This is a genomic window from Wenyingzhuangia sp. IMCC45574, assembly GCF_054182685.1.
Genome location: NZ_CM135169.1, coordinates 228,156 through 689,528 on the forward strand (window position 1 = coordinate 228,156; position 461,373 = coordinate 689,528).

365 protein-coding genes, 2 tRNA genes, 1 other RNA gene and 1 CRISPR repeat array (2 of these 369 running past the window's edge) are annotated in these 461,373 nt (G+C 33.2%); of the genes, 177 read left to right on the plus strand and 191 right to left on the minus strand.

Going from position 1 to position 461,373, the window contains the following annotated elements; translation table 11 throughout:
• The 3 genes from ACXHHC_RS01125 to ACXHHC_RS01135 all read right to left on the minus strand — a co-directional run.
• A protein-coding gene (locus ACXHHC_RS01125) for a SusC/RagA family TonB-linked outer membrane protein (protein ID WP_458227812.1) crosses the window boundary here: on the minus strand, positions 1–742 show its start. The gene continues 2,468 nt to the left of window position 1, outside the view; 742 of the gene's 3,210 nt are visible here — the first part of the coding sequence; the start codon lies at positions 740–742; its stop codon lies beyond the left edge, outside the window.
• Positions 743–1,234: 492 nt separating this feature from the next.
• Entirely contained in the window at positions 1,235–2,593 is a 1,359-nt protein-coding gene (gene hemN / locus ACXHHC_RS01130) for an oxygen-independent coproporphyrinogen III oxidase (RefSeq protein WP_458227813.1), read from the minus strand.
• Positions 2,594–2,604: 11 nt separating this feature from the next.
• Positions 2,605–4,374 (minus strand): hypothetical protein, encoded by a 1,770-nt coding sequence (locus ACXHHC_RS01135; RefSeq protein WP_458227814.1) that lies wholly within the window; start codon positions 4,372–4,374, stop codon positions 2,605–2,607.
• Positions 4,375–4,533: 159 nt separating this feature from the next.
• On the opposite strand from ACXHHC_RS01135, the gene ACXHHC_RS01140 reads away from it, so the two are divergent.
• Both ACXHHC_RS01140 and ACXHHC_RS01145 read left to right on the plus strand, forming a co-directional pair.
• Positions 4,534–5,049, plus strand: a complete 516-nt coding sequence (locus ACXHHC_RS01140; protein ID WP_458229270.1) for a YkgJ family cysteine cluster protein — start codon at positions 4,534–4,536, stop codon at positions 5,047–5,049.
• A complete protein-coding gene (locus tag ACXHHC_RS01145; protein ID WP_458227815.1) occupies positions 5,046–5,381 on the plus strand; it encodes a hypothetical protein in 336 nt (111 codons plus the stop codon). Before ACXHHC_RS01140 ends, ACXHHC_RS01145 begins: the two co-directional genes overlap by 4 nt.
• 21 nt (positions 5,382–5,402) lie before the next feature.
• Here ACXHHC_RS01145 and ACXHHC_RS01150 read toward each other — a convergent pair whose 3' ends face one another.
• The 3 genes from ACXHHC_RS01150 to ACXHHC_RS01160 all read right to left on the minus strand — a co-directional run bounded on the left by ACXHHC_RS01150 (position 5,403) and on the right by ACXHHC_RS01160 (position 7,376).
• Positions 5,403–5,609, minus strand: a complete 207-nt coding sequence (locus ACXHHC_RS01150; RefSeq protein WP_458227816.1) for a hypothetical protein — start codon at positions 5,607–5,609, stop codon at positions 5,403–5,405.
• A 138-nt stretch (positions 5,610–5,747) separates the two neighbouring features.
• Positions 5,748–5,963 carry a hypothetical protein gene (locus tag ACXHHC_RS01155; RefSeq protein ID WP_458227817.1) on the minus strand — a complete coding sequence of 72 codons (216 nt, stop codon included), beginning with the start codon at positions 5,961–5,963 and terminating at the stop codon, positions 5,748–5,750.
• A gap of 216 nt (positions 5,964–6,179) precedes the next feature.
• Positions 6,180–7,376 (minus strand): exo-beta-N-acetylmuramidase NamZ family protein, encoded by a 1,197-nt coding sequence (locus ACXHHC_RS01160; RefSeq protein WP_458229271.1) that lies wholly within the window; start codon positions 7,374–7,376, stop codon positions 6,180–6,182.
• Between the two features lie 6 nt (positions 7,377–7,382).
• On the opposite strand from ACXHHC_RS01160, the gene ACXHHC_RS01165 reads away from it, so the two are divergent.
• Complete coding sequence (locus ACXHHC_RS01165) at positions 7,383–8,618, plus strand: ABC transporter permease (RefSeq protein ID WP_458227818.1); 1,236 nt, start codon at positions 7,383–7,385, stop codon at positions 8,616–8,618.
• A 122-nt stretch (positions 8,619–8,740) separates the two neighbouring features.
• Here the strand turns inward: ACXHHC_RS01165 and lipA are convergent, their stop codons facing one another.
• The 4 genes from lipA to ACXHHC_RS01185 form a co-directional block, all read right to left on the minus strand.
• A complete protein-coding gene (gene lipA, locus ACXHHC_RS01170; protein WP_458227819.1) occupies positions 8,741–9,655 on the minus strand; it encodes a lipoyl synthase in 915 nt (304 codons plus the stop codon).
• Positions 9,656–9,759: 104 nt separating this feature from the next.
• Positions 9,760–10,986 (minus strand): Nramp family divalent metal transporter, encoded by a 1,227-nt coding sequence (locus ACXHHC_RS01175; RefSeq protein ID WP_458227820.1) that lies wholly within the window; start codon positions 10,984–10,986, stop codon positions 9,760–9,762.
• Positions 10,976–11,545 carry an RNA polymerase sigma factor gene (locus ACXHHC_RS01180; protein ID WP_458227821.1) on the minus strand — a complete coding sequence of 190 codons (570 nt, stop codon included), beginning with the start codon at positions 11,543–11,545 and terminating at the stop codon, positions 10,976–10,978. Before ACXHHC_RS01180 ends, ACXHHC_RS01175 begins: the two co-directional genes overlap by 11 nt.
• Before the next feature lie 74 nt (positions 11,546–11,619).
• On the minus strand, positions 11,620–11,805 hold the full coding sequence (locus ACXHHC_RS01185; RefSeq protein WP_458227822.1) for a membrane or secreted protein: 186 nt from the start codon (positions 11,803–11,805) through the stop codon (positions 11,620–11,622).
• Positions 11,806–11,923: 118 nt separating this feature from the next.
• On the opposite strand from ACXHHC_RS01185, the gene ACXHHC_RS01190 reads away from it, so the two are divergent.
• The 5 genes from ACXHHC_RS01190 (at position 11,924) to ACXHHC_RS01210 (ending at position 15,361) form a co-directional block, all read left to right on the plus strand.
• Positions 11,924–12,718, plus strand: a complete 795-nt coding sequence (locus ACXHHC_RS01190; RefSeq protein WP_458227823.1) for a YHYH protein — start codon at positions 11,924–11,926, stop codon at positions 12,716–12,718.
• A 4-nt stretch (positions 12,719–12,722) separates the two neighbouring features.
• A complete protein-coding gene (locus ACXHHC_RS01195) occupies positions 12,723–13,259 on the plus strand; it encodes a toxin-antitoxin system YwqK family antitoxin (protein ID WP_458227824.1) in 537 nt (178 codons plus the stop codon).
• A 2-nt stretch (positions 13,260–13,261) separates the two neighbouring features.
• On the plus strand, positions 13,262–13,894 hold the full coding sequence (locus ACXHHC_RS01200) for an SCO family protein (protein WP_458227825.1): 633 nt from the start codon (positions 13,262–13,264) through the stop codon (positions 13,892–13,894).
• A gap of 85 nt (positions 13,895–13,979) precedes the next feature.
• Positions 13,980–14,294, plus strand: coding sequence for a YbjQ family protein (locus ACXHHC_RS01205; RefSeq protein WP_458227826.1), 315 nt, complete (start codon positions 13,980–13,982; stop codon positions 14,292–14,294).
• A gap of 398 nt (positions 14,295–14,692) precedes the next feature.
• A complete protein-coding gene (locus tag ACXHHC_RS01210; protein ID WP_458227827.1) occupies positions 14,693–15,361 on the plus strand; it encodes a hypothetical protein in 669 nt (222 codons plus the stop codon).
• 83 nt (positions 15,362–15,444) lie between these two features.
• On the opposite strand, the gene ACXHHC_RS01215 is transcribed toward ACXHHC_RS01210, so the two are convergent.
• The 3 genes from ACXHHC_RS01215 to ACXHHC_RS01225 form a co-directional block, all read right to left on the minus strand.
• Positions 15,445–16,407 carry a family 16 glycosylhydrolase gene (locus tag ACXHHC_RS01215; RefSeq protein WP_458227828.1) on the minus strand — a complete coding sequence of 321 codons (963 nt, stop codon included), beginning with the start codon at positions 16,405–16,407 and terminating at the stop codon, positions 15,445–15,447.
• Between the two features lie 122 nt (positions 16,408–16,529).
• The gene (locus tag ACXHHC_RS01220; protein WP_458227829.1) at positions 16,530–18,998 is read right to left on the minus strand and encodes a TonB-dependent receptor; all 2,469 of its coding nucleotides are present in this window, start codon (positions 18,996–18,998) and stop codon (positions 16,530–16,532) included.
• A 9-nt stretch (positions 18,999–19,007) separates the two neighbouring features.
• Positions 19,008–20,693 (minus strand): M23 family metallopeptidase, encoded by a 1,686-nt coding sequence (locus tag ACXHHC_RS01225; protein WP_458227830.1) that lies wholly within the window; start codon positions 20,691–20,693, stop codon positions 19,008–19,010.
• A 167-nt stretch (positions 20,694–20,860) separates the two neighbouring features.
• On the opposite strand from ACXHHC_RS01225, the gene ACXHHC_RS01230 reads away from it, so the two are divergent.
• The 4 genes from ACXHHC_RS01230 (at position 20,861) to rny (ending at position 23,230) form a co-directional block, all read left to right on the plus strand.
• Entirely contained in the window at positions 20,861–21,151 is a 291-nt protein-coding gene (locus tag ACXHHC_RS01230) for a hypothetical protein (protein ID WP_458227831.1), read from the plus strand.
• Between the two features lie 7 nt (positions 21,152–21,158).
• Positions 21,159–21,452, plus strand: coding sequence for a cell division protein ZapA (locus ACXHHC_RS01235; protein ID WP_458227832.1), 294 nt, complete (start codon positions 21,159–21,161; stop codon positions 21,450–21,452).
• Positions 21,453–21,509: 57 nt separating this feature from the next.
• Positions 21,510–21,618, plus strand: a non-coding RNA gene (gene ssrS / locus ACXHHC_RS01240) — 6S RNA.
• A 49-nt stretch (positions 21,619–21,667) separates the two neighbouring features.
• A complete protein-coding gene (gene rny / locus ACXHHC_RS01245; protein WP_458227833.1) occupies positions 21,668–23,230 on the plus strand; it encodes a ribonuclease Y in 1,563 nt (520 codons plus the stop codon).
• Between the two features lie 223 nt (positions 23,231–23,453).
• On the opposite strand, the gene xerD is transcribed toward rny, so the two are convergent.
• A complete protein-coding gene (gene xerD / locus ACXHHC_RS01250) occupies positions 23,454–24,350 on the minus strand; it encodes a site-specific tyrosine recombinase XerD (protein WP_458229214.1) in 897 nt (298 codons plus the stop codon).
• A gap of 96 nt (positions 24,351–24,446) precedes the next feature.
• Here xerD and aroQ point away from each other — a divergent pair, with 96 nt between their 5' ends.
• Positions 24,447–24,863, plus strand: a complete 417-nt coding sequence (gene aroQ, locus ACXHHC_RS01255; RefSeq protein WP_458227834.1) for a type II 3-dehydroquinate dehydratase — start codon at positions 24,447–24,449, stop codon at positions 24,861–24,863.
• Positions 24,864–25,015: 152 nt separating this feature from the next.
• Here the strand turns inward: aroQ and ACXHHC_RS01260 are convergent, their stop codons facing one another.
• Together ACXHHC_RS01260 and ACXHHC_RS01265 are read right to left on the minus strand one after the other, a co-directional pair.
• Positions 25,016–26,155 (minus strand): lipoprotein N-acyltransferase Lnb domain-containing protein, encoded by a 1,140-nt coding sequence (locus ACXHHC_RS01260; RefSeq protein ID WP_458227835.1) that lies wholly within the window; start codon positions 26,153–26,155, stop codon positions 25,016–25,018.
• A complete protein-coding gene (locus tag ACXHHC_RS01265) occupies positions 26,155–27,240 on the minus strand; it encodes a putative type IX sorting system protein PorV2 (RefSeq protein WP_458227836.1) in 1,086 nt (361 codons plus the stop codon). Before ACXHHC_RS01265 ends, ACXHHC_RS01260 begins: the two co-directional genes overlap by 1 nt.
• Positions 27,241–27,380: 140 nt before the next feature.
• Here ACXHHC_RS01265 and ACXHHC_RS01270 point away from each other — a divergent pair, with 140 nt between their 5' ends.
• The gene (locus ACXHHC_RS01270; protein WP_458227837.1) at positions 27,381–28,118 is read left to right on the plus strand and encodes a CDP-alcohol phosphatidyltransferase family protein; all 738 of its coding nucleotides are present in this window, start codon (positions 27,381–27,383) and stop codon (positions 28,116–28,118) included.
• Here ACXHHC_RS01270 and lptB read toward each other — a convergent pair.
• Genes lptB through ACXHHC_RS01285 form a run of 3 tightly spaced genes read right to left on the minus strand, consistent with a single transcriptional unit; the run spans position 28,115 to position 30,628 of the window.
• Positions 28,115–28,855 (minus strand): LPS export ABC transporter ATP-binding protein, encoded by a 741-nt coding sequence (gene lptB, locus ACXHHC_RS01275; RefSeq protein ID WP_458227838.1) that lies wholly within the window; start codon positions 28,853–28,855, stop codon positions 28,115–28,117. The two genes, ACXHHC_RS01270 and lptB, sit on opposite strands and share 4 nt — an antisense overlap.
• 3 nt (positions 28,856–28,858) lie before the next feature.
• The gene (tatC, locus tag ACXHHC_RS01280) at positions 28,859–29,662 is read right to left on the minus strand and encodes a twin-arginine translocase subunit TatC (RefSeq protein ID WP_458227839.1); all 804 of its coding nucleotides are present in this window, start codon (positions 29,660–29,662) and stop codon (positions 28,859–28,861) included.
• Between the two features lie 3 nt (positions 29,663–29,665).
• A complete protein-coding gene (locus tag ACXHHC_RS01285) occupies positions 29,666–30,628 on the minus strand; it encodes a KpsF/GutQ family sugar-phosphate isomerase (protein WP_458227840.1) in 963 nt (320 codons plus the stop codon).
• Between the two features lie 72 nt (positions 30,629–30,700).
• On the opposite strand from ACXHHC_RS01285, the gene ACXHHC_RS01290 reads away from it, so the two are divergent.
• The gene (locus ACXHHC_RS01290; RefSeq protein ID WP_458227841.1) at positions 30,701–32,905 is read left to right on the plus strand and encodes a RecQ family ATP-dependent DNA helicase; all 2,205 of its coding nucleotides are present in this window, start codon (positions 30,701–30,703) and stop codon (positions 32,903–32,905) included.
• A 59-nt stretch (positions 32,906–32,964) separates the two neighbouring features.
• On the opposite strand, the gene ACXHHC_RS01295 is transcribed toward ACXHHC_RS01290, so the two are convergent.
• Positions 32,965–33,363: a hypothetical protein gene (locus ACXHHC_RS01295; protein ID WP_458227842.1), complete on the minus strand. Its 399-nt coding sequence runs from the start codon at positions 33,361–33,363 to the stop codon at positions 32,965–32,967.
• A gap of 316 nt (positions 33,364–33,679) precedes the next feature.
• On the opposite strand from ACXHHC_RS01295, the gene ACXHHC_RS01300 reads away from it, so the two are divergent.
• Together ACXHHC_RS01300 and proB are read left to right on the plus strand one after the other, a co-directional pair.
• On the plus strand, positions 33,680–34,927 hold the full coding sequence (locus ACXHHC_RS01300; RefSeq protein ID WP_458227843.1) for a hypothetical protein: 1,248 nt from the start codon (positions 33,680–33,682) through the stop codon (positions 34,925–34,927).
• A 273-nt stretch (positions 34,928–35,200) separates the two neighbouring features.
• Positions 35,201–35,971, plus strand: coding sequence for a glutamate 5-kinase (gene proB, locus ACXHHC_RS01305; protein WP_458227844.1), 771 nt, complete (start codon positions 35,201–35,203; stop codon positions 35,969–35,971).
• A 67-nt stretch (positions 35,972–36,038) separates the two neighbouring features.
• On the opposite strand, the gene proC is transcribed toward proB, so the two are convergent.
• The 3 genes from proC to ACXHHC_RS01320 all read right to left on the minus strand — a co-directional run bounded on the left by proC (position 36,039) and on the right by ACXHHC_RS01320 (position 38,674).
• Complete coding sequence (gene proC / locus ACXHHC_RS01310; RefSeq protein ID WP_458227845.1) at positions 36,039–36,836, minus strand: pyrroline-5-carboxylate reductase; 798 nt, start codon at positions 36,834–36,836, stop codon at positions 36,039–36,041.
• An 87-nt stretch (positions 36,837–36,923) separates the two neighbouring features.
• On the minus strand, positions 36,924–38,147 hold the full coding sequence (locus tag ACXHHC_RS01315; protein WP_458227846.1) for a pyridoxal phosphate-dependent aminotransferase: 1,224 nt from the start codon (positions 38,145–38,147) through the stop codon (positions 36,924–36,926).
• 125 nt (positions 38,148–38,272) lie between these two features.
• Positions 38,273–38,674 (minus strand): DUF1573 domain-containing protein, encoded by a 402-nt coding sequence (locus ACXHHC_RS01320; protein WP_458227847.1) that lies wholly within the window; start codon positions 38,672–38,674, stop codon positions 38,273–38,275.
• A gap of 121 nt (positions 38,675–38,795) precedes the next feature.
• Between ACXHHC_RS01320 and ACXHHC_RS01325 the strand changes: the two genes are divergently transcribed.
• Positions 38,796–41,429, plus strand: coding sequence for a valine--tRNA ligase (locus tag ACXHHC_RS01325; RefSeq protein WP_458227848.1), 2,634 nt, complete (start codon positions 38,796–38,798; stop codon positions 41,427–41,429).
• Between the two features lie 151 nt (positions 41,430–41,580).
• Here the strand turns inward: ACXHHC_RS01325 and ACXHHC_RS01330 are convergent, their stop codons facing one another.
• From ACXHHC_RS01330 to ACXHHC_RS01345, 4 genes are all read right to left on the minus strand, one after another.
• A complete protein-coding gene (locus tag ACXHHC_RS01330; protein ID WP_458227849.1) occupies positions 41,581–41,946 on the minus strand; it encodes a hypothetical protein in 366 nt (121 codons plus the stop codon).
• Positions 41,947–42,228: 282 nt separating this feature from the next.
• Positions 42,229–43,716 carry a hypothetical protein gene (locus ACXHHC_RS01335; RefSeq protein WP_458227850.1) on the minus strand — a complete coding sequence of 496 codons (1,488 nt, stop codon included), beginning with the start codon at positions 43,714–43,716 and terminating at the stop codon, positions 42,229–42,231.
• A 44-nt stretch (positions 43,717–43,760) separates the two neighbouring features.
• Positions 43,761–44,294 (minus strand): YcxB family protein, encoded by a 534-nt coding sequence (locus ACXHHC_RS01340; protein WP_458227851.1) that lies wholly within the window; start codon positions 44,292–44,294, stop codon positions 43,761–43,763.
• Between the two features lie 4 nt (positions 44,295–44,298).
• Positions 44,299–44,595 carry an FtsB family cell division protein gene (locus tag ACXHHC_RS01345; protein ID WP_458227852.1) on the minus strand — a complete coding sequence of 99 codons (297 nt, stop codon included), beginning with the start codon at positions 44,593–44,595 and terminating at the stop codon, positions 44,299–44,301.
• A 266-nt stretch (positions 44,596–44,861) separates the two neighbouring features.
• Between ACXHHC_RS01345 and ACXHHC_RS01350 the strand changes: the two genes are divergently transcribed.
• The 4 genes from ACXHHC_RS01350 to secA all read left to right on the plus strand — a co-directional run bounded on the left by ACXHHC_RS01350 (position 44,862) and on the right by secA (position 49,569).
• Positions 44,862–45,242 (plus strand): hypothetical protein, encoded by a 381-nt coding sequence (locus tag ACXHHC_RS01350; RefSeq protein ID WP_458227853.1) that lies wholly within the window; start codon positions 44,862–44,864, stop codon positions 45,240–45,242.
• A gap of 14 nt (positions 45,243–45,256) precedes the next feature.
• Entirely contained in the window at positions 45,257–45,826 is a 570-nt protein-coding gene (locus ACXHHC_RS01355) for a cob(I)yrinic acid a,c-diamide adenosyltransferase (RefSeq protein WP_458227854.1), read from the plus strand.
• Between the two features lie 83 nt (positions 45,827–45,909).
• Positions 45,910–46,131 (plus strand): DUF2795 domain-containing protein, encoded by a 222-nt coding sequence (locus tag ACXHHC_RS01360; RefSeq protein ID WP_010136401.1) that lies wholly within the window; start codon positions 45,910–45,912, stop codon positions 46,129–46,131.
• Between the two features lie 81 nt (positions 46,132–46,212).
• Entirely contained in the window at positions 46,213–49,569 is a 3,357-nt protein-coding gene (secA, locus tag ACXHHC_RS01365; protein ID WP_458227855.1) for a preprotein translocase subunit SecA, read from the plus strand.
• A gap of 229 nt (positions 49,570–49,798) precedes the next feature.
• On the opposite strand, the gene ACXHHC_RS01370 is transcribed toward secA, so the two are convergent.
• Positions 49,799–50,167, minus strand: coding sequence for a PUR family DNA/RNA-binding protein (locus ACXHHC_RS01370; RefSeq protein WP_458227856.1), 369 nt, complete (start codon positions 50,165–50,167; stop codon positions 49,799–49,801).
• 60 nt (positions 50,168–50,227) lie between these two features.
• Positions 50,228–51,982, minus strand: a complete 1,755-nt coding sequence (locus ACXHHC_RS01375; protein WP_458227857.1) for an ABC transporter ATP-binding protein — start codon at positions 51,980–51,982, stop codon at positions 50,228–50,230.
• Between the two features lie 162 nt (positions 51,983–52,144).
• Between ACXHHC_RS01375 and nusB the strand changes: the two genes are divergently transcribed.
• From nusB to cmk, 6 genes are all read left to right on the plus strand, one after another.
• Positions 52,145–53,083, plus strand: coding sequence for a transcription antitermination factor NusB (gene nusB, locus ACXHHC_RS01380; RefSeq protein WP_458227858.1), 939 nt, complete (start codon positions 52,145–52,147; stop codon positions 53,081–53,083).
• A 55-nt stretch (positions 53,084–53,138) separates the two neighbouring features.
• Positions 53,139–53,447: a preprotein translocase subunit YajC gene (gene yajC / locus ACXHHC_RS01385; RefSeq protein WP_458227859.1), complete on the plus strand. Its 309-nt coding sequence runs from the start codon at positions 53,139–53,141 to the stop codon at positions 53,445–53,447.
• A gap of 96 nt (positions 53,448–53,543) precedes the next feature.
• Positions 53,544–54,491: a hypothetical protein gene (locus ACXHHC_RS01390; RefSeq protein ID WP_458227860.1), complete on the plus strand. Its 948-nt coding sequence runs from the start codon at positions 53,544–53,546 to the stop codon at positions 54,489–54,491.
• Complete coding sequence (coaE, locus tag ACXHHC_RS01395; RefSeq protein WP_458227861.1) at positions 54,491–55,066, plus strand: dephospho-CoA kinase; 576 nt, start codon at positions 54,491–54,493, stop codon at positions 55,064–55,066. Before ACXHHC_RS01390 ends, coaE begins: the two co-directional genes overlap by 1 nt.
• 53 nt (positions 55,067–55,119) lie before the next feature.
• The gene (porQ, locus tag ACXHHC_RS01400; protein WP_458227862.1) at positions 55,120–56,127 is read left to right on the plus strand and encodes a type IX secretion system protein PorQ; all 1,008 of its coding nucleotides are present in this window, start codon (positions 55,120–55,122) and stop codon (positions 56,125–56,127) included.
• A gap of 3 nt (positions 56,128–56,130) precedes the next feature.
• Positions 56,131–56,820, plus strand: a complete 690-nt coding sequence (cmk, locus tag ACXHHC_RS01405; RefSeq protein ID WP_458227863.1) for a (d)CMP kinase — start codon at positions 56,131–56,133, stop codon at positions 56,818–56,820.
• Here cmk and ACXHHC_RS01410 read toward each other — a convergent pair.
• Positions 56,817–57,446, minus strand: coding sequence for a 7-carboxy-7-deazaguanine synthase QueE (locus ACXHHC_RS01410; protein ID WP_458227864.1), 630 nt, complete (start codon positions 57,444–57,446; stop codon positions 56,817–56,819). The two genes, cmk and ACXHHC_RS01410, sit on opposite strands and share 4 nt — an antisense overlap.
• Positions 57,447–57,569: 123 nt before the next feature.
• On the opposite strand from ACXHHC_RS01410, the gene ACXHHC_RS01415 reads away from it, so the two are divergent.
• The 3 genes from ACXHHC_RS01415 to ACXHHC_RS01425 are packed head-to-tail and all read left to right on the plus strand — an operon-like array spanning position 57,570 to position 58,650.
• A complete protein-coding gene (locus ACXHHC_RS01415; RefSeq protein WP_458227865.1) occupies positions 57,570–58,130 on the plus strand; it encodes a hypothetical protein in 561 nt (186 codons plus the stop codon).
• A 32-nt stretch (positions 58,131–58,162) separates the two neighbouring features.
• The gene (locus ACXHHC_RS01420) at positions 58,163–58,372 is read left to right on the plus strand and encodes a hypothetical protein (protein WP_458227866.1); all 210 of its coding nucleotides are present in this window, start codon (positions 58,163–58,165) and stop codon (positions 58,370–58,372) included.
• 26 nt (positions 58,373–58,398) lie between these two features.
• Complete coding sequence (locus ACXHHC_RS01425) at positions 58,399–58,650, plus strand: hypothetical protein (protein WP_458227867.1); 252 nt, start codon at positions 58,399–58,401, stop codon at positions 58,648–58,650.
• 32 nt (positions 58,651–58,682) lie between these two features.
• Here the strand turns inward: ACXHHC_RS01425 and ACXHHC_RS01430 are convergent, their stop codons facing one another.
• From ACXHHC_RS01430 to msrB, 6 genes are all read right to left on the minus strand, one after another.
• Positions 58,683–60,356 (minus strand): hypothetical protein, encoded by a 1,674-nt coding sequence (locus ACXHHC_RS01430; RefSeq protein ID WP_458227868.1) that lies wholly within the window; start codon positions 60,354–60,356, stop codon positions 58,683–58,685.
• Positions 60,357–60,471: 115 nt separating this feature from the next.
• Positions 60,472–61,440: a porphobilinogen synthase gene (gene hemB / locus ACXHHC_RS01435; RefSeq protein WP_458227869.1), complete on the minus strand. Its 969-nt coding sequence runs from the start codon at positions 61,438–61,440 to the stop codon at positions 60,472–60,474.
• Positions 61,441–61,566: 126 nt separating this feature from the next.
• Complete coding sequence (locus ACXHHC_RS01440) at positions 61,567–62,673, minus strand: CapA family protein (protein WP_458227870.1); 1,107 nt, start codon at positions 62,671–62,673, stop codon at positions 61,567–61,569.
• 86 nt (positions 62,674–62,759) lie between these two features.
• Complete coding sequence (locus tag ACXHHC_RS01445) at positions 62,760–63,635, minus strand: bifunctional 5,10-methylenetetrahydrofolate dehydrogenase/5,10-methenyltetrahydrofolate cyclohydrolase (RefSeq protein ID WP_458227871.1); 876 nt, start codon at positions 63,633–63,635, stop codon at positions 62,760–62,762.
• Between the two features lie 105 nt (positions 63,636–63,740).
• The gene (ffh, locus tag ACXHHC_RS01450; RefSeq protein ID WP_458227872.1) at positions 63,741–65,087 is read right to left on the minus strand and encodes a signal recognition particle protein; all 1,347 of its coding nucleotides are present in this window, start codon (positions 65,085–65,087) and stop codon (positions 63,741–63,743) included.
• Between the two features lie 242 nt (positions 65,088–65,329).
• Positions 65,330–65,782 (minus strand): peptide-methionine (R)-S-oxide reductase MsrB, encoded by a 453-nt coding sequence (gene msrB / locus ACXHHC_RS01455; RefSeq protein WP_458227873.1) that lies wholly within the window; start codon positions 65,780–65,782, stop codon positions 65,330–65,332.
• Positions 65,783–65,875: 93 nt separating this feature from the next.
• On the opposite strand from msrB, the gene ACXHHC_RS01460 reads away from it, so the two are divergent.
• A complete protein-coding gene (locus ACXHHC_RS01460) occupies positions 65,876–66,670 on the plus strand; it encodes a M48 family metallopeptidase (RefSeq protein ID WP_458227874.1) in 795 nt (264 codons plus the stop codon).
• 52 nt (positions 66,671–66,722) lie between these two features.
• On the opposite strand, the gene ACXHHC_RS01465 is transcribed toward ACXHHC_RS01460, so the two are convergent.
• From ACXHHC_RS01465 to ACXHHC_RS01485, 5 genes are read right to left on the minus strand one after another with little or no spacing between them, the layout of a single operon-like run.
• Positions 66,723–67,514: a peptidylprolyl isomerase gene (locus tag ACXHHC_RS01465; protein ID WP_458227875.1), complete on the minus strand. Its 792-nt coding sequence runs from the start codon at positions 67,512–67,514 to the stop codon at positions 66,723–66,725.
• Entirely contained in the window at positions 67,495–68,391 is an 897-nt protein-coding gene (locus ACXHHC_RS01470; protein WP_458227876.1) for a Ppx/GppA phosphatase family protein, read from the minus strand. The genes ACXHHC_RS01465 and ACXHHC_RS01470 overlap by 20 nt, the downstream gene beginning before the upstream one ends.
• Positions 68,392–68,419: 28 nt before the next feature.
• Positions 68,420–68,911 (minus strand): SixA phosphatase family protein, encoded by a 492-nt coding sequence (locus tag ACXHHC_RS01475; RefSeq protein WP_458227877.1) that lies wholly within the window; start codon positions 68,909–68,911, stop codon positions 68,420–68,422.
• Positions 68,912–68,926: 15 nt separating this feature from the next.
• Positions 68,927–69,574 (minus strand): pyridoxamine 5'-phosphate oxidase, encoded by a 648-nt coding sequence (gene pdxH, locus ACXHHC_RS01480; protein WP_458227878.1) that lies wholly within the window; start codon positions 69,572–69,574, stop codon positions 68,927–68,929.
• Complete coding sequence (locus ACXHHC_RS01485; protein WP_458227879.1) at positions 69,567–71,033, minus strand: sodium:solute symporter; 1,467 nt, start codon at positions 71,031–71,033, stop codon at positions 69,567–69,569. The genes pdxH and ACXHHC_RS01485 overlap by 8 nt, the downstream gene beginning before the upstream one ends.
• Positions 71,034–71,106: 73 nt before the next feature.
• Between ACXHHC_RS01485 and recR the strand changes: the two genes are divergently transcribed.
• Entirely contained in the window at positions 71,107–71,721 is a 615-nt protein-coding gene (recR, locus tag ACXHHC_RS01490; RefSeq protein WP_458227880.1) for a recombination mediator RecR, read from the plus strand.
• Between the two features lie 127 nt (positions 71,722–71,848).
• Here the strand turns inward: recR and ACXHHC_RS01495 are convergent, their stop codons facing one another.
• The 3 genes from ACXHHC_RS01495 to ACXHHC_RS01505 form a co-directional block, all read right to left on the minus strand.
• Positions 71,849–72,883: a serine hydrolase domain-containing protein gene (locus tag ACXHHC_RS01495; protein WP_458227881.1), complete on the minus strand. Its 1,035-nt coding sequence runs from the start codon at positions 72,881–72,883 to the stop codon at positions 71,849–71,851.
• A 276-nt stretch (positions 72,884–73,159) separates the two neighbouring features.
• Positions 73,160–73,858, minus strand: coding sequence for a GOLPH3/VPS74 family protein (locus tag ACXHHC_RS01500; protein WP_458227882.1), 699 nt, complete (start codon positions 73,856–73,858; stop codon positions 73,160–73,162).
• Between the two features lie 1,056 nt (positions 73,859–74,914).
• Complete coding sequence (locus tag ACXHHC_RS01505; RefSeq protein ID WP_458227883.1) at positions 74,915–75,535, minus strand: porin family protein; 621 nt, start codon at positions 75,533–75,535, stop codon at positions 74,915–74,917.
• A 279-nt stretch (positions 75,536–75,814) separates the two neighbouring features.
• Between ACXHHC_RS01505 and ACXHHC_RS01510 the strand changes: the two genes are divergently transcribed.
• Entirely contained in the window at positions 75,815–76,759 is a 945-nt protein-coding gene (locus tag ACXHHC_RS01510) for a hypothetical protein (protein ID WP_458227884.1), read from the plus strand.
• A gap of 169 nt (positions 76,760–76,928) precedes the next feature.
• Here the strand turns inward: ACXHHC_RS01510 and ACXHHC_RS01515 are convergent, their stop codons facing one another.
• Genes ACXHHC_RS01515 through ACXHHC_RS01530 form a run of 4 tightly spaced genes read right to left on the minus strand, consistent with a single transcriptional unit; the run spans position 76,929 to position 82,296 of the window.
• A complete protein-coding gene (locus tag ACXHHC_RS01515; RefSeq protein WP_458227885.1) occupies positions 76,929–78,494 on the minus strand; it encodes a sulfatase family protein in 1,566 nt (521 codons plus the stop codon).
• Positions 78,495–78,511: 17 nt separating this feature from the next.
• Positions 78,512–80,071 (minus strand): DUF4955 domain-containing protein, encoded by a 1,560-nt coding sequence (locus tag ACXHHC_RS01520; RefSeq protein ID WP_458227886.1) that lies wholly within the window; start codon positions 80,069–80,071, stop codon positions 78,512–78,514.
• A gap of 3 nt (positions 80,072–80,074) precedes the next feature.
• Positions 80,075–81,259: a glycoside hydrolase family 88 protein gene (locus ACXHHC_RS01525; RefSeq protein ID WP_458227887.1), complete on the minus strand. Its 1,185-nt coding sequence runs from the start codon at positions 81,257–81,259 to the stop codon at positions 80,075–80,077.
• A gap of 17 nt (positions 81,260–81,276) precedes the next feature.
• A complete protein-coding gene (locus ACXHHC_RS01530) occupies positions 81,277–82,296 on the minus strand; it encodes a LacI family DNA-binding transcriptional regulator (protein WP_458227888.1) in 1,020 nt (339 codons plus the stop codon).
• A gap of 139 nt (positions 82,297–82,435) precedes the next feature.
• Here ACXHHC_RS01530 and kduI point away from each other — a divergent pair, with 139 nt between their 5' ends.
• Genes kduI through ACXHHC_RS01545 form a run of 3 tightly spaced genes read left to right on the plus strand, consistent with a single transcriptional unit; the run spans position 82,436 to position 85,276 of the window.
• Complete coding sequence (kduI, locus tag ACXHHC_RS01535; protein WP_458227889.1) at positions 82,436–83,278, plus strand: 5-dehydro-4-deoxy-D-glucuronate isomerase; 843 nt, start codon at positions 82,436–82,438, stop codon at positions 83,276–83,278.
• Between the two features lie 29 nt (positions 83,279–83,307).
• On the plus strand, positions 83,308–84,102 hold the full coding sequence (locus ACXHHC_RS01540; protein ID WP_458227890.1) for a gluconate 5-dehydrogenase: 795 nt from the start codon (positions 83,308–83,310) through the stop codon (positions 84,100–84,102).
• Positions 84,092–85,276: a DUF4861 family protein gene (locus ACXHHC_RS01545; RefSeq protein WP_458227891.1), complete on the plus strand. Its 1,185-nt coding sequence runs from the start codon at positions 84,092–84,094 to the stop codon at positions 85,274–85,276. Before ACXHHC_RS01540 ends, ACXHHC_RS01545 begins: the two co-directional genes overlap by 11 nt.
• A gap of 136 nt (positions 85,277–85,412) precedes the next feature.
• Here the strand turns inward: ACXHHC_RS01545 and ACXHHC_RS01550 are convergent, their stop codons facing one another.
• The gene (locus ACXHHC_RS01550; RefSeq protein WP_458227892.1) at positions 85,413–87,266 is read right to left on the minus strand and encodes a sulfatase family protein; all 1,854 of its coding nucleotides are present in this window, start codon (positions 87,264–87,266) and stop codon (positions 85,413–85,415) included.
• A gap of 345 nt (positions 87,267–87,611) precedes the next feature.
• On the opposite strand from ACXHHC_RS01550, the gene ACXHHC_RS01555 reads away from it, so the two are divergent.
• The 18 genes from ACXHHC_RS01555 to eutB all read left to right on the plus strand — a co-directional run bounded on the left by ACXHHC_RS01555 (position 87,612) and on the right by eutB (position 118,989).
• On the plus strand, positions 87,612–89,114 hold the full coding sequence (locus ACXHHC_RS01555; RefSeq protein ID WP_458229215.1) for a sulfatase family protein: 1,503 nt from the start codon (positions 87,612–87,614) through the stop codon (positions 89,112–89,114).
• Positions 89,114–91,471 (plus strand): glycoside hydrolase family 3 N-terminal domain-containing protein, encoded by a 2,358-nt coding sequence (locus ACXHHC_RS01560; protein WP_458227893.1) that lies wholly within the window; start codon positions 89,114–89,116, stop codon positions 91,469–91,471. Before ACXHHC_RS01555 ends, ACXHHC_RS01560 begins: the two co-directional genes overlap by 1 nt.
• A gap of 231 nt (positions 91,472–91,702) precedes the next feature.
• Positions 91,703–93,574 (plus strand): sulfatase-like hydrolase/transferase, encoded by a 1,872-nt coding sequence (locus ACXHHC_RS01565; RefSeq protein WP_458227894.1) that lies wholly within the window; start codon positions 91,703–91,705, stop codon positions 93,572–93,574.
• 207 nt (positions 93,575–93,781) lie between these two features.
• Complete coding sequence (locus ACXHHC_RS01570; RefSeq protein WP_458227895.1) at positions 93,782–96,388, plus strand: WD40/YVTN/BNR-like repeat-containing protein; 2,607 nt, start codon at positions 93,782–93,784, stop codon at positions 96,386–96,388.
• Positions 96,389–96,404: 16 nt separating this feature from the next.
• On the plus strand, positions 96,405–98,021 hold the full coding sequence (locus ACXHHC_RS01575; protein ID WP_458227896.1) for a sulfatase-like hydrolase/transferase: 1,617 nt from the start codon (positions 96,405–96,407) through the stop codon (positions 98,019–98,021).
• Between the two features lie 19 nt (positions 98,022–98,040).
• Positions 98,041–99,876: a sulfatase-like hydrolase/transferase gene (locus ACXHHC_RS01580; protein ID WP_458227897.1), complete on the plus strand. Its 1,836-nt coding sequence runs from the start codon at positions 98,041–98,043 to the stop codon at positions 99,874–99,876.
• 79 nt (positions 99,877–99,955) lie between these two features.
• Positions 99,956–100,753: a polysaccharide deacetylase family protein gene (locus ACXHHC_RS01585; RefSeq protein ID WP_458227898.1), complete on the plus strand. Its 798-nt coding sequence runs from the start codon at positions 99,956–99,958 to the stop codon at positions 100,751–100,753.
• Positions 100,750–103,314 (plus strand): VPS10 domain-containing protein, encoded by a 2,565-nt coding sequence (locus tag ACXHHC_RS01590; RefSeq protein ID WP_458227899.1) that lies wholly within the window; start codon positions 100,750–100,752, stop codon positions 103,312–103,314. The genes ACXHHC_RS01585 and ACXHHC_RS01590 overlap by 4 nt, the downstream gene beginning before the upstream one ends.
• A 17-nt stretch (positions 103,315–103,331) precedes the next feature.
• Positions 103,332–104,735: a sialate O-acetylesterase gene (locus tag ACXHHC_RS01595; protein WP_458227900.1), complete on the plus strand. Its 1,404-nt coding sequence runs from the start codon at positions 103,332–103,334 to the stop codon at positions 104,733–104,735.
• Between the two features lie 106 nt (positions 104,736–104,841).
• Entirely contained in the window at positions 104,842–105,633 is a 792-nt protein-coding gene (locus ACXHHC_RS01600) for a 3-keto-disaccharide hydrolase (protein ID WP_458227901.1), read from the plus strand.
• 278 nt (positions 105,634–105,911) lie between these two features.
• Positions 105,912–107,747: an alkaline phosphatase D family protein gene (locus ACXHHC_RS01605; protein ID WP_458227902.1), complete on the plus strand. Its 1,836-nt coding sequence runs from the start codon at positions 105,912–105,914 to the stop codon at positions 107,745–107,747.
• A gap of 33 nt (positions 107,748–107,780) precedes the next feature.
• Positions 107,781–109,190 carry a sulfatase family protein gene (locus ACXHHC_RS01610; protein WP_458227903.1) on the plus strand — a complete coding sequence of 470 codons (1,410 nt, stop codon included), beginning with the start codon at positions 107,781–107,783 and terminating at the stop codon, positions 109,188–109,190.
• A 12-nt stretch (positions 109,191–109,202) separates the two neighbouring features.
• Complete coding sequence (locus tag ACXHHC_RS01615) at positions 109,203–110,975, plus strand: arylsulfatase (protein WP_458227904.1); 1,773 nt, start codon at positions 109,203–109,205, stop codon at positions 110,973–110,975.
• A gap of 25 nt (positions 110,976–111,000) precedes the next feature.
• Positions 111,001–112,677 (plus strand): hypothetical protein, encoded by a 1,677-nt coding sequence (locus ACXHHC_RS01620; RefSeq protein WP_458227905.1) that lies wholly within the window; start codon positions 111,001–111,003, stop codon positions 112,675–112,677.
• A 1-nt stretch (position 112,678) separates the two neighbouring features.
• Positions 112,679–114,937 carry a family 43 glycosylhydrolase gene (locus ACXHHC_RS01625; RefSeq protein WP_458227906.1) on the plus strand — a complete coding sequence of 753 codons (2,259 nt, stop codon included), beginning with the start codon at positions 112,679–112,681 and terminating at the stop codon, positions 114,935–114,937.
• A 507-nt stretch (positions 114,938–115,444) separates the two neighbouring features.
• Positions 115,445–115,750, plus strand: a complete 306-nt coding sequence (locus ACXHHC_RS01630; RefSeq protein WP_458227907.1) for a hypothetical protein — start codon at positions 115,445–115,447, stop codon at positions 115,748–115,750.
• A gap of 72 nt (positions 115,751–115,822) precedes the next feature.
• Positions 115,823–116,617, plus strand: coding sequence for a hypothetical protein (locus ACXHHC_RS01635; protein WP_458227908.1), 795 nt, complete (start codon positions 115,823–115,825; stop codon positions 116,615–116,617).
• Between the two features lie 86 nt (positions 116,618–116,703).
• Positions 116,704–118,989, plus strand: coding sequence for an ethanolamine ammonia-lyase subunit EutB (eutB, locus tag ACXHHC_RS01640; RefSeq protein ID WP_458227909.1), 2,286 nt, complete (start codon positions 116,704–116,706; stop codon positions 118,987–118,989).
• A gap of 502 nt (positions 118,990–119,491) precedes the next feature.
• On the opposite strand, the gene ACXHHC_RS01645 is transcribed toward eutB, so the two are convergent.
• The 6 genes from ACXHHC_RS01645 to ACXHHC_RS01670 all read right to left on the minus strand — a co-directional run bounded on the left by ACXHHC_RS01645 (position 119,492) and on the right by ACXHHC_RS01670 (position 124,999).
• The gene (locus ACXHHC_RS01645) at positions 119,492–119,779 is read right to left on the minus strand and encodes a GIY-YIG nuclease family protein (protein ID WP_458227910.1); all 288 of its coding nucleotides are present in this window, start codon (positions 119,777–119,779) and stop codon (positions 119,492–119,494) included.
• Between the two features lie 329 nt (positions 119,780–120,108).
• A complete protein-coding gene (locus tag ACXHHC_RS01650; RefSeq protein ID WP_458227911.1) occupies positions 120,109–120,867 on the minus strand; it encodes a GDSL-type esterase/lipase family protein in 759 nt (252 codons plus the stop codon).
• Positions 120,868–120,881: 14 nt separating this feature from the next.
• The gene (locus ACXHHC_RS01655) at positions 120,882–121,994 is read right to left on the minus strand and encodes a hypothetical protein (protein WP_458227912.1); all 1,113 of its coding nucleotides are present in this window, start codon (positions 121,992–121,994) and stop codon (positions 120,882–120,884) included.
• 45 nt (positions 121,995–122,039) lie between these two features.
• Positions 122,040–122,231 carry a hypothetical protein gene (locus ACXHHC_RS01660; protein ID WP_458227913.1) on the minus strand — a complete coding sequence of 64 codons (192 nt, stop codon included), beginning with the start codon at positions 122,229–122,231 and terminating at the stop codon, positions 122,040–122,042.
• 63 nt (positions 122,232–122,294) lie between these two features.
• Positions 122,295–123,161: a sugar-transfer associated ATP-grasp domain-containing protein gene (locus ACXHHC_RS01665; protein WP_458227914.1), complete on the minus strand. Its 867-nt coding sequence runs from the start codon at positions 123,159–123,161 to the stop codon at positions 122,295–122,297.
• Between the two features lie 260 nt (positions 123,162–123,421).
• On the minus strand, positions 123,422–124,999 hold the full coding sequence (locus tag ACXHHC_RS01670) for a 7TM domain-containing protein (protein ID WP_458227915.1): 1,578 nt from the start codon (positions 124,997–124,999) through the stop codon (positions 123,422–123,424).
• 295 nt (positions 125,000–125,294) lie between these two features.
• Here ACXHHC_RS01670 and dsr2 point away from each other — a divergent pair, with 295 nt between their 5' ends.
• The 17 genes from dsr2 to ACXHHC_RS01755 all read left to right on the plus strand — a co-directional run bounded on the left by dsr2 (position 125,295) and on the right by ACXHHC_RS01755 (position 151,473).
• A complete protein-coding gene (gene dsr2 / locus ACXHHC_RS01675; protein ID WP_458227916.1) occupies positions 125,295–128,987 on the plus strand; it encodes an anti-phage defense-associated sirtuin Dsr2 in 3,693 nt (1,230 codons plus the stop codon).
• 129 nt (positions 128,988–129,116) lie between these two features.
• Entirely contained in the window at positions 129,117–129,449 is a 333-nt protein-coding gene (locus ACXHHC_RS01680) for a hypothetical protein (RefSeq protein WP_458227917.1), read from the plus strand.
• A complete protein-coding gene (locus ACXHHC_RS01685) occupies positions 129,427–129,918 on the plus strand; it encodes a phosphoribosylaminoimidazolesuccinocarboxamide synthase (RefSeq protein ID WP_458227918.1) in 492 nt (163 codons plus the stop codon). Before ACXHHC_RS01680 ends, ACXHHC_RS01685 begins: the two co-directional genes overlap by 23 nt.
• Positions 129,919–130,061: 143 nt before the next feature.
• Positions 130,062–130,580 (plus strand): RNA polymerase sigma factor, encoded by a 519-nt coding sequence (locus ACXHHC_RS01690; protein WP_458227919.1) that lies wholly within the window; start codon positions 130,062–130,064, stop codon positions 130,578–130,580.
• 116 nt (positions 130,581–130,696) lie between these two features.
• Positions 130,697–131,608 carry a FecR family protein gene (locus ACXHHC_RS01695; protein ID WP_458227920.1) on the plus strand — a complete coding sequence of 304 codons (912 nt, stop codon included), beginning with the start codon at positions 130,697–130,699 and terminating at the stop codon, positions 131,606–131,608.
• Between the two features lie 5 nt (positions 131,609–131,613).
• Entirely contained in the window at positions 131,614–132,702 is a 1,089-nt protein-coding gene (locus ACXHHC_RS01700) for a DUF418 domain-containing protein (protein WP_458227921.1), read from the plus strand.
• Between the two features lie 43 nt (positions 132,703–132,745).
• Positions 132,746–135,073, plus strand: a complete 2,328-nt coding sequence (locus tag ACXHHC_RS01705) for a TonB-dependent receptor plug domain-containing protein (protein ID WP_458227922.1) — start codon at positions 132,746–132,748, stop codon at positions 135,071–135,073.
• 165 nt (positions 135,074–135,238) lie between these two features.
• Positions 135,239–136,765, plus strand: coding sequence for a sulfatase family protein (locus tag ACXHHC_RS01710; protein ID WP_458227923.1), 1,527 nt, complete (start codon positions 135,239–135,241; stop codon positions 136,763–136,765).
• Between the two features lie 151 nt (positions 136,766–136,916).
• Positions 136,917–137,225 (plus strand): hypothetical protein, encoded by a 309-nt coding sequence (locus ACXHHC_RS01715; protein WP_458227924.1) that lies wholly within the window; start codon positions 136,917–136,919, stop codon positions 137,223–137,225.
• Between the two features lie 306 nt (positions 137,226–137,531).
• Positions 137,532–138,788: a glycoside hydrolase family 117 protein gene (locus ACXHHC_RS01720; RefSeq protein ID WP_458227925.1), complete on the plus strand. Its 1,257-nt coding sequence runs from the start codon at positions 137,532–137,534 to the stop codon at positions 138,786–138,788.
• A 268-nt stretch (positions 138,789–139,056) separates the two neighbouring features.
• Entirely contained in the window at positions 139,057–140,886 is a 1,830-nt protein-coding gene (locus ACXHHC_RS01725; protein ID WP_458227926.1) for a sulfatase-like hydrolase/transferase, read from the plus strand.
• Positions 140,887–141,236: 350 nt separating this feature from the next.
• Positions 141,237–143,741, plus strand: a complete 2,505-nt coding sequence (locus tag ACXHHC_RS01730; RefSeq protein ID WP_458227927.1) for a glycoside hydrolase family 2 TIM barrel-domain containing protein — start codon at positions 141,237–141,239, stop codon at positions 143,739–143,741.
• 1 nt (position 143,742) lies between these two features.
• The gene (locus ACXHHC_RS01735; RefSeq protein WP_458227928.1) at positions 143,743–145,143 is read left to right on the plus strand and encodes a sulfatase-like hydrolase/transferase; all 1,401 of its coding nucleotides are present in this window, start codon (positions 143,743–143,745) and stop codon (positions 145,141–145,143) included.
• 388 nt (positions 145,144–145,531) lie between these two features.
• Entirely contained in the window at positions 145,532–146,947 is a 1,416-nt protein-coding gene (locus ACXHHC_RS01740; protein ID WP_458227929.1) for a sulfatase-like hydrolase/transferase, read from the plus strand.
• A gap of 182 nt (positions 146,948–147,129) precedes the next feature.
• Positions 147,130–150,228, plus strand: a complete 3,099-nt coding sequence (locus ACXHHC_RS01745) for a VPS10 domain-containing protein (protein ID WP_458227930.1) — start codon at positions 147,130–147,132, stop codon at positions 150,226–150,228.
• Between the two features lie 94 nt (positions 150,229–150,322).
• Positions 150,323–150,407: transfer RNA gene (locus ACXHHC_RS01750), tRNA-Ser, on the plus strand.
• 469 nt (positions 150,408–150,876) lie between these two features.
• The gene (locus tag ACXHHC_RS01755; protein WP_458227931.1) at positions 150,877–151,473 is read left to right on the plus strand and encodes a ClpP family protease; all 597 of its coding nucleotides are present in this window, start codon (positions 150,877–150,879) and stop codon (positions 151,471–151,473) included.
• A gap of 83 nt (positions 151,474–151,556) precedes the next feature.
• On the opposite strand, the gene ACXHHC_RS01760 is transcribed toward ACXHHC_RS01755, so the two are convergent.
• The 10 genes from ACXHHC_RS01760 to ACXHHC_RS01805 all read right to left on the minus strand — a co-directional run bounded on the left by ACXHHC_RS01760 (position 151,557) and on the right by ACXHHC_RS01805 (position 165,193).
• Positions 151,557–152,999 carry a sulfatase-like hydrolase/transferase gene (locus ACXHHC_RS01760; RefSeq protein ID WP_458227932.1) on the minus strand — a complete coding sequence of 481 codons (1,443 nt, stop codon included), beginning with the start codon at positions 152,997–152,999 and terminating at the stop codon, positions 151,557–151,559.
• A gap of 184 nt (positions 153,000–153,183) precedes the next feature.
• Positions 153,184–153,900 (minus strand): SDR family NAD(P)-dependent oxidoreductase, encoded by a 717-nt coding sequence (locus tag ACXHHC_RS01765; protein WP_458227933.1) that lies wholly within the window; start codon positions 153,898–153,900, stop codon positions 153,184–153,186.
• Positions 153,901–153,912: 12 nt separating this feature from the next.
• Positions 153,913–156,735 carry a M16 family metallopeptidase gene (locus ACXHHC_RS01770; protein ID WP_458227934.1) on the minus strand — a complete coding sequence of 941 codons (2,823 nt, stop codon included), beginning with the start codon at positions 156,733–156,735 and terminating at the stop codon, positions 153,913–153,915.
• Between the two features lie 322 nt (positions 156,736–157,057).
• Positions 157,058–158,056 carry a sensor histidine kinase gene (locus ACXHHC_RS01775; protein WP_458227935.1) on the minus strand — a complete coding sequence of 333 codons (999 nt, stop codon included), beginning with the start codon at positions 158,054–158,056 and terminating at the stop codon, positions 157,058–157,060.
• 614 nt (positions 158,057–158,670) lie between these two features.
• Positions 158,671–159,630, minus strand: coding sequence for a hypothetical protein (locus ACXHHC_RS01780; RefSeq protein ID WP_458227936.1), 960 nt, complete (start codon positions 159,628–159,630; stop codon positions 158,671–158,673).
• A 280-nt stretch (positions 159,631–159,910) separates the two neighbouring features.
• A complete protein-coding gene (locus ACXHHC_RS01785; RefSeq protein ID WP_458227937.1) occupies positions 159,911–160,546 on the minus strand; it encodes a bifunctional 4-hydroxy-2-oxoglutarate aldolase/2-dehydro-3-deoxy-phosphogluconate aldolase in 636 nt (211 codons plus the stop codon).
• Complete coding sequence (locus ACXHHC_RS01790; RefSeq protein WP_458227938.1) at positions 160,539–161,477, minus strand: 2-dehydro-3-deoxygalactonokinase; 939 nt, start codon at positions 161,475–161,477, stop codon at positions 160,539–160,541. Before ACXHHC_RS01790 ends, ACXHHC_RS01785 begins: the two co-directional genes overlap by 8 nt.
• A gap of 8 nt (positions 161,478–161,485) precedes the next feature.
• Positions 161,486–162,928 (minus strand): aldehyde dehydrogenase family protein, encoded by a 1,443-nt coding sequence (locus ACXHHC_RS01795; protein WP_458227939.1) that lies wholly within the window; start codon positions 162,926–162,928, stop codon positions 161,486–161,488.
• Positions 162,929–162,935: 7 nt separating this feature from the next.
• On the minus strand, positions 162,936–164,093 hold the full coding sequence (locus ACXHHC_RS01800; RefSeq protein ID WP_458227940.1) for a mandelate racemase/muconate lactonizing enzyme family protein: 1,158 nt from the start codon (positions 164,091–164,093) through the stop codon (positions 162,936–162,938).
• A 74-nt stretch (positions 164,094–164,167) separates the two neighbouring features.
• Positions 164,168–165,193, minus strand: a complete 1,026-nt coding sequence (locus ACXHHC_RS01805; RefSeq protein WP_458227941.1) for an L-rhamnose/proton symporter RhaT — start codon at positions 165,191–165,193, stop codon at positions 164,168–164,170.
• 164 nt (positions 165,194–165,357) lie between these two features.
• Here ACXHHC_RS01805 and ACXHHC_RS01810 point away from each other — a divergent pair, with 164 nt between their 5' ends.
• From ACXHHC_RS01810 to ACXHHC_RS01835, 6 genes are all read left to right on the plus strand, one after another.
• Entirely contained in the window at positions 165,358–166,224 is an 867-nt protein-coding gene (locus tag ACXHHC_RS01810) for an AraC family transcriptional regulator (RefSeq protein ID WP_458227942.1), read from the plus strand.
• A 62-nt stretch (positions 166,225–166,286) separates the two neighbouring features.
• Complete coding sequence (locus tag ACXHHC_RS01815; protein ID WP_458227943.1) at positions 166,287–169,526, plus strand: glycoside hydrolase family 2 TIM barrel-domain containing protein; 3,240 nt, start codon at positions 166,287–166,289, stop codon at positions 169,524–169,526.
• A 20-nt stretch (positions 169,527–169,546) separates the two neighbouring features.
• Positions 169,547–169,867, plus strand: coding sequence for a hypothetical protein (locus ACXHHC_RS01820; protein ID WP_458227944.1), 321 nt, complete (start codon positions 169,547–169,549; stop codon positions 169,865–169,867).
• A 106-nt stretch (positions 169,868–169,973) separates the two neighbouring features.
• Positions 169,974–170,963 carry a hypothetical protein gene (locus tag ACXHHC_RS01825; protein ID WP_458227945.1) on the plus strand — a complete coding sequence of 330 codons (990 nt, stop codon included), beginning with the start codon at positions 169,974–169,976 and terminating at the stop codon, positions 170,961–170,963.
• A gap of 96 nt (positions 170,964–171,059) precedes the next feature.
• Positions 171,060–172,013 (plus strand): carboxypeptidase-like regulatory domain-containing protein, encoded by a 954-nt coding sequence (locus ACXHHC_RS01830; RefSeq protein ID WP_458227946.1) that lies wholly within the window; start codon positions 171,060–171,062, stop codon positions 172,011–172,013.
• A 79-nt stretch (positions 172,014–172,092) separates the two neighbouring features.
• The gene (locus tag ACXHHC_RS01835) at positions 172,093–172,740 is read left to right on the plus strand and encodes a hypothetical protein (protein ID WP_458227947.1); all 648 of its coding nucleotides are present in this window, start codon (positions 172,093–172,095) and stop codon (positions 172,738–172,740) included.
• On the opposite strand, the gene ACXHHC_RS01840 is transcribed toward ACXHHC_RS01835, so the two are convergent.
• Entirely contained in the window at positions 172,724–174,280 is a 1,557-nt protein-coding gene (locus ACXHHC_RS01840) for a hypothetical protein (RefSeq protein WP_458227948.1), read from the minus strand. The genes ACXHHC_RS01835 and ACXHHC_RS01840 overlap by 17 nt on opposite strands.
• 165 nt (positions 174,281–174,445) lie before the next feature.
• On the opposite strand from ACXHHC_RS01840, the gene ACXHHC_RS01845 reads away from it, so the two are divergent.
• The 6 genes from ACXHHC_RS01845 (at position 174,446) to ACXHHC_RS01870 (ending at position 184,540) form a co-directional block, all read left to right on the plus strand.
• Positions 174,446–176,038 carry a sulfatase gene (locus ACXHHC_RS01845; protein ID WP_458227949.1) on the plus strand — a complete coding sequence of 531 codons (1,593 nt, stop codon included), beginning with the start codon at positions 174,446–174,448 and terminating at the stop codon, positions 176,036–176,038.
• 22 nt (positions 176,039–176,060) lie between these two features.
• Positions 176,061–177,968 (plus strand): FAD-dependent oxidoreductase, encoded by a 1,908-nt coding sequence (locus tag ACXHHC_RS01850; RefSeq protein WP_458227950.1) that lies wholly within the window; start codon positions 176,061–176,063, stop codon positions 177,966–177,968.
• Between the two features lie 50 nt (positions 177,969–178,018).
• Positions 178,019–179,398: a hypothetical protein gene (locus ACXHHC_RS01855; RefSeq protein ID WP_458227951.1), complete on the plus strand. Its 1,380-nt coding sequence runs from the start codon at positions 178,019–178,021 to the stop codon at positions 179,396–179,398.
• Positions 179,399–180,090: 692 nt separating this feature from the next.
• Positions 180,091–181,488, plus strand: a complete 1,398-nt coding sequence (locus ACXHHC_RS01860; RefSeq protein ID WP_458227952.1) for a sulfatase-like hydrolase/transferase — start codon at positions 180,091–180,093, stop codon at positions 181,486–181,488.
• 6 nt (positions 181,489–181,494) lie between these two features.
• Positions 181,495–182,475: a family 16 glycosylhydrolase gene (locus ACXHHC_RS01865; RefSeq protein WP_458227953.1), complete on the plus strand. Its 981-nt coding sequence runs from the start codon at positions 181,495–181,497 to the stop codon at positions 182,473–182,475.
• A 31-nt stretch (positions 182,476–182,506) separates the two neighbouring features.
• Positions 182,507–184,540, plus strand: a complete 2,034-nt coding sequence (locus ACXHHC_RS01870) for a glycoside hydrolase family 127 protein (RefSeq protein WP_458227954.1) — start codon at positions 182,507–182,509, stop codon at positions 184,538–184,540.
• 85 nt (positions 184,541–184,625) lie between these two features.
• Here ACXHHC_RS01870 and ACXHHC_RS01875 read toward each other — a convergent pair whose 3' ends face one another.
• Together ACXHHC_RS01875 and ACXHHC_RS01880 are read right to left on the minus strand one after the other, a co-directional pair.
• A complete protein-coding gene (locus ACXHHC_RS01875; protein ID WP_458227955.1) occupies positions 184,626–185,390 on the minus strand; it encodes a TIGR02757 family protein in 765 nt (254 codons plus the stop codon).
• Between the two features lie 117 nt (positions 185,391–185,507).
• Positions 185,508–186,863, minus strand: a complete 1,356-nt coding sequence (locus ACXHHC_RS01880) for a D-arabinono-1,4-lactone oxidase (RefSeq protein WP_458227956.1) — start codon at positions 186,861–186,863, stop codon at positions 185,508–185,510.
• Between the two features lie 230 nt (positions 186,864–187,093).
• Between ACXHHC_RS01880 and ACXHHC_RS01885 the strand changes: the two genes are divergently transcribed.
• From ACXHHC_RS01885 to ACXHHC_RS01900, 4 genes are all read left to right on the plus strand, one after another.
• Positions 187,094–187,645 carry an RNA polymerase sigma-70 factor gene (locus tag ACXHHC_RS01885; protein WP_458227957.1) on the plus strand — a complete coding sequence of 184 codons (552 nt, stop codon included), beginning with the start codon at positions 187,094–187,096 and terminating at the stop codon, positions 187,643–187,645.
• Positions 187,646–187,752: 107 nt separating this feature from the next.
• On the plus strand, positions 187,753–188,913 hold the full coding sequence (locus tag ACXHHC_RS01890) for a FecR family protein (RefSeq protein WP_458227958.1): 1,161 nt from the start codon (positions 187,753–187,755) through the stop codon (positions 188,911–188,913).
• A gap of 204 nt (positions 188,914–189,117) precedes the next feature.
• On the plus strand, positions 189,118–192,492 hold the full coding sequence (locus tag ACXHHC_RS01895; RefSeq protein ID WP_458227959.1) for a TonB-dependent receptor: 3,375 nt from the start codon (positions 189,118–189,120) through the stop codon (positions 192,490–192,492).
• A gap of 30 nt (positions 192,493–192,522) precedes the next feature.
• Positions 192,523–194,088 carry a RagB/SusD family nutrient uptake outer membrane protein gene (locus tag ACXHHC_RS01900; protein WP_458227960.1) on the plus strand — a complete coding sequence of 522 codons (1,566 nt, stop codon included), beginning with the start codon at positions 192,523–192,525 and terminating at the stop codon, positions 194,086–194,088.
• Between the two features lie 69 nt (positions 194,089–194,157).
• Here the strand turns inward: ACXHHC_RS01900 and ACXHHC_RS01905 are convergent, their stop codons facing one another.
• Positions 194,158–195,543: a sulfatase-like hydrolase/transferase gene (locus ACXHHC_RS01905; RefSeq protein WP_458227961.1), complete on the minus strand. Its 1,386-nt coding sequence runs from the start codon at positions 195,541–195,543 to the stop codon at positions 194,158–194,160.
• Positions 195,544–195,632: 89 nt separating this feature from the next.
• On the opposite strand from ACXHHC_RS01905, the gene ACXHHC_RS01910 reads away from it, so the two are divergent.
• The 3 genes from ACXHHC_RS01910 (at position 195,633) to ACXHHC_RS01920 (ending at position 199,511) form a co-directional block, all read left to right on the plus strand.
• On the plus strand, positions 195,633–198,545 hold the full coding sequence (locus tag ACXHHC_RS01910) for an FAD-binding and (Fe-S)-binding domain-containing protein (protein ID WP_458227962.1): 2,913 nt from the start codon (positions 195,633–195,635) through the stop codon (positions 198,543–198,545).
• Between the two features lie 179 nt (positions 198,546–198,724).
• Positions 198,725–199,072: a TfoX/Sxy family protein gene (locus ACXHHC_RS01915; protein WP_458227963.1), complete on the plus strand. Its 348-nt coding sequence runs from the start codon at positions 198,725–198,727 to the stop codon at positions 199,070–199,072.
• A 4-nt stretch (positions 199,073–199,076) separates the two neighbouring features.
• Entirely contained in the window at positions 199,077–199,511 is a 435-nt protein-coding gene (locus ACXHHC_RS01920) for a GNAT family N-acetyltransferase (protein WP_458227964.1), read from the plus strand.
• A gap of 80 nt (positions 199,512–199,591) precedes the next feature.
• Here ACXHHC_RS01920 and ACXHHC_RS01925 read toward each other — a convergent pair whose 3' ends face one another.
• Positions 199,592–200,722 (minus strand): cysteine desulfurase family protein, encoded by a 1,131-nt coding sequence (locus ACXHHC_RS01925; RefSeq protein ID WP_458227965.1) that lies wholly within the window; start codon positions 200,720–200,722, stop codon positions 199,592–199,594.
• Positions 200,723–200,902: 180 nt separating this feature from the next.
• On the opposite strand from ACXHHC_RS01925, the gene lon reads away from it, so the two are divergent.
• The 3 genes from lon to ACXHHC_RS01940 all read left to right on the plus strand — a co-directional run bounded on the left by lon (position 200,903) and on the right by ACXHHC_RS01940 (position 207,369).
• Positions 200,903–203,359, plus strand: coding sequence for an endopeptidase La (lon, locus tag ACXHHC_RS01930; RefSeq protein WP_458227966.1), 2,457 nt, complete (start codon positions 200,903–200,905; stop codon positions 203,357–203,359).
• A 274-nt stretch (positions 203,360–203,633) separates the two neighbouring features.
• Positions 203,634–206,186 (plus strand): TonB-dependent receptor domain-containing protein, encoded by a 2,553-nt coding sequence (locus tag ACXHHC_RS01935; RefSeq protein ID WP_458227967.1) that lies wholly within the window; start codon positions 203,634–203,636, stop codon positions 206,184–206,186.
• A 205-nt stretch (positions 206,187–206,391) separates the two neighbouring features.
• Positions 206,392–207,369 (plus strand): glycosyl hydrolase, encoded by a 978-nt coding sequence (locus ACXHHC_RS01940; RefSeq protein ID WP_458227968.1) that lies wholly within the window; start codon positions 206,392–206,394, stop codon positions 207,367–207,369.
• A 37-nt stretch (positions 207,370–207,406) separates the two neighbouring features.
• Here ACXHHC_RS01940 and ACXHHC_RS01945 read toward each other — a convergent pair whose 3' ends face one another.
• From ACXHHC_RS01945 to ACXHHC_RS02020, 16 genes are all read right to left on the minus strand, one after another.
• Positions 207,407–208,657, minus strand: a complete 1,251-nt coding sequence (locus ACXHHC_RS01945) for an RNA polymerase sigma factor (protein WP_458227969.1) — start codon at positions 208,655–208,657, stop codon at positions 207,407–207,409.
• Entirely contained in the window at positions 208,657–209,004 is a 348-nt protein-coding gene (locus ACXHHC_RS01950) for a YciI family protein (protein WP_458227970.1), read from the minus strand. Before ACXHHC_RS01950 ends, ACXHHC_RS01945 begins: the two co-directional genes overlap by 1 nt.
• Before the next feature lie 27 nt (positions 209,005–209,031).
• Positions 209,032–209,382: a YciI family protein gene (locus tag ACXHHC_RS01955; protein ID WP_458227971.1), complete on the minus strand. Its 351-nt coding sequence runs from the start codon at positions 209,380–209,382 to the stop codon at positions 209,032–209,034.
• A 32-nt stretch (positions 209,383–209,414) separates the two neighbouring features.
• On the minus strand, positions 209,415–209,735 hold the full coding sequence (locus tag ACXHHC_RS01960) for a hypothetical protein (protein WP_458227972.1): 321 nt from the start codon (positions 209,733–209,735) through the stop codon (positions 209,415–209,417).
• A 153-nt stretch (positions 209,736–209,888) separates the two neighbouring features.
• Positions 209,889–210,272, minus strand: a complete 384-nt coding sequence (yiaA, locus tag ACXHHC_RS01965; protein ID WP_458227973.1) for an inner membrane protein YiaA — start codon at positions 210,270–210,272, stop codon at positions 209,889–209,891.
• 5 nt (positions 210,273–210,277) lie between these two features.
• Complete coding sequence (locus ACXHHC_RS01970; protein ID WP_458227974.1) at positions 210,278–210,943, minus strand: TIGR02117 family protein; 666 nt, start codon at positions 210,941–210,943, stop codon at positions 210,278–210,280.
• Between the two features lie 50 nt (positions 210,944–210,993).
• On the minus strand, positions 210,994–211,509 hold the full coding sequence (locus tag ACXHHC_RS01975) for a TetR/AcrR family transcriptional regulator (protein WP_458227975.1): 516 nt from the start codon (positions 211,507–211,509) through the stop codon (positions 210,994–210,996).
• Between the two features lie 84 nt (positions 211,510–211,593).
• Positions 211,594–212,130, minus strand: coding sequence for a cupin domain-containing protein (locus tag ACXHHC_RS01980; RefSeq protein WP_458227976.1), 537 nt, complete (start codon positions 212,128–212,130; stop codon positions 211,594–211,596).
• Positions 212,131–212,213: 83 nt separating this feature from the next.
• On the minus strand, positions 212,214–212,720 hold the full coding sequence (locus tag ACXHHC_RS01985; RefSeq protein ID WP_458227977.1) for a GDP-mannose mannosyl hydrolase: 507 nt from the start codon (positions 212,718–212,720) through the stop codon (positions 212,214–212,216).
• A gap of 140 nt (positions 212,721–212,860) precedes the next feature.
• Complete coding sequence (gene ribB, locus ACXHHC_RS01990) at positions 212,861–214,006, minus strand: 3,4-dihydroxy-2-butanone-4-phosphate synthase (protein ID WP_458227978.1); 1,146 nt, start codon at positions 214,004–214,006, stop codon at positions 212,861–212,863.
• Positions 213,999–215,438 carry an LptF/LptG family permease gene (locus ACXHHC_RS01995; protein ID WP_458227979.1) on the minus strand — a complete coding sequence of 480 codons (1,440 nt, stop codon included), beginning with the start codon at positions 215,436–215,438 and terminating at the stop codon, positions 213,999–214,001. Before ACXHHC_RS01995 ends, ribB begins: the two co-directional genes overlap by 8 nt.
• A 13-nt stretch (positions 215,439–215,451) precedes the next feature.
• Entirely contained in the window at positions 215,452–216,084 is a 633-nt protein-coding gene (locus ACXHHC_RS02000) for a LolA family protein (protein WP_458227980.1), read from the minus strand.
• A 5-nt stretch (positions 216,085–216,089) separates the two neighbouring features.
• Entirely contained in the window at positions 216,090–218,588 is a 2,499-nt protein-coding gene (locus ACXHHC_RS02005) for a DNA translocase FtsK 4TM domain-containing protein (RefSeq protein WP_458227981.1), read from the minus strand.
• A 37-nt stretch (positions 218,589–218,625) separates the two neighbouring features.
• Positions 218,626–219,012 (minus strand): diacylglycerol kinase, encoded by a 387-nt coding sequence (locus ACXHHC_RS02010; RefSeq protein WP_458227982.1) that lies wholly within the window; start codon positions 219,010–219,012, stop codon positions 218,626–218,628.
• A 67-nt stretch (positions 219,013–219,079) separates the two neighbouring features.
• Positions 219,080–219,574, minus strand: a complete 495-nt coding sequence (gene tpx, locus ACXHHC_RS02015) for a thiol peroxidase (RefSeq protein WP_458227983.1) — start codon at positions 219,572–219,574, stop codon at positions 219,080–219,082.
• Positions 219,575–219,657: 83 nt separating this feature from the next.
• Positions 219,658–219,954, minus strand: coding sequence for an isoamylase early set domain-containing protein (locus ACXHHC_RS02020; RefSeq protein WP_458227984.1), 297 nt, complete (start codon positions 219,952–219,954; stop codon positions 219,658–219,660).
• Positions 219,955–220,196: 242 nt separating this feature from the next.
• Here ACXHHC_RS02020 and ACXHHC_RS02025 point away from each other — a divergent pair, with 242 nt between their 5' ends.
• On the plus strand, positions 220,197–220,697 hold the full coding sequence (locus ACXHHC_RS02025; protein ID WP_458227985.1) for a DinB family protein: 501 nt from the start codon (positions 220,197–220,199) through the stop codon (positions 220,695–220,697).
• Between the two features lie 48 nt (positions 220,698–220,745).
• Here ACXHHC_RS02025 and ACXHHC_RS02030 read toward each other — a convergent pair whose 3' ends face one another.
• Positions 220,746–221,909, minus strand: a complete 1,164-nt coding sequence (locus ACXHHC_RS02030) for a right-handed parallel beta-helix repeat-containing protein (protein ID WP_458227986.1) — start codon at positions 221,907–221,909, stop codon at positions 220,746–220,748.
• A gap of 361 nt (positions 221,910–222,270) precedes the next feature.
• Here ACXHHC_RS02030 and ACXHHC_RS02035 point away from each other — a divergent pair, with 361 nt between their 5' ends.
• Both ACXHHC_RS02035 and ACXHHC_RS02040 read left to right on the plus strand, forming a co-directional pair.
• Entirely contained in the window at positions 222,271–223,221 is a 951-nt protein-coding gene (locus tag ACXHHC_RS02035; protein WP_458227987.1) for an aldo/keto reductase, read from the plus strand.
• 169 nt (positions 223,222–223,390) lie between these two features.
• On the plus strand, positions 223,391–223,615 hold the full coding sequence (locus tag ACXHHC_RS02040; RefSeq protein WP_458227988.1) for a DUF3820 family protein: 225 nt from the start codon (positions 223,391–223,393) through the stop codon (positions 223,613–223,615).
• Positions 223,616–223,621: 6 nt separating this feature from the next.
• Here ACXHHC_RS02040 and ACXHHC_RS02045 read toward each other — a convergent pair whose 3' ends face one another.
• The 3 genes from ACXHHC_RS02045 to ACXHHC_RS02055 form a co-directional block, all read right to left on the minus strand.
• Positions 223,622–224,230 (minus strand): hypothetical protein, encoded by a 609-nt coding sequence (locus tag ACXHHC_RS02045; protein ID WP_458227989.1) that lies wholly within the window; start codon positions 224,228–224,230, stop codon positions 223,622–223,624.
• Positions 224,231–224,254: 24 nt separating this feature from the next.
• Positions 224,255–224,581, minus strand: coding sequence for a DUF3634 family protein (locus ACXHHC_RS02050; protein ID WP_458227990.1), 327 nt, complete (start codon positions 224,579–224,581; stop codon positions 224,255–224,257).
• A 225-nt stretch (positions 224,582–224,806) separates the two neighbouring features.
• On the minus strand, positions 224,807–225,646 hold the full coding sequence (locus ACXHHC_RS02055; RefSeq protein ID WP_458227991.1) for a hypothetical protein: 840 nt from the start codon (positions 225,644–225,646) through the stop codon (positions 224,807–224,809).
• Between the two features lie 422 nt (positions 225,647–226,068).
• On the opposite strand from ACXHHC_RS02055, the gene ACXHHC_RS02060 reads away from it, so the two are divergent.
• Positions 226,069–227,226: a N(5)-(carboxyethyl)ornithine synthase gene (locus ACXHHC_RS02060; RefSeq protein WP_458227992.1), complete on the plus strand. Its 1,158-nt coding sequence runs from the start codon at positions 226,069–226,071 to the stop codon at positions 227,224–227,226.
• Positions 227,227–227,311: 85 nt separating this feature from the next.
• On the opposite strand, the gene ACXHHC_RS02065 is transcribed toward ACXHHC_RS02060, so the two are convergent.
• From ACXHHC_RS02065 to ACXHHC_RS02155, 19 genes are all read right to left on the minus strand, one after another.
• Positions 227,312–227,746 carry a GNAT family N-acetyltransferase gene (locus ACXHHC_RS02065; protein WP_458227993.1) on the minus strand — a complete coding sequence of 145 codons (435 nt, stop codon included), beginning with the start codon at positions 227,744–227,746 and terminating at the stop codon, positions 227,312–227,314.
• A gap of 232 nt (positions 227,747–227,978) precedes the next feature.
• On the minus strand, positions 227,979–228,200 hold the full coding sequence (locus ACXHHC_RS02070) for a DUF6095 family protein (RefSeq protein WP_458227994.1): 222 nt from the start codon (positions 228,198–228,200) through the stop codon (positions 227,979–227,981).
• Positions 228,190–229,008 carry an N-acetylmuramic acid 6-phosphate etherase gene (gene murQ / locus ACXHHC_RS02075; protein ID WP_458227995.1) on the minus strand — a complete coding sequence of 273 codons (819 nt, stop codon included), beginning with the start codon at positions 229,006–229,008 and terminating at the stop codon, positions 228,190–228,192. Before murQ ends, ACXHHC_RS02070 begins: the two co-directional genes overlap by 11 nt.
• A gap of 112 nt (positions 229,009–229,120) precedes the next feature.
• Positions 229,121–231,358 (minus strand): penicillin-binding protein 1C, encoded by a 2,238-nt coding sequence (gene pbpC, locus ACXHHC_RS02080; RefSeq protein ID WP_458227996.1) that lies wholly within the window; start codon positions 231,356–231,358, stop codon positions 229,121–229,123.
• Positions 231,359–231,468: 110 nt separating this feature from the next.
• The gene (locus tag ACXHHC_RS02085; protein ID WP_458227997.1) at positions 231,469–231,771 is read right to left on the minus strand and encodes a hypothetical protein; all 303 of its coding nucleotides are present in this window, start codon (positions 231,769–231,771) and stop codon (positions 231,469–231,471) included.
• 107 nt (positions 231,772–231,878) lie between these two features.
• Positions 231,879–232,325 carry a hypothetical protein gene (locus tag ACXHHC_RS02090; protein WP_458227998.1) on the minus strand — a complete coding sequence of 149 codons (447 nt, stop codon included), beginning with the start codon at positions 232,323–232,325 and terminating at the stop codon, positions 231,879–231,881.
• A gap of 13 nt (positions 232,326–232,338) precedes the next feature.
• On the minus strand, positions 232,339–237,855 hold the full coding sequence (locus tag ACXHHC_RS02095; RefSeq protein WP_458227999.1) for an alpha-2-macroglobulin family protein: 5,517 nt from the start codon (positions 237,853–237,855) through the stop codon (positions 232,339–232,341).
• 50 nt (positions 237,856–237,905) lie between these two features.
• Positions 237,906–238,838 carry a DUF4249 family protein gene (locus tag ACXHHC_RS02100; protein WP_458228000.1) on the minus strand — a complete coding sequence of 311 codons (933 nt, stop codon included), beginning with the start codon at positions 238,836–238,838 and terminating at the stop codon, positions 237,906–237,908.
• Positions 238,839–238,844: 6 nt separating this feature from the next.
• Positions 238,845–241,244 (minus strand): TonB-dependent receptor, encoded by a 2,400-nt coding sequence (locus ACXHHC_RS02105; protein ID WP_458228001.1) that lies wholly within the window; start codon positions 241,242–241,244, stop codon positions 238,845–238,847.
• 367 nt (positions 241,245–241,611) lie between these two features.
• Complete coding sequence (locus ACXHHC_RS02110) at positions 241,612–242,388, minus strand: LuxR C-terminal-related transcriptional regulator (protein WP_458228002.1); 777 nt, start codon at positions 242,386–242,388, stop codon at positions 241,612–241,614.
• A 23-nt stretch (positions 242,389–242,411) separates the two neighbouring features.
• A complete protein-coding gene (locus ACXHHC_RS02115; RefSeq protein ID WP_458228003.1) occupies positions 242,412–243,527 on the minus strand; it encodes a helix-turn-helix domain-containing protein in 1,116 nt (371 codons plus the stop codon).
• Positions 243,528–243,553: 26 nt separating this feature from the next.
• Complete coding sequence (locus tag ACXHHC_RS02120; RefSeq protein ID WP_458228004.1) at positions 243,554–243,784, minus strand: hypothetical protein; 231 nt, start codon at positions 243,782–243,784, stop codon at positions 243,554–243,556.
• A gap of 505 nt (positions 243,785–244,289) precedes the next feature.
• Positions 244,290–244,874, minus strand: a complete 585-nt coding sequence (locus tag ACXHHC_RS02125) for a hypothetical protein (protein ID WP_458228005.1) — start codon at positions 244,872–244,874, stop codon at positions 244,290–244,292.
• A gap of 82 nt (positions 244,875–244,956) precedes the next feature.
• Positions 244,957–246,162: a diaminopimelate decarboxylase gene (gene lysA, locus ACXHHC_RS02130; RefSeq protein WP_458228006.1), complete on the minus strand. Its 1,206-nt coding sequence runs from the start codon at positions 246,160–246,162 to the stop codon at positions 244,957–244,959.
• A 133-nt stretch (positions 246,163–246,295) separates the two neighbouring features.
• Positions 246,296–247,528: a peptidase T gene (pepT, locus tag ACXHHC_RS02135; protein ID WP_458228007.1), complete on the minus strand. Its 1,233-nt coding sequence runs from the start codon at positions 247,526–247,528 to the stop codon at positions 246,296–246,298.
• Positions 247,529–247,611: 83 nt separating this feature from the next.
• Complete coding sequence (locus tag ACXHHC_RS02140) at positions 247,612–248,181, minus strand: hypothetical protein (RefSeq protein ID WP_458228008.1); 570 nt, start codon at positions 248,179–248,181, stop codon at positions 247,612–247,614.
• 55 nt (positions 248,182–248,236) lie between these two features.
• Positions 248,237–249,061, minus strand: coding sequence for an MBL fold metallo-hydrolase (locus tag ACXHHC_RS02145; protein ID WP_458228009.1), 825 nt, complete (start codon positions 249,059–249,061; stop codon positions 248,237–248,239).
• A 103-nt stretch (positions 249,062–249,164) separates the two neighbouring features.
• Positions 249,165–250,040, minus strand: coding sequence for a 4,5-DOPA-extradiol-dioxygenase (gene ygiD / locus ACXHHC_RS02150; protein ID WP_458228010.1), 876 nt, complete (start codon positions 250,038–250,040; stop codon positions 249,165–249,167).
• Between the two features lie 101 nt (positions 250,041–250,141).
• Positions 250,142–250,732 (minus strand): Crp/Fnr family transcriptional regulator, encoded by a 591-nt coding sequence (locus ACXHHC_RS02155; RefSeq protein WP_458228011.1) that lies wholly within the window; start codon positions 250,730–250,732, stop codon positions 250,142–250,144.
• Between the two features lie 122 nt (positions 250,733–250,854).
• Here ACXHHC_RS02155 and ACXHHC_RS02160 point away from each other — a divergent pair, with 122 nt between their 5' ends.
• The gene (locus tag ACXHHC_RS02160; protein WP_458228012.1) at positions 250,855–251,775 is read left to right on the plus strand and encodes a patatin-like phospholipase family protein; all 921 of its coding nucleotides are present in this window, start codon (positions 250,855–250,857) and stop codon (positions 251,773–251,775) included.
• Between the two features lie 9 nt (positions 251,776–251,784).
• On the opposite strand, the gene ACXHHC_RS02165 is transcribed toward ACXHHC_RS02160, so the two are convergent.
• Both ACXHHC_RS02165 and ACXHHC_RS02170 read right to left on the minus strand, forming a co-directional pair.
• Positions 251,785–252,900, minus strand: a complete 1,116-nt coding sequence (locus ACXHHC_RS02165; RefSeq protein WP_458228013.1) for a lactonase family protein — start codon at positions 252,898–252,900, stop codon at positions 251,785–251,787.
• A gap of 75 nt (positions 252,901–252,975) precedes the next feature.
• Positions 252,976–253,392 carry a Fur family transcriptional regulator gene (locus ACXHHC_RS02170; RefSeq protein ID WP_458228014.1) on the minus strand — a complete coding sequence of 139 codons (417 nt, stop codon included), beginning with the start codon at positions 253,390–253,392 and terminating at the stop codon, positions 252,976–252,978.
• Positions 253,393–253,590: 198 nt separating this feature from the next.
• On the opposite strand from ACXHHC_RS02170, the gene ACXHHC_RS02175 reads away from it, so the two are divergent.
• Genes ACXHHC_RS02175 through mog form a run of 3 tightly spaced genes read left to right on the plus strand, consistent with a single transcriptional unit; the run spans position 253,591 to position 257,242 of the window.
• On the plus strand, positions 253,591–255,990 hold the full coding sequence (locus ACXHHC_RS02175; protein WP_458228015.1) for a TonB-dependent receptor domain-containing protein: 2,400 nt from the start codon (positions 253,591–253,593) through the stop codon (positions 255,988–255,990).
• Between the two features lie 17 nt (positions 255,991–256,007).
• On the plus strand, positions 256,008–256,664 hold the full coding sequence (locus ACXHHC_RS02180; protein WP_458228016.1) for a GTP cyclohydrolase: 657 nt from the start codon (positions 256,008–256,010) through the stop codon (positions 256,662–256,664).
• A gap of 44 nt (positions 256,665–256,708) precedes the next feature.
• Positions 256,709–257,242 (plus strand): molybdopterin adenylyltransferase, encoded by a 534-nt coding sequence (gene mog, locus ACXHHC_RS02185; protein ID WP_458228017.1) that lies wholly within the window; start codon positions 256,709–256,711, stop codon positions 257,240–257,242.
• A gap of 79 nt (positions 257,243–257,321) precedes the next feature.
• Here mog and ACXHHC_RS02190 read toward each other — a convergent pair whose 3' ends face one another.
• The 6 genes from ACXHHC_RS02190 to uvrA all read right to left on the minus strand — a co-directional run bounded on the left by ACXHHC_RS02190 (position 257,322) and on the right by uvrA (position 264,089).
• Positions 257,322–258,944, minus strand: a complete 1,623-nt coding sequence (locus tag ACXHHC_RS02190; RefSeq protein ID WP_458228018.1) for a M1 family metallopeptidase — start codon at positions 258,942–258,944, stop codon at positions 257,322–257,324.
• Positions 258,945–258,947: 3 nt separating this feature from the next.
• A complete protein-coding gene (locus tag ACXHHC_RS02195; protein ID WP_458228019.1) occupies positions 258,948–259,238 on the minus strand; it encodes a DUF6958 family protein in 291 nt (96 codons plus the stop codon).
• An 8-nt stretch (positions 259,239–259,246) separates the two neighbouring features.
• Positions 259,247–259,804: a VIT1/CCC1 transporter family protein gene (locus ACXHHC_RS02200; RefSeq protein WP_458228020.1), complete on the minus strand. Its 558-nt coding sequence runs from the start codon at positions 259,802–259,804 to the stop codon at positions 259,247–259,249.
• A gap of 99 nt (positions 259,805–259,903) precedes the next feature.
• A complete protein-coding gene (locus ACXHHC_RS02205) occupies positions 259,904–260,269 on the minus strand; it encodes a glyoxalase (RefSeq protein WP_458228021.1) in 366 nt (121 codons plus the stop codon).
• Positions 260,270–260,316: 47 nt separating this feature from the next.
• Entirely contained in the window at positions 260,317–261,231 is a 915-nt protein-coding gene (locus ACXHHC_RS02210; RefSeq protein ID WP_458228022.1) for a glutaminase, read from the minus strand.
• 71 nt (positions 261,232–261,302) lie between these two features.
• Entirely contained in the window at positions 261,303–264,089 is a 2,787-nt protein-coding gene (gene uvrA, locus ACXHHC_RS02215) for an excinuclease ABC subunit UvrA (protein WP_458228023.1), read from the minus strand.
• 167 nt (positions 264,090–264,256) lie between these two features.
• Here uvrA and ACXHHC_RS02220 point away from each other — a divergent pair, with 167 nt between their 5' ends.
• The 3 genes from ACXHHC_RS02220 to ACXHHC_RS02230 all read left to right on the plus strand — a co-directional run bounded on the left by ACXHHC_RS02220 (position 264,257) and on the right by ACXHHC_RS02230 (position 266,412).
• Complete coding sequence (locus tag ACXHHC_RS02220) at positions 264,257–265,450, plus strand: beta-agarase (protein WP_458228024.1); 1,194 nt, start codon at positions 264,257–264,259, stop codon at positions 265,448–265,450.
• A gap of 143 nt (positions 265,451–265,593) precedes the next feature.
• On the plus strand, positions 265,594–266,181 hold the full coding sequence (locus tag ACXHHC_RS02225; protein WP_458228025.1) for an RNA polymerase sigma factor: 588 nt from the start codon (positions 265,594–265,596) through the stop codon (positions 266,179–266,181).
• A 75-nt stretch (positions 266,182–266,256) separates the two neighbouring features.
• Entirely contained in the window at positions 266,257–266,412 is a 156-nt protein-coding gene (locus ACXHHC_RS02230) for a hypothetical protein (RefSeq protein ID WP_458228026.1), read from the plus strand.
• Between the two features lie 82 nt (positions 266,413–266,494).
• Here ACXHHC_RS02230 and ACXHHC_RS02235 read toward each other — a convergent pair whose 3' ends face one another.
• Positions 266,495–267,151 (minus strand): endonuclease III domain-containing protein, encoded by a 657-nt coding sequence (locus ACXHHC_RS02235; RefSeq protein ID WP_458228027.1) that lies wholly within the window; start codon positions 267,149–267,151, stop codon positions 266,495–266,497.
• Between the two features lie 208 nt (positions 267,152–267,359).
• Here ACXHHC_RS02235 and ACXHHC_RS02240 point away from each other — a divergent pair, with 208 nt between their 5' ends.
• From ACXHHC_RS02240 to ACXHHC_RS02320, 17 genes are all read left to right on the plus strand, one after another.
• On the plus strand, positions 267,360–268,595 hold the full coding sequence (locus tag ACXHHC_RS02240; protein ID WP_458228028.1) for an MFS transporter: 1,236 nt from the start codon (positions 267,360–267,362) through the stop codon (positions 268,593–268,595).
• Between the two features lie 140 nt (positions 268,596–268,735).
• Positions 268,736–269,188, plus strand: a complete 453-nt coding sequence (gene bcp / locus ACXHHC_RS02245; protein WP_458228029.1) for a thioredoxin-dependent thiol peroxidase — start codon at positions 268,736–268,738, stop codon at positions 269,186–269,188.
• A gap of 1 nt (position 269,189) precedes the next feature.
• Entirely contained in the window at positions 269,190–269,720 is a 531-nt protein-coding gene (gene idi / locus ACXHHC_RS02250) for an isopentenyl-diphosphate Delta-isomerase (RefSeq protein WP_458228030.1), read from the plus strand.
• A 189-nt stretch (positions 269,721–269,909) separates the two neighbouring features.
• Positions 269,910–270,320 carry a 6-pyruvoyl trahydropterin synthase family protein gene (locus ACXHHC_RS02255; RefSeq protein WP_458228031.1) on the plus strand — a complete coding sequence of 137 codons (411 nt, stop codon included), beginning with the start codon at positions 269,910–269,912 and terminating at the stop codon, positions 270,318–270,320.
• Between the two features lie 9 nt (positions 270,321–270,329).
• Positions 270,330–271,064: a 3-deoxy-manno-octulosonate cytidylyltransferase gene (kdsB, locus tag ACXHHC_RS02260; protein ID WP_458228032.1), complete on the plus strand. Its 735-nt coding sequence runs from the start codon at positions 270,330–270,332 to the stop codon at positions 271,062–271,064.
• Positions 271,057–271,746 (plus strand): HAD family hydrolase, encoded by a 690-nt coding sequence (locus tag ACXHHC_RS02265; RefSeq protein WP_458228033.1) that lies wholly within the window; start codon positions 271,057–271,059, stop codon positions 271,744–271,746. Before kdsB ends, ACXHHC_RS02265 begins: the two co-directional genes overlap by 8 nt.
• A gap of 79 nt (positions 271,747–271,825) precedes the next feature.
• A complete protein-coding gene (locus ACXHHC_RS02270) occupies positions 271,826–272,020 on the plus strand; it encodes a hypothetical protein (RefSeq protein ID WP_458228034.1) in 195 nt (64 codons plus the stop codon).
• 105 nt (positions 272,021–272,125) lie between these two features.
• The gene (locus tag ACXHHC_RS02275; protein ID WP_458228035.1) at positions 272,126–272,464 is read left to right on the plus strand and encodes a hypothetical protein; all 339 of its coding nucleotides are present in this window, start codon (positions 272,126–272,128) and stop codon (positions 272,462–272,464) included.
• Between the two features lie 123 nt (positions 272,465–272,587).
• Positions 272,588–273,475, plus strand: a complete 888-nt coding sequence (locus ACXHHC_RS02280) for an MbnP family protein (protein ID WP_458228036.1) — start codon at positions 272,588–272,590, stop codon at positions 273,473–273,475.
• 63 nt (positions 273,476–273,538) lie between these two features.
• Positions 273,539–274,642 (plus strand): cytochrome-c peroxidase, encoded by a 1,104-nt coding sequence (locus tag ACXHHC_RS02285; RefSeq protein WP_458228037.1) that lies wholly within the window; start codon positions 273,539–273,541, stop codon positions 274,640–274,642.
• Between the two features lie 130 nt (positions 274,643–274,772).
• The gene (locus ACXHHC_RS02290; protein WP_458228038.1) at positions 274,773–275,516 is read left to right on the plus strand and encodes a transporter; all 744 of its coding nucleotides are present in this window, start codon (positions 274,773–274,775) and stop codon (positions 275,514–275,516) included.
• Positions 275,517–275,628: 112 nt separating this feature from the next.
• Positions 275,629–275,907, plus strand: coding sequence for a hypothetical protein (locus ACXHHC_RS02295; protein ID WP_458228039.1), 279 nt, complete (start codon positions 275,629–275,631; stop codon positions 275,905–275,907).
• Positions 275,908–275,965: 58 nt separating this feature from the next.
• Positions 275,966–278,425 (plus strand): replication restart helicase PriA, encoded by a 2,460-nt coding sequence (gene priA, locus ACXHHC_RS02300; protein WP_458228040.1) that lies wholly within the window; start codon positions 275,966–275,968, stop codon positions 278,423–278,425.
• Between the two features lie 61 nt (positions 278,426–278,486).
• Positions 278,487–279,254: a hypothetical protein gene (locus ACXHHC_RS02305; RefSeq protein WP_458228041.1), complete on the plus strand. Its 768-nt coding sequence runs from the start codon at positions 278,487–278,489 to the stop codon at positions 279,252–279,254.
• Positions 279,255–279,265: 11 nt separating this feature from the next.
• On the plus strand, positions 279,266–280,447 hold the full coding sequence (locus ACXHHC_RS02310) for a vWA domain-containing protein (protein WP_458228042.1): 1,182 nt from the start codon (positions 279,266–279,268) through the stop codon (positions 280,445–280,447).
• 189 nt (positions 280,448–280,636) lie between these two features.
• Positions 280,637–281,497 (plus strand): hypothetical protein, encoded by an 861-nt coding sequence (locus ACXHHC_RS02315; protein WP_458228043.1) that lies wholly within the window; start codon positions 280,637–280,639, stop codon positions 281,495–281,497.
• 184 nt (positions 281,498–281,681) lie between these two features.
• Positions 281,682–283,523 (plus strand): sulfatase-like hydrolase/transferase, encoded by a 1,842-nt coding sequence (locus tag ACXHHC_RS02320; RefSeq protein ID WP_458228044.1) that lies wholly within the window; start codon positions 281,682–281,684, stop codon positions 283,521–283,523.
• An 82-nt stretch (positions 283,524–283,605) separates the two neighbouring features.
• On the opposite strand, the gene ACXHHC_RS02325 is transcribed toward ACXHHC_RS02320, so the two are convergent.
• The 3 genes from ACXHHC_RS02325 to ACXHHC_RS02335 form a co-directional block, all read right to left on the minus strand.
• Positions 283,606–285,258, minus strand: a complete 1,653-nt coding sequence (locus ACXHHC_RS02325) for a T9SS type A sorting domain-containing protein (RefSeq protein ID WP_458228045.1) — start codon at positions 285,256–285,258, stop codon at positions 283,606–283,608.
• A gap of 288 nt (positions 285,259–285,546) precedes the next feature.
• Complete coding sequence (locus ACXHHC_RS02330; protein ID WP_458228046.1) at positions 285,547–286,074, minus strand: KdsC family phosphatase; 528 nt, start codon at positions 286,072–286,074, stop codon at positions 285,547–285,549.
• On the minus strand, positions 286,058–286,810 hold the full coding sequence (locus tag ACXHHC_RS02335) for a Rossmann-like and DUF2520 domain-containing protein (RefSeq protein ID WP_458228047.1): 753 nt from the start codon (positions 286,808–286,810) through the stop codon (positions 286,058–286,060). The genes ACXHHC_RS02330 and ACXHHC_RS02335 overlap by 17 nt, the downstream gene beginning before the upstream one ends.
• Before the next feature lie 95 nt (positions 286,811–286,905).
• On the opposite strand from ACXHHC_RS02335, the gene ACXHHC_RS02340 reads away from it, so the two are divergent.
• From ACXHHC_RS02340 to ACXHHC_RS02360, 5 genes are all read left to right on the plus strand, one after another.
• Complete coding sequence (locus ACXHHC_RS02340; protein ID WP_458228048.1) at positions 286,906–287,469, plus strand: glutathione peroxidase; 564 nt, start codon at positions 286,906–286,908, stop codon at positions 287,467–287,469.
• A 73-nt stretch (positions 287,470–287,542) separates the two neighbouring features.
• Positions 287,543–288,265 carry a bacillithiol biosynthesis deacetylase BshB1 gene (gene bshB1, locus ACXHHC_RS02345; RefSeq protein ID WP_458228049.1) on the plus strand — a complete coding sequence of 241 codons (723 nt, stop codon included), beginning with the start codon at positions 287,543–287,545 and terminating at the stop codon, positions 288,263–288,265.
• A gap of 66 nt (positions 288,266–288,331) precedes the next feature.
• Positions 288,332–288,407 (plus strand) — tRNA-His (locus tag ACXHHC_RS02350).
• A 69-nt stretch (positions 288,408–288,476) separates the two neighbouring features.
• Complete coding sequence (locus tag ACXHHC_RS02355; RefSeq protein ID WP_458228050.1) at positions 288,477–289,151, plus strand: DsbA family oxidoreductase; 675 nt, start codon at positions 288,477–288,479, stop codon at positions 289,149–289,151.
• A gap of 26 nt (positions 289,152–289,177) precedes the next feature.
• Entirely contained in the window at positions 289,178–289,777 is a 600-nt protein-coding gene (locus tag ACXHHC_RS02360) for a nitroreductase family protein (RefSeq protein WP_458228051.1), read from the plus strand.
• On the opposite strand, the gene ACXHHC_RS02365 is transcribed toward ACXHHC_RS02360, so the two are convergent.
• From ACXHHC_RS02365 to recQ, 3 genes are all read right to left on the minus strand, one after another.
• Positions 289,772–290,590 carry an ATP-binding cassette domain-containing protein gene (locus ACXHHC_RS02365; protein WP_458228052.1) on the minus strand — a complete coding sequence of 273 codons (819 nt, stop codon included), beginning with the start codon at positions 290,588–290,590 and terminating at the stop codon, positions 289,772–289,774. The two genes, ACXHHC_RS02360 and ACXHHC_RS02365, sit on opposite strands and share 6 nt — an antisense overlap.
• On the minus strand, positions 290,587–291,258 hold the full coding sequence (gene modB / locus ACXHHC_RS02370; protein WP_458228053.1) for a molybdate ABC transporter permease subunit: 672 nt from the start codon (positions 291,256–291,258) through the stop codon (positions 290,587–290,589). The genes ACXHHC_RS02365 and modB overlap by 4 nt, the downstream gene beginning before the upstream one ends.
• Positions 291,259–291,438: 180 nt before the next feature.
• Positions 291,439–293,556: a DNA helicase RecQ gene (gene recQ / locus ACXHHC_RS02375; RefSeq protein ID WP_458228054.1), complete on the minus strand. Its 2,118-nt coding sequence runs from the start codon at positions 293,554–293,556 to the stop codon at positions 291,439–291,441.
• Between the two features lie 245 nt (positions 293,557–293,801).
• Between recQ and ACXHHC_RS02380 the strand changes: the two genes are divergently transcribed.
• Entirely contained in the window at positions 293,802–298,382 is a 4,581-nt protein-coding gene (locus tag ACXHHC_RS02380; RefSeq protein WP_458228055.1) for a glycosyl hydrolase, read from the plus strand.
• A 1-nt stretch (position 298,383) separates the two neighbouring features.
• Here ACXHHC_RS02380 and ACXHHC_RS02385 read toward each other — a convergent pair whose 3' ends face one another.
• Both ACXHHC_RS02385 and aroB read right to left on the minus strand, forming a co-directional pair.
• Positions 298,384–298,725, minus strand: coding sequence for a DUF1801 domain-containing protein (locus tag ACXHHC_RS02385; RefSeq protein WP_458228056.1), 342 nt, complete (start codon positions 298,723–298,725; stop codon positions 298,384–298,386).
• Positions 298,726–298,885: 160 nt separating this feature from the next.
• Complete coding sequence (gene aroB, locus ACXHHC_RS02390) at positions 298,886–299,947, minus strand: 3-dehydroquinate synthase (protein WP_458228057.1); 1,062 nt, start codon at positions 299,945–299,947, stop codon at positions 298,886–298,888.
• Positions 299,948–300,074: 127 nt separating this feature from the next.
• Between aroB and ACXHHC_RS02395 the strand changes: the two genes are divergently transcribed.
• The 6 genes from ACXHHC_RS02395 to ACXHHC_RS02420 all read left to right on the plus strand — a co-directional run bounded on the left by ACXHHC_RS02395 (position 300,075) and on the right by ACXHHC_RS02420 (position 305,587).
• Positions 300,075–301,325 (plus strand): metallophosphoesterase, encoded by a 1,251-nt coding sequence (locus tag ACXHHC_RS02395; RefSeq protein ID WP_458228058.1) that lies wholly within the window; start codon positions 300,075–300,077, stop codon positions 301,323–301,325.
• A 3-nt stretch (positions 301,326–301,328) separates the two neighbouring features.
• On the plus strand, positions 301,329–301,847 hold the full coding sequence (locus ACXHHC_RS02400) for a hypothetical protein (protein WP_458228059.1): 519 nt from the start codon (positions 301,329–301,331) through the stop codon (positions 301,845–301,847).
• 330 nt (positions 301,848–302,177) lie between these two features.
• Positions 302,178–303,950, plus strand: a complete 1,773-nt coding sequence (gene typA / locus ACXHHC_RS02405) for a translational GTPase TypA (RefSeq protein WP_458228060.1) — start codon at positions 302,178–302,180, stop codon at positions 303,948–303,950.
• A gap of 82 nt (positions 303,951–304,032) precedes the next feature.
• Complete coding sequence (locus tag ACXHHC_RS02410) at positions 304,033–304,902, plus strand: hypothetical protein (protein ID WP_458228061.1); 870 nt, start codon at positions 304,033–304,035, stop codon at positions 304,900–304,902.
• Positions 304,903–304,939: 37 nt separating this feature from the next.
• A complete protein-coding gene (locus tag ACXHHC_RS02415; protein WP_458228062.1) occupies positions 304,940–305,428 on the plus strand; it encodes a YchJ family protein in 489 nt (162 codons plus the stop codon).
• A 3-nt stretch (positions 305,429–305,431) separates the two neighbouring features.
• Positions 305,432–305,587, plus strand: coding sequence for a hypothetical protein (locus ACXHHC_RS02420; protein ID WP_458228063.1), 156 nt, complete (start codon positions 305,432–305,434; stop codon positions 305,585–305,587).
• Positions 305,588–305,694: 107 nt separating this feature from the next.
• Here the strand turns inward: ACXHHC_RS02420 and ACXHHC_RS02425 are convergent, their stop codons facing one another.
• The 4 genes from ACXHHC_RS02425 to ACXHHC_RS02440 all read right to left on the minus strand — a co-directional run bounded on the left by ACXHHC_RS02425 (position 305,695) and on the right by ACXHHC_RS02440 (position 311,815).
• Positions 305,695–307,488: an acyl-CoA dehydrogenase family protein gene (locus ACXHHC_RS02425; protein WP_458228064.1), complete on the minus strand. Its 1,794-nt coding sequence runs from the start codon at positions 307,486–307,488 to the stop codon at positions 305,695–305,697.
• 166 nt (positions 307,489–307,654) lie between these two features.
• Positions 307,655–308,839: an acetyl-CoA C-acyltransferase gene (locus ACXHHC_RS02430; protein WP_458228065.1), complete on the minus strand. Its 1,185-nt coding sequence runs from the start codon at positions 308,837–308,839 to the stop codon at positions 307,655–307,657.
• 97 nt (positions 308,840–308,936) lie between these two features.
• Positions 308,937–311,339: a 3-hydroxyacyl-CoA dehydrogenase NAD-binding domain-containing protein gene (locus tag ACXHHC_RS02435; protein WP_458228066.1), complete on the minus strand. Its 2,403-nt coding sequence runs from the start codon at positions 311,337–311,339 to the stop codon at positions 308,937–308,939.
• A 2-nt stretch (positions 311,340–311,341) separates the two neighbouring features.
• Positions 311,342–311,815, minus strand: a complete 474-nt coding sequence (locus ACXHHC_RS02440) for a MarR family winged helix-turn-helix transcriptional regulator (protein ID WP_458228067.1) — start codon at positions 311,813–311,815, stop codon at positions 311,342–311,344.
• A gap of 171 nt (positions 311,816–311,986) precedes the next feature.
• Between ACXHHC_RS02440 and ACXHHC_RS02445 the strand changes: the two genes are divergently transcribed.
• The 5 genes from ACXHHC_RS02445 to ACXHHC_RS02465 all read left to right on the plus strand — a co-directional run bounded on the left by ACXHHC_RS02445 (position 311,987) and on the right by ACXHHC_RS02465 (position 316,463).
• On the plus strand, positions 311,987–312,910 hold the full coding sequence (locus ACXHHC_RS02445; RefSeq protein ID WP_458228068.1) for an ABC transporter ATP-binding protein: 924 nt from the start codon (positions 311,987–311,989) through the stop codon (positions 312,908–312,910).
• The gene (locus ACXHHC_RS02450) at positions 312,903–314,150 is read left to right on the plus strand and encodes an ABC transporter permease (protein ID WP_458228069.1); all 1,248 of its coding nucleotides are present in this window, start codon (positions 312,903–312,905) and stop codon (positions 314,148–314,150) included. The genes ACXHHC_RS02445 and ACXHHC_RS02450 overlap by 8 nt, the downstream gene beginning before the upstream one ends.
• Before the next feature lie 6 nt (positions 314,151–314,156).
• Entirely contained in the window at positions 314,157–315,320 is a 1,164-nt protein-coding gene (locus ACXHHC_RS02455) for a sigma-54-dependent transcriptional regulator (protein ID WP_458228070.1), read from the plus strand.
• 90 nt (positions 315,321–315,410) lie between these two features.
• The gene (locus tag ACXHHC_RS02460; protein ID WP_458228071.1) at positions 315,411–315,881 is read left to right on the plus strand and encodes a hypothetical protein; all 471 of its coding nucleotides are present in this window, start codon (positions 315,411–315,413) and stop codon (positions 315,879–315,881) included.
• A 102-nt stretch (positions 315,882–315,983) separates the two neighbouring features.
• Complete coding sequence (locus ACXHHC_RS02465) at positions 315,984–316,463, plus strand: hypothetical protein (protein WP_458228072.1); 480 nt, start codon at positions 315,984–315,986, stop codon at positions 316,461–316,463.
• Positions 316,464–316,500: 37 nt separating this feature from the next.
• Here the strand turns inward: ACXHHC_RS02465 and ACXHHC_RS02470 are convergent, their stop codons facing one another.
• From ACXHHC_RS02470 to ACXHHC_RS02480, 3 genes are all read right to left on the minus strand, one after another.
• The gene (locus tag ACXHHC_RS02470; RefSeq protein ID WP_458228073.1) at positions 316,501–318,393 is read right to left on the minus strand and encodes a hypothetical protein; all 1,893 of its coding nucleotides are present in this window, start codon (positions 318,391–318,393) and stop codon (positions 316,501–316,503) included.
• Between the two features lie 522 nt (positions 318,394–318,915).
• The gene (locus ACXHHC_RS02475; protein ID WP_458228074.1) at positions 318,916–319,605 is read right to left on the minus strand and encodes an OmpA family protein; all 690 of its coding nucleotides are present in this window, start codon (positions 319,603–319,605) and stop codon (positions 318,916–318,918) included.
• A gap of 77 nt (positions 319,606–319,682) precedes the next feature.
• Entirely contained in the window at positions 319,683–321,200 is a 1,518-nt protein-coding gene (locus ACXHHC_RS02480; protein ID WP_458228075.1) for a DEAD/DEAH box helicase, read from the minus strand.
• Between the two features lie 157 nt (positions 321,201–321,357).
• Between ACXHHC_RS02480 and ACXHHC_RS02485 the strand changes: the two genes are divergently transcribed.
• Complete coding sequence (locus ACXHHC_RS02485; RefSeq protein WP_458228076.1) at positions 321,358–321,858, plus strand: DUF1761 domain-containing protein; 501 nt, start codon at positions 321,358–321,360, stop codon at positions 321,856–321,858.
• 44 nt (positions 321,859–321,902) lie between these two features.
• Here the strand turns inward: ACXHHC_RS02485 and ACXHHC_RS02490 are convergent, their stop codons facing one another.
• The 3 genes from ACXHHC_RS02490 to ACXHHC_RS02500 all read right to left on the minus strand — a co-directional run bounded on the left by ACXHHC_RS02490 (position 321,903) and on the right by ACXHHC_RS02500 (position 324,799).
• Entirely contained in the window at positions 321,903–323,066 is a 1,164-nt protein-coding gene (locus ACXHHC_RS02490) for a hypothetical protein (RefSeq protein WP_458228077.1), read from the minus strand.
• A gap of 83 nt (positions 323,067–323,149) precedes the next feature.
• A complete protein-coding gene (locus tag ACXHHC_RS02495) occupies positions 323,150–323,629 on the minus strand; it encodes an Lrp/AsnC family transcriptional regulator (protein WP_458228078.1) in 480 nt (159 codons plus the stop codon).
• Between the two features lie 111 nt (positions 323,630–323,740).
• Complete coding sequence (locus ACXHHC_RS02500; protein ID WP_458228079.1) at positions 323,741–324,799, minus strand: M14 family zinc carboxypeptidase; 1,059 nt, start codon at positions 324,797–324,799, stop codon at positions 323,741–323,743.
• 332 nt (positions 324,800–325,131) lie between these two features.
• Between ACXHHC_RS02500 and ACXHHC_RS02505 the strand changes: the two genes are divergently transcribed.
• Positions 325,132–325,587, plus strand: coding sequence for a helix-turn-helix domain-containing protein (locus tag ACXHHC_RS02505; RefSeq protein WP_458228080.1), 456 nt, complete (start codon positions 325,132–325,134; stop codon positions 325,585–325,587).
• Between the two features lie 3 nt (positions 325,588–325,590).
• Here ACXHHC_RS02505 and ACXHHC_RS02510 read toward each other — a convergent pair whose 3' ends face one another.
• The 4 genes from ACXHHC_RS02510 to guaB form a co-directional block, all read right to left on the minus strand.
• Positions 325,591–328,062 (minus strand): M1 family aminopeptidase, encoded by a 2,472-nt coding sequence (locus ACXHHC_RS02510; RefSeq protein WP_458228081.1) that lies wholly within the window; start codon positions 328,060–328,062, stop codon positions 325,591–325,593.
• Between the two features lie 3 nt (positions 328,063–328,065).
• Positions 328,066–328,602: an adenine phosphoribosyltransferase gene (locus ACXHHC_RS02515; RefSeq protein ID WP_458228082.1), complete on the minus strand. Its 537-nt coding sequence runs from the start codon at positions 328,600–328,602 to the stop codon at positions 328,066–328,068.
• Positions 328,595–329,776 carry a GlmU family protein gene (locus tag ACXHHC_RS02520; RefSeq protein WP_458228083.1) on the minus strand — a complete coding sequence of 394 codons (1,182 nt, stop codon included), beginning with the start codon at positions 329,774–329,776 and terminating at the stop codon, positions 328,595–328,597. The genes ACXHHC_RS02515 and ACXHHC_RS02520 overlap by 8 nt, the downstream gene beginning before the upstream one ends.
• Before the next feature lie 122 nt (positions 329,777–329,898).
• Positions 329,899–331,362, minus strand: a complete 1,464-nt coding sequence (gene guaB / locus ACXHHC_RS02525; protein ID WP_458228084.1) for an IMP dehydrogenase — start codon at positions 331,360–331,362, stop codon at positions 329,899–329,901.
• A 152-nt stretch (positions 331,363–331,514) separates the two neighbouring features.
• Here guaB and ACXHHC_RS02530 point away from each other — a divergent pair, with 152 nt between their 5' ends.
• A complete protein-coding gene (locus ACXHHC_RS02530; RefSeq protein ID WP_458228085.1) occupies positions 331,515–332,345 on the plus strand; it encodes a universal stress protein in 831 nt (276 codons plus the stop codon).
• Positions 332,346–332,381: 36 nt separating this feature from the next.
• Here ACXHHC_RS02530 and ACXHHC_RS02535 read toward each other — a convergent pair whose 3' ends face one another.
• The 3 genes from ACXHHC_RS02535 to ACXHHC_RS02545 all read right to left on the minus strand — a co-directional run bounded on the left by ACXHHC_RS02535 (position 332,382) and on the right by ACXHHC_RS02545 (position 336,033).
• Complete coding sequence (locus ACXHHC_RS02535) at positions 332,382–333,656, minus strand: dicarboxylate/amino acid:cation symporter (RefSeq protein ID WP_458228086.1); 1,275 nt, start codon at positions 333,654–333,656, stop codon at positions 332,382–332,384.
• A gap of 185 nt (positions 333,657–333,841) precedes the next feature.
• Positions 333,842–335,806 (minus strand): ferrous iron transport protein B, encoded by a 1,965-nt coding sequence (gene feoB, locus ACXHHC_RS02540; RefSeq protein WP_458228087.1) that lies wholly within the window; start codon positions 335,804–335,806, stop codon positions 333,842–333,844.
• Entirely contained in the window at positions 335,803–336,033 is a 231-nt protein-coding gene (locus ACXHHC_RS02545; RefSeq protein WP_458228088.1) for a FeoA family protein, read from the minus strand. The genes feoB and ACXHHC_RS02545 overlap by 4 nt, the downstream gene beginning before the upstream one ends.
• 327 nt (positions 336,034–336,360) lie before the next feature.
• Between ACXHHC_RS02545 and ACXHHC_RS02550 the strand changes: the two genes are divergently transcribed.
• The 6 genes from ACXHHC_RS02550 to ACXHHC_RS02575 all read left to right on the plus strand — a co-directional run bounded on the left by ACXHHC_RS02550 (position 336,361) and on the right by ACXHHC_RS02575 (position 342,558).
• Entirely contained in the window at positions 336,361–336,711 is a 351-nt protein-coding gene (locus ACXHHC_RS02550; protein WP_458228089.1) for a hypothetical protein, read from the plus strand.
• 69 nt (positions 336,712–336,780) lie between these two features.
• A complete protein-coding gene (locus ACXHHC_RS02555) occupies positions 336,781–337,980 on the plus strand; it encodes an imelysin family protein (RefSeq protein ID WP_458228090.1) in 1,200 nt (399 codons plus the stop codon).
• Between the two features lie 78 nt (positions 337,981–338,058).
• Positions 338,059–339,474 carry a di-heme oxidoreductase family protein gene (locus ACXHHC_RS02560; RefSeq protein ID WP_458228091.1) on the plus strand — a complete coding sequence of 472 codons (1,416 nt, stop codon included), beginning with the start codon at positions 338,059–338,061 and terminating at the stop codon, positions 339,472–339,474.
• Entirely contained in the window at positions 339,475–340,533 is a 1,059-nt protein-coding gene (locus ACXHHC_RS02565) for an imelysin family protein (protein ID WP_458228092.1), read from the plus strand.
• A 682-nt stretch (positions 340,534–341,215) separates the two neighbouring features.
• The gene (locus ACXHHC_RS02570; RefSeq protein ID WP_458228093.1) at positions 341,216–341,725 is read left to right on the plus strand and encodes a transposase; all 510 of its coding nucleotides are present in this window, start codon (positions 341,216–341,218) and stop codon (positions 341,723–341,725) included.
• Between the two features lie 2 nt (positions 341,726–341,727).
• On the plus strand, positions 341,728–342,558 hold the full coding sequence (locus ACXHHC_RS02575) for an IS3 family transposase (protein ID WP_458229216.1): 831 nt from the start codon (positions 341,728–341,730) through the stop codon (positions 342,556–342,558).
• A 76-nt stretch (positions 342,559–342,634) separates the two neighbouring features.
• Here the strand turns inward: ACXHHC_RS02575 and ACXHHC_RS02580 are convergent, their stop codons facing one another.
• The 6 genes from ACXHHC_RS02580 to ACXHHC_RS02605 form a co-directional block, all read right to left on the minus strand.
• On the minus strand, positions 342,635–343,081 hold the full coding sequence (locus tag ACXHHC_RS02580) for a heme-binding domain-containing protein (protein WP_458228094.1): 447 nt from the start codon (positions 343,079–343,081) through the stop codon (positions 342,635–342,637).
• A 5-nt stretch (positions 343,082–343,086) separates the two neighbouring features.
• Entirely contained in the window at positions 343,087–345,543 is a 2,457-nt protein-coding gene (locus ACXHHC_RS02585) for a TonB-dependent receptor domain-containing protein (RefSeq protein ID WP_458228095.1), read from the minus strand.
• Positions 345,524–346,882: an HTTM domain-containing protein gene (locus tag ACXHHC_RS02590; RefSeq protein WP_458228096.1), complete on the minus strand. Its 1,359-nt coding sequence runs from the start codon at positions 346,880–346,882 to the stop codon at positions 345,524–345,526. The genes ACXHHC_RS02585 and ACXHHC_RS02590 overlap by 20 nt, the downstream gene beginning before the upstream one ends.
• Positions 346,883–346,884: 2 nt before the next feature.
• Entirely contained in the window at positions 346,885–348,120 is a 1,236-nt protein-coding gene (locus tag ACXHHC_RS02595) for an imelysin family protein (protein ID WP_458228097.1), read from the minus strand.
• Positions 348,121–348,209: 89 nt separating this feature from the next.
• The gene (locus tag ACXHHC_RS02600) at positions 348,210–349,424 is read right to left on the minus strand and encodes a DUF4856 domain-containing protein (RefSeq protein WP_458228098.1); all 1,215 of its coding nucleotides are present in this window, start codon (positions 349,422–349,424) and stop codon (positions 348,210–348,212) included.
• A gap of 129 nt (positions 349,425–349,553) precedes the next feature.
• The gene (locus ACXHHC_RS02605) at positions 349,554–350,414 is read right to left on the minus strand and encodes a hydroxymethylglutaryl-CoA lyase (protein ID WP_458228099.1); all 861 of its coding nucleotides are present in this window, start codon (positions 350,412–350,414) and stop codon (positions 349,554–349,556) included.
• 232 nt (positions 350,415–350,646) lie between these two features.
• Between ACXHHC_RS02605 and ACXHHC_RS02610 the strand changes: the two genes are divergently transcribed.
• On the plus strand, positions 350,647–351,660 hold the full coding sequence (locus ACXHHC_RS02610; RefSeq protein WP_458228100.1) for an aldo/keto reductase: 1,014 nt from the start codon (positions 350,647–350,649) through the stop codon (positions 351,658–351,660).
• A 110-nt stretch (positions 351,661–351,770) separates the two neighbouring features.
• Here the strand turns inward: ACXHHC_RS02610 and ACXHHC_RS02615 are convergent, their stop codons facing one another.
• A complete protein-coding gene (locus ACXHHC_RS02615) occupies positions 351,771–353,774 on the minus strand; it encodes a sulfatase-like hydrolase/transferase (RefSeq protein ID WP_458228101.1) in 2,004 nt (667 codons plus the stop codon).
• Positions 353,775–354,043: 269 nt separating this feature from the next.
• Between ACXHHC_RS02615 and mnmE the strand changes: the two genes are divergently transcribed.
• From mnmE to ACXHHC_RS02630, 3 genes are all read left to right on the plus strand, one after another.
• Positions 354,044–355,435, plus strand: a complete 1,392-nt coding sequence (mnmE, locus tag ACXHHC_RS02620) for a tRNA uridine-5-carboxymethylaminomethyl(34) synthesis GTPase MnmE (protein WP_458228102.1) — start codon at positions 354,044–354,046, stop codon at positions 355,433–355,435.
• A 58-nt stretch (positions 355,436–355,493) separates the two neighbouring features.
• A CRISPR array of direct repeats spans positions 355,494–355,859; the repeat unit is 36 nt; unit sequence GTTGTGACTCCCCTAATTTTGTAGGGTAAACACAAC.
• A 149-nt stretch (positions 355,860–356,008) separates the two neighbouring features.
• The gene (cas13b, locus tag ACXHHC_RS02625; protein ID WP_458228103.1) at positions 356,009–359,260 is read left to right on the plus strand and encodes a type VI-B CRISPR-associated RNA-guided ribonuclease Cas13b; all 3,252 of its coding nucleotides are present in this window, start codon (positions 356,009–356,011) and stop codon (positions 359,258–359,260) included.
• A 76-nt stretch (positions 359,261–359,336) separates the two neighbouring features.
• Entirely contained in the window at positions 359,337–360,533 is a 1,197-nt protein-coding gene (locus ACXHHC_RS02630; protein ID WP_458226684.1) for an IS256 family transposase, read from the plus strand.
• Positions 360,534–360,623: 90 nt separating this feature from the next.
• Here the strand turns inward: ACXHHC_RS02630 and csx28 are convergent, their stop codons facing one another.
• Entirely contained in the window at positions 360,624–361,139 is a 516-nt protein-coding gene (gene csx28, locus ACXHHC_RS02635) for a type VI-B CRISPR accessory protein Csx28 (protein ID WP_458228104.1), read from the minus strand.
• Between the two features lie 550 nt (positions 361,140–361,689).
• On the opposite strand from csx28, the gene ACXHHC_RS02640 reads away from it, so the two are divergent.
• From ACXHHC_RS02640 to ACXHHC_RS02675, 8 genes are all read left to right on the plus strand, one after another.
• A complete protein-coding gene (locus tag ACXHHC_RS02640) occupies positions 361,690–363,039 on the plus strand; it encodes a family 43 glycosylhydrolase (RefSeq protein WP_458228105.1) in 1,350 nt (449 codons plus the stop codon).
• Between the two features lie 11 nt (positions 363,040–363,050).
• Entirely contained in the window at positions 363,051–364,937 is a 1,887-nt protein-coding gene (locus ACXHHC_RS02645) for a sulfatase-like hydrolase/transferase (protein WP_458228106.1), read from the plus strand.
• A 170-nt stretch (positions 364,938–365,107) separates the two neighbouring features.
• Positions 365,108–366,718, plus strand: a complete 1,611-nt coding sequence (locus ACXHHC_RS02650; RefSeq protein ID WP_458228107.1) for an apiosidase-like domain-containing protein — start codon at positions 365,108–365,110, stop codon at positions 366,716–366,718.
• A gap of 38 nt (positions 366,719–366,756) precedes the next feature.
• The gene (locus tag ACXHHC_RS02655) at positions 366,757–368,364 is read left to right on the plus strand and encodes a sulfatase family protein (protein ID WP_458228108.1); all 1,608 of its coding nucleotides are present in this window, start codon (positions 366,757–366,759) and stop codon (positions 368,362–368,364) included.
• 12 nt (positions 368,365–368,376) lie between these two features.
• Entirely contained in the window at positions 368,377–369,510 is a 1,134-nt protein-coding gene (locus tag ACXHHC_RS02660; RefSeq protein ID WP_458228109.1) for a hypothetical protein, read from the plus strand.
• Between the two features lie 94 nt (positions 369,511–369,604).
• On the plus strand, positions 369,605–370,576 hold the full coding sequence (locus ACXHHC_RS02665) for a type I phosphomannose isomerase catalytic subunit (protein WP_458228110.1): 972 nt from the start codon (positions 369,605–369,607) through the stop codon (positions 370,574–370,576).
• Positions 370,577–370,807: 231 nt separating this feature from the next.
• A complete protein-coding gene (locus ACXHHC_RS02670; RefSeq protein WP_458228111.1) occupies positions 370,808–371,560 on the plus strand; it encodes a T9SS type A sorting domain-containing protein in 753 nt (250 codons plus the stop codon).
• Positions 371,561–371,572: 12 nt separating this feature from the next.
• Positions 371,573–372,076, plus strand: coding sequence for a hypothetical protein (locus tag ACXHHC_RS02675; RefSeq protein WP_458228112.1), 504 nt, complete (start codon positions 371,573–371,575; stop codon positions 372,074–372,076).
• A 352-nt stretch (positions 372,077–372,428) separates the two neighbouring features.
• Here ACXHHC_RS02675 and ACXHHC_RS02680 read toward each other — a convergent pair whose 3' ends face one another.
• Genes ACXHHC_RS02680 through ACXHHC_RS02705 form a run of 6 tightly spaced genes read right to left on the minus strand, consistent with a single transcriptional unit; the run spans position 372,429 to position 380,981 of the window.
• Positions 372,429–374,231, minus strand: a complete 1,803-nt coding sequence (locus tag ACXHHC_RS02680) for an arylsulfatase (RefSeq protein WP_458228113.1) — start codon at positions 374,229–374,231, stop codon at positions 372,429–372,431.
• 19 nt (positions 374,232–374,250) lie between these two features.
• The gene (locus tag ACXHHC_RS02685; protein WP_458228114.1) at positions 374,251–375,594 is read right to left on the minus strand and encodes a glycoside hydrolase 5 family protein; all 1,344 of its coding nucleotides are present in this window, start codon (positions 375,592–375,594) and stop codon (positions 374,251–374,253) included.
• Between the two features lie 59 nt (positions 375,595–375,653).
• A complete protein-coding gene (locus ACXHHC_RS02690; RefSeq protein ID WP_458228115.1) occupies positions 375,654–376,835 on the minus strand; it encodes an AGE family epimerase/isomerase in 1,182 nt (393 codons plus the stop codon).
• The gene (locus tag ACXHHC_RS02695; RefSeq protein ID WP_458228116.1) at positions 376,835–378,001 is read right to left on the minus strand and encodes a glycoside hydrolase family 130 protein; all 1,167 of its coding nucleotides are present in this window, start codon (positions 377,999–378,001) and stop codon (positions 376,835–376,837) included. The genes ACXHHC_RS02690 and ACXHHC_RS02695 overlap by 1 nt, the downstream gene beginning before the upstream one ends.
• 24 nt (positions 378,002–378,025) lie before the next feature.
• Positions 378,026–379,864: a sodium:solute symporter family protein gene (locus ACXHHC_RS02700; RefSeq protein WP_458228117.1), complete on the minus strand. Its 1,839-nt coding sequence runs from the start codon at positions 379,862–379,864 to the stop codon at positions 378,026–378,028.
• Positions 379,865–379,868: 4 nt separating this feature from the next.
• Complete coding sequence (locus tag ACXHHC_RS02705; protein WP_458228118.1) at positions 379,869–380,981, minus strand: glycoside hydrolase family 26 protein; 1,113 nt, start codon at positions 380,979–380,981, stop codon at positions 379,869–379,871.
• A 171-nt stretch (positions 380,982–381,152) separates the two neighbouring features.
• On the opposite strand from ACXHHC_RS02705, the gene ACXHHC_RS02710 reads away from it, so the two are divergent.
• Positions 381,153–382,031 (plus strand): AraC family transcriptional regulator, encoded by an 879-nt coding sequence (locus ACXHHC_RS02710; RefSeq protein WP_458228119.1) that lies wholly within the window; start codon positions 381,153–381,155, stop codon positions 382,029–382,031.
• Between the two features lie 58 nt (positions 382,032–382,089).
• On the opposite strand, the gene ACXHHC_RS02715 is transcribed toward ACXHHC_RS02710, so the two are convergent.
• From ACXHHC_RS02715 to ACXHHC_RS02725, 3 genes are all read right to left on the minus strand, one after another.
• A complete protein-coding gene (locus ACXHHC_RS02715) occupies positions 382,090–386,286 on the minus strand; it encodes a two-component regulator propeller domain-containing protein (protein WP_458228120.1) in 4,197 nt (1,398 codons plus the stop codon).
• A gap of 298 nt (positions 386,287–386,584) precedes the next feature.
• Positions 386,585–388,123 carry a RagB/SusD family nutrient uptake outer membrane protein gene (locus tag ACXHHC_RS02720; RefSeq protein WP_458228121.1) on the minus strand — a complete coding sequence of 513 codons (1,539 nt, stop codon included), beginning with the start codon at positions 388,121–388,123 and terminating at the stop codon, positions 386,585–386,587.
• 26 nt (positions 388,124–388,149) lie between these two features.
• Positions 388,150–391,287: a SusC/RagA family TonB-linked outer membrane protein gene (locus ACXHHC_RS02725; RefSeq protein WP_458228122.1), complete on the minus strand. Its 3,138-nt coding sequence runs from the start codon at positions 391,285–391,287 to the stop codon at positions 388,150–388,152.
• Positions 391,288–391,511: 224 nt separating this feature from the next.
• Here ACXHHC_RS02725 and ACXHHC_RS02730 point away from each other — a divergent pair, with 224 nt between their 5' ends.
• Positions 391,512–392,606: a glycosyl hydrolase gene (locus ACXHHC_RS02730; protein ID WP_458228123.1), complete on the plus strand. Its 1,095-nt coding sequence runs from the start codon at positions 391,512–391,514 to the stop codon at positions 392,604–392,606.
• A 51-nt stretch (positions 392,607–392,657) separates the two neighbouring features.
• A complete protein-coding gene (locus ACXHHC_RS02735; protein ID WP_458228124.1) occupies positions 392,658–393,773 on the plus strand; it encodes a glycoside hydrolase family 26 protein in 1,116 nt (371 codons plus the stop codon).
• A gap of 96 nt (positions 393,774–393,869) precedes the next feature.
• On the opposite strand, the gene ACXHHC_RS02740 is transcribed toward ACXHHC_RS02735, so the two are convergent.
• Positions 393,870–394,751: a hypothetical protein gene (locus ACXHHC_RS02740; RefSeq protein ID WP_458228125.1), complete on the minus strand. Its 882-nt coding sequence runs from the start codon at positions 394,749–394,751 to the stop codon at positions 393,870–393,872.
• A 44-nt stretch (positions 394,752–394,795) separates the two neighbouring features.
• Positions 394,796–396,619: a sulfatase-like hydrolase/transferase gene (locus tag ACXHHC_RS02745; RefSeq protein WP_458228126.1), complete on the minus strand. Its 1,824-nt coding sequence runs from the start codon at positions 396,617–396,619 to the stop codon at positions 394,796–394,798.
• A gap of 249 nt (positions 396,620–396,868) precedes the next feature.
• Between ACXHHC_RS02745 and ACXHHC_RS02750 the strand changes: the two genes are divergently transcribed.
• Both ACXHHC_RS02750 and ACXHHC_RS02755 read left to right on the plus strand, forming a co-directional pair.
• Entirely contained in the window at positions 396,869–398,110 is a 1,242-nt protein-coding gene (locus ACXHHC_RS02750) for a cellulase family glycosylhydrolase (RefSeq protein WP_458228127.1), read from the plus strand.
• Between the two features lie 329 nt (positions 398,111–398,439).
• The gene (locus ACXHHC_RS02755) at positions 398,440–399,729 is read left to right on the plus strand and encodes a cellulase family glycosylhydrolase (RefSeq protein ID WP_458228128.1); all 1,290 of its coding nucleotides are present in this window, start codon (positions 398,440–398,442) and stop codon (positions 399,727–399,729) included.
• 87 nt (positions 399,730–399,816) lie between these two features.
• On the opposite strand, the gene ACXHHC_RS02760 is transcribed toward ACXHHC_RS02755, so the two are convergent.
• The 3 genes from ACXHHC_RS02760 to ACXHHC_RS02770 form a co-directional block, all read right to left on the minus strand.
• On the minus strand, positions 399,817–400,227 hold the full coding sequence (locus tag ACXHHC_RS02760; RefSeq protein WP_458228129.1) for a hypothetical protein: 411 nt from the start codon (positions 400,225–400,227) through the stop codon (positions 399,817–399,819).
• Positions 400,228–400,369: 142 nt separating this feature from the next.
• Positions 400,370–401,818, minus strand: coding sequence for a sulfatase (locus ACXHHC_RS02765; protein WP_458228130.1), 1,449 nt, complete (start codon positions 401,816–401,818; stop codon positions 400,370–400,372).
• Between the two features lies 1 nt (position 401,819).
• Positions 401,820–404,669: a glycoside hydrolase family 2 protein gene (locus ACXHHC_RS02770; protein WP_458228131.1), complete on the minus strand. Its 2,850-nt coding sequence runs from the start codon at positions 404,667–404,669 to the stop codon at positions 401,820–401,822.
• Between the two features lie 264 nt (positions 404,670–404,933).
• On the opposite strand from ACXHHC_RS02770, the gene ACXHHC_RS02775 reads away from it, so the two are divergent.
• Positions 404,934–406,133 (plus strand): hypothetical protein, encoded by a 1,200-nt coding sequence (locus ACXHHC_RS02775; RefSeq protein WP_458228132.1) that lies wholly within the window; start codon positions 404,934–404,936, stop codon positions 406,131–406,133.
• A 71-nt stretch (positions 406,134–406,204) separates the two neighbouring features.
• Here ACXHHC_RS02775 and ACXHHC_RS02780 read toward each other — a convergent pair whose 3' ends face one another.
• Both ACXHHC_RS02780 and ACXHHC_RS02785 read right to left on the minus strand, forming a co-directional pair.
• Positions 406,205–407,773 carry a sulfatase family protein gene (locus ACXHHC_RS02780; RefSeq protein ID WP_458228133.1) on the minus strand — a complete coding sequence of 523 codons (1,569 nt, stop codon included), beginning with the start codon at positions 407,771–407,773 and terminating at the stop codon, positions 406,205–406,207.
• 17 nt (positions 407,774–407,790) lie between these two features.
• Complete coding sequence (locus ACXHHC_RS02785) at positions 407,791–409,251, minus strand: alpha-L-fucosidase (protein ID WP_458228134.1); 1,461 nt, start codon at positions 409,249–409,251, stop codon at positions 407,791–407,793.
• Between the two features lie 223 nt (positions 409,252–409,474).
• Here ACXHHC_RS02785 and ACXHHC_RS02790 point away from each other — a divergent pair, with 223 nt between their 5' ends.
• Entirely contained in the window at positions 409,475–410,656 is a 1,182-nt protein-coding gene (locus ACXHHC_RS02790; protein ID WP_458228135.1) for a hypothetical protein, read from the plus strand.
• Positions 410,657–410,722: 66 nt separating this feature from the next.
• Here ACXHHC_RS02790 and ACXHHC_RS02795 read toward each other — a convergent pair whose 3' ends face one another.
• From ACXHHC_RS02795 to ACXHHC_RS02845, 11 genes are all read right to left on the minus strand, one after another.
• A complete protein-coding gene (locus tag ACXHHC_RS02795) occupies positions 410,723–412,288 on the minus strand; it encodes a sulfatase family protein (protein ID WP_458228136.1) in 1,566 nt (521 codons plus the stop codon).
• Between the two features lie 35 nt (positions 412,289–412,323).
• Positions 412,324–413,172 (minus strand): glycosyl hydrolase, encoded by an 849-nt coding sequence (locus ACXHHC_RS02800; protein WP_458228137.1) that lies wholly within the window; start codon positions 413,170–413,172, stop codon positions 412,324–412,326.
• 12 nt (positions 413,173–413,184) lie between these two features.
• Positions 413,185–415,122, minus strand: a complete 1,938-nt coding sequence (locus tag ACXHHC_RS02805) for a hypothetical protein (protein WP_458228138.1) — start codon at positions 415,120–415,122, stop codon at positions 413,185–413,187.
• A gap of 153 nt (positions 415,123–415,275) precedes the next feature.
• On the minus strand, positions 415,276–417,795 hold the full coding sequence (locus ACXHHC_RS02810; RefSeq protein WP_458228139.1) for a glycoside hydrolase family 2 TIM barrel-domain containing protein: 2,520 nt from the start codon (positions 417,793–417,795) through the stop codon (positions 415,276–415,278).
• Positions 417,795–419,312, minus strand: coding sequence for an alpha-L-fucosidase (locus tag ACXHHC_RS02815; RefSeq protein ID WP_458228140.1), 1,518 nt, complete (start codon positions 419,310–419,312; stop codon positions 417,795–417,797). The genes ACXHHC_RS02810 and ACXHHC_RS02815 overlap by 1 nt, the downstream gene beginning before the upstream one ends.
• A 21-nt stretch (positions 419,313–419,333) precedes the next feature.
• Positions 419,334–419,996 (minus strand): L-rhamnose mutarotase, encoded by a 663-nt coding sequence (locus ACXHHC_RS02820; RefSeq protein ID WP_458228141.1) that lies wholly within the window; start codon positions 419,994–419,996, stop codon positions 419,334–419,336.
• A gap of 4 nt (positions 419,997–420,000) precedes the next feature.
• Positions 420,001–421,260 carry an L-fucose:H+ symporter permease gene (fucP, locus tag ACXHHC_RS02825; protein ID WP_458228142.1) on the minus strand — a complete coding sequence of 420 codons (1,260 nt, stop codon included), beginning with the start codon at positions 421,258–421,260 and terminating at the stop codon, positions 420,001–420,003.
• 10 nt (positions 421,261–421,270) lie between these two features.
• A complete protein-coding gene (locus ACXHHC_RS02830) occupies positions 421,271–422,287 on the minus strand; it encodes a zinc-binding alcohol dehydrogenase family protein (protein WP_458228143.1) in 1,017 nt (338 codons plus the stop codon).
• 209 nt (positions 422,288–422,496) lie between these two features.
• Positions 422,497–423,441 (minus strand): aldo/keto reductase, encoded by a 945-nt coding sequence (locus ACXHHC_RS02835; protein ID WP_458228144.1) that lies wholly within the window; start codon positions 423,439–423,441, stop codon positions 422,497–422,499.
• A 108-nt stretch (positions 423,442–423,549) separates the two neighbouring features.
• Positions 423,550–424,311: an SDR family NAD(P)-dependent oxidoreductase gene (locus tag ACXHHC_RS02840; protein ID WP_458228145.1), complete on the minus strand. Its 762-nt coding sequence runs from the start codon at positions 424,309–424,311 to the stop codon at positions 423,550–423,552.
• Positions 424,312–425,400, minus strand: coding sequence for a mandelate racemase/muconate lactonizing enzyme family protein (locus ACXHHC_RS02845; RefSeq protein ID WP_458228146.1), 1,089 nt, complete (start codon positions 425,398–425,400; stop codon positions 424,312–424,314).
• A 351-nt stretch (positions 425,401–425,751) separates the two neighbouring features.
• On the opposite strand from ACXHHC_RS02845, the gene ACXHHC_RS02850 reads away from it, so the two are divergent.
• Positions 425,752–426,618 carry an AraC family transcriptional regulator gene (locus tag ACXHHC_RS02850; protein ID WP_458228147.1) on the plus strand — a complete coding sequence of 289 codons (867 nt, stop codon included), beginning with the start codon at positions 425,752–425,754 and terminating at the stop codon, positions 426,616–426,618.
• A 1,177-nt stretch (positions 426,619–427,795) separates the two neighbouring features.
• Here the strand turns inward: ACXHHC_RS02850 and ACXHHC_RS02855 are convergent.
• The 8 genes from ACXHHC_RS02855 to ACXHHC_RS02890 form a co-directional block, all read right to left on the minus strand.
• Entirely contained in the window at positions 427,796–428,446 is a 651-nt protein-coding gene (locus tag ACXHHC_RS02855; RefSeq protein ID WP_458228148.1) for a class I SAM-dependent methyltransferase, read from the minus strand.
• A gap of 169 nt (positions 428,447–428,615) precedes the next feature.
• Positions 428,616–428,933, minus strand: coding sequence for a GIY-YIG nuclease family protein (locus ACXHHC_RS02860; RefSeq protein WP_458228149.1), 318 nt, complete (start codon positions 428,931–428,933; stop codon positions 428,616–428,618).
• A gap of 248 nt (positions 428,934–429,181) precedes the next feature.
• Positions 429,182–429,685: a hypothetical protein gene (locus ACXHHC_RS02865; protein ID WP_458228150.1), complete on the minus strand. Its 504-nt coding sequence runs from the start codon at positions 429,683–429,685 to the stop codon at positions 429,182–429,184.
• A gap of 37 nt (positions 429,686–429,722) precedes the next feature.
• A complete protein-coding gene (locus ACXHHC_RS02870; RefSeq protein WP_458228151.1) occupies positions 429,723–432,668 on the minus strand; it encodes a DEAD/DEAH box helicase family protein in 2,946 nt (981 codons plus the stop codon).
• Positions 432,661–434,007 (minus strand): restriction endonuclease subunit S, encoded by a 1,347-nt coding sequence (locus ACXHHC_RS02875; RefSeq protein ID WP_458228152.1) that lies wholly within the window; start codon positions 434,005–434,007, stop codon positions 432,661–432,663. Before ACXHHC_RS02875 ends, ACXHHC_RS02870 begins: the two co-directional genes overlap by 8 nt.
• Before the next feature lies 1 nt (position 434,008).
• The gene (locus ACXHHC_RS02880) at positions 434,009–436,078 is read right to left on the minus strand and encodes an N-6 DNA methylase (RefSeq protein ID WP_458228153.1); all 2,070 of its coding nucleotides are present in this window, start codon (positions 436,076–436,078) and stop codon (positions 434,009–434,011) included.
• Positions 436,079–436,143: 65 nt separating this feature from the next.
• Complete coding sequence (locus tag ACXHHC_RS02885; protein WP_458228154.1) at positions 436,144–436,986, minus strand: GIY-YIG nuclease family protein; 843 nt, start codon at positions 436,984–436,986, stop codon at positions 436,144–436,146.
• A 471-nt stretch (positions 436,987–437,457) separates the two neighbouring features.
• Positions 437,458–437,838 carry an HU family DNA-binding protein gene (locus tag ACXHHC_RS02890; protein ID WP_458228155.1) on the minus strand — a complete coding sequence of 127 codons (381 nt, stop codon included), beginning with the start codon at positions 437,836–437,838 and terminating at the stop codon, positions 437,458–437,460.
• Between the two features lie 2,272 nt (positions 437,839–440,110).
• Between ACXHHC_RS02890 and ACXHHC_RS02895 the strand changes: the two genes are divergently transcribed.
• The gene (locus tag ACXHHC_RS02895) at positions 440,111–440,353 is read left to right on the plus strand and encodes a hypothetical protein (protein WP_458228156.1); all 243 of its coding nucleotides are present in this window, start codon (positions 440,111–440,113) and stop codon (positions 440,351–440,353) included.
• 85 nt (positions 440,354–440,438) lie between these two features.
• Here the strand turns inward: ACXHHC_RS02895 and ACXHHC_RS02900 are convergent, their stop codons facing one another.
• Complete coding sequence (locus ACXHHC_RS02900; protein ID WP_458228157.1) at positions 440,439–441,047, minus strand: SAM-dependent methyltransferase; 609 nt, start codon at positions 441,045–441,047, stop codon at positions 440,439–440,441.
• A 434-nt stretch (positions 441,048–441,481) separates the two neighbouring features.
• Positions 441,482–442,825, minus strand: coding sequence for a 7TM diverse intracellular signaling domain-containing protein (locus ACXHHC_RS02905; protein WP_458228158.1), 1,344 nt, complete (start codon positions 442,823–442,825; stop codon positions 441,482–441,484).
• A 226-nt stretch (positions 442,826–443,051) separates the two neighbouring features.
• Here ACXHHC_RS02905 and ACXHHC_RS02910 point away from each other — a divergent pair, with 226 nt between their 5' ends.
• The 4 genes from ACXHHC_RS02910 to ACXHHC_RS02925 all read left to right on the plus strand — a co-directional run bounded on the left by ACXHHC_RS02910 (position 443,052) and on the right by ACXHHC_RS02925 (position 449,265).
• Positions 443,052–443,825 (plus strand): XRE family transcriptional regulator, encoded by a 774-nt coding sequence (locus tag ACXHHC_RS02910; RefSeq protein WP_458229217.1) that lies wholly within the window; start codon positions 443,052–443,054, stop codon positions 443,823–443,825.
• Complete coding sequence (locus ACXHHC_RS02915; RefSeq protein ID WP_458228159.1) at positions 443,822–445,156, plus strand: exonuclease domain-containing protein; 1,335 nt, start codon at positions 443,822–443,824, stop codon at positions 445,154–445,156. Before ACXHHC_RS02910 ends, ACXHHC_RS02915 begins: the two co-directional genes overlap by 4 nt.
• Positions 445,157–445,578: 422 nt before the next feature.
• Positions 445,579–448,548 carry a DEAD/DEAH box helicase gene (locus ACXHHC_RS02920; RefSeq protein ID WP_458228160.1) on the plus strand — a complete coding sequence of 990 codons (2,970 nt, stop codon included), beginning with the start codon at positions 445,579–445,581 and terminating at the stop codon, positions 448,546–448,548.
• An 18-nt stretch (positions 448,549–448,566) separates the two neighbouring features.
• Complete coding sequence (locus ACXHHC_RS02925; RefSeq protein ID WP_458228161.1) at positions 448,567–449,265, plus strand: pseudouridine synthase; 699 nt, start codon at positions 448,567–448,569, stop codon at positions 449,263–449,265.
• Between the two features lie 34 nt (positions 449,266–449,299).
• On the opposite strand, the gene ACXHHC_RS02930 is transcribed toward ACXHHC_RS02925, so the two are convergent.
• The 3 genes from ACXHHC_RS02930 to ACXHHC_RS02940 form a co-directional block, all read right to left on the minus strand.
• Positions 449,300–450,583, minus strand: a complete 1,284-nt coding sequence (locus ACXHHC_RS02930) for a peptidoglycan DD-metalloendopeptidase family protein (RefSeq protein WP_458228162.1) — start codon at positions 450,581–450,583, stop codon at positions 449,300–449,302.
• Entirely contained in the window at positions 450,576–450,959 is a 384-nt protein-coding gene (locus ACXHHC_RS02935) for a BlaI/MecI/CopY family transcriptional regulator (protein ID WP_458228163.1), read from the minus strand. Before ACXHHC_RS02935 ends, ACXHHC_RS02930 begins: the two co-directional genes overlap by 8 nt.
• 224 nt (positions 450,960–451,183) lie before the next feature.
• Positions 451,184–454,270, minus strand: a complete 3,087-nt coding sequence (locus ACXHHC_RS02940) for a VIT domain-containing protein (RefSeq protein WP_458228164.1) — start codon at positions 454,268–454,270, stop codon at positions 451,184–451,186.
• Between the two features lie 130 nt (positions 454,271–454,400).
• Here ACXHHC_RS02940 and ACXHHC_RS02945 point away from each other — a divergent pair, with 130 nt between their 5' ends.
• The 4 genes from ACXHHC_RS02945 to ACXHHC_RS02960 form a co-directional block, all read left to right on the plus strand.
• Entirely contained in the window at positions 454,401–455,249 is an 849-nt protein-coding gene (locus ACXHHC_RS02945) for a tetratricopeptide repeat protein (protein WP_458228165.1), read from the plus strand.
• 231 nt (positions 455,250–455,480) lie between these two features.
• Positions 455,481–457,292 carry an arylsulfatase gene (locus ACXHHC_RS02950; RefSeq protein WP_458228166.1) on the plus strand — a complete coding sequence of 604 codons (1,812 nt, stop codon included), beginning with the start codon at positions 455,481–455,483 and terminating at the stop codon, positions 457,290–457,292.
• A 66-nt stretch (positions 457,293–457,358) separates the two neighbouring features.
• Positions 457,359–459,851 (plus strand): beta-galactosidase GalB, encoded by a 2,493-nt coding sequence (gene galB, locus ACXHHC_RS02955; protein ID WP_458228167.1) that lies wholly within the window; start codon positions 457,359–457,361, stop codon positions 459,849–459,851.
• Positions 459,852–459,868: 17 nt separating this feature from the next.
• Positions 459,869–461,373: the 5' portion of a sulfatase-like hydrolase/transferase gene (locus ACXHHC_RS02960; RefSeq protein WP_458228168.1), read on the plus strand. 151 nt of this gene lie beyond the right edge of the window; the window shows 1,505 of its 1,656 coding nt (coding positions 1–1,505); it begins with the start codon at positions 459,869–459,871; its stop codon lies off the right edge, out of view.

Sequence of the window (461,373 nt, forward strand, 5' to 3'; positions counted from 1 at the left end):
TAGATCCATATAAAGCTGTAGCTGCAGCACCCTTTAGAACGGTTAATTTCTCTATGTCATCAGGGTTGATAGCGTTAATTCCTGAACCATAGTCTACTTGTCCATTTAGACTGTCTCCTCCTGTACCATCAGTATCGCCTGCACGGTCTTGGGAGTTGGTAATAACAATACCGTCTACTATATACATTGGTTGGATATTGTTAAAAGAAGAAGCACCACGTATAATTACATTTTGAGTTCCACCAGGTGTTGGAGGTGCTGCTATGTCTAAACCTGCAACTTTACCTTGTAGTGCTGTTACCGGATTTATAGCTTGAGCTTTTTGAATTTCTTCTCCTTTAAATTCTGCAATAGAGTAACCCACAGCTCTTTTTCGTTTAGAAACTCCCATAGCAGTAATTACTACTTCGTCAAGAGATTCTATATCTTCCTCCATAATAATGTTCATGATAGATTCAGAATCCACTTTCTTTTCTACGGTTTTCATTCCTATATAGGTATATATAAGAATATCTCCTTCTTTTGCTTCAAGTACATAGTTACCATCAAAGTCAGTGAGAGTTGTGGAAGTCTGACCTTTAATAGTAATTGTTGCACCAGGAATAGGATCGGTACTGTCTTTTACGACCCCCATAATCTTCTTTTGTGCAAAGGAAAATTGCACAGCAAACACTACTAGGAGTAGTGTTAAAAATCTAATAGTTTTTAAGTTCATATTTTGGATGTTTAAATTAGGTTTCATGTTGATGATGATTCTTTTTGTGAATCTTTATTTTTAGGCAGTAAATACCTGATCCATAGTTTTTAAACTATAGAAATCGCTTGCTTTAAAATGAAGATTAGTTATATGTGCTTGTTAGAATCTAATTTTAAAATTAGAACAACATTTAGTAGTTGTTTGATTTTTATAACAGAAAACAAGATGTGTTTTAGCAGTTTAAAAGATGTTGGTATAAATTTAAGTTCTAAGCGGTGTTTTTTCTATAAATAAAATTGATGTATATAGGCTAACTATGTAATTATTAAAGGGTTTGTTTCAACTAATGTTTGTTTTAGTTGTGCTGAATAATACAAGGTTGATACACTATGGATGTGTCTTAATATTTGTTTATGTAGGCATTTTTGTAAAATAATGGTAGAAAAAATATTTTTTATAAATGTTTTTTGACATAAAAAAAACAGCCTGTAATTATTTATAATTACAGGCTGTTTAAAAAAATACAGAACGTTTGATTTATACTGTTTTAGAGAATTGCATTTGTGGTTTATCTCCCAAGTATTGATCTATAGCCATACATATATTTCTTATAAATGGTTTTCCTTTTGTAGTAACATTAATTTGAGAGTCGGATATGGTTACCAATCCATCTCTTACCAATGGGAACATTTTTAGAGGGGCTTTTTCTAGTGTTTCACTTTCTAAGGTGTCTTTATTCCATTTGGTTTTATAATGACACATTAAGTTTAAAATATGCTGTCTAATAATTAAGTCTTCTGTAGTTAGTATATGTCCTTTAGAAATTGGAAAGATATTTTTTCCTACTAATTCCTGATATTCTTCTATGTTTTTTACATTCTGATAAAAGCTATTCCAGCTATCTCCAATAGAAGAAACACCTAGGCCAATCATTACATCTGTTTTTGCATGTGTATAGCCCATAAAATTTCTATGGAGTTTATTGTTTACTAAGGCTTTGTATAAAGTATCTGTTTTTAAAGAAAAATGATCCATACCTATGTTTTCGTAACCATAGGCATTTAGCATTTCTTTTCCTGTTTCGTACATTAATAGTTTTTCCATTCCTTGTGGAAGGTCTTCTTCGGAGAAACCACGTTGACCATTTCCTTTTAACCATGGTACATGCGCATAGCTATAAAACGCAATTCTATCTGGAGCTAGCTCTTTTGTTTTTTCTATGGTGTATTGAACGTCATCAATTGTCTGAAAAGGAAGTCCATAGATTATATCATGACCAATACTTGTGTAACCTATTTCTCTAGCTAATTCTGTTACCTTAATTACATTCTCTAAAGGCTGAATTCTATGAATGGCTTTTTGAACTGTTTTGTTGTAATCTTGTACGCCAAAAGAAACTCTTCTAAAGCCCAAATTGTATAAGGTTTGTAAATGTTCTTTGGTGGTATTGTTTGGATGTCCTTCAAAACTAAATTCGTAGTCTTGTGCTAATGTAGAAGTGTGAATAATACAATCTAACAATGTTTTTAAGTTTTGCGGACTAAAAAATGTTGGAGTACCACCACCAATGTGTAACTCTTTTATAATAGGTTTCTCGTCTAATAAATTTAAATACATAGACCATTCTTTTAAAACAGAATCTATGTAAGGAGATTCAACGTCGTGCCTTTTGGTTATTCTTTTGTTACAACCACAAAAGGTACACATGCTCTCGCAAAAGGGCAGGTGTATATAAAGACTAATTCCTTGGCTTTTATTGGTTTTTTGATAGGTTTCTAGGAGTTTAGATTTCCAGTCTTTTAACCTAAAGTCCTGAATGTTCCAATGCGGTACAGTAGGATAGCTAGTATATCTAGGACCTGGTACGTTGTATTTGTTTATTAGATTAATGTCCATGATGTGCTTTTTTAGGTTATTTGTAATTGCAATTTTTTTAATTCTTCTTTTTGTGTCTTTAAGCGTTCTATGTTTTCGTTAGAAAATAAAATTTCAAATCGGTCTTTAAATAAATGTTGGTAGTATTCAATCCCTTTTGATAGGTTGTTGGTGAATTTATGGAGGTACTTTTCTTGTTGTGTAGAAACAGCGTTTTTGGCATTGCTAATCAATTCATCTAAGTAATCTAAGTACAGTGAAAGTTCTTTTTCAAATAGATGTGGTCGCTTTGCGGATATCACATTCATTTTTCCATAAATATGGCTCATCATATCAGAAAGACTAATTTTCCTGTTAAAGTAGGCTAGATTTGGGCCTGGGCATACAGAGACTCCCTTTCCTTCTTTTTTAGTATCAATATTGTATTTTAAAAGTGCTGATGTACCTAAACCAACACAAATACAAGATTTTTCTATAACCTTTGCTATTTGTTGTTCCTTTTCAATTTTATTTAAAGAGCCGTTTGCTTCTAATTCTTTAATTTTTAAATATTGGTATTCACGAGAAGAAATACATAAACCTTCTTTTTTAAACTCTTGGTTTAATGCAACATGCTTTTTAGGGCAGGCACTACCAGGTCTGTTTTTCTGAATGTTTTCTAATTTTTTTACATCTTTTGTGTTTCCTCTTAAGCTGTTAAAACGTACACCTAATGGAGAGATATCGCTTAAGTAAATATCATCTTCTGTTGCTTTTTCTAACTGATTTAGGGTGTTGTTGTCTACTGTTGTCGCTTCCGGAACTAATAAAAACGGAGAACCCCATCCAATAGAATCTAGCTTGTATTCTTCTGTTAAAAAAGCATGTTCTTCTGATGTTCCAACACCTCCTTGTGCTGTAATTTTAAGTTCTGGCCTGCAAAGGCTCTCCTGCTTGTTTTGAGTAACAAGAGCTTTCGAAAATAAATCATAGGTGCTCTTATAGAGTGTTTCTCTGTTTTGTTTGAATTCCTCTAGTACTGGTCCCATTAAAAAACCATCGGTTGCAAAGGCATGACCACCACAATTTAATCCAGATTCTATTCTGTATTCTGACACCCACAATCCTTTTTTTGCTAGATACTTTCCTTGTATTAAGGCAGAGCGATAGTCGCTAACTTTCAAAATTATTTTTTTCTTAATGTAGCCTTTTGCATCTGGATAAAAATCATTAAAAGTAGCAAGGTAGTTATACAATCTAGGATTCATACCTGCAGAAAATACAATAGAAGAGCTAATTTTAGAGTTTGCAAAACCTCTTAGAGCTGCATGTGCATCGTTGTATTCAGAAGGTAATTCTACTTTGTTTTCATAATTGGTTTTGTCTACCTTGGTCATAATGTTTACATCAATAGAACCTTGTACAAAATACTTTTGCAATAAGTTTCTTACTTCGCCTATACAGTTGCTATTTGTTAACTTCTCTTTTAGTACAGAAGAGTTGGGTAAGTGTTTTATATAATCTTTTAATAAGTTGCTTTTTAAAGAGCTTAATTGCTTTAAACGAACTGTTTGTTCTTGAATTAAATCGTGTACCAAATTTAAGTAAGAAGTAATTCTTAAAGCCCTGTAATCAATAGTATTTTGGGTTATCTCCCTGTAAACTTTATTGTTTTGTTCCGAGTGGTATTTTCTTAGTTTTTCTAATAAAATATCATCTACTAAGGAGATTACGGAATCAATTCCATAAATAGCAACCTTTAGTGGACTGTCTGCTGTATAGCCAATTCCCATTACAGGAATATGAAAATTATGTTTCTCCATAAATCTTTTGTTGTTACTTACAAAAGTATTGGCAAGACTTACAATTAAAAATGATAATTGTCACATGAGGTAAATAGTAAAATACAAACTGATAATAATATGATACTACAAGAAGGTATTTAGGGCTATAAAGACTATTTTTGTAGTATGGAAAACAGTATGGATGAATTTATAAAGCTTTTGCCTAAAAAAGCTTTAGAGGTAAAGAAAGAGAATATAGCCTACTTTAAGAGGTTAAAAAAACGTGTTCCCAAAAACTTAGATTATGCAATGCAAGACATTCATGATGATGAGTTTACACGTACAGACTGTTTGACTTGTGCTAATTGTTGTAAAACAACGAGTCCAATGTTTTTTCCAAAAGATATAGAGCGTATCTCTAGACATCTTAAAATGAAAGAACGTCAGTTTATGGAAACGTATTTAGAAAGAGACGAAGATGATTGTTATGTGTTAAAATCATCACCATGTACATTTTTAGACGAAACTGATAATACTTGTTTTATATACGATGTAAGACCAAAAGCTTGTTCTGAATATCCTCATACCAATCGTAAAAAGTTTATTCAGTTGACAGATTTAACCATGAAGAATTCAGAAATTTGTCCTGCAGCTTTTAATATGATAGAAACCTTAAAGAAAAAAATTCCGCTTGAAGGAAAAGCAAAAAAATGATTTTAAAAAACTCGAAGTTTTGTGGCATTTGTTATTCCGATGAGAAATCTGAATTGCAGTTTTTTGGAAAAGAATTTAAGGTTAGAACAGAAGACAAAAAATTAATTTTGTCATTTAAATTAATGAAGGGATTGGATAAGGAAGAAGTTCTAGAAAATATAAAAGGGCTTACTTTTTTTGAAATACAGGATCAGTTTATACAACATAGATTGATGAAACTTTTGCAAGAATCACCTCAGGTTACAACTCTATTTTTAGAGTTAAACGATTATACGTTTTCTGTAAAAAGGTTAAAAATATTAATGCAGGGTTTTCTTTTAAGAATGGTGTAGAGAGAATTGTAGGGGTATTTTTTATCTAGCAATACTAGGTAAAATTGATAGTTGATTTTTTACAATATTACTCGCTTTGGTATAATTGCATTTGTCAACTACTAATACAATACAATTTTCATTTTTCTTAATATCTAAGTTGATATTAGTAATGTTTTGTACTACATTCTTTAAAAAATAAGCATCTATTCTATTGGTACAAATGTGTAAAGTTCTGGGGTTTCTCAAAATCAATGAAGTCTACAAATGTTAATATATGTTTTTTTTTGTAAATATATGTTAATTTTGAATTTCATCCAAATAGTTCTCTGTTAATCTTTTGTTAAAGATTAAATAGGTGTATTTTTTATAAGAGGTAATACTGTTTTATATCACTTTCTGACTAGGGAGTAATTCTAATTTATTTTGAACAATTACATTTGCTTTCATATAGTTACAACGGTTAACACTAAGTTTTACTCTTCCTTTTTCTCTATCTATCATTACAGAGATGGCTGTAACACGTTGAATTTCATTTTTTAAGTATAATGCATCTAATATATTATCGCAAATATGAAGTGTAATTAGGGTAGTTGTACTCATGTGATATAAGGTATATTTTAGTTTATTGTTAGGGGTATATTTTATAAATCTAATAATAAAGTTTTGTTTTTAAAGAATAAATTTTGAATTAGTTATCAACTTTTTGTTAATAATACACAGGTTGTGCTTGTTTTTTCCTGAAATGATAATTTATGATAAAAGATGTTTTGTATAAAATAATTTACCTTAAAGTATTGATTATTAGTTTTTTATCGGTTATTGGTATAACAAGTATTTTCTACGTGTATTTTTAAACTGATCTATCTTTTCTTTCCAACTTTTTTTTATTTCTAAGGCAGTTGTTTTATTTCTTAACTGATTTTCTAAAAGTTTATTACCTGCATGTATGGTGAACGTTTTTCCAAAAAAGTTTTCTTTGTTGGGATATTTATCAAATGCATCTACAAGCCAATCAATATTAATTTGAGACAATTTCTGTATGGAGTCTAAGTTTATTCCGTAACAAATTTTGTTTTGATCTTTAGGATATTTACTTCCATAATTCGGTTTTGGGATGTAATTAAAATTAGATTTTGGAAATTTAGAACTACCATAGCGTTGAAACTGAAAAGAAGTTCCTCTACCAGCGTTTATAGGAGTACCTTCAAAAAAACCAAGACTAGGGTATAGGTTTATAGCTTTATCGTTTGGTAAATTAGGAGAAGGAGCAATGGGCAATGAATAAAAAGATTGATGTGTGTAATTGGTAAGTGGAATTACTGTTAGGTTACACTGAATTCCGTTTTTAAGCCATTTTTCTCCATTAATCATTTGTGCATATTCACCAATGGTCATACCATATACCAATGGAACAGGGTGTTTACCAACAAAAGAACTGTATTTTGGTTCTAAGGTAGGGCCATCTATGTAATGTCCATTAGGGTTAGGTCTATCCATTACAATTAATGAAATGTTGTTTTCTGCACAAGCTTCCATTACATAATGTAAGGTAGATATATAAGTATAAAACCTTACACCTACATCTTGAATGTCAAAAACTAAGAGGTCTAATCCTTTTAAGTCTTTAGGCTGTGGTTTTTTGTGTTTACCATATAGGGAAATAATTGGCAGGCCTGTTTTAACATCAATACTATTATGAACCTTTTCTGCTGCATCTGCTTTTCCTCTAAAGCCGTGTTCTGGGGAGAATACTCTTTTTACAGTTATATTTAGGTCTAATAAGGAATCTACCAAATGTACGTGTCCGTTTTCTTTAAATATTACAGAGGTTTGATTGGCTACAATACCGATACTTTTTTTTGTTAATAATGGTAAATATTGTTCTGTTTTGTTGGCTCCTACACTAATTTTAGATTTTCCTTTTTCGTTTTGAGCTTTACAGGAGGATAATGATACAATTAGTAATAATACATGAATTAAAAATGTATTTTTGAACAACCATTTAAAGAGCATAAGCATTTGAATTTCGAATTATTTATTGCAAACCGATTAACCAAATCGAAGGAATATAAAAGTAGTATTTCAGCACCAATAATAAAAATTGCAATCTCTGCAATTACATTGGGATTAGTTGTAATGTTACTTTCAATTGCTACAGGTGTAGGTTTACAAAAGAAAATTCAAGAGAAAGTAACAGGATTTAACGGTCATTTGGTTATTAGCAACTTCGATAATAATCAATCTAAAACCAGCCAGACTCCAATTTCTATACAACAAGATTTTTATCCAGAATTTACAACCGTTGATGGAGTTAAACATGTTCAGGTATTTGCTACCAAGCCAGGTATTATAAGAACTGTAAACGATTTTGAAGGGGTAGTTCTTAAAGGAGTAGGAGCAGATTATAGCTGGGGGTTTATCAATGAATATTTGGTAGACGGAATGCTTCCTACATATTCCGATGAAGTTTCTAATGAAGTTTTGTTGTCTAAAAGAATTGCCGATAGAATGCAATTAAAGATAGGGGATAAGTTTGATACTTTTTTTGTGAAAGAAAATAGAAACTCACTTCCTAACAGACGTATTTTTAAATTGGTTGGAATTTTTGATACAGGATTTGAAGAGTTTGATAAGAGTTTGATGTTAGGAGATATCAATCAAGTAAGAAAATTAAACAAGTGGAAGAACCTAGAGGTTGGAGGTTTTGAGGTTTTTTTAGATGATTTTAATACCATAGAAGAGAAGTCTAGAGAGATTTATATGAGTATAGATTCGCGACTAGATAGTAGAAATTTATTTGAACAATATCCTCAGATTTTTGAATGGTTAAAATTATTTGATGGGAATATCGCTGTCATTATCATTATCATGATCATTGTATCAGGAATTAATATGATAACTGCTTTGCTAGTTTTAATCTTGGAAAGAACTCAAGTGATAGGTGTTTTAAAAACTTTGGGAGCTAAGAGCTGGTCTGTGCGTAAAATATTCTTGTACAACGCATCTTATATAGTAGGTAGAGGGTTGTTGTTTGGAAATGCAATTGGTTTGTCCTTAATCTTTATTCAGTATCAGTTTGAGTTTATCACACTAGATCCTAAAAACTATTATGTACATGTGGCTCCGGTGTCAATTACAATATTTCAAGTATTGTGTTTAAATGCAGGTACACTGGTCTTATGTTTCTTAATGATGTTAGTACCGTCTATAATTATAACCAAAATAAGCCCAGCTAAATCAGTTAAGTTTTCTTAGGTATATAAATAGAAAAACCTCCAGTTAACTACGCTGGAGGTTTCTAAACTAACTTAAACTAAACTATACGAAATCAAATTACTATTTCTATAATATAGTTTACAAGTACCGTGCCAAACTTTTTAATTTACATGTTTTTTTGCGTGGTAAGAGGATCTTACGAGTGCAGAACTTTCTACATGTATAAATCCTAAAGATTTTGCATATACTTCGTATTCTTTAAATAACTCTGGAGTTATGTATTCTTTTACAGGTAAGTGTTTTTTACTAGGTTGTAAATACTGACCCAAGGTAACTACGTCTACTTTTGCATTGGCTAAGTCACGTAAACTTTCGAATACTTCTTCTTTTGTTTCTCCTAAACCTAACATAATTCCAGATTTAGTTCTTCTTTGTCCTTGTTCTTTAAGGTACCTAAGAACTTCTAAACTTCTGTCGTATTGTGCTTGTATTCTAACTTCTCTAGTAAGCCTTCTAACCGTTTCTAAGTTGTGAGAAATAACTTCAGGAGCTGCTTTAAGTAATCTATCTATATTGGTAGTGTTTCCTTGAAAATCGGGAATAAGAGTTTCCATAGTAGTATTAGGATTTGCTCTACGTACTGCAGCAATAGTTTCTGCCCATATAATAGAACCACCATCTTTAAGGTCATCTCTGTCAACAGATGTAAGAACGGCATGCTCAATTTTCATAATTTTAATAGAACGAGCCACTTTTTCAGGTTCATCCCATTCTACAGTTTCAGGTTTTCCCGTTTTAACACCACAGAAACCGCAAGAACGTGTACATATGTTTCCTAGTATCATAAAGGTTGCGGTACCATCTCCCCAACATTCTCCCATGTTTGGGCAGCTACCACTTGTACATATGGTGTTTAGTTTGTATTTGTCAACCAAACCTCTTAACTCGGTGTATTTTTCTCCTACCGGTAATTTTACTCTTAACCAATCTGGTTTTTTGTTTCCAACAGGAATTGTACCTGGATTAGAACTCTTATTTGGTAATACAGATTTAAAAGTAGATGTTTCCGTACTCATGTGTCTTTTCTTTGGCCTACAAAGATACAAAAAGAGTTGCTCTAAGTATCACCAACTAAAGTATTATAAAATATCTAACAGAATTAAGCAGTATGTTGAATGGTTTAAAATAATGTAGCTAAATACCAGATGCTAAAACCTATTAAAAAAGTAATTCCTAACCAAGATAAAATTTTTAAAAGAATAGATGGTTTGTGAGATTCTGGGGTATGCTTACTTGTGATAAGGATGTAGTTTAAAACGGCAAAAAAGGGAGCCGTTAAAAAACTTAGAATAGTAGCAATTTTTACTAACTGCAGCATGTGTGCTTTAAAAAAGGAAACAATAAGTATAGTCCCTAACGCTAAGAAGAAAATCCATGCAGCATATGCATATGTATGTTTTTTGCCTTTTAGTAGTTCTAGGGTTGTTTCCATTGCTCTAGGAGAGGCATCTAATGCGGTAATTGTTGTGCTAAACATGGTGGTAAATGCAGCAATGGCGATAAAAATAAAAGCAGCACCTCCAATATTTGCTGTATACATGTTAATGAGTTGTTTGCTAAATCCCAAAGCACCGTTAGCAAATTTTTCTCCACTATGATACATTACCAAAGCTCCCATACTTAAAAAGCAAAGGCCCAAAACTAAAGTTGCGATATAACCAATATTAAAATCAAATAATGTGGTTTTTAAACTTCTACTATCTTTTTCTTGGATTTGTTTTTCATAACACCAAAGAGATTGCCAAATAGATACGTCTAAGGGAGCGGGCATCCAACCTAGAAAAGCAATTAGAAATGCAATTTCAGCTCCGTTAAAAGTTAGTTTCTGTGCAATGTTAAAAGATTCGGTATTCTTATTGAATGCTATAAATAAAGCACCTAGAGTGGTTACTGTAAGTGTTATAATAACAATTTTCATCACCTTGTCTAATAGTTTATAGTGCCCTACTAATAAGATGATAGAACTAATGACAGTGATAATAATACAAACTGTAGTAGCATTTCCTTTGTAGCCAAAGATATTCATTGCCAAGCCAGCAGTAACTAAAGTAACAGCAGCTTGTATGGTAAACATAGAAGCAAAATTGATAATGAAATAGGCAATTAAAGTTCCTTTGTGAAGATTTTTGTATCCGTGCAATAGGCTTTCTCCAGTTGCATTGGTATACCTAGCTCCAAATTGAAAAAAAGGATATTTAACCAAATGCACAATGATTAAAGCCCACAAAAGTGTAAAACCAAAATCGGCACCTGCTCTTGTAGACTGAACCAAATGCGATACACCTATTGCAGCTCCTGCAAATAGCAATCCAGGCCCTAGGGCTTGAATTTTTTCTTTAATCTTCATGCTTGTATTGGATAATGATTTCTGCCAACAGCTTTTTAGCTCTTAAAAGTTTTACTTTTACATTGTTGATAGGCTCGCTTAATTCTTCTGCTATTTCTTGGTACGAAAGTTCTTGAAAATATCTTAAGTTGATAACCTTTTGATATTTAGGTTTTAACCTTTTGATGTTTTTCTTTAGTTGCGCTAAGTTTTGTTCTATAATGATTTTGTCCTCAGGAGAGGGATTCTCATCAGATAATTTAGAGAGTTTTTTGGTTTCTTGTTCAATAGAAACTGTTACATTTTTCTGCTTTCTTAACTCATCAATTAGTAAGTTTTTGGCTATGGTAAATAACCAAGTTTTAAAACTATAAGACTCACAGTACGTGTTTATTTTATCAAAAGCTTTAGAAAAAGTAATAATGGTAATGTCTTCAGCATCAATCGTATCGTCGTTTATCTTAGATTGTAAAAAAGTATAAACGTCATTCCAAAATAAATCTAGTAAATACCTGTAAGATGTCTGATCTCCATCTTTGGCAGCAGTAATGTGGTTGGCAAGAATTTTGGCAGCAGTCATTTCCGCTATAATTTACTGAAACAATTTTTTTGAAAATATACAAAGAAAAACGTTCTAGTCCGTTTTTCTAGAGATTATTTATTATCACAGTCTTCGGGCATTTTACCACAAAAACCACATGGCTCTCCAGATTTGTTTAACATAGGGTTTTGACTTGCGCAAGTTCCATCGAATTTACCGTCTTTTTTTCCCCATATTTTAATAGCAATTCCAGCAAATGCTAAAGCAAGTAATCCAAAAGAGATTATAAAAAGTTTCATAAGAAATAATTTATGCAAAGATATTACTTTTTTGGACGTTACATAAATTTTAAACTTACAGGTAGGGTTTTTTATTTTAGGAATGTTCTAATTGTGTAGAACCTTAAAATATGTAGATATGAAATACCTTAATTTATTAAGAATGTCCCTAGTTTTGTCTATGACAATTTATGTTGCTTGCAGTAATAACACTACAGAAATAGAAGATACAGATACAGGTAATGAAACTGAAAACCCTGCACCAGAGGAAACCACTTATGATATTACTCCAGTTTTAAAATATTTTACGGATGTAGAAGGACTGTCTTATAAAATTATTGGAGAGTATGTTTATATCAATTCAACAGGAATTCCTGATCATAAATCACCTTATTTTTTAGAAACAGAGTGGGAGCCGGATAAGTACGTTGATAATAGTACTACAGGATTTAGATTAAATCCTAACAGAATTGGAGAACAGGATTACGAATTTAGAATTCCATTACACCCAAAGGAAGCTGCCACAAAAAGAGCTACTAGTATGGGGCCTATGGGAGTTTCTATTAACGGAATTCCATTATTCAATCAATATGCAGCAGGTGGAGTTGCTTTAACCAGAGAGTTTCAGTCTTTTGACCAGTACAATGGACATCCTGCTAATAGAGGAATTTATCATTACCACATAGAGCCTAAGTATTTAACAGAGCAAAAAGGAACAGATGCGTTTTTGGGGCTTTTATTAGATGGTTTTCCTGTGTATGGTCCCACTGAAAATGGAGTTGCAGTAGATGGTGACGACTTAGATGACTATCATGGACATTTTGGTCCAACTCCAGATTTTCCAGCGGGTATTTATCACTATCATATTACACCAGATGCTCCTTATATAAATGGGGATGGATTTTTTGGAACTCCAGGAACAGTAAGTAATTAATAAGATGAAAAACGTATATTTTATTGTAATGATATGTGTAACTCTTTGTTCGTGCAGAGAGCTGGTGTCTGTTGAGTTGTCTGATGATTTTCGTTATGATGGGAAGACTCTGTATTACAATGAAAAACTGTTTACTGGTATTGTGTATCAAAAATACAATAGTGGAATATTAAAAGAAGAACTGTCTTATAAAAAAGGATTGCAAGAGGGAATCTCTAGAAAATGGTATGAAAACGAAGTTTTGGCTCAGGAAAAAAACTATAAAAAAGGTCGTAAAGTAGGTGTTCATTATGCTTGGTGGTCTAATGGGAATTTAAAATATGTACACAATTATAATGAAACAGGAGTCTATGAAGGGAAGTTGAAAGAATGGTTTGTGGATGGTAAAGTTTATAAGGAATTTAATTATAAAAATGGATTAGAAGAAGGTCCACAGAAAATGTACTATCAAGATGGAAGTATAAGAGCTAATTTTGTGATTGTTGATGGTGAGAAATTTGGTTTAATAGGATCTAAAGGATGTGATGGTTTAAATGAATAATTATGAAGAAATTATTGCTAGTTTTTTGTCTGTTTCTAATTTCATGTACTGTTTCTAAAGAGGATAAGGAGGAGGTTAAGTTGCCTTACTTTAATTCTTACGAATTAACTCCTGAGTGGAATGTAAAATCGCATAAAATTGAAGATTTTACCTTAACGAATCAAGAGGGACTAGAGGTTTCTGAACAAGATTATAAAGGGAAGATTTATGTAACGAACTTCTTTTTTACTAGCTGTTCAGGAATTTGTCATCAACTTATAAAAAATATGACTTTGCTTCAGGAGGAGTTTAAAACCGATGTAAATATTAAGTTTTTATCTCATTCTGTTACCCCCGAAATAGATTCTATTTCTACATTGAAAAAGTATGCCGATTATCATCAAATTAATAGCAAGCAATGGAGTTTGGTTACAGGTAGTAAGAATGAAATTTACAAATTAGCTAGAGATTCTTACTTTGCTGATGAAGATTATATGTTGACACAAAAGCCCAGCACTTTTATTCATAACGAAAACTTTTTATTGATAGATCCTGATGGATATATAAGAGGAGTTTATAATGGAACATTAAAATTAGAAATGTCTAGAATAGCGAAGCATATTCAATTACTTAAAAAAGAATTTAGACTTCCTTAAAACTGCTAAAAGACATAGTTGTACTATAACTTGATTTAATCTTATCTTTAAATGGTTATTAATATAAATTAAATCAGTTAAAAGAATGATTATTACAACAACAGAAACAGTTCCTAATAAAGAGATAGAAGCAATTATTGGTATTGCAAGAGGAAGTACTGTAAGAGCTAAAAGTGTGGCAAGTGATTTTATGGCGGGTTTAAAAAATATTGTGGGAGGAGAATTGGACGAATATACACGTTTGCAAGGACAATCTAGAGAACAGGCATTACAAAGAATGATAAACAATGGAGAGAAGTTAGGAGCAGATGCCATTGTAAATGTTAGGCTGACAACTTCTACAATAATGCAAGGAGCATCGGAAATATTAGCGTATGGAACGGCTGTAAAACTAAAGTAAACATGGAGTTTTTGGTTATGTCTATATATGCATCTTTTATTATTTTTACCTTAATAATGCTAATTTATTTAGTAATTAAAAGGATTCAGAATAGGGGTAAAGAAGATTTTGAACAAAGAGACAATTAATAGAGCAACTCATTTGAGTTGCTCTTTTTGTGGATAATTTACATAGCTATATGTATTCTGAAACGGCATATTTCTGTATGTTAAGATTATGATATTTTAATAACGAGAGTCAGTTGTTTTAAAAAATTAATTTTCAGTTAGTTAATTCCAAAACATGTTTTTTGTCATATTTATATACGTTATTGTTTGTTAATTTTCAATTAAATAATGTAGATTAGCGGACGTTAAAAATAACGCGAGTTATTAGTATCAAAAAAATTGCAAAAAAATATGGAAAACGAATTAATCGTAGGTGGTATCTATGAATTAAATTGGGGTGCCAAAATTGTAAGAGTCATTAGTTTTGATGACTACGAAGTTTTATATGACATCTATTGGACTCATAGTAAAATGTGGGCATTCTCTTCAAATATTACTAAAAAGTGTTATTTCCATAGGCTAAGTACAGCTTCTTTTTTAAGTAAATCTAACAGGATAGATTATTTAAAATTAACGGATGTAGAGAAAAAAAGTTTCAATCCTTATGTGTCTATTAGAGCTTGTAGAGTTAATAATCTCTCATGGGATAATAAAGCTTTATCGAACCCTAGTTACATTGCTAAGCGTTTTAATATAGGTCAAATGGAAGGGATTGATGCTTCTAAAATTTGGATTTATCCTTTTAAGTGTAATAATTCGTTCTCATGTGCCAAATTAATTCATGCAGACAATCAGCGTTCTTTTTCTGGAGTAGAATTACTCACCAAAGCCTATGCTATTCAGAATGCGGTAAACCCCATAAAAACTGAAGGAATAGGTATATATAGAATAGGAATACAAGATGGAATACCATCCTATTATATTGGTGAATATTACGATATTGCTGGGATTATGAAAGAGGAAGAAGGTTTGACTAATTTTTTTAAAGATTCTGATGCTAGAGAGTTACTTTTAGCATAGGTATATATATTTTAGATACATAAAAAAGCACACTAAATTTATTTAGTGTGCTTTTTGTAGTTATAGAAACTATGAATGTAGGTTTATTTATCTTCTAATTTCCAGGTTCTAATCCATTCATATTGTGTAGATCGTTCGTTTTTAGAGAACCCATCCATTCCTTTTCCATCTGAATGAGGAGGATTCCAATCGTACGTTTCTACAGCTAAATTATAATACATAGGAATATCAAAAGTAGTAGTTGGGTTGTCTATTTTATAAATTAAAGCACCGTCAAAGTAAAACCATAATTCTGTTTCAGATTTCCACCAGAAACCATAAATGTGGAAATTTTCCCAATTTTTAGTGTTTAGAATTTTACCTCTTTGTTGTCTGGTAGCTGTATTATTTTCGCAACTAGTTCTGTGTATTGCATTGGCGTGTACAATTTGATCCCATTTTCCACTGATAGCCCAATCGTGTGCATTAGGAGTTAGTTCACCTACACATTCTTGAATATCTAGCTCCAGTTTTTTAGGACAAGCATTTTCTTCTGTCATCATCCAAAATGTTGTGGACATAAATGTTTTATTGGCCTTCATTTTCGTTTCGTAATAATACCCTTTTTTACAAGGTGCTACAGAACGAACAATACCACCTGTGTATTCAAATGTTTTTTCGTCCCTTACAATTGGAGTATCTAGTTTGTTTGCTTCAATCTTTAATTTACCATCATCAATAGAAATGGATTCTTCTATAAATAAGCCTGGAGGTCTTCCAATCCAATACCAACCTGTTCCATTAATTCTAGGTTTAGTTAACCATTTTGTTCTATCTATACCTGTTTCTTGGTCAAACTCATCAGAAAGATTCTCTATTTTACTCCATTTTTTGTTAATAGGAGTTGGAGCTGTCTCTGTAAAATAAGGTGAATTAGTAGCTACAGGTGTTTCTTGTTCTACGGGTAGCTCTTCATTCTCTGTTACTGCCGGAGGAGTAAATGATGTGTTGTTTTTATTGCATCCAACGGAAGCTAGTAGGACGATAGTTATAAAAAATCTAAGCATAGTGAAATGAATCTATAGTTTATTTCAAAAATAGATTCAAGCTCATAATGTAAAAGCATCGAATAGTTTAAAAAATACCTCGAATGATATTAAAAGGAATACATATGATTGAAAAAAGTAGCTTAAAACTCCATTCCTATTTTAAAATTTAGAATTCTACCCGTTAAAATATTTGGAACACTGTTGTAACGTGCACCATCCACATCGTAAATCCAAGTATTGGTGGTTGTATTGTTAATTCCAAAAATATTGAATAGCTCTAGTCCTAAATCTAGTTCTTTAAAATGCTTTAAAAAGCTAGATGAGTATTGTTTTTTATGATCTATTAGGATATAAGAAAAACCTATATCAGCTCTTTTATAAGCTCTTAATTTTGTTCTAAAATCATATCTGTCTACAATGGCATTAGAATCTACACTAGCATTGATTGGTGAGCCTCCTGGAAGTGGAGCGTTTAGAATTAAGTTTAAATACACTGTGAAATTTGGATTACTTGGTACGTAATCTTGGAATAACATAGCAAACTTAAAGCGTTGGTCTGTAGGTCTTGAGATATATCCTCTATTATTGGTGTTTTCTTCAGTTTTTAGAAAACCTAAACTAATCCAACTTTCTTTACCTGGTACAAATTCACCACTTAAACGTAAATCTAATCCTGTAGCATACGCTTCTGTATTGTTATTTGCATCGTATCTAATACGTACGTTGTCTAATGTATAAGCATTCACATTGTTTAGTTGTTTAAAGTAGACTTCAGAAGTCATTTTAAACGGCCTTTTCCACATGTCAAAACTATACTCGTTAGAGAATACAAAATGAATAGCTTCTTGTGCATCTACATTAAACTCTAAATCTCCTTGCGGGTTCCTTAGCTCTTTGTAAGATGGAGGTTGATGATAAAAACCAGTGGCCAATCTAAATACCATATCGGTGTTTTCCCAGTCTGGCTTAAAGGAAAGCCTAAATCTAGGACTAATGGTTTGTTTGGTATCCGAAGTGGCATTGGTGAAATTATCCTTTAACCACCATATTTGACTTCTTATTCCCAAGTGATGCCAAAGGATATGGTCTCCTATAGCCCATTTTTTATTCCATTGTGCATATCCAGTAAATCTATGAATGTCAGCATCGTTTCTACTTCTAATGTTGTAAAAGGGAATAATAGGTGCGTTAAAAGGTTCTTGGGGTTGGTTGTTTTCTATACCTTCATTAGGGTTTCTTAGCGTAATACCATTATCGTCTACGGTAGTCCATTCGCTAATTCGATCTCTAATATTTTCTTTTTGATACTTAACTCCAAATTCTAATTTATGATCGCCAATTTGATGATTGAAACTGGCTTTTAAATTTTGAATTAGTATATCTAAATCATTTCTAGCGTGGTCTAGCTGACTCCCTACACCTGTAACAAACAGCGGTTCCCCATTAACAGGATCCAACTCAGAAATACTATAGGCTCCAAAAATATCAAAGTGCTCTTGTTCTTGTGTGTTAAACAAAGAAGCTGTAAGGTTTAAAGATGTTTTTGCGGCAATTTTGTATTTGTAACTTAAAGCTCCAAAATAGGTTTTAAAATCATCTTGTTCGTTTCCTTGATAGAATACCGTTAACTGTCTTGGCTGAAATAAACCACCAAATTTAGTAACCCTAGAAATAGGTTTAAAATTGTAATTATTAATAGAAATGTTTCCTAAAAAATCTAAGCTATGTTTTTTATTTATTTGATAAGACAAATAAGTTTGTATGTCAGCAAAAACAGGTCTAAAGTTGGTTTCTGTATCTTTGGAATTCACTAAAAGTTGATTGTTTCTATAGCGTGCTCCAATTAACGTAGACAGTTTTTTGTTTAAAAAAAGATTTTCATATGTGTAACTTGCTCCTAATAAACTAGCATTCACTGTTGATAGTTCTTTTTTGGGCTTTTTGTAGTGAATATTTAATACAGAAGACAAACGATCTCCGTATTTGGTTTCAAATCCACCTGCAGAAAAGTCAATATTCTCAGTCATATCAATGTTTAAGAAACTTAAACCTTCTTGCTGCCCCGATCTAATTAAGAAGGGTCTGTATACTTCAATTCCATTAACGTAGACTAAATTTTCATCAAAGCTACCACCTCTTACGCTGTATTGTGTACTCAGTTCGTTACTACTATTAACTCCAGGTAAAGTCATTAATAAATTCTCTATTCCTGCATTTGCTCCAGGTATTTTTTTAAACTTTTCAGCTTTTATTGTTACCAGTCCTTTTTTAGCAGCTCTGTAGTTTTTAAGAGTTACTTCTTCTATTTCTTGCGCTTTAACCTTTAACACAGGTGAGTAGTTGATCGTTCTATTTTTTTTGGCTTTAACTATTTTAAAAATAGAGCCATAACTTAAGTGCGAAAATTTAACAGCTACTTTTTGATTTGCAGGAATTTCTAATACATACTTTCCATTCGCATCAGAAACGGTTCCTTTGTCATTGTACGAAATACTAACCCCTTCTATGGCTAGTTTGTTAGCATTAGTCACAGTTCCCTTAAGATATCCTTTTTGAGCAAAAAGGAAAACTGTGTGGAATATACTAAGTAGAAGAACTATTTTTTTCAAAAGATATTATTATTTAATAAAGTCCATTTTTAAGGATTTTGTATTTCCTAAAAGGTCTTGTATTTTAAGTTGAAAGATATGCTTTTTATTGGTGCTTTTTAAATCATTTAGATCAAATATTAGCCTTTTTGTTTTAGGTTCGTATTCCATTAATATCCATTTTCCATCAATTGTAGCATAGTAACTTTTTATACCAGTTTGGTTGTCTTTAATAGATACTTTAATAGATTTATGTTTGCCAATGTTCTGATTTTTATAAAAGCTTAGGTTGTAAATTTTAGGAGCTATACTATCATAAGCAATTGTAAAATTACCTAAAGACTTAGTACGTGCTGTAAGTTGATTTCCTTTTTTATGAGAAGATATGTAATTGGTGTATTTTTTGTTTTTTAGAGCTATGTAAGCATATTTATGAGTTGTAGGAGGCAAAGAATCCAAGTCGTATTTAATGGTGTAGCTATAGTTTAAAGGGAAATTAGGTTTGCCTATGGTAAAATTAGTATCGTCTACTTTAAAATCTATATATCTACTTTGGTACATACAGTATTTAGGAAAATAAATTTCTACGTGTTTTTGTTTAAAAATGGTTTCTCTAATTCTATCAACAAAAAAATCGGTGGTTTTATTTTCCTTTATAATAGGATTGATTTTAGCATCTCCAACAATTGGAACTTTAACTGTTGATACATTGTTAGCAACATCTTTAATCTTAATAACAAGAGTGTAGTTGCCCTTATCTACTATATTTAGATACCCTTTGTTGTAGTTGGTTTTATAAATAGACAATTTGTTAACCGGTTCTACATAGGTTTTTTGATATTTTCTTCTGGCTTTGCTATAATAAGGATAATCAATTAATAGGTTGATGTATTTACTTTCATCAAAAGAAAAAGTCTCTAGGTTGTGATGATATACAGGTTGATCATTTAAGAATGTCTCTATGCTATAAACTCCATTTTTGTTAGTAGCAGCATTCTGTAAATCGTGTGTTTGTATTGCAAAACCAATTGCTCCAATAGCCTTTACAGACTTTGCAGTATAATAATTAGCTTTAATTTTTGTCAATGGTATTTCTTGCGCTACAGAAATGTTGTTTATAGCCGCGCTATTGTTTGCAGGATAGGCTCTTAGTCCTAAAATGGTAGGGCTTTTAGTGTCCTTAACTTTATATCCAAAAAGTAAAGGGTTAATTATTTTTTCGGTTTTGGTATCTCTTATTTCAAAGTGTAAATGTGGACCACTAGAGCCACCTGTATTTCCAGAGTAGGCAACAACTTCGTTAGTAGTGATTATCAACTCATTTTTTAAGGGAAATACCTGGATTTCGTATGACTTCTTTTTGTATTGTCGTGCTTTAATGTATTTTTCTATGTTATCACTAAACCTACTTAAGTGAGCATATACAGTGGTATAGCCATTGGGGTGTGTTATGTAAAGTGCTTTTCCGTAGCCAGAAGTAGATACTTTTATTCTAGAAACATATCCGTTTAAAGCAGTATGCACTTTTAATCCAGATTTACCATTTGTTTTAATATCAATACCAGCATGAAAATGATTAGATCTTAATTCACCAAATGTACCTGCTAATACAATGGGAATGTTTAAAGGGTTTCTAAACACATTTTGAGGATATTTTTTTTGTCCAAAACAGATACCAAATTGTAATAAAAGTAGTAGGAAAGCGGTTTTTCTCAAGAGGATTCAATTTTATAGGGCAACAAAAATATACAATCTCAAAAAAAAACCTGCATAAATAGCTGAGAAACAATAATAAGTGAGAATATGATAAATAAAGTGTTAAAAAATTGCATTTAAAAATAACAATGTTACTTTTGTAAGTATTGTTTTAGAGATTTATAACTATGGAGAGACAAGAGCGAGTAATAGCCAAGCTAGAGGCTAATATTGAAAAGCTTTTGGAGCGTTATGAGTTTTTGAAAAAAGAAAATGAAATTTTAAGCAATAGAAATTTCTTGTTAATGCAAGAAAACAAAGCTCAAAAAGAAGAGATTTCCTTTTACAAAGAACAACTCCAAACGTTAAAAATAGCTAAAACATTAGAAGGCAGTGAAGGATATAAGAAGGATACGAAGGAGAAGATAGATTATTTAATTGCGGAGATAGATCATTGTATAAAAGAATTAAATACATAATTCTTGTATGGCTGATACGTATAAAATTAATGTTGTAATTGGTGGAAGGAATTACCCCGTTTCTGTAAAATCTGCAGAAGAAGAGCAAGGGGTAAGAAAAGCTGCAAACAACATAAATAGATTAATTTCTAATTACGAAAGTAATTATGCTGTTAACGATAAACAGGATGTATTGGCTATGTGTGCATTACAGTTTGCTTCTGTTATAGAGGTAAACGATGTAATGGAAAAGGAAGAAAACGAGGCGATGATTGCAAGAATTTCAAAATTAAATAGTAACTTAGAAACGTATTTAGATTAATATAGAGTTCTTTACATAAACATAAAAACACTGCCTACTTTGGTTTTCGTTTGATAAACTCAACACTATATCTTTAAAAAGGATGAGTCTTTTGTGTTAAAGCGTGCTGTCTACGAGCAGATACTTGATCACAATGTTAGTCCTAAAAAATGTTTAATTGGAGTTTATAAAACTAACCTCAGTAGGTTTTTTTATATATATCAAATTTATTATTAATGACAAATACAACCGTTATATTAATTGCAGTAGCTGCTTTATTGGTAGGTTATGTTTTGGCAAAAATATTAGAGAAACTTAAGGTTTCTAAAGTATTGGCTGGGGCAGAGAAAGAAGCAAGCACCATTGTTAAAGAGGCTAAAGTAACTGCAGATGCCCTTAAAAAAGACAAAATTCTTCAAGCAAAAGAAAAGTTTATAGAGCTTAAAGCAGAACACGAAAAAGTAATCTTAGCAAGAGATAAAAAGATTTCTGAATCTGAAAAGAGAGCTAAAGACAAAGAGTCTCAACTAAACAAAGAAATAGACAAAGAAAGAAAATTGTTAAAGAATCTTGAAGACAAAGAAGCTGATTACAATTACAGAATTGAAATTCTTGACAAAAAGCAATCTGAGGTAGGTAAAATACACAAAAGACAAGTAGAGATGTTAGAGTCTATTTCTGGTCTTTCTGCAGAAGAAGCAAAAGTACAATTGGTTGATTCTTTAAAAGAAGAGGCTAAAACGGATGCGATGTCTTACATTAGAGATAAGATGGAAGAGGCTAAGTTAACTGCTGAACAAGATGCTCGTAAAGTTATTTTAAACACAATTCAGAGAGTTGGAGTAGAGCAGTCTGTAGAAAACTGTGTGTCTGTTTTTAACATTGAGTCTGACGATGTTAAAGGACGTATTATTGGTAGAGAAGGGCGAAACATTAGAGCATTAGAGGCTGCTACAGGAGTAGAAATTATTGTTGATGATACTCCGGAAGCAATTATTCTTTCTTGTTTTGATCCTGTTCGTAGAGAAATTGCACGTTTATCGTTACATAAATTAGTTACCGATGGACGTATTCACCCTGCAAGAATTGAAGAAGTAGTTGAAAAGACTGAACGTCAAATCAATCAGGAGATTATAGAAGTAGGAAAGCGTACCGTAATAGATTTAGGAATTCATGGTTTACACCCAGAGCTTATTAAGACAGTTGGTCGTATGAAGTTCCGTTCTTCTTATGGACAAAACTTATTACAGCACTCTAGAGAAGTAGCAAACCTATGTGGTATTATGGCAGCAGAAATGGGCGTAAACCCTAAAGCAGCTAAGAGAGCCGGATTGTTACACGATATTGGTAAAGTCCCAGATGCAGAGAGCGAATTACCACACGCTATTTTAGGTATGCAATGGGCAGAGAAATATGGTGAAAAACCAGACGTTTGTAATGCTATTGGTGCCCACCACGATGAAATTGAGATGAAGAACATGATTGCTCCAATCGTTCAAGTATGTGATGCTATTTCTGGAGCAAGACCAGGAGCAAGACGTCAGGTATTAGATTCGTATATCCAAAGATTAAAAGATTTAGAAGATTTAGCATTTGGGTTTAAAGGAGTACAAAAGGCCTATGCCATTCAGGCAGGACGTGAGTTGAGAGTTTTAGTAGAAAGTGAAAAAGTATCGGATGAGCAAGTAGCTGATTTGTCTTTTAATATTTCTCAGAAAATTCAAACTGAAATGACGTATCCAGGTCAAGTTAAAATTACAGTAATTCGTGAAACAAGAGCTGTAAATATTGCGAAGTAAGAATTTACAATCAATAACTAAAAAATCCGCTAAGATTCATTTCTTAGCGGATTTTTTTATAGGATTTTACATCTTAATATTTTGTATAAATCCAATATAAAAATTACATCTCGATACTTCGATAAGCTCTGTACATGCTACTCGATTACCTTGTCCCCATAGAAACACAACTCTTTAAACAGGGGAGCGAGCGGAGTTGAGAGCTTTTTAATTAAAAATATTATTAGTTATTAGCCCTAGGGTGAAATCTATTTACAACCTCTGTAAGCTTTGTTTTGTCTATATGTAAGTATATTTCTGTTGTGGTTATACTTTCGTGTCCTAAGAGGGCTTGTATCACTGTTAAATCAGCTCCTCCTTTTAATAAGTGAGAAGCAAAAGAGTGTCTAAACGTATGCGGGCTAATTGTTTTTTTAATATTGGTGCTTTCTACTAATTTTTTAATGATGGTAAAAATCATCACTCGGGTTAGTTGATTTCCTCTTCTATTTAAGAATACAATGTCCTCGTTTCCTTTTTTGGGAGGAGTAAGTACTCGTTGTTGATGAATATAATTACTGATAATATTTTCTGTGTAAAGGTTGATAGGAACCAAACGTTGTTTATTCCCTTTTCCTGTGATTTTAATAAAACCCTCATCAAAATACAAGTCTGAAATTTTTAAGTTGATAAGTTCAGTAACACGCAAACCACAACCGTATAAAGTTTCTAAAATAGCTCTGTTTCTTTCTCCTTGTGGATGAGATAAATCGATAGCACTAATGATGAGATTAATTTCTTCTTCACTTAGCGTATCTGGGAGATGCAAACCAATTTTTGGAGCTTCTATAATTTGCATTGGATTGTCTTCTCTGTACTTCTCAATTGTTAAATACTCAAAGAATGCAGAAAGACCAGAGATCAATCTTGCCTGGGACCTAGCTTTATGAGTTTTGGAATAATCGTATAAAAAGGTTTGAATATCTGCTGTGTTAACCGTAATAGGGCTAAGAGTTGTTTCCTCTAAAAAAGAAGCTAATTTGTTACAGTCCTTTTCGTAATTAATAATGGTGTTTTCTGCGAGTCCTTTTTCAATTAAAAGGTACTGACAAAAATCTTGTATGTATATTTTCCATTTCACTAAAGTAAAAATAGGAATAAAAGTTAGGAAATAAGCCTGTTTTACTGGCATGATAAGTTTTTTTGCTAAATTTGACTGTTATCTGAAGAAGCTACTATGAAACTATTGATATTAAATGGTCCTAACTTAAATTTATTAGGAAAACGTGAACCAGAAATTTATGGAACTCAAACTTTTGAGCAATACTTCCAAATCTTAAAAGAAAAGTTTTCTGGAGTGGAGTTAGAGTATTATCAATCTAACAGTGAAGGAGCTTTGGTTGATAAAATTCATGAAGTAGGTTTTTCTTACGATGGAATTGTTATGAACGCAGGTGCCTATACTCATACTTCTGTAGCTATAGCAGATGCCATTAGTGGAGTTACCACTCCTGTGATAGAGGTGCACATTTCTAACGTACACAAAAGGGAAGCTTTTAGACACAAATCTTTTTTATCTCCAGTTTGTAAAGGGGTAATTCTTGGTTTTGGTTTGCAAAGCTATGAGTTAGCTGTACAGAGTTTTATTTCTTAAAGTACTCATTATTTAGTGAAGCATAAGAAATAATTTGTGAAGTTGATAGAGGAGGAGTGATGCTAATGAAACCCTTAACATTCCATGCATCCAACAGAACAACTAACCATAAAAGAAGAAGAGTAATTCATTTAGAGTTTAGCGATAAAAATTTAGATACTCCTCTTACTTGGCTTGAAAAGTTTGAAGTACATAGGTAGCAAACCTAAAGCAAATACATAAATTGGCAAGTTAAATACTTGATATCCTACAATTGCTATAATTACAAAGCCTAGCCACATAATAGCAATTAAAGCAGCTAATTTTTGTTGTATAGAGGCTTTTAAAAATGGGATGATTAACAATAATGGATTTGCCCATAAGATGTTAAAATTCATTTTGGTTGTAGAATGTTCTGTTAAGAACCACAAAGCAAAAATAATTAGACCTGTAACCCCGTAGATTATTGTTAGGAAGTTAAACCAACGTTTTGTTTTCTTTTTTAGCAACATTAAAAGTAGACTTATTCCTAAAAGAACTAGAGCTACAAACAATGGGCTTAGTAAAAAAGGTACTCCCGGAATTTCTAAATTATAATCGGGTAGTATAAAAGTATCTTTGGCTACTATTTTCTTACCATTTAAGGTACTGTTGTTTATACCTGTGTAAACATAGTCTGGTAAGAACATATATTGCTTAAAAGTAGCTTTTTTATCTATTACAGCCCCTAATGCTAAATCAATTCCAAACTTTCCCCAGTTGTTTTTACCAAGGTATAGGTGAATTAAATCTCTATGTGTATAGTCTTTAGGGAATCCAGTGTAATCAAAATCAATTTTACCAATACTTTTCTCTAAGACTTCGTACATTTTATTCGCGCAATTGTCATAGAAAAAGTCGTAGTAGTATTTTTTGTTTTCAGGAAGTGCATTCCATTCTAAAAAGTCGTACACCTTTTGATTTTCTTCTCTTGTAAGGTTTATTACTTGTGCTTTAACCCAACGGTTTTCACTGTAATATCTATACGGAAAGTATTTGTAATCGTAACTAGATAATTCGTATAACAACTGTCCTCTACAAAATTTCACATAGAAATTAGGTTGGTTAAAATTAAAGGTTCCGTAGTTGTATACTTTGTCTAAATGGTTAACAGGATCTTTTACTCTCATAGCACTGTGCCCAAACTGCGAGTAGAGCTCGTTCTGACCCGGTGCACAAGTTAATATGCTTACTTCAGCTTTGTCAGAAAGTTGTATTTTTTGACAGTAGATAGTTTGAACTAAGAAGAAAGCAAGAATGCAAAGAAACCTCATTATCTTATTTCGTTAAGTTGTACTTTAATAGAAAAGACATTTGAGTATCCTAGTCCGCTAGCATCTCCCACATTGGTTAGCGCATAATCTATGTGTAAAAGATTAAATCTAATTCCAATACCTAAGCTAGGTTCAATAGTTAAGCTTTCTTGGTTGTCAAAATCCAATTCATTTTGAAAATTACCAGCCCCCGCTCTTAAATACACTCGATCAATATAAGATAATTCAAAACCTATTTGAGGACTAAAACTTACAAAACTACTAGATACAATATCATTGGTTTCTATAAATCTACCAATTAGATCTATAGATGATAATAATTTATAATTGGCATTAAACTGTTTTACATATGAAATACCTAATTGAAATTTAGGAAGGGTTAATTCGTATTTATCAGGTCTTTCTTGATTTTGTCCGTCTTCTTGTGTTTGTGCTTCAGATATGTCATTGAATATAGCATCCTTAACATTCCATGCGGTAAACGTGGTGGTAATATCTCTAAGCGTAAGTCCAATATTTATTTTATCATTCAACTTATATTGTGCCCCAATGTCAAAACCAAAACCATGACCAATAGCAAAGTTACCTATATTTCTTCTAATAATTTTTCCATTAATCCCTACGTTTAAATTTAACTTAGGAAAAGATTTGGCCACACTTAAAATGGCAGCTACATCGGCAGAAGTAAAAGAAGAGATATTGTTATAATCTACGTTACCATTGTTGTCAATAAGACTGGTTGTATTTAAAATATTTTCTACTCCTAATCTCACAAAAGAAACACCAAAGGCTATTTCATCTCTTTCTATAGGTAAGGCTACGGCAAAATAATCGTAATTGGCAATACCAGCATATAAAGAGTTGTGCATTCCTGCAAATTCATAATCTTGTACAGTTACAATTCCTGCAGGATTCCAATAACCAGATTCAACACCTGTAACAAACGAAGACACAGATTTACTCATACCCATAGCTCTTGCACTAACTCCAATGTTTAAAAATTCATTAGAATAGCTTCTAACCAATTGAGCATTAGTAGTAAAAGATAAAATGGCGAATAATGTTGCTAATAAATATTTTTTCAAGAGATATATTTTGTTTCAATACTAACCTTATGAATGCAAATATATTGTTTCAATTTTAGAATAGAAGTGAAATTTTATCTAACTTATATATTATCTAACTCAAAACTATGATTAGATTTGCAAATTAGAAAGACCTGTTTATGAAAATACGTAGTTTTATTCCCAATTTATTGACTTTATTAAATTTGTTATCTGGATGTTTAGCAGTTGTATATGCTGTAAATAACGAGATAAGACTGACCGTTTTATTTGTCCTGCTAGGAATATTTTTCGACTTTTTTGATGGCTTTGCTGCTAGAATTCTTAAAGTTCAAAGTGAATTAGGAAAGCAGTTAGATTCTTTAGCAGACATGGTTACAAGTGGAGTGGTTCCTGGAATTGTAATGGTGCAAATGTTATTAAAGTCAAGTCATAACGAACCGTTGTCTTACATACAAGGGCTAGAAAACTTTCCTGTAATAGCTAGTTTTGGGTTTGCAATAACATTGGCATCTTGTTATAGATTAGCGAATTTTAACATAGATACCAATCAAACAGAAAGCTTTATTGGATTGCCAACACCGGCAAATACTTTGTTTATTTTGTCTTTGCCATTAATGCATGTGTATGATGCTTATAGTTATATCAATTACATTGTAGATAATCACTATGTACTATTATTAATAACAGTACTAAGTTGCTATATGTTAAATGCAAAAATAGAACTCTTTGCTCTTAAGTTTAAAAGCTTTGGATTTAAAGAGAATAAAATTAAGTTTATTTTCTTAGCAATTTGTTTGTTGTTAATTGTAACGATAAAACTAGCAGCATTACCTGCTATTATTCTAGTGTATTTATTGCTATCTATGTTTGATACGAAAAGGAAGAAAAAAGCTTAGTTTTTAAACCTGTTCTCTTTTAAAACAAAACTTTCTCCTAAATATACTCTACGAACCATTTCGTCATCGGCTAATTCTTGCGGAGTACCACTTTTTAAAATACTTCCTTGATACATTAGGTACGTTTTGTCTGTAATAGCTAGTGTTGCTTGTACATCATGGTCGGTAATAAGAATACCAATGTTTTTGTTTTTTAGCGTAGCTACAATAGATTGAATGTCTTCTACAGCAATAGGGTCTACACCTGCAAAAGGTTCGTCTAATAAAATAAACTTAGGATCCGAAGCCAAACAACGAGCAATTTCTGTTCTACGTCTTTCTCCACCAGAAAGTAAATCTCCACGGTTTTTTCTTACATGACCTAAACTAAACTCTTCAATTAGTTCTTCTAATTTTTGTTTTTGTTGTGCCTTGGTTCTATCTGTAAATTGTAATACAGACAAAATATTTTCTTCTACAGATAATTTTCTAAATACAGAGGCTTCTTGTGCTAGGTAACCAATACCATTTTGGGCACGTTTGTACATAGCGTAGTTGGTAATTTCTTTATCATCTAAGAAAATATTACCTTCATTAGGTTTTACCATACCAACAATCATGTAGAAAGAAGTGGTTTTTCCTGCACCGTTAGGGCCTAGTAAACCAATAATTTCTCCCTGTTCTACTTGTAAAGAAATTCCTTTTACTACTTTTCTGCTCCCGTATATTTTCTGAATATTATCCGCTCTTAAAATCATGGATTAGCTTTCTTTTTGTTTTTTAACAATTACTTTAGATACTCCAATACTAATTTCATATAAAATTAGAATAGGAATGGCCACAATAATTTGACTTGCAACATCTGGTGGCGTAATAATAGCAGAAACTATCAAAACTAATACCAAAGCGTGTTTTCTGTATTTCTTTAAAAATTCAGGTGTTATTAAACCTATTTTGGTTAAGAAATATACTACTAGTGGAAGCTCAAAAACAATAGAAACTCCTAATAGGGTATTTGTAATTAATCCAATATAGCTATCAAACTGAAAGTTGTTTACAATGGTGTCTGTAATTTGGTAATTGTAAAAGAAATACACAGACATAGGAGCAATTATATAGTAACTAAATAACAGTCCTAAGATCATTAAGAAAGTTGCAATTAAAATAAACCCCTTGCTCTTTTTACGTTCATTGTCTGTTAATCCAGGTAAAATAAAACGCATCATTTCCCAAATTATATAAGGGAATGATATAATAGCTCCTAAAATGAAACTAGACCATAAGGCATTCATTAACTGATTGGTAGGAGATAAACTTTGCAGTTTAGCATTAAACGATAAGTTACAAAAGCTACTATCGATACCTATTTGTGTAAAAACATCACAAAACCATTGATAAGTAGAAAAATCAGGATTTAAATGCGCTAATAAAAAGTGATCGTATACTTGTCTTTGAAAAGTAAATATGATGATTGTAAAAATTAAAATACAAACGGTTGATCTTACCAAGTGCCATCTTAATTCTTCAAGATGATCTAAAAAAGACATTTCATTTTGTTCTCCCATTCCTTAAAAAATTCCTTCTTTTATTAAATCGTGAATGTGTATGATTCCTTTATAAGTTCCATTATCATCTACGACAACTAATTGCGATATGCTATTGTCTTCCATTAAATCCATGGCTTTTATAGCCATTTCGTTTATATGGATTGTTTTTGGATTAGAACTCATAATGTCATTAGCAGTTAAAACTAAGAAATTATCATTGTTATTCAACATTCTTCTAACATCTCCGTCTGTAATTATTCCTACCAGGTTGTTAGCGTTCAGTACTGCAGTAGCTCCTAATCTTTTATTAGATATTTCTAACAATGTTTCTTTTATGTCTGTATTGGTATTTACTTGTGGAACTTCGTTCTTGTCAACCAGGTCGCTTACACGTAAATACAAACGTTTTCCCAAAGCACCACCAGGATGGTATTTTGCAAAATCCTTGCTAGTAAACTGATTGATTTCTAGTAACGTTACCGCAATGGCATCTCCCATTACTAGCTGTGCAGTGGTACTTGTAGTTGGAGCTAAGTTGTTTGGACAAGCTTCCATATCTACAAAAGTATTTAGTACATAAGTACTATTCTTACCTAAAAAAGAATCTATATTTCCTGTAATAGCAATAATAGGGTTGTTGTTTCTTTTAATTAAAGGGACCAAAACCTTAATCTCAGGAGTATTTCCACTTTTAGAGATACAAATTACAACATCATCATCCTGAATAATTCCTAAATCTCCATGTATGGCATCTGCAGCATGCATAAAAATAGAAGGAGTTCCCGTAGAATTTAAGGTAGCAACTATCTTGGTAGCTATAGTAGCACTCTTACCAATTCCAGTAATAATAACCCTTCCTTTACTCTTTAAAATACATTTAATAGCATTTTCAAAATTAGAATCAATTAAATTAGCTAAATTAGCAATAGCATTGCTTTCTTGCTCTATAGTTTTCTTAGCAATAGAAAGTATATCGTTATTCAAAGTTGTAATTTTTGATAAAAAAAGTTATAATTTTAGATTACAAATGTATTTAAAAATAAGTATACGATTATTATGAATCAAGATAAAATTGATTTGTATACCCCGCTAAAAAAGTATTTTGGGTTTAATAAATTCAAGGGTTTACAAGAAGATGTTATTACGAGTATAGTAGCAGGTAAAGATACTTTTGTTATCATGCCTACAGGAGGAGGGAAATCTCTTTGTTACCAATTACCAGCTTTAATGCAAGAGGGAACTGCTATAGTAGTTTCTCCGCTAATTGCATTAATGAAAAATCAGGTAGATGCTATTAGAGGTATTTCTGACAAGGTAGGAATTGCACATGTATTAAATTCATCCTTAAACAAGACAGACGTAAATCAGGTAAAGTCTGATATTGTTAATGGAGTTACTAAATTATTGTATGTAGCACCAGAGTCTTTAACAAAAGATGAATATGTAGACTTTTTAAAAGAGCAGAAAATTTCTTTTTTTGCAATTGATGAAGCTCACTGTATATCAGAATGGGGACATGATTTTAGACCAGAATACAGGAACTTACGAAGAATAATAACTCGTATTGGTGATGTACCTATTATTGGTTTAACAGCTACAGCAACTCCAAAAGTACAAGAGGATATTATAAAAACCTTAGGAATGACAGATGCTAATACTTTTAAAGCATCGTTTAACCGTCCTAATTTATTTTACGAAGTACGTCCAAAAACAAAAGATGTAGTTCCAGATATTATTCGTTTTATCAAACAAAGACAAGGGAAATCTGGTGTTATCTATTGTTTAAGTAGAAAAAAAGTAGAAGAACTTGCACAAACATTACAGGTAAACGGAATATCAGCATTACCGTATCATGCAGGTTTAGATGCAAAATCTAGAGCAAAACATCAAGACATGTTTTTAATGGAAGATGTAGATGTTATTGTTGCTACCATTGCTTTTGGAATGGGAATTGACAAGCCAGATGTTCGTTTTGTAATTCATCATGATATTCCTAAAAGTTTAGAAAGTTACTACCAAGAGACTGGTAGAGCAGGTAGAGATGATGGTGAGGGATATTGTTTGGCATTCTACGCTTACAAAGACATAGAGAAATTAGAAAAGTTTATGGCCAATAAACCTGTTTCTGAACAGGAATTAGGGCATGCACTTTTACAGGAGGTAGTTGCTTATGCAGAAACTTCTATGAGTAGAAGACGTTATTTATTACATTATTTTGGTGAAGAATTTGATCCAGTGAACGGATTAGGAGCTAAAATGGATGATAATACCAAAAATCCTAAGAAGAAAGTTGAGGCAGGTGACAATGTAGAAAAGTTATTAACTATTGTTAGAGACTCTAAAGAGAAATACAAAACAAAAGACATTGTTGCTACTTTAATGGGGAAACCTAATGCAATGTTAATTTCTCATAAAACTCCAGAACGCGTTTTCTTTGGATTAGGAAAGGATAAAAACAATGAATTCTGGAATGCTTTAATACGTCAGACTTTGGTTGCAGGGTATTTGCGCAAAGAAATAGAGCAGTATGGTATATTAAAGGTTACAGATAAAGGGCATGAGTTTTTAGCCAAACCTAGTTCTTTTTTAATGACTGAAGACCATGTGTATGTAGACGAGAACGACAAGTCTGTTATTATTGCCAATGCAAAGAATAAAGCTGCTATTACTACAGACGATCAATTAATGAAGCTATTAAAAGCTTTAAGAAAAGATGTAGGTAAAAAGAAAGGAATTCCACCGTATGCTGTTTTTCAAGATCCTTCTTTAGAGGATATGACTTTAAAGTATCCAACCTCTATGGAGGAGTTAGCCAATATTCATGGAGTAGGAGATGGTAAAGCTAGAAAGTTTGGTAAAGCCTTTGTAGATTTAATTGCCAAGTATGTTGAGGAAAATAATATTGAAAAATTAGACGACTTAGTTGTAAAAACTACAGGAGAAAAATCTGGTTTAAAACTATATATTATTCAGAATACAGATAGAAAACTTCCATTAGAAGATATTGCCAAATCAAAAGGTTTGCAAATGGAAGATCTAATTAAAGAGATTGAGTCTATTGTGTATATGGGAACCAAGCTAAATATTGATTACTATATAGATGATATTTTGGATGAAGATCAGCAAGAAGAAATATATGATTATTTTATGGAGGCTGAGAATGATAAAATTAGTGTAGCTTCTGAGGAATTTGATGGAGATTATGACGATGAAGAGCTAAGATTGATGAGAATTAAGTTTATTAGTGAGGTTGCGAACTAATATAAAACTATACAAACAAAAAAGGAGGTGCTTTTAAAGCACCTCCTTTTTTGTTTGATCTAAAATTCAACTTTTTTATACTTGTTAAAAGGTTGTTTCTTGGTTACAATTTTTAAAGGTTGTAATTCTGGGGTTTTGTAATAGTAAGACCTATTCAGAAATAAATGAATCAAGTACTCTTCTATTTTAGAAAATATTGTTTGGAATAAGTTAATACTATACATATCATCTTCAACATTTTTACTGCATTTAATAGCCACTGAACTTGGTAAAAGAGCAAGTTGGTTTAATAAAATAAGGTTGGCCTTTGTAAAATTACTATCATCTACAATTAAATGAATTTCTCTGTTGTAAGCACGGATAGAAACCGGTATTACAGCTATTTTCTGAATAATATTTTTTAGGAAATAAGCATCTAGCTTACTCTTGCAATTGCAAAGTAGGGTAGGTTTTTTCATAAGATATATCGGTTTGCTTTTAGTTATAACTAAATATAATTAAAAAAACCAAACCTAACATAGGTTATTTTTAAAATCTTACTGCTTAAGAGTATCCATTTAAAATTGAATTGGACCTACAACATAAAGTTGTGTTAGTTTTCGTCTATATAGGAAATATATTCTTTTGTGTTTCTGAGTGTTACTTTTTAACAAGTATAGTTTAAACTTGGTTTTTCTATAACGCTTTGAGTCCTTGTGAAAAACATTCTTGTCTTTGGGCTGCTGTCTATCAATCTAACTTTGGTTCTTATTAATATTTAAATTATAAATCATTATGAGAAAAAATTACATGCTATCTTTTATTTTAACTTTAGTAGCTGTTGCAATGCAAGCTCAAATTACGTTTGATAACAATGGAGGTACAGGAGATAATAACTGGAGTACAGCAACAAATTGGGTAGGAGATGCTTTACCAACAGATACAGATGCGGTAATTATTGCTGCAGATGTTACGTTAGATATGGATGATGTTGTTGCCAATATAGAAATGGGAGGTTCAGGAGATTATACAATTACAGGAACTAACACTTTAACGTTAGCTTTAGATGCTACTTCTCCTCAAATTATAAAGAATATTAAGAATGCTGTTTTAACACTCGATTGTAATATCACGTTTACTGCAACAGGAACAACTAATATTGATACTGTGGCAGGAAAAGCAACGAACAAAATTATTTTTGTCTCTGGAAAAACATTGACAATTGCTGGTTTGGTAAATATTAAGAATTATTCTGACAATGCTATTGAATTTAATGGAAACCTTGCAGGTGCAGGTACTCTACAAATTCATAAAAATTCTAATTCAGATGTGATTTTTGGAAGTACAGCAGATTTATCTGCTCATACCGGTCAGTTATTAAATACAGATAATACAGGAACTATAGCTAAGTTTGTGTCTAACATTACTACTGCGGGAGGTTTAAGAGCTGCAGCAGGAGTTTTAAAAGTAACTGTAAGTGGAATTACAACTGAAATTAATGGAGCTGATACATTTAGTGGTACATTTAATTTTTCTTCGGCATCTGGAAGTAGTACTTTAGATATTAACGCACAGCAAACAAGTATTGCTAGTTTAAAAACAGCTGGAAGTTCTGCCAATACTACTGTGTTAGATTTAGCTGATGTGTCTGGAGATGGTTCTGTTGTAATTGGTTCTTTTGCTTTGGCATCTACTTCTGTTTTAAACATTACTTCTTTTGCAAATAAGAAAGTTAAATTTACAGCAACTCTTACGGAATCTCAATTAAACCAAATTCAACATGACGGAACAGCTAATGAATTGGCACAAGATCCTGATGGATTTATTGTACTTGCTTCTACATTGTCTATTTCTGAATCAAAAATTGAGGGAGCTAGTGTAACAGCCAAAGATGGTTTAATTACTGTATTAGGAGCTAAAATTGATGCTGTTTATTCAATTACGGGGGCTAAGGTTGGAGCTGAAAGTTTAACAAGTGGTATTTACATCGTAAAAATTTCTAAAGGGAATTTAGAGGATGTTGTAAAAGTGATTATGGAGTAGAACTCTAATTTAAGAATAAAAACAAAATTTTAAATGTTTAACATAGTTACAGCATGTTGTAACTATGTTAAACAAGAATTAAAAGAAATAAGTTCAACATTGTGTTGAGCTTATTTCTTTTTAAGACAAAATCTAGTCTAAAGTTATTAGAAAACCGAATATGGTTTTGACAACAAGTAAGAAAGCTTTTAACGCTTTAGTATTTACAGAAACTACCGTTTTACTCCATATATAATTCGTAATTTTGCTAGATAAACAAAAAATAAAATTTGTATGTACGATCAATTGATTGTTGTGAAAGTAGGAACCAATGTGTTGAAAAATAAAAACAATAAAATCGTACGACCAGTATTACACAATTTAGTTACACAAATAGCACAACTTTACGAAGAAAATATAATGACAATTCTTGTTTCTTCGGGTTCATCTTTGGCGGGTAGAGAAATTTTAGGGAAATCTAGTATAGAAGATAAGTCTATTAGAAGACAAGTATATTCTTCTATAGGTCAGCCTAGGCTAATGAGATTGTATTACAATATTTTTCATGACTATGGAATTAATTGTGCGCAGGTATTGCCAACTAAAAGAGATTTTCAATTAGGGGTTCATAGAGATAATATGATTAACTGTTACAACGGCTTGTTAAGCGAAGGTGTTATTCCTATTGCCAATGAAGATGATACGGTATCGGTTACAAAATCTATGTTTTCTGATAATGATGAGCTGGCAAGTTTAATAGCAGAGCTTTTAAATGCAGATAAACTAATTATTCTTACTGATATTGATGGAGTTTATACAGGACACCCTAATGAAGAAAAATCTGAGTTGATTTCTGAAGTAAAACACGACGATAACTTAGATAAGTACATGCAAGAAAACACCAAAGGAGAAGGTGAGGGAAGAGGAGGTATGAAATCTAAATTAGATATGGCTCAAAAATCAGCTAAAAAGAATATAGAAACCTTTATTGTAAATGGTAAAACAGAAAATATAATAATAGATATTGTAAAGGAAAATAGTTTTGTAGGTACAAAAATTGTGTAAGCTTTATATAGTATTAAACAAAAAACGTCTCTAAATAGAGACGTTTTTTGTTTATGTATACAATTTATTATTTCTTACCTCCTAATTTAATAGCTCTGTTAATACAAGCAGTAACACCGTCTTTAATATGTTGGTGTACGCTATTAGCATCAAAACTATTTAAAGCTTCTCGCGTAGTACCACCTTTAGAAGCAACACGGTTCATCCATTCTTCTAAAGAGATATCGTTTTGTTTGTAAAGCTCTACAGCCCCCTCAAAAGTTTGCGAAACCAATGTTTTTGCCTCAGCAGAATTAAATCCAATGTTTTCTGCAGCTTCTGCCATTGCATTCATAAAGTAAAAGATATATGCAGAACCACTTCCAGATATTCCGGTAGTATTGTCAATCATAGCCTCACTTTTTACTTCAAAAGCTTTTCCTGTAGCTTGTAAAATAGTTCCTACAAAATCTAATTCATCCTTTGCGACTTTATTTGAACCTACATAAGTTGTCATTCCTAATTGAATAGATGCAGGTAGATTTGGCATACAACGAATTACTTTATCAATTCCTAAACCTTCTTGAATGGTTTCTATCAACATCCCAGCCATTACAGAAACAAATAGTTGATTGTTGTTTACAATGCTTTTTATCTCATCAAAAAGAAGCGGAGCTATTTGTGGTTTTACTGCTAAAAAAATAATATCTGCTGTTTGTAAAGATTCATAAGAATCAGAAGCTTTCATTTTTCCTAAACTATTTATATAGTCAATTCTATCTGTAGATTTTTCTATAATTTCAATTTCGGCTATTTGCGCATTGTATATTCCTTCTGCATAGGTAAACCCCATGTTTCCTCCTCCTATAACTATTATTTTTTTCATTCTTTGATTTGATGTTTATTCGTTGATTTGTTAATTGAATACACGTGTATACAAATACACTTTTCACGAACATTTGTGTTTACTTTTTTATTTCTCTGTACTCAATACTAAGCTCTCAGTACTAATACGATAAGCTTCAATCGCATCTTTTAATATTTCTACTGCACGCACTAACTTTTCTTTCTTTAGAACGTAAGCAATACGAACCTGGTTTAAAGCAATATTAGGTGTAGAATAAAATCCACTAGCAGGAGCAACCATTACTGTTTGTCCATTGTTGCTATATTCTTCTAATAGCCATTGTGCAAATTTATCGGCATTGTCTACAGGTAAATCTGCTAAGCAATAAAAAGCTCCTTTAGGTTTTACTACGTGTACTCCGTCAATTTTTAATAATTCTTCTATTAAAATGTTTCTACGTTCTATGTATTCAGCTTTTACTTCATCAAAATAACTTTGAGGAGTATCTAAAGCAGCTTCTGCAGCAATTTGTGCAATAGTAGGAGGGCAAAGTCTAGATTGTGCCATCTTCATTACCGTACTAATCAATTCAGGATTTCTAGAAACTACGCAACCCACTCTAGCTCCACACATACTATATCTTTTAGAGGTAGAATCAATCATAATGGCATTCATGTCCATGCCTTTTTCTTGCATAATAGAGTAGTGTCCCTCGTCTGTATATACAAACTCACGATATACTTCATCTGCAATTAAAAAGAGATCGTATTTTACAGCTAATTTCTTTAACGCTTTAATCTCTTGTTTAGAGTAAAGTGTACCCGTTGGATTCCCTGGGTTACAGATTAAAATAGCTCTGGTTCTAGGTGTAATTAAAGCTTCAAACTCATCTGCTTTAGGCAATGCAAAACCATCTTCTATACTAGTATTAATAGGCACTACATGCACACCTGCAGCAATAGAAAAACTTGTGTAATTAGCATAAAAGGGTTCTGGAATAATAATTTCATCCTGAGGGTCTGTAATACCTGCAATGGTAAAATACAAGGCCTCGGAACCTCCTGTAGTTACTAATATTTGCTCATTAGTAACGTTTATATTGTGTTTTTTATAGTATTCAACTAATTTATTTCTGTATTGTTCAGATCCATTAGATGTAGAATACTCTAATACCTCCATATCTATATTACGAACTGCTTCTAGAGCAATTTCTGGAGTTTTAATATCAGGTTGTCCAATATTTAAATGAAAAATTTCAGTGCCACGTTTCTTTGCGGCTTCCGCGTAAGGTACCAATTTACGAATTGGAGACTCGGGAATAGCACGACCTTTGTTAGAAACTCTTAGCATTGTATTGTGTTTTTTAATTTAAAATTAGGGCAACAAAAGTACAATTTTTGTTGCGGTTGGATATAAAAAAAGCTGCTTAAATAATTTAAGCAGCTCTGAATTTGTATGTTGAGTATTTCTTTTAACTATTCTTTTAAAACCTCACCTTTAATTCTTACTACTTTCGGTTTTTCTGTGGCGTTAGACACAATTGTAACCGTTTTAGTGAATCTACCTACTCTGTTAGTGGCATATTTTACTTTAATTTCTCCTGTTTGACCAGGCATAACTGGTTTTTCTGGTTTTGTTGGTACCGTACATCCACAACTCCCCTTTACACTTTTAATAATTAAAGGAGCACTACCCGTATTTTCGAATTTAAAATAACGAACACCATCAGCGTTTTTCTTAATGGTTCCATAGTCAATTACCTCAGTTTCAAATTTCATTTGAGGTTTTAATCCAGTTTTGCTTTCTGGTTTAGCGTATTGCGCAAATGTTAAAGCAGGTAAAATAGCTAAACATATAGTGAAAAGTAATTTCTTCATGATGATTAAATTTTTAGTCAAAATTAAATTTTAATAATGAAACTTTCAATAACCGTACCGTATTTTTTTTTGTCCTAAGGATATTTGTATTTTTGCTCACCTAAATTAATTAAAGCAAACAATGAGTATTCCAAATACCTATAGTGCTACTGCGGTAGAAGAGAAATGGTACGACTACTGGATGAAGAATAATTACTTTCATTCCACTCCTAACGACAAGAAACCATACACAATTGTAATTCCACCACCAAATGTTACGGGGGTCTTACATATGGGGCACATGTTAAACAATACCATTCAGGATGTCTTAATCCGTAGGGCACGTTTAAGAGGTTACAATGCTTGTTGGGTACCTGGAACAGATCATGCATCTATTGCTACCGAGGCTAAGGTGGTTGCTAAGTTAAAGAGCGAGGGAATCAATAAAGAAGATTTAACACGCGATGAATTCTTAAAGCATGCTTGGGAATGGACAGACAAGCATGGAGGAATTATTTTAGAGCAATTAAAAAAATTAGGTGCTTCTTGCGATTGGGAACGTACTAAATTTACCATGGATGCTGATTTAAGTGAAGCGGTAACAAAGGTTTTTGTTGATTTATATAAAAAAGGAGATATCTATAGAGGGTATCGTATGGTGAACTGGGATCCTGAAGCGAAGACTACCTTGTCTGATGAAGAAGTAATCTACGAGGAAAAGCAAGGAAACTTTTACCATATTAATTACAAAATAGAAGGTTCTGATGAAGTTGTAACCATTGCAACTACACGTCCAGAAACATTGTTAGGAGATACTGCAATCTGTATCAATCCTAACGATGAGCGTTATGCGCATTTAAAAGGTAAGAAGGTTGTTGTTCCTATTGCAAATCGTGTAATTCCAATTATAGAGGATGAATATGTAGATATGGAGTTTGGAACAGGATGTTTAAAAATTACACCTGCACATGATCCTAACGATAAAGAATTAGGTCAGAAACACGGTTTAGAAGTAATCGATATCTTTAATGATGATGCTACTTTAAATGAATTCGGGTTGCATTACCAAGGGAAGGATCGTTTTGTAGTTCGTAAAGAGATATCTAAGGAGTTAGAAGAAAGTGGAGCTTTGGTAAAAGTAGAGCAACACATGCATAAAGTAGGAACTTCTGAAAGAACTAAGGCTGTTATTGAGCCTAAAATTTCAGCACAGTGGTTCTTACGTATGGAAGATATTGTAAAACCTGCTTTGGATGCTGTTTTAAAAGACGAGGATATCAAATTATATCCTAAGCGTTATAATAATACATACCGCCACTGGTTAGAGAACATTCGCGATTGGAATATTTCTCGTCAGTTATGGTGGGGGCACCAAATTCCTGCATTTTTCTATGGAGAAGGAGTAGAGGACTTTGTAGTTGCTACTACTAAAGAAGAGGCATTGCCTTTGGCTAAAGAAAAATCAGGGAAAGCAGATTTAACTATTGCTGATTTGACACAAGATCCAGATGCTTTGGATACTTGGTTCTCTTCTTGGTTATGGCCAATTTCTGTTTTTGATGGAATTAACAATCCAGAAAACGAAGAAATTAATTATTATTATCCAACAAACGACTTGGTAACAGGTCCGGATATTATTTTCTTCTGGGTAGCACGTATGGTGTTTGCTGGGTATGAGTTTAGAAACGACAAACCGTTTAGCAATGTTTACTTTACGGGGATTGTAAGAGATAAGCAAAGACGTAAAATGTCTAAATCTTTAGGAAACTCTCCAGATCCTATTGAGTTGATGAAACAATACGGAGCAGATGGTGTTCGTGTAGGTTTATTATTATCTGCAGCAGCGGGTAACGATTTAATGTTTGACGAAGATTTATGTTTACAAGGACAAAAGTTTACCAACAAAATATGGAATGCTTTTAAACTTGTAAAAGGATGGGAGGTTTCAGAAACTGAGACACAGCCAGAGGCTTCTAAAATAGCAATTAGCTGGTACAAAGCTAAATTTCAAAAGACATTGGCTGAGATTGATGCCAATTTTGAAGTATACCGTTTGAGTGATTCTTTAATGAGTATTTACAAGCTTATATTTGATGATTTCTGTGGTTGGTTCCTAGAAATGGTTAAACCTGCTTTTGGAATCCCAATGGATTCCGTTACTTACAAAGAAGTAATTACTGTTTTAGAGAACAATGTAAAATTATTACATCCTTTTATGCCTCACTTAACAGAGGAAATTTGGCAGTTAATTACAGATAGAACTTCAGAGGAAGCTTTAATTATTGCTGAGTATCCTAAAGTAGAAGCATACGATGAAAACTTAATAAGTGCGTTTGAAATTGCTTCTGAAGTAATTTCTGGAATTAGAACTATCCGTAAGGATAAGAAGATTGCCTTTAAAGAAACAATTGATTTGTTAGTATTAAACAAGGATAATGTTAGTACTGATTTTGATGCGGTAATCGCCAAGATGGGGAATGTCGCTGAGCTGTCTTATGTAGATGCAGCTGTAGATGGGGCATTAAGTTTCCGTGTAAAGTCTAACGAATACTTTGTGCCAATGGCTGGAGCTATAGATGTAGAGGCTGAGTTAGCGAAGTTAAAAGAAGAATTAAACTATACACAAGGATTCTTAAAATCAGTACAAAAGAAACTATCTAACGAGCGTTTTGTAAACAATGCACCAGAGCAGGTAGTAGCTTCTGAAAAGAAAAAAGAAGCAGATGCCTTGGCTAAGATAGAAACATTAGAAGCAAGTATTAATTCTATAAGTTAATACTTGTAATTGAGCAGAGTTGAGAGGTGGAATTTTAGAATAAAATTTCCATTTTTCAGCAAATGAAATACTTGGTATAAAGAAACCAGAAAAGCCAGTCCCATAAGGACTGGCTTTTGCAGTTGTACTAAATTATATTATATAAAAGTTCTTACTGTGCGATGTGAGCACTAGGTTGAGTGATGTTATGATATATTGAACTGATTTTATTGGTAATACTGTCTATAAAACCACCAAATACTGGCTCGGTAGTTTCCATTTCTTCTTGCTCTAGTTGCATTGCTTTTTCTAGCTGTTGAGCTCTTTTTTTAGCCAAAGAACTAGGTAAAAAGTCGGAGACGTTTTTTGCAATGGTCTTGACTTTGTTAACGTTGCTTTTGTCTACAACTAAACAGTTTTTTTTATCTTTTGTAGTAGTTACCTCTACACGAATTAAAGAGGTGTTTTGAATAAAGTTTTTTAAATAATAGGCATCTTGTTTTGTTTCGCAGCAAAACAGTAGGGTAGGGTTTTCCATAGCATTAGCAATTTAAAATTAATCTTTTTCTCCCATTAAATTTAGTAAATATCTGTAAATCAGCCAAATGTTTTGTGATAATATATTATAATATCGCTTTAAATACTTGTGTTTACATAGGTTTGTTAGGGTGTTAAGTTCTCTATTCCGCTCGAATACCATACTAAAGTAACTTTTTATAGTAGACAAAATATGGCCATCGAGCGGAGTAGAGATATAGTTTTACCATTTTAAAGAAATGCAGTACTTGGTATAGAAAGAATATAAAAGCGAATCTGTAGACTACTTGAATCTTTTTCTTAATGATATAAGAAAAAATGCTAAGAGCATCGTGTTTATTATTGTTTCAGAAAGTTTAATCCACCAAGATAGGTATTCGATATGTTTACTTGGTTTAATGTAAGGTATAGAGGCTGCAATACTCATTTGTAGTGAGTCTGAAAGTGTGTTCCATTCAATAAAATAATATATAGCAGGGTAAAGTATTATAGACGAGAATATGAATAAGACAATTGGTGTTACAATACTTTGTGTAAAACCTGAAAACCTACCATAAATCCAATAAATAAACCATTCAATTGTATGTGAGCTAATAAAACGTTTTTTTAATAATTGTAGTAGGTGTTTTCGGTGCATTAACATTTCACCTCTATAAGCTTTGCTATATAAATCCCAGTTTTTAGAATTTTCAAAATTCTTTTTAAGTTGTCTTGAGTAGCTAGCTCTTTCTTGATAATTTTTAGAAAGTTTATCAGAGTTATTAGGAATGATCAATTTGTCATTACTCCAGTTGCATTCATTGAAATTTACATCACTAACATGTGAATCAATTAAATTAAAATTACTTAGGTTCACATTGGTGAAAGTGAAGTTTTTAGTAAGTATTTGTCTATAAATATTAATTTCTTTTAGTTCTGCAATGTTCTGCAACAAAATTTTGGAATCATCTCTTAAACTATTATTGTCAAACTCAAAAGAGTTAAAAAACACATTATCTGTTCTAAAAATAAGTTGTCCGTCAATTATACAATCATGTATAAACAAAGGTCTGTTAAAAGTACATTTATTGAATTGAGTAATACCCTTACCAAATGTTACTTCTTTAAAAAGGCAAAAAGATTTTTCCGAGTTACTTTTAACTTTCGAGAATTCTGTTTGTAAAAAATAAGTATCTCCAAGAAGCTTAGTTTTATTTAAGAATAATTCTTCAAATTGAGTCAATTCAAAGAAAACACTACTATTTTCTTTAAAGTTAGAGTTTTCAAAATATAGGTGTTCAATAAAAATACTACTCTTAAAAGATATGAAAGAACTAAATTTTGTAGATAGGAAATTGGTATTTCTATAAAAAGTACAAAAGTCTAGAAAGTTGTCGTTTTTAAAAGTTGAATCATTAAAGCAAGTTGGTTCAAAAAAAATAGAACTAGAAAAAGAAGAACCTTCTAAAAAATGGGTTTTATTAAAAATTACTTCACCTAAGAACTTACAATTATTAAAAAAAACTTTGTATTTAAATTCTTTTATACTTCCTTTTCTCCAAAAGTTTAAGTCTTCGGATAAAATATATTTATTTTCTTCGAAGATTTCTTTACTTGAACTAGATTCGAATTTAGGGAATATAAATTCATTAAAATCAAAATCGTCGTTGTCTGTTTTGTGTATCCTTATTAATTCCCAAAACTCTTTGACTTTAATATTGTAAGTCTTACTATCTTTAAACCAGTCGTCTTTATCTGATTTAAAGTAATTTTCCAATTCTAAAGCAGTCATTTTTTATTCCTTTTTAAATATAAAATTAGGAATATATTTTTTTACTACACAAAACTCAATTCAGATTTATCTACCAATGTAATACCTAACTCTTGCCAGTTCGTTTTTAACTCATCTATGTTGTTTAGTTCTCTTTTGGGTAGTACGTATGCTTGGTTTTGTGCTATTTTAATGAAGAAGTGTGTTTTTATTTCTACAATTTCTACCAGAGCACTCGTTTCAATTTTACTTTCACCATCTGCATAAATAAAGTTTAAAAAATCAGCATTAAATTGTAACTCTTCTTTGGTTCCAAAACGATTAGCACTATTTTGTCTAATGCTTTTTAGAAGTAGTTTTTTAATTCGTTTATTGTAGAATTTATCTAAATACAAAAAACATAGAGTTGCTAAAAAAATAAAGAAACCACCTAGTGTAGCATCACCACGAGAAAACGTACTAATTGCTTGTATAACAAATACAGCAGAAAGAATGTATTTCATGTATTTGTTAATTAAGTTAAATCTTTTGTTTTCAGACAAGAAAAAGAACTGGTAGCTTAAAAAGTCCTCTTCTTCAATGGTATATTTTATCGTCATGATGTTAGTCTAAAGTGTCGTATGCTATTAAGTACAAATGCTCATTTTCTTTCTTGTAGTTGTACTTTTCTCTAGCGTAGTTGTTTAAGTTTTTCTGTATAGAAAAATCTTGTAAAGTTTGTTTGTTTTTCTCAATCTCTTTTTTGTAAAATTCAATGCTCTCTTCTAGTTGTTTAATTTCTTGCTTGTATTCTCTTTGATTGATATAAGAGTTGGCATCAAAAAAGAAAGCCCAAAGCACAAAAAATGCAATGAACAAACGGCCGATGAGTTTTTTATTTTTAAAAGGATTCAGTTTCATTCTAGCACAAATATATAACTATTCGTGGCATTCAGAGGTTGAAAATTACAGATTAGAGCATTAGTTATTGACAAAAGAAATAAATTGGTTTTTCTGTGTTAGAAATCCCTTACTTTTGCATGGATTTTTAAGAGATAAATAGGTTGAGTTATATAAAATACATTTTTAAGTCTACCAATGCCCACGGTGTACATTCTCCATTTGTCTATCAGTTAATTACCCAGTGTATTTATCTTAGAAAGACAATGTTACTACCTTTAAAAACAATGTTTGTAAAGAATAAATACAAACTGTTGTTAAATAGACTGGCTGTTTATTTTAAACCTCAAATCATTTTAAATTTATCAAATAAAGAGGTGTTTAATAATATAGGAGCCAAAATAGATACTACAACCCAAGAGAATACTTACGATTTTATTTATATGGATATAGAGTGTTTACGCAAGTGTTCACCTATGCAGTACTATACTTATATGCACAATGATTCTATGTTGATTGTAGAAAAAAATAAGAGCAAAGAGAGTGTCGCGTTGTGGGAAACTATAAAAAACGATGCGCAAGTAACCGTTACTGTAGATTTATATCAAATAGGCTTGGTGTTTCTTAGGAAAGAACAAGTAAAGCAGAATTTTATAATTAGATTTTAAGAACTATAGCATAGATGAAAATATATACTAAGACAGGAGATTTTGGAAAAACGGCTTTGTTTGGAGGAAAACGAGTTTCTAAATCGAACTTAAGAATAGATGCCTACGGAACCGTAGACGAATTAAATGCATATTTAGGTTTAATTCGCGATTTGGATATAGCCCTACAATACAAAGAATTTATCATACAAATTCAGAAGAATTTATTTGTAGCCGGTGCTTATTTAGCCACTCCTGCAGAAGACAGGATAAAAAAGAACGGAGATAGCCGTTTAAAAATTGGCGAAATTAGTTCTGAAGATGTAAAAGCCTTAGAAAATGAGATTGATGCTATGGAGACTAAATTGGTACCCATGACTCATTTTGTATTGCCAGGAGGGCATGTAACGGTGTCACATTGTCATATAGCAAGGACTATTTGTAGGCGTGCAGAGCGTTTGTGTGTGGCATTGCAAGAGAATGAACCCGACAGTATAGAGGTTATGATATACTTAAACCGACTGTCTGACTACTTATTTGTGTTGGCACGAATGTTGACTAATGACTTACAGGTCGATGAAATCAAGTGGATTCCAGAGACTTAAAAATAAGTTCTTTAAAAGTAAAAAAAAACTTGACTTTTTTAATTAAAAAATTATTTTTGCAGTAATTAAAAATTTGTATAGAAATGTATTGGACTTTAGAATTAGCTAACTATTTAGCAGATGCACCTTGGCCAGCTACAAAAGACGAATTAATCGATTTTGCCATCAGAACTGGAGCTCCATTAGAAGTTGTAGAAAACTTGCAAAGTTTAGAAGATGAAGGAGAAATTTATGATGATATTGTAGAAATTTGGCCAGACTATCCTACGGAAGAAGATTATCTTTGGAATGAGGAAGAGTATTAAGGAAATTAACAGAAATTAAATAAAGAAAAAGTCTCAATGGAGGCTTTTTTTTTATTTTTGAGACATAAATAAATTGACATAATGGGGATATTAGACTCAGTAATTAAAATATTTGTTGGAGACAAACAACAAAAAGACTTAAAGTCCTTACAACCAATTGTTGCGGAAGTAAGAGCTTTTGAAGGAGCATTACAAAAATTAAGCATAGACGAACTAAGAGCAAAAACTGTTGAGTTTAAAAGTAAAATAAACGAGGCAACAAAATCTCTTGAAGATGAGATTGCTGAATTAGAGATTAAAGCAAAAGAGGCTTCTATCGATGAGAAAGAAGCTGTCTACAATCAAATAGATGCTCTAAAAGACCAAGCTTACGAAGCTTCTGAAGCAGTATTAAAAGAAATACATGCAGAAGCGTTTGCGGTAATTAAAGAAACAGCAAGGAGATTTACAGATAACGAAGAAATAGAAGTAACTGCTACTGCTTTTGATAGAGAGTTGTCTGCAAATAATGATTATGTATCGTTAAAAGGAGAAGACAAAGCAGTTTGGTTAAATTACTGGGATGCTTCGGGTACAGAAGTAACTTGGAACATGGTACATTACGATGTACAGTTAATAGGTGGTTCTGTATTACATCAAGGTAAAATTGCTGAGATGATGACAGGTGAAGGAAAAACGTTAGTAGCAACCTTACCAATTTATTTAAATGCATTAACAGGAAAAGGAGTACACGTAGTAACCGTAAACGACTACTTGGCAAAACGTGATAGTGCTTGGATGGCACCTTTGTTCCAATTTCATGGATTAACGATAGATTGTATAGACAAGCACCCATCTAACTCACCTGCTAGAAGAAAAGCATACAATGCAGATATTACGTACGGAACAAACAATGAGTTTGGTTTTGATTATTTACGTGATAATATGGCGAGCACTATGGAAGATTTGGTACAACGTAAGCCAAATTACGCCATTGTGGATGAAGTGGATTCTGTTTTAATTGATGATGCTCGTACACCATTAATTATTTCAGGTCAGGTACAAGATGGAGATAGACATGAGTTTAATGAATTAAAGCCTAAGGTGGCAGATGTCGTTAAATTACAGAGTCAAGATATGGTGAAGCTTTTAGCCAATGCCAAGAAATTAATAAAAGAGGGAGATACCAAAGAAGGAGGATTCCAATTATTAAGAGTATACAGAGGTCTGCCTAAAAACAAAGCTTTAATTAAATTCTTATCGCAAGAAGGAATAAGACAGTTACTGCAAAAGACAGAGAACTACTACATGCAGGACAATAACAAAGAAATGCCTAAAGTAGATAAGGAATTGTACTTTGTTATTGAAGAAAAAAGTAACTCTATTGAATTAACAGAAAAAGGAATTGCTGCCTTATCTGGAGAAGAAGGAGGAGATTTCTTTGTATTACCAGATATTGGAGTAAGAATTGGACAAATTGATGCTTCTAATGCTACCGATGAGGAAAAGGTAACAGAAAAAGAAGACCTATACAGAGACTTTAGTGTTAAGAGCGAAAGAATCCATACGTTAAACCAATTGTTAAAAGCATATACTTTATTCGAAAAAGATGTAGAGTATGTGGTAATGGATAACAAGGTGAAGATTGTTGATGAGCAAACAGGTCGTATTATGGACGGTCGTCGTTACTCAGACGGATTACACCAAGCTATTGAAGCAAAAGAAAATGTAAAAATTGAAGCTGCTTCGCAAACGTATGCAACAGTAACTTTACAGAATTACTTTAGAATGTATCGCAAGTTATCTGGTATGACAGGTACAGCGGTTACAGAAGCAGGAGAATTTTGGCAAATTTATGAGTTGGATGTAATTGAAATTCCAACCAATAGACCAATTGCTCGTCAGGATAAGGAAGATATGGTTTACAAAACACAGCGTGAAAAGTATAATGCTGTTATTGACGATATCGTGAAGTTAGTAGAGCAAGGAAGACCTGTATTGGTGGGTACTACTTCTGTAGAAATTTCGGAATTGTTAGATAGAATGTTAACAATTAGAAAAATAAAACACAACGTATTAAACGCAAAGTTACACCAAAAAGAAGCAGAGGTTGTTGCAGAAGCAGGTAAGGCTGGAATTGTAACAATTGCAACCAACATGGCAGGACGTGGTACAGATATTAAATTGTCTGACGAAGTAAAAGCAGCAGGAGGTTTAGCAATTATAGGTACAGAGCGTCACGATTCTCGTCGTGTAGATAGACAGTTAAGAGGTCGTGCTGGTCGTCAGGGAGATGTTGGTTCTTCTCAGTTCTATGTTTCTTTAGAAGACAACCTAATGCGTATGTTTGGTTCTGATAGAATTGCTAAGATGATGGATAGAATGGGATTAGAAGAAGGTGAAGTAATTCAGCATTCTATGATTACGAAGTCTATTGAAAGAGCACAGAAAAAAGTAGAAGAAAACAACTTTGGTATTCGTAAACGTTTATTAGAGTACGATGATATTATGAACTCTCAGCGTGAGGTAGTTTACAAGCGTAGACGTCATGCATTAGATGGAAAGCGTTTACAAGTAGACATTGCCAATATGATTTTTGATGCATGTGCTGCAATTGTAGATAATAATAAAGTAACAAACGACTTTAAAAACTTTGAGTTTGAATTGATCGTAAGTACTTCTATGAGTTCTCCATTTACAGAAGAAGAGTTTGTAAATGGTGTGCCTCAAGATTTATCAGAAAAGCTATACGGTATTGTTATGAAACATTACCAAGACAAAATGGAGCGTAGTGCTGCAACTGCTTTACCTGTTATTAAAGGGGTGTACGAAAATGAGGGAGATAAATACGAGCGTATTGTAGTTCCATTTACCGATGGAGTTAAAACGTTAAGAGTTGTTACAGATTTAAAGAAAGCATACGAGTCTGAAGGAGCTGAATTGGTGACTGATTTTGAAAAGAATATTACGTTGGCAATTATAGATGATGAGTGGAAGGATCATTTACGTAAAATGGATGATTTAAAGCAGTCTGTTCAAAATGCATCATACGAACAAAAAGATCCATTGTTAATCTACAAGTTCGAAGCGTATGAGTTGTTTAAGAAAATGTTAGAGAAAGTGAATAAGGAAGTATTGTCTTTCTTATTTAAAGGAGAGTTACCGTCTGACGAAGGAACTAACATTTCTGAAGCAAAACAACAAAAGAGAGAGAGTGTAGAGGTAAGTAAAGAAGAAGTTTTGAATACGTCTGAGGCAGCAAACAGAGCAGCTATGGAAAATTCAGGACAACAACAAGCGGTAGTTCAAGAAACAGTTGTAAGGGAGCAACCAAAAATTGGAAGAAACGACCGTGTTGTTATTCAAAACATACAAACAGGAGAACAAAAAGAAGTTAAATTTAAACAAGCAGAGCCTTTATTGGCAGCAGGGAAGTGGGTTTTAGTTAGACCGGCTTAAGAGTTTAAATAAACTATAAAAAAATAAGCGAATCATCTTTTAAAGGTGATTCGCTTATTTTTTTTAATCAACGTTACTAGTTAAATTTAAGCACTAATATGCTAAGCCTATCTAGTATAGGTTTTTTTCATCCATAGTCCATGTGCATCTTAAAGCAGGTTGAGCTTTAAGATACAGTAAACAATAAAAAACAAAAAAGCTCAACAAATACTATTGTTGAGCTTTTTTATTAAATATCGTCAAAACTAATTTCTGTGTAATCAGAAGTTTTTACTTCTTTGTCATCACCAGAACTGTTCTCTTCTCTTTTAAAATCTTTCTGATGTCTTTCGCTAATTACTTCAGCACCTTTTTCATTAATGATAAAATCAGTAGCTTCTTTCAATAACTCAGCAAATTCAGTGAAATCTTCTTTGTAAAGGTAGATCTTGTGTTTTTGATAGTGGAAAGTACCGTCGTCATGAGTAAATTTCTTACTTTCCGTAATTGTTAAGTAGTAATCTCCTGCCTTTGTACCTCTTACGTCAAAAAAATAAGTTCTTCTTCCAGCTCTTAGGATTTGAGAAAAAATTTCTTCTTGCCCTTCTCTTTCTTTCATCTTTAATTGATTGTAGTTGATGTAACCAAATATAAAAAAATATTCGATTGGGATTAATGATTATAAATCTTTTTCTTCTAATTGTTGTTGATATATTTCTTGGTAAATTCCATTTTGGTTAACTAATTCAGCATGAGTTCCTTGTTGTGCTATTTTTCCTTCATCTAAAACGATAATTTTATCGGCATGTTGGGCTGCACTTATTCTATGGCTCACAATTAGTGTAGTGTTATCAGTACTAATGGACTTTAAATTGCGTAAAATTTGTTCTTCGGTTTCTGTATCTACAGCAGATAGACAGTCGTCAAAAATGTAGATTTTAGGGTTTTTAATAATAGCTCTGGCAATAGATACACGTTGTTTCTGCCCTCCAGATAGGGTTACCCCTCGTTCTCCAAGTACTGTTCTGTATTGTTCTTTAAAGTCTATAATGTTTTGGTGTACCACTGCTTTTTTAGCAGCATTGGCAATTTCTTCTGTTGTAGCATCTTCTTTACCAAAGCGAATGTTATTCTCTATAGAGTCTGAAAATAAGAATGGATCTTGTGGAACAAAACCAATGTTGTTTCTTAGGTTGTAGACATTGTGTTGGTTTACTGCTATACCATCAATCGTTACAGTTCCTTTAGAGGCATCGTACAAGCGAGCCACTAAATTTAAGATACTAGATTTCCCAGATCCTGTTTTTCCTAAAATGGCTAACGTTTCTCCTTGTTTTACATCAAAAGAAATATCTTTTAAAGCGGTTATATTGGTGTCGTCATAAGTTAAAGACACTTTGTTAAAAGAAATGGTTCCGGTTATAGGTGTCGTTTCTTTTGTAGGGTTTTTAATTTCAGGCTCGTGTTGTAAAAACTCGTTGATTCGTTTTTGAGATGCTTCTGCTTGTTGAATAATAGAAGTTACCCAACCAACTATGGCTACAGGCCAAGTAAGCATGTTGGTATACATAAAGAATTCTGCAATTACACCTATGGTAATTTTACCGTGTATGTATTGCATACCACCAACATATAACACAATTACGTTAGAGACTCCAATTAATAAAATCATCATTGGAAAAAAGAAGGCTTGTACTTTAAACAGGTCTACATTTTTCTTTTTGTTTTCTTCTGAGTATGCTAAGAAGTCTTTTTTTGTGGTTCCTTCTATAGCATAAGACTTAATTACATTAATTCCCGAGAAAATTTCTTGAGTAAATGTGGTTAACATAGATAACTGTTCCTGAACCTTTGTACTTCTTATATTAATGTTTTTACTGAGTACAAAAATGGATATGGATAAAATTGGAAATGGAATTAATGTATACAAAGTAAGTTTTACATCAATCTCTAACATTTTATAAATGGCAACAGAAAAAAGAACCAACATGTTAATAGTGTACATAATTGCCGGACCTACATACATTCTTACTTTACCAACATCTTCACTAATTCGGTTCATTAAATCTCCTGTGCGGTTCTTTTTATAGAAGTTAAGACTTAAACGTTGGTATTGTTTGTAGATCTCGTTTTTTAGATCGAATTCTACCAGCCTAGAGGTTACAATAATAGTTTGTCTCATTAAAAAAGTAAAGAACCCAGAAAGTACTGCCAGTCCTACTATTAGTAGAATGTTGTGCAATAAATCTTCTTTAACAAAATTGTAATCTGTTATTCTTCCTTGTGCGTAGTCATTTGCTACATTTAAAGAGTTTTTAACTACCTCTGGAATTTTAGCAGCTAAGTATCTAGAGGCAACAGATATTAATATTCCTAATAAAAGTCTATAACGGTACTTAAAAAAGTACTGGTTGATATATTTAAGTTCTTTCATGAAAAAGAAGAGTCGTTGTTTGAGTTACGAAGATAGTAGAATTATCATTGAGATGAAGCTGCAAATAAGATACCATTGTGATTAAATTTAGTAGATTATTTTTTTAGATACTTTAATTAAGTAGTACCTTTGCCCACATAAAAATTTAAGTTCTTTCTAAATATGATTAACAGAAGACATATTCGTGTAAAAGTAATGCAGTCTGTTTACGCAATGACTCATGCCAAAAGTGATAACTTGGTAAAAGAGGAAAAGTTTTTAAGATCTAGTATAGATAAAATGTACGACTTGTACGTTCTTTCTTTAGATATGATTGTAAGAGTTAATCAACATGCAGAAACCATTCTGGAGGCTGCTAAAAAGAAACACTTGGCAACCAAAGAAGAACTAAATCCTAACGTTAAATTTGTAAACAATAAAGCAATAGCTATTTTAAAAGATAGTGTTTCTTTACAAGAGTATTTAGAAGATCAGAAGTTAAATAACTGGTATTTAGATAGCTCTTATGTTGCCAATGTATACAAAAAATTAATAGAGAGCGATTTGTACAAAGAATACATGGCAGAAGAGGAGCTTACTTTTAAAAAGGAGCGAAAATTTGTTGTTAAATTCTTTGAAGAGTTTATTGCACCTGACGAAAAAATAGCAGAATACTACGAGGGGGAAAACATTAGCTGGGTAGATGATATTCCGTTTATCAATACTTGGATTGTAAGAACAATTCAAGAGTTAAAAGAAAACAAACCTTTTGTAGTAGGTAAGTTGTATAAAAACTCAGACGATCAGGAGTTTGTATCTATTTTGTTTAAAAAAGTAATTTTAAACTTAGCCAAGTTAGAAGAGGAGGTAATAGACAAAACACCTAACTGGGAGTTAGACAGAATAGCGGATGTAGATTTAATTTTAATTAAAATGGCCATTTGCGAATTCTTAAATTTCCCATCTATTCCTGTAAAGGCAACTATTAACGAGTATTTAGAAATTGCCAAAGACTATTCTACAGATAAAAGTAGTGTGTTTATTAACGGTGTTTTAGACAAAACTTGGAAAGATTTTGAAAAGAACGGAAGATTAAATAAAATAGGTAGAGGAATGTTATAAATTGGGATGAACCTAATATATTTACCAAATAAAACTGAAAATAAAATAAATTAAAATGATAGTATTACAAGAAAGTCCTATGAGTCCAATGTTCTTAATCGTAATGGTGATTTTTGTGGTGTTTTTTATGATTATTCCACAAATTCGTAGGAGTAAAAACGAAAAGAAGTTTAAAGCTGCTTTAGTAAAAGGTGCTAAAGTGATAACAACTGGTGGGATTCACGGAAAATTAGTAGAAATTAACGAGGGTACAGTAATGATAGAAACCAATGCTGGAAAATTATTACTAGAAAAATCTGCGTTGAACATGGAGTTGACTCAAAAGTATAATGCTCCTGCTACTGATAAAAAAGACAAAAAATAAATTAAATTTATTTTTAAAAGCAAACCCTTGGTAATCCCAAGGGTTTTTCTGTTTATAAAGAGGATGCTTTACTAGGCATTTCTTATTTTAGCTATTATGAAATACGATAAAGAACAATTAATTACGAGCCTTAATAAAAAACGAAATGTACTTTTTTTACTTTTTGTTATGGCTACTTCTATTTTTTGGTTTCTAAATCGTTTGTCTAATGTATATACACAACAGGTATCATATAGAATAAAATATCAAAATTTACCAGATAGATTTGTTTTTCAAGACGAGCCCCAAGAGGCTATAAACGTTTCTGTAGAAGCCACTGGTTTCTATTTACTAAGTAGTTCTTTGAGACAAAAATCTCTTAAGATTTCACTAAAAAATATAAAAAGAAAAAATAAGTATCAGTACTATTTGTTAGAAGGTGAGTTAAATAGACAGGTAAAAGAAGAGTTTCATGATCGTATTAAGATTTTAGGAGTTTCTGAAGATTCATTATTTATAAATTTAGGAAAAAAGGGCTTTAAAAAAGTACCTGTAGTTCCCCATTTAGATCTTAATTTTTTTAATGGATACAAGTCGTTTGAAATGGAATTACAACCAGATAGCATTATTGTTTCTGGACCAGAAATGCAAGTAAATAAAGTAAGGCATATAGATTTAAAAGTATTACAGAAAAACGATGTAATGGAACCTATACAAGAAAAAATAGCAATTATTCCTTCTATACATCAAAAGGTAACTTATAGTCATACTCTGGTAGGAGTCTCTTTAGCCGTAGAAAAAATAACCGAAAAGAAATTAGAGATTCCTGTTAAAATATTAAATGCACCTAAAGATGAAGTTGTTATTTATCCTAAAAAAGTAAATGTAATATGTCAGGTTAAACTTTCTTTATTTCAGGAAATACAAGCTAAAGATTTTCAAGTTATCTGCGATTATAACAAAAAAGAAAGTAAGTATATAAAGGCAGAATTGGTAGTTTACCCAGAAAATGTTTCTAAAGTTAAATTGGTTCAGGATAAAGTAGAATTTTTAATTTTAAAGTAATGGTTGTTGGATTAACAGGAGGTATAGGAAGTGGAAAGAGTACTGTTGCAAGAGCATTTCAGGAATTAGGGGTTCCTTGTTATATTGCCGATCTAGAAGCAAAAAAGTTAATGGTTGAATCTAGCCAGGTAAGAGCTGCAATTATAGATTTACTAGGAAAGGAGGCTTATGAGGATAATAACCTTAATAGAGCTTATATTGCCAGTAAGGTTTTTAAAGACAAAGAATTATTGGCTCAATTAAATGCGATAGTACATCCAGCTGTGCATAAAGATTTAAAAGATTTTGTAGCCAGGCAAACTAGTTCTTATTGTTTGTATGAGAGTGCAATACTTTTTGAAAACAAGAATGAGCACCTTTGCGATAAAATTATTGTAGTTACGGCTAATTTAGAGGAGAGAATACAAAGAGTAATGAAAAGAGATGGAGTAGGGAGAGAAGCTATTTTAGAGAGAATTAACAATCAATGGAGTCAAGAAAAGAAAATTGAAAAAGCAGATTTCATCATAAAAAACAATGTAGAAGAAGAGTTAAAAGAGCAAGTCTTACAACTACACCAACAATTCTCTAATTAGTATTCTTAATTTAAGAATTAAGAATTTATATTTGTCTTACGTTTTATTAAAGTATGAAGTATAGAATAGTATTTGTTTTAACAATAATGTTTCAAAGTTTGTGTGCTCAAACAGGAGGAGAAACATTGTACCCTTTTTTAAATATTCCAACTTCACCAAAGCAGATTTCTCTTGGGGGTGTTACTTTAACGAGTAAGGATGATGTGTCTCAGTTATTATGGAATCCATCGATTGTAAATGAGGAGATAGATGGAGATGTTGCTGTAAACTTTGTAAATTATATTGCCGATATAAATGTTGGTTCTTTGGTTTATGCTAGGTCTATAAAACCTAAATATGGAATTGCTTTTTTAGGGATTCAATATTTAGATTATGGAAAATTTAACAGAACAGATGCTAGTGGACCAGATATATTAGGAACCTTTTCATCTAGAGACTTGTCTATTAATTTGGGATATGGTTATCGTTTTGATATTCTTTCTATAGGAGCTTCTGTAAAATACGTTACTTCTAAAATAGACATATATACCTCTTCTGCCTTATTGTACGATTTTGGGTTAACATTTGAAGATCCCAATTCTAGTTTTATTGTTTCTTTGGTTGTTAGAAATTCAGGAAAGCAATTAACGCAGTATATTGATAGAGAAGAATCTGTAAGGTCTAATGTTATTATAGGGTTTGAATATAGTTTAGAACATATGCCTTTACGATTTTATGGAACTTTTGATGAAATAAATAATTGGGATATAAGTGAACCAAATCCATCTCAGGAAAAAGTAGATTTATTAGGGAATGTTACTTCCGAAAAAATATCTCCATTGGAAAATGCATTTAGACATGTATCATTAGGAGCCGAATTATGGCCTGATAAAAAGTTTAGTGCAAGAATAGGTTATAATCATAGAAAAGCAAAAGAATTCCAGTTACAAGAAGTAAGAACAGGAGCTGGTTTGACTTATGGGTTTGGTATAAACCTAAAAAAAATAAAATTCGATTATTCTTTTGCAAAGTTTCAAGAAGGAGCAAAATATAGTACATTTGGATTAACATTACATCTTTAATTTATGAGTTCTAAAATAGTAATTGCCATTGATGGATTTTCATCTACAGGAAAAAGTACGGTTGCCAAACAATTGGCAAAACATTTAGGATATGTATATGTAGACACTGGAGCTATGTATAGATCCGTAGCACTTTTTGCCTTACAGAATAACTTAGCCAAAGAAGGTATTGTAAACTCTAATGCCTTGATAGATAGATTGGCTGAAGTTACTATCAGCTTTAAGTACAACTCTAATTTAGGTTTTTCTGAAGTGTATTTAAATGGAGAAAATGTAGAAAAAGAGATCCGAGGTATGGAAGTCTCTTCGTACGTAAGTAAAGTTGCAGCTATTTCTGCTGTAAGAAAGAAATTAGTAGCCTTGCAACAAGCTATGGGAGAAGAAAAGGGGATTGTAATGGATGGTAGAGATATAGGAACGGTGGTTTTTCCAGATGCCGAACTGAAATTATTTATGACAGCTTCGCCAGAAACAAGAGCGCAACGTAGATTTGATGAACTAATTGGTAAAGGAGATACTACAGTTTCTTACGATGATGTATACAAAAATGTAGTTGAAAGAGATCATATAGACACAACGCGTAAAGACTCTCCTTTAGTAATGGCTAATGATGCCGTTGAAGTAGACAATTCTAACATGACCAGAGAAGCTCAGTTTGATTTTATTCTTTCTCTGGTAAATACTAAGATTTAAGGAATATTTAAATACTTATGAGTTTGTAATGATATTTTCCATTTAGGATGTTTCATTACATAATCTACAATAATTGGAGTCATTTTTTCCTTTTTGCTCCATTCTGGTTGTAAGTACAAAGTACATGAATCCGAAACTTTAGCCGCTTGCTCTTCCGCAAAATCAAAATCACTTTTGTTGTGAATGATCATTTTTAATTCGCTAGCTTCTGGGTAAATACCTTCTAAAGGTAATTTTGTTTTTTTAGGAGATAAGCAAATCCAATCCCATTGACCGCTTAAAGGATAAGCACCAGAAGTTTCTATATGTGTTTGTAAGCCTTTGTCCTGTAAAGAACTTGTTAGGTATTGCATATCCCACATTAAAGGTTCTCCACCTGTAATAACAATGGTTTTAGCATATTTTGAAGCGTTTTCTACAATTATATCTGCATGGGTTGGCGGATGAAGGTTTGCATCCCAACTTTCTTTTACATCGCACCAATGGCAACCTACATCACAACCACCAACTCTAATAAAGTATGCTGCTGTACCCGTATGATTTCCTTCTCCTTGAATGGTATAAAATTCTTCCATTAAGGGTAACATAACTCCTTTGTTTACAAGTTCTTTCGTTGTAGCGTCCATAGGCTTTAATTTGGTGTGCAAAGATACAAGAAAATAAACAATTAAAAACGGTATAAGACTTGTAAAGGTTCTTAGAGTATTTACAAACGATTTGATTAAATTTGAGCCTAAACTATTCTGAACATGAAAAGATTTTTATTACTATTCTTATTAACTACAGTTTTATTTTCTTGTGCTACAAAAGAGGACACCACTATCGCTCTAAATAAAGTAGGTGTTTTAACAAATACAACCACCATAGATAAACTAGAACAATTATTTGTAAACGATTCTATTGTTTCTAGATTAACCGAAGGAGAATTTGGGAGTAATAGTATTTATGTACACGATGATGATACACATTTAGTATATAAAAAAGGAGGGGAGTTGTTACTTTCTATTTCACCAGTAAATCAGTTGGATTCTGTATCTAAAGTTAAAAGCATTACTGTTTTAAGTGATGTATATAAGACTGGTGCAGGAGTTGGAATATCTTCTACATTTAAGGATTTAAACATTCAGCATAATATTGAAAAATTAGAAGCTACTTTCCATTTGGTGACTGTTTTTGTAAAAGATATCAATGCTACTTTTACCATGGAAAAACAAGCGGTTGGAGTGAATGATTTTACTTTAGGAGAGATAGATAAAAGCCAAATTCCAGAAAATGCAACCTTTACTTCTATGACCATTTGGATGGAGTAGTTAAACTTAATTTTAAGTGAAAAATATATTTTATGTGGACTCATAAAATTACATATGGAGTAGGTGGGCTTGAAAATATAGGTTTTGCTCCAGAAAAGGATTTATTAATAGTCTTATCCAGTCAAGGACAGGGAGTTTTTGATTGTATTACTGGTAATAAGGTAGCAAGAGAATCTAATGGTTATGATTGGTGGAATAAATTGATGATGAGACAAACTCAATCGAAGGGTTTGATATACTAAAAGGTATTAAAATAGAAACTTTTGGGTTGAATGGTGGAGATAATCTTTCTAAAAAAACGAAAGATAGTTGGAGTTTAACAGCTACTTTACCTGAACCAGATGATAAACCATTTGAAGAGTATTTGGTGAGAAGAGTATATCTAATTTCCCCAGATAAAAAAGAAAAAATATTTGTAGGGAAAGATGCAGCTTGTGAATTACGAGCATTTGGATTTTCTTCTACAGGCAAAAGTTTTGTTATTGCTACAAGTTGTGATTTGATTATCTATAGTAGATAGAATACCATAGGATTCTTAATTTAAGTATTGTTTTAGTCGATTGTACAGTTACCGTTTTTAAGATCTATACCTCTAGGGTTATAAGCATTTCCATTTGCTTCAAACCCTAAGTCGTAAGTTCCTACGTTTAGTGTGTTAATACTACAAAAGTTTTTAAACTTCGGGTTGTTATAGAATTTTATATAATCAGCTGTCAAAATAGATTTAAAACAAGTAACTATTTCTAAATTATCATTTTCTTCAATCAGAATATTATCTGCATCAGTCAACTTGTTAAATCCTAAAATAGCCTTTAACTTTGGATTTTTTCCAAAATAGATAAAATGATTAGAGCTGGTAACGTTTTCATGACCTGAAAAAATTTCCAATAAACTGTTGTTTTCTATGTGTAGAAAACGAAATGAACTAATAGTATTGTTTAACGATATCTTTTTTAATGCACTTAGTTTTATAATTCTCAGTTCTTCTAAAGTAGAAAAATTGTTTACTTGATCAATATCAGAAAGGTTTTCGTTGTTTTTTAGTACTACAGTTTTAATCTGATCGTGTAATATTAAAGGAATCCCAGATAAGTTTTCTAAATTTTTGTTATTCTCTAGCGTAAGATTTGTAAGGTTAGTTGTGTTAGATAAAAAAGATAAATCTGAAATTATGTCATTATCTAAAATGGTCAATGTAGTAAGAGAAGGATTGTTGTTAAACAAGCCTGATGTATGAATTTCCAATGAACCAGTTAATTCTAAACTTAGAGCATCAACATTATTTAGAGCAGATAAATCAATTGCTGTTGTACTATTTCCTATAATAAGGGTACCATTAACTTTTTCTAGGTTAGAAAGTGGTTCGACATCTAAAACTAAAGGGCAGTTCTTTATAGCAAAAAGTCCATTTGTGTTTTTTAAATTCTCTAAACCTCTTAAACTTTCTAGTTTAAAATTATCGCTAATAAAAAAAGCACTTGAGTTCTCTAATGATGAAATAAAGCTTAAATCTTTAATAGCTAGGTTTGTAAAATCTAATAAACCTTCTACAGTCTTCACGTTAGATAAACCAATGATATTTGTGAGTTTTGGGTTATTGTAAATTGAAAGACCAAACTCTAAGAAGGTTCTGTTTTTAATTTTAAATGTTTCTAGTTCATTATGATTTTTGATAGTTATACCACTTCCAAAGCTATTGTGCGCAGTGTTTAGATTGCTGAAGTCTATAATTTTAACCTGATTATTGTATTGGAAAAAGATACTAGATTTTGTTTCATTTAGGTTTATAAAGGATAATTTAGTAATACTATCACAATGAGTAATAGATAGGTTCTCTAAATATGTAATTTGAGAAATACCATCAATATTTTTTAAGCGGTCACAATTTCTAATAGAAAGTGAACCGTTTATTCTTTCTATACTTTTTAGTTTAGATAAATCATGAATATCACTATCGTAATCAATGCATCCAATAAGTAAATTCTTATGTATTTCTTTCAAATTTAAGTTTCCAATAGAGTCAACCTGAGATTGTTTTTTTAAAAGAATATTTTCGTTAGGGTCTAATTTAACATTGCAAGGGTAACCAGGTAATTTAGGTTGTTCATTATTATCACCATCAGAAGTGTTTACATCTTGATTATTATTTTTAATTTCCATTCTATCCTCTTTGGAACAAGAAATAATAAATAAACAGACTGTAATCAATAAACATAACTTTTTCATAATAATTTTTTACCTAAGTTTATAACATTGTAGTAGTCCTATAATTTTCTTAATGTTTGATAATTCATAATAAATAAAATCAGTATTTTAAATGCTTCTTATTGTCTAAACCCTATTATTGATTCAACTTCGCAAAATCTTTTGCAAAATAGGTAAGTATTACATCTGCACCTGCACGTTTAATACTTAATAACATCTCGCTCATCGCTTTTTCGTAATCCAACCATCCTTTTTGTGCAGCAGCGTGTAACATAGCACATTCACCACTTACATTATAGGCCGCAACAGGTAGATTAGAATTTTCTTTTAACAAGTGGATAATATCTAGATAAGCCAATGCAGGTTTTACCATTACAAAATCGGCACCTTCGGCTTCATCTAATTCTAACTCTCTCAACGCTTCTGTTTTGTTAGCAGGATCCATTTGATAGGTCTTTTTATCTCCTGCTTTGGGAGCAGAATCTAAAGCATCTCTAAAAGGACCATAAAAAGCACTTGCGTACTTAGCAGTATAGCTCATAATTGCTACATCAGTATAACCATGGGTATCTAATTCTTCTCTTATGTATTGAACTCTACCATCCATCATATCCGAAGGCCCAATAATATCAAAACCAGCTTCTGCTTGTGCTACTGCCATTTTACCTAAAATAGGTAAGGTCTGGTCGTTTAAGATAATTCCGTCTTTTACCAATCCGTCATGCCCGTCAGAAGAGTAAGGGTCTAATGCCACATCACTCATTAAACATATTTGAGGGAATTTTTTCTTAAGTGTGGTAGCTGCTTTTAAATAAAAGTTCTCTTCGCTGTAACTATAAGTAGCAGTGCTATCTTTTAAGCTTTCATCAACAGCAGGGAATAGCACAAAGCTTTTAATTCCTAAACCAAGGCATTCTTCTATTTCTGGGATTAATAAATCTAAAGACCATCTGTAGTTTCCTGGCATAGACGATACTTCTTGTTTAATTCCAGTTCCATCCACAATAAACATTGGGTAGATAAAGTCATTAACAGTAACTTCTGTTTCTCTAACCATAGCTCTTATGGCTTCCGATCTTCTATTTCTTCTAGGTCTTTCTAACATGTATTAAACTTTTGTACAAATAAACAAAAAAATCAACTTTTTATGTAAAGCATAAAGCACAGTTTACACTAAAGTTAAGGAAAATCACCTATTTCTATTTTCTGTTAAATGGGAGTGTATTCTATTCTAGTAGTTGATTTCAGTAACCAGTTTGTTTTCCTTTTTATAAAGAGTTCTAGAATCTTTTATAAAGAGTTTCATCTGTTTTACAGCAATGCTATCCATCTCTTTAAATCCATTTTTCTCTACCGTTTTACAAGGCAAAATTTCAAATTTTGTTTTTTTATCAATAATAGGTTTGTGTACCCATGTAAGGTGGTATTTAGGATTGTTGATTTTTACTTCATCATTTGATTTTGTCAATGTAAAAGAAATCATACCTCCACCATCTTTTCTTCTAGCTCTCTGATTAGAAACAAAGTTTCCTAAGGAATAAGCGATTAATCGTTCTTTATGAATGCTGTCTTTAGGAAAGTATTCCATTTTTTGAAGTACGTGAGGATGCGCACCAATAATAATATCGACTCCTTGTTTGAATAAAAATTTAGCCGTACTAATTTGTTTTTTTGATGGATGTGATTTGTACTCAGGTCCCCAGTGTATCATTACGATTAACTTATCTAGATTTGCTTTTTTACTTTCTAGAATATCATTTTTCATAGCCAAGGTATCAATTCTGTTTACCTGTGTTGGTTTTGGAGTTGGCAGGCCATTGGTACCATAAGTATAGTTTAACAATCCTACTTTAATGTTGTTCTTGTCTAGAACTAGCAGGTTGTTTTTATTTCTGTCTTTTAAATTTTTAAAAGTTCCGGTATGTTTTAATTGCAATGCATCTAGAGTTCCAATAGTTCTTAACAAGCCTTTTTTACCTCTATCACAAGAGTGGTTATTAGAGGTAACCATTACATCTATTCCACTATTCTTACAAGCTAAAGGCAATGCATCAGGAGAAGAGAATTGCGGGTAACCTTTATACGGAGCACCTGCTAAAGTTACTTCTAGGTTCGCAATGGCGTAATCGTATTTTTCAATAATAGGTTTTACTTTGGCAAAAACACTATTGTAGTTGTAGGTTCTGGTTAAAGAATCGTAAGCAGATGCAATTTGAGGATCGTGTCCCATTACATCTCCCATAAATATAAAAGTTAAAGAATCTTTTTTTACCGTAGTTTCCTGGGAAAATAAAGACCCAGTGTATGCAAATAAAATAGCAAATAGAACTTTTTTCATTGTGAATTTATACGTTATTTGAATTCACAAAATATGAAAAAACCCTGAAACAAGTTCAGGGTTGGTATATAATAAAAATATGTTTTTTAAGCTTTTCTTTCTCCAGCTAATAAAGTATTCTTTAATAGCATGGCAATGGTCATTGGTCCAACCCCTCCAGGTACTGGAGTAATAAACTCAGCTTTTGGTGCCACAGACTCAAAGTGTACGTCTCCAGCCAAACGGAAACCACTCTTTTTAGAAGCATCGTCTATACGAGTAATTCCTACATCAATAATAGTAACACCTTCTTTTACCATGTCTCCAGTAAGGAATTCAGCAACTCCTAAAGCTACTACAACGATATCTGCTTGTAACGTTAATTCCTTTAGGTTCTTAGTTCTAGAGTGTGCAACGGTAACTGTAGCATCTCCAGCAGCTCTTTTTTGAGACATTAATATACTCATTGGTCTTCCTACAATATGAGAACGTCCAATAACTACTACATTTTTACCCGAAGTAGGAACGTTGTAACGCTCTAACAATTCCATAATTCCATATGGAGTAGCAGGTAAGAAAGTAGGCAATTCTAAGGCCATTCTTCCAACGTTTGTAGGATGAAAACCATCTACATCTTTATCAGCATCAATTGCTAATAAAACTTTGTGTTCGTCAATATGTTTAGGTAATGGTAACTGAACAATGTAACCGTCTATAGCATCATTGTTGTTTAACTCATCAATCTTAGCTAATAATTCAATCTCAGTTGTTTCTTCTGGTAATTCAACTAGTGTAGATTCAAAACCTACCAATTCACAGGCTTTTACTTTCGCTCCAACATAAGTTTTACTAGCACCATCACTACCAACAATTACAGCAGCTAAATGAGGTGTTTTTTTTCCTTGTGCTTTTAGTTCTTTTACTTTTTCTGCAATTTCAACCTTAATGTCTGCAGAAGTTTTTTTACCGTCTAATATTGTCATTTCTTTGGTTTTAGCACTAAGTACAGTGTACAAAGTAGTAAGTTTTATATTCAATGGTTATAAAAGGTACTCAGTACTAACTACTCAGTACTAACTACTATAATATTACATTCCCGGCATTCCACCTTTCATTCCCTGCATCATTTGCATCATCTTCTTAGCACCACCACCTTGCATCATTTTCATCATTTTGGCCATTTGGAAGAATTGCTTTAATAGCTGATTTACTTCTGTAATAGAAGTTCCAGATCCTTTTGCGATTCTCTTTTTACGAGAAGCATTAATTACTTTAGGTTCTGTTCTTTCTAAAGGAGTCATAGAGTTAATAATAGCTTCAATTCCTTTAAAAGCATCGTCATCAATGTCTACATCTTTTAAGGCTTTTCCAGCACCTGGTATCATACCAACCAAGTCTTTCATGTTACCCATTTTTTTGATTTGTTGAATCTGACTTAAGAAGTCATCAAAACCAAATTGGTTTTTGGCAATCTTCTTTTGTAATTTTCTAGATTCTTCAATATCAAATTGTTCCTGAGCACGTTCTACTAAGGAAACAACATCTCCCATTCCTAAGATACGGTCTGCCATACGGTCTGGATGGAAAACATCAATTGCTTCCATTTTTTCTCCAGTACCTATAAATTTAATTGGCTTGTTAACAACCGTTTTAATAGATAAAGCAGCACCACCACGAGTATCACCATCTAACTTGGTTAAAACAACTCCGTCAAAGTTTAAGAGGTCATTAAAGGCTTTTGCTGTGTTTACAGCATCTTGCCCTGTCATAGAATCTACTACAAATAAAGTTTCGTCTGGAGTAACAGCTTTGTGAATGTTAGAGATTTCATTCATCAACTCTTCATCTACAGCCAAACGACCAGCAGTATCTATAATTACTGTGTTTTTACCATTTGCTTTTGCATGTGCAATTGCGTTTTTAGCAATTTCTACAGGATTCTTATTGTCAATTTCAGCATATACTTCAACTCCAATTTGTTCTCCAACAATCTGTAACTGATTAATAGCGGCAGGACGATATACATCGGCACCTACTAAAAGTACTTGCTTTGTTTTTTTGCTTTTTAAATAGTTGGCTAGTTTTCCAGAAAAAGTAGTTTTACCAGAACCTTGTAAACCTGCCATTAAAATAACCGATGGGCTTCCATTTAAGTTTACACCAGCAGTTTCTCCCCCCATCAACTCGGTTAATTCGTCTTTAACCAACTTCACCATTAACTGACCTGGATTTAAAGTCGTTAATACGTCTTGACCAAGAGCTTTGTCTTTAACTGTTTTGGTAAATTCTTTGGCGATTTTAAAGTTAACGTCGGCATCTAGCAATGCTCTACGAACTTCTTTTAAGGTCTCTGCAACATTTACTTCCGTTATTTTTCCGTGTCCTTTTAAAAGATGTAAGGCTTTATCTAACTTATCCGATAAATTGTTAAACATAGTTTGCTGTGGTTTACTTTATTAGCATTAAGAGGTGCAAATATACAAGAATATCCTCAATTTTAAAGCGATAAAAACCAACAAAAAACCTTCTCTAAAAAGAGAAGGCAAAATTGTAAAACTAAAAACAAATACTATTTATTCCTATGTGTTTTTACGCTATAAAGTAATAGTAAAAACATATTGGATTCTAAAGTTAATTAAAAATGATGTAATAAAGATTGATTTGTGTTAGGGTTCTGTTATTTTTTAAACACCAAAGATGCAGAATTCACACAATAACGTTTTCCCGTTGTTTTTTTAGGACCATCATTAAAAACATGCCCTAAATGACCATCACAAACTTTACAAGTTATTTCGGTACGAACCATTCCAAATTTATGATCGGCAATAAAGTCTACATTGTCTCCAATATGATTGTCAAAAGAAGGCCAACCCGTCCCAGAGTCGAACTTGGTTTCTGATTTAAATAGGGGAGTATTACATGCAGCACAGTAATAGGTTCCTTTTTTATAATGTTTATTGTATTCTCCTGTAAAAGGTCTTTCAGTTCCTTTTTTTCGGAGTATTTGATACTGTTGGTCGGTTAATTGTTTTTTCCATTCTTTATCTGTTTTAACTATTTTCTGTTGTGCTATAGATGTAGTTGTAGCTAAAAACAAGAAAGCAAAAGCCATTTTTAATATTGAATTCATAAATAAACGTTTACAATTAGGTCGAATGATTGGTTACATCATTACGAATTTAGTTTCAAACTGTATCTTTGTAAAGATCAAAAATATAGAAATATGAGAAAAGTAATAGCATATATATCTATTGTTGCTTTTGTAGTAGCATGTTCTACCGTACCTATTACAGGACGAAAAAGATTAAATTTTGTATCTGATAGTCAGATATTACCTACGAGCTTTGCACAATATGATGCCTTTTTAAAAGAAAACAAAATATCTAAAAATGGAGCTAAAACTGCCCAAATTAAAAGAGTAGGTGGGAGAATTTCCAAAGCAGTAGAAAAATTTATGAGAGCAAACGGTATGTCTGCAGAAGCCGATGCTTACCGTTGGGAGTTTAATTTGGTAGAGGACAAACAGCTAAACGCATGGTGTATGCCAGGAGGTAAGGTAGTTTTCTACACAGGAATTTTACCTGTTGCTAAAAACGAAAATGGAATAGCTGCTATTATGGGACATGAAATAGCACATGCTTTTGCAAAGCATGGACAAGAACGTATGAGTTCTGCTCAAATTCAGCAATATGGAAGTGCAGCTATAGCTATTGGAACAGCAGGTAAAGATGAAAAATCTAAGCAATTGTGGAATATGGCTTATGGAATAGGTTCGCAGTTAGGAATGTTAAAGTATAGTAGAACGCACGAAACGGAAGCGGATAAACTTGGAATGGTGTTTATGATTATGGCAGGATATGATGGTTCTGAAGCGATTAGAGTTTGGGAACGTATGAAAGCATTAGGAGGAGCTAAACAACCTGAATTCTTAAGTACACACCCATCTAATGATACTAGAATTCGCGATTTAAAAGCTTATTTGCCACAAGCAAAGAGAGAAGCTTTAAAATATAAATAGACAGAATTTGTTAAAAAGTAAAAGGCTAGAGAAGAAAATTCTAGCCTTTTTTTTATCTTAAAATTTCAAATTCTATATCTACATCTACTTCTGGCCACTCTGAGTTACCATCTAGTTTTACACGGTTTATTTTATCTATTACATCCAAGCCTTTGGTTACTTGTCCAAAAACGGTGTGTTCGTTATTTAAGTGCGAACAATCCACAGAGGTTTGCATAATAAAAAACTCAAAAGGACTAGACATTTTATGAGGATTGTTGACCCAACGTCTACTGGCTGATAAAGCCCCTTTTTTATGGATAACACCTTCTCTAAACTCAGCAGGTAACCTATATCTATTTAGTTGAATTCTGTAGGTGTCCACAATAGGGAGTTCAGACCATCCTCCTTGAATAATAAACTCAGGGACAATTCTATGAAAACACGTTTTATTGTAGTAACCGTTTTTAATTAGATAAATAAAACTAGCTCTGTGTAATGGAGTTTGTTTATACAAGGTAATGTGCATATTACCCAGTCTTGTTTTTAGTAATAACTTGGTTTCTGGGTTTTTTCTACCGTAATCTAAAAAGAACTGTCTTACATTTTTCTGATTGATAACATCTTTAATTAGTAAATCTTCTTTTTTTAAACGAATAACTTTCTCTTCCTGTTTAAAAGTTTTAGCAATCTTTTTTTTAGGTTCTTCTTTAGGTTTGGTTTGTACCTCTTTTTTTTGAGTTTTTTTAACTTCTGTTTCTACCTTAGAAGTCTTTTGCTCATTTCCACAAGAAACTAAAAAACAAAAAAAACTAGCCCAAGCTAGTTTTTTTAATGCTACTGTTTTAATCGATAATACCTGCATATAAACTTTTAACAATTCCATCGGAAAGACCAATTTTAGGAACATATATTTTTTTCGCTTCGGACCATTTCATGGCAGAAACATAGATTTTTGTTGCTGGAATAATTACATCGGCTCTATCCTGATTTAAATTCAATTCTGAGATACGATCGTTGTAGCTCATAGATTTTAAATACTTAAAGTTGGCTCTCATATATACAAACGATAGAGGAGAACCATCCGAGCGTCCGGACATTTTATAGATCTTATTAATGTTACCACCAGATCCAATTAAAGAGATGTTTTTAATACCAGAAGTATTCGTTTTTACCCACTCTTTCATATCGTCCCAGTTATTTTTTAGGGCATCTTTTTGGTTTAACATTCTAACCGTTCCTAGTTTAAACGATTTGGAAGCGGTAACTTTTCCTTTTTTGTAGACTGTCATTTCTGTACTACCACCTCCTACGTCAACGTATAAGTAAGATTTAGAATCGTCTAATAAATCTCCTAAGTCGGTATTAGCAATAATCTGAGCTTCTATTTTACCATTTATAATGTCAATTTTAACACCAGATTCATCTAATATTTTCTGAATTATTTCTTTCCCGTTAGATGCATCACGCATTGCAGAGGTTGCACACGCTTTGTATTTTTCTACTTTATGAATTCCCATTAAAAGTTTAAAAGCTTTCATGGCATCTGTTAAAGCAGCTATTTTCTCTTTAGAAATTTCACCTTTTACAAAAGTGTCTTCACCTAAACGAATGGGTACACGTACTAAAGCAGTCTTTTTAAATTTAGTAGCGTAATCTTCGCTTTCAATAATATCTGTAATTAATAGCCTTACCGCATTTGAACCAATATCTATGGCTCCATATTTCTTTATATTAATCAAAATAGTAGTACTAGTTTTAGTTTATCTCTTAGTTTTTATGTTTTTTGGGAGTTTCTACCAATATGGTTTTTCCCGGTTTAATGTTTTTCCAATGATCTGTATCAAACTGGATTCCTATAACACCACAAGTTGGTACGTGTGCAATAGGTTTGCTTCCAAAAGTATTTACAAAAGTATTAATACCATGATCATGACTAAAAACAATGGCTGAATTGTATGCATCGTCTAAAGCTCTAATAGTCTTTACCAAATATCCATCGCTAAAACTATACAAAGATTTGCTAATCTTTAAGTTGGCCATGGGAAATTCTAACACGTTACAAAAAATAATTCCAGTGTGTAATGCTCTGTTAGCACAGCTAGATATAAAAGCATCTGGCTTGTCTATCTTCTTTTTTAAAACATTAGAAACAAGGTAGGCATCTTTAATCCCTCTTTTTTTTAGAGGTCTGTCCATATCCTGAATTCCTTCATATTCCCACGAAGACTTTGCGTGTCTTACTATATATATTGTTTTCATACACTTTTAGATTCATTAAGGGGCTAGTCGTTCAATTTTCCATTCAAAATTTTCTAACAACGTATATCTAATTCTATCATGCATTCTATTAGGTCTTCCTTGCCAAAATTCAATAGAAACAGGTTTAATTATATATCCTCCCCAATGTTTAGGTCTTGGAATTTCTTGTTTTTTAAATTTATCAGAGAACGTTTTTAAATTGTTTTCTAATTCTTCTCTAGAAGCAACCACTTCACTTTGATTAGATGACCATGCTCCTAATTTACTTCCTTCCGGTCGACTTTCAAAATATCCATCGGATAAATTTTCGGCAACTTTCTCTACATTTCCTTTTATGATTACCTGTCTTTCTTGTTGTTCCCAAAAAAAAGAAGCACATACTTTAGGGTTGTTTGCCAATGCTTTCCCCTTTTCGCTATTGTAATTGGTGTAAAAAATAAAACCTTCCCAGGTGAATTTTTTAAGTAGTACAATTCTATTTTTTGGGAAACCATCTAAACCAATGGTAGCTATGTTCATAGCGTTGGTTTCAGAGCTGTTTTCTGCAGATTCTGCCTCGTAAAACCATTGCTGAAATAATTCTATAGGGGCATCTGGTACATTACTTTCCAGTAATTCAGATATTTGATAAGTCTTACGATAATTACTTAAATCGTTATTCATTTTTTGTTCTGATAGTATAAAGTCCTAAAAATGTGAATAGTCCATTTAAAATTAACAATTCGTATCCAAATTTGTATCCTCCTAAGAGTTTTATACTGTATTCGTTTGCAAAATAAGTAAAAATAATAGCAAGAACAGCTATAAATAGGACCCTCTTCTCGTTGATTTTAAACTTTGTAAAGATACCAAAGGCAAAAAGTCCTAATAGAGGTCCATATGTGTAAGAAGCTACAGTTAATAGACTACTAATTACATTGTCACTTAATATATGTTCAAAGAGGATAATTACTAAGATTAAAATGGCAGACATAAATATGTGGGTTCTTTTTCTAAGTCGTTCTTGTTCTTTTGGTTTTTTGTTTTCAATGCTTAAAAAGTCTATACAAAAAGAGGTAGTTAAGGAGGTTAAGGCACTATCTGCACTAGAGTAGGCAGCAGCTATTAAACCTAGAATAAAAATAATAGCAACACCAATTCCTAAACCACCATTTATGGCAATTTCTGGAAATAGTAAATCTGTTTTTGGATTTCCGTTTACAATTGGAATTTGAATTTGCTCTTTTTGAGCATAGGTAAATAGCAGTGCACCTAAAATTAAAAACAGAAAATTAACTACAATAAGTGTAGGAGCAAAAGATAACATGTTCCACTGTGCTTTTTTAGTATTCTCACAAGCAAGGTTTTTCTGCATCATATCCTGATCTAGTCCTGTCATGGCTATGGCTATAAAAGCTCCTCCTAACATAGATTTTAACCAATATTTCTTATCGCTAGCATCATCTGTAAAGAATATTTGTCCGTATTTTTCTTTGTAGGTATCCGATTTTAAAAAATCGGAAAAAGTATAGTCTAAGTTTTCTAACAAAGTATACCCAATATAAAACAAAGCAATTAGCATGAATAAGGTTTGTAGCGTATCTGTCCATATAATGGTTTTTATGCCTCCTTTTGCCGTATAAATCCAAATTAATAAAACAGAGAAAATAACGGTTATTTCAAAAGGAATTCCCCAAGCTTTAAACATAAATTGTTGGAGTACAGAGGCAACTAAGAACAATCTAAAAGAAGCACCTAAAACACGAGAGACTAAAAAAGAAAAAGCTCCCACTTTTTGACTATTACTACCAAAACGTTGCTCTAGGTTACTATAAATAGATGTTATGTTGTGTTTGTAGTAAAGTGGAATTAAGATATAAGCAATAATTAAATAGCCTAAAAAGTATCCAAAAACTACCTGCATGTAACTTAGCTGACTACCGCCAACCCAACCGGGAACCGAAATAAAAGTAACTCCAGACAAGGAAGCTCCAATCATACCAAAAGCTACAATGTACCAAGGAGCTTTTTTATTGGCTTTAAAAAATGCTTGGTTGTTGTTGTCCTTTCCTGTAAAAAAGGCAATAGCGTATAAAACCAAAAAATACAAACCTATAATTAATGCAATAGTGGTAGGTGTCATGCTTTATTTTTAAGATGATTACAAAATAAAGATTTTTTTTATTCTAGGGGTGTTATGCTTACTTTTGTTGGCTATGGAATTCTCGTCTAAATTATTGGAAAGAGCGGTTAGTGAAGTTTCTCAGTTACCAGGTATTGGTAAAAGGACTGCTTTACGTTTGGTGTTGCACCTATTAAGACAGCCAAAAGAACAAACGAAGTATTTAACGCAGGCATTAGATAATTTGGTAGACGATATTAAATTGTGTAAAAGTTGTTACAATATTTCTGATGTAGATCTTTGTGAAATTTGTGCGAGTCCTAAACGTGATGAGACGACCATTTGTGTGGTAGAAGATGTACGCGATGTAATGGCAATTGAAAACACTGCACAATTTCAAGGTTTGTATCATGTGTTGGGAGGGAAAATATCACCAATGGAAGGAGTTGGTCCCAATAATTTACAAATAGAAAGCTTGGTGCAAAAAGTGCGATCTGGATCTGTAAATGAATTGGTTTTTGCTTTGAGTTCTACCATGGAAGGGGATACCACTAACTTTTATATTTACAAGCAGATAAAAGATATGGGGGTAAAAATATCAGCCATTGCCAGAGGAATATCTGTGGGAGATGAGTTGGAATATGCCGATGAAGTTACACTTGGTAGAAGTATCATCAACCGTGTCCCTTTTGAAAAGTCTTTAGGCTAGATTGTTTTCTAACTATTTTTTGCTTTACGGAATATTTCTTTTTAGGCTTTTTAAATTTGGTTTTAACATATTCAACAATACAAGCCCAAATAACATTCAAAGCTGCTATAGAATCTTTTAAAAGTGATTATTGGATTGTGTTTTTTCTAATAATTTTAACAATACGGTTTATTGAAATTTCCGATAAATTCCATTCATAGCCATTAAAATCTGTAGTATTTACAAATTGAATCACAATTGCATCTATATCTTTGTGATATTCTGCTAGGCTTTGATAACCAACTACCAAACCTCCATGGTTGTATTCGTATGGATAAATTTCTTTTTCTCCGGCTTTAAAAATAGAACCATCGTTTAAGGCTCTTAAAAATATACCTACATCTTCTGCAGTAGCCAACATTCCATATTCACGAGCTTTAAAGTCTTTTTTAGATCCTACATAATATCCACTCATAACATTGTCTAAGTTGACTTCTGTAATCGAAAAAAAAGTATTTTTTAGTCCTAGGGGAACTATTATTTTCTCTTTGATATATTGATGATGACTGTATCCTAAAACTTGATCCATAATCTGACGAAGCAATAAGTAATTCGTGTTAGAATATTCGTAGCCTTTGTTAGGTTTAAAACTGGCAGGTAGATCTAGCGCAAAGTTTAAAGCATTTTTACCATTTTCTTGTTCGTTTTCCCAATAAGCTGGGTTATCTGTAAAATTGGGGATACCAGAACGATGTTGAATCATCATTTTTAAAGTGATTTCTTCAGCATTTTCTATACGATTTCTAAGTTCTGGTAGATAATCAACAAGTGTTTTATCAAAAGACAGACGTTTTTCTTTTACCAGCTTAGTAGCAGCTACAGCGGTGTATAGTTTGCTAATACTGGCAATTTTAAACAACGATTTAGGGTTGGCGAGTATTTTGTTTTCTCTATCGTTCCAGCCACCTGTGTAATATTTCGGTGTTTTTCCTGCTTGGTCTACATATACAATCATGCCATCAAAACCATGCCCAACTGCATCATTTACTTGTTCCTGAATTGTGTTGGGTAACGGTAAAATCCATGCTTTTACTAAAATCCAAGGTACATAAAACATAGAAATTATTGTTCCAAGGAATAACGGTACTCTTACAATCCATTTGGCTTTTCTATTTTTTATCATTTTTAGGTTTTAGTCAGTATGGTGGCATTTAAAAATAGTTAATTTTTTAAAGCTTCCATTTATAAATAGTGTCTACTTTTTGCTCTTTATTTTTTTAGTAATATCTTTATAATGTACACCGAATAATTTTTACAAAAAAGGACTATTGCTTAGGTTTATAAAAATCAGAATTACTTCTACTGGGCTAAAATAACTGGTAGAAAAGGCAACCTCTTTAAAATCTAAATTTACCAAATAGCCCTGTGTTTGGTAAATTTCTTGTTTTGTAATGTTATTTTAATTGGTTGTAGTTGTTGCAATTGTAGACGTTGCAATTGTGATGACCAGTAGCGCAATAATTGTGTCATGAAGTTCTTTAATCATCTTACCTGTTGCATCTGCAAATTCGTAGTCTTTAATAATACTTTTTATCTTAGTTGCTTTCTTTTTTGCAATCTCTTTGCCAAATACTTCTTTATTCAACCCGCATGAATCTACAAGACTAATTATCATAATTTCATCTATTTCCGCTTTCGATTCATTTATAACTACATCATTTAGTCGTTGTCTTATGGCATTTTCGGGCAATTCATTCTTTGTAGGGTATTTTTTATTTTTAAAAATCCACAATATTTTATTCTCTTTTTCTTCTAGTATTTCTAATGAAATTAGTTTTTTTAATACTTTGTTACGTAATATAGCTTCTTTATTCCCAATGGTTTTTATCCAATGGTTTACTTTTTTATCTTTCTTAGATTCTGATATTATATCTAAGCAATAATCCAGAACTACATCATTCAGTTTTTCACTGTTTGTTATCTTGATTTTATCTTCTATAATTTGAATTCTTTCTCTAATCGAAAGTTCAAATATTATTGCTCCTGCAATACAATATCCAAACACTATAGAATTCGATACAAAATTCCCTTTTTCATCATCAATAGCAAGCAGCACCAGCTTATCCAATAAGTTTAAATCTAGGTTATTGTCATTCATTTTTTTTGTGTTAACTGTTTTTTAGAACCCATTTGATGAAGTCTAAAATCGGGTCTACTTAAGTTACCTTCCTTTAGTAAAATACTAGGCACTGCTGCCTGATAGTCTGCATGGGGTTATTAAGCTAATTGTTTGTTTTATAGGTTGTTTTTTAAGAATAAGCTTGTTTAAAAATAGTAAACTTTAAGCGACTAAGAAAGCCAAAGTCTAACTTGTTTATTGTTACAATATGTTTTATTTCAGATAAAAATACATATCACACGGATTCTTTTTGCTCTGCTTTTTCTGATGCTTTTCAAAGATTATTTTTTTATTATCATAAATAAGCTTTTCATTCTTAAAATTTGTCGAGTAATATCCAGCATCTATTTTTAAAGTAAATGCATAGTAATTGTATTTAGAGCTAATTTTATGAGAGATATTTCTGTAGCTATCTTGTACTTGAAGTGATAGACAATTAGTTGTCACTTTATTTGCTTCTATTTTTGGAAATTTTAAAACTCCTTTTTCGTTTGTGTAATTTTTAGCAAGTACTTTTCTATTCTTTTTTAATTCACAGAGAACCGAAGAAATAGGTTTTCCTTTAGAGTTAATTAATTTGATTATAATCGAGTCATTATTTTTTTTAAAACTTTCAATGACCTCATATTTATATTTTTTTTCAAATTCATTATCAATTATACTATTTAGTTTTATGATGCTATCTTTTATTTTCCAGACACCTTGTGTTTTTGTCCAAAATACATCTAAGCCTTGATTGTATTTATAAAATTCGAACAGATTATTTTCTTTCAGTTTTAATCTAGCATGAAATAAATTACAATCATATCTGTACTCTCCTTCATATTCAGATTGAGAAAAAGTATCAATTGGATGTAAGCCAATTAATAGTAAAAAAAGAAGCTTCAGAAGTGTTGTTATAAAATATTACAACGGGTTTAATAAGTTGGATTTTTGGTAGATTAGCAGAGAAACTATCGGCCGTGACCACTTAGTTTAAAAGTAGTCAACTGAATGTTAGAAAGAAAGTCGAACATTGAAATTATTGGTTGTTAGCTAAAGATTTAATAATAATCCTATGTTCAAACTACTTCTACGATTTCTAATTTTCTCACCTTGATTTTTTTCAAATACTTCGGATATACCTATTTGAGCATCATACTCAGAAAATAACTGCATATTTTTATTTATGTTGAATTTATAACCAATTCCAAAACTTACACCTATGTCTACTTTTTTGTATAACTCGTTTACATCAATTTCAAGTCCAGAACCTTCAGCATTTAGTAAAAAACCTATATAAGGACCTAAATTTAAGAACCAGTTTCGGTTTCGACTGAAATGAAAATTACTAGTAATTGGTATTGTAAGATAGTTTAATATGAAATCTGTATGGAAAGTTTCATTGTCTACTGTTTCTGATAAAGATAAAGAGCCTTGATATCCTTTATTATCGTAAATTGTTTTGATTCTAAGTCCTAGTCTGTCAGAAAAGTAATATTCTCCAACTGCAATGAAATTATTCGAAATTTTTGACCCTGAGTTTTGGTCATTTGTGTCTGTAAGAAAAGAAAGGTTAATTCCTCCTCCTAAACCGAATTCAATATCACCACTGTTTTGGGCTTTCATATTTGAAATAATAATGAATAAAAGAGGAAATAATAAATATTTTTTCATTCTGTCAATTTTAGCTAACTCGTTATACGTCTCCAAAAGGTTCACTTATCACACCTTAACTAGGGGGATAAGTGAACCTTTTAGGTGTTGTTATCAAATCAAATTTAACCAATTAGAACCAAACCATACTAATACTTTAGTGTGGTGCTTTTTTCTTAAAAACAAACAAAAAAAGAATTTTATGTAGAAAGAACTCCTTAGGGAGCTGCAATCAGTAAACTCCAGTATACTTTTAAAGAGTTAAGTGTTTAGCTTTATAGAAATTTTAAAATTACAAATATGTTAAGGTTAAACGAACAAAGAAAGTTATTGTTGTTTAGTGCACTTTTATTAGTGTTTACTAGCTTTCTATCTTGTTCTTCTAATAAAGAATCTATAGACGAAATAGTAGAGGATCCCATTGAAGAGCCAGTAGAGGAACCAGATGATGAAGAACCTACCCCCGAAACTTTAGACGAAATTACCGCGGCTGCTACTCAGTGTAGACCTGGGTTCGACAATCCGGAAAGAGCACATGATATTAGTGGAGCTGTAAATGTAGGTACAAACGATGATAGAACTTGTTATGCAGATTACTACGAAACTACCTATATGGGGAAAACTTGGGGTGCATACAATATTACACACGGTTCTAATCACTTAGGTACCACATTACAACCTAGAATAGAAAGGTCTTTAACAAGAGCAAATACCAATGTTGGGAGTTATGTAAAATTTACAGGACTTGTTAGAATTTTAGAAACAGGGAAAACAAGTAGTTCTGGAAGTGATGGAACCTACATTATGCAAGCAAAAGGGAAACACACTGGAGGAGGTGGTTCTGCAGATCCTGCTATTTGTTTGTATTTAGCAAAACCAGTATATGGACCAGATCCTAACGATGCTACAAAACAAGTACAAGTTTCTTTTGATGTATATAGAGAACAAATAAACTATCGTGGTGGTTCTGGTGCAGATGGTAGGCAAATAGTTTTTCTTACCAATATTAAAAAGAACGTTGCTACTTACATTGAGTTGATTGTGGGGGTTAGACAAGATCCTACTGATGCTAGTAAAAAAATACACTATGCAGATGCTGTTATTGGAGACAAAACGTTTAATTGGAACATACCAGAACCTGAAAGAGGAACTCAGTCTGGTGTTAGATATGGAGCGTATAGAGTAAAAGGAGGAAGAGCACAAATTAGATGGGCAGATACCACCTTTAAAAGAATAGAAAGATAGATAGAGAACAAAACATAGTTTAAACCCATTTAAACCATCTAGATGAATACATTTAGATGGTTTTTTTGTGGAACACAAAAAATGTTTCGTGTGAATAAAGAAAGATGTATAAGTAAAAAAGTCGTCTAACTAAAGACGACTTTTTGGGTGTATTATTTATAGGTAACAGTTAGTTTACACGGTAAGGGATTAAATAACTATGCTTCTTTTTTTGGTACCATGGATCATTTGTTTTTTCTAAAAGTTGTGCCAAGGTAAGTAAGAGCTCTTTTTTTACTTTAGGCTGACTGTTCGCATCAATTTTATGCAATTGATAAGGATCTAATTGATTGTCGTAAAAGAAGACAGATTTAATAGATGTATCTTTTTTTTGATCCCACTGCTTTTTGTTTTCTTGTATGCAAAAAGTATAGCGTTCTGTTTCTACTCCTCTAGAATTACCTAACATAATTAACGCAGCTTTGGGTTTTTCTATAGCGTTAGGAATTCCTTGTAGAATAGGAGCGTAGTTAACTCCTTCTATACTTTTAGGAATGTGTTTTTCTATACCTGCCAAACCTAAAGTAGTTGGTAAAATATCGGGAACGCTTAAAATAAGATCTTCTGTACCAGGTTGTAATCCTTTTGGCCAGTGTACAATAAACGGAATGGCTAAAGACTCTAATTCTACTGCATTTTTCCCTGTTTTACCATGGCTTCCTAACATTTCTCCATGATCGGAACTAAAAATAACAATGGTATTGTCTAGTGCTCCACTTTTTTTCAACTCGTTTAGTACCAAGCCAATATAATAGTCGGAACTGGTTACGTTGGCATAATAGTGACGGGCGTAGTGAGCTACTTTTTTGTCTACATTTTTACGCACTACCAATAAATCGTTTACAGTAGGGAATTTATCCGTATCGTAGTTTTCTCGTAATACCTCCATGTCTGTATTTTTATCATCCCAAGGATTGTGCGGAGGATTCATAGACCAGATCATACAAAAAGGTTTAGAGGTATCTCTGTGTTTTCCTTTGTTTCTAAGATAGTCTATAATAATCTTGGCTTCGTTTTTGGGAGAGAATATCTTAGGCAAATGCAACTCTCCATCTTTTTTACCTTCTATTGTGTTTGGATCGTTAGAGTAGATGTGCGGGTTAAAATGTTCATCTTTTAATGCTTGGTAAAAATATTCTATTCCATGTCTTTTGGTACTTGGTATATAGGTGTCATATGTATTTACATGATGTCCACCAGGAGCTTTGGTAGTTCCTTTGTAATTTCCGTTTTTATCAAAAACAGGATCGTTTCTTAACCAGTGGCATTTTCCTATGTAGGCAGTATTGTATCCTGCCTTTAAAAACAAGGAAGGAATGGTTGGTATATCGTCTTTTAAACTATGGGGTCTACCTACTTTACAGTTGTTCCAAATACCGTTTTGTTCGGGATATTTACCAGATAGTAACATTCCTCTGTAAGGGCTACACAGGGGATAATTGCTAATGGCATGGGTAAACACAATACCATTCTTGGCTAGTTTGTCTATGCTGGGAGTTAAAACAGGATCTGCTTTTCCGTGTGCTAAACTTTTATAGGGTTCTTGCGACCAAAAACCAGCAGCATACCTTCGTAATTGGTCCGGAAAAATAATTAGGACGTTGGGTTGTTTGGTGTTTTCTTTTTTTTGTGCTTTACACGGGAGTACAGCACTAATTAAGCAAAAGCTTATAATGATATTTCTAAAATATAACATGGCAGTGTTTTTTTAGTTTATTTATAAAATTTTATCCAGTCAGGAAGTTTTCCTAGTCGTAGTTTTAGTTGTGCTTCAAACAAAGATTCTGGTTGCACAGGAGTACCAATACTCTCGGCTATTTGTACCTCGTCTGCTTTAAAAGTGGTTCCCGCACCGTGAAAACCAACTATTATGGGCGGTACAATTCTCCAAAACCAAGTATCTGTGGCTATAAAGCGAAAGTCTTTTTCGGGAAGGTCTGTTTCTTTGTAGTTCCACAACACCAAGTAACGGCCGTGGTTGGGTAAGTTAAACCTAGCTCCTCCAGCTCTTCCTGCAAAGAAGCCCCCTTCAACTTTATCGAATAAAGTACATCTGGGTTGCGATGCATGAGCTTCAAAAGAGGTGTGGGCAGGGTATTTAGCTCTCCAAATAACAGTTCCCGTAGTACTACCACCTTCTACACCAACGGCATGATGCATTCCTGCAGTATCGTTTATTTTAGCAAGTAAAATTCCGGTAGAACCTCCACCTGCATGAACCGAAGTATGCCCAATGGCACCTGTTACGGTTACATTTAAAGCTGTACAATAGGCAGATTGTGAAAAGCCTGCAGCTCTACTCACATTTTTAAATGTACAGTCTTTAATCCACGAATTAACACTTCTTGTAATACTTAAAATAGTCCAGCCACTATCGTCTTGTACCGATCTGTGGTGTTTAAATTTCTGAGTCCAGTTTCCTTCAAAACGAATGTTTTCAAAACCAATATTTTTTAGATGCCCAAAGCGGTAAATTTTCCAATGATGTTTGGCTTGTACATCGTAGTGAATAGGACTAACAAAAGTAACGGTGTTTCCTTTTACACTGGCTACTTGTAAGCGTTCGTTAACCATAACTCCTTTGTCTAGTAGTTTGGTCCATTTGGAATCTACTTTTAAAGGTTCTATGTCGTAATGAACTAAGTCTTTACTGTTGTTTTGTACTTTTAGAATTAGCCAGTCTCCTTTTTTAATTCTAGTAGCATCTTTTACCACTATGGTATGCGTTTCCCTTTTAGCATTTGCTATCACAGTCGTCAATAATTGATCTCCTGTTGTTGCTTTGGTTTCAATTGCAGGGGGGGAGCTGTATAATTTTTTAGGATCTTTGGCAGGAAGGTGTTTTTCAAAAAATAGCACACTTCCATTTGCTCCATCACCTTCTCCTCTAAAAACAATATTAGAACTGTTAATTTTAATTGTTTTTAGCACATCTTTTTGGGTGTTTATGTAGTAAGTACCTTTAGGAAAGAAAATAATTCCACTTCCATTTTTTTGTGCAGCTGCAATTGCTTTTTCTACAGCTTTTTTGTCCGATTTTGTGTCGTTAGGAATGGCACCAAAATCTAATACATTAAAGGTTTTGTGGGTTGCAACGGGAATTGCTTCTTCGCTGTATTTATAACCTGCAAAAGAGAAATTAGGCAACACCGTTTGGGTGTTTGTTTTATGGGCTTTTACATAAGCTTTCCATAATTTAGATTCTCCTTTTTGAGCATTTGCAATAAAAGACACAAATAAAAACGCTGTAAGTGTATGGTATAACTTTTTCATGACTTATTGTTTTGCGTTTTCAATTCTATATAAAGCTTCTAGGTAATAATAATCGGCATAAATCAAAGGCACGTCTATTTCGTTGTTGTGCGGAATGCTACCGGTACTGTGTTTTAATAAAAAGTGATTGTTTTCTCCAATTTTAGCAAAATAGGTACTACTGGCCAAAGAGTTCATTATGTTGTTAATATAAGCACTATAAGAGGTTTCTGTATAAGTATCCAATTCAATCAAAGCAGATACAGTAACCGCAGCAGCAGATACATCTTTTGGCTCGTTGGGAATAGTAGCAGCGTTGTAATCCCAGTACGGAATTCCATCACTTGGAATACTTTTATGTTTGGTAATATAAGCGGCTATTTTAACGGCTTGGTCTAAGTACTTTTTATCTTTAGTATATCTGTAACACAGTGTATAACCATATAGCCCCCAAGCCTGACCTCTTGCCCAAGAACTTGTGTGTGCAAAACCTTGAGCAGTATGTTTGTTGCGTACAGCACCCGTTTCTGGGTCGTAATCTATAACGTGATAAGAACTGTTATTTTCTCTGTAGTGATTTTTTAAAGTGGTATTGGCATGTGTGATGGCTATGTTTTTATAAGTCTCATCTCTAGATAGGATAGAAGCTTCGAACAGCAATTCTAAGTTCATCATATTGTCTATGATAACTGGGAATTTCCAGCCTTTTTTAGCTTGCCAGCCACCAGTAACATCCCAACTTTTAATACAGCCTACAGTTGGGTTAAAACGAGTAGAGAGTGCTTTAGCAGCATCAATAAGAACTTGTTTAAAAGAGGCATCATGTGTCATACGATACCCATTACCATACGAACAGTTAAAAACAAAACCTAAATCGTGATTAGAGGTTAGGTCTTTGTGCGATTTGTAACTATTTTGAAAAAAGATGGCATGTTCCTTCCACTTTTCATTTTTTGTCAATCCATATAAATACCAACACGATCCTGGAAAGAAACCTTCTGTCCAGTCAAATTTACCATTGTGCGTAAAATGCATTGTCCCATCTTTTGCTTCTGTTCTAGGAATTCTATTGGTTTCTTTAGCATGGTTTGCCAATAGCGTAAATTGTTGTTCTGCCAGAGCAATTTGTTTTTTTTGAGGGCTTTCTTTGCTGCAAGAAATAATACTAGCTAAAGAAATGGTAAATAAAATTCGTTTAATGGTTTTCATATATTATTTAATTTGGTTTAAGGTTTGAGAGAGGAGTTTCTTATAATCAGTTCGGTTTCTAAGACTTGAGAGGAATTTTCTAGCGAAGCAATTTTATTTTCAATGCGATCAATTAACAATTCACAAGCAATAATTCCCATTTTAGAATCGGGCTGATTGATTGTGGTAAGGTTGGGTTCTATAACACTAGAAATAGGGTCGTTGTTAAAACCTACAATGGCAATGTCTTCTGGAATTCTAATACCATTGGCTTTAAAATATTTAATGGCACTAATTGCAGAAGTATCATTAGAGGCATAAATACCATCTATTGTACCCATTTCTATAATTTTTTTGGCAAAATTTTCTCCATCAACTTCAGAAAGTTGTGCTTCAAAAATATAATCTTCGTTAATGGGGATATTATTGTCTTTAAGAGCTTGTAAATAGCCCTTTTTACGGTTTTTATACAAGTCTATTTTCTGAATTCCAGAAAAGTGAGCTATGTTTTTACATCCTTGAGAAATAAGGTGTTCTGTGGCTTTGTAACTAGAATCGTAATCGTTAATGGTAATAGAAACCGTGTCTTTTAAGCTAACGGGTCTATCGTAAAAAACAATGGGACCTCCGTTGTTTTGGTAATTTTCTAAATGCTTGTAATGCGTGGTTTCCATAGAAATGGACATTAACAAGCCATCTACACGATTGGATAAAAAAGTGGAAACCAACTTTTGTTCTCGCTCAAAACTTTCAAAAGTCTGACCAATTACAACATTATACCCTCTTTCATAAGCTGTTTCTTCTATTCCAGAAATAACAGAAGAGAAAAAGTTTCTAGAGATTCTAGGAACAATAATCCCAATGGTATTTGTTTTACTGGTTCTTAGGTTAGAAGCTAGTGTATTTTTTTGATAACCAAGTTCTTGTGCTTTTTTTAAAATACGCTCCTTAGTCTCCTTAGAAACTCTAGGACTATTATTTAAAGCTCTAGATACAGTAGAACTGTCTATTTTTAATGCTTTAGAGATATCGTGTATGGTAGGTTTGTTTGTTTTCATATAAAATGAATCTTGTAAATAGATTTAATTGCTTTGATTCATCGAAGTTAAATATATAAAATTAAATCGAAAATACAATCGATTGTATTTTGGTAAATATTTACTACTTTTACAAAAAGTAATCAAAAACTATACAACCATGGAGAAAAATTTTGAGACAAGATATGCAGCTTCACCAAGAGAAGTTAAGCAAATGGACACTCAAGAGTTAAGAGATGAATTCTTAATAGAGAAACTATTTATTGAAAATGAAGTAAAAATAGTTTACTCTCATTATGATAGATATATTATTGGAGGTGTAATGCCAGTAGACAAAGATGTAGAGTTAGAAACAGTGGATGCGTTAAAATCTACTTATTTCTTAGAAAGAAGAGAGTTGGGGATTATTAATGTTGGGGGTAAAGGAACCGTAGTAGTAGACGGTGTTTCGTATGTAATAGATCATAAAGAAGCGTTGTATGTAGGAAGTGGAAACAAAGAGGTGGTGTTTTCTAGCGAGTCGTCATCGAGTCCTGCAAAGTATTATATAAATTCTACGCCTGCACATCAATCATTTCCAATTAAAAAAATTGGCTTAGACGATGTAGAAACAGTAGAGTTGGGTTCTTTAGAAACTGCCAATGCAAGAACAATACGCAAGTATATTGTAAACAGTGTAGTAGATGTATGTCAGTTACAAATGGGAATGACTACCTTAAAAACAGGAAGTGTATGGAATACCATGCCAGCCCATGTACACGATAGAAGAATGGAGATTTATTTTTACATAGATGTTCCTCAAGATCAGGCTGTATGTCACTTTATGGGTCAGCCAACAGAAACAAGACATATATGGATGGCAAATGAGCAAGCGGTTATTTCTCCACCATGGTCAATTCATTCAGGTTCAGGAACGTGTGCGTATACATTTGTATGGGGAATGGCTGGTGAAAATTTAGATTATAGCGATATGGATATGTGTAATATCAACGAATTGAGATAAAAAAGTAACAACGAAAAACCAATAAAAACATGTCAATTAATTTATTTGATTTAAAAGGTAAAGTTGCTTTAATTACAGGGGCAACACATGGCTTGGGAATGGCAATGGCTACTGGATTAGGAAATGCAGGAGCTACCATTGTTGTTACAGGAAATTCTTCTCAAGACAAATTAAACAAAGCCGTAGAATACTATAAAAGCTTAGGCTTAAATGTATTTGGTTATTTGTTTGATGTTACAGATGAGGAGGCTGTTAAGCAACATATTGAGCAGATAGAGAAAGAAGTAGGTGCTATAGATATTTTGGTAAATAACGCAGGAATTATAAAAAGAACTCCATTGGTAGAAATGGAGGTTCCAGATTTTGAACAAGTTATTAAAGTAGATTTAGTTTCGCCATTTATTATGTCTAAATACGTAGTAAAAGGTATGATAGCACGAAAATCTGGAAAGATTATTAATATTTGTTCTATGATGAGTGAACTAGGTAGAAACTCTGTAGGTGCTTATGCAGCAGCAAAAGGAGGTTTAAAGATGTTAACTCAGAATATGGCAACGGAATGGGCTAAATTTAATATTCAAACCAATGGTATTGGCCCAGGTTATTTTGCAACCAGTCAAACTGCACCTATTAGAGTAGATGGAAATCCTTTTAACGATTTTATTGTAGGAAGAACACCTGCAGGAAAATGGGGAGATCCAGACGATTTACAAGGAGCTGCTATCTTTTTAGCTTCTAATGCAAGTAATTTTGTAAATGGTCAGGTAATTTATGTTGATGGAGGTATTTTAGCTACTATTGGTAAACCATCTAATGAAGATTAAAGTTATGTCGTGTAAAGTATTCAATAAGGGAGTGCTACTATTGTTTGTTGGTTTTATGTCTTGTAAGGCACAACAGAACATTATTGTAGAAAATAATTTAGACATGGTCCGTTCGTCTGAAGTGATTGCATTAAGCAAATCTTTTTTAAATGTTAAGAGTCTTAATGGATTAGGGCTTCAAAACCAACAAACAGGAAACTTAGAAGTGATTCAGTTAGTAGATGTGAATGGTGATGGAGTACAAGATGAGTTGTTGTTTCAACCAACCATTCAACCAAATTCTAAAGCTACGTTTACCATTGTAGCCAAGGCTGGTGATAAGTTACCAACTGCAGAGAACCTTTGCTATTCTAGATTTGTACCCGAAAGAACAGACGACTATACTTGGGAGAATGATAAAGTTGCCTTTCGTGTTTTTGGGCCTACAGCTCAGAAAATGAAAGAAGACCACGTTAAAGGAGGAACTCTTTCTAGCGGAGTGGATGCATGGTTAAAACGCGTAAGTTATCCAATCATCAACAAATGGTACAAGAAAACCTTGGTAGACAAAACAGGGAGTTACCACGAAGATACTGGAGAAGGGTTGGATAATTTCCATGTAGGTGTTAGTAGAGGTGTAGGAGGATTGGCTGTAAAAGACCAAGGAGCCTATTTCTTTTCTAAAAACTATACAGCATGGAGAACCATTACTACTGGACCATTAAGAACCTCTTTTTACTTAAAGTATGCAGATTGGAAGGCAGGAGATAAAACCATTACAGAGTATAAGGTTATTACATTAGACAAAGGAAATAACTTGTCTAAAGTTGAAACTTTTGTAACTGGAACATCAGAGATTTCTGTAGGATTAACGCTACATAAGAAAAAAGGAAAGGTTGAATGGGATGTTAAACAAGGTTGGATGAGTTACTGGGAGCCTTTACAGGATTCTGAATTAGGTACCGGAATAGTGGCAGCAGGAGATGTCTTTTTAAATCAAGAGACTTACGATGTGGATAAGAAAGATTTGTCTAATGCTTATGCAGATTTAAAAGTTGTTGATAAAAAAGTAACTTATTATACTGGTTTTGGATGGAAAAAAGCAGGTGAATTTACGAATCAGCAACAATGGAATGCCTACTTAAAGAGCTTTAAAGAAAAGTTAAACTCTCCTTTAAAAGTAACTTTAGAATAGTAACTACATATTTAGGATTACCCCTGTAGATTCTACTCTTTATAGAGTTAAACTATTAGTAATAGCGAATAGGATCTATAAATAGTAAAGCCACCTGTTATACTACAGGTGGCTTTATCATTTTTAAGAAGTTTTATTATTTAGTTACTCCTAAATAATCTAATCTTCTTACTACTTGTGGCTCTTTCATAGCCGTAGTTAATTTGTCTTTTTCAAGGTTAAATTCATAATCGAATCCGTCTTGCATCACTACAATTGAATTCAAAATTAACAAAGCCTCGTTAGGATCTTTAGTATCATATAAAGCTTGAGACATTACTTTAACAGGATTTTTCTTTCCAATAGCTCCTAAGAATTCTGCAGCTTTAGCTCTGTTAATGTATTGGTCATCATTTTTAGCCATTTTAATCGCCTCTTTGCAGTACTTTTTAGCTTCTTTACCAAAACTAGTACATGCATTTAAAGCCCAATATCTTTCCCAAGGATCGTTAGAGTTTAAGTATTGTTTTAATTTCCCTTTAGCACTGTCAAAATCTTCTAAAGCCAAGTTAGCTACATTTAAATATCTTTTAATGTCTGCTTTATGAGCTTTTCCAAAAGCTACAGGGTTGTCAAAAGCATTCTGAATTAAGTAAAATTCAGGATACAAAGCCAAATCGTTAATGTTTTCCATTTTATTAACTAACAATCCTCTCAATTCTACTAACTTTTCTTTGTAAGCTGGGTCTTTAGATAAATCATTTACTTCATACGGATCTGCTTCAATATCATATAAAGCTTCAGCAGACTTCGTATTAAAGAATTGAGATTGTACATCGTTTAATTTTCCAGCTTCGTTTAACTCACTCCATTCTTTGTAAGCTAACTGCTTGTAACGGTAATTGTTCATTAATCCGTCAAAGTTGATTGGTTGGAAATGTCTTAAGTACTTGTATTTTCCTTTTCTGTACCCTCTAACCATATCGTATTTCTCATCCATTCTGTCAGAATAAGTAAATACTTCATCTCTACTTTCTACTTCTTCTTTGGTTACATTTTTACCTAAGAAAGGTTTTCCATCAATTCCTTTAGGAGGAGTAATTCCGGCAATGTTCATTAAGGTAGCACCAAAATCTATAAAACTTACAAAACCACCATTTCTAGTTCCTGCCTTTACATTAACTAGATGCTTGTATTTTTCTGGAATGTAAACTACTAAAGGTACTTCTACACCTACTTCTTGTATATATCCCTTACTACCAGGCAATACACCTCCATGATCAGAGTAGTAAAAGATAAATGTATCGTCCATTAATCCTGCTTTTTTTACCTCGTCAACAACTTGACCTACCTCTTTGTCCATTTGACGAATCTTGTCTCTGTACCAAGCACTCGTAAACTTCATTAGTTTAGTCTTTGGGTGGTTTGGTTGAATAAAACACTCTTCTGGATTGGTAATGGTTTTTTTATTTTCAAAGTCCTCTTGCTTAAAGTGGATTCTACTTTCGTGTGAAGTATTGATGTTAAAAACATGGAAGAATGGTTGTCCTGGTTTTCTGTTTTTCCAGTGTGCTTTTTTAGAAGAAGCATCCCAAACATTGTCTCCTTTAATAATGTTGTAATCTTCTTTGTAACAGTTGGTTGTGTAGTAACCAGCGGCTTTTAAATAAGCAGGGTACATTTCTACTCCCGTTGGCATGGGTACTTTTTGCAATCTTCTGTGGTAATGAGATGCTGCTCTAGGACCATAAACACCAGAGATTAAGGTAGAACGTGCCGCACTACAAACTGCCGCATTAGAAAAAGCATTGTCAAAAATAACTCCTTGTTTCGCTAATGACTCAATATTAGGAGTAGGAATCCCGTTTTTGTCGAATAATTTTAAATAGTGTTTAGAGTTATCCTCAGAAGTTACCCAAACAATATTTGGACGACCTAATTTTTCTGTTTTCTGAGCATAAACTTTAAAAATAACAATTGTAAAAAGTAAAGCTAATTTTAATTGTTTCATGTCTTTTTTAAGTGTTTATATTTTATAATACCAGCCTGTGCTAGTGGTAGTGTTACTCTCACTACAAAGCTAAGTTTAGCTTGCAAGATAAGAAGTAATATTATTCATTTTAAAAACACATATGTCTAATTTGATATTTATTGTATAGAAAAAAGCTGAATAATGGTGAAATCAAGTACATATGGTGTTATAACTAAAACATATGTAACCATAAATTGGACATTTAACACGTGTAAATATGAAACGTAGATATACTTTTGTTTTAGAAGATAAATAGGCTTCTATAAATATCTCAAATTAATTAAAATCGTTTCGATGAAAGTAAAGAATATCATTTCGTTTTTTATGTTATCTGTGTTGTTTTTAACCAGTGCAGATGTAATGGCAAAAGACCCAGTAAAACCCAATATTGTAGTTATCTATTTAGATGATTTAGGATATGGAGATTTAAGTTCCTATGGTGCTACAGAATTAAACACTCCTAATATGGACGTGTTGGCTAATGAGGGAATTAGATTTACTAACGGATATGCAACGTCGTCTACTTGTACACCTAGTAGATATGGTTTGTTAACGGGAACTTACCCTTGGAGAAATAAAAAAGCAAGAATTTTACCAGGTTCTGCACCATTAATTATCAAAACAGATCAAGAAACATTGCCTAAAATGTTACAGAGAGCTGGTTACAAAACAGGTATTGTTGGTAAATGGCATTTAGGGTTGGGTGATGGTAGCTTAGATTGGAATGGTAAAATTACTCCAGGACCAAGACAAGTTGGTTTCGACTATTCTTATATTTTAGCGGCTACTCAAGATCGTGTACCTACCGTTTATATTGATAACGAGAGAGTTGATGGTTTAGATCCTAAAGATCCAATCAAGGTGAGTTATAAAAAGAACTTTCCAGGAGAACCTACAGGAAAAGACAATCCTGAGTTAACTAATTTAAAATGGCATCATGGACATAACAATAGTATTGTGAATGGAATTCCAAGAATTGGATATATGAAAGGTGGTGAAGCTGCAAAATGGTCTGATATTGATATGGCAGATCACTTTTTAAAGAAAGCACAAGCCTATGTAAAGAACAATAAAAAAGAGCCTTTCTTTTTATACTATGCTTTACAACAACCACACGTGCCAAGAACTCCACATCCTCGTTTTGCAGGAAAGTCTGGAATGGGACCAAGAGGAGATGTTATTTTAGAAGCAGATTGGTGTATTGGAGAGTTTTTAAAAACTTTAGAGAAAGAGGGTGTGTTAGAGAATACATTAATTGTCTTATCTAGTGATAATGGACCTGTATTACAAGATGGTTATTACGACGATGCTATTTTAAAATTAGGGAACCATACACCTGCAGGAAAACTAAGAGGAGGAAAGTATAGTTTGTTTGATGGTGGAACAAGAGTACCATTTTTAGCATATTGGAAAGGAACTATTCAGCCAAAGGTTTCTAATGCATTGGTTTGTCAAATGGATTTATTAGCTTCTATGGCTGCTTTGGTAAATGGAAAAGCAGCGCAAACAGATAGTCAAAATATATTACCTGCTTTATTAGGAAAAAGTAAAAAAGGGCGTAAAGAATTAATACTAGAAGCGAATGGAAAAACTCGTTACAGAACTGGAGATTGGACCTTAATTCCTCCATACAAAGGAGCTTCTTTAAGTTGGCATTCTGTGGTAGAAACGGGTATTTTACAAGAATTCCAATTATACAATCTTAAAAATGATTTAGGTGAAACAAAGAACTTAGCGAAGTCGAACCCTAAAACGGTTAAGAAGTTATTAAAGAAGTTCGAAGCGATTAGAGGTAAAGACTACTCTAATATTCAAAAGAAAAAATAATGAAGAAAATATTTATACTAGGAGCACTGTTCATAAACAGTGCTCTTTTTGCTCAAAGCTATACCACCAAGCCTTTTGTAACTCCAGAGGCTGAAGCTAAGGTAGATGCTATTATGGCTAAGATGACTTTGGACGAGAAAATTGCTCAGATTACGGGAACTCGTTTAAGAGAAATTATGGTAGATGGAAAGCTGTCTATTGAAAAATGTAAAGAGCATATTCCTTATGGAATTGGGCACTTTTGTCAGTTTTCTACAGGACAAGCTTTAGAGGCAGAGGAATTGAGAGATTTGGTGAGAGAAGTACAAAACTATTTAACAAGTCAAACTCGATTGAAAATTCCAGCAATTTTTCATGAAGAAGCCATTACAGGGTTTGCAACATTGGGAGCGACTACCTTTCCACAGCAAATTGGAATGGGGTGTACTTGGAATCCAGAGTTGATTGAAAAAAACACACAGTCTACCGCAAAAAACATGCGTGCTGCAGGTGCAACATTTGCCTTGTCTCCTATGTTAGATTTAAGTAGAACGGCTCATTGGAACCGTCACCAAGAAAGTTATGGAGAAGATGCTTATTTAACCTCTAAAATGGGAGTGTCTTTTGTAAAAGGTCTACAAGGAGAAGACTTAAAAACAGGAGTTGCTGCTACTGTAAAGCATTTTGCTGGTTATGGAACTAAAAATAACGATTCTAAAACCTTATATGAAGAGTATTTAATGCCACACGAAGCTTGTATTAAAGTGGGTGGAGCTAAAAGTGTAATGCCGTCTTATGGAGTGTATCGTTCGTTGCCAATTTCTGTAAATCCAACCATGTTAGATAAAATGTTACGTACAGAATTAGGGTTTGATGGATTGGTGGTTAGTGATTATGGTGCTATTAATATGGTCTATAAAAAATACAAGCAAGCACCAGATTTTATGACTGCAGGTGCTATGGCGATCAATGCAGGAGTTGATATTGAATTATCTGCTCCTAAAACATTTTTAGAACTAAGAACAGCGATTAAAAAAGGATTGATAACAGAGGCTACTATTAATCAGTCAGTAAAAAGGTCTTTAATAATGAAGGCTAGATTAGGTTTGTTAGATGAAGTTCCTACTATAGGGAAAGATGGAGACTTAGATTTTGATCCTAAAGAAAATAGAGTATTGGCATATGAGTCTGCTGCTCAGTCTATAGTATTATTAAAGAATAATGGGGTACTTCCTTTAAAAAAGAATGTAACTAAGATTGCACTGGTAGGACCAAATGCTGCTACAACGCAAGGTTTGTTGGGAGATTATACCTATCAGGCAATGAGAGCTTTCTGGAAAAGTGAGCAGTACGATGCATTAAATCCAAAGTTGGTTACTTTTAAAGAAGGGCTAGAAAATAGATTGCCAAAATCAGTAACCATTCAACACGAAAGAGGTTGTGATTGGAGTGCAGGATTAGAAGCTAAAATTGACAAGAGTGGTTTTGGAGATAGTCGTCTAGGAAAACTAAAGCTATTAACAGTAACAGGTTTGCCACAACCCAATTTAGAGAATGCAATTAAAATAGCCAAAGAGAGTGATGTAATTATTGCCGCAATGGGAGAAAATATCTCTTTAAACGGGGAAGGTAGAAGTAGAAAAGGAATTGGTTTACCTGGAGATCAGGAAGCGTTTGTAGAGAAAATGTTGGCTACAGGAAAGCCTGTTGTTTTGGTATTGTTTGGAGGTAGACAACAAGTTATTTCTAAGTTAGAAGGAAGATGCGCTGCTATTATAAATGCATGGTTTCCTGGAGAAGAAGGAGGAAATGCTTTAGCAGATATTATTACGGGGAAAGTTAATCCTTCGGGTAAATTATGTGTTACGTATCCTAATACACAAATTAGAGAAGAGGTAAACTATCAGAATGGTTACAGCAAAGAAAATTGGCCATTGTATCCATTTGGGTATGGATTGTCGTATACTTCTTTTCAGTATTCTGACTTTAATATAAAATCTAAAGCGAAAGCAAATGGAAGTAGATTTAAAGTTTCTGTAAAAGTTAAAAACACAGGAAAGGTAGACGGAACAGAAGTGGTTCAGTTGTATGTATCTCCAGTAAGTAAAAATTCAACCATGAAAAAAATCCAACTAAAAGGGTTTAAAAGAGTTGCTTTAAAGGCTGGAGAAGAGAAAAAAATAACGTTCGAAGTTTCTCCGCAACAATTGGTGCAATACAAGAGCCGTAAGTGGATTGTAGAGGAAGGTATTTATGAGTTTAAAATTGGTGCTTCTTGTATAGATATCAAACAAAAAGGAAAGATTCAGATAACCGGAGGGGATCTGATTTTAGAAAAAGGAAGACAAATTTTCTTTTCTAATACTCTAATAAAGTAAGCATATAAAATCTATTTTTTTAGTTTTTAAAAAGGCTCTAATCTACTATAGATTAGAGCCTTTTTATGTATTGATGAGTGCTGTGTCTAGTTGCTTAAAGTGCTGTAAAAACCATTTGAGTCTTTATTAAAATCAAACATGATGATGTTTAATGGTTTGTGAATTAAACTTTTAGAACACTCTATTGTCAAATTGTAAAAGAATGAAGAAAAACTTTATAAATATCTTAAAATGAAGATCAGAACAATAAGAATTATGTTTTTAGTGACTGTATTAAGTGTGGCTAAAACAACTTTTGCACAACAACAACCACCAAATATTCTGTGGGTGTTAACTGACGATCAACGTTGGGACTCTATAGAGTCTTTTAATGAAATTTTAACAGGAAAGAGCGAAAGTAAATTAGGGTATGTAGAATCTCCTAATGTAGATAAATTGGCTGCAGAAGGAACTACTTTTATCAACACCTATTGTCAGGCTCAGGGGTGTGCACCATCTAGAGCCTCAATGCATTCTGGGCGTTATCCTTTTAGAAGTGGAATTTATCAGTTTGAATATTTTAATAATAATACAACCAATTCGTATCCAATGTTGCCCGATGAAATGGCAAAATTAGGCTATCAGACTTTCCATGTTGGAAAATTAGGAGTTCGTGCTAGAACTTTAAAAAACGGAAAAGCTGTAGAGCATAAATTATATCAGAATGACATACATTTTAAAATTTTAAGAGATGATTTGATGCTTGAATGGGGAAAGGTTTCAAGACTTGTTGAAATTGAGGGGGTTAAGTTTAAAAAGCCTTTGAGGAATATCACTTATTTTAAAGATGTAGATGGTAAGGTGTATTATAAATCAGAAAAGCTAGAAAAAGAAAATCCTCAGTTTAAGGGAATGGCTAAGGAAGCTTATGAAAAGTACAATATTATGTACAAGCATAATAATAAGTACAAAAAAGATCCAGAAACCCCATTTAGCAAAGGAATATTAGCTGGAGTAAGTCCACAACCAGAAGGAAAAACAAGAGATGGAATTTATACCAGTGCTTTTGTAGATTTCTTAAAAAATGAAAACAAGAAGTTTAATGTAGGAAATAATTCGTTTGATGGAATTGATACTTCTAAACCCTTGTTTGCGCATATTGGTTACGATTTTCCTCATACCCCTGTATTACCTCCAAAAAGCTATAGAGATCGTTTTCATAAAAAGGACTATAAGATGCCGACTCTAACCGATAAGGAGTTTAAGAAGATGGCAAAGGCTTTTCAGAAAAGAGTAAAAAGTAGTTATTCGGATGATTTTACAGATGAGGAAAAGCAAAGAATGGTAAGAGATTATTATGCGTTTTGTGCTTATGGAGATGATTTAATAGGGAAGGCAACAAAAGAGTTTATTCGTTACAGTGAGCAAAAGAATCAAGAATGGTTAATTGTATATGTATGCGGAGATCACGGTTGGAAGTTAAACGATCATGGAGCAATTACTAAAAATACTCCTTGGGAGATTGATAGTCATAACCCGATTATTGTGGTATCATCGGACAAAAAGAAGTTTCCTGCGGGGAAAGTTGTAAAAGATTTTACCGAGTTTGTGGATATAGCTCCAACTATTTTAAATGCAGGTGGTGCTAAAATAGATAGCAAAGAATTTAAGCATTTAGATGGATTAGATCTACAAAAAGTAGCTGCCAAAAAAGTACCTGCAAGAGATTATGTAATAGGAGAGAGTCATCATTCAATTGGTCCAAGAGCGTATATTAGAACTAAGGAGTACGCATTGTCTGTAAAGACCCGTCCAAATTCTAAAAGAGGAGTAAATATGAACTGGGCAATAAACGCTACTAATGAAGAACTAGATATGTCTTTGTATGATGCAATTAATGATCCTGATGAACTAAATAACTTGGCGAATGATGCAAAGTATCAAAAGGTAGTTGCACAGCTTAAAAAGAAGTTATTAGATATTGTAATTGGAGATGGACGTGCTGAAATTAATTGGGGAGGAGATAATTTTGGTAAAAATACCAAGGCTATCGGAACCAAAGTAAACTATAATAAAGCATTTGCCAAAGGTGCTCACAATCACAAGTTCCAATTAAAAAAATAATTTTTAATCTTTTTTTAGTGGTTTCGTCTATGAATAATCTATACAAAAACAGAATTGTAGTAGCGGTTTTGTTGAATTGTGTTGGTTGTTTAAGGATTCAGAATCATTTATGATGTTAAAAGAACCAAAGTTTCTTAGCATTAGAAAAGAAAAGCAAGAAATTTATTTGGAGATAAATATATACACTACTTAACAAGATAAGAAAGTATGAAAAAAGTATTTTTATTAGTAGCTGCTGCTTTGATTGGTTTTCAATCAAGTGCTCAGTTGTCTAAAAATCAAAAGAAATATTTTAAGAAATTAAAATCAGAAAAAGTGATTTCGGATCCATCCATTGAATGGAAACAATTTGGTCCGGGAATGTCTGGTTATAACGAGGAGTTTTGGTGTCACCCTACAGATAGTAATGTACAATTTATGGGGCCAGACATGCACGTATCTTACGGAACATGGGACGGAGGAAAGTCTTGGCATACTCTTAAAGATAGCGATGGAGATGGTAGAGATATGGAGCGTGTGCTAGATATTGTCTTTTCTAAAAAGAATCCAGATTTTGGGGTTGCTATAGAAAGAGCAGGAGGTGTGTATACATCTTATGACAAAGGACGAACTTGGAAAGAGGTTTATAAAATACAAAGAGAAGGAAAGGGAAGCAAATATACCAATGCTCATACCAAGGTTGCTATAAACCCTAAGAACGATAAAGAGTGGTTGATTGGAGCTGGAGACTTTTGGAATGTAAAAAGCAATCATAGAAGTTTAAAAAACATTCGTGGTAAGTTTAACAAAAGATCTAGTTATGGTTATGTGTTAAAAACAACCAATGGAGGGAAATCCTTTTATAAGATAGCTACCAATATTTCTGAGGAATTGGATGTTGCTAGAATTATTTATCACCCAGGAAATCCTAAGACTATTTTTATGGCTACCAACTATGGGGTGTTTGTAAGTACCAATGGAGGGAGAAAATGGAAAGAAGCGAATAAGGGCTTGCCAAATAATTTACCTAGAGACTTAACATCGTACTACAACGAAAAGACAGGAGAGTTTGAGTTGTATTTAATAGAACAAACAGTTTACGAAAAAGCAGGAAACTCTACCACTGCTAAAGGTGGTGTGTATAAAAGTACCAATAACGGAAAATCTTGGGAAAACATCACTGGTAATTTATATTTCGATTTGAGTAAAATTACATTTACTCCAGAAAGAGATAGATATTTTAATACCATTGCAAATTGGTTTGGGGAATCTAAAAAAGAGGTAAGAAGTAAATACAATGCAATGCCATCTAAAACGTTGCCAGTGTTTAATAGATTGGTAATAAACCCTACCAATAAGAATGAAATTTACATTGCTTTTAATAAAAAGCACGATAGAACTTTTGGACCTGGAGATTTGGTAAAAACAGAAGATGGAGGAAAAACATGGACTGTTTGTGCTCGTCAGGGAATGTATTGGTTAAGTGGTAAAGACAAAGCGTACTGGTCTAGCAGAAACAATCCTGTAGGAACTAATGTAAAGTTTGCTCATTTACAGGCTTACATGAACAATCAACCAGCACGTTCTGGAAATAGAATGTTGGCAATTAATTCTAAAGGAGAAGTGTTTATAGGGATTGATCAGCAAACCTTAAAATCATCGGATAACGGGAATTCTTGGCAACAAGTAGACGATTTTGAAACAAAACCAGGAAGTGGAAAATGGATAGGTAGCGGAGATAGTAACTTACCAGGTAGATTTATGTTACACGAAACTGGAATTAAAGGAAGAAGGTTGTTGTGTAGCGGTGAGCATGGATTGTGGCAAACTACAGATTTAGATGGTTGGAAAGATCAACAAGCAGTTGCTGTATCGCAAGTAGAAGGTCAGGTTCACGATCATCATAAAAACCATGGATTGCACTCAGCATCTACCGTAGCGGTACATCCTAACGATCCTAATACTATTTATTTATTGGCTTGGAGACAAGAACACAGAGGAAAGCTAAGAAGAAGTACAGATGGAGGAAAAACATGGGAGAATATTTCTACAATTTTAAAAGGGAACAACCCTTCTTATAGAGGTTTAGTGCCTCAGTATTCTTTAACCATTGATCCAGAGAATCCTAAAAACATGTATTTCTGTACTATTAGAAAACCTATTGCAGAAGTAGGAGATGGTAAAGCAACCTTAACTAAAGGTGGTTTAGGGTTTTATCGTTCTTTTGATGGTGGATATACTTGGGAGTTAAGCAACAATGGTTTTCATAAAGGAGCAAGTGTAAGAAGAATTAAAATGGATCCTAAAAACCCTAAAGTGTTATATGCAGCTACCAATGATAATAATGGAGCATTGTACAAGTCTACAAACCAAGGAAGTTCTTGGAGTAGAGTAAAGATTCCGTCTGATATTAAGGCTGTTAATAATGTTTTTGTAGATAGAAATAATAAAAATATTTACATCGCAACTGGTAGAAGAAACGGAACTTACGAAGAAGGTGGTGTTTGGAGAAGTAAAAACAATGGAAAAAGTTGGGAACAAATATTTAAAGCTCCATTTGTTTGGCAAGTAGAAACCTCTCCAGTAGATCAGAATATGATTCTAATTAGTGTTGCAGGACATCATCCCACCAAGTTTAAAAATCCAGGAGTGTATTTAACAACTGATGGAGCTAAGAGTTGGACAAAAATAAATAAGGGATTGGGACAGCCAAATAAAATAGTAGATGTAAAACTAGATCCATATAACAAGAATGTTATTTGGTGTGCATCATGGGGTAGTGCATGGTCTATTGCTTATTTAAACGGATATAAGAAAGGTTGGTTACAAGATTAAGATAAACTAGAATAAAATGAAGAATATAGCAATAGTAGCAGTTGCATTGATGACGATCTTTAATGTAAATGCGCAAAAGAAAAAGCCCAATATTGTATTGCTTTTTGCAGATGATATTAGTGCAAGGGAATTACCAATATATGGATCAACAGTTTGGTCAAGGCCTGTAAAGAGTAGTGGAGATAAAAATAAAATTGATACATCGGATCCTAAATACCGAGCAAACACTCCTGTGTTGAGTAGAATAGCAGAAGAAGGATGTTTTGTACAGACGACCTTTGCTGCTACAGTTTGTGGACCTAGCCGTGCCATGATGATGACTGGACGTTACGCTCATTTACACAAATGGTGGCACAACAAAGACAAAGGAAGAAATCCGAAAGGTAAAAAAGGATGGGATTTGTTTGAAAGTTCTCCTCATACCATTGCACATGTAGCAAAAAAAGGCGGTTATGCTTCTTTCTGGGCGGGAAAAACACAAATGAATATTAAAGGCTTTCCTTTTGATGAAGGGTGCTTTACTCCAGGAGAGGGTTCGTATAATAAAGCAATTCATACCACAGATTTTAGATTAGAGAAGAGAAAAGGAGATAAGAAAATATACAATGCAGATACAGGAAAACCTTTGGCTTTTAAATCGTACGTACAGTCGGGTTGGTACTGGAAACCACATGTGCAATTAATGAATCACCCAGATAGTAAAAAGAAGTTTCAATGGTGGCCAAATGATAAAAAATCTAAAAAAGAGTTTGGGTTAAATACATACGGGCCAGATGTAGAATTGGAGTATACTTTTGAGTTTATGGAAAGAAAAGCCAAAAAGAAGGAGCCTTTCTTTATTTACCATACCAGCCATTTAGGGCACGATGCTTTTGATTTCTTTTATCCAGATTCTAAAAATAAATGGCCAGGAACTCCTAAAATTAAATGGGATGGTAAAAAGTATACGCGTACAGAACCTAATATTACAGGAGATAATGGAGTGTATAACACCCATAACTCAATTACTGAACAAGGAATTCATTACCATGTAAATTATTTAGATTACCAAGTGTGGCAATACTTAAATAAGTTTAAAGAATTAGGGATAGAGGACAATACTATATTTATTTTCTGTGCAGATAATGCTACTAGTGGATATGGGAAATCAATCCCTGTCTCTCAAAGAGGAACTCATGTGCCATTAATTATTTATGCACCTGTTTTAAAAATGACTAAAAAAGGAAAACAGGAGATTTTGGCTAATATTTCTGATATTCTTCCAACCATTGCTGATATAAGTGGGGTTGAAATTCCTAAGGATTACGAGATCAACGGTGAAAGTTTGTTGCCGTATTTAACTACTAAGAAGGAAAGTCATAGAAAGTGGATTTATGGTTATCATATGGATAAAACTATTATTAGAGGAAATAAGGTTTTAAAAGGTGGTAATGATATTTGGTACGATGTAAGTAAGACTCCAGGGGACTTAATTAGTTATGAGAAAATTACGGATTGGTCTAAAGTTTCTGCCGCGCATAGAAAAGAAAGAGACGAACTAAATAAGATATTACCAAAGTATGATTTACATGCTACAGCACACGATGCACCTAAAGGTGGAATAGGAACTGTAAGCCCTCTAAAAAAGAAGTAATAAAAATTAAACCAAAATTATGTGTAAGAATAACAAAATAAACGCGCTGCTAACCTTTGTATTATTGGTTAGTAGTTCGTTTTTAAGAGCACAGCAAAAACCAAATGTTCTTTGGATTTTAACCGATGATCAGCGTTACGATGCTATTAGGGCGTTTAATAAAATGATTGATGGTAAAGAAATGAGTAAGCTTGGTTATGTAGAATCTCCAAATGTGGATAGATTGACAAAAGAAGGAACAACTTTTATCAATACTTACTGTCAGGCAACAGGATGTGCTCCTTCTAGGGCATCTATGCATTACGGTCGTTATCCATTCCGTTCTGGGGTGTACGAGTTTGAGTATCACAATAACAAAGCAGCACATTTTAAGCCTACTTTACCAGAGCAAATGGCAGCTTTAGGCTACGAGACTTTGCATATTGGTAAATTAGGAGTTCGTTTAAAAACCAAAGAAAATGGAAAATTAAAGTCGGCAAAAATGTACCAACAAGATGTTAGCTTTAAGCAGTTGCGTAAAGATGGACTTACAGATTGGGGTAAAGACTGGTTTTATAAATTGGATGGAGAAAAATTAAAGAAACCAATTAAAAGCATGGAGTTTTTTGTTACCGAAGAGGGAACGTTTGAATATAGATCGAATGATTTGGAAGAAAGGTTTTCTAGCTACAAAGGAAGTGCTAAAAAAATAATGGAAAAGTATGACCTTTTTATGGAGTATAATAAAAAGAAAGGAGCTTTAACTCCGTTTTCTGCTCCCATTATTAGTGGTGTTAGTCCAAGAAAAGCAGGAAAAACAAGAGATGGGTATTATGCATCTATTTTTGGTGATTTCTTAAAAAATGAAAACAAAAAATTTAAGGTAGGATCTAGAACATTTAATGGAGTAAATACAGAAAAACCGTTGTTCTGTCACATAGGGTTCGATTTTCCTCACACGCCAGTATTGCCACCAGCGAGTTATAGAGAGCGTTTTAAAAAACATACCTACAAGGTGCCGGATTTTGATAAAAAAGAATTTCAAAAAATGCCTAAGCAACTGCAAAAGCAAGTAAAAAGCTCTTACTCGAATCATTATACAGATGAACAAAAACAAAAAATGATTCAAGATTATTATGCATTTTGTGCTTATGGAGATGCATTGGTAGGTAAAGCGGTAGATGACTTTGTTGCTTATAGTAAAAGTAAAAATCAACCTTGGATGGTGGTATACGTTTGCGGAGATCATGGTTGGAAATTAAACGATCATGGAGCGGTTTCTAAATTTACTTCATGGAAAATAGACAGTCACAACCCAATAGTGGTTGTATCATCAGACAAAAAAGCATTCCCAGCAGGTAAAGTGGTTAAAGACTTTACAGAATTTGTAGACATTGCACCTACAATAATAGCAGCAGGTGGTGCAGATTTAAAAAAATCACAATACAGTTATTTAGACGGATTAGATATGCAAAAAGTAGTATCTAAAAAAGCTCCTCAAAGAGATTATATTGTAGGGGAGAGTCATGCAGTAACAGGACCAAGAGCTTATATTCGTACAAAAGATTATGTGTTTTCTATGCAAACTCGACCTACCAAAAAGCGAGGAGAAAACATGAATTGGGCTTTAAATGCAAGTACTAAAGAATTAGATCCTGCATTGTACGACATGAACAAAGATCCCAATGAAATACACAATTTAGCCTTTGATAAAAAATATGCTAAAATTATGAAGCAAATGAAAAAGAAGCTAATCAATGTGGTTTTAGGAGATCGTAGAGTAGAAGTAAAATGGGGGAAAAGAGGAGATGGAGCTCAAATTTTCCATAGCAATTTTGCACCAGGAGCACATGATTACAAGTTGAAATTAAAATAATTGAAACCAACGTATTAATTACTAGGTTAGGGCAATAGTGACTGTTGCCCTCATTTAGTTTTAAACGGTAGTATTATTTATGAATAAACTATTTTACATATTTCTTATAACATTGGGAGTTCAGAGTAGTATTGCTCAAGAAACCAAAAAGTGGAATGGAAAAGAATGTGCGGTAGTTTTAACTTACGATGATTCTTTAGATGAGCATTTAGACAATGTAGTACCCTGTTTAAATAAATATGGCTTAAAGGGGACTTTTTATATCATTGGGAGCTCAGATTGTTTTGTAAAAAGGAAAAAGGAATGGAAAAAGGTAGCTCTGCAAGAACACGAGCTTGGCAACCATACCTTAATGCACCCTTGCGCTAATACACCCAAAAGAAAAGTTGCCTTGCCCCCAGAAAAAGATTTAAATAACTATTCTCTTAAACAGGTTGTTGATGAGATAAAAGAAACCAATGAGTTACTATTTCAATTAGATAAAAAAGAGAAAAGAACTTTTGCATTTCCATGTGGACATAGAAAGGTAAATGATACTATGTTTTATGATTATTTAGCTAAAGATTTTGTAGCAGCAAGAGGCGTTAAAAGATCCTTTAATACGATAGATGACATAAAGATAGAAAATATCAATGCTAATGGTATGAAAGGACATACTGGAAAAGAAATGGTAGAGTTGGTTCAGCAAGCGTTAAAAGAAAAGAAGTTGCTGGTATTCTTATTCCATGGAGTTGGAGGAGGAAGTCCATTAAATGTTGAAAAAGAAGCACACGAAGAGTTGCTAAATTTTTTATCGAAAAACCAAAAGAAAATATGGGTTGCACCCATGGTAACAGTTGCTAGTTACATCAAAAAAATAAACCAAATTAAAAAATGAAAAAAATACTAATAAGCTCTGTTTTGTGTCTTGCTACTTTGGTGGCCAATGCACAATATAACAAGAAGTACTTTAAGAAGTTAAACTCTAAAAAGGTTGCTTCTACAGATTTAGTTACATGGAGTCAAGTAGGGCCAGGAATGTCTGGATATTGTGAAGAGTTTTGGTGCCATCCAACAGATCCGAATGTGATTATGATGTCCCCAGATATGTTTAATACTTATGGAACGTGGGATGCCGGTAAGTCTTGGAAAACGATTAAAGATGTAGATGGTGAAGGAAAAGATTTGGCAAGAGTAAGAAAATTTATGTTTTCGTATCAAGATCCTTCTTTTGGTTTGGCCATTACAGGAGGAGGAGCTTTATATAAAACCAAGGATACGGGAAGAAGTTGGGAAAAAATACACTCTTTTAGAGGTAGACATGCAGAAATAACGGTAGATCCTTCTAATGATAGAAATTGGTATGTAGGACCTGGAGATTTTTGGAATGTTAAAAAGACGTGGAGACATCAGTCTGGTCAAAGCCCAAAAACCAAGAAGAATACAGGAATTTATAGAAGTAGAGATAAAGGAATTACATGGGAGTTATTGCCTGTAAAAGATTTTAAGAATTTAGATGTTGGAAGAATCTTGGTCAACCCTAATGATTCAAAAAGTATAATCATAGCCACCAATAAAGGTGTCTTTAAAAGTGAGAATCAAGGGATGACATGGGAGTCTAGTGCTAAGGGATTACCAGTTAACAGACCTAGAGATATAGATGCTTATTACAACGCAACAAATAAAGAATATGTATTGTATTTGGTTGAGCAAACAGCCTTTAAAGGAGCAGGTAAATCTGTAATTTCTAAAGGAGGGGTTTACAAAAGTACCGATGGAGGAAATACGTGGCAGAATTGCACTGGAAATTTAGTGGTAGACATGAACCAAATAGATAGTAGAGGGTTGGAGGGAAAATATTGGAAGTCTTTGGCTTTTTGGTTTCAAACGAGTGTTAAAAATATAAGAACTAAATATCCTAGTTTACCAACTCAAGTGTTAGATGTTTGGAATAGAATTCAGGTAAATCCAACGAACAAGAATGAGATTTATATTTCCCATAACAACAAACACGATAAATCGTTTTTACCAGGAGGTGCATGGAAATCTGATGATGGAGGAGGGACTTGGAAAGTTGTAGCAAGAGAAGGAGGTTATTGGAAAAATAAGAAAGGAGCTAAGTATTGGGCATCTAGAAATAATCCATTACACAACAATGTTAAGTTTGCGCATTTGCAACCCGAAATGGATCGAAGAGAAGATGTTTGGGGAAATCGATTTTTAGAGCTAAGTGTAAATGGAACTGCATATTTAAGTTTAGATCAACAAGTGGTAGCTTCTAAAGATGGGGGTGAAACTTGGATGCAAATGGATGATAACGAAACTGCTCCTGGATCCAATCATTGGGTAGGAAGAGGAGATAGTAATTTACCAGGAAGAACGTTGTTGTTAGAAACAGGTAAAAAAGACAGGTATTTATTGTGTAGTGGCGAGCATGGTTTATGGCAAACAGCTCCATTAGGAAACTATACAGATAAAATGGCTGTAGCAGTAGAGCAGTTAGATGGACAAATTCATCATGGAGGGTCGCATTCTCCGGGAACTATTGCGGTACATCCTAACAATCCAGATATTATTTATTTTTTATCTTATAGGCAAGAGAATAGAGGGAAAGTACGTAAATCTGTAGATGGAGGAAAAACATGGAAAAATATAGCGACTATTTTTGATGCAGCTGTACCACAACATATGCGTTTGGTATTTCAGAATTCTCTTATTATAGACCCAAAAGAACCTAATAATATGTATTTCTGTGCTACAAGAAAACCCATTACACAAGTAGCGGGACCTTATGCTAAAGAGTTAACTAAAGGGGATTACGGTTTTTATCGTTCTTTAGACGGTGGGTATACTTGGGAATTAAGTAATCATGGTTTTCCAGAAGGTTCGAGTGTTCGTAGAATTGTAATGGATACTCAAAAAACTTCAACGCTATATACTGCTTTGAATGGTGTTGGGGGAGGTTTGTACAAATCTACCAATAAGGGCTCGTCTTGGGTTAAAATAGCAGTTCCTAAAGAGATTGAATCTGTTAACAATATATTTAGAGATAGAAATACGGGAGATTTGTTTATTTCTTGTGGAAATGCTACGGCAACAGATAAAGGTTCTGGGGTTTGGAAAAGTACAGATAAAGGAGAATCTTGGGAGCGAATTTTTAATTTACCTTATGTGTGGCAATGTGAGGTTTCCCCTGTAGATTCAAATATTATAACTGTTGTAGCTGCGTTGCCACCAAAGACTAAAAACGCAAAAAAAATGTTGAATCCAGGGGCTTATATTTCCTTTGATGGAGGTAAGACATGGGATAAGGTGAATAAGGGTTTGGGACAACATGATAGAATTGTAGATTTAAAGCCTGATCCATATAGAACAGATGTTTTTTGGGCTTCTCAAAAAGGAAGCGGATGGGCTATTGGATATAAAAAAGGAACTACCAAAGGGTGGTCAGAGAGGTAACATTAAAACTTATAACAATGAATAGAATTATTCTTTCAGCAATTGTTTTTCTTATTGCTATTTCGGTAAATGCACAAACTAAGTTTGGAGCTATTTTTCAAAATCATATGGTGTTGCAAAGAAATACGCAAGTACATATTTGGGGAGTAGATAAGCCCAATATCAAAGTGGTAGTTTCTGGAAGTTGGGGAGTAGAACAATTGGTGAAAACGGATAAGAATGGAAAATGGAAAACTACATTAAAGACTGTTGGGGCTGGTGGTCCCTACAATGTTGTTGTTAAGGGTTCTAAAAAAGTAGTGTTAGAAGATGTTCTTTTAGGAGAAGTTTGGATTTGTACGGGACAATCTAACATGGCTATGCCTTTAAAAGGAGGACCGGGTCAACATATAGAAGGGAGTAATACTGCCATTTTAAATAGTAGCAATTCTAGTTTAAGGTTTGTAACGGTTGATAGAGCAACAAGCAGAACTCCTCTAGAAAATATGAAGGGAGCTTGGCAGGTTTCATCTCCCAAAACAGCAGCTAATTTTAGTGCTGTAGGATATGCTTTTGGGCTAAGGTTACAACAAGCTTTAAATGTACCTGTAGGATTGATATCTAGTAATGTGGGGGGAACACCAGCACAAGCTTGGACACCAAAAAAAACCATTGTTTCAGAGTTTCCAGAATTCAAAAAAGATTTTGAAAAAGAGATTTCTACCAAAAGAGCTACCGTTTTGTATAATGGAATGATTCATCCTTTGATTCCTTATACCATAAAAGGAGCAATTTGGTACCAGGGAGAAGGGAATAGGTGGAACCCAGAACAATACACCAAATTATTTCCAGCCATGATTAAAAGTTGGAGACACAATTGGCAATTGGGAGATTTCCCTTTTTATTTTGTTCAGATAGCACCATTTGGAAATAATATAAAAGGTTGGGTTGGTGTGCAAGAGTCACAATTAAAAACAATGTTAACCGTTCCAAATTCTGGGATGGCTGTTATTAATGATATAGGGTATCAATCTAGAATTCATCCTCCTAAAAAGATTCCTGTAGGACAACGTTTGGCTTTGTGGGCTTTAGCTAAAGACTATGGGATGGAAGGAATTGATTATTCGGGGCCTGTTTATAAAACTATGAAAGTAGAGGATGGAAAAGCCTTATTAAGCTTTGATTATGCACCACTAGGAATTACTAGTTTGGGAAAACCTTTAACCAATTTTGAAGTACAAGACGAAGAGGGGAATTACCATTCTGCACAGGCTAAAATTGTAAAAAGAGGAGCTTTGTTACAGGTTTGGAACGATGCCGTAAAGAATCCTAAAAGCGTTCGGTACGGTTGGAAAAGTTATATAGAGGGGTGTTTGTTTAATACTGCTGGTTTGCCCGCTTCTTGTTTTGATACCAAAAGATTAGAAGATTTTGTGAAGTAAAAAGAGGACTTAGGCATTTCCTGTTATAACAGGAATTTGTTTGGTTATATTAGATGCATCAAACCAAAAATATAGAATGAAAAAAAGCGCAATTAAAATTAGTAAAATGAGCTGGTTACTTTTAGTATTTGTTATTACAAGTAGCGGATTTACTCAGCAAAAAATCTTTAATGGTAAAAACTTAAAAGGGTGGCATTTAATGGAGAACACTCCTGAACAAAGCTATGTTTCTTTAAAGGAGAACTTTTTTGTAAAAGAGAATACGATCACCTGTAAGCAATTAGATAATAGAAAAGGAGCTTTAATTTTATCAGATAAATCGTATGCAGATTTTGAATTAGAGTTAGACTTTAAAAGTGATTGGGGCTGCGATTCAGGAATTTTTGTACGTACAGATGCACAAGGACGTGGCTTGCAAATATTAAACGATTTTTTAAAAGATGGATGTATCGGTCATTTGTTTTCTCAAGGAGCAGGAGCTTATATTTCTAGACCTATTAGATTGTATAAAGTAGAAGGAAAAGTGGTTGCCAAAGATATGTATGATGGTGAAAAAAGAGACAAACTAAATTATTCAATCAACGCTAAAAAATGGAATGTCTTGTGGAAACAAGATAATTGGAATCATATAAAAATACGTTGTGTTGGTAATAAACCAATGCTGACTACTTGGGTAAATGGAGTTAAGATAATGGAACTGGATGGATCTAAATATGAAGGCAGACAACTTATACGTAAAGATGGTAAGTGGCAGGGAGCTGGAGAAAAATGGAATCAGAAAGAGGTACAGGCTATTACTAAAGGAAAGGGGATGATTGGCTTGCAAATTCACCCAGGAGGACGATGGAAAAAAGATGGAGTGGTTCAATATAAGAATATAAAAGTTAAAGAACTTTAAGAACTAAATGAGAGAATTAAAAAGGCCTGTTTGCATATGTATATGGGCTTTTTTTGTGTTTTTAGTTAAAGTCTATGATTTGTCTAGTAGGCTAATTTGGGTACTAATTTTTCGCTTTTTTAAAAAGATAAGCTTCGTTTGTGTTAAAAACGTCACAAATGGTTTGTTATATTCTTAATATAAAGTCAACCTCTTAATTTTATTAATAATTAATGATTGAATAAAGAGAATAATTAAGAAATTGTTATCTGATTTTAAGGAAAAATAAATAATAGATAATGAAAAAAAAGTTTGTTGATCGTAAATTAAGGACCTTAAGAGGTGTTTTAGTTATAGGAATATTGTTTTTTATTTGTGGAAGTGTTTTTGCACAGAGTCCTATTGCAATTTCTAATAAGTTAGAGAAAAATAAAATTTGTTTTGCACTGTATACCGTACATGAGAATACGTTAAAGTTAACGGCACAATTTTATCCGGTAAAAAACTATGACCCATTTACTGCGGAATTGCAAATTAACAACAAAGGAAAATGGGAAACAGTTCAAGAATCTAGAATTCAATATCCAGGCTACACCGCTCATTTTAGAATAGAAAATTGGGATGATACCCAAGAAAAGAAATACAGAGTTAAGTATAAGAAGAATTACTTTTATGAGGGTATAGTACGTAAGAATCCAAGAGATAAAGAGGAGTTAATTATGGCTGCATTCTCTTGTTGGTCTATCTACAAGAAACATGGAGGACAAGGACCTGCAGATGATATCATTAATAATTTTAAAACCTTAAAACCAGATGTCTTGTTTTTTGCTGGAGATCAATCTTACGATCATAGTGAACATTACAAATATTGGTTAAAGTTTGGAGAAGTTTTTGGAGATGTAATTAAAAACACACCAACCATTGTGATTACAGACGATCATGATATAGGGCAAGGAAACATGTGGGGTGATGGAGGTAGAAAGTCTCCAGATAGAGGTGGAAGTTACGGAGGTTACTATATGCCTGTAGATTATATTAAAGAGGTAGAGCGAGCACAAACCAGTCATTTACCAGACCCTTACGATCCAACACCTATTCAACAAGGATTGGGAGTTTATTATACAGATTACAAATGGGGAGGAGTAAGTTTTGCGATTATAGAAGACCGTAAATTTAAATCTGGACCTAAAAGAGTGTTAGGAAATAAAAAAGGAGGTTTTAAAGATACGCGTAAAATGGATGTTCCAGAAGCAACGCTATTAGGAAAAAGACAATTAGAATTTTTAGAAGATTGGACTACAGATTGGGAAGATGCGGAAATGAAAGCTGTATTGTCTCAAACCATTTTTGCCAATGTTACCACACATTCACCTACTTTAGAAAAAAAACAACGCTATAGTGTAGACTCTAACGGATGGCCACAAGCAGGAAGAAATAAGGCTTTGTCGGTAATTAGAAAGAGTTTTTCATGTATGATTGGTGGAGATCAACACTTGGGTTCTGTACTGCATCATGGAGTAGAAGATTGGAACAATGCGGGGTATTCTTTTGCGGTTCCTGCAGCTTCTAATTTTTGGATGCGTTGGTTTAAGCCAGATGCTCCTGGGAAGAACCATGTAAAAGGAATGCCAGATTACACAGGGGAGTATTTAGATGCTTTTCGTAATAAAATGACAGTGTTGGCGATTGCAAATCCGACACATAAAGACAATACTCCAAAAGAAAATTTATTAAATGGACGTGCTTCTGGTTATGGAATTATTCGTTTTAATAAAGAAAAAAGAGAAATTACTTACGAGTGTTGGGCAAGAAATGTAGATATGTTTGCTCCCAATGCAAAACCTTATGTAGGGTGGCCTGTAACCTTTAATCAAACAGATAATTTCTTTATAAAAGATGGATACCAATTACCCACTTTTAAGATGAATAAAGAAGAGCAAGTAGTTACCGTAAAGCATCAATTTACCAAAGAAGTAATCTCTTGTATTAGAATACAAGGGAATAGTTACCAACCAACAGTAATGTATCCTGGAACCTATACAGTAGAAGTAGGAGAGGGAACAAATAAACAAATCTATTATGATGTGGATGGTGCAAGCAAAAAGAATAAGAAAACAATAAAAGTATCTCTGTAATACTTTTTAGAACCGTATAAATCAAACTTATCAATGAACAGCTTTAGGAATATAAAAACAGGAATTTTAGTCACTTTATGGAGTGTTTGCTCTTTTGCACAACAAACCAAACCTAATGTAGTTGTTATTTTAACAGACGATCAAGGCTATCAGGATGTTGGTTGTTTTGGTTCTCCAGATATTGAGACTCCAAATTTGGATAAAATGGCAAAAGAAGGGATGAGGTTTACCGATTTTTATGTCGCTGATCCTGTTTGTTCACCATCTAGGGCTGCTTTATTAACGGGGTGTTATCCCAGAAGAGTTGGAGTGCCTAAAGTTTTGTTTCCTAACAGAAAAGCAGAAGGGTTAGAAGCCAAGTATGTAACCATTGCAGATGTATTACAAGCGGTAGGGTATGCAACCAAAGCTATAGGAAAATGGCATTTAGGAGATCAGAAACAATTCTTACCAACAGCCAATGGTTTTGATTCTTATTATGGAATTCCATATAGTAATGATATGATGCCTGCTAAGAATATGGAATATGCTGGTGATTGTTTGTTTAGAGAAGGAGTAACCCTAGAATCATTAAAAGCTTCGTTAGAAAAATCGGTGGTACGAAAGAATCATGTAATGAACACGAGAGTTCCACTAATGCGTAATGAAAGGTGTATTGAATTTCCTGTAGATCAGTCTACTATTACCGAAAGATATACGAATGAGGGAATTCGTTTTATTACGAATCAAACAAAAGCAAAGAAACCTTTCTTTTTATACTTAGCTCACTCTATGCCTCATGTCCCGTTATATGCATCTAAAAAGTTTAAGGGAAAAAGTAAAAGAGGTTTGTATGGAGATGTAATTGAGGAAATAGACTATAATGTAGGAAGATTGTTACAGCATTTACAAAAATTAGGAGTAGATAAAAATACGCTGGTAGTTTTTACATCGGATAATGGACCTTGGTTGGTGAAAGGAAAAAATGGAGGAAGTGCTTTGCCTTTGTTCGAAGGTAAAATGACTTTTTTTGATGGTGGTTTGCGTGTACCAGCAATCATGCGATGGCCGGGTAAAATACCAAGTGGGAAAGTTTGTAATGAATTAGCTTCTACTATTGACTTATTGCCAACGATTGCTAACATCACCGGAGCAAGAATAAAAACATCGTATGCTATAGATGGTAAAGATATCTGGGATTTAATGACAGATAAAAAAAATGTAGTTTCTCCTCATAAATATTTCTTTTATAGAGACAAAGCAGTTCGTTGGGGAGATTGGAAATACCATAAACAACAAGTTTATAAAGTAAAAGCTACTAAGAGAGCAAACAAAGGGGAAGCTTTGTATCACTTGGGAGAGGATATTGGAGAAGCTAAAAATGTAATTGATAAGTATCCCAAAATAACAACTCAATTAAGAAAAGCTTTAGAGGCTCATAATTTAACGTTAACTAAGCAATAGAATATCAATAAAATGAAGTGTAGAAAACAACTGTTACAACTATTTGTGTTGTGTTTGTTTGCGGTACAACTATCGGCACAAAACAAACAACCCAATGTAATTTTAATTCTTACGGATGATCAAGGAATAGGAGATTTAGGGTGTCATGGAAATCCGTGGTTAAAAACTCCAAATTTGGATAAGTTCTACGAGAAATCAGTACGAATGACTGATTTCCACGTTACACCTTTGTGTACACCAACAAGAGCGGCTATTATGACAGGGCAATACCCAATTAACAATGGAGCTTGGGCAACATTTAAAGGTAGAGATGCATTAACAGGAGATGCCAAAACAATGGCCGATGTTTTTAAACAAAATGGATATAAAACCGCGATGTTTGGAAAGTGGCACTTGGGAGATAACTATCCTACACGACCTACAGACAGTGGTTTTGAAACGGCCATTCATCACTTGGCTGGTGGAGTTGGAGAGTTATCAGATTATTGGGGGAATAGTTATTTTGATGATGTGTATTATGTGAATAATAAACCTAAACAGTTTAAGGGATATTGTACGGATGTTTGGTTCAATCAGACCATGCAATTTATTGATAAAAACAAAGAAAAGCCATTCTTTATTTACCTACCTACCAATGCTCCACACGATCCTTTAATAGTAGCAGAAAAATATGCTGCTCCATACAAACACTTGGAAGGAAAAGAAATTATTAGTGCCAATTTGTATGGAATGATTGCCAATATTGATGAGAATTTTGGAAAGTTCTATAAGTTTTTAGGTGATAAAAAATTACTAGAAAATACAATTTTGATTTATATGAGTGACAATGGAACTCGTTTTGGATATAGCAACGATGGTAAACTGGGGTATAACAAAGGATATCGAGGTATAAAAGGAAGTAAGTTAGAAGGAGGACATAGAGTACCATTTTTTATACGTTGGCCAAAAGGAAATATCAAAGGAGGGAAAGATGTAAATGCCTTAGCTGCCCATGTAGATTTAATACCAACATTAGCGAGTTTGTGTAATCTATCTGTACCTAAAAACATGCCTTTGGATGGAGAGGATTTATCTCCTGCATTGACAGGGAAAAACAAAAAATGGCAACGCGAAACAGCTTTTATACATCACAATCAGGATTGGAGGCCTCCAGCAGATGTTAAAGGGACTTGTATTCTAAAAGGAAATTGGAGATTATTGAATGGAAAGCAATTGTACGACATTAAAAAAGATCCAAAGCAGAAGAATAACCTAGCGACTAAGTATCCACAGATTGTAAAGGCAATGTTGTCTCAGAACAATACCTTTTTAACCAAGACCAAAGAAAATGCTACTTACAAAGAATTACCCTATAGTACGGTTGGGAATTCAGCTCAGAAAGAAATTAAGTTAACCATTCAACATGCCATTGGAGAAGGAGGTGGAATTTGGAAACCAGAACAAATTGCTGCTGGAATGAAGAATAGTAATAACAAACATTCCATAAATGTAGAGAAAACAGGTTGGTACGAAATCTCTTGTAGACGTTGGCCAAAAGAATGTTCTGGGCCTATACAAGGTATCCCTTCTAAAAATCCGAAAAACTTGTTTGAATACAAAGCGATAGCTCCAACCAAAGCTAGAATTAGTATTGCGAATCAAATGTTCGAAAAAGAAATAAAATCAACAGACGAGGCTGTTGTGTTTAAAGTATTCTTAGAAAAAGGAAAAACATTACTTACCAACGATTTTATAGAAGGTAAAAAAGTTTACGGGGTATATTATACTTATGTAATATCATTATAACAACAATAAACTAACCATTATAACCATGAGACTGAATTTTAAATTCTTGGTAGCTATCTTTTTATTGATAGTTACTGTTGCTTCTGCTCAGATAAAAGTTTGGAAAAATCCTAGAGCATCTAAAACGATTACTACTCAGCAATGGGAGGTTAATGACTTTGTATACATAGCTAAAAATGCTATTGAAAAACCATTTTCAAAATCAATTTATGCGGTTGTACAAAGTGAACAAGGAGAGCAAAAAATTCCTTTGTTTTACAATGGAGGTAAAGAGTGGGTGTTAAGATACTCTAGTGCTGAAATAGGTAAAAAGACATTTAAGATTCAAGGAGACATAAAAGGTGTTAGTGGTAAAAAAGGAAAGATTGATGTAATAGCGAATACCAAAGTAAATCGTCATGGTGGGATTGTGTCAAATCCAAAAGATAAAAGACATTTTTATTATCAAGACGGTAGTCCTTATTTTAATTTGGCTTTTGAGTGCGATTGGTTATTCGCATTAGATTACAATCAAAAACAATTGCCAAAAACAACTCATTTATTAGATTTAATTGAGAAAAATGGGTTCAACCAGGTGGTAATGAATGTATATGCACATGGGTTGGATTTTGACTGGGTAAGAGATGAACGTTTGCAACAAAATCCGCAACACAACTACGGTTCTAGAGAAGATATTTTTCCTTTTTTAGGTTCTAATTCCAAACCAGATTATAGTTCGTTAAATGTTGACTTCTTTAAACATTTCGATCGCGTAATTTCTGAAATGCACAATCGTGAATTGGTATCACATTTAATGATTTATGTGTGGAACAAACGTGTTGCTTGGCCTAAAGCAGGAACCGAAGCAGATAATATGTATTACGACAACGTAATTAAACGTTACCAAGCATTTCCAAATATCATTTGGGATGTGTCTAAAGAGGCAGCCAACAAAATTGCTAGAGAGCAAAATATAAACATTGTAGAACACTTAGAAGAAAGAATAAAGAGAACAAGAAAATTGGACAGTTACAATCGTTTGGTGTCTGTTCATGATTATGGTTTTTGTAGAAAGCATAAAGATGAGGTAGATTTTATTTCTATTCAAAATTGGAGGTTTCAAATTCACGATGATATGTCTAAAGCATATAAAGCTTTTCCAGACAAGCCTGTATTCAATATAGAACATGGAGGGTATGAAGAATCACCATACAATGTGTTTCCTGGTGGATATTCAAATGCCGAAGCGTGTTTAAGAAGGAATTACTTGTGTCTATTTGGAGGAACCTACACGACCTATTATTGGCAGGCTACTGCATGGACAGCTGTAATTCACAATCCGTTTGAGCAGGATGAAAGTTTTAAGAAACCACACTTTGAGTATTTTAAATATATGAGTGATTTCTTTAAAACCTACCAATTTCAAAACTTTCAGCCTGTAAGTGGATTTAATACAAGATCTTACAATTTAACGAATTACAAAGAAGGGCAAATTTTATTGTACGTTCCAAAAGAGGTATATCATGCAGATGTAAAAAGGCAGTTAGACAAAGAGTTTGATTATAGCAATGCAACCTGGCAATGGTTTAATACCGTTACGGGTGACTATACTCAGGAAAAAAAGATAGAATTCAAACATAAATATGGTTTCTGGGATTGGAGACCTTTTAGAAATGAAGGAGATGCGATTCTAATCGTTAAAGGTTTAAAATCAAAGAAATAAAATGAGTACAAAAAGAAAACTTAGTTTACTGTTGTTCTTAGTGTCATTTTCGTTGATGGCACAAAAGCCAGCTGTATGGTTAATTAGCGATGGAGGAAAAAATATAAATGATCCAGATGATATTTCTGCATTGGCTAGTTATATCCTTATGTCAAACCAGTTTGATACTCGTGCCATTGTTTTAGCAAGTACCACACATCCTTGGAATAAAGACACTGAAAATCAACAAAAGTGGGCAGAAGATACTTACGGTAAAGCTTACAAAGCGGACTTACCTAACTTGAATAAATACATAGGAGGTTATCAAAAGGAGTTTCGCTTTTTAGAATCAGCTATCAAAGGACAAGGAAAGAGTTTTTCTCCTGTAGAGGATTATTCTTTACAAGATTATCCTAGTATTCAAGCCTTATTTAAAGAGGTGGATAAAAGTAAAAAAATCATCAATGTTTTATGCTATGGGCCTTTAACAGAGCAAGCTATTTTTGTGAGTTACTGTATTAAAAACAAAAGAACAGATTTACTCAATAAAGTTCGTTTTATCAGTCACTGGACGAGTTCTAATTTCCATGTAGGAACCAAACAAAATCCCGAACATACACATAACTGTTTTGCAGATGGAGTAGCTTGTCATTATATGAAGCAGAGAGCTTTGGGTGGGACTATTAAATTTTATGAGTGTGGTGGAATAGGACAACATGGAATTGTAGAACCCGCTCAAAAAGGAAAAAGATATTACAGCTTTTTTAAAGAAAGTAACCTAGGTAAAATATTTGCAGAAGGGAAGTTTAATAAAAACAGAGTAGATGATTCTGATAGTGCTACTTATTGGGCTTTACTAGGAAATTATGGAGTATCGTTAAATGATATTGCCAGTAATGGAACTAATTTTCCAGAGGTAGAAGAACGTAACGAAAAAGCTTTTGCTGTAAGGGCTAAAGACATTCGTAACGAGTTATTAAGACGTTCTAATGCAGCTGCTGGTTACAACCCAGATGCTATTTCGGTAGATGTTATTGTTCCTGAGCATGGAATGGCAGATCCACATGCGTGGGTGCAGAACGATACAGTGTTTGCTATTTGTGGGCACGATGAGTCATGGACAGGAAAGGGCTCGTTTCGTATGGATCGTTGGGAGGTGTGGTCGTCTACAGATTTAAAAACGTGGAATCATCATAGTAATATTCTGCCTAAGGATACTTATATAGGAGATCATCCTAATTGCTGGGCAGGAGATATTACCGAAAGAGACGGTAAATATTATTGGTATTTTTCTAATAGGTATAAAGATACAGGTGTTGTTGTAGCAGATAAAATTACAGGGCCTTACAAAGATGTATTAGGAAAACCTTTGTTACCAAAAGACATTGTACCAGAACATCCGTACGATCCTGAAATTTACATAGAAGATGGAGTGTATACCATTTGTTTTGGAGCCGGAACTTATTACATGGCTACTTTGGCAAAAGATATGATGTCTTTAGAAACCAAACCCAAACCAATTACTATTTATAAAGATGGAAAGAAATTTACATCAGAAGATAAGTCTACCTTATTTAAAAGGAATGGTTGGTACTATTTGGTATTTGGTAGTCGTTATGCAATGTCTAAAAATCTATATGGTCCTTATGAGTTTAAAGGAGCATTTTTAAGTGGAGGGCATACCAGCTTTTTCGATTGGCATGGACAAAAATATGTGTTGCACGAAAATCATGATATTAGCGCTTTTTACAGAGGTGCAAGTTTAAAGCCTGTATTTTTTAATGAGGATGAAACTATTAGAGTACCAAAATCAGACAGAATGTATCCAGCACCAGGTAGGCCTTTTCAATTTATAAACAGTACTATGGGGTGGCGAGCAGTAAAAGGAACAGATTTAGTTTTTAAAAATGGAATTATTTCTGGAAATATTACTGAAAAGAAAGCTTTAATAACGAGTGCTCCTTGGTTGTATACAGAGTCTAAATTATGTTCTAAGATTTCATTTGAAATAAAAAATAATACATCTGCAACCTCTTTAAAAATAGCAATTTATAGTAGAGATAAAGGAAGTGATTTTTGGTCTATGACCGACCCTGTAGATTGGACACAGCAAGAATGGGTAACAATTCCGATAAGTGCTAATGATAAAGAATTTAAAACGTATCATTTAAATTTGTCAAAGTTTACAAATATCAAAGAGAGAATAATGCAAATAGGAATTCAGCCAGCTGAAAATACCAATTCAGGTTTATGGCAAATAGAAGAAGTAATTATAGAGTAAGGATTAAAAATATTTATTACATAAAGAACCCCAAATATCCAAAGATAGTTGGGGTTTTTCGTTTAATAAACTAAACACTTATAGGGGTAATAGGGGAGGGTAATTTTATAATTTATTCAATTTGATGTTTGTTCCTGTTGATAAAAAGAGAATTTTGATTTAAAAACAAGGTAATCACTCTAGCAATAGAAGATTTGGGTTTTTGATTAGGTACAAAAATGGGGTGTGTGGGGTGTGAACCCGATGAATAATTTTTCATAGGCTTGCAATTTTTTTTCTTAAAGTTAATAAAATGAAATAATAAAACAAATAAAAATATGTTTTTTGTTTGTTGTAAATCAGTTAATTGTGTTTGTATCTGTTTGTTTTTGTTTCTCCATGTTGTGTATTGCGTTGTTTTTAGTATTGTATAATGGCTATAGGAGTCATATATTAAACAGTTATTTAGCAGGTTTGTTTATGTTGAATTAAGTATCTTAAGTACCTAAATTGTAAATTGAGTTTACTATGAATAGTAAGATGTTTTTATTAATTGTATTCTTAGCGGTTTATATATTTTTTACAGTAAGAGCCTTAAAAAGGTTAAGAAGTAATACGATACTGTCGTTAATGCAAAAAAACATCCATTCAGTATTGATTTGTCTAATTCCATTTGCATGGTATTTTTTAATTAGCGAACAAATCAATTATGATTCTGAAACTATGACTAAGAAAAAAAGAGATAAAATGAGAAAAAATAAAAGAGGTCACGCGAATGAAAGAGGAGTCGGTATTGGAATTATTTACACTGATAACGACCATTCAAGTTTTTGAATTTTTAAAAGTAAAACTTGGTAAGTAAGGAACGATTCTTGTTCTATGATTAATGTATCTATTTTCTAAGCTATGAAAATCAAATTGTTATTAGTTCTTGTTGTATTAGTCGTTCTTACTTCTTGTACTAAAAAAGATACGTTCCAGTTTCCTGTGATTGTTGATGAATATTTAAGGAAAGATGGTACTTCGGCAGATGTATTTTCAGTAGAAGAGTTTAATCACCCCTATTATTTTGGCAAAATGAAAGATACCATTTTTGTGGGAAGACAAATTATTTCCTTTCCTCAACCCGCAGCCCCACCTCCTCCTTTTCAAAATAATCATAAAGATAAACAGTGGTTTTTAGATTCTATAGACTACACCCAAAAGGGAATAGAGTATTGGAAAATTATGAAACAAATAGAGAAAAGTAAGTCCAATTATAAAAAGTATTTAATAACTAGCCTCAAAGAAAAAAGTTATAGACAAGATGATAGTATTCAATTGAGTATAAAAATTGATACAACACAAAATATAAACAAGGGTGTTAAAAAAGCTTTTCCTGTTTTAATTCGAAATTTATCAAAAGATACTATTACCATAGGGGAGGATGACTTTTTATATTTATATCTTGAGGCTAAAGATAGAGAAGGTAATTGGGGACTATATAAAAGAAGTTTTAAGCTTCCTGCAAGTTGTATTTTAGAGTATTCACAGTCTATATTACCTCCGTATGAAATAGTATTAACATCTCAAATGATTTATGATGGAGACTTTAAAACCAAACTACGGTTAAAAATGTTTAACAATTATTCAAAAGAGTTTTGGGGAGCGATTGATGAAGCTAAACTTTGGAGTAATTGGGAAAAAAACAGGTCTAAATAGGTCTTTTCAACTTTTGATGAGAGTAAGAAACTTCTTAACTTTAGGGGAATAGATATCGTATGAAGCCAATTAGCCGTAAAAAATTTATGAAACAGACAGCTGCATTAAGTGCTTTGGCACTGTTGTTCAATAAATACAAAGTTTGGTCTCAAACCAAAAAGGTAATTTCTAATCAAGGAGTACATATCCAAACTCCTAAAAAAGGAGAGGACGTATTAGCCTACATCTATCGTACGAATGGTAAGATGGATATAAGTATATATCGTCAAATTATTGGAGCGGCGAATGAGTTTAAAGAAGGGGATTTAACTCTAGGCATTGCTGCTGCAGATGAAAATTCTCGAATCAATGCTCGTACTTTGTTAGCAAATACAAAGATTAAAGATTTAAAAGGACATTCTTTGTTTACAGATGCGCAAAAAGAACTCATAGATAGTACTACGGAAACCAATGCCAAAGTCGATTCTTGGACTTTAGGAGAATTGAAATCCTTTGTTTTAACTGAATCAGAAGCTGCTGTTAAAGAAATCATGCTAAGTTTAACGAGTGATGTAATTGCTTGTACGGTAAAGTTGATGAGCAATGAAGAACTAATTCAGGTGGGGCAAAAAATATTCAACCCTTTAACCAACAGTCAAATTGGAAGTAAAGGCTATTTAAGTGCCCGTGTGCAACCCAATTCACCTACTGATAATATAGAGGATATTCAATGGCAAGTGTTTGATGCTTGGTCTTATGGAGTGGGAGATTTGTTATTAGGAACCAATCCTGTATCGAGTAAAGTGGATTCCGTAGCGAATATAGAAGCTACTTTATTTGAAATTATCCAAACTTTTGGATTGGAAACAACTTTGCCGAATTGTGTGCTTTCTCATATTGATATCCAGGCTGAGGTGGAAGAACAGCATCCTGGCACTACAGGAGTTTGGTTTCAGAGTTTGGCAGGGACGGTAAATGCCAACCAAACTTTTGATGTGACCTTATACAAGATGTTTGGTTATGCTGACAAACGAAACGGACAGTTTGGAATGTATGCAGAAACAGGGCAAGGAGCTGACTTTACCAACGGACATGGAGAAGGTTTTGATATGATGGTTCATGAAGCTAGAAAATATGGTTTTGTACGTGCCTTAAAACAAAAAATGTTCGAAGGAAAAGCTCCTGAAAAGCAACCTTGGGTATTTGTAAATGATGTGGCAGGTTTTATAGGCCCTGAAGTCTTTAGAAGTAGAGAACAACTGGTTCGTTGTTGTTTGGAAGATATTGCCATGGGAAAATTACATGGTTTAACCTTAGGATTAGATATTTGTTCAACATTACATATGGATGTCAACTTAGACGATTTGGATTGGTGTATTGACCAAATTATGCCAGCGAATCCTGCTTATTTGATGGCACTACCTACCAAGAACGATCCTATGTTGAGTTATTTAACCACTTCGTTTAGCGACCACGTACGAGTGCGTGAAAAGTTTGGTTACAAAGTAAACGATGCCATGTGGGCTTTCTTTAAACGTATCGGAATCATAGATCAGTTTGATTTGGTAACCGATCGTTTTGGAGATCCTATTTGGGTGTATTACCAGTATTGTTTGTCCAAAGGAGACAAACGCAGCCAAGAAGAGGTTTATAAAGAAGGAAAACAAGCGATTGAACGAATTCGAAAAAGAGGAGTGCCGATTGCAGAAGGCTATGGAGAAAATATTTGGGATTTGAATCCTGAGCTAGATAAAGAAATAAGAAGCTTGTACGAAGATGCCAAAGTGAGTTTATGGACAGAAATGACCAATGATTTTGTGGCCACATTGCCATCTGTGTTGAATATCAAAACCAAATCAGTAGATAGAAAAGATTATGTGTATCATCCAGAATCTGGTGAGAAGTTGAATTCGGAGTCCATCCAAGCTTTAGAAAGCTTAAAACAAAGTTGGGGAACTAAGAGTCCAGATCTTGCTATTATAATATCAGACGGACTAAACTCCAGAGCCATTATGGACGATGGACATTTGACTCCGTTTTTAGAAGAGTTAAAAAGTAGCCTGACTGCTCAGAATTACAAGATAGCAGATGAGAATATCGTCATTACACATGGTAGAGTTCGTGCGGGTTATGCTTGCGGAGAAATCTTATTCGGAAATACGAGTAGCACAGCTAAACCTAAAGGAATTATCCATGTGATTGGTGAAAGACCCGGTTCGGGACATCATAACTTTTCAGCGTATATCACTTCTACAACTTCACAAACTTGGGGAGCAAAAGGTAAAGTAGACCACGACATTACCAAAGTAGTTTCTGGAATTTCTGATACTGCACTCAGGCCTAAACAAGCAGTTTTGGATACGGTTGGGATTTATAAAGGATTAGTTACATAAAAGAAATGCAATGTCACTTCGAGTTTTTGTGAAGTGAAACGAAACAAAAGTATCGAGAAGTAATTCGGAGATTCATTTCCAAACTTGTTCTCGATACTCAGGTTATTTCCGTTTCTCTCCAATAATCAGAACTCGAACTGACAGTTGATGTCACTTCGAGTGCGAAGCGTATCGAGAAGTAATTCGAAGATTCATTTCCAAATTTGTTCTCGATACTCAGCTTATTTCCGTCTCACTCCAATAATCTGAACTCGAACTGACATTGAACCATTGAAAGTGTGTCCAATCAGGGTAGTCTATTTTTAAATTATTGTCACTTCGAGTTTTTGTGAAGTGGAACGAAACAAAAGTATCGAGAAGAGGCTTGGTGATTCATTTACAAATTTGTTCTCGATACTCAGCTTATTTCCGTCTCACTTCAATAATCTGAACTCGAACTGACACTAACCATAACCTCGACTACCTTACAAACTTGTTTTGAACTTCGTCAAAAATCGAGAAGTCACTTAAATTTCTTCTTCGCTAGATTAGGAAGTTTCTCGTATTCACCATCGATCAAAGCTTCTTTTTTAGCTTTAGACCATTTTTTAATTTGTTTTTCTTTAGCAATAGCAACTTCGGGATTTGTAAAGGAGCAATAATAAACCAACTGAACAGGCAGTCTTCTAGAGGTGTAGCTGTTAAAGTGTTTTCCAGTTTCATGCTCTTCAACTCTTCTGTTTAGGTTGTTGGTTATTCCTGTATAGTAAGTGTTGTCGGAACAGTAAAGTATATAAACGTAGTAAATCATAGCAGATATAAATTAATGATTTAGGTTTAAAATCCCAAAACTGTTCTCGATACATCCTGAATCGAGTTCAGGATACTCGAACTGACAATTGATGTCACTTCGAGTGCGAAGCGTATCGAGAAGTAATTCGGAGGTTCATTTCCAAAACTGTTCTCGATACTCCTGTTTATTTTCCTTTCTTTCCAATAATTTGAACTCGAACGGACAGTTTATGTCACTTCGAGTGCGGAGCGTATCGAGAAGTAATTCGGAGATTCATTTCCAAATTTATTCTCGATACTCAGCTTATTTCCGTCTCACTTCAATAATCAGAACTCGAACTGATATTTTTACTTCACCAACAAATCCTCCAAAACATCATAATACCTCTCAGCAATAAACGCTGCACCAGCAGTATTGTAATGAACTTCATCTGCTAATAAAGAGTCGGTAAAACCAGTATGCATATCTACAGCTATTACCTTAGAAGTTGCGGTTGATTTAGTAGTAGCAATCGTTTTTACGTCTTGATGCATTTGAGTAAAGAAAGCGGTTAAGTTAGGAGTCATGAGAAATGTTTTAGCAGGAGCTAATTCTTCTATCACAATCGTCACGTTTGGGTTCTTTTTCTGAATCGCATCAACAATAGCTTTTACATTGTTTAAGGCTGTGGTATAATCATCTCCTGCCAAAGCATCATTACCCGCAGGAGCGCTAAATAATACGATATCGGGAGCTCCCGTTTGGTTTAACCAGTTAGAGATTCCATTTACAATTTGTCCAGATTTCCATCCACCTCTTCCTTCATGATCTTTATCAAAAGAGATTCCTTTATAACTAGGATAAGAAGCATCGTCTTCTTGTGTTCCCACAAAATCAAATGTAAAACCTCCATCTATTAAATCTTTCCATAATTCGTAACGAAAGCTTTCGTATTCGGGTCTAGCTCCCTCTACACGAGAAGCACCCAAACATAGAATCTTATTTTTAGAAGAGGTGTTGTTTGGAGTATTCTCTGGAGAGTCAGATATGCTTTCGTTGCTCCCTCCACAAGAAATTATAAAAATGGATAATAGGAAGATTGTTATATAATTTTCGATTTTTTTCATGCTTAATATGTTGTTTAAAATGTATAGTTAATTCCAATTCCAGCATATCCTCTTTGGTAAGAACGATACGCTTGAGTTGTTAGTATGGCATTGTTAGAGATTCTGTTGGTAAAACTTGTATTTGCTATTAAAGATAGTTTTTTATTGAGTTTGTAGCTCGCTAAAAATTTCACATAGAGATAATTGTACACCAATTTACCTACAGTTTTATTCTCTTGGTTAGTAGCATTTAAGTTGCTAAACTTTCTATTGGCATAACTTGTTTTTAAATTCAGTTTCATTCTTTTCGATTTATACTCCACCGAAACACTTGGCCTAAACTGACTGTAACCAAAACGGTTGTTGGTTTGATCCATTCTGTTTTCGTACTCTAATTGAGGTGTAATTCTCCATTGTTTGTTGATAGGCAATTCATAAAAAGCTCCTAAATTTAAGTATTGCCAAATACGAGAACTTGTAATGTCCTCAGCTTCTTCGTCCTCTTCATCATCACTAAAGTTTAAAATATCGTAATCTCTGTGGTAAAAGGCAGCTGTAGTTCCGTAGCTATGTAGCAAGTGGTGTTTCCATTTGATGTTTTTAAAGGTGGTAGCAATCCCATATTTATGATAGGTCAATTCTCTAGTTTCTGTAGCATCAAAATCTTTCTTAGAGTAGCTCAATTCTACAAAGCTTCTGTTGTTTTTGTACAATCTAAAACGTAGGCCACTATTGAGTGTCAATTGTTTGTATCCAAAAGGAGTATTTAATTCATTGTTGTCAGCATCAGAACCTTCTTGGTTGATGATTTTGTATTGCAGTTCGTTTTCCCATTTTAAATTCTTTTTGAGAGTATAATCATAATCCAATTTGGTATCGATGGATAAGCGGTTTAAATCAGGTTCGGAAAAATAGAAACGATTTTCAGGAATAAAATAGGCTTTAAAAGCAGTCTTTTTTTTAAGGTGTTTATATTTCAATTTTAATCGTACGTCTTGATAGAAACTACTGCTATACAGTTCGTCTGAATTCAACAATTCATCTTCATCATTTACAAACTGATCAGGCATTTTTAAAATATTGCTTTGGTATCCTGATAAGGTAGCTACAGAGATATCAGTCTGAGCAAAAGAGACCGTGCTAATCAAAAGCAAAAATAAAATTCGAAAATATTTCATAGTGGGTGATAGCGTTTATTGGTTTAAAGAAGCTAATAATTCTTCTTGAATAGGAGTAAATACAGGCTGTGGCACTTTTTCTTTAGAGATAGAGTGTACGATGGTCTGGTTAATTTCTTTGTCCAAACTGATATTAGAGTACACTGCAGCTCCTAGAATAACAGTTAGGATGATAACGTATGGGAATGGTGATTTTTGAAATTTCATAATCTTGTGTTTTATGGGTTTGATAGGAGAACAGGAACGGAAGAAAATACCCTGTAAAAATTTTTAACTTTTTTTGATTCCCTCTTTATTTGCGAGTTGAATTCCTAGACCTGGTCTTACATTTACTTCCATGATTAAAGGGCCTAAGTTTTTGTCAATCACAATGTCGATACCCAAATAATTCAGAGGAAAATGCTTGGACGTTTGTTTGGATATGCGAATGATTTCCTCCCAATGAGGAATTTCTTTTCCGTGGATGATACTGTTGCTATCAGGGTGTTTTAGAAAATAATCAGCACCATCGTAAGCGTAGGTCAATCTTCCTTTTTTTATATCGATACCAATTCCCAAACCACCTTGATGTAAATTGGCTTTTCCGTCGGATTGAGCTGTTGGAACACGCAACATGGCTTGTAATGGTTCTTCGTTTAAGAGTATGACTCTAAAATCTGGAACTCCTTCGGGATAAATTTCATGAAAGAAAGGATGAGGTTCAATGCATTCTTCAATCAACACACGGTCGTCTGAACCTAAAGAATAACGTCCCATAATAATAGTAGCCATAAGCAGAAAAATAGCTTCTTCTACCACAGGTTCACCACTACTCATCCAAATACCTTCTGTGTTCTTTTTTAGAATTTTGATTCCACCACCACCGCAACCATTTGCAGGTTTTATGGCAATTTTAGAATATTTCTGTACCGAATACCATCCTTTTACAATACCTCCAATGTTTTTTATTACTGCATAGGTTTTGGCACAAGGAATTTTGTGTTGGTCTAAAATGTTTTTGGTCAAGATTTTATCATCGGCTAGTTTGTAGTGCTTGCGCTCGTTGTTTGGGTAGATATAGTTGGCATTTCGTTCGTTAATTCCTAAGATTGGGAAGTCGTTAGAGAAGCTTTTTTTGAATAGGTTAAGTATGTTCATGGTTGTTGAGGTTTATTTTAATTATGATTATAATTGCTGTGGATTTGGAAAAAAAGTGTAAGTTCGAGTAACTTTTGAGGGACGAAAAAGTATATCGAGAACAGGTGTTCTAGCATCCAACTCTGATTTCGATACTCCCGAAGTTTCGGGGTCTTACGTTATCACTTCAGAAATTCACTCAATCTGACAAATACTATTTTTACATGAATTAAACGGTTGATGATGCATTTTCCCGAGTGCTCTGAAGAGAAATTAAAGTCTTACAATTCTTTCATCAAAGCATAAAATCGTTTATACTCAAACAATCTCAAGCCAATCCATTTTCCAAGTAGTAGGGCAATAGCAACTAAGATCAAAATCAACTCAGGGAAAATGAGTAGTGCAGCTTTAATGGTGGCAGATGCAAACACCAAATAACAACAAGAGGTTGCGATTAAGGTTTGAAACAAAGTATTAAACGATTTTTGGTACCCATCTTCTTCAATTCCCCTTGCAAAACGTTCTGATACGATAGAAATAATAATAATCGGGAAGAAAGAAATACGTGTTAACCAAGGAATATCAAAATGAACACCTAAGGAAATGATGATTAAAATACTAATCACAGCAAAAGTGAGAATCACTACGATTTTAGGAGTATACAATAAGCCCCATTTATTTAGTGGTACAGAAACCAAGGCTACCAGTCCAGAAATTACTAGAAACAAAAACATTCCTGATGCAAACCCTGTAGCTGTTAATGTATAAGCAATTAAAACAGGTAGGAATACCCCATACGTTTTTAACCCGACTACATTTTTAAACAAAGCAATTAACAAACCACCCAAAGGAAGCAGTAAAAAGAAATATAATGCTTTTTTAGGGATGATATTTAGTTCAGAAATATTTAATAAGGAAAGAGGATGACTCATCAACTCACTGTTAGATGCTACATTCACAAAAGGGATTTGTTCAATTTTTTTCATTTTATATTGGTAGTCGAACAATATATTAGGAGTGTGAGTGATTAGAAAATAATCACCGGTGTAGATTTCCAAATAGTGTGCAGGTAAGTAAGCAAAGTGTCCGTTCAACACATCAAAGGGCACCCATTTGTCAACAATATAAATTTCTGTCCATAAATGCGAAGTTCTTTTTTTAGTGTTTTCTAAAATGATTCCTCCCTTTAGCCTTGCCGGAATTCCACTATTTCTGCACAAAGCCACAAATAGGCGAGACTTTCCGTTGCAAGAAGCTTGGTTTTGTTCAAAAGCACTTAAAGCGCTCGTTAAGGTCTTAATAGGAGCTGAGGGAATGTCTTGGACAAATTTGTATAAATTGTGTATGATAGATTTTAAATCGGAAGTGTTTTCAGTTAAAACACGAGCCAAAGAGTCTATTTTAGGATGATGGACTTCTATGTGTTCTTCAGCCTTTAGATAAGATGGATGTAGCTTTGGATATGCTAAGTTTTTAGGCAATCCATCATCAATTAAATATTGAATTGGTTTTCCTTTAAAGACAAAACTGTAGTGTACATGGTTAAACTTATTTTGTTTTTGTGCTCTCCATATTCCTCTTAGATTGTTGCCTTCACCAATGGTTTCAAAGCACATTTGTTTAGAGGTTTGTATTCTTTTTTCTATTTGTTGACGTTCGGTATCCTTAGGTAAATAACTTTTTATAAACACTTTTTGATCCTTGCTCTTATAATAAAAATTATAGTTTACCTCATACACTTCTGTAGGGGCAAAGTCTTCGTAAGCGGTAACAATTGGTTTGATTTTAAAACCAATGGAGATTGCAGAAAAAGCAATCAATAGGATTATGGTGGTGTGGAAACTTTTGCTCGTGTTCATCAATTCTGTTTTTATGGATTTGATAGGAGAACAGGAAGCGAATAAAATACCCTGTATTTATTTTTAAAAAGAAATGATTTTTAGGGTGCTTCTTGGAAAATAGATGAACTTTTTAGTAGAATCTATTGTGCCAATATTTTTAATAAAAGCATAGAATAATTTAAAAAGGCTTTTGACTTGTTTTTTAAAGGAGATAGGTTAATTTTATATGCTGAGTAACGCAAATAATTGTAAAGTTGCGCATATTTATTAGTTGTAATTATTACAAAAGAACCATCATTACAAAATTGGTGATATGATTAATAAAGAAATAATACCAAAAGAAATCTTACCATATCTGATTGAAATTGCAAATAGATTGTGGGCTGGACATGCAGCTATTATGATTGGTGCTGGTTTTAGTAAAAATGCTAAAAAAAATTCAATTACAAAAAAAAGATTTCCTGATTGGAACCAATTAGGAGATGTATTCTATGAAAAAATTAATGGTATTCCTCCAAAGCCAAAAGATAAAGCTTACCTGAATGTATTAAAGTTAGCAGATGAAGTTCAAGCTGCCTTTGGGCGTAACACATTAGACCAAATAATTAAAACAGAAGTACCTGATAAAGAATTTCAACCTTCGATTTTACATGAAAAAACATTAAGACTTCCATGGAGTGATATTTTTACAACTAATTACGATACGCTCCTAGAAAGAACCGCTGAAAAAATTCTTCAATATAGATATGAAACAGTTATAAATAAAGAGGATTTAGTTTTCTCTACAAAGCCTAGAATTGTTAAATTACACGGAAGTTTTCCCTCTGAAAGACCATTTATAATAACAGAAGAAGATTATCGAAGATATCCTATTGATTATGCTCCTTTTGTAAATACAGTTCAACAATCATTATTAGAAAATACTCTATGTCTTGTCGGTTTTTCGGGAGATGACCCAAATTTTTTAAAATGGATTGGCTGGATTCGTGATAATTTAGGAAAAGAAAACTCACCTAAAATATTCCTAATTGGTATTCTCTCTTTATCTGTTGGTCAAAAAAGATTGCTTGAAGAACGAAATATAATTCCAATTGATTTATCAAATTGTCATGGTATTGAAGGTAATCATGAAATGGCTCTTACTTTGTTTATGGACTTCATCACAGAACAAGGAAATATTGAAGAAAAGTTAAATTGGCCTGAGAACAATCAATTTTATAGAAAAATCGAAAGTGATAATAAGAACGTTAATGAAATAATTGAAAATTGGGAAAACCAAAGAAAAAATTATCCTAATTGGATAGTTTTGCCGGACGATAGAAGAGAAGTGCTATTTGTGTATACAGAGGGTTGTACTTCTTTAATCTATAATAGTTCAAAAATTTCGGCTCCTAATGATATAAAGCTACTATATGAATTTGATTGGCGTATTAAAATGAGCTTAATGCCAATTGATAATAATTTAATTAAGCATTATGAATCTGTAACTGATAATTACAATCCATTTATAGGAACATTTGAAAATAATAATTCTTTAAATCCTGAAAATAATCCTGACTTTAATTGGAAGGAGATTACACAATATTGGATTGAATTACAGTTATCTATGCTGCGGTTTTATAGAGAGGAAGGCTTTAACGAAAAATGGAAAAAATGTAAGGAGAAAATAGGAAAGGTTATTTCAGAATCTAATGCTGAAAATATTGCAAGTTATCATTACGAAAAGTGTCTTTACCAATTATTCTCTCTAGACATTCAAGAGTTAAAAAAAGAGATAGAGAATTGGGAAATTAATAATTCCATTCCATATTGGGAAGCAAAAAGGGCTGGTTTACTAGCAGAATTGGGAGAAGTAAGTAAAGCTGAAAAGATTCTTGAAACCTCTTTAATGACAATTAGAGAAAGATTAAATCTCTCTCCCGTAACAAATGATTACACTTTAGTGTCACAAGAGGCTTATGTGCTCCAGCTCTTAAAATATGTAAAAAATTCGCTAAGCTTTTCTAAAGGTGAATTTGATACTGATAAATCAATTTTTAAGGATTATTCTGATAGATGGAACAAACTCGTTCAATTCAAGTGTGACCCTTGGACAGAGTTAAAATCATTTAATGCATTTCTTGAAAAAAAACCTAAAGAGTATAAAAGAACAGAGCAAAAAGTAGGTTTTAAAATTGGCACAATAACCACAACCGAAAAATTAGGTGCTGATACTTATGCTCAAAAGGCATACATGTTCTTACGATACATTGAAGAAGTTGGTATACCGTTTAGAATTCCTAATTCAACTTTTGGTAACAAAGCTGCTCAAAATGCAATTCCATACATTGCAAACTATTCTCCATATTGGGGGATTGCTGCCTATATGCGACTTGGTGAAACAAAAGAGATTGATTCAATCTTCGGTCGTAAAGCACTGTTTCGTATGACAAATGAAAAGGCAAGTGAGCTGACACAAGAATATCTTAATATTCTCGAAAAATCGAGGAAAGAGATTGAAAGTGTGAATACAATAAAGAAGCGAAATTTTGCAATTTCGTTGTCAACGGTACTTCCTGAAGTAATCTCAAGGCTTTGCGTGAAAAGTGGATATGAAGTTAAAATTGAACTACTTAACTTCCTTGAGTATGTGTATGATTCAGATTTCAGGTATAGATATAATGGTATCCGAAATTTGTTTGAACGACTTATCGAATCATTATCTTTAAAAGAGCAATACAATATTATACCAAGGTTAATTAACTTTCCTGTATTATCAGAAGTGAATCATATTGACGAAAGAGAATTTATAGACCCTTTCAGCTTTTTAGATGATGAGTTAGCTTTTCTCGAAATAAAAGACAAAATTTCAGTAAGTGATGAAGATATTGCTGATTTAATAAAAATTACAGAAAAGTCAACAAAAGAAAGAGGTGTTGCATTACAAAGACTTGTAAAATTGTTAGAATTAAAACTTCTAAATAAAAATCAGATAAAGTTAATTGGGGATAAATTGTGGTCGCAATGTGATGATAATATTGGATTTCCATCGGGAACAAATTTTTATAATTTTGCATTTCTAAGCTTTCCATTTCCTAAGTCTGTTAATCCTGATGAGTTACTACGTAAGTATATAAATGAATCAGATTTGCCAACACAATCTAACAAAGAAGATAAAAGCATTTCGATGTCAAGAGGGGATTTTCCAATATTCCATAATATTTTAGGAACTACCAATAATAACATAGAATTTAATTGGGATGAAAATGCATTAAATATTCTCGTTGAGAAACTTAAAAAATGGTGGGATTTAGACAAACATTTTTTAATCAAAGAAGATTCAGATAGTTTTTTTGGCTCAATTCAGGATGAATTTAGAGCACGTTTCAGAAATATTAAGAGCATTTTAGCTTATGTTATTGCTCCAAACTTTGAGTTGGTGACCGAAGAGAATAAAACCTCTGTACTCAGCATTGTAAACGAATTATCAAAATATAAGTTTCATTCATTAGAAGTAGAAGTTGCATTCCTTAATTCTATTGGTGAAGAAGAAGTATTCAGGAAATTACTTGATAATCTTTATTCGTGTTCTGAAAGTAATGTAAGGGATGCTCTTCAGGGAGTTTTATTATATATCAAGAGTAAATATAAAAATCCAATTCCTCTTGTAACAGCAGTATGTGACAATATTAAATGTTTAAATGATGTAAATCTTACAGGTAATTTAATTGTCATTTATGATATTATAAGTAGTTATGACGGATTATTAGAAAAGAATCATTTAAATAGTTTGAAAATAGGGCTTTCGAACTTACTTCAAAAAGTCGTTATAAACACAGATGATTCACTTGAGAAGATTGATTATAAACTTAGACTAAAAATACAAGGGGCTAAATTGAGCTTAGTTCTCAAGCGATATTTTGAAAAAAGTGATAATGAAATACCCGATTTTATAACAGATTGGAAATCAAGTTGCTTGGAGAGTAATGAATTTTCTGAAATAAAAAGGATATGGAAAGATGAATAAAAGCAGCTAACACTGTATATATAAAGTGGATGAAATAGTGCTAAATTCAAGGGCTGTAGCTGGCTCTAAATTTTCACAGTTTGATAATTTCGAAGCCCGAAGTTGCCCACATTTGCATATACTTGTCCTTTGACATTCATTAAAAAAAAAGAAACAAGAAAGAATAATTATAAGATATTTAAGAAATCCTTCGGGGTAGCCTCTTTGCACTGCAATGGTTTTGTTCCATTAGCCTTTTTAGTAATTAGTTTAATAATTTTAAGGTTTATTTTGAGCCAATTAACAAATAAAAAAAAGGAGATAGATATGGAGCAAGTTAAAAGAAGAGTCAATAAAGTTAAAACAATAGTAATGAATGGAGTAACATCTACAATTGAAACAGTTTGGGCTATTGGAACATCCATTGCAGGCACTGATGTGCTAAAAACAAAAAAACTAAATGGAAATCGAAAAGATATTTAAAACTAAAACAGGATTTTGTCATATTTTACCGGACAAAATTATTCTAACAAGAGACGGAATAATTGGAAAAGTATCAAAAGTGACTGTCGGAAATAATATCAGTCGAATATTATTAATTTACGTTGGACTTTCTTTGTTCTTACTTTACTCTGCATTTAATAGTTTTCAAAAATCACAAACTTTTATGTCTGTATTATACGGGATAATTGGTTTGTTTTTAATTTACGGAATATTTATAAGCTTAAACAATTCAGCAACATCGATAATTGAAAGAAATAAAATTAAAGGAATTAAAATTAAAAAAGCAATATTAGGACTTACTCGCTCTCGATTTGAAGTCTTATTTGAAGATGATAATGGGAAAATTAAAAAAAGATTAATAATGCTTCCAGATTCAATGGTAGATGGACAAAATGAAACAGAAAAAGCAATAAGGATAATGATGGAAGAAAAACTACTTAATGAATAAAAAAAGCAAAATACTTGACCACAGACCTACTACTGTACTAGCGTTAATAAAGCAACTTCATTATGAAATTTTCGTACACTAGATTTAGTTCTTTGGTACCGTTTGGTATAAAATAATTATGTTTGTTAGGTAAGTAATACTCTATGAACAAAGATTTACAATCGGTTTGTGAAGAATTGGTTTTTGAAAAAACGTTTCAATCGTATTCAAAAATGATTCGGAATTTTATCTATTCCAAGTGCGGAGACCTAGCGCAAGCAGAAGATTTAACCCAAGATGCTTTTGTGAAATTGTGGAACAATTGTGCAAAAGTTCCTTTAGATAAAGTAAAGTCTTACCTATTTACTTTGGTGAAAAATGCCTTTTTTAACGAGTACGAACATCAAAAAGTGGTGCTGAAATATCAGAAAACAAATAGTGATAAGGTAAACCAAGAAGATCCTGAATATGTATTAAGAACCAAAGAGTTTCAAAAGCAGTTAAATGATGCTATCAATAAGCTAAAACCAAAAGATAGAGAAGTTTTTTTGTTGAGCAGAATCGAAAAAAAGAAATACAAAGAAATTGCTGAAATGCTAGGAATTGCTGTAAAAACGGTGGAGATGAGAATGCATGCAGCATTGGTGAGTTTACGAAAGGATATTAAAAATTATAAATTTTAGACAGGGTTTTTTGCTCTTAATCGGTTACTACAGAAATTACGAATTACGAATTCACAATTACGAAATAGAAAACGTATAGAATTGTTGAGTGAATCGAATTCAAAATAATGAAGCCCATGGAACAAGAATACGATACTACATTTTTAGCAAGATGGCTGGCGAATGAACTTTCGGAAGAAGAATTGACCAAATTCAAAGCTTCGGAGAGCTATAAACAATATGCGGAAATTGTGGATACAGTAGATCATGCTGAATTTCCAGCGTATGATGTAGATAAAAACTACCAAGCTACTTTAGATAAGATGAAGGCTTCCAAAGAAGAAAAGAAAGTCAGAAAGTTAATTCCGAATTGGGCATATGCAGTAGCGGCTTCTATACTATTAGTAATAGGGTGGTCTTATTATTTTAAAGAAGCTACTTATACTACGCAATTTGCCGAGCAAACGGAGTTCAAACTTCCAGACGGTTCTAAAGTCTATTTAAATTCAGGTTCGTCCGTAACTTTTAAACGATTTGGCTGGTCCGAAAAAAGAGAGTTGAATTTAGAAGGAGAAGCGTTTTTTAAAGTTCAAAAAGGAGAAAAGTTTACGGTAAAAACAGAGCAAGGGAGTGTTTCTGTGTTAGGAACTCAATTTACAGTAAACGCAAGAACCAATTACTTTAACGTGGTGTGTTACGAAGGAAAAGTAAAGGTTGAAACCCTAAAAGGAACGGAACAAATATTAACTAGAGGAAATGCTTTTAGTCAAGAAAAAGAAACCCAAAAATCGTATAAAGTAAGAGACGAAAAACCGGGTATGTTATCAAAAGAAAGTTCTTTTTATCAGGTTTCTATTTTCCGAGTAATTGAAGAGCTAGAAAGACAATACAATGTAAAGGTTGAAGGAAAAGAAAAAATTCAAGAAGCTTATTTTTCGGGAAGATTCAAACATAACAACCTAGAGAAAGCAGTTCAGATTATTTTTGCGACTATGGGAATTTCTTACGAAATTAAAGGAGATGTTATTGTAGTTAAAAGCCATAAATAATTGCTTTGAAAAGTATAAAAAAGAACTCAAGAATCGTTGGAATTGATGTCGCTAGAGCATTAGCAGTAGTTGGGATGATTATTGTGAATTTTAAAATTGTATTTGGAGACAAAGGAAATAAATGGATAAGAGTAATTGCAGACTTTTTTGATGGCAAAGCTGCAGCTACTTTTGTGGTCTTGGCAGGAGTTGGTTTGGCATTAATGACAAACTCAACGATAGAATCAAAAGATATTTATAGACTCAAACATATTCGAAAAAGAATAGTTAAAAGAGCTCTGTTTTTGTTTTTAGTAGGAATATCATACATTCCTATATGGCCTGCAGATATTCTACATTTTTACGGAGTTTACATGTTACTTTTAGTTTTGCTACTAACTCAAAAAAGGAAGCATATTTTGATATATTCCCTTTTAATTATTTTAATATATCCAATCTTAATAACTGTCTTTTATCCCTACGAGCTAGGGTGGGATTTTGAAAGTTTAGATTATCCTGATTTTTGGACACTGAAAGGGTTTGTTAGGAATTTATTATTTAATGGATTTCATCCTGTACTCCCGTGGAGTGCTTTTATGTTTATGGGATATTGGCTTGGGAAACAAGATTTAAATAACAAAAAACTTTTAAAGAAAATATTTTTGAGAAGTGCTTTATGTCTTATGATAATTCAAGTTCTATCATTTGGATCCTTATGGCTTGATGAAGGCTCATCGTCTTTAACAGAACTTAAAGAATTATTGAGTATTAAGCCTATGCCTCCATTGCCTATGTATATGCTAAATGGTATTACTGTTGCTTTTACTATAATTTCAGGTTGTATTTTACTTGGAAAACGTTTCAATAAGAGTTTTATCATTAAAGCTCTAAGGAATACAGGGGAGTTGGCATTAACTTTTTATATAGCACATGTAGTTATTGGAATGGGAATAGTAGAAGTATTAAATCCTTCTGAAATTGGAGCTTATTCTATAGTGTTTTCTGTAATGTATGCATTACTGTTTAGTCTTTGCTGTATAATTTTTGCTGTAGTCTGGAGAAAATATAAGCAAGTAGGACCTATGGAATGGATTATGAGAAAATTGACAAATTAAAAAAAACTAGTGATAGATTTTTTTTTTTTGTAAATTACTTTTAATGAAACGTATTTTAATTCTATTAGCTCTATGCCTTTCTTTTGCTGTTGCTGCTCAACACAAAGTGTTGTATAAGAATCAACCTTTGGAGGAGATAATTCAAGATATAGAAGACGTGTTTCATGTGCGTTTTGCTTACAATAATTCTATTGTCCAATCTAAGGTGTTTAGCTTTTCAGGAACAGTAACCTTAGAAAACTTGTTGGATGAAATTTCTGAGCAACATGCCTTGGCTTTTGAGTTTTTAGACGAAGAAAACATCATGGTCAAAGCTTCTAGCAAGGAGATGCCAATTCAGTTAGAAGAGGTGTTGATTGTTCGTGAATATTTAACTTCTGGATTTGATCAAAATAAAAAAGATGGTTCTGTATCCTTAACACCTAAAAAACTAGGAGTACTACCTGGTTTAACAGAACCTGATGTAATGCAGAGCTTGCAATTATTACCAGGAGTCTCTAGTCCAACGGAATCAGCATCCAACTTACATATCCGCGGGGGAACTCCTGATCAGAACTTAGTGATTTGGGATGGAATTAAAATTTATCATCAAGGACATTTTTTTGGAATGATATCCGCTTTCAATCCTTATGTGACGGATAGAGTAGATGTGTACAGAAGCGGTGCAAGTGCTAAATATGGAGATCGAATTTCTGGGGTGATAGATATGCACTCTACCAACGATGTATTACAAAAAATGGAAGTAGGTGGTGGAGTCAATCTATTACAAACGGATGCTTTTGTAAAACTTCCTATTGTAAAAGATAAATTAGGAGTCTTTGTGGCTGCAAGAAGATCGTTGTCAGATGTTTTTGATACTAGAACCTTTAGCCAATTCAGTAAAAAAGTATTTCAGAACACCAAGATAGAGGAGACCAATCAAACTAAGCAAGAAGAGGAGGTTGATATTACTGAAGATAATTTTCTCTTTACGGACATCAATGCCAAATTGATATGGAAGCCAAATGAAAAGAATACAATTGCATTAAGTAGCTTGTTTGTAAGTAACGAATTAAATTTTGCGGCCGCTGATGATGAAAACAACCAATCTTCTGATGTGTTGAGCTTGGTAAATAATGGATATAGCTTAGTTTGGAAAAGTCAGTTGAGTGCTACTTGGAAACTTTCTAGTAATCTGTATTATTCCAATTATGAATCGACCTACAATTTTTTAGAAACCATAGAAGGAGCAGAAGATGGAGAACGTTTTGATAAGTTTAATTCCGTAAAAGATATTGGAATTATTGCTCAAATTTCATATCAAATGAACTCGATGAATAATTTAAATTTTGGATTGGATTTTACGAATTACAATGTAGATTATATTTTAAATGTAGGAGAGGTAGCTGATGAAGAAGAAAATGAAAGCGAGTCATTAAGTTCTCAAAGTTTATTTATAGAACATGCTTATAAATCTGAGAAATGGTATGTAAGAACAGGCTTAAGAACCAGTTATTTAAATGAAATCAATACGTTTTTAGAACCTAGGTTTTATGCCGATTATCAAATTAATAAACAGTTAAAGTTAAAATTGTCTGGAGAAATTAAAAATCAGTCCATAGCACAGTTAATTTCTTTTGAGTTTAACGATTTAGGTTTAGACAATACTGTTTGGGTGCTAGCAGATAATGATGAGATTCCAGTATTAAATAATCGACAAGTAACCGCTGGTTTTTTAATTGATAAAAAAGGATGGAAGATAGATGTAGAAGGGTACTACAAAAAGATTAAAGGTTTAACTTCTTTTACCAAAGGTTTTAATACGAATGTAGAGGATTACGAGTCTGGAATTAGCGAAATTTATGGATTGGATATTTTAATTAAGAAACGAATTAAAAAGTTTAGAACTTGGTTAAGTTATTCGCTAAGTAAGAATAACTATACTTTTAAGGAGATTCAAAACAATCCTTTTCCAGGTAACTTTGATCAGAGACATTCGTTAACTTTTTCGAATACTTATAAGTTAAAACAAGTCCAGTTTTCATTAGGTTGGTATTTTGCATCTGGAAAACCGTATTCGAAACCATCGGGTTTACAAACAGTAACAGACGAAGAAAATAATCAAGAAAGTGTGTTGGTGTTTGACAATCAAAATAACAAACGATTAGCAGCTTATCATAAGCTAGATGCAAGTGTGGTTTATAATTTTAGTTTGGATAAAGCAAAAAGGACAAAAGCAAAAGTTGGTATTTCGTTTATCAACATCTACAATAGAAAAAATCAAATAGATAAAGATTTTGATGTTAGCCATGGTGAAGTAGATGAAATAGAAGAGAAGACCTTGTTAGGTCTTGGTTTTACTCCCAATTTGTTGTTTAGAGTAGGATTTTAATCTTTTGTAATTAAATTTTACCCTTTAAAAAACACTATATTCTACCTTTTCAAATATATTCTTGGGTAATTTTAATCTCAGTTTTTTTACTAAAAAATTGATCCAATTCTTGAGCTAGTTGATAGTACTCGTTTAGAAAGGGATTACTCATTAAAATTATAAAGAATGAAAGGTCATTTTTCAAAATTAGGATTGTGTATAGTTGGTTGTTTTTTACTTTTTTCAAAACCTACTAAAGCGCAACAGCCCAATATTGTTATTATTTATGCAGATGACATGGGATTTGGAGATTTAAATTGTCAGAATCCACACTCTAAAATTCCGACACCTAATTTAGATAAATTAGCGGCCAGTGGGATGCGTTTTACAGATGCGCATAGTTCGTCAGGAATTTGTACACCAAGCCGTTTTGCTTTGTTAACAGGTCAATATCATTGGAGAAGAGGACATGGGATTGTAAACAGTTTTGGGAGGCCTTACTTTAAAGATTCGGACATTACTTTGCCTCAAATATTGAAAGATAAAGGATATAACACCGCTTGTATTGGTAAATGGCATTTAGGATGGGATTGGGAAATAGACAACAAAGTACCTAAGTTAGATGTAGAGGTTTTTGGAAGGAAAAAGAAAGCGATAAGTCACAAAGCTATTAATTGGGCTAAATCTATTAAAGGAGGGCCTTTGAGCAGAGGGTTTAACTATTACTTTGGAGATGGAACCATTAATTTTCCACCTTATTGTTTTGTAGAAAACGATAAGGTAGTAGAAGCTCCAAGTACACTATTAGATTTAAATGGAATGAAAACAGCTGAAGGTCATTGGGAATTTAGACCAGGACCAATGGTAAAAGGTTGGAATCCATACAAAGTACTACCAACATTAGAGAGAAAGACAATAGAGTGGATTGGAAAACAAAAGAGAAAACAACCATTCTTTCTATACTTGGCTTTACCTTCTCCGCATGCACCTATTATTCCTAATAAAGAATTTATAGGGAAATCAAATGCGGGTGGTTATGGAGATTGGGTAGTACAAACAGATGCAGTAGTAGGAGAAGTATTAAAAGAGCTTAAGAAAAACGGTTTTGATGAGAATACGATCATCATATTTAGTGCAGATAATGGACCAGAACGTTATGCGTTAGCAAGAGCAGAAAAGTACGGACATTATAGTACGGGAGATTTTAGAGGTGTTAAAAGAGATGTTTGGGAAGGTGGTCATCATGTGCCGTTTATTGTTTCTTGGCCAAAAAAAATAGAAGCAGGTACGGTTTCTAAAGAAGTAATTTCACAAGTAGATATAATGGCTACTTTGGCCGATATTACCAATGTAAGCTTACCTAAAAAAGCAGCTCCAGATAGTTGTAGCTTATTGCCTCTTTTGATGGGGAAAAGATATGCTGAGCCGTTAAGAGAGGCTACAGTTCATAATACCTACAAGAATAAATGGGGGATTAGAAAAGGAGATTGGTTGTATATAAACAACTCCAATGGAGCAGGAAGGCAGGAGTTGTCTAAGGCATATAATAAATTGAGAGGGTATGAAACTTATACAACAAAAGGCTTGTTGTTTAACATGAAGAATGATTGGGGACAGCGAGTAAATTTGTACGAAAAATACCCAGAGAAAGTAAGGGAGATGGAGTCTATGCTAGCTACATATAGAAAGCAAGGATATTCTGTAAAAAGATGAAACATAATAAAGGTTAGTTAGATGAGATGTAAGGCTTTTTTTCTAGTTGTATTTAGTTGTTTGTTTACCTGGCTTATAGCGGCACAAGATGTTAAGCGTGCAAGACCCCAAGGTTGGAATAAGATTGTTTTTGGAGGAAGTTTTATAGCCCTTGCTGTCTAATAAATACCCCGATTTTTCTATCAATGGTAATAGGCTTAAAGTAACTTTGGAAATAGAAAACTTTGGTCAGATAGCTTCTTTTAAAGCCTCAGAATTGCTCTTAAAATACGAGAAAAATGGAAAATGGCATTCTTTTAAAACCCTTAAAATTCCAGTATTAAAACCTTATCAAAAAACGCAGTTAAACTTTTATGGTTCAAAAATAGGAGAAAGAAATGAGCCAATTAATATTAGGACGACAATTAAAGTTAACGGTAAAGAGAAATCTGTTTTAACCGGTTTAGTGGTATTTAGGTAGTGTGCTTTGTAAAAAGTAGACAGGGAATAGATATATATAGTTTTTTTTACAAGTTAAAATATAGAAATAAACTAGATGTGGACGTTGAAATGTTTGTTTTTTAAACTTTCGTTTTGTTACATTCGTTATAATATTGTTGTGGTTTAAGTTGTTGTTTTTTAGTTTTTTATATGTTTTGTGTTCTTTTGTTTTCTTAATTGATTTTACAATGAATTGTTTTTTTTAGTTTGCTTAAACCCCTTATTTCGGAGTGATTGTTTCTTATTTTTGTAAAAATCACATTAAAATAAGAATAAACCTGGTAAAATGTTAAAGAAACTATCACTTTTAGTAATTGTTGCTGCAGTAACTGTCTCATGTAGCGAAAAATCGTCAGAATCTTCTGTAAGTAAGGAGCAAGGAGGTTTTCCTTTTGTATTGCCCAAAGAAAAACCAAACAGAGAAATGAGTGCTGCTATGGAACGAATCTATACAGATTATGAAGCTCCTCAGCCACAACATAATGAATTGTTTAGTCAATTTAAATATACCAAGTTAAAAGGTTTTGATTACCATGGAAACGATGGGACAATATCAAGAAGAGATCCTTCAAAAATTTTAAAGCACAACGGAACATACTATTTATGGTATACTTATAGAAATACACCTACACCTCCACAAGGGGCTGCTAAGTGTAACGATACTATTCCATCTTCAGACTGGGATTTATCAGAAATTTGGTATGCAACATCTAAAGATGGTTTTACTTGGGAAGAACAAGGAGTTGCTATTAAAAGACCAGAAAAACCAAATGTAGGTTGGAGGTCTGTAACAACTACAGATATTTTAGAATGGAAAGGGAAATTCTATTTATATTACCAAGGGTTTATGGAAGCTAGTGGAAAAAGAGGAGACGATTGTCCGGTAGCCGTTTCTTATGCAGATTCTCCAGAAGGGCCATGGACAGCTTATAATAAAGTAGTTATTCCTAATGGAGCCCCTGGTGAGTGGGATCAATATTCTATTCATGACCCATATCCATTGGTACACGATGGTAAAGTATATATTTACTACAAGTCTGATTTTGGAGAAAGACCAGAGTTGGTACGTATGCAAGGTTTGGCTATTGCTGATAACCCTCTAGGGCCTTTTAAGAAACACCCTTTAAACCCATTAATTACTTCCGGACACGAAACTTCTTTATTCCCTTATAAAGAAGGAGTAGCTGCTTTAGTGTATAAAGATGGACCAGAGCATAATACAATTCAATATGCAAAAGACTGGGTGAATTTTGAAATAGCGTCTATTACAGAATTAATGCCCTATGCTGCAGCACCGTTTGTTCCAGATGCATTTACCGATACGAAAGATGGTAGAGGAATTACTTGGGGTACGGCTCATTTTATCAATGCAACCGGAGATTGGAGTCATTTCCATTCTATGTTGGTTCGTTTTGACTGTGATTTAAGTCGTGATATTCACGATCCCGAAATGAAACATCATAGAGTAATACATAAACCAGATGTATATTACAGACAAGGTTTAAGTAAGAAACAATTAAGAAGACTTAAAAATCAAGACTAGTATTCAAATGAAAAGAGTTATTTCTTTCGAATTCGATGCAGTAAAGGAAATAAGCAAGATGATTTTATTTTAATAAAATTGAAGAGTATAACACAAAACCTCTATCTAATCAGTAATTTAGATAGAGGTTTTTGTGTTTTGTTTAGGGTTTGTTTAGCTTAGAAGTATAGAAGAACATCATTTGCATTAGCCTTTAAGCTTTTATTGTTGACGAAATACAAATGATTCGCGTAAACTTGAACAAATGATTTTAATTAAATATTATAGAATGAAAAATTATAAAGGAATATTGTTGTTGTTATTGGTCTTTTCAGCCAGTAAATTAGCAGCACAGCAGCAACCAAACATTTTGTGGGTTTTAACAGATGATCAGCGTTATGATTCTGTAAAAACATTTAACGAAGCTATTCACGGACGTGAAATGAGTGAGTTGGGATATATAGAATCTCCTAATGTAGATGCTTTGGCAGCAGAAGGAACTACTTTTATCAATACGTATTGTCAGGCAACAGGTTGTGCACCTTCTCGTGCAACAATGCATCAGGGACGTTATACATTTAGATCGGGTGTTTATGAGTTTGAATACCACAATAATAAAGCAGAACACATGAGACCTTCTTTGCCAGAGGAATTGGCAAGAATGGGGTACCAAACATTTCATGTAGGAAAATTGGGGTATAGGTTAAAAGGATTAAGACCTGATGGAAAATCTAAAGAACACAAAGTATATCAAACAGATATTAATTTTAGAGCGCTTGGAAAACAAGGATTAACAGACTATTCTGGTGGAGGATGGTGGAAAGAAGTTGATGGAGTAAAGTATAAAAATCCGATTAAGGATATGAGTTACTTTGTAACTGCTGATGGTAAGTTTGAGTACATATCTAAGCAATTAAATGCTCAGACGGATAAGTACAAGCATGTAGCTAAAGAAGTAACGGAAAAGTATGATTTAATTAGGCATTATAAAAAAGGACAAAAACAATCGTTATACAAAGGAATGATTATTTCTGGAGTTAGTCCTCAGCCTGCAGGGAAAACCAGAGATGGTTATTATGCACATTTCTTAAACGAATACTTGGTAAACGAAAATAAGCAGTTTAATGCAGGGAAATTAAAGTTTCAGGGAGTGGATCCTTCTAAGCCTGTTTTTGCTCACATAGGTTTTGATTTTCCGCATACACCAGTTTTGCCTCCAGCAGATTTTAGAGAACGTTTTCAAAAACACACGTATAAAATACCTGAGTATAAGAACTCAGAATTAGCAGGTGTGCCAGAGCAAGTAAAGCGATTGTTAAAAAACAAACCATCTCATCATTTTACCAAAGAAGAGCAGCAAAAAATGATTCAAGATTATTTTGCTTTTTGTGCTTATGGAGATCAGTTGGTGGGGCAAGCAGTAGAAGATTTTAAAGCGTATAGCAAAAAACACAATCAGCCATGGATGGTAATTTATGTTTGTGGAGATCATGGATGGAAATTGAATGAGCATGGTGCAATTTCTAAGTTTACACCATGGGATTGGGACAGTCACAACCCTATTATCGTAGTATCATCAGATAAAAAGAAGTTTCCAGCAGGTAAAGTAGTAAAAAGATTTACTGAATTTGTAGATATTGCTCCAACTGCATTAGGTGCAGCAGGTGCAGATTTAAAAGACGAGAAATTTAAACATTTAGATGGTTTTGATTTGGCTGCAACAGTGGCTAAAAAAGCACCAAATAGAGATTATATTGTAGGAGAGACTCATGCAGTAATTGGAGCTAGAGCTTATATTAGAACGAAAGATTATATGTTATCTCTTAAGACAAGACCATCAAGAAAAGAAGGTGAAAACATGAAATGGGCTATGACAGCATCTTGGAATGACTTAGATCCTGCATTGTACGATTTAAAGAAGGATCCAAGAGAAATTAACAATGTAGCTTTTAAAAAGAAGTATAAAAAAATTGCAAAGAAAATGAAAGAGAAGTTATTGAATATTGTATTAGGAGATAACAGAGTAGAGGTTAATTGGCAAAGATGGGGAACAGGAACAAAAGTCTTTAGAAGTAACTTTGCACCAGGTGCACATGACTATAAATTGAAATTAAAGTAAATGTTCATTTGTATTTTGTAAGATAACGCTAGTAAATAACCCATGTTTAGAAAAAACATGGGTTATTTTTTTCTGTTTGTACAGTATACCTTACATAAGCATAGACACGTCTAGTTCTGATTGAGTAAAATGTGAATGAACCGAGGTAGTATCTTAATCATTTGTGCTTCATATAAAAGGGGTAATTACAATAATTTTATGATGTTAAAGCTAAACTTGAAAAATGTAGAATTCAGCTTGTTTTAAAGTTGAAAAAAACAGAAATAAACAACATGTGTTTGCTGTAACAGGTAGCGCATTATGACTTATTCATAAATAATTATAATTAAATAAACATGAGGGGACTATTCATGAAACGTGTAAAATTACTAGTTGCATTTTTATTTGCATTTAGTACAACGATTGCACAACAAAGAGAACACGATTTTAATTTTGATTGGAAATTCCAATTACAAAAAGACACTAAAATTAGCAAAACTATTCCGATGAATGATGCTGGTTGGCGAGATATTAGATTGCCACACGATTGGAGTGTTGAATTTTCTTTTGATAAAAAATACGATGGTGCAACCGGATATTTACCTGGAGGAGTTGGGGTATATCAAAAACATTTTAAAACTCCAATTAATACAAAGTCTCAGAAAGCATATATATTATTTGATGGGGTATACAATAATGCAACATTCTGGTTAAATGGTGAAAAATTAGGAGAAAATCCATATGGATATTCTCCTACCTATTTTGATTTAACAAGTGCTTTAAAAACAGATGGAACGGATAATGTTTTAACGGTACATGTGGATCATTCTCGTTATGTTGATGGTAGATGGTATACTGGAAGTGGTATTTATAGAAATGTAAAATTAATTACTACTGATAAATTACATATTCCAATTTGGGGAACTTTTGTAACTACACCAGAAGTTAAGACTGATAAGGCAATTGTTAAAATTGAAACCAAGATAAAGAACGATCATAAAAAAAGACAGAAGTTTACCTTAGTAACAGACATTCTTAATGAAGAAGGAATTATTGTAGCCAGTCATAAAAAAGAAGCAAAACTTTCTTCTGGAAAAGAAATAGCAATTGTTCAGAATATGGAAGTTTCTAAACCAAGATTATGGGGTATTTATGATTCATATTTGTACAAAGCGGTAACAAAAGTTGTGAGTAAAGGAATAGAGCTAGATTCTTACACAACTACTTTTGGAATTAGAACATTTAAACACGACAAAGAACAAGGATTATTCCTAAATGGAGAACCTATTTTTGCAAAAGGAGTGTGTATTCATCATGATGCTGGATTGGTTGGAGCTGCTGTGCCCAAAGGAGTTTGGAAAAGAAGGATAGAAATTTTAAAAGAAGCAGGAGTAAACGCTATACGTACATCTCATAATCCTTTTGCTCAAGATTTTTATGACCTATGTGATGAGATGGGAATTATTGTTCAGGCAGAAATATTTGATGAGTTTGACAACCCTAAAGACAAGCGTTTAAATATGCATGAAAGACATTCTGATTATTTGTCTAGAGGTTACACAGAACATTTTCAAGAATGGGCTAAAAGTGATTTAACACGTGCTATTTTAAGAGATAGAAATCATGCTTCTATTTTTGAATGGAGTATTGGTAACGAAATTGAGTGGACTTATGAGCACTATAAGTATGTAAGTGGATTATGGGATCCTGGAGCAAAAGGGTATTGGAATAGGTTGCCAAATATTTCTGCTAAAGAAATGCAAGAGCGTTACAAAAATTTACCAGATAGAAAGTACAAGTTGGCAGAAACTGCTAAGAGATTGTCTAAGTGGACTCGTGAATTAGACACTACAAGACCTGTAACAGCAAATCTAATTATACCAGTTGCAAGTTTAGCTTCGGGGTATGCTGGAGCTCTAGATATTGTAGGGTTTAGTTATCAAATTGCGCAGTACGAGTGGAGTAAAGAGAATTATCCGGATATGCATTTTACAGGAAATGAAAATTCTGGTACTTGGGAAGAGTGGAATTCTATGTTAGAAATTCCTATGGTTTACAGTATGTATATGTGGACAGGAATTGATTATTTAGGAGAAGCCCATGGAAAATGGCCGAAAAAGGGTTGGGATGGAGATATTTTAGATTTTGCAGGTTTTAAAAAAGAAGGTTTTGAACACTTTAAAACTATTTGGGTTAATAAACCTAATATTTCAATAGGTACATATACACCTAAAGATACCTTGGCAATAAAATCTAAAAACGGTAGAATTATTCCTTCTAAAAGAATGTTAAAATGGAACAATCACATTGCTCAAAAGAGTTGGAATTATAAAAAAGGACAAGAGGTTGTTGTAGAAGTAGTAAGTAATTTACCAAAAGCAGAGTTAAGATTAAATGGAAGATCTTTAGGATGGAGAACTTTAAGTGGAAGTCCAGATAGAATTTTACGTTGGGCTGTGCCTTTTGAACCTGGTACATTAACAGCTAAAGCAGGATTTGATGGTCAGGAAATGGAAGTTGAGCTAAAAACAACTTCTAAACCAGTAGCTATAAGATTAACTACAGATACTACTTCTATAAATGCAGATGGATATGAGGTAGCTCATGTTATTGCTCAATTGTTAGACAAAGATGGTAACGAGGTAAAGGTAGAAGAGGCAGCATTAACTTTTGATGTAGAAGGACCTATAAAGGTTTTAGGAGTTGATAATGGTTCTGTTGAAAGTACACAGGATTATCAAACAAATAAAGTAATTACTTCTAAAGGTAAAGCATTGTTACTTGTTCAGTCGCTAAAGGGTAAAAAAGGAGCGGTTGTTATTAAGGCAAAAACTTCTAAATTAGAAAGCAATCTAGTTATGATTGAAACAAAGTAATATGATAAATAAAATTGTATTGATTGTATGGATGCTTTTGGTATCCATACAGTCTTTTTCGCAAAAGAAGACGAATATTATTTTCCTATTCTCCGATGATGCTGGGTATCACGATTTTGGTTTTCAAGGAAGTAAAACGTTTAAGACACCAAACCTTGACAAGTTGGCTAGTGAAGGAGTTGTTTTTAAAGAAGCATATACTACGGCTGCTGTTTGTGGACCCTCTAGAGCTGGTTTGTTAACCGGTAGGTATCAACAACGTTTTGGATTTGAGGAGAACAATGTGCCAGGGTATATGAGTCATTCTTCTAAGCTATTAGGTGATGAAATGGGGTTGCCTTTAGAAGAGAAAACCATAGCAAATCATTTGGGGAAACTAGGTTACCAATCTATTGTCTTAGGAAAATGGCATATGGGGAATGCGGATAGATATCACCCTTTAAAAAGAGGTTTTACAGAGTTTTATGGTTTTCGTGGAGGAGCAAGAAGTTTTTTTCCATTAACACAAAAACAAGCAGTAGACAAACCCGAGGATAGACTAGAAAAAGGTTTTAAGAACTACAAAGAACCAAGTAAGTATTTAACGTATGATTTAGCAGACGAGGCATGTAGTTTTATTGAAAAGAATAAAAAGAAACCTTTCTTTATGTACGTGTCTTTTAATGCCGTACATACACCAATGCAGGCTGATAAAGAAGATTTAGCCAAGATTAAAGGCTTAACAGGGAAGCGTAAAACATTGGCGGCAATGACATTGGCTTTAGATAAGGCTTGTGGACAAATTTTAGAAAAGTTAAAAGCCGAAGGCTTAGAAGAAAATACACTAATTGTTTTCTCTAATGATAATGGAGGACCAGATGTAAGTATGACTTGTAATTATCCATTAAGTGGGTGTAAATCTAACAATTTAGAAGGTGGAATTAGGGTTCCTTGTATCATGAAATTACCAAATGTAATTAAACCTGGTACTACTTATGAAAAGCCAGTAAGTATGTTAGATATGTTGCCAACATTTGTAAATGTAGCAGGAGGAAATGCATCAAAAATTAAGAATATAGATGGTGTAGATTTATTACCATATGTAACGAAAGAAAATACAAGTGCACCTCATAAACTTTTATTTTGGAAAAAAGAAAACAGGGGTATGGTAAGAAAAGGAAATTGGAAATTATTACGTTTTCCAGATAGACCGGCTGAGTTGTATAACATAAAAAAAGATGAGCAAGAGAATAATAACCTTGCTTATAAGTACCCAGAAAAAGTAAGAGAACTATTTAAAGATTTGTTTGCTTGGGAAGGGGAATTGGAAAGACCTTTGTTTATGTTAAAAAGAGTATACGAAGTTAAAGCAATGAAGAGGATGGATGACAAAAGAACTCCTATATTAGATGTTATTGAATAACTAGAATTATATTTCATTTTTTAAACGCTCTAAGTAATCTTTTTACTTAGAGCGTTTTTTTTGTGTTAAGGAAACACTTGTTTAAACAGAACTATAAAAATAAAGACAATTGTTGCTTAATATCAAAATCGAATATTTTTTTAATTAAAAATACCAGAACAAATGATTTACAGTGTTTTGTTTTTAACTAGTTGAAATTCATGTGTTTATGTTTTTGTTTTGTGTAGGTTGTGTTGCTTAACTAGTACGTTTTGAATGATTTAAAATCATTTGTATTCTTCTTTTGATAATACCTTTTCAACATTACTTTCTGATAGAGGTACTTTTATTCGGCAGCGAATAAAGTTTTAAACGCTACAATTATACTAACAGTTAAATAAAGAACTAGATGAAAATAAAGACACTTATAATAGTATTTATAACAATAGTTACAAGCGCTTTTGCTCAACAAAGGAATATTTCCGAAAGACCAAATATCATTGTTTTTATGGCAGATGATATGGGTTATGCCGATACAGGGTTTACAGGGGCTAAGGATATAAAAACACCCAATTTAGATAATTTGGCAAAAAACGGAGTGTTTTTTAAACAAGGATATGCCAATCACGCATATTGTGGACCTAGTAGAGCTGCGTTAATGGCTGGTCGTTACCAACATAGGTTTGGTTTTGAAACCAATCCTGCTTACGATCCTGCAAATCCGTATATGGGAATTGATAAAGGTGAAAAACTATTTCCAAAACGGTTGCAAGAGGCTGGATACAAAACAGGAGCTATTGGTAAGTGGCATTTGGGAGCAGCAGCAGAGTTTCATCCTTTAAATAGAGGATTTGATTATTTCTATGGATTCTTAGGAGGGGGACATGATTATTTTAGAATTGATGGAACAAAAAAGGTGTGGGAAGCATATTTACAACCATTGGTTAGAAATAGGAAATCAGACAATTTTGAAGGGTACTTAACTACAGCTTTAAGTAAGGATGCTGCCAATTTTGTGAAAAATAACAAGGAGAATCCATTCTTTTTATATGTAGCTTATAATGCCCCTCATATGCCGTTACAGGCTCCAAAAGAGGATGTTGAGCGTTATGCACATATTAAAGATAAGAAGAGAAGAGTGTATGCTGCTATGGTAGATGTGATGGATAGAGGAATAGGAACTGTAATTCAGTCTTTAAAGGATAATGGAATTTATGAAAATACATTGATTTTCTTTTTAAGTGATAATGGAGGGCCACAATCAAAGGGGGGGAGTACAAAAGGATGGAATGGATCTGACAACAAGCCTTTTAGAGGGGGTAAAGGAAATATGTATGATGGAGGTGTGCATGTCCCATTTTTTGCAAGTTGGCCAAATAAATTTAAACCAGGAACTGTAATAGATTATCCTGTTAACTCTCTAGATATTGGTAGAACAGCTGTGGAGTTAGCAGGGGGTAATGCCTTATCGGCACCTGAAATGGAAGGGGTTAATTTAGTGCCGTTTGCAACAGGAAAGAAAAAAGGGGCACCACATGATTTTATTTACTGGAAAAGCGGTAATAAGTGGTCCATATTAGCTGCTGATGGAACAAAGCATGTATTGGATAGAGATAGTAAAAAGCCTGAGTTGTTCTTTTTACCTAAGGATATTTCAGAGTCTAAAGATATCATTCAAAAGAATTCAAAAAAAGCAAAGAAGTTAAGAACCCAATGGGAGGTATGGAATAAAGATAATAGAGCTCCTCAAATGCTAAACTATAAAAAGTATCATAAGCTAAGGGATGCGTTTTTTAAAGAAACGGTACCTAAAGAAAAAAAATAAAAACAACATTTTTAAAAGTAAATTTTTGACAGAATTCTAAGAGGGATTACAGAAATACCTCTTGTTATTTATTAACTATTTAGGATGTTCAATTCACCTTAAAATTCATTAAGAATTTAGGGTGGATTGTTTTGTGTTTTATAAAATCATTGATAAAAAATTAACGAACCAAATAACCAGAAATGAAATATAAATCGATACTCTTAACCTTACTGAGTATATTCTTTATAGAAAATACAAAGGCTCAGTTTTTTGAACAAATAAAGAATACAAAAGTTTTATCTAGCGAAACGATTGAATGGAAACCTGTAGGTCCTGGAACATCGGGGTATTGCGAAGAATTTTGGTGTCACCCAACAGATGTGAACACAATGTTTATGGGGCCAGATATGCATGCTGCTTTTGGAACTTGGGATGGAGGAAAAACATGGCAAACTTTAAAAGATAGCGATGGTGTAGGTTTGGGTATGAGACGTGTAATCGATATTCAATTTTCAACAAAGAACTCGGATTTTGGAATTGCATTTGCCAGTAATCAAACAGGAACGAATACAGCTGGTAGAATTTATAAAACGAACGATAGAGGAAGAAGTTGGGAAGAGGTGTCTGTTTTAGGAAAAGTACATTCTAAAATTGCCATACACCTAACCAACGATGCAATTTGGTTTGTGGGGGCAGGAGATTTTTGGAATGTAAAAGCGAATCATAGAAGACAATCTGACTTAGGTGGTTTAAAACAAGGACGATCAGCGTATGGTTATGTATGGAAAACCACAAATAGTGGAGCCTCTTGGAAAAAAGTTGCTACCAATATTTCTAATGATTTAGATGTAGGGAGAATTATAGTCAACCCTAAAAATCCTAATGTATTAGTTATGGCCACAAGTCATGGAATGTATAGAAGTACAGATACAGGAGAAACTTGGGTGTCTAGTAATTCAGGATTGCCAAACGATCTCCCTAGGGATTTAACTTCATTCTACGATGGTAGTAATTTTGTTTTATATGCTGTTGAACAGACAGTTTTTACAGAAAATGGTAATGCTATCACTAATAGAGGAGGAGTTTTTAAGAGTTTAGATAATGGTTTAACATGGCAAAGTATTACAGGGAATTTAGGTATTAATATGCAGACTATAAATGATTTTACCAATAGAGACAATTATCATAGGGCTATGGGGTATTGGTTTGGAATATCTAAGAACGATTCCAAGGCTAAACACACCGTATATCCAACTAATGTATTGCCTATTTTTAATAGAATTGTTGTAAACCCTAAGAATAAAGATGAAATCTATTTGGTTCATAATAAGAGACACGATTTTAGTTTTGGACCAGGAGATGTATGGAAAACAGAAGATGGTGGTACTACTTGGTTTCCTTGTTCAAGAACAGGAGAGTATTGGATAGCTGGAACTCATAAAACGTATTGGCAAACAAAAAATAATAAAGTAGCAGCTAATATTACATTTGCTCATATGCAACGTTATATGGACGAAAAGAATGAAATATCATCCGCAGCAAGAATGTTAGCAATTAATAGTGATGGAGATGTATTTACAGGAATTAATCAACAATTATTACGATCTAATAATGGCGGGGAAACTTGGCAACAAGAAGATGATGATGAATTAAGGCCAGGGAGTAATCAATGGATAGGTAGAGGTGGTACAGCTTTACCAGGGAGATATATGTTATTAGAAACGGGAGTGCCAGGAAGAAGGTTGTTTTGTAGTGGAGAGCATGGTTTGTGGAAAACAGTAGATTTAGGAGATTATTATAATAGAGATGCTGTGGCGGTAGAGCAAATAGAGGGGCAAATATATAAAGATGGAGCACATTCTATTTCCACAGTAGCAGTGCACCCAAACTATCCAAACACTATTTATTTTTTAAGTTGGCGACAAGAACATAGAGGAAAATTAAGAAAGTCTACAGATGGAGGAAAAACATGGATTAATATTGCAACTATTTTTGAAGGGACTAATGGATCTTGGGAAAATTTACCGCATCAATTTTCTTTACTAATAGACCCTAACAATCCCAATAACATGTATTTCTGTTCAATTAAAAAAGCCCTTCAAGAAGTTGGTAGTTTAAGAGATGACAGTGTTTTAACCAAAGGAGGGTATGGAGTTTATAAATCTACCGATGGAGGTGTTCATTGGTCTTTAAGTAATTCAGGATTACCAAATAATGGAAGTGTTAGAAGGTTGACTATGGATCCTAAGAATTCTAGTACTCTATATGCTTCAATTAACCAATGGGGAAATAATGATATTGGAGGTTTATACAAGTCTACGAATAAAGGTAGTAGCTGGAATAAAATGAGTATACCATCAATAATAAAGTCTGTAAATAATTTATTTATAGATAGAAATACGAATGATATGTTTATCTCTTGTGGAAATAGAAATGGTAATTATACGGCTGGAGGAGTATGGAAAAGTAGTGATAATGGAAGTAGTTGGACTCAGTTATTTAAGGCTCCTTATGTATGGCAAACAGAAGTATCTCCGGTAAATTCTAATATTATTACTGTAAATGCTGCTGTGCAAATTCCAAACTTAAGAGGAGAGTTCTTAAATCCGGGTGCATATATTTCTAGAGATGGAGGAGCTACTTGGACAAAGATTAATAAAGGACTCGCTCATCCTGGTAGAATAACAGATTTAAAACCAGACCCATATGATGAGAGTGTTTTATGGAGTGCTGGTTGGGGGAGTGCATGGTATAAAGCCATCATTCCAACAGAAAATGTAAAGGCTGTTTGTGAAAATATAGAGGTAAAAGAAGGAGAAGAGGTCAGTTTAAGTGCTCTAGCATCAATTGGAACCAAATTAAAGTATAAGTGGGTACCTCCTGTTGAAATTAGTTTATCGTCTACTGATGGCTATAAAACCTCTTTTACTGCCCCGTTAGTTGGGAGTAACAAACAAAAGATTTATACTATAGACTTAACCGTTAGTAACGATTTAGATGATGATAAAATTAGCGTACAGATAACAGTAACAGGTAACGTAGACATAGAAGAAAAACATGAGCTAAATGAGATTGTCGTTTCTCCAAATCCAATAAAAGATAGATTACTTAAGATTCAAAATTTAAATGAAGCATCTAAGTTTTATATTTTAAATGTAGATGGAAAAGTGTTGTATACAAGTACTGTAGAAAAAGATATTCCTTTTAAGTTGCCATTACTGTCTAACGGTGTTTATTTACTAAAAATTAAGACATCTAAAGGAGAGGTAACCAAAAAACTAATAATAGAGGGCAATTAAGTTTTTAATAGAAAAAAATGCCGAAAGATAGTTGTAGAATAAAATAGAGTTCCTATATTTGCACTCGCAAAACGAGAAATTGTTTGCAGGCTTAGGAGAAATGGCAGAGTGGTCGAATGCGGCGGTCTTGAAAACCGTTGTCTGTAACAGGACCGGGGGTTCGAATCCCTCTTTCTCCGCAATAATTTTTTAAAACCACCAAGTTTTACTTGAGTGGTTTTTTTCTTTTTTAGAGTTAAGTATACTTTTAATACAGCTATAAATCGTAACTAAGTTTCATTTTTTCTAGTTAATAAAATGCAATTCCCATTGTTATTTCCTTGTGTAACGATGTTTTTTTAGGATTAATTGTGAGTATTGTTTTTATTATTAGCGATTTAAGTGTAGTGTGCGATTTTTAAGTGTTTAGTTTTATTTAAGTTTAGTTGATTATTTGTTATTGTAAGACTACTAATTTTACTGTCTTAGGCTTAAATACTGTGTGAAATTATAAAATGGTGATATTTAAATATTTAAGATAGAATATTTGTTTTTATACTATTTAAGTATTATTTTAATAAAAAAATTGCCGGACTACAATATCATACCCCACCCATCTTATTTTGATATTGTATGTCTTATTGTTATACCCTAATAAAAGAAAAAGTTATGTTGTCAAAAAGAACTAAACTTCAAGACGCAATTGATTCCAAAATTCTTAATCAAAGAAAGATTTTCCTATGGGGAAAAATTGACGATGAATCTGCCAAACATGTGGTGGATAGATTAATGTATTTGGAAATGTCTAAGCCATTTAAAGAAATTCAATTAATAATTAATTGTCCTGGAGGCGAAGTCACTTCTGGCTTTACTATCTATGATGCTATTGGAAGTATTTCGAGTCCTGTATCTACAATATGTACAGGAGTTGCTGCTTCTATGGGGGCTATAATACTTTCTGCTGGTGCAAAAGGTAGAAGGTTTGTTTTACCTAATTCTAGGGTTATGATTCATGAACCTAGAACAAAAGAATTAATGTTAAATAAGGATGGTTCTGACTATTTGTTAAAGGATACAATAAGGTCTAGAAAAACATTAAAGCTAAATACCGAAAAAACTAAAGAATTAGGAGCTCATATTTTGGCAGAAAACTGCAATCAAACTGTAGATAAAATAAAAAAAGATTTTGAAACCGATTTCTGGATGAGTGCAGAGGAGTCTTTAGATTATGGAATAGCAGATGGAATGCTTCATAAACTTATATAATTTTTAAAAAAACAAAAAGAGAAAAGCACAAGTAATATTGTGCTTTCTTCTTTTATATCTGTGTGTACTCTAAACATCTTAAGTTAGTATTTTAATCCATTGGGACTGGTAAAGGCTATATCATCGTATTTTTTCATTCTTTTAATTAGAATTTCTTTTAACTTTTTAGAAATTTCTGTGTATCCCTTTTTATTGTAATAATTTACGGTTTCGTGTGGGTCTTTATCTAGGTCAAAAAGTGTTGGAGCGTACTGATTGTGTAAAATTAGTTTGTATTTCTTGTCTACTAAGGCTACCCAGGCATTGGAAGCTGACGATACATGTACATAGTTTTGTCTATCAACATATTTCTTATCCGATAAAAAATCATTTGCATTGTTGTCTCCGTCAAATTTAACATTGGTTTTAATGTCCATAATCCCGAGTATTGTGGGAACAAAGTCAACATTGTTTTGAACCGTTTCTATAATTTTCTTGGCTTTAATTTTTTTAGGATATCTAATCACAAAAGGAACTTTCATTGCAGCATCATAAGGAATACTTTTATTCATTCTCCCATGTTCGTAGAACATATCTCCATGATCAGAGGTGAAAATTAAGATCGTATTTTCAGCCAACTTTAAATCGTCCAATGTTTTTATAATATCTCCAACACGATCGTCTATATGTTTTACCATTCCAAAGTATTGCTTTAATTTTTTAGGTTTAAAACCATCAACTATAGCATCGTTTCTTTTCTTGCTTGCCCATTCAGGTCTGTTTTTAATACTGTTAGGTTTCATAGTCTCTGGAACTTGTAAATCCATGTGGTTGTATAACGTATTATATGGAGGTTTGGCATAGTCTGGTGTGTGGGGGTCTGGAATAGAAACCAATACAAAAAAAGGCTTGTTGTGGTCTCTTTTTATAATGTCTATTGTTTTGTCTACAAAAAAGTCTGTAGCATGAATAATAGCGCTTTTGTCTTTAGTAGCATCGTACTTTTTATCATTCATAGCAGCAACAACTTTTCCGTTTTTTACTCTAAAATAGGGGTTGTGCCCTTTATTCATCATAAATTCATTGTCTTGAAATCCTGCTTTGTATGTTTCTGTAAATTTGTATTTTTTTCTTTCATCACCTAAATGCCATTTACCTACATAAGACGTAGCATAGCCATTATCGCTTAATATATGACCAATGGTTTTTACATTCTTTTTTATAGGTAACTCGTTTTTTCTAACCCCATGGTGTTGTCTGTACAATCCAGAAACTAAAGAACCTCTAGATGGAGCACATACAGGAGATGTAACATAGTAGTTCATACAAATAGCACCCTCTTTAGCTATTTTATCAATATTTGTAGTTTTTACTCCTAATCCTTTTCCCCATACATATGCTTCGTTCTCTGGTAAATTATTTCTGTAACAACTTAAAGTTCTAAAGTTATGTTCGTCTGTATGAATAACAACCAAGTTTGGCTTTTGAGCTTTTGCGGCTAGGCAAAATAAGGTGATTAGTATAGATGTAAATGTTCTTTTTTTCATTTGAATGTTAATTTTAAATAATACTGATAGAGAGTTGTTTAGCTCCTGATGGAATAAAATTAACGGATTTTTAGAGAGACATTTTCTTTATGGGTACATAGATTGTACTAAAAAACATATGTGTCTTTAATATTTTAAGACACATTTATGAAGTACTAGAGTAGAGAGGGTTGGTTGTAGTACCTTATATTCTTTCTAATAAAAGATTTGGTACTAGTTTCATGATATAAGCTATGAGTTTCCATCTTTTAGTAACATACACTTTTCTTTTTCTCCTTTTAATAGCTTTTAAAATTTGGGAGGAAGCTTTATCTACAGAAGCGACCCAAAATAATCCATCTCCTTTTGCCATTGGAGTATCTACAAAACCTGGCTGTACATCGGTAATAGTAATATTTAGGTTCTGGTGTTTGGCCATGCAACGTAAAGCTTCTAAGTAATTTAATTGAAAAGCTTTGGAAGCACTGTAAGAAGGACAGTGTCTGTTGCCTCTTAGACCAGCAATAGATGTTATACCAACTAAGTGTCCGTTTTTTTGCTCTTTAAATTTGTTGAATATAAATTGATATGCATTGGAAACACCATTTACATTGGTCAGAATCACGTTATTTTCAATAGAGGTATCCAACTCATAATTTAATTCAGAAATACCAGAAGCAACTATTACCAAATCTACTGTTTGCATATGGAGAAATAGTGCTTCTAATACTTCTTTAGATTGTGTAAGATCTCTTACATCTTGAACTTTAGTTATTAAATTTGTTTCATGCTTTTTGGAAAGCTCTAACAGTAATTCTTTTCTTCTACCTGTAACAGCAACTTGCCAATGCTGCTGCAGTAGTTTTACGGCTAAACATTTACCTATTCCAGAAGTTCCTCCAATAACTATAGCTTTTTTCATCACAGTAAAAGTCTATTTTTTAGGCTTTAGGGTTCCTGTAATTCTGTTTTTGGTTAAATAAGTATTTGCTACTCGTTGTAATTCTTCAGAATTAAGTTTTTTAATTTTTTCGACTTTGTTTAAAATATCGGCTCTTTTTCCTTTGTTAAAGTCGGCGTTTTTAATTCCATTTAACCAAAAACCGTTTTTCTTTTGAGCTTCTTTGTATTCTAACAGTTGAGTTTCAATAATTTTATTGATGTCTTTTTGCTGAACCCCATCTTTTTGAATGTTTTTTACTTCGGTTAAAGCTTTTTCTATTAGTTTTTCCACATTTTCTGGTCCACAAGGGAAGGAAATTGTAAAGTTGTAATTCTTATGTGGATATTTAGAAATATTTCCTTTGGCTCCAACTCCATAAACACCACCTTCTTCTTCTCTTAATTGTTCAATTAACTTAATGGTTAATAGTTCTCCTAAGCTTTTTAATAAGTAACCGTCTCTTTTATCTGCTTCTTTAGTTACGAGTCCTTTGTAGATAATTTTTACCAAGCTCTTAGGTTCGGTTCCTTTTTGTATCTCTTTCTTTAAAATTCCCGTTAATGGTTCTACGGTATGTTTTTTAAATTCTTCTTTTACATCAGTACTTGGTAAACTAGCTAAATACGTTTCACAGTACTCTAATAATTTAGTTTCATCAAAATTTCCTACAAAATAGAAATGGAAATCTCCTGCATTAGAAAAACGCTCTTGGTACTTTTTGTATGCTAAGTTATAATCCTGTTGCTGTAGAATTTCTTCTGTAGGAAATCCTACATATCTCTTATTATTTTGATTTAAAAAGTTGTTAAATTCATAAGAGAAGTAATTAAAAGGTTTTGATAGATAGTTCTTTAAGTAACCACTCAATTTAGCTTTATAAGAATTTATAGGTTTATCATCTTTGTTTAGTTTGGTAAAATACAAATTAGTTAGTTGAAATAAGGTTTCTAAATCTTCAGGAGTAGAAGAACCACTAAATCCTTCGCTTAAAGAACTAATTCGTGGACTAACTCTAACAGTTTTACCAGTAAGTAGTTTTTTTAGATCATCTTTAGAGTATCCATTTAACCCTGCATCTTTTAAAACACCATTTATAATGACTGTTTTTTTGTATTCTTCGTCAGAGTATAGAGAGCTACCTCCATAGCTAAACGCGTTAAATAAAATCTGATTGTTTTTAAAGTTTGTTTTCTTGTAAGTTACTTTTGCTCCATTACTTAAAGTAATATCTGTAGCTTTTAAAAGTGTATCTACTTCTTTGTTAACTATGGCTCCTATTACAAGTGGGATTTCTTTCATTAATCCTTTGTCAAAAGTTTTTTCTTGGTAGGGTTTGATACTTGCAGTTTTAACATTGCTTAAAGCATTTAGTATCTCTTGTTCTGTTACCTTTTTTAAACCGTCTTTTTCGGGTCCGGTTAATATAACCACTAAATTATCTTGATGAATGTACTGATGCATTAAACTATTACATTCTTCTAGCGTAATCTTAGGTAATGTGTTTTTTAAATTATTTAACTCCCATTCAATACCCGGAATAGGTTCTTGGCTTAAAAAGTTTCTAACATACTCCGAAACGTAGCGACTAGATTCCGTTTTGTTTTTTTCTTTAAAGGCATTTTCATGAGACTTTAAGATTGCTTTTTTAGCTCTGGTAAATTCAGAAGCTAAGAAACCAAAGCGTAAGGCACGTTCGTTTTCTGTAACCAATGTTTCCAAGGCTTTTAATTGCCCTGTTTCGCTACTTAAGGCATATGCTTGGTAGGCTTTTTTAGATTTGTCCCAAGTAGTTTCGTAACCAGAACCAGCATAAATAAAAGGTGGGTTTTCTTTGTTTCTTAATTCTCCCAAACGATTATTCAACATAATGCTAAATAATTGATTAATGATACTTTTCTTAAAATCTTCTGGGTTTAAGATTGGACTTGCCTTTTCTTTGTCTTTGTAATACATTAATACAGAAGATCTAGAAGCTTCTTTGTCTGTATTAACAGAGACCAAAGTTTCTTTATGGTTGGGCATACTGTATTCTTTTCTCTCCTTTGCTTTTTTTACTTTTGGGTGTTTTCCAAAGTGACTTTTAATTTTTTCCTTAAGGACTTCTACAGGAACGTCTCCCACAGCAACAACAGCCATTAAGTCGGGTCTATACCAATCTCTGTAAAAGCTTCTTAAATCTTCGTGTGTAAAATTTTCTAATACTTCTTTAGTTCCAATAGGCAATCTATCGGCATAGCGAGAATTGTACATTAATTTTGGAAGCCAATTTTGCAACATTCGCTTGTCTGCTCCTAAACCTAAACGGTACTCTTCTAAAACCACACCACGTTCTTTTTCTATTTCTTCATCTGTTAAAGAAGCGTTAAATGCCCAGTCTTCTAATATTTGAAATCCTTTTTCTAATTTTTGATCATTGTCAGTAGGTATTGGAAGAATGTATACCGTTTCATCAAAACTTGTATATGCGTTTAAATGAGCTCCAAACTTTACTCCAATACTTTGCAAATAATCTACCAACTCATTTTTTTTAAAGTTTTTAGATCCGTTAAAGTTCATGTGCTCCATAAAATGAGCCAAACCTAATTGCTTTTCGTTTTCTAGAATAGACCCGGCTTTTACAACCAAACGAAGTTCTACTTTTTGTTCTGGTTTAGGGTTTTTACGGATGTAATAAGTTAGTCCGTTTTCTAGTGTTCCTTTTACTACATCTTTATCTGTAGGTATAGCAGAAACTGTCGTTTTTTTTGTTTTAGTCACACTGTTACAAGCAGTAAAAGCGACCAGTATTATAAAAGCGTACAAAAATCTTTTCATAGATTTACAATTAAGTTAGATTAAAGGGTTGTGTATAATTTTTAGCGCGATTAATTTAAAGAATAAATCTGAGTCTTTTTTAAAGACTATCAAAAAATGAACCATAAAATGAATTTAGAGCTTATAGATTTGTGTGATAATGGTTTCAGTTATTAAGGGAATGTGTGGTATACAGATTAAAATTGCCTTTTGATGAAGTAATAATAATGCAAAACGATCAATCTACAATTTTAGTGCTTTTCTTTTTTACTACCAGTTCTAGGGTATTATGTAACACTGTTAATTGTATTCTTAATAGAATAGGAGAGGATATTGGTTGCGTTTAAAAAGCTTTGGAATAGGAAATTATAAATTTAGAGCCTAGTTTACCATTAGATTCTACCCATATTTTAGCATTGTGTTTTTCAATAATTTTTTTGACTATAGACAAACCTATACCAGTATTGTCTGGAGTATCTTTAGAATCTAATGTCTGAAAAACGTCAAATATTTTTTCATGGTATTGCATCTCTATACCTGGTCCATTGTCTTTAAATGTAATGATATAGTGTTCGCTATCTTCCAAACAAGAAATATTTATCATACAAACCTCTTTGTCGTTGTGTTTAATTGCATTGCTAATAAGGTTAGATACAACTTGACTTAACTGAATTTTGTCTCCATTAATAACAGGAAGGTTTTCGTCTATATTAAATACAACATTTTTTAAAGTTACATAGTTTTCTAATTCTTGTTTAACCATTAAATTTAGATCGATTGACTCTATTAGTATTTTACCAATTCTGGAATAATGTAAAATACCTGTTATAAGGTTTTCTAAATGTTCAATTCGTCCTTGCATTAAATCAACATGACTTTTTACATCTTCTGTTAATCCATCTTCTAAATCTTCTTTAATAAAAGTAGCCAAACTAGAAATCCCTCTAAGAGGAGCTTTTAAATCGTGAGAGGTTATATAAGCAAATTTTTCTAATTCTAAATTTTTTACTTGTGTGTCTCCCAAATTCTGGTTCATTTCATTCAGTTTGATAAAACTATCCAAACCGGTTCTAACAACTATAAAAACAAACAAAGCTCCCATTAAGAATATAGTTCCAGATAAGAGTATTAGTAAGTCGTTTTTTTCTAGTATTACAGCCGTTCCAATAGCTAAATACCCAAAGAAAAAAACAAGCATAAGTAACCTAAGTTTTTTCCAATTTGTTTTTAATTGATCATTCTTTAACAAATGAAAAATTTTAGAAGTAGATGTGGCACTCATCAATAGAATGACAGCCCCTAGTATAATAAATACTAGTGTTATTATATTAAACAATTCCATAGCAAGAATTTTTAGCAATTTTTAAAATCTACCCTATTAATATACTGTTGTTAATAAGTGTAGGCTTCTCTATAAATTTAATGCTTTATCTCTAGAATATGAAAAAGTTAGGCTATTATATACTGTTAAATTTTAAACATTATAATACTTGTGTATAAGTAGGAGGGGCGTTATTTGGATTAATAGTAACGGGGTTAGTGGCTTAGGTATTTGGCTAAATAAAATAGCAGCGAAACTATCGGCCATGACCAACCCAGTTTAAAAGGAATGAATTGAATGTTAGAAACAAAGCCAAAAATTGATCTCTTTTCTGTTGCTCTCCCGAAGTTTCGTGAGAGTACGAGGTTGAATTAATGGGGAAGCTTATAATGTAAAGAAATACCTGAGGTATATAGAAAAAAGAGTCCAAAGCAAAGCCAAAGCCTTGGCAGCTTCTTTTTTACATTTATGTTGTCTCCAAACTTGTTTTTAGTTAGTCTAAAGCCTTGTAGAAATTAGTTTTTAGCAACTAGTTAAAAAATACAAAGCCCTTAAAAGGGCTCTATAGTGTAGTTGTTTTCTTGTTTTTTGGACTTGTGCAACGGTTACCGTTGTTGCCCACAGTATTTTTTTTATCAGTTTTGCATTTTCAAAGGTTGAATTCCGACAATCTTGTTTTTGTCATCGTATATAACTTTAATCATTTCTTTTGGTGGACTATCTTGGTCATCTCCATATTTGTATTGAAGCATAGCAAACGCTTTACCGTTCATACCCATTTGAATTCCGCTGTAAAATAATTCAAGTTTTCGGTCGAAATCAATTCCGGAAATTAGTGCTTTGAGTTGTTTGTCTGTAACTTGTTCAATAATCATATCAGATAAGTAACTTTTTGATTTCTCTAAATTTTCATCTTTTAAAGAGGCAATAAATTGTTTTGAAATTCCATTTAGACTATCAAGGCGTTCTTCAGTCAATTCATGCGTAACTCTTTTTTCTTTTTTCGTGTTTTTTACATAAAGCCTAATTCTGTGTGTAGGTGCAGTTGTAACCATTCCACGTTTCTCGTAAAAATTAGAAACAGTTGCATACATTTCGATTTCTGTACTATCGTTTGGAAACCACTTTACATTCTTGTCTAATCCACCTTTTTTGTTGGCTTTCCTTATATCGGACAAATCACCTTCTGATTGAGGTTTTCCATAAATGTCAGTTATCATTTTTTCTAATTCGTTGAACTTACGAATTAGAGCTTTTTGGTATTTCTTTGATTTTTGGTCATTTGTGTTTGCTTTTAAAGTCAATAAACTTTCGTCCCATTCGTACTCAACCTTAGACATTGTACTGTCTTTTTCTTTGAAGTAATAGTATACAACCAAATCAGAAATTATTTTTTCTTTTCTTCTGAACTTTATCGGTTGTGCATCTCCGCTAAATGAAACGTGATTTCTGATATTTGGTATTTGTTCACTACCTAGTTTCTCTTCCATTTTTAGGTATTCATTCAACGATGTATTGTGAATGTCAAATTCAAATTCCTGCGCGAATGAAGTAATTCCAAATATCAAAACTCCAAGTTTAAGTATTGTTCTCAAAGTTTTATTCATATTGTGGGCAACTTGTTATATGTCTCCAAAAGGTTCGCTTATCACACCTTAATTAGGAGGGGGGGAGTGAACCTTTTAGGTGTTGTTATCAAACTCAAATATAAGTTAATTATTTGTTGTTAACACTACTACTTTAGTGCTATAGAATACATTTTATTTTAAGAAAATATTGCTGTTAGGAGAGTAATTTTCACAAAATTAGTGAAAAGAAAAAGGCTGCTATGTATACACATAACAACCTTTTAAGTAATATCAATAAAACGCTTTATTATATTGCAGCGTTCTCTTTAATTGCGGTAAAATGAGCTTTTAAAGCAGTCATGTCTCCTTTGGCTATCAACTCTTTGTCAAACAAAGAGCTTCCCATTCCTACACCAATAGCACCTACTTTAAAGAAGTCTGCTATATTGTCTTTAGCAACTCCACCTGTAGGTAGTAGTTTAATAGTGTTTAAAGGTCCTGAAACGTCATTAATAAATTTAACACCTAATTGAGTTGCTGGAAAAACTTTTACAGCATTAGCACCTAAAGACCAAGCTTTGTAAATTTCGGTAGGAGTATAGGCTCCTGGAAATACAGGTATGTTGTTGGCAACACAATGTTTAATTACTTCTTCGTCTATTACAGGAGTTACAATAAACTGAGAACCTGCATTTAAAGCTTTTTGTAAGTCTTCCATATTACATACGGTACCAGCACCTACGTTTAGTTCTGGGTACTCTGCTGCTAGTTTACTAATAGACTCTTCTACATTAGGAGAGTTCATGGTAATTTCTACGGTATAGAAACCTGCTTCTATATAGGTTGGAATGATTTCTCTAATTTTTTCTATAGTAAGACCTCTTAAAATTCCTACTACAGGAGTTTGGTTGTATTTTTCCCAAGAAAATGTTGTGTTAGACATAAGATGCTAATATTTGTTTGTGACCTATTAATAGGGCTTTGTCAATCATATCTGCGTTAAAACTCGTTAGGTTGCAGTTTATTTGATCTAAAGCTAATTTGTATAATGTGTGTAATATTCCGGTGGTAGCTATATATACCTCTTGCGGATTGTTTTGTAAATAAGAAAGTTCTCCACCAATTAGCAATCCAGATAAAAAGTAGAAATTCTCTTCTTTGGTAGCATTGGCTAATAAATCATTCGCTCTAATAGTAAATAAAGAGGCTAAACGCTCACTGTTTAAGCCTTTATATACACCATTTAAAAAATTTTGCTCATACTGTGAACTCCAGTTCGATTTTGTTAAGGAGTTTTCTAGTAAAGTTTGTTTCTGAATTACATCAAACAACTCACCTGTCATATAAGTAGTAAAAGAGGTAAACACTCCGTTGTTAAACTGAATATGCTTACTATGTGTACCTGGTAATAAAAGCACTCCTTTGGTATTGCTAGGAATGTGTTGAGACAAACCTACAGCTTGAATCTCTTCACCTCTCATAACATCGCTATCTGTTTTTGCCCCAGAAACCAATATAATATTTAACTCTTCTTGGTGTATAGCTTTACTTAATAGATTGTCTCCTTTAAAATTAACGGGCATATCTATATAGGGTAATTCTAGCATACCAATACTAGCAGTAGCCATTCCAGAAGCAATGATTGTAGGAGTGGTTGTTAACTCTAATTGTTGTATTTGTGTTTTTAAAAACTGAACAAAAAAAGCAGTTTGACTGATATCTGATTCGTTGTTTTGAAACTCTTGAAATAGTTTTTTAACACCTGTATTAGAAGTTACTTCTTTTACAATGTTTAAACTATCAGAGTCTACCAACCTTAATCTAAAGTTAGATGTACCCCAATCACAACTAATAAATTGTTTTGGTAAGCTCATATACTTAATTATAATTTAGTTGTGATTCTTCTTTTAGATAAGTAATCGTCTAAAGCGTATTTAGAACAGTCCATGCTTACACCTGCGTTTTTAACCCCCACGTGTGGCAGGTAAATATCGTACTTAACTCCGTTTACTTGTATTTCACCAAAGTCTAAGTTTTCTGAAAAGTATTGAATGGTTTCTTCACTTTCTGAAAATACAAAAGATGACAACCCAGCATCTACATCGTTTGCTAACTCTAAAACGTCTTCTTTGTTGGTAAATGGAACAGTAATAACTACAGGACCAAAAATTTCTTCTTCCATAATATCTGCATACGGTTTGTCGAATAAGATAATGGTCGGTTCAAAGTAATATCCTTTTCCTTCAATTTCTTTTCCTCCGGTAATTAATTTACCTCCTTGTGCGATAGCTCTTTCTACAATACTCTTAACTTTTACAACTGATTGTCTGTTGGTTAAAGGTCCCATATCTGGATTGTTGGTTCTTCCAAATCCAACTTTAGCTTTTTCGAACTTGGTTTTAACACCTGCTATAAACTCATCCATAACATCTTGGTGAACAAAGTAGCGGTTAGGAGCCACACAAATTTGACCAGAGTTGCTTGTTTTTAAAATAGCACCAATGGTAACAGCAGTTTCCATATCTGCATCTTTGCATACAATAAATGGTGCATTTCCTCCACATTCCATGCTGTAACGTTTGATAGAAGTTCTACTGCTTTGTTCCATTAATTTTTGAGCAGTTCCAGCAGAACCAATCATGGTAATTAGCTGAGGAATAGTACTCTCGCACAATGGAATTCCTACATTCTCTAAATCCCCACATAAAACAGTAATTACCCCTTTAGGAAAATCAATTTCTTTGGCAATTTCTCCAATAATATAAGCAGAAATAGGAGAGAATTCAGATGGTTTTAAGATAATACTACAACCCGCAGCTAAAGCAGGACCTATTTTGTATCCTAAGTTTAATAAAGGGAAGTTATAAGCTAAAAAAGCAACAGCAACCCCCAAAGGTTTTGCTATAATTTTGTGCGAATGTGTTCCTTCTTTGTCTGCTATTTCTTCTGTTTCTCTTGTCTGAATCTCATCGGCATAAAACTCTAAAGAACGGATTAAAAGATCTATATCTTCTTGAGATGCTTCCCAAGTTTTACCCATTTCGTTGATGATTGCTTCTCTTAGCAAGTCGCTGTTTTCAACTATTTTATTGCGTAATTTATGAATCCAATTGTTACGTTCTTTAATAGATAACTTAGACCAGTATTTAAAACCTTCTTGAGCTGTTTCTAATGCTTTTAAAGTATCTTCTTTGGTTGCCCATGCAATGGTTCCGATGCTTTCTTCTGTTGCCGGAGAGATTACATTGAATACTCCATCGTTAGAAGCTGGCGATAATTCACCATTGATGTATAAATTTTTATGTCCAAACATTACGTTGCTCATCGTTTGTTTATTTTAAAATATGATCTGTGTTTGCATCGCAAGAGTATTTTGCCAATGCTTCTTCGTTAATGTCAACTCCTAAACCAGGAACGGTAGGAACTGTTAATACTCCATTTTCTATTTTTAAACTGTGTTTTACCACTTCGTCTCTTAATGGATTTTCGGTTCTGTCTAGCTCCATTACAGGTTTTTCTGAATACATTCTACCTGGGTTTTTGTCTAAGTTGGCTACAAAGTGCACTGCTGCACTAATTGCTATCCAAGTACCCCAAGAGTGTGGCACTAAATCTTTAGAATAGGTTTGTGCCAAAGAAGCAATTCTTTTTGCTTCTGTCAATCCACCAGTAGCACAAATATCAGGTTGTGCAATGTCTACAGAGTCGTTGTCAAACAAACGCTTAAATCCGTGTTTTAAATATTCACATTCTCCACCTGCAATAGGAATAGAGGTTCTTAAACGCAATCTTCTATACCCGTCATAGTCTTCTGGGGATACTGGCTCTTCAAACCAAGAGATGTTGTATTTCTCTACCTTTAAAGCTAGTTCTAATGCTTCTTTGTAAGAGTAGGCGTGGTTGGCATCAATCATTAATTTAATGTCGTATCCAATAGCTTCTCTTACCGCTTTTACGTATTTAATATCTGGTTCAATTCCTAAACCAACTTTCATTTTAATAGCTTTAAAACCTTGGCTTTTGTACAATAAAGCTTCATCTACTAATTTTTTCTCTAAATCGTCTACTCTTTCAAAGTACAACCCTGTTGCATATGGATGAATTTCTGGGTTTTTAACTCCACCTAATAATACAGATACAGGTTGGTTTAAAATCTTTCCTTTTAAATCCCATAAGGCTACATCTATAGCACTTACCGCAGCCTGAAAAATACCACTACGTCCAAAGTCTAATGAACGTAAGTACATTTCTTGCCAAATAGTTTCGTGTTCTAATGCAGGTTTTCCAATAATAAATGGTGTAAAGTATTCAATCCCAGCTTTAATTACATCAGCAGGTCCATATCCTTCTCCCCATCCATAAGTTCCATCTTCTAAAGTTACCTTTACCAGGCAGATTTTTCGAGTATCGTATTGCCATTGCGAAAAGTAGAATGGCTCGTCTAATTTACTGATTAGTACGTACGGTTTAATTTCTTTTATCCTCATCATTGATCTTTATATAGTTTGTTAAAAAAAGCATAGCAAGCAATGCTTTTTTATAGTTTTCTTTCGTTTATTTTCTTTTAAAGTGTATTAGAATATGTTAATACACAAGTAGCTATAATGATAATTCCTATACCTAGTAACAGTGTTTGGAAAGGTTTTGCAGCATTTTTCCATTCACCAGACTTGTAAGCCCAGATGTTACTAATAATTAAAGAAATTCCTAACATCATTGGCCAAGCAATCATAGTTCCTATATCTCCCATCAAGGCTACTCCTTGTCCGTAAGTACCCAAAGCGGCAAACCATAACAATCCTGCAATTACAGACCATTTTAAAGCTTTCCCCATTTGAGGTGTTTTAAAAGAGTTGAATGATTTGTTTTTAATCAATAAGAACAAACTGTATCCTAAATTCATAACATAAGCACCCGCTAAAACAACTACCCAGCGAGCCAATGCAGTATTTCTTTGTAAGGCTCCAGCCTTTTCTGCTAATTTTCCAATTTCAGGAGTACTATCAAAACCAACGGCAAGCATGGCTGATAAAATTCCACTAGCAGAGGCTATAAATAATCCTTTCTTAAAAGCAGCTCCTTTTTTAATTCCTTCAATCTCTTGCCCTTTAGCGGCTAATAGTTTATCTCTTTTTAATCCGGCAATAGTTACTACAATTACGGCAACTGCTAACAATGCCAATCCTAATAATATAAAAGGGATACTAGCCTTGTTTATAGCATCGTATTTTAAGAACATAGGGATTAAAGCTCCTGCTATAGAACATAGTCCCATTACAATACCGTAAGTTAAAGACATTCCAATATATCCTACAGATACACCAAACATAATTCCTCCAATTCCCCAACCAAAACCTAGTGCAGCACCAGAAATTATTTCGTTTGTAGGAGCTTGTGCAATTATACCAAACAAGTCTGGAACTACTAAGAAAGCCCATATTAAAGGGAATATTACCATGGCAACAGTCGCATGTACTATCCACCAAGCTTCCCATTTTAAAGGGGCTATGTATTTCATTCCTAGTCCAAAACTTCCTTGAAATAAACTAGCAATCAATATCAATATAATCGCAAATAAATATGTATCCATAAAATTGTATATTTAGTTTTAACAAATTTCGATATATAAAAGTTGTTTTATTTAACAGCGATTTACCTAGATAAGCACAGAATTGACATTTTTTAAGGATAAGGAGTATTATATTGATAAAATGTGTTAATTTTATACTTGAACGACTTAATAATTATCTAACATTGAAGATTTTACAGAAAAAAATAACACCTTCTAACAAGAGCTTTTCGGTGTATAAGAATGACAAGCCATACCTAGATGAGTCTTGGCATTTGCATCAGGAATTTGAGCTTATATATATAATAGAAGGAGAGGGAACTTGTTTTATTGGAGACAATGTACATGAATTTGGTTCTGGCGAATTGGCTTTAATAGGTAGCAACATGCCTCACCTGTGGAGAAATTCTGATGCATACCATAAAGACATATCTCTAAAGGCAGAAGTAATAGTATTGCATTTTAACGAAGACTTTTTGGGAAAAGATTTTTTTGAAATTACCGAAATGGTTTTGATTAAGAATTTGTTAAGTAAAGCTAGTAATGGTATTGCTTTTTTAAACGATGAAGTAAAGGGATATGTTGCTGAAGAAATGATGCGTTTGTTAAGCTTAACAGGGTACAGAAGTATAGAGTGTTTGTTGGGGATTTTATATGCATTGGCTTCGGCTAAAGATGTTAAGGAGTTTGCAAGTAATGGTTATACAGAAAAGATATATGTAAAAGACTCGCAACGTTTAGAAAAGGTATACCAATATGTATTAGAAAACTTAAGCAGAGAAATTCATTTAGATGAAGTTGCAGCCATTGCACATTTGGGTGTTTCTCCATTTTGTAGGTTCTTTAAAAAGAGAATGCACAAAACGTTTTCTCAGTTCTTAAATGAGGTTAGGGTTGGACAAGCCTGTAAATTGTTAATAGATAATAAGCTGTCTATATCAGAAGTAACGTATAGTTGTGGCTACAATTCACAAACAAACTTTAACAGGCAGTTTAAAAAAATAAAAGGGGTAAATCCTAAAGCTTTTCAGAAAATGTATTTAAATAGATAAGTATGTTTTTTGATAGTTATTTTTCAAAACAAATAATCAATAAAATTTAGAATCCACTTACAATGAACGTAAAAAAAAGCTTTTTATGGTTGCTGCTTGCTGCCGTAAATTTTGTATTTGCTCAACAAAAAGATTGGGAAAATGAATTAATGTTTGAACAAGGAAAACTAAGGGCTAGAGTACCTAGTTATTCTTATAAAAATCATAACGATGCCTTAGTAGGTGATAGAGCTAATGCGAGAGTTCAGTTTTTAAACGGAACTTGGAAGTTTAATTTTGTAGAAAGTTCTACCCAAAGACCTACAGATTTTGTTGCCAAAGATTTTAAAGGAAATGCCAAAGATTGGAAAGATATACCTGTGCCTTCTAACTGGGAGTTAGAAGGATATGGAAAACCAATTTATACCAATATTATTTATCCTTTTACACCGGATATTAAGAATGGAGGAAAGCGTAATTATAGTTATATGGGACCGCACCCACCTCAATTCCCTTTTATAGAAAAATACAGAGAGAACCCTGTAGGTAGTTATTACAGAGACTTTACGATAGACGAATCGTGGAAAGATCAATCTGTAGTTTTACACTTTGGAGGGGTTTCTTCTGCTTTTTATGTATGGGTAAATGGAAAAAAAGTAGGATACAGCCAAGGAAGTAGGTTGGCTGCTGAGTTTGATATTACGGATTATATATCAACTGGTAAAAATAGAGTGGCAATTCAGGTATTTAGATGGAGTGATGGAAGTTACTTAGAGGATCAGGATATGTGGAGGTTGAGTGGAATTCATAGAGAAGTTATGCTATTGGCACAGCCTAAAGTATCTTTAACCGACTTTTACATTAGAACCAATTTAGACAAAGATTTAAAAGATGCTAGGTTCGAAGTTCGTCCTCGTATTTGGATGAAAGAAGACGAAGATAAATTGAAAGGATGGCAAATAACTGCTCAGTTATACGATGCAGATCAAAAGAAACAGTTTTCTAAAGAATTGTCTTGTAGTATTGAGGATATTCATTTTGAGAGATGGCCACAAAGAGACATTACTCAGTTTGGTTTTTTAGATACCAAAATAGAAAACCCTAGAAAGTGGTCTGTAGAAGATCCTTATTTGTATACCGTTGTTTTTGATGTAAAAGATCCTAAAGGGAATGTAGTAGAGTCTAGAAGTCAGAAAATAGGATTTAGAGATGTTTCTTTTAGCGATGAGAATGAGTTGTTAATCAATGGAAAGTCTGTTAAGATTATGGGGGTAAATCGTCATGATCATAGTGCTACAAGAGGTAAAGCTTTAACAAGAGAAGAGATGGAGGCAGATGTTAAGTTGTTAAAGAAATTCAACTTTAATGCCGTTCGTACTTCTCACTATCCTAACGATCCTTATTTCTACGAATTGTGTGATAAATATGGATTGTATGTAATGGACGAAGCGAATATAGAAACGCATCACTTAGGAAGTTATGCACCGCAACAGCCTAGTTTGGCAATTCCTATTTTAAGTAGAATTATGCGTATGGTAGATAGAGATAAAAACCATGCATCTATCATTTCTTGGTCTATGGGGAATGAATCTGGTACAGGGCCTGCATTTGCAGCTGCTGCAAATTGGATTAGAGATTACGATCCTTCTCGTTTTGTACATTACGAAGGGGCTCAAGGAGATCCAACACATCCAGATTATTTAGAAGGAGAAGCAGGACAAAAGAAATTTAGAGGAGCTGCACATGCCAATCCAGACGATCCAGCGTATGTGGATGTATTAAGTAGAATGTATCCAGAAATATACCAGTTAAAGGCAATGTCCGAGAGCACATATATCAATAGACCAATAGTAATGTGTGAATATGCGCATGCAATGGGGAATTCTATTGGAGGTTTAGGTGAGTACTGGGATTTAATCCATGCGAAGAAAAACTTAATTGGTGGTTTTATTTGGGATATGGTAGACCAAGGATTGGAAACTAAGACCGACAAAGGAGAAAAGTACTTTGCTTATGGAGGTGATTTTGGAGATATACCAAATGATAAAAACTTCTGTATCAATGGAGTCTTTTCATCGGACAGAAAACCAAATCCGCATGCATGGGAATGTAAATACATTTTTCAACCTTTTAACTTTAAAGTTGTCGATGCAAAAGCAGGAAAGATTACTGCTATTAACCATTTAGCTTTTACAAACTTAAATCAGTATGAAGTAAGATGGTCTGTATCAGAAAATGGTAGAATCATTAAAAAAGGAAGTTTAGAAAATGTAAATGTAGAGGCAAAAACAAGTAGCGAGTTAATAATTCCTTTTAAAAAGGTTCGTTTTAAAGAAGGTAAAGAATATTGGATTAATATTTCGGTTCATGAGAAAACAAACCAATGGTGGGCTGCTAAAGGGCACGAGGTAGCTAGAGAACAGATGTTACTTAAAGAGAATGATGTAGCTTTTGTTTTGACTTCTAAGTCTAAATCTGCAGTAGCAGTAAACGAAACTGAATCGGAAATCAAAATTTCTGCAAAAGCATACACTGCTAAGGTGTCTAAAGAAAGTGGAGCTTTAATTTCTTTGGTTAAGAATAAAAAAGAGCAAATAAAGTCTCCTTTACAACCAAACTTTTTCCGTCCTCCGGTAGATAACGATATTAGAGGAGCAAGTAGTAGAGGGTTTAAAAAATCTAGAAAGTACTGGGAGTTTTTAGCAGATAAATTAAAAACTACGGATGTTAAAGTAATTGCTACTAAGAAAAACGAGGCAAAAGTAGTGGTAACTAAGGCTTTTAAAAACGATGTAAAAGTAGAGTTAACATATACCTTCTTATCTGATGGTAAAGTTGGGGTGAAAATGGATATGGATGCAAAAGAATCTTTACCAAGTTTAATTCGTTTTGGAATGGAAATGGGAATAGCAAAAGACTATATACAAACCAATTTTTACGGAAAAGGGCCATGGGAAAACTATATTGATAGAAAAAGAGGTGCTACAGTAGACGAATACACTTTTAAAACGAAAGATTTGTTTACTAATTATGTATACCCTCAAGAAAATGGAAATAGATCTGATGTTAGATGGTTGGAGTTAAATACAACTAAAAAAGCGAGTTTACACATTTTAGGAGCTCAGAATTTTAATTTTTCTATTTGGCCATATTCAGCAAAGAATATTACTACTGCAAAACATCCATTCGATTTAAAAGACCAAGGATTCTATACGTTGAATATAGACAGTGCACACTACAGTTTAGGAGGAACATTGTCAGAAACTTTACCTAAGTATTTACTTCCTGCAGGTAAATATAGCTTAGAGTTCGTAATTAAGTAAACAAACAAAAACCAAAAATAATGGAATACAAATTTAGTCACATTGGAATCCCAACAACAGAAGACAAAGATTGGGATGGTTATTTTGAACCTGGAAAGGTAAATTATACGGAGTTCGATAAGGATGAGTACAAAGTAGAATGGGTAAAATTCGATGCAGACAGTCCTTGGCACGAATTGGTTACTACCATGCCTCACTTAGCGTATCTGGTGGATAATATTGAAGAAGCAATAGAATGTAAGGATGTAATTGTAGAGCCTTTTAGTCCTGCAGAAGGAGTAAGAGTTGTATTTATTGCTCACAATGGTTCTCCTATAGAGTTTATGGAGATTAAAGAGTAAATCTCATATTCGTATATATTCTTAAAACAGGATTGAAGGTAACTTTAATCCTGTTTTTTTGTGGAATATTTTTTGATGTTTAAGTATTGAATTGTAGAAAGTTGATATGAAAAAAGGCGTTTTGATTTTTAGTGTCTTACTGGTCTGTGCTTCCTGTAAAAAGATTACAAAAGAGGATTTGCAAGGGGAGTGGCATTTTTTTGATTACGAAAAAGAAGATTCTTTTTTTGATTTGAATTTTATTGGAGATAGTGTAAAACTAATTGATGGTATTTCTTTTACCGAAGTTGGAGTATATCATATTGATAAAAATGAACTTACAGTTAAATTAAATAGAGCTGATTTTGAAATAAAAACAAAAATTGAGAAATTTTGGAAAGACTCGTTAGTGCTGTCTAATGGAATGAAGTATTATAAAAGTCCAGAGGATGACTATTGGTTAACTCCATGTGTGTGGGATGATTATCGCTTGGTAAACATAAAAACAAAGACTTTGTATTCAGATGAAGTTCAAAAAAAAGATAACTTTTCAATTGTTCATTTTTATAAAAAAGATGGGGAAACAAAAATAAGATACAATTACAGATATCTAGATTATAAAGATTTGATAAATATAAATTATGCTTGCAGTGGAGGCGAGCCCATTTTTTACAGAATTTTAGTTTACCTAGATAAAAATATCTCACTTAAGGAATTAAAGAAATTTTATTATCATTTAGAATTGTATGGAAATCGCCCTATATGGTTAGCAACCAAAAGGTTTAAATTTACAGATACTTATCTTTTAAAAGTAGATATAAAGATTTTAAGAGATGATAGAGTTTTGTATGAAAAAAAATTAAATAATAGTGTGCCACCCCCACCACCTCCTAAAGAAGAGTTTAATAACAAAGAAGATTTTATATCCAGAGGTTGGAAGTTGATAGAAATTAATGAGTTAAATGATCTTGAAAAACTAGAAAAATTAAATAAAGCAGCGCAATATTTAGTGGTTATTCATCCTGATTTGGAATTGAAAACCTATTTAGAGTTGCAAAAGATTTTAAATGAGAAAAGTGAACTGCTTGAGAGTGAGATTGTTGCTGTAATTGATTAAGATTAGAGGGGATATAATTGTTTGTATGTGTTTTGGGTGTTTTTTAAATGTTAATAATGTTCGGAACGGTAATTGATGTAAATTAAAAAAATGATTATGAAAACCAAGTTTTTGAAAATAGAAAAGCCTTGTGAAGAGAAATGGGAGAATATGAGAAGTAATCAGCGTGGTGCTTTTTGTAATTTGTGTTCAAAAAATGTAATTGACTTTACTAATTTAAATCATTCTGAAATTCAAGAAATACTAGAGAGTTCTAAAGGTAATATCTGTGCAAGAATTACTTCAGAACAATCTCAACACCCTTTTTATCAACATGAGGTTGAAAAAAAATACAAATTACCTTATTCAAATATTGCAGCAGGTTTTCTTTTAGCAACTGCAATAACTGCTTGTGGCAACTCTCAAACAACTAATTCTTTTGTAAAAACAGAAGTTATTCAGACCGATACTAAAATTTCCAACACAAAAGAAGAAACACATCAAGGTCAAAAAGAAAAAGAGTCAATAAATAATAATACCATTATTTTTAGAGGGAGAATTTTTTCGGAAAAAGGGAAGGCAGTTGAGGGAGCAAGAGTAACGTTTGTCACTAAAAGTAAAATTATATCTGCTTACACATCCAAAGATGGTCGTTTTTCAATTGAAATTCCACAGGATTTGGTTCAAAAAACAAAAAATGTAATTCGAGTTACTTATCACAAAGTTAAGATAAAAAGGCAAGAAGTATTTATGGGCTATGATGCTAGTTTTCATATGTTAGAAGGAGAGCAACTTAAAAGCGAGTATAGAATTTTAGCAAAGGAAAGCAATGCAACGCTCGGTATGATTGCCTATGCAGGAGATTTTGATAAAAGACAACCTATACATTTGATAAATGGACAAGAAGTAAGCGAAGAGTTATTTTTTAAGAAAATAGAAATGAACAATAACGATACAAATAAAAGTTGTAGTTCTAAGGAGTCGGAAGTGTTCTATTTTAAACCTGAATATGCAAAGGCAATTTATGGGAAAAAGGCTAAAGATGGTTTGTATATGTTGGTTACAGAGTAAATAATAAATGGAAAAGAAAGTTCTCGTCTGCTTGAGTGTTGTTTTTCTATCCTTTTCTTGTCAAAAACAGAAAAAAGCAATGAAAAAGAGGGTATTATTAGCGAGTGTAGAAAGTATCATAAACAAACATGAAGATGGACAAGTTTATATTACAAGTGATACTTCGAGTGTTTATTATGATTGGCTAGTACCTAAAGAAAAAGTAAGTAGAGAATTTCTTGAAAAAATTGAAGAAAACAGTTTACAAGCAATAAGCATAGATACACTTGAACTATCAAAAAAATGGATGCCAATTTTCTTGTATCAAAATGAGTTTTATGTGTATGCACCTTCTGACTGGATATCTCATAGAAGAGTTTTTATTGAGAAATCCTATATTCATTTTTATTCAAGCGAATTGGTTTCTTATGTAGTATTAAATTATAGAATCAACAGTGAAGGAGTTTATGAATTTGAGATAATGAATCCTTATAGAGCTGAAAAAGAATTTCTATTAATTACAGATGTTGATATAGATAAAGGAATTACTTTATGGGAGCATCTGGATGAAAATAAAAAACATCAATATTCTGAATTAAGAGTTAAAGAAGAAAATGTGAAAAACTTTAAAATGATTGTGAATGATTGCTTTGAGCAAAAATGTGTTGATGAGTTTGAAATGGATAAAGAAGAATTTGGGAAATTGATAAAAAGTATAAAATCGAGAAAAGTTATATACCAGCAATAAAAGCCGTTAAATTCGTCTTTCTATCCAAGTTGATTTTCTTTCTTAATCTATGTCTGGCAACATGCACACTTCCTAGAGAAATACCTAACAGATAAGCCATTTCTTTCCCAGTAAAATTCAATTTAATCAGTGCACAGAGTTTTAATTCAGCAGCACTTAAGTCTGGAACTTTTTTCTGTAAACGTTCGTAAAACCCTTTGTTTAAAGAAGTAAAACGTTGGTTAAAATCTTCCCAAAGGTTCCCTGAGTTTTTGTCAATAGACTTTATCAAGCTTTTGGTACTAGAACTTTTGTCTGTTTCCAACAATTGAGATTTTAATGTGCTTATAATTTCTTCTTTTTCAATTAATTTAAGTGTGTTTATTGTTAGCTCTTTGTTGTTTGCTTCTATTTTCTTTTCAGACTCCTCTTGTTCTAGTTGGTGTTTTTTAGAACGAGCTTTTATCCAAATAAATACACCAAGCAATACAATGATAAAAACCCCTAGGATTAAATAAATTTTAAAACTTAAAATTCGATGTTCTATTTCAGATATTTTTAAGCGTTGAAAGTTGATTTTCTGATTTGAAATATTTAATTGATCCCTATAACGATCCTTTAAAGTTAAAAAGCTTTGGGTCGATTCGTTCCTAGGGTTAAGATATTTATTATAGATAGATCTAGATTTTCGAAGGTTTTTATAAGCTTCTTTATGATGATCAGTTTTGGCGAGCATTTCTCCATACTTTTCATACACATAAGCTTTAAAAAAAGCGTATTCACCGTAGGGATCTTCTACCTCAATTGCTTTTTTAAAGTATTCTTTAGAGCGTTGGTAATCCCCTTTGTAGTTGTAAATTTTCCCCAAACAAGCATAAAGGATATTTAGAAAAGAAGTCTCTTCGCTAGAATTATTTATCTTTTCAATGGATTGATTCACCAACTTAATAGCTTCTCCATATTCTTTTTTCCAAATATGTGTACTAGCCTTTTTTTCGTTAAAATAAATGGTGTAGTAGTCTCTTATTTTTTGTTCTTTGGCTATTTTCTGGCAGGTATCTATGTACTTAAGAAGTGGTTCTTCTTGTTGAATTCTTTGGTAATAAAGTACTAGGTTAAAGTAAGAGTTTAAAAGCTCTCTGTTAGATTGGTCTTTTCCTTTGTAGTAATATTTAAAATACTGATTTGATTTCTTAAAGTTAACACCAGCATTATTGTCTTGTTTAAATAGAAAATCTAATACACCTTGTTCTTTGTGAGCTTTTGCTAAAAGTAACGTGTCTTGAATTTGATTTGAAAGAAAAAGTGCATCACCAGCATAATTAAAAGCAGTTCCAAAATCTAAACGAGAACGATGGTATTTGCTTAATTCCATTAAGTTTTGAATCATAGCAACAGTATCCTGCTCTTTTTTAACTTTTTGATACGATTCTGAAAGTTCTAAACCCTGTTTTTTACTGATTAAAGGTTCGTTTAGAAAAAGGTTTGACTGTTGTGAATGTATAGTTGTAATAATTAACAAAAAACAAAATGTTAAGTATTTTTTATTTACTAACCTCATTATTTACAGGTGTTTGGGTTTTGAGTTAAGGTTTGGAGTTAAGTTGTTTTATGTCTGTTTTTAGCCCTTGTTAACTTTATGTAATCCTGAATTTAAGGATTTTAAATGAATGCTTGGCTAAATTAGTCAAACGAAATTAAGTGTAAAGATTTATTTAGTATTTCCATGAAAAAGTATTTCAGTTGTATTTTTCTTTTGTTTGTTAGTTTAGCTTTTGCTCAAAAAAAGCCTAATATTTTATTTATTGCAGTAGACGATTTAAGACCTGAGTTAGGATGTTATGGATCAGACATAGCTATTACTCCCAACATAGATAAGTTAGCCAGCCAGGGTTTACTATTTAACAGAGCTTATTGCCAACAAGCTATTTGTGGCCCGTCTAGAGCAAGTATTATGACAGGGATTAGACCCGAGAATAGCGGAGTCTTTCATAATTACTTAAAGTTTAGAGAGGCTAATCCAAATGTGAAGACATTACCGCAAACTTTTATAGAAAACGGGTATCAAGCAGTAAGTTATGGGAAAATATTTCACCATGGAGACAGAGATAAAATTTCTTGGAACAGAGAGCCTTTAAAGGGAGATCCTACTAAGTTGGCAAAAATGGGCTTTGCCTTGCCAGAAAATCAAAAGACAAGAATAGCCTCTAAAAAGGAAATGTTTGCCAAGTATGGTTCGGTAGCAAAATACGGATTGGCTATGGGGCCAGCATATGAGTGTGCAGATGTACCAGACAATGCCTACAAAGATGGCTTTAATGCAGAGTTAACCATTCAGACATTAAAAGATTTAAAAAAAGAGAATGGAAAACCATTCTTTTTAGGAATAGGCTTTCATAAGCCGCATTTAAATTGGGTTGCTCCAAAGAAGTATTGGGATTTGTACGATGCTTCTAAAATCAAGTTAACCAATCAAAAAAATCAACCTGAAAATGGAGCAACCGTTGGCTTACCACCCTCTTTTGAGCTAAGAGTGCGTAGTGGAATTCCTAAAATTGGAGGTTTAGAGAAAGAGCTACAGCTTACCCTAAAACATGCTTATTTAGCTTGTGTTAGTTATGTAGATGCCCAAGTAGGTAAAGTTCTAAACGAATTGGATGCCTTGGGGATGAGAGAAAATACCATTGTAGTATTGTGGAGTGACCATGGATATCATTTAGGTGATATGGGACACTGGGGAAAAGCAACGAATTATGAAATTGCTACAAGAGTACCGTTTATATTATCTACCCCAAATATGTCATCAAAAGTAAAAGGAAAACAAACGGATGCTTTGGTTGAATTGTTAGATATCTACCCAACTTTGTGCGACTTGGCGAATATTCCGGTCCCAGAAACTGCTGAAGGGAAAAGTCTAGCTTGTTTGTTAAAAAATCCAAATAAGAAGATTAGCAAATGGGCTATGAGTGTATTTCCATCTCCAGCATTAAGAGAATGGGGAGCTTATCCCATTAGACCCGCTATGAGAGAAACCTTTTTTGGTCCCTTGTTAAAAGAGGTTGAACGTAAAATTAAACAGCAACAAGGAAGTAAATGGAACAGACAGCTGTTTGAAAATAACCTGATGGGTTATGCTATTAGAACCGATCAATACAGAGTGATTTTTTGGAAAGATAGAACTCAAAAAGATGCAGAACCTATTTATGTAGAGTTGTACAATCACAAAAAAGATCCAAACGAAATAAAGAATATTGCGCAGAGCAACCCAAAAATTGTAAAGAAACTATACAAGCAATTTAAAGGAATTACAAGAAATTAAAATCTAGAAAACACTGAAAATCATGAAGAGAAGAGATTTTTTTAAGAAAGGAGTACAAGGTGCTGTGGCTGCTACTATTTTACCTGTTAGTAGCATGAGTGCTAGTGAAATATCGAATGAGGGACATTTAGAAATAAAGAAAGAAGAACGTTCAGGTGCCGATATTATAAGAAAGAAAACACTTGATTATGAGGTGGTGGTTGTTGGTGGTGGTGTAGCCGGAGTTTGTGCGGCTGTATCTGCTGCAAGAAATGGAGCTAAAACTATTTTGGTTCAAGATAGGCCAGTATTAGGAGGTAATGCATCCAGTGAAATTAGGGTGCATTTAAACGGTGTTACACATTTAAAAGATGGTAGACCCGAAAGAGAAACAGGAGTGGTAGAAGAGATTTTATTGCACAATCGTTTTCACAATCCACAGGAATCGTATCCTGTTTGGGATCATATTTTGTATGATTATGTTACTGCTACACCAAACTTAAAAGTGATTTTAAATACATCGGCTATAGAGGCTACCACTAAGAGTGATAAAATTACTTCGGTACGTTGTTGGCAATTAACAACAGAAACAGAAATTACCATTAACGGAGAAATTTTTATTGATTGTTCTGGAGATGGATTGATGGCTGCAACAGCTGGAGCTTTGTTTAGAAGTGGTAGAGAAGGAAAAGCTGAATTTAATGAGAAATATGCTCCAGATGAACCAGATGGTTGGAAAATGGGGGCAACTATTTTATTAAGTTGCAAAGATATGGGGAAACCAATGCCTTATGAAGCTCCACATTTTACCATTCCTTATGATTATAAGAATGCTCACAAACACAGAAAGTTAAAACACTTTGCTGAAGGTGTTTGGTGGGTAGAAGTAGGTAGTGATAAAGATATTATTGGAGAGTTTGAGGAGAACAGAGAAAAGCTAATGGGCTATGCATACGGGGTTTGGGACTATATTAAAAAAACGAATCCTAAAGCGGAAAACTATGCTTTAGATTGGGTGTGTTCTTTACCTGGTAAGAGAGAGTCTAGACGATTTTTAGGAGATTATATTCTAAGTGAACCAGATTTGTTAGGTTACAAGCATTTTAAAGATGCAGTAGGGTACGGTGGATGGTCTTTAGATGAACACAACCCTGGAGGTATTGAAAATATTAGCGAGCCTCCAAGTTATTTTCACGAACGATTTGTACGTGTTTATGAGATACCGTACAGAAGTCTGTATTCTAAGAATATTAAAAACTTATTGTTTGCAGGTAGAAACATTAGTCAAACCCACATTGCTTTGTCTTCTACAAGATTACAAGGAACTTGTGCAACTATGGGACAAGCCGTTGGTACTGCTGCAGCATTGTGTATTGCTAAAAACGTATTGCCAAGGAAAATATACACTAAGTACATAGATAAGTTACAAGAGCAATTGTTAAAAGATGATGCTTATATACCTAACAGACCTGCTAAGGATAAAACGGATTTGGCAAAGAAGGTGAGTGCTGTTTTTGCTTCATCAACTACTTCTGGAGATGCAAAGTTATTAATTGATGGGTATTCTAGAGATGTTGAAAATGAAATTCATCACTGGCAATCGGATGGTTTAAATGCAAATGTTCAATTAGAGTGGGATAAACCCGTGAAATTATCGAGTGTTATGGTAAAGTGCGATACCAATACAAGACGTAATTTATTAATGAGAAAAGACTCTAGAAACGATGAGAAATTTACCAATACTGTACCAGTAGAAATGTTAAAGTCATTAGACTTGGAGGTAAGAATAAATGGTGAATGGGTTAAGGTTGGAGAAAATAGGAGTAACCGAAGAAGGTTGATCAAATTTAATTTTGATACTATACAAACAACTGCTATTCGACTTAACTTAAAAGAAACTTATGGAGTAACCAATATTCGTTTGTACGAAGTAAGATGTTACGAAGCTTAATTTTTTTTGATTTTAATGAGTGTTTTACAAACTAAATTAAAGTATAAGTTATGAAGTATAGTTTATTAAATAGTATTACATGTCTATTGTTTTTGATGTTCTCTGGAACATCAAAAGCAGTAAATGTTTTAGGAAAAGAAACAAATACTATAAATATTACAACAAAAAATAGTAACCAATTATTAAATCCAGGTGTTTTTATAAGAAAAGGAGTTGGTTACCAGGGCCCTAAAGAAGAGGATATTAATAAACTCCCAAAGTTTTATATTCATTCAAATGTTAAAAATTTTACAAAAAGAACTAATGAGCTAATAAGAAAAGCAAGTAAAAGTAAAACGAATGGAATAAAAGGGGGTGTTGTTGTTATAAAAAAAGGAGAGTACTTAACAAAAGAATTAGTGTTAAAGTCTAACGTTCATATACGATTAGAGCCCGAAGTTGTTTTAAAAGCTGATCAAAGAGACCCAAATAAAGCTTATAAAACAAAAATGGTTTTTAACATAGGAAGATTTGAAGCAGTTGAAAATGTATCAATTATTGGATATGGTAATGAAAATGAGAGACCAATTATTGAGTATAAAAGAGAGAGTGCAGAAAGAGGTAAAGGAGGAGTAAGAGGTTTTTCTATTGGAGCAGCCAAAAATTTATTTATTCAAAATGTTCTTATAAAGGATGACGAAACTAAGTTTTCAGGAGTAAGTTTTTCATTTTTAAAAAATACATATACAGACAATGGTAGAGCTAACAACGTTACTGTAGATAATGTAGAACAAACAAATGCTTCTTATGGTTATGGGTTAATCCAATCTAATACAGGTAAAAATATGCTTTTTAGTAATTTAAAATGTTCGGGAGGGGTTTGTGCTAGAATAGAAACAGATAATAGATTTTCGAAGAGTAAATTTGGAGTTAGTAATATTCGAGTTGAAAATGTAATGAGTATTAGGGGAAAAGCAGCTGTGTATTTAAACCCTCATAACTTATCAAATGGAGATGTTTATATTAACGGAGCTCACTCCATCAATTCTTCTATGACAATAGAAATTAGACCAGGCTTTCATGATACTACTGGAAAAGCTAGGTATGGTAAGCATTCATCAATTAAAAATGTTACAGCAGTTTATGGATTAGAGTCAACTGTACATTTTTCGGGAAAGAAACACATTCCAAAATGCTTATTGCATTATTTTAAGACTAAAGGAAAATTAATTGATAAAGAAAACCCAAAAGTTAGATTAGGACCATCAATTTGTGTTATTGGTGATTTTGTAGGACAATTTAAAATAGATGAAGAAACAGTTTCTGCTTCTATTCCAGATAATGAGAAAAATCCAGATAATAGTATTGAAAGTAGAAAGATGATTGTAAGAGGTAAAGCATATAGAGGTGATAACCCAGAAAAAAACTGTGGTGAATTAGCGTACGATTGAGTATTTGGTTTTATTATATAGGTATATAAAAGTAATATTTTATAGTTTTTTGATTTTCCATAAGGGACAACTTTAATATTACATTTATGAAATCAATAATTTTAAGAGAACAGTTCGCATAATTTTTTCTGAATGCTCTAGGAACCTAATATATAGAATTTTGTTTTAAGTTATAATTCTTTAAGTCATTCTAAGTTTTATATGAGTTGTATAATCTTATTGTTTGTTGATTATGAGGGATTAAGTTAGGGGAGGTGAATAAATTATGGTCAAGTTATCCGAATTTAGAAATAGCTATAAGTTTATAGCTTTATGACATAAACAAATTTACATATAACAAGAGCTAATTAGTTTAAAAATGAATATCGTTTATATATAATAAACTATGTGAATTTAGAATTAGCTTGTTTTAATATAGGTTAGTTTATTAAAGAAAAACGTGCCAATTATCAGATTCCTAAAAAACAATTCTTCTAAGTGTGAAATTTTGGTAATTCTACTGTTGATTGGGAGTTAATGTTAATTGTGCATTGTTTTTCTTTTCTATAAAGCATTATAAGTCAAAATAATGCTACTTTAGGGTAAGATAGATGGATTCTTTCCTGTAATGTTTTAGTTATTTTGTAATATAAGAGGATGATAGTTTTAGAATCCTCATTTATAGTATAGTTTAATTAAAATATTATTAAAACATGAAAAGGTTTACCCTTCTGATATTCTTTGTGTTAGCTAAGTTAAGTGTTTGTGCTCAAGACAAACCAAACATTATTTTATTATTTGCAGACGATGCAGGTTATATGGACTTCGGTTTCCAAGGAAGTAAGGTGATGAAAACTCCTCATTTAGATAAATTGGCAAAATCGGGAGTAACATTTACACAAGGATATGTATCAGATCCTACTTGTGGACCTTCTAGAGCAGGTATGATGACAGGAAAGTACCAAGCAAAATTTGGTTACGAAGAAATAAATGTACCAGGGTTTATGAGCCCACATTCTGCTATTAAAGGAGATGAAATGGGATTGCCGTTGGATCAGAAAATGATGTCTAGTTATTTAAAAGATCTAGGGTATAAAACGGCAGTATATGGAAAATGGCATTTAGGAAATGCAGATCGTTTTCACCCTTTAAATCGTGGTTTTGATGAGTTTTATGGATTTAGAGGAGGAGCTCGTAGCTATTTTGCTTACAAAAAACCAACAGGTGACCGTAAAATGGAAACCAACTTTGGACAGTACGAAGAACCAGATCACTATGCTACAGATGTTTTTGCAGAAAAAGCAGTAGACTTTATAGAAAGAAACAAGAAGAACCCTTTCTTTATTTACTTGTCTTTTAATGCGGTACATACTCCTATGGAAGCTACAGAAGAAGACTTGGCAAAATTTCCAAACTTAACAGGAAAAAGACAGCAATTAGCAGCCATGACTTTGGCTTTGGATAGAGCTTGTGGTAAAGTTTTAGACAAATTAAAAGACTTAGGTATCGATAAAAATACAATTGTTGTTTTTAGTAATGACAATGGAGGTCCATCGGACAAGAATGCATCAAACAACAAGCCTTTAAGTGGTACAAAATCGAATCATTTAGAAGGAGGAATTAGAGTTCCTTTCTTAATGAGTTGGCCTAAGCAAATAAAGAAGAAATCAAGTTATAATTATCCTATAGTAACGTTTGATTTACTGCCAACATTCTATGCCGCAGCAGGAGGAGATGTAAAAGATTTAAAAGAGGTAGATGGAGTAAATGTATTGCCTTTTGTAAAGGGAGAAAAGGAAGGAGCTCCACACGATATTTTATTTTGGAAAAAAGAAACTAGGGCGGTTGTAAGAGAAGGAGATTTTAAATTGATTCGTTTTCCAGACAGACCCGCTGAATTATACAATGTTCCTAACGATACTTCTGAGCGTTACAATTTGGCAAATCAATACCCAGAAAAAGTAGAAAGTATGTACAAAAAACTATTCGATTGGGAAATGACTTTACAAAGGCCGTTGTGGTTGTTAAAACGTAAGTACGAACGTTACGATGTGGATAGAATGAATAAATACAGAAAAGGGTGGGAACCATATCCTACAAATTTAAAATAATCAACGATGAAGTTTAAGTATATATTAATAGCAGCCGTTTTTTTAGGGATTAGCTGTAGTAAAAAAGTAAGTCCGTCTAAAGAAACAAAATCGGTTGCTTCTGTAATGCCATATTCTGACCCAACTAACCAAGGGGGATGGGTTTTAAACAATGAAGTAAGTGATGAGTTTAATGAAAGTTCATTAGACAGGGATAGATGGCATGTTGTAGGAGAAATGATCAACGGAAAACCGAGTTATAAAAATCCAGACAGACCACACAGAGAAGATTGGATTGGTAGAGCACCTTCTCAGTTTTCGGGTAATAATTTTAGATTCGAAAATGGAATGTTAAAATTAGAAACTCGTTGGGAACCAGATTTTCCCTTTAGTGATAAAAAAGACAAAGTAGGAAAGAAGTTAGTGGCTCATGAAAACATTACTACGGCTTGTATTATAGCAAGGAAAGAATTTTTATATGGGTATATGGAAATCCGTTGTAAAGCAGCAGATGCAGAAGTTTCTAGTGCGTTTTGGGCTACAGGAGGTCAGACAGAGTTTGATATGTTTGAGTTTTTTGGAGATCATAGACAGCCTAAAAAGGAAGCAGATGGTAAAGACAAAGAGTTGTGGTGGTCTATGCACGATTGGAGTAGAACCGGTAAAGGAAAAACAACCTATACAGAACACAAATATTTCGATTTTAGAGTAGCAGATGATTTTCATGTATATGGTTACGATTGGAGTGCTGAGGGTGTAAAGATTTATGTAGATGGAAAATTGTTTAGAGATGTTTCTAGAAAGCAAATCAACGATTGGGATGATGTGAATTTAAGCAAAGGAGGAAATGGAGCTGCAGAGAATTATGTAATTACCAAGCCGGTAAAAATATGGTTAGATCAAGAGACTTTTCCTTGGCATGGAGTACCAGATAGCAAAGAGGATTTACATCCATCTGGTAAAGTGGAATTTCAGGTAGATTATGTAAGAGTTTGGCAGAAAAAGTAAATACAGTTTTAATAACGATAAGTAACGTAAGATGAAGAAGTTTATAACAAGTGCTATTGCTTTTTTGGCTTTCAGTATTGGTTTTGCTCAAGAGCATGCCATTCTAAACCATAAACATAGCAAACATGTAAAATTAAAAAGTATCAATCTAGGAGATTGTAAGTGGACAGAGGGTTTTTGGGCAGATAAGTTTAAAACAGCCGAGAAAACTATGATTCCTTATATGAGGTCTGTTTTAACAGGAGATGTTGGTCATGCTTTAAATAATTTTAAGATTGCGGCTGGGTTAAAGAAAGGAGAGCACAAGGGGATGCGCTGGCACGATGGTGATTTTTATAAGTTTATGGAAGCTATCTGCTATCTATATGTTCAAAATGGAGATCCTAAATTATTAGAAGAACTAGATGGGTATATTGAAATCATTAAAAAAGCTCAGGCAGAAGATGGTTATTTACAAACTCAAATTCAGTTAAATAAAAAAGTAGATCGTTACGAGAATCGAAAGTATCATGAAATGTATAATACAGGACATTTCTTAACTACTGCTTGTATACATTATAGAACAACTGGAAAAAGGAACATGTTAGATTTAGCGATTAAACACGCAGATTTATTATGTGTTCAGTTTATGCCGGATAATAAGTTGTTAGGACGTTTTGGGTTCAATCAAACTCAGATTATGGGGCTGGTAGAAATGTTTAGAACTACAAAAGATAAGAAGTATTTAAAGCTAGCAGAAAAATTCATCAACAACAGAGGAAAATACAAAGTAACTGAGGTTTCTACCACTGTAGGGTACCCAATAGGAGATATGGTACAAGAACGTACACCATTACGTAAAGCAAAAGAAGCTGTAGGGCATGCAGTTTTGGCTTTGTATTATTATGCGGGAGCTGCAGATGTGTATGCAGAAACAGGAGAACAAGCTTTGTTAGATGCTTTGGATAGGTTATGGTACAATGTGACTGAGCAAAAAATGTACGTAACTGGAGCAGTAGGACAAACGCACTTTGGGGCATCTACTCACAGAGATAAAATAGAAGAAGGTTTTATAGACGAGTATATGATGCCGAATATGACAGCGTATAACGAGACATGTGCAAATATTTGTAATTCTATGTTTAGCTACCGTATGTTAGGGTTGCACGGAGAGTCTAAATATGCAGATATTATGGAGTTGGTGTTGTATAACAGTGGATTGTCTGGAATTAACTTAAAGGGAGATAGGTATTATTACGCAAATCCGTTAAGAGTAATTAAGGGATCTAGAGATTATAGTAAAATGAATACGGAGTATCCTACTCGCCAACCATATTTAGATTGTTTCTGTTGTCCTCCTAACTTGGTTAGAACGGTTGCAAAAGTATCTGGATGGGCTTATAGTTTGGCAGAAAACGGTGTGGCAGTAAATTTATATGGAGGAAATAAATTGAATACAAAATTGTTGGATGGTTCTAAAATATCATTAACACAAGAATCTAATTATCCATGGGATGGAGATGTAAAGATTACTGTTAACAAAGCTAAAAGAGATGCTTTTAATGTAATGCTTAGAATTCCAGGATGGGCTAATGGAACTACTGTAAAAGTAAATGGACAAGTTACTGCTGTAAAAGTAGTTGCTGGTGAGTTTGCTACCATCTACCGCAAGTGGAGAAAGGGAGATACGATTACCTTAGATTTTCCAATGGAGGTGTATTTTGTAGAAGGACATTCTAGAATTGAAGAAGTAAGAAACCAAGTGGCAGTTAAAAGAGGGCCAGTAGTATACTGCTTAGAAACTGTTGATTTACCAAAAGATACTAAAATTGTAGATGCATATATAACAGGAGACGTTAATGCTCTTAAAGCAGAATACAAGCCAAACTTTTTAGGTGGTTTAACAACTATTTCGGGTGAATTATTAATTAGAAAAGATACTCCAAGCAGCAATATGTATCATAAGGTTTCTAAACCTAAATTAGAGAAATACCAAACACAGTTAGTGCCGTATTATTCTTGGTCTAACAGAAATAAGGGAAAAGAAAGCGGAATGACGGTTTTCTTACCTGTTGTATGGAAGTAAAAAGAAGGTGATGTGTTTTAAATAATAAGCCCATTTGATGGCTTAAATTTAAGTAACCCCAAGCAGGAATGTTTGGGGTTTTTATTTAAAACCCTTCAAATACACCCAAGCCAAACAAAGCAAAATCGTATTTAACAGGGTCTGTAGGGTCTAGTTTTCTAAGGTTGGTATCTAACTCTAACAATGTTTTTGCATCGTTTTGTTTTCTTGTAATAAGTTCTAGTTTTCTACCTACATTTCCGGTGTGCACATCCAAAGGGCAAGAAAGGTATGCTGGGGGAATAGTTTTCCAAATTCCTAGATCTACTCCTAATGTATCTTGTCGTACCATCCAACGTAGAAACATATTAATCCTTTTAGCAGCTGAACCTTTTAAAGGATCAGAAACGTGCTTTGTAGTTCTTGCTGGGTGTGGAATCTCAAAAAACACTTTTTTGAATTCGTGAATTGCAGGTTGCAGCGAATTGTTTTTTATGTTGTTTGAAAATACAAATTCTAGTCCTTTATGGTTTTTATAGATGTTTTTTAGAGAATTTATGAAGAAACCGAAATCGTTTCCGTTAAAAGTTCGGTGTTTAAAATCTACTAGTTTTTCTAAATCTTTAGGTTGATGGTGCATTACAAAATCATAAGGACTATTTTCTAGTAAGTCCATCATTTGAATACAGTTTTTTATAATCATGGCACGTTTTCCCCAAGAAATAGTAGCTGCTAAAAACCCAGCAATTTCTATATCCTCCTTTTTGGTGTATAAATGAGGTATTTGCACAGGATCTGTTTCTATAAAATCTTTAGTGTTGTATTGAATTACTTTTTGATCTAGAAACTCTTTTAGTTCTTTTTGCTGCATTATGATAGAATGAATAGAATTGCAAATATATGAATCGTGAGCTAGGGAGTATTTGAAACTAAAAAAGAACCCAATGAAAATTTCAGAGGGTTCTTACTGAACAAAATAAATGAAAGATTATTTAAGAAAAACCTGACTTAAATACTTGTTTAAAAATTTACCCTTTGGATCCATTTCATTTCTCAATTCAACAAAATCATTCCATTTAGGATATAGCTTAGATAGCTCGTGGTATTTTGCTTTAAAACGTTTTCCCCAGTGCGGTTTACCTCCGTGTTTTAAGAAAACGTCTTCTACCTTATCAAATGCTTCGTAACTATCAGCTGCAGGAGAGTTTCTACAAACACAACCAATGCTTACTGCATCTTCGTTGTAAGCGTAACTTAACCAAGTATTGTCCTTTTTAATAAAACGAACATCCATTGGTACATGTACAAAAGCATTATTGTTATTGCTGTTTAAAACTTCTTTTAACTCTTTAAATAAGTCCTGAAATTTAGAATAAGCAATCGTCCATTCTGCCAATTCCATGCTTGCACCTCTTTTTTTAGTAACTGTTGCATCATATAAAGAACCTGCATGTTCCTTTTTTGCTCTAAAAAATAAGTTGAACAATATTTTATTTGCCAAAACTGTGAATTTAGGGTTCTGGGTTGTAAACTGATATAGGAACTTAGAAGTCTTTCTTCTATATTTTATATACTTTGGGACGTCTTTTGGGACAAATTTAAATTCTTTAGATACTTTGTTTCCTAAAATAACATAGCCGTGGTCTGTGTGTGGAAGCCATAGAACTCTAACAAAGTCATAGTTTTTTAGATATTTATCAATATTTAAGAGCCAAGTACTGTCTTTCTGTGGAGCCTCTTTTAAATGAAGCCTATAGTTGTCTTCACATGCAAATGTTATTTCTGAAAAAACGCCTAAAGTACCCAATGAGAGTCTCAGTGCATCCATTTCACTGTTTTCATCGGTATATTCTTTAATACTTCCATCGGCTAAAACCATTCTAAATTTAGATACGTATTTAGCAAGTATAAATCCGTTTGTACCATGAGTACCTGTGGCCAAAGCTCCTCCAATGGTAACTTTATCTATATCTGGCAAACAAGGAATACACCAACCTAAGTTTTGTATTTCTTTAATTACTTTTTCTAAAGTAATTCCGGGTTGTACAGTAATCTCTTTTGTTGCTTGGTTTACGGTTATAATTTTATTGTAGTTTTCAATATTTATCAAGGTATCTGTACCTGCAGAAATATCAGAAGAAGAATACCTATTACCAAATACTCTAACAGAATTACTCTGGGCTATCACCTTGCTTAATTGCTCTTCGGATGTAATAGAAATTAGTTTATTATACGAATGGGATACATTTTCATTCCAACTAACCCATAAGTTTTCTTTGTTGGAGCTATCAATGCTTTTTGTATTGTATGTGCTTTTTGGGAGCACGTTGGTTGATGATGACATGGTTTTGTTTTTTGCGAATTTAAAAAGCTCTTTTACGATAAGTGTTATGGTTGCCAAAATGAAGTTATTTTGGATTGTTTCTAAATATAAGAGATGTGCAAACCTTTGTTCTTACTTAGGAGGTAGTTGCATAGTAGCTTTTAAAGTTCATTGTTGGACTTTATGTATTTTTTTGAATATATTTACGTTCTTTCAATTCATACACGAGTTACTAAACAAGTAGATTTATTTTGAATTCTATACAAAAAATAAGATTATCATTAAAGGAATATAAAGAGTTGTATAACGATTTGTATTTTTCTTTATGCTTATTTGCGGACAAGTATGTAAAAGATTTAGAACTATCTAAAGATCTGGTACAAGATGTATTTGTTAAAATATGGAAGGATGAAATTGAGTTTCAAAGTAAAAATGCAATTAAATCTTATTTGTATAATGCTGTTAGGAATAAGTGTCTAGATACTTTAAAAAATAAATCATATCAAGCTAAAAAGCCATTAACAGAAGTAGAATTGGCAATTTTAGAATCTGACAGTTATTTTGAAAAAGAAGTATTAATAGAAGAAGTTTCTACTGCTTTACATAATGCTGTAAACACACTTCCAGAGAAATGTAGACAAATAATGAGGTTAAGTCTAAGAGGTTTAGAAAACTCTCAGATTTCAGAGGAACTTTCATTGTCTGTTAATACTGTAAAAGCCCAAAAGAGAATTGCTTATCAAAAACTAAAGCCAATTTTAAAAGAATCAATATTAGGTTTGTTTTATTACTTATTTATCTAGTTTTAGTCTCTGTTTTTACTTTTTTTTTACTTTTTTTTACTTTTATTTAACCCTTTCTCTTTTTTTGTCGTCTTTGTTTGTAGATGTGCTAATTATAGTGTTTTAAAATGAAGAGATTAGAAAGTATCATTTCACTAGCAAAAAGAATCGCTTTTTCTATTATTAAAGAGAAAAAGATTGATGATAATGAATTGAGTCCGTTTTTTAATGAAAGTGATAAAAAGGAAATTGTTTCTAGACTAAACAATAGTCACGAAAAGAAAAGAAGAGAGATTTTATTAAAGAAGTTAAAGACAAACAAAAAAAATGATTGGAAAAAAATAGAGGATCAAGTTGCTCCTAAATCTAAGTACTATGTTTTAAAACCAATTTTAAAAGTAGCTGCCGTTTTTGTTGGGGCTATGGGTATAACATATTTGTTTTATGTAGGAAATACTTCTAATGATATAGATTTAGCTAGTAATGATATTGTTTTAAAGTTAGATAATGGAAATAAAGAAATAATTTCTAATGATGGAACAAGAACAATTATTGATAAAAAAGGGAAAGTAATTAGTGAAAAAAACGGAGGGGTATTAGATTATTATGCTTCGAACGAAGCTACCTCTCTTAAGTTTAATGAAATTACGGTACCCTATGGTAAAACATTCCAATTACTTCTTTCTGATAGTACAAAAGTGTATTTAAACTCAGGAACCACGTTAAAGTATCCTGTTAAATTCTTAAAAAATTACAATAGAGAGGTTGAGTTAACTGGTGAAGCTTTCTTTGAGGTTTACAAAGACAAAAAAAGACCTTTTATAGTGAAGTCTAATGAGTTAAACATAAAAGTATTAGGGACAAAGTTTAATGTGACTTCATACCCTGAAGATTGGGCTACAAATACTGTTTTAGTAGAAGGAGCTGTAAGTTTGTATACCAACGAGAAATCTAAAGTAACCCTTAAACCTTTTGTGTTAAAACCCAATCAAAAAGCATCGTGGATAAATAACAAGAAAACCATGCGTGTAGGTAATGTATACGATACTTCTATATATACTGCTTGGATTGATGGAAAGATTATTTTTAAACATATGAAGTTTAAAGCGATCGTAAAAAAATTAGAAAGACATTACAACGTAGAAATTGTAAATAGAAATAAAGAATTATCTGAAAAGACTTTTACAGCAAGATTTGATATTGAAACTATTGAACAAGTCTTAAACACTTTTAGTAAAAGTTATCCTATAAACTATACAATAGAAAAGAAGAAGATTATTATTAATTAACTAAAAACGATAACTATATGATTTGAGACTTAAACGAACCAAAAACAAATAGCCTATAAAAAAATCGGAAAATGCTGCCACATTTCCCGATAATATAAACATAGTGCTAAAACAATTATTAAACACTAAACGAATAACAAAAGTATGAAAAATCTCATTAATACAGTGAGGATATCTCGCTGTACCTTAAAGTTGGATTTAAAGATGAAACTAACTATTTATTTATTCATTTTTTCTTTGATTCAAATCCACGCGAGTACTTACTCTCAGAATACTAAAATTTCATTAAAACTTGATAATACAAGTATTGAAAATGTATTGCACGAAATTGAATCTAAGACGGAATTTAAATTTTTATATAACGATAATGATGTTGATTATCGCAAACAAGTTACTGTAGACGCAAAGGAAACTTTGGTGTCTAAGATTTTAGATAAGGTATTTACAGGAACAAATATTACTTACGAAGTATTAGATAAGCAAATTATTCTAGTAAACGAACAAGACGAATTAAACACGTCTTTGGTTTATGAAGAGCAGAAGTCTAGAAAAGTAACAGGTACTATAAAAGATGATAATGGAGAACCTTTAATTGGGGTTACCGTAATGATTAAAGGTACCAGCAAAGGTGTTACTTCAGACTTTGATGGTAATTATACTGTGATGGTTAAGGATGATTTAGCTGTTTTAGTATTTAGCTATATGGGGTATAAAGACAAAGAGGTCTTGGTTGGAGATAAGTCTGTACTTGATGTACAATTAGAAACTTCAGCAGCAGATCTAGAAGAAATTGTATTGGTAGGTTATGGTACTCAAAAGCGTAGTGATGTAACTGGTGCGATTGCTTCTATTAGCTCAGAAAAGCTATTAAAAGCTCCCATTGTTAAAATGGAAACAGGAATGCAAGGAAGAGTTGCTGGGGTTACTATAAAACAAAGTACTGGAGCTCCCGGACAGAGAATGAAAATGAGAATTCGTGGTGCGGGTTCTATTAATTTTTCTAATGAGCCCTTATATGTTATAGATGGTTTTATTGGAGCTGATATTTCTACAATCAACCCTGCGGATATTGCTAAAATAGATATTTTAAAAGATGCTTCTGCTACTGCAGTATATGGGGCAAGAGGTGCAAATGGAGTGGTGTTAATTTCTACAGTTAAACCAAAAGAAGGACCTTTTGCTGTTACTTTTGATACAAACTATAGTATTGGTAAAATTATTAATAAATATGACTTGTTATCTGCAGGGGAGATGGCGGAGTTATATAACGAAAGATCTGTGGCTTTAGGAACAACTCCAGAAAGTTTACCATTTACTCAGCAACAAATAGACGATTTTAAGCAAAACGGAGGTACTGATTGGCAAGATTTGGTAACGAGGCAAGCATTTAGAACTAATCATACTTTAACTGTAAATGGAGGAACTGAAAATTTAAATTATTATTTTTCAGCTAATAATTTAAAAGATGAAGGGATTATAAAGAATTCTTTTTATAAAAGAAATTCTATACGTTCCAATATTTCAGGAAAAGTAGGGAAGTATATAGATTTTAGATTCAACACCTATGGAACGATGACAGACAGTCAGGCTAATGGTGTTGGTACAGGAGGGAGAAACAACCCAATAGGACGTGCTGCAATATTTCCTCAAATTTGGCCAGCAAGAAATGATGCTGGAGAAATTATTGATCCTACCACATATGATAGTTATAATGGTGCGTTTTTACCTGGTAGAGATGTACATCCAGAATTAGCTATTGATCAAGATCAGGTTACAGAAAACGAAAGCTTATTGTCTAATTTGGATTTACATTTTAAGTTAGGGAATGGTTTTTCATTCGATTTTAATAATTCTGGTAGAATTACTTCTGGTTTCACAGGAAGTAGACAAATAATAGATAACGTAAATGTTAATAGAGATAACCTAACAGCACAGCATGTGTATAGAAGAGGTAGAAGTTACATGACAACTGGAATGTTAAATTATGAAAAAGAGTTTGGAGACCACAAAATTAAGGCTTCTGCTGTTTATGAATTCCAGAAAAGTACTAGTCAGGCTACTACATCAACTGTAGGGGACTTTAAGACTTTAGGTAATGGATGGTTTGTACTAGAAAATGGAACACCAACCAGAACTGCTTCTAACTTAAATGCTAATAGTAACCTTGGTGGAGCAAGAAAAATACGTTCATATATGGGACGTTTTAACTATAGTTTTAAGGATAAGTATTTGTTAACCGCTTCTTTAAGAGCTGATGGAAATTCTGCTTTACATCCAGATCATAGATGGGGGTATTTTCCTTCAGCAGCCTTAGCATGGAATGTTACGAAAGAAGAATTTCTTAAAGATTCAGATGTTATAAATAGATTAAAAGTAAGAATAGGTTATGGTGCTACAGGAAATACAGCAGTACCTAATTATTTTAGATTTATAAAATTCGATAATACCAATGCTGCAAATGGATATAGTTGGTATCCTTTTGATAGTGATGGTGTTGTTCAGGGGGTTGTATTAGCTGATCCAACTTCTCCATTTATAAAATGGGAAACTACAGTACAACATAATGTAGGGTTTGATATAGGTTTGTTGAATAATAAAATTAATGCAACATTAGACTTGTATAATAAGGAAACAAGTGATGTTGTATTGAAAAATTCGATTCCTAGATATACTGGATTTCAGTCATTTGGTAAGAATTCTGCAACCATACAAAATAAAGGAATTGAGTTAGGATTAAACTTTAATATCAAAGATACACAAGACTTTCATTGGGATGCTTATTTGAATGTATCTAGAAATGTAAACAAGGTTAAAAAACTAGGAGGAGAAACAACAGAAACTTTCCTAGCTGATGAGGCAGCTTTAGGTATTTGGAGTTTAGTAGGAGGAAATTCTAAGTTTATTGTTAAAGAAGGAGAGTCAATGGGAAGTTTGTTTGGGTTAAAAGCAATTGGAATTTGGCAAGAAAATGAAGCTACAGAAGCAGAGGCCTTTGGAGCTAAACCAGGAGAAGTAAAGTATGAAGATTTAGATGGAAGTGGTAATTATTCTGCAAGTGATAGACAAATTGTAGGGAATACTGCACCAGACTTTACTTATGGATTAGGAACTAGTGTTGCGTATAAAGGATTCGATGCAACTATTCAATGTGTGGGATCGGTTGGTAACGAAACTTACAATTGGTCTAGAAACTTTTTAAATCAACAAATGTCTACTGCAGATTATAGAAATAGATGGACTTCTACAAATACAGGCTCTACCCAACAGATATACAAGCCTGTAGGAGCAGATTTGTCTGCTAATTATGTAGTTAGTCAATATATTGAAGATGCTTCGTTTTTTAAAATTAGTAACATAACTCTAGGTTATACTATACCAAAGAATGTAGCTAGTAAGTTTAAGATAAGCTCATTACGTTTTTACGGGAGTATAGATAATGTTTTAACAATTACAGATTATACTGGTTTAGACCCAGAGGCTTCTAGTACAGCTATCAATAGTGATGCACAAGCAGGTGTTGATGCATTTTCTTATCCGTTAACAAGAACAATATCTTTTGGTGCTAAGCTAGCGTTCTAAGATTTAAAAATTAATTTAAAAGACACACAAATGAAAAATAAAATATTAAAATATATTTATGTGACACTTGCTAGTTGCAGTGTGGCATTGACAGCTTGTGAAGACTTAGATGAAGATTCAGTAGGATTAGTATCTCCGGATACTTATTATACAGATGGAAAACCTTTAGAGTCTGGATTAAGAGGGATTTTTGGAAATATGCATAGAGCAACATGGGGGCTAGATATGTATTCTTCTTTTACTGGAGCAGATGATTTAACTTCAAGGACAGGAAGTAATAAAATAGTAGTCTTGGAAGCCGATCAATTTGCTATAACAGGTGGTAATGCATGGGTAACAAATAATTGGAATGCCAATTATAAAACAATTTTACATTGTAATTCTCTAATTGAAAATGCAGAGAAAATTACTGATATGGAGCCTGAAGATTTGAATTATTACATAGCAAACGCAAGATTTATTAGAGGGTTAGCTTATTTTAGATTAGTAACAAGTTTTGGGGATATTCCAATGCCATTAAAATCAGAGTTAGATTTAACTATTAAAAGGACTCAGAAGCGTAAGGTAATGCAGCAGGCAATTGATGATTTTACTTTTGCTGCTGAATGGTCAATAAATGATAGAGATATTAACCCTACAGTAAATGATGGTCATTCATCAAAAACTGCTGCAAAGGCTTTTTTAGCTAAAGCGTATATGCAATTAACAGGTTGGCCTTATAATGAGGTTGATAAATGGGCAAACGTAAAACAGTTAACGAAAGAAATTATTGATGGTGGAATATATTCTTTAACAGATGATTTTGCTCATAATTTTCAAGATCCTCATCAAATTAATAAGGAGGTAATATTTGCTCATATTTGTCAAAGAGAAGGATGGCCATTAGCAACACAAAATAGATCTTATGGATTTAGATGGGGTAGATGGATGGATTTGTACATGGAATGGACGTATTTTAAGAATTTTCCAGATGGTTATAGAAAAGAATATTGTTCAGCAGCAGATAGTTCAAATGATCATTTTGTAACTTTTCAACATCCAGTAGTTACAAAGTTTTCATGGGGAACTAGAGCTCAGAATTCAACGGATCCAGTTGATCATGTTATTGAGCATAATTGGCAAACCTCTAATGATAATATTGCAATGCGTTACGCAGAGGTGTTATTGATGTATGCAGAAGCTGCAGCTAATGATGGTGAGTTAAACGAAGCTATTGAAAAATTGAATTTTGTAAAAAGAAGAGCTTATGCAGGCGGGGCTACAAAACAAGCCGATGTAGCTTTATTACCAGTTGAGTTTTGGAAAATACCAGATGCTACTATAGACCATACATCTACAACTTTACCAGATGCCGATGCAGTGATTGATGCAATTTTAGAAGAAAGAGCATATGAGTTCTTAGGTGAAAATGGAGGAAATAGATGGTTAGATTTAGTAAGACATGAGTTGGTTGGTCCTGCAAATGATACAAGAGATCCTTTAGATGTGGCAGATGTACCTTTAGTGGGCGATCCTTACGATAATAATTTGTGGTTTACACCTATTCCAGATACAGAATCTGTATTAAACCCAAATTTATTATTACCAGCAGAATAGTAATTTTTTAGTTAGGTTTTTAAGTTTAGTAAAAGGGATATTGTTAGTTCAATATCCCTTTTCATTTTTTTAATTCACCAGTCTATTGTATTCTTGTTTCAATTCGTCATAAGCAGCTTTAGCTTCTGTATTCGTTCCTAATTGACCAATTAAATTATTAGTTTCTGTATAGTCAGAGCTTACTTTGTATAAAGACTCTACATTGTCAATAATATTCAATTTATAGGCATCATTCCTTAGTGTATATCCACTTGGAGAAGCTGAAAAATTAATCTTTCTAAGTGATGTTCCTGAATTAGAAAGTAACGATTTAAAGCTGATGCTTTCGTTAGTATTAGGGTTTGAAATACCACATAAATCAGAAATGGTAGAAAAAAGGTCAGTTCCTTGTATTAGAGCTGTTTCACTAACATTTTTTCTATCTACTCCATATCCACTAATTACAAAGGGAACATTTACCCCACCACTATGTAATGAACCTTTTGCAGTAGTATTTGTAAATGGTAATTGAACTGCTTTACCAGGGGTACCATTATCACCCATAAAAATAATGGTAGTATTCTTTTTAGTTTCTTCATCTAATGAATCTAACAGTCTACCAATTTCATAATCCATAGCTTCCAGCATCTGCATGTACTTTCTTAGGTTGTTACTCCCTGTTGTGGTATAACTATTACTATCTTCAGGTGTGTGAAATTGACCACTAGCTGTATGTGCAGCATTATAAGCTACCCAACAAAACCATGGTTTGGTGGTGTCTTTAATCCAATCTATAGCATAATCTGTATAGGCTGTTGTGGTATAATAATCAGTTATTGGGGTTTTTACACCATCTTCTTCTAAAGTCCAATTGTAATAATCTGTAACCCCACCTACATTAATCGATGATCCTTTAAATTTATCAATTCCTAAAGGTTCTATTACGGCAGAAGTGGTTGATAAATGCCACTTACCAAATACCCCTGTTTGATAAGCATTATTGGTATTGTTATTAATATGTTTTTGAAGTACAAGCTCTGAGTCGCTCATTTTAGTTTGGGGAGAATTAACTCCTGTTTGAGTAGATACTTTACCCGTAATAATTGAAGCTCTAGTAGGAGAACAAGTAGAATATACCCATGCGTTTTCAAAACGTATTCCATCTGTATACAGTTTTTCTACATTTGGCATTACTGGCTTTAAAGTTCTTACGGTGTTAAAAGAAGTATCATAAGGAGACGCATCCATTCCCATATCATCAGCAATAATTAATAAAATATTAGGTTTTCCCGTACCCGTAGTTGGAGTTTCTTCTTCAGGATTGTCCGGATTTTCTTCTGTAGGAGTTTCCTCTGTAATAGATTCACCATCATTACTACAAGAAATTATGCTTAATATACTTAGTAGCGTAAAGAAGAAAATAGTAATTATTTGAAAAGCCTTAAGGCTAATTTTTTTGGTTTTTACGTACGACATAATAATTGGGTGTTTATATAAAAACAAGTTACACGTATTTTACCCTACTTATTGATTAAAAAAACTTTCCGTTTACTATTTTTGAATACATGGAAAAAGAACTTAAAAGTTTAGATGGAATACTAGAAGGAGAGGTTTATGTAGATGATTTACATCAAAAAATATATGCAACAGATGCCTCGGTATACAGAAAGATACCTAAGGGTGTTGCCTTCCCAAAATCGAAAGAAGATTTAAAAAAAATAATTGACTTTGCATCAAAACATAAAATTACATTAATACCTAGAACTGCGGGAACATCTTTAGCGGGACAGTGTGTAGGAGAAGGATTAATAGTAGATGTATCTAAATATTTTACGTCTATAGTTTCGTACAGTAAATCGTTAAAAACCATTACGGTACAACCAGGAGTAATTAGAGACGATTTGAACCGTTTTGTTAAAGAGGATGGTGTGTTTTTTGGACCAAATACCTCTACGGCCAATCGTTGTATGATAGGTGGAATGGTGGGGAATAACAGTTCTGGAACTACTTCTATTCGCTACGGAGTTACAAGAGATAAAGTACTTAGCTTAGAAACTATTTTAAGTGATGGTAGTGAAGTAGTTTTTAAAGAAGTTACCAGGGATACTTTTATAGAGAAAATGCAATTGAACTCTCTAGAGGGGGAAATTTACAAAGAGCTATACAACACATATCAAAAAAGAGAAGTACAAGAAGAGATTAAATCTAAATACCCCAAACCAGAAATACATAGAAGAAATACAGGGTATGCAATAGACGAACTCTTAAAGTTTGAATTGTTTGGAGGTACAGAGAAGACAATCAACTTGGCAAAGCTACTGTGTGGGAGCGAGGGAACCTTAGCTTTTACTACAGAAATAACATTACAATTAGATTCTTTACCACCAAAATACAGTGTAATGGTGGCATCACACTTTAAATCGGTACAGGTGTGTTTGGAGTCTGTAAACTTGGCAATGCAACATCAGCTATACAATTGTGAGTTGATGGATAAGATTATTTTAGATTGTACAAAGAAAATTCCATCACAAAAAGAAAATAGAAAGTTTTTACAGGGAAATCCTGCGGCAGTTTTAATGTTAGAAGTTGCTGCTGATACTCAAGAGAAGGCTTTAGAGAAAGCCAATAGTTTAATTCATGATTTAGAAACGCACGATTTTGGCTATGCACACCCAAAGATTGTTGGGAATAAAATTAAAGGGGTACATGAGCTAAGAAAAGCAGGACTTGGAGCTTTGGGGAATATGGTTGGAGATAAAAAAGCAGTAGCATGTATAGAGGATACTGCGGTTTCGCTAGATGATTTGCCAAACTTTATTACCGACTTTACAGCCATGATGGTAGAATACAATCAACAAGCTGTTTACTATGCACATGCTGGAGCAGGAGAAATTCACTTAAGACCTATCTTAAATTTAAAAGTAAGAGAAGATGTAGTGCTATTTAGGACTATTACAACTAGGGTTGCAGCGTTGGTAAAGCAATACAAAGGATCTTTAAGTGGTGAACATGGAGATGGTATTGTAAGAGCAGAGTTTATTCCTATGATGGTTGGAGCACAAAACTATCAGCGTTTGATAGAATTAAAAGAGTTGTTTGATCCTAAGTATATTTTTAACAAAGGAAAAATTGTGCATCCTTTTAAAATGGATGAGGCATTGCGATATGAAACTGACAGTGTAGCCCCAGAAATAGATACTTTAATGGATTTCTCTGACAGCCAAGGTGTGTTAAGTTTGGCAGAACAGTGTAATGGATCTGGAGATTGTAGAAAGTCTGTAGCTGCAGGAGGAATGATGTGTCCTAGTTACAGAGCCACAAAAGAAGAAAAGGATACTACACGAGCAAGAGCAAATGCGCTAAGAGAAGTATTAACGAACAATAAGGCCAGGAATAAGTTTGATAGTGAAACCTTAAAAGAGGTTTTTGATTTGTGCGTAGGATGTAAGGCTTGTGCAAGTGAATGTCCAAGTAATGTAGATGTAGCCGCTTTAAAGTCTGAGTTTTTATACCAGTACCAAGAAGCCTATCGTTATGGGTTTCGCAATCGTTTGTTTGCAAGTATTACAGATGTTAATCAGCATTTGTCTGTATTGGCAGGATTGGTGAATTTGTTGAGTAATACAACACTTGTTAAAAAGATATTAGGGGTTAGTAAAGAACGTACGTTGCCTTCTTTAAAACGTATTACACTTTCTCAGTGGATAGATGATCATTTTGAGGATTTACAGTTAAAGCATCCAATTAAAGAAGTGCATTTTTTTAATGATGAGTTTATCAATTATTACGATGTTAAAATTGGAATAGATGCAATTGAATTGTTAACAAAATTGAATTATAAATGTGTATTTATCAATCATGAGCAGAGTGGAAGGAGTTATATTTCTAAAGGATTCCTAAAAGAAGCTAAACAAGTAGCCGATGAAAATATTAGTATTTTTAGTCCAGCTGTAAGCGAGGAAAGTCCTTTGGTAGGAATAGAACCTTCTGCTATTTTGTCTTTTAGAGATGAATATGTTCGTTTGGCAGGAGATAAAGAAAATGCAAAAGATTTAGCAAAACATACTTATACTATAGAAGAGTTTGTTAGCAAAGAAATAGTATTAGGGAACATACAATCAGAGTCGTTTACCAACGTAAGCAAAGAGGTAAAAGTACATGTACACTGTCATCAAAAGTCGTTGAGTAATTCTAAACATACGTTTGATATGTTAAATATAATACCCAATTATGAGGTTAGACTAATGAATACAGGTTGTTGTGGAATGGCAGGTTCTTTTGGTTTTGAACAGGAACATTATGAGGTGAGTATGCAAATGGGAGAGGATACCTTATTTCCAAAAGTTAGAAAAGCATCGGAGGATACAATTATAGTAGCATCTGGAACCAGTTGTAGACATCAAATTAAAGACGGAACCCAAAGAAATAGTTTGCATGCAGTAACTGTATTGAGAGAAGCGTTGCTAATTGACAATTAGCAATTAACAATAGGCAGTTAATAGTTTTACCGCATACAGCTTATTGTCTATAGCAATTAAAAAAGTTTACAGTAAGCAGTATTCAGTAGGCGATTATTCGGAGAAAAGGATAGCCTAATGCTTAAAGCCAATAGCCTATGGCGTTAATTATTAACAACTAACCATTAACAATTTAAGAAATGGCATACGATACCTATTTAGAAGAGCGAATTACACGCATATTAGAAGAAAAAAGAGTTGTTTTCTTGGCTAAGAAAATGATGGGAGGTTTGTGTTATATGGTAGATAACAAAATGTGTGTAGGTATTGTAAAAGAACAGCTAATGGCTAGAGTGGGGGCTGATTTTTATGCGGATGCATTACAGGTAGCGCATGCAAACGAAATGAACTTTACAGGTAGAGCGATGAAAGGGTATGTGTTTATTGATGCTGATGGATTAGATACTGATGATCAACTAGAGTTTTGGGTGCAAAAATGTTTGGATTTTAATCCACTAGCTAAAAGTTCTAAAAAGAAGAAAAAGTAATCCTATGGAATCAAGATTAACATGTAAACAATTAAACGACAAATACATCTCAGAGATTGCTGTATTAGGACATCAATTGAATCCGAAAATTTCAGTGGAAGAAATCAAGGCTTTTCAAGAAGAAATGTTTCAGCTAGATACTTACCAATGCTTTGGTTTGTTTTTAGAGGATCAATTAATAGGGATGTGTAGCGGTTGGATTACGATACGATATTATTCAGGAAAACAGTTAGAGGTAGACAATGTAATTATTGATAACACTATTCAATCTAAAGGTTACGGAAAAATATTTTTTGAGTTTATTGAAGAATGGGCAAAACAGAATAATTGCAAAACGATTGAGTTGAATACCTATGTGCAAAACTCAAGATCCCATAAGTTTTATTTCAATCTGGGATATTCTATTATCGGATATCATTTTCAGAAGAAGTTGGAGTAAAATTTCATTTACGATTAGTTCATCATGTAAAAAGCAATTGTTGCTTAAGGTTATGATTACACTGATCAACAAATATATATTTAAACAATTTTACAAAGCTCCTCAATCACATAAGCTATTTCCTCCTTAGTCGTAAGTTTAGAAAAAGAAAAACGAACCGAGGTGTTTTGTTGTTCAGCATCGTTTAAAAAGCTTTGTAACACATGAGAACCTTTGTGACTTCCGCTTTGGCAGGCAGAACCTCCAGAAACAGCGATTCCTTTTAAATCCAATTGGAATAAAAGCATAGGTAAGTCTTTGTTAAACTGAACGTTTACTACAGTATGAGTACTTTGGTTTAAATCGTTAGAAACTCCGTTAAATTTTACAGTAGGGATTACTTTTTGTATTTCTGAAAGAAAATAACTTTTTAACTCTTTAAGAAAGGTAATATCTTCTTTTAAGTTATTTAAACAAAGACTCAACGCTTTTTCCATACCAACAATGGCCGCAATGTTTTCTGTACCTGCACGGGTTCCTCTTTCTTGTTCGCCACCTAATATTTCGGGCTGTATTCCAGTTCCTTTTCTAAAAAAAGAAAATCCAATTCCTTTAGGACCATGAAATTTATGCGCAGAGACTGCAATAAAATCAATATCTAGTTCGGTTAGGTTGATGTTAAAGTGTCCTACAGATTGAACCGTGTCGCTATGAAACAATGCCTTATAAGTTTGTTTTAGAGCAATAACCTTTTCTAAATCTAAAATAGTTCCAACTTCATTGTTTACATGCATCAAAGAAATCAAGGTTTTATCTGTACTGTTTTGTAACAAAGATTCTAAATGATTGTAATCTATGGTTCCATTTTCCAGAATATCAACATAAGAGACCATGATTCCTTTGGTTGCTAAATAATCAACCGTATGTAGCACAGCATGGTGTTCTACTGCTGAGGTTATAATGTGAGTTACTCCTAGGTTGTAGACCGCGTTTTTTAAAATTAAGTTGTCTGCTTCGGTACCACCAGAAGTAAATACAATTTCTGATGTTCCACAGCTCATTTGCTTGGCAATGCTTTTTCGTGCATTTTCTATTAATGCCCTAGAGCTACGTCCGTAACTATGAGTAGAGGAAGGGTTTCCAAAGCTTGAATTCATTGTTTCAATCATCACATCTACAACTTTAGGAAGCATAGGTGTGGTAGCCGCATTGTCTAAGTACACTTTTTTCATTGCCACAAAAATAAAGGTTCTAATTGAATAATTAACATAAGCATTTTGTCAGTCTTTTAGGATGTGGCATTATAGTTGAAATATCTATTAAGAATTCTAATACATGCTTGTTTTTTTGTAATTTCGCAAACCTTGGCTATTTCAAAAAAGTAGCATCGTGTCATAATGACATTTTAGCATATGAGTAAATATAGAAACATAAAAATAGACCCAATGTCTATGCACAATATAATTGATGAAGATTCGGATTTAATACCCTTATTAACTCCGGAAGATGAAGCAGAAATGAATAAAGAGGTAGTGCCAGAGGTATTGCCAATTTTACCTTTAAGAAATACGGTTTTATTTCCGGGGGTAGTAATTCCAATTACTGCAACTAGAGACAAAGCAATTGCTTTAATTAAAGAAGTAAACAAAGGAGATAAAACGTTAGGAATTGTAGCTCAGAAAGATCCTTCTAGTAAGAATCCAGGTTTTGATGATATTTACCATGTAGGTGTAGTTGCTCAGATTTTAAGAGTGCTAAAGATGCCTGATGGAAATACAACTGTCATCATACAGGGAAAAAAACGTATGCGTGTTAAGGAATTAATACAAGAAGTACCATACCTTAAGGCAACTGCAGAGGAAATTATAGAAGATTTGTTTGTAGAAGATACAGAGGAGTTTAAAGAAATTATCGAAACGGTTAAGGATACTGCTTTAAATGTAATTGAAGAGAACCCTAATATTCCTACAGAGGGGACGTTTGCAATTAAGAACATTCAGAGTAATTCTTTCTTAATCAACTTTATTTCTTCTAATATAGACTTGTCTGTAAATGAAAAGCAAGAATTATTAGAAATAAACAGTTTAAAGGAAAGAGCCATTGCTACGCTTAAGAAATTAAATGTTGAGTTACAGCGTTTAGAGTTGCGTAATGATATTCAGAACAAAACACGTGTAGATTTAGACCAACAACAACGTGAGTATTATTTACACCAGCAGTTAAAGACCATTCAGGAAGAGTTGGGAGGGAACTCTCACGAGGCTGAAATTCAGGAATTAATTAGCAAGGGTAAAGAGAAAAAGTGGTCTAAAGAAGTAAACGAAACTTTTGAAAAAGAGGTGGCAAGAATGAAGCGTTTGAACCCTCAAATGCCAGAATATTCTATACAACGAAACTATTTAGAGTTGCTATTAGAATTGCCTTGGGAAACCTACTCAGAAGATAAATTCGACTTAAAAGCTGCACAAGAAATATTAGAGCGCGATCACTTTGGGTTGGAAAAAGTGAAAGAGCGTATTATAGAGCATTTGGCAGTTCTAAAATTAAAAGGAGACATGAAATCTCCAATCATCTGTTTATACGGACCTCCTGGTGTTGGTAAAACATCTTTAGGAAAGTCTGTTGCAGAGGCTTTAGGAAGAAAATATGTTCGTATTGCTTTAGGAGGTTTACGAGATGAATCTGAAATTAGAGGACATCGTAAGACCTATATTGGAGCAATGCCAGGTAGATTAATTCAGAACGTAAAAAAAGCGGGAACAAGCAATCCTGTTTTTGTTTTAGATGAAATTGATAAAATGGCTTCTGGAATTCAAGGAGATCCTTCTTCTGCTATGTTAGAGGTCTTAGATCCTGAGCAAAACTCAGCTTTCTACGATAACTTTTTAGAAATAGGATACGACTTGTCTAAAGTTATGTTTATTGCGACTGCCAATAGTATTGGAGACATCCCTTGGGCATTGAGAGATCGTATGGAAATGATCAACGTTTCTGGATATACGATTGAAGAAAAGATGGAAATCGCTAAAATTCACTTGTTACCTAAGCAACTAAAAGAACACGGACTAAAATCGAGTCACTTAAAAATTAAGAAAGACGAGTTAGAGTTTGTTGTAACGGGGTATACAAGAGAGTCTGGAGTTCGTTCTTTAGAAAAAGTAATTGCCAAATTGGTTCGTTTTGCTGCTAAATCTATTGCTTTAGAAGAGGAGTACGATGTAAACTTATCTAAGGAAAAGATTACAGATATTTTAGGACCTGCAAGATTAGAGAGAGATAAATACGAAAATAATGATGTTGCTGGAGTTGTTACAGGTTTGGCTTGGACAAGTGTAGGGGGGGATATTCTTTTTATAGAATCTATCTTATCTAAAGGGAAAGGTTTAACAATTACGGGGAATTTAGGAACTGTAATGAAAGAATCTGCAACCATTGCAATGGAATACATTAGAGCAAATGCAGAAGAATTTGGAATTAAGCAAAAGACCTTAGACGAAAACAAGGTTCATATTCACGTTCCAGAAGGAGCTACACCTAAAGACGGACCAAGTGCAGGTATTACAATGCTTACTTCTTTGGTATCTGTGTTTACCAACAGAAAGGTAAAGTCTAAAATAGCCATGACAGGTGAAATTACGTTAAGAGGAAAAGTATTACCTGTTGGTGGAATTAAAGAAAAGATATTGGCAGCTAAGAGAGCAAATATTAAAGAAATTGTATTGTGCGAAGCCAATAGAAAAGATATAGAAGAAATTAAAGAGTCTTATTTAAAAGGGTTAAAGTTTCATTACGTAACAGAAATGAGTCAGGTTATAGATATTGCATTAACCAAACAAAAAGTAAAAAAAACGTTGTCAGGAACTAAATAAGATTACGACAGATAGCATATTATTTAGTTTACAATTTTCTTTTTTAAACGATGGTTTAACTTACTAGTTAGGCCATCGTTTTTTATTAATACAGTTTTACCAACAAAGTGTATGCTGTATTTTAAACCTTTCTACAATTGAAAAGTCTTAAATAGCTGATGAAATACAACTAAAAATAACTGTAAGTTTTAGAAGTAAACTATGGCTTAATTTAGATACAAGTGTATTTTTGCTACAAAAAACTAATTAAATCATTTAAATAGAAACCAATACAATGAATGTACTAAAGCGTATTATCACAGTTTTTACAATTGTGTTAATGTCATGTGTAGCTTCTGCACAGGTAACAGGAAAAATTATCGATCAAAACAGTAAACAAGGTTTAGAGTATGCTACAGCATCTGTTTATAATACAAAAACAGGGAAAGTTATTACAGGAACTATTACTGGTGCAAATGGAGCTTTTTTAATTAAAAATTTAAAAGTAGGTACATATACTATAGAAGCTTCTTTTATGGGGTATAAGACCAAAAGTATAACGAACGTAAAAGTAGCTAAAAAGAATGCTTTGGTAGCGTTGGGGACTATTGCTTTGTCTATTAACAGTAGTGAGTTAGATGCTGTAGTTTTAAAAGGAGAAGCTGCAACTGTGGTTCATAAAATAGACAGACAGGTTTTTGATGCTGATAAGTTTCAGGCAGCACAAGGAGGAAATGCGGTTGATGTAGTTAAAAATATGCCTTCTGTTGCTGTAAATGCAAATGGAGATATTAGTGTGCGTGGAAGCAATAATTTTGCGGTTTTATTAAACGGAAAACCTACACAAGGAAATGCAGCTGATATTTTAGCTCAGTTACCAGCCAATGCCTTAGAAAAGATAGAATTAATTACAGCACCATCTGCAAAGTACGATGCTGAAGGAGCAGGTGGGATTTTAAATATCATCACTAAAAAAGGAGCAGTTAACGGAGATTATTTACAAGTAAATGTTCGTGGTGGTTTTCCTGCAATAGAATTATACGATACTAAAGAATATCCAAAACGATACGGAGCAGACGTAACTTACAATACAAGAAGCGATAAATGGAATTTTTCTGTTGGGGCTAGTTACCAACGTAGTGATATTTCTGGTAGAAGAGTAGGAGATGTATATATTATTGATGAAACCAATACTAAGAACATGTTGCCATCGGTTGGAGAACGTAGTTTTGATGTGGAGGCTTACAATGCAAGATTTACGGTTGATTACACTCCAAATGACAATGATGAATTCTCTTTAGGAGTATTTGCAGGAAAGAAGCAAAAAGACCGTTTGGCAGATATTTCTTATACAAATACAAAAGCAGATGCTAGTGGAAATCCAATTCCTAATTCAGGATTTAATTATTACAATCATAACTTAAGAACTCGTAAGGGGGACTTTGCTTTGGCAAGTTTAGATTATACACATAAGTTTAAAGATGAGTCTAAAATTTCTGCTTCAGCTTTATACGAATACACTTTTTTAGGAGGTCCTACAGAAAATGACAATGTAGATACTCCTGCTTATGGTACTATTTACCAACAAGAATACAATACCAACGACAATCCATTAAACGGAACTCGTTTTAATTTAGACTATAAATTCAAGCCGTTTAGTTTTGGTACTATCGAAGCAGGTTACCAGTTTAGACATTTAGATCATGAAGGAGAGTTTAGTTATAGAAGAAATAGTACGGGTACACTTCAACCAGTTAGCGATTTTGTTGAAGTTCCAGAATTCTCTAGTGATATTCAATTAAAAAGAACCATTCATGCTGGATATGCTCAATTATCAGGAAGTTCAGATAAATGGGATTACAATGCAGGTGTACGTTTAGAGTCTATGGATAGAGAATATTCAGAGTCTCTTGATTCTGATACAGCAGATAGAGCTCCTTACAAATATGATTTTGTAAAATTATTCCCATCTGCCTCTTTACAATATAAGGTGAATGCTAAAACAAATGTAAAAGCAGCTTATAGTAAGAGAGTGGTACGTACTACTACTTTTAAAATGAACAGTTTTGCAGAACGTGAGCATTCAGAAGTATACGAACAAGGAGACAATAAATTAAAGCCAGAGTTTATAGACTTGGTAGAGTTAGGAATCAATAAAAAATTTAAAGGTGGAAATTCTATCTATGCTACTGCTTATTACAGACATACTAAAAATGTAATTAACCGTGTTAACTCTTTAGCATACGAAGAGCAAGGGGGAAGCTTTGTAGTAAACGATTCTATTTTAAACCGTGTATATTCTAACGTTGGTAAGAGTAATGCTATTGGTTTAGAAATAGGAGCAACTATTAAGCCATCTAAAAACTGGACTAACTTTATTGGAGCGAATGTTTACAACTATGCTGTGGATGGAATTTTTAAATTCAATCACAGAAATGGAGTTCCTACTACTTATGATATCGATTCTGAATCTACCATTTATTCAATCAACTTAAACTCTACTTATAAGTTCTGGGAGAATGCATCTATTCAATTTGCTTTTAACTATATTTCTGATAGAGTTACCGCTATGGGAGAAGATTCTAGATTTTATAGTCCTAATTTAACATTCCGTAAGTCTTTCTTAGACGATCATTTAATGGCAACGTTGCAATGGCAGAACATAGATATGGGCTTATTAAAGTCTAACGAGCAAAGAATTACAACGAGTAGACCAAATGAATTTTTTACGACTACAAATTATATCTACGAGGTGGATGTGGTTAGTCTGAACTTGACATATACTTTCAACAAGTTACGTAACAAGTCTAAGTTTATTGAAAGTGAGTTTGGGAAGAAAGAGTTTTAATATAAAAAACATCACATAATAAGGGACCCTAGCTGTTTGGCTAGGGTTTTTTGTTACGTTAAAACTAAGTCTTTAGAGTCATGAATTAACCGTTATTAGGTAATTGAATAAATACCTGTTATACATATACTACGTTCTTAAGGAGATATGAAACTAATCATAATTGAATAATATGGTATTTTTAAATGTACTAATCAATGAAAAAATGAAAATTAATACAAGTTTATGTTTTGGAGTGCTATTATTTATTGCTTGCAGCAAAAATAGTGACAGTACTTTTATACCACCAACTGAGGATAAAGAAGTAGAGGACAAAGTTGATGAAACTGATATACCAGATAATTATAGTCCCTATTTTACAATTAATGACCCTACACCTAGTGGAAAAACATGGGAAGCAGTAACAGAATTAACAGATGAGTTTGAAGGGCCTGAAATAGACAGTAATAAATGGTTTACAGACCCAGGAGCTCACCCATATTTATTATGGTATGGACGAAAGCCTGCTTTATTTCAAGAAAAAAATCTAAAAATTAAAAATAAAGAGTTAACCATAGAGGTAGGGAAATTACCTACCCCAATAACAAGATCTGGTTGGGGAGCTAATGGTACACCTGTTGATTATACTTTTTATGGAGGTATTTTAAGGTCTAAGACAACAACAAGAGTAGGAAACTATTATGAGTGTAGAATGAAAATGAATAAAACCGAATTAGGAGGTGGATTTTGGTTAATGGGATTCAATAATGACTGTAATAAGAAACACGAAATAGATATTACTGAATCTGTAGGAGTAATGAGTGATGAGGCAACGGCTTGGATGAAACAGAAAGGTTGGGATGAAATATTTCATTCTAATGCACTTAGAAGAAATGATATATGTAATACCAATAATATTAAAGATAGTGATTATATAAGAACACCGACAAAGAATCACGAAAAGTATTACGTGTATGGTTTTTGGTGGAAAAGCACTACTGAGTTGTTATTTTATTTAGATGGAGAGTATCAATACACCTTAACACCACCAGTTCCTATGGATCAAGAAATGTATATGCAATTTTCCATAGAAAGTTATGATTGGAATCCGGTTCCAGAAAATGGGAGTAGGGCAGAGTTAGGTTCTCTAGAAGAAAGAACAACTTATGTAGATTATATAAGAACGTTTAAATTGGTTGAATAAAATAAAAAAGCTCTATTGATTTATATCTTAGAGCTTTTTATTTACTGGCATCGGTTTTAATTCTTTCTAGCTTCTTCTTTAAAAATTTCTTTTCTGTTTCATTGTTGGTATGATCAATAGCTTTTTGTAAATAGGCCATAGCATGGTAGTTTTCTTTTATTTCTATATAGTATTCTGCCTTAGCTCCGTAAAATAAATAGACACGTTGGTTAAATTCAGCTTCTTTTAAATCACTTAAAATTGCATAAGCGGTTTCTGTATTCTTAAGCTGTAAATAAACCATTACCGTGTTTAATAGTAGTAAGGGAGAAGGATAATGCTGAATGTATTGTTGGTACCAATCTAATATTTTATTCCAATTGGTTGTAGCAAAGGACACTGCTTTTAAATGCTCTGCAGCAATGGCAGCTTCGTAATGATAAGGAGAAAGCAAATGCGTATCCATAGCTTTAAACATACAGCTATTCCCAAGTTCTATTAATGGAAAGTACCAAAGCTTTCTATCCTGATTTTTTAAATCTACAATTTCGTTATTTATGTCCAATTTACTATCTAACCTGGCAGCATGAAAACACATTAAGGCAAACAAGGCATAGCATTTAGAGTTTCTAACAGTTTTATTTTTCAGTAAAAATTTACACAAACGAATTGCTTCTCCACATAGTTCTTTCCGGATTAGAATGTCTTGTTTATTAGAGTGGAAACCTTCGTTAAAAATTAAATACAAAACCTCTAAAACCTTATCTAAACGTTCCGGAAGGTGGTTTCCTGTAGGAATGCTAAAAGATATTTGTTGCTCTTGGATGGTTTTACGAGCTCTTGTTAAACGTTTTTTAACAGTATCTTCTTTGGTTAACAAAGCCGATGCTATTTCCTTCGCACTAAATCCAGCAACGGTTTTTAAGGCAAAAGCTATTTGTTCTAGTTGATGAAGTTGTGGATGGCAAGCTGTAAAAATCATTCGCAGTTGGCTGTCTTCTATTTCAGAATCTAAAAAGAGCTCGGCCATACCCATTGCCTCTGCACTAGAATAAGATAATTCTTCTCTATTCTTAGACGATTTTAGTTGTCTAAAAAGGTCTAACACACGGTTTTTAGAAGCAGCAGTAAGCCATGCTTCTGGATTTTCTGGAATTTGAGTTCTCCATTTAATAGAAGCCTGTATAAAAGTATCTTGTACTGCATCTTCTATTGTTTCTAAATGCGATAGTCCAAAAATACGTGTTAAAGTAGAGACCATCTTTCCATGATGATGTCTGAAAAGATGGTCAATTATATTGTCTTGCATTAGTTGTCAAATACCATTACTTCTCTTAATTCTACAGTTCCTCCTAAATCATAGTCAGGATAGTCCATCGTAACTTTTTTAGCGGCTTCTAGGTTTTCGGCTTTAAAAACATAATAACCACCTACCAACTCTTTAGATTCTACGGCAACATTGTCTGTAATTGTTCTTTCTGTTCCAGATATACGTGTTACTGGAGGTGTTAAAGCTTCTCCAGATTCCAGAATGCCTTGCTCTTGCATTTTTTGATTCCAAGCAAACCATTTTCCCATTCTTTCTTGAATTTCTTCTGGAGCTAGACCTAATTCTTCGTTTGAAGCTCCAATAAAAATCATCATAAATTTTTTCATAATATGTTTTTTAAAGATTATTTATAATTACATGTCTTCAAATTCCATTACTTCTCTTAGTTCTAATGTACCCTCTAAACCATAGTCTGGATATCCTTTAACCACTTCTTTAGCAGCATCCCAGTCTTTGGCTTTAAAAACATAGAAACCACCTACTAATTCCTTAGATTCAACTGCAACGTTATCTTTACTTGTTTGGTCTTTGGTATTGATATGAGTAACTTCTGGCTTTAAAGCTTCTCCACTTACCACAATTCCATCCTCTTCCATTTTTTGGTTCCAAGCAAACCATTTCCCCATACGTTCTTGAATTTCTTCTGGAGATAAACCTAGTTCCTCATAGTTTGCTCCAATAAAAATCATCATAAATTTTTTCATAATATATTCTTTTAAAAGTTATTAGTTTGTTTTTATAGGTCAATACACTCAAAGATATGGATTCCATTCTCTTTGTACGGGTGCTCTTTAAAAAGTGTTTTAGCTTCTTCTAAGCTATCCGCTTGAACCATAGAGTAACCAGAAATTAACTGGCTAGGTAAGTTTTCTGGAGTGGTATTTCCTACAGATGTTGGTGGCATTAAAGGAGCTCCTAAATCGGTTATTGCATCTCCAAAGGTTTGTTTCCAAACATCCCAAGCTTGCATTGCAGTTTGTGTTTCTTCTGGACTTAAAGCAGCAAAAGCAGCCATATTCTCAGGTGTTGAATAATAAATTACTAGAAAATTTTTCATTTTAAATATGTTTATGATTGTTAATACACCTTTAAGACGAAGCTATTTTAGAGTAGGGGGACAGTTTTTTTGTTTTTTTTTATAAATACCAAACAAAGTAACCCCATAAGATACATTCTTATGAGGTTTAGTAATACTTGTAAACTAAAGTTGTTATTGATTATCTCTAATGTTTTTTTGAACCGTAATGGCTCCAAACAATGCTAATAAATAAGCAAAAACGTAGAACCCTTTTTCACTTGGCCATAGTTCTGTATGCCAAAGTCCAATAATTAATAATGTTATAGCTATTAGAGTGGCAAACCAACAAATACCGTAATACAATTCTGTTACTGGAATTTTTTCTAGTTTGTCTCTAACGGCTTTTTGTAACGATACTACTGCAAAAAGTCCAAACATAATCAATGTAAAATAGTATCCTTTTTCATTAAGTGCCATATCAGACCTTACCAGTCCAATTAAATATCCTAAGGTTCCTGTTCCAAGTGCAACCCATGATGCTGCTACGTACGCGTTTGATGTTTTTTGATTTTCCATGATTTTTATTTTTTGTATTTATTTAAAATGTCAGTGTCTAGTATTGTCCAAAGACACGCTTTTTGTTCTGCTGTTTTTAGTGCTCTATTTGTCCAAGTATTACAAGATTTAAAAATGCTATAGGTTCCTTTGGCTTCATAAAAAGCATCGTGGTTACCGTATTGTGCATTGGTATTTATAGGTGTAAAGTGATTGTTATTTAAAACCGCACTGTTAACTATATATGTACAGAGCTGTTTGTATTGTTGCTGTGTTAAAAGTATTTTATAACACAAATCACTTTCGTTTATTTTTTGATAGTAGGTAGTATGCAAAGCTGTAGAGCTTAAACCGAAAGCTGCTTTAAACGCGGTTTTAAAAGTTAGATCATCCCAAGTGGGAGTGTTTAGATAAAAGCCTTTATCTCCCCAGCCAATACCTATGTATTGCATTTTATTGCTGGGTTTTAAAGTATGATTTTGATTGAGCTTGGTATTCCAATTAAAAATAGGATTTACAATGGGAAGTACAACATCTGTGTGTACTCCGTTGGATTTAAGGTAAATTTCTATTTCTTTTTTATGATTCACCTTTTTTTCTTGAATTGTAATCTTTGGTAATATTAATAATGCCAATGCATACATTAATACAAACACAAGGATGGCTAGGATAATTTTTTTGATTTTTTTCATACTGAATTAGCTTATGGTGAGTAATCACTTACATGTTTGAGTAAATTTTTTTATAGTTGATATTTTACTTTTAAGAAATCTACATAAGTAGGATCAAAACGATTTAATAATATGTCTATAGCAACACTGTTTAGAATATGGTTTAGCATCATAGCTTCGTGTTTAGGGTTTTCATAGTTTAACTTTTTAAAGGCATCTTCAAACTTATTTAAGATAGGAATGAATTTATCACTGTTAGTATACTCGGGCTCCCATCTTAGTTTGTATTGTAATTGCCAATAATTGTAATGTTTCTTTTCTATAGTAAATGGTAAGTTTATGGTTTTCTTTAAAACTTCTTTTGCATTGGTTTCGTTAAAAATAGGAGTAAACAATTGATATATGTTTTCTTGTGTTTCTTCCATCAAAACCTTTAACAATTTTTTCTTACTACCAAAGTGTCTAAAAATCAAACCTTCTGACACTCCTGCTTTTTTAGCTATTTTACTCGTAGATGTAGCTGCAAAACCTTCTTCAGCAAATAGTGCCAACGCTGTACTTAATATTTGTTCTTTCTTTTCTGTCATGTTGATGTGAGTAATCACTTACAAATGTAGGTGTTTTTTTCAATCAAAAAAGGGAAGTGGTGATTTCTAAAAGAATGTTAAGCCTTATTTTAAAAACTGAATCCCAAACTTATGGGCCAATGAATCAACTTTAGTTCTAGTTAAAGTCTTGTTCTGAGTCATGATAGCTACTTTATTAAAAAAGTTTTCAAAACCACCAGGAGTAATAGTATTCATAGTAATACCAGTAATACTATCTCTATTTTTAAAATGATGTGGAATGCCTTTTGGCAAACGTATAAAATCTCCTTCTGTAGCCGCAATACTATCTATACCACAATAAAATATATAGTTTCCTTTTAAGACATAGAATAATTCATCTTCGTGTTGATGAATGTGTTTGGGTGGACCACCACCAGCGGGGGTTTCGGTAACAATTACAGAATATGCTCCGTTGGTATCTTCACTTAAAATTTTACCTATAATCTTTACGCCAAATACATTCCAAACTTTTCCTTTTTCAGAAGATACATAAGCGGGGGTGTTTGCTATTGTACTATGACTATGTTCATGTTTTTTGGGTTGACATGAAAAGAAAATGACGATTGAAAAAATAGGTAATGCTCTCTTAAATAATACCATTGTTATTTTTTTATAACCATAAATTAAACAAACTCTTCTAGAAAAATGTCTAAGAAGTGTTTTGTGTATAAATAGATCTTGCTCTAAATACTAACTTCTAAATCTACTTTCTTAGTATTACTAAAGGCTTTGTAACCATTAAAATAGTTCTTAGTATTGGTATGAACTGCATCATGGGCTAAGAGTTCTTCTTTAGTTGCCCACCAATAGTCAGAATGTTGTGCTTTGGGTAGCTCAATATCTGCAAGGTTTATTTTAATATGAAAAGCATTTACAATGTAATGTGTATTAAAACTAGCATCGTCTGCAAAATTATCGTCATAAATATGTTCGTAAAGACCAACGTAAGAAGATTCAGAAAAGTCAATCTCTATTCCCAACTCATCTTTAGAAATACGTTGATAAGCTTCTATAAAATTTTCATTTTTTCGAATTACACCACCCGGAACAAACCAAGAATTTTTTGCGGGTCTATTTAAACGATATCCTAATAATATTTTTCCATTAATATCTTCAATAAGTAAATCTATAGATACCAAAGGGGTGTTTCTAACTACTTCTGTATAGGCTTCTTTAGGGAGTCTTTTCATAGTGCTAAATTAATTTTCAAAAGTAAGTATTCTAGGCATAGTCTTTACTTTTTTTAAGTAAAGACTATGTTATGTTTTTTAACAAAAAACCACCTAAATAATTCTATTTAGGTGGTTTGTGTTTAATTTGGATGTTACTTCTAGTAATTTACTCTGTCTACTATTTTTAGACCGTAACCAGTAATTCCTACACGCTTTTTTTGTGCAGAAGAGTTGGTCATTAGTTTTACTTTGGTAATGTCTATATCGTGTAGAATTTGTGCTCCAATACCAAAATCTTTCTCGTCCATTGGAGTCGTAGATTTTTCTTTTGGAGTAATTCCTTTTTGTTGATTCTTTAAGTCTTTTAATCTTTGAGTTAAGTTAAAGACTAACTGTTCTTGATTGATAAATACTACAGCACCTTTTCCTTCTTCGTTTATTTTTTCGAAAATTCTACCCAAACGATCTCCAGGTTCGTTGGTTAATGTATTTAAAATATCATTCCCAAATGCATTAGAAGTAACTTTACAAAGAACCTCTTCATCATTCTTCCAAGAACCTTTAGTTAAAGCTATGTGAATTTGATTATTGGTTGTTTGGTTATAAGCTCTCAGTCTAAATGTACCAAAACGAGTTTCTATGTCAAAATCTTCAATTTTATCAATTAAAGAGTCGTGTTGCATTCTGTAAGAAACGAGGTCTTCTATAGAAATTAATTTTAAGTCGAATTTGTCTGCAGCTTCTTTTAACTGAGGCAAACGAGCCATACTACCATCTTCATTTAAGATTTCTACTAGAATTGCAGCGGGCTTTAAACCAGCCAATCTAGCTAAGTCTACTCCAGCTTCTGTATGTCCTGTTCTACGTAAAACACCACCTTCTTTAGCTTTTAAAGGAAATATATGACCAGGTCTACCTAAATCAATAGGTTTGGTTTCCTCTTGTGTTAAAGCATAAATGGTTTTAGATCTGTCATGTGCAGAAATACCAGTAGTACATCCATGACCAATTAAATCTACAGATACGGTAAATTGAGTGTTGTGTAATACTGTATTATCATCAACCATCATATTTAACCCTAACTGGTTACATCTTTCTTCAATTAAAGGAGCACAGATTAGTCCACGACCGTATTGTGCCATAAAGTTGATCATTTCAGGAGTTACTTTTTCAGCAGCAGCAATAAAATCTCCCTCATTCTCTCTATCTTCATCGTCTACAACAATTACCATTTTTCCATTTCTAATGTCTTCTATGGCTTCTTGTATGCTATTTAATTTTATAGGTTCTTGTGTCTTACTCATCTTTTTTCTTCAGTTTGCTGAATAATTTCTTAAGTGGGGTCAAAATTACGTCAAATTTTAAGAATCCGCGGTCTTTTGATGCCCTATTTGTAAATACTATAGCTAAAGGGGTCATTACAATGGTTCCTAACCATCCACCAATGATGGCGGATATACTACTTTCCTCTGCCATATTCTTACCAAAAGTATTGGTAAAGTGGTAGGTAACATAAATAATAATGGCAATTACCATAGGCAGTCCAAAACCTCCTTTTCTAATCAAAGATCCTAAAGAAGCACCTACAAAGAATAACAATAAACAAGACAATGAACTTGTCAAAATAAAATGATATTGGTAATCGTGATTGTTTAATTCTTTACGTCTTCTTCTAAAGTAATCTTTATAGCTCTTTATGTTTTTTAATTTGCTTTCTGCTGCACCTTTTGCTTGCGATAATATTGTTTTTCTGGTTTTTAAATTAAAATTTTGCAATACAATAGGGTTTAGCATTGTTTTAGCTACACTGTCTAGTGTTTGAGACATTTTTGTAGCTTGAATGTGTGCTTGTTGTGATTTGTATTTAGAGTCGATATATAAGTCGTAAGTAGCTTTTAAACTATCTGAACTAGCGCTTAATTGCGACATATTTTTCATAGTGTAGTGATACTTGTACTTTTCTTCTTCCAAATCAGCACTGGTTAAATCAGAAATATCTATGTTAATCGTGTATTTCTCAAATTTAGCCATAGCTACCGGCATTAATGCTTTGTCTTTTTTCTTGTTTTGAGCATGCGTAAATTCTTCAAAATAATGACCGTCATTTAACACTAAGGTCATGTATTTACTACCTTCTTCGGTAGTAATTTCTCCATGCTTTGCTGTTATAATAGAATGATCTTCTTTGTTTCCTTTGGTGTCAATAATTAATACATCATCTAATAAATTATTCTCTTCTCCGTATTTTTTCGCAAATTTTATACTCCAGCCAGGAATTTCATTATTAAAACTACCCTCTACCAATGCCATTGTAGGTTGCGTTTTTTTAATATTTAAAAGCATGTTTTTTTGCTTTAAACTGGCATATGGATAGGTGTAATTAATTAAGAAGTAATTTGCAATGGAAATAATTCCAACAGAAATAATTAGGGGTCTTAAAAAACGATAAAATGAAATACCAGCAGATTTAATTGCAGCTAATTCATAATGCTCCCCTAAGTTCCCCATAGTCATAATAGAGGACAATAGAACGGATATTGGCAATGCTTGTGGAGTAACAAACAAGCACATGTACCAAAGAAATTTAAAAATAATAATTACTTCAATTCCTTTACCAGCAATGTCATCAAACACCAACCAGAGGGCTTGCATTACCAATACAAAAACAACCACTAAAAAAGAGGTTATAAAAGGAACTAAAAAACTTTTTACAAGATATTTATCTAGTGTTTTCAAGAAAGTGTTCTACTTATTCGTTAATAAAATAGTCCAAATCTAAGTATTTTTTTCTGTTGAATACAAAGGTATTTGCAGCTAAGTCTAGATTGGTTTTATATGAAGTAATTGTAAAACTTGTGTTGGTTCCATTTTTACCAACTTCCATTAAAGATTGAATCTGATTTGTTTTTGTATTTACACCTAAAATAATGTGAGATACTTCTTCTGATTCTTGAGTAGGAAGAAGTTTGATGTACTGTATAGCCCCTTCTTTTTTACTCAATTTAAAAGTATACCCTTTTTTATAGAACGATAGCATCTTAGAAGGAGTCATACTCTCGTCGTCTGAATCTTCTTTAGCAGTAATATTTATCTCTTCGTTTTCTGGCGAAATAATATAGGTTTTCTTAGTATCAAAAAGAATGGTATTGTCTAAATAATTCACCAAATAATTATCACCTTCTATAATAGCAGAACCTTTACTTGTTTGTTTAATGTTTACCATTTTGTTTTCTAAGGTATGATCAAACTCAAGACTAATGTTCTTTTGTTTTTCTAAAGTAGTACTTACTTTATTTAATAAAGCAGCTGCTTTTGGGTTGTTTTGTGCAAATGAAATTGTCTGTATTCCTAATGCAACTATAAAAACGAATGCTTTTTTCATCTAAATTAATTGTTTTGTTCGTTGGCTAATAATTGTTCTAAGGCAACTAAATCTGAAACTAATACCTGTCTAGCCTTACTCCCTTCAAAAGGACCAACGATACCTGCAGCTTCTAATTGATCTATCAATCTACCCGCTCTATTATAACCTAATTTTAATTTTCTTTGTAGTAAAGAAGCAGATCCTTGTTGAGCTGTAACAATAACTTCTGCTGCTTCTTTAAATAACTTATCTCTGTCTTTTATGTCAATATCAAGTTCTGTACCACTTTCGTCATCTACATATTCTGGTAACTGATATGCTTCTGGATATGCTCTTTGCGAACCAATAAAATCTGTGATTTTTTCTACTTCAGGTGTGTCAACAAATGCACACTGAACACGCATCAAATCGTTCCCATTAGAAATTAACAAATCTCCACGACCAATTAACTGGTCGGCTCCTGGAGCATCTAAAATGGTACGAGAATCTATTTTAGACGTTACTCTAAATGCAATACGAGCAGGGAAATTCGCTTTTATAATACCTGTAATCACGTTTACAGATGGTCTTTGCGTAGCAACAATTAAATGAATTCCAATAGCACGTGCCAATTGTGCCAAACGCGCTATAGGAGTTTCAACCTCTTTTCCTGCGGTCATAATTAAATCAGCAAACTCATCAATTACCAATACGATATAAGGCAAAAAACGATGTCCATCGTTAGGATTTAATTTACGTTGTTTAAACTTCTCGTTGTACTCTTTAATGTTACGAACCATTGCATTTTTAAGCAAATCGTAACGATTGTCCATCTCTATACACAAAGAGTTTAAGGTATGGATTACTTTGGTGGTGTCCGTAATAATGGCATCATCGTTATCTGGTAACGTGGCCAAGTAATGACGTTCTATTTTATTAAATAGCGTTAATTCTACTTTTTTAGGATCTACCAAAACAAATTTAATTTCGGCAGGGTGTTTTTTGTACAATAAAGAAGCAAGAATAGCATTTAAACCAACAGATTTACCCTGTCCTGTAGCTCCGGCCATTAGTAGGTGAGGGGCTTTGGCTAAATCAAATGTAAAGGTTTCATTAGAAATAGTTTTACCCATTGCTATAGGCAATTGCATTTTAGACTCCTGAAATTTTTGAGAAGCAATTACAGAGTGCATAGACACTATATTTGCTTTCTTATTAGGTACCTCTATACCAATGGTTCCTTTACCTGGTATTGGAGCAATAATACGAATTCCTAATGCTGATAAAGACAATGCAATATCGTCTTCTAAGTTTTTAATTTTTGAAATACGAATTCCAGCTTCGGGTACAATTTCGTACAAGGTAATTGTAGGCCCAACGGTAGCTTTAATTTGTGCAATACCAATTTTGTAGTTGTTTAAGGTATCTACAATTCTATCTTTATTGGCTTCTAATTCTGCTCCATCAACAGAAATACTCTCGTCGTATTCTTTTAGAAGGTTTAGCGTAGGGAACTTAAAGTTACCCAAATCTAAAGTAGGATCAAATTCACCAAAATCTTCTACCAATTTATTGGCTAAGTTTTTTTCTGTTGTTTTTTCTTCTTTAGTTTCCTGAATTGTAAACTCTTTAGAAGGTTCCTCTTTTACTGTTTTTTCTTCTTTTTCTTCTTTGTTTATACTAGAGTGTTTTTCTATGGTTGGTTCCATATTCTGAACCGCCATTTCAAAAGTAGAAACATTTTTCTCTTCGTCTTTTTTAGGGAACTCGTCCAAAGAAATTATCTTTTCTTCCTTTACTGTGTCAGACGTATTGGAGTCTTCTATTGCGTTCTCTTCCTCTTCTGTTTTAGTAGCGAATTCTTCTTCTGTGTCTACTGTCGTTTTATGGTTTTGTTCGTTGGTAACAACAGGAGTTTCAATTTCCGATTGAATATCACTAATGATTTCTTTTTTAGGTAACCAATTTAAAACTCTTTCTGGTGTAAGTTTAAATCTTAAAACCGCATAGGTAATGTAACCAAAAGTAAGAATAATGATAAGCCCAAAAGAAGCGAGGTAAGGAATTAAGAATTCATTCAATTCAACACCAACAGTACCTGCAATTAAAGGATTCTTTTTGGTAAGAAAACCAAATAAGGTAGCATTCCATAACAACCCTAGTAAAGCCCAGTTCCAAGATCTAAATACTTTTTTAATAGGTCTTTTTAACAAGATGTACGCACCTAAAAAGAAAAATAGCACAGGAATTACCAAAGAAGAGATACCAAAACCTTTGTAAACAAAGAAATAACTTAAATTGGCACCAATCTTTCCAAGAATATTTTTTGCTAATACTGTTTTATCTCCCATTTGAGATAAAGTACTTTGATCTGCTTTCCAAGTAAAAAAGAATGAAATAAAAGAGATGAATAAGTAGATAGATAACAAGCAAACAAACAAACCAAACAATGTTTGAACTTGTCTATTACTTTTAAAGTCTATTATTTTTTCCTTTAACCCGGGTGTTGTTTGTTTCTTTTTTGCGTTACTTTTTCTTGGCATGTAAACGTATCAAATTGGAATTTTCAAAGATAACGAATTACTGATTGATGAGCTGTAAAATTTTAGGGATATAAATAATTCCTAAAACAATACCTCCGTACATAGCTGCAAATAAAACAGCACCAGCACTTACGTCTTTAATGGTTCCTATTTTTGTATCAAAGTTAGGTTGCACAAAGTCTGCAATTTTTTCGATGGATGAATTCAATGCTTCAACGCCCATCACCAAACCAAGACTTAAAAACTGAAACATCCATTCGTAATTGTTTAGGTCAAAAAGAAAACCGGTAATGGTAAGTATAATTGTACTTGTTACGTGTACTTTTACTGCGTTTTCTGTTTTAAGTAAATGCCACAGACCTTTAAAAGCATAGCCTAGGCTGTATATTCTGTCTATTAGAAAGTTTTTTCTCTGTTCTTTCATAGCGGTATAAATAAAAGACTTGCCTATAAAATTAAGCAAGTCTTTTGTTTGTCTTTTAAGAATATGTTTACAATGTAGCTAAAGCACTTTCGTAGTTTGGCTCATCTACAGTTTCCGAAACTTGCTCGTTATAAACTACATTTCCTTCTTCGTTTATAATTACAATAGATCTAGATAACAAACCTTTTAAAGGTCCCTCTGTAAAAGCTACTTGGTAGTTTTTACCAAAGTCACCAGAAATATCAGATAAACTAACAACGTTTTCAATTCCTTCAGCACCACAAAAACGACTGTGTGCAAAAGGTAAATCTTTAGAAATACAAAGCACTTTTGTGTTCTCTAAGTTTGCTGCTTTTTGGTTAAAAGTTCTTACAGATGTTGCACAAGTTCCTGTATCTATGCTAGGAAAAATATTTAAGATTACTTTAGACCCTTTAAAGTCTGCTAAAGATACTTCAGATAATTCAGTAGTGGTTAAGGTAAAACTAGGAGCAGAGCTTCCTACTTCTGGTAAATTTCCAATAGTTGTAAAAGGATTTCCTTTTAATGTAACAGTTGCCATATTATATGTTTTTTTTATGCTCCTAAAATAAAAAAAAGCCTTCAACAAGGGTTAAAGGCTTCGTATATTTTTAAAGAATAATTTTATAGTTCAACTAATGAGTTTTCTGCGTTTGCAAAATTGTTAAATATTAATGAATCTGGTTCCGAATCATTAATGTATTCACCGTCTGCAACGTATTTATATTCGTAAGATTTTCCAACTTCTAAATCAACTACAACCTTAAATTTTCCACTTTTTAATTTGTTTAATGGAGTAGCATCTGTATCCCATTCATTAAAATCTCCAACTAACGACATTTTCTCAGTTTCTGGTGCGTCTAAAGAGAAAGTTACTTTACAAACAGGTTTACTTTTTAAGAATTTTTTTGATATAGCCATAATATTATTTTTAAGTCAAAATTAAAAAAAATTAACATACAAAACACTCCTTTTTTATGAAGAGGTTGATTTTTAATGATTTGATAATTTAGAGCTATTAACAATAGTTAATAATGAAAATGTAGATTCTATTATTATTTAATCAATATAAATACATATGGAAAGTAAAAATATGTAAATAGCGTTTGTTATTTTTTTATATTTAATCGACTATAAAACCAAAATTTTAAGAGAATTACTTAATGATTGATGCAATTATTCAAAATTTAGAGAAAGGAAAGTATTTATTAAATCATATTTCAAATGAGGAATATACCAACAAATCTATAGCACCATATTACTCTAGTATAGGAGGACACACAAGACATATTTTAGATGTGTTTAACTGTGTGTTAATAGGTATAGAAAATAACTTTGTTGATTTAACATTAAGAGAACGCAATCTTAATATAGAAAACGATATTAGCCAAGGAGTGGCTTATTACGACCGTGTAATACATCAATTAGAGCAGATACCTAAAGAGTTTTTAAAGAAAGACGTGCTAGTTTCTGATGATTTAGGAACCGGTAAAGAAGAGTTTAAAACTACTCTAGGAGGTATTTTAGCCCAAGCTCAAAGTCATGCCATACACCATTACGCTACTTTAGGTTATATGCTTCATCAACTAAATGTTTGTTTGCCAACAGACTGTTTTGGAGTAAATCCTACCACGCCTAAACAAGCGGTATTAAAAGATAAATAAAAGCTTATTCTTAAGATTATAGTACTAAGAATAAGCTCTTCTGTTTTCTTATCTTATTCTTACGAATGTCTCCTTTTCTTTAGGATTGGTTATTGTTTTAATTGTCTTGTATTTTTTCCCTTTAATCAATGTGTTGTCATTAATTTCAAAACTCATGTTTTTAGATTTAAAAGTATTCAGGCCTTTGTTGCTAGAAGAAATGATATTGTTCCCATAAATTTTAAAGTATCCTTTTCCGTATCCTACAGAAATTGCGGCATCTGCCTTTCCAGAAGTAATGGTATTATGATCCAATAGTATGTTTCCACATCCTGAAGCTATTTTTTCATCTTCGGTTAAACGTCTCCCAGTTCCATGTCCAATTTTATCGGTAGCGTATAAAAGAATTGCTACATCTGCCATACAGGTAATGGTGTTTTTTATAACTTTTACATTTTGTGTTCTATCTTCTATGTGTAAGCCCTGAGAGTAAGGTCCTGTTCCTCCCATAAGTGTACAATTAGCTATAGTAACGTTTTGTGTATTGGCCAACGCAATATTAAAACGATCGCACAGTTCAAATTTGGTGTTTAGGATCTTTATGTTTTGATGTCTTAAATTTTTTGCATGTGGGTTGTCCAAACTTATTTGATGGTCTCCTTTTATAAATTGACAACGATCTACTAAGAAGTTCTCTAAAACATTACAGTCCATGGTTTGTACACTGAATTTACAGTTGTTAAAGGTTGAGTTTATAATTTGTGTATTCTTAAAGTTTCCTCTAAAGTCGATACCGGTATATTTACCATCTTTAAAGTGGCAGCTAATTACTTTGGTATTTTTAATAATTTTATCTTCACGATTACCAAAGACTATAATTTGACTCGCTTTTTTGAAACCTAAATTTTCTAACGTTATATTAGAAGCATTAATTCGGAAGGTTATATTTTTTTGGTCATTCCTTACAAACTGGTATTTACCAGCTTTTTTATACTTTCCTTTAAATGTTAAATCTGATTTGTTAATTAAAAAAGGCTTGTCAGTATTTTTTAAATGGATGTCTTTATCAATTAAAATTACATCTCCTTTATTTGCTTTGTTATAAGCATTCTTAAATTGTTCTTTAGCGGTAGTTCCTTTTTGTTTTGATACAATAATGTCTGTAGCATTTAAATTAAACGTAAACAATAAGAACAAACCTGCTGCGATTAAAATTTTGTGTAAAAAACTCATTCTTTTTAGGGTTTAAATAGAATGGCAAATTCGTGTATTTTTCTTTTTAAGAAAGACATTGTGGATTTATAGATAAAAACGAATGTGTTTTCTGTTTGTATTAATTTCTGTCTACGTAAATTAATACAGAATCTCGTCAATTATTAACAGAATAGTAACTAGGACGTTTTAATTACTCATTGTTAGAAATGTAGGTTTGGCATTCGTTTAAGGACTAGAAAACGCTTGTTGCTTTATGTGAAAAAGAGAATGGAATGTTTTATTTTAAAACTATGGGAGTTGTATTGATATAGAATCTTTAAGAAAGAATTAGATATTTTATAGTATCATTGCGTTATACTACTAACAAAAACCACGAAGAATGAAAACATTAAAATTTAGTAACCAGGATGAAATGCCAGCCTTTGGTTTGGGTACATGGAAATCTGGTGAAGGAGAAGTTTACAACGCTGTAAAAACAGCAATTAAAGAAGGGTATAGGCATATAGACTGTGCTGCTGCTTATGGAAACGAATCGGAAGTTGGTAAAGCAATTAATGAAGTAATTAGCGAGGGAATTGTAACTAGAGAAGAGTTATGGATTACTTCTAAATTATGGTGTAATATGCATGCCAAAGCCGATGTTTTTGAAGCTTTAAAACAAACATTAAACGATTTGCAATTGGAGTATTTAGATTTATACTTAATTCACTGGCCAATTGCTCAAAAGAAAGAAATTCCGTTTGTAAGCGATGTGTCTCACTTTATTTCTTTAGAGGAGTTGCCAAACGAGACTACTTGGGAAGCTTTTGAAGAAGCTGTTGCACTGGGTTTGACAAAACACATAGGTGTTTCTAATTTTGGACCTAAAGCACTACAAAAGTTATTAGACAATTGTACTATCAAACCAGAAATGAACCAAGTAGAATGTCATCCGTACTTTCAACAACCAGAATTGCTTTCTTTCTGTAAAGCGAACAACATTCATATTACAGCGTATGCACCATTAGGATCTGGAGATAGAGCAGATAAGTTTAAAAAAGTTGACGAACCTATTTTATTACAAGATCCTGTTATAAAAGAAATAGCAGCAGCTAACAATGCAACTACTGGGCAAATATTAATTAGTTGGGCTTTACACAGAGGAACTTCAGTAATTCCTAAATCGGTGAATCCTAGTAGAATTGTTCAGAACTTCCAAGCTCAAGCAGTTGAGTTGTCTAAAGAAGACATGAATAAAATTGAAGCATTGGATAAGAATTATAGATTTTTAACAGGAGAACACTGGGTGTACCAAGGTAGTCCTTATACATTAGAAAGCATTTGGGCTTAGGTATTGCTTTTTTTTGCATCCAAATACAATCGATTGACTTTTTAATCTAAAGTGTGAAAAGCTCTAAACAGCAAAACTGTTTAGGGCTTTTTTTATAGGAGGTAAAACCAAAAGCATTTAATAAAAATGTATTTTCGCTGCATTAAACAACGCTTCTTAAATTAATAGTGTGAGTAATTTATCCGATCAAGAATATTTAGTAAAACTAGCCAATACCAAAATGCCATTTGGAAAGTATAAAAATTACTATTTAGTTGATATTCCTGAGTATTATTTGGTATGGTACAAAAACAAAGGGTTTCCTAAGGGGACTCTTGGAACAATGATGGAGTTGACTTATGAAATTAAGCTAAACGGGTTGGAAGGATTGATTCGTAAGTTGAGGGATTCATAGAATGAGTTATTCCTTTCTACTGATTTTAATGATTAATTCTCTTTTGTACATGGTCTCCAGACTGTCTTTTGAAAATGAACTATGTTCTTTTAAATAATTTTCCGGTTTATCTATAAGATGAATTTTGTATTTATCAGGAATCATCAGTTGATTTTTACTAACAACATACGTGCTGTTTTTAAAGTCAATTATTCTAAAACAGGAAAATCTATTTGGGCTTAGCTCGTACTCATAAACATCTCCAATTTTTGGTTTTTCAAAGTAAAGAGCTGTGTTATTATTTTCTTTAATCATTTCTGCAACTATAAAAAACACAAACACTAAAAAAACAATAAGACCTGAGTATTTCCAAGGAGAAATTTTCGAAGTAGTTTTTAAATTCTGATAGTTTAGTTTTAAGTCATTTGGCATTTTTCGAGGTCTTAAAACCTCTCCACATTCAAAGCAACTAGAAGTGGCCACTTTTCGGATAGGACAGAAAGGAACTCCCCAAAAATGCAAATACCAATAAGATAAATCGATAGTAATAGATCCTTTGGTTTTACAATTTTGACAAGTAATGTTAGAATAAGTTTTAGAGTCTAATTCTACTTTTTTCCATCCAGGTATAATCATAAGATTACTTTTAAATCAAAATATTTAAGCATAAAAACTCCAAACATTCCTGAGTCGTTGACCAGCACCTTTTGAAATATTCCCCGAAGTTTTAATGACTTTTCTACCGTCTGAATGCTTTACAACATAAATGAGGGCATTATTGATGTTGTTATCTTTAGCAATATCACTACAATCACTTAGAAATTTATTGTTTTTGCTACCTGAAAGATGCATAGTTTCTGAATTGTAAATTCCTATGATAAAAATAGGACTGTACATAATACTGTAAAGCTTGGCTTTAATTTGGAGCATTTTTTTTGTCATAATAATTAATAGATTTAAAAAAGAGAATTTTGATTTAGATCTCATCCTTAAATTAGTTAACACAAATACAAGTGACTTTATAAAATCTTCAGAAAAATTTAAAGAAGATGTTTGGTTAAGGTAATTAGAATTAAGACTTACACAGTAGAGTGTTATTTTAACGTAATTAATATATGGTCGATTATCTACAAATTTAAAGCACTCAAAACAATAACTAGTTATTGCTTAAGCGCTTTTTTATAAAATGAGTAAAGTATAAAATAGGCAAGTTTATTTACAGCCTTTTACGTGTTCTTTTCCATTTATATAATTTTCTAGAAAAGTTGTCATTACAGTGTTTCCTGCTCTTTTAGAAATTCCTACCACAGGGATTCCTGTTACTTTATATGCTGTAAATTTCTTTAAATAATCAGCTCCGTAGAAAAGTAGTTTTTCGGCTGTTTTTAGATTGTTAAATCTAGAAGCATACATAAGAGGAGTGAACTTATTAGCTCCAGATCTTGCATCTATATCCTTTAACAAAATAGGATACCTATTAATTAAAATACAAAAAGAGGCATTGCCAAAAGCACTAGAAGCTTCAAATGCAGTACCAGGGTTTCCGTTAAGTCCATCCACAAAAGTTCCAATAGAGTATTGTATGTCAAAGTCGGTTTTCTTATCTAGAATTTTTAACATATTAAACAATAAAAATTCAAATCGCTGTGTAATTAAGTTATCGCTTTGGTTTAAATCTTTTTCTCTTTTCAGAGCATATATTAGATCTGTTTGTGATCTGAACGGTTGTAGTCTAAAATTATATCTAGGGTCATTTAAAATAGCGACTACTGAATTGATACATTCATCACATTTCCAAATTTCCCCTGCATTATTTGCCTTTATAAAAGTATGGATAGCTAACTGTACTGGTGTTAAAGTGATTTGACCATAATTAATTTCAAAAACAGAATCTTTATCAAGCAAACGTTTTATTTGTGATGAATTACATCCTTTGGCAAAAATTTCTAGTTTGGTAGTTGATGTATATTCTAAATTTTCCCAACTAATTTGCGCGTAAATATTACAAGTAGTAATAATGGTTATTAAAAATAAAAGTTTTTTCTTTTTCATATAAGAGTTTGTTAATTGCAGTAGGTTTATATTTTCTATCTGGTTAAAAGTACTGAAAATTAGATGGCTAGGGTAGTGATACCGTTAGTTTATTAGATGTTATATGGTGATTTAATTGATGAAATATTTTGTGCGTTGCTATATATAAGTTTTGCTTTAAGATGTTTTGTGATATTACATTCATAATGCCTTATTTAAAGGTATCTTTGATTGGTATTACTTATCGTTAGATATTTAAATTCCTTCGTATAATTCTCACAAATTGTTAAAAGAAGTTTTAACATCTTTATCTTATTTTGATGAAGGAAAACACTAGTAGCCAACTTAATGCCTGATTGCTAGCAATAAATTATTCATTTGTTATTTTAATCTTACGCTTTGCATATGTCATTACTCTGCAACTTGTTTCAATTCAAAAAAATATGACTTTTTTAAAAATGGGTGTCATCGGAACTTCAAAAAAAGAAGATGAAAGACGACTGCCTATCTATCCGGAACATTTAAAAAGACTTCCTGAAGACATTCGTAAGCAATTGATTTTTGAAAAAGGGTATGGTGCTCCTTTTCATATTTCTGATGAAGAAATTAGTGAGTTATCAGGAGGAATAGCCACCAGAAGTGAAATCTTATCAGATATTGGAGATGTAATTATTGCCAAACCTATTCTAGTAGATTTAGAAGAAGTGAAAGATAATGGTATTGTTTGGGGATATCCTCATTGTGCTCAACAAAAAGAAATTACTCAAATTTCTATAGATAAAAAATTGACTTTGATTGCTTTTGAAGATATGTATATGTGGCATTCTAATGGACAAAAAGGTAGACATACGTTTTATAAGAACAACGAGATGGCTGGTTATAGTGCTGTTATTCATGCACTTCAACTAAAAGGAATAGATGGGCATTATGGCAATCAAAGAAAAGTTTTAATTCTAAGCTTTGGAGCTGTAAGCCGAGGAGCTATTTACGCTTTAAAAGCTCATGGTTATAGAGATATTACCATTTGTGTACAAAGATTAGATGAGGAAGTTAGAGAAGAGGTTTTAGACGTTCATTACGCAAGAATCAGAAAAGGAGAGGAGAACGAAGCTAGGATGATTGTGGTAGAGCACGATGGTACAGAACGTCCGTTGTTGGAGTTGATTAATGAGTCTGAAATTATCATCAATGGAACCTATCAAAATACAAACAGTCCTATTGATTATGTAAAAGAAGATGAAAAGAAAATGTTAAGAAAAGGAACACTAATTATTGATGTTAGTTGTGATGAGGGAATGGGGTTTTATTTTGCAAAACCTACTACATTTAAAAAACCAATAATTGCTATAGATAACATAGATTACTATGCGGTAGATCATACGCCAAGTTATTTTTGGGAAAGTGCTTCAAGATCTATTTCGGCTGCATTAGTAACGCATATACCTTCTGTAATAGGAGGGCGAGAGTGTTGGAAAAAAAACAAAGCGATAGTTAACGCAATTAACATAGACAAAGGGGTAGTTGTAAAAGATACAATTCTAAAATTTCAAAACCGTAATATAGAATATCCTCATGATGTAATAACAGAGTTCGTTTTATAAACCTTATAGTAGTATTTAGAAGATCGAGTCCTTTTTAAAAGGGCTCGATTGTAGTTTTCCTCGTTTATTGTTGCTTGTGGAATGGTTATTCGTCTGTAGTGTTTATTTCAAAATTAAAGTGAGCTACTTTTTCACTTTTGCCAAAAGTTGATTCGTAAAATTTAACAGCTTGTTCATCACCGGAGTGTGCTTCCACAAATATTGTTTCAATTCCGTTATTCTTTGAATAATCCTTTAGATGATTAATTAATTTTTTTCCTACTCCTTGGTTTTGAAATTCTACTTTAACTGCTATGTCATAAATGTATAGCTCACTCTTGTCAGTATTATATTTTTCAAGTTCATATGCAGTCAGTCCTCCCACAACTTTATTTTCTTTAATTGCCACAAATGCATAAAAATCAGTTTTGTTCAACAATTTCTTCAGATGTCTCTCAGTGGCTACTTTATTAGGTTCTTCAAATACCTCATTCATTAGCTTTACAAGCTCTATAAAAGGTTCTGTATCATTTTTTTGCAATCTCGAAATTCTAAGCTTGTTTATCATTTTTATTCAATTGCATACAACTTATTTATACGTTTAAATTTATTGTGGTTGTTTTATATGAATTTATTTTTTTTTGCACTCCAAAATGGTTCAATATTAAGCTCCATAGTTTTTTCTCCTTTTAGGATTCACTTTTATAATTGAGGCTTGAATTCTAAACCTTATTAAAAACTAAGAATTTTTTCATTTTTTGGTGTAAAATGCATCAAGCATCCCCAAACAAGTGTTTTAAGATGTTTCTAATCCCTAAAACGAATAATACCATACCGGTAACCGCTAATAGAATTCCAATAATCAACACAAAATACACATCACTTTTTTGCAAAGCCTTGTAGCCTATATTTATTACAATCGGACTTAAGATGAATAAAAAAAGAGTTCCTATCATTAAGTTAACTCCTTTGCTTAAATATTTACTAGTTCTCATGCTTTAAAAATTGTAAAACGTTTCGTACACTACCGTGTTGTAAAAGTAAACTTTTTGCTTCTTCGTAGGTTATATCTACTTCTTTTAGTATCATTTTAGTCCCACGGTCTACCAACTTGTCATTAGACAATTGCATGTCTACCATTTTATTCCCTTTTACTTTTCCTAGTAAAATCATAGTACTGGTGCTAATCATATTCAGTACCATTTTCTGAGCAGTACCTGCTTTCATTCTAGAACTTCCCGTTACAAACTCAGGACCTACTGTTACTACAATTGGGTATTTGGCTACTTTGTGCAAAGGGCTCTCCAAATTCATAGTAATACAACCTGTAACAATGTTATTTGCGTTACAGTTTTCCAACGCAGCAATTACATAGGGAGTGGTACCAGATGCAGCAATTCCAATAACTACATCTTTTTCTGTAATGTTCTTAGCTTGTAAGTCTTTCCATCCTTGTAGGGTATTATCTTCTGCATTTTCAACGGCCTTTCTAATGGCAGTATCTCCACCAGCTATTAAACCTACAACCAAACTGTGCGGAACTCCAAAAGTAGGAGGGCACTCAGAGGCATCTAAGATTCCCAAACGACCACTGGTTCCTGCACCCATGTAAAACAATCGACCTCCTTCTTTTAGTTTTGCTGCTATTACAGTTACCAAAGCTTCTATTTGTGGAATGGCTTTTTCTACAGCCAATGCTACTTTCTGATCTTCGTTGTTGATGTTTTGCAGCAATTCTAAAGCAGATTGCTGCTCTAAATTGTCGTAATTGGAATCTTGCTCTGTGGTTTTTATAAAGGTCATAATAGTTTTACATAATGTCACTTCGAGTGCGAAGCGTATCGAGAAGATATTCGGGTTCTAAAACCAAATTTGTTCTCGATATGCTCTATCGAGCTACTCGAACTGACAAAAATTACTCAATAGTTATTGTTCTACTAATCTGATTTCCATTCTGATCTACCACCGTAATGGTATGTTTTCCAACATCGGGTGTAATTGTCAACTCATGAAAATGTTCTGTTGTTTTTACATAACGCTCATTTACATACCAAAACAGTTGTTCGTTGTTTCGTTGATGAGAGACTTTTACCACCAAAGGTTGTTTTTTCTCATTGAAATCCTTGGCTAAGATAAAACTTGTATTGTTAGTAGGACTTAAAAAATCCATTACAGGTCTGTTTTTATTAATACAACCTGATTGTACAGGTGGTAAGCTAACATAATTAGAATTGACTCTTTTGTAATACCATGCTTGGTTTGCGGGTAAAACAAAAAAAGTTTTTGTTCTTATTTTATTGGCATCTATACAGTTTTTAAAGACTCTGTACTGTTCGTTTTCGTCCAGTAAAATCTCTTTATGGTAGGGGCAAGGCAAGGTGTGATTGGTGTTTAAAGGAATCCATTCTTTAACAGTAGTACATAGTTCGGTAGGTTTATGACCACTAATTGCACAAACCTCAATTTCTTGCAAAGCATCCCAAGGAGTATCAAACCATTGATTGTTAGGAAGACTTTCAAAGACATCGAACATTACAGGGGCTGCATTTTTAACTCCTGTGAGTTCTGCTATTCCTTCACCATCTGCATTTCCTACCCAAATTCCCACAGCATATTTTTTGTTCACACCAATACTCCAAGCATCTTTATTCCCAAAACTGGTTCCTGTTTTCCAAGCAATTTTCTGAGCAGATGTATAGTGTTTCCAACCCAGATCATCATCGGGTCTTACTACTTCTGTCATGGCTTCAAAACCTTTGTAAATACTTCCTGCATCAAAGATGTTACTATCAAAAGAAAGATTGTCTATGTCTAAGGTTGTGTTTTTTAACAAACTGGCAAATTGATGTTCTTTGGTATGATATCTACTTTCGTTGGTATTGTAATGATTTACTGTACTTGCCAAGTTTGCATACATATTGGTGATGTCCCACAAAGAACTTTCTGCACCTCCTAATATTAAAGGGAGTCCGTAGTGGTCTATGGATTTGTTTACTCCTCGTAGCCCTAAGAAATTTAAATCGTCATGGAATTTTTGCAAACCATAACTTCTTAGCAAACGAACCGCAGGAACGTTTAAAGATTTGGCTATTGCTTTGTTTACCGGTATTGCACCCGTAAAGGTTCTATCGTAGTTTTCTGGATTGTATTCTTGTATTTGAGTAGGTATGTCGGCCACCAACATAGAAGGCATGAGCTCACCACTATTCAACATAGCCATGTAAAGTATAGGTTTTAAGGTACTTCCTGTGCTTCGTTGTGCCTGTACCATGTCTACATATTTATGGTTTTGTGGAGTTGTATTTGTATTCCCTACATAAGCCAATATTTTTTTGGTTTCTATGTCTATCACAACAGCACTTAGATTGTGAATGTTGTTGCTTTTGTATTTTTTGTGGTATTTGCTAACGGTTTCTACTAGTTTGTTTTGCAAGGAATAAGAAATACTGGTTTGAATTCTTTCTCCTTGGTGTTTTTTATGCAATAGTGATAACAAATGAATATGATCCAAAGGCAAAGACACTGGTTTTTGTGGTAAACTTTCTTGTATAGCTAGCTGATAACTCAAACTGTCTATAAGTTTTTCTTGAAAGAGTTTATGCAGTAAAAAATCACGTTTCTTTTTGAGTAGTTGCTTGTTTTTACCTGGGAAAATTAAACTAGGTGCGTTTGGTAAAACCGCTAGAGTAGCACTTTCTGCCCAAGATAGTTTGTCTGGAGAGGTTCCAAAATATCGCCAAGCAGCCATTTCTATTCCTACCACATTTCCACCAAAAGGTGCGTGATGCATGTAGAGTTTTAGAATAGCATCTTTACTTTCTCTCAGTTCTAAACGAGTTGCTAGAATTAGTTCTACGAATTTCTCCCAGTAGGTTCTTTGTTTTCCTCTACTCAAACGGATGACTTGCTGGGTGATGGTACTTGCACCACGAACGTTTCGTTGTTTTTTAATGTTGAGCTGAACAGCTTTGGCAATCGCTACAGGATTAAATCCAGGGTGTTTATAGAAATAGGCATCTTCGTATTGTAAAATACAAGTTTTAAACTTTTCTGGAATGGTAGCTGTAGGAGGGAACCGCCATTGTTCGTCTTTGGCAATAGTAGCTCCTAATAGTTGGTTTTCTTTAGAAAAAAGCACAGTGGAATAACTCACCTGAAACAACTGCTTGGGCAAACAGAAAACATACCAGAGTAGGAGTATGGCTACTATGGTGAGTTTGAATTTGTGTTTTTTTAAAAGATAATATTTGAAAAATCTTTGATTCAATTTTTGATTATAATTTTCTTTGGAACTCTTCTTCTTTCAATAAAACCAAATATTTTACCATCTGGAGTTAAAGATTTATATCTACTTTTTATATATGGTCTTGCTCCATCGGCAGGTGAAAAATCATGATTAAGATAATTTTTCTCTTCATCATCAAGCTCACGAACGGTTCCATCAACTTCTATATATACATATTCAAATCCACTTTCTTTTGGTCTTAAGGGAATAAAATACCTAAGGTATATTCCTAAAAGGATTATAAAAATTAGTATTAATACTGAAATGAAAATTAATATCATTGCATTGGTTTATTTTTAGAATGGATAATCGTTAACTACTAATCAGAATATAATTAAATCTCATATCTAATTGAGCTTCAGTATTGATTAATGATTCTTTTTAATATCTAAAAATATCGAATATTTCCATAAAATGATTTTGGAATGATCCAACTATAAAAAGAGCGTAAGGTCAATTTCCAGTCCTTTGAAAATAGATCAATCCAATATTTATCCTGAGGGTATATTATTTTATCAATTTTACCGTAATGATCTTTGTCTTTAAATTTAGTACAGTCTTCAGATATTGATTTAAGTTTGAATCGCTTCTCAAAAATGTCAAATCCATCCATAGCGATAGCATGAGCAGGAATAGGGTACACTCTATTGTTAAAATCAACAATCAAAATAAAAATAGATTCGTCATCTAAAATTAATCTAGGGCTTAAAGCAATAAACTTTACCTCACTTAATTCTATTTCAAAAGATTTACATTGCATCGCTAAACCAGTTTCTTTTGATTGAAACTTGGTAAATATTAGTTTTGTCTTTGTTATTTGAATTCCACTTTCCAAGTTTTTTTAAAATTTAAGGCTTCACAACCACCCACTTCCCAGCAGTATGACTTACAAATTCATTATCGTACATAGCTTCTGCGTGTACTCCGGGTAAATAGTAGCTTCCTAAATAGGTGGTATTTAGTTTAACGCTGAACTTTTTACTTTCGTTTTTAATTAAATCAAAATAATAATTAATACGGTTGTCTCTAATGTCTACATAGTCTGCATTGCTTTCTGTAGCGTTACCTCCAGTAGCATAACGTGTATTTACAATTTCCCATCCAGATGGTATTTGGTAGGTTAAAGCAATGTCTTTTACCTTTTTGTTATACGTATTCTTCAACTCAATTTCTGCTACAAAACTAGTTCCTTGTGGTAAGTCTAAAATGTTAATAGTTTTCCCATTCATGTCTTTGTATCGAATGGTACTTACTAGGTTTTTAGAGATATTTTCTTCTTCATTTAAAATAGGAACTCCGCTATGGGTAATTTTAACATACAAGGTTTGTTTGGCATCGTTTTCAATACTTAGCATGTTGGCACCTTTTTTCAATGCAATGTTTTTTTGGAAAATGGCTTTGTCTGTTTCAATAGCTGTCTTTTTACCATTTACTTTTACATCTACATCTAAACCAGCCCCTTTTACTTGTTGATAGTAATTCGCCAAAGCCAACAAACATTTAGCCGTAGTTTGCGTGTTGATATATTTGTCTTCGTTTAATTCTTTGCTAATATCCTCTAACAATTCAATTGCCTTTTTGTTTTCGTTTAGTGCTTGGTATGTCTGAATGGCAACCGATTTGTTAATGAGACTAGAACCATGGTTTACTTGGAAAGCATGGGTGTAATTCACCGTTGAAGCTTGGCTCATTAGTTCTTTAGCCGCTCCTTGCTGACCAATAATAGCATAAGCTAGTGCCAATTGTAATTTCCCCATGTTAGACAAGTCAGTGTCTTCTCTCAATCGGTTCATCATAGACAATTCTGGGTTTTGAGCTAGGGCTAAGGTGTATAAACGGTAAGCTTGTTCCGTATCTGGGTGTTCGTAGCTTCTTGTCCAGGTTCTAGCTTCATCTTTTTGATAGGATATCCAGTTGTTTTTCATATGGAAAGGCAGTAAGAAACCTTTCTTTTCTGCTTCTATCAAGAAATGACCTGCGTAGTTAGACACCCAAGGGTTCGTTTTAATATTCCCCGGCCAATAGCTAAATCCTCCAGATAACAATTGGAAGTTTTTTAACTTGTTTACAGCCTGATTTACATTGTAATGCAACTTGTTCTTTTCGTCTGTATTTACTTCAAATAAGTCGCTAATAAATAGTTGTGGAAAGGCTTTAGAAACCGTTTGTTCCAAACATCCGTGTGGATAACGGATTAAATATTTTAAACGATCCGTAAAGTTAATTTGTGGGAAAGAAGAAATTTCGATAGTTCCTTCGTTCGTGTCATCAATTCCAAACCCGTCAATCACGAGTTTCTCGGTGTTTTTACCATCAATGGTAATAGTAGTACTCTTAGTTACCTTGTTAATAGGATTAAAAGCACTTAGTTCTATATCGTAACTCGCTTTGTTAGCTAATTGATTGCTCGCAGTAATGTTAATTTTTCCAAATCCAGATTTTTTTACTTTTAAATCAAAATAAGCAATCTCATCTCCGCTTTCTGTGAATTGTAAAGACTGTATTGCATTTCCTTGAACTTCGAAAACATCATTGGTTTGTAAACGAATATTTACATTTTGCTTACCGGTTAAGGAGTTGAAAACCGTTACTGGTATTTTTACTTTTTCCCCCTTACTAACTTTTCTTGGAGCACTGGCCAATAACATTAATGGTTTTTTAACGGTAATAGCCATATCTGCTTTTCCATAAGCTTCGTTTTCTGGGTGATGAGCCACTACCATAGCCTTTACAGAACCAATATATTTAGGGAGTTTTATTTTATGTTGGTTGGTTGCTCCACTTTCTAAAGCAAAAGGCCCTTTATAGATTACTACTGGTTTAAATCGGTTGGCTTTTTGAGTTTTTGCAGCAGCCAATCCCATATCTCCACCAATACTAAACACTTGATTTAATTTTCCTCCAAAAGCTCCAATTACATCATCGTACATGTCCCAAGTTTTTACTCCTAAAGCCTCTTTTGCATTAAAATGATACCATGGATTTGGGGTTTTGTATCTTGTTAAGTCTAACAATCCCTCGTCTACTATGGCTAGGGTATAGGTACAGGCTTTTCCATTAGTTTCTTTAACTGCAATAGTAAAGTCTTTTTCAGGTTCCACCTCTTTAGGAGCTCGTACTATTGGGGCTAAATGCGTTGCAGAATCTTCAACAACAATATTTTTAACCCCATACATTCTAATAGGTAAATCGTTGGCCGTATTGTTGTGTGGTTGTAAGCTAGAAATACTAATGTAAATATTAGGAGTCATACTTTTGTCCACAGTAAAGGTAAAGTTGGTGCTTTCCTTTTGTGTATCTACCTGAAAGTGTTTGATTACTTCTTTGCTATTTTCTAAAGTAACTAGGGCATGTCCACCTTCAGCAGAAGGGAAGTTGATAGTTACTTGCTCTCCAATTTCATATTTTTCTTTGTCAGTAGTAAATACCAACATGGCAGCTTCTTTCTGATTTCCTTTTTTGGCTTTACCTGCCCATCCTGGCCAGTCTATAAATACACTTTCTCCTGTACTATGTCCTGAGTTTTTATCGATAACTTTTACAAAGTAACGTCCCCATTCTGGATATTTTAATTCGTAGGTAAAACTTCCTTTTCCGTTTCCTTTGGTATTAATTTGTTTGCTAAAAACAGGAGTATTATAAGTTGCAGAACTAAACTGAGAATAGTTGTTATTGTTATTCCACCACCAACTGCGATTCATTTTATAGATTTTAACCTCTAAGTTTCTATTTGCAACAGGTTTTCCTTTGGCATTTACGGTAATTACCTCAAACAAATGCTGCTTGTCTGTTAGCAACATATTTCTTCTTTTGTCTCCTTGCGGTCTTTTCAACCCAACATACGAGTTAAAAGGGGAGAAGGTCTTAGGATATACATCGGTACTAAAATCTCCACTGTTTTCATAAACTCTAGTGGTTAAATAAGCTTTTAACATCCCTGGAGCATTGTTATTTAACTTAGCACTTAGCTTAAACGAAGTGTTTCCTGTGGCATCTAAAGTACCTTTAAACACATTTGTTTCTTCTGTTTCAAAGCTTTTGCTAGGATCATCAAAAACAAAACTAGGGAACGATTTAAAGTTGGTTTTAGTAGGTTTTAACATTAAATCGGTCTCTACTTTTAAGTTTTTAGCAATGGCACCATGCAACCATTTAGATGATATGTTTACGTTGCTACTTGCTTTGGTTAATACTTCGTCTTTGGTATTAATATTAATTTTTAGACGATTCGGTTTAATGGTTTCCACCTTAAGATTCTTACTAAAACGAGCACCACCAATACTTATATTTGCAGTCCATGTTCCTGTTGGATCTACGTCTTGTGTTGGGATTTTAAAGGTATATAAGTTGTTTACATTATCTGTTGCGACCGTTCTGTATTTTAGTGAGTTGTTAGGGTCTTTTACCTCTAGAGTTACAGGATGATTGTCTGGAAGCTTGTTCTTTAAATCGTTTAACATAAAGGCCGTAAAAATAGTATCACCAGGCCTCCAAACACCTCTTTCTGTGTAGATGTACCCTTTAATACCTTTTATCGGCTCTATACCATTGGTGTTAAAGTTACTCATAGAAAGCACGTTTCCATCATTTACTTTGGTGTAGGTAGTTTGTCCGTCTTTTTTAGCGGTAACAAAGAATGGTGTCTTTTTTAGACGGATAGCAGCAATACCATTTTCATCGGTATCAACACTTTTAATAGGTTGCTGTTGATAGTTGTAAAAAGTAATGGTGACACCTGTTTGTGGAGCAGAACTAATTAGGTTGTTGGTCGCTATAAAATAGTCGTTCTCTTTTCCTTTTTTAATCAATAAACCAATATCACTGGCCAATACATTTTTACTGATGGATTTGTTACGGTAGTAAGAATCTGTACAAGGATTGTCTCTATCCCTCCAACTGTAATTCCCATAGTAATTGTATTCGTTGTAATAATTGTAAGTACCATCCCAATTACTAGTCTCTATTTCATCATCAAAACTTTCTTCTGTTTCTATAGGAGTGTTGCTGCTAACAAAATCGTTGTCACACTCGTAAGTAGCATAATTTTTTCTGATATCTATTCTTACTTTGTAAATAGCTCCTTTTTCTACATTAATGAGTTTGTCTAAGGCTAAACCATAGGTTTGCCAAATGGAGTATACATGATCTGTTGGCTCTAGAGGAATTGTTTTTTTAACAACAGGTCTAGCTACCATTTTAATATTCTGATCTCCAGATAAATTGTTCTGTTGTAAAAACTGAAGCACATTCGATTCGAATATTCTATAAATAGTAACATCTACGGCTCTTAGATTGATGGCTTGAAACTGAACGTTTAAACCTTGAGAGTTTGGTAAGATGTTTCCTGATTTGGCAAATTTCACCTCTGGTTTGGGTTCATCAAAAGAAAGATATCTAGTAACCGTCTCTTTAAATTTATAACCATAAGAGTTTTTAACCCCTCTGTATACAGAAACGCTATAATCTCCCTTTAGCACAGAAGATTTAGGATACACTTTAACCGCGTTACCACTTACGGTATAAGTAACATTAGAAACTCCAGCAATGCTAATCAATCCTTTTAAATTCTGATTCTTTGCCAAAGGATCAGAAAAATTGATTTCTACATATTGGCTAGCACCATTTACCACCTGCATGTCTAACAATTTAAAATTGTTTTTACCTGCAATGTGAATTTCTCTTTGTTGTTTGTTGTCTACTCCTAATGGTGTACCATTATAGTGTAAATAGATATCAGAGTCATCTTGTTCACGATAAATACTATCTACTTTAAACAAGAATGTATTTGTTGCAATGTTGATGTCATCAAACTTAACAGATAAGTTTTTTCCGTTTTGAGTAGCAGTAAGTACTTTTTTTACGTTGTCTAAAGAAGCTAAGTCGTTCGTTTTTACAACTCCTGTAATGTATTGCCAATCTTGATTGTAAGATTGTAAAGAGTTGGTTTTAATTTCAAATGCTTGTTTCTTGGTTTTAAAAGTAAACTCGTAATTCTTAGCATCCTGGTTGGGGAAAAGTTTGTTTAAGTTAACCGTAACTTTGTAAGAGCTGTTTTCTTTAAGACTTTCTGTAGGAGTAAATAGAAGTTGTTTCTGATTTAGAATTTGGAGTTCTCCTTCTATTTTAGGAGAAAAAGTCAGTACATTCTTAAGATTTTCTGCTGTAATATTGGTGGTTTGTGCCAACGTAAGGTTTATATCCGATTTTACTGATTTTATACCTCCTGTGTGATTGTACACATAGGTGCTGTAATCAAATTTTGGATCGTTATGAACTTCTTGTTGTTTTGCCTCATTTTTACAACCAATAGTTGTGAAAATAAAGACCAATGTGCATGCTATCTTAGCAAATACTGACTTTTTCATTTTTACCTATTTGTCTTTAAAAATAAAGAAAAATAGGGAGTTTCAAATTTTTATTGAGCTATAGTTTCATCTGTTGTTCTTTCTTTAGCTTCGTACGGTGTAACCTGTTCTTCTTGTTCATCGTCTTTTTCTAAAACAGTATACTCTGTATACGTAAACTGATTGATAGAGAAGTAACCAAAAGCTCTGTTTTCTTGATTGGTTTCATTTAAGATATTCCCTCTAATAGTAGCAGGAGCAGTCGAAAAAGGACCATCACTACCACCTTCTATTGTTAACAATACTTTGGTTAAGAAATTATTGTAACGTTGGCTAATTCCATAGGTGGTAATTCTTAAAATATCACCCGGTATAATTTCATCGTCAATATAGTTAAAGTCGTAGCTGTCTTTTCCGGGTTCTTCGCTTAGCAAGCTATCATCTGCATTAGAATAATCTGGTAATACCTGAATAGCTTTAGGAGGCTCTATTTTAAACAAAAAGAAATTATCCACGCCAATTTCATTACTAACGTTTAATTTTACTTCTATTACTTCGTTGTCAGGACCAAAGTCTGAATTAAAACTTTGAGTAATATGATTTGGTGTTTCAATAGAAGTGTATTCGTCTTCGGCAGTATAAACCTGTCCATTTACTTCAATTCTTAAGGTATAAGTTTCACCAACTACTGGTTTTACAAAATCTGTAGCCACGTATAATTCCTCTGTTGCATTGTAAACAAATGTTCCCATAGATTCGTTACTACTGTTGGTTACAGTAACAACTGCATCTGTAACTATTGGATATGTTTGGCTGTAGTAAGAGGTAGACATGGTTAGTTTAATGGTCTGTCTCTTAGAAGCTATATCATCGTATTTGTTCCAGTCAAGGTTTGCTTCTACAACTAATCTAGGAGTTGCATTGGCTATGTCGTCTAATACTATTTCTTCGGTACAAGAAAAGGTACACAAAGCAATAAATAATATATAAATGTATTTTTTCATGGTTTTTTAGAATTTAAAGTTGAAAGTAACGGAAGGAATGATTCCAAACATGGTTAAACGCTCTGTTATGTTTCGGGTTGTACCTGTACTTGTATCTTCATCTTGTACAAATGATATAGAAGATGCATTTTGTCTGTTGTATAAATTGTAGACACTAAAAACCCATTCTCCTTTCCATTTTTTGTTTTCATATTTTTTAGGAATGTAGGTAGCAGAAGCATCTAGTCTGTGGTAAATAGGGAGCCTATAACTATTTCTGTCTCCGTAATTTGGAACTGTAATTCCTTCTGCCGGATTGTCTTTAGAAAAAAGCACATAATTACCATCTGCATATGTTACAGGTTGTCCTGACTGTAAAGTGAAGCTAGTGTTAAACTTCCATCTCTTAGAGGCTTTGTAGTTTGCAATTACAGATAAATCGTGTGTTTTATCGTAACCTGTTGCGTACCATTTTCCGTTGTTAATACCTATTTCATTTTCGTTTCTACCTTTGGTTTGTTGTTCAGATCTAGATAATGTATAACTAATCCATCCGTTAAATTTTCCTTGTTCTTTTTTAAACATCAATTCCAAACCATAAGCTCTACCTTTACCACTTAGGGTTACTGCTTCTACAGCTTCTTGAGCTACCAACTCAGCACCGTCTATGTAGTCTATTCTGTTTTTAACAGTTTTACCAAAAATCTCAGCAGTTAAGCTATACATGCTGTTAAAGTTCTTGCTATATCCAAAGGCAATCTGATCGGAAATTTGTGGATCAAAGTGTTGCCCACTTGGTGTCCAAATATCTAAAGGGGTAGGAGATTGTGTGTTAGAAACCTGGTGGATATATTGTACCATTCTTTGGTAGCTAGCTTTAAATGAGCTAGAGTTGTTAAAAGCATAAGCCAATGAGAATCTAGGTTCTAAGTTGTAAAATTGTTTTCTTATTTTACTTCTTTTTACATCCTTTTGTCCAATAGGAGTTGCTTCTTCATATATTTTTAAGCCTTCATCATAGGTTACAGGGTCACCATCATAAATGTTAATTTCTTTTTCTCCCATTCTCATAAAATTGGTCAAACGTAAACCGTATCTCAAATCAATTTTATCGGTTAATTGATGTTCTACATCTACATATAATGCATTCTCAATAGCGTATTTTTTTGGGAGCTGATCTGTATCTATTCCTGAACCTTCTTTATTCGGTTCAATTTTTCCAGGATTAAAAATATAGTTGATAGATTGTACTCCATAATTTAACGTAATATCATCGTTGTAATATTTGGTTAAATCGTATTTAAGATTGTAGTTTTCCAATCCAGAGTTCCATTTAAATCCTGCAAAATCTATTTCTAAGCCGTAATAATAGTTACTATAGATTAAAGATAAGTTGGAGAATAGCTGACTGTTAAAAACGTGGTTCCAACGTAAGTTTGCTACTGCATTACCATATTCATTTACAAAAGAAGTACCTAGTGAAAAAATATCACGCCCAAAATATCCTGATAAGAATAATTTGTTTTTATCGTCTACTTCCCAGTTTACTTTAGTGTTTAAATCGTAGAAATAGGCTTTACTTTTGTTTTCAGGTTGTATGATTGGTAAAAATAAATCGGCATAAGATCTACGTCCACTTAAGAAGAAAGAAGCTTTTTTCTTTTTAATAGGTCCTTCTAATGTTAAACGAGAAGACAATAAACCAATTCCTCCATTTCCGTGGAATTCATTTTTATTTCCATCTTTTTGGTGGATTTCTAATACAGAAGAAATTCTTCCTCCGTATTTTGCAGGAACCCCTCCTTTGTATAGTTTTAAATCTTTAATAGCATCTGCATTAATTACAGAAAAGAAACCAAATAGGTGGGAGGTGTTAAATAAAGTAGCTTCATCTAACAAAACTAAGTTTTGATCTGCAGCTCCTCCACGAACATTGAATCCTGATTGTCCTTCTCCGGCAGTGGTTACACCAGGTAAGGTTGTAATAGATTTTAATACATCTACTTCTCCTAAAACCGCAGGAATTTCTTTAATGGTCTGAACTTTCATTTTGTTCACACTCATTTCTGCTTTACGGATGTTTACCTTTTCTGTGTAAGCAGAGATTTCTACAGCTTCTAAGCTTTCGGCACTCTCTTCTAAACTAATATCTAAGGTTGTGTTTTTGCTTAGATCTATAGTTGTATTATAGGTTTTAAACCCTAAATACGATATTTCTAAATTGTGTTTTCCTTTAGGTAGTGTTATGGAATAGAAACCGTATTCATTAGAAACAGTTCCTTTGTAGGAACCTACTTGTATTACGCTTACCCCAATCAAGGTTTCCTCGGAGGCAGCATCTTTAATTCTACCTGTAATGGTAAAATTTTCTTGAGCCATACTGGTTATACAACTCAACAAAAAGAGCAAGAATGAAATTTTTTTCATAGATGTTTGTTTTATCTTAATTATTCGTTTTACGTTCGCAAATAAAGTGCCTTTTCGGTGTTCTAAAGGGTCAAAAGAAGCAGTGATACCTTTTTTAAGACCTTTGTTAACATGTGTTAAAGCCTTTTTACTATCTAAAGCAAAATTAAAGCTGTAATCTGAATTGAAAGTCCTGTTTTATAATTTAGGACATATTCATTTTAGTTATAAACAAAATTAGTAACAGCCCTGAATTTAAAACAGAGGTGTTACCTTGTATTAATTTGTGTTTGATGCAGTTTATTTTTTTCATATTGTTAGCTAAAAAATACAAATGCAAAAAAAGGGTAATGTTGAGTACTACACAATACTCAATATTGAGGATTTTTTAGAACAATTGATTTACCAAACAATATTGTATCAATTCCTTTGTGGAATCGAAATTTAATTTTTTAAGTAGATTTCTTCTGTGTGTGTCTACGGTATGGGAACTAATGAATAATTTTTCTCCTATTTCTTTACTCGTATGATTCAGAGCTAACAATCTAATTACATCTTGTTCTCTGGTGCTGATAGATTCTGGCAGTAATAGTTTCTGTGAATAATTTTTGTAAAATAGCGTTTCGTATTCCTTATGCTCATTTAGTATTTTAACACTTCCTATAATGGGTTTAATTTCATTTCTACCCGTAATGGTTGCATGTGAAATGGCAATAATGGGTTTGCCAAATTCATCAAAATAGGTAGGTGTTTGATGTTCTAAAATATTTAAATATTCCCCTTTGTTATTTTTAACTCTATAATTCCAAGTATAATTCAGCTTTTTACGGTCTTCTGGGGCTACATGAGTCATGGTAAAGGTCATCATTTCTTCTAAAATAGTCATCCAAATAGACAAATCAACAGGATGTATGTTAGAAAACCAATAAGGCAATCCTAGAGTTTCCATTTTCTGAATTTCTAAACCTAATGCATATTCAAAGTTTTTACTTACAAAAGGATAGCTTTGTAATGTGGTGTTGGTCATAATAGAAAAAGACTCATTTAAGGGGAAGAATTCATCAAACTCTCTTAGTTTGTTAATATGAGTTTCTATGATGGTGTTTTGAAACTCCTTATTGGTTTCAAAAATTTCTTTAAACACATCTATTGTTTCTTTCTTCATCACGTTACTTGTTATAAAAGTTATTAATTTACCAGAACTTTCTTTTTGTATTGAGTAGGAGATAAGCCCGTTTCTTTTTTAAAGATCCTGTTAAAACTTGCCTTAGATTGAAAACCACATTCGTGCGCAATTTCTATAAGTGTTTGGTCTTTATAGGTTGGAGATGCTATTTTTTCCTTTACATCGTCAATTCTTTTTTGATTTACTAATTTATAAAAATTAGTATCCAATTCATTATTAAGCAAATAAGATAGTTTCTTGTGATTGATATCCATCTTTTTAGCAAGTGTTTGTAAACTTAATTCCTCATTTTTATGAATTTTATCGTCTACAAATAGTCTTTCTAATTTCTGTCTAAATGCATCAACCTCGTTTGTTTCTACCTTTTTATGTTTTGTTTTTATTTCTATAACCTTACCGGGCAACAACATCTTTGTTTGATTGGTCCCATAATAGCCCAAGTAGTTAATTAAAATAGCAGCGAGTAACATCGTTATATAATAAGAATCGTACTCTACATTACTAATCCAGCTAACAATTCCAATCATACAATCAATAGAACAAACAATCATCATTCCTATTAACATATGGTTTACCCAATTGATATTCTCTAATGAAGAAGAAGCATAGTTGTTTTGATATCTCTTTTTATAATGATCGTATTTTCTTTTGGCAGCGTATGTGTATCCAATCAAATACAGAATTAACAAGGTATAAGAGGTGTATTCGTAATGATGTACTTCTAATAGTTTTAGATAAGAAAAAATTGGTTCTTCTCTAAAAAAAGAAATCATTTGTGGGATTGTAATAAAAACAAAGTAAACAAGACCTGGTATAAAGTGTAATAAGTTTTTTGGGTTAATTTTCTTTTTCTGACTAAATAAAGCTTCAACGTATAGTAGGAGTAAAGGGCCTAGAATAAACTCAATATTGTCAACAATAGGGTAAGTTACAATGGCAAGTAGTCCAAAATCATTAATGTCTGCATAACCAATAACTAGATAATTAAGAAGTACTATAAAGAATAGGGTTAACAATTTAAAATGCAGTTCTTTCTTTTTAGCCTTTATGAGCATAAAAATCAAAGAAGCTACAATAGTAATACCACTTATAATGATAAACTCTAATGCTTTAATCATACTTGTTTTATATACCTAACTTGTTGTTACATGTTGTTTTTTATTCCTAGTTTTTTAGCAATAAAAATCATTGTTTTTGTTTGTTCAGAATTTAAACTCAATTCTGTTTCTGAAATAACATATTCAAGATGCTCATATGCAAGACCTAATTCATTCTGAGTTAAGTATTCCGTAATAATTTCATTTCCATCTTTAATTCCAGAAGAGCCAGTTTCAAATCCATTTTTCACGATTACATTAAAGATTTGATTGCTCAATTCCACAATTTCTTTTTTTGTTGATTTTTTGAAAATATTATGCATAATCATAATGTCATTAAAATTTCGTCATACTCAAGTGAAAAATCTGAAATTCGATCTTGAGAATGGTCAAACTGACTAACTCCTATTCTGCACGAACTTGCTTTTACAAAATGGTTGTCATTTTCATTAAATCGATAAAGTCCATTTTGTTTTCGGATATTCAATCCATTTAAATTGTCAGGTAACGAAATAAATTCGATGCCTGAAAATTGAATATCAATAGTGCAATTCGGTGAATACTTTATTGAATATTCCACGTCTTCATATTGTTTTTCACTTCTAATTATCATAGTGGAATGGCTTACTGTATAATGCCAAATTCGAAATTTCCTTTTACTTTGATAATTCACTTTCCTGAGTTTTTTTGAATGTGTTACAACAACAAAGTAAAAGTAATGTTTTTGGTGATGTAATATGAGGTAAAAGTATAGTATAAAGAAATGATCTTTTAAATGGTAAATTAGTTCAATTGATAGAATAGTTTTTTCAATGAAAGACTATCGATGAAAATTACTCGATTTCTAAATTTAAGTTTCTTTATTTCTAAAATAGGTTTTTCAGCTTCATTGTGATTCATATCGTATTTATACTCTGATAATTCTTTAATAGTTACATTATCTATATAAAATCTTTTTTTAGAATAAAATGAATTAAAATAAATAGTATCATTAGGATATATTATGTCTCTAAATGGATACTTTTTTTTGTAATGAGATATTTGATCATTGGTATCTGCCCTTTTTTTAATTAGAATTCTAACTTTTGAGGAAGCTTTTAATTGTTGTCCATAACAATCGGAATTGATAATTTTCCAAAATGAAATAAACTCTTTTTTACTATTAATTAATTTATTGTTATCATAATATAAAATTGTATCATAACCCTCTGTATACACAAAATCATTGATAGGGTTTACTATAAAAAGTTTATACTGATATATACTGTCACATATATATTTTTCAGTAATAAACATTTTAGCAGTAGAATTACAGGAAGCAATAATAGAGAAAGTAATACTAAGATAAATTATGATCTTTATTCTCATAGCAGTTTATATTTAAAGAAACATTAAATTATGCAATAAAAAAGCCTTTAACTAATTGTTGTTAAAGGCTTATGTTTTGGAATTAAAAATCTATTTCTATTTGATGTTGTAGTAAATCTTCAAAAGTTTCTCTTTTTCTGATTAAGTGTGCTTTACCTTTTATTACCAAAACTTCAGCAGGTCTAAATCTAGAGTTGTAGTTAGATGCCATAGAAAAACAGTACGCTCCTGCATTGTCCATACAGATAATATCTCCTTCTTTTACTTCTCCTAGAGTTCTACTACTTGCAAATGTATCTGTCTCACAAATATATCCTACTACATTGTATTCCTTTTGTGCTCCATCAGGGTTAGAGATGTTGTGAACTCTGTGATATGCATCGTACATCATAGGTCTCATTAAATGGTTTAAACCACTATCTACTCCTACAAAGTTAATGTTTGGTGTTTGCTTAATTACATTTACTTTCGTTAAGAATTTCCCTGATTCACTCACCAAGAATTTCCCTGGTTCAAAAATTAGAGTCAACTCTTTTCCGTATTTGTCACAGAAAGCGTTAAAGCTTGCTCCTAAGATAGGTCCTAATTCTTCTAAATTAGTTTCATGATCTCCATCTTTATAAGGTACTTTAAACCCACTTCCTAAATCTATAAATTCAATCGTATCAAAATGCTCGGCAATTCCTAACAATACTTCCATTGCTTCTACAAAAGCATCAGGATTGTAAATATCAGAACCTGTATGCATGTGTACTCCGTTTACAGGAGTTCCGTTTGCATTTACAATGTCCTTAATTTCTTCTATTTGTGTATGAGAAATTCCAAATTTAGAATCTACATGTCCTACCGAGATTTTAGCGTTACCACCAGCCATAATATGCGGGTTGATACGTAAAGAAACGGGAGCATTAGGGAATGTTTTTCCAAACTGATCTAAACTCGATAAGTTGTCTAAAGTAACTTTTACTCCTAAATTTTGTACTTCTTCAATCTCATTAAAAGAAACTCCATTAGGAGTATAAGAAATATCTGATGCTTTGAAACCAGCAGCCAAACATAACTTTACTTCCTGAACAGATACACAATCTCCACCAGAACCCAAACCGTTTAAGAATTTAAGTACGTTAATGTTGGTGTTAGATTTTACTGCATAGTTCAATTTTACATTTTTAACGGATGAGAATGCATTCATCATACGTTTGTATTGACGTTCGATGATATCTGCATTATACACATACAACGGAGCTCCATATTGCTCGGTCAACGAAATTAAAAATTGATTGTCCATTTTCTTTATTATTGTTGTTTCTAGTTCTGTTTTGTTCTCGATCCCGAATTCTCGTGACTCGAACTGACACGTTATTATTATTTTTTGAGTAAATCGTTATCGACTCTGCTCGAACACCATTTAAAATGGTTAATTATTGGTGTTTTACTGCCGTTATCTCAGCAATATTTACAATTACCTTTATCGCTTTTTCTATAGATTCTAAAGGAACATATTCGTATTTACCATGGAAATTGTGCCCTCCTGCAAAAATATTTGGACACGGTAATCCCATAAATGAAAGTTGAGAACCGTCTGTTCCACCACGAATGGCCTTAATTTTTGGTTCTATTTGCACTTTTTTCATTGCTTCTGCCGCAATATCTATAATATGCATTACAGGAGCAATCTTTTCTTTCATGTTGAAATACTGGTCTTTAAGCTCTATAGAGAAAATCTCCTCACCAAATTTTTGGTTGAGCGAAGATACTAAAGACTGCATACATTTCTTACGTTCTTTAAACTTTTCTAAATCGTGATCTCTAACGATGTATTCCAAAGTCGTTTTTTCCACATCTCCATGTATATCATGTAAGTGATAAAAACCTTGGTAACCTGTTGTTCTCTCTGGAACATCTTCTGCTGGCAACCCTTGAATAAATTCTTGCGCTACCAAAATAGCGTTCACCATTTTTCCTTTGGCATAACCAGGATGTACGTTTTTTCCTTGTACCGTTACTACAGCACCAGCTGCATTAAAGTTTTCATATTCCAACTCTCCAACTTCACTACCATCCATAGTATAAGCCCATTCAGCTCCAAAAGCTTCTACATCAAATTTATGAGCCCCTTTTCCCACTTCTTCATCAGGTGTAAAACAAATACGAATTTCTCCGTGTTTTATTTCTGGATGTTGGATTAAATATTCCATGGCAGAAACAATCTCAGTAACACCTGCTTTGTCATCAGCTCCTAAAAGGGTAGTTCCATCAGTTGTAATAATGGTTTGTCCTTTGTATTGCTGAATGTCATCAAAATAAGAGGCATCCAAAACAATATTTTGCTCAGCATTTAAAATGATGTTTCCACCGTCGTAATTCTCATGAATTTGTGGATTTACATTTTCTCCGCTAAAATCTGGGCTGGTATCTATATGTGCTACAAAACCTATTACAGGAACATGGTGTGCTACGTTACTAGGTAAAGTTGCTGTCAGGTAACAGTTTTCATCTAATACAACATCTGTTAACCCTATTTCATTCAGTTCTTGTTCTAGCATACGAGCCAAATTCCATTGCTTCTCCGTACTTGGAAAGGCAGGATTGTTTGGGTCAGACTGTGTGTCTACCTGTATGTACGATATGAATCTGTTTAAAATTTGTGACATTGTAGTAATTTTAAACAAAAATACGTAAGCTATTCATTATGTACTATCTTTTAAATAAAATAAACGAATTCCTAAAAATATGTTTAAGGAAGTACATTAAACGAGTTAATTACCTCCATAGTTTCACATAAATTATCCTCAAATTTTTCATTCCCTAAAATGATCGCCTTCAATAAATAGTAATGTTCTGGATAGGCAATGTAGAACTCCATAAAATATGTAGGATTGGCTCCTTTGTGTTCAAAGTAAAAAACACCGTATCCTTTTTTAGTATTGTAGTTTAAGAAGTTTTCTTTTATAATATACGATCTATTCTCGTTTTCAATATCCTTCTTTAGTTTGTTTTGAAATACAGAATCCAATACAATCCTACCGTCAAAACGAGTGATATCTATAATAAAAGACTCAGAATAATCTCTTGTAGTATCTGCAGCATACATTCTAGACTGCCCTTTGTCTACATACAATTCGCGCTTCCAATGATTTCCTATGTTTACTTCAAAATAGTTTTTAGCATCTCTTAAAACTTTATCATGCTTGAAATTGGTTTCATAATCACAGTCTATAAAGTTTTGTAGTGTTTTTTCTTGTTTGCATGACAAGCATAAAAAAACAATTGAAATCGTTAAAATTAACGGTAATCTTTTTGCCATTTGTTTATGATGTAGTTTACTGTAAATAAAAGCGAAAATAAGTTTATTTAAGCAATCAACTATTATTTTTTGAGACTTTGCTTATTTCTAAAGATTCTAAAATTATATCAGTAAATATGGTTTCATTTATTTTCTCACTATCAAAGCCTCTGGTAGGTTTGGTCGCTAAAATCTCATCTCTTGTTTTTCCTTTGCTTAATTCTAATTTAATTCGGTTTAGAATTGTTTCTAACATTATTTTGTAATTAATAAGATCCTGCTTAGTGGACACATAACCATGTCCAGGAATTATTTTTGTATGTTCGTTTGATAGAGAAATAATACGATCTATTCCTTTTATTACACCTTGAATTGTTCCTCCGTTAGGAGTGTCTATAAATGGATAACCATAGGTTACGAAAATATCTCCAGCATGTATAACATTAGACTTTTTGAAGTGTACAATTAAGTCTCCATCGGTATGTGCATGTTCAATAGCAATTAGGTCAATTTCTTCATTATTGAATTCTAATTTATATTGTTTTTGAAATTTAATTTTAGGCAAACCTTCTGGTGAATAGGGTAGTTGTGTGTGTTGAAAAACTTCTATTCTTTGAGGACTTTGCATCCTTAATGCACTATTTTTTTGTGCAATTATAATACTCCCTTCCGCTCCAAACAGTTCGTTTCCGTTGGTATGGTCTACATGCCAGTGTGTGTTGATTACATACTTAACTGTTTTAGAGCTAATGTTAGATAGCGATGTTATGATGTCATCGTGGAGGTGTGCAAATTGATCGTCAATTAACAATATACCTTCATATCCAATAAGAGCTCCTATGTTTCCTCCTTGACCTTCTATACAGTATATAGAGTCTGTAACTTGAATTAATTTAGTCATGTTTGATTTTTTTAAAGTAGATAGTTGGGTACTCCCTAAAAAGACGAAAACTATAACAGGGATTATAAATAGTAGTTTGTTTTTTAATATTGAATCCATTTAATTAAGAGTTAATTAATAAAGAACGCATAGAAATGGATCCCATGTCAAATTCATCGTTAAAATAAGCTAGGTTTTCATCTTTATCCATAGCTCCCAAGGTGTATAGTAGGGGTAATAAATGGTCGTAAGTAGGGTGTGCTAGTTGAGCTAAATTTCCTAATTTTTGAAAATCCAGAACCGAGGTAAAATCTCTTTGGTCAATAAATCCTTTTATTTTTTGATCAAATTCTTGTGCCCAATCGTAAATAGGATTTTCGCTATTTAATTTTTTTAGGTTATGTACAATATTCCCACTACCAATTATAAGTACTCCTTTTTTTCTTAATGTATTTAATTCTTTCCCTAGGTTGTAATGAAACTCCATAGGTTTAGTGGAGTCTATACTAATTTGGAAAACAGGAATGTTTGCCGTTGGAAACATTGGCTTTAATACAGACCAAGTACCATGATCTAAGCCCCAATCCATGTCTTTATGAACAATTGTACTGTGTATTTCGTCTATGGTGAGTTGTGCCATTTCTGGACTACCTGGAGCAGGGTATTGTTGGTTAAAGAGCTCTTCCGGAAAACCTCCAAAATCATGAATGGTTTGTGGAGTTTTCATAGCGGTAACTTTTGTCTTTTTTTCTGTTAACCAATGTGCCGACACCACTAAAATAGCTTTAGGATTTGGCAACGATTTCCCAAGAATTTGCCATTTTTTATGAAATTGATTTTGAACAATAGCATTCATAGGACTTCCGTGTCCTACAAACAATAATGGCATTTTTGGAGTAGATTTTAAATTGTCTTTTAAAGAAGAAAGTGCATTTAGTTTCATAAAAGGGAGTGTAATTATAGAGGCTGTTGCCTGTTTTATAAAATTTTTTCGATTCATTGTTGTGTCATTTATCGTTTTGATAAGTCTTACAAAAATGAATTAAGAAAATAGAGTATACATTCACCTAGGTTACTAAATACACCTAAAGAAGAAAATACTTAATTCTTGGAAGTTAGATGTTTTCTAATTCTACTTAAAGATTGTGGCTTTATTCCTAAATAAGAAGCAATATAATGTTGTGGCACATTGTTGGCAATATTGGCATGTGTTTTTAAGAAAGCTTCGTAACGTTCTTCTGCGGTATTTCCATAAATGTTAGAAACTCTTTTTAGCAAAGCGACATATGCGTTTTGAATTAAAATTCTAAAAAAACGTTCAAATACAGGAATCTCTTTACAAACCTTTTCAAAATTCTCTTTACTTAAAATTAGTAGTTCAGCTTTATCTATAGCTTGTATATTAAAGTAAGCTTGCTCTTTGGAAAAGAAACTGTACAAATCCGAAACCCAATGCTCTTTAGCTGCAAGTTGTACAACTTGTTTGTCTCCATTTTCATCTAAATGATAGGTGTGCAAAAATCCAGATAGAACAAAAGCAATTTTTTGGGGTGTACTTCCCTGATTGATGAAGAAATCATTCCTTTTTACAGTTATTCTTTCGGTAAAAGAAAGAAACGTGTAAAAATCAGACTCCGAAATTTCTACTTTCTTAGAGATGTTATGGTATAAAAGAAGCTCAGAACTATTCATATAAAACAAAACTAATTAAATCTGGTTGTTATTTTAAAATTGGTTTAAAAAAGTGTGAAGTAAGTAAGGGAATTAGCGTTTTAATTTTTATTTTAAGCTTACTAAAAATTGAATACTAATATATGAGAGCATTGGTTATTTCTGGAGGAGGAAGCAAAGGAGCATTTGCGGGTGGTGTTGCGGAGTATTTAATGACCAAACAAAATAGAGAATACGATATTTTAGTAGGTTCGTCTACGGGGAGTTTAATGATTTCTCATTTGGCTTTGGGTAGAATAGAAAGATTAAAGGACTTGTATACTTCTGTTACTCAAAAAACTATTTTTAGTAACGATCCTTTTATTGTAAAAGGAAAAAAAGGAGGGAAGACCGTTGCCATCAATCATATAAAGGTATTGTGGAACTTAATTCGTAAAAGAAAAACTTTTGGTGAAAGTAAAAATTTACGAAAGTTACTCTATAGAACTATAGACAATGAGTTTTATAAAGAACTACAGGAGTCTCAGAAAGAGTTAATTGTAGCAGTATCTAACTTAACCGAGGGTAAAATAGAATACAAATCCATAAAAGACTGTACCAGAGAAGAGTATTGCAATTGGATATGGGCTTCTTGTAACTATGTGCCTTTTATGAGCTTGTACGAGCAAGGAAGTCATCAATACGCAGATGGTGGTTTTGGAGCATTGGTACCTATTAAAGAAGCTATCAATCATGGAGCAACAGAGATTGATGTAATTATACTGGATACAGAAGTAAAACTAGTTGCTAATTTACCTGCTAAAAATCCTTTTTCTTTAATTTTAGATGTGATTGATTTTACGCTAGAACAAGTTGCTAAGCACAATATATCTATTGGTAAAATGGCTTCACATTACAGCAATGTTCAATTAAACTTTTATTACACCCCAACTATTTTAACAACCAATTCTCTAATTTTTGATAAAGAATTAATGACTCAATGGTGGAAAGATGGCTACAAGTATGCAAAAAGCAAGCATAAAGGAGCCGAAATGAGTGATTTAAAGCAACACAAAGACAAGTAATAGCTGTGTTTAATGAAATAAAATATAAACCGGTTTTGGAATTTTAATTTCTTCTATAAAAGTTAATTTACCTGTTCTCTGGTTTCTTTTAAATGAACAAATATTATTAGTATCTCTATTCGCAATCAACACAAATTTGTTATCAGGAGTCAAAGCAAAATTTCTTGGATGTTCTCCATGCACAGAAACTCTTTCTACAAAAATGAGTTTACCATCTTCGTTAATTTCAAATAGCGAAATACTGTCGTGTCCGCGATTGGTCATGTATAAAAACTTTCCATCGTTAGAAACTACAATATGTGCAGATGTATTTTTGCCTGTAAAATCTTTAGGCAATGTTTGTCTGTTCTGAATTATTTTATAAGTATTCTCTTTCGTGTTTTTCTTTACTACAGAAACTGTAGCGTTTAGCTCGTTTACTACGTATAAAATAGGTTTGTTTGGGTGAAATGCAATATGTCTAGGACCACTATTGGCAGGCATTTCCAGTTCACTAAACTCATTTGCGACTAATTTGTTTCCTTTAATTGTAGAGAATAAGATTTTGTTAGCTCCTAAATCAGCAGCTATAATGTTGTCAGAATTCGGTTCAAAATAACAAGAATGTGCAAAAGGTCTTTTTTGCCTTCTATGTGTACTTGGAGTGGTAATAGTATGCTTTTGAGTATCTAGTAAATTACTCACTTTTCCATTTTCATCTATTGAGTGTAAACTAATACTTCCTCCGCTATAATTTGCCGTAAGTACATTTCTTCCTTTTTGATTTACAAAACAAGGTCCTCTACCTGTAGTTACGTTATTAATAAAACTTAATTTATTCCCTTCAATCTTATAACTGTAAATACTTCCTTCTCCAGAAGCATTAGACGACAATAAGTATTTAGAACCTTCTGTTTGATGTAAAAAAATAGGATTGTCAATAGTTGCTGCTAAAGACATAGCTCCAAAAACCCCTTTGGTATTAACACTTGCATGGTAAATACCTTTGGTTACAGGTTGTTCTTTAGACTTCATCGTTCCAATAAAGAAATTATAATCAGAACTGTTATTAGTGTTCAATTTAGTAGATGAACATGAAGTCAGTAAGGTAACTACAACTAAAAAAAGAGAAAAGTTTTTAAGCATAATAAATTCTTTGAGCGTGAAGATAAAAATTACACGTAAAGAAACGATACTATTTAAATAAAAAAGATGAAAAAACTAGGAAGCACAATCAGGGCAACTACCTTGCAATGTTAGTTTAGAACTTTTAATGGTAAAACCATTTGTTTCTTTTACTTTAGGAACTTCAATCTCATCTATACAAAATGTTTTATCACAGTCATCGCATATAAAATGTGCGTGGTTGTGTACGTGGTTGTGTGTGGTACATTTTGTTGGACATAAGGCATAACGAGTTAGATTATTTTTGTCTGGAACTTTGTGAATAATACCGCTCTTTTCAAAGGCATCTAATGCTCTGTAGACCGTTACTTTATCGTTGGTAGATGTCACCTTACTTCTAATCTCCTCAACAGTTAAAGTAGCATTAGAATTGTTAAATATGGCTAGCAATTCTTTTCTAAAGGCAGTTTTTCTTAAACCATGTTTTTCTAGTATAGATTCTAAGTCACTCATTAAATGTCTTCAATAGTTTATGAATTGTAAATATATGTAAAATAATCAAAAGCAACTATGTTGCGTTATCAGAAATTTATATATTTGCAACCGAGTTGCGTTGAAAAAGGATTCAAGTTTTGTTTAGCTAAGTATAAAAATCATAGCTAATACAGTTTTGTAATAATAAATGAGTATTAAAGAAGAGTCGTCATAAAGATGAAAAAAATATTTTTTCTTTTATTTCTAATCAGTTTGAATCCGTTTCAAGCTCAAAATAAAGAAACCTGCAACTACGAGTTAAAAGGAGTCATTTTAGATGCTGACACCAAAGAACCTTTGCCTTTTGTAAAAGTAGAAGTAAAAGGAACTACGTTGTTTGATCAAACCAATATAAAAGGAGAGTTTCATATTCAGAACTTATGTACAGAAGGTAGCACATTAATTATTTCCTGTTATGGTTATTGCGATACTGTTTGTGAAGGGTTTCATCAACATGGTAAAAGTCCACATATTTTTCTAAAGCACGAGGTAGAAAGTCTTAATGGTTTAACTATTACAGCTGAAAAGATTAAAGATGATGGAACAGCTTCTATTGCGCAAAAAGTATTAGGTAAAAAGCAATTTTCTTTAAATAGCACACAGTCTTTAGCAGCTGCTATTTCAGAGGTAGAAGGAGTAACATTTACTTCTGTAGGAAACAATGTACAACTACCTGTTATCCATGGTTTGTATGGAAATAGAGTGTTGATTGTTAACAATGGTCTAAAACATGGCTTTCAAAACTGGGGTACAGATCATGCACCAGAAATAGACATTACAAGTGCACATACTATTACCGTAATTAAAGGAGCTGCGGGAGTAAAATACGGTCCAGAAGCATTGGGAGGTGCTGTGGTTATTGAAGGAGATCCGTTGTATTTAAACGAACCTTTTAAAGGTACTGTGGGTACGGGATATCAAACAAATGGACGTGGATATTTTTTAAATTCTGAAGCAGGGCATGGTGGTGATAATTTTAGTTATCATTTAGGGGTTAATTATACAAAAATAGGAGACAAGGAAACCCCAGATTATTTATTAAGAAACTCAGGAAAAGAAGAAAAATCATTCAATGCAGGGCTTCGTTACCATTTAGAAGATTGGGACTTTAAAGTGTATTATAGTTTTTTAAATCAAAATGTATCTATTTTAAGAGCCTCTGTAGCAGAAAGTGCTATCGGATTTTTGAACATTTTTGAGGCTGATCGTCCAATCTTAACAAGACCTTTTTCTTATAGTATAGAAGAGCCCAATCAGTTAACCAAACATCATTTGCTAAAAGCAGAAGTAAATTGGTGGTATTCTGACGAGGGAAAATTAACATTAAAAATAGGTAGACAATTAAATCAAAGGGAAGAGTATGATGTAAGAAGAAATGCTGACAAACCTATTATCGATTTGGATCTAATTACCAATGATTTTCAGTTGGAGTGGAAACATCCAGACTGGTTTCAATTAGACGGTTTGGTAGGATTGCAATTATTTACTCAGAACAACGATAACAATCCAGGTACCGATACAACTCCTTTTATTCCCAATTACAATACATTAAGATACAGTGCTTTTGTTGTAGAAAGTTTAAAGAAAGGAAAAAATACGTTTGAGTTTGGTGTTCGTTTAGATGTTGAAAACAACAATGTAAGAGGACGTGAAACAAATCAAGATATTTTTAGAGATGACTATACTTTTAGCAACATCACATCATCTCTGGGGTACATACGTCAAATTTCTGATGATACTAGCTTTAGAACAAATATAGGAACGGCTTGGAGAACCCCGAATATGGCCGAATTGTATAGTTTTGGTCAACATGGTTTTAAAAGAACTTTTGGATTGTTGCGTTATTACTTTAATGCAGGAAATGAATTAAACACAGATAGAGTTACACTTCTAGACAATAGCAATATAGAACCGGAAAAAGGATTTAAGTGGATTAACGAATGGCACAAGCACATAAAAACGAATACATACACCTTAACTGCTTATACCCACTTGATAGAGAATTATATTTTTGACAGACCTTATGGAGTGGTTGGCTCTCGTAGAGGACCTATGCCTGTTTATGTGGTAGATCAAGCAGATGCCGTTTTTGTGGGAGCCGATTTTAGTTGGCAGAAAAAATGGTCTAAATCTTTAAGAGGAGTTTTGGGACTTAATTATTTGTGGTCTAGAAATACTAAAAAAGACGAACCTTTAATCAATCAACCACCAGCAGCTGTTAATTATAAGTTGACATGGAAATCTAAAAAACTATGGAAGTTTAGAGCAAACACAATCTCTATTAAACCTTCCTATGTATTCAAACAATTTAAAGCTCCAAGAACCGTGTCTTCTAGAGACTTGGTAGAGGAAACAGTCATTATATATCCTGAATCAGAAATTTTTGATTTTAAAGATGCTCCAGCAGGGAATTTTGTGCTAGATGCTTCGTGGAAATTTAAAATGAAAGCGATAAATGCAAGTGTGTCTGTAGAGAACTTGTTAAATAATAAGTACCGAAATTATTTAAATGAAACAAGATACTTTGTAGACGAACCAGGTAGAAACTTTTTATTCACAATCAACTATACATTTTAACAAAAAAAACAAAAAAAATGAAAGCAATTAACTTTTTAAAAAAGTACAGTATTCACTCTTTATTAGCATTTGGAGTTTTATTAACCAGCTGTAGTAACGACGATGAAGCACCAGCTCATGAGCACGAAACTGAAGTAATTACAGATGTACATTTAGTATTTACAAATAAATTAGATGCAACTGATGTTGTAGAGGCTTCTGCAAAAGATTCAGACGGAGATGGTATTGCAGAATTGACTCCAATTAGTGAGATTGATTTAGACGTAGATAAAACGTATATTTTGACTTATGAGATTTTAAATGAAGAAGAACACGAGGAAGGTGAAGAAGAAGAGGCTGAAGGAGATGGTCATGAGCATGGAGAAGATATTTTGGCTGAAATAGAAGAGCATAAAGAAGAGCACCAATTCTTTTTTAGTTTTACAAACGATGTATTTGAAGATCCAACAGGGACTGGAAATATTGATGCTGCAGGAACAATTAATTATTTAGATACCGATAGTAACAATTTACCAGTTGGGTTAGAAACTGAGTGGACTACGGGTTCTGTTGCAAAGACCGGTGCTGAATTCACTGTTAGATTAATGCACCAGGTAGATATAAAGAATGCTACTTCTACAGCGAATGATGGAGATCAAGATTTTGAATTGACTTTTGTATTAAACATTAACTAATACACGAAACCCTTCCTAATTAGGAAGGGTTTTTATTTTTTAGCATGAGTAAATTAAAAATAGGAATCGTTACCGTTTCGGATAGAGCTAGTCAAGGGATTTATGAAGATATTTCTGGAAAAGAAATTATCAAAGTAATGGAAGAATACGTTACTTCTAAATGGGAGCCTATATACAGAGTAATTCCAGACGAACAAGAAGTTATTGAACAGGAATTAATTGCTTTGAGCGACAAAGAAGAGTGTTGTATAATATTAACTACAGGAGGTACTGGTCCTGCATTAAGAGATGTTACTCCAGAAGCAACAGAAAATGTTTGTACAAAGCTATTGCCTGGCTTTGGAGAACTCATGCGTAAGAAAAGTTTAGAGTACGTACCAACCGCTATTTTATCTAGACAAACTGCCGGAATAAGAAATAAAGCTTTAATTGTAAACCTTCCTGGAAAACCTAATTCTATTAGAGAGTGTTTGCAAGAAGTATTCCCTGCAATACCTTATTGTATAGAGTTAACAGGTGGGTATATGATAGAAACTAACGACGAAAACATTAAGGTATTTAAACCTATGAACAAATAGTTTTTATTAGAGAGTATAAACTACACAATACAAATGGTCATCGAGCGGAGTCGAGGTGTAGTATTACTTATTGATATGACTATTCATTATCTATTTCTACATCAATATAAAAGTTAGGATCAACAGTTAACTCTTGTAGGTTTCCTTTTATTTTTTGCCAAACTCCCAGTTTAGGTGTAATCCAGACTTCTTTTTGTTGATGGGTTATTTTAACAGGAATATTAAAACTAGGGATAACATTTGTCCATTTGTAATAAACATTTCTCCCTTTCTGTTTTAGTACCAATTTAGGTGTGTTGGTCGTCGTTAAATATTGCTTAAAAAAAGGAACTAAATCTAGTTTGGTACATGTATTTAGATAATCTATGATTTCTTTACCAGTAACAATTTTATGATAGAATTGTTTGTTTAGACCTTGTAACATTTTTCTCCATAGGGTATCATCATTTATAATTTGACGTAATGTATGCAGCATTAAACTCCCTTTAAAGTACATGTCTCCACTACCTTCGTTATGCACATTGTAAACTCCTATAATAGGTTTGTCATTTAAAACCAATCTTCTTAATCCTTGTACGTATTCATTGGCTGCTAAAGTTCCGTAATGGTAGTCTAAGAATAAACTTTCAGAATACGTGGTAAAGGCTTCGTGCACCCATAAATCTGCCACATCGTTGCAAGTAATACTGTTTGCAAACCATTCATGCCCAGATTCATGAACAATGATAAAATCAAATTTATTACCCCACTTAGAACTCCCCATTGGATGACCTAAATACCCTTTTAAATACTTATTCCCATAGGCAACACAGCTTTGATGCTCCATGCCTAAATAAGGAGTTTCTACCAGTTTGTAACCATCATTATAAAAAGGATAAGGGCCAAACCAATGTTCCAACGCCTGTATTGTTTTAACCGCATCTTTAAAATGAGTTTTGGCTTTTGTAAGATGATCCTTTAATACGTGGTAGTTTAGAGTTAAATCTCCTTCTAGTCCTTTGTAGATTTCTCCAAAATGAACATAATCTCCTATATTAACTGCAATACCGTAACTATTAATAGGGTTGTTTACCTCCCAGGTATAAGAAGTTGTTCCATCTGCATTTACAATAGTTTTTGTGTTTCTACCATTCGATACATTCTTTAAACTACTAGGACAGGTAATGGTTATAGAGGCACTGGCTGCTTCATCGGATGGATGATCTTTACACGGCCACCAGATACTAGCCCCTATAGACTGATTTGCAGTAGCTATGAATGGCTTATCATTGTGATCTTTTCCCCATACAAAACCACCGTCCCAAGGAGCTTTTTTTGCTGCTTTAGGTTTTCCGTGATAATATACTTTAAGACTTTCTGTAAAACCAATATTTTGTTTTTTTTCCAATTGGACAAAATAACTAAACCCCTCTACTTTGTAGTTAAGTTTCTTGTTGTCCTGAATAATAGAGTCCATTACAAGCGGTGGCTGTAACTCTAATTGTAGTTTACGGTGTTTATGTACTACTTTATAATCAATAGTATTAATTCCTTTAATGCTCTTTGTAGCTGGATAAACCTGTACATCTAAGATATACTTTTGCACATCCCACCACATGCGCTCTGCTGTAATACTACCTCTTAAGCTATCTTGTTTAGAGAATTTTTGTGCATTGACACTTATTGTAATAAAAACAGTAATGATGGATATAGATAGTTTCATAAGTTACTTTATAAGTCTTAGCTGGTGTGGACTGGTTTTAGGAATTCTTTCAATAATACCTCTTGCTTCTAAATCTAATTTTACTGAAACGACATACCAGTTAACCTTTCCATCAAAAGAATTAGACAGCTCTAAAACAGCCAAATTATTAAGCTCCTTAAAAGTAATAGTTTCATTTTCCTTTACGGTTAACAAAATAAAATCTTTAATGGTGTCGTACTTGCTTTTTAAGATATTTACTCCCTTTTTTCCTTGCGGATGTAATGTTAGGATTCTTTCTTTGGAATTATTCATTACTGATGTTATTGTATTATTCCTTCAATTAAATCTCCTACATAATAAGAAACCAATGCTGCTAAAAGACCTAGTATTAGTGTTTCTGTAACTCCTCTCCAAATTGCTTTTTGGTTGATGTATGATTTTAAGGAACCTACAATTATAAAACCAAATGCAGTAGCAAGGGTAGAATAGAGGAATACATTTTCTCCAAGCGGAGTAACATAATCAATTACATATATAAAAAGAGGTATAATACCAATGGTTATAAAAGAAACATATGTAACTATTCCTTTACCAATAGGATTGTCTTCTTGTAAAATATTTTCTTTTTCTGCTGTAGAAGTCGCGTACTTTAGTGCATTGTCTTTTTCTGTTTTTGCAGACAAATAAGCTCCTATAGACATGGCAAAACCATCGGCTAATAAGTTGGCAAACCCTAAAATTAGAATAATAGAACTGTCTAAATTGGCTCCAACAGAACCCGCTACAACAGCAAACGTAGTTACACAACCGTCTATTCCTCCATACACAAACTCCCCTAAGTATTTTTCAATTTTGTAATAAAATGTAGATTTTTCCATGGCAGTAGTTGGTTAAGCTACTCAAATTTATGGCTTTAAATGTTTAGAAGCGATATGGATTAGTTGACTTTGTAGATTTCTAATTTGATGCTTTATGTATTAAAGAGTGTCCTGAATTCTTTGTACAACCATTGCGATAATCCTTTTATTGTATTCCGGAGTATTCTTTAAATATAGAAGTAATTCATCATCTGTTAACATACCAACTACAAGCCCAATGTATTGATTCTTTAAGTTTTGGTTTTTAGATACAGCAGTTTGGATGTATTCATTCTTTTTAAATATCTCCATTTTTTTTAATAGGACATTATTTTTAGCTAGCACATGTTGAAACAAAGCAATAATGCTTTGATGTTGTAGTTTTAATACAGGACGTAAGACCCCATTTTGGAATTTTTCTTCTAGAGACATATTATCTGTAATTATAGCAGATGCTATTAGAGGTCTAAGGTCTTTTTTTGTCATGTGTATTACTGTTTGATGTTGTTTACAGTTAGAAGTGTTAATGAAATCTAGAAAATAGAACTCTCTAGTAGGGTTGTTAGTTCTTCTAAAAAAGCCATTCCTTTTTCTGAATTTCCCTTGGCATTTAAAGTCGGACTAAATACGGTAATAGAAAATTTCCCTGGATGAACAGCAGAAATACCACCACCAACACCACTTTTTCCGGGAAGCCCAACACGATAGGCAAATTCTCCTGCTTCATCATAAAAACCACAAAGCTGCATAATGGCATTTATTCTTTTAGTTTTGCTTGGTGATAAGATCGTTTTACCACTACTTGGGTCTATTCCATTATTGGCTAAAAACAAGAATGCATTTGATAGTTGTTGACTATTCATTGCAACAGAGCACATCATAAAATAAAAGTTCATTACATCTTCTATCTTGTTGTTAATGTTCCCAAATGACTTCATCATGTGTACCAAAGCATAATTTCTGTAGGCAACTTTCTTTTCAGATTCAAATACTGTTAAATCATAATCAATACTAGTATCGTTGGTAACAGTATGTATAAAGTTTAAGAAATCTTGTTCAGGATTTTTTAAATGATCCAATAATACATCTGCAATTACAATAGCTCCCGCATTAATAAACGGGTTTCTTGGAATTCCTTTTTCGTATTCTAACAAGACTAAAGAGTTAAAAGGTGTTCCAGAAGGTTCAATTCCTAAACGTTTCCATAGTTTTTTATGCTCTCTGTCGTAAGCCATAATTAAAGAAAACACTTTACTAATACTTTGAATAGAAAATGGAGTAGCAGAGTCTCCATAGTTGTATTGCTTCCCCTCAACACAAGTTAAAGTAACAGCAAATAAATTAGGATCTACAGTAGCCAACTCGGGTATATAATCCGCTTGTTTTCCAGTGTATTTAAATCCTTTTAAACGTTCTGCACTTTTTTGTATAATATCTAAGTAATTCATTTTCTATTTCTGTTATTTATTAGGGCGGAATTAAAACGGTTTATTTAGCATCCTACAAACGCAGAAGCAGGTTAAAGTTTATCAAGCAAAAACTGAGCTGTATAAGAGTCGTTAACTTTAATTAATTCTTCTGGAGTTCCCATAAACTGTACATTACCACCATTTTTACCACCTTCTTTTCCAATATCAATAATATAATCGGCACATTTTACAAAATCTATATTATGCTCAATAACAATTAGAGAATGTCCATTATCTATTAGAGCATTCATAGAGGTTAACAGCTTTTTTATATCATGAAAATGCAATCCTGTAGTAGGTTCATCAAATATGAATAAAGTAGGCTCTTGTCTACTTCCTTTAACCAAGAACGATGCCAACTTAATACGTTGTGCTTCTCCACCAGATAGGGTAGAAGAGGACTGTCCGAGGGCTACATACCCCAGACCAACATCTTGCAAAGGTTGTAGTTTGTTGCAGATTTTGGTTTGTTTATACATTTTAAAGAAAGCCAAAGCTTCGTCTATAGACAGGTTTAAAATATCGTCTATATTTTTGCCATTGTATTTTACCTCTAAAACTTCCTTTTTAAAACGTTTTCCTCCACAAGCTTCACAAGGTAAATGCACATCAGCCATAAATTGCATTTCAATAGTCACAACACCTTCACCTTTACAGGTTTCACATCTACCTCCATCTACATTAAAAGAAAAGTGTTTTGCCTGATAGTTTCTCATTTTAGATAAATTATCATTGGCAAATAAGGCTCTAATATCATCGTATGCTTTGATATAAGTAACTGGGTTGGATCGTGAAGATTTTCCGATAGGGTTTTGATCTATAAATTCAACATTTTTTACTGCATCTAAATCTCCTTTAACCGCTGTTACTTCACCTATTTTATTTCCTTGTCCAAACAAATGTTTTTGTAATGAAGGGTATACTATATTTTTAACCAAGGTGCTTTTTCCACTACCAGACACTCCAGTAATTACAGCCAAACTGTTTAAAGGAATAGAAACATTTATATTTTTTAAATTGTTTTCTCTTGCACCAACTACCTCTATTCTTTTTGCACTTTTTCTACGTCTACTAGGAATCTCTATTGTCTCATTCCCACTTAAATAATTAGCCGTATGCGTTTCTTTTGTAAGAAGTTCATCAAATGTACCTTCGGCAACTAATTCTCCCCCAAAAACACCAGCATCAGGACCTATGTCAATAATATAATCGGCTTGTTTCATAATATCTTCATCATGCTCTACCACAATTACCGTATTCCCTAAATCTCGTAATTGTTTTAAAACTTCTATCAGCTTTAAACTGTCTTTTGGATGAAGTCCAATACTTGGTTCGTCTAAAATATACATAGACCCCACCAAACTACTCCCTAAAGAGGTTGCTAAATTAATACGCTGACTTTCTCCTCCAGACAAAGTATTAGAAGCTCTGTTTAAAGTTAAATAACCCAATCCTACCTTGTCTAAAAAACCTAAGCGATTGTTTATTTCTACCAATAACCGTTTTGCAATTGTCTCATCGTGCTTGCTTACTTTTAGGTGCTTCATAAACTGGGTAAGCTCATCAATAGGTAAATTAATAAGCTCATTAATGTTTTTTTTACCAACAAAAACATTGTTTGTTTCGGGTCTTAAACGGGTTCCTTTACAAGTAGTACAAGTGGTTTTTCCTCTGTAACGAGACAACATTACACGGAACTGAATTTTATAACTTTTTTCTTCTAGGTATTTAAAAAACTGTTGAATTCCTTCAAAATGCTGTGTTCCATTCAAAACCAATTCTTTTTGTTCGTTAGTTAGCTCAAACCATGGCTTATGTATAGGGATATCGTATTCAAAAGCATGATTGATCAATTCGTTTTTAAAATGAGCATTGCTTTCGCTTTTCCAAGGAGCTATACAATCTTGAAAAATAGAAAGAGAGGTGTTAGGAATTACTAACTCTTCATCAATACCAATTACATTACCATAACCTTCACAAGTAGGACAAGCACCGTAAGGATTGTTAAAACTAAAAAAGTGAGTATTAGGCTCTAAAAATACCTGCCCATCCAGTTCAAACTTATTACTAAACTCACGAAATGATGCATCGTTTAGATTCTCTAGCAAACATACTCCTTTACCTTCGTAAAAAGCAGTTTGTATAGAATCTGCCAATCTGTTGTAATAATCAACATCGTCTTTTATTACAATTCTGTCTATGACCAAATATAATTGAGTTTCAGAATTTATGGATTTCGAATCAACATCTTCAATTCTTAAAGTATCGTTGTTTACTTTGATACGAGCATATCCTTGCTGAACCAATATTTGTAAAACTTTTTCGGGGTCTCTGTCTCCCAATTCATACGGAGCTAATAGCAATAATTTTGTTCTCTCTTCTAAAGATTTTAAATGGTTTAAAACATCAGAAACGGTTTCTTTTTTAACCTCGTTTCCAGAAATAGGAGAGATGGTTTTACCAATACGTGCATATAACAACTTTAGATAATCGTAAATTTCTGTAGTTGTCCCCACAGTAGAACGAGGGTTAGATGAATTTACTTTTTGTTCTATAGCAATTGCTGGTGCTATTCCTTTGATATAATCAACTTTTGGTTTGTGTAGTTTTCCCAAAAACTGACGAGCATAAGAAGATAAACTTTCTACATACCTGCGTTGTCCCTCTGCATATAAAGTATCAAAAGCCAAACTAGATTTACCAGAACCCGATAAACCTGTAATTACAACCAATTTATTTCTTGGTATAGCTACATCTATATCTTTTAAGTTGTGTAAACCCGCTCCCTTTATTATAATATATTCTTTTGGTGATAATTGCTCTAATGTCTGATTCATGTCTAGTTTCTTGCACTGTAAAAGTAAGCTATTTGCGTTGATGTTGGAAAATGGCAATTAAGAAAAAAATGGATTAATGATTTGTTACGGTGTTCTAGATATATGTAACTACAATCTCTGTATTTGTAGGGTATTTTTGAAATGAACCAAAATCTAAAAACAAAAGAATGAACAGTAAAAGATTTAGTGCAATCGCATTGGCTGCCATTTTAATGGCGTGTGGAAGTAACAAGAGTAATACGACTTCTAGTGTGGTTGATGCAGTTAAAAAAGAGACTCAAGAATTAAAGGAGTTCGAAAAAGTTGCTTTACCAACCAATATTGCGCAAGAAGGAGTGTGGGAATTACAATCTAATGTGTCTGATGATTTTAATTATACGTTTAATGCTGTAAATGAATTCTCAGATTTTGGAAGTAAAAAATGGGTGAATTTTTACCATGCTAACTGGGATGGACCAGGGGTTACGTATTGGAAATACAACAAGGTTTCTGTTGATGGAAGTGATTTGTTGATTAAAACTGCCAGATGGAATCAAGATAACGAAGCAAACCCAATTTACACAAAAGGGGTAAAGATGAATATGCCTAACAGCGGTATTAGTACGGGTTGTATTACATCTACAGACAAGGTTAAATATCCTGTTTTTATTGAAGCTAAGGTAAGTGTAACCAATTTGGCATTGGCATCTGATGTTTGGTTGTTAAGCCCAGATGCTACACAAGAAATTGATATTATAGAATGTTATGGAGGTAAAGAACCAGGAAACGCATATTTTGCAAAATCTATTCATGTAAGTAACCATTCTTTTATTAGAAAACCATTTACCGATTATCAACCAAGAGATAAAGGAGCTTGGATAAAAAGAGAAGGAGTAAATAGCTGGGGAGAATACTGTAACGAAGTAGAAGGTAAAAGAAAATATGTGAATGCAGGAGTGTATTGGAAAAGTCCATTTCATTTTGAACATTATATAGATGGAGAGTTGGTACGTGTATTACATCACAACGCTGTAGCAACTAAAATTTACGGAACTTGGGAGTATGGGTATCCAACCATGACCAATGGGAAATTAGACGTAAAACATGGAAAACAAAAAATTACGCAAACAGCAACATCTAAAGAGTACGATTTTAAATTACTAAAAGCTGCAAGTAATCAATCGTCTGTAAGTATTATAGATCCATATGAATACCAAGGAGGGAAGGGTTATACCAAAGAATTAGATATTATTATTAATGTTGAAGCTCAGGATTGGCATGCCAAAGCAGGAAGAATGCCAAGAGATATAGATTTGGCAGACAAGACTAAAAACAATGATATGAAAGTAGACTGGATAAGAGTGTACAAGCCTAAGAAATAAGATCCTACCGTTGGATTATTTAAGGGGTGTGAATTTAATTCACACCCCTTTTTTTGATTTATGGTATGTTTTTTGTTAATTTTATAAATGTAACTTAAAAAAATGTCTATAGTCTAAAACTACTTCATTCAAACACAACAATTATGAAATACCTTGCCGCTCTAAGTGATGCGCAGTTAGTTTCTGATTATATTCAAGGAAATGAAGCTTGTTTAGCTGTATTAATAGAAAGACATCAACAAAGAATATTTGGTTTTATACTCTCTAAAACTGCAGACAGAGATTTAGCCAACGATATATTTCAGGACACTTTTATAAAAATAATCAACACCTTAAAGAGAGGTAGTTATAACGAAGAAGGTAAATTCTTACCTTGGGCATTACGTATTGCTCATAATCTAACAATGGATTATTACCGCAGTAAAAAGAGAAAAAACACAAAATATGCCACCGAAAACTATGATGTTTTAGATTTTTTGGGAGTGGAAGACGAGGGTGTAGAATTAACTCTAGACCAAGAAGATACCATTCAGAAAATTATAAATCTAATAGATACCTTACCACAAGATCAGCAACAAGTACTTAAAATGAGAATTTTTATGGGTTTAAGTTTTAAAGAAATTGCAGAACAAACAGAAGTTAGTATCAATACATCTTTGGGTAGAATGCGTTATGCGCTTATGAATTTAAGAAAAGTGATTCAGGAAAAAGAAATTACACTTTCTAATTAGAATGTTTAAAAATTAAAGGATTTTTACAATATTTTCATATTCTTATCGTTTTTGAAGAAACTTAAACAAGAGTATATGACAAAAAATTACACTGATTCTTTTACAAATAGCACAAACATTCAAAAAAACAAACCCAATCCAGAAACAGTATCGTTTCTTATAAACTACTCTAAGTCTTTTGACATTAAGAAGGGGAAAAGTATAAAAGAGATACGTTTGGAAAAAAACTAGAATGGATAGATGAAATAGATAGTATTAGATATAAGAGATGCTCTGTTAAAAAACGAACCTCTTATATCTAATATTTTAACATCTATTTTTTCTTTTTTTGATATTCGTTAATGACCGTTTTTCTACCGATGGTCTTGGTAATAATATCATTTTCTAAGTTCCAACCACGAGCTGGGGAATATTCTCTACCATAGTAAATAATTTGTAGGTGTAACTTGTTCCAAGTATGCTCTGGAAACAAACGTTTGGCATCTTTTTCTGTTTGTTCTACACTTTTTCCATTACTCAATCCCCAACGAAACATAAGGCGATGAATGTGAGTGTCTACAGCAAAAGCAGGAATGTTAAATGCCTGACTCATAACTACACTGGCTGTTTTGTGTCCAACGGCAGGAAGTTCTTCTAGATCTTTAAAATTAGCGGGTACTTCTCCGTTATGTTTTTCAATCAAAATTTTAGACAAACCATAAATTCCTTTAGATTTCATAGGAGACAAACCAACAGGCTTGATAATTTCTCTAATTTCTTCCACAGATAATTTTACCATATCATATGGGTTATCTGCTTTTTTAAACAACAGAGGAGTAATAATATTTACACGTGCATCTGTACTTTGTGCAGACATTAACACGGCAATTAAAAGTGTATAAGGATCTTTATGATCTAGAGGTATAGGAGTTTCTGGATATAGTTCCTCTAGTGTATCTAATACAAATTGAACTTTTTCTTGTTTGTTCATTTATTTAAGTACTATTATAGGTTTAGACGTATTGTTAACTTGAATAAAATAAATTCCAGAGTTTAGGTTTTCTGGCAAGGCTAAGATAGTACTATTGCTGGAATGTTCATTTTTAGTTTTTAATGTAGGTATAGAATAGATTAATCAATAGAACATATTTCTTAAAACCGTACAAGTCTTACTATTAAAATAAGCTATATTTACACACATGTTTAAAAAGTTCGTTCCTGCATATTTACTTACGTTTGTGAATGTTTTAGGTTTTAGTTTATTAATGCCTATACTCCCTTTTGTTGTAGAAAGTTATGGAGCACCCAAATGGTTTTTTGGGTTTCTAATAACCTTATACAGTGCTTTTCAATTTATAGGTGCTCCTTTATTAGGAGCTATGTCAGATACGCATGGAAGGAAACCTATTTTAATGATTAGTCAAGCAGGTACACTTTTATGTTGGATTGTTTTTCTTTTTGCATTGTCTTTACCTGATTTTCCTATTCTAGGGATTGCATTTCCCTTATGGATAATAGCTTTGTCCAGAATTTTAGATGGAATTACGGGAGGGAATGCTTCTGTTACCAATGCCTATGTTAGTGATTTAACAACCAAAAAGGAAAAGGGATATATATTTGGATATTTAGGTGGAATAGCTGGTATTGGAATGATTATTGGACCTGGTTTAGGAGGGATTACAGCCACAACACCTTTTGGATATAAAGGAACTATAATCACTTCTATCATCATATCAAGTATTACTTTGTTTACGGTTTTTAAGTGGTTAAAAGAAACACACCCAAAAGAAAAAAGAGTACCTCGTAAAAAAATAGATTTTGTAGAGGCAATTATAATTCCAGTAAGAGTTAAAAGAGTAAATCCTTCACCTATTATAAAGGTATTGTTCTCTATGAAATTCTTTTTCTCTGCCATGATGGGGTTCTATATAGGTACCATGGCTTTGTATTTGGTAGATTTGTTTCAGTTTAACGTAAAAGAGTTAGGACTTTTTATGGTTTTTATAGGAGGTTTTCTTTCTTTTAATCAAGCCATTGCTTCTAAATTTTTCATCAATAAAATTGGTGCTTTTAGAACATTGGTACTTGGCTTACTTTTTAGTGCAGTAGGTTTGGTAACTATTACGTTAACTGATGATATATGGTGCTTTGTGCCATTTTATTACATCCTAAATTTAGGATTGTCGTTGTGCTTTCCTGTATTTAATTCAATTATATCTGTAAATGCCAACCCAACCAAACAGGGAGAAATAATGGGAATAAGCGAAGGCATCAACTCTTTTTGCATGGCATGCTTTCCTGTAATTGCAGCCATAATTTACGGGTTTATAGGAAGTGATTTATATAGATGGATGACTTTATTACCCTTATCTGCTTTAGTGTTAGCTTTGATTGGTATTAGGAAATACGGAAAAAGCACGTTTAATATTAAGTAACTTTTTGGGTGAATCGTATTTGTATATTTTACAAGTTTTTAAACTTTTTTAATTCAGTATAAATAGCATCTTTCACATTTGTAAAGGATAGTTAATAGACGCTTTCACTATATTTGTGCTTATTTTTTAATAACAGCAATATGAACATGTTAAAAGTAGGGGATAAGGCACCTAATTTCGAAGCCGTAAATCAGCATGGAGACACTGTAAAGTTAAGTGATTTTGCAGGTAAAAAACTAGTGGTGTTCTTTTATCCAAAAGCAAGCACACCTGGTTGTACTGTAGAAGCATGTAACTTAAGAGATAATTATCAAACCTTTTTAGCCCAAAACTACGAGGTTATAGGTGTAAGTGCAGACTCTATTAAAAGACAGTCTAATTTTGCTACCAAACAAGAATTGCCTTTTTCTTTGTTAGCAGATGAAGATAAAAAGGTGATTGAAGCTTTTGGAGTTTGGGGACCTAAAAAGTTTATGGGAAAAGAATATGATGGTATTCATAGAACTACTTTTATAATAGATGAAAATTCAGAAATAATAGAAGTAATTGCAAAAGTAAAAACGAAAGAGCATACGGCTCAAATATTAAAATAATATGGAGCATGTTATACTTGTAAATGAAAAGGACGAGCCTATTGGAACTATGGAAAAGATAGAAGCTCACGAAAAAGCATTGTTGCATAGAGCTTTTTCAGTTTTTATCTTTAATGATAATGGAGAATTAATGTTACAGCAAAGAGCTGCAGAAAAATACCATTCTCCTTTGTTGTGGACCAATACATGCTGTAGTCATCAAAGACTAGGCGAGGGAAATATAGAAGCAGGTAAAAGAAGATTGCAAGAAGAAATGGGCTTTACTACAGATTTAAAAGAAGTTTGTTCTTTTATCTACAAAGCTCCTTTTGACAATGGATTAACAGAACATGAGTTTGATCATGTGCTTACAGGTGTATATAATAGTGAGCCTAATATTAATCCAGAAGAAGCAAATGCTTATAAATGGATGCATTTAGAAAAAGTAAAGTTGGACGTGGAAAAGAGCCCAGAGAATTACACCGCATGGTTTGTAATTATTTTTGAAAAATTTTACGATTACATTAAACAAAATGAGTTGGAAAAGGATTAGAGTGAAGTTATTGGTTGGTGTTCTATTTTCGATAATAGCAACATTGGCTTATTCATTTTATTTATATGGAGAAAATTGTTTGAACATAGCTTATTTAGATACTCAAAAACTAGTAACTAGATTGATTGTTCTTTTTCTGATAGGATATTTTATCATAGGAAACTCCTTTGCTCCTGAAAATGAAAATACATGGAAATAACAGTACATAGAGTTGCTTATTTTAATGCAGCACATCGTTTATTTAGAGCCGATTGGGACGATGCTAAAAATTTTGAGGTTTTTGGTAAGTGTAGTAATCCAAACTATCACGGTCATAATTACGAATTGGTCGTTTCTGTTACTGGACCTGTCGATCAAGAAACAGGTTTTGTAATGGATTTAAAAGTTTTAAAAAGACTGATTAAATTGGAAGTAGAAGATGTATTGGATCACAAAAATTTAAATTTAGAAATTGCTGAATTTAAAGAAACAAATCCAACGGCAGAGAACATTTCTATATACATATGGAATAAGTTAAGACCACACATTGAAGCACATTTAAACTTGGCAGTTACATTGTATGAAACACCAAGAAATTACGTAACATATTCAGGTAAATAATTCATCTTTATGAAAGTTATAGCAATGATTCCTGCTAGATTGCAGGCTTCTAGATTTCCTAAAAAACTACTAAGAGATTTATGTGGAAAAACAGTAATCACAAGAACATATGAAGCTACTATTAAAACTGGCTTATTTGATGATGTGTATGTGGTAACCGATAGTCAGGAAATAAAAGAAGAAATAGAAAGTAATAACGGTAAAGTTATTATGAGTATTAAAGAGCACGAATGTGGATCTGATAGAATTGCTGAAGCCGCAGATTTTGTCCCTGGAGATATCATTATTAATGTTCAAGGAGATGAACCTTTTACACGTAAAGAGCCATTACAAGATTTAATAGAGGTCTTTAAAAAGGATATTCACGGAGAAATAGCCGTAGCATCTTTAGTACATACTATGGATGAATGGGAGGAGATAGAAAACCCCAATAATGTAAAGGTTGTTTTAGATGCCAACAATTGTGTTATGTATTTTTCTAGAGCACCTATTCCATATCCTAGGGATAAAAGTATTAATACTACCTATTACAAACATATAGGAATTTATGCCTTTAGACGTTTTGCATTACTCAATTTTCCAGAAATGAAAATGAACCAGAACGAAGCTACAGAGAAATTAGAAGGAATACGTTTCTTGGAGCATGGGATGAAAATGAAAATGGTAGAAACTCCTTATAAAGTGGTTGGAATTGATACTCCTGAAGACTTAGAAAAAGCAAAAGAAATTCTACAAAATGTCTAAGTATAAAGTAATCGCTTTTGATGCGGATGATACGCTTTGGGTAAATGAACCCTATTTTAGAGAAGCAGAAGACAAATTTGCAAAGTTGTTATCTAAATACGAGACAGAGAATAAGATACATCAAGAACTATACAAAGTAATAACAGGTAATATTCCCTTATACGGTTACGGAGTTAAAAGTTGTATTTTATCTATGATTCAATGTGCCACAGAAATTTCTAATAATCAGATTTCTGCAGAAACCACTCAGAAAATTTTAGAAATTGGGAAGGAGATGCTAACTAAACCTATAGAGTTGCTTCCCAACATTAAAGAAGTATTGTCCTATTTATCTAAAAACTATACTCTAATTGTTTTAACCAAAGGAGATTTATTAGATCAAGAGAAAAAATTAGAACGTTCTGGTTTACTAGACTACTTTCATCATGTAGAGGTGATGAGTGAAAAAAATGAAAAAGGCTATGAACGTATTTTAAAACATTTAGATATAGAACCTAAGGATTTTTTAATGATTGGGAATTCATTAAAGTCAGATGTTTTACCAGTCTTAAACATTGGAGCAGAAGCAATTCATGTACCTTTTCATTCCATTTGGCAATTCGAAACTATTTCAGAAAAAAGTCTTGAAAAACACAGTTATAAAACTTTAACATCAATAAGTAAAATTGTTGATTTTTTATAAATTGATAAAAAACACAGCTATAAAATACAATATAAACATTTTTTTAGAGTTATATTTGAAATAAAATTTTCAAAAAAAGATGGCAAGAGAAATGTATTCTTATACACTCACTGTTTTAGAAAAAGTAAGTTTTGATACTACATTATTTATCAATGAATTAAAAAAAGCATCAGAACGATTACTTCCTTATGAGTTACGTGAGTTGAAATTATGGTTGAATGGATTTGTATATAAAAATCCGCATTTAGAACCAGCAAGAATTGTACTAACCTAAGTAAGGTTAAGAAAAACAAAATAATTTAAGCTAAGCCTTAAAAACCTTTTTATATTTGCAACTGCAATGTTAAAAAGGTTTTTTGTTTACATATTATTCATCTCCATGTCGTTAAGGCCTGCTTATTTTATAGGTATGGTATCTTATTACGAATGTCATATTAATGAAATTGTAGAAAAATACTGTGTAAATAAAGAAGTACCAGAGTTAAAATGTAACGGGCAATGTCATTTAGCCAAACAATTAGCCTCTGTTAATAATGTTGAAAACGACAATGAATCTGTTATAGACATTAGTCTTGCATTTTACCCTGTTTTTTATCAAAAAATATTAGACGATAACACTCCTTTATTAGTAGCTTACAAGCATAAGGACGAATTCTATCACCTATTAAATTATGATTATTCTAGTCTTAATACATTACTAAAACCTCCTGTTGTATAAATTGTTTTCCCTTATTTGTTTTATCTAAGGAATCTTTTACAATTTTTTAATAGCAAGATTATACTTGCTACAAAACTGTGCCGTAAAATAATAGGCACTCATTCACAATTTACACAACTAATAATGAACCATTTATTAAAAAGAGCCTTATTGGCTTTCTTAGCAATTGCTATAATTTCTTGTAACGAAGACGACAATAACATATCTAACGAAGGAACACATGTTTCTGCTGTAGTTAAATTCGACCATTCTTTGGCCCTTGGAGATCATTTTACGTTAAAAGATAAAAATAACGTTGATCAGAATATAGAATTGACAAAATTTAAATACTTAATATCTAATATTATTGTAATAGATACCGACAATCAGCAAGTACAAATCCCTAATAATGTAGGAGCTCAGTTAATAGACTTAGCTAATACTGATGATAGCAATATGGTAAAAGTATATTTAACCAATATTCCTGATGCAAACTACAAGAGCATCTCTTTTGGAATTGGTGTAAGCAAAGAAGTTGCCAATGGAAGTACGCACGACCAAACCAGATTAATGGACTTAGCCGAACACGATATGCAATGGGCATGGAATCCTAATTCTTATATTTTTTCTAAGATTGAAGGTGCCAACCTAGATACATCAACAACAAGTCCTACTAACTTATTAATTCATTTAGGAGATAAAGGAGATAGTTTTTCTGGATACAGAACTGTGAATTTAGATTTTCCAGAAAACTTAACTGTCAAATCTAATTTATCGCCAAGTATGCATGTAACGGTCGCTGTAGAAGAATTATTTACTCCAACTACCGCTGAACATACTGCTGTGGCTTTTGATGCAGTAGGAGGGCATGGAGCATCTAGCGAGGCTGCTGGTAATTATGCTGATAATTTTAAAACTATTTTTGAAGTTCATCATTTACACATAGAAGCAGCAATCAATTTAGAAGATGTAGCGCAACACGATCATGAAGATAATGATTCTTCAGGTCACGGTCATACACATTCACACTAATACAAATCTATTTAACAATTACAGTTTCTTTGTAGAGGCTGTAATTGTTGATTTTACAATAAAATGAGACACGCTTTAACGCTATTAGCAATACTATTTTATCTCTCAAGTTGTAGTAAAGATGAAAGTTATACTGCTTTGGAGATTCAATTTGAAAAGCCAATTAATTTTCCTGAAACAACCTACAGTTTTAGTGACAATCCAATTACAACAGACGGTTTTATATTGGGGAGAAAGTTGTTTTACGACACAAAACTGTCTTTAAACAACACGATTAGTTGTGCAGAATGTCACAATCAATCTCATGCTTTTACCCATCACGGACATGATTTAAGTGAAGGGGTACATGCAGGTGTTTTTGGTACACGTAACTCTCAACCAATACAGAATTTAGCATTTATGAATGATTTTACTTGGGATGGAGCCAAGGACAAGTTGTTCGATCAACCTTTGATACCTATTACAGAAGCGGTAGAAATGGATGAAACGATGGAAAATGTAGTAGCGAAATTAAAACAAGATGCTGCATACGTAAATTTATTTTCTAAAGTGTTTAAAATAGACAACCCTATTAACAGTATCACAATTCTAAATGCCTTGTCTCAATTTATGGGAACACTGGTTTCATCTAACTCTAAATACGATAAATATACAAGGGGAGAAGAAGGAGGAGAGTTTACTGACTTAGAGAAAAAAGGATTGGAACTTTTTAACCAAAAATGTGCTACATGTCACAGTGGAGAGTTGTTTACAAAACAAGAGTATCTAAATAATGGAATAGGCGAAAACCCTCAAATACCTACTGAAACAGGTAGAGCTAGAATTACATCTCCTAACCCATTTGCAACGATAGAAGAGTTAAAAGAAAGAGACGATTATTACCAGTTTAAAGTGCCTAGTTTACGAAATGTAAAAGTTACCTTTCCTTACATGCACGACGGTAGAATTATTCTACTAAAAACTGTTTTGGATTTTTATGACGATGATACTTTCCCAATGATTACTAAAATGAAAAATTTAGACGAGCGATTGATTAGTAATAATGGTGGAGTTGAAAGCTTAGGAATTCCAATGACAGAAGAAGAGAAAGAAGCTATTTTGGCTTTTTTAGAAACCCTAACAGATTACGAATTTATAAACGACGAACGTTTTGCGAAACCTGAATAAACGAATCCTTACAATACTACTAATTACTTGCTCAAGCTCCTTTGCTTGCGATATTTGTAGTTGTGGAGCCACCAATAGTAGTTTCACCAATATACTTAATGGGAAATACATCGGATTAAGCTATAATTACATGTATTTTCAATACAGACAAAGCAATGCAAATAGAAATATACCATTGGCTAAAGATCATGTAAATACAGTAACGCTTTCGGGGCAATACCAACTTACAGATTACGTGCAAATAAACGCCCTTCTTCCTTATAGATTTAATAACAGGTACAAATTATCGGGAGATGTTAGTAATAGCGGAATAGGAGATGTAAGTGTCTATGGAATGGCAAATGTTTTACACTCTAAAAGTAGACACCGTTTAAAATTTGGAGTAGGTTTTAAAATGCCTACAGGTAAGTTCGATTTGCAAAACTCTAGTTTAAATCAGACTTCTGCAGCTCAATTAGGAACAGGAAGTTGGGATTTATTGTTACCGTTTCAATACAATTACAAGCAAGACAAATGGTTTGTAAATATTAGCGCAATGTATTTTCTGAAAGGAGAAAATAACGATAATTTTAAATTTGGTAACCAAACTCAGGTTAGTAGTCAATTTGCTTATAAAATACCGGTAAATAATAATAAGTTGACCGTGGTACCAAAAGTAGGTGTTAGTTACGATCACTTTTTACCTACTGAACGGTTTCATATTGTAGACGAAAGAACATCGGGACATATGACTTCTGCAACATTTACTTTAGAAACCTATGTGGATAAATATATAGTTGGTGTAAACTATCAAACTGCGGTATCGCAAGAATTAATTAGAAATGAAGTAAAATTTAACAAAGGCTTAGGTATTTACTGTTACTATAGATTTTAAATCCTATTTTTTTTGGTAAGTTTGATGTAAAAGTTAAATATTGAAAGGAAAAGCTATATATTATTTTATTCCCTTTATTTTATGCTCTTTAATAAGCGTAGAATCTAATGCTATGTCCTTTTTTAAACCCGTTTATCAAGCTATAGACGATAGTATTTTTGACCTTTCGTTACTAGTAGAAAAATGGGACTATTTAAAAGCCAATTCAGAAAGTTTTAATTGGTTGATAAATGTTTTACAATACCCTGTGTTTTTTATTGCAATTGTTCAGTTAATTATGCTAACAATGCTTGTTTTTAAGAAAAAAATGGAGATTGTATACATGGTCTTGTTAACCGATTTAATTATATGTGTTTTTATATTTCTGTTGTTTATACTTTTGATTAACTAATAGATTTTGTAGTCAACGTTAGTAATAGTTTATATTTGAATTACCAAAATCATTATAAGTGCTGTTTCAACCTTTTTTTGTAGACATACTACTTCCAATACCTTTAGAAAGACTTTTTACCTATAAGATTACTAAAGAGGAGGCAGAATTTTTAGAAGTTGGAATGCGTGTGGCCGTTCCTTTTGGTAAGAGTAAAATCTACACAGGCTTAGTTCATAAAGTACACGAGGAAGAACCACAAGCATATGAGGCAAAGGAAATTTATCAAATTTTAGATGACACTCCAATTATTCAACCCCAACAATTAAAATTATGGAGTTGGATATCAGTTTATTATATGTGTTCTTTAGGAGAGGTGCTAAGAGCAGCGTTGCCATCGGTTTTTTTATTAGAAAGCGAAACAGTAGTATTACCCAATCCTAATTTTTCTAACGCAGATTCTCTTTCTTCAGATGCTTATTTAATTTACGAAGCTTTACAAAGACACTCCCAAATAGATGTTAAACAGGTAGTAAAGATTCTTTCTAAAAAAAATGTATTTCCAATTTTAAAGGATATGATTGCGATGGAAGCAATTCGTTTAAAAGAGGAAATTTACGAACAATATCAACCTAAACTGGTAAACTATATTCGCTTGGCAAGTGAATGGGAAAGCTCGGAAAAACTGCAAGAGTTATTGGCATTGCTTTCTAGATCAGAAAAGCAAAGAGCTTTGGTATTGCATTATTTTACAATAAAAGCACAACAAAAAGAAAAACCTATGTTAAAAAAGGAATTTTTAGAAAGTGCTGCTATTAGCAATGCTGTTTGCAAAGGCTTAGAAAATAAAGGGATTTTCCAAGTATATCAAATTCAAGAAGACCGAGTTAGCTTTGGAAAGGCAAGTATAGCTATTCCTGTACTTAGTAATGAACAAGAAGCAGCTAGAGTTGCCATAAAAGAATCTTTTAGCGCTAAGGATATTTGTTTGTTTCATGGAGTTACCGGAAGTGGTAAAACAGAAATCTATGCTCACTTAATTCAAGAAGTTATAGACAAAGGAAAACAAGTATTGTTTTTGGTGCCAGAAATTGCCTTAACTACACAGTTAATCATCCGATTGCAAAAGTTTTTTGGTGATGCATTAACGGTGTATCATTCTAAATATTCTCAAAACGAAAGAGCAGAAGCTTGGCATAGAATTCAAGAAGGATCAGAAAAAGCACAAATCATACTCGGTACACGTTCTTCTACACTGCTACCGTTTAAAGATTTAGGATTAATAGTAGTAGATGAAGAGCACGAGTCTTCTTACAAACAATTTGACCCAGCTCCTAGGTACAATGCAAGAGATGCAGCTATTGTACTAGCTAAATTACATGCAACTACTATTTTGTTAGGGTCAGCAACTCCTAGTGTGGAGTCGTTTTATAATACTAAGAATGGAAAGTACGGGTTGGTTACCTTAAACCGAAGATTTGGTAACGTACAACTTCCTAAAATTGAGTTAGTAGACATAAAAAAGAAGCACAAAAAAAGACAAATGAGAGGACATTTTTCTGATACTTTATTAAAAGAGATGGAAGAAGTGTTAGAGCTAAAAGAACAGGTTATTCTGTTTCAAAACAGAAGAGGATATGCACCTTTATTAGAATGCAATACCTGTGGAATATCTCCTCAATGTCCCAACTGCGATGTTAGCTTAACAGAACATAAATACAGAAACGAATTAAGATGTCATTACTGTGGTTATCAAAGATCAATCCCAAAACAGTGCGATGCTTGTGGTAGTACAGATTTAGATAGCAAGGGGTTTGGTACTGAGCAAATAGAGCAAGAGTTATTAGAGTTGTTCCCAAATCATAAAATAGGACGATTAGATTTAGATACAACTAGAGGTAAATATGGATATCAAAAAATAATTGAAGCCTTTCAACACGGAGAAATAGACGTCTTAGTTGGAACTCAGATGTTGTCTAAAGGTTTGGATTTTAGCAATGTGAATTTAGTTGGGGTACTAAATGCAGACAACATGTTAAATTTCCCCGACTTTAGAGCACACGAGCGTAGTTTTCAAATGCTAACTCAAGTATCTGGTAGAGCAGGTAGAGGGCAAAAGCAAGGAAAAGTTTTAATACAAACATTTAACCCTTATCACCAAATATTACAACAAGTAACCACACATAGTTACCTTCAAATGTTTGGAGAACAAATAACAGAAAGAAGAAATTTTCATTACCCTCCTTATTATAGAGTACTTCAGATTACATTAAAGCATAAAGATTTTAATTTGTTGAACGAGGGAGCAGATTGGTTTGGGAAATCTTTAGGGAATACATTTGGAAAAAACCTTTTAGGACCTACGGTACCAAATGTGGGGAGAATTAGAAATATGTATATCAAACAATTAATTGTAAAAATTCCACCAAAACAATCTATAAAAGCTACTAAGGATTATATTAAAAAAGTAAGAGTAATGTTTGAGTCTATTGGAAGATTTAGAAGCATTAGAATGTCTGTAGATGTAGATGCGTATTAGTTTTTAATTTTAATTACGCAACCAATCCTATATAAAATCATCTATTTAAAAAACAAATACGATGAAACAACTATTTACTCTTTTCACATTCCTTTTTTTAATCACTTCCTGTCAAGACAATGAAGATGCTAATTCAGAAACATGTTCAGAAGAAGTTTTTTGTACGCTTGAATTTAGATCTATAGTTGTAACAATAAAAGACAAAGACGAGCAACCTGTTCAATTAGATTCTTACAAAGTAATTAGACTTGATGAGAATAAAGAAATTGCAGTAGATCCAAATTACGGAAATTCGCATACTGGTACTTATGTAATAGCTACCGATGGAACATTTACTGTAAATGAAACCATTGAATTACAATTTATTGGCTTTGTAAACAACCAAGAAGTAGTACGAGAAAATTATACTGTTAATGAAGGTTGTTGTCATATAAGTTTGGTATCGGGTGATGTTGATATTAAATTACCTAATTCCATAACTTCTTGTGGTACCAAAGTAATTGTAGATGCAGGAACTTTTGATACTGCTCCTAGCGACCATATAGTAATTAACAATGTTGAAATTAATGGAGACTGTTTAACTATAAACTATAGCGCAAGTGGGTGTAGTGGAAGTAGTTGGGAGTTGAAGTTGGTGGATTCAGAAATGCTAACCAAATCAATTCCAGCGCAAAGAAGCTTACGATTATCTTTAAAAGATAATGAAGCATGTGAGGCTTTTATAACCAAAGAAATTAGTTTTGACATAACTGATTTACAGTTGCAAGGAAGCTCAGAAGTAGTATTGAAAATTAAGGATTATAGCGAAAACATTTCTTATACATATTAAAAAAAGCAATTATGAGAACGAATTTTTTACAAGTACTAACACTTAGTTCATTATTGTTGTTTAGTTGCAATGACGATAGTACTGAAATTAGCGAAGGGGTAGCTGTTGATGGTGAATTTGCCAGTGATGTAAAATCTTCTGGAGGCTCTTCTAGTGGAGGGAGCAGTAATACTGGAGGAGAGGCTGGTGTAGTAACAGCAGGTGAATGGAACGATTTAAACAATTGGGATTTTTGGAAAAACGTATTGGTTTCAGAGGATTATAAAGGAATGGCTTCTTATTGGGGTTTTTACACCAATCATAGAATTTCTTTGGAAGTTAAAAATGGATCCTTACCAATAAATAATGCCAAAATAGAATTAATTAAAGATGGTATAACTGTTTGGACATCAAGAACGGACAACGAAGGAAAATCTGAGTTGTTTATCAAATTGAATGAATTAACTCAGCAAGTAGATATCAATCAATATTCTATAAAAATTAATAATGTTCCTATAGATCAAGAACTAAAACTTTACCAAGATGGAGTAAACACAATTCAGTTGAATAGTGCTTTTAACTCTAATCGTGTGGAATTGTGTTTTATAGTAGATGCTACAGGCTCTATGGGAGATGAATTGCACTTTTTAAAAGAAGATTTAAAAAGTGTAATCAATAAAGTTAAAACACAAGATTCTGGATTAGATATTTATACATCTAGTGTTTTTTATAGAGACGAAGGAGATGCATATGTGGTTAAGAAAAAAGAATTTACCAGTAGTCTAAATGAAAGTATTGATTTTATTCAAGAACAAAGTGCTGGTGGTGGTGGTGATATTCCAGAAGCTGTACACAGTGCACTTATTACTGGAATAGAGGAATTACAGTGGTCCGAAGATGCAAAAACTAGAATTGCTTTCTTATTACTTGATGCACCACCGCATTATGAGCAAAGCGTAATAACTCAAATTCAGAATTCTATAAAGCACGCGGCTGCAAAAGGAGTTAAAATAATTCCTATTACGGCTAGTGGAATTGATAAAGAAACAGAATTCTTAATGCGTTTTATTGCAGTTGGTACGAACGGGACTTATACTTTTATTACCAATCACAGTGGTGTAGGAAACGATCATATAGAGCCAACCATTGGAGAATACCAAGTAGAGAAACTAAATGAGTTATTGGTACGACTGATTCAGAAGTATTCCAATTAATCCATTTTTATAAAAAGCTTTTAAAACTCCTGCTGTTCATGAACAGCAGGAGTTTTTGTTTTCTAAACCCATACCTTTTGTTGTTTTGTGATGTATATGGTTAAATACATTGTTCATTTGGTTATTCGCAATAAGTATGTATGTTTTTTATATAATTTGCTTGGAAAACTACCAAATCAAATTAAAATTATGAAAACCAAAAGATTGTTTAAAGTATTATGTGTATGTCTATTGACTCTTATTTCCTGTAGCGAAAATAGTTCAGACACAACTACCACCAAGCAAGAAGAACAATGTACTAAAACCTGTGATACAGGAATGCAGTTAAATACAGAAGATTGTTCTTGTGAAGAAATACCTTGTACCAAAACATGTGACACAGGCTTTGTTTTAAATTCTGAAAATTGCGAGTGCGAAAAAGAACCTTGCACTAAAACATGTGATACAGGTTTTACATTAAATAATGAGACCTGTGAATGTGAAAAAGATGCAGAACCTTTTAAACCTGTAGTTCTTAAAGTAGAAACAGAAACAGCCACCTTGTCAAATCCTAATTGGAAGATAGAAACAGAGATAGCGGGTTATAACGGAACTGGTTATATTATATGGAAAGGAAATTCAAGATTTGGAGCTCCTAAAGTAGAAGAAGCCCTAACTTACAAAGTAACAATAGCAAAAGCTGGGAATTATCATTTTAAGTGGAAAAGTTATATCGCAAAGAAAGTACCTGGAAAAGCATCAACAGAACACAATGATTCTTGGGTAAGATTTCCCGATGCAAATGACTTTTTTGCTGTAAAGAATAAAGAAGGGCAAGCATTTAGTAGAAAAGTTCCACAATCTAAACACAGTTTTTACTTTAAAGCATATATGAATACTATTGACAAATGGAACAATTGGTGTTCAACTATAGATCATAACTCACACGCTATTTATGTAACTTTTGACACCCCTGGAGAGTATACGGTTTCAATTGCTCCAAGATCTGATTATCATGCTATAGATCAGTTTACTTTAACAGAAGTAGCACCAGATGTGCGATTAAAATAGAATAAAAGACATTTCATACCTAAACACCTCATTTCGGGGTGTTTTTTTATGTTTATTCAGTAAAACTCTATAACAATCTCTACTACAAAAAAACTCAACCTCACTATATTTTACATAATTTAAGAGTTAATAATCTTATGTTTGTTATTCACAATAAATAGAATGTTTAAATATATTTTTAATAATGAATAGATTATGGATGTTGTTTTTACTAAGTATTTCTGCTTTGACCTTAGTAAAAGCTCAAAACAAACCTAATATCCTTTGGATTATTACGGATGACCACAGGGCAGATGCTTTGGAATGTTATAACAAAGCAACTACTGGGAAAAAGAATAGTAAATTAGGTTATGTTTCTTCTCCTAATATTGATAAACTAGCAAGCGAAGGTGTTTTATTTGTTAATGCCTATACAAACTCACCAGTATGTGGACCTTCTAGAGGTTCTATGTTAAGTGGACGTTATCCTTTTAGAAACGGACATTACCAATTTGAACAAACGCATCAAGAGCCAGATTTTGTAAAACCTTCCATTCCACAAACATTAAGGCAAAATGGTTATACAACTACTTGTTTTGGAAAAGATGGAGCGTATATTTTTAAATGGGAAGGGAAACAAACTTTTAGAGATCCCGGACATTACGACCACCATGTAAGTTTTAAGCACGATTTACAAAAGAATGATATAGGAGATTATTGGGGACAACCAGCATATGCTCCTGGGGGTAAATGGAAAGCGATTGGAACAGAGGAAAGAGTAAAAACTCCTGATGGGAAAGTGGTAAAATACTTAATTAAAAAGAAAAAAGGTTTAGGTGAGGTTAGTAAGGAAGACCGTAAACTAAGAAAAGAAATGGAGAAGAAGTACGAGATTCTTCGTTCTTATACGCGTTCTGGAAACAAAGATTTAATTATTGGAGGAGAAAACCCTATGCCCGCAGGTGAAACTGTAGATGGGAAAATTGTAGAAGAATTTAAGTTATATCTTGCAAATCAAAACACAACTTTTACAAACACCTATGGTAAAACAATTAAAGGAGTAAATAGCAATAAACCTTTAATGACCTATTTAGGTTTCCATTTACCACATACTCCTGTATTGCCTCCAAAATCTTTTAGAGATAGGTTTAAAAAAGAAAAATACAAACTACCAAAATTCAGCGAGGCAGAAAAAGCAACTTTTACCCCGCAATTACATAAGTTTTTCAAAACGTTGAACATGACAAACATGACAGCCAAAGAAAAACAACAAGCCATACAAGATTACTATGCTTTTTGTGCCTATGGAGATGCTTTAATAGGGGAGTCTGTCGATGCTTTTAAGAAGTATTGTCAAAAAAATAAGCAAGAATACCTAATTGTTTTTGTTGTGGGTGACCATGGATGGCATTTAGGTGAGCAAGGTATTGAAGCGAAGTTTACAGGTTGGGGAAAATCTACACACGGAGCTATGATTGTGGTTTCTTCTGATAAAAAAGAAGTACCAGCAAATACAGTAAGTAAAGACATGATAGAGTATGTAGATGCTCCTGCAACTATTTTAGAAACAGCAGGTATACCTATCAATACTAAAGAATACGACTATATTGATGGTGTCAACTTGCAAAAATTAATTAAAGGAGATATTGCAAAACGCGATTACATTGTGGGTGAAACAAATGTTATTGTAGGGCATAGAGCTTATTTAAGATCTAAAGATTTTGCTTTTTCTATGAAAACAAGACCTAGCAATTGGAAAAAGTTAATCCCTAATAGAAATGTAAAATGGGCGTTAAATTGTCCGGTTGAACAAGCTGAATTAGCATTGTACGATTTAAGAAAAGATCCTTTGGAAAGAAACAATGTAGCTGCTACCAGAAAATATAAAAAGTTAGCGCAATGGTTTAGAACAAAATTAGGAAACATTGTCTTAGGTGATGGAAGGGTAGAATGTGACTGGTCTAAAGAAAATGTTTACAACATTAGTAGTTTTGCCAAAGGAGCACACGATGGAAAATTAAATATTCCAAAAGATTTAATCCCTTAGTTTAAGAGTTTAAAATTGTAAAAGCCAGCATTTATCTAAATAGATTGATGCTGGCTTTTTATATATTAAAAAAAGGGCTGTCTTATTTTACAACAAACTTTTTAATATAGCTTTTTGCTTCGGTTTCTGCTTTAATAATGTAAATACCATTTAAAGTAGTGGTATCAATAGTTACAGAAGATTTATCCGTATCAATACTTTGTACTAAATTCCCCTGAATATCATATACTCTTAATTTGGTAAGCCCTTCGTAAGTTTCTAAGAAAACTTGTAATGGAGCTCCACTAACTACTGGGTTAGGACTTACACTAAATCCTCTTACATTTCCTTCAAAATTAGCAATAGAAACTTCTTGAATTAAATCACTTGGTGTTTTTGTTACCAAGTTTCCTGTTTCGACTTCTACAAATTGCCACTGTGTCCAGTTACCAGAATAACTAGTTGGCCTTTGTTGAATTTTACTAAATGTTTGTTGATCTTCTGGACGGAAATACATTCCAGTAGCTTTATTTTCTAAATAGAAATAGTCTCCAGTAGCACTAGTAGTTACTTTCTTAAATTTTGTAAAATCACCAAGATATGTATTTGGTACATGTATAATTGTAGTTCCATCAGCATCTCCCAATGGATCTGTACTGCTGCTTTCTGGGCGAATGAATTTGTTATTAGCTGAATTTATTAAATGGAAATAACCATTTCCTGCATCTACCATTTTCCATCTAGAAGCATCACTAGACCATGTATTTGGCACCAATTCTAATTTGATAAAATCATTGGTGCTTCCATTGGTACGTAATCGCATTCCTGTTTGTCTATTTTCAATAAAAAACTCTTGTTCTTCTAATTGCCAGGTTCTTACCCAGTCAACATACATTGTGTTTTTGTTATTGTTGGTTAAATCCGTCTGATTTGCCAAACCTCCAATCCAATCAGCATCTGTTGTCCATAAGTCCCAAATAATATTTAAATCTCTTGTGAAAAATCTATTATAGGTATTTCCGTCTTCATGATCTCCTACATAAATACTCCCCGCAGGTTCCCCATCTAAATAGAATTGTACATTTCTAGCATCTTTCCAATAAGCTCCAAAAATATGAAACTCTTCATTCCACTTAGTCCCCTTTAAAGGGTTACCGCTAGATAGGTTTCTGTTGTCAAAATTTCCTTTGTTACGTACTGTCTCTGGTGTTTTATTTTCATCTGCCTGAAAATATTGAGAACTCATTTGCCAAGGGAGGTCTGGTTGACAACCACAAGTTGGTGCAGGATTGTTTTCTATAATATCAATCTCATCACGGTTGTTAATGTCTCCATTGTTTAACCAGTAAGTTGTATAGGCAGATATGTTAGCAGCTCTAATACGACTTTCGGTATACATTGGGTAGTTAATCTGAGCTTTAGACATAATTCTAGCGGTTTTAAACCATCTAGTAGCACCAGAATCTAAAGTTGCTCTAATCCACATATATCCATCCCATTCTCCTGAGTTTTCATTGTCCGCAGACATTTCAACAGGAATATCGTAATTCCAGGTAGATTTTGTCCACTTATTAGAATCTAGCGAATTGTCGTTAAATTCATCCGTAAGTTCATCTACCTTTACCCATTTGGTCCCAAAAGGTTTAGGATCTGTGTCAAAAGTTGGGGCATTTTGACCAAATACATTGTTTACTCCTATAAGTATTAGGAATGCACAAACGTTAGTAATTGTTTTCGAAAAAAATGTTTTTTTCATTATTATTAGTTATTAATTGTTAGTACTTCAATTTTATAACCGTTTTAATAAAAAAAGAGAAATGAATATTCCTAGTAATGGTTTAAATGATGAAATTGATATTTGGTTTAAACTACTAATTAACTAGACCAAACGATTTGTTCTACAACTTTTTTTGAAAAAAAATCTAGTTTTTAGAGCCTATAATCGGTTTTTGAGACTAAGAAATAGATGAGAAAAAAAATATCCCCCAAGTATATTTTACAAATATTTGGGGGATACGATTAAAGAAAATTAAATGATAGCCTGTTAGTCAAATTTAGCGTAAAACTTACCTTTCCATTTGTCTTGAACCTTCATTACTTGTTCTATAATATCTCTTACACAGCCTTCACCTCCTTTAATAGGAGAAACGTATTTAGCCACTCCTTTAATTTCGTTAGCTGCATCTTGTGGAGCGCAAGGTAAGCCAACAACTTCCATAACAGGATAATCAGGAATGTCGTCTCCCATGTAAACAATTTCTTCGGGTTTTAAGTCGTATAAGTCTAAGATTTCATGATACTTTTCAATTTTATCATGAACTCCCATGTAAATATCTGTTAAACCTAAACCTTGCAAACGTTTTTTAACATCCATATTACTTCCTCCAGAAATAATACAAACAGGATAACCAGCATCTACAGCAGATTTTAAAGCGTAACCGTCTTTAATGTTCATTTTTCGAATTAATTCTCCTCCTGGAAAAATAGTAACGGTACCGTTTGTTAAAACACCGTCAACATCAAAAATAAATGCTTTAATATCGTTTAAAAGTTCTTTATAACTTTTCTCCATGTCTTTTTTGTATTGATTGAGTAACTAATTTATATATTTCTTTATCTAAGCCTGTCAACTGCTCTAAATGTTTGTTTATAGTAGCCTGATCTTCTCTAATTGCAGGACCGGTTTGTGCAATATGTGGCGGTAACACCTGTGTCTTTAAAAAAGTTTCTTGTAGCAAAGGTTGCAAAAAAGTAAAATCAATTTTCTGTTTTTTGCATAAGTCATAGGCTATTCCCATCATCCTATTGCTGAAATTATTTGCAAAAACAGCCGCTAAATGTAATTTTTCTCTTTGCGAAGCTTGTAATACTTGCACTTTAGTAGATATTGCATTGGCTAATTTAAATAACAACTCCAAATCATTTTCAAATTCAGTTTCTATACACAGTGGAACTTGTTTAAAATCAAGATGCTTCTCTTTGCTAAAACTTTGTAAAGGGTATAAAACACCGCGTTGTTTGGCATTTATTTCCTGATATGGCTTTGTCCCAGAAGTATGAACTACCAATCCTTTTAAAGAACTTAAATCAAGAGTTTTAATCACATCATCTGCCAGGCAAATTAAATACACATCTGCTTTAACTAAATGAGTAGTGTCTTGCGTTATTAAAATAGAATCTTGATATATTTTAATAGGTTGTAAAGTCCTATTGTATATCTGAACCAAATTTAAAACAGGATTGTTTATACACTCTTTTATAAAATGGGATCCAACTTTACCAGCACCTAATATGCATACCTTTATCATGCTTCAAAAATAAGAACATTTCTAAACTATTGAATAAATAAAATACATTTGATTACCTGCAAAAAGGATTTTACATTTATAAAAAGTAAATAGTAATGAAATTTTTATATGTTATCATGGCACTTAGTATATTAGGATGTTTCTTTTTTAAATCGAATCCCAAGAACAAGAACACCAAAACGTCTTTTTATGATTTTGTCGTAAAAGACCTACAGGGAAATGAATTTAATTTTTCAACGTTAAAAGGAAAAAAAGTGCTTGTTGTAAATACTGCATCTAAATGTGGTTTAACACCACAATACGAACAGTTACAAGCTATTTATGAAACTTACAAAGAATCTCACAACTTAGAAATTATAGGGTTTCCTGCTAATAATTTCTTGTACCAAGAACCAGGAAATGCCAAAGACATACAAGAGTTCTGTCAACTAAACTATGGAGTTACTTTTCCTATGATGGCAAAAATTGATGTAAAAGGTAGCAATCAAGCAGAAATTTATCAGTTTTTAACTCAAAAGAAATTTAATGGTTACAAAAACTCTAGGGTAAAATGGAATTTTCAGAAATATTTAATAGGTCGTGATGGACAATTGGAAAAAATTGTAAGCCCATCTACCAAACCAACAGACAAAGAGATTGTAGATTGGATTAAAAAGTAGAGGATGGTAATGAAATAAAATAGATTTGATTTCGACCAATGGGTAGATTAACTTTGACACAAAATTAATATTGATGAATTTTAAACTAGATATACTTGCAATAGGTGCACATCCGGATGATGTAGAGTTGGGCTGTGGTGCTACTGTAGCCAAAGAAGTAGCAGAAGGAAAAATGGTTGGAATCTTAGATTTAACGAAAGGAGAATTAGGGACCAGAGGAACTCCTAAAATAAGAGCCATGGAAGCAGAGGCTGCTGCGGGAATACTAGGTGTGTCTGTTAGAGAAAATTTAGGTTTGCCAGACGGGTTTTTAGAGAATACGAAAGAGTATCAGTTAAAGATTGTGGAGGTCATCCGTAAATACCAACCAGATATTGTGTTGTGTAACGCTATAGACGACAGACATCCAGATCATGCCAAAGCAAGCAAATTAACCTCTGATGCTTGTTTTTTAGCTGGATTAAGAGCTATTAAAACAGATATAGGCTATGGAGAACAAGAGGCTTGGAGACCTAAAAACGTATATCATTACATTCAGTGGAAAAATATAGAACCTGACTTTGTAGTAGATGTATCAGATTACATGGATGTTAAAGAAAATGCAATTAGAGCCTTTAAATCTCAGTTCTACGATCCGAATAGTAACGAGCCAGAATCACCAATAACAAGTAAAAATTTTATAGAAAGTGTTAATTATCGTTCAAGAGACTTGGGAAGAATAATAGGTGTTGAATTTGCAGAAGGTTTTACCTCAGAACGTTACGTTGCAGTTAAAAAAATTTCTGATATTTTTTAATTTTTTTCTTTGCCAAAACGTTAAAAGCTCTTATATTTGCAACCGCTAACGCGAAAGCGCGCTAATGGTGATTGTAGCTCAGTTGGTTAGAGCACCGGATTGTGGTTCCGGGGGTCGTGGGTTCGAATCCCATCATTCACCCAAAAAACAAAAGCTCCGTATTTACGGAGCTTTTTTTGTAAGTATACTTTTCTAAAACGTCTAAAATTGCATGGAAAAAGAAACGTTACAAATAGACTTAGTTTACGATATTATTTGTCCTTGGTGTTATATTGGACATCAACGATTGAGCAATGCTATCAAAAAAACGAATGCAAAAGTTAAAATCAACCTAATCCCTTTTAGAATTAGACCTAATATACCAGAACAAGGAATTTCTATTACAGAATATTGGCAGTCTAAAGGTATTGTAGATATAGACGAAGCTTATACCAATATAAAAGAAGCTGCAGAGTCTGAAAACTTAGGTTTTTATCCTAATAAATTTAACAGCATACCAAATACACTAAAACTACATCAGGTTATTTTAAAAGCAGAAGAAAAAGGCTTGGGCTTAGCTGTGTTACATGCTATTCAGTATGCTTATTTTGTGAAAGGAAGAGATTTAACAAAGCTGAAAACAATCGTAGACATTACAGAAGATTTTCTTACACAGAAAGAGGTTACAGAAACCTGGAACAACTTAGATTTTTACGAAACTTTAGTGGTTACCAAAGAGCAAAAAGCGAAAGAAGCTAGAATTAATTCGGTACCTACCTATATAGTTGATGAAAAACATAGAATTAAAGGTGCTGTTTCTAACTATACGTTGGTTGATATGCTAAATCAACTAGCTCCAAAAGAAACGGTAGGGGAGTACTGTGATATTACTACCGGACTTTGTTAATTTTACAGCTCAAAAGAGGAAAACCCATGGATTTTTTAAAAGCACTACAAGAAAGATACACGACTAAGAATTATGACAATTCTAAAAGTATATCCTCAGAAGTAATTCAGGACTTAAAAGAGGTTTTAAGACTAAGTCCTTCTTCAATCAATAGTCAACCTTGGGAGTTTGTATTTGTGTCTACTAAAGAGATGAAAGAAGAATTAGCAAAAGTATCTCAGCACAATACAGAAAAGGTGTTGCATTGTGATACGGTAGTTGTTTTTAGATGCATTGATAATTTAGCTCTTTTTGCTGAAGAATTAGAAGGAAGACTGCCGGAGTACGCTTGGGGGTTTTATAAAAGCTACGCGGACAACAATTCAGACGAAGCTGTAAAAAACTGGATGCAAAAGCAGTTGTATATTTCTTTGGGAGTGTTTTTGAGTGCTTGTGCCACTATGGGGATAGATGCTACACCTATGGAAGGGATAGAGCCTGAGAAGTATGATGAGATTGTAGGTAACAAAAATTACAAGTCTGTTTTTGCCGTAGCTATTGGTCATAGAGATAGTAATGACTTTAATCAACCTAGCAAAAAGCCAAAAACAAGGAAAGACCTACATAAAGTTGTGAGAGATTTATAATTTCAACTCCACAAAATCACCTTCTGCATACGTTTCTGTAAGTACTTTATCTTTAGATACTTTTAATTGCTGTGTCCCAATCAATACCTGTAAACATTTTGCATTTATATTAAGCACTTTAGCTCTTAGTGTGTTTTCTTCATTACACGGTAAAAGTAAGGTAGGCTGTCCTTGTCCTGTAACTACACCTTTTTCTATTACACAAACATTATCCGCCAATGTCAATACCTCATGTAAGTTATGACTCACCATAATTACTGTAAATCGATATCGCTTTTGCAAGGTTAACAAATAGCCTTGCAATTTATTTCTAAGACTTTCGTCTAGGGCAGCAAAAGGTTCATCTAACAACAACAATTCAGGCTCTTGGACTAAAGCACGTGCCAGAGCAACTCTTTGTTTCTGACCTCCTGAAAGTTCGCTAGGCCTAGATTTTAAGAGCTCTCTTATTTCTAAAGTATCAATAACATCGTTTAAAAGATGAGCATTCACATCTTTCTTTACAAAATCTAAATTCTGTTGCACTGTCATGTTAGGAAACAAAGCATAGTCCTGAAAGACATAGGCCGTATTTCTTTCTGCCAAAGGCAAGAATTTATCATTATCTGTACAGACCCAACACTCATCGTTTGCTTTTATCGTACCAGAATCTATTTTATCTAAACCACTTATCAATCGTAGTAGAGACGTTTTACCAGCCCCAGAAGGTCCGTATATAGCATTGATAGCATAAGCTTTAAAACATGCTTTTATTTGCAAGTGAAAAGCTCTGCTTTTAACATTATATGTCTTCGTAAAGTCGCAGTAAATCATTTCACAACCCTTTTTAAATGTCCGCCATTCACTAAATAAACCAACAATAGTATCGCAAAAGAAATCGCTAATAAAACCAAAGAGTATTCATTGGCAGTATGGTAGTTTAACGACTCCACTTCATCATAAACTGCTATAGAAGCAACCTTGGTTTCTCCCGGAATATTCCCTCCAATCATTAAAACAACTCCAAATTCACCAATAGTATGCGCAAAACATAACACAATACCAGTTAACAATGCAGGTCTAATGTTGGGTAGTAAAACTTTGGTTAAAATGGTTAGATTCGATTTCCCCATCAATCTAGCAGTCTCTACATAAGATCTTGGTAATGCTGCCAAACCTGCCTGAATTGGATGTACCATAAAAGGCAGACTATAAATAACCGATGCCACTACCAATCCTGGGAAAGAAAAGACCAATGTCAATCCAAAACAATCGTGTAGCCAGCTTCCTACAAGCGTATGCGGCCCTAATCCAATTAATAAATAAAAACCTAAAACAGTAGGAGGTAAGACCAAGGGCAAGCTAACAATCGTTTCTAAAACAGCTTTAAATCGAGAACGCATGCGAACCAAACCATAACTTAGAGGTATGGCAATGCAAAACAATAAAACTGTAGTTATAACGGCTAGTTTTAAAGTTAATAGAATGGGTTCAAAATTCATTAACGCAAGTTAGTTTAGAGAATCAAATATAACGAATTTGGGGGTTGTTTTAAAAAACAGTGTCTTTATTTAAACATTTGATGTATTGTCTCTAAGCTAGACTACAACACATTACTACTAATAAATATCAATAAATAAGCTATAACTAATTCTATCAGATCGTTGAAAAATATGTAGCTTTTACTCTTCCCCCTCAATCACCACCAAAGCCATTTTAATAGCTGCATAGTCCAACTGCTCATTAAAGTATTCGTAATAACTTTTTAGAGAGTTTGGGTTTTCAATAGTTTCTTTGGCTTTACGAACGGCATCTATTTCTTTTTCAGACACAAAATCTGTTAGTTGAATGTTCATCCCTTCTTGGTAGAGCTTTACAAAGTGACTTTGTACCGTATTTAAGGTCAAACCTCTTTGTTGTGCAATTTCTTCAGCAGATAAACCTTCTTTATAAGCATCGAAAGTTTCTAAATGAGTGGCTTTTTTACCCTTTTTACTGACTTTAGGCTTTTTTACAACCTTTTCTTTGTTAAAACGTATAATTTCGGTGATGAAGTCGTACCCATAATCTTGTAGTTTTTGTTTACCAACTCCGTCAATCGCCAACAAATCATCGTCTGTTACAGGTCTTTCATTTGCAATATTCTTAAGCGTAGCATCGTTAAAAACCACATAAGCAGGTACTCCTTTAGCTGTTGCCAATTCCAAACGTAATACACGCAAACGTTCAAATAAATTGTTTTCTGGCTTGCTTGCTTTTTGTGGTGTTTTGGCATCTGCTTTCACAAAATCGGTAGGTTTGGTTAACGATACTTTCATCCCATTAAACAACACCTCTTTAGACAGTTCATTCAGCTTTAAGGCATTGTTTTCGTGAAAAGCAATTTCAAAATAACCTTGATTAATAAGCTGTACCATGTATTGCTGTAAATCTTTCCAAGGAATATCTTTAGCAACCCCATAAGTTTTCAATTGATTGTAGTTATTGTCTAAAATAGCTGCATTCTGTGAACCTCTTAAGAAATCGACCACCACGTTTAACGGTTCTTTTTCTTGCAATCTAAATATTCCAGACAATACTTTTTGAGCCACAATGGTTCCATCGAAAAAAGTAGGAGGGTGGTTACAAACATCACAGTTCCCACATTTTTCCGTGGCAGTTTCTCCAAAGTAACTTAACAATATATTTCTTCTACAACTGGTCGCTTCTGCATATTGTTTCATACGCTCTAACTTGGCCAATTGTACTTCTTTATTTCCAGAATTCTCTGCAAATCTTTGCAACTGAATTACGTCTGCATAAGAATGAAATAATATGGTTTCTGAGTCCACACCATCACGCCCTGCACGTCCAATTTCTTGATAATAACCTTCAATATTTTTAGGTAGGTTGTAATGAATAATCCAACGAACGTTAGATTTATCAATTCCCATTCCAAAAGCAATGGTTGCACAAATAATTGGAGTTGTATCACGTACAAAAGCATCTTGCACCTTGCTTCGCTCATCTGCTGGCAATCCTGCATGATAGGCAGCTGCTTTGTGTCCGTTCTTTTGCAAACGCTCTGCCAATTGTTCTGTTTGTTTTCTACTTAAGCAGTAAATAATTCCAGACTCATTGGCTCTAGACTTTACAAAATCAACAATCTGTCTAACCCTGTCTTGTGCAGGACGAACCTCTAAACTTAAATTTGCACGGTTAAATGAGCTGATATTTTTAATTGCATTTGGAATCTCTAACTGATTCACAATATCCTCACGTGTTGCTTTGTCTGCAGTTGCAGTTAAAGCAATTAAAGGAGTGTTTGGCAAACGTTTCTTTAGAAAAGCCAATTGGGTATAAGCAGGCCTAAAGTCGTGTCCCCAAGACGAAATACAATGTGCCTCATCCACTGCAATTAAACTTACTTGGGTTACTTGCGACAATTGTTCAAAAAAAGCCAAACTTTCGGGAGCCAAATACAATAGTTTAATAGTTCCGTCTTTAACACGGGTAATAATCTCTACATTTTCAGCATCCGACTGCGAACTATTAACATAAGCAGCAGGAATACCATTGGCATTTAAAGCATCTACCTGATCTTTCATCAATGCTATTAAAGGAGAAATTACGAGCGTTAATCCAGGTAAAATAATAGCTGGTAACTGGTAACAAATAGATTTACCACCTCCTGTTGGCATAATCACCAAATTGTCATTACCTTCTAAAACACTTGTAATAATTTCTTTTTGAAGTGGTCTAAATTGTTCGTAACCAAAATAGTCCTTAAGTGTAGTATATAGCAATTCTGATGTATTCATAGGGAGGCAATTATGGGTGCAAAAATAGTGAAATAGTTCTGAAAGCAATACTATAACTTAGACTTAGAAACACGACTGATTGTTTGGGTGTTACAGCACCCATACAACTATAAAGGCAGTGTTTATCTAATAAAAGACTGTTTTGTAGTGCAGGTGTAGGGGTGCAAAATTCTTTTAAAAAGGAATGGTTGCTTAAATTTATAGGATTGCTTTTTTGTTTGGCAATCAAACCAAAAACTAACTTTATGAACATAAAAATACTTAAAAAAGTCCTACTAATATTGTTGTTGATTTTCTTCACAACAATTACCCTAAATGCACAAAGTATAAGTCTAGGAAAAGGAAGTTATACCACAAGCTTTCCAGGTACTGATTCAGCCGGAAGGAATGGTTTTCCATCAGGATCTCCACAATTAAGCGGTAGCGCAATAGGCAAACCTGTCCCAACAAATGATTGGTGGTCTAAATTGGTAAAGGAAGATCATGCAGACAACCTTTTTAATTATCCAATGACACTAAAAACCACCAATCAAGGATTGATAACAACCTATATTCCTTGGGGTGTAATTGGAGACAATGCGGCTATAAGAGTAGGGTTAACAGGCTTAAACACCTCCAAAACTACAGTTTCTAATTATTCCGACTGGACTGTTACTATGAATTGGAAAGATGCCAGCCATGAATTGAGTGCTACTGCTGGAATAGCCATGCCTTTTATTTATTTTGAAAAGAATGACGATGCAGAAGTACGAATAGAAGTAAACTCTGGGAATGCTACTGTTCAGAACGAAATGCTAATTGTAGAAAATGCGAGTAGCGGTGCAGATTTTGTGATTTATGCTCCTACTGGAAGTACCTGGAATACATCAGGAAATACATATACCTCTAGTTTAAACAATAAGAATTATTGGTCTTTAATTATGTTACCGCAATCAACTAGCAATGTAACTGCATCGGCTAGTAATTATAAAAAATATGCTTATGTTTTTCCAGTAGATACTAAGGTAGACTGGTCTTACAACAACAATACAGCAATGGTTACTACTAATTTCACGGTTACTACCAGTGTAAAAGAAGGAATCTACAACAATGTATTGCAGGGCTTATTACCACATCAATGGGATCATTTAACTACAAGTTCTCCAAAACCTAACGGCGAGACGTATGCTTCGGTTAGAGGTGAGTTAAAAATGTTAGATGGAAATCAGTTTTCTGTTGAAAATCGTTTTAGTGGAATTTTACCCACATTGCCTTATTTAGCGAATTATAGCGATGGGTTTAGTCCTGCTGCGATGGCAGATAAAATCAATCAAATTAAAAATGACGGCTTACCTACTTGGACCGATTCCTACAACGAAGGACAGTTGATGAATCGTTTGATTCAGACTGCTAGAATTGCAGATCAAACGGGAGATATAGAGGCTAGAGACAAGATGATAGCAACCATTAAAGAACGCTTAGAAGATTGGCTTACCTACCAGAGCGGTGAAAAGGCTTTCTTGTTTTATTACAACTCAAATTGGTCAGCTATGTTGGGGTATCCTGCAGGACACGGTCAAGACAACAATATTAATGACCACCATTTTCATTGGGGGTATTTTATACATGCAGCAGCATTTTTAGAACAATTTCAACCAGGATGGGTAAATGAATGGGGAGCATTTATTAACTATTTAATTCGTGATGCAGCAAGCCCTGATAGAAACGATACACTTTTCCCTTTTTTAAGAAACTTTAGTCCTTATGCAGGGCATTGTTGGGCGAATGGTTTTGCTTCTTTTCCACAAGGGAACGATCAAGAATCTACATCTGAAAGTATGCAATTTAACTCCTCTTTAATTCACTGGGGAACCATTACAGGAAATGATGAGATTAGAGATTTGGGGATTTATTTATACACCACCGAACAAACAGCAGTAGAAGAATATTGGTTTGATATGAACGAACGAAATTTTAGCCCTAGCCAACCTTATGCACTAGTTTCTAGAGTCTGGGGAAACTCCTACGACAATGGTACTTTTTGGACATCTGATATTACTGCATCTTATGGTATAGAATTGTATCCTATGCACGGAGGTTCATTGTATTTAGGGCAAAACGAGGCATATCAACAAAAAATATGGAACGAACTACAAGCAAACACGGGGATATTAAGCACTAGTGACACCAACCCGAACTTATGGCACGATACTTTCTGGAAATATTTGTCTTTGCTGGACCCAGAAAGAGCTATTGAATTGTACAACTCCTATCCTAATAGAAATTTAAAGTTTGGTATTTCCGATGCGCAAACCTATCATTGGGTACATGGTATGAACGCATTAGGTAAATTAAAACCCGAAATCACAGCCAATTATCCTATTACAGCTGTTTTTGAAAAAAACGGGATTAAAACCTATGTGGCACATAATTATACCAACACATCTTTAACCGTTCAATTTTCTGATGGATTTAGCTTACTTGTACCTGCACATCAATTGGCTACCAATAGAGATGTGAATGTTACAGGAGTCATTAGTTCAGATTTTGACCAAGCCTTTCCGAATGGGAGTGTGAATTTAAGTGTAAGCACTACTGGAGCTGTAAGTAAAGTTGAGTTTTTTAATAACGGAACTAAAATAGGCGAAGACACTAGCACACCATTTACCTTTAAGGCTACCAACTTATCTCTTGGTAAACAAGGTGTTTATGCAAAAGTATATGAAAATGATCAATTTAACGTAACTAACTCTGTAACCATAACTGTTGGAGAACAAGTGCCATATTCTGGTACTCCTATTGCAATTCCTGGAGTTTTTCAAGCAGGTCATTACGATACCTATGAAGGAGGTGTTGGACAGGATATTTCTTATGTAGATCTATCTAGAAATAATGAGGGAGATTTTAGAACCAGTGAATATGTGGATGCCGCAACCGTAAATGGAGAAGGAGCTACTATAGGTTGGATTTCTTCTGGTGAATGGGTAGAATATACGGTAGATGTTGCAACGTCTGGAAATTACGATGTAAGTTTTAGGTATGCATCGGGAAACAATAATGGAGGAGGGCCCTTTTATATAGCGACTAATGGTAATAAAGTAAGCAACGATATATTCGTTTCTAGTACTGGTGACTGGGATACTTTTGCAACAAAAACAGTACAAACAATTCCATTACAAAAAGGAAAACAAGTAATACGTTTGGTGTTTAATGGTGGGGAGTTTAATATAGGTAGACTTACATTTACACATAAAAGCAACCTGTCTTACGAACCTCCTGTAGCAAATGCCGGCGATAATGTTTCTGTAATGCTACCGACCAGTACAGCTACCCTAGACGGTTCAGGGAGTTCGGGGCCTATTGGTACAGCTCTTAACTACAAATGGGAACAAATTTACGGTCCAAGTACTATTAGTTTTACAAATACTACAGCTATCAACACGAATATAAGTAACTTAGAAGAAGGTGTGTATAAATGTAAACTAACTGTTGGCTATAGCACCTATAGTTCTAGCAGCGAAGTATTGGTAATTGTTACATCTACAGGAAATGTGGCCCCTGCTGTAAATTTAATAGCACCTAATAATAATACCAGCTTTCAAGAAGGAGCTACCATAACCTTAAACGCAACTGCCAGCGATTTAGATGGTACAATTAGCAAAGTAGCATTTTATGCAAACGGGGAGAAGCTAGGAGAAGATACTACAGCTCCTTATACATACTCTTGGTCTGGAGCTTCTATAGGAGCGCATACAATTACGGCAATAGCTACAGATAAAGCAAATGCAACAAGAACATCAGAACCTAGAACAATTACAGTAAACGAAGTAAAATCATGCTCCGAAATCTCTAAAGAAGCCATACAAGGTAGTTTTTCTAAAGGTTACAATGTTACTTTTGAAACCATAGGAACTAATGTTAATATTACTTTTGACTTATTAGACACAGACAAGGTTGGAGTCGTTGCATTTTTATGGAAAGCAGATCCTTTTGAAGAAACACAAATGGATCATATTTCAGGAAATAAATTCACAAAGACGATTGGAGGTGTATCAGAAGGAGAAACTATTAGATACGCTTGTAAGTTTGCCTATGCAGGTGGATTATCTGCTACTCAATACTTTAATTACCAAGTAGGAGAAAGTTGTAGCTTTACTTTACCATCAGACAACTTTACCATTAAAACTACTGGAGAAACATGCCCCAATGCTTCTAATGGAGTCGTAGAAATAACGTCAAAAGCAACAAACAGTTACAATGCAATCTTAGAGGGGGTAAGCTATACTTTTAGCAACCAAACAACCATTGCTAATTTAGCTCCTGGAACTTATAATTTATGTATAACAGTAGAAGGACTAAGCTATGAACAATGCTACAATATTGTAGTAGCCTCAAGCAGTAAAGCCATTGTTTCTTCGGTTGATAATAATCAAAATACAACCATTCACATAGAAGAAGGAACTGCACCATATAAGGTGTATATCAACAATGAACAAATATTAGAAACCTCCGAAACGGATTTTTCTCTCCCTGTTCAACAAGGAGATGTCATCAATGTAAAAACGGCTTTAGAATGTGAAGGAGACTATCAAACAAGAATAGATTATTATTCAAATATTAGAGCATATCCAAATCCAACCCAAGGAGTTATTTCTATTGATGTTCCTGCTTCTTTTGAGATAGTTCCTGTACAAGTATTCAATGCTGGTTCACAAGCTATTGCAGACTTACAAATAAAGCCAACAAACAACCAGATTGAAATAGATTTGAGTGAATTTACCACAGGAGTTTATTATCTAAGATTACAATTAAAAGAATCAGTGATAATTAAAGTAGTAAAATTGTAAATTAATAGAGCTGTAGAGCCTCGTCCAAAATTTCGGACAAGGTTTCTACAGCTATATCTTTATGTGCGCTTACAGGAAATATTTTAATAACAGTTCTGTCTCCAGCAACCAATGCAGGGTGTTTCATTTTAGAACCTCTTGCAAAACCTAAGTAAGGTTCGTTGGTCTTTTTATCCTTCCAAATATAACAAAGAGGTTTCTTTTTAAAGTAGAGGTAAGGAAGTCCCCACTTTCTATAAACTTCAATCTCATCATGATAATTAAGAATAAAGTCTTTTAAGAACAAAAACACACTTTTGTTGGGCTCTTCCAGTTTGTCAAAAAAGTGTTCTATTTCGTTCATTTTCTAAGATTTTTGGATTTAGGAATCAAGAGCCAAAAAATTGAAAGTCTTAATTTTTGTCAGTTCGAGTGGTTTTCGAAGAATGAGAAAATTGTATCGAGAACTTTTTTATTGCTAAAATAACTTCTCGATACGCTTCGCACTCGAAGTGACAATTATGTTAAGCTTCTAAATAATAATCCAAAGCCTCCTCTATCAAATCAACAGAGACTTTACAATCTATTTTATATTTTTCTATACCTTCTAGCAATACAAAGTTAACTTGTCCGTTTACATTCTTCTTATCATGCTTCATTAAGTCTATAATAGCAGGATAGTCTTCTTTTAGTAAAGGAATCGTTCCAAAGATTCTTACAATTGTACTCTTAACGACTTCTAAATCCTCTTGAGGGAAATCGAAAAGCTTAGAAGAGATATATGCCTCTGTAATCATTCCAACCGCAATTGCTTGTCCGTGTGTTAAGGTCTCTTTGTGTTCAGATTCTAAGAAATAAGATTCAATTCCGTGTCCTAAAGTATGCCCGTAGTTTAAAATCTTACGTAAATTAGACTCTAATCTATCTTCTAAAACTACTTCGTTTTTAATTTCAATAGAACGGTGAATCATTCCTACTAAATCTACCTCGCTTTCTTCTAAAAACTGATCCCACAACGATTTATCGTAAGTCAATCCATATTTGATAATTTCCGCAGTTCCTGAAGTAATTTCTTTTTCTGGTAATGTTTTTAAGAACAATGGATCTATAATAACCATTTCAGGGTCTGCAAATAGCCCAATCTGATTTTTTAACACTCCTAAATCCACTCCTGTTTTACCTCCAACAGAAGCATCTACCATACTTAAAAGAGTAGTAGGGACATTGATAAACTGAATCCCACGTTTGTAACAAGAAGCCACAAAACCACCCATATCGGTAATAACACCACCACCAATATTTAGTAACAAACTCTTTCTATCGGCTCCTAAATCTGTTAAAGCCTCCCAAAGACTCATACAAGTACCTAAGTTTTTGTTTACTTCTCCAGATTCAATTTCAATAACTTCAAACTCAATAGCAGCCTCTATTTCTTGCTGTACAATTGGCAAACAATGTTCATGTGTATTCTCATCTACTAAAACAAATACTTTTTTAAATCCTTTTTTATTGATGAATTCATTTAAAGCATTGTATCCAGTTTCTTGAAAATGTACAGGATAACCTGTAGAAATAATTGTTTGCATATTCTTTTGTATTTGGGCTGCAAATTACGTCAAATTATTTTTTTTTCATACAGCATTTGCAATAAAAAGAAAGCTCTTACGTCTACTTAAAAAATGATTACTTTTACTCAACAACACAACTGCACACATGATACGTAGAATTCTAATATTTGTTGCCATTTTAGTGGTTTTAGATATTTATGTTTTAACAAGCTATAAAAGCTTTTTAAGAGAAAACAGCTTAAGGCCTTGGTTAAAATGGTTCTATTGGATAAGTATGCTTATAAGTTATGGTTGTTTTGTCTTAGTTATGGCTAAGTTTGATGACAGACCTTCACAATCTAGTTTGTGGATGAACCTTTGGTTTGGTTATACTTTTGCCTTTGTAATACTTAAAATAGGCTTGGTTGCGTTTTCTTTCTTAGACGATATTATTAGAATTGTTCTTTATATTGGGAAATTTATATGGAGAATATTTTCTCATGCCGAAACTCCCGTAGCATTAGATTCCAGAAGAAAATTTATTGGACAAGTTGGAATGGGATTGGCAAGCGTGCCTTTTTTATCCATGCTCTACGGTATTACCAAAGGGAAATACAATTATAAAGTAAAAAACGTCTCCCTGTCTTTTAAAAACCTACCCAAAGCTTTTGACGGATTAAAAATTGTACAAATCTCCGATGTACACTCAGGAAGTTTTGACGATATAAACGAAGTAAAACACGGGGTAGACATCATACAGGCTCAGAATCCAGATTTAATATTGTTTACTGGGGATTTGGTAAATAACGAGGCTGATGAAATAGTACCTTATAAAGATTTATTTGGAGGATTAAGTGCTCCGTATGGGAAAATATCATCCTTAGGAAATCACGATTACGGAACCCATAAACGTTGGAATAGTAAAGAAGAGAAACAGAAAAACTTATTAGATTTATTTGCACATCAAAAGGACATGGGGTTTGAGTTGTTAAACAACAGAAACATAACTCTTAAAAAGGAGGGTGCAGAAATTGATATTGTGGGAGTAGAGAATTGGGGAAAACCGCCATTTCCTCAGAAAGGAGATTTAGACAAAGCATTGGAAGATGCCAAATCAGACAACTTTAAAGTCTTATTGTCTCACGATCCTACACATTGGGACGAAAAAGTTATTCCACATCAACAACATATAGATTTAACATTATCAGGACATACCCACGGAATGCAATTTGGAGTAGAAATACCTGGTTTTAAGTGGAGTCCCTCAAAATATATATACAAACGTTGGGCAGGTTTATACAATAACAAAGAGCAGTATTTATATGTAAATAGAGGTTTTGGTTTCTTAGGATTCCCAGGAAGAGTTGGAATTTGGCCAGAAATTACCGTTATTACATTAAATCATCAAGATGCCTAGTTTATGAACCAAAGAAGCTTTCAACAAAATCTTAAATACTGGTACAGTAAATCTAAACTTGCTTTACATCAACGAAAAGAAAAAAAAGAGGAGTTGGTAAAACGTTTAGAATTGTTGGAATATGCAGAACAGAATCCCGACTTTAATTTAAGTATGGTAAATGTTTGTGGGGTATACGAAATTGCAGGAGGAAATCCAGATGCCACAGACAGTTACTACACTGGCTTGTTAAATATAGACTTAATTAGCAACCAGATAGAAGCTAGTTGGTTGATAGAAGGCTCACAACATCAAACGGGCTATGGTTTTGTGTTTAACGACACATTGGTAATCCATTTTTGTTACGAAGCAGATAAAAGTTTGTACAACGGAATCGTTGCTTATCAATTTATAACTCCCGAAATAGTTATAGGTAAATGGACCGAAGAAATTGCTATTGAAAACGCTTTTGAAATGTGTCGTAAATTAAGCCCCAAAGAGTTAGGAGAAGATTTTCCAGAAGACTTTTTAAGTGTAAACTGATTTTCAGAGGGCAAAGAACAATTTACAATAGATAAAAGTAATAGGGTAGGACATTATAAAAGAATTAACGAATCGTTGTTTTAATATTTTACACTTACTGGCCTCTTTTGCATCGTAGATTTTGACTAAAAACAGCCTTCTTATCAAAGCATGTATTTTCGCAAAGCAAACAAAATAACAGTTGACAAAAACACGTTGTATTACCCTTAATTTCACATTGTAAAATATTAATTTCTAACTGTTAATTGAAAATTGCTAATTGTTCATTGATAATTGAATCTATCTGAGTTCTTTTACCTATTTTTGCGCTTGAAAATTTAACGAACAACAATGCAAGAAATCAGAAACATCGCTATTATTGCGCACGTAGACCACGGTAAGACTACTTTGGTAGATAAAATTATTGATCAAGCAAAAGTTTTAGACGAGCGTAAAGAGCGTACTGAATTATTATTAGATAATAACGATTTAGAACGTGAAAGAGGAATTACAATTCTATCTAAGAACGTATCTGTTAACTATAAAGGAACTAAAATTAATGTAATTGATACTCCTGGCCATGCCGATTTTGGTGGAGAGGTTGAGCGTGTATTAAAAATGGCAGACGGTGTTTTGTTATTAGTAGATGCATTTGAAGGTCCTATGCCACAGACTCGTTTTGTATTAGGAAAAGCAATTGAGTTAGGATTAACTCCTATTGTTGTTGTAAACAAAGTAGATAAAGAAAACTGTACTCCAGATTTAGTACACGAGAAAGTATTTGACTTAATGTTTGCTTTAGATGCTAGTGAAGAGCAATTAGAGTTTGCAACAATCTATGGTTCTGCTAAGAACAACTGGATGAGTACAGACTGGAAAGATCAAACTACAGACATCGTACCTTTATTAGATGCTGTTTTAGAATCTATCCCAGCTACAAAATACAACGAAGGTACTCCTCAGATGCAAATTACTTCATTAGACTTCTCTTCATTTAAAGGAAGAATTGCTATCGGACGTATTTTCCGTGGAGACTTAGAAGTAAATAAAGATTACATGTTGTGTAAAGCAGACGGTTCTACTAAAAAAGTTAGAATTAAAGAATTACACGTATTCGAAGGAATGGGGAAACGTCAGGTAGAAAAAGTACCTTGTGGAGACATTTGTGCTATTACAGGTATTGATGATTTTGAAATTGGTGATACAATTGCAGATTTAGAAAATCCTGAAGCATTACCTAGAACAGAGATTGACCAACCTACAATGAGTATGTTGTTTACTATTAACAACTCTCCTTTCTTTGGTAAAGAAGGAAAATTTGTTACTTCTAGACACTTACGTGATCGTTTATTTAAGGAATTAGAGAAAAACTTAGCGTTAAGAGTTGAGGAAACGGACACCGAAGATAAGTTCAACGTATTTGGACGTGGAGTATTACACTTATCTGTATTAATTGAAACAATGAGACGTGAAGGATATGAACTACAAGTAGGTCGTCCTCAGGTTATCTTAAAAGAGATTGATGGTGTTAAGAGTGAACCATACGAAACATTAACGATCGATGTACCAGAAGATGTATCTTCTAAAGCTGTAAACTTAGTTTCTTTACGTAAAGGAGACTTAATGGTTATGGAGCCAAAAGGAGATTTACAACACTTAGAGTTTACAATTCCTTCTAGAGGTTTAATTGGTTTAAGAAACAAAATCTTAACTGCTACTGCTGGTCAGGCAATTATTAACCACCGTTTTTCTGAGTACGGACCTTACAAAGGAGAGTTCCCAGAAGAATTAAAAGGAGCTATTGTTTCTTCTGAAACTGGTAAAGCTACTGCATATGCTATTGATAGATTACAAGATAGAGGTAAATTCTTTATTGATCCTAACCAAGAAATCTACAAAGGACAGGTAGTTGGAGAAAACAGTAAGTCTGATGATATGGCTGTAAACTTGATCAAAGGAAAGAAATTATCTAACGTACGTTCTGCTGGTAACGATGATGCAGTTAAAATTGCACCAAAAATTGATTACTCTTTAGAAGAGTGTATGGAATACATTAGAGAAGATGAATATTTAGAAATTACACCTGAAAACTTACGTATGCGTAAGATTAATTTCAAAGGATAATTTTTTTATCATAAAAATTGAAACTCCTTCATTAATTTGAAGGAGTTTTTTTATACTTTCAAATTACATTTAAAGTACTGCTATGAGATTTCTTGTTTTCTTATTTATTTTTAGCCTACAGCTAGGATATTCCCAAAAAATAAACATTCATAAAAAGCTAACTTTCCCCAATACTCTAAAGGAAAATTCCGGTATTGCACTATTAAACAACGACATCGTAACCTTTAACGATTCTGGAGGTAAACCAGAATTATATATTGTTAGTACTAGCTCAGGAGTAATTAAAAGAACTGTAAGCATAACTAATGCTACAAACGAAGACTGGGAGTCTATTACGTCTGATGATCGTTTTATATATATTGGTGATACGGGAAACAATAAAGGAAATAGGAACGATTTAGTTATTTATAAAGTTCTCATCAACGATGTAAAGACCAAAGAGTTTGTTAAAGCTCAAAAAATACACTTTCACTACGAAGATCAAAAAGATTTTAGCGAACAAAAGCACACTACCAACTTTGATTGTGAAGCAATTACAGTCTATAAAGACAAAATATTGTTGTTTACAAAAAACTGGGGCAACTTTAAAACAAATGTATACTCCATTTTAAAGGAAGAAGGAGACTACAATGCTTTAAAAGAAAACAGCATTCCTATAAATTGTATGCTTACCTCAATAGACTATAATCCCACAAATAAAACGTTTATGGGTACTGGCTATGATAGAGATTATAGGACCTACCTTATTCAAATAAAAGAAAGCGACTTTACACATCATACATTTAAACGCATTGATTTGTTTAAAGAAATAGGAATAGCAAACCAAGTGGAGGCTATTGTATGGAAAAATTCAAAAGAATTTTATGTTAGTAGAGAAAGATCTAATGAAAAAGTAGAAGGAAAGCGTTACAAACGCAAGCCTAAACTGTTTTTACTGTCGTTAAGCAAATAAAACAGCATACTTTTCTATTTTTGCAGTATATCAAGATATGTCAAAATTTTCCAAGTTAGTTCAGAAACAAAAAGAGAGACAAGAAGCAAAAAAGTCTCATTTTAATCTAGAAGCAAAAACAAATGCGAATAGAGAAGGGGTGGTTTGCTCTTGTGGTTCTAAAAAATCATACAAAACCTGTTGTGAAGTAATTCACAAAGACATTCATAAAGCCGCTACACCTTTAGATCTAATGAAGTCTAGGTATACTGCCTATGTTATGGGGAATATTGAATTCCTAATGCTAAGCCATCATTCTTCCACAAGACCTGTTGACGAAAAAAGAGAAATAGCGGCATGGGCTAAAAGTGTAGCGTGGATTAAGTTAGAAATTATAGAAGCATCTAGTGTAAATAAAGAAGAAGGTTTTGTTACATTTAGAGCCTATTTCTTTGAAAAGAAGCTACAGGAAGAAATTTATGAAACATCACGTTTTGTAAAAGAGAATGGACACTGGACCTATATTGATGGAATACACAAATACTAAGTTATGGCAAAATCAGGAAGCGATAAAAACACTAAAAACAAGTCTAAGCACTCCAAGCTAATGGACCGAAAGAAAAACAAGCTTAGAGAAAAAGAAAATGCTCATAAGGAAAGATTGAAATTACTAAAAGAGCAAATAAAAAAATCCGAAACAAAGTAGTGAGCTCAGTTTCGGATTTTAAGTAAATTTCATTCAACCTAAATTTACATTACAAATATAAGAATATTCGCAATTATAAACTGCAAAAAAGCAGTTTTAATACTAATTTAACAAGGGTACTCGTTGTTATCAATTACAGCTTTGGCTATTTCTTTCTTTAAAGCAATAATATTAGGGAAGTTTTGATACTTTGTAAATCTTTTTAACCCCATTAACAACATACGTTGTTCATCATTCTCCGTAAAGGAAATAATAGCTTCTTTCCCTTTATTAATAATCTTTTCTACAGCATTGAATAAGTTTAGCTTTGTCATTGCTATTTGTAAAGTCGCTGCTTCTTCAGAAGTTTTTGCTACTAATTTCTCAGTCTTTAACAAGGTCGACTCAGCCATGTAAACCTCCATTAAAATTTCGGCTGCACATAAAATTAACTCTTGCTGTTTTTCCAACTCCATTCCGTATTTCTCCACAGCTTTACCTGCAACCATTAAGAATACTTTCTTTAAGTTTTCTAAAATATCCTTCTCTTCAGAAAACAACTTAGCGTAGTCTGGTGTGTCAAACGAAGGTATTCCCATAAGATCACCCGCAATAGCCATAGCAGGGGTCATCAAATCAATTTCCCCCTTTAAAGCTTTCTTAATTAGCATACCCACCGTTAACAATCGGTTGATTTCGTTTGTTCCTTCATATATTCTAGAAATACGAGCATCTCTCCAAGCAGCTTCCATAGGTGTGTCTTCAGAGAATCCCATTCCTCCATAAATCTGTAAACCTTCATCAGAAACAAATTGCCCAACCTCAGAACCGTATACTTTTAGAATGGCACACTCTAGAGCAAAATCCTCAACTCCCTTTAATTCTGCCTGCTGATGATTCATTCCTCCAGCTACTAAAGCATCTATTTTCTGTTGAATATCACCTGCTGCTCTATACACACCACATTCTGTTACAAATGTTTTAGTAGTCATTAGAGCAAGTTTTTCTTGCACAGCACCAAAGCTAGCTATAGACGTTCCAAACTGTTTGCGTTCGTTGGCATAAGAAACCGAATTGCTAATAACCCTTCTACAAGCATCCAAACATGCAGAAGCTAATTTCACTCGTCCTATATTCAAAATATTCAATGCTATCTTAAATCCGTTCTGTCTTTCAGAAAGCATATTTTCTACTGGAACTATCGTTTCATTAAAGAAAACTTGTCGGGTAGAGGAGGCCCTAATCCCTAATTTCTTTTCTTCTTCTCCTAATGTTATTCCATTCGGATTTTCTGCATCATATTCAATGATAAAAGCGGTTAAGTTTTTATCATCCTCAATTCTAGCAAATACAATCATTAAACTACAGAAACCAGCATTCGAAATCCACATTTTCTGACCCGAAATTTTATAATGTGTACCATCGTCGGATAAAACCGCTTTTGTCTTTCCAGAATTGGCATCAGATCCTGCTCCTGGTTCTGTTAAACAATAAGCACCAAACCATTCTCCCATAGCCAACTGTGGCACATATTTTTGTTTTTGTTCTTCTGTACCATACAATACTATTGGCATGGTTCCAATACCTGTATGTGCTCCAAAAGCTGTAGCAAAAGAACCTGTAGCACCAGATATATAATCACATACTAAAATGGTAGACATAAATGACATTCCCATACCACCATATGCTTCTGGAACGGCTATACTTAAGAATCCCATTTCTCCAGCTTTCACCATTAATTCTTCGGTAAAAGCATAATCTTTATTTTCAAAACGTTCTTTATGTGGCCAAACTTCACGGTCTATAAACTCTTTTACAGACTCTTTCATCATCACTTGCTCTTCCGTAAAATCCTCCACAATAAAAACATCTTTTGCTTCTGTTTGTTGAACAATAAATGCTCCTCCTTTTAATGTGCTCATAATATTTTGCTTTAGACCTTAGTCTATACGCCAAGGCTTAGTGTTAAACAATATTTTTGTAGCTGTATGCTTTATGCAGTAAGCAATATGCTATTATTTTCTTTTTTGAGTTCTTTTTATCGCTTAAAGCCTAGAGCGTAAAGCTTAAAGCATAAAACCATCGGTTTTACTTTAAAAACTCATAAACTCCAGCGGCTCCTTGACCAGTACCTACACACATGGTTACCATACCATATTTGCTTTTTCTCCTTCTCATTTCATTAATCAACTGAACCGATAATTTAGCTCCTGTACACCCTAACGGATGCCCTAAGGCAATAGCTCCACCATTCACATTTACAATATCTGGATTCAATCCTAGTTCATTAATAACCGCTAAAGATTGAGACGCAAAAGCTTCATTCAACTCAATTAAATCAATGTCGTTTTTAGTTAAACCCGCTTGTTTTAAAGCTTTAGGTACTGCCATAACAGGACCAATCCCCATAATTTTAGGATCTACACCTGCTGCTGCAAAAGAAACCAAACGCGCTACAGGTTCTAGATTTAACTCTTTAACCATTTCTTCGCTCATCACCAATACAAATGCAGCACCATCACTCATTTGTGAAGAATTCCCCGCAGTTACAGAACCTTTATTTGCAAATACAGGTCTTAATTTTGCTAAGGCTTGTATAGATGTATCTTTTCTTGGCCCTTCATCTTTAGTAACAGTATACTTTCTAGTATCTTTTTTACCAGAATTGTTAATGAAAATTTCTTCTACATCAATAGGTACAATGTCCTCTTGAAATAAATTCTCTGCTTGTGCTTTTAATGCTTTTTGATGTGAATTAAATGCAAATTCATCTTGTTTGTCTCTAGGCACTTTAAATCGAGTTGCAACCGCTTCGGCTGTTAACCCCATTCCCCAATAATAATCTTCATTCCCTTCTTTTGTTTCATGGTAATTAGGAGAGGGCTTATAACCTCCCATTGGAATGTAAGACATACTTTCTACACCACCTGCAATGATACAATCTGCCATTCCTGATTGAATTTTAGCAGCAGCAATGGCAATGGTTTCTAATCCCGATGCACAGTATCTATTTACTGTCATACCCGCTACATCATTTATCTTTAACCCCATTAAAGAAATCAATCTCCCTATATTTAATCCCTGTTCTGCTTCTGGCATTGCATTTCCTACTATTACATCATCTACACGTTCCTTGTTCAATTCTGGAACATTCTCTAATAAATATGCGATGGTTTCAGCGGCCAACTCATCCGGTCTTTTAAAACGAAACAATCCTTTAGGTGCTTTTCCTACGGCTGTTCTATATCCTTTTACTATATATGCTGTTTTCATTGTTTTGATGCTTTATGCTTTAAGCGTTAGGCTCTAAGCAACGTTTTTTCATGATTTGTTTTAGCCTACAGCTTATAGCTTAAGGCTTAAAGCCAATTTAATTCCTCAACGGTTTCCCTGTTTTTAACATGTGCTGAATTCTTTCCAAGGTTTTTCTTTCTCCTAAAAGAGATAGGAAAGCTTCTCGTTCTAAATCCAATAAATACTGTTCCGACACCTCTGTAGGTTCTGATAAATCTCCACCTGCCATTACGTATCCAAGCTTGTTTGCTATCAATCTATCGTGCTCAGAAGCATATTTACCCGCAACTAAGCTATCGGCTCCTACCTGAAACATTCCTAATACTTGCTGCCCTAAAACTTTTACTTTTTGTGGAGCAGGAGTAAGGTACCCATCTTCTAACATCTGTACTGCGTGTCTTTTTGCAGTTGCTATTTGTTGGTTGTCATTTACAACTACCAAATCTTTGTGTAGTGTATAATATCCCAAATCAAAAGCTTCATATGCAGAGGTCGCTACTTTGGCCATTGCAATATTGATGAATGCTTCTCTCATTCTGTTTAATTTCACATCGTCTTTTAAAACGCTATCAGAAACCCTTTTAGCCATTTCTTTGGTTCCACCACCTCCAGGAATTACACCCACACCAAATTCGACTAAACCGGTGTATGTTTCGGCAGCAGCAATTACTTTATCTGCATGTAAACTTAATTCACATCCACCTCCTAAGGTCAATCCTCTTGGTGTAATCAGTGTAGGGCAAGAAGAATAACGCATTCTCATTACCGTATTTTGAAAATATTGAACCGCAAAATTCAATTCATCGTATTCTTGTTCTACTGCCAACATAAATACCATGGCAAGGTTGGCACCTACAGAAAAGTTTTGAGCTTGATTTCCTAAAATCACGGCATCGTACTTAGATTCTGCCAAGTCTATTCCTTTATTAATAGCTTGTAGTACACCACTTCCTAGTGTATTCATTTTAGACCTAAACTCTACATTCAACACACCGTCTCCCAAGTGCTGTATTGCAGCCTCTGAATTAGACCAAATAGTCTCCGATTTTCTGATATTGTCTAAAATGATAAAACTTTCTTGTCCAGGCACTTTAGCCTGAGACTTGGTATCTATATTGTAATAGTATTTTTTACCATCAACCACAGAATAAAACGAATTACTATCAGATTCTACCAGTTCCTCTACCCAAGGAGCATAGTGTAAATTCTCTTGTTGTATTAATTTTATACCTTTTTCCAATCCAATGGCATCCCAAATTTCAAAAGGACCATGTTGCCAGCCAAAACCAGCTTTCATGGCTTCATCTATTTTGTAAATATCATCCGATATTTCTGGTATTCTATTCGATACATAAGCAAACAATGCTCCAAATGTCTTTCTATAAAACTCACCCGCTTTGTCTTGTCCAGCGATTAAAATTTTAAAACGATCAGAAACATTTTCTATTGTTTTTGTAGCGTTTAATGTTTGAAAGGAAGCTTTCTCCGAAGGGTGATATTCTAAAGTATCTAAATTAAGAGCCTTAATTACTTTAGTCCCTTTATGATCTACGTCTTTTTTGTAAAACCCTTGTTTTGTTTTACTTCCCAACCATTTATTATCTAACATAGACTGCATAAAGTCTGGAAGTTGAAACAACTCTAACGCTTCATCGTTTTTACAATTTTCTGACAAACCATTAGCCACATGTACCAACGTATCTAAACCAACCACGTCAACCGTTCTAAATGTGGCAGACTTAGGTCTTCCAATTACAGGTCCGGTTAATTTGTCTACTTGCTCAACAGTTAAACCTAACTCTTTTACAATATGAAGCATGCTCATAATTCCGAAAATCCCGATTCGGTTTCCTATAAATGCAGGAGTATCTTTCGCTAAAACGGCTGTTTTCCCTAAAAATTTAGCTCCAAAATTCATCAAGAAATCAATTACCTCTTGGTTGCAATCTGGCCCAGGAACAACTTCAAATAATTTTAAGTATCTAGGTGGATTAAAGAAATGTGTAATTGCAAAATGCTCTCTAAAATCCTGAGAACGACCAATATTCATAAACTGAATTGGAATTCCAGATGTATTACTAGTTATTAAAGTTCCTGGTTCTCTGTGTTTTTCAATCAACTCAAAAACCTTTTGTTTAATATCTAGCCTTTCAACCACCACTTCTATTACCCAATCCACGTCTTTAATCTTAGCAATATCTTCCTCTAAATTTCCTGTTACGATTCTATTGGCAAAAGCTTTGTTGTAGAGTGGTGCTGGGTTAGATTTAATAGCTGCTTGTAGATTTGTGTTTACAATTCTATTCTTTACTGCTGGGTGATTTAAATCCAAACCTTTTTGTTCTTCTTTTTCCGTTAACTCTTTAGGAGCTATATCTAAAAGGAGTACTTGCAAACCAATATTCGCAAAATGACAAGCAATACCAGAACCCATGATTCCAGAACCTATCACCGCTACTTTTTTAATTTGTCTCTTCATACTTAAAAAATTAATTTTTGTTGAATCAATTCTTGGATAGTTTCACTTACTTCCAAAAAGGCATCTATCTGTTTTTGTGTTAGATTTTCTTGAATTGTCTTGTTAAACTGTAAGACAATCTGTTTAGAAATCTCTCGTTGTTCTTTTCCTTTGCTTGTTAATTTTATCAAAACACTTCTTCCATCATCAGGATTTGCTTCTCTATAAATTAAATCTTGCGCTTCCATTTTTTTTAATGTTCTTGATAAGCTAGTGGATTCAATCCCCATGCTTGGCCCTAATAGAGTAGATGGAGTCCCCTTTTTGTAATGAATATTTATCAAAACAAAGCCAATCGTCATTAAACTATCTTTTTTGACGGCTTCCTCGTTATACATTTTACTTATGCTTTGCCAAGTAGAACGATACAAATAATCAAACGAAACGATGTTATTTTTTTCTAGCATGCTTAAATATAAGCAAAATTTAGTATGCATGCATAGTTTTTTATGCTAAAAAATATCAGATATTAAATTATGTATATGGAAAATTTGATTTATCACAGCAAAACAGAGTCGTAATTGTAAATAATATTTATTTTTTTAAGTATTAATTTAGTGAATTGTATTGGTTTGATAATATATTTACACTGCAAAAAAACTTTTTGAATGCAAGACTATATTTTAAGTATAGAAGATTTACAAAAGACTTATAAAGATAAAGTCGCGTTGAACTCCATTTCTACCAAAGTTCCTAAAGGAAGTATTTATGGTTTAATTGGACAGAATGGAGCAGGTAAAACAACTTTAATTCGTATTCTAAATAAAATTATTGAAGCTGATAGTGGTTGTATCTATTTTAAAGATCGTAAGATGACCTCTAAGGAGGTTGCCAAAGTAGGCTATTTACCCGAAGAAAGAGGTTTATATAAAAACATGTCTATAGAAGAGCAGGCTCTGTATTTTGGACAACTAAAAGGAATGTCTAAAAAAGAAGCCTCAATTTCTTTAGATTACTGGTTAGATCGTTTTGGAATTTCTGATTGGAAACGAAAAAAAATAGAAGATCTGTCTAAAGGGATGGCTCAGAAAGTTCAGTTTATAATTACGGTGTTACACAAACCAGATTTGCTAATTCTAGACGAACCATTTAGTGGTTTTGATCCTATCAACGCAAATTTAATTGCCAACGAGATTAAAGAATTGGCCGCCAAAGGAACTACGGTCATTTTCTCATCTCACAGAATGGAATCTGTAGCAGAAATGTGTGATGCTTTATGCCTTATTCATCAAGGAAATATATTGTTGGAGGGAAGTATCGAAACGATTCAAAAAGAAAACTCTCAAGCAGTCTATGAAATTGGCTTATTGAATTACAGCGAAGAACAATTAGCTCAGTTCTTAGACAATACTAATTACGAGACTAACATCACCACAAAGAATGAAACAACCATTCATTTAGAGGTGATTGATCTCTTAGAAAACAAAGAACAACTGCAAAAAGCGATCTTAAACATTGGAACCTTGGAATTGTACAAGCAACACATACCAAGTCTTCAAGAAATTTTTATTAAAACCATAGAGAATGCATAATTTATTGCTCATCATAAAAAGAGAGTTCATTACCAAAGTAAGAAGCAAAGCTTACTTAATTTTGATTTTTCTTAGCCCGTTATTAATGATTGGTATGGCAAGTGCTATTTTTTACTTTGTAGGTAAGGAAAAGAAAGCAAACTATAAGAAAACCTCATTAATTACAATTACCTCTCCAAAAATAATAGCCGAAATACAAAAAACACATCCTAAATTAAGTGTGTTTATAGACCCCAACCTCACTTTTAAAGAAGCAAAATCTTTAGTAGATGCAGAGGAATACAATGGAGTGGTATATACAGACGAAAATCTAGAAATTTTAGAAGTTTATGGAGATAAAAAAACACCCAAACAGTCTCTTAAAAAAATACTAGAACGCAATTGGAAAATACAATACCTAAAATCTAACAATATTGAAACCGGAGTTATCAACACCATCACCAACCCATCTCCTGTACACATAATACATGTAAACAATACTAAAAAAGAAATTACAAAGTGGGTAAAAGGCATTGTAGCTATTGGTTCTGGTTACATTATGATGATGTTTGTAATTATCTACGGAAATGCTGTAATGCGTAGTATTATAGAAGAAAAAAACAGCAAGGTTATAGAGATTATGGTCTGTACTGTTAAACCTTATCAATTAATGTTAGGAAAAATTATTGGTAATGCTTTGGCAGGCTTATTACAGTTTTTTATTTGGGGATTATTGTTGTTTGTTGGACTTAGTATCATTCAGAAATTCTCGCCAACAGAAGGAGGTAATTCTGAAAAAATAGCGTTGATATTTGAAACACTTTGGAGTATTAATTACACCGAAATCATCCTAGTATTTATATGCTTTTTTGTTTCTGGTTATCTCTTATACAGTAGCTTTTACGCCTCTGTTGGAGCTGCAGTAAATAGCGAAACAGACACGCAGCAATTTGTGCATCCTATCTTATTACCTTTAATGTTTGCAGTATATATTGGTATTGTAACTATTGTAGAAGGAAATCCACATAGCGACACCGCACAACTATTTACATTTATACCGTTTACATCGCCTATTATCTTACCAATGCGAATCCCTTTTGGAGTACCAACTTGGGAAATAATTTTGTCCTTGGCACTATTATTGGGTAGCTTTGTTACTACTGTATTTATTGCTAGTAAAATATATAGAATTGGTATCTTAACAGACGGAAATAAACCAAGTATAAAACAGCTAATACAGTGGGTTTTTCAAAAAATATAAATTTTTATGAGTAGAATATTAATTATTGAAGATGAAGCAGCAATTAGACGTGTTTTAAAACGAATTATTGCAGACGAAAATAAAACATACAGTGTAGAAGAAGCAGAAGATGGTGTTTTAGGATTAAAAATAGTAGAGGAGCAAGATTTTGATCTGATCCTTTGTGATATTAAAATGCCTAAGATGGATGGAGTAGAGGTGCTGGAAAAACTAAAACAAATAAAACCAGAGATTCCCGTAATTATGATTTCGGGGCATGGTGATTTAGACACCGCAGTACAAACCATGCGATTAGGTGCTTTTGATTACATATCTAAACCGCCAGACTTAAATAGGTTGTTAAATACCGTAAGAAACGCTTTAGATCAGAAAAAGCTAATTGTAGCCAATAAGATTCTTAAGAAAAAGGTAAGTAAGAAATACGAGATGATAGGGGAGTCTGAACCTATTAGTCATATTAAAAATATGATTGATAAAGTTGCTCCTACCGATGCTCGTGTATTAATTACAGGACCTAATGGTACTGGAAAAGAATTAGTAGCACATCGTTTACACGATTTAAGTGATCGCTCTAAGTTTCCTATGATAGAAGTAAATTGTGCTGCAATACCTTCTGAACTAATTGAGAGTGAGCTTTTTGGACATGTAAAAGGATCTTTTACAGGAGCAAACAAAGACCGTGCTGGTAAATTTGAAGCCGCTAACGGAGGAACCATTTTCTTAGATGAGATTGGAGACATGAGCTTGTCTGCACAGGCTAAAGTACTACGTGCTTTGCAAGAAAGCAAAATTAGTAGAGTAGGTTCTGACAAAGACATTAACGTGAATGTTCGTGTACTTGCTGCAACAAATAAAGACCTAAGAAAAGAGATAGCTGAAGGTAGATTTAGAGAAGATTTATACCACCGTTTGGCAGTAATTTTAATTAAAGTACCTGCGTTAAACGACAGAAGAGACGATATTCCATTACTAATAAGTCACTTTACAGCAAAGATTGCCAAAGAGCAAGGTACAGTGCCTAAAAACTTCTCTACAGAAGCCATAGCGCATTTGCAAGACTACAACTGGACAGGAAATATTCGTGAATTACGAAATGTGGTAGAGCGTTTGTTAATTCTTGGAGAACAAGAAATTAGTGCAACAGATGTTAAAATGTTTGCAAGTAAATAAATTAAACTTTTAGTCCTTAGCTTTGGGCAGTTAGCTTTTTTATAGTGCAACTGCAAAAGGTCAAAGGCAAATAGCTAACAGCTAAATAATATGGAAAACACAGCAATAAAAATAGGAGTAGGGGTTGGAGCAATAAAATTTGGAATGTTAAAAGAAGACGTTTTAAGTATTTTAGGAATTCCAACCGAAAAAGAGATAGAAAAACAGTTTGATACTGGTGATGCTGTAGAAACTTGGGATTACGAAAACCATGGAGTTTCTTTTTCTTTTGATGAAGAAGAAAACTGGAGACTAGAAACAATTACCATCAACTCTAGCAAATTTGAATTGAATGGAGTAGGACTGATAGGGCAAAACATTCAACAAGTACAGGACTTTATAGAAGAACACAAGCTAGGAGAAATGGAGTTTGAGGATTATTCTACCGAGGAGTTCCCAAAACATGAATTGATAGATGTAGATGCCGCTAATTTGTTCTTTTGGTTTGATCATGAAGTTTTAAAAGAAATTCAAATGGGAGTACAGTGGGATGACGACGATAATGCTTTGTGGCCTTCTTAGGATGCTGTAAGCTATAGGCCCGTATGTTTTAGGCTTATGGTCATCGAGTATCCTAACTTTACAACAAAAAGCCTATTGCCTAAAGCATAAAGCCGTAAAAACATGCACTGCAACACACACGGTACCATTGGTATTGCCATTCTAACCACAACGTATCTTATTACAAAAAATGAGAAAAGAACCTATTGGATTGGTGGTATTCTTGCCTTTGGCTCGCATTATCTACTAGATTATATAGGAGAAGCTAGTTATAAGAGTATGTTAGAGATGCTATCTATAGAAACGAGTATATTTATAGTAGCAATGCTATTGATGTGTTTTAATGGCTTTAAAGCTCTAAAACTGGCTTTCTTTGGTTTCTTTATGGCCAATTTAATGGATGTGATAGATAAGAAACTGTACCTGGCTATCTTATTCCCAAAGCAGTTTGATTTTACTTATTATTTTCACACCAGAAATCCTCCTTTGGTAAATATTAGTTACGAGACCACCATTGGAGCAGCCATATGCTCTGTAATATTAGTTATTAGCTGTTGGTTTTTACTAAGAAAACATTTTACTATAAAAAAAGGAGCGTGTTAAACGCTCCTTTTTTTATTTGACTTAATTTAGCTATGTATTATTGCTTACAATTTTCACAATAAGTATCTTTTAAATAATCATCTACCAACAACTGAAAAGTTACCCCACCACTTTTATTCGCGTTAAAAATAGAACAAAACTTTTCTGGATTTCTATTAATTGCATTCAACATAATGGTTCTGTAATCTGTTGTTTTTGTCAATTCCTTATCTATAATTGTTAGGTTTAAATAGTAAAACAATAAATTTTCTTCTACATCTATACTTTTTACCTTATCTGTTAAAATACGTTCGGCTTTTTTAAGGTTAGCATAATAGGTTAAATACTGAGCCAGACTCAAATAATCACTATCAGACATTTGTGTGTTTTTAAAATTATTATAGATAAACGCTACAGAAATGTCTTTTTCTTTATAATTTCTTTTACGCATATCCTTTTCACTTTTAATAATATGGTAATTCACCAACATTCTATCAATCAACGATTTTTCGACTCCATATGTACTTAGATTTAGTATCTCTTTTTTAAACTTCTTTGGATCTATAGGCTCATCTACATTATACCTCCAGTATTTAAACTTTAACACCATTAAGTTGTACTTAACTTTTTTGTTTTTTGGATCTAATTTTTCTAGTTTTTTAAGTTTGGAATTAGTGATTCTTAAATTTCTTTCATCTAATAGGTATTCAAAAGAGGTGTTTTTATTTTGAAAATCTATAAATATTTTCTGATTGGGAATTTCCATTTTATTTAAAATATCTGGATTGGATTCCTTTCCTTTTAACTTTTCAAAAATTGAGTTTTGTATGTCTAAGGCTTCTTCTTTTTTGGTTTTAACAACCCTATTAAAAAGAGCGATCAATGTAGGAACATCTTTCTCTTTATACTTATCCTTTTTTTCTAATTTAAGGTTTATTACTGCTTTTCTATGATTTTTAAGGTAAGGCTCTAATTTAGAAGAAAGTCCTTTTTTTAATTTGGCTTTGATTTCGCTTTTATTCAACTGCTGTAAATCTTGATATTTAGTTCCCTCAATATCAATCATAAACTCTACCCAGTTTTCCGAAGAACTCACATTTGGCACAATCAATTCTTTTTGAAAAGTCTGTAAGGCAGCAACAATACTATTGGCTCTTTTATCTTGTAAGCTTAAATTACGTTCTAAATTCCCTTCAACAGAAGCATAAGCATGAATATCAATTTGTCTAATGTCGTAATCTGTCAAACGAAGAGAGTCGTAAACAGGTTTGATATCAGCCTGCGAATAGTCTGCTTTATTCTTTTTAAAAGGAATGGTAAAACGTAAGGTTTTATATTTCATTCTATAAGCATCGTCTTTAGAAACAGCTTCTAATTTAGGCTTGTAGGTTAAGGAATCTAAATACATCCCCATATCTAACAAATCCCAAGTATAAGCTTGTAAATTAAAAAAGGTCTGATACCTACATAAATTATTATTGTTAAGAAACAAGATATTAAACTCTAATACTTCGTCTTTAAGTTCCGCAGGAACTTTTCCTACCCAAGTTCTAAATCTATCTTTACCAATAGGGGAAGGGCTTAATTTTCTTTTTAGCTTACTAGCATAAACAGGAGGTAATAAGACACCTCTAATTTGGCTATCTTCTTGTTTTTGACCACACGCATAACGCTTTTTAGAAACTACATCTATTGCAATTCCATCTTTTTTGTTTACAAATAACTTTTTAACCCAACTTTTGTCATTAATCTGAAAATACAGATTATCATCAGCATCTCTCTCTATAGAGAATTGAACTTCTTTTGGCATTCTAGCAAAAGTTTGCAAACATTCGTTACAAATAATTCTAGGGTCTTGTTTAAAAACAGTGGTAATTCCATAGTTTTCTTCTTGCGAATGTATTGTAGCACTTACAAACAAACACATTAAAATAATAAAGTAATGTTTCATAGTAATTGATTAGCAATTTACGATGCTAAAACTACAATTCAGTTTTGAAATGAACCATATTAACACTCTTAAAAAACACTATGTATCGTTAAAAAAGTAGTTCATACGTTTTAAAATTTACCCATAAGCATTTTTTATAAATAGACAGACATACCCAAACAATACACGCAAACTATCTTTGTAGTAAGAAGGAATTTAAAAGTTAGTTAGCTGTAAAGCTGTTTGATCCCCAGATGCATTATTGCGTTTGGGGATTTTTATTTGTGTTGAAACACCTAGGGTGTATTTCTCAATTTTATTGACTCAAAATTACATATAGAACTTTATATTGATTGATGAGAATCTTATATTTTAAAAAAGATGTACCATTATATAGTGTACGAGATTCTCAGTAATTCTAAAAAAAAGTGTATTGAGCAATATTAGTGCTATTTATATGAAGCTTCAACTTTAACTTATAATTTATATTATGTTAAATAGAATATTATAAAGAAAGGACTGAAATCAATCAGCCCTAATCTATTATTTTAATTTAGCTTCTGCTTCCGCTTGCTTTTTCATTGTTTCGTTAGCAACAATTGCCAATTCAACTCTTCTGTTTTTAGCTTTACCAGCTGCTGTAGAATTATCAGCAATTGGATACGCTTCTCCATCACCTTTAACAGAGAATCTATTCGCAGGAACTCCATGCGCTTTTAAATAATCTGCAACAGCGTTTGCACGTGCATAAGATAATTTCAAGTTTAAATCATCAGAACCATCTGAGTCTGTATGTCCGTCTACAAATAAATTCGTGTCTGGGTATTTCTTTAATACAACAGCCAATTTATCTAATGTTGCTTTGGTAGATGCATTGATCTTAGATTGATTCGATGCAAAATAAATTCCTGCTCCTTCATCAAAAACAACGTCAATTCCTTCACCAACTCTATAAACTTGCGCTCCAGGAATAGAATTTCTTAATTCCTCAGCTTGTTTATCCATTTTCTTACCTATAATAATACCTGTTGTACCACCTACAGCAGCACCACTAATTGCTCCAATAGCTGCTCCTTTCTTACCTCCAATTAAAGCTCCAATTCCTGCTCCAATAGCGGCTCCTGCACCAGATCCTAACAAACCTCCTTTAGTTGCACTATTCATACTAGAACATCCTACAAACATACTTGCGCTTAAACAAACAAGTAGTGTATTTCTAAATAATTTTTTCATTGTAAATATTTATTTTGTGAAGTAAAAATATAACAAACATCAAAGAAAAATCCTAAACATTGTTTAGGATTTCTTTACTATTCTTTAAATTTCATGTTAATAGAAGTATTCAACTTTCGCTTGTAGTCTTCTTCTAACCACATGATATAATTTTTAGTACTCTTAATCATATAATGCGAATACTTTTTAATTCTATCCTTTATATCATCGTCTAACAAAATCGCTAAATCTCTGGCATCAAAAACATCTTCTGCGTTTTCATAACACATTTGCGCGTGCTGTTCTACAGACTTGTCTAATACTATTTTTGATTTGATTCCCCTCTTGATAGCCTTATCGTACTCTTCTTTTACTTTAAATGTAATGTTTTCAGAATTTGCGAACTTTGCTCTAACCTCCTTAGGCATGTCATACACAAACTGACGTTCAATTTCCTCATCATTAATTAAGTTGTCTAAATAATAATCAGGAGATTTAAAAATACGTTTCCAGTTAATTGGTGCACTCCACAACCCAAAACGAGCTGCATTGTTTCCTAAGTCGATTACATTAAAATATTTTTTATCACCTGTTACACGAGAACCACGACCAATCATCTGATAGTACAAAGTAATTGATTTAGTTGCTCTGTTTAAGATAATTGTTTCTACACTAGGCTCATCAAAACCTGTAGTTAAAATACTTACCGAAGTTAAAATAGCATCGGGAGTTTCTTTAAACCATTTTAATATCTCACTTCGCTCCTGCTTAGAGAATGTGTTGTCTAAGTGACGTACATTGTTATATCCTGCAGCTTTAAAAGTATCGTACACATGCCAAGAAGTGTTAATACCATTATTAAAGATAAGTGTCTTCTTCCCTAGTGATTTTTCTACATATGCACTTACCAGTTTGTCTTGCATTAAGTTACTGGTATACAGGTCGTCCGAAGATTTTACGGTATAATCTCCGTTAATACCTACTTTTAATCCTCCCAAGGCAACATCGTATGTATAAGTAGTTGCTTTGGCCAAGAAACCACGGTCTATTAAGGTTGATATAGGCTCCCCTACCAATAACTCATCATAAATTTCGTTCATTGGTAGCTTTATATTAGAACTCAACGGGGTTGCCGTTACTCCTAAAATAAAACAGTCCTGAAAATATTTGAATAATTTTCTAAATGAATTGTAGTGCGCTTCATCAATAATTACCATGCTGATATCCCTCATATCTAACAAGTCATCATTTAACCTGTTTTTTAAAGTCTCTACCATGGCTACAAAACACATAAAATCTCCTTGATCGTCTAAAGATTTTACATCACTAGTAATCACCTTATTAGACACACCAAATTCGTCTAACATTTTAGAAGTCTGACTACTTAATTCTATACGGTGTGTTAGAATTAAAACTTTTTTCTGTTTCTCTTTGATGAAACGTCTTGCAATCTCCGAAAAGATTACGGTCTTTCCTCCTCCCGTAGGCAGCTGAAACACTAAGTTATAATGTGATGATTTCTTTTCAATTTTCTCAAAAACCTTGTCGATATTATCTTGCTGGTAATCGTATAACTGCTTGGTTTTAGGAGCTTGATCAGGTACTTCTAATTTCATGTTGTTTTTTTTCCGTTTTGCAAAACTACGCAGTTTTTAAAGTTTTATGAAATTATTCAAGACTTTTTCTCTTAGAAAACGTGATTTAATATGAATTTAAATTATCTGTTAAACATAATGGGTATATTTAATACGCTAATTTAAAACTCAACTCACTATGGAACCAAATTTATTAATTACACTACTCGCCGCAATTGTTCCCTTAGTTACCGGATTTATCTGGTATCATAAAAGCGTTTTTGGAAATGCTTGGATGCGTACCATTGGTATTGATCCGAATGCTGAAATGACACCTCCAAATCCTATTATTTTTTTATGGTGTTTTCTATTAAGTTTCTTAATCGCATTTATTTTAACACCTATTGTTATACATCAATACGGTGTATTTTCTGTACTAATAGACGAGCCAGGGTTTAACAAACCAGGATCTGAAGTAGCTACCTATTTTCAGGATTTTATGAAACAATACGGAAATAATTTTAGAACCTTTAAACACGGTGCTTTGCATGGTTCTTTAATAGGGCTGTTACTAATAACACCTATACTAGGAATCATCTCTTTGTTTGAGAAAAAGCCTTTTAAGTACGTGGCTATTAACGGAGCTTACTGGGCTGTATCGTTAGCGATTATGGGAGGAATTATATGTCAGTTTGCTTAATTAGTAAACCTGTACTACTAAAAAACCCCGCTTATTGTGGGGTTTTACTTTTTAAATGGCCTTCTGGTACTGTACTCACTAGGTTTTACATAGTTTAACAATGGAGCAAGTATGTTATGAAGCATGCCAACCGAATGCTTTGCATACAGATTCATACTAACTGGCTCTGCTCCTAATGTACTTTTCATAATCTCTGCAGTTCTTCCTAAACGCAATTCACTTACCTTATGCGCTATGGCAAATACCACATAGTCATACAACATTCGTTGATACAAAGGAATCTGGCTATTTACAGTATAATCTACCCCCACATAGTTTGCATCTAAGCACTTGTTATTTATACAGCCTGCACTAAAAGCAATTAATTTATCTTCTAGAAAATAAGCTTTAAATAAATAATTGGCACCCAGAGATTCTTTTAAAGCATAAAAGGTATTTACATTTGGCTGTACCATATTAAAGTTTGCCGTTTTTAGTACTGCACTAAATAAATGTTGAATCTCTTCTTTAGACTCTTTTATATCTTTGGTTGTAAAATCTTTTACAACCAATGCACTTGTCTTTTTAAACACACTTTTAGCCCTAGTTCTATACTTGGTTGTCATAGCCGCTAAATAGTCTTCAAAATTGTTCCAACTAGAATCTATAGACAAGACCATGTTCACGTCTATTTGAAATTGTTTAGCCGTTTTAGAGATTTCATTTTGTACCGCCTGTTTTTTCTCTCCCCAAAACTCTTTATACATTAAAAAGTTTACTTTAAAAGAAGTCTTTTTAAGAGCTTGTATTAACTGGTTAGAAATTACAGGAACCAAAACCTCTAAAGAAGGTTCAATAAACTCAAACCCATTTACCCCCGTAGCAAAAAAATTACCGTTTAAAAGAACATTTCCTTTTAGTTGTTTTAACAACCAAAGACGGTTTTTGCTTTTTATTTCTTTTGGGAATTTCTTTTGGAGAAAAAAATCGGCAGATAACCGAATCCATTGGTAATATAAAACCCCAACGGGTAATTCGTTTTTAAAAACTACAACATAAAAACAATTGACGTTTGGAATTTTACTATTCTCTATCGCTTTTAAATAAGAAAAAGACAAGTATGTGTTTTTAGGGCAAAAGCTTTCCCATGTATTTTTAAACGTAAAAATACTTGTAGCTATACGAATACTGTAATTAGCATCTATTTTAAACTGCTTGTCTAAAAGCATGGAACAATAAAATTACACCTATAAAAAAACACCTTAGTAGTATATTACCAAGGTGTTTCCTTACACTTGTATTTAAAAATATTTTAATAGTCTTTAAAAATTGCGTGCATCATACGTTTTTTATCGTTGATGCTTTCTTCCATAGAAATCATGGTCTCAGTTCTATTTACTCCGTCAATATCATCGATAGAGAAAATAATGTCTTTAGCCTGATTTGTATCCTTAGCTCTAATTTTACAGAAAATATTGTACTTACCAGCAGTAATGTACGCAACTGTAACGTTAGGGATTTTTTCTAAAGATTCTAGAACACTTCTAATTTTAGAACTACTATCTAAATATAGACCTACGTGAGCAATAAAATTATATTGCATTTTCTCGTAATCTAAAGTCAATGTAGATCCTTTAATAATTCCTTCGTCCTCCATTTTCTTAACACGTACATGGATGGTACCTGCAGAAACTAATAATTTCTTCGCAATATCCGTAAACGGAGTTCTTGCATTGTCAATCAACATATCTAAAATCTGATGATCTATCTCGTCTAAATGATGTTTTTTCATGGCTTAGTCTTAAACTTTCTTCGATGTTTTACAAGTGGCAAAAATACAACTTTAAAAAGCGTTTTTGCATTTTTCGTATTTAAATATAGGTATTCTTAATGAAAATTTAAACTAAAACTCATTATATCCATAAAATTCTTTCAAATCTCCTCTGTCGTATTCTACAAGTTTCGATTTTAACGTATTGTTAACTACCTCATATTCATATTGAAACGCAACATCGACACTATTATTCTCATCATCTTTAAAATTTCTTAAAATTACATCATAATTCTGTTTCCCATTGTTTGGTATTTCAAAATAAGGCTCATAGTCCTTGTAAGAGTCATTATAGGTAAGATAATGTAGTCCGCTGACAATTGCGTAGAAATTATACTCACGTACTTTTTCTCGGCTGTAGTCGTCAGGATAATGTCCGGCTTCTATTAAAATAGTGTTGTGTCCTAATTTCTGAAAGTTATCTCCAGTTGCTGTAGGATAAAACTCATCTGTATACCTTCCAACAAAATTCGGAATTAACCCCTGTAGTGTTTTATTCATTGCTACAATAGCAGCCATGGTTTCTTTTCTACCGTCTGTAAGTGTACGTTCTACATCTACCGAAGGAGCTAAGAAAGAAATGGTAGCAGGGTTTTTATAACCTTCTACATTAAATATTGTTCTTTGGTCGTGTAGGTTAAAACAAAAATGAGGATCAAACGAATCTAAAACCGTACGCAACAACTTACTTTCTTTCGCTTTTAAATCAACTGCATCCCTATTTAAGTCTACCTGGTTAATGTTTACTCTTGTAAACACGTCAGATCCATCAGGATTTAGCATAGGAATACATACAAATGTGCACTTTTCCAATAAGTCAGCTACAAAAGAATCATTAACACCTAATTGGTCTTTTAAGAACTTAAACAAATCAAACAATGCTTTTGTTCCAGTACTTTCATTACCGTGCATCTGAGTCCATAATAACACACGCTTTGCACCGTTTCCTATGGTAATTTTATATATTGACTTCTCCAACTCAGAAAGACCTAATTCTTCTACCTTAAAAGGAGCTGATAGTTGTTTAATAATTGGCTCTATTTGCTCCAATACAATCCTTCTCCCTTTTAAACTGTCTTCATGCTGGTTTTTATACCAGTTTTCAATTACTTTAATATCTATTTCATTCATGTTACAAAAGTAAACATTTAATTGTTTACATATGTGATTTACATTTGTATCAATGTAAGTTTACACAGTTATCACTTTAGCTATTGATGTAAATCGAAAGAAACCCCGCAACAACTAGCAACACCATTAAAAACCAATACTTTATACAGCTTCACATAAAGTATATTAAACAACTAATAAACAGCCAGTTATAACTATTTACCTAAACCTAATTAAACATATATACCTACCCCAAGAATAGTATCCCATATATTAATATTGTGTACGTAAAATGATTTAATTACATTTGTAAAAAAGGCTAAGTCAAGATTGTAAACCTTAATCAATTCACAATGTTAAACCAAAACGAATTTATAGACCGATTGCATAAAGTGTTTGAATATTACAACCTTTCCGCTGCTACATTTGCAGAGGAGATTAAAGTGCAACGTTCTAGTATTTCCCATATACTCTCTGGAAGAAACAAACCTAGTTTAGAGTTTATCTTAAAAATGGTGAATACATACGATGCTATTACTTTGGATTGGCTGGTTAACGGAGAAGGTAGTTTTCCTAAAGAACTTAATAATAAAGAGGAAACAACGAGTCCGTTACCTAAAGAAACTATCGATCAGCCTAATTTATTTAGTGACAATCTTAAGGAGACCGTTAAAGAAAATGATAAGACAGAAGAATTCACTAAGATTGTAAGTGAAGTTGCTCTCCAAAAAAAAACAACCCCTTCTGCTATAGAAAGGATTGTTATATTTTACGAAAACGGTACGTTTAAAGAGTATATTAAAGGCTAAACGTTAATCTACAGCTAATGCCTTTATACCTTCTTCTACAATAGCTATAATAGTTTCTTTGTTTGAGTTTTTAGATAGTATTTGTTTGTCTATAACCTCTCGTAAGACTCTTGTACATTCGTAATTAAAGTTATAGGCTTTGTATTTTAATCCGTTTGTAACAAAGTCGTCTACCATTACCTTTATTGCTTCTACATTATTAGTACTCGCCACCCAGTCGAATGCATCTTTAAAATCTTTTTTGAATTTTACATCTGTAACAAAGTACATTCCCGTTAATAAATACTTAGCTACAAATGTAACATGCTCATCTTTCCTGTCTTCTAAGTACATTTTTAATAAAGGAACATAGATAATATCCTTAATCTCATCGGGAAGACTATCTGCATGTTTTTTAGCCAGTTGTTTATCGATGTAATATATAGCTAACAGACTGTTTCCTTTTACTTTAGGTGAGATATTCGTTAATTGTTCCTCAAAAATAGGCAGGTACTCATCATTAATCAACTTACCTAATAAAGAGATTGCTGCAGCAGATATATTAGGATTTTCATCTTTAGCCAACTTTTCAATTTTCTTTATTTCTCTCTTCTTTTTAAGGCTCTCAGACAAGTTTATGTTTTCTAATGCATAGGTCTGAATCATTTCATAGGGGTCTTCTAAAGCATTTATAAAGGTCTTAAAAACATCTTTATTAGACTGTAAATCCTTTAATTGTACCAGAGCCTCCATCCTATCTTCGTAATGCTTTACATGCTCATACTGGTATATGTATTCTTCGGTTGTTAATTTAGGAGCATCAATTTCCGCTAGTAAGACGTGATCTGCATTAAGTTTAATCAATTTAATGTCTCGTTCTCTTTCAAAAGGAAACTCGAACGTTTTTTCTTTAGAATCCATGAAAACATTGAACTCTTCTCTTTGTTTACTTTTGTAAACATCTATTTTAATAGGGAAATCAAATTCTTTTTCTAATTGTGTAATTTTTACTTTTAATTTATTCCTCAGCAGGTCTTTTGTATAAGTAACTTTTAACTTAGGATGTCCATTGCTATAATACCACTGACTAAAAAACCATAACAAATCCTCTCCCGACACTTCTTCAAAAGCCAAACGTAATTGATGAGCTTCAGCAGCTTTGAACTTATTGGTCTCTAAATATTTCTTTAAACCTGCAAAAAACGTTTCGTCCCCTAAATAATGCCTTAGCATGTGTAGTGTTAATCCTCCCTTGTTATAACTTACAACATCAAATACATCGTCTTCTTTGTTGTAGTTATATCTTACTAAATGTTTGTCGTAATTTGCACTCACCGTGTTTTTGTTGAGATACGCATCACGCGTTTTTTTCAAATGCTCGCTAGCTCTATCGTCACCATACTTATGTTCAAACCATAAGAATTCAGAGTAATTAGCAAAAGATTCGTTTACTGTAATGTTTGCCCAGCTTTCAGTCGTTACCAAATCTCCAAACCAATGATGAAACAATTCATGTGCAATAGTACTTTCCCAAGTATTTCTTTCTAGTAATTCTCCTTTGGTTAACATTGCACTTTCTCCGTGTACTACGGCTCCTGTATTTTCCATAGCACCACTTACGTAATCTCTTACAATAATCTGGCTGTATTTATCCCATGGATATTCTACTCCAGTAATGTTAGAGAAGAATGTCATCATCTCTTTGGTGTTCTTAAACAACTCTTCTGCATTGTCTTTATAACTAGGCTCTACATAATAACTTACTTCTTTTCCTCTCCATTCATGTTTTATAACTGCAAAATCTCCTGCACCCACAAAAAACAAATACGGTGCATGTGGCAACGTTTGTTTCCATACATCTGTACGTGTACCATCTAAATTTTCTACCTGAGAAATAAGACGTCCGTTAGACAATGTTTTAAATTGCTTAGGTACGGTTAATGTTATTTGTTGCGTAGACTTTTGATTTGGTTTGTCTATGGTTGGAAACCAAACACTATTTTGTTCTGGTTCTCCCTGAGTCCATATTTGCGTAGGTTTTGTCTTGTCTAACCCTGTTGGATTTATAAAATAAAGTCCTTTGTTATCTGTAATCGCTACACCTCCATCTCCTTTAATTTTATTAGGACTTCCTTTGTATTTAACGTAAATACGAATGGTATCTGTTTGGGTATAGACCTTGGATAATTTTATATTTAGTTTAGATCTGGTATTATGAAATTTAACCGGAGTATTGTTTTCTAATACTTCGTATATTTTCATAGACTTTGCATCCAACTCTACTTTGTCTGTACTGTTAAAATGTGGCTTTAATACAATCCAAGCCTCCCCTTGCACAGTTTGGTTTTCAAAATTAAAATTCAGATTTAATTTTGTGTCTATTAAATCTAACTCCTTTTTAGAAGTTTTACCGAGATCGTTATATCGGTACAAACGCTGAGCACTAACCGTATTTATAAAAAATATTGTTAGTAGCATTAGGTATAAATGTTTCATTACTTAGGAATACGTAATTAATGATTTTATGTTCTGGTTGATTATTTCTAATTTTTCATTTCCATTTAAAAAAGAAAGATCTATTAAAAAACTAAAGCCTGCTACTTTTGCTTTTTGTTGAATTAACTGTGCAGCTGCATATGCTGTTCCACCTGTTGCCAATAAATCATCGTGAATTAAAACATTGCTGTTTTCTTTAATGGCATCTGTATGAACTTCTATAGTAGCAGAACCATATTCTAAATCGTACGATTGCTTTAAAGTAGAGGCTGGTAATTTCCCTTCTTTACGGATCATAATAAAAGGGACTCCTAGTTTTTGGGCTAATAAGACTCCAAACAAATACCCTCTAGATTCTATTCCTGCAACTGCATCAATCGGAGTTTCTTGAAACTGCTCAGCCAAAGCAGTAATGATTTCGCTCATTAGCTTTGGCTGTAATAATATAGGTGTTATGTCTTTAAATAAAATTCCTTGTTTGGGAAAATCAGGTACATCCCGTATCACCGATTTGATCTTTGTTTCTAGTTCACTATGCATAAACAGTTTCTCTATATTTTTTAGAAAGTTTAAAAACTTCTTCTAAAATATTAATTTCTTCGTTTGTAATTTCAACGCCTGCACGCCCCATAACTCTTTTGGCCGTGGTTATCGCTTTGTTAAATTCATACTCTGTTCTATCTTTTGTTCCTCCCCAACTATAAGAAGGCACAAATTTATCGGGCATGGCAGCTCCAAATATATTTGTGTACACACCAACAACAGTACCAGTATTTAACATTGTATTGATACCTGTCTTAGAATGGTCTCCCATCATTAAGCCACAAAATGTTTGTTGGGTATCTTCAAAAAAGTTTCCTTGATAGTTCCATAACTTAACAGCACTATAATTGTTTTTCAGATTCGAAATATTTGTATCTGCTCCAAAATTACACCACTCTCCAATGACAGAATCTCCCAAATAACCTTCGTGACCTTTGTTAGAATTGGCAAATAAAATACTGTTTTTCACCTCTCCTCCTACCTTGCATTTAGGACCAATTGTAGTAGCACCATAGATTTTAGCTCCCATTTTTAACACAGAACCTTCACACAATGCAAAAGCCCCTCTAACCAAAGCTCCGTCTAAAACCACTGCATTTTTTCCTATATAAATAGGACCAGTACTTGCATTTAAAATACATGGATTCAATATGGCTCCTTCTTCAATAAAAATGTCATCTTTATTTACTGCTTGTACATAGTCAGGAATAGCTTCGGAAAATCTACCTTCCGTTAACATCTCAAAATCCAATCGAATTGCAATGTCGTTATTTAAGAACAACTCCCATTTACTATCTAAGCTAACTACATCGTTTACTACAATACTCTCGTAGCTGTCAAAATCTACCTGCTCTTGTTCTTCTACTGTATAAAAAGCAATCACTTCACCATCACAAATTACTTTTTGATTTGGTTGCAACGATTTAACAGCTTTAAAAAAAGAAACAGAAGGTAAGTAACCTGCGTTTATAAATATGTTTTGTTCCATCTCGACTAATGGATACTTGTCTTCTAAATATTCTTCCGTTAAAGAAGTAGTTGTATACCCAAGGTATTTTTCCCACTTCTCTCTAATAGTTAAAATTCCAATTCTAATATCTGCAACGGGGCGAGTATAAGTAAAAGGCAATAGTGCATCTCTATTAGCACCATCATATAGAATATAATTCATAGGGTAATAGTTTAATTATATCATCTAGTTTTACACCAATAATATATAAAAAAACCGCTTAACATTCTAGTGTTAAGCGATTTTCATTTCTTGAAGTTATTAACTAGTTATAAACTAATATGTTACCTAGAATAATTAGGAGCTTCCTTAGTAATGGTTACATCGTGCGGATGACTCTCTGCAATACCAGAAGCTGTAATTCTTACAAACTCAGCATTTTTTTGCTCCTCTATAGTAGCTGCACCACAGTACCCCATACCAGCTCTTAAACCACCAATAAATTGGTGCATAGTTTCGTACAATTCTCCTTTATATGGAACTCTACCTTCAATTCCTTCTGGAACTAATTTTTTACTATTGTCTTCTTCTCCTTGGAAATATCTATCTTTTGAACCTTTTTTCATTGCTTCAACAGATCCCATACCTCTGTAAGACTTAAATCTTCTTCCGTTAAATAAAATAACTTCTCCTGGAGCTTCTTTAGTACCAGCTAATAAAGAACCTAACATTACAGAATCTGCTCCTGCTGCAATCGCTTTAGGAATGTCTCCTGTATATCTAACACCTCCGTCTGCAATAACAGGAACACCTGTTCCGGCTAGAGCTTCTGAAACTTGCATTACTGCAGATAATTGAGGGTATCCTACACCAGCCACAACACGAGTTGTACAAATAGAACCAGGTCCAATTCCTACTTTAACTCCATCAGCACCAGCAGCTACTAAATCTTGTGCAGCTTTAACTGTTACAATATTTCCGGCTACCACATCTAAGTTAGGGTAAGCTGCTTTTACTTCTTTTAATTTATTAATGATGTTTATTGAGTGTCCGTGAGCAGAATCTAACACCACAGCATCTACACCTTCTTTTGCTAATGCTGCTACTCTTACCAAACAATCGTCTGTTGCTCCAATGGCTGCAGCAACTCTTAAACGTCCATATTCATCTTTATTTGCCTCTGGGTTTTCTCTTACTTTTACAATATCTCTAAAAGTAATTAAACCAACAAGTTTAAAATTATCATCAACAATCGGTAATTTTTCTACTTTATTGTCTTGTAAAATTTCCTCTGCTTCTTTTAAAGAAGTTCCTTCTGCAACGGTAACTAAACCATCAGCAGTCATTACTTCCGCAACTTTACGCTCGCTGTCCTTTTCAAAACGTAAATCTCTATTGGTTACAATTCCTTTTAAGATATTATTACTATCTACAACAGGAATTCCTCCAATTCTATGCTCGCTCATTAAATTGTTTGCATCTCGTACAGTCTGATCAGCAGAAATAGTAACAGGTTCTAAAATCATACCGGCTTCAGAACGCTTTACTTTCTTAACCTGTTTTGCCTGATCTTCAATTGACATGTTTTTGTGAATCACACCAATACCTCCTTCTCTAGCAATAGCTATAGCCATATTGTACTCTGTAACTGTATCCATAGCTGCAGAAATAATTGGAGTATTTAAAGTGATGTTTCTAGAAAACTTAGATTGAATAGAAACTGTATTGGGTAGAACTTCTGAGTAAGCAGGAACTAATAATACGTCGTCGTATGTAAGTCCTTCAGAAATAACTTTGTTAGTAGACATTTGCAATTAGATATGAATTAATTGCATGCAAATATACGAATTATTTAATGAATTAAATCATCCTTTATCTAAAGTTGTAATATGACATAAATCATTGTCTAAAAAACTGACTGTTAGTATCTTTAAGATAAGAAACAATAAAACAACACCTTATGAAAAATATAATAATTCCCGTAGATTTCTCTAAATATTCCGAGTATGCACTTAAAGTGGGTGCTATGTTCGCAAAAAAGCACCACTGTAAATTAACACTTGTACACATGCTAGAAATGCCAATGGGCTATTCTCAGTTAGATGCTGAACATGCTAAAGCAATGGTATTTATGTTAAAATTTGCAGAGAAAAAATTTGAAGACTTTGTAGACAAAGATTATTTAGAGGATATAGATATAAATATAATTATAAAGCACTTAGCTTTATTTCCAGAAATCAGTCATTTGGCAGAAGAAGAACAAGCAGATTTAATTTTAATGGGGTCTCATGGTGTAAGCGAACACAATGATTTCTTCTTAGGTTCTAACACAGAAAAAGTGGTAAAAACATCTAAAACTCCTGTACTTGTTATAAAAAAAGAATTGGATAATATAGATTTTAAAAATGCTATCTACGTAAGTGACTTTAAGCAAGAGTCTGTTAACACCTATAAGAAAGCTAAAAAGTTTTTTGACATGATTGGCATTAAATCTAAGTTGCTCTTTATAAACAAAGCTGATGGAGGATTTATTTCTACAAAAGAAATGGAAGACAGGTTTAAAAGTTTTTTATTGAGCGCTGAAAACAGTCTAGAAAATTTAGATTCTTTTGAAAATTATGATGATTATACAGTACTTGACGGTGTAAAATATTATATCGAAAAAAACAATGTTTCTCTAGTCTCTATTGCAACACATGGAAAATCAACCTTGTCTAAGTTTTTCAACCACAGTGTTTCTCTAGACATCGCAAACCATATAGAAACACCTGTATTAACCTTACTCATTTAGGTAAATAACAAATTATATGTAACCAGTTGTAGTTTACTATGACTGGTTTTTATTTACCAATAATGCCACTGTAGCATCTCCCGTTACGTTAATTGTAGTACGTAACATATCTAATGGTCTGTCTACAGCAAAAATTAAAGCCAATCCAATAGGTAATAAATCTTTAGGAAAACCAATACTGTCTAATACAATAATCAACATTACCATTCCGGCACCAGGTACTGCTGCAGAACCTATAGAAGCTAGCAAGGCAGTTATAATAATGGTTATTTGATTTTGAAACACCAAACCTTCTGGCCACAATACTTGCATAATAAATACTGCTGCTACAGCTTGGTACAAACTTGTTCCATCCATGTTAATAGTAGCACCTACGGGCAACACAAAACTGGCAACCTCTTTTTTAACTTTTAAATTTTTATCTACACACTCCATAGTAACTGGTAATGTAGCTGCACTAGAACTGGTAGAAAAAGCTAATAACTGTGCAGGAGATATATTTTTAAGAAACCATAAAGGTGATTTTTTTATAATCAGAGCAACGCACAAACAGTAAAAAACAATCATAATCGCCAATCCTCCAATTACCACTGTAGCATATTTTAACAAAGCTAAAAGAATACTAGCATCGTTAGATGTTACAATTACAGTTGCCAACAAAGCAAAAACAGCAAAGGGAGCAAAAAGCATTATAATATCAATCATTTTTAAAATGACTTCATTAAGCGAGTCGAAAAAATCTTTTAGCGGCTTTGCCTTTTTTTCGTCTATTAACAACAAACACACTCCTAAGAACAAAGTAAAAGCGATTACTTGCAACATATTTCTATTGTCGCTCATGGCACTAAAAATATTTTTTGGTGCTAAATCTTCTACAAACTTTAAAGGACCTTTTGTTTTTTGCGAAGCTGCAGTTTCTAGCTTTTTTTGCAAAGATGCATCTCCTACGTAATTTTCTTTTAAGGTCTGAACGGTTTCTTTGGAAATTCCTTCTCCTGGTTTGGTTAAATTAACTAAGCCAAGACCAATAACTATCGCAACCAAAGTGGTACAGACATAAATAACCACCGTCTTTATCCCCATAGATTTAAACTTAGAGATATCTTTTAAATCTGCCACTCCTTTAATCAACGATCCCATAATTAAAGGAATCGCAATTAATTTTAATAGATTTACGAAAATGGTTCCAAAAGGTTTAACCCAGTTGATTGTAAACTCTTTACCTCCAGAAATTTGTGAGACCATAATTCCAAAGACAACTCCTAGAATTAACCCAATAATAATCTTCCAGTGTAATGCTATTTTTTTCATAAACCTACTTAAATATAGTTGCAGGTAAAAATAGAGAAACTAAAACAATCTAAAGGTGTTAATTAGCAGTTACAATCATCTCCTCCACAATTTTTCTTAGATTTTTTTCTGAAAAATTTAAAATACAGGAACCTAAGTGCTATAAAAACAGTAATTACAACTAATATATTCTGTACAAACTTCATTTACACCAGTGTTTGATAAGCAATAAAAGCAGTTACATATGCCAGTCCAGACATGACAAACATCTGAATTAAAGGCCATTTCCAACCATTGGTCTCTCTTTTTACAATTGCAATTGTACTCATACATTGCATGGCAAAAGCATAAAACAACAATATAGAAACTCCGGTAGCAAAAGAATAAACAGGCAATTTAGAATCTTGGTATACTTCCTTTTTCATTCGGTCTTTAATAGTAGACTCATCTTCACTACCAATACTGTAAATGGTTGCTAAAGTTCCTATAAAGACTTCTCTCGCTGCAAAAGAAGTAATAATACCAATTCCAATTTTCCAATCGTACCCTAAAGGTTTTATAACAGGTTCTATAAATTTCCCCATTATCCCTATATAAGAATGCTCTAATTTGTACGAAGCAATTTCTGTTTCTAATTGTTCGTTTGCATAGGTAGGATATTCGTTTTTAACAATTTCTTCTGCATTTTTCATGTGCTCTCCAGGACCATATGAAGCTAAAACCCATAATAAAATAGAAATGGCTAAAATTATTTTACCCGCTTCTAACACAAAAGCTTTGGTTTTCTCTAATACATTATAAGCTACGTTTTTAAATAACGGTAACTTATAATTTGGCATTTCTATTACAAAGTAAGACTTGGATTTTATTTTTAGTGTTTTATCTAAAAGAGCAGCCGCTAAAATAGCTGTTACAAACCCTAACAAATACAAGCCCATTAATACAAGTCCCTGAACGTTAAAAGATAAAAAAGTTTGTTCTGCAGGAATTATAAGACTAATAATAATAGCATAAACAGGTAAACGAGCCGAACATGTTGTAAACGGAGTTACTAAAATCGTAATCAAACGCTCTTTCCAGCTTTCTATATTTCTTGCAGCCATAATTGCAGGAATGGCACAGGCTGTTCCAGAAATTAACGGAACAATACTCTTACCACTCAAACCAAATCGTCTCATTATTTTATCCATTAAAAAAACAACACGACTCATATACCCACTTTCTTCTAAAAATGATGTAAACAAGAATAAAAAAGTAATTTGAGGAACAAAAATAACAACCCCACCTACTCCTGGTATAATTCCTTCTGTTAACAAGCTCGTAAACGCACCTTCTGGCAAGTTTGTCTTTGCAAATTCAGAAAGACTCGCAAAGGCACTATCTATAAGATCCATAGGAACTTCGGACCAAGAAAACAAAGCCTGAAATACCGTAAACAGAATTGTAAAAAACACTAAATATCCATAGACTCTATGAATTAAAATACGGTCTAACAAAGAGCGAATGTCTTTGGCTTTTTGAGGATCTTTACTATAGGTTTGTTCTAAAACTTCTTTTAAAAACTGATACCTTCTAACGGTCTCTAAATGATGTCTCTTTTTTTCATTTGTCGCAAACTTATTCATGACAGAATCATGTTCTACAAAACAAGGAGCAGTGCTTAAGTCTGAATAAGAAGCTATTAATTTTTTTAAATAAGAAATTCCTTTGTTCGCTTTAGAACTCACCAAAGCTATTTTGGTTTCTAACAGCTTTTCCAGCTTAGGTATGTCAATATCAATCCCTTTCAATTTCATTTGATCGGTCATATTAACTGCTAGAATTGTTGGAATTCCTAAGTCTTTAATTTGTGTGTATATAAAAAGATTTCTCTTAAGATTTTCTACATCAACCACAACAACAACTACATCTGGGTGATTTTCGTTGCTTTTATCAGAAAGTACTTTTACAGCTACATCTTCGTCCATAGACGTTGCATTTAGACTGTAAGTACCTGGTAAATCAATAATTTCTGCTTGTACTTTAGAAGAAATCTGAGTACGTCCTACTTTTTTATCTACAGTAACTCCAGGGTAATTTCCTACTTTTTGATGTAAACCTGTTAACCGATTAAAAAGAGATGTTTTTCCCGTGTTAGGATTCCCAATTAATGCTACTTTAAGTTCCCTCATATTCTTTCTACTCCAATTTTAGAAGCCACATCTAAACGAATTGCTAAATACGTACCTCCAATATTTAAGTACAATGGATCTTGCATTGGGGCTCTTTGTAACACTTCTACATAACTCCCTTCTATACAGCCCATTTCAATTAATTTTAATGGAATATCTTTTTCTATGTAAGACTTAATTATAGCTCTCTCCCCTCTTTGTAAATCTGCAACGGTATTTGCTTTCATTCAAATTCTTTGATTAATTTCGATTCACTTAGCACTGATAAACAAACCTAATATAGGTCACTAAATACTAGAAACATACTAGCTTCTTTGCCGAATAAAACGAGAAACAAAGATATAAACTATTTAGATTTATTTAAAATAATTAATCTTATTTATTTTAAATAAAGCCAGGTTTTAATTTCTTAAAAACCTGGCTTACATAAACAAAACAAACTATCTATCTATCTATTACTATATACCATATGTAATAAAGTATCGTGTACAAATATATTATTTTTATTTATTCTAAATAAATATTATTGATAGATTTGTAAAAAAAATACATTCATGAAAACAATGCATAAAATTTACCAGAACAATTTAGGGACTAGTTACAAAATTGAGAATAACAATATCCCTTTTGACATGATTGCTTTAGAGATACTACAAGTCTCCTTTTTAATAAATGACAAAGAATTAAAGGCTTTTGTAAATTCTGCACAAGAAATTTTAAACCACTATGCCAATTGTTCTTGCGAACCAGACCAAGAAAATAAAATGGTAATCTACAAAGCAAAACAAGCAGAAATTAGAATGCAATTAAGCTACAATCAGCTTACACTCTTAAAAGATTTGTTAAAAGGAACTGATTTTAAACTATCTATGAATAGCCTCTTAAAAAAATATAAGATTTCTTAATTATTATTTTAATCAAATCTAAATAAAACTATATTTGTAGCGAATATAATTTTTAATAAATCTAAATAAATGAAAAACTTTAAACATTCCCGCAAAATTATTGCACTCCTATTTGTAGCAATAATTAGTAGTTGTAAAAATGATGACACCGCTGACAATGGAACAGAAACCATTAAAAATTCTTTTGTAGAGAATTACACCAACATTGTAGCAGCAAACTATAACGATTCGTATACTACTGCTGTTATCATGAAATCTAAAATTGATGCATTTCTAACAACTCCAACAAGTTCTTCGCTAGAGGAAGCCAAACAATCATGGCTGTATGCTCGTGACTACTATGGACAGACAGAAGCTTTTAGAGAAGCGAATGGTCCTATTGATAATGATGATTTATTAGCTACAGAGGGTCAAATAAATGCATGGCCTTTGGACGAAGGATATATTGATTATGTTTCTAATGGTAGTGGAAGTATTATAAGAGGTGGGTTAATTAACGATACAGCATTTGATTTAACAGAAGCTGCTATTATTGCGAAAAATGAAGAAGGTAAAGACGACAACATTGCTACAGGTTGGCATGCTATTGAGTTTTTATTGTGGGGACAAGACTTAAACGAAGGAGGTGACTACACTAATTCTGGAAACAGACCTGTTACTGATTACACCTCTGAATTGAATGCTACAAGAAGAAAACAGTATTTACAAATTGTAACAGACTTATTGGTGAATGATTTAAAAGATTTAAAAGATACTTGGGCCAACGGAGGTTCTTACAGAGCAACTTTTGAAACATTAGATGAAGCGGTAGCTTTAAAAAACATATTGAATGGTATTGGTTTTATTTCTAATGGAGAGGTTGCTGCTGAACGATTGGATCCTGCAATAGATGAAGGTCAAGAAAACGAACATTCTTGTTTTTCTGATAATACCAAACAAGATATGTGGGCAAACGTTCATGGTATTCATAATGTTATTTCGGGGAAGTATACAATGGAAAACGGTAGCGTTGTTAGTGGAGTTTCTTTAATAGAATTAACAGCTAAAGTAGATGGAACAGTTGCTACTGCATTAACTACGGCTGCAAACAATACCTTAGCTAAATTAGATGCTCTGTTAGCTATTGATAAAAACTTTGACGAAATTATTTCTGAAGAATCCTTAGGTTCCAATGGACCTGCTGGGCAATTATCTCAGGCCTTAAAAACACAAGGAGGTGCTATTGCAGAAGCTGCAGCGGCTTTGGATGTTACTATTAGTATTGAATAATAAATCTTTTAATTTATATCAAAAAACTGAAACCATCTATTTAAGGTTTCAGTTTTTTGATGCTTTCTTTTAACGACAATGAAACATACATCTTGGATAATCATTGCTTTTTTTTCTTTTTCTTGTGCAAACGATGATGCCTTTGATACTGAAAAAGAATTTATTGAAAAGCATTACGTAGAGGGTGAAGAAAATTTAGTCTCCGAGCTTTCTACCGATGCTTTTACGGCAGACAAAGCTTTTGGTAGAGGTATACCTACCCTAACAGATTTAGAAACTTCGTTTTTTGGGGTTGGAAATGCCATGTTCGATCAGAGTTGGGTCTCCTCTCCTGCTACCACAACATCTAGAGATGGTTTAGGACCTCTTTTTAATGCCAGAGCTTGTAGTGCATGTCATCAAAGAGATGGTAGAGGAAAGCCTCTTGTACAAAACAGAGAAGGTTCTAATGGTTTTTTAATTCGTTTGAGTCTAGGGAATTCTCTAGCAGATGGTCCCATAGCTTTTCCTAATTATGGAGGACAATTACAAGACGATTCTAATTTGGGAATACAACAAGAAGGAAACATAGAGGTTTCTTTTGAAGTGATAAAAGGAACGTATACAGATGGAGCAACTTATGAATTAAGAAAACCAACCTACAAGATTGTAAACACAAATTACGGAAGTATAGACGGGGTTGAACAATCTCCTAGAATTGGACAACAAGTAATAGGTTTGGGGTTTATTGATGCACTTTCTGAAGAAAGTATTTTAAAAAATGCAGATGCAAATGATTTAGATGGTGATGGAATTTCTGGAAAAGCCAATTATGTATGGAATGTGAAAGAGAAAAAGTTAAGCATTGGTAAGTTTGGTTGGAAAGCCAATCAACCTACACTAGCACAACAAGTAGCAGGAGCTTTTAATGGAGATATGGGGCTAACAACTTCTATATTTCCTAATGAAAACTGCCCAAACGGAATAGATTGTTCCAAACTACCTAATGGTAATAACCCAGGAGAAACTGTAGAAGTACCAGATACTCAGTTCCAGAGAATCATGGTATATCAGGCTGGTATTTCTGTTCCCGTTCGTAGAAATGTTAAGCATATAGATGTGCTAAAAGGAAAAACATTGTTTCACAATCTTGCTTGCGTAAAATGCCATGTAGACAACTTTACAACTGGTAACTATTCATTTATGCCTCAATTAGAAAACATCAACATAAAACCTTATTCCGATTTTTTACTACACGATATGGGAGAAGGATTAGCAGATAATCGTGGAGATTTTTTAGCTAATGGAAAGGAATGGAGAACACAACCTTTATGGGGCTTAGGATTGATTGAACTCGTAAACGATCATACTTTTTTATTACACGACGGTAGAGCTAGAAACATGGAAGAAGCAATTCTTTGGCATGGTGGAGAAGCAGAACAGTCTAAGAATAATTTTATGGAGTTAACCGCTGAAGAAAGAAATCAATTGATCCAGTTTTTAAACTCATTGTAAATGAAACATATACTTATATTACTATCCATCGTATGCTTGGTTTCATGCAAACAAGATAACGATACAGAGAACGTACTAAATACAGCCTTTTATAAAGACTATTATCAACTTAATATCTTCCCCGCTATTTCAGCAGTTAAAAACGAATTAACCCAAGAAGTTATTCTCATTCAGAATTTTAAACAGTCCAAAAATATAGCTGACTTTAATTTACTAAAAACTCAATGGTTAAAATGTGCAAAGGCATATGCAAAAGCAAGAGTATATAATTTTGGATTGATTAAAGAACGTTTTTATGACACTAACATTTACAATACCCCTATAAATACAGAAGCCATTGAAAGTTATATAGCCCTAAAGGAAGTCTACAATACTTCTTTTTTCAATTCTAAAAGTACAGTCACTAAAGGACTAGGGAGCTTAGAATATCTTATCTACCATGAATACAATCCTGAGTTGGCTTATTCCTTATTGGTAAATGATGATTTTAGAATTAATTATTTATTAGCGGCTACACAAGAAGTATTAAGGCAAATAAATCTAATTATGGATGTTTGGGAGAATGAGTATAAAGAAACTTTTATTCTTTCTGAAGGAAAATTATGTTCTGAAAACGCAAGGTGTCTTGCTTTTAATCAACTGATAAACATTCTGGATATTACCAAAGTTACTAAAATTGGAAAAACTACAGGAATAGAAGCTATTAACAAAGCCCCAAAAGATTTGGAAGCTTATAGAAGCAAATCTTCATTGATTCTAATTGCATCTATGTTAGAAGAAGTAAAATATGTGTATTTAGAAAGCAATGCAAACTTTGCCTCTATTGTTAATACAATTGATAGCTCTCAGCTTATCTCTTCCAAAATAACCGCTACCTTCAAAAAAATAGAATTAGAAATGACAACTTTCAGCAATAATTTATACGATGCTATTAATACTGATGCAAGCACCGTAAAACCAATTTATGATACGTTAGGAGAATTGGTTATTCTATTTTCTGTAGATGCCGCAAGTACACTTTCTGTCACTGTTTTACCTACAGACAATGATGGAGATTGACTTTTTTTTAAGCCTAAAAACAACAAACAGCTAAAAATCAACAGCTAATATTTTGCGTGAACCATTTTTTTTACTATCTTCAAGTCAGAAATATTTTACTATGGTTAAGAAAAAGATGTTAAATACCCCTAACATACTTTGAGAAAGTTTAAATCTCTAACAATTACCCCACCCAACTTAGTATCATATTTTCAAAAATAGAAAAGCGTTCAAATTAATTTTTGAACGCTTTTTGTTTGTCTATTATTTACATGATGAACCCTACCAACTATATGGCTACAATTAACTTTTAACTTCTTTTAAAAAGAATATTTAAAATAAAATGCAAAAACTACGTGATTACACAGGTATGTTTTTTTGGGTGCACTATACATCTTCTGTATCTTTGTATAAAAGTTGCAGAAAAAGAAAAAAAATTGCTAAAAAGAAAAGAAAAAAATACAGAGGCTTATGCTTCTGTATTTTTTTTTGCAATAGTCTGTACTCTCTACAATAAGTATTACAGAAAATATTACCTCTAAATTATAAAGATTTTTACCAGAATATAAAACACTATATATCAACACTTAAAACTCTAAAAAAGCAACAATAAGACTACTGCTTAGTACATTTTAGGCAATAAAAAAGCACTACCTATATAGAGTGCCCCCAAAATGTTAGACACAATTTGGGGGGTATTTTTATGTCTAGAAAAGTAAAGTACACATTTGAATTTAAACGTAAATGTGTTTTGTTGTTTTTTAAAGAACATCAATCAGTTATTAGTATTTGTAAAGAATTAAAGCTTCATCATTCTATTGTTTACCGTTGGTGTCAGCAGTATGAGAAAGATGGTCTACAAGGATTATTACCAAAACAAACAAAGCATTACTCTCCATCTTTTAAACTAAATGTATTACAGGCTATAGATAGAGAAAATCTTTCTATGGCTGAAGCTAGTTTAATTTTTAATATCGGAGGAGATTCTGTAATACATAATTGGAGGGTACGCTATAATTCTTTAGGTTTGGAGGGTCTACAAGATAAGCCTAAAGGTAGACCTATTGGTATGAAGACTAAACATACAAGAAGTAAATCTAAACCATTAACTAAAGAAGAAGAACTTTTAAAAGAGAATCAATCTTTAAAAGCAGAACTTGATTTGCTAAAAAAGTTACATGCCTTAGCTCAAACCAGAGAGAAAAAGCAATAGCCATAGATGGGTTAAGGCATAAACATGATTTATCACTATTGTTAAAGCATGCGAATATGGCTAGAAGTAGCTTTTATTATCATTTGCAAAAAAGTAGAGAGCCTGACAAATATGAACTTATTAGAAAGTTAATTACTCAGATTTATCATCAAAACAAAGGAAGATATGGTTATAGAAGGATCACCTTAGAGTTAAATAATCAAGGAATAATGATCAACCATAAGACAGTATTTAGACTAATGAAATCTATGAAGTTAAAGTCTCTAGTCAGAATAAAAAAATATCGTTCTTATAGAGGGAGTCAGGGAAAAATAGCTCCTAATATTCTCCAACGAAATTTTAAGGCATTAAAACCTAATCAAAAGTGGGCTACAGATATTACAGAATTTAAAGTTCTGGGTGAAAAACTATATTTATCACCAATTATAGACTTATATAACAGAGAAATTATAAGTTATCATATCTCTAGAAGCCCTAACTTCAAACAAATAACAACCATGCTTGACAAAGCTTTTAAAAAGCATAAGCTTAATAAAACCTTACTGCATTCTGACCAAGGGTGGCAATATCAAATGAAGAGATATCAGACTTTATTGAAAAAAAACAATATCATTCAAAGTATGTCTAGAAAAGGAAATTGTTTAGATAATGCTATTATTGAGAACTTCTTTGGAACTTTGAAATCAGAACTATTTTACCTAAAAAAATGGAACTCAATTAATCAACTGGAAAAGGAAATTAAAGAATATATTAGCTATTATAATGAGGAGAGAATCTCATCGATTTTAAATGGAATGAGCCCGATAAAATATCGAGCTCAATTCTATAAGTAATTTTTAACCGTCCAACTTTTGGGGGCTAGTCCAATAGTAGTGCTTTTTTAAATTCTGTAAGAGTAACTATTTACTTTTATTTCTTGTAGCTAGCCATTGCTTGTTTTGCCCAAGCTATTAAAGCTTCTTTCTCTGTTTCGGTTAAATCTCCATGTAGTTTCTCGTAAGATTCTAAAGGCATTTTATCTTCTTCTACCTCCTCTTCTACTTCGTGTAACTTGTGTTTTTTCTTTTTAGCATCGTAATTAGCCCAGTTAGAAAAATCTAAATGCTCTTTACCTTCTTCTACATGGTGTCCTATCCAAAAAGAAACAGGAGCAATTTTAGAATACCATGGATAAGCTGTTTTGTTACTATGACAATCAAAACATTTGGCTTCTAAAATTGTTTGTACCTCTTTACTTGGTTTGGTTTCGGCTAAAAACAAATCAACTTCTGGAGTTGCTGCATCATTTTTTTCAACCCCAATAAATTGGATACCAACTAAAACAATAACTATTACTAATAAAACTTTCTTAAGCATATCTATTAAAATTTAATTTCTAATGTAGTGTAAAAATATCTAGGTTCTGCAGGAATTATTCCAGGCCCAGGATACCCCGTAGCTCTTCTTGTAAAATAACTCTTGTCTAATACATTGTTAACTCCCCCTTCTAATTTAAAGTTTTTTGAGATCTGATATGACATCGAGAAATCTAAAATATCGTAACTAGGAATTGCACCAATTACATTGGAGCTGTTTGTGGCTGAATAAGGTGAATTTGTAACGTCTGTATATTGTTCGCTTACATACGTGTACTGAAGATTTGCCAATACATCTTTCCAACCAAAACTAATTCCTGTTTTTAAATTCATGAAAGGAATAAATTCTACTTCATTTCCTTCTATTCCATTTTCTTCAGATGCTATGTATTCTGATTGAGTTAAAGAAAGGTTTGAGAAAACCTCTAATTTTAAATCTTCTGTTTCTTTAAAGAATGTTTCTTTTAGGTTCCATTGTAATAATGACTCTACACCATAAATAAATGCAGTTCCAATATTTTTTCTTACCCATTGAGCCCTGCTATTTAAAACTTGTCCTATTCTGTTATCATAGTATAAACCAAACACATTGGCATCGTATGAAAAAGCTTTTTTAATTTTTCCTCTTATTCCTAAATCAACATTAAATCCTTTTTCATCCGTAATATTTTCATCAATAATAAAAGAAGGGTTTATGGTTCTAATGTCTGAGAATGTTACAGAGCGATAATTTTGTGATGCGTTTGCATATAGCTCCAAGAAACGAGAAGGCTTATAACTTACTCCCAAACCTAATAATACAAAGTTTCTTACAAAACTATTATTATCATCAATCGTAACGCTTAATGAAGGAGTATTGTAATTATATGCATAATAACTTCCTTCTGATTCTGTTTTGATATGTTCAAACCTGAAACCTGGAGTGATGCTTAAATGCTTATTGATGTTGAATATATGCTCCCCAAAAATAGAAGTGTTGAAATTAGGAAACTTAAAATCATTTTGATTTGGATAATTTGTTTCAGCTGGAGAAAAATTAAAATCAGCATCTGTTCCTCTACTTCCTCCTCCTTGTTTTTGTGCATTATTTGCATTGTAAACTTTAGCTCCTAATAAATAGTAATTTGTGTTATTTCCTATATCATAATTAGATAAGAATCGAACTTCTGCACCATAGTTTTTAAAATCTCCAATTAACAAATCCCTAGGTCCATAATTTCCTAATTGTTGTTGATCTACTTCTGCTCCATTATTTCTAAATAAACGTGGACTTTGTTGCGTTGGGTCTCCTCTATATCCAACCGCTTTTCTACTGGCATCCAAAGCAAATAAACTTACTGTTAACTTAGAAACATCTGTTAATTGATGTTCGTACTTTAAATTGTACAACCTCCAGTCTACTCCAAACCAGTTACGTGTTAAATAACTCTGCGTAGGGTCTTGCAAAAACTCAAAATCCGAAAGACCTCCAGGTTGATGTGCTACATAATCAAAGTCTGTCATTTCGAATGCTATTTTAGCAGCATCGTTAAACTTATACCCTAAGTGAACAAATAAATTGTTAGAATTATAATCTGAGTTGGGTCTAAACCCCTCTCCTTGCTTATAGTTATAATAAGTATAGTACGAAAACTTACCTACGGTTCCACTTAAAGAGGTAAAATTAGTGTAGGTTTTAAAAGAAGCAGCTGTATTTCTAGTTAAAAATTCAATAGGCTTCTCGCTTGGTTTGTGTGTAATAAAGTTAATTAATCCTCCAAATTGTGTTCCGTATTGTAAAGAAGCAGCTCCTCGTATTACTTGAATTTGCTCTAATGCTTCTGAAGGTGTGGTATAATAGCTTTCCGGATACCCTAAAACGTCTGCACTAATATCGTAATCGTTCTGACGAGTGTTAAAGTTAGCCGTTCTGTTAGGATCCAACCCTCTTCCTCCAATATTTAATTGCAAACCTCCATCGTTGCTATCGTAAATGTTTAAACCCGCAACTTTAGAGAAAATCTGTCTAGGATTATTAGTAGACTTACTACCACCTACCAAATCTACATTTACTACCTCTGTCTTTTTCCCTGCGTAAATATGAGTTCCTACTACAGGTTTTAACGTAGTGATGGCATAATCTATTCTTTTTTTAGCATTCAATACTACAGTAGACAACTCCTCTTTTAAAGGAACCATTTTTAATAACACTTCCTTTTCTCCGTTCAACACCAAATCTTTCTCTACGGTATCATACCCATAATGAAAAAGAGTTACATGAATTTTAGGTTGTTTTACACGCACCAACAACTGTCCGTTGGCATTGGTTATACCTAAATGTTTTCTTCCGCTAATTACTACCTGAACATCTTCTAATGGCAAAGACGTTTGAGCATCTATTACTTTGAAACTAGTTTGTTGGGCAAATCCCAATTGCACAAATAATAGCGCTACTACAAATCCTTTAATATCCTTTAATTTCATCATTTAAGGGTAAAATCCATGTTTTGTTATGAAAACCTTCTTCTTCTTTGTACAAATCAACTTTTGGATCTATCAACAATTGATTTAACCGTCCGTTTAAGGCTACATAACTCTCTGCAAAAACCTGTATATTCTGATGTCCTTGGCTTTTAAAATGATCGCCTAAATAATGAGCGTATTCTAAAATAAAATCTGGCTGAAAACTCATTTGTTTGATCTGAAAAGATGTTAAAAAGTCGGAGTTTTTCACATGAAAATATTTCCCAGACACACTATCTTTTACGGTAAACGTAGTATAACCAGCCTTCTCCATCAACATTACTCGCCAAGAAAATCGGAACCCTTGCTCATGCCAAAACAATTCGCCAGGATAGCACAAATTTCTGAAGGGCAAAATTAACTGAAAAACTATAAATAGACTAATTATAAATAAGATAATTTTCTGCTTTTTTACAGCATACATTTCTGACACATTAGATCCACTTAAGCCGTTGATTTTAAACACTTTTTTAAGCGCATAAATAAACTTTTCATGTAACGACCCATCAAAGAAAATTAATGTTGCACAAATCATTATATAAGGAAACATTCCAATGTTAAATAAGATTCTGGTAAACACATGAAATACCACAACAGCTACAAATGCAAAAGGTCTTGTTTTTTTGTACCACAGAAAAAAAGGGATGGTTAAATCGTACAATGCCCCACTCCAACTCATGGTATAATGAAACCATGTATCATTCATTAAATTTCCTACTATAGGTAAGTAGGTTTTAGTAGACAACCATATTTTTAGAGGCTGTGCTCTTAACAACCAGTCTGAATTTAATTTGGCTAAACCTGCAAAAAAATAGACAATCCCCAATAAGAATTTAATACTATCTACCGTCCAACTAGAAACATACTTATACTCTTTTCCTTTCTTTTTAGCATCTATAGAAAAGGAGCTATGTAAAGGCAAAAAACAAAGTAAAAAGCTAAGGACACTAATAAAATAATAGTGATTTAAGTAAGTAGTTTTATCAATTAATTCAATATAAGTAAAGCTTAAAAAAAACAGCAGCATTGATAGTCTATATCTGTAGCCTATAATAATACCAACACAAGCCGTTATTGCCAAAGCAAAAAGCCCATAGGTATAGTTCCCTAAAGACTTTACCCAGCTAAAACCATAATAAGTAAAATGAAAATTAGGGAGTATGTAAAACTTTTCTACCCACCCCATCGCTATAAATCGGATTAAGCTAAAAAGCATTAAAACTCCAAATAGTATACGAAAAGCAGCTAAAGTAGCTGCTTTTGTTTTATTGTTGTGTATGTAATTCTGAACTAAATTCATGATTAATCTCCGTCTCCATCAACAAAGTCTACAATAATATTCATTGCAGAAAAACCATCTGCTTTTACGAGAACTACTGTTTTCTGAATCTCATTAAATGTATCTGTCATTAACAAGTGATTCGAATTTACTTGATTTACAAAATCAGCATCTAATTTAGCAACTTCTACATCTATTGCAGCAAATTGTTCCTCTATAAAACTAGTTAAGTTCTTAGTTACTTTATTGTTTACATCGTAAGCAGTAGCGTTTAAAGCATCTAGATATTCTGGAAAACTTTCTCCATCTTTAGATACATCTCCAAAGGCTTTTCCATAATATAAGTTTTTTACAGCAGTATACGCTTCTAAAAATAGAGCCTTGGAATTTTGAGAACTATAAAAAGACTCTACAGTGTTAGGTCTTTTATTTCCATCTCTTTTTCCAGAAGGGGTTGCAATTTTAGCCTCTCTAAATCCCTGTTCAAAATAATTTAAATAATCATTCGCTAGTTTGTCAAAAGATGCCGTTGCAGAAGAACCACTATTAGCAATTATAGCACTAGAATTTGTATTCCAATATGCTATTACCTGAGCAGTTAACCCTTGCATCCTATCTACTACTTTGGTTAAGTATTCTTTATGATTGGCAGCATTGCTATCGCTTTCGTAAAAAGCCACTATTTCTGCATTGTTAGTCCCTACTCCATTTACCAAATAATCTACTACAGGAAACCCTTGCTCATCTGCTCTACTTGACAAAGTAAAATCAATATTAGCTATGGAAAGATCGTTTTCATCATATCTTAAAAAAGCTCCTGTTCCTGGGTCGTTTACTCTTACTTTAAACTTTCCTATTAAATTGTCTGCGATATTCGTTTCATCCTCATTTGTATCGTTTTTAGAAACAGACGTTTCTAAGTCAATAGGATAAGAATTCATAAACATTCTGTAGCTTAATTCTTCTGCTTTACCAAACTCAAACATTGCTACATGTTGCCATGCTTTTTGAGCATCGAACAATGCATTTTGTAATGTCAATAAGTTATCCTCGTTTGCAGTGGTTACGAAACTCTGCTCTGCAGCAGCTAACGTAGCTAGCTTTGTATCAAAATTAGCATAAGCAGGAAGAATAATGTTGTTTACCCAGTTATCTAAAACAACTTCTCTGTTAAAATTATCATTGCTTCCTCCTCCAGAACTTTCTTTGGAACAAGATGCTAATAAAACCATTGAAAGAACAAGTAAAACTCTCTTCATTTTATTTTTATTTATTCTAATTAGACGCAAAAATAGCTAAAAAAGGCATATCAACATATGACATGCCTCATATTTTTTTCTTCTTTTATTTACTCAGCCGCTTGTGCCACTGTAAAGTCAAATTTTGCAGCAATTGCAGTAGAAATATTATCTAATTTAGTTGCTGTAACATCCCAAAATCCGTTACCCGCTTCTAAGTCAGCAATAAAACCATTTACCTCTGTTTGAGAGAAAATAGGAGTCTCACCATCTAAAGAAATGAATTGTAAAGAATAGATAAATCCATACCCTTCTGATAAATCGTGAAATGCAGTTTCTCTAGCCGCTAATTTAGCCTTCCCTTGTTGTAGATAATAAACCGCTCTAATGGCAATTACTTTAGAAATTTCTTCTCTAATTACTTCTACAGCAGCATCTCTAACAGTATAGTTTTTAGCAACTACAGCCGCTCTACCAATTAAAAAAGCATCGTGTATTTTTTGAGCAATTCCTTTAAAGTCAGTATCTCCTTCTACTTTATTAATGTATTTCTGTAACAATACATCTTCTGCAGCAGCTACACCATAAACATATCCATAAGCTTCATCCCAGTGATGCTCCATTGTCGTATATGTTTTTCCTGAAGCTAAAGTACCTGCTTCGTGTTCATCTTTATAAGAGTTTGTATTATCGTAGTTATCATCTAAACGATTGGTGTAATGATTTAATATTTGATCTGCAACCAAACCACCGATTAAAGACTTTAAAAATGCTTGATTGTATTCTAAACCTTTAGCATTTACATATCTACCATCTGCAACACCTGCTGTACCAGCAGCAGCAGTTACCTCCCAATTAGGAAATACTTCTGCAACTTGTTTAGAAATATATCCATCAAACACAGCTTTAATCGCATCAGAATTGTTAGAAATACCATTAGCAAACAAACCAGTTGAATGTGCTGTTTTAGCTCTTACAATTTTTCTTTTGCTTGCTTCAATAGAAGTTTGATCAATAGAAGCATCTTCAAAACCTTCTCCTAGCTTAAACATATTACTAATCTTACCATTTATTTTTAATAAATCAGTATTAGTTAATGCTGCTCCTATTTCAGATACTTGCTTTAAACGTGTCGTTTGTCCTCCATAACTCACTGTAGATTCATTATTTCTTGTAAACTCATAAGAAGTAGGCACTTCTAAATTTGTAATATCAATACCTGTAGTGTCAGAAACTACTTTTGCTACATCGTTGTCATCCGAACATGATGTAAATAAAGCTCCTGTTGCTACAATTGTTGCTAATGTTAATTTTGATATCCTCATCGCTTCTTTTATTTAGACTTGTTTTAATTAAGTTTTATTTTCGGTACAAATATACAGACCAATTCTAAATAAGCAAGCCTTATTTTAATTTATTATAAATAAAATTACGTTAAGTTTTTGTTAACCGATCTAAAAGATTTGTAAACCAACATTATAAGCACTTTCGAATGCTAAAGTTTTTACGTTAGTAATCGCTTTTTGTTGTGTAAAGTAAGACAACATTTTTTCTGTAGGCATGTTACCAGTTAGTGCATCGGTAGCCATAGGACAACCTCCAAAGCCTTTTATAGCTCCATCAAATCGTACACATCCACTCTGATAAGCAGCATGAACTTTCTCGTGCCATTTGTCTGGTGTTGTGTGCAAATGTGCTCCAAATTCTACTTTGGAATAAGCAGGAATTAAATTAGAAAACAAGTATTTAATAGTTTCTGGAGTAGAAGTTCCAACGGTATCAGAAAGCGAAAGGATATTTACACCAATAGCAGATAGCTTTTCTACCCACTCTCCCACTATTTCTACATTCCAAGGGTCTCCGTACGGATTTCCAAAGCCCATACTTAAGTAGGTTACTACTTGTTTATTGTGTTTTACCGCCAAATTCATAATATCTTGTAGTACCTCAAAACTTTCTTTAATTGTTTTATTGGTATTACGAACCTGAAAAATTTCTGAGATAGAAAAAGGATAACCTAGATAGCTTATTTCTTGAAACTGACAAGCATCTGCTGCACCTCTAGCATTGGCAACAATAGCAAGTAATTTACTACGAGTAGCAGATAAGTCTAGTTTAGATAACACTTCGGCAGTATCTTTCATTTGAGGAATGGCTTTGGGAGAAACAAAACTCCCAAAATCTACTGTATCGAAACCACATTTTAAAATTGCATTGATGTACTTTGCCTTTAGCTCCGTAGGAATCCACTCTTTTATTCCTTGCATGGCATCTCTAGGGCACTCAATGATTTTAACTGTGGTTGGATTTGTCATGAAATCAAATATAGTAACAATAATATTATATTTTTATGGATGAATTGATCTGTTTTAATAAAATCTTAGTCCTTGTATAAATATAAAGTCTATCCCCTGGCTGAATTCTCTAATTTTAACTGAAACAAAACTGAACCTTAACTAGATTACACATCTATTCTTATATTTTGTTGATTAAAAATTTAAGTTCAAAACTTCTCTTTTGTATTTTAGAACTCAAAAAACAACTTTCATGAATATCAACGATAAATCGAATCCTAAATTGTACATTCCTAGCGAAAGTAGGTACGAAAACATGGAATACAATCGCTGTGGAAATAGCGGTGTTTTATTGCCTAAAATTTCTTTGGGCTTGTGGCATAACTTTGGTTTTTACGACTCTTTTGAGAATGCTAGAAACATATTAAAAACTGCTTTTGATTTAGGGATTACGCATTTAGACTTGGCCAACAATTATGGACCTCCATACGGTAGTGCAGAAGAAAATTTTGGTAGAATCTTACACAAAGATTTTAAAGGGTATAGAGACGAATTATTTATCGCTTCTAAAGCAGGCTACGATATGTGGCCAGGACCTTATGGTAATATGGGATCTAAAAAATATTTGGTCGCTAGTTTAGACCAGAGTTTACAGCGAATGGGATTGGATTACGTGGATGTTTTTTACCATCACAGACCAGATCCTGACACCCCTTTAGAGGAAACTATGCATGCCTTAAGTTTATTAGTAAAACAAGGAAAGGCTTTGTATATAGGGTTGTCTCGTTACAGTCCAGAGGACACCGTAAAAGCACAACAAATCTTAAAAGAATTGGGGACACCTGTATTAATTCATCAGTCTAGATACTCTATGTTAGACAGAGAGGTAGAAGATGCCTTACTTCCTACGTTATTGGATGAAAAAATAGGTTCTATTATGTTCTCTCCATTGGCACAAGGAATGTTAACCGACAAATACCTAAACGGAATTCCAGAAGGATCTAGAGCCTCTAAAAACAACACCTACCTTACTGCGGATGAAATTCCAAAAACAATTGGTAAAATTCAACAATTAAACGAACTCGCATTGGCAAGAGGTCAGAAACTGTCTCAGATGGCTATTGCTTGGATTTTAACACAACCTGCAGTTACTACTGTGTTAGTAGGTGCTAGTAGTCCAGGACAATTACAAGAGAATGTAAAAGCTGTGGAAAACTCAAGCTTTACCAACGAAGAGTTACACAAAATTAAAGACATATTACAATAAACAAAAACACCCCGCAATTGCGGGGTGTTTACTTTTTGTAAGTTGTAACATAAAAGGGAAAACAGCGTGTGTGTTACTGTCTCCCCTTTTAAACAAAAAACTAACTTAACCTATATTTTTATTATCTGTTCAACAGAAAAATCGTTACCCGCATCTATCTTTAATATATAAGAACCACTTGCTAAATGTTCTATGTTTAAGAAAGCACTCTCTTGGTTTAATTTAACCTGTTCTACTAATTTTCCTGTTATTGTAAACACTTTTATAGTTAACGAATCATAAACCCCATCGTATTTTATATTATAAATCCCTGTAGATGGATTTGGTGTGATGTCTAACTTACTGTTCTTTAATTTTTTTTTTATTGATAAGGACAATTCATCCGTACCAAAAGCTCCGTCGTAATTTGGTAAATCCTCAGAATCGAACCATAGTGTTCTATGTGGATGCCCATCTCCTCTTTCGTGATCGAACCAACTTGGTTTTACATTTTTAAAACCTTTTACATACGTAACTCCCTTGGCTATAAGCGCTTCTAATATTTCTGGGTTGGCATTTGCAACATTCGATGTTTCCCCTGGATCTGTTTCGATATTATACAGTTCCCATTTAGAATTTTTAGATCGTTTTACTGCTTTGTAAGGGTTGCTGTTGATTGCAATGGCATGGAAACCAAATAACGGTCTTAATACATAAATAGGATCGTCTGTTCTTACAGGTGTATCTGCCAAAATTTTATCCATAAAAGTAGCTCCATCTAAGTGTTTACCTGCTGGTATAGTACCACCTGCTAAATCTACCATTGTTGGATACAAGTCTAACGAACTAACTTGATACTTATATTTCTTAGGGGTAGAAATTTTGTTTGGCCAATGTATAAAGAATGGTACTTTGTGTCCACCATCAAAAATACTTCCTTTTAAAGCAAATAATGGATGGTTAACAGCTCCTTTACTATAAGTATATCCTCCGTTATCACTAAGGAATACAATCATAGTATTATTATAGACCTCCATATCCTTCTTTAATTCATCTACTATTCTACCAATATTTTTATCCATATTAGCCACCATAGTAGCATAGATAATTCTGTTTTCTGTATAAGTATCTAAAAGCTCACTTCTGTATTCAGCCACTTTTACATCTTTTTCTGTTTGCGTTAAAGCATCGTAGTCATACTCCGTATCTTTTCTTAATTCTCTTTCTACTTTATCCAACGCATATCCTCCAGCTTGTTTTAAATAATCACTGTTTCTTACCAAACTTTCAAAATTTGGATTGTCTGCTTTAAACTGTGCAATTTCTGATGGCAATGCTTCTAACGGTGTGTGAGGTGCATTGTAGGCAACGTACATAAAAAATGGATCTGATTTTCCTTTATTTTCCGCTAAATACGCTATTGCATCATCTGTTAAAACATCTGTTAAATACTCGTCCAGCCCAAACTCCTTTCTATCAACATACCCTCTTTGTCTCCACAACGGATCTTGATATTCGTTGGTAATAGTCCCTTTAGGTGTGTTGTATTGTGTAGGATCTGCGTACGAACTAGCATGGTTGTTATTAGAATGACTCCATCTGTAAAAAGTATTGTCGTACTTTCTTTGTGTGTATGGTTTTCCTCCTCCCAAGAATCCAAAAAAGTAGTCAAAACCTCTATCTAACGGCTGGTATTGACCTTCTGCAAATCCTAAATGCCATTTACCAAAAGCCGCTGTGTTATAGTTGTTCTCTTGTAATATTTTTGGAAAAAACTTTTCGTTGGTTGGTATTCCTAAAGGTGTCGTAATATTATTGGGTAAATTGTACTGTGCTCCAATCCTGTTAGGTTGTACACCTGTCATTAATGCCGCTCTACTGGGACCACAAAACGGGTGTGCAACATGACCATTTGTACATATAACTCCATTATTAGCCAAGGCATCTAACTCTGGAGTTGGTATTACCCCTTTTTCAGCAGGATAACTCGCATCTCTATTAAAACCTACATCGGCATATCCTAAATCATCTGCTAAAATAACTATAATATTGGGTCTTGATCCATTGGTAGACTGCGCAAAACTTTGGAAAATTAATCCAAACAAGGCAAGTACTAAAACGTATTTTTTGTTCATAAATTTCTCGTTAAAGAATTTGTATTTGTATAATTTTTGGTTTTGTCTAAAAGACTTTTTTACAAAATTACTGGACAACTAAGATTTAAACCAATACTTTTTTGACTACAAACAACCCCCTTCCCACAAATATTTCTCTTAAAACTGCTTCTTTTTTAACATTATCTATAAAAACACAAACAAGTCGTAACGAATTCCATAATAAAAAAGCCGCAATAATTTTAAAAAGTAAAATTGCTCACATCCTACACAATAAGTACTTTTGCTACATGATTTTAAAAGATACTATTGTTGCTTTGGCCACTGCTTCTGGTGTAGGAGCAATTGCTGTGATTCGTCTTTCGGGACCAGATGCGATTAAAATTGCAGACATTTGTTTTGATTCTGTAAAAACAAACAAATCTTTACTAGACCAAGACACTCACACATTACATTTAGGAAACTTTAAAGATGACCAGCGAATTATTGACCAGGTTTTGGTATCTGTCTTTAAAAATCCAACTTCGTATACTGGAGAAGATACTGTTGAAATCTCTTGTCACGGATCAACTTACATTCAACAAGAAATCATTCAGACCTTATTAAAAAAAGGAGCTCGTATGGCAGATGCTGGGGAGTTTACTTTAAGGGCATTTGTAAATGGAAAACTAGACCTGTCTCAAGCAGAAGCTGTTGCCGATTTAATTTCTTCGGACTCCGAAGCTTCTCACCAAGTAGCCATGCAGCAAATGCGTGGTGGTTTCTCTAACGAGATTCAGAATTTACGCGAGCAACTCATCAATTTTGCTTCTTTGATAGAATTAGAATTAGATTTTGCAGAGGAAGATGTGGAATTTGCAGATAGAAGCGAGTTTAAAATATTGATAGAAAGAATACAGTTGGTTTTAAAACGACTGATTGATTCTTTTGCCGTGGGTAATGTAATTAAAAACGGAATACCCGTAGCTATTGTAGGAGAACCAAACGTAGGAAAATCTACCTTACTAAATGCTTTGCTAAACGAAGACAGAGCTATTGTCTCTGATATAGCCGGTACCACACGTGATACCATAGAAGATGAGATTATTATAGATGGAGTAGCCTATCGTTTTATAGATACTGCTGGAATTCGTAATACCGAAGATGTAGTAGAAAGTATTGGTATTAAAAAGACCTTCGAAAAAATTCAGCAAGCACAAGTAGTTATTTACTTGTTCGATGCACAACAGTTTGCTTCTAAAGGTGCTGTATTAAAACTAGAGATAGAAGCCATTAAAAATAAATACCCTCAAAAACAATTAATTGTTATTGGTAATAAGGCCGATACAATAACTCAAATTCAAAAAGAGGAATTAGTGCATGAAATTCCAGAACTAATTACCATTTCTGCCAAAGAAAAAGCAGGTATTGAAACTTTAACGAATGAATTGACCAAATTGGTAAATATTGGTGCATTGAATAACAGCGATACCATTGTAACCAACTCAAGACATTACGATGCTTTGTTAAAAGCCTTAAATGAAATTGACAAAGTTGCGTATGGCCTAGAATCTGGAATTTCTGGAGATTTAATGGCTGTAGATATTAGAGAAGCACTCTTTTACTTTGGTCTGATTACTGGTGAAGTATCTACCGATGATTTATTGGGAAATATTTTTGCGAATTTTTGTATTGGGAAGTAAGTTCTAATTTTGTGGGGGTAAACACAACTATTCCGTGTTGTTTTTTATACCAAAAAGGGTTGTGACTCCCCTAATTTTGTAGGGTAAACACAACACTCTACCTTGATTTTTGTTAGGATTGTAGGTTGTGACTCCCCTAATTTTGTAGGGTAAACACAACCACAAGATGGACAACTTCTGTTTAATTCTCGTTGTGACTTCCCTAATTTTGTAGGGTATACACAACTCTTTGGCTAAGTCCATTTCGGCTTGCTTAGTTGTGACTTCCCTAATTTTGTAGGGTAAACACAACTCTTTCGGACTTGTGCCAAAACGAACTAATGTTGTGACTCCCCTAATTTTGTAGGGTAAACACAACTTCCTTATTATTCTTTATTACAGCATCATAGTTGTGACTCCCCTAATTTTGTAGGGTAAACACAACCTAAAACCTTAACAGTATTTGTTACTGTTAAGGTTTCTTGCTTATATGCGTTAGTTTAGAAAGTTAAAAACAGCTTGATGCTGTAGTATACATTTTGAATTTGGCTACTTTTTAAAATCTAAGTATCTTTTGCATAAAATTGTATAAACATGGAAAAGACTACTTCCTACTTTGCTTTTGACAGCATTGAAGACAAACACTTTTTTGCAAGTATTTTAAATACTGCTATAGATAACTTTGTTTTGGCTTTAAAAGAACTAAACCACAGAACATTCGTTTTTAAAAAAGAGGTAACAGAAGACAATAGCATTACTTTTATACAAAAATGCTTTGACAACCAGGTAATTTTAAGCGACTGGGATTATCGTGTAAAAACACTGGCAGAGTCTCTTCCTTTTTTAGAAGTTTGGTATGCTAAAAATGGACATCAGCCTATAGAACTTACCTCATTGTTATGCATGCTATACAGAACACTTAAAATGTTCCGTAATTACTACACCCATTATCATCATGACCTTCCTGTTTTTGAGAATAATGGTACTTCCTTTTTTCAATTTTTAGATGAAGTACTTTTGCAAAGTGCTCGCTCTATAAAAAAAGACCGTTGCAAGCATCCAGACTATTTAGCTTATTTAAGAACAAAATATAACACTCATTTTCAAGAAACAATAGATGCTTATAATCTAAGAATTGAGGAGTTCAATGCTCATAAAAATCCAAAAGAAAAGAAACGATTCACACTTAAACCTAATGAAGAAGATAATTATGTTATCAATCAATTATTTAAAACTTTTTTGTGGCAAGAGGATGACAAAGTGCTTTTAAACACTCGTGTAGCATCTAAAAAAGAAAACAGCCAAGAAAACAACTTACACGCACTATCTACTTACGGTTTTTTACAGTTTATGAGTTTGTTTTTAAATAAAAAACAGCAAACTATGCTTTTAAATTATACCCAGTATTTTAAAGATACAAGAGAAATTCAATTTCAAGTTACTCGTTGGGTATTTTGTCATTTTTGCTACAAAGACAGTAAGAAACTTTATAAAAGTAGTTTTTATCAAGATGCATTTTTGTTGCAAATGGTATCAGAGTTAGAAAAATGTCCCAAGGAATTATATAACTATCTTCCACAAGAACAAAAACAGGAGTTTATAAAAGACATCAACACCTATATATCAGAAAAAGAAGAGGTTGTTTCTCATGAAGTAATCCAAAAAAGATACCAAGATGCTTTTCCTTATTTCGCCATTCGTTTCCTAGATGAATTTATCAATTTCCCAAACCTTCGTTTTCAAATTCAAGTAGGAAGTTACGAACATGACAGTCGAGAAAAAAAGGACTTAGGCAATACAACAACAAGAGTTATTAAAGAACAAATAACCGTTTTTGAAAAGCTTTCTACTGTACTTAAATACAAAAATGACTTTTTTGACAAACAAGAAGGTGACCAACGTATTATGGAGAATTGGCACAAATTCCCTAATCCAAAATATCAGTTTAATCAAAACAACATCGGTATTTGTATTAAAAACAATACTATAAAACCTAGTCCGCGTTTAAACGGTAAAACCAATAAAGAAGATATCTTAAAAAAGTTAGGTTTGCCGTTAAATATTTTACAAAAACCTGAAGCTTATTTGAGCTTTAATGAACTCCCTGCTCTTTTGCATGCAATACTTGTAGAGAAAAAGACTCCAAGAGAAATAGAGTCTTTAATTTTAAAAAGAATTGGTATAATTTCTTCGGGAAAAAATCCAAAATTTAAAACTAAAAAAGCACGTCTCACAGAAAAGGAAACTCCAGTTTATTTAGATGATAAAAAGCTAAAACGAGTTATAATCTTTGAAATACAAGATATAAATCCTTTAAAAACCATTAGAGACCGCTATACCAAACTTAATGAGAATACATTTTTAAGTAATAGTGAAAAAGGGAAAATAGCTACTTGGTTGGTAAACGATATCAAAAGCTTTGTTCGCTTAGAAACGAGAAAGGATTGGAAATCTCATCAAGTATCAGAATGGCAGTCTTTACTTGCTTTTTACAATGATAATAAGTTCAGATTAAAGGAATTTATGCAAAATGTCTTAGAAATTGATTTAGACAAAGACAATCCATTTAAAGGAATTGACTTTAAACAGAAAAATCTTCATTCTTTTTATACGAACTACCTTGAAAAAAGGTGTATATATCTACAAAATATAATAGATAAAACACTCCCTACTCTAACCGCTTGGGAATCCTCTTTGAACTTTTTACCTAAAAGAAAATTTGTAATTTCTAAAGAAGAATATGAACAAAACCTTAAAAATAGCCCCGTAAATTTAGGACGTGGAGTTTTTGACGATAAACCAACATATAGTACCTCTCAAGAATCAATGGCTACTTGGTTTACAGAAAGTCAAGAAAACAAAGAGATTCAAGAATACTACCACTACCCAAGAGTTTACGAATACGAAATCGAAAAAAAGGTATATAATAAATACAAAAACAGATATGTAAATAAGACCTTCCAGAAATCACAAAAAATTCATACAAAACTGGGGATTAAAGAACAGTTGAATAAGGACATTACCAAAATATGTAAAAAACTTGTTTATGATAATGAAAAAGTTATCAGAAAAAACAAACGAAACGATTATTACACGTTAGAAATGATTAAGTTTTTACTAAATAGATTGAATTTAAATGAAGGCTTAGAACACATTAACTTAAAGGACACTTTTATAAACAGGGAAGAACGAGATAGAATAGAAGAAAATAGTAGATTGCAGTCAATACGAGAAAAAGGTAACACTACTCAAGTAATTGTAAATGATTCACACCTTTTAAGTAAAAGAATTCCTATTTCTATGTATGAAGGTAAACTTACAGGAAAAGTTGCTCTTAAAGAAATTAGCAAATACCGTAAACTCGCAAATGATGTGAAAGCAAATATTTTAGTAAATAATTTATATAAAGGTACTCCTTTAAAAATATCTGAAATTACCTACGAATTAGACCAATACAATATTATACGAGCTAAAGAGTTCTTTAAAGCCGTACATGACTTTGAAAACAAGACTTACAACAAAGCATTAGCAATAGGTGCTGAGGCATTAGAAAAACTTAAAAGAAACGGAATTCACAAGTTTACAGAATACGTCAGCTATGCTTTTTTTAGAGAAAATGAAAGTCAATACATTGACTTTTTACAATGTGTAATAAATAACAATTATACTAACGAGGCTTATACAATTCCAATGTTAATTATTGAAATCCGAAATAAAATATCTCATAATGAGCTTCCTACTATTAAAAACTTAAAAAAACTAGAAGCATACGTTACTAAAGAAGAAGAAGAAGATACGGTAATTTCTTATGTATTAAAAGCCTTTAAAGAAGGCACTAAACCATAAAGTGTGTAAGTTCTAAAAACAGGGTTTGAAGATGTTCAAACCCTGTTTTTTTGTTTAATTATTAATTTTACACTTTATGAAACCAGAAGACTTATTAAACGACGACTTTTTAAAGCAATTCAAAACGGGCGATGAATTGAGTAATTTTTTAGCCAAGATTCAAAAAAGAGGAATTGAAAAAATGTTAGAGGGAGAATTAGATGCTCACCTAGACTATGACAAACACCAAACTTCTCTAAGTGATAATACACGTAACGGCTACTCCAAAAAGAAAATCAAAACTAGTTTAGGGGAATCTGAAATCACAGTTCCAAGAGATAGAGACGGTAGTTTTAACCCTATGATTGTAAAGAAGAGACAAAATACTTTAGATGGTGTAGAAAACATCATTATTAGCCTCTATGCCAAAGGGATGTCCGTATCTGATATTGAACAACAAGTCTTAGAGCTTTATGATTTCAATATCTCTAGTTCTGCTATATCTCGAATTACAGATAAAATCAACTCAGATATCGTTGCTTGGAAAAACAGACCTTTAGACCCTTGCTATTTGATTGTTTGGATGGATGGAATTGTATTTAAAGTTCGAGAAAACTCAAAAATCATCAACAAGACCATCTATATAGCTGTGGGATTGAAAACCAATGGTAAAAAAGAAGTACTAGGTTTATGGTTAGGTAAGAATGAATCTTCCGCTTTTTGGATGACGGTTTTAACTGATATCAAAGCTAGAGGAACTCAGGATATTTTAATCACAGCTACGGACAATCTAAATGGATTTACAGATACTATAAAGACCGTATTCCCTGAATCGGTAACTCAAATATGTGTGGTACACCAAATTAGAAACTCTTGTAAATATGTGGTCTGGAAAGATAGAAAAGTGTTTTCTAAAGATATGAAAGAAATCTATACAGCTCCTACTAAAGAGGCAGCCAAAGCTGCTTTAGAAGACTTTAAGCAGAAGTGGAACTCTAAGTACTCCTATGCTATTAAAAGTTGGGAAAACAACTGGGATGAACTAACTGTGTTCTTTGACTTCCCTGTAGAGATTAGAACTATTATTTACACTACTAATCTTATTGAAAACTTAAATGGAAAAATTAGAAAGTATACCAAAAATAAACTCTCATACCCAACCGATGATGCAGTAATTAAATCCGTGTTTTTAGCTTTAAGAGAATCAACTAAAAAATGGACGATGCCTATCAGAAATTGGGGAGTAATACTAAACCAGTTTTTAGCTATATTTGAAAATAGGATCCAGCTATAAGTAGCTAAACCCTATTTTTAGAACTTACACAAATTAAGGGACAGTGTCTTAAAGAATTAACAGGTTTAGAAAAAACTGTATTTATCTAAGTTATAAAAATTCTGTTGGAAGCTTTTTAGTGTTTCTAAGCCCGATACACTCACGTGTTAAAACAACGGTTTGATCTCTTAGCTCCTTAAATTTCTTAAACTCATTGTTAGATACAGGAATCTCACCTTCTTGTATACCCTTTGTCTTAATTAAAAGATTATCTCTTATTTTGAAAACACTAGTTCTTAGTTCCTTATTCAGGTAAATTCCTTTTTCTGAATAAAAAAAATCATTAAACTCTTGTAGAAATATTCTAACATTAGCCACTATTAAAATCCAATTTCCATCGGCACCTTTCTTAACTATGGAAACTTCACCGTATTTTGTAGATAAAAAACGAAATAATTTCCAAAACTCTGTATGAGAATCTATCAACCTTGAATAATGTTCTTTTTTAAACTCTTCTATTTTTTCCTTTCTTATCTTTTTAAAGCCAAAAAACCATCCAATACCCGAAATCAATATTGAGGTAATAGCAGATAAAAGAGCGACTGTAATCTTAGTTTCCAATTCCATAGTAAACAACAATATTTTTATAAAAATAGGTAAATTACCTACTACCTCCCAAAAGAAAACAAAAGAGTACATTATACTACTAGTAAACAAAGTGAATTGCACTTATGTTTGGTTGCCATCAAAAAACAAAAGCCTCAATCTTACTTTAATAGTACAATTGAGGCTTGGTTTTAATATAGATCTAAAGAGTTAGAACTAAGTTCTAATTGACTCTATTTATAAATGGAACAGTGTAAGTATAAAATCTTCTACAACAGCAAACACACTTGCTATCCATTGTGCCCCTTCCCCTTTTCTGCTGTATCACTATAGTCGGTTTTTCGCTAAATTCTCTAACACACAGCTAAGTACTAAGTGTACAAAAACTTTAAAACCCTCTTACTATTAAGGATTTACAACCCTTATAAACATATCTCCCTTTCTTATACTCAAACCTACCGCATCCAAACTTTCATATACAGCTAATTTCGTTATTCAGTAAGCGAGTGATTCATATTTGATAAACCAAATAGCAGATACTCGCAAAAGAAAGTTGAAACGAATCTTGAATATGAAAAACAAATTACAATACCTGTTTGGTATTATTCTTTTATTGAGTTGCTACACCCTAAGTGCACAAAAACCTCTTTTAAACCATGTGTATGCAGCAGATCCTTCTGCACATGTTTGGCCAAACGACAACAATACGCTTTGGCTCTATACATCACACGACGAACCAGGTACCAACACACACAAAACCATGTTTAGTTACCATGCATTTTCTACCAAAGATCTAGTGAATTGGGTAGACCATGGACGTATACTTTCTGTAGACGATGTTGCTTGGGCAAGTACTATGGCCTGGGCTACAGATGCAGCATATTGGAAAGGGAAATACTATTTAGTGTATTGTATGAAAGAACGTGCTACAGGTACCACAAGAACAGGTTTGGCCGTTAGCGACTTACCGCAAGGACCGTTTAAAGATGCAGGATACATTGTTGGTGTAGACTTTGGTCAAGACCCATCTTTGTTTGTAGATGACAATGGCAAAGCTTACCTGTATTGGGGAGCGGGTTCTAAATGTTATGGAGCGCAATTAAACGATGATTTACACTCTATAAAGAAAAATACATTGGTGAATTTAACAAAACAGTTGTTTGAAGTGTTTGAGGGTCCTTGGGTACACAGGTACAAGGGCAAGTACTATCTTTCGTACCCAGGACTTCCAAACAAGAAATGGCCAGAGAACATGTACTATGCAACGGCAGATAAGCCATTAGGGCCTTATACGTTTCAGAAAATTTACATTCCAGAATTCAAAGGTAAATCTCCCACCAATCATGGTTCTATTATTCAGTGGAAAGACAAATGGATAGCATTCCATCACAGTTCAGATCTTTCTAACGGAAATGGTACCTGCAGAAATTTATTAGCAGACTGGCTAACATATGATAAAGACGGAAATATTAAAACCATAGATAACCCTAAAGGTCTAGGTTTGGCAGAAAAATCAAATGTTACTATTTTCTTAGAAGCCGAAAATGCGCTTATGCAAGGTGGTTCATTAGACGGAACTCATATCGGTTATAAAAAATCAGACTATTCAGGAAATGGTTATGTAACTGGGTTCAATACCAAGTTTAATTATGTGGAAGTTCTAGCCCAAGTTGCTCAAGATATGAAAGCAGATTTGACCATAAGAATAGAAGCCGAAGATAAATTCCGTGCCGATGTTTTTGTAGGACCCCGTGTGCTTAACAGAGAATGGAAAGGTAGAGTCTATCCTAAGAAAGATGGATGGTACGAAATCCAATTCAAAGACATACAACTTGATGCTGGTGATAATAAAATCAAAATTCAAGCATATCAAGATGCCAACTTAAAAGTGGATTGGTTTAAAATTGTTCCTCATAATTAAGAAATTCCCCTATGTTTCTAGTAAAAAATACACATCTAAAATTAGTAGCTTTTCTACTCCTTACATTAGTTGGTTGTAGTAAGGCCAAACAAGAGCCTACAAAACCAAATATTGTTTTGATACAAGTTGATGATTTAGGGTTTGACGATCTATCCATCAATGGAAATCCTGATATAGAAACCCCTAACATTGATAAATTAGGAAAAGAATCAACTCGTTTTAACAACTTTTATCTATCCTCTTTGTGTGCTCCTTCTAGAGCCAGTCTTTTAACAGGACGTAACTTTTTAAAAGCAGGTGTGTCTGGAGTTCATGGAGGAAAAGATTATATCAACCTAAAAGAAACCTTGTTACCACAAGTACTAAAAACAGGTGGTTACACAACAGGTATGTGGGGAAAATGGCACTCCGGAAAAACCAATGGTTATTTTCCTTGGGATAGAGGGTTTGATGAGGCTTACTATGCTTGTTTGTACAATTACTTTGACAATGAAGGGTTGTTAAACGGTAAACACATCAAAACAAAAGGATATACTACCGATAAAATTACAGACATGGCAATTGATTTTGTGACAAAAAATAAAAACACACCTTTTTTTGCTTACATGTCTCACTTAGCTCCTCATAATCCATGGAGAGCACCACAATCTTACATAGATAAATACACCAATAAAGGATTATCTAAACCTATGGCAACCCTATATGGAATGATTGACAACCTTGATTACAATGTAGGTAGACTAATAGACACCATAGATACTTTAGGCTTGGGAGAAAATACTATAATTCTATTTGTAAGTGACAATGGTCCTTGGGTAAAAAGTTATCGATTTGGTTTAAACGAAGAAGAGTGGAAACGTAGAAATCCGAACGGAAGAAAAGGTAAAAAAGGAACCAATTGGGAAAATGGAATCAAATCTCCTTTATTTGTTCGTTGGAAAGGAAAAATTAACCATGCAGATGTTAATGAAATTATAAGAACGGAAGACATCTTTCCAACATTGGTAGAAATGGCTGAGATACAACAACCCGAAAAATTACAATTGGATGGAATTTCTTTTGCCAAGGTTTTTAAAGGTGAATCTATTAAGAATAGAACTGTTGTAGCTGCCCACCCAACTCCTATAGGAGCTTCTTCTTTTAAAAACAAAGTAGATAAAAATTCGGCTTCTATTCCATTAACTCAAGACTACATCTCTACTTTCGGCTATAAAAACCAAAGATTGTCCATTCGTAAAGGTGATTTTAAATATGTACTGAATGAAACTGGAGAACACGGATTGCTGTACAATATTAAAAAAGATTACAAAGAACTACATGCCATTAAAAATGATAGTATTAAAAAGACATTGGACGCGGAATTAAAAGCATGGTACAAAGGGGTTTTAGAAAGTAAACATGCATACCAAATGCCTGAATTACAAATTGGATATAAAAACAGACGCTTTAACCAAATATATGCTTGTACTCCATCAAAAGTTAGCGAACATTTGATGAATGCAGATCATTTCCTAGCCAATTGGACTCAAAAAGGCGATGCTGCTAGCTATAAACTGAATGTGCATACACCTGGAACATATACGGTTCATTTGATTCATAAAATAAAAAACTATACCGATTGCAAATTTAAAATAACAAATGCAAAAAGCTCTTGCCAATCTTTCTTGATGGATGCTGGTAATAGAGATTTTGGAACACTCTTAGCTAACGAAAGTGCTTATTGGGAGGATTTTGACTTAAAAGAAACGTTTAAAAAAGATATTATCAAATCAACCTTGGGAACTATTGAGTTGAAGAAAGGAAAATCTGATTTGACAGTGCTATTAGAGGATGTGAAACCGAATCATAATTCTGACATATACGATCAAATCATTGCCATTCATTTGGTTAGAGAATAAGGAAACTGTATGCATCCCTCCCGAAACTTAGGGACACTCGATGACCTTTATTAATATTCATAATAAGATGTGAGGTGTTCGAGCGGATCCAGAAACTTCGGGAGAGAACTTTGCTAAATCCATTCAATAAAAAAGAGGCTATCCTCTCTTGTAACACACTTAAAAAACAAATGAGAAAATATCAAGCCACTATACTATTCACCATCTTATTAGTCTCTGTTTTTAGTTTTGGTCAACAAAAAGTAAGTTACCAACAGAAAATCAGTGCTTCAAAATGGTCTGTAATTGATATTAGCTTTCATACCAAAAGGGTTGTTAAAACCCCATTTGAGGTAGTTTTCGGAGCTGTTTTCACTCATGAGACTGGAAAAACAATGGATGTTGCGGGTTTCTTTAACGGCAACAAAGAATATGTAATCCGTTTTTCTCCTGAACTAGAAGGTAAATGGAGTTTTACAACTTATGCTAGTCTAAAAAGTTTGAGTGGTAAAGATGGAGTACTAACCATCTCTCCTAATGAGAATAAAAATCAGCATGGCCCTATAGTCATCAGCAAAAACAACAAACAAAAGTTTGCATATGCTAACGGGAAGCCTTATTTCTTATTGGCTTTTGAGTTAGACTGGTTATTTGCCTTGGATTGGGACAACCAGAAAGACATTCCTAAAACAAAAGAAATTATTCACGAGGTAAAACAAAATGGCTTTAACCAAGTAGTTATGAATGTCTATGCCTACGATGCCACTTGGGGAAGAAAAAAGATTGACCCTAAAACCAACTTTGCCAAACCCAAAGTATTTCCGTTTGGAGGCTCGAATGAAAAGCCCGATTATTCAACGTTGAATATTGACTTCTTTCAGCATTTGGATCGTGTTATTGAACATCTAGATGAACAAGGGCTGATTTGCCATTTAATGATTTACGTATGGAACAAGCAAGTCAATTGGCCAAAAGCTTATTCCAAAGAAGACAACAGATATTTTGATTATGTGGTAAAACGATATCAGGCCTATCCTAATATTATGTGGGATATATCTAAAGAAGCATTAGGTTATGGGCACGATGATATTGATTACATCACCAATCGTATAGAACGGTTAAAAAAACTAGAATCTCACAAACGTTTGGTATCGGTACACGATTACCACTACTGCAGTACTTTTCCCGAAAAAGTAGACTATATCTCTACTCAAAATTGGGTACCTAATATTTACGACCAAATGCTTTCCGTAAAAAAGGAATATGCCAACAAACCTATTTTTAATATAGAACACGGTGGGTACGAAACTACCATGCACTCCGTATTTGGAGGGGCATACTCAGACCCCGTAGTTTGTTTGGATAGAAATTACAAATGTGTGTTTGCTGGTAGCTATTCTACCTATTACTGGCAAAATACGTCTTGGTACGAGATCATCACCAAGCCTTTTGATTTGCCTAAAGAGCAACAGCCCTTTTTTAGCTATTACAAGAATATGGCAGACCTCTTTAACAAGTATAATTTTACACATCTAGAGCCTGCTCAAAAAGGATTTGGAACATATGCCCTATCAGATCATAAAAACACGTACTTATTTTACTTGCCGTCTGGTTTGGATAAAATCAATGGAAACCGAAAAGAATTAAAAGGAAAAACCATCAAAATTACTTGGTTCAATCCTTTAACAGGAGAATATATCTCCAAAGGAAAGAAAAAAATGAACAGTGCTTGGATGGGGTTTGCTAGACCATCAGAACTGAAAAGCTCTATGGCTATAGGAATTATTGAAGTTGTTGAATAGAAACTCACAATAACATCTTTTTAATTAAAAACTTACGTATGCAAAAAATAATTTTCACATTACTAATCTCTCTTGCCTTGTGCTCATGTGCAAAAGAAAAACAGCCTATCAAGCCCAATATCATCTTTGTATTTACAGATGACCATGCCACACAAGCCATTAGTGCTTATGGAGGTCCTTTGGCTACTATTGCCCCTACTCCAAACATTGACAAGATTGCCAATGAAGGAATGTTATTCCAAAGATGTATGGTAACCAATTCCATTTGTGGACCTAGCCGTGCTTCTATTCTAACAGGAAAACACAGCCATAAAAATGGTTTTTATAAAAATGAAAATACGGTGTTTGATGGTACCCAATTTACGTTTCCAAAAGCCTTGCAAGCCTCGGGGTATCAAACTGCAATTGTAGGGAAATGGCACTTAGAAAGCAACCCAACAGGGTTTGACCATTGGGAAATTCTTCCGGGTCAAGGAGATTATTACAATCCTGATTTTGTAAATAAAGACGGAAAACACCTAGAAAAAGGGTACATCACAGATATTATTACCGAAAAGGCTAAAAACTGGCTAACGAATCGTGATAAAAACAAACCTTTTATGATGATGGTTCAGCACAAAGCTCCTCATAGAACTTGGATGCCTGCTGAAAGACATTTGCATGCTTTTGATGACGTAGAAATTCCTGAACCTACCACTCTTTTTGATGATTATACAGGTAGAGGAACGGCAGCCAAAGAACAAGACCAAACCATAGAACACACCATGGAATTGGGTAAAGATAGCAAAGTAGAAGGGGTTGATCCTAGAACAACGTTAGCACGTGTTAAAAACAGGATGAGCAAAAGTGAATTAGCCGCTTGGAACAAGGCTTACGAACCTAAAAACAAAAAGTTTATAGAAGCGAATCTAACAGGTAAAGCACTTGTAAAATGGAAATACCAACGTTATTTAAAAGACTATTTACGTTGTGTAAAGGCCGTTGATGAAAGTGTTGGTGAAATTCAAAAATATCTGAAAGAAAATAATTTAGATAAAAATACCATTGTTGTGTATTCGTCTGACCAAGGATTTTACTTAGGAGAACATGGTTGGTTTGACAAACGATTTATGTACGATGAGTCTTTTAGAACTCCTTTTATTGTAAGCTGGCCAGGGGTTACGCAAGGTTCTGTAAACACAGATTTGGTAAGTAACCTTGATTTTGCTGCTACTTTTTTAGAAATGGCGGGGGTAGAAATTCCAGAAGAGGTACAAGGAGAAAGTCTAGTACCCATATTAAAAGGAAAAACTCCAAAAGACTGGCGTAACAGTTTGTACTATCATTATTACGAATTCCCTGGTTGGCACATGGTACACCGCCACGAGGGTGTGTACGATGGACGATACAAACTAATGAATTTTTACGATTTAAAAGAATGGGAGTTGTACGACATGAAAACAGACCCAAATGAAATGCAGAATCAAATAGACAATCCTGCGTATGCTGGAGTCCTTAAAGAGATGCAGGTAAAACTGGAGGAATTAAGACAGCAATACGATGTACCCAAAAATCAGCCTATGGACATTTCTAACCCAGATATGAAATACCACTCTGCTCATGTCCTAAAAAAGGCGATGGAAAAAGCTAAAAATAAAAAACATTAAATAAACACATGCATGAATATAAATTTTATGAAATACCTACTTTTACTAAGTCTCGGCCTTTTATACTCATGTGGTACTATTAAAAAAGAAGAAAAGAACACTGTTGTAAGTATTCAAAACAACCAATTTTTGATAAACGGGATACCAACATACAAAGACAAATCCTGGAATGGTAACACCATAGAAGGCTTGCTCTTTAATTCAAGAATGGTCAATGGAATATTTGATGACCTAAACCCAACAACTCGTGAGAACTATAAATACCCTGATACCCAAAAATGGGATCCAGACAGGAATACCCATGAGTTTGTAAAAAATATGCAACTTTGGAAGTCTTATGGTTTGAATAGTTTCACCATCAACCTTCAGGGAGGAAGCCCTACCGGTTATGGAAATGGAAAAACCATTAATTCTGCTTTTGACCCTAAAGGAAATCTTGATCCCTCTTATTTTAAAAGATTAAGAAAAATTTTAGACAGAGCGAATGAATTAGAAATGGTCGTTATTTTGGGATATTTTTATTTTGGGCACGATCAGTATTTAAAGGATGAAGAAGCAGTTATTAATGGGGTTAAAAACGCTACAGAATGGATCCTAAATCGAGGATATCAAAATGTATTGGTAGAAATTAATAATGAATGTAATGTAAAATCTTACGACCACGAAATTTTAAAAGTAGACAGGGTACATGAACTAATCGAGTTTGTAAAATCAATTCGTATATACAATAGAAGATTGTTAGTAAGCACAAGCTATAAAGGTTGTTATGTACCACATAAAGATGTAGTGTCTGTTTCTGATTTTATATTGCTACATGGTAATGGTGCAAGACCTAAAAAAATAAAAAGAATGGTATCAGAAACAAAACAAGTAAAAGGTTACAAAGGGCAACCTATTGTTTTTAATGAAGACGACAATTACAACTTTTCAGATACTAAAAACAATTTCAAATCAGCTATAGAAAGTTATGCCTCGTGGGGTTATTTCGATTTTAGAAGAGTTGGTAAACGTGCCAAAAAAGAAGGGGTTAAAGAAGAGACCGATATGAACATAGGCTATCAATCTGTGCCTGTTAACTGGGGAATAAACCACAAGCGTAAGCAAGATTTTTTTAACTATCTAAAAGAAATTACGCAAGAGAAGTAATAGGTAATTTTCCCCTTGTCTTCCTCTTTTAAAAAACATAAATCCCCTTTAACAATTGTGTACTGAATTATTTTTGTTGAAAATTTATAACCAAATGAAATTATATCCATTAAAGTTTACTCCTATCTTTTGCTACAGAATTTGGGGAGGAGAAAAACTAAAAAAAGAACTTCAAAAAAATTATGTCGAAAATAACATTGGGGAGTCATGGGAAATTTCCGATGTTACAGATTATGAAACGGTAGTTTCTAATGGAGAGCTAAAAGGTAAAACTTTAAGAGAGTTAATAAAAGAATACACTTCTGAATTTGTAGGTACTCAAGTTTACAATACCTTTAAAAACGAGTTTCCTCTATTAATTAAATTCATTGATGCTAAAACACCATTATCAATTCAAGTACATCCTAGTAATGAATTAGCTAGAGAACGTCATAATTCGTTTGGAAAAAATGAAATGTGGTATATTATGCAAGCCGATGACAATGCCAAATTGATTGTAGGTTTTAATGAAACTGTTGAAAAAGAGGACTATATTAATAGAGTCTCTAACGGGAATCTATTGGATATTTTAAATATCGAAAAAGTAACTAAAGGAGATACTTTTTATATTCCAACAGGAAGAGTACATGCCATTGGAGCGGGTGTTCTTTTAGCCGAAATACAACAAACCTCTAATATTACATATCGAATTTATGATTACGATCGTGTGGACAGTAAAACTGGAGAAAAAAGAGAACTGCATACTGATTTGGCTGTTGATGCCATTGACTATAAGCATTATGAAAATTACAAAACCAATTACAGCACGTCATTAAACAAGTCAAAAGAGTTAGTTCATTCACCATATTTTAAAACTAACATTCTTGATATTAAAGGTGAAATTCAAAAAGATTATAGCACTTTAGATTCTTTTGTCATTTTTATGTGTGTTGAAGGATCTGCCGAAATCTTGTATAAAGGTGATTGTTACAAGCTAAATCTTGGAGAAACTTTACTCTTACCCGCAAACATTCACAATATAACTATCAACTCTAGTTCTGGAAAAGTTTTAGAGGTACATATGTAATAAAACACCTCTTTAAATCAATACTATACTATCATAAGCAAGTAACCTTATTCTCTGGGATACTTGCTTTTTTTACGTTTGCAAAACAACACAACACACTGAAAAACAACCAATTAAAAACAACACACCTCCTAAAAAACATATCCCCCTTTTAATTGGCACTTACCCCCTACGACATGTAAAACAAACATTTAAATTGCGATGTTATTAATTTACAAATACCAAATAATTATGAAAAAAATTACTCTAATTGCATTTGCATTAGTACAATTTACAAGCTTTTCACAAAACTATGTGAACGATCCAACCTTTATAAATCCATCACCAGCTACATGGTCTGTGGTAGGTTCAGGTGCAGAAACAGGATATGATGCAACTGATACACATACCGCTGATGGTTCTGGATGTTATGTTGTTGGTCCAAATTTTAATAGCGAAATAAAACAAACAATTGCTGCTGGTGACACACCTTCTGGTACATCTGTTATTTACACTGTAAAATACTGGGTAAAAGGTACAGCTGGTACACAAGTAATATTCTCTGCTTTTAACGATGGAGGAAACGTATCTGGTACACAATATACAATTGCCACTACTGATACTTGGGAACAAGTACAGGAAACATTTACATTTAATACAGATACCGGAGTTACTTTTAAGTTAATTAAAAAAGGAGGAAACTTCTTATCTGTAAAGTTTGACGATGTTAGTATGGAAGAAGGTAATACTTTAAGTGCTAAGAACAGTGAAAATACTCTTTTCTCTATATCTCCAACTGCAGTTTCAGACTACTTAAACATACAACCAAAAACAGGAGACTTAATTGACAAAGTTGAAATTTATTCAATCTTAGGAGAAAAAGTAAAAACAGTAGCATCTACCGATATAAGACAAGTAAGTGTTAATGAGCTTACAAGTGGAATTTACTTAGTTAGAGCTTATTCTAAAAACAAAAATTCTGTAACAAAGATTTTAAAAAATTAAACCGTTTATTTCATGAAAAACCTTTTTCTTTTTATTCTTTTCGTTGGTTTTACAACAAAAGGAATCTCTCAAAACTATGTTAAGGATTCAAACTTCTCAAATCCATCTCCAGCTATATGGATAAAATCTAACGCTGGTAGTTCAACAGGATTTAATTCAGGAGAATCAAAAACTCAGGATAATTCAGGTAGCTATATTTTAAATGAAAATTTTAATGCTGAGATTAAACAAAGAATTAAAGCTGCTGAAACACCTTCAGGAGTTAACGATTACACCATTAAATATTGGGTTAAAGGTAAAAAAGGTGTTAAAATACAGTGCATTGCTTTTAATGGTACAGGTAAAAAAGGGCAGGTATATAGTATTCAAAACAGCGATACTTGGGAACTTGTACAAGAAGTATTTACTTTTGATGCTGACAAAAGCATTACACTGAAATTACTACTAAAAAAGAAAAACAAATCTATAACACTAGATGATGTGAGTGTAGAATTAGGTAATACTACAGAAAAATAAACAGTTCTATAAATTATTATTATTATTTAAGTAATTAGTTAGTGAATCGAGGTTTTTGAATTTATTCAAATCCTCGATTTTTTTTGTTCTTATATGGTAACTAACAGAAAACTCTAAAGAAATTATAGAAGTCAACAACAGTTCATTTAACAGCCCGTAAAATTAAATTGAGAAAAGAGCTGGTACCAATGCACTAAAAAGATATTATAAGCTTTAATAGACCGCCTAAAACGGTTATTGCCCTATCAAAATCTATATAAACGTATCCTTTACATGTAATCAACAAAATTTATTGCATAAAAAAAGACTTCACAATATATGTGAAGTCTTTTTATGTATTAACCAGTGCTTTTTACTTTAAACCAGACACCTTCTTAAGTGTTAGTAACCTGAAGTCTAATACTGAATCTTTAGGCTTCTGTAATGCTTTTAAGGTTAAGTTATTTTGCTGTTTTGTTAATTTTATAGTTCCTAAAAATAAGGGTTTAAACTCTTTTACATACGATTCCTGCCTAGGAAACCTATCCATTTCCGCTCCAACCAAAGCTGGGTTATGTGGTTCTTTAACCAACGTTTTTATACTATTATCATCAAAACTTAATTGTATGGTAGAACCTATATTTTCTTTACTACAAGTATAATAAACAGTCGCTTCATACTCACCTGATTCTAAAACTTCTACATCCCAAGAAATACTATCATTTACACTGGTCCAATTAGTTAAAAAAGAATCATTTGGCCATCTGTTGGATCGTTTTATATTCCCAAAAGCTTTGGCATCTCTGGCGGGTAGCTGTGTAATGGTATTTTTATATCCTACAGGTAATGTTCTTGTATCTTTTTTAGGAAGCTCACTTAGTACTTCTGCTATCCATCTTTGTTTGTAAGCAAGCATAGCTTGTAACTGTTCTGTATGTTGTGCTGCTATGTTATGAGTTTGTCCTGGATCTTTTAAAAGATCGTAAAGCTTCTCATCATTACTCAACATAAACTGATCGTTTCTAAGACTAATTCTTCCTTTCCAATAGGTAACCAAATAACGGTCTTTCCAATCATTTTCTTCATCCAATAAAAGAGGCTTTATACTTTTTCCATCCAATGGTTTTGGAGTATTTAGCTTGATATTGGTCAAATCAGCAAGTGTTGGTAAAAGATCTATAGATCCTGCTATATGTTTAATTGTTTTACCTGAAGGAATTACTCCTTTCCAATCTATAATAAACGGAACTCGAACTCCTCCTTCATCTGTTTTCCCTTTCTTTCCTTTTAGTCCGCCGTTATATCTATACCCGTTAGGTCCATTGTCTGATAAGTAAATAACAATTGTGTTTTCTTCCAGTTCCAACGACTTTAACTTATCATTTATTCTCCCAACATTCCAATCAATATTTTCGCACAAAGCATAGGCTGCTTTTGTAAATTCAATATCTTCTTTCTGCTTATATCTATGATCAACACTAATATCTGTATCTTTAAATTTATCCCACCACTTATTAGGTACCTGCATAGGACTGTGTGGTGTATTGTAGGGAACGTAAAGGAAGAAAGGCTTGTCTTTATTTGTTTCAATAAAGTCCAAGGCGTGGTTGGTTAAATCATCAGGTAAAAATCCATCTCCCTTTACTATTTCCCCATTATGATCTAACATTGGGCTAAAATAGCTCCCCCAATGTCCAGAAGTAAACCCATAAAACTCTTCAAACCCACGGCTATTAGGGTGATAAGGTCCTTGAGTTCCACTATGCCACTTTCCTAAAGCAGCAGTTTTGTAACCGTTTTCCTGAAATACTTCTGCGATTGTTTTTTCGTCTAAATCTATTCTCTCACCACCTTCAGAAGTTGAGTACACACCACTTCGTACATGATACCTACCCGTTAAAATTTCTGCTCGGGTTGGAGAACATACAGAGTTTACATAGAATCGTTTGACCACAGCACCGTGTTGTGCCATTTTATCTATATTGGGCGTTTTTATTTTAATATTTCCATTTAAACTTAAATCTCCCCAACCTTGATCATCTGTTAGAATAAGTATAACATTAGGTTGTTTACTTTCTTCTTTATGTGTTGTTTTACAGGATGCTTGAGAAGAAACAATTATGACTAATATAGCCAACTTAAAAACATGCTTGAATGTTAAAAATACTTGTTTCATGTGGTGTTTATTTGAACTATTAATTAGCAAGCTTAGCATTTGCTTCTTTTATAAGCTTTAATGTAGAAGTATCTGTTGAAAAAACCGAATTTAACCCTTGTGGTTCCTGTGGTGGATCTGCTGTAAAATCGTCTCCTTTTTGCCATTTTCCATCTTTAGCAATTACCTCTGCATAACCTGCAAATCCCCAGAAATTTAATCCTGCTAAAACACCACCATTGGCATTAGATTTTACAATCTCATTAAAAATAGCTTTGTAAAACGTATTTCTATTTTCTATGGAAGCATCTTTTGACAAGCTTTCTTTCTCTCTTGGAAAACCAAACTCTTCCATTACAATAGGTTTCTGTAAATTTTGTGCCACCTCTACATGCTCTTGCATGTACTGTTTTGCCTTTTTTATAGATGTTTGTGTTGATGTTTCTTCATCGTTTATGTCGTACCAACTCCAGTTCTTAGGCCACATATGCATGTTTAAATAATCTATATCCTTATTAAGATGCAATTTGGTAAACATATCAATATTTTGCAATGATCCTGCCTTACCTTCAGAACCTGTAGATATTAAGTGATTAGTATCCAAGGACGCTATTAGAGTTACTGTTTCGTTTAACCACGATGTAAAAACTTTTTCGTGTTCAGCTTCCATAACTCTTGGTTCATTAGCTACCTGCCAAGACATAATAGTGTTGTCTTTAGTATATGGTAATTTTGTGTAGTTATTGGTGCGACCAATGATAAATTTAACATGTTTGTAGTAAGCCTCTTTACAAGGTTCACAACTATGAAACTGCTTTGTGTAGTTTTTATAATCCTCCCATGAATATTTTTCTAAAAATGGATTGGGAACTTCTCCATACCCATTCCATTTTAAATATTCAGACATCCCTCCAGACCAAATCCAATTGTTGTTTAAATACAAAACAGCGTACATATTTCGCTTACGCATTTCTGCTAACAAGAAATCTAGTCCATCTAATAAATCTTCGTTATATATACCCTGTCTTGGTTGTAATGCAGGGCTTACGCGTGAATCCCCTCCATTTCCTTCTGCACCAACCAATATTCTTAAATTATCAATTCCAACACTCTTCATTAAATCTAATTCTTTAACAAGACGTTTTCTATCTCCATTTTTTGCTGCAATTAAAGAACCGTACCAGTAATTTGTACCTACAAAATAATACGGGACCTCTCCTTTGTAAAATTTAGCATTTTTTACAGAAATAAGAGGAATCTCTTTTTTGGCTAATTTTTTATATTCTAAACTCTTACAAGAATATAATACACTTAAAAAAACACTTATAATAATTAGCCTAAAAGACCTTGTAGAAAGGCAACGAAAATAGATATATTGATTCATTTTTAAATATTATTTTTTGGTGCATTAATAACACCACCAAGACAGTATTGGTATATGTATTATAAATTCATTTTAATACAAGCTCTAGAGGTATGGTATGGGGCTTTCCACATACTCACCTTGTCTTCTTGCTCGTAGACGTTACCACTTTCGTCCACTCTAAAGTGCCACTCTCCATGTTTAAAATCTAGTAAGTTCTGCTTGGTATACTCCCAAATCTTAATAGAAGCATCCACATATTCAGGTTTGCTCTTAATGTCGTTTACAAATTTTAACCCTATTAAAGCTTCTACCTGTGGCCACCAGTGTCTATCTGTATCTGTATGGTTTGTATCCAAGTCTTTTTCGTTAATAACCGCATGGTCTTTTGCTATACCTTCTTCCAAAAACGTATCAGCAACTCTTAAAGCAATGTACTTACACTCATCTATTAAAACAGAATGTTCTAATGTTTCAGCAGCTTCTAAAACCAACCAAGCAGATTCAATATCATGACCATAGGAAACAGCATTGCTTAACAAATTCCAATCTTCATCAAAAAACAATTCGTAATGATTGTTTTCATTCAAGAATTTTTCATTCATCACTTCAACTAAGTGTTGTAATGAATCTTTTAGTTCGTTATTGTCATAAATTTTAAGCAATGTAGTATAAGCTTCTAAAATATGAAGGTGTGTGTTCATGGTTTTAGCAGCATTCATATCCTTATCACTCAAACGCATATCCCCTATTGAACTCCAATCCTCATTAAAGGCTTCTAAATACCCTCCTTTTTTAGTATCCTTAGCATAGCGCTCTATCTGTTCAAAAATTTCAATAGCCCAGTCTTTAGCACTTTCATCTTTAGAATAGATGTAATACTCAGACAAAGCATAAATAGTAAATGCTTGTGCATATACTTGTTTGCGTTTGTTCACTGGATTACCTAAGTAATCCAGCTCCCAAAACACACCTTTATTGGTTTTGTCTTTAAAAAAGGTTTTCAAATATTCAAACGAACGCTCACAAATAGATTGATAATCATCCGTTTTTAAGTAATTAGATGCAGCTGCAAAAGACCATAGAATCCTACTATTTAGAATGATCCCTTTAGAAGCCTTAGGAATGATGTTATTTTGATAGTCACTTCTACCAATAAATCCTCCATGTGCTTTGTCTAAGGTATTTGTTTTCCAAAAGTCAAGAATTCTTAACAACTCTGTGTGTAATTCTTGTTTAAGGTTTTTATAGTCCATTTCCATTAATACAATCCTTTATTATTTTCAATTAACGCTAACATTGTGTTTACAGACTCTGCAGAGGTATATTTATCTTCTGGATTGTTTGTTACATAATCCACCAATCTATCAACTGTAGAAGTCGCAACATGCATTCTCGTATCAGATGATGCATAGTAAATATGAACAGTTCCGTCTTCGTCTTTTACCCATCCGTTTGCGAATAATACGTTAGATACATCTCCTAAACGCTCACTACCTATTGGTGCCATAAAGTGCCCAGCAGGTTTGTGAGTAACTTTAGAAATATCGTTTAAATCTGTCATAAACATATACAATGTGTAACGCAATCCAGCAGCAGTATTTCTAACTCCGTGTGCTAAGTGCAACCAACCTTTCTCTGTTTTAATTGGAGAAGGTCCTAAACCATTTTTAAGTTCGTAAACAGTGTGGTATACACGGTCGTAAATAATTGTTTCATCGGTAACCACAGGATTTGTCATGTCATCCACATATCCAAGTCCAATTCCACCACCACTACCAACATTGATAAATCCATCTTGTGGTCTTGTATATAAAGCATACTTTCCATTAACAAACTCTGGATGTATGGTTACATTTCTTTGCTGTCCTGCCGAAGATACTAGATCTGGTAAACGCTCAAAATTCACCAAATCCTTAGTTCTAACAATACCAGCATTTGCAATAGCCATACTAGTATTTCCTTTTGGAGCATCTGGATCTTTACGTTCTGTACAGAAGATTCCGTAAATCCATCCATCTTCGTGTGCCACCAATCTCATATCGTAAACGTTCGTATCAGGATTTCCTTCAATTTGTGGAATTACACATGGCTTATCCCAAAACTTAAAATTATCCACACCGTTAGGACTCTCTGCAATGGCAAAGAATGATTTTCTATCATTTCCTTCAACACGCACACAAACCACATAATTGTCTTTCCATTTAATAGCTCCTGAGTTTAATGTTGCATTATACCCTATGCGCTCAATTCCATTTGGATTGGTTTCTGTATTTAAATCAAATCTCCAGTGCATTGGCATATGCTTGGTTGTTATGATTGGATTTTTATATCGTGTATAAATACCATTGTAATCTTCTACAGGTGTATTTTTTTCTGTCAACAATGCTTTATAAGCATCCATTTCTTGTTTCAATTTTACTTCCATTGAATTTAAGTTTATTTCTATGATTTAGTTTTGTTTTTCATTTAGTGAATTCCACCAGAACTTTTTAAGTAGAATTATACACAACACTGTTACTGCTAAAGAGATTAATAAAGGTGTTGTTTGTCTAAAAATTAGATACATTGGCATTACTACCAAGGCCGTTTGGGCAACAACACCTATAAACACATTAAACATATCTTTTCCGAAGTCTTTATTGCTTTCAATTTCAGCTCCTTCTTGCACTAATTTTTCATGAATTGGTTTCCAATATCCCCATGGTCTAACGTTTTTATAAAACTCTTTTAAAACAGCTTCATCTGTTGGAGGAGCACTGTATGTACCTACTATAGATCCTATTAAAGAAATAACCAACAATGCTGGAAACAAGTACAAACTCAATACGTTTGGAAACAACTCTGGTATAATTGCTGCAGCTGCTAAACCAGCAACCATTCCCCAGAAAAAACCTTCTCCATTAAATCTCCACCAATGCCATTTTAAAATATTTGCCCCTACATAACATCCATACAAAACAGATACAATCCACTGTAGAATAGAGTTAACATCTTTGGCAAAGAACCCTAATACTATACTTACAATTACAACACAAATACCTGTAACATAATTCATGTTTTTTACCTGCTTTGCTGATGCATGTGGATTTTTATATTTTAAGTAAATATCATTTACAATATATGCTTGTGCAGCATTTAAAGTACCTGCAAAAGTTGACATAAAAGCCGAAATAAGCCCCGCTAATAGTAAACCTAATAAACCAACAGGAACAAACTCCATAATTGCCGTTGGCAAAATCAATTCAAAATCTACATTACCTGCAGCATTAATTAAATCTAATTTTTCATAGTATATTAAAGCCAACGCTCCAAAACCAGCAATCATTAAATAACGAATAGGCATTAAAACAACCGATACAAATCCACTCATTTTAGAAGCTTCGGCTGGAGACTTCGTCGACAGAATTTTTTGCATATCATAATTTGGTGCAGGTCCGGCAACACTAACCAAGACTCCCTTAAACACCATGGCCATAAAGAATATTGTAAACAGACTAAATCCATCTTCTTTAATCTTATTATTAACTTCAGGAATAATTTCTGTCCAATCTAAATTCAATTCCCATCCAAAGAATGGACTCATCCAACCATCAGGAGTATTTAAACCATTTTCTCCTACTGCTACAAATCCTAAATAACCAATTACAAAAGCTGCAACAGTCATAATAGCAAACTGTACCACATCTGCCCAAACAATACCAGACATTCCTCCTAATAGTGAATAAAAAACTGCGAAAACTGTAAAAATAGTACCATAAAAGTGTGGCACAAATTCTGGTGCTACTTCAAAAGGTATATAACTACTAACTAGTTCCCATGGAATAAAAATTTCTACAAATTTCCCTAATCCAATAAATCCGTAGGCTAAAAACCCAAGACATAGAACCAATGCAAAAATGACTACAATAACATGAGACAGCTTAGCTCCTTTAGAAAATCCAAAACGAGTCCCTATCCATTCAGCACCAGTAGTTACATTAGATCTTCTTAGCCATTTTGATAAATAGACCATTAAAAATACTTGATTGAATATTGGCCACAACCATGGAATCCAAGCACTTTTCACCCCATAAACAAACATTAAGGTAACCAACCATATGGTTCCAGAAATATCAAACATTCCAGATGCATTGGACAAACCAAGCATATACCAGGGTATACTATTACCCCCTAATAAATAGTCTTCTTTACTTCTTTGCGCTTTTTTTCTTAGTACCAAGCCTATAACGACTATAGTAACAAGATATAGTGCAATAATTAAAATATCTGCAGTGTGTAAAACCTTCATATAATTATTTGTCTTTATTTATGTCTTTTAAGAATAATGTTTTAGGTAAGTTGGAGAACTTCTTAAAGTCTTCGGCACTTTTATGCGACTTGTAAGGAAGGTAGTGGTGCCCCTTGTGTGCATTTCTCCAGAAAAGCACCCATGAAATTCCTTCATCCTTTATATTTGGATAAAAAACTTCTGTAAACCAATTCTCTGTACCTATTTTTTCTAAACCGGTCTCTGTAAAAGCGTACAACTTATTTTTTTCTGTTGCTACTTTTTTAACCACACCAATGTTGTATTTTAAAGCTTTTATGTATTTCGTGGTATTGTTACGATCGTAGGTGTCCACACCAAAGAAATCTACATAATCATCTCCAGGATAACATCTTAAGTAGTCATCATTTGGTTTTAAGCTATTTGGAGAATATGCATACATTATATTATGCAACTTGTATTCATCCCTTAAGATGGTAACTGTCTCTCTCCATAATTGTTTGTACTCCTTGGCTGTACAACTAGGATTCCCCCACCAAAACCAATTCCCATTCATTTCGTGATAGGGTCTAAATATGACTGGTATTTTTTTGCCTCTATATTTTAAATCTTTAATAAAAAGAGCAACTCTTTTTAACCATAAATTGAATTTTTCTTTATAAACACCCTCACCAATGATATCTTTAACTGCAGGAGTGTTGTCCCAAGAACTCCCTCCTGTAACAGGGTTGTCTAAGTGCCAACTTAAAGTAATAATTCCTCCATTTTTATATGCATCAATAATCAATTTCTTCATTGTATTAAAAGGAATACTATCTAGGTTCATATCAGCATCTATTTCTATATGTCCCAAATCAAAACCATACACAGCAGGTTGTTTCCCCGTAACCGTTTTTACATCTCCTTTGCCACTTTCAGAATCAGAGTTGTATTTCCATCCCACCCCATAAGCTGTAGCATCTTGATGTCCTACTGCAAATCCTTTTTGGGACAACATGAATAACTGTTTATGCAATTTTTTTGTTCTTTTAGATAGTTTTTCATCAACTAATTTTGGTTTTTGATATTCAGCTGTGTACAATGATTTACATGAATACACAGAAATAACAAGTAATACAATTAGGTATTTTCTAAGCATAAATCTTAAGGTTTTTAAATAACGTAATCCACACCTTTTAAGTAGCTAATAATTTAGTGAATTATTATGTCAATATGGGTGTGTTATTAGGTAAAACAAATCTAAAAAGATATCTTGCGTAAGATTGATACTATTTTGTCAAATGAAGAGCGTTTTATAACAATTATAGGTATGGATATATTAAAAAAGGTACATAGAGAGATTACCCCCTTAACGCAAGGAGATAGTTTTTTAGTTTTTGACCGAGTAAAAAGTGATTTTAACTTTCCTGTTCACTTTCATCCTGAATACGAATTAAATTTTATCAAAAACGGAAAAGGTACCCGACGAATCGTTGGAGATAGCATGGAAGAAATTGGAGATTTAGAGTTGGTGTTAATTGGTCCTAATTTACATCATGGTTGGTTAAACCACCACTGTGAAAGTGAATCTATTCACGAAATAACCATTCAATTCCATGAAAATTTATTTCAAAAGGAGTTTTTAGAAAGACAGATTATGAAACCAATCAAAGATATGTTTGACAGGTCTGTACATGGTATTTTATTTTCTGATAAAACAGCCAGTGATATGTACGAGAGATTTACAAAAGTATCTAAACTAGATAGTATGGATTACTTTCTAGAGCTTCTTTCAATTTTGTATGATCTATCCAATTCTAGAAATCAAAAATTACTTTCCACCTACACCTTAGCCAAAGAAGATTTTGAAAACAGTGATAAAATAAAAATCATATACGACTATGTACAAGAAAATTACCATCGTAAAATAACCTTAGAAGAAGTTTCCAATCTTGTATTTATGAGTCAGGTTTCATTTAATAGGTTTATAAAAAAAAGAACTGGTAAAACCTTTGTTGACTATTTAAATGATGTAAGAATTGGCTATGCATCTATGAAATTGATTGAAAAAGATCACAGCATTGCAGAGATTGCTTTTAATTGCGGATTTAACAATATCGCTAATTTTAACAGAGTCTTTAAAAGATTAAAAAATAGGACCCCAAGCCAGTATAGAAATGAATTTTCGGGAATAAAACGCATCTTATAAATTGCAAAAACACCTAGGTACTCCCTAGGTGTTTTTAATGGTAGTGAATAGCACTAAACTATTTCTGCTGTTTTAACGTTTTTATGTATTCGCTTGGAGTCATATTGTACTGCTTTTTAAAACAGGTTCTAAAATATTTTGGATCTGAAAAACCAACCAATAAGATAACTTCTGTAATAGAATACTCTGCTGTTTCTAACAAACTAGCCGCTTTTTTAATTCTTATATCTCTTATAAACTCTGAAGGAGAATAGCCTGTAACAGATTTCATCTTTTTAAACAAAGTAGACCTACTCATTCCTATTTCTAAATTAAATTTCTCTACAGAAAATTCTAAATTATCTAAGTTCTCATTTACAATAGAAATAGCCTTCTCTAAAAACTTCTGATCTAACTTATTGGTTAATTCCTTCCACGATTTGGTACTTTTTTCTGTTTGAAAATTTTTAGCCCAAACCTGTTTTGTTTTCAGCGTATTTTCTACTCTAAGTTTTAATATTTCAATATCAAAAGGCTTTAAAACAAATTCATCTGCCCCTGTTTCTAATCCTTCTTTTTCGTTTTCTAACCCCACTTTGGCTGTTAGTATAATTACAGAAATGTGACTTGTATTTATATTCGTTTTTATCTTTCTACACATTTCTATACCTCCCATTACAGGCATCATTAAGTCGCTAATAATAACATCTGGCATATATTTATCTGTCATCTCTAAGCCCTCTTGCCCATGCTCTGCAACTATAACTCTATAGAAATTACCAAAAAAACCTTTTAAATACTCTCTTAGTTCTACATTGTCTTCAACAATAAGTAACAAAGGTGTTTCGTCTGAATGAAGAACAGTACTTGCTTTTTCTGTATTTGCAGGAATAATTCTCTCTTTTATTGTTTCTACTCCCAATTTGGAATATTTGTAATGATGTACATTAGGCTTGGTAGCTGCTATAGTTCCTTCACTATACACTTCCCTTCTAATTGGAATGTAAACACGACACTTAGTTCCTTCATTTATCTTACTGTTTACTTTAATACTTCCTTTGTGTACTTCTACCAAATGTTTTACATAAGCCAAGCCTAAACCAGATCCGTCAGACAAAGTGCTTTTCCCTTTTTTTGCTTGGTAAAATCTTTCAAAAATACTCGCTAAATCCTCTTCGGGAATACCTATACCATAATCTATAACATCTATAATAGCAGTAGCCACTCCATCAATTTCTTCACTCTTAATTTTTAGCGTAATACTATTTCCTGAAGGTGTATATTTAAAAGCGTTTGATAACAAATTATACAAGATCTTTTCTACTTTATCACTATCAAACCAAGCACTTATTTCTTCCTCTTCGGGTAAGAATAAAAATTTAATTTTCTTTTTAGAAGCAACCTCTTCGAATGCATGGAAAACTCCCTGAGAAAACCTAACCAATTCTCCTTCTTGAACTATTAACTCTAAATTCCCAGATTCCGCTTTTCTAAAATCTAAAAGCTGGTTGATTAACTTTAACAACCTATTAGAGTTCTTGTACATTATAGAGTTTAGCTTATCTACCTCTCCCTTACTTATATCTCCTTTCATTATTTGCTGTAAAGGCCCCATTATTAAGGTTAAAGGAGTTCTAAGCTCATGCGAAATGTTTGTAAAAAACTGCAATTTTATTTGATTCATCTCCATAGATTTTTCATGAAGAGCACTCTCTAGTTCTAGTTCGCTCTTAAGATTAATTTGATGTAACCTTACTTTTGCAATACCATAAAGAATAACGGTAAAAATGACTATAAACAATACAATTGCAACAGGTGTGGTATACCATGGAGAACGAATAACAACCGTTATTTCTTTAGGTTTTTTACTCCAGATACCAGAACTATTGGAACCAAACACTTTAAAGGTATACTTACCTGGAGGAAGGTTCGTATAGGTTGCAAATCTACGTTCATTTCCTTTGGAATATTGCCAATGCTCTTCAAACCCTTCTAATTTGTATTTGTAGTTGTTTTTTTCTGGATTGGAATAATGTAAACTCGAAAAAGTAAACTCTATAGAGTTTAAATCATAAGAAAGATTTATTTCTTTAGATTCGTTTATATCTTTCGTTAATATCACATCTCCATCTATTTCAAGTCCTGGTTTAATAGCTTTGTCGAACAACTTAAAACCAGTAATGGTTATTTGCGGTAGATATGTATTTACTGAGAAATTTTCTGGATTGAAAAAAGTAAAACCATTTACCCCACCACACAAAAAGGTTCCTGACTTTGTCTTTAATAATGCGCTGTCTTTAAACTCGCTAACACCAAAACCATCTTGCCTATCAAAATAAGACACTTGTCCCGTTGCTGTATTAAACTTAGACAACTCCCTTACATGCATCAGCCAAATATTTCCCTGATTATCTTCGCTTATTTGATAAACAACATCGCTGGGTAATCCTTGTTGAATAGTGTATTGTTTAATTTTTACTTTACCATTGGACAACAACTCTATTTCGTTTAAACCTCCACCAAAAGTCCCTACATATATTTTGCCATTACTCGCTTGAAAAACATCTAATATATGATTGTTACTAAGCCCACCTTCTTCTTTTAAAAACCTTTCAAAAATTAACGCACCACTACTGCTTCTTTTTACTCTGTTTAAACCTCCAACAGTTCCAACCCACAAATTATGATTTGTATCTTCAAAAATATCCCTCACATAATTATTAGACAAACTAAACTCATCTCCGTTTTTATGTTTATAGTGAGTAATTTTTTTGACTCCTTTTTTTCCATCTTTCTCTATATAAACCAATCCTTGTCCCCAATATCCAACCCATATTCCTTTATTAGCATCTTCCTCTATTGCAAAAACAGCTTTATTGTTAGAAATACTTTTTTCCAATTCAGAAATAGGATTCAAACTAAATTGGGTATCATTTTTCATTTCAAATTGTCCCAAACCTTGATCGGAACCTACCCAAACTACATCATCACTGTCTATAAAAATCCTTCTTATGTTACTTAACAACGAATTTTTGTTTTTTGATGTATTGTTAAAGTATTTTAAATCCCAAGAATAGTTTAAAGGATACTTGGTGCTTTGTTCTATTTGTCCTTGTTTTAACAATGTTATCCCTCCATTACCTAATCCTCCCAATAAGATATCTCCATTTTTATTTTCTGTGATAGCCGCAACAGGGTATTTATGAAAGTTATGCGTAGCTTTACTAGATTGCGTAAAAAAATCTTCTGAATTTAAAAAAGTTCTATTCTCTAAATCTATTTTATAAAGCCCGTTATAATAAGTACCTATCCACAATATATTAGACCTATCTACCAACACACTTTCTATCTGTTTGTGTTCAATCTGATATTTCTTATTATTACTTAAATTATTAAGTTGCCCTGTACTGGTATTATAACTTAGTAGTACATTATCTCCCCCTATCCAAAGTCTACCATTCTTATCTACAGTAGTTACAATAATAGGTTTATTCCTAGTTGGCAACTGAGAGTTTTCTGAAGTTAGTTTTATCAATTCTTTTGATAGTAACTCATACCTATCATTTAATGACACTTTTAATAGCTCTAATTTATTACTAACAATCCAAAATGTGTTTTTAGGGTATTCTAGATAAGAAGTTGCATATCCTTGTTCAAATAAATTTTCTATCAAGCCAGTATTTTGTTGACTTATATTTAATCTACCTCCTTCTTCATGAATCGTTAAAAGCTTCAATTTATTTTCTTCGCCGGGAGTTAACAACCAATGTTTTCCATTTTCCCCTTTAATAATTGGTCTTTCTACTCTACTTAATTTCATAAAATTAGAAACCAAGGTATCTATCACCAATTCATTCTTATCAGACACTTTAAAGAGTCTTAAACCTTTCTTTGTTTTATAAAAAACAACTCCTGTTTCGCTCTGGTGCAACCTTCTTACGTTCTTAAAATACTCAGATGTTAATTTGGTATTAAAAAACGCCTTAATTTCACCAGTAACAGGATTTATTTTATTGATTCCAGCATCAGATGTACCAGCCCAAATAGAACCGTCTCTATCTTCAAATAAACTATGAATTGAATTACTGCTTAAACTGTTTTTTTGATTGGAGAAATTAAAATACTGCATGGAATATCCATCGTATTTATTAATTCCATTGTAAGTACCAATCCATATATACCCATTCCTGTCTTGAAGAATACTTTTGATACTGTTCTGAGATATTCCTTTATCTCCAGACATTTGGGTAATTACCTGTTGAGATTTTGCTTCCAAACAAAGTAAGCAAATAAGTAAACTATACAGGAAACATTTTTTTTTGCACATATGATATAACACCTGAATTAAAAACCTACATAAAATACACAATATTTTAGAGGTAATCTAGAATTTAAATAAATATACGATCTCCTACATATTTTAAATAAAATATAGTAGAAAACCGCATATAAACTCGAACAATAAATTAAATAAAGAGCTTAATTTTTATAGCTCTATAAGGATGCTGTTTATCAACTCATTTTTATCAAGAAATCATTCAATAAGTTTCAACAAACATCAACCTTAATCTTTATTACTCACTAACCAAATTATTTGTATTAATCTCGTCTAAAGACATTGGTAAATACATTACTTTATTTTCGGCTGTTTCTAAAGTAACATCTACTCCATCTTTAAAAAGAGGATTGTCATTATGCGCTAAAATTACATTGTTTAAAAAGTAATCATACCCTCTACGTCTATGGTTAAAGCTATCTTGCCCTTCAGAAATTAACTCAAATTCATATTCTCTCATAACAGCATCTCTAAAAGCATCTTTACCTTGAGAATATTCTGGTCTAGGCGTTAACCCAACACGATTAAGTACTTCTGTTACATATCCTAATTGCTCACCATTTTCTAGTTCATTAGAAATCTCTGCCAACATTAACAACAAATCAGCATACCTAAAAATTCTAAAACCTTTTGTAGTTTCTCTTACACTGTTATTTACATCCTTTGTACCTAATTTAAAAATAAAAGGGAAGGCAATTGCAAATCTAGATCTGGTAGTATTTACAGGATAACTGTTAAATGTATTTCCGTTATTAGTAGTTGTATATGTACTTAAGTAAGTAATATCTAACCTTGGATCGCTAGGATAAGCTGTACGATGTCTTTCGAACACAGATACATTCGCATAAAAGAATCCAAAAGTATTAATTTGCGAAAACCAGTTTGGTGTATATGCTCTGTTGTGATCTAAACTAGCCACGGCAGAAGATTTTAATTCTAAAATAGATTCTGAACTGTTGTTTCCACTGTTTCCAGTAAATAAATCTGCATAATTAGGCATCAAGCTATATTCACCATATACTTTAATTGCCTCGTCATATGCCATTTGCCAGTAAGCAGCTTCTGTAATTGTTGGATCTGGCTTATTAGCGTCTGGAGCAGTGGCCAAACTCATATATATTTTTGCCAATAGCATGTCTGCTGCAAAAACCTTAGGAGTTCCATCACCAATACTACCATTCATATATTTCTGAGCCTGTTGTAAGTCTGCTATAATTTGAGCATTGATTTCAGCAATTGATGATTTTGCTAAATGAAGCGTTTCTTGAGTTGAAGGTATTGTTCTTAAAGGCACCTCTCCCCACAAACGCACTAAATTAAAGTAATTAAACGCTCTTAAAAAATATGCCTGACCAATAGCATCATTAATCATTAATTCATCTTGAGTCGTAGGGTTATCAGTAGGAACAGCAGAAGCTATTGCATCGTTTGTTCTACCTATTACCTGATAAATACCTCTCCAACAACGTGTAACATGTACTGTGTTTTGTTCAGCTTTTAAAGAAGCCAATGTAGCATTATCTATACTTGTTGGTCTATTACCACCTCTACGTGTTACTCCAAAACCAGAATGTAAATACTCCAATGCCATAAACTGATTTCCGTAGTATGCCCAAGCAATCATACCTGCATACATTCCATTTACAGCCCCTTTAGCTCCTTCTCCGCTACTATATACATTTGTATTAGCCAAAAATGGTGCTTCCTCTTCTAGATCGCTACAACCTATGATACACACAGATAAAATAGCTAGTAAATAAATTTTATATAATTTCATATATTTCATTTTTAAAGCTTTTAATATTAAAAATTAAGATTTAAACCAAGTAGAACACTACTCACATTTGGCAATCCATTCCAATCTACCCCTAAAATATTTCCGTTTGATAAGAAAGAGGTAACTTCTGGATTGTACCCTGAATAGTTGGTAAAAGTGAATAGGTTTAAACCTGAAACATATACATTAGCTCTTGAAAAAAGATTCGTTTTTTCAACAGGAATATCGTATCCCAACGTAATATTATTAATTCGTAAGAAACTACCATCTTCTATAGCTCTATCTTCAACTGCTTGTGCTCTATCTACCTTATTATACCCAATTCTTGGATTTGTAGTAGAAGGATTATCTGCTCTCCAAGCATTGTTGTATGCTGATTGAGTTATATTACTGTTGTCTCCTGTAGGATTCCCTAACCTAATAAAAGAACCATTGGCAATATCGTTTCCATACACCCCATTCATTAGCATCTGTAAAGAGAATCTTTTGTACGATACATTCACACTAGCTCCATAAACAAAATCTGGATTTGGATTTCCTATGATAGTTCTATCTGCAGCAGTGATTTCACCGTCCCCATTTAAGTCTAAAATTTTAACGTCACCTGGTACATAACCATTCGTTATATCTGCATCACCTTCTTGCCATATACCATCTGTTTTAAACCCATAGAACAAACCAATCTCTTCTCCTTTGATGAAAATATTTGCTGGTGCTCCAAAAATAGCTCCAGAAGAAACATTGTCTCCAAGATAAAACTCTCTAGACTCTAAGTTTTCTGGGGTGATATAAATGTTGTTTATATTATCATTTCCTAACTTCGTAATCTTGGTTTTGTTAAAAGCAATATTACCACTAACACTTACTTTAAAATCTTTCTTATTATCGTAAACAATACCAGACAGCGCAAACTCTAAACCTTTGTTTTGAATAGCTCCTCCATTTGTTTCTGTAGTTTCAAAACCATTTGATGTTGCAATACGTGTTGTCTGTAATAAATCATCTGTATCTTTTACATAGGCATCTATACTACCCGTTAATCTATTTTTAAACATTCCAAAATCTACCCCTGCGTTTGTAGAAATAGTAGTTTCCCATTTTAAACCTTCATTTTGAAGATTTGTCGCAACAAAACCAATTCCATCACCATAAAAAGCAGGCCCATAATTAGACGTTGTTTCATAAGGCTGAACTCCCTGATTTCCTACCTGTCCCCAACCTGTTCTTAATTTTAAGTTATTAAGTATAGGTGATTTCTTTAAAAAATCTTCTTTTGTTACATTCCAAGCCAAAGCTACAGAAGGGAAATACCCAACCTTATTATCTCCTTTAAACTTAGAAGAAGCATCACTTCTAAAAGTACCTGTAAAAATATATTTATCCTTATATGCATAGGTAGCTCTGGTTAAGAAAGAACGTAATTCTTCTTTTATATTTAATCTTTCTAAAGGATCAGAAACTGTACCATATACAGGGTTTTTATACCCAAACACAAACGTTGAGAAATTGGTATATTCTGCATTGGTTACCAACCTATCTCTAACATCGTATGTAGCTCCTACAACCGCATTAACTCTGTGTTTTTTCTTAAATGTTCTATTGTAAGTTAATAAGTTATTTATTTGGTATGACTTAACACTTAAAAGAGACGATCTTAAATAACCATTTACAGAACTTCCCTGAAATGTTGTCAATCCATAAAAACGATCTCTTGATTTGTCTCTTATATTTCCTCCTGCTTGTAATTTGTATGAAAGACCTTTAATACCAAACTTGTAAATTAAAGACATATTACCAACAATTCTTTTCTCTTCAGAAACATCCTGAAAATCATTAATCCACGAGTATGGATTAGCCAACCCAATATCGGTATCTACATCGGCATCTGGATTAATAATAGGACTAAAACGATTTACGTTAGATATAAAACTTCTGTCTCCTCCTGCTCTATCTCCATCTTGTGCAAAGCTTCCTTTACCATAGAACAATCTTACATTTGCGTTTACTTTTAAATTATCATTTAAGTTTTGAGATAATTTTACATTAAAGTTCCCACTCTTAAAATTCGCATTCTCTATAATTCCTTGATTCTCATTATAACCTCCAGTAACTGCATAATTTCCTTTATCGCTACCTCCACTAAAACTAAATCCTCCAGTATAAGAATAAGCGGTATTAAAAATTTCATCATGCCAGTTTACAACTCTTAACGCTAAGTTTGGATCTGCCTGTGGAGCCAAGTCATAAATACTACCATCATCTTCTATTCTATACTTTGGAGCTGCACCATCTACTTCTGCTACCTCATTTTGATATTTAGCAAAATCTACACCGTTTAAGACATCAATTCTTTTATTAATTTTTGACATGCTTGTTGTAGCATAGGCACTAATTCTTGTTTTACCTTTACTACCACTTTTTGTAGTAATTAATACCACCCCATTAGCACCTCTAGAACCATAGATAGCAGTTGCAGAAGCATCTTTTAGAATCTCTATACTTTCTATATCTCTTGGGTTGATACCATTTAGACCATTTTGAGGTTCTTGCACATTATTACCTCCATTGTTTGCGTAAACAGCATCCTCTCCTGCAGAAGATATAATTACTCCATCTATTACATACAAAGGCTCGTTGTTAGATCTTAAACTGTTAGCCCCTCTAATTCTTACAGAAACTCCAGAACCAGGTTGTCCACTTTGAGAAACCTGAACCCCAGCAGCTTTACCCTGCAACAATTGATCTACTGTAGAATTTTGAGCAGCTACAGCTTCATTTACTTTTACAGTAGCTACAGATCCGGTAATATCACTTCTTTTCTGAGTACCATACCCTACAACCACAACTTCCTCTAAGCTGTTTTCCTGTAACTCTAACTTTACAAAATACTCTTTCTTATCTGTTAAGTTTATAAATCGTTTTTTGTACCCTAAATAAGACACCTCTAATGTCTTGGCTCCTTCAGGGACTTTTATTTTAAAAACTCCATCAAAATCTGTAATCTGACCTCCTTTAGTTGTCCCACTAATAGTAACGTAAGTACCAGGTAGAGGAATACCCTCATGATCCATAACTTTTCCTGTTACCTCTCTGCTTTGAGCAAAAGCAAAAAGAGGAAAAAGCATGATAAATATTAAATAATAACAAAATCGTAGTTTTTTCATACGTTCATATAGTTTAAATTGAATGAAACAAAGATATCTATGCATATATCTCAATCTAGAGGGGGAATGTTTATCAATTAGGGGTGAATGCTTATTATTCAAAAAGAAAACAAATCACCTCATATAAAAAACATCACTCCTTATGGTTTTTGTAATTACTAATTAGTTTTGAAGGTTTAATGCAATGCCGTTTTAACCTCTATTTCTTTATCAATATAAGCACAATGAAATTTACGAATACCATTCTATCTTTACTTTTTTGTTGTTCAGTTTTAGCTCAGCATAAACTCATAGACAAAAGAGCAACAAAGAATACCAAAAAACTTTATTACAACCTTCAAGATATTTCTTCCAAAGGAATATTATTTGGTCACCATAGTACCAACTTAGAAGGAATTGGTTGGAAAGATTTTAAAGGAACACAAAATAAATCAGACGTAAAATTAGCTACAGGAGATTTTCCTGCCGTTTATAGTTTTGACTTTATAAGAGGTTTTGAACAAAACACAAATGCTGTAAAAATAGCATACGAACATGGAGCTATTATTACTTTTTCGTGGCATATGAAAAACCTAGCAACCTGGGGGAAATACAAAGACACTATAGGTTTTGTAATGCAACGTATTTTACCAGACGGTGATTTACATGTAGCTTACAAAAAAAACTTAGACAAAGTAGCTTCCTTTGCTAAAGGATTAAAAGATAAGAAAGGGAAACGAATTCCTATTATTTTTAGGCCTTTTCACGAAAATACTGGAAGTTGGTTCTGGTGGGGGAAAAACCATTGTACACCAGAAGAGTATAAAAAGGTTTGGCAATTTACCGTTAACTACCTAAGAAAGAAAAAGAGAGTCCATAATTTAATATATGCATACAGCCCCTCTAGACCCGTTAACTTAAAGGACGAGAATTACGAAACTCGTTATCCTGGTAATGATTATGTAGACATTATTGGTTTTGATCACTATGGAAAAAACGACTTTAGCGATAAATTAGTTCAGGATTGTAGATTAGTTGTAGAATTTGCAGAAAAAAACGGTAAAGTAGCAGCTATGACCGAATTTGGAGTAATGCAAGGGATCCAAAATACGAAACTAGAAAATTGGTACATAGATGCTTTTTTAAATCCTATAAAAAAGGATCCTGTTGCTCGTAAAATAGCTTATGTAGTAACTTGGGCCAATAGAAAACATCATAGATGGATTCCTCTTCAAAATGACATTCACTATAAAGGCTTTGTAAAATTTTACCAAGATGATTTCACATGGTTTTTATCAGAATTAAATAACTATCGTAAAAAGAAGAAAAAAGACAAATAGCATTTTGTTAATCGTTATCTTAGTAGTTATTGAGTACTAAGATAATTATTTATGAAACGATATGGTTTTGTGTTATACGGTCTGTTTTTTTCTATACTTTGTTGGAATTTTAGCATTCTAAACAGAACAAACTCCTATAAACTACCCACTTCTAATCACACAAAAGAAACACAAAACCTTTTAAAAAACCTAAGAGCTATAGGGAAAACAGATAAATATATCTTTGGAGCACATTTCTCTACCTTTATACATCAAAATGGAAAATACAATATAAACAACAAAGACCTAAAATCGGATTGTTTTACCGCAGTAGGAAGTCACCCTGGCATTATTGATTTTGATTTTAATAGAGCCCCTAATTTTTCTAAGTACCAAACTCACAACAAAGAAATCTACAAACAAGGAGGTATTGTTAGCTATACTTGGCATGCAAACAACCCTGTTACAGGAGGAAATTCTTACGATACTATTGGGAACGCTGTACAGTCTATTTTAACCAATGGAATTGGTTGGACAAACTATCGAAAAAAATTAGATAAAATTGCAAATCTATTTAACAATCTAAAGGTAGATGGGAACAAAGTACCTGTAATTTTTAGACCTTTGCATGAGCATACTGGAAATTGGTTTTGGTGGGGTAAAAAACACTGCTCAGAAAAAGAATTTATTGCTTTATGGCACAAAACTACAGATTACCTTAAGAAAAAAGGAGTCAACAATATGCTTTTGGCTTATGCTCCTGCCAAACCCTCTAAATTTCCTTTGGCTACAGTTAGTAGATATCCTGGAGATGATTATGTAGATATTATTGGCTTTGATGCTTATGCTAAAACCAACCAAGAAATGAGAAAACTTCTTCATAAAGGACTTACCGAAGTGGTTAAACTGGCAAAAGGTAAAAACAAAGTTATCGCTATTACAGAGGTTGGAGTTTCAGGAGGGCTTCAAAATGCTGCAAGCCCTAATTGGTTTACACAAAACCTAATCCAAGGCTTAAAAGAGCATCCGGACTTTCATAAAATTGCTTATATCTCCACTTGGCAGAATAGTAAACCTAATAAATACTGGATTCCATTAAAGGATCAGCCCAGTTATTCCGATTTTAAAAAATTCTTTGAAAACGAACATACTTATTTCATGAACAATATGCCTAAACTGTATGAATAAAAAAATCGAGGATTGAATAGATTAGTATTCGCTCCTCGAACTCGTTAACAAAATTAACATCAAACAGTTTTTATTAGTTCTTTAGGCTACACTAAATTAAGGTCTAAATTTATCTTCCAATGCTTCTGCAATGTCTGTGTGAATTTCAACTTTAAACCCAAGAGAACTTTCTAAACTCCTCTCATACAACAGTATATAATCTATACTACAACCCTGAGCTCTACCTGACATGGTTAGCTTGTAGCTTTTGTCTTTTTTAAGGCGATACACCACTACATTCTGCTTTTTAACATCATCTACATGAGACTCTAGTTTAAAAATAGATCCCCATTTTCTAACACCTCTTCCCCAGAATTTTTTATTTCCTTTTAGTTGTGTAGTAGGATACACACAAGCAGTTTCAAAGTCTCCTTGTAACTTAATCCATACATCATTTCTTTTGTCTCCTTCTTCATAATGATTGGTTCCGGATACTTTTTGTAAAGGTTGTAACATTCTCATTACAATCCTAAAATCTCCATCTTTAGGAGCAACAAAATCATACTCTAAAGGCGATGTTGGGGTTCCTCCGTTTAAATTATTTCCAGTAAACTCTAAATAATCATCATTTAGTGCTGGTATTAAGGACTCCCCTGATTTAAAATCTGGAGTTGATGGATAATAGTCTGTATCTCCTTTTCTTCTTTGTTTCCATAGGCCTAAATCGGATTTTGTTACCTGAGGTTCAAAAACGATATAGTCTTCACCATATTTTATTTCTCTTTCTTCACAATCGCAAGTTTCTGAATTTAACACAGAACCCATATCACAAGTGTTTGGACAAGGTTCTTGTTCACACTCACAAGTCTCTTCATTCAGAATAAAACCTGTATCGCAAGTTTTATTACAAGTAGGTTCCGAAACTTCTTCTTTGTTATCGCTACAACTTATAGCTAGACAAAAACAAGTAAATACTAATATCTGTAATTTGATTTTCATTTTGTAATTTTTTATTGATAACACATAGAGCTTAATCTCCAAGTCTATATACGAACTAGCTTTATACTCTTTAAAACACCTAAAACAGTAGTTCCTCCTTTACTTTCAACAATTTCGACTTTTAGAGACTGTACCCCCTTTTTAAGTTTTATTTCTCCAATGGTTGAAAAACTATTTGCATCTACTTCTCCCTCTACACTATTCTTACCCGATGATATTTTTAATACAACTCCCTTGTTTAATTTCTTTGCATACTTACGCTCTATCGTTACTTTATAAGTTCCCTTTTCATGCACATTTACATCGTACAAGACATGGTCTCCAATTTTATCGAAACCTTGTAAATAATGATTTTCATTTGAAACACCATATGTAAAACTAGATCCAAAACCACAAATGCTTGACTCTTTTTTTCCTTTCCATCCAATCTGAAATTCAGGTGAATTAAATACACCTTTAGTCTCTTTTATGTTATGAAACCACTTTTGTATTTTATCTCTGTATTTTGCTGCAATTTCTGGTTGTTCATCAATAATGTTTTTCGTTTCCATAGGATCGTTTACCAAATCTATCAATCCTGTTTTTGTTTTAAGATCTCCCCCAGTATACTTTAATTCAGGTCCTTCTTTTACATCATATGCATTAAAGAAATACTTATAATGCTCATCCATAATTGTTATTTTTTGCTTGTCAAATTCCAAATCCTTAATTTGTTGTTTGGTCATTGGAAACGTCTGCATTTCTTTCTTGAACTCACTTTTGTGAATTGTATAAGGGTGCCAGTGAGAAAAAATTGCAGTTTTTTCAGAAAGTGATTCCGTATCACCTTTTAAGTAAGGGACAACACTCCTACCATCTAATGGCAAATTATTTTTTGGAGTTTTTAAATTGGCTATATCTAGAATTGTAGGGAAAATATCTGTAACACTTACCAATCTTTTCACATTAGAAGGTTTGTAGTTGCCCTTCCAACGAACATACAATGGAGACTTTATACCGTTTTGCCACAATCTTGCTTTATTCCCTAAGTAACCATGATTATTTCTCAACGTCCATTCTGACTGACTCTCTCCTGACTTAATTGGCCCATTATCACTCAAAAACAAAACTACAGTATTGTCATCTAACCCTAGTTTGGTTATATGATCTAATAACCTCCCCACTTCATCATCCATAAAAGATAACATACCCAACAAAGTAGCAAACTTCTCTGTTCTACCTTCTTTTCTATACTTCTTTTTATAAGATTCTGGAGCTTTCCATCCTGCATGTACAGATAAAAAAGAAACATAAGCTAAAAATGGCTTTTCCTTATTTTTTGATACAAAATCAACCGCGTAATCAACAATTACCTTTGGAGACCATTTTCCTTTGTGTACTATTTTTTTAGGAAATTCATTATAGTAACCTTCACTAGGAAAATATTTGTACAATTTTGCGTAATAAGCTTCATCAAATCCTCTATCCCATGGCCAATATCCATCTGCTTTACCACTATGCCATTTTCCCCACATTCCTGTTTTGTAACCATTTTTTTGAAAAACATCTGCAAATGTTGTTTCATTAAGGTTCAAAAAGTCTTTTCCTCCATGCACTCCAGAAACTCCTGTTTTCCAAAAATCTCTACCTGTTAACAAAGAAGATCTTGTTGGAGCACATACACTGTTTACCATAAAATTATCAAATCGTACCGACTGTTTTGAAAAAGAATCAAGATGAGGAGTATGAGAAACTTTATTACCATTAACAGATAAATCATCGTAGCCCATATCATCCACTTGAATAATTAAGATATTGGGCGATTTCTTTTGAGCATTTACCACAAAAGAACAGATGAAGAGTATAATACCAAGTCTAAATTTGAACATATTTTAATTTTTAAGCGCGACTGAGCTAGATTTAAACTTACCCAAAGTCGTTTTTCAAAAATAGATGAGTAACGTCTTAAATTACGGTATAGATTGAATATTAATAAGGGGGATATGCTTACAAGAGCTTTGATTTTTAATGTCTAGCCAAAGAAAAATCATTTCACCCTTTAAAACAAAAATACCTCCCTACGATCAAGTAATTAATCTAAGAAATTTATAAGACACTAATTTTTTAGACAAAAAAACATGAAAAATTTAAAAACTAGAAGAGTATTAAAGCTAACACTCGTCTACTTTTTTTTAATGATTAGTTCCGTTATAAATGCACAAGATTTCCCCTCTAGTTACAAAGGCTTTAACTTTGGTTGGTGGGGTAGAACAAATAGTTCCGATGCTGTAGCTGTAAAAGAAATAGGAGCCAATACCGTTCGATTGGTTTTTAGATGGTACAGAGAAGTTGGTAAAAACGATGATTCCTACAATGCAAATGGTACAGCCAACAACGGTTATATTAAAAACTCTTATTTAAATGAGTTAGACAACGAAATTCAATGGCTTTCCGATAACAATATAAATATCATCCTTACAGTAGAAGCCGGTGGTGGATCACTTAGAGAGCAGAACTTCTGGAACAACGACTTTATTAAGAATCGCTATATAGAACTTTGGAAATTTCTGATTAACAGATACAAAAAAAATGAAAACATCAAGGCTTGGGAACTGTTATCAGAGCCTCATCCGAATAAATACTACGGAAGCAATTTTCCTCATAGTAGAATTCGAGATTTCTATATAGATGTAATCAGTTCGTTACTTAGCACAGCTACAGAATCTAAACCCTTTGTAATAGGGCCTCAATTCTATTACAAAGCTAAATATTTAGTAGACGACTTGATAATTCATGACACATCAATAAAAACAAGAGTCGTATATACTTTTAACGTGTTAGTACACGAAGGCCAAGACGGAAGCTATAGTGCATTACAAGAAACTGTAAACCTTGCCACTACGTTTAGAGATAAACACAATGTAAAGATTTTCTGTAATCAGGTAGGATGTGAATTAACGGTACTTAATTCTTCTACTATCAGAAAAAACATGATTGATTTACTAAACGAAAATGAAATTCCATGGACCTACTGGAACTGGAGAGGTGGTGTTTTTAATGTTCGAAAGCTAGATGGGAGTTACGAGAATACTGTAAGAAACTTCTTTAAAGACAATGGTGTATTCAGCTCAGATCTTAGCGTAGAACCAGAACCAGTGGAAGAAAGTATTATCCCTATTGTTTCACCTAATCCTACCGATAGTACTATTACTATTGCAGCTAAAGGGTTTGAATCTGTCTATTTAAAAAGTATTGAGGGGAAGTTATTAACCACTTACAACACCAATGCTATAGACTTATCATTTCTGAAACCTGGAGTTTATATAGCTACCATAAAAACAACGGAAGGAATTTTCCAAAAAAAGATTATAAAGCTTTAGTTTTCTCAAAACAATTCTATTTAAACCTTAAAAACTCTGCAATTAGCAGAGTTTTCTTGTGTTACTATTTATCTAAAAAACAAGAAAAACTCTCAGAAGCACAACACCCGATATCAAACCATCAACAAACAACCCCTTAAACAACCACATCTACAATTAAAAACACAAAAAAACACATTATGTTAAACAAACAGTAATTTTCATTAATAATTGTTAAAACACCTACACCAACTTAAAACATCCCCCCTCTTCTAATCACAATATCACCTCACTATAAAGGCTCCAAAAACATCAACTTTATGACTTATTAACCAAAACATAAAACAATTATGAAAACTATTAAAACTAAAAGAAGTCTACTAAAAATATCCCTAGCCTTCTTCTTGTTTGTTTTTAGCGCTCACCTACAAGCCCAAGATTTTCCTTCCACTTACAAAGGATTCAACTTTGGTTGGTGGGGAGATACTGACAGTTCGGATGCAATTGCAGTTAAAAATATGGGAGCAAATACGGTTCGTTTGGTATTTAGATGGTACAGAGCCGAAGGAAAAAGTCATGACTCATACGACCCAAATGGTACAGCTGCTGATGGCTACATTACAAAATCTTTTTTATGGATTTTAGACGATGAAATTAAATGGCTAGAAGACCAAGGTCTTAATATTATTTTGGCGGTTGAAGCTGCAGGTGGCTCTACAAAAACTCAAAACTTTTGGAGTGGTGATCAAACCATGCGAACACGTTATAAAAAAATGTGGGAATTCTTAATTAAGAGATACAAACACAAAAGCAATATTAAAGCATGGGAACTACTATCAGAACCTCACCCTCATAAATTCTACGGAGATAATTTTGGAAGCGAGAGAATAAAGTACTTCTACACTGATGTAATAAAATATTTATTACCATTTGCTACTAAAAACAAGCCTTTTGTAGTAGGACCACAACGTTTTTACAGAGCAGAATTCTTAGAGGATAACCTTGTAATAACAGACCAAACAGTTAAACCAAGAGTGGTATATGCTTTTAATTTATTAATTCATGACAAACCAGAAGAAGTAGCAAAAAGTTCATGGCGAGACCTAAGAGATATTGTTGATTTAGCCTTAGACTTTAAAACAAAACACAACGTTAAAATTTATTGTGATCAAGTTGGATGTGAATTAAGTGTTGCTAATTCAGATACTATCCTAACAAACATGATTAACATGCTAGACAACAATAGTATTCCATGGACTTATTGGAACTGGCGTGGTGGTGTTTTTAATGTTAGAAACAGAGACGGTAGCTATGTTACAAGTGTAAGGAATTACTTTAGAGATGATGTTTTTGGTGGCACCAATAACTCTGTTGTAAATTCAGAGCATACAGAGCTTAACATTACAGATTCTTATGCTAATAATGATTCAAAATCATCTGTTTTTCCAAACCCAACCAATAGGTATATCAATATAAATACTAAAGGATTTCTAAATGCAAAACTATGCAGTTTGGAAGGAAAAATATTAGGTAACTATACAAGCAATAAAATAGACATCTCTTTATTAAAATCGGGGATTTATGTTTTAACTGTAAATACCACCGAAGGGGCATTCATTAAAAAAATTATAAAAATTTAATTTTTTTAAAAACAATAAAATAAGCCTCAATCTTACTTTAATAGTTCGATTGAGGCTTGGTTTTTAGTTTTCAATTTTTCTTACTGATTAATGCGCTACTTCTTTAAAAAAATCTAGCGATGGCATTTCTTTTAGTACACTCATTCTCAGTTTTTCATATTCTACATCCATATCTTCTACTGCTACTTTCATCATCTCTGGCTTATGTTTGTAGTATTTTGCTTCTTTGTGAAAATCTAAAGATGGCATTTCGTTTAAAACACGTAACCTAAAAGATTCGTAGTCAAACACTTTTTTACCTTCTATAGTCTCTATAGAAATATTTATAACCTCTTTGGGTAAATACTTAGCCTCTCCAAAGAAATCTAAAGATGGCATTTCATTTAAAACATTCAACCTAAACTTTTCATAATCAGAAAGCAAGTTTTCTTGAGCTGTTGCATAAGTACTAATACACGTACAGATGACCAACAGAATTAATTTATGTATTGTTTTCATTTATTATATATTTTTAAGCGTTCACTCTTAAAGTTAATAAATAAACAAAAACAAGTCAAATAGTTTGATATTAAACTATTTAATACTATACATAAACATTTAATAATTCTTTACTAATAATAAAACCCACATTTATAATCATTTATTTATAACCCCATTCATACATTTCACTAGTATAACCAGCGGTTGTTTTCTTTTTCAGCAATAGCTTGTTTAATTTCTTTTGAATTTTAGCATATTTTGGGTTTCCTGCTAAATTGTTAAACTCGTGTGGGTCGTTTATTAAATCGTATAATTCAAAACCTTTATCTCCATGTTTCCAGTGTGTAAACCTCCATTTATCTGTTCTAATAGAAGCCCCACCTGCCCTACACGTGGTGAAAGCAACTTTCTTTTTCCATTTTTTGGAGGTTACATTCTTTAACAATGGAACCAAACTTTCTCCTTGTAGTTTCTTTGGTGTTTTTAGGGCTGTTAATTCAGTTAACGTAGGATACAAGTCTATCAACTCGGTTATTTTATCGGTAGATTTTCCTCTTTGAGATTGCATCCATGGTACATGAATCATAAAAGGAACTCGAATGGCTTCTTCAAATAAATGCGGTTTCTGAAACTTATGATGTTCTCCTAATAAATAACCATGATCACTACAAAAAACAACAATCGTGTTTTTTGATAAGTTTAATTGTTCCAAAGCATCTAAAACTTTACCAACTTGTGCATCCATATAAGAGACACTTGCATAGTAGGCTTCTAACAACCCTTTGTGTCCTTCTGGAGTTACTCCCCACCTTTTATTGGTATTTCTATTTCTGTAGATTATAGGTAAATCATCTAAGTCATCCTCTGGAACTACAGGCGGTATCATTTCACTTCTATTGTACAAATCAAAATACTTTTTAGGTGCTACTAAGGGTACATGTGGACGAACCATTCCAACCGCTAAGAAAAAAGTGCTATCCTTTAATTTCTGTAACATTTCTATGGCTTTATCTGCAGTCATTCCATCTACATGATCTGAATCTGTACCTTCGGCTATCAAACCATTAAACCTTTGATGTCCATTATACTTTGGAGACCAATTGGTAAGTTCTCCCTTGGCATTATGCTCTAGCGCTTTCATATTATATGCCTCATCCCAAGATGCAGGGTCGTCACCTCCGGCAGTACCTCTTAAAATATCAAAAGGAATTCCCATATGAAATATTTTACTCACACGAGCTGTATAATACCCCTCATTTTTAAATGCTTGAGGAAGTGTTACCAAATTAGGTTTCAGCTTTCTATCGATTCCCGCATTTTTTAAAACTCCACTGGAATAGGTATACAAACCAGACAGGATAGATGCTCTAGATGGTCCACATAAAGGGTGTTGACAATGCATGTTTTTAAAGACCACACTACGTTTGGCTAATTTATCTAACTCAGGAGTTTTGCATTGTGGATGCCCATAACCACTTAAAGCCGTGTTTAAATCATCCGCAATAATAAACAGTACATTTGGTTTCTTTGTTGTTTGGGCACTTATACTGATTCCCAACAGAAAACATGCAATCGTATAATAAAAGGTAAACTTTATTGTATTTCTCATTTTACTCTATTCTTTTTAATTCAAAACCATTTAACCAAGTATACGCATTAGGTTTATCAACTATAAAATCTAAAACTATCTCTTTATCATCTTTCACCTCAAAAAACTGTGTGTAATGAATTGGAGCACGTTCTCCCGCATCTCCTTTATTAAAATAGCTTACCATATGCTGTGCTGGTGTTTGCCAACCGTACTTTAACTTTTTAGGATTGTTAATGTTATAAGGAAACTGTTTTGCATGGTATGCAGCATTGTGGTAGCTAACCATCTTATACTTCCCTTTTTGCAATCCTTTTACCTGTAACGTAATTGCTTTGTCTTTTACAAAAACACCATCTGCTCCTACAAAAGCTAAATCTCCCAACATAGATGGCTCTCCTTTAGACCATTCAATAATTCCTTTAGAAACAATGCTGAATTCAACTCCCTCTCTATTCTTAAAGGTCAAATCATTTTTATCTTTTATGTTCCAAGCAGTCCAATCGAACTGAGGTAATTGCTTTTGATGACCTATATCTACTCGGTAGATTGGAAAATCATAAACAGGTGCTGCATTTGCTAGCACTGTATTGGCATTAAATGCAACTGTAGACAAATGTAAAGACGATGATTTTAACTTTGTAGCACTTGCTTTTATCTTTATCTTCCCTGTAGTTTCAGTTCCTTTTACATAGACAGAAGCAATTCCATTCAACGTTTCCATTGGATTCATGTAAGACTGCTCTTTGTCTACCAACGCTCCATTTCCAGAGATAGTGAAATGCACTTTGTTCGTTGCATCTGTAACAATTGTTCCATTTTTATCTACAATTGCTGCTCTCACTATTTTCACATCCGAACCTCCTGCTAGTAGCTTTTGATCTGGATAATCAACATACAATTTTAGTGCATAGGGCTTTTCTGCTGCTTTACGTTCCTGTTCTGCAACTAACTTTCCATTTTTATATGCCAAGGCTTTTAAGGTTTCGTTTTTCCATGGAAAATAAAAAGAAAAAGAAGGATGCTTATTATTAGACTTCTCATGTGCGTTGTCTGGTATTTGATTGGCTACCAAAACACCGTTTGCATATAGTTCTACTCGGTCTGCATTGCTATATACATGCACAATTCCATCTTTAGAGACACGTTCATCGGCAATGTGAACCATATCTTCACTAGTTAATTCAGATTGATACCAGTGGTACACAGGTCTTTTATTTCTATACATATCCAAAACAGCATAAGAAGTATGTTTCTCTGGATCGTCTGCTTTTTTTCTTAACTGATAATAATCAGCAGCCAACCAAGTTAAGGTTCCAATATTGTTTTTACGTTTTTTATATCTAGAAATATGAAATTGATTGGCAATTCCACTAGGATTACAACCATGTTCCATCACCAAAGTAAACCCTTCTTCTGCCCAATCTGATTTACGGTAATCCATGGTAGCAAAAATATCTGTAGGCCCTGCATGTCGCATTCCGTTCCATGGGCTAGAAGCACTGGCTGTAAGCCTTGTTGGATCTTCTTCTTTACTTGCTTTGGCCAATCTTGGCACATTCCCCCTATGATTAATTCCGGCTCCCCAAATAGCTATAGACGGGTGGTTTCTATGATTTCTGATCATCACTCTAGCGGATTCTTCTAACTGATCCATCCATTGGCCTTGCTCCCATTTAATCCATGTAGCTGGTTCTTCGTATAACAAAATCCCTAATTCATCACAAGCTTCTATAAACGCATTGTCTTGCGGATAGTGAGACAATCGAATGGTATTAAAACCTGCTTCTTTAAAACGCAAAGCTTCTTCGTAGTGCATAGAATTTGGAACAGCATCACCTATGTGTGGAAAACTTTGGTGTCGGTTAGCTCCTATCATAAAAAACGGCTTTCCGTTTAATAAAAGCCCTTGCCCATCTACCAATTCTAGTTTTCTAAATCCGAATTTCGTTTCAATTCTATCAACTAATTTATTATTGGCATATACATAAGAAACCGCTCTGTACAAATAAGGTCTATCTGGAGACCAAGTAAAGTAGTCATTGTCCTCTAAAACCGTAGATTGTTTAAAAGTATAGGTAGCCCCGGAAGCTATTTGCTGCTCATCCTCAATTTTATTTAAAACCAATCCTTTTGCATCTACAATTTGGGTTACAATTCTAGCATTTTGTTGATTCTCATGTGTATTTACCACCGTAGTGTTAATTGCTGCAATTCCATAACGTCTTTTTACTGTAGGAGTGGTAATCCTTACCCCTGCTTCTTTTGCTTCCCAATTAAAGTTTACGTGGAGTTTGTTCGTTTTTACCAAATACACATCTCTGTACATTCCTCCCCACTTTATATAATCTGCCTTGTGAGGATCTGGTGGTACTAGCTCATTAAAACGATTGTCTGCCTTTACTAGAATTTTATGTACAGTTCCCGATTTTACAAACGGTGTAATCTCAAAATGAAACGGAGTGTAGCCTCCTAAACTGTTTTTTCCAACAAAATGTCCATTTACCCAAACTTCGGTTACAGAATGTACCCCCTCAAACTCTAAGAATACCAATTGATCTTCTACTACATCAATCTTTATTTCTTTGCAATACCAACTAATATCTCTCATGGCTTCTGACTGTGGCCAAGTAGAGTTCACCTCTTTCATAGATAAAGAAACAGGATCGGGATTGTGAGGAATAGCCACTTTTTTCCATGCAGAAACTTCTAAATTTAACTCAGTTGGTGTTTCTGCCTTGTCTTTTTTCCAATACCAGTTTAAATTGATGTTCTCTTTGGTTCTAGGGGTTTGTTCATACCCTGATAATTGACCAAAAGACAGGCTCGTTACCATCAGTACACACAATAAAAAGTGTATCGTTTTCTTCATTTAAGACGTATAATTTATTAAATAGTAACTCTCAATTTAAGGCAAATACCGCGTTTATTGACTTAAAAAACGATTGAAACCGAAAATTAACCGATAATAGTAACGGTTAACAGAAGCTTATGAAACCCTATATATCAATCTCTTAAAAAGTATTTGCATTCAGAAAAACAATTCTTAGAACATTAAAAAAAGTAATAGAATTACTACAGCAATTCTCACAAAACTCCTTTTAATTCTGAAAGTTTTTATAGCTTTACCAAACCTATGGAGAATGACATCAGAGAGAATAAGGTTAGAGAAATTCTAGAAAAAATATGCTTAGATTCACAATTTTCTAAGTCTTCTCGCTATACACAACTACTGCGTTTTTTAACAGAACAATCTTTAGAAGGGAATCATTTAAAGGAGCAAACCATTGGTAATGCTCTTTTTGAAAAAGGATACAACCCTATAAAAGATGATGGAAAAGTTCGTGTATATATGTTTAACCTCCGTAAAAAACTAACCGCTTACTACGAAGGTGAAGGTGCAAATGACGAAATCGTATTTTTATTAGAAAAAGGTAGTTACGATATCGTTTTTATCGACAAAGACAATATTGATGAAAAAAATAAGCTTCAAGAAGTTCCCAATGATGTAGCGGTAACAAAGCATCATTCACTTAAAACATATCAGTTTTCTACTATTGGCCTAGTTATTTCTTTAATAGCATTACTTTTTATATCAAACTATAAAACTATTTTTCCCAGTGAAACTTATTGCTGGAACGATTTTTTTGAAAAAGGAACCGTGAATACATTTGTATTGGCAGATCATGTTGTAATGCACCACCCTAACCACCCAAGGGGTAATTTATACATGAGAGATGGTGTAAATAGTTCTGCCGATTATATTACGTACAAAAAAAAGCATCAAGATTCCTTAACGCTTGCTGACTATACACTGTTTACTAAGGGAGTTCCTTTCTCTGTAATGGATTTAAGCCGATTATTTGTAAAACACAATGCTAATATGATTCCTAAGCCCGAAAGTGAATTCACTTACGATGCTATTAACAGAGGAAATGTAGTCTATATGGGACAACAAAAAGTAATGAGCTTGTCTAAAGAAATATTTTTAAAGAATAGTAAAAAGTTTAGTAGTAAGCTCAACGCTTTTATTGTTACCGAAAATGATAAAAAAACAGTGTACCGTTCTAAACATGGAGACAACAAATTGATTGAATATGCCATGGTTTCTTATTTTCCATTAAATAACGGTAACAAAGCAATGTATTTTGTATCCGATCATGATATTGGTGTAATGGCCACGGTGGAATTGTTTACCAATTTAGAGAAACTGGCAATCTTCTACAAGAAATTACCGGCTAATGATGTTTACTTTAATGCCCTTTTTAAGGTAAAAGGACTGAACAGATTAGATGTAAGTTGTGAGTTGGTTGAACTGGAAGTGATTAAAGACTAGTAATGTATCTTATAAAAAAGCTCTAATTAAAAGATATAATTAGAGCTTTTTTATAATGATTCCTGACAAATTTAGTATTGATCAATATTCAGGTTTAACAACTGATTGAATTCATTCCATTTTCTTTTATAAACGTAATTTTTTTGAACAGCACCTCTAGTTGATCTTCCATCTTTGACATACTTTATTACTAGTTTCTTTAATTCCTTTACAATTTCAGGGTGCTGCTTATAAACATTATTAGTTTGTGCTAAATCTGTTCTCAGGTTGTAAAGCGAAACAGGTTCTTTCATTAACTCTGAAACTACAGGTCGATATTTTTTATCGTTACCACCAGACCCCGCGTGTAATAACAATACCCAATCCCCTTTACGAATGGCAAACTTCCCACTACTAGAATGGTGAATGGTTGCTTCTCTAATCGATGCTGTTTTAGATTCTCCTGTAAAGGCTGCCCACATATCGTAGCTGTCTTCTGCAGCAGTATCTGGGATTTTCTGACTGATAATTGTAGCAAATGTTTTCATTAAATCCGTTAAACATAAAACTTGCTCAGATGAACTTTGAGGTTTAATTTTACTAGGCCATTGTGCAAAAAATGGAACTCTATGTCCTCCTTCCCAGTTATCTCGCTTACATCCTCTTAATTTTCCAGCACTATAATGATTGTACTCTTTTTTCCGAAGTATCATTGATGTTTCTGGCCCATTGTCACTTGTTACAATTAAAAGTGTATTCTCTGTAATTCCATTTTTCTCTAAAGCTTTTACTACTTCTCCTACTACCCAGTCAGTCTCTACAACATAATCTCCATAAGCTCCTATTTTAGTCGACTTTTTAAAACCATCTGCTACTGCTAAAGGTGTATGAGGTGAAGGTAAAGGTAAATACAAAAAGAAGGGCTCTTTTTTCTTTGAAAAATCAGTAATCACTTCCTCCGTTTTTTTTGCTATTTTAATAACATAGTCTTCAACTTTAGTATCCTCATCAGCCATACCAGTTCTACCAAATCCTTGTTTTCGCCCTCTTTTAACAGTAGAAATATTTGTCAAACGGTCATTTTCTATAAAGACATAAGGAGGCATATCCAAAGAAGCTGCATGACCAAAGAAATAATCAAATCCAAGAGACGTTGGTCCATTAGCAACAGGCTTAGTAAAATCTATTTTGTACCCTCCATAAGTTTCTTCTTTTTTTCCTTTGATTGGGGTTTCTCCGTCTTTTAATGCCCAATCTAAACCTAAATGCCACTTACCAATACAAGCGGTTTGGTAGCCTTTTTGTTTTAGCATAGAAGCTATGGTCAATCTATTTGATTCAATTAATGGTTTGCTATAACCCCACAATACACTTCTTTTTAAACGAGTCCTCCAAGCATATCTACCCGTAAGAATTCCGTACCTACTAGGAGTACAAACAGCTGAAGCTGTATGTGCATCGGTAAATGTAATTCCATTTTTTGCTACTTTATCAATAAAAGGTGTCTGAATTTTAGAGCCTTTGTTTAAGCAACTTACATCGCCATACCCCAAATCATCTGCAAAAACAATTACAATGTTTGGGTTTTGGGATTTTACTGCTGTGGTATTAGATAAAATTAAAAGTAGAAAACAAAAAAAAGGTAGTTTAAAATTACACATAATGTTTAAATTAAGGGTTAAAGTTCAACTTTAAAAACCGTAGCAATTCCATCTAAATCTCTATTTTTTGGAATCGTTACTTTTAGTAAATCTTCTTTGGTTTCCCATTTCAGTTGTTCACCATCTAAAAAACTAACGTTTCTAACACTGTCCCCTTTAGAGACAACATGTTGCAATTCAACTTGAGTTCCTTTTTTAGGTTGACCCAATAAAAACACATACAGATATTTTCCATCTTTCGATTTGGTAAAACGAACATCCTCTTCTGTATATTCAATCGTAGAAGATTGTCCTCCATGGCTTCCATCATGAATTTCGGCAGTTCCGTACCCAAATACATCGTGAGTTCTAGTATTATAAATAGCCTCTTGATGTGTTTGAATCCAATCACCAATTTCTTTTAAGATAGCTCTTTGTTCTTTATTGATAGTACCTGTTTTATCTGGTGATATGTTTAGAAGTACCACCCCTTTCTTACTCCAAGTATCAATCATATTCTTTAAGATTACACCTGTCTTTTTGTACGTCTGTCCATTAATATACCCCCATCCTTTTCCTTTATCGCTAATGGTGATGTCTGTCATCCAATAATCTTGTGGCATTCCTTTGAGTCCACCACGCTCAACATCTAGAATTCGCACATTCGGAGGTAAATCTTTTTGCTTAGCTATAATAGCCGTTTGCTTAGCATTCTCAACTGAAGTATTGAAGAAATGAGATGTCATCTCCAAACGGTATTTCCAAGGCATTCTATCCAAATCAGAATCAAACCATAATAAATCTGGTTTGTATTTATCTACCAATTCATTTGTTAAAGCCAACCAGTATTCACGTCCTTCCTCAACAGGCATATTCCCATAAAGTTTTCTTAATTCAGAATCATTACTAGAAGTTGCATATTCTGGGCTTATATTGTAATAAGTTGGTCTTTTTTCATGTTTAAAAGTGAATGCATGATGTAGAGTAGTAATTGTTTTTAAATTCTCTTTTCTTAAAGCAGCTAACATTAAACCGACAATATCCTGTTTTGGTCCTTTATCTTTGGCATTGTATGGGTTAATTTCACTATCCCACATCGCAAAACCATCGTGATGTTGCGCAACTGGACCTGCAAATTTTGCTCCAGTAGCCTTAAATAATTTTGCCCACTCATTAGCATCGAAGTTTTCTCCTGTAAAATCTGGAATAAATTGGTGATAATTAAAATCTTTACCATACGTCTTTTCATGATATTCTTTCCAACCAGATCCCCAACCACTTTCTTTTGATGTATACATCCACCTAGGATACCATTCCCCACCATAGGCAGGCACACAATAAGGCCCCCAATGGAAATAGATACCTAATTTAGAATCTTTGTACCATTCAGGTACTTTCTTATGTTGACTTAAGCTTTCTTTTGTTGCAGTATATTTTTGTGCAACTATAAAATTTACAAACGAAAAAACTGCAATTAGTAAGAGCTTACTTTTTTCCATACTCATTTAGATGTATTAATAGTTATTATAATTTCTCTTTAAAATTAATTAATGTTATAAAGACCTAAACTATTTTAACCCCTATAAAAGGGTTGTAAAATAGAGATGATACGGTGTTTTTAACCGTTAATTTTCGTCTTTTATATATACTAACAAAATTATTTCTAAGCTTCTAGATTTTAGTTAAATTGGAAAATCAAAAACAGAGCTGAGTTTTAAATTTATGAGTAAACACATCGATTCAAAAAAAATTCAAGAAACACTACGAAAAATTAGTAAACATAACCTATTTGTAAATGCTCCAACCCATTTAAGAATTCTTACCTATTTAGTAGAAAAAGCAATAAAAGTTGAAGATGTAACAGAAAAGACTATTGGCATAGACTTATTCGGTGAAAGTTACACAAGTACAAAAACAGGAGGAACTATACGTTCTTACATGTCTAAATTGAGAAAAAAATTAGAGAACTACTATAATGAAGTAGGAAAAGCAGAGGATCTTGTTTTTTTTATCCCAAAAGGGCAATACAATCTTAGGTTTATCCCACATAAAGATTTTAAAAAGATATATAAAACACAAACAACTTACAATTTTTCTCTAACGCTTAAAAGCATTTATATAAGTATTACTATCATTTTACTTTCTATGGCTACTGTATTTTTAATACAGAAGTACTACAACAATCATAGCTTAATTTGGGAACCTTTCTTTGAAAATAATGCCAAAAACATGGTAATTATTTCAGATCAGTATATGGTAAACGTTATAGATAAACAGTATAACGAAAAACATCCTACTGTTTACCCAATCAACAGTCAAAATGATTATGTGAGATACGTACAAGAAAATCCAGATAGAAATCTAGAAGCGACAGACTACACTTTAATGTCTAAAATGGCTCCATATGGAGTAAAATTACTGACAGAATGGTTCACAAAAAATAATAGTAATTATCTACTTCAGCTTGAAAGTAAGCTTACTTATAATGATATTTCCAACTATAACCTCTTATTTATTGGTCAGTATAAGACGATGAACCTTTCCAATTCATTTTTTCTAAAAAAAAGCAATTGTTTTTCACTGTATAAAGATGGATTTCAATACGAAAAGGACAATACAAAAAAGCGTTATAACACACAACGAATGAAAAATGGAAGAGTGGAATACGCAATGGTATCTTTCACCTCTTTTACAAAAGGGAAACAAGCATTTTACTTTGTTTCTAACAATGATATTGGCACCATGGCAACCTTACGTTATTTTACCCAAAAAGAAAGTCTCAAAAAATTTATACAGCTACTACCTGATAGAAATACTTCTTTTAACGCATTATTTAAGGTAAGTGGACTACAAAGAAACGATATTAGTTGTGAGCTGGTAGAATTAGAGGTAATTCAAAAATAAATAAAAAGAAAAAGCTTTGGAAGTTAAACCTCCAAAGCTTTTCTATGTACTGTAGATAAATATCAATTAATCATTCCAATGCTTCTCTACAATGGCTTTAATTTTAGGGTAGTCTTTATCTGTTTCATTTAACTCTTCACGTTGTTTCTTTAATTCTGCTTTTAATTCTTTAACAATCTCTTGGTAAGCAGGATCCTTATAACGGTTGTGTAATTCTTGTGGATCATTCTTTAAATCGTACAATTCCCAAGTATGTGGAGTCTCTCTATCAATACCATAGTATTGTTTTCCCCAATAGTGTTTTTTAAACTCCGACGGATCCATATAGTGTTTCCCATAATAGAAAATCAACTTGTAGTCTTTAGAACGAACCCCAAAATGTGCTGGAACATAATGGTGTATAATATGCATCCAATAACGGTAATACGTTGTCTTTCTCCAATCTTTCTCTTCTTTCCCTTTTAAAGTTCTAATAAAACTCTTTCCTTGCATGTATTCAGGAGCTTTTCCTCCTGCCAACTCTATCATAGTTGGAGCATAATCTGTGTTGTTTATTAGCAAATCAGAAACCTGTTCCTTTCTAATCATTTTAGGATAATGTACTATATATGGCATACGCATAGATTCTTCGTACATCCAACGCTTGTCTTGTAAATCATGTTCTCCCAACATCATTCCTTGGTCTCCTGTATAGATAATCACCGTGTTTTTCCACAACCCTTCTTTCTTTAAATAATCAAATAAACGACCTAAGTTGTCATCCACTCCTTTTACACAACGTAAATATCTCTTCATATACGTTTGATATCCTTGGTGTGCAGATTCTTGTCCTTTGTACTTACCTCCGTTCAACATCCAGTTGTAGTTTCGGTACATATGACGATCAGAAATTGAAGTTCCAATGTAAGTTTTTAAAGAATCATTGATTCCCCTTACTCCTTCTGATCCCCAATTAGGCTGATAATACAAACTAGAAGGTTCTGGAATTTCTGTAGTTGCTAAATAGTCTTCATATCTAGGAGCATATTCAAAGAAATCGTGCGGTGCCTTGTAATGATGCATCAAAAAGAATGGCTTCTTTTTATCTCTGTTCTCTAAATAATCTATCGTAATGTCTGTAATTACATCACTAGAATGCCCTTTCGTTTTCACTTTATTTTTTGGCCAAGCTCCTTTTCCTTTTTCTAAGAAAGAAGGGTTAAAATACTTTCCTTGCCCAGGCAATACTTTGTAAAAATCAAAATTTACGGGTTCATTTTTTAAATGCCATTTACCTACCATAGCCGTAGTATACCCTAGTTTTTTCATCTCTATAGGTAAATACTGTTTGTCTGTATCTAATTTGTGATCCAAATCTAACACCCCATTGGTTTGCGGATATTGTCCACTAATAATAGATGCCCTACTTGGAGTACAAATAGAATTGTTACAAAACGCATTGGTAAAACGAATCCCATCTGCTGCTAACTTATCCAAATTCGGAGTAGGATTCAAACCAGACAGCCTTCCTCCATAAGCTCCAATGGCATGTGCTGCATGGTCATCGGACATGATGAAGATAATGTTCGGTTTTTTCTGTGCAACTGAACTAATAGTGATAAAAGCAGCTGCAAAAAGGGTTAATAGTCTCATTCTTCTTTTATTTGTATTTGTGATGATAAAAACTTCTATTTTTTATCTTTTAATTCATAAACCCTAATCCAATCTATCAATGTTGTTCTTTCTTCTTTAGAACCTGTAGCTACTTTACTTCCTTTTTCTGGTATCGGATTCCAATCATAGGCTTCTATAGAAAACTGTAAAATTAAATCCTGATCAAAAGGCACCGGTGGTGTTAGCGTATATACATATTTACCATCTAAATAAAACAACAACTCCGTAGCACTTTTTCTGTAGAAACCGTACGTATAAAATTTATCAGAGTTATTTACATCTAAATATTTAGCTTTTTGATCTCTTACAGATTTATTACAAGCCGTTCCTCTATGAATAGCATTTGAATGCATAATACGTTGCCAATCATGAGCCCATTTGTGAGTTTTCTCTGTTAGCCTTCCAACTGACTCAGTAATATCAATCTCGTGTTTTTGCTCACAAGTTCCTTGGTGACACAACCAAAAACCACCTCCCATCTCGGTCTTGTTCATTTTCATTCTACACTCGTAATAATGTCCTATGTTTGTTTTTTTATACGATCGTAAAATTCCCCCATGGTACTTATAAGTAGATTTCCCTATAGTTACAGGCTTTGGCAATTCTCCTACTTCAATACTTAAATAACCATCGCCTATAGAAAAACTTTCTTTTTGAAACAACGCTGGTGCACGTCCCATCCATTTTAACTCGTAATGCGCATCTGGTTTAATATTCCATTTCTTGGTATTTATTTTCTTTCCATTAAACTCATCGCTCAATGCTTTTACTTTTTTCCACTCCTTTCCTGCTACCTTGGGTAACTGAGCTTGTACATTGATAGCAAAACATACAAGTAGTATTGAAACTATACTTTTAAACATATTTTTTAAACTTTAAAATTTTCTATTTAAATCTTTACTGAAATCGAACTTTTGTAATACCACACTACTAATATAACCTCCGCTATTTGGGAATGTAACAGTCACTACATTATTCTCCTTTTTATTGTTGATTAAATTGTATGGTACCGGAATTTCTAAAACCCCAAAAAAGCGTTTTCTGGTCAACTGATCGTATCCTCTCCAATCCGTTGGCACTTCTATTTTAGTTCCGTTAAAAGTAATTTCTGGATAAGTAAAAGAAGTCCCTGCTTTTGGATGCTCACGACCTATTCCTAAACGCAAAACCAACTCTCCATGCTTTCCTTTTGACAACTCCGAAGCTGTAAAATTAAAGACACTAGCCTTACCTGCCTCTATCTTTTGCAAGTACTTATCTGCATACACTTTAGACTCCTTAGAAACCTCGTTAATTTTAACTTCTTTTTTAAATTGATACTTTAAAATCATAGTAGCACCTTGTGAAATAGTCACTTTAGAGGTATTTATATCTAAAGATTTCTCCTCTAAAATTGGCAACTCATTTACTTCGTACAAATGCTTTAATTGAATGGATTTGATCTTATTTTTCTTAGTGTTTACTATATGTAAGTCCAAAGTCTGATCCGTAGTCTCCATATTATTTAAAATTAAATACATCGTTTTTCCATCAATATAGGCATCTACCTGAACGTCTATATCCGATGCTTTCGTATCTACTCTTACTCCATTCACTTCGCTCCACAACTGATAGAACTTTACCAATTCTGTATACACCCATTTGTTTCCTTTTTCTCCCTCTAATTCCTTTTGCTGTCTAAACAAACGGTAAGGATATTTAGCTTTAGGAAACTTTTTACTCTTCCACCAGTTTGCCTTTAACAATTTAAACGGCATCGTTTTCTCCATTACATCTGGCTTTTCTAATAATTGCATTAGAATCGTAGAGAAAGAACGTAAGTTTTGCCAATCAAATTCTTTGGTATACTTTTCTATATCTCCATTTTGCCAAAAATAACCGTATTCAGAAATTACAAAAGGTTTTACTTCTCCCAACTTAATTTTACTGTAAGCTTCAATCATATCTAACATGGCTTCCATATTGCTACCACACCTAAAGTAATTTTCTTTTCCTCCTCTGGCCATACCATCGTATATGTGTAAAGAGAAAAAGTCCATGTCTTTTCCTGCAATGTCTATAAATTGCTTCCAATTGTTTTTCCAATGTCCAAAATTGGAGTTGTTGGCAGAATACTCTGGATACGCAGCTGTATAACCACCTACTTTTATATCCGGATTCAATTCTTTTACTCTTTTGGCTACTGCCACATGAAATTCTGAAATCTTTTTTCTTGTAGTATGATGTTGCTTAGCATGCACAAAAGGCTCGTTAATTACCTCTAAATACTTTGGCTTATTTTCTCCATCTCCTCCAAAAGCATTTTTTAAATAATGCGCATAAAACTCAGCAGAGGCTTCGTTACTAGCCATAGTCCATGGGGTTTTACCACAACAAGAGTTAACAGGCTTTCCTTCGGGATAATTGTTAAATTGTCCTCCAATCATAAAATCATTCCTGGCTTCTATTTTAGGACTCACATAGGTTTTTGCATATTCCTTTTTAGCTCTTTGTGCTATCTTTTCAATATCACTCACATTGGGCCATCCTTTTCTCCTAAAATCTTCTCCAACCTGTCTAATTCTAAAGGGTAAAGTACCGTTATTCCTTCCTAAGTAGACATCGTAATCGGTTAAAAACTGATCGCGTACTTTTTCACTAGGCCACTCTTTGTCTTGCAAGCCCGCATGTAGTGTTATGTATTTTTTTCTATCAAAGTGTGATTGATCTCCAACCACATGTTTTACATTTACGTTTACATCTACGGAAACCTGAGCAGCTACTTTTTTAGTAAAAAGCAAACTTGGAATTACGAAAAGAGCAATATATTTCATGAGATTCTGATTGTTATTTGAATTATATTATGAAATTACCCCCGAAAATAAAAAAACAGGAATAAAATAGTCTCATCTAATAGTACAATTGGTTTATATGACAAAAGTCTAGACGTAAAAACTAGATTTTAACTAAATCAAATCATAATTACATCACTCAATTTCAAGCACTAAGGGATTGCTTTTTATAGCCCCAACACTTGCACTTATGGTAAGCTTCCCTTGGTTGGTTTTAGAGCGAATTAAAGCCAAAGCTCGTCCTTTGTGTGTTAATACTTTCTGAGTATTATGTGGATGTACGTTCATTTCCCAACCGTTATCAACTGCAACTATAGCTACATTACCAACTACATCAAAACTAATTTCCACCTCTTTATTTCTAATTGGATGCCCTTGTGCATCGTACAACTGTACGGAAACATGTGCTGTATCATAACCATCCGATTTTAGAATTGATTTGTCTGCTTTTACTGCTATTTTCGATAATTTTCCGGTAGTTGCTAGCACGTACTCATCTGCTACTTTTCCATTATTGTACCCTACAACTTTTAATTCTCCTGATGTGTATGGAACCATCCACTTTAGTATATGATCGGTAGCAACCACAGTAGCTAATTGCTGCTTACCTAGACTCTTCCCATTTAAGAACAATTCAGCTTCTTCGCAATTGGTATAGGTCTGTACCACAATAGGCTCTTTGTCATTATAATCCCAAAACTCGTTTACCTTGTACCACTCCCACAAACGCAACTTATTCCAAACAGGGGCTGGTGTATATTGCATCTCAAATTTCCACCCTTCTTTATTGGTATAAGAATACTCAGACTCACTGGCTGGAGTGGTTACCATGTATACTTTAGGCTCTGGTTTCCATAAAGTTTCAAAGAAATGCCCTCTTGGATTCTTAAACCCTGCAAAATCAAACAACGAAATATTTAAACCTTTTCTTGGCCATGGACCTGCCTCTCCTATATACGCAAACCCTGTCCACATAAAAATTCCAGCAATAAACTCTCTATCCGCTACCGCTTTCCACTCAGAATAAGCCACCCAGTTTTCGGAACCTACAATCTGTTTGTTTGGATAGGTTTTATGAGCAATATCGTAATTGTTAGGTCTATAATTGAATCCCATTACATCTACAGCAGCTCCATAACCACTCGCCATAGAAACAGAAGGACGTACACTACCACAAGTGACAGGGCGTGTTGTATCTTCTTCCTTTACCCACTGTGATAATTGCTTGGCAACAATAGCCAACGAGTCTATTCCTCCACTCATTTTATTTAATACAGGCTTAATTTTGTTTGCATCAAACTCGGGAACACTTATATAAGGAATCGCATTTGGGTTAATTTTGTCGTAAGCTTTGGAATAATAAGGAAACGTCCACTCAATTTCATTCCCAATACTCCACATGATAACTGATGGGTGGTTATAATCACGACGAATTAAATCTTTTAAATCTCTTTCTGCCCAGTCTAAAAACACCTCGCTATACCCTTTATTTCCTTCTTTGGCTACATCACATCCTAAACAAGTTTTGTTTTTATCTTTTGCATTTTGCCACTCATCAAAAAACTCGTTCATTACCAACATTCCTTGTTCATCACAAATTTCCATTAGTAATGGTGACTGGGGATTGTGAGTCATACGGATGGCATTTACACCAATAGATTTTAATTGGTTAATTCGGTACTCCCAAGTTGCTTTGGTGGCAGCCGCTCCTTCTGCTCCTGCATCGTGGTGTAGGTTTACTCCTTTAATTTTTACCGATTTTCCATTCAACAGAAAACCTTTGTCAGCATTAAACTCAATGCTTCTAATCCCAAACGTCTCTGTAACGCTATCAACCACTACTCCATTTTCTTTAATTGAAATTACAGCAGTATATAAATTGGCTTTTTCTACTCCCCAAAGTTTTGGATTGTTGATTTCAATAGCATGACGAGAAATACTTCTTCTTCCTTGTTGCGTACTACTTGTTATAAGCTCATTACTAGCATCTAATAGGTCTACTTGCACCTCAACCTCTCCAGCTGCTCCTTCTATCTGAGTTTCTACACGAACCGTTGCTTTACTATCTGTAACTTCTGGAGTGGTAATTTTAACACCCCACTGTGGTATGTGTGTCTTATTGGTTTTCACCAAGCGTACATCTCTATAAATTCCAGAACCTGTGTACCATCTGGAATCTACATAATTGGTACGGTTTACTTTAACTGCAATTACATTCTCCTTTCCGTAATTAATGTGTTCACTTAAATCATACGAAAAGCTACTATAGCCGTTGGGTCTGTGTCCTAACTCATGTCCATTCATCCATACGGTTGAGTTGTTATATACTCCATCAAACTCAACCCAAATTACTCTTCCTTGGTCTGCTATTGGAACAGTAAATGTTTTTCGATACCAACCAATTCCACCTTCTGTAAATCCTGTACTTGCAGCAGTTCCTTCTTTTTTATACCCTGCCAGAATCGCCCAATCATGCGGTAATTGTACTTCCTGCCAGCTACTATCATCAAAAGTATTTTCAATTGCTTCCGTTTGGACTTCTTTACTGAATTTCCAACTGGAGTTAAAGTCTTCTGTGATACGAACTAGCTTTTCTTTTCCACATGATGAGAAAAGAAAAGCTAGTATAAGAACGGTATATAAGTTATACTTCATTACTTCTTTATTTTAAACACCCACGCATAGTTTAAATCCACTCCTTTAGGTAATTTAATGGTAGTTCCATTTGCTGATTGCTCAAAAGAAATAGTTCCGTTGTATCCTAACAACTCAATAGATTTAATTTGAATTTTAGTTTCTGTTAAATAGTTGATATGAACATCTTTTGTTGGTATTTTCAAAACCGTTGCATACAACGCATCCTTGTTGGTAGTAAAACGAATATCTTCTTGCGTAAATCCTTTATTTTTCCCTTCAGAAAGGTGTCCTGTTGCTGTTTTGGTAGGTCCTTCTCCGTATACATCATAGTAAGTAGATCCGTAAACAGCTTCTCCGTTTGTTTTTAACCAAGCACCAATATCTAATAAGGTTTTCTTTTGATCGTCTGGAATAATACCGTCTTTTCTAGGCCCAATGTTCAATAACAAACATCCATTCTTACTTACAATATCCATTAAGTCAGCAATTAAACTTTCTGCTGATTTTGGTTTCCAGTTCTTTGTATAGAACCAAGAGTTTTTACCGATAGAAGTATCTGTTTGCCAGTAAGATTTACGTAAAGAATCCATCTTACTACGCTCTAAGTCTAACATATGTGTTCCTGGCTTATAAGACTCATAACGTAAGTTCTTTGTTTGTAACACCACCTCCTTACCTCTTTTCAATCCAGAGTTGTAGTAGTAAGCAGCCAATTTCTTGTGATACGGTGCAAACTCAGGACGATCTAAATAGAAATCAAACCATAAAATGTCTGGTTGGTATTTGTCTATAATTTCCTTTGTTCTAGGCCACCAAGTATTTGCCAACCATTCTGCACTTGCAGGAGAGTAAGGCTCGTGCTGTGGTGCATACAAAGCTGCATATTCAGGGTTTCCTGTATCAAAACGCTCTTTTTGCGTGTAAAAGTTCCAGTTGAAAGCCAAGTGAGAACTTACTCCACAGATTAAATCTGTTTTTTTGATTTCATCCGTCAATTCTTTCAACACATCACGCTTAGGCCCCATTGCTACGGCATTGTAAGGAGTAATAGAAGATTCATACAAGGCAAAACCATCGTGGTGTTCTGCTACAGGTACCACATACTGTGCTCCTGACTCTTTAAATAAGTCTACCCACTCTTTTGGTTTAAAGTTTTCCATCGTCCACATAGGTAACAAGTCTTTAAATCCAAAGGTCTTAGGGTCTCCAAAAGTTTCTTTATGAAATACCGATGCAGGATGCGGTTTTCCATTTTTAGCCAACACTCCCGTTACATGATCCACATTTCCTTCGTCTAAATACATCCAACGAGAATACCAATCCGTATGGTTTTCTGGTACCGAGTTAGGCCCCCAGTGAATAAAGATTCCGAATTTGGCATCTTTCATCCATTGTGGTATTTGGTAATGCTGTAAACTTTCCCAGTTTTCCTCATAAGTAAATATTGGTTTTACTGTTTCTTTAGCAGCTTCTTTTTTGCTAGGTTGACATGCAGCTAAAGCTACCAATGCCAATGCTCCTAATATTTTTTTCATCTTAGTAAATTCTTTATTTGTTTATTTTGATGTAATTAAGGTCATATCTTGCCACTTCTCTTGAATGGAACTGTCTGGATCCGTACGTTGAAACTTCGCCACATATTCTTGCCATTCCGCTTCTCTAGGCAATTGCTGCCATTTGGGTCCTATTTTCTCTAAATCAAAGTCAGGAACAGCATCCATAATTAAAATAGCTTGAGTACCTGATAAGTATATCTCCATATCTTTTACCCCAACCGTTTTCATGTTGGCAGTAATTTCTGGCCAAGCCTGCCCTATGCTATGAACTCTTTTATACTCAGCCATTAACTCAGGTTCTTCTTGGAGTAACAACGTCCAAACAAATCTTTTGTAAGGAACTACACTTGTTTTTAACTGTCCATCTTTGGATTTGTAAACGGATTGTTGCTCAAACTCATAAATACGCTCCAAAGGCTTTTCCTCAAAAGAAAAGGAAGGTAAGTCAATACCTAACTCCGTACATATGTTGTGAACCAGATAACTGTCGTAAGCTATCTTGGCATCAACTATTAAAAAATAGTTATTCTCTTTCTGATAAATCTCAAATTGGTAGATCCCCGCTATCTCTAGTTGTTCTTTCGTTTCCTTAGATATTTTTAAACTAGAAATATCAACATCCGAAACTAAATAAGTAAAACGACGAAACTGTAATGCATCCATCTACTTATGCTTTAATTTTTACTTTGTGTCCTTTAATAGCAAAGAATAATAAGTAGACATAACAGATTAATGGAATTACGAATGAGAATTTAATTCCAATGGTATCTGAAATGTATCCCATTAGAGGGGGTACAATAGCACCACCTACAATTCCTAATAAGAATACCGACGATCCTGTTTTGGTATACTCTTTTAAATCTTGCATACTTAAACTAAAAATAATTGGGTATACTATAGAAGTAAACAATCCTACTACAGATAAACATGCCAATGAAAAATACCCATTGGTTACAATAGCGATGGTCACCATAGCAAAAGCACTAATACTACAGAATGCCAATACGTTTTGTGGCTTGAATCGTTTTAAGATGTATACTCCCAATAAACGACCTAATAAAACCAATCCCATAAAGGCAGTAATAAACTGTGCTGACTTTTGCTCTGTCAACTCAGGAAGGTTAAACCACTTGGCATAACGGATTATAAAACTTACAATTCCAACCTCAGCTCCTACATAAAAAAACTCAGCCCCAACACCGTAAAGTGTATGTTTAAACTTTAAAATATCTAACAAAGGCTTTTTATCTCCTCCTTGCTCATCTTGTATCTTAGGTAGTTTTATAAAAACCACCACCAAAGCAATTGCTACCAATACCCCAGTTAGAATTAAATATGGAGGTATGACCAAAGCTGCTTCTTCGGATAGGAAACTGTTTAACTTTTCTGGTGTAAACGCATCTATAGTAGATTGAGGTACATCCTCTTCGTGTAAAAACAACATAGAAGCCAGTACAGGTGCAATGGTTGCCCCAACAGATCCAATAGCTGCTGCCATACTCAAACGACTAGAAGCTCCTTCTGGACTTCCTAATTTAGTGATGTATGGAGATGCTGTAACCTCTAACACCGCAAAACCCGCAGCCATAATAAACAAAGCCACTAAAAAGAAAGTATATACCCTAGTTTCTGCTGCTGGGTAAAACAAAAAGGCTCCCATAGCAGCAATCAATAGCCCTGCAACCATTCCTTTTCGGTATCCTTTTTTCTGAATGTACCAACCTGCTGGCAATGCCATTACAAAGTAGGCACCAAAAAAAGCCGACTGTACCAAAGAGGACTGAAAATCGGTTAATTGGCAGGCTCTCTTTAAATGAGGAATGAGTACATCGTTGATGTTTCTGGTTAAGTTCCAAACAAACATCAAGGCCATTACTATAATTAACGGCACTAAAAATTGTGCATTACTATCTTTATTTGATTTCATGAAATCGTGCTTAAAGTTCTATGATTGCTTTTATTAAATCTTTTTCCTTGTATAATTTTTCAAACTCTGTTGGTACGCTGTCAAAAGACATTCTATGCGTGATAAAAGAGCTTGCATCTATTTTTCCTGCTTCTATCAAACGGATAATTCTTCCAAAATCCGATCCCATAGCAGCTCTACTTGCTTTTAAGGTCAACTCTTTTTTATGGAAAGAAGGATCGTGGAAAGAAACATCTCCCATAAACAGCCCAATAAAGACAATCGTTCCTCCAACTGCTGCCAGATTAAAGGTATTCATCATCGACTTAGGACTTCCTGTAGCATCTAAAATCACAGTGGGTAAATCTCCGTTTAGTAATACTTTTAAATCTTCCTCTACATTCCCTAAGGCATTTACCGTATCTTTTACTTTGGTGATTTCTTGACACTTTGCAAGCTTGGTATCGTCTATATCCATAGCAATCACCCTAGCTCCTTTTAATTGTGCAAACTGAATGGTTCCCAAACCAATAGGCCCCACACCAATTACCAATACAATATCATCTTCTTTAATGTCTGCTCTATCTACTGCATGGCAACCAATCGCTAAAGGTTCTATCATAGCTAACTGATCGTCTGACAAAGAATTGGTTGCATGTAAAAACTCTGCAGGATACACAAAGTACTCTTGCATTCCACCATCTACATGTACGCCCAATACTCTTAAATGCTCACCACAATTGGTTTTCCCTCGTCTTACAGCCTGACCAACCACTTCGTTGTAATAAGGTTCTACAGAGCACCTGTCTCCTACTTTTACATTAGACACATCTTCTGCCACCGCCACTACCTCTACTGCCAATTCATGACCCAAGATTCGTGGATATTCAAAGAAAGGTTGCTTTCCTTTAAAAGCATGTAAGTCTGTACCACAGACTCCTATTTTTTTCACCTTTAACAATGCTTGTCCACTAGAAAGCTCCGCACTTGGCTGTGCTGCTTCTAATTGCTCCCATTGTCCTGGTTCTTTTAAACTGATTGTTTTCATTTTTTATTTAGCTATAAGCTGTAGGCCTTAGGCTGTAAGCTCTGTTTATTGGTTTTCGACACCTCGACTGAGCTCAGTGCTCGAACATTAAAATTAACCGCATCTCGATACTTCGTTACACTCTGCACAGGCTCCTCGATGACCTTATAGATTTGTAAAAAGCTTATCTAATAAAAGGTGTTCGAGCGTCCCGAAACTTCGGGAGAGAACTAATGATACGATTCAGTAATCACACTCGTTACTTTGTTAAAAATATCCTCTGGCAACTTTCCTTGCTTCCAATCTTCTATGGTAGCTTTTATTTGTGCTGGTGTTCTAGCTCCCATTACCACTCTATCTGCTTCTTTTACAGAAAATAAGTAACGTTGAGCCAAAGTGGCTAAAGGCATACCTACCTCTTTTGCTATCTCGTTTACTTTGATGGCATTTTGTAAATCTTGTTCAGTAACCCACTCTCCATCTACACCTTCATCCACATATTTTTGAAAACGGTTTCCTAATAAAGAGAAATGCAAAGCCGAAGCAGCATAATAAGCGATCCCTTCTTTGTGAAACTGTTGAATATCTCCATTAAAAACACTTAGGTTACAAGCATTTAGTTTTAAGAATCCAGAAACTACATCAAAGTTTTCCTTGGTAATGTAAGGCTTAAACTCCTCCGATGGATTTCCTCCCACACCGATTCTATCAATCAATCCTTGTGCTTTGAAAGATTTTAAGGTATCTAAAACCTCATCCATCTTGTCTAAAGGCACTAATTGTGGTTCGTGTAGGAATAACAAATCAATTTTAGAAAGTCCCAATGTTTCTAAACTATTTTCCAAACTACGTTTCAATCCGTCTGGTGAATAGTCCAACTTGGTGTCAAAAGCATCTGCCCCTTTTAAACGACCAATCTTAGTACTTACAAAAGGTTTTGCTCCTGTCCATTGTCTTAGGGCTTTTCCTAAATAGTTTTCAGCCTCTCCGTAAGACGGAGCTGTATCGAACACAGAAATTCCGTTTTCTAAAGCATACAATACCGCTTCTATAGATTCCTCTTCTTTCACTGCTCCCCAAACTCCTCCTAAACCAGATGTACCGTATACCAAACGGCTTTGGTCATTAAAATAGGGGCTTACACTTGAATCTCCTGTTATATATGTTGGTTTCATTTTTTTATTTGGCTATATGCTTTAGGCTCTAGGCTGTAAGCATTTTTTATTTTATTTGTGTAATGTATTTTTCACTACTACGTTATTGAAAATAGACACTGCGTGTCTTTAGAAATTCACCGTTGCACCACCGTCTACAGGTAAAATAACTCCTGTAATGTATTTAGCGGCTTGTGAACTTAAGAACACGGCTGCATTTCCTATATCCTCGGTAGTTCCAAAATGATCCATGGCAATACGGTTGGTAATCTGCTGTTTACGAGCTTGATCTTTATTCACCGCATTTAGGAACATATTTGAGGTAATCCATCCTGGAGCAATTGCGTTGACTCTTACGTTGTCCTTGGCATACTCAGCAGTTAAACTATTCACCAAACCAGTTAATGCGGTTTTAGAAGCACTGTAAGCAATCACTCTATCAATTCCAAATAACCCAGCCATAGAACCAATCATAATCACCGATCCTTTTTTACGTGCCAACATGTTCTTGGCACATTCGCGCGTTAAAGAGAATACACTAATTAGGTTGGTCTGAATGATTCTTTCAAAATCTTCATCCGTAGTTTCCTGAGCCCATGCTTTGTGATGAATTCCAGCATTGTTTACCAAAATATCAATGGGTCCTTCGTTGGTTTCTATATCCGCAACCAACGCAGGAATACTAGCTCTATCTGTAATATCGTTGACTCTATACGATGCATTGGCTCCCAGTTCGGAAACCGCTTCTTGCAAGACAGCTTCTCTACGACCTGTAATCACAACTTTGGCACCCGCTTCTATCATCGCTTTGGAAATACCCAAACCAATTCCGGTTCCTCCACCTGTTACTAAGGCACGTTGTCCCTCTAAAGAAAAACTCTCTAAGCTCATTTAGAATTTAATTTCGGTTAATGTATCGTCTATAAAATTGAATCCCCATCCTGGTCTACTGTGTGGTTTTGCAAAACCATCCTGAATCACCATTGGGTTGTCTATTAACGGATCTACCCAGTCAAAAGACTCTGCTCCAACCCCGTTAGGAATTGTACACAATAATGGCACATCGTAATCTTTGTAATAGTGTGGCAATACAGGCAAGTTAAAACTCCCTGCCAATGCTGCACTTTCTCTCCATTTTTCTACTCCTCCAATTCTTAAAATATCTGGCTGCCAAATATCTAAGGCATTTCTTGTTGCTAGTTCACGCAATGGTAACGTATCGTATTCACGCTCTCCCATAGCTAAGGAAATTCCCGCTTGGTTCTTTAAAATCTCAAACGCTTGGTAGTTTTGGTGATTTACCGGCTCTTCGAACCAGTTGATGTTTAATTCCTTTGCCGCTCTAGACAATTTCATAGCCGATGGTAAGTCCATTCCTTGGTTGGCATCCATCATAATATCTACTTTGTTTCCTACAGCCTCACGCACCAAACGCAAACGTTCTACATCGGTACTAACTTTTGGAGATCCTACTTTAATCTTAACAGCTTTAAACCCACGGTTTGCATAGTCTGTTACCTCTTCAATCAATTCGTCTACCGAATAAGAAATCCAACCACCACTTCCGTAAATAGATACTTTATCGTGGTATACTCCTAAGATTTCGTGTACAGGCTGGTTCAAGGTTTTTCCCCAAGCATCCCACATGGCAATGTTTACTGCTGCCTGTGCCCATCTATTAATTCCCTGATTTCCGAAATACTCTGCTAAATCGTCTAATTTGTTATAAACGACTCCCATTTCGTTGGTTTTGTGACCTATGATATGAGGAACTGCATCCTTTAACGCTCCTGCAATAGCATTGGGAGAATATTGGAAAGACAATAAATATGATTCCCCTACTACTCCGTTTTCTAATTGAATTCTTAATACCAAAAATGAAATTTCTGTAATGGTATGCGTAGCATCTGATATTGGCTTTTTTAAAGGGGCAACCGCCTTGTAAATTTTTGCGTCTCTAATAGTGATGTCTTTAGACATAAGTTTGCAGTTTTTGTATTTAAAATATGATTAAATAAATGATATCACAAAAATATCCATTGTTTTGTTGCGTATTTTACACTATACTACTATATTCATACACTATATTGGCTTTTTATAGATTTATTCTCGTTTTTTAGTCACAGAAAGATATACTTTGTTTTATTTTGGTTGCTGGAAGTTTGAGAACCACGAGTCAAGAATCAGGAAGCAGGAGTCATTAAGTAATCATGAGCAATGGCGGTAGTTACGTAACAACGTGAGACTGCGAGTCCATTACGAGGTACGAAGTAATCGTGAGCAGTGGCCGTAGCATACAGCCTAAGGCCTATAGCATAAAGCACTTAAATAATGAAAGCAAGATATCATAACATTACCAATTCCCCAGGAAGTTCTTTTAGAGCTACGTTGTTTCAGGACAAAGAGTTTCCTGCTGCATGGCACTTCCATAAGGAATACGAACTGACTTATATCGTAAAGAGTACGGGGGTTCGTTATGTGGGGAACAGTATGGAGACGTTTGATAATGACGATTTGGTGCTTGTAGGTTCTAACCTACCGCATTGTTGGAAAACCATTGGTCAGCAGACGGAGGATGTAGAGTGTATTATTATTCAGTGGGATCAGGAATTACTAAGTGGTTTGCTAGACAAAAGAGAATTAAAGTACGTTCGTGATTTGTTGAAACGTGCCCAACGTGGAATTAAATTCCAGAAGTCTTTTGCCATAGAAATTAAAAAGATGCTTTTGGAGTTATTGAATGCACATCCTTTTGAACGTTTGATACTCTTTTTACAGGTTTTGCAAAAACTAGCCATTTCTAACGAAATAGAAATTCTGGCAGGTCCTAGTTTCGCGAACAGTTTGTCTTCTAAAGAGAGTGAACGTATCAATGTGATCTACAACTATATTAAAGAACACCATTTGGATAAAATCTCCTTGGATGATATCTCGAATGTAATGAATATGAGCAACGATACCTTTTCTCGATTCTTTAAGAAAACCTTTAACAAATCCTTTTTTGCTTTTTTAAACGAGTATAAAGTGAGTATTGCTTGTAAGTTGTTGATTAACTCCGATTTGTCCGTTTCCGAAGTAGGTTACCAAATAGGATATAACAACCTTACCTTCTTCCATCGTCAGTTTCAGAAGCATATGGGCATGTCCCCGTCTAAATACCGTAAAGCCTACCAACGTATTCCTTTTGGGGCGAGTTAAACTGTATGCAATCTTGTGGTTCTGTAAATACATGCCGCTCCTAGGGAGCTCTTTCTTATCACGTCTTATATTTTCTAGTTAGGTGTCGATCCTAACGGAGCTATAAAAAATTACGTTAAAATGATAACTCGCAATAAGAAGAAAAGCTACAGCGTGGCGATATCTTACTAACAGATGCAACCAAACTAAAACAAAGCTCCAGAGGAGCGACACATGCAAGCGTTCTTACATCGTCAGTTTCAAAAGCATATGGGCATGTCTCCCTCTAAATATCGTAAAGCCTACCAACGTATTCCTTTTGGGGCGAGTTAAAACTGTATGCAATCTTGTGGTTGCAAAAATACATGCCGCTCTTATGGAGCTTTTTTCTTATCACGTATTATATTTTCTAGTTAGGTATCGCTACTAACGGAGCTATAAAAAAGTTACGTTGAAATAATAACTCGCAATAAGAAGAAAAGCCACAGCGTGGCGATATCTTACTAAAAAAACATAAGCAAACTTAAACAAAGCTCCAGAGGAGCGACACCGTTAAGCATTCTTCCATCGTCAGTTTCAGAAGCATATGGGTATGTCTCCCTCTAAATATCGTAAAGCCTACCAACGTATTCCTTTTGGGGCGAGTTAAACTGTATGCAATCTTGTGGTTCTGTAAATACATGCCGCTCCTAGGGAGCTCTTTCTTATCACGTCTTATATTTTCTAGTTAGGTGTCGATCCTAGCGGAGCTATAAAAAAATTACGTTAAAATGATAACTCGCAATAAGAAGAAAAGCCACAGCGTGGCGATACCTTACTAACAAATACAACCAAACTAAAACGAAGCTCCAGAGGAGCGACACCGTTAAGCATTCTCCCATCGTCAGTTTCAAAAGCATATGGGCATGTCACCCTCTAAATAACGTAAAGCCTACCAACGTATTCCTTTTGGGGAGAGTTAAAACTGTATGCAATCTTGTGGTTCTGTAAACACATACCGCTCCTAGGGAGCTCTTTATTATCACTTCTTATATTTTCTAGTTAGGTGTCGATCCTAACGGAGCTTTAAAAAAGTTATGTTGAAATAATAACTCTTAATATTAAAAAAAGCCACAGCATGGCGATATCTTACTAACAGATGCAACCAAACTAAAACAAAGCTCTAGAGGAGCGACACATGCAAGCGTTCCTTACTAAGCTAAAGCCTATACAAAGTAGTAACAATCCTCCCTTTGTTATGCTCCAAGGGAATCGTTAGTAGCTCTTTGGCTTCTGTTACTTGTAAGTTGAAAGGTTCCACTAACAGATTCACCCCACTTTTCTTTTTAATGCGAATTCCCTGCCCTGAGATGATATCTTTATTAGGTTTGAACTCACCCGTTGGTAAATGCTCAGTTAGTATAATGTATTTATACTGATACAATTTTTCCACTACCGCTTTGACTTCTGCATTGGACAAATGCTGCAATACCTGACGAATAATAACACAATCTGCTTGGGGTAAAGTAGCTGTAGCAATGTCCAAACACTGAAATTGTAAATTCTCTGCTGTAAACAGTTCTTGGTTTCGAGCTATTAAAGCGGGTACAATATCCACAGCGGTATATTCCTTAGCAAAAGGCAGCAACTGCTTTCCTATATTAAAATCTCCACAACCTAAGTCACAAACGGTGATGGGTATAACAAAAGATTGTAGAAACTCTGCTACCACCTTTACATACGGTTTTACAATTTCCTCACTATGCGAACCTTCCCCTGAGTAAAAATCGTGTTCCTTTCCTCCCCACAAGTGTAAGTCGTACACTTGCTGCATAGCATCTTTGGTAGGCCAAGGTTGTTTTTTGGGCATGGTCTTGGGTTTGGGTGCAAATATAGGGTGTTTGGTGTTACTATACGTAGCTACTGTCACTGCTCACGATTACTTCGTGCCTCGTAATAGACTAGCAGTCTCATATAACTACGATTCAGCACTTCATTAACATTGATGCTCATACCTCCGTAGCAGCAGGCTACTTCGCTCATTCTTCACTCGTAGACCCGAACACCTCCATGATCTCCTCCATTAAATCCTCCCAGTTAGGATTCATGCCTTCAATTAAAGCAACTTTCCTTGCACGATTACCTGCTTTGAGTTGCTTTTCTCTACCAATGGCATCTCCTATGTAATGAAAAGCTTCGTAATAGACCAACTTGTTTAGGTTATACCTAGCTGAAAAGGACTTAGGGTAAAACTTGGTTTTGTGTTGCTGTATTCTACGCACAATATTAGACGTAACTCCCACGTACAACGTAGTGTTGTTTTTGTTAGTAATGATGTATATAAATCCTGGTTTCATAGCGTTTTGATTACTGCTCGAGATTGCTTCATTCTTCACAATTGACTCGCAAACTCACGTTCCCACTGTCCTTGCGAGGGAGGTACGACCGAAGCAACCCCACGCAGCTACTGTCATTACGAAGGAGGTACGACTGACGTAATCCCACGCCGTTACGTTAAGTACCTCATTAGCAATGGTGCTCATATCTCCGTAGTAGCAGACTGCTTCAGTCGTACCTCCTTCGCAGTGACTATACGGTTGGAGTACTAAACACCTTCAAAAAACTGCACGGCAAACTGACAAAAGTCTACAATAACCTCTCTATCCAATTCAAATTCTTTTCTAGAGCCTAAATAGTTTTTGGTTTTAGGTGAGATGACTTTTCCTTCTTTTAATTCAGTCACTGTAATGCATTTTATATGTCTTTTAGAAACCAACACAATATATGCGTTCTCATAAGGATAACCTTCAGGTAAATCTTTTATAGAAAAACAACCATTGGCTCTAAATTTCACTTCTAAAAAGTAAACGGACTTATTTTTACGGTGTTGAATTACAAAGTCTGGCATACGTCTAATTTCTTGTGCTACATCTGAACGTACACCTTTTAACAACTCCATAATACCCGGAATGGTATTTTCCATTCCATAACGAAAGACATTGTACTCTAAACTTAAAAACAACTCTTGTATTAAAGTCTCTGCAATTCTTCCTTTTATCATTCCATAGCGATAGTTGTAATCTCTATAGCTTAATCCATTTTTTTCCAAAGCAATATTTTTTAATCCAAAATTAAACTTTATATACCTAACCTACTTTTATTAAATTCTGAATTACGGTTTTTCCAATCAAGCTTATAATACCTCCTTTTTGTATATACATTGGGTCATCTAATTTATCCCACAAGTCACGTTTTATATACTCATCTTTTACTTCTGATTGCACTTTTGGTTCTGCACTTGTTTTTAGGTAAGCTTGATTGTCTTTATTTGCAATTACAGTTGCTTTGGTGCTTGTGGTTTCTGATACTTCTTCTACTATTTCTTTAATAACAATTGCATCTTCATTACTTATTTGAAATTTTTCCTTAATCTCTTTTATTGCAGATTCAATAGTAGTTCTTGGTATTTCGTGACCTCCTTTTCCCGTTTTATATCCCGTTTTTGAACTTGGTTCCGAAACTTTTATAAGGTTTGTTTTTAAACCTTGATATTTCACAGCACCTTTACTTAGTTCTACTTTCTTAAGAAACTCTTTCATTTCAGAAGTTTTCCCTTTTCTAATTAGAATTTCACTCATTACTTCTGCAAACACAATAAAACCTTCTAGTTCTTGGGTTAATTCAAAAAACTGAGCAATAAAATAATATAGCTTAGTATATCTACTCAATAAGGAAACATAACTTTTTTGTGCTTCTAGTAATGGTAATCTCTGCTTGAACGACTTTCTGTAATCTTGGTTTAGATTACTTAAAATAGCATCCGCAGTTGAGTTTCGCTCTCTAGCTTCTAATTCAGCATCAATAAAAGCATTTACATACAATTCTATTTCTTCTTGCGTAAATACATTTAGGTTTGTAATTTTTTCAAACAAGTCTACTAAAACTTGTTTTTTTGGCTGCTTTTCCTTGTATGGACTCCCTTTTCTATGCTTATTAAAGGCATCAAAAATATTTTGAGCATTATTTGTAAAATCAATTACCAAAATATCTTCTTGTTCTTTGTCTTTGTGTTTTCTATTTAAGCGTGAAACCGTTTGTATGGCATTTACTCCATTTATAGGTTTGTCTAAAAACATTGTAGATAACAAAGGTTGGTCAAAACCAGTTTGAAATTTATTAGCTACTACTAAAATGCGATTGCCTTCTTCTGCAAACACATCTTCTACTAATTTTCCATTGAGTTGATTGACTGTGTTTTCTTCTATTTTTTCTTTTGTAATTGGATGCGTAAAATCACTAAATGCATATAGCACTTTCCATTCAGATTCTTTGTCATCTAAAATGGTTTTTAACGTATTGAAATATTTTAAACCAGCAACACGAGAAGAAGTAACTACCATTGCTTTTCCTTGCCCCTGGATACTCGGCACTACTTTTTCTTCAAATAGTTTTACTATTACTTCTGCTTTGTATTGAATAATAGCATCATCTTCGTAAGCTATGTTTTTTAATAATTTACTTACGATTCCGATCGGGAAATCTTTTTCTGGAATGGCTTCTTTTAGCTTTAAATTGTATAAGGTTTCGTAAGAAATAATATTATGGGCAACATCCAAAATATAACCTTCTGCAATCGCTTCTTCTTCGCTATACACATCAAAAGGTTCTCCAAAGAATGACACAGTTTTGGGTGTAGTGGTAGCTGTAAAAGCAACAAATACTTGGTTACTTATGTTTAAGTTTTGTAATTCCTTTAGTGTTTCGTCTTCGTCCGTTTCTGAAGCTTCTGCCTCTTCATCATTAAAAAACTTACGCATTGTTAATGCCATTTTACCATCTTGCGAACGATGTGCTTCATCTATTAAAAAAGCAACGTTTCTGTTTTGGAGACTTTTATTATTCTCTAGTTTTTCTTGAATATGGGCAAACTTATGAATGGTAGTCACAATAATATCTCTGTCTTTCTCCAAATATTCTGCTAGGTTTTTAGACCTTTTGGCAAAATTTATTTTTGTACCCAAATGGGTAAATAGTTCTAAATCGTCTTTTACATTTTTGTCTAAAGCGTTTCTATCGGTTAGGATAATAATATTGTCAAATACCTTTTTACCATTACTCGTATATAAACTATCTAAACGGTCTGCCATCCAAGCTATTGTTAAGGTTTTTCCTGCACCTGCTGAATGATTGATTAAATACTTTTTACCTAAGCTTTGTTTGTTTTCTACACAATCACGAACGTCTTCAGCTAAGCTTTTACTGGCTCTAAACTGGTGGTAACGCGGAAAAATGGTAAATGAAGAAGTCGTTTGCCATTCACCATTTACTTCATTTTGTTTAGCGGGTACAAACACCAAATAGTGTTCTAAATAATGGCAAATATTCTCTGGAGATAAAGCATACCTGTACACATGTTCTACTGGATATTCGCCTTGATTTTCAGCCTTATTTTGCAAACTAGCGTTAAACCATCTAAAGTTCTTTTCTGAATTTGGATTCGTAGCAATCCTAGCTTCTGTATTGCTTAATGCTATGTATAGAAACGGATTTTTATACATAGGGTTTTGTAAATCTCGGTTTAAGAAACTCTCAAAAATGGCATCATTAACATCTTGTCCTTCGTCTTCGTGTTTTAATTCTAAAACAATAATAGGCAAACCATTTAACCAAATAACAATATCTACTCGCTCTTGCGTATTTGGGTTGTAGTAATATTCTTTTTTATAAGTAAAGGTGTTTTTAGCGTAATTTTCTGCTTGTGCTGTGTTGGTTGTAGACCTTGGTTTTTGAGCGTATAAAAGCACCTTTGTACCTTTTACAGTTAAGCCTTCTCGTATTATAAGCCATAATTCATTTTTTGTGATGGCGAGTTCTAAGGCCTTTATAATTTCTCGGTCTGCATCTGTACCAAAATTTTCTACTAGTTCTTGGTATTTATGTTCTTGTGTATTTTTAATAAAAGCAATAAGTTCCTTTTCTATAATATGACTGGTATTGGTAAGCCTTGAAGCCTCAAACGTTTCATATTGGTGTTTTGTACTTAAAAAAACACATAAGTGGTCTTGAAAAAGAGTTTCTTTATTGCTAGGCATAGGTTTCTTTTTTTATAGCAGAAGTTATCTGCTTTTTTCCTGTAACACATTCGTGGATTAAACTTTTACGATAGGCTTGTAAGGTTTTGATTTGGGAGTTTATGTTTTTAATTTCTAATTCTATTTTTCTTGAAAATGTATTAAGAAAATCAACAATTTTCACTTGTTCTTCTTTTGGAGGAAGTAATATTTTTAAATTACGTATTGTGTTTAAAGATAAGTTTCTTACAGTTGTACCTTCTAATGATAATTCAATTAAATCCTTAATGTAATAGGATTTCAAAAAGAAATAAAGAAATTCTCGATTAACAAAACTAAGAGCATCTATGTAAGCAGAACTCTTACCAAAAACTACTTTTTCATTATTATATAATGCCAAATTACCTATAGTTCCATTTATTGAAATTAACACGGTATTTGAAGAAATATTTAATTTATGTTTTTCAAATTCTGCTTTAGAAACAGTTCTTGTTTTTTCTTTTATTGTAATTCTACCGTTTATTAGATTATTTCCATTAATAAATGGATAATCGGTACCTTCTGTATATATTGGAGTCGAATGCATACCATCTCCAATTCTTTTAGAAACTAATTTTAATTTTATTAATTTCCAATGTTTAGGATATTTACCCAAACTAGGTATATTACTTTTTGTAAATTCTACTGACTTGTTTAATCCTTTTGTTATTATTTCTTGATATTTAGATTTTCTCATTTCCTCCATCGTCACCAACTGCTCCTGCTTAATAGCAATAATGCGGTCTATTTTAGCAGTCGCTTTGTCTAAATACTCGGCTATGGCTCTTTGTTCTTGTAGTGGTGGATATGCAAAAGAGCTATTTTTAATATGTCTTGAGGCTATTGCCCATCTTGTAACTCCTGTAGCTTCTCTAAATAATTGTGAAGCAATAAATTCATTATTTAAAGACCAAAATAAAAACGCACCATCAATTTTATTACGGACTGAACGTAGCATTGATAAATGATAACCGCACAACAATTTTTCTTGTGTTTCTTTTACTAAAGCAGGAACACCAATATCCAAAGGGTCTTCAGAGTCCTTTGTAATTATTACATCTCCAATTTCTAGCTGAAATTTTTTGATTTCATTTTCTGAAGCTGTGGCAGTACCCATAAAATCAATATCATTGGTGATGTAATTGTTATAATAAACATCAACATAATTGCAAAGTAAAACTTCTTCTTCGTCTTCTTTGGCTTTCTTATTTACGTTGCTAGGTTGAACTTTAAATTCCTTTTTAATCTTAGTAACTTCCCAATGCTCAGGAATAGCACCCAACCATTCAATACTACTATCTTTATACCTGTACTTTTCCATCTTATAAAGCTTTTATTTCGTCGAGTAAATTGGTGGCTTCTTCTTCCAGTTCCCAAAACTGTTCTATCAACTTATCACTACTTTCTGGCTCTTGGTATTTGTAAAAATATTTGTTGGGTAGTATTTCGTAGCCTAATTCTTTATAGGCTTCCCAGTGTATAATTTGGTAATCTATTTCTTTGGCTAAAAATGCGTTTATATAAGCTTCTTTGTCGGTTTTAGTTCTATCAAATGGTATGTACTCGTTATCTACTATATAGTGCCTATGGTGGTATGTAGCGGTTTTTTCTTGGTTTTTAAACCATTTTTTTAGGTCGTTTAGTTTTTCATCTTTAAGTGTTGTTACCTTTTCTTTTAGTTGGTTGGCTACTAAAGTTTCAAAAGCGATTTTGCCATCGTAATGGATTTCAATATCTAGTCCATTCACTTTTAGATTTACTGTGTAATCTCCATACAAATCAAACTCTTTTTTGATATTGGTATTGTTCAATTGTTTGGTAAAATCTTCGGTAATCCACATAGCTTCACCATGTTCATCTTCTTGCCAAAAAGTTACTTTTACCTTGTGAAAAGCAAAATCTGTGGTGTGGAATTTTTTACAGTACTCATTTTCTTCCCAGTTTTCGTATTGGTCATGAATCCATTTACGATTGGTATCTGTTATTTGGTTACGCTTGTTCCCAAATGATTTGGGTTCTTTTTCAAACTGTTCTCTAGCATTTATAATAACTACTTGCTCTTTTTTATGTTCGGGTTTGTTGTTATTAAGTAACCACACATAAGTATAAATACCTGTATTGTAAAACATTTGATCTGGCATCATTACAATAGAATCCAACAGGTCTTTCTCTAAAATAGAACGTCTAATTTCACTTTCGCCTTGGGTTGCATCTCCGTTACTTAATGGAGAACCATTGAACAAAATGGCAATTTTAGAACCACCTTTGCTCTTGGTCTTCATTTTTTCTATCATGGTAGATAAAAACAACAAAGCCCCATCGTTGCTAGGAGACATACCCGCAATATAGCGTGAGTCTGCAAACTTTTTAACATGTTCTTTATATGGAGACCAATCTACTCCAAAGGGAGGGTTGGAAATCATATAATCAAAGACTCTACCTGCGTGCTGGTCTCCATCATCTTCAATACTTTCTATATGCGGTATTAAAGAATTTCCATGGGTAATGTTGCTATTGCGTGCTTCTCCTTTTAGCAGCATATCTGCTTTGCAAACGGCATAGTTTTGAGAAAGTAATTCTTGTCCATTAAGCAATACCAAATCTTCCACATTTTCTACGCCTTTGGGAGTTTTTGCTTTGTCTATTAAATGTTCCTTGGCAATAGATAGCATACCTCCTGTTCCACAAGCAGGATCGTATAAAGAGATAGCTTTGGTGGAAGTTTCAGGGTCAAAATCTATTTCCATCAAGTCTACCATAATTCTTATGATTTCTCTGGGAGTAAAGTGTTCTCCAGTATCTTTGGCATCGTCTTGTGAAAATCTTTGCAACAAGTTTTCGTATACATATCCCATTTCTATATTGGACAATCTATTGGGACTAAAGTCTTCTTCTGAAACCAACTGAATAATCTCTGACAAACGTTTTTCTTTTACCATTTTGGTAACTACTTGTCTGTATTCAAATTTATCTACAATTTCTTCTATATTATCGCTAAAACCATTTAAGAAATCACGAAAATTATTTTCTACTAATGTATTACTATCAGCCAATATACTTTTTAAAGTCCAATGGGTACTATTGTAAAATTCTAGTTTTGCTTTCTCGTGTTGTTTTATTTTTTTGGCAAGTTCAGCTTGTTTTGCTTTTCCTTTTTCGGCATCTTTCTCATAAAGAGCCTTTATATTTTCATCGTCAAAAGAGTTGTCTTTAGCAATAATTACGGACTTGAATTTGGCTCTATTTTCTTCCAAAACACATTCAATTCTACGAATCATAATCATGGGTAGAATAACCGAAGGATAATCTTTGGCTTTAAATTTCCCTCTTAATTTAATCGCACCTTTCCAAACCTCATTGGTTAGATTTTCTAATCTACTTTTATTTAACATTCTGGTTGTTTTCTATATTCAATTTAACGTTTGTTTTTTTATTTCTTTTATTTAGAGCTTATACTTTAATTTCTTTTCAATTCATCTAAAGTTTTTCCTTCCTTGTTTTTCCAATGCTTCCACCCATTAGAAGAACGTCCTAACACTACACCAACAGCAGTACTTGGTGATTTGAATATGTAATTCTCGTTAAACTCGTAATACATATCATTTTCAATTAATATCTTATTTGCTATTAACTTATCTCTTAAGTTTAATAAATAACCATGACAAGAAGGGACAGTAGTTTTACTAACTTGTGAACCTTTATACACAACAAATCCCTCATTAATTAAATCTCCTTCTGCTTTTACTTCTCTTCCGTTTAAGTAAAATAAGTCTTGGGTAATTTCTTCTTGTTTACTAATTTCCTCATAAACTGGAAAGCCTAGTGTAGATAATAAAATAGTTATAGTTTCAAAACTATCTAATAAATCCGCTTCCATAGATTCGGTAACATGGGGTTTGTTTATTTTCTTTTCATTGTCCAGTATATAACGATTGGCTTCTTTAGCTTTTGTAACAGCGTGATATTCCAAATATCTTACATCGGACTTGGTAAATGTATTTTTACTGGAAATTAGTACCACAGCATAATTCCAAAATTCCTTTTCTCGGTTGTGCTGCTTTAATCTTTCAAAGCAATCTTCTGCTTCTCCTATGTATGCTATGGGTTTTACCTTTTCATCAGACTCTCCAAACAAAAAATAAACACCTACATTTTTAGCCTCTTCTCTAGTGGCTATGTAGTCTAATTTGTTTTTTGGTATTAAAACTGCCTTTACCATTCGGGTGGTAATTTCTGCTATTTTGACACTAGTTGGAGAACCATCGGGTATAAAAATCTGTATGGTTTGTGGTCTATTCATTCAATTTTTTAGTCTTACAAAGATAAATATACAAATACGTAGAGGTTACTAGCCACTTTTTTATCTGTTTAGATAAAATTTTATCTAGCTAAGGCAAAAATAAAGTCATTTTATGCTCTATAGCTGCACTAAATTTAGATTTTATGAGGTTTATTACAGCTAAAAACCTGCACTAAATTAACACACACTTATCCAAAACAACAATTCAAGTTCATACACTTAAAAAACCAAACAACTACCCCATACAAAACACTCCATTTTTAGCCCTAAAAAAAAGCACAGTACCTCCCTAAAACCCCACACGTGTGGGAAATGATTGTGACTATAGTCAAAAAAAATTCCCACTAGTGTGATAAACCATTGCCACACTAGTGGGAATGGATTGCCATACGGTGCTTTTTGGGCAAAAAGCATAAAAAATCCCGAAAGCAGTGTTGCTTTCGGGATGAATTTTACGGGCTTGCTTAACCGTTAAGAGGCTAACTGACTTTTTACGGTGGCTAGCATTTTCTTCATTCTAGGACTGGCTCTAAAATTTAAACGTCTTTTAACAATTTGGTCAACAGATACTTCTTCTTCAGAAGCAACTCCTTCTGAGCTTACCCCTACTTTAAAGGTTCCCATTTCGCCCAAATGCACGGTTCTACCCTGCTCTAACTGGTCTATGGTATGTACTGCCAAAGCAGTAATTACGGCTTTACAGTCTATTTCACTTACCGTACTCTGACGAGCGATTAAAGTAGCCATACGATCTATGTCTACCAAGTCTTTAGAAATGGTTTGTAAATAAAACTTTTTGTCCGCTGCTCTGTCTTGCGGGTTGATCTTTTGTACTGAAATTACTTTTAACATAATACAACTTTTTAAAATGACTCTCTTTCTTTTTCACTTGCTTTTAGAGAGATAACCTCAATGGAGGTTACGCTGTAAAACTAGATACAACTCCTTTTCAAAAAACTTTTCGGTATTTTTTAATCTAAAGTTTTCGGACTTGTTATAAAAAAACCTAGTGTTTATAAGGGTTTGTCACTTTTTTTGTTAAACAAGTGTTTGAACAAGTAGGTGAACATGTGTTCAAAAAGTGTTCAAACCTTCAGTGTTTATGCGGGTTTGTAAAATGCCGTTTTTTGGTTTTTGTCAAGTTTTACTCACTTTTTTGTAAAGTTTTTTGTCAACTTTTTGAGTTGTTTTGTTCTCGATACGGCTATAAGCCCTCTGTTTTCAGGGCTTTTAGCCTACTCGAACTGACAAATCTGAATTTCTATAAATTGTCAAGTTTTTGAAACCAATGTCAACTTTTTGAAAAACTTGTTAGGTTTTTTGTGCAGTTTTTTGGAAGTGCATCTCGATACACTAACGTTATTTGATGTGACATGCTTCTCGATACTTCTCCTAACGTCGAAACTCGAAGTGACATGCTTATTGATACGTTAACGTTATTTGAAGTAACAAGGTTCTTGATGCAAACCTTTTGGCTGAGTTTAGGGTAAACGAAAAACTGTAGAAATAAATTAGGCTTAATTCCTTTTATGAGCTTCCTCTACTTTTGTAGACTATAAAAATAAAATTATGTTCATTTCTCCCTTTTTCTTGATAAAAAGGAAGCAAAAATCAAGAAGCTTCCTATGAAATTGCTGCGCACCAGCTTTTCTCATCATTCCATGCTCCTTTGCTAACGCAACGCACTTCCATGATTTCAAAGCTTATTTCTACGGAAGCTTCGGGAATAAATATTGGAGATTTCTATATATATATTATAGTCTTAATATATAACTCTTTGATTGTGCTTAATCTTAATTTCTTAGAAGCTCAAAGTGATAGTTAATGTCAGTTCGAGTGCTGGTTATTGTAGTAAAACGGAAATAAACGGAGTATCGAGAATGGGGTTGGGATTGAAACTCCGTAGTACTTCTCGATACTTCTCCTAACGTCGAAACTCGAAGTGACATGCTTCTTGGTACAATGACGTTATTTGGAGTAACACCTGTTAGCCTATACTTAATAACTATGTCAGTTCGAGTGCTGGTTATTGTAGTGAAACGGAAATAAACAGAGTATCGAGAATGGGATTGGGATTGAAACTCCGTAATGCTTCTCGATACTTCTCCTAACGTCGAAACTCGAAGTGACATGCTTCTTGGTACAAAACCTTTTGGCTGAGTTTAGTGGTAAACTTTATGTGGTGGTCATCGAGCAGCCTGCACTGAACCTAGTCGAAGTGTCGAGATGCAATAATCTGAGATAATTCCAATTAAAAATTTAGGCTTTTACGTTCATTTTGTCTTGATACAAAACCCTTCGACTAGGCTAAGGGTAAACTAACAGCCTATGGCTGCAAAAGATCAAGAAGCTTCCTATGAAATTGCTACGCACCAGCTTTTCTCATCATTCCATGCTCCTTTGCTAACGCAACGCACTTCCATGATTTCAAAGCTTATTTCTACGGAAGCTTCGATAATAGTCAAGATTTCTATTCTATTAATGATTTAGAATGTGTTTTTTACGAAATAACCATGCTATGCCGGGTTAATTTAAATTAATGCTTATTTCTACGGAAACTTCGGGAATAAATATTGGAGATTTCTATAATTGTATTTATAACCAGGCTTCGAGCGATTCGGACACATCAGGAGAGAAGTAACTAGTAAATGTTACTGGAACTATTCTATAACGTTTTTGATTCTACTACTAGCTCCGTTAGGGGCGAAATGTTTATAGAGATTTAAAACCGATATTGAAATGAGCTCCATAGGTGCGACAACCACTCACCTACAAACACAACATTAGCTAACACCGAATACTATGTCACTCCACTGGAGCTTGGGTATTGATGTGCTCTTTCTAGTTCGTAATATATAACCACAACGTGGCTTTTCCTTTTATATGTAGCTACTTATTTCTATGTAAACACAGCATAACTCCGTAAAACCACCTGTTAAAAAGCATTGTTTTGAATAGATATGTATTCGTATGTTTGTGAAATACAAGTACCCTAAAATTGACTGCTATGAGAAACCCTACCCTACTCCTAGAGTGCATCTGTAAACACGATGCGCTGTACTTAAAGAATTTTATAGAACGCATAAATCCTATTCACGTAGAGATTATGGTGGTTAATAGAAAGGTGTGCCTAATTGTAGAGGATTGCAATTACCACAAGTCTTCTATTATTGTAGAAAATCAACATCCTTTTTTGCCAAGTACATTGGCTAAAAAGCACGAAGATAAAATGTTGCGTTTGGCAACAGCCGCAAGTCGTAAAGAAAAGCCTGTTTTTTACGGAAAGCAACTATTACAGAGTTTACCTGCTAACATAGGTACTATTTGTAAGTATTTGGTATACTTAAGTATTCCTGCTATCTGTTAAGCTATAAAAAATTAGTTTTCGTTTTAGGTTTGAGATAAGTTGAGACAAAATTCTTTTTGCGCTCAACTTATCTTATGAATAGCCCTTAAAGCTTGTACAGCATGGTAACTACTTCTTCATTTTTATTGGCTAAGGCTACAGAAAACAATTGTTGCTTGCTTTTAACTTGTAGGTTAAATGGCGGGGCTGTTAGGTCTACTCCACTATTTTTTTGAATACGTACTCCTTTTCCTTCTACAATATCTTTGTTTGGCTGATAAACTCCTGTAGGCAAATGTTCTGTTACAATTGCATATTTATATTGCGGCAATCTTGCTACAATAGTTTTAATCTGAGCATTGTTTAAGTGCAATAAAGTCTTTCGCAGAATAACACAGTCGGCACGTGGCAATAACGGATTGGAAATATCCAAACCTAAAACCCCAGCGGTGCTTTTAACGACTGTGTTGGGTTGAATTAAACCAGATATGATATCTGCTACAATATACGTATCTGTGTATTGAATTAATTGTTCACAAATCGTTAGATCTCCAAAGCCCAATTCGCACACCGTTATGGGATGATTAAAAGAGGTTAAAAATTCAGTCATCACTTTAAGGTAAGGCTCTATCAACTTAGGGTGATGAAATCCTTCTCCAGAAGGAAAATCAATTACCGATTCATCGTTTTCTATACGATACAAAGACTCTTTCATATTGTATTTTTATTGGTTGTGTTATTTATTCCATAAAAAAAGCATCCTGAAAAGTGCGGACAGGATGCTTTGGCAATACAGTACATATATCTAATTATCTCCCCAGATAGATTTTATGTATTTCTGTATCCCCTTTTTTATCTTTTTCTTTTATCAATTGTATGCCTTTTTGCGCTGCTTTTACATCTGTCTATACGTTAAAAAACTATTCTTTTTAAACACTTTCTATGCGTATGTACATCAAAAAATAAACAGAACATTTGTACAACTAAGAGGCAAAGTCTCTTTACAAAAAGAGCAATCCTTACCAAGGGTTGTGCATGCAAATTTCACACATTTATCAACCTTTTTAAAGAAAAACAGGGGTGGTTTATGGGTGATATACGGGTAGTATTCGGGTAGTTTTATAACATATATCAAACAAAAAGAGCTATTTACTGAATATTTAGTAGCATTACCTCTTTTCTACTGCTTATTTGCAACTCGTCGTAAATTGCCTTAATATGGTACTTTACCGTGTTGATAGAAATATTCATTTCTTCTGCAATTTCTTTATTTGTAAGTCCATCTGTAAGCAAGCTTAAGATTTTGGTTTGTCTTGGAGTTAAATTATAACTAGGTACTTCTGCATTTGCCACTGCCTGATTGTTTTCTAAATCTTCTGTTAGTTTTTTAATCTCCTGGGTATAGGCATACAAATCGTCTCTAATTTTATCGTTTTCTTTTTGTAAAAACTTCATTCTATATACCACGGCATAACTCAATGTCAACATCTCAAACACTCCACCTATCTTTAACAAATTGGTAGTAACTCCAATATTTGGAATTCCATATAAAGGACAGATAAAGAAATCAAAAGCCAATACTAAGATTAAAAAATAAGCAATGGTAAAAAACTTGGCAAACGCGTTTTTATTGAATAGATATACACCGGTAAGCCAATACAAAGTCAATACATTTATAGCAATAATATCTCCTAATGCGTACCAAAACACTTTTTTGGTAGATAAGAACACAATGTAACACACCAACACAACCAACATCATTACCGCAGTTACATATTTAATCTTGGGTAAATACAAGTTGTGCTGCAAGTAAGTACCTGCAAATATAGCTCCGCAAATAGGAATTAAAACGTGTACAATCATTTCCCCTTCTTTAATAAACCAAAGAGAATTGGTTAACGTGGGTATTAAACCGTCTCTAAACATTAGCGCAATAGAAATGGTTGTTAAAAACAATGCATAGTACAAAAAGGTATAATCCTTAAAAGAAAAGAAATAAAATAGGTTAATGATGATCACCATAATGGCAAAACCGTAATACAAGCCCAATCTTAACAACTGATTGCGTTGATGTATTTGAAATTCACCCTTTGTAAAAGTATGTACAGGAATAAAAGCTTCTTTATTTACCTGTATTCTTATGTAGGCTGTAGTATTATTAGGGATGGTAAAGGTGGGGAAAACCGTATTGTTTACCCTATCTACTCCTTTGTACACATCAAAATTAAACAACTTAGCAGATGAAAGCTCTACGGTTCTTATTTTTTTGGAATTATTAACCATTCGCAACCAAAAAACACCATTGTGTAAGCCCTCGTTTATTTTTTCTGATACAGGTACAAAGGTTTGTGTCTGTACGGTTTCTAATGTTTGATTGCCATGTACATCTTGGTAATAGCTTACCTGAGCAAATAGAGAATTACAACATAAAAACAATCCTAAAATCAACCTCATAGCTATATAGCCGTTCTTGTTTATTGTAATTTTCTTCATAGTTATTTGCAAAACTTAAAAATAGATGATTTCTATTTACCTAATCTCTTTTTTATTGATGTATGAACACAAAACCCGTAGAAAGCCTTGTAAACCTACAAAGTTAAAAGTAAATCCATCATACATACAAATAAATAGCCATCTTAAAAAGGGGGGAATTGTTTAGCAAACGTAAACTTTTTAAAAATGCTACAAATTATAGCTTATTATGTTTATATTTGTAGCAATGGATTTTTTAGCATCAAATATAAGTCACTTACGCAAGCAAAAAGAACTTTCTCAGAGTGCTTTTGCAGCAGCAATGAATGTACCTAGGTCTCGTATTTCTTCTTACGAAGAAGGAAGATCTACTCCTAATATTGAATTTTTAATTCAACTGTCAGATTATTTTAAGATTCCGATTGATATTCTAATTCGTAACAACCTGACTACCGAAGAGAACGTTTCTTTTATTCAGTTAAGAAACAAACGTATTCTATTCCCTATTACAATTGATAGTGATGATGAGGATTTGATAGAAATAGTTCCTGCCAAAGCACAAGCAGGTTATTTATCTAGTTACGATGATCCTGAATACATAGAACAACTAAAGAAAATTAAACTTCCGTTTTTACCTATTGGTTTGCACCGTGCTTTTCCCATTCAGGGAGATTCTATGCTACCCATGAAAGATGGCTCTTTTGTGGTGGGGAAATTGGTAGAAGATATTGCGGATGTAAAATCGGGTCGTACTTATGTAATAATTACATTAAATGACGGAATTGTATACAAGCGCGTTGAAAATAATTTAGAAAAAGACAATACCTTAAAGTTAATTTCTGACAATACGGCTTACCACCCTTATGATTTGCACATTTCGGAAGTAATTGAGTTATGGGAGTTTGCCTGTGCTATTAACACACAGGAATACAGCGAGAGTGAATTGAAATTAAGTAGCATTATTAATTTATTTAACGATCTAGGGATTGAATTGGCAGAACTAAAAAAAATATTGGCATGATATACTCTATTATTGATGTAGAAACTACAGGAAAAACCAATAGAATTACAGAGATTTCTATATTTAAACACGACGGAACAGAAATTATTGACGAGTTTACTTCTTTGGTAAACCCTATGACTCCTATTCCGGATTTTATTACTGCACTAACAGGTATTGATGATGCAATGGTAGCCGATGCTCCTACTTTTGATGAGGTTGCCAACAAGATTTTAGAATTTACAGAAGATACCGTGTTTGTAGCGCACAATGTAAATTTTGATTACAATGTAATATTAAAAGAGTTTAAACGTATTGATTTAGATTTTAAACGTAGAAAGCTATGTACCGTTCGTTTGTCTAAAAAATTAATCCCTCGATTAAAATCGTACAGCTTAGGAAAGCTATGTACTAGCTTAGAAATTCCGTTGGTAGATAGACATAGAGCCAGAGGAGATGCGGAAGCTACCGTTAAATTATTAGAACTTTTATTAGCCACTCCAAAGGCATCGGAGGTGTTTCACGAATTTTTAAAGGCCAACTCTAAAGAAGCTACTTTACCTCCTCACCTGCCCAAAGCAGTGTTTCAAGGTTTGCCAAATCAGCCTGGAATCTACTTCTTTAAGGATAAAAAAGGAGAAATTATTTATGTAGGGAAAGCTAAAAACATAAAACAACGCGTACTAAGTCATTTTTACGATAAAAAGCAAAAGGAACTAGATATGTGCTTAGAAATTGCACATGTAGACTACGAATTATCTGGTAGTGAATTGATTGCTTTGTTAATGGAGGATGAAGCTATTAAAAAACACTATCCTAAATACAACTTTGCATCCAAACGCTTTTTAAGTCAGTATGCCATTTTTAATTATACGGATAGAAAAGGAATTATCCACTTTGCCATTCAGAAACTAAAATTGGCTCCCAACCCCTTATTGGTTTTTAAAAATCAACGAGAGGCCAAACAGTACTTAGAACAGATTTGTGAAAGCTTTAACCTGTGTCCTAAATTCTGTCATTTGCAAGAAAACACACACGGTTCTTGCAATCATTACAAAATTAAAACCTGTGGAGGAATTTGTAAACAAACAGAATCTGTAGTTGTGTACAATATTAGAGTTAAACAAGCCGTAGATTACATACAACAGAACCAGCTGAGTAAAATTATTCCACAACCTGGTAGAACTCCAGAAGAGAATGCTTTTGTACTGATTAAAGAAGGAAGCTACCGTGGATATGGTTTTGTAAGTGGTGATGTACAAGTAACCAACGAAGATGCACTGGATTTTTATTTAATTCCGCAAAAAGACAATTTAGACATACAACGAATCTTAAAGCCGTATACGTGTTAAACATTAATACTATTAATAACTTGTTTAAAGTTTTCTAAGAACATTTGAGTTTTTATATTCATTTTAGTTCGCCATTTTTCATTTTATAAATAGGAACTCATGAATGCAGAGCATTTGTCTTGATACAAAACGAACCAAAAGATCAAGAAGCTTATTTCTACAGAAGATTCGTGGTTTCACTAACAATTTCAATTATGTTTTTCACGAAATAATCAAACTATGCCATATTATTTAAACTTCAACTTATATCTAATCTGTTAAGAAGTCACTTTGGTTGTGTGTTACCAAAGTTTTAGGAGTACGCATGTATCGAGAAGAATACATCTTAACAAATTGTTCATAAATTTCTATATACTGGAATTTTCTAGCGGATGAAACCCTTATTTTAGTCAGTCTCTAAAATTATATGTCCCCCATAATATATGGCTAACGAAAAAAATTGGTTAAACTACTACAAAAACAGTCTAATAGATAGTGAAAGTCTTGCTGTAGACTTAAGTAGAATTAAAAATTTATTTGAAGAAAAAAGCTGTTCTGTAGGAAACGGATTGATCAACGCGAAGAATGCAACCGAAATGTTAGATGCAGAAGAGCGTAGAATTAACCGAATTAAAGGTATTAGCAAAAAAGACAGTAAAAACTGGATAGAGATTACTGAAACAGAAATCCTAATAGCTCCATTTTTTTTAGAATACACCTCGCAAAACCCAGAATACCCAAATAAAGAAATAAGACCTTTATGGATTCCTGCACGTGTAAACCGTTCCGGACAATTATCTGTATCTAAAGAACTATTTCCCTTAATTGTTCGTAATTACTTAACCCCTATTGCAGATATTAAAAATGATTTCATTTTTGCCTCTACCGATAGCATTCTAAGAGCTAGAGAAATTGAAAAACCTGAACCAATATCAGAAGAAGAACCTGTAACGTGGGCAGCTTATTGGGAGTATGCCAACGAAGTGTTTCAAAATATTACATTTAAAAACATTAACAACTACAGAGCCGAAGGCTATAGAACCAGAAACGAAGTAATATATTTTGCTACAAGTTCTAAAGTTGCCACAGCTAAAAGTATTCTTTATTTATACGATCACATTATTAATGAAGTAGATGATTTGCCTCATTTACATAAAATTATAAAACCAGAAAACAGAACCCGAAGAAATGCTGTTACAGACGAAGGATTCTTAAGCTATAACCATTTCCATTCAGGTCAAATGTCAAATCAGTTTCCGTTGTCTATTAGCCAGCGAAAAACATTACTATCCTACTTAACTTCCGAAGCAAACTCTGTTACCGCAGTAAATGGACCTCCTGGAACAGGAAAAACGACCTTATTGCAAAGTGTAGTAGCAACAGAAGTTGTAAAAGCTGCTATTAGAGGAGAAGATGCTCCTGTTATTTTAGCCTGCTCTACCAACAACCAAGCAGTAACAAATATTATAGATAGTTTCCTAAACTCTAAGAGTTCTATGGGGAACTTAGCAGAACGTTGGATTCCCAATTTTAATGGATATGCAACCTACCTGCCTTCTAACTCTAAAAGTGCCAAATCTCTAGAAAACATCAATTATCTAAAAGGGAATTTATTTGGACACGAAGGAACACTTTGCGACTTAGAGAATGAAAAGTACTTGTATGAAGCAGAAGGGTATTTCTTTGAAAAATTTAAAGACGAATATGGCTTTGCTTTTGACAATTTAGAAGACACTTGCGACCATTTACAAAAAGAAATTAGATTGATTGATGACGAGTTGGTTAATGCGACAAAAACATGTACCAATTTCTTAAAATCTGTAGAAAAAATCAATCAAATTCTTTTACACAAACAGGATTATATTGCAGATGACACCATTCAGATTGGAAAACTGAAAGATTGGAGAGATCAGATGAAAGCGGTTATGGATACTGCTAAAAGCAGCAGTTTTCTTGCAGAAATGAAAGCGTGTTTTTATGTAGGTACTGATGCCGATTCTAACTATACTTTTAAAGCTAACACAGAGATTATTGAAGATGAGAAAAAAGCCTATGACTTTCTAAAAGACTGTTTAAATAACTTAAATACTGCTCTACAGTCGAACATAAAACTCCATGGTTGGAGAATGAAAAACAACATTCAGGGATTCCCTTTTACTTCCGAGGAGCAAATGTGGGAATTTGAATATCAGAAATTAAAAAGTGAAGATCTTTCACAACGTTTCTTTTACGATGAATTGGATGTGAAATTACGTCATAAAGCTTTTTTATTAGCCATTCATTATTGGGAAGCTCGTTGGTTAGAAGCTACTATAGATGCCGTTGAAAATGATACAGAAAAAGGTACTGGTGAAAAGCCAATTAGTGCCAAATGGAAACGAAGAGCAATGCTTACTCCATGTTTTGTTGCAACTTTCTACATGGCTCCTACACACTTTGTTTACAGTCAGTTTCAAGGAGAAAGTGAAGAGGGAAAACCTATTTTTGACTATTTACCACTTTTCAATTTTATAGATCTGTTAATTGTAGATGAAGCGGGACAAGTAACGCCCGAAGTAAGTATTCCTTTGTTCTCTTTGGCAAAAAAATCTATAGTCGTTGGAGACTTACAACAAATTGAACCAATCTGGTCCATCCCTTTAAAGATTGATAGAGGAAATTTAAGCAATCAGAACATCATAACCAACTATAGCCAAACAGAGGCTTTTAGTGATTTAGGCTTTCTGGCTTCTAATGGAAGTATTATGAAAATGGCTCAGAATGCATGTGAGTTCGAAACACCTTTTAAACACGACACACAGGCTGGATTGGTTTTGTTAGAACACAGAAGATGCAATGATGAAATTATCGGTTTTTGTAACGAATTAGCCTATGATGGTATTCTAAAACCCATGAAAGGAATCGCTAAAGAAAATCAATTATTCCCTTCGATGGTAGCTTATCATATAGAGGGTAAAAGCGAAAGACGTTATAATAGCCGTTGCAATCTAAACGAAGTACAAGCCATTATTAAGTGGTTAAGTCTGTACGAAGAGGATATTAAAAAAGCATACAATGTAACTTCTATTGAATCTGTTTTAGGAATTATTACTCCTTTTGCCAGTCAGAAAACAGAACTTTCTAAGACTTTGATAGAAGCCGGATTTAAGGTTAACCAAATAAAGTTAGGAACCGTACATGCTTTGCAAGGGGCAGAACGAGAAATTGTACTATTTAGTTCTGTGTATAGCAATAGCGATGAAGGGACTTTGTTTTTTGACAAAGACGACAAACCAAACATGTTAAACGTTGCTGTTTCTAGAGCAAAAGATAGCTTTATTCTGTTTGGTGACACACGTGTATTTGATGAAACCAAAAAAACACCATCGGGAGTGTTAAAAAAACATTTGAATATTCTAGAACTGGCTCAATAAAATCTTAATTTTAAGTTGATGTTACAAATTATTTTTCAAGATGATTACTGTCTAGTGGTACATAAGCCCAACAATATGTTGGTGCACCATTCAGCCATGGCAAACAATCAACTGGAAGAATTGTCCATGGTTCAAATTTTAAATGAGCAATTGGGTAAAAGTAGCTATCCAGTACATCGTTTGGATAGAAAAACCTCGGGGATTATTCTGTTTGCCAAAGAGAAAGCATACGTAAAAACCTTTCAAGATTTATTTGTTAATAATCAGATTCAGAAAACGTACTATGGTTTGGTTCGTGGCTTTATACCTGAGTCTGGTAAAATAGATAGCCCTGTAAAAGGACGTGATGCAAATGTTCATAAAGAAGCCCTTACCCATTTTGAAAGAGAAGAAACTTTTGAAGTACCCATTAAAGTTGGCCCTTATGAGCAATCGCGCTATAGTTTGGTAAAATTAGAACCTAAAACAGGTAGATTGCATCAACTTAGGATTCATATGAATAAAATTAGCCACCCTTTAATTGGTGACCCTAAATACGGAGATCGTTTTCACAACCGTATGTTCGAAAATGAATTTAATTGCTCTAGCTTGTTTCTACATGCCAAAACTCTGGAGTTTGAACATCCTTATACTCAAGAAAAACATCTGTTAGAAACTGAGTTTCCTAAACAATGGGAAGAGACCATCCAACAATTAAGAATACTTACAACAAAATAAAACTCCGAAACGATTACTTCGGAGTTTTTAACTATTAATAATAATCTTTAGGATCTACAGGTTTACCGTCTTTGCGAACTTCATAGTGCAAATGAGGTGCAGTAGATTTACCAGAGCTCCCCACGTAGCCAATTACTTGTCCTCTGGTTACCTTGTCCCCTACTTTAACAGCATAATCGCTAAGCTGAGCATACAATGTGGTATATACCTTGTCGTGAAGAACAACAATCATCTTTCCATACGTTCCTTTTTTAAAAACTACATTTATCACTTCTCCAGCACCAGCTGCAACAACAGGAGTTCCTTTCTTTGCAGGAATATCAATTCCGTTGTGCATTCTTTTTACTTTATCTATAGGATGTACTCGTAGTCCAAAACTTGAAGAAATCCTTTTAAAATCCCCTTTTTTAATGGGTAAAATACCAGGAGGATTGTCAAACGTTGTATACTCAGTTTTAAATCCAGTAAAAGACATTGTTAATATTGCAAACGCTGGTATAATAGCTACATAAACAAACATTTTCCATGTAGCACTTTTCTTTTGGGTCATCATTTTTACTCTTTTTTGAATTGTTAAATCACTAAAATAATTGTAAAGCCCTATTGTTTTATGATGATTCATGAGGTTGTCTAACAACAATTGTAAATATTCTGATGTTTTATAATTACTTTTTACCATGGTTGCATCCACTTGAAACTCATGTACGGCTTTTAAATCTTTTTGAAAGAAATAAACCAAAGGGTTGAACCAAAAAAATGCAGTATAAATTTCTGAGAAAATTAAATCTAAGGTATGTAAATAGCTTGCGTGCAACCTTTCGTGTACCAAAATAAGCGCATCAGCTTCCTTCTGGGCAGGAATAAAAATCCATCCAAAGAAAGAAAATACCTGATGTACTTCTGATTGATTCACTGTAAAAAATTGTTCCTTACTATTATAGACAGACTGCTGTTTTAGATTGTAAATCTTAAGCAAGTTTTTACCTATCAAAAACACTTTAACTAATACTCCTGTAACATAAATGCAAACCAATATTTGTATCCAACTGAATTGTAAACTGGTTTGTAAAAAGCTTTCTTCTACTTTTTCTATTTCAAAAAAAGGTACATCTAACAATTGTGATGATGCACTATGCATATACATTGCTGAACTTACCTGATACTCTATAAAAGGAACTAGTAAAGACACAGGAAGAATGAATAACAAAAAGGCACGGTTGATAGTATAAAAAGTGAGTTTGTTAAAAAACACACGATAGAGCATATACAACACAGTAAAAGCAATACTAACCGATTGTAAATAACTAAAATCAATCATTATTTTCTTTTAAAGTCTCTATTTTACTTTCTATCATTTGTTTCATCTTTTCTAATTCCGTTACATTTATGGACTCATCTTCTGTAAAAAAAGAGGCAAAATTGCTTACCGAACCATTAAAAAAATTACTTACCACATTTTTAAACTGTCCTCTAAAATAATCCTTTTTAGAAACCAAAGGATAGTATCTATTAGACTTCCCAAACTTTTCATAACCAATAAATTGCTTTTTTGTTAAAACCTTTACCACAGTTTGTATAGTAGTATAGGCTGGTCTTGGTTCTGGAAACTTTTCTACAAGTTCCTTTAGAAAAGACTTTTCTAACTCCCATAAATACTGCATTACCTGCTCTTCTGCTTTGGTTAAATCTTTCATTTTTATACGTATAAAATTTTGTAGCTACGTTTCATCTCCAAAAAATATTTATTGTGCACTATAAGTACTTTCTGAAAATTCCACAACACAAACATATAACTATTTTTATAGTTTTAAAACTATTTTCATAATTAATCAATAAAACAAATAAGAGTATCAATGACTTAGACTAAAAAAGCCTTTCCAAAACCATTGGAAAGGCTAATAAATTGTATGTTGAATTATTAAAAATTAATATTCCCTACTTCTAACACCTCTTTTTTGGAAGTTAAACGGAACGTTTGTACTTCTTTAGTTTCTTGTTTGGTTCCATAACGGGTAAATAAAGTCAGTTTTAATACGGTTGGACCTGATATTTTCTGTTTGGTATCTGAGTAATATTTCACCTTAATGGTATAATCTCCTTTAATAGCCTTTTTCAATAAAAACTCCTCTGGACCAAATCCAGCCGTCATATCGTTAGAAATTCGTCCTCCTATTTTAGTTTTCTTATGGCTGTAATAACACTTTTCTCCGTTAGGATCAATTACCCATAAATCTAAATCTGTATCGTTATGATTCCAATCCACTACTACTCTAACATCTACTGGTAGTTCTTTAAACTCCTCCAGTTGCTCTTTTGTTAATTCTAATTTATCTCCATACATCCCCACCAATTGAGACAACTCTACAAAAGAGATTTGCTCTATACCATCAAAACGATGTCCTTCATCATGCTCTAAAAATTCTCCTGAATATACTCGGTATAACAAGTCAAAAGCTTTTTGGTAATTTCCAGCAGCTTGGTAAGCCAAAGCCAAGTCTCTGTAAGATTGTGGATCTTCTGAGCGTAATTCCACAATTTTCTGATTCACTTTTACAGCCATTTCATACATAGCTAACTCATCGAACTTATAAGCAATGGCTTTTAACAACTCATAGTTATTCAAGTCCATTTCTAACAAGTTGGTTAGAATTCTTACGCCCTTATCAATGGCCTTTTTTCTGATGAAATAATCAGCTACATCCATAAAGAAAGTAGGTTGTTTTTGGTATTCCTTTCTCAACTCAAAATACTTTGCATAGGCTTCTTCTACCGACTCTGTTTTCTTTAACTCCTTTATATACGGTGTGTTTGGATCCCAAGACCTTAAATTACTTGTAACTCCTTTTGGCACATTAGTATTGACTTTATCTTGAGGTGTAAAATTAGAAGTAATAGAACTAATTCCTCTAATTCTAATATTTTGAGTTGTTCCAGGTTGTCCATTAGAAGGAGTAACTCTAACTCCAGCTATTTGACCTTGAATTGCTGAACCAATGTCATTAGTAGCCGTTTGTTCTAATACCTCTGAATTCACTGCTACAACCGCACCAGTTACTTCTTTTTTTCTTACAGTTCCATAACCTACTACAACCACTTCTTCTAAATCATCAGTGGTTTCATTAACATAAGATATAGATGCAGGTGCTTCAACTTGATCTGATTCAGTGACCATCATTACAACTTCTTCCTGATCAATACTATCATTTACTTCTAACACATCATCAACTCTTGTTAAATTATTGAAAGTTATCTTTTTAGGCTGTTTGACCACCTTAAACTCTCTTGAATACCAATCTTTAATTATCTTACTCGCATTATTTTTGACATTGTTCATTCTACTCAACAATCTTTCTTTCTCCCTTTTTTCTCTTTCTAATCGTTGTGTTATTCTGTTTTTATAATCCTCTTGTAACTCGGCTGGAGGTTCTATTTTATATTTTAGATAATCTTCCAGTCTATCCAATACAATTAAAGAAGTATAATCTGTTAGCAACTTGTATTCTTTGGCATGATTGATAATTTTCTCTTTGTTCTCTTTCTTCTTTCTGATTAAAGTCTCTAGCTTCTTTTTTGCCCATAAACGTTGAGCCAAATCTCTGTATTCGTCTTTTTCTAAGCTAATCAGTTGCTTTTCTAGTACTTTTTCTCCATCCCCAAATAACAATTCTAACTCAGTACCTCTTTTTAATTTACCTGAAATAGAAAATTGATTATCTGCTTTAATACCTAAATCATGAAAAATATGGTACACATTTTTATTAGCTGTATAGCCCATAAAATACATAGGCTGATATTGTATGCTCTTAATTCCATCATTCACCGTAATTGTATTTAGGTTGATGTAAATATCATTCGCATCTCCTCCTAAATAATGAATGGCATCATAATCTGCTTTCTTAATTGAGTTCACAAAAACCAAATCGGTTCCTAAGGGTTTAAAATCATCAAAACTTCCCAAACCATCTGTAAATAGCAGCGTGTTTTTGTTCAATTTTACTTCATTTAGCAATCTATAGTTTGTTGCTCCATCGTATTTTACATTCTTTAAGACTTCCTTTAAATCTTTCCATCTACCATTGGTGACTTTAAACTCTTTCGTTTCTATAATTGCATCGGAGAAAGTGATTAATTTAACTTTCAGGTTTCTATACACATCAAAATATGCATCTAGAAATTCTAACTCCTTCTCTATATTTCTCTTAGCCATAGACATAGAAGCATCCCATAATAAGGTGATTGATTTAGGTGCTTTTTTTATCGCTGACCTTTCTGGTACTTTGGTAGTAACATGAAAATGCAAATCGGAACTAGTAAGAATAGGATATTTAGAAACCTTGCTATAAAATGTACAGTGAATATTAGAAAGAGGAATATTTTTCTTTTTAATTCTAGCTATATGGTGGTTCTTTAAGCGTTCCGTTTTAAACTTTAACTTTCTATTAATCACTTCATCTTCTGTAAGTTCACCCCCTACAACATCAATAGCCATAGTAAAATCATTTACAGAGCTTTCACCATCAAAAGCAAGTGCTATTTTGTTTACTCCCTTAATAGGTTTTAATTCTTCTTCAATGGTAATTTTTATCAATTTATAAGACTTTGGGGGTATAGGATACACTCGTACCTTATAATTATTTCCTTGGGTCTTCTCCAACAAAGCAGGATCTATTTTTCGTCTCACCGTAGTTTCAAAAGCAACTCTTCCTTTTTCTTTTTCCACAACCACGGCTTCTCTCATTGTACCGTTTACATCCATGGCAAAATCTACAACACTTTGCCCTTCTGCCAATGGAAATTTTAGCTCACCCTCTAACACTCTACTATATCCGTTGTAAAATCTCATGGTATAAGTGCTCAGCGCATAATTACCATTTACTTTTATTTGAACATCTAAGTTGGTTAATTGTAAGCTTTTTTTCTTGCCTTTAATGTCAATTCTGGGTTCAAACTGTGCATAAGAAGTTGTTAAATAGATACAGAATATCAAAAAGAAGAGCTTTTTCATAGTTTATAATTTTTGAAGTTTAAAATAATAAAAACAAAAATTAGACCAAGTTTTTCCATGTTATTTTTAGTATAAACCACTTATCAATACATATTTTTCATTAGTTTCGATTGTATAAAAAGATTATATAATGATGAAAAAGATACTTTGGATGGTTTTACTATCCACTACCTTACTGAATGCACAGTCTGATCTAATATTCGACAAACAATTTCTTGATTGTGAAGACAAGTGGGTAGTGCTTCCTATAAGTAAAGAAGGTAAACACTTTTTTGGTTTTGTTTACTTTGATAATACTGCGGGGTTTACTTTGGAAAGTGGTGGAACTTTCACTATCGATAAGAAAGGAAAGTATGTGGTTAATGAAAAAACAAAAAACAGTTTTAAAAAATTTCGCTTAGAAAGCAAACATAGAGGTATAAATGTAGCTATACTTACTACGGAAAAACTAAAAGAACTACACCTTAAAGAAACCCCAAACTGGTTAGAAATATATAAAATTGAAAAAGACAAACCCGAAAGTTTGTACACCAAAGGTTTTCAATTAAACGCTTGGGGGATGTGTAAAAAAGCATTGATTCCTTTAAAAAAAGCCTATCAAGCTAAACCTGAAAATCCAAAATACGGAGTTGAGATATGCTATTCCTACAACTGTTTAAAAGAATATGACAAAGCAATTCCCATTCTTAAAAATGTAGTAAAACTTCAGCCTAAAAACTCTTATGCTCATAAAGAGCTTATCTATTCTCAGGTAAAGCTAAATCAATTAAAAGCAGCCTACAAAAGCATTCGAAAATCTATGAAACAAACCGATGGGAAATACAACGGGGAGAATCTATACAATTTGGTAAGTACCTATTTCAATAACAAAAACTACAAGAAAGTTAAAAAGTTATTACCAAAAGCAAAAAGATGGAATCTAAAGAATAAATCTATGACCGAAAATCTCCTGTACATAGAGAATCAAATTAATAAATAGCCATTTTAAACTCCCTTGAGATCAATTACAAGGGAGTTTTTTTTATTAGCACATTACTTTTCAGCTATTTAACAGGTACAAATGTGTTTCTGTATAAACAATTAAAAATCACTTCGTTCAAGAACATAATTTTTCCCTCAAAACATATGTTACAGGCTTAAAATCATTTGTACTTATACTATCTCGTCTTATTTAAGACTTTTACATTAATTAATAACTCTTTTTAAATTCATGAGAAAACCATTTTACATTTTAGCCATGCTGTTTCTTTCCATTGCTTGTGGAAACGCAAATAATTCTAAAAAGAAACACCCTAAGAAACCAAATGTTATTATTGTTATTACAGATGACCAAGGTTATGGTGATGTAGCTGCATTGGGAAATAAGGTAATTAAAACACCAAACATTGATACATTTCACAAAGAGAGTTATAGATTAACAGATTTTCATGTGGGTCCAACTTGTGCTCCTACGCGTTCTGGTTTAATGACAGGTAGATATGCAAACGAAGTAGGTGTTTGGCACACCGTAGGTGGATGGTCTTTACTAAGAGAAGACGAAAAAACATTGGCAAATATGTTTTCTGAAAATGGCTATGCTACAGGAGGTTTTGGAAAATGGCATTTAGGAGATAACTATGGTTTTAGACCAGAGGACAGAGGTTTTCAGCATACCGTAATGCACGGAGGTGGTGGTGTTGGTCAGACTCCAGATTATTGGGGAAATACATACTTTAATGATACCTATTTTGAAAACGGAAAACCTAAAAAATACAAAGGGTATTGTTCAGACATTTTCTTTGCAGAAACCATTAAATTCATAAAGAAAAACAAAAACAAACCTTTCTTTTGTTACTTAGCTCCTAATGCTCCACACGGTCCTTACAATGTTCCCATGGAGTATTACAACATGTATAAAAATGAAGAATTGACCGAAAAACAGAAACGTTTCTTTGGTATGATTTCTAATATTGATGACAATTTTGGGAAACTAAGACAAACCTTAAACGACCTAAAAATTGCGGACAATACCATATTAATTTTTATGACTGATAACGGTACATCAGCAGGTCATGTAAACAAAAAAGGAAAAGAATTAGGTTATAATGCAGGAATGAGAGGACACAAAGGTAGTGAGTACGAAGGTGGACATAGAGTTCCTTTCTTTATCTACTGGAAAGATGGTAAAATATCTGGTGGTACAGATATTAATGAGATGACTGCAAACCTAGACATTATGCCTACTTTGGCTGATTTATGCGGTATAGAGTTACCTAAAAACCACTTGCCATTAGCAGGAAAAAGTTTAGTTCCTTTAATAGAAAAACCAGCAACTAAGTGGGATAGAATGTTAGTAACTGACTCGCAAAGAATTCAATATCCAGAAAAATGGAGAAAGTCTTCTGTAATGCAAGGAAAATGGAGATTGGTTAATGGAAAAGAGTTGTACAATATTGCGAATGACAAAGGACAAGCAAATAACATTGCCAAAGAAAATCCAGAACAAGTAGCAAAAATGAAATCTTTTTATGATTCTTGGTGGAAACGTGTTTCTGTAAAGTTTAACGAAGAGGTTTATATAAAGCTAGGAAGCAAACACGAAAACCCTGTTACCTTAACTGCGCACGATATACATACTACTGAAGGAAAATACCCATGGAACCAAGTTTACATTAGAAATGGTATTAGAGGAATTGGTTACTGGAGTATTGATGTTACCGAATCTGCCAAATACAAAATATCATTAAGAAGATACCCAATAGAAACAGGATATAAAATCAATCAGGAAGTAGCACCAATTACCCAAAAAGAGGTTCCAGGATTGGAATATGAAATTCCAAAAGGTAAAAACTTACATTACACAAAAGCAGTAATTAAAATTGGGGAAAACAACGCTTTAACAGCCAATGTAACCAAAAAAGCAGTGTCTGTTGATTTTACAGTACACCTTGAAAAAGGAAGAACTAATTTCAACGCTAACTTTATCAATGATAAAGGAGAAAATAACGTAGCATATTATGTGTACGTTGAAAAGTTAAACTAAAAACCAAGAAATCACTGTATCTAATTCTCCTCGTTAGGTACTGTGAATTTAAACCAAAAAAATAATATGAATTTAAACCAAAAAAAAATTCTAGGAGTTGCTTTGCTGCTGCTAAATTTATTGTCATTTACATCTTGTAACATTACCCCTAACGACAATATTTCTATTAAAGAACAAGACTTTAACAAAGATTGGTTGTTCCTTAAGGATACACTAAATGGGGAAAAAGTATCTTTAGATGATCGAGGTTGGAGAAAGTTAGATTTACCACATGACTGGGCTATAGAAGGTCCTTTTAGCAATAAACATAATGCGCGTACAGGAGGACTTCCTGTAACAGGAGAAGCATGGTATAGAAAACATTTTACCATAGACACAACACATCAAAACAAAATAATTTCTATTGAGTTTGATGGTGCTATGAACAATGCTAAAGTATGGTTAAATGGTAATTATGTTGGAGAAAGACCATATGGTTACATTGGTTTTGAATTCAATTTAACTCCGTATATAAAATATGGAGAAGACAACATTCTTGCAGTACAACTACATCCTAAAGATTTATCAGCAAGATGGTATCCTGGAGCTGGAATTTACAGAAACGTTCGTTTAAAAATAAACGATTGTGTACACATTCCTCAGTACGGAACTTACATTACTACTCCAGAAGTTACTAAAGAAACTGCAAAAGTTGCCATTCAGACCAAAATAATGAATTGTAACGATAAAACAGAATCTGCAGTATTACAAACCATTATTAAAGATCCTAAGGGAGCTATTGTTACCACAGAAGAAGAACACATAACCTTAAACAAGAAAAATATAACCGAAGTAACAGTTAACGCAACTGTAAATTCACCTTTGCTGTGGGATCTTGATACTCCTGAGCTGTATACTGTAGAAAGTACAGTAATTATAGATCATAAAATTACGGATGTATACGAAACCTCTTTTGGTATTCGTTCTATCAAATTCAGCAAAGACAAAGGTTTTTTACTGAATCATAAACCTGTAAAATTTCAGGGAGTTTGTATGCATCACGACCAAGGACCTTTGGGAACCGCTATTAATTTTAGAGCCAAACAACGTCAATTAGAGATTATGAAATCTATGGGAGTTAACGCTCTTAGAACAAGTCACAATCCTCCATCTCCTGAAATATTAAAAGTATGCGATGAATTGGGAATTGTTGTAATAGTTGAAGCTTTTGATGAATGGAAATTAGGAAAAGTAGAAAACGGATATCACTTATACTTTGATAAATGGCATGAAAAAGACTTGCGCGATATGATTAAAAGAGATCGTAACCACCCATCTGTAATTATGTGGAGTATTGGGAACGAAATTTTAGAACAGTCAAGAAAAAATGGATGGGAAACGACTAAAATGTTAAACGACATTTGTCATGATGAAGATCCTACAAGACCCACAACTGTAGGGTTTAACTACTTCCCTGCTCCATTTAAAAACAACTTATACAAATATGTAGACATTATAGGGATGAACTACTGGCCAGAGGAATATAGTAATATTTTAAAAGAGCATCCAGATGCTATTGTTTATGGTTCAGAAACATCGTCTATGACGAGTAGTCGTGGAGTATATCACCTACCTATTGATTACCAACAACAACACCATACCAATCATGTATCTAGTTACGATGTAATTGTTGGTCCACCATGGGCTTATGCTCCAGACATTGAATTCAATGCGTTAAAAAAAGAACCTAGAGCCTTAGGAGAATTTATATGGACAGGTTTTGACTATTTAGGAGAACCTACTCCTTACGGAGGAAGAGATAACTCTACCAATGGATACTGGAACGACGACTGGCCATCTCACTCATCGTACTTTGCACCTGTAGATTTATGTGGTTTCCCAAAAGACAGGTATTATTTATACCAAAGTCAGTGGACTACAAAACCAATGGTACACGTATTACCTCATTGGAATTGGAAAGGGATGGAAGGAAAAACAATACCTGTTGTGTCTTATACCAATGCCGAAGAAGTAGAACTATTTGTAAACGGTACATCTTATGGTAAAAAAGTAAAAGGGAAAGATTTAGGTAAAATCCCTTCTGAATATCATGGATTTAAAAAGGGTATGTACACTACACCTTATCGTCTACAATGGGAAGTTCCGTATCAACCAGGAGAATTAAAAGTGATTGCCTATAACCACGGAAAGCCCGTTGCTGAAAAAGTAATTAAAACAGCCAATAAACCAGCTAAAATACATTTAGAAGCAGATAGAAAAGAAATTTCTGCAGACGGAAAAGATTTATCTTTCATCACTGTTAAAATTCAAGATACAAATGGAAACATTTGTCCTTTAGCTAATAGTTTAGTGCATTTTAAAATTGAAGGAGACGGAAAATTAGTAGCCGTTGGAAATGGAGATCAAACCGATTTAAGTTCTTTTCAATCTAACAATAGAAAAGCATTTAATGGAATGTGTTTGGCAGTGATCAAATCAACAGAGAAAAAAGGAAAAATAAAAATTACAGCAACTTCTGGTAATTTAACATCAGAAAGTATTGTAATTACAAGTAAATAAAACAAGTAAGTATTTATATGAGAAAATCAATTCAATTCTTAACCGTACTGTGTTACTTTGTACTTAATTCATTACAAGCACAAGACAAACCTAACATCGTATTTATTCTTACAGACGATCAATCTTATGGAATGATGGGATGTACTGGAAACAATATTGTACAAACACCAAACTTAGATAAATTGGCAAAAGATGGTGTGCTTTTTACAAATGCACATGTTACTAGTGCAATTTGTACACCTAGTAGAATTTCTATCTTATTAAGTCAATACGAAAGAAAACATGGAGTAAACTTTAATTCTGGTACTTCTGTAAATGAAAAAGCTTGGAGTAAATCGTACCCTGTTGTGATGAGAAATGGAGGATACTACACGGGATGGATTGGTAAAAACCATGCTCCTATTGGTAACGGAGGATATACAAGTGGATTAATGGAGAAAAGCTTTGATTACTGGTATGCTGGTCATGGTCATATTCGTTTTTACCCTAAACAAGTACATGATATTTTTAACGATGCAATTGCACATACACAACCAGAAATCATCAACGAAGCTGCTGATGATTTCTTAGATCCAAATGCACGTAAATTAAAGGGAGCTGTTAAATTTTTAGAGGTAAGACCTAAAGACAAACCTTTTATGCTTTCTATTAACTTTAACTTGCCACACGGAGCAGGAACTAGTTCTATGAAATTAAAGAAAAATGACGATGCTATTTATAAGACGATGTATCGTGATTTAGAAATTCCTTTACCAGCAAATTTCATCGCTAAAAAAGATATTAAAACTCCAAAGCTACCTGCTGATTTATTAAGAGCTGAAGATCGCCAAGCAGGTTACAATTATTCTGATACTGAAGAAGGTTTTAGAGAAAGATACATTCGTCAACTACAGGCCATGACAGGGATTGATAGAATGGTTGGTAATTTAAGAGCCAAGTTAAAAGAATTAAAGTTGCATAAAAATACCGTTATCATTTTCACTTCAGATCATGGATTGTTTATGGGAGAACAAGGTTTAGGTGGTAAATCTCTATGCTACGAAAAAACAACACATGTTCCTATGATTGTTTTTAACCCTGAGTTAAAAAAGAAATATAGAGGACAAAAAAACAACGCTCTTGTACAATCTATTGATGTTGCTGCTACTATATTAGCGCTAGGAAATGTTGAACAACCTAAAGAATTTCAAGGTAAAAATTTATTACCCTTGTTAACAGATCGTAAAGCAGAAGTAAGAGAATATGTATTTACAGAAAATCTATGGTCTACTCATTTTGGAAACCCTAAGTGTGAAGCTGTACAAACAAAAAACTGGAAGTATATTCGTTATTATAAGAATACTACACGCTCTGCATCGCAAGAAATTAAAACAGCAAAGGCTTTGGGAATTCCAGTAAACAAAATGTTATACGCTGTTCACGATCCTGATATTGCTTATTACAGACAATTATCTGATTCTTCTTTAGAAGGTGAAGAACCTGTTTACGAAGAGTTGTACGATTTAAAAAACGACCCTGCAGA

What these genes read in the sequence shown, in the direction of transcription:
- hemN (WP_458227813.1), bottom strand. Translation starts at nt 2,593, where the DNA reads ATGGACATTAATCTAATAAACAAATACAACGTACCAGGTCCTAGATAT.
- ACXHHC_RS01135 (WP_458227814.1), bottom strand. Translation starts at nt 4,374, where the DNA reads ATGGAGAAACATAATTTTCATATTCCTGTAATGGGAATTGGCTATACA.
- ACXHHC_RS01140 (WP_458229270.1), top strand. Translation starts at nt 4,534, where the DNA reads ATGGATGAATTTATAAAGCTTTTGCCTAAAAAAGCTTTAGAGGTAAAG.
- ACXHHC_RS01145 (WP_458227815.1), top strand. Translation starts at nt 5,046, where the DNA reads ATGATTTTAAAAAACTCGAAGTTTTGTGGCATTTGTTATTCCGATGAG.
- ACXHHC_RS01155 (WP_458227817.1), bottom strand. Translation starts at nt 5,963, where the DNA reads ATGAGTACAACTACCCTAATTACACTTCATATTTGCGATAATATATTA.
- ACXHHC_RS01160 (WP_458229271.1), bottom strand. Translation starts at nt 7,376, where the DNA reads ATGCTCTTTAAATGGTTGTTCAAAAATACATTTTTAATTCATGTATTA.
- lipA (WP_458227819.1), bottom strand. Translation starts at nt 9,655, where the DNA reads ATGAGTACGGAAACATCTACTTTTAAATCTGTATTACCAAATAAGAGT.
- ACXHHC_RS01175 (WP_458227820.1), bottom strand. Translation starts at nt 10,986, where the DNA reads ATGAAGATTAAAGAAAAAATTCAAGCCCTAGGGCCTGGATTGCTATTT.
- ACXHHC_RS01180 (WP_458227821.1), bottom strand. Translation starts at nt 11,545, where the DNA reads ATGACTGCTGCCAAAATTCTTGCCAACCACATTACTGCTGCCAAAGAT.
- ACXHHC_RS01185 (WP_458227822.1), bottom strand. Translation starts at nt 11,805, where the DNA reads ATGAAACTTTTTATAATCTCTTTTGGATTACTTGCTTTAGCATTTGCT.
- ACXHHC_RS01190 (WP_458227823.1), top strand. Translation starts at nt 11,924, where the DNA reads ATGAAATACCTTAATTTATTAAGAATGTCCCTAGTTTTGTCTATGACA.
- ACXHHC_RS01195 (WP_458227824.1), top strand. Translation starts at nt 12,723, where the DNA reads ATGAAAAACGTATATTTTATTGTAATGATATGTGTAACTCTTTGTTCG.
- ACXHHC_RS01200 (WP_458227825.1), top strand. Translation starts at nt 13,262, where the DNA reads ATGAAGAAATTATTGCTAGTTTTTTGTCTGTTTCTAATTTCATGTACT.
- ACXHHC_RS01205 (WP_458227826.1), top strand. Translation starts at nt 13,980, where the DNA reads ATGATTATTACAACAACAGAAACAGTTCCTAATAAAGAGATAGAAGCA.
- ACXHHC_RS01210 (WP_458227827.1), top strand. Translation starts at nt 14,693, where the DNA reads ATGGAAAACGAATTAATCGTAGGTGGTATCTATGAATTAAATTGGGGT.
- ACXHHC_RS01215 (WP_458227828.1), bottom strand. Translation starts at nt 16,407, where the DNA reads ATGCTTAGATTTTTTATAACTATCGTCCTACTAGCTTCCGTTGGATGC.
- ACXHHC_RS01230 (WP_458227831.1), top strand. Translation starts at nt 20,861, where the DNA reads ATGGAGAGACAAGAGCGAGTAATAGCCAAGCTAGAGGCTAATATTGAA.
- ACXHHC_RS01235 (WP_458227832.1), top strand. Translation starts at nt 21,159, where the DNA reads ATGGCTGATACGTATAAAATTAATGTTGTAATTGGTGGAAGGAATTAC.
- rny (WP_458227833.1), top strand. Translation starts at nt 21,668, where the DNA reads ATGACAAATACAACCGTTATATTAATTGCAGTAGCTGCTTTATTGGTA.
- aroQ (WP_458227834.1), top strand. Translation starts at nt 24,447, where the DNA reads ATGAAACTATTGATATTAAATGGTCCTAACTTAAATTTATTAGGAAAA.
- ACXHHC_RS01260 (WP_458227835.1), bottom strand. Translation starts at nt 26,155, where the DNA reads ATGAGGTTTCTTTGCATTCTTGCTTTCTTCTTAGTTCAAACTATCTAC.
- ACXHHC_RS01270 (WP_458227837.1), top strand. Translation starts at nt 27,381, where the DNA reads ATGAAAATACGTAGTTTTATTCCCAATTTATTGACTTTATTAAATTTG.
- lptB (WP_458227838.1), bottom strand. Translation starts at nt 28,855, where the DNA reads ATGATTTTAAGAGCGGATAATATTCAGAAAATATACGGGAGCAGAAAA.
- tatC (WP_458227839.1), bottom strand. Translation starts at nt 29,662, where the DNA reads ATGGGAGAACAAAATGAAATGTCTTTTTTAGATCATCTTGAAGAATTA.
- ACXHHC_RS01290 (WP_458227841.1), top strand. Translation starts at nt 30,701, where the DNA reads ATGAATCAAGATAAAATTGATTTGTATACCCCGCTAAAAAAGTATTTT.
- ACXHHC_RS01295 (WP_458227842.1), bottom strand. Translation starts at nt 33,363, where the DNA reads ATGAAAAAACCTACCCTACTTTGCAATTGCAAGAGTAAGCTAGATGCT.
- ACXHHC_RS01300 (WP_458227843.1), top strand. Translation starts at nt 33,680, where the DNA reads ATGAGAAAAAATTACATGCTATCTTTTATTTTAACTTTAGTAGCTGTT.
- proB (WP_458227844.1), top strand. Translation starts at nt 35,201, where the DNA reads ATGTACGATCAATTGATTGTTGTGAAAGTAGGAACCAATGTGTTGAAA.
- proC (WP_458227845.1), bottom strand. Translation starts at nt 36,836, where the DNA reads ATGAAAAAAATAATAGTTATAGGAGGAGGAAACATGGGGTTTACCTAT.
- ACXHHC_RS01315 (WP_458227846.1), bottom strand. Translation starts at nt 38,147, where the DNA reads ATGCTAAGAGTTTCTAACAAAGGTCGTGCTATTCCCGAGTCTCCAATT.
- ACXHHC_RS01320 (WP_458227847.1), bottom strand. Translation starts at nt 38,674, where the DNA reads ATGAAGAAATTACTTTTCACTATATGTTTAGCTATTTTACCTGCTTTA.
- ACXHHC_RS01325 (WP_458227848.1), top strand. Translation starts at nt 38,796, where the DNA reads ATGAGTATTCCAAATACCTATAGTGCTACTGCGGTAGAAGAGAAATGG.
- ACXHHC_RS01330 (WP_458227849.1), bottom strand. Translation starts at nt 41,946, where the DNA reads ATGGAAAACCCTACCCTACTGTTTTGCTGCGAAACAAAACAAGATGCC.
- ACXHHC_RS01335 (WP_458227850.1), bottom strand. Translation starts at nt 43,716, where the DNA reads ATGACTGCTTTAGAATTGGAAAATTACTTTAAATCAGATAAAGACGAC.
- ACXHHC_RS01340 (WP_458227851.1), bottom strand. Translation starts at nt 44,294, where the DNA reads ATGACGATAAAATATACCATTGAAGAAGAGGACTTTTTAAGCTACCAG.
- ACXHHC_RS01345 (WP_458227852.1), bottom strand. Translation starts at nt 44,595, where the DNA reads ATGAAACTGAATCCTTTTAAAAATAAAAAACTCATCGGCCGTTTGTTC.
- ACXHHC_RS01350 (WP_458227853.1), top strand. Translation starts at nt 44,862, where the DNA reads ATGTTTGTAAAGAATAAATACAAACTGTTGTTAAATAGACTGGCTGTT.
- ACXHHC_RS01355 (WP_458227854.1), top strand. Translation starts at nt 45,257, where the DNA reads ATGAAAATATATACTAAGACAGGAGATTTTGGAAAAACGGCTTTGTTT.
- ACXHHC_RS01360 (WP_010136401.1), top strand. Translation starts at nt 45,910, where the DNA reads ATGTATTGGACTTTAGAATTAGCTAACTATTTAGCAGATGCACCTTGG.
- secA (WP_458227855.1), top strand. Translation starts at nt 46,213, where the DNA reads ATGGGGATATTAGACTCAGTAATTAAAATATTTGTTGGAGACAAACAA.
- ACXHHC_RS01370 (WP_458227856.1), bottom strand. Translation starts at nt 50,167, where the DNA reads ATGAAAGAAAGAGAAGGGCAAGAAGAAATTTTTTCTCAAATCCTAAGA.
- ACXHHC_RS01375 (WP_458227857.1), bottom strand. Translation starts at nt 51,982, where the DNA reads ATGAAAGAACTTAAATATATCAACCAGTACTTTTTTAAGTACCGTTAT.
- nusB (WP_458227858.1), top strand. Translation starts at nt 52,145, where the DNA reads ATGATTAACAGAAGACATATTCGTGTAAAAGTAATGCAGTCTGTTTAC.
- yajC (WP_458227859.1), top strand. Translation starts at nt 53,139, where the DNA reads ATGATAGTATTACAAGAAAGTCCTATGAGTCCAATGTTCTTAATCGTA.
- ACXHHC_RS01390 (WP_458227860.1), top strand. Translation starts at nt 53,544, where the DNA reads ATGAAATACGATAAAGAACAATTAATTACGAGCCTTAATAAAAAACGA.
- coaE (WP_458227861.1), top strand. Translation starts at nt 54,491, where the DNA reads ATGGTTGTTGGATTAACAGGAGGTATAGGAAGTGGAAAGAGTACTGTT.
- porQ (WP_458227862.1), top strand. Translation starts at nt 55,120, where the DNA reads ATGAAGTATAGAATAGTATTTGTTTTAACAATAATGTTTCAAAGTTTG.
- cmk (WP_458227863.1), top strand. Translation starts at nt 56,131, where the DNA reads ATGAGTTCTAAAATAGTAATTGCCATTGATGGATTTTCATCTACAGGA.
- ACXHHC_RS01410 (WP_458227864.1), bottom strand. Translation starts at nt 57,446, where the DNA reads ATGGACGCTACAACGAAAGAACTTGTAAACAAAGGAGTTATGTTACCC.
- ACXHHC_RS01415 (WP_458227865.1), top strand. Translation starts at nt 57,570, where the DNA reads ATGAAAAGATTTTTATTACTATTCTTATTAACTACAGTTTTATTTTCT.
- ACXHHC_RS01420 (WP_458227866.1), top strand. Translation starts at nt 58,163, where the DNA reads ATGTGGACTCATAAAATTACATATGGAGTAGGTGGGCTTGAAAATATA.
- ACXHHC_RS01430 (WP_458227868.1), bottom strand. Translation starts at nt 60,356, where the DNA reads ATGAAAAAGTTATGTTTATTGATTACAGTCTGTTTATTTATTATTTCT.
- hemB (WP_458227869.1), bottom strand. Translation starts at nt 61,440, where the DNA reads ATGTTAGAAAGACCTAGAAGAAATAGAAGATCGGAAGCCATAAGAGCT.
- ACXHHC_RS01440 (WP_458227870.1), bottom strand. Translation starts at nt 62,673, where the DNA reads ATGAAAAAAGTTCTATTTGCTATTTTATTTGCATACACTGGGTCTTTA.
- ACXHHC_RS01445 (WP_458227871.1), bottom strand. Translation starts at nt 63,635, where the DNA reads ATGACAATATTAGACGGTAAAAAAACTTCTGCAGACATTAAGGTTGAA.
- ffh (WP_458227872.1), bottom strand. Translation starts at nt 65,087, where the DNA reads ATGTTTAACAATTTATCGGATAAGTTAGATAAAGCCTTACATCTTTTA.
- msrB (WP_458227873.1), bottom strand. Translation starts at nt 65,782, where the DNA reads ATGAATTCAATATTAAAAATGGCTTTTGCTTTCTTGTTTTTAGCTACA.
- ACXHHC_RS01460 (WP_458227874.1), top strand. Translation starts at nt 65,876, where the DNA reads ATGAGAAAAGTAATAGCATATATATCTATTGTTGCTTTTGTAGTAGCA.
- ACXHHC_RS01465 (WP_458227875.1), bottom strand. Translation starts at nt 67,514, where the DNA reads ATGCAGGTATTATCGATTAAAACAGTAGCATTAAAAAAACTAGCTTGG.
- ACXHHC_RS01475 (WP_458227877.1), bottom strand. Translation starts at nt 68,911, where the DNA reads ATGAAAACAATATATATAGTAAGACACGCAAAGTCTTCGTGGGAATAT.
- pdxH (WP_458227878.1), bottom strand. Translation starts at nt 69,574, where the DNA reads ATGAATAACGATTTAAGTAATTATCGTAAGACTTATCAAATATCTGAA.
- ACXHHC_RS01485 (WP_458227879.1), bottom strand. Translation starts at nt 71,033, where the DNA reads ATGACACCTACCACTATTGCATTAATTATAGGTTTGTATTTTTTGGTT.
- recR (WP_458227880.1), top strand. Translation starts at nt 71,107, where the DNA reads ATGGAATTCTCGTCTAAATTATTGGAAAGAGCGGTTAGTGAAGTTTCT.
- ACXHHC_RS01495 (WP_458227881.1), bottom strand. Translation starts at nt 72,883, where the DNA reads ATGATAAAAAATAGAAAAGCCAAATGGATTGTAAGAGTACCGTTATTC.
- ACXHHC_RS01500 (WP_458227882.1), bottom strand. Translation starts at nt 73,858, where the DNA reads ATGAATGACAATAACCTAGATTTAAACTTATTGGATAAGCTGGTGCTG.
- ACXHHC_RS01505 (WP_458227883.1), bottom strand. Translation starts at nt 75,535, where the DNA reads ATGAAAAAATATTTATTATTTCCTCTTTTATTCATTATTATTTCAAAT.
- ACXHHC_RS01510 (WP_458227884.1), top strand. Translation starts at nt 75,815, where the DNA reads ATGTTAAGGTTAAACGAACAAAGAAAGTTATTGTTGTTTAGTGCACTT.
- ACXHHC_RS01515 (WP_458227885.1), bottom strand. Translation starts at nt 78,494, where the DNA reads ATGTTATATTTTAGAAATATCATTATAAGCTTTTGCTTAATTAGTGCT.
- ACXHHC_RS01520 (WP_458227886.1), bottom strand. Translation starts at nt 80,071, where the DNA reads ATGAAAAAGTTATACCATACACTTACAGCGTTTTTATTTGTGTCTTTT.
- ACXHHC_RS01525 (WP_458227887.1), bottom strand. Translation starts at nt 81,259, where the DNA reads ATGAAAACCATTAAACGAATTTTATTTACCATTTCTTTAGCTAGTATT.
- ACXHHC_RS01530 (WP_458227888.1), bottom strand. Translation starts at nt 82,296, where the DNA reads ATGAAAACAAACAAACCTACCATACACGATATCTCTAAAGCATTAAAA.
- kduI (WP_458227889.1), top strand. Translation starts at nt 82,436, where the DNA reads ATGGAGAAAAATTTTGAGACAAGATATGCAGCTTCACCAAGAGAAGTT.
- ACXHHC_RS01540 (WP_458227890.1), top strand. Translation starts at nt 83,308, where the DNA reads ATGTCAATTAATTTATTTGATTTAAAAGGTAAAGTTGCTTTAATTACA.
- ACXHHC_RS01545 (WP_458227891.1), top strand. Translation starts at nt 84,092, where the DNA reads ATGAAGATTAAAGTTATGTCGTGTAAAGTATTCAATAAGGGAGTGCTA.
- ACXHHC_RS01550 (WP_458227892.1), bottom strand. Translation starts at nt 87,266, where the DNA reads ATGAAACAATTAAAATTAGCTTTACTTTTTACAATTGTTATTTTTAAA.
- ACXHHC_RS01555 (WP_458229215.1), top strand. Translation starts at nt 87,612, where the DNA reads ATGTTATCTGTGTTGTTTTTAACCAGTGCAGATGTAATGGCAAAAGAC.
- ACXHHC_RS01560 (WP_458227893.1), top strand. Translation starts at nt 89,114, where the DNA reads ATGAAGAAAATATTTATACTAGGAGCACTGTTCATAAACAGTGCTCTT.
- ACXHHC_RS01565 (WP_458227894.1), top strand. Translation starts at nt 91,703, where the DNA reads ATGAAGATCAGAACAATAAGAATTATGTTTTTAGTGACTGTATTAAGT.
- ACXHHC_RS01570 (WP_458227895.1), top strand. Translation starts at nt 93,782, where the DNA reads ATGAAAAAAGTATTTTTATTAGTAGCTGCTGCTTTGATTGGTTTTCAA.
- ACXHHC_RS01575 (WP_458227896.1), top strand. Translation starts at nt 96,405, where the DNA reads ATGAAGAATATAGCAATAGTAGCAGTTGCATTGATGACGATCTTTAAT.
- ACXHHC_RS01580 (WP_458227897.1), top strand. Translation starts at nt 98,041, where the DNA reads ATGTGTAAGAATAACAAAATAAACGCGCTGCTAACCTTTGTATTATTG.
- ACXHHC_RS01585 (WP_458227898.1), top strand. Translation starts at nt 99,956, where the DNA reads ATGAATAAACTATTTTACATATTTCTTATAACATTGGGAGTTCAGAGT.
- ACXHHC_RS01590 (WP_458227899.1), top strand. Translation starts at nt 100,750, where the DNA reads ATGAAAAAAATACTAATAAGCTCTGTTTTGTGTCTTGCTACTTTGGTG.
- ACXHHC_RS01595 (WP_458227900.1), top strand. Translation starts at nt 103,332, where the DNA reads ATGAATAGAATTATTCTTTCAGCAATTGTTTTTCTTATTGCTATTTCG.
- ACXHHC_RS01600 (WP_458227901.1), top strand. Translation starts at nt 104,842, where the DNA reads ATGAGCTGGTTACTTTTAGTATTTGTTATTACAAGTAGCGGATTTACT.
- ACXHHC_RS01605 (WP_458227902.1), top strand. Translation starts at nt 105,912, where the DNA reads ATGAAAAAAAAGTTTGTTGATCGTAAATTAAGGACCTTAAGAGGTGTT.
- ACXHHC_RS01610 (WP_458227903.1), top strand. Translation starts at nt 107,781, where the DNA reads ATGAACAGCTTTAGGAATATAAAAACAGGAATTTTAGTCACTTTATGG.
- ACXHHC_RS01615 (WP_458227904.1), top strand. Translation starts at nt 109,203, where the DNA reads ATGAAGTGTAGAAAACAACTGTTACAACTATTTGTGTTGTGTTTGTTT.
- ACXHHC_RS01620 (WP_458227905.1), top strand. Translation starts at nt 111,001, where the DNA reads ATGAGACTGAATTTTAAATTCTTGGTAGCTATCTTTTTATTGATAGTT.
- ACXHHC_RS01625 (WP_458227906.1), top strand. Translation starts at nt 112,679, where the DNA reads ATGAGTACAAAAAGAAAACTTAGTTTACTGTTGTTCTTAGTGTCATTT.
- ACXHHC_RS01630 (WP_458227907.1), top strand. Translation starts at nt 115,445, where the DNA reads ATGAATAGTAAGATGTTTTTATTAATTGTATTCTTAGCGGTTTATATA.
- ACXHHC_RS01635 (WP_458227908.1), top strand. Translation starts at nt 115,823, where the DNA reads ATGAAAATCAAATTGTTATTAGTTCTTGTTGTATTAGTCGTTCTTACT.
- eutB (WP_458227909.1), top strand. Translation starts at nt 116,704, where the DNA reads ATGAAACAGACAGCTGCATTAAGTGCTTTGGCACTGTTGTTCAATAAA.
- ACXHHC_RS01645 (WP_458227910.1), bottom strand. Translation starts at nt 119,779, where the DNA reads ATGATTTACTACGTTTATATACTTTACTGTTCCGACAACACTTACTAT.
- ACXHHC_RS01650 (WP_458227911.1), bottom strand. Translation starts at nt 120,867, where the DNA reads ATGAAAAAAATCGAAAATTATATAACAATCTTCCTATTATCCATTTTT.
- ACXHHC_RS01660 (WP_458227913.1), bottom strand. Translation starts at nt 122,231, where the DNA reads ATGAAATTTCAAAAATCACCATTCCCATACGTTATCATCCTAACTGTT.
- ACXHHC_RS01665 (WP_458227914.1), bottom strand. Translation starts at nt 123,161, where the DNA reads ATGAACATACTTAACCTATTCAAAAAAAGCTTCTCTAACGACTTCCCA.
- ACXHHC_RS01670 (WP_458227915.1), bottom strand. Translation starts at nt 124,999, where the DNA reads ATGAACACGAGCAAAAGTTTCCACACCACCATAATCCTATTGATTGCT.
- dsr2 (WP_458227916.1), top strand. Translation starts at nt 125,295, where the DNA reads ATGATTAATAAAGAAATAATACCAAAAGAAATCTTACCATATCTGATT.
- ACXHHC_RS01685 (WP_458227918.1), top strand. Translation starts at nt 129,427, where the DNA reads ATGGAAATCGAAAAGATATTTAAAACTAAAACAGGATTTTGTCATATT.
- ACXHHC_RS01690 (WP_458227919.1), top strand. Translation starts at nt 130,062, where the DNA reads ATGAACAAAGATTTACAATCGGTTTGTGAAGAATTGGTTTTTGAAAAA.
- ACXHHC_RS01695 (WP_458227920.1), top strand. Translation starts at nt 130,697, where the DNA reads ATGGAACAAGAATACGATACTACATTTTTAGCAAGATGGCTGGCGAAT.
- ACXHHC_RS01705 (WP_458227922.1), top strand. Translation starts at nt 132,746, where the DNA reads ATGAAACGTATTTTAATTCTATTAGCTCTATGCCTTTCTTTTGCTGTT.
- ACXHHC_RS01710 (WP_458227923.1), top strand. Translation starts at nt 135,239, where the DNA reads ATGAAAGGTCATTTTTCAAAATTAGGATTGTGTATAGTTGGTTGTTTT.
- ACXHHC_RS01720 (WP_458227925.1), top strand. Translation starts at nt 137,532, where the DNA reads ATGTTAAAGAAACTATCACTTTTAGTAATTGTTGCTGCAGTAACTGTC.
- ACXHHC_RS01725 (WP_458227926.1), top strand. Translation starts at nt 139,057, where the DNA reads ATGAAAAATTATAAAGGAATATTGTTGTTGTTATTGGTCTTTTCAGCC.
- ACXHHC_RS01730 (WP_458227927.1), top strand. Translation starts at nt 141,237, where the DNA reads ATGAAACGTGTAAAATTACTAGTTGCATTTTTATTTGCATTTAGTACA.
- ACXHHC_RS01735 (WP_458227928.1), top strand. Translation starts at nt 143,743, where the DNA reads ATGATAAATAAAATTGTATTGATTGTATGGATGCTTTTGGTATCCATA.
- ACXHHC_RS01740 (WP_458227929.1), top strand. Translation starts at nt 145,532, where the DNA reads ATGAAAATAAAGACACTTATAATAGTATTTATAACAATAGTTACAAGC.
- ACXHHC_RS01745 (WP_458227930.1), top strand. Translation starts at nt 147,130, where the DNA reads ATGAAATATAAATCGATACTCTTAACCTTACTGAGTATATTCTTTATA.
- ACXHHC_RS01755 (WP_458227931.1), top strand. Translation starts at nt 150,877, where the DNA reads ATGTTGTCAAAAAGAACTAAACTTCAAGACGCAATTGATTCCAAAATT.
- ACXHHC_RS01760 (WP_458227932.1), bottom strand. Translation starts at nt 152,999, where the DNA reads ATGAAAAAAAGAACATTTACATCTATACTAATCACCTTATTTTGCCTA.
- ACXHHC_RS01765 (WP_458227933.1), bottom strand. Translation starts at nt 153,900, where the DNA reads ATGAAAAAAGCTATAGTTATTGGAGGAACTTCTGGAATAGGTAAATGT.
- ACXHHC_RS01770 (WP_458227934.1), bottom strand. Translation starts at nt 156,735, where the DNA reads ATGAAAAGATTTTTGTACGCTTTTATAATACTGGTCGCTTTTACTGCT.
- ACXHHC_RS01775 (WP_458227935.1), bottom strand. Translation starts at nt 158,056, where the DNA reads ATGGAATTGTTTAATATAATAACACTAGTATTTATTATACTAGGGGCT.
- ACXHHC_RS01785 (WP_458227937.1), bottom strand. Translation starts at nt 160,546, where the DNA reads ATGTCTAACACAACATTTTCTTGGGAAAAATACAACCAAACTCCTGTA.
- ACXHHC_RS01790 (WP_458227938.1), bottom strand. Translation starts at nt 161,477, where the DNA reads ATGAGCTTACCAAAACAATTTATTAGTTGTGATTGGGGTACATCTAAC.
- ACXHHC_RS01795 (WP_458227939.1), bottom strand. Translation starts at nt 162,928, where the DNA reads ATGAGCAACGTAATGTTTGGACATAAAAATTTATACATCAATGGTGAA.
- ACXHHC_RS01800 (WP_458227940.1), bottom strand. Translation starts at nt 164,093, where the DNA reads ATGATGAGGATAAAAGAAATTAAACCGTACGTACTAATCAGTAAATTA.
- ACXHHC_RS01805 (WP_458227941.1), bottom strand. Translation starts at nt 165,193, where the DNA reads ATGGATACATATTTATTTGCGATTATATTGATATTGATTGCTAGTTTA.
- ACXHHC_RS01815 (WP_458227943.1), top strand. Translation starts at nt 166,287, where the DNA reads ATGAACGTAAAAAAAAGCTTTTTATGGTTGCTGCTTGCTGCCGTAAAT.
- ACXHHC_RS01820 (WP_458227944.1), top strand. Translation starts at nt 169,547, where the DNA reads ATGGAATACAAATTTAGTCACATTGGAATCCCAACAACAGAAGACAAA.
- ACXHHC_RS01825 (WP_458227945.1), top strand. Translation starts at nt 169,974, where the DNA reads ATGAAAAAAGGCGTTTTGATTTTTAGTGTCTTACTGGTCTGTGCTTCC.
- ACXHHC_RS01830 (WP_458227946.1), top strand. Translation starts at nt 171,060, where the DNA reads ATGAAAACCAAGTTTTTGAAAATAGAAAAGCCTTGTGAAGAGAAATGG.
- ACXHHC_RS01835 (WP_458227947.1), top strand. Translation starts at nt 172,093, where the DNA reads ATGAAAAAGAGGGTATTATTAGCGAGTGTAGAAAGTATCATAAACAAA.
- ACXHHC_RS01840 (WP_458227948.1), bottom strand. Translation starts at nt 174,280, where the DNA reads ATGAGGTTAGTAAATAAAAAATACTTAACATTTTGTTTTTTGTTAATT.
- ACXHHC_RS01845 (WP_458227949.1), top strand. Translation starts at nt 174,446, where the DNA reads ATGAAAAAGTATTTCAGTTGTATTTTTCTTTTGTTTGTTAGTTTAGCT.
- ACXHHC_RS01850 (WP_458227950.1), top strand. Translation starts at nt 176,061, where the DNA reads ATGAAGAGAAGAGATTTTTTTAAGAAAGGAGTACAAGGTGCTGTGGCT.
- ACXHHC_RS01855 (WP_458227951.1), top strand. Translation starts at nt 178,019, where the DNA reads ATGAAGTATAGTTTATTAAATAGTATTACATGTCTATTGTTTTTGATG.
- ACXHHC_RS01860 (WP_458227952.1), top strand. Translation starts at nt 180,091, where the DNA reads ATGAAAAGGTTTACCCTTCTGATATTCTTTGTGTTAGCTAAGTTAAGT.
- ACXHHC_RS01865 (WP_458227953.1), top strand. Translation starts at nt 181,495, where the DNA reads ATGAAGTTTAAGTATATATTAATAGCAGCCGTTTTTTTAGGGATTAGC.
- ACXHHC_RS01870 (WP_458227954.1), top strand. Translation starts at nt 182,507, where the DNA reads ATGAAGAAGTTTATAACAAGTGCTATTGCTTTTTTGGCTTTCAGTATT.
- ACXHHC_RS01875 (WP_458227955.1), bottom strand. Translation starts at nt 185,390, where the DNA reads ATGCAGCAAAAAGAACTAAAAGAGTTTCTAGATCAAAAAGTAATTCAA.
- ACXHHC_RS01880 (WP_458227956.1), bottom strand. Translation starts at nt 186,863, where the DNA reads ATGTCATCATCAACCAACGTGCTCCCAAAAAGCACATACAATACAAAA.
- ACXHHC_RS01890 (WP_458227958.1), top strand. Translation starts at nt 187,753, where the DNA reads ATGAAGAGATTAGAAAGTATCATTTCACTAGCAAAAAGAATCGCTTTT.
- ACXHHC_RS01895 (WP_458227959.1), top strand. Translation starts at nt 189,118, where the DNA reads ATGAAACTAACTATTTATTTATTCATTTTTTCTTTGATTCAAATCCAC.
- ACXHHC_RS01900 (WP_458227960.1), top strand. Translation starts at nt 192,523, where the DNA reads ATGAAAAATAAAATATTAAAATATATTTATGTGACACTTGCTAGTTGC.
- ACXHHC_RS01905 (WP_458227961.1), bottom strand. Translation starts at nt 195,543, where the DNA reads ATGTCGTACGTAAAAACCAAAAAAATTAGCCTTAAGGCTTTTCAAATA.
- ACXHHC_RS01910 (WP_458227962.1), top strand. Translation starts at nt 195,633, where the DNA reads ATGGAAAAAGAACTTAAAAGTTTAGATGGAATACTAGAAGGAGAGGTT.
- ACXHHC_RS01915 (WP_458227963.1), top strand. Translation starts at nt 198,725, where the DNA reads ATGGCATACGATACCTATTTAGAAGAGCGAATTACACGCATATTAGAA.
- ACXHHC_RS01920 (WP_458227964.1), top strand. Translation starts at nt 199,077, where the DNA reads ATGGAATCAAGATTAACATGTAAACAATTAAACGACAAATACATCTCA.
- ACXHHC_RS01925 (WP_458227965.1), bottom strand. Translation starts at nt 200,722, where the DNA reads ATGAAAAAAGTGTACTTAGACAATGCGGCTACCACACCTATGCTTCCT.
- lon (WP_458227966.1), top strand. Translation starts at nt 200,903, where the DNA reads ATGAGTAAATATAGAAACATAAAAATAGACCCAATGTCTATGCACAAT.
- ACXHHC_RS01935 (WP_458227967.1), top strand. Translation starts at nt 203,634, where the DNA reads ATGAATGTACTAAAGCGTATTATCACAGTTTTTACAATTGTGTTAATG.
- ACXHHC_RS01940 (WP_458227968.1), top strand. Translation starts at nt 206,392, where the DNA reads ATGAAAATTAATACAAGTTTATGTTTTGGAGTGCTATTATTTATTGCT.
- ACXHHC_RS01945 (WP_458227969.1), bottom strand. Translation starts at nt 208,657, where the DNA reads ATGCAAGACAATATAATTGACCATCTTTTCAGACATCATCATGGAAAG.
- ACXHHC_RS01950 (WP_458227970.1), bottom strand. Translation starts at nt 209,004, where the DNA reads ATGAAAAAATTTATGATGATTTTTATTGGAGCTTCAAACGAAGAATTA.
- ACXHHC_RS01955 (WP_458227971.1), bottom strand. Translation starts at nt 209,382, where the DNA reads ATGAAAAAATTTATGATGATTTTTATTGGAGCAAACTATGAGGAACTA.
- ACXHHC_RS01960 (WP_458227972.1), bottom strand. Translation starts at nt 209,735, where the DNA reads ATGAAAAATTTTCTAGTAATTTATTATTCAACACCTGAGAATATGGCT.
- yiaA (WP_458227973.1), bottom strand. Translation starts at nt 210,272, where the DNA reads ATGGAAAATCAAAAAACATCAAACGCGTACGTAGCAGCATCATGGGTT.
- ACXHHC_RS01970 (WP_458227974.1), bottom strand. Translation starts at nt 210,943, where the DNA reads ATGAAAAAAATCAAAAAAATTATCCTAGCCATCCTTGTGTTTGTATTA.
- ACXHHC_RS01975 (WP_458227975.1), bottom strand. Translation starts at nt 211,509, where the DNA reads ATGACAGAAAAGAAAGAACAAATATTAAGTACAGCGTTGGCACTATTT.
- ACXHHC_RS01980 (WP_458227976.1), bottom strand. Translation starts at nt 212,130, where the DNA reads ATGGTATTATTTAAGAGAGCATTACCTATTTTTTCAATCGTCATTTTC.
- ACXHHC_RS01985 (WP_458227977.1), bottom strand. Translation starts at nt 212,720, where the DNA reads ATGAAAAGACTCCCTAAAGAAGCCTATACAGAAGTAGTTAGAAACACC.
- ribB (WP_458227978.1), bottom strand. Translation starts at nt 214,006, where the DNA reads ATGAGTAAGACACAAGAACCTATAAAATTAAATAGCATACAAGAAGCC.
- ACXHHC_RS02000 (WP_458227980.1), bottom strand. Translation starts at nt 216,084, where the DNA reads ATGAAAAAAGCATTCGTTTTTATAGTTGCATTAGGAATACAGACAATT.
- ACXHHC_RS02005 (WP_458227981.1), bottom strand. Translation starts at nt 218,588, where the DNA reads ATGCCAAGAAAAAGTAACGCAAAAAAGAAACAAACAACACCCGGGTTA.
- ACXHHC_RS02010 (WP_458227982.1), bottom strand. Translation starts at nt 219,012, where the DNA reads ATGAAAGAACAGAGAAAAAACTTTCTAATAGACAGAATATACAGCCTA.
- tpx (WP_458227983.1), bottom strand. Translation starts at nt 219,574, where the DNA reads ATGGCAACTGTTACATTAAAAGGAAATCCTTTTACAACTATTGGAAAT.
- ACXHHC_RS02020 (WP_458227984.1), bottom strand. Translation starts at nt 219,954, where the DNA reads ATGGCTATATCAAAAAAATTCTTAAAAAGTAAACCTGTTTGTAAAGTA.
- ACXHHC_RS02025 (WP_458227985.1), top strand. Translation starts at nt 220,197, where the DNA reads ATGATTGATGCAATTATTCAAAATTTAGAGAAAGGAAAGTATTTATTA.
- ACXHHC_RS02030 (WP_458227986.1), bottom strand. Translation starts at nt 221,909, where the DNA reads ATGAGTTTTTTACACAAAATTTTAATCGCAGCAGGTTTGTTCTTATTG.
- ACXHHC_RS02035 (WP_458227987.1), top strand. Translation starts at nt 222,271, where the DNA reads ATGAAAACATTAAAATTTAGTAACCAGGATGAAATGCCAGCCTTTGGT.
- ACXHHC_RS02045 (WP_458227989.1), bottom strand. Translation starts at nt 224,230, where the DNA reads ATGATTATACCTGGATGGAAAAAAGTAGAATTAGACTCTAAAACTTAT.
- ACXHHC_RS02050 (WP_458227990.1), bottom strand. Translation starts at nt 224,581, where the DNA reads ATGAGATCTAAATCAAAATTCTCTTTTTTAAATCTATTAATTATTATG.
- ACXHHC_RS02055 (WP_458227991.1), bottom strand. Translation starts at nt 225,646, where the DNA reads ATGAAAAAGAAAAAACTTTTATTTTTAATAACCATTATTACTACTTGT.
- ACXHHC_RS02060 (WP_458227992.1), top strand. Translation starts at nt 226,069, where the DNA reads ATGACTTTTTTAAAAATGGGTGTCATCGGAACTTCAAAAAAAGAAGAT.
- ACXHHC_RS02070 (WP_458227994.1), bottom strand. Translation starts at nt 228,200, where the DNA reads ATGAGAACTAGTAAATATTTAAGCAAAGGAGTTAACTTAATGATAGGA.
- murQ (WP_458227995.1), bottom strand. Translation starts at nt 229,008, where the DNA reads ATGACCTTTATAAAAACCACAGAGCAAGATTCCAATTACGACAATTTA.
- ACXHHC_RS02085 (WP_458227997.1), bottom strand. Translation starts at nt 231,771, where the DNA reads ATGATATTAATTTTCATTTCAGTATTAATACTAATTTTTATAATCCTT.
- ACXHHC_RS02095 (WP_458227999.1), bottom strand. Translation starts at nt 237,855, where the DNA reads ATGAAAAAGTCAGTATTTGCTAAGATAGCATGCACATTGGTCTTTATT.
- ACXHHC_RS02100 (WP_458228000.1), bottom strand. Translation starts at nt 238,838, where the DNA reads ATGAAAAAATACATTTATATATTATTTATTGCTTTGTGTACCTTTTCT.
- ACXHHC_RS02105 (WP_458228001.1), bottom strand. Translation starts at nt 241,244, where the DNA reads ATGAAAAAAATTTCATTCTTGCTCTTTTTGTTGAGTTGTATAACCAGT.
- ACXHHC_RS02110 (WP_458228002.1), bottom strand. Translation starts at nt 242,388, where the DNA reads ATGAAGAAAGAAACAATAGATGTGTTTAAAGAAATTTTTGAAACCAAT.
- ACXHHC_RS02115 (WP_458228003.1), bottom strand. Translation starts at nt 243,527, where the DNA reads ATGATTAAAGCATTAGAGTTTATCATTATAAGTGGTATTACTATTGTA.
- ACXHHC_RS02125 (WP_458228005.1), bottom strand. Translation starts at nt 244,874, where the DNA reads ATGAGAATAAAGATCATAATTTATCTTAGTATTACTTTCTCTATTATT.
- lysA (WP_458228006.1), bottom strand. Translation starts at nt 246,162, where the DNA reads ATGGACAATCAATTTTTAATTTCGTTGACCGAGCAATATGGAGCTCCG.
- pepT (WP_458228007.1), bottom strand. Translation starts at nt 247,528, where the DNA reads ATGTCACAAATTTTAAACAGATTCATATCGTACATACAGGTAGACACA.
- ACXHHC_RS02140 (WP_458228008.1), bottom strand. Translation starts at nt 248,181, where the DNA reads ATGGCAAAAAGATTACCGTTAATTTTAACGATTTCAATTGTTTTTTTA.
- ACXHHC_RS02145 (WP_458228009.1), bottom strand. Translation starts at nt 249,061, where the DNA reads ATGACTAAATTAATTCAAGTTACAGACTCTATATACTGTATAGAAGGT.
- ygiD (WP_458228010.1), bottom strand. Translation starts at nt 250,040, where the DNA reads ATGAATCGAAAAAATTTTATAAAACAGGCAACAGCCTCTATAATTACA.
- ACXHHC_RS02155 (WP_458228011.1), bottom strand. Translation starts at nt 250,732, where the DNA reads ATGAATAGTTCTGAGCTTCTTTTATACCATAACATCTCTAAGAAAGTA.
- ACXHHC_RS02160 (WP_458228012.1), top strand. Translation starts at nt 250,855, where the DNA reads ATGAGAGCATTGGTTATTTCTGGAGGAGGAAGCAAAGGAGCATTTGCG.
- ACXHHC_RS02165 (WP_458228013.1), bottom strand. Translation starts at nt 252,900, where the DNA reads ATGCTTAAAAACTTTTCTCTTTTTTTAGTTGTAGTTACCTTACTGACT.
- ACXHHC_RS02170 (WP_458228014.1), bottom strand. Translation starts at nt 253,392, where the DNA reads ATGAGTGACTTAGAATCTATACTAGAAAAACATGGTTTAAGAAAAACT.
- ACXHHC_RS02175 (WP_458228015.1), top strand. Translation starts at nt 253,591, where the DNA reads ATGAAAAAAATATTTTTTCTTTTATTTCTAATCAGTTTGAATCCGTTT.
- ACXHHC_RS02180 (WP_458228016.1), top strand. Translation starts at nt 256,008, where the DNA reads ATGAAAGCAATTAACTTTTTAAAAAAGTACAGTATTCACTCTTTATTA.
- mog (WP_458228017.1), top strand. Translation starts at nt 256,709, where the DNA reads ATGAGTAAATTAAAAATAGGAATCGTTACCGTTTCGGATAGAGCTAGT.
- ACXHHC_RS02190 (WP_458228018.1), bottom strand. Translation starts at nt 258,944, where the DNA reads ATGAAACTATCTATATCCATCATTACTGTTTTTATTACAATAAGTGTC.
- ACXHHC_RS02195 (WP_458228019.1), bottom strand. Translation starts at nt 259,238, where the DNA reads ATGAATAATTCCAAAGAAAGAATCCTAACATTACATCCGCAAGGAAAA.
- ACXHHC_RS02200 (WP_458228020.1), bottom strand. Translation starts at nt 259,804, where the DNA reads ATGGAAAAATCTACATTTTATTACAAAATTGAAAAATACTTAGGGGAG.
- ACXHHC_RS02205 (WP_458228021.1), bottom strand. Translation starts at nt 260,269, where the DNA reads ATGACAAAAAAAGACCTTAGACCTCTAATAGCATCTGCTATAATTACA.
- ACXHHC_RS02210 (WP_458228022.1), bottom strand. Translation starts at nt 261,231, where the DNA reads ATGAATTACTTAGATATTATACAAAAAAGTGCAGAACGTTTAAAAGGA.
- uvrA (WP_458228023.1), bottom strand. Translation starts at nt 264,089, where the DNA reads ATGAATCAGACATTAGAGCAATTATCACCAAAAGAATATATTATAATA.
- ACXHHC_RS02220 (WP_458228024.1), top strand. Translation starts at nt 264,257, where the DNA reads ATGAACAGTAAAAGATTTAGTGCAATCGCATTGGCTGCCATTTTAATG.
- ACXHHC_RS02225 (WP_458228025.1), top strand. Translation starts at nt 265,594, where the DNA reads ATGAAATACCTTGCCGCTCTAAGTGATGCGCAGTTAGTTTCTGATTAT.
- ACXHHC_RS02230 (WP_458228026.1), top strand. Translation starts at nt 266,257, where the DNA reads ATGACAAAAAATTACACTGATTCTTTTACAAATAGCACAAACATTCAA.
- ACXHHC_RS02235 (WP_458228027.1), bottom strand. Translation starts at nt 267,151, where the DNA reads ATGAACAAACAAGAAAAAGTTCAATTTGTATTAGATACACTAGAGGAA.
- ACXHHC_RS02240 (WP_458228028.1), top strand. Translation starts at nt 267,360, where the DNA reads ATGTTTAAAAAGTTCGTTCCTGCATATTTACTTACGTTTGTGAATGTT.
- bcp (WP_458228029.1), top strand. Translation starts at nt 268,736, where the DNA reads ATGAACATGTTAAAAGTAGGGGATAAGGCACCTAATTTCGAAGCCGTA.
- idi (WP_458228030.1), top strand. Translation starts at nt 269,190, where the DNA reads ATGGAGCATGTTATACTTGTAAATGAAAAGGACGAGCCTATTGGAACT.
- ACXHHC_RS02255 (WP_458228031.1), top strand. Translation starts at nt 269,910, where the DNA reads ATGGAAATAACAGTACATAGAGTTGCTTATTTTAATGCAGCACATCGT.
- kdsB (WP_458228032.1), top strand. Translation starts at nt 270,330, where the DNA reads ATGAAAGTTATAGCAATGATTCCTGCTAGATTGCAGGCTTCTAGATTT.
- ACXHHC_RS02265 (WP_458228033.1), top strand. Translation starts at nt 271,057, where the DNA reads ATGTCTAAGTATAAAGTAATCGCTTTTGATGCGGATGATACGCTTTGG.
- ACXHHC_RS02270 (WP_458228034.1), top strand. Translation starts at nt 271,826, where the DNA reads ATGGCAAGAGAAATGTATTCTTATACACTCACTGTTTTAGAAAAAGTA.
- ACXHHC_RS02275 (WP_458228035.1), top strand. Translation starts at nt 272,126, where the DNA reads ATGTCGTTAAGGCCTGCTTATTTTATAGGTATGGTATCTTATTACGAA.
- ACXHHC_RS02280 (WP_458228036.1), top strand. Translation starts at nt 272,588, where the DNA reads ATGAACCATTTATTAAAAAGAGCCTTATTGGCTTTCTTAGCAATTGCT.
- ACXHHC_RS02285 (WP_458228037.1), top strand. Translation starts at nt 273,539, where the DNA reads ATGAGACACGCTTTAACGCTATTAGCAATACTATTTTATCTCTCAAGT.
- ACXHHC_RS02290 (WP_458228038.1), top strand. Translation starts at nt 274,773, where the DNA reads ATGTATTTTCAATACAGACAAAGCAATGCAAATAGAAATATACCATTG.
- ACXHHC_RS02295 (WP_458228039.1), top strand. Translation starts at nt 275,629, where the DNA reads ATGTCCTTTTTTAAACCCGTTTATCAAGCTATAGACGATAGTATTTTT.
- ACXHHC_RS02305 (WP_458228041.1), top strand. Translation starts at nt 278,487, where the DNA reads ATGAAACAACTATTTACTCTTTTCACATTCCTTTTTTTAATCACTTCC.
- ACXHHC_RS02310 (WP_458228042.1), top strand. Translation starts at nt 279,266, where the DNA reads ATGAGAACGAATTTTTTACAAGTACTAACACTTAGTTCATTATTGTTG.
- ACXHHC_RS02315 (WP_458228043.1), top strand. Translation starts at nt 280,637, where the DNA reads ATGAAAACCAAAAGATTGTTTAAAGTATTATGTGTATGTCTATTGACT.
- ACXHHC_RS02320 (WP_458228044.1), top strand. Translation starts at nt 281,682, where the DNA reads ATGAATAGATTATGGATGTTGTTTTTACTAAGTATTTCTGCTTTGACC.
- ACXHHC_RS02325 (WP_458228045.1), bottom strand. Translation starts at nt 285,258, where the DNA reads ATGAAAAAAACATTTTTTTCGAAAACAATTACTAACGTTTGTGCATTC.
- ACXHHC_RS02330 (WP_458228046.1), bottom strand. Translation starts at nt 286,074, where the DNA reads ATGGAGAAAAGTTATAAAGAACTTTTAAACGATATTAAAGCATTTATT.
- ACXHHC_RS02335 (WP_458228047.1), bottom strand. Translation starts at nt 286,810, where the DNA reads ATGATAAAGGTATGCATATTAGGTGCTGGTAAAGTTGGATCCCATTTT.
- ACXHHC_RS02340 (WP_458228048.1), top strand. Translation starts at nt 286,906, where the DNA reads ATGAAATTTTTATATGTTATCATGGCACTTAGTATATTAGGATGTTTC.
- bshB1 (WP_458228049.1), top strand. Translation starts at nt 287,543, where the DNA reads ATGAATTTTAAACTAGATATACTTGCAATAGGTGCACATCCGGATGAT.
- ACXHHC_RS02355 (WP_458228050.1), top strand. Translation starts at nt 288,477, where the DNA reads ATGGAAAAAGAAACGTTACAAATAGACTTAGTTTACGATATTATTTGT.
- ACXHHC_RS02360 (WP_458228051.1), top strand. Translation starts at nt 289,178, where the DNA reads ATGGATTTTTTAAAAGCACTACAAGAAAGATACACGACTAAGAATTAT.
- ACXHHC_RS02365 (WP_458228052.1), bottom strand. Translation starts at nt 290,590, where the DNA reads ATGATTTACTGCGACTTTACGAAGACATATAATGTTAAAAGCAGAGCT.
- modB (WP_458228053.1), bottom strand. Translation starts at nt 291,258, where the DNA reads ATGAATTTTGAACCCATTCTATTAACTTTAAAACTAGCCGTTATAACT.
- recQ (WP_458228054.1), bottom strand. Translation starts at nt 293,556, where the DNA reads ATGAATACATCAGAATTGCTATATACTACACTTAAGGACTATTTTGGT.
- ACXHHC_RS02380 (WP_458228055.1), top strand. Translation starts at nt 293,802, where the DNA reads ATGAACATAAAAATACTTAAAAAAGTCCTACTAATATTGTTGTTGATT.
- ACXHHC_RS02385 (WP_458228056.1), bottom strand. Translation starts at nt 298,725, where the DNA reads ATGAACGAAATAGAACACTTTTTTGACAAACTGGAAGAGCCCAACAAA.
- aroB (WP_458228057.1), bottom strand. Translation starts at nt 299,947, where the DNA reads ATGCAAACAATTATTTCTACAGGTTATCCTGTACATTTTCAAGAAACT.
- ACXHHC_RS02395 (WP_458228058.1), top strand. Translation starts at nt 300,075, where the DNA reads ATGATACGTAGAATTCTAATATTTGTTGCCATTTTAGTGGTTTTAGAT.
- ACXHHC_RS02400 (WP_458228059.1), top strand. Translation starts at nt 301,329, where the DNA reads ATGAACCAAAGAAGCTTTCAACAAAATCTTAAATACTGGTACAGTAAA.
- typA (WP_458228060.1), top strand. Translation starts at nt 302,178, where the DNA reads ATGCAAGAAATCAGAAACATCGCTATTATTGCGCACGTAGACCACGGT.
- ACXHHC_RS02410 (WP_458228061.1), top strand. Translation starts at nt 304,033, where the DNA reads ATGAGATTTCTTGTTTTCTTATTTATTTTTAGCCTACAGCTAGGATAT.
- ACXHHC_RS02415 (WP_458228062.1), top strand. Translation starts at nt 304,940, where the DNA reads ATGTCAAAATTTTCCAAGTTAGTTCAGAAACAAAAAGAGAGACAAGAA.
- ACXHHC_RS02420 (WP_458228063.1), top strand. Translation starts at nt 305,432, where the DNA reads ATGGCAAAATCAGGAAGCGATAAAAACACTAAAAACAAGTCTAAGCAC.
- ACXHHC_RS02425 (WP_458228064.1), bottom strand. Translation starts at nt 307,488, where the DNA reads ATGAGCACATTAAAAGGAGGAGCATTTATTGTTCAACAAACAGAAGCA.
- ACXHHC_RS02430 (WP_458228065.1), bottom strand. Translation starts at nt 308,839, where the DNA reads ATGAAAACAGCATATATAGTAAAAGGATATAGAACAGCCGTAGGAAAA.
- ACXHHC_RS02435 (WP_458228066.1), bottom strand. Translation starts at nt 311,339, where the DNA reads ATGAAGAGACAAATTAAAAAAGTAGCGGTGATAGGTTCTGGAATCATG.
- ACXHHC_RS02440 (WP_458228067.1), bottom strand. Translation starts at nt 311,815, where the DNA reads ATGCATACTAAATTTTGCTTATATTTAAGCATGCTAGAAAAAAATAAC.
- ACXHHC_RS02445 (WP_458228068.1), top strand. Translation starts at nt 311,987, where the DNA reads ATGCAAGACTATATTTTAAGTATAGAAGATTTACAAAAGACTTATAAA.
- ACXHHC_RS02450 (WP_458228069.1), top strand. Translation starts at nt 312,903, where the DNA reads ATGCATAATTTATTGCTCATCATAAAAAGAGAGTTCATTACCAAAGTA.
- ACXHHC_RS02455 (WP_458228070.1), top strand. Translation starts at nt 314,157, where the DNA reads ATGAGTAGAATATTAATTATTGAAGATGAAGCAGCAATTAGACGTGTT.
- ACXHHC_RS02460 (WP_458228071.1), top strand. Translation starts at nt 315,411, where the DNA reads ATGGAAAACACAGCAATAAAAATAGGAGTAGGGGTTGGAGCAATAAAA.
- ACXHHC_RS02465 (WP_458228072.1), top strand. Translation starts at nt 315,984, where the DNA reads ATGCACTGCAACACACACGGTACCATTGGTATTGCCATTCTAACCACA.
- ACXHHC_RS02470 (WP_458228073.1), bottom strand. Translation starts at nt 318,393, where the DNA reads ATGAAACATTACTTTATTATTTTAATGTGTTTGTTTGTAAGTGCTACA.
- ACXHHC_RS02475 (WP_458228074.1), bottom strand. Translation starts at nt 319,605, where the DNA reads ATGAAAAAATTATTTAGAAATACACTACTTGTTTGTTTAAGCGCAAGT.
- ACXHHC_RS02480 (WP_458228075.1), bottom strand. Translation starts at nt 321,200, where the DNA reads ATGAAATTAGAAGTACCTGATCAAGCTCCTAAAACCAAGCAGTTATAC.
- ACXHHC_RS02485 (WP_458228076.1), top strand. Translation starts at nt 321,358, where the DNA reads ATGGAACCAAATTTATTAATTACACTACTCGCCGCAATTGTTCCCTTA.
- ACXHHC_RS02490 (WP_458228077.1), bottom strand. Translation starts at nt 323,066, where the DNA reads ATGCTTTTAGACAAGCAGTTTAAAATAGATGCTAATTACAGTATTCGT.
- ACXHHC_RS02495 (WP_458228078.1), bottom strand. Translation starts at nt 323,629, where the DNA reads ATGAAAAAACATCATTTAGACGAGATAGATCATCAGATTTTAGATATG.
- ACXHHC_RS02500 (WP_458228079.1), bottom strand. Translation starts at nt 324,799, where the DNA reads ATGAATGAAATAGATATTAAAGTAATTGAAAACTGGTATAAAAACCAG.
- ACXHHC_RS02505 (WP_458228080.1), top strand. Translation starts at nt 325,132, where the DNA reads ATGTTAAACCAAAACGAATTTATAGACCGATTGCATAAAGTGTTTGAA.
- ACXHHC_RS02510 (WP_458228081.1), bottom strand. Translation starts at nt 328,062, where the DNA reads ATGAAACATTTATACCTAATGCTACTAACAATATTTTTTATAAATACG.
- ACXHHC_RS02515 (WP_458228082.1), bottom strand. Translation starts at nt 328,602, where the DNA reads ATGCATAGTGAACTAGAAACAAAGATCAAATCGGTGATACGGGATGTA.
- ACXHHC_RS02520 (WP_458228083.1), bottom strand. Translation starts at nt 329,776, where the DNA reads ATGAATTATATTCTATATGATGGTGCTAATAGAGATGCACTATTGCCT.
- guaB (WP_458228084.1), bottom strand. Translation starts at nt 331,362, where the DNA reads ATGTCTACTAACAAAGTTATTTCTGAAGGACTTACATACGACGACGTA.
- ACXHHC_RS02530 (WP_458228085.1), top strand. Translation starts at nt 331,515, where the DNA reads ATGAAAAATATAATAATTCCCGTAGATTTCTCTAAATATTCCGAGTAT.
- ACXHHC_RS02535 (WP_458228086.1), bottom strand. Translation starts at nt 333,656, where the DNA reads ATGAAAAAAATAGCATTACACTGGAAGATTATTATTGGGTTAATTCTA.
- feoB (WP_458228087.1), bottom strand. Translation starts at nt 335,806, where the DNA reads ATGAGGGAACTTAAAGTAGCATTAATTGGGAATCCTAACACGGGAAAA.
- ACXHHC_RS02545 (WP_458228088.1), bottom strand. Translation starts at nt 336,033, where the DNA reads ATGAAAGCAAATACCGTTGCAGATTTACAAAGAGGGGAGAGAGCTATA.
- ACXHHC_RS02550 (WP_458228089.1), top strand. Translation starts at nt 336,361, where the DNA reads ATGAAAACAATGCATAAAATTTACCAGAACAATTTAGGGACTAGTTAC.
- ACXHHC_RS02555 (WP_458228090.1), top strand. Translation starts at nt 336,781, where the DNA reads ATGAAAAACTTTAAACATTCCCGCAAAATTATTGCACTCCTATTTGTA.
- ACXHHC_RS02560 (WP_458228091.1), top strand. Translation starts at nt 338,059, where the DNA reads ATGAAACATACATCTTGGATAATCATTGCTTTTTTTTCTTTTTCTTGT.
- ACXHHC_RS02565 (WP_458228092.1), top strand. Translation starts at nt 339,475, where the DNA reads ATGAAACATATACTTATATTACTATCCATCGTATGCTTGGTTTCATGC.
- ACXHHC_RS02570 (WP_458228093.1), top strand. Translation starts at nt 341,216, where the DNA reads ATGTCTAGAAAAGTAAAGTACACATTTGAATTTAAACGTAAATGTGTT.
- ACXHHC_RS02580 (WP_458228094.1), bottom strand. Translation starts at nt 343,081, where the DNA reads ATGCTTAAGAAAGTTTTATTAGTAATAGTTATTGTTTTAGTTGGTATC.
- ACXHHC_RS02585 (WP_458228095.1), bottom strand. Translation starts at nt 345,543, where the DNA reads ATGAAATTAAAGGATATTAAAGGATTTGTAGTAGCGCTATTATTTGTG.
- ACXHHC_RS02590 (WP_458228096.1), bottom strand. Translation starts at nt 346,882, where the DNA reads ATGAATTTAGTTCAGAATTACATACACAACAATAAAACAAAAGCAGCT.
- ACXHHC_RS02595 (WP_458228097.1), bottom strand. Translation starts at nt 348,120, where the DNA reads ATGAAGAGAGTTTTACTTGTTCTTTCAATGGTTTTATTAGCATCTTGT.
- ACXHHC_RS02600 (WP_458228098.1), bottom strand. Translation starts at nt 349,424, where the DNA reads ATGAGGATATCAAAATTAACATTAGCAACAATTGTAGCAACAGGAGCT.
- ACXHHC_RS02605 (WP_458228099.1), bottom strand. Translation starts at nt 350,414, where the DNA reads ATGACAAATCCAACCACAGTTAAAATCATTGAGTGCCCTAGAGATGCC.
- ACXHHC_RS02610 (WP_458228100.1), top strand. Translation starts at nt 350,647, where the DNA reads ATGAATATCAACGATAAATCGAATCCTAAATTGTACATTCCTAGCGAA.
- ACXHHC_RS02615 (WP_458228101.1), bottom strand. Translation starts at nt 353,774, where the DNA reads ATGAACAAAAAATACGTTTTAGTACTTGCCTTGTTTGGATTAATTTTC.
- mnmE (WP_458228102.1), top strand. Translation starts at nt 354,044, where the DNA reads ATGATTTTAAAAGATACTATTGTTGCTTTGGCCACTGCTTCTGGTGTA.
- cas13b (WP_458228103.1), top strand. Translation starts at nt 356,009, where the DNA reads ATGGAAAAGACTACTTCCTACTTTGCTTTTGACAGCATTGAAGACAAA.
- ACXHHC_RS02630 (WP_458226684.1), top strand. Translation starts at nt 359,337, where the DNA reads ATGAAACCAGAAGACTTATTAAACGACGACTTTTTAAAGCAATTCAAA.
- csx28 (WP_458228104.1), bottom strand. Translation starts at nt 361,139, where the DNA reads ATGGAATTGGAAACTAAGATTACAGTCGCTCTTTTATCTGCTATTACC.
- ACXHHC_RS02640 (WP_458228105.1), top strand. Translation starts at nt 361,690, where the DNA reads ATGAAAAACAAATTACAATACCTGTTTGGTATTATTCTTTTATTGAGT.
- ACXHHC_RS02645 (WP_458228106.1), top strand. Translation starts at nt 363,051, where the DNA reads ATGTTTCTAGTAAAAAATACACATCTAAAATTAGTAGCTTTTCTACTC.
- ACXHHC_RS02650 (WP_458228107.1), top strand. Translation starts at nt 365,108, where the DNA reads ATGAGAAAATATCAAGCCACTATACTATTCACCATCTTATTAGTCTCT.
- ACXHHC_RS02655 (WP_458228108.1), top strand. Translation starts at nt 366,757, where the DNA reads ATGCAAAAAATAATTTTCACATTACTAATCTCTCTTGCCTTGTGCTCA.
- ACXHHC_RS02660 (WP_458228109.1), top strand. Translation starts at nt 368,377, where the DNA reads ATGAATATAAATTTTATGAAATACCTACTTTTACTAAGTCTCGGCCTT.
- ACXHHC_RS02665 (WP_458228110.1), top strand. Translation starts at nt 369,605, where the DNA reads ATGAAATTATATCCATTAAAGTTTACTCCTATCTTTTGCTACAGAATT.
- ACXHHC_RS02670 (WP_458228111.1), top strand. Translation starts at nt 370,808, where the DNA reads ATGAAAAAAATTACTCTAATTGCATTTGCATTAGTACAATTTACAAGC.
- ACXHHC_RS02675 (WP_458228112.1), top strand. Translation starts at nt 371,573, where the DNA reads ATGAAAAACCTTTTTCTTTTTATTCTTTTCGTTGGTTTTACAACAAAA.
- ACXHHC_RS02680 (WP_458228113.1), bottom strand. Translation starts at nt 374,231, where the DNA reads ATGAAACAAGTATTTTTAACATTCAAGCATGTTTTTAAGTTGGCTATA.
- ACXHHC_RS02685 (WP_458228114.1), bottom strand. Translation starts at nt 375,594, where the DNA reads ATGAATCAATATATCTATTTTCGTTGCCTTTCTACAAGGTCTTTTAGG.
- ACXHHC_RS02690 (WP_458228115.1), bottom strand. Translation starts at nt 376,835, where the DNA reads ATGGAAATGGACTATAAAAACCTTAAACAAGAATTACACACAGAGTTG.
- ACXHHC_RS02695 (WP_458228116.1), bottom strand. Translation starts at nt 378,001, where the DNA reads ATGGAAGTAAAATTGAAACAAGAAATGGATGCTTATAAAGCATTGTTG.
- ACXHHC_RS02700 (WP_458228117.1), bottom strand. Translation starts at nt 379,864, where the DNA reads ATGAAGGTTTTACACACTGCAGATATTTTAATTATTGCACTATATCTT.
- ACXHHC_RS02705 (WP_458228118.1), bottom strand. Translation starts at nt 380,981, where the DNA reads ATGCTTAGAAAATACCTAATTGTATTACTTGTTATTTCTGTGTATTCA.
- ACXHHC_RS02710 (WP_458228119.1), top strand. Translation starts at nt 381,153, where the DNA reads ATGGATATATTAAAAAAGGTACATAGAGAGATTACCCCCTTAACGCAA.
- ACXHHC_RS02720 (WP_458228121.1), bottom strand. Translation starts at nt 388,123, where the DNA reads ATGAAATTATATAAAATTTATTTACTAGCTATTTTATCTGTGTGTATC.
- ACXHHC_RS02725 (WP_458228122.1), bottom strand. Translation starts at nt 391,287, where the DNA reads ATGAAAAAACTACGATTTTGTTATTATTTAATATTTATCATGCTTTTT.
- ACXHHC_RS02730 (WP_458228123.1), top strand. Translation starts at nt 391,512, where the DNA reads ATGAAATTTACGAATACCATTCTATCTTTACTTTTTTGTTGTTCAGTT.
- ACXHHC_RS02735 (WP_458228124.1), top strand. Translation starts at nt 392,658, where the DNA reads ATGAAACGATATGGTTTTGTGTTATACGGTCTGTTTTTTTCTATACTT.
- ACXHHC_RS02740 (WP_458228125.1), bottom strand. Translation starts at nt 394,751, where the DNA reads ATGAAAATCAAATTACAGATATTAGTATTTACTTGTTTTTGTCTAGCT.
- ACXHHC_RS02745 (WP_458228126.1), bottom strand. Translation starts at nt 396,619, where the DNA reads ATGTTCAAATTTAGACTTGGTATTATACTCTTCATCTGTTCTTTTGTG.
- ACXHHC_RS02750 (WP_458228127.1), top strand. Translation starts at nt 396,869, where the DNA reads ATGAAAAATTTAAAAACTAGAAGAGTATTAAAGCTAACACTCGTCTAC.
- ACXHHC_RS02755 (WP_458228128.1), top strand. Translation starts at nt 398,440, where the DNA reads ATGAAAACTATTAAAACTAAAAGAAGTCTACTAAAAATATCCCTAGCC.
- ACXHHC_RS02760 (WP_458228129.1), bottom strand. Translation starts at nt 400,227, where the DNA reads ATGAAAACAATACATAAATTAATTCTGTTGGTCATCTGTACGTGTATT.
- ACXHHC_RS02765 (WP_458228130.1), bottom strand. Translation starts at nt 401,818, where the DNA reads ATGAGAAATACAATAAAGTTTACCTTTTATTATACGATTGCATGTTTT.
- ACXHHC_RS02770 (WP_458228131.1), bottom strand. Translation starts at nt 404,669, where the DNA reads ATGAAGAAAACGATACACTTTTTATTGTGTGTACTGATGGTAACGAGC.
- ACXHHC_RS02775 (WP_458228132.1), top strand. Translation starts at nt 404,934, where the DNA reads ATGGAGAATGACATCAGAGAGAATAAGGTTAGAGAAATTCTAGAAAAA.
- ACXHHC_RS02780 (WP_458228133.1), bottom strand. Translation starts at nt 407,773, where the DNA reads ATGTGTAATTTTAAACTACCTTTTTTTTGTTTTCTACTTTTAATTTTA.
- ACXHHC_RS02785 (WP_458228134.1), bottom strand. Translation starts at nt 409,251, where the DNA reads ATGGAAAAAAGTAAGCTCTTACTAATTGCAGTTTTTTCGTTTGTAAAT.
- ACXHHC_RS02790 (WP_458228135.1), top strand. Translation starts at nt 409,475, where the DNA reads ATGAGTAAACACATCGATTCAAAAAAAATTCAAGAAACACTACGAAAA.
- ACXHHC_RS02795 (WP_458228136.1), bottom strand. Translation starts at nt 412,288, where the DNA reads ATGAGACTATTAACCCTTTTTGCAGCTGCTTTTATCACTATTAGTTCA.
- ACXHHC_RS02800 (WP_458228137.1), bottom strand. Translation starts at nt 413,172, where the DNA reads ATGTTTAAAAGTATAGTTTCAATACTACTTGTATGTTTTGCTATCAAT.
- ACXHHC_RS02805 (WP_458228138.1), bottom strand. Translation starts at nt 415,122, where the DNA reads ATGAAATATATTGCTCTTTTCGTAATTCCAAGTTTGCTTTTTACTAAA.
- ACXHHC_RS02810 (WP_458228139.1), bottom strand. Translation starts at nt 417,795, where the DNA reads ATGAAGTATAACTTATATACCGTTCTTATACTAGCTTTTCTTTTCTCA.
- ACXHHC_RS02815 (WP_458228140.1), bottom strand. Translation starts at nt 419,312, where the DNA reads ATGAAAAAAATATTAGGAGCATTGGCATTGGTAGCTTTAGCTGCATGT.
- ACXHHC_RS02820 (WP_458228141.1), bottom strand. Translation starts at nt 419,996, where the DNA reads ATGGATGCATTACAGTTTCGTCGTTTTACTTATTTAGTTTCGGATGTT.
- fucP (WP_458228142.1), bottom strand. Translation starts at nt 421,260, where the DNA reads ATGAAATCAAATAAAGATAGTAATGCACAATTTTTAGTGCCGTTAATT.
- ACXHHC_RS02830 (WP_458228143.1), bottom strand. Translation starts at nt 422,287, where the DNA reads ATGAAAACAATCAGTTTAAAAGAACCAGGACAATGGGAGCAATTAGAA.
- ACXHHC_RS02835 (WP_458228144.1), bottom strand. Translation starts at nt 423,441, where the DNA reads ATGAAACCAACATATATAACAGGAGATTCAAGTGTAAGCCCCTATTTT.
- ACXHHC_RS02840 (WP_458228145.1), bottom strand. Translation starts at nt 424,311, where the DNA reads ATGAGCTTAGAGAGTTTTTCTTTAGAGGGACAACGTGCCTTAGTAACA.
- ACXHHC_RS02845 (WP_458228146.1), bottom strand. Translation starts at nt 425,400, where the DNA reads ATGTCTAAAGACATCACTATTAGAGACGCAAAAATTTACAAGGCGGTT.
- ACXHHC_RS02850 (WP_458228147.1), top strand. Translation starts at nt 425,752, where the DNA reads ATGAAAGCAAGATATCATAACATTACCAATTCCCCAGGAAGTTCTTTT.
- ACXHHC_RS02855 (WP_458228148.1), bottom strand. Translation starts at nt 428,446, where the DNA reads ATGCCCAAAAAACAACCTTGGCCTACCAAAGATGCTATGCAGCAAGTG.
- ACXHHC_RS02860 (WP_458228149.1), bottom strand. Translation starts at nt 428,933, where the DNA reads ATGAAACCAGGATTTATATACATCATTACTAACAAAAACAACACTACG.
- ACXHHC_RS02870 (WP_458228151.1), bottom strand. Translation starts at nt 432,668, where the DNA reads ATGCCTAGCAATAAAGAAACTCTTTTTCAAGACCACTTATGTGTTTTT.
- ACXHHC_RS02875 (WP_458228152.1), bottom strand. Translation starts at nt 434,007, where the DNA reads ATGGAAAAGTACAGGTATAAAGATAGTAGTATTGAATGGTTGGGTGCT.
- ACXHHC_RS02880 (WP_458228153.1), bottom strand. Translation starts at nt 436,078, where the DNA reads ATGTTAAATAAAAGTAGATTAGAAAATCTAACCAATGAGGTTTGGAAA.
- ACXHHC_RS02885 (WP_458228154.1), bottom strand. Translation starts at nt 436,986, where the DNA reads ATGAATAGACCACAAACCATACAGATTTTTATACCCGATGGTTCTCCA.
- ACXHHC_RS02890 (WP_458228155.1), bottom strand. Translation starts at nt 437,838, where the DNA reads ATGTTAAAAGTAATTTCAGTACAAAAGATCAACCCGCAAGACAGAGCA.
- ACXHHC_RS02900 (WP_458228157.1), bottom strand. Translation starts at nt 441,047, where the DNA reads ATGAAAGAGTCTTTGTATCGTATAGAAAACGATGAATCGGTAATTGAT.
- ACXHHC_RS02905 (WP_458228158.1), bottom strand. Translation starts at nt 442,825, where the DNA reads ATGAAGAAAATTACAATAAACAAGAACGGCTATATAGCTATGAGGTTG.
- ACXHHC_RS02910 (WP_458229217.1), top strand. Translation starts at nt 443,052, where the DNA reads ATGGATTTTTTAGCATCAAATATAAGTCACTTACGCAAGCAAAAAGAA.
- ACXHHC_RS02915 (WP_458228159.1), top strand. Translation starts at nt 443,822, where the DNA reads ATGATATACTCTATTATTGATGTAGAAACTACAGGAAAAACCAATAGA.
- ACXHHC_RS02920 (WP_458228160.1), top strand. Translation starts at nt 445,579, where the DNA reads ATGGCTAACGAAAAAAATTGGTTAAACTACTACAAAAACAGTCTAATA.
- ACXHHC_RS02925 (WP_458228161.1), top strand. Translation starts at nt 448,567, where the DNA reads ATGTTACAAATTATTTTTCAAGATGATTACTGTCTAGTGGTACATAAG.
- ACXHHC_RS02930 (WP_458228162.1), bottom strand. Translation starts at nt 450,583, where the DNA reads ATGATTGATTTTAGTTATTTACAATCGGTTAGTATTGCTTTTACTGTG.
- ACXHHC_RS02935 (WP_458228163.1), bottom strand. Translation starts at nt 450,959, where the DNA reads ATGAAAGATTTAACCAAAGCAGAAGAGCAGGTAATGCAGTATTTATGG.
- ACXHHC_RS02940 (WP_458228164.1), bottom strand. Translation starts at nt 454,270, where the DNA reads ATGAAAAAGCTCTTCTTTTTGATATTCTGTATCTATTTAACAACTTCT.
- ACXHHC_RS02945 (WP_458228165.1), top strand. Translation starts at nt 454,401, where the DNA reads ATGATGAAAAAGATACTTTGGATGGTTTTACTATCCACTACCTTACTG.
- ACXHHC_RS02950 (WP_458228166.1), top strand. Translation starts at nt 455,481, where the DNA reads ATGAGAAAACCATTTTACATTTTAGCCATGCTGTTTCTTTCCATTGCT.
- galB (WP_458228167.1), top strand. Translation starts at nt 457,359, where the DNA reads ATGAATTTAAACCAAAAAAAAATTCTAGGAGTTGCTTTGCTGCTGCTA.